At 62.9% G+C, this 439,882-nt stretch carries 465 protein-coding genes, 12 tRNA genes, 3 rRNA genes, 1 other RNA gene and 6 pseudogenes (2 of these 487 cut by a window edge); 239 read left to right on the forward strand and 248 right to left on the reverse strand.

Features of this window, described 5'->3' with window-relative positions:
* The 3 genes in view from KJJ24_RS06150 to carB are tightly spaced (at most 56 nt apart) and all read right to left on the reverse strand, a layout consistent with a single transcriptional unit that may run on beyond the window.
* Window positions 1-850: the 5' portion of an ABC transporter permease gene (locus KJJ24_RS06150; protein ID WP_214342515.1), read on the reverse strand. It extends 65 nt beyond the left edge of the window; 850 of the gene's 915 nt are visible here — the first part of the coding sequence; the start codon lies at window positions 848-850; its stop codon lies beyond the left edge, outside the window.
* Window positions 851-871: 21 nt separating this feature from the next.
* Window positions 872-1,549 (reverse strand): DUF3386 domain-containing protein, encoded by a 678-nt coding sequence (locus KJJ24_RS06155; RefSeq protein ID WP_214342518.1) that lies wholly within the window; start codon window positions 1,547-1,549, stop codon window positions 872-874.
* Window positions 1,550-1,605: 56 nt separating this feature from the next.
* Entirely contained in the window at window positions 1,606-4,899 is a 3,294-nt protein-coding gene (gene carB, locus KJJ24_RS06160) for a carbamoyl-phosphate synthase large subunit (protein ID WP_214342531.1), read from the reverse strand.
* Window positions 4,900-4,981: 82 nt separating this feature from the next.
* Here carB and KJJ24_RS06165 point away from each other — a divergent pair, with 82 nt between their 5' ends.
* Genes KJJ24_RS06165 through KJJ24_RS06180 form a run of 4 tightly spaced genes read left to right on the forward strand, consistent with a single transcriptional unit; the run spans window position 4,982 to window position 7,568 of the window.
* Window positions 4,982-5,617: a DUF3318 domain-containing protein gene (locus KJJ24_RS06165; protein ID WP_214342533.1), complete on the forward strand. Its 636-nt coding sequence runs from the start codon at window positions 4,982-4,984 to the stop codon at window positions 5,615-5,617.
* Window positions 5,610-6,044, forward strand: coding sequence for a ribosome silencing factor (rsfS, locus tag KJJ24_RS06170; protein ID WP_250544957.1), 435 nt, complete (start codon window positions 5,610-5,612; stop codon window positions 6,042-6,044). The genes KJJ24_RS06165 and rsfS overlap by 8 nt, the downstream gene beginning before the upstream one ends.
* A gap of 12 nt (window positions 6,045-6,056) precedes the next feature.
* Window positions 6,057-6,566 carry a CGLD27 family protein gene (locus KJJ24_RS06175; RefSeq protein WP_214342535.1) on the forward strand — a complete coding sequence of 170 codons (510 nt, stop codon included), beginning with the start codon at window positions 6,057-6,059 and terminating at the stop codon, window positions 6,564-6,566.
* A gap of 21 nt (window positions 6,567-6,587) precedes the next feature.
* Window positions 6,588-7,568 (forward strand): asparaginase, encoded by a 981-nt coding sequence (locus KJJ24_RS06180; protein WP_214342537.1) that lies wholly within the window; start codon window positions 6,588-6,590, stop codon window positions 7,566-7,568.
* Between the two features lie 180 nt (window positions 7,569-7,748).
* Here KJJ24_RS06180 and KJJ24_RS06185 read toward each other — a convergent pair whose 3' ends face one another.
* On the reverse strand, window positions 7,749-8,465 hold the full coding sequence (locus KJJ24_RS06185; RefSeq protein WP_250544958.1) for a transaldolase family protein: 717 nt from the start codon (window positions 8,463-8,465) through the stop codon (window positions 7,749-7,751).
* A gap of 62 nt (window positions 8,466-8,527) precedes the next feature.
* On the opposite strand from KJJ24_RS06185, the gene KJJ24_RS06190 reads away from it, so the two are divergent.
* From KJJ24_RS06190 to KJJ24_RS06200, 3 genes are all read left to right on the forward strand, one after another.
* Window positions 8,528-8,604 (forward strand) — tRNA-Met (locus KJJ24_RS06190).
* 80 nt (window positions 8,605-8,684) lie between these two features.
* Window positions 8,685-8,867, forward strand: coding sequence for a hypothetical protein (locus KJJ24_RS06195; RefSeq protein ID WP_214342539.1), 183 nt, complete (start codon window positions 8,685-8,687; stop codon window positions 8,865-8,867).
* The gene (locus KJJ24_RS06200) at window positions 8,867-10,480 is read left to right on the forward strand and encodes a GMC oxidoreductase (protein WP_214342541.1); all 1,614 of its coding nucleotides are present in this window, start codon (window positions 8,867-8,869) and stop codon (window positions 10,478-10,480) included. The genes KJJ24_RS06195 and KJJ24_RS06200 overlap by 1 nt, the downstream gene beginning before the upstream one ends.
* 168 nt (window positions 10,481-10,648) lie before the next feature.
* Here the strand turns inward: KJJ24_RS06200 and KJJ24_RS06205 are convergent, their stop codons facing one another.
* From KJJ24_RS06205 to KJJ24_RS06240, 8 genes are all read right to left on the reverse strand, one after another.
* The gene (locus KJJ24_RS06205) at window positions 10,649-10,942 is read right to left on the reverse strand and encodes a DUF2811 domain-containing protein (protein ID WP_214342544.1); all 294 of its coding nucleotides are present in this window, start codon (window positions 10,940-10,942) and stop codon (window positions 10,649-10,651) included.
* Window positions 10,943-11,292: 350 nt separating this feature from the next.
* On the reverse strand, window positions 11,293-12,468 hold the full coding sequence (locus KJJ24_RS06210) for a sirohydrochlorin chelatase (RefSeq protein ID WP_214342547.1): 1,176 nt from the start codon (window positions 12,466-12,468) through the stop codon (window positions 11,293-11,295).
* A 31-nt stretch (window positions 12,469-12,499) separates the two neighbouring features.
* On the reverse strand, window positions 12,500-12,811 hold the full coding sequence (locus KJJ24_RS06215; protein ID WP_214342551.1) for a PIN domain-containing protein: 312 nt from the start codon (window positions 12,809-12,811) through the stop codon (window positions 12,500-12,502).
* A gap of 56 nt (window positions 12,812-12,867) precedes the next feature.
* The gene (locus tag KJJ24_RS06220) at window positions 12,868-13,056 is read right to left on the reverse strand and encodes an AbrB/MazE/SpoVT family DNA-binding domain-containing protein (protein WP_371811786.1); all 189 of its coding nucleotides are present in this window, start codon (window positions 13,054-13,056) and stop codon (window positions 12,868-12,870) included.
* Window positions 13,057-13,136: 80 nt separating this feature from the next.
* Window positions 13,137-13,454, reverse strand: coding sequence for a hypothetical protein (locus KJJ24_RS06225; protein WP_214342554.1), 318 nt, complete (start codon window positions 13,452-13,454; stop codon window positions 13,137-13,139).
* 166 nt (window positions 13,455-13,620) lie between these two features.
* Complete coding sequence (locus tag KJJ24_RS06230; RefSeq protein ID WP_250545004.1) at window positions 13,621-13,971, reverse strand: nucleotidyltransferase domain-containing protein; 351 nt, start codon at window positions 13,969-13,971, stop codon at window positions 13,621-13,623.
* On the reverse strand, window positions 13,928-14,335 hold the full coding sequence (locus tag KJJ24_RS06235) for a HEPN domain-containing protein (protein ID WP_214342560.1): 408 nt from the start codon (window positions 14,333-14,335) through the stop codon (window positions 13,928-13,930). Before KJJ24_RS06235 ends, KJJ24_RS06230 begins: the two co-directional genes overlap by 44 nt.
* Window positions 14,336-14,393: 58 nt before the next feature.
* Complete coding sequence (locus KJJ24_RS06240) at window positions 14,394-14,861, reverse strand: hypothetical protein (RefSeq protein WP_214342563.1); 468 nt, start codon at window positions 14,859-14,861, stop codon at window positions 14,394-14,396.
* Between the two features lie 142 nt (window positions 14,862-15,003).
* Between KJJ24_RS06240 and KJJ24_RS06245 the strand changes: the two genes are divergently transcribed.
* From KJJ24_RS06245 to KJJ24_RS06255, 3 genes are all read left to right on the forward strand, one after another.
* The gene (locus KJJ24_RS06245; RefSeq protein WP_214342565.1) at window positions 15,004-15,465 is read left to right on the forward strand and encodes a hypothetical protein; all 462 of its coding nucleotides are present in this window, start codon (window positions 15,004-15,006) and stop codon (window positions 15,463-15,465) included.
* A gap of 156 nt (window positions 15,466-15,621) precedes the next feature.
* Complete coding sequence (locus KJJ24_RS06250; RefSeq protein WP_214342568.1) at window positions 15,622-15,849, forward strand: ribbon-helix-helix protein, CopG family; 228 nt, start codon at window positions 15,622-15,624, stop codon at window positions 15,847-15,849.
* Window positions 15,846-16,190, forward strand: coding sequence for a type II toxin-antitoxin system PemK/MazF family toxin (locus KJJ24_RS06255; protein ID WP_250544959.1), 345 nt, complete (start codon window positions 15,846-15,848; stop codon window positions 16,188-16,190). Before KJJ24_RS06250 ends, KJJ24_RS06255 begins: the two co-directional genes overlap by 4 nt.
* Window positions 16,191-16,914: 724 nt before the next feature.
* Here KJJ24_RS06255 and KJJ24_RS06260 read toward each other — a convergent pair.
* From KJJ24_RS06260 to KJJ24_RS06295, 9 genes are all read right to left on the reverse strand, one after another.
* Complete coding sequence (locus KJJ24_RS06260; RefSeq protein WP_214342571.1) at window positions 16,915-17,439, reverse strand: GNAT family N-acetyltransferase; 525 nt, start codon at window positions 17,437-17,439, stop codon at window positions 16,915-16,917.
* Window positions 17,436-17,684, reverse strand: coding sequence for a DUF1778 domain-containing protein (locus tag KJJ24_RS06265; RefSeq protein ID WP_250544960.1), 249 nt, complete (start codon window positions 17,682-17,684; stop codon window positions 17,436-17,438). The genes KJJ24_RS06260 and KJJ24_RS06265 overlap by 4 nt, the downstream gene beginning before the upstream one ends.
* A gap of 709 nt (window positions 17,685-18,393) precedes the next feature.
* On the reverse strand, window positions 18,394-18,618 hold the full coding sequence (locus KJJ24_RS06270) for a type II toxin-antitoxin system HicA family toxin (protein ID WP_214342577.1): 225 nt from the start codon (window positions 18,616-18,618) through the stop codon (window positions 18,394-18,396).
* The gene (locus tag KJJ24_RS06275) at window positions 18,618-18,851 is read right to left on the reverse strand and encodes a type II toxin-antitoxin system HicB family antitoxin (protein WP_214342580.1); all 234 of its coding nucleotides are present in this window, start codon (window positions 18,849-18,851) and stop codon (window positions 18,618-18,620) included. Before KJJ24_RS06275 ends, KJJ24_RS06270 begins: the two co-directional genes overlap by 1 nt.
* 287 nt (window positions 18,852-19,138) lie before the next feature.
* Entirely contained in the window at window positions 19,139-19,561 is a 423-nt protein-coding gene (locus tag KJJ24_RS06280) for a type II toxin-antitoxin system VapC family toxin (protein WP_214342583.1), read from the reverse strand.
* 22 nt (window positions 19,562-19,583) lie between these two features.
* Window positions 19,584-19,880: an AbrB/MazE/SpoVT family DNA-binding domain-containing protein gene (locus KJJ24_RS06285; protein ID WP_250544961.1), complete on the reverse strand. Its 297-nt coding sequence runs from the start codon at window positions 19,878-19,880 to the stop codon at window positions 19,584-19,586.
* Window positions 19,881-20,019: 139 nt separating this feature from the next.
* The gene (locus KJJ24_RS15035; protein WP_256437304.1) at window positions 20,020-20,148 is read right to left on the reverse strand and encodes a type II toxin-antitoxin system HicB family antitoxin; all 129 of its coding nucleotides are present in this window, start codon (window positions 20,146-20,148) and stop codon (window positions 20,020-20,022) included.
* A gap of 76 nt (window positions 20,149-20,224) precedes the next feature.
* A complete protein-coding gene (locus KJJ24_RS06290; protein ID WP_214342589.1) occupies window positions 20,225-20,563 on the reverse strand; it encodes a hypothetical protein in 339 nt (112 codons plus the stop codon).
* A 497-nt stretch (window positions 20,564-21,060) separates the two neighbouring features.
* Complete coding sequence (locus KJJ24_RS06295) at window positions 21,061-21,234, reverse strand: hypothetical protein (RefSeq protein WP_214342592.1); 174 nt, start codon at window positions 21,232-21,234, stop codon at window positions 21,061-21,063.
* 31 nt (window positions 21,235-21,265) lie between these two features.
* On the opposite strand from KJJ24_RS06295, the gene KJJ24_RS06300 reads away from it, so the two are divergent.
* The 3 genes from KJJ24_RS06300 to KJJ24_RS06310 all read left to right on the forward strand — a co-directional run bounded on the left by KJJ24_RS06300 (window position 21,266) and on the right by KJJ24_RS06310 (window position 22,708).
* A complete protein-coding gene (locus KJJ24_RS06300; protein ID WP_214342595.1) occupies window positions 21,266-21,502 on the forward strand; it encodes an AbrB/MazE/SpoVT family DNA-binding domain-containing protein in 237 nt (78 codons plus the stop codon).
* Complete coding sequence (locus tag KJJ24_RS06305; protein WP_214342599.1) at window positions 21,496-21,834, forward strand: type II toxin-antitoxin system PemK/MazF family toxin; 339 nt, start codon at window positions 21,496-21,498, stop codon at window positions 21,832-21,834. The genes KJJ24_RS06300 and KJJ24_RS06305 overlap by 7 nt, the downstream gene beginning before the upstream one ends.
* A gap of 559 nt (window positions 21,835-22,393) precedes the next feature.
* Complete coding sequence (locus KJJ24_RS06310; protein WP_214342602.1) at window positions 22,394-22,708, forward strand: hypothetical protein; 315 nt, start codon at window positions 22,394-22,396, stop codon at window positions 22,706-22,708.
* Window positions 22,709-23,120: 412 nt separating this feature from the next.
* Here KJJ24_RS06310 and KJJ24_RS06315 read toward each other — a convergent pair whose 3' ends face one another.
* Window positions 23,121-25,097, reverse strand: a complete 1,977-nt coding sequence (locus KJJ24_RS06315; protein ID WP_214342604.1) for a nucleoside-diphosphate sugar epimerase/dehydratase — start codon at window positions 25,095-25,097, stop codon at window positions 23,121-23,123.
* Window positions 25,098-25,531: 434 nt separating this feature from the next.
* Here KJJ24_RS06315 and KJJ24_RS06320 point away from each other — a divergent pair, with 434 nt between their 5' ends.
* Window positions 25,532-25,822, forward strand: a complete 291-nt coding sequence (locus tag KJJ24_RS06320) for a helix-turn-helix transcriptional regulator (protein ID WP_214342606.1) — start codon at window positions 25,532-25,534, stop codon at window positions 25,820-25,822.
* A complete protein-coding gene (locus KJJ24_RS06325) occupies window positions 25,819-27,069 on the forward strand; it encodes a type II toxin-antitoxin system HipA family toxin (protein ID WP_214342608.1) in 1,251 nt (416 codons plus the stop codon). The genes KJJ24_RS06320 and KJJ24_RS06325 overlap by 4 nt, the downstream gene beginning before the upstream one ends.
* Window positions 27,070-27,181: 112 nt before the next feature.
* Here the strand turns inward: KJJ24_RS06325 and KJJ24_RS06330 are convergent, their stop codons facing one another.
* The 31 genes and pseudogenes from KJJ24_RS06330 to KJJ24_RS06480 form a co-directional block, all read right to left on the reverse strand.
* Window positions 27,182-28,348: a DegT/DnrJ/EryC1/StrS aminotransferase family protein gene (locus KJJ24_RS06330; protein ID WP_214342610.1), complete on the reverse strand. Its 1,167-nt coding sequence runs from the start codon at window positions 28,346-28,348 to the stop codon at window positions 27,182-27,184.
* Between the two features lie 26 nt (window positions 28,349-28,374).
* Window positions 28,375-29,019 (reverse strand): acetyltransferase, encoded by a 645-nt coding sequence (locus KJJ24_RS06335; protein ID WP_214342612.1) that lies wholly within the window; start codon window positions 29,017-29,019, stop codon window positions 28,375-28,377.
* A complete protein-coding gene (locus KJJ24_RS06340; RefSeq protein ID WP_214342614.1) occupies window positions 29,019-29,642 on the reverse strand; it encodes a sugar transferase in 624 nt (207 codons plus the stop codon). The genes KJJ24_RS06335 and KJJ24_RS06340 overlap by 1 nt, the downstream gene beginning before the upstream one ends.
* 641 nt (window positions 29,643-30,283) lie before the next feature.
* The gene (locus KJJ24_RS06345) at window positions 30,284-31,411 is read right to left on the reverse strand and encodes a hypothetical protein (protein WP_214342617.1); all 1,128 of its coding nucleotides are present in this window, start codon (window positions 31,409-31,411) and stop codon (window positions 30,284-30,286) included.
* Window positions 31,412-31,488: 77 nt separating this feature from the next.
* Window positions 31,489-32,583, reverse strand: coding sequence for a CDP-glycerol glycerophosphotransferase family protein (locus KJJ24_RS15135; protein WP_214342620.1), 1,095 nt, complete (start codon window positions 32,581-32,583; stop codon window positions 31,489-31,491).
* Window positions 32,573-34,315, reverse strand: a complete 1,743-nt coding sequence (locus KJJ24_RS06355; RefSeq protein WP_214342628.1) for a formyltransferase family protein — start codon at window positions 34,313-34,315, stop codon at window positions 32,573-32,575. The genes KJJ24_RS15135 and KJJ24_RS06355 overlap by 11 nt, the downstream gene beginning before the upstream one ends.
* 49 nt (window positions 34,316-34,364) lie before the next feature.
* Entirely contained in the window at window positions 34,365-34,979 is a 615-nt protein-coding gene (locus KJJ24_RS06360) for a bifunctional 2-polyprenyl-6-hydroxyphenol methylase/3-demethylubiquinol 3-O-methyltransferase UbiG (RefSeq protein ID WP_214342631.1), read from the reverse strand.
* Window positions 34,980-35,028: 49 nt separating this feature from the next.
* A complete protein-coding gene (locus tag KJJ24_RS15075; RefSeq protein ID WP_214342644.1) occupies window positions 35,029-35,442 on the reverse strand; it encodes an adenylyltransferase/cytidyltransferase family protein in 414 nt (137 codons plus the stop codon).
* A complete protein-coding gene (locus tag KJJ24_RS06370) occupies window positions 35,439-36,977 on the reverse strand; it encodes an asparagine synthetase B (protein WP_214342646.1) in 1,539 nt (512 codons plus the stop codon). Before KJJ24_RS06370 ends, KJJ24_RS15075 begins: the two co-directional genes overlap by 4 nt.
* Before the next feature lie 4 nt (window positions 36,978-36,981).
* Entirely contained in the window at window positions 36,982-38,088 is a 1,107-nt protein-coding gene (locus KJJ24_RS06375) for a glycosyltransferase (RefSeq protein WP_214342648.1), read from the reverse strand.
* The gene (locus tag KJJ24_RS06380) at window positions 38,085-39,164 is read right to left on the reverse strand and encodes a glycosyltransferase (RefSeq protein WP_214342650.1); all 1,080 of its coding nucleotides are present in this window, start codon (window positions 39,162-39,164) and stop codon (window positions 38,085-38,087) included. The genes KJJ24_RS06375 and KJJ24_RS06380 overlap by 4 nt, the downstream gene beginning before the upstream one ends.
* A gap of 938 nt (window positions 39,165-40,102) precedes the next feature.
* Window positions 40,103-41,080: a glycosyltransferase family A protein gene (locus KJJ24_RS06385; protein WP_214342663.1), complete on the reverse strand. Its 978-nt coding sequence runs from the start codon at window positions 41,078-41,080 to the stop codon at window positions 40,103-40,105.
* Between the two features lie 250 nt (window positions 41,081-41,330).
* Window positions 41,331-42,392, reverse strand: coding sequence for a UDP-glucose 4-epimerase GalE (gene galE / locus KJJ24_RS06390; RefSeq protein ID WP_214342666.1), 1,062 nt, complete (start codon window positions 42,390-42,392; stop codon window positions 41,331-41,333).
* A gap of 8 nt (window positions 42,393-42,400) precedes the next feature.
* Window positions 42,401-44,293, reverse strand: coding sequence for a glutamine--fructose-6-phosphate transaminase (isomerizing) (gene glmS, locus KJJ24_RS06395; protein WP_214342679.1), 1,893 nt, complete (start codon window positions 44,291-44,293; stop codon window positions 42,401-42,403).
* 581 nt (window positions 44,294-44,874) lie between these two features.
* Complete coding sequence (locus KJJ24_RS15140; RefSeq protein ID WP_371811787.1) at window positions 44,875-44,973, reverse strand: type II toxin-antitoxin system HicA family toxin; 99 nt, start codon at window positions 44,971-44,973, stop codon at window positions 44,875-44,877.
* A 24-nt stretch (window positions 44,974-44,997) separates the two neighbouring features.
* A complete protein-coding gene (locus KJJ24_RS06405; RefSeq protein WP_250544962.1) occupies window positions 44,998-45,246 on the reverse strand; it encodes a type II toxin-antitoxin system HicB family antitoxin in 249 nt (82 codons plus the stop codon).
* A 36-nt stretch (window positions 45,247-45,282) separates the two neighbouring features.
* Window positions 45,283-46,254, reverse strand: coding sequence for a GDP-L-fucose synthase (locus KJJ24_RS06410; protein WP_214342691.1), 972 nt, complete (start codon window positions 46,252-46,254; stop codon window positions 45,283-45,285).
* The gene (locus KJJ24_RS06415) at window positions 46,251-46,685 is read right to left on the reverse strand and encodes a TA system VapC family ribonuclease toxin (protein ID WP_214342694.1); all 435 of its coding nucleotides are present in this window, start codon (window positions 46,683-46,685) and stop codon (window positions 46,251-46,253) included. The genes KJJ24_RS06410 and KJJ24_RS06415 overlap by 4 nt, the downstream gene beginning before the upstream one ends.
* Window positions 46,682-46,927 (reverse strand): hypothetical protein, encoded by a 246-nt coding sequence (locus KJJ24_RS06420; RefSeq protein ID WP_371811788.1) that lies wholly within the window; start codon window positions 46,925-46,927, stop codon window positions 46,682-46,684. Before KJJ24_RS06420 ends, KJJ24_RS06415 begins: the two co-directional genes overlap by 4 nt.
* A gap of 55 nt (window positions 46,928-46,982) precedes the next feature.
* Entirely contained in the window at window positions 46,983-47,441 is a 459-nt protein-coding gene (locus tag KJJ24_RS06425; RefSeq protein ID WP_214342700.1) for an RES family NAD+ phosphorylase, read from the reverse strand.
* 8 nt (window positions 47,442-47,449) lie between these two features.
* Window positions 47,450-47,917 (reverse strand): antitoxin Xre/MbcA/ParS toxin-binding domain-containing protein, encoded by a 468-nt coding sequence (locus KJJ24_RS06430; RefSeq protein WP_214342703.1) that lies wholly within the window; start codon window positions 47,915-47,917, stop codon window positions 47,450-47,452.
* A 223-nt stretch (window positions 47,918-48,140) separates the two neighbouring features.
* Window positions 48,141-48,491: a nucleotidyltransferase family protein gene (locus tag KJJ24_RS06435; protein WP_214342705.1), complete on the reverse strand. Its 351-nt coding sequence runs from the start codon at window positions 48,489-48,491 to the stop codon at window positions 48,141-48,143.
* Window positions 48,488-48,901, reverse strand: a complete 414-nt coding sequence (locus tag KJJ24_RS06440) for a nucleotidyltransferase substrate binding protein (protein ID WP_214342708.1) — start codon at window positions 48,899-48,901, stop codon at window positions 48,488-48,490. Before KJJ24_RS06440 ends, KJJ24_RS06435 begins: the two co-directional genes overlap by 4 nt.
* Window positions 48,898-49,755, reverse strand: a pseudogene (locus KJJ24_RS14930) (GDP-mannose 4,6-dehydratase); the annotation flags it as partial. The pseudogene KJJ24_RS14930 and the gene KJJ24_RS06440, both read right to left, overlap by 4 nt.
* A gap of 1 nt (window position 49,756) precedes the next feature.
* Window positions 49,757-50,185: pseudogene (locus KJJ24_RS15145) on the reverse strand (GDP-mannose 4,6-dehydratase); the annotation flags it as partial.
* 122 nt (window positions 50,186-50,307) lie between these two features.
* Entirely contained in the window at window positions 50,308-50,568 is a 261-nt protein-coding gene (locus KJJ24_RS06455; protein WP_214342717.1) for a DUF4351 domain-containing protein, read from the reverse strand.
* 174 nt (window positions 50,569-50,742) lie between these two features.
* Window positions 50,743-51,270 carry a hypothetical protein gene (locus KJJ24_RS06460; protein ID WP_214342720.1) on the reverse strand — a complete coding sequence of 176 codons (528 nt, stop codon included), beginning with the start codon at window positions 51,268-51,270 and terminating at the stop codon, window positions 50,743-50,745.
* The gene (locus KJJ24_RS06465; protein ID WP_214342723.1) at window positions 51,264-51,518 is read right to left on the reverse strand and encodes a DUF1778 domain-containing protein; all 255 of its coding nucleotides are present in this window, start codon (window positions 51,516-51,518) and stop codon (window positions 51,264-51,266) included. Before KJJ24_RS06465 ends, KJJ24_RS06460 begins: the two co-directional genes overlap by 7 nt.
* Window positions 51,519-51,689: 171 nt before the next feature.
* Window positions 51,690-52,094, reverse strand: coding sequence for a type II toxin-antitoxin system VapC family toxin (locus KJJ24_RS06470; RefSeq protein ID WP_214342726.1), 405 nt, complete (start codon window positions 52,092-52,094; stop codon window positions 51,690-51,692).
* Between the two features lies 1 nt (window position 52,095).
* Window positions 52,096-52,341: a hypothetical protein gene (locus KJJ24_RS06475; protein WP_214342729.1), complete on the reverse strand. Its 246-nt coding sequence runs from the start codon at window positions 52,339-52,341 to the stop codon at window positions 52,096-52,098.
* A gap of 268 nt (window positions 52,342-52,609) precedes the next feature.
* Window positions 52,610-53,006, reverse strand: a pseudogene (locus tag KJJ24_RS06480) (GDP-mannose 4,6-dehydratase); the annotation flags it as partial.
* A 328-nt stretch (window positions 53,007-53,334) separates the two neighbouring features.
* Here KJJ24_RS06480 and KJJ24_RS06485 point away from each other — a divergent pair.
* The 4 genes from KJJ24_RS06485 (at window position 53,335) to KJJ24_RS06500 (ending at window position 59,147) form a co-directional block, all read left to right on the forward strand.
* Complete coding sequence (locus tag KJJ24_RS06485; protein ID WP_250544963.1) at window positions 53,335-54,471, forward strand: polysaccharide biosynthesis/export family protein; 1,137 nt, start codon at window positions 53,335-53,337, stop codon at window positions 54,469-54,471.
* On the forward strand, window positions 54,468-56,180 hold the full coding sequence (locus KJJ24_RS06490; RefSeq protein WP_214342733.1) for a Wzz/FepE/Etk N-terminal domain-containing protein: 1,713 nt from the start codon (window positions 54,468-54,470) through the stop codon (window positions 56,178-56,180). The genes KJJ24_RS06485 and KJJ24_RS06490 overlap by 4 nt, the downstream gene beginning before the upstream one ends.
* A gap of 31 nt (window positions 56,181-56,211) precedes the next feature.
* Window positions 56,212-57,348, forward strand: a complete 1,137-nt coding sequence (locus KJJ24_RS06495) for a hypothetical protein (protein WP_214342735.1) — start codon at window positions 56,212-56,214, stop codon at window positions 57,346-57,348.
* Between the two features lie 329 nt (window positions 57,349-57,677).
* Window positions 57,678-59,147 (forward strand): glycosyltransferase, encoded by a 1,470-nt coding sequence (locus KJJ24_RS06500; protein ID WP_214342737.1) that lies wholly within the window; start codon window positions 57,678-57,680, stop codon window positions 59,145-59,147.
* On the opposite strand, the gene KJJ24_RS06505 is transcribed toward KJJ24_RS06500, so the two are convergent.
* The 3 genes from KJJ24_RS06505 to KJJ24_RS06515 are packed head-to-tail and all read right to left on the reverse strand — an operon-like array spanning window position 59,144 to window position 62,352.
* Window positions 59,144-60,862 carry a glycosyltransferase gene (locus KJJ24_RS06505; RefSeq protein ID WP_214342739.1) on the reverse strand — a complete coding sequence of 573 codons (1,719 nt, stop codon included), beginning with the start codon at window positions 60,860-60,862 and terminating at the stop codon, window positions 59,144-59,146. The genes KJJ24_RS06500 and KJJ24_RS06505 overlap by 4 nt on opposite strands.
* Window positions 60,859-61,836: a glycosyltransferase family 2 protein gene (locus KJJ24_RS06510; protein ID WP_214342741.1), complete on the reverse strand. Its 978-nt coding sequence runs from the start codon at window positions 61,834-61,836 to the stop codon at window positions 60,859-60,861. The genes KJJ24_RS06505 and KJJ24_RS06510 overlap by 4 nt, the downstream gene beginning before the upstream one ends.
* Window positions 61,837-61,896: 60 nt before the next feature.
* Complete coding sequence (locus KJJ24_RS06515) at window positions 61,897-62,352, reverse strand: hypothetical protein (RefSeq protein ID WP_214342744.1); 456 nt, start codon at window positions 62,350-62,352, stop codon at window positions 61,897-61,899.
* A gap of 77 nt (window positions 62,353-62,429) precedes the next feature.
* Between KJJ24_RS06515 and KJJ24_RS06520 the strand changes: the two genes are divergently transcribed.
* Both KJJ24_RS06520 and KJJ24_RS06525 read left to right on the forward strand, forming a co-directional pair.
* The gene (locus tag KJJ24_RS06520; protein ID WP_214342747.1) at window positions 62,430-63,701 is read left to right on the forward strand and encodes a tetratricopeptide repeat-containing glycosyltransferase family protein; all 1,272 of its coding nucleotides are present in this window, start codon (window positions 62,430-62,432) and stop codon (window positions 63,699-63,701) included.
* Window positions 63,701-64,780 carry a hypothetical protein gene (locus KJJ24_RS06525; RefSeq protein ID WP_214342751.1) on the forward strand — a complete coding sequence of 360 codons (1,080 nt, stop codon included), beginning with the start codon at window positions 63,701-63,703 and terminating at the stop codon, window positions 64,778-64,780. Before KJJ24_RS06520 ends, KJJ24_RS06525 begins: the two co-directional genes overlap by 1 nt.
* Here the strand turns inward: KJJ24_RS06525 and KJJ24_RS06530 are convergent.
* The 4 genes from KJJ24_RS06530 to KJJ24_RS06545 are packed head-to-tail and all read right to left on the reverse strand — an operon-like array spanning window position 64,755 to window position 70,755.
* On the reverse strand, window positions 64,755-65,024 hold the full coding sequence (locus KJJ24_RS06530; protein ID WP_214342754.1) for a hypothetical protein: 270 nt from the start codon (window positions 65,022-65,024) through the stop codon (window positions 64,755-64,757). The two genes, KJJ24_RS06525 and KJJ24_RS06530, sit on opposite strands and share 26 nt — an antisense overlap.
* Window positions 65,024-66,286: an HlyD family efflux transporter periplasmic adaptor subunit gene (locus tag KJJ24_RS06535; RefSeq protein WP_214342756.1), complete on the reverse strand. Its 1,263-nt coding sequence runs from the start codon at window positions 66,284-66,286 to the stop codon at window positions 65,024-65,026. The genes KJJ24_RS06530 and KJJ24_RS06535 overlap by 1 nt, the downstream gene beginning before the upstream one ends.
* Window positions 66,287-69,148, reverse strand: a complete 2,862-nt coding sequence (locus KJJ24_RS06540; RefSeq protein ID WP_250544964.1) for a peptidase domain-containing ABC transporter — start codon at window positions 69,146-69,148, stop codon at window positions 66,287-66,289.
* A gap of 20 nt (window positions 69,149-69,168) precedes the next feature.
* A complete protein-coding gene (locus KJJ24_RS06545) occupies window positions 69,169-70,755 on the reverse strand; it encodes a peptidylprolyl isomerase (protein WP_214342760.1) in 1,587 nt (528 codons plus the stop codon).
* Window positions 70,756-70,836: 81 nt separating this feature from the next.
* Between KJJ24_RS06545 and KJJ24_RS06550 the strand changes: the two genes are divergently transcribed.
* Complete coding sequence (locus tag KJJ24_RS06550) at window positions 70,837-71,502, forward strand: hypothetical protein (RefSeq protein ID WP_214342762.1); 666 nt, start codon at window positions 70,837-70,839, stop codon at window positions 71,500-71,502.
* Between the two features lie 9 nt (window positions 71,503-71,511).
* On the opposite strand, the gene KJJ24_RS06555 is transcribed toward KJJ24_RS06550, so the two are convergent.
* Together KJJ24_RS06555 and KJJ24_RS06560 are read right to left on the reverse strand one after the other, a co-directional pair.
* Window positions 71,512-72,969, reverse strand: coding sequence for a SulP family inorganic anion transporter (locus tag KJJ24_RS06555; protein ID WP_214342764.1), 1,458 nt, complete (start codon window positions 72,967-72,969; stop codon window positions 71,512-71,514).
* Window positions 72,970-73,170: 201 nt separating this feature from the next.
* A complete protein-coding gene (locus KJJ24_RS06560; protein WP_214342766.1) occupies window positions 73,171-73,416 on the reverse strand; it encodes a hypothetical protein in 246 nt (81 codons plus the stop codon).
* A gap of 62 nt (window positions 73,417-73,478) precedes the next feature.
* Here KJJ24_RS06560 and KJJ24_RS06565 point away from each other — a divergent pair, with 62 nt between their 5' ends.
* Window positions 73,479-73,691: a hypothetical protein gene (locus KJJ24_RS06565; RefSeq protein WP_214342769.1), complete on the forward strand. Its 213-nt coding sequence runs from the start codon at window positions 73,479-73,481 to the stop codon at window positions 73,689-73,691.
* A 645-nt stretch (window positions 73,692-74,336) separates the two neighbouring features.
* On the opposite strand, the gene KJJ24_RS06570 is transcribed toward KJJ24_RS06565, so the two are convergent.
* From KJJ24_RS06570 to KJJ24_RS06620, 10 genes are all read right to left on the reverse strand, one after another.
* Window positions 74,337-74,555 carry a hypothetical protein gene (locus tag KJJ24_RS06570; protein WP_214342772.1) on the reverse strand — a complete coding sequence of 73 codons (219 nt, stop codon included), beginning with the start codon at window positions 74,553-74,555 and terminating at the stop codon, window positions 74,337-74,339.
* Between the two features lie 136 nt (window positions 74,556-74,691).
* Window positions 74,692-75,021, reverse strand: coding sequence for a hypothetical protein (locus KJJ24_RS06575; protein WP_214342775.1), 330 nt, complete (start codon window positions 75,019-75,021; stop codon window positions 74,692-74,694).
* Window positions 75,022-75,059: 38 nt separating this feature from the next.
* Window positions 75,060-75,776 carry a fatty acid desaturase gene (locus tag KJJ24_RS06580; protein WP_371811789.1) on the reverse strand — a complete coding sequence of 239 codons (717 nt, stop codon included), beginning with the start codon at window positions 75,774-75,776 and terminating at the stop codon, window positions 75,060-75,062.
* Window positions 75,777-75,801: 25 nt separating this feature from the next.
* Window positions 75,802-76,755 (reverse strand): orange carotenoid-binding protein, encoded by a 954-nt coding sequence (locus KJJ24_RS06585; protein ID WP_214342778.1) that lies wholly within the window; start codon window positions 76,753-76,755, stop codon window positions 75,802-75,804.
* A gap of 171 nt (window positions 76,756-76,926) precedes the next feature.
* A complete protein-coding gene (locus tag KJJ24_RS06590; protein ID WP_214342780.1) occupies window positions 76,927-77,106 on the reverse strand; it encodes a hypothetical protein in 180 nt (59 codons plus the stop codon).
* 133 nt (window positions 77,107-77,239) lie between these two features.
* Window positions 77,240-77,386 carry a hypothetical protein gene (locus tag KJJ24_RS06595; RefSeq protein ID WP_214342783.1) on the reverse strand — a complete coding sequence of 49 codons (147 nt, stop codon included), beginning with the start codon at window positions 77,384-77,386 and terminating at the stop codon, window positions 77,240-77,242.
* 212 nt (window positions 77,387-77,598) lie between these two features.
* Entirely contained in the window at window positions 77,599-78,579 is a 981-nt protein-coding gene (locus KJJ24_RS06600) for an inverse autotransporter beta domain-containing protein (protein ID WP_214342786.1), read from the reverse strand.
* Between the two features lie 514 nt (window positions 78,580-79,093).
* Complete coding sequence (locus KJJ24_RS06605; protein ID WP_214342789.1) at window positions 79,094-80,071, reverse strand: hypothetical protein; 978 nt, start codon at window positions 80,069-80,071, stop codon at window positions 79,094-79,096.
* Window positions 80,068-80,949, reverse strand: a complete 882-nt coding sequence (locus KJJ24_RS06610; protein ID WP_214342792.1) for a metal ABC transporter solute-binding protein, Zn/Mn family — start codon at window positions 80,947-80,949, stop codon at window positions 80,068-80,070. Before KJJ24_RS06610 ends, KJJ24_RS06605 begins: the two co-directional genes overlap by 4 nt.
* A 1,321-nt stretch (window positions 80,950-82,270) precedes the next feature.
* Window positions 82,271-82,657: a helix-turn-helix domain-containing protein gene (locus tag KJJ24_RS06620; RefSeq protein ID WP_214342795.1), complete on the reverse strand. Its 387-nt coding sequence runs from the start codon at window positions 82,655-82,657 to the stop codon at window positions 82,271-82,273.
* Window positions 82,658-83,218: 561 nt separating this feature from the next.
* Between KJJ24_RS06620 and KJJ24_RS06625 the strand changes: the two genes are divergently transcribed.
* From KJJ24_RS06625 to KJJ24_RS06635, 3 genes are all read left to right on the forward strand, one after another.
* Complete coding sequence (locus KJJ24_RS06625; RefSeq protein WP_214342798.1) at window positions 83,219-83,491, forward strand: RNA-binding protein; 273 nt, start codon at window positions 83,219-83,221, stop codon at window positions 83,489-83,491.
* Between the two features lie 189 nt (window positions 83,492-83,680).
* The gene (locus KJJ24_RS06630; protein ID WP_214342801.1) at window positions 83,681-83,824 is read left to right on the forward strand and encodes a chlorophyll a/b-binding protein; all 144 of its coding nucleotides are present in this window, start codon (window positions 83,681-83,683) and stop codon (window positions 83,822-83,824) included.
* 4 nt (window positions 83,825-83,828) lie between these two features.
* Window positions 83,829-84,065, forward strand: a complete 237-nt coding sequence (locus KJJ24_RS06635) for a chlorophyll a/b-binding protein (RefSeq protein WP_214342803.1) — start codon at window positions 83,829-83,831, stop codon at window positions 84,063-84,065.
* Between the two features lie 245 nt (window positions 84,066-84,310).
* Here KJJ24_RS06635 and KJJ24_RS06640 read toward each other — a convergent pair whose 3' ends face one another.
* Window positions 84,311-86,647, reverse strand: a complete 2,337-nt coding sequence (locus KJJ24_RS06640) for a plasma-membrane proton-efflux P-type ATPase (RefSeq protein WP_214342806.1) — start codon at window positions 86,645-86,647, stop codon at window positions 84,311-84,313.
* A gap of 296 nt (window positions 86,648-86,943) precedes the next feature.
* On the opposite strand from KJJ24_RS06640, the gene KJJ24_RS06645 reads away from it, so the two are divergent.
* The 3 genes from KJJ24_RS06645 to KJJ24_RS06655 all read left to right on the forward strand — a co-directional run bounded on the left by KJJ24_RS06645 (window position 86,944) and on the right by KJJ24_RS06655 (window position 87,640).
* Window positions 86,944-87,090 (forward strand): hypothetical protein, encoded by a 147-nt coding sequence (locus KJJ24_RS06645; RefSeq protein ID WP_214342808.1) that lies wholly within the window; start codon window positions 86,944-86,946, stop codon window positions 87,088-87,090.
* A 134-nt stretch (window positions 87,091-87,224) separates the two neighbouring features.
* The gene (locus KJJ24_RS06650; protein ID WP_214342811.1) at window positions 87,225-87,422 is read left to right on the forward strand and encodes a hypothetical protein; all 198 of its coding nucleotides are present in this window, start codon (window positions 87,225-87,227) and stop codon (window positions 87,420-87,422) included.
* Window positions 87,422-87,640: a helix-turn-helix domain-containing protein gene (locus KJJ24_RS06655; protein WP_214342813.1), complete on the forward strand. Its 219-nt coding sequence runs from the start codon at window positions 87,422-87,424 to the stop codon at window positions 87,638-87,640. The genes KJJ24_RS06650 and KJJ24_RS06655 overlap by 1 nt, the downstream gene beginning before the upstream one ends.
* Here KJJ24_RS06655 and KJJ24_RS06660 read toward each other — a convergent pair.
* Complete coding sequence (locus KJJ24_RS06660) at window positions 87,609-88,064, reverse strand: hypothetical protein (RefSeq protein WP_250544965.1); 456 nt, start codon at window positions 88,062-88,064, stop codon at window positions 87,609-87,611. The genes KJJ24_RS06655 and KJJ24_RS06660 overlap by 32 nt on opposite strands.
* Before the next feature lie 140 nt (window positions 88,065-88,204).
* Here KJJ24_RS06660 and KJJ24_RS14935 point away from each other — a divergent pair.
* Window positions 88,205-89,274: pseudogene (locus KJJ24_RS14935) on the forward strand (ISAs1 family transposase).
* Between the two features lie 9 nt (window positions 89,275-89,283).
* On the opposite strand, the gene KJJ24_RS06675 reads toward KJJ24_RS14935, so the two are convergent.
* Window positions 89,284-90,249: a hypothetical protein gene (locus KJJ24_RS06675; protein WP_250544966.1), complete on the reverse strand. Its 966-nt coding sequence runs from the start codon at window positions 90,247-90,249 to the stop codon at window positions 89,284-89,286.
* A gap of 236 nt (window positions 90,250-90,485) precedes the next feature.
* Window positions 90,486-90,557, reverse strand: a tRNA-Lys gene (locus tag KJJ24_RS06680).
* A 126-nt stretch (window positions 90,558-90,683) separates the two neighbouring features.
* Between KJJ24_RS06680 and KJJ24_RS06685 the strand changes: the two genes are divergently transcribed.
* Complete coding sequence (locus KJJ24_RS06685) at window positions 90,684-91,211, forward strand: gamma carbonic anhydrase family protein (protein WP_214342817.1); 528 nt, start codon at window positions 90,684-90,686, stop codon at window positions 91,209-91,211.
* A 92-nt stretch (window positions 91,212-91,303) separates the two neighbouring features.
* On the forward strand, window positions 91,304-91,426 hold the full coding sequence (locus KJJ24_RS06690) for a photosystem II protein Y (protein ID WP_214342819.1): 123 nt from the start codon (window positions 91,304-91,306) through the stop codon (window positions 91,424-91,426).
* A gap of 33 nt (window positions 91,427-91,459) precedes the next feature.
* Here the strand turns inward: KJJ24_RS06690 and KJJ24_RS06695 are convergent, their stop codons facing one another.
* The 3 genes from KJJ24_RS06695 to KJJ24_RS06705 are packed head-to-tail and all read right to left on the reverse strand — an operon-like array spanning window position 91,460 to window position 93,002.
* Window positions 91,460-92,257 (reverse strand): hypothetical protein, encoded by a 798-nt coding sequence (locus tag KJJ24_RS06695; RefSeq protein ID WP_214342821.1) that lies wholly within the window; start codon window positions 92,255-92,257, stop codon window positions 91,460-91,462.
* Window positions 92,254-92,757 (reverse strand): hypothetical protein, encoded by a 504-nt coding sequence (locus KJJ24_RS06700; protein WP_250544967.1) that lies wholly within the window; start codon window positions 92,755-92,757, stop codon window positions 92,254-92,256. The genes KJJ24_RS06695 and KJJ24_RS06700 overlap by 4 nt, the downstream gene beginning before the upstream one ends.
* Before the next feature lie 14 nt (window positions 92,758-92,771).
* Window positions 92,772-93,002, reverse strand: coding sequence for a hypothetical protein (locus KJJ24_RS06705; protein WP_214342822.1), 231 nt, complete (start codon window positions 93,000-93,002; stop codon window positions 92,772-92,774).
* 3 nt (window positions 93,003-93,005) lie between these two features.
* Here KJJ24_RS06705 and KJJ24_RS06710 point away from each other — a divergent pair, with 3 nt between their 5' ends.
* Both KJJ24_RS06710 and trmFO read left to right on the forward strand, forming a co-directional pair.
* Entirely contained in the window at window positions 93,006-93,221 is a 216-nt protein-coding gene (locus KJJ24_RS06710; RefSeq protein ID WP_214342824.1) for a hypothetical protein, read from the forward strand.
* A 9-nt stretch (window positions 93,222-93,230) separates the two neighbouring features.
* Window positions 93,231-94,625: an FADH(2)-oxidizing methylenetetrahydrofolate--tRNA-(uracil(54)-C(5))-methyltransferase TrmFO gene (trmFO, locus tag KJJ24_RS06715; protein ID WP_214342826.1), complete on the forward strand. Its 1,395-nt coding sequence runs from the start codon at window positions 93,231-93,233 to the stop codon at window positions 94,623-94,625.
* Here trmFO and KJJ24_RS06720 read toward each other — a convergent pair.
* On the reverse strand, window positions 94,579-94,932 hold the full coding sequence (locus tag KJJ24_RS06720; protein ID WP_214342829.1) for a type II toxin-antitoxin system PemK/MazF family toxin: 354 nt from the start codon (window positions 94,930-94,932) through the stop codon (window positions 94,579-94,581). The genes trmFO and KJJ24_RS06720 overlap by 47 nt on opposite strands.
* Entirely contained in the window at window positions 94,923-95,192 is a 270-nt protein-coding gene (locus tag KJJ24_RS06725; protein WP_214342832.1) for a ribbon-helix-helix protein, CopG family, read from the reverse strand. The genes KJJ24_RS06720 and KJJ24_RS06725 overlap by 10 nt, the downstream gene beginning before the upstream one ends.
* Window positions 95,193-95,297: 105 nt before the next feature.
* On the opposite strand from KJJ24_RS06725, the gene KJJ24_RS06730 reads away from it, so the two are divergent.
* Window positions 95,298-96,236 carry a cation transporter gene (locus KJJ24_RS06730; protein WP_214342835.1) on the forward strand — a complete coding sequence of 313 codons (939 nt, stop codon included), beginning with the start codon at window positions 95,298-95,300 and terminating at the stop codon, window positions 96,234-96,236.
* Window positions 96,237-96,404: 168 nt separating this feature from the next.
* Window positions 96,405-96,752 (forward strand): hypothetical protein, encoded by a 348-nt coding sequence (locus KJJ24_RS06735; protein WP_214342838.1) that lies wholly within the window; start codon window positions 96,405-96,407, stop codon window positions 96,750-96,752.
* Window positions 96,753-96,794: 42 nt separating this feature from the next.
* On the opposite strand, the gene KJJ24_RS06740 is transcribed toward KJJ24_RS06735, so the two are convergent.
* The 3 genes from KJJ24_RS06740 to KJJ24_RS06750 form a co-directional block, all read right to left on the reverse strand.
* Window positions 96,795-97,358 carry a cupin domain-containing protein gene (locus KJJ24_RS06740; protein ID WP_214342841.1) on the reverse strand — a complete coding sequence of 188 codons (564 nt, stop codon included), beginning with the start codon at window positions 97,356-97,358 and terminating at the stop codon, window positions 96,795-96,797.
* A gap of 184 nt (window positions 97,359-97,542) precedes the next feature.
* The gene (locus tag KJJ24_RS06745) at window positions 97,543-98,097 is read right to left on the reverse strand and encodes a cupin domain-containing protein (protein ID WP_214342844.1); all 555 of its coding nucleotides are present in this window, start codon (window positions 98,095-98,097) and stop codon (window positions 97,543-97,545) included.
* A gap of 44 nt (window positions 98,098-98,141) precedes the next feature.
* Complete coding sequence (locus KJJ24_RS06750) at window positions 98,142-100,472, reverse strand: tyrosinase family protein (RefSeq protein ID WP_214342847.1); 2,331 nt, start codon at window positions 100,470-100,472, stop codon at window positions 98,142-98,144.
* 231 nt (window positions 100,473-100,703) lie between these two features.
* Here KJJ24_RS06750 and KJJ24_RS15150 point away from each other — a divergent pair, with 231 nt between their 5' ends.
* The 4 genes from KJJ24_RS15150 to KJJ24_RS06770 all read left to right on the forward strand — a co-directional run bounded on the left by KJJ24_RS15150 (window position 100,704) and on the right by KJJ24_RS06770 (window position 104,396).
* On the forward strand, window positions 100,704-100,838 hold the full coding sequence (locus KJJ24_RS15150) for an FAD-binding protein (RefSeq protein ID WP_371811791.1): 135 nt from the start codon (window positions 100,704-100,706) through the stop codon (window positions 100,836-100,838).
* A gap of 447 nt (window positions 100,839-101,285) precedes the next feature.
* Window positions 101,286-101,534: a hypothetical protein gene (locus KJJ24_RS06760; protein WP_214342850.1), complete on the forward strand. Its 249-nt coding sequence runs from the start codon at window positions 101,286-101,288 to the stop codon at window positions 101,532-101,534.
* 44 nt (window positions 101,535-101,578) lie between these two features.
* Complete coding sequence (gene crtH / locus KJJ24_RS06765) at window positions 101,579-103,150, forward strand: carotenoid isomerase (RefSeq protein WP_214342853.1); 1,572 nt, start codon at window positions 101,579-101,581, stop codon at window positions 103,148-103,150.
* A 262-nt stretch (window positions 103,151-103,412) separates the two neighbouring features.
* Entirely contained in the window at window positions 103,413-104,396 is a 984-nt protein-coding gene (locus KJJ24_RS06770) for a carbamoyl-phosphate synthase L chain (RefSeq protein WP_214342856.1), read from the forward strand.
* A gap of 264 nt (window positions 104,397-104,660) precedes the next feature.
* Here KJJ24_RS06770 and KJJ24_RS06775 read toward each other — a convergent pair whose 3' ends face one another.
* Both KJJ24_RS06775 and KJJ24_RS06780 read right to left on the reverse strand, forming a co-directional pair.
* Entirely contained in the window at window positions 104,661-105,209 is a 549-nt protein-coding gene (locus KJJ24_RS06775) for a hypothetical protein (protein ID WP_214342859.1), read from the reverse strand.
* Between the two features lie 400 nt (window positions 105,210-105,609).
* Window positions 105,610-106,140, reverse strand: a complete 531-nt coding sequence (locus KJJ24_RS06780) for a hypothetical protein (RefSeq protein ID WP_214342862.1) — start codon at window positions 106,138-106,140, stop codon at window positions 105,610-105,612.
* A gap of 234 nt (window positions 106,141-106,374) precedes the next feature.
* On the opposite strand from KJJ24_RS06780, the pseudogene KJJ24_RS14940 reads away from it, so the two are divergent.
* Window positions 106,375-107,444: pseudogene (locus tag KJJ24_RS14940) on the forward strand (ISAs1 family transposase).
* A gap of 348 nt (window positions 107,445-107,792) precedes the next feature.
* Here the strand turns inward: KJJ24_RS14940 and KJJ24_RS06795 are convergent.
* Window positions 107,793-108,347: a hypothetical protein gene (locus KJJ24_RS06795; protein WP_214342865.1), complete on the reverse strand. Its 555-nt coding sequence runs from the start codon at window positions 108,345-108,347 to the stop codon at window positions 107,793-107,795.
* 682 nt (window positions 108,348-109,029) lie between these two features.
* On the opposite strand from KJJ24_RS06795, the gene KJJ24_RS06800 reads away from it, so the two are divergent.
* Both KJJ24_RS06800 and KJJ24_RS06805 read left to right on the forward strand, forming a co-directional pair.
* Entirely contained in the window at window positions 109,030-110,097 is a 1,068-nt protein-coding gene (locus KJJ24_RS06800) for a sensor histidine kinase (RefSeq protein ID WP_214342869.1), read from the forward strand.
* Window positions 110,094-110,840 (forward strand): LytTR family DNA-binding domain-containing protein, encoded by a 747-nt coding sequence (locus KJJ24_RS06805; protein WP_214342872.1) that lies wholly within the window; start codon window positions 110,094-110,096, stop codon window positions 110,838-110,840. The genes KJJ24_RS06800 and KJJ24_RS06805 overlap by 4 nt, the downstream gene beginning before the upstream one ends.
* Window positions 110,841-111,162: 322 nt before the next feature.
* Here the strand turns inward: KJJ24_RS06805 and KJJ24_RS06810 are convergent, their stop codons facing one another.
* Together KJJ24_RS06810 and KJJ24_RS06815 are read right to left on the reverse strand one after the other, a co-directional pair.
* Window positions 111,163-112,860, reverse strand: coding sequence for a C2 family cysteine protease (locus tag KJJ24_RS06810; RefSeq protein ID WP_214342874.1), 1,698 nt, complete (start codon window positions 112,858-112,860; stop codon window positions 111,163-111,165).
* Window positions 112,861-112,981: 121 nt separating this feature from the next.
* Entirely contained in the window at window positions 112,982-114,472 is a 1,491-nt protein-coding gene (locus tag KJJ24_RS06815; protein ID WP_250545006.1) for a glycoside hydrolase family 13 protein, read from the reverse strand.
* 32 nt (window positions 114,473-114,504) lie between these two features.
* Here KJJ24_RS06815 and KJJ24_RS06820 point away from each other — a divergent pair, with 32 nt between their 5' ends.
* From KJJ24_RS06820 to KJJ24_RS06835, 4 genes are all read left to right on the forward strand, one after another.
* A complete protein-coding gene (locus KJJ24_RS06820; protein WP_214342876.1) occupies window positions 114,505-114,801 on the forward strand; it encodes a hypothetical protein in 297 nt (98 codons plus the stop codon).
* Window positions 114,798-115,346, forward strand: coding sequence for a hypothetical protein (locus tag KJJ24_RS06825; RefSeq protein WP_214342878.1), 549 nt, complete (start codon window positions 114,798-114,800; stop codon window positions 115,344-115,346). Before KJJ24_RS06820 ends, KJJ24_RS06825 begins: the two co-directional genes overlap by 4 nt.
* 48 nt (window positions 115,347-115,394) lie before the next feature.
* Complete coding sequence (locus KJJ24_RS06830) at window positions 115,395-117,929, forward strand: hypothetical protein (RefSeq protein WP_214342880.1); 2,535 nt, start codon at window positions 115,395-115,397, stop codon at window positions 117,927-117,929.
* A 114-nt stretch (window positions 117,930-118,043) separates the two neighbouring features.
* Window positions 118,044-119,315 (forward strand): M10 family metallopeptidase C-terminal domain-containing protein, encoded by a 1,272-nt coding sequence (locus KJJ24_RS06835; RefSeq protein WP_214342882.1) that lies wholly within the window; start codon window positions 118,044-118,046, stop codon window positions 119,313-119,315.
* A 15-nt stretch (window positions 119,316-119,330) separates the two neighbouring features.
* On the opposite strand, the gene KJJ24_RS06840 is transcribed toward KJJ24_RS06835, so the two are convergent.
* Together KJJ24_RS06840 and KJJ24_RS06845 are read right to left on the reverse strand one after the other, a co-directional pair.
* Window positions 119,331-120,362: a transporter substrate-binding domain-containing protein gene (locus KJJ24_RS06840; protein ID WP_214342884.1), complete on the reverse strand. Its 1,032-nt coding sequence runs from the start codon at window positions 120,360-120,362 to the stop codon at window positions 119,331-119,333.
* Window positions 120,363-120,399: 37 nt separating this feature from the next.
* Window positions 120,400-121,191 carry a response regulator transcription factor gene (locus tag KJJ24_RS06845; protein ID WP_250544968.1) on the reverse strand — a complete coding sequence of 264 codons (792 nt, stop codon included), beginning with the start codon at window positions 121,189-121,191 and terminating at the stop codon, window positions 120,400-120,402.
* Between the two features lie 81 nt (window positions 121,192-121,272).
* Here KJJ24_RS06845 and KJJ24_RS06850 point away from each other — a divergent pair, with 81 nt between their 5' ends.
* On the forward strand, window positions 121,273-121,539 hold the full coding sequence (locus KJJ24_RS06850; RefSeq protein ID WP_214342886.1) for a DUF6761 family protein: 267 nt from the start codon (window positions 121,273-121,275) through the stop codon (window positions 121,537-121,539).
* A 21-nt stretch (window positions 121,540-121,560) separates the two neighbouring features.
* Here KJJ24_RS06850 and grxD read toward each other — a convergent pair whose 3' ends face one another.
* From grxD to KJJ24_RS06870, 4 genes are read right to left on the reverse strand one after another with little or no spacing between them, the layout of a single operon-like run.
* On the reverse strand, window positions 121,561-121,881 hold the full coding sequence (gene grxD / locus KJJ24_RS06855) for a Grx4 family monothiol glutaredoxin (protein WP_214342888.1): 321 nt from the start codon (window positions 121,879-121,881) through the stop codon (window positions 121,561-121,563).
* 3 nt (window positions 121,882-121,884) lie between these two features.
* Complete coding sequence (locus KJJ24_RS06860; RefSeq protein WP_010303368.1) at window positions 121,885-122,121, reverse strand: BolA family protein; 237 nt, start codon at window positions 122,119-122,121, stop codon at window positions 121,885-121,887.
* A 49-nt stretch (window positions 122,122-122,170) separates the two neighbouring features.
* Window positions 122,171-122,707 carry a hypothetical protein gene (locus KJJ24_RS06865; RefSeq protein ID WP_214342891.1) on the reverse strand — a complete coding sequence of 179 codons (537 nt, stop codon included), beginning with the start codon at window positions 122,705-122,707 and terminating at the stop codon, window positions 122,171-122,173.
* 9 nt (window positions 122,708-122,716) lie between these two features.
* Window positions 122,717-123,457: a 1-acyl-sn-glycerol-3-phosphate acyltransferase gene (locus tag KJJ24_RS06870; protein WP_214342894.1), complete on the reverse strand. Its 741-nt coding sequence runs from the start codon at window positions 123,455-123,457 to the stop codon at window positions 122,717-122,719.
* A gap of 142 nt (window positions 123,458-123,599) precedes the next feature.
* Between KJJ24_RS06870 and KJJ24_RS06875 the strand changes: the two genes are divergently transcribed.
* A complete protein-coding gene (locus KJJ24_RS06875; RefSeq protein ID WP_214342898.1) occupies window positions 123,600-124,349 on the forward strand; it encodes a pyridoxine 5'-phosphate synthase in 750 nt (249 codons plus the stop codon).
* Entirely contained in the window at window positions 124,346-124,666 is a 321-nt protein-coding gene (locus KJJ24_RS06880) for an MgPME-cyclase complex family protein (RefSeq protein ID WP_214342913.1), read from the forward strand. The genes KJJ24_RS06875 and KJJ24_RS06880 overlap by 4 nt, the downstream gene beginning before the upstream one ends.
* Before the next feature lie 18 nt (window positions 124,667-124,684).
* On the opposite strand, the gene KJJ24_RS06885 is transcribed toward KJJ24_RS06880, so the two are convergent.
* The gene (locus tag KJJ24_RS06885; protein WP_214342915.1) at window positions 124,685-125,041 is read right to left on the reverse strand and encodes a hypothetical protein; all 357 of its coding nucleotides are present in this window, start codon (window positions 125,039-125,041) and stop codon (window positions 124,685-124,687) included.
* 74 nt (window positions 125,042-125,115) lie between these two features.
* On the opposite strand from KJJ24_RS06885, the gene KJJ24_RS06890 reads away from it, so the two are divergent.
* From KJJ24_RS06890 to KJJ24_RS06915, 6 genes are all read left to right on the forward strand, one after another.
* Window positions 125,116-125,811 (forward strand): metallophosphoesterase, encoded by a 696-nt coding sequence (locus KJJ24_RS06890; protein WP_250544969.1) that lies wholly within the window; start codon window positions 125,116-125,118, stop codon window positions 125,809-125,811.
* Between the two features lie 3 nt (window positions 125,812-125,814).
* Complete coding sequence (locus KJJ24_RS06895) at window positions 125,815-129,075, forward strand: exodeoxyribonuclease V subunit gamma (RefSeq protein ID WP_214342916.1); 3,261 nt, start codon at window positions 125,815-125,817, stop codon at window positions 129,073-129,075.
* Entirely contained in the window at window positions 129,072-132,698 is a 3,627-nt protein-coding gene (locus KJJ24_RS06900) for a UvrD-helicase domain-containing protein (RefSeq protein ID WP_214342918.1), read from the forward strand. The genes KJJ24_RS06895 and KJJ24_RS06900 overlap by 4 nt, the downstream gene beginning before the upstream one ends.
* A complete protein-coding gene (locus tag KJJ24_RS06905) occupies window positions 132,695-134,311 on the forward strand; it encodes an ATP-dependent RecD-like DNA helicase (protein ID WP_214342920.1) in 1,617 nt (538 codons plus the stop codon). Before KJJ24_RS06900 ends, KJJ24_RS06905 begins: the two co-directional genes overlap by 4 nt.
* Window positions 134,312-134,321: 10 nt before the next feature.
* Entirely contained in the window at window positions 134,322-134,687 is a 366-nt protein-coding gene (locus KJJ24_RS06910) for a phosphomannose isomerase type II C-terminal cupin domain (RefSeq protein ID WP_214342922.1), read from the forward strand.
* Window positions 134,688-134,912: 225 nt separating this feature from the next.
* On the forward strand, window positions 134,913-136,673 hold the full coding sequence (locus tag KJJ24_RS06915; RefSeq protein ID WP_214343407.1) for a DEAD/DEAH box helicase: 1,761 nt from the start codon (window positions 134,913-134,915) through the stop codon (window positions 136,671-136,673).
* Between the two features lie 27 nt (window positions 136,674-136,700).
* Here KJJ24_RS06915 and KJJ24_RS06920 read toward each other — a convergent pair whose 3' ends face one another.
* Window positions 136,701-136,901 carry a hypothetical protein gene (locus KJJ24_RS06920; protein WP_214342924.1) on the reverse strand — a complete coding sequence of 67 codons (201 nt, stop codon included), beginning with the start codon at window positions 136,899-136,901 and terminating at the stop codon, window positions 136,701-136,703.
* Window positions 136,902-137,138: 237 nt separating this feature from the next.
* On the opposite strand from KJJ24_RS06920, the gene KJJ24_RS06925 reads away from it, so the two are divergent.
* Entirely contained in the window at window positions 137,139-137,552 is a 414-nt protein-coding gene (locus KJJ24_RS06925; protein WP_214342925.1) for an RNA-binding protein, read from the forward strand.
* A gap of 104 nt (window positions 137,553-137,656) precedes the next feature.
* On the opposite strand, the gene KJJ24_RS06930 is transcribed toward KJJ24_RS06925, so the two are convergent.
* Window positions 137,657-137,857: a hypothetical protein gene (locus KJJ24_RS06930; protein ID WP_214342926.1), complete on the reverse strand. Its 201-nt coding sequence runs from the start codon at window positions 137,855-137,857 to the stop codon at window positions 137,657-137,659.
* A gap of 117 nt (window positions 137,858-137,974) precedes the next feature.
* Here KJJ24_RS06930 and KJJ24_RS06935 point away from each other — a divergent pair, with 117 nt between their 5' ends.
* Complete coding sequence (locus KJJ24_RS06935) at window positions 137,975-139,765, forward strand: ABC transporter ATP-binding protein (RefSeq protein WP_214342927.1); 1,791 nt, start codon at window positions 137,975-137,977, stop codon at window positions 139,763-139,765.
* 73 nt (window positions 139,766-139,838) lie between these two features.
* Window positions 139,839-140,762, forward strand: coding sequence for an LCP family protein (locus tag KJJ24_RS06940; protein ID WP_214342928.1), 924 nt, complete (start codon window positions 139,839-139,841; stop codon window positions 140,760-140,762).
* On the opposite strand, the gene KJJ24_RS06945 is transcribed toward KJJ24_RS06940, so the two are convergent.
* Together KJJ24_RS06945 and KJJ24_RS06950 are read right to left on the reverse strand one after the other, a co-directional pair.
* Window positions 140,744-140,968 (reverse strand): DUF6737 family protein, encoded by a 225-nt coding sequence (locus KJJ24_RS06945; protein ID WP_214342929.1) that lies wholly within the window; start codon window positions 140,966-140,968, stop codon window positions 140,744-140,746. The two genes, KJJ24_RS06940 and KJJ24_RS06945, sit on opposite strands and share 19 nt — an antisense overlap.
* Entirely contained in the window at window positions 140,961-141,407 is a 447-nt protein-coding gene (locus KJJ24_RS06950; protein ID WP_214342930.1) for an MgtC/SapB family protein, read from the reverse strand. Before KJJ24_RS06950 ends, KJJ24_RS06945 begins: the two co-directional genes overlap by 8 nt.
* Before the next feature lie 63 nt (window positions 141,408-141,470).
* Here KJJ24_RS06950 and KJJ24_RS06955 point away from each other — a divergent pair, with 63 nt between their 5' ends.
* The 6 genes from KJJ24_RS06955 to KJJ24_RS06980 are packed head-to-tail and all read left to right on the forward strand — an operon-like array spanning window position 141,471 to window position 148,220.
* Window positions 141,471-142,439, forward strand: a complete 969-nt coding sequence (locus KJJ24_RS06955) for an aromatic acid exporter family protein (protein ID WP_250544970.1) — start codon at window positions 141,471-141,473, stop codon at window positions 142,437-142,439.
* Complete coding sequence (locus KJJ24_RS06960) at window positions 142,436-143,485, forward strand: FUSC family protein (RefSeq protein ID WP_214342931.1); 1,050 nt, start codon at window positions 142,436-142,438, stop codon at window positions 143,483-143,485. The genes KJJ24_RS06955 and KJJ24_RS06960 overlap by 4 nt, the downstream gene beginning before the upstream one ends.
* A 7-nt stretch (window positions 143,486-143,492) precedes the next feature.
* Window positions 143,493-144,329 (forward strand): hypothetical protein, encoded by an 837-nt coding sequence (locus tag KJJ24_RS06965; protein ID WP_214342932.1) that lies wholly within the window; start codon window positions 143,493-143,495, stop codon window positions 144,327-144,329.
* 11 nt (window positions 144,330-144,340) lie between these two features.
* A complete protein-coding gene (locus KJJ24_RS06970; protein WP_214342935.1) occupies window positions 144,341-146,170 on the forward strand; it encodes a TolC family protein in 1,830 nt (609 codons plus the stop codon).
* 14 nt (window positions 146,171-146,184) lie between these two features.
* Window positions 146,185-147,180, forward strand: coding sequence for a hypothetical protein (locus KJJ24_RS06975; protein ID WP_214342937.1), 996 nt, complete (start codon window positions 146,185-146,187; stop codon window positions 147,178-147,180).
* The gene (locus KJJ24_RS06980; RefSeq protein ID WP_214342939.1) at window positions 147,180-148,220 is read left to right on the forward strand and encodes an FUSC family protein; all 1,041 of its coding nucleotides are present in this window, start codon (window positions 147,180-147,182) and stop codon (window positions 148,218-148,220) included. Before KJJ24_RS06975 ends, KJJ24_RS06980 begins: the two co-directional genes overlap by 1 nt.
* 4 nt (window positions 148,221-148,224) lie before the next feature.
* Here KJJ24_RS06980 and KJJ24_RS06985 read toward each other — a convergent pair whose 3' ends face one another.
* Genes KJJ24_RS06985 through psbP form a run of 4 tightly spaced genes read right to left on the reverse strand, consistent with a single transcriptional unit; the run spans window position 148,225 to window position 151,431 of the window.
* Complete coding sequence (locus KJJ24_RS06985) at window positions 148,225-148,416, reverse strand: hypothetical protein (RefSeq protein WP_214342941.1); 192 nt, start codon at window positions 148,414-148,416, stop codon at window positions 148,225-148,227.
* Window positions 148,413-149,753 (reverse strand): NHLP bacteriocin system secretion protein, encoded by a 1,341-nt coding sequence (locus KJJ24_RS06990; protein WP_214342943.1) that lies wholly within the window; start codon window positions 149,751-149,753, stop codon window positions 148,413-148,415. The genes KJJ24_RS06985 and KJJ24_RS06990 overlap by 4 nt, the downstream gene beginning before the upstream one ends.
* Window positions 149,754-149,785: 32 nt before the next feature.
* Entirely contained in the window at window positions 149,786-150,859 is a 1,074-nt protein-coding gene (locus KJJ24_RS06995) for an FAD-dependent oxidoreductase (protein WP_214342945.1), read from the reverse strand.
* Window positions 150,859-151,431, reverse strand: a complete 573-nt coding sequence (psbP, locus tag KJJ24_RS07000; RefSeq protein WP_214342947.1) for a photosystem II reaction center PsbP — start codon at window positions 151,429-151,431, stop codon at window positions 150,859-150,861. Before psbP ends, KJJ24_RS06995 begins: the two co-directional genes overlap by 1 nt.
* 115 nt (window positions 151,432-151,546) lie before the next feature.
* Here psbP and recR point away from each other — a divergent pair, with 115 nt between their 5' ends.
* Both recR and lipA read left to right on the forward strand, forming a co-directional pair.
* Window positions 151,547-152,116 (forward strand): recombination mediator RecR, encoded by a 570-nt coding sequence (gene recR / locus KJJ24_RS07005; RefSeq protein WP_250545007.1) that lies wholly within the window; start codon window positions 151,547-151,549, stop codon window positions 152,114-152,116.
* A gap of 5 nt (window positions 152,117-152,121) precedes the next feature.
* Window positions 152,122-153,027 carry a lipoyl synthase gene (gene lipA, locus KJJ24_RS07010; RefSeq protein ID WP_214342949.1) on the forward strand — a complete coding sequence of 302 codons (906 nt, stop codon included), beginning with the start codon at window positions 152,122-152,124 and terminating at the stop codon, window positions 153,025-153,027.
* On the opposite strand, the gene KJJ24_RS07015 is transcribed toward lipA, so the two are convergent.
* The 7 genes from KJJ24_RS07015 to lysA all read right to left on the reverse strand — a co-directional run bounded on the left by KJJ24_RS07015 (window position 153,006) and on the right by lysA (window position 159,447).
* A complete protein-coding gene (locus KJJ24_RS07015) occupies window positions 153,006-153,518 on the reverse strand; it encodes a hypothetical protein (RefSeq protein ID WP_214342951.1) in 513 nt (170 codons plus the stop codon). The two genes, lipA and KJJ24_RS07015, sit on opposite strands and share 22 nt — an antisense overlap.
* The gene (locus KJJ24_RS07020) at window positions 153,515-154,492 is read right to left on the reverse strand and encodes a DUF952 domain-containing protein (RefSeq protein ID WP_214342953.1); all 978 of its coding nucleotides are present in this window, start codon (window positions 154,490-154,492) and stop codon (window positions 153,515-153,517) included. The genes KJJ24_RS07015 and KJJ24_RS07020 overlap by 4 nt, the downstream gene beginning before the upstream one ends.
* Window positions 154,473-155,414: a rhodanese-related sulfurtransferase gene (locus KJJ24_RS07025; RefSeq protein WP_214342955.1), complete on the reverse strand. Its 942-nt coding sequence runs from the start codon at window positions 155,412-155,414 to the stop codon at window positions 154,473-154,475. The genes KJJ24_RS07020 and KJJ24_RS07025 overlap by 20 nt, the downstream gene beginning before the upstream one ends.
* Complete coding sequence (gene bioB / locus KJJ24_RS07030) at window positions 155,411-156,403, reverse strand: biotin synthase BioB (RefSeq protein ID WP_214342957.1); 993 nt, start codon at window positions 156,401-156,403, stop codon at window positions 155,411-155,413. The genes KJJ24_RS07025 and bioB overlap by 4 nt, the downstream gene beginning before the upstream one ends.
* Window positions 156,400-157,197 carry an isoprenyl transferase gene (locus tag KJJ24_RS07035; RefSeq protein ID WP_250544971.1) on the reverse strand — a complete coding sequence of 266 codons (798 nt, stop codon included), beginning with the start codon at window positions 157,195-157,197 and terminating at the stop codon, window positions 156,400-156,402. The genes bioB and KJJ24_RS07035 overlap by 4 nt, the downstream gene beginning before the upstream one ends.
* Window positions 157,194-157,961 carry a diadenylate cyclase gene (locus tag KJJ24_RS07040; protein ID WP_250545008.1) on the reverse strand — a complete coding sequence of 256 codons (768 nt, stop codon included), beginning with the start codon at window positions 157,959-157,961 and terminating at the stop codon, window positions 157,194-157,196. The genes KJJ24_RS07035 and KJJ24_RS07040 overlap by 4 nt, the downstream gene beginning before the upstream one ends.
* 85 nt (window positions 157,962-158,046) lie before the next feature.
* Window positions 158,047-159,447 (reverse strand): diaminopimelate decarboxylase, encoded by a 1,401-nt coding sequence (gene lysA / locus KJJ24_RS07045; RefSeq protein WP_214342959.1) that lies wholly within the window; start codon window positions 159,445-159,447, stop codon window positions 158,047-158,049.
* Between the two features lie 34 nt (window positions 159,448-159,481).
* Here lysA and rimI point away from each other — a divergent pair, with 34 nt between their 5' ends.
* The gene (gene rimI, locus KJJ24_RS07050) at window positions 159,482-159,973 is read left to right on the forward strand and encodes a ribosomal protein S18-alanine N-acetyltransferase (protein WP_371811798.1); all 492 of its coding nucleotides are present in this window, start codon (window positions 159,482-159,484) and stop codon (window positions 159,971-159,973) included.
* A 150-nt stretch (window positions 159,974-160,123) separates the two neighbouring features.
* Window positions 160,124-162,685: an ATP-dependent Clp protease ATP-binding subunit gene (locus KJJ24_RS07055; RefSeq protein ID WP_214342961.1), complete on the forward strand. Its 2,562-nt coding sequence runs from the start codon at window positions 160,124-160,126 to the stop codon at window positions 162,683-162,685.
* A gap of 581 nt (window positions 162,686-163,266) precedes the next feature.
* On the opposite strand, the gene rrf is transcribed toward KJJ24_RS07055, so the two are convergent.
* From rrf to KJJ24_RS07105, 10 genes are all read right to left on the reverse strand, one after another.
* Window positions 163,267-163,383: ribosomal RNA gene (gene rrf, locus KJJ24_RS07060) — 5S ribosomal RNA — on the reverse strand.
* A 160-nt stretch (window positions 163,384-163,543) separates the two neighbouring features.
* Window positions 163,544-166,419 (reverse strand): 23S ribosomal RNA (locus tag KJJ24_RS07065).
* Between the two features lie 443 nt (window positions 166,420-166,862).
* Window positions 166,863-166,935 (reverse strand) — tRNA-Ala (locus KJJ24_RS07070).
* 55 nt (window positions 166,936-166,990) lie between these two features.
* Window positions 166,991-167,064, reverse strand: a tRNA-Ile gene (locus KJJ24_RS07075).
* A gap of 193 nt (window positions 167,065-167,257) precedes the next feature.
* Window positions 167,258-168,742 (reverse strand): 16S ribosomal RNA (locus KJJ24_RS07080).
* The 16S, 23S and 5S rRNA genes sit together here with 2 tRNA genes alongside, the layout of an rRNA operon.
* Window positions 168,743-169,398: 656 nt before the next feature.
* Window positions 169,399-169,707, reverse strand: a complete 309-nt coding sequence (locus KJJ24_RS07085; protein ID WP_214342964.1) for a hypothetical protein — start codon at window positions 169,705-169,707, stop codon at window positions 169,399-169,401.
* A 296-nt stretch (window positions 169,708-170,003) separates the two neighbouring features.
* The gene (gene gap / locus KJJ24_RS07090) at window positions 170,004-171,005 is read right to left on the reverse strand and encodes a type I glyceraldehyde-3-phosphate dehydrogenase (RefSeq protein ID WP_214342966.1); all 1,002 of its coding nucleotides are present in this window, start codon (window positions 171,003-171,005) and stop codon (window positions 170,004-170,006) included.
* Window positions 171,006-171,060: 55 nt separating this feature from the next.
* Window positions 171,061-171,420, reverse strand: a complete 360-nt coding sequence (locus tag KJJ24_RS07095; RefSeq protein ID WP_214342967.1) for a hypothetical protein — start codon at window positions 171,418-171,420, stop codon at window positions 171,061-171,063.
* Window positions 171,421-171,423: 3 nt separating this feature from the next.
* Window positions 171,424-171,984 (reverse strand): hypothetical protein, encoded by a 561-nt coding sequence (locus tag KJJ24_RS07100; protein ID WP_214342969.1) that lies wholly within the window; start codon window positions 171,982-171,984, stop codon window positions 171,424-171,426.
* Window positions 171,985-172,053: 69 nt separating this feature from the next.
* Window positions 172,054-172,728 carry a TMEM165/GDT1 family protein gene (locus KJJ24_RS07105; RefSeq protein WP_214342971.1) on the reverse strand — a complete coding sequence of 225 codons (675 nt, stop codon included), beginning with the start codon at window positions 172,726-172,728 and terminating at the stop codon, window positions 172,054-172,056.
* A gap of 72 nt (window positions 172,729-172,800) precedes the next feature.
* Between KJJ24_RS07105 and KJJ24_RS07110 the strand changes: the two genes are divergently transcribed.
* Genes KJJ24_RS07110 through KJJ24_RS07120 form a run of 3 tightly spaced genes read left to right on the forward strand, consistent with a single transcriptional unit; the run spans window position 172,801 to window position 175,405 of the window.
* Window positions 172,801-173,922, forward strand: a complete 1,122-nt coding sequence (locus tag KJJ24_RS07110; RefSeq protein WP_214342973.1) for an iron-containing alcohol dehydrogenase family protein — start codon at window positions 172,801-172,803, stop codon at window positions 173,920-173,922.
* A gap of 6 nt (window positions 173,923-173,928) precedes the next feature.
* Window positions 173,929-174,789: an alpha/beta fold hydrolase gene (locus tag KJJ24_RS07115; protein ID WP_214342975.1), complete on the forward strand. Its 861-nt coding sequence runs from the start codon at window positions 173,929-173,931 to the stop codon at window positions 174,787-174,789.
* Window positions 174,782-175,405, forward strand: a complete 624-nt coding sequence (locus tag KJJ24_RS07120; RefSeq protein ID WP_250544972.1) for an LmeA family phospholipid-binding protein — start codon at window positions 174,782-174,784, stop codon at window positions 175,403-175,405. Before KJJ24_RS07115 ends, KJJ24_RS07120 begins: the two co-directional genes overlap by 8 nt.
* Here the strand turns inward: KJJ24_RS07120 and KJJ24_RS07125 are convergent.
* From KJJ24_RS07125 to KJJ24_RS07135, 3 genes are read right to left on the reverse strand one after another with little or no spacing between them, the layout of a single operon-like run.
* Window positions 175,402-176,310, reverse strand: a complete 909-nt coding sequence (locus KJJ24_RS07125) for a phosphatidate cytidylyltransferase (protein ID WP_214342977.1) — start codon at window positions 176,308-176,310, stop codon at window positions 175,402-175,404. The two genes, KJJ24_RS07120 and KJJ24_RS07125, sit on opposite strands and share 4 nt — an antisense overlap.
* Window positions 176,307-176,921 carry a precorrin-6Y C5,15-methyltransferase subunit CbiT gene (gene cbiT / locus KJJ24_RS07130; RefSeq protein ID WP_214342979.1) on the reverse strand — a complete coding sequence of 205 codons (615 nt, stop codon included), beginning with the start codon at window positions 176,919-176,921 and terminating at the stop codon, window positions 176,307-176,309. The genes KJJ24_RS07125 and cbiT overlap by 4 nt, the downstream gene beginning before the upstream one ends.
* Window positions 176,922-176,928: 7 nt before the next feature.
* Complete coding sequence (locus KJJ24_RS07135) at window positions 176,929-178,323, reverse strand: aminotransferase class I/II-fold pyridoxal phosphate-dependent enzyme (protein ID WP_214342981.1); 1,395 nt, start codon at window positions 178,321-178,323, stop codon at window positions 176,929-176,931.
* Window positions 178,324-178,375: 52 nt separating this feature from the next.
* Here KJJ24_RS07135 and KJJ24_RS07140 point away from each other — a divergent pair, with 52 nt between their 5' ends.
* A complete protein-coding gene (locus tag KJJ24_RS07140) occupies window positions 178,376-180,052 on the forward strand; it encodes an AarF/ABC1/UbiB kinase family protein (RefSeq protein WP_214343426.1) in 1,677 nt (558 codons plus the stop codon).
* A 26-nt stretch (window positions 180,053-180,078) separates the two neighbouring features.
* Window positions 180,079-180,546, forward strand: coding sequence for a hypothetical protein (locus tag KJJ24_RS07145; RefSeq protein ID WP_214342983.1), 468 nt, complete (start codon window positions 180,079-180,081; stop codon window positions 180,544-180,546).
* Window positions 180,547-180,549: 3 nt separating this feature from the next.
* Here the strand turns inward: KJJ24_RS07145 and KJJ24_RS07150 are convergent, their stop codons facing one another.
* A complete protein-coding gene (locus KJJ24_RS07150; protein ID WP_214342984.1) occupies window positions 180,550-181,545 on the reverse strand; it encodes an RpoD/SigA family RNA polymerase sigma factor in 996 nt (331 codons plus the stop codon).
* Between the two features lie 84 nt (window positions 181,546-181,629).
* Here KJJ24_RS07150 and KJJ24_RS07155 point away from each other — a divergent pair, with 84 nt between their 5' ends.
* Both KJJ24_RS07155 and KJJ24_RS07160 read left to right on the forward strand, forming a co-directional pair.
* Window positions 181,630-182,355, forward strand: a complete 726-nt coding sequence (locus KJJ24_RS07155; protein WP_214342985.1) for a pseudouridine synthase — start codon at window positions 181,630-181,632, stop codon at window positions 182,353-182,355.
* On the forward strand, window positions 182,355-183,308 hold the full coding sequence (locus KJJ24_RS07160) for a RodZ family helix-turn-helix domain-containing protein (protein WP_214342986.1): 954 nt from the start codon (window positions 182,355-182,357) through the stop codon (window positions 183,306-183,308). The genes KJJ24_RS07155 and KJJ24_RS07160 overlap by 1 nt, the downstream gene beginning before the upstream one ends.
* On the opposite strand, the gene malQ is transcribed toward KJJ24_RS07160, so the two are convergent.
* Window positions 183,268-184,755 (reverse strand): 4-alpha-glucanotransferase, encoded by a 1,488-nt coding sequence (malQ, locus tag KJJ24_RS07165; protein WP_214342987.1) that lies wholly within the window; start codon window positions 184,753-184,755, stop codon window positions 183,268-183,270. The genes KJJ24_RS07160 and malQ overlap by 41 nt on opposite strands.
* On the reverse strand, window positions 184,755-185,969 hold the full coding sequence (locus KJJ24_RS07170) for a Coenzyme F420 hydrogenase/dehydrogenase, beta subunit C-terminal domain (RefSeq protein WP_214342988.1): 1,215 nt from the start codon (window positions 185,967-185,969) through the stop codon (window positions 184,755-184,757). The genes malQ and KJJ24_RS07170 overlap by 1 nt, the downstream gene beginning before the upstream one ends.
* Window positions 185,970-186,085: 116 nt before the next feature.
* Here KJJ24_RS07170 and KJJ24_RS07175 point away from each other — a divergent pair, with 116 nt between their 5' ends.
* The gene (locus KJJ24_RS07175) at window positions 186,086-186,994 is read left to right on the forward strand and encodes an LCP family protein (protein ID WP_214342989.1); all 909 of its coding nucleotides are present in this window, start codon (window positions 186,086-186,088) and stop codon (window positions 186,992-186,994) included.
* Here KJJ24_RS07175 and KJJ24_RS07180 read toward each other — a convergent pair.
* Complete coding sequence (locus KJJ24_RS07180; protein ID WP_214342990.1) at window positions 186,951-187,517, reverse strand: hypothetical protein; 567 nt, start codon at window positions 187,515-187,517, stop codon at window positions 186,951-186,953. The two genes, KJJ24_RS07175 and KJJ24_RS07180, sit on opposite strands and share 44 nt — an antisense overlap.
* 70 nt (window positions 187,518-187,587) lie before the next feature.
* Between KJJ24_RS07180 and KJJ24_RS07185 the strand changes: the two genes are divergently transcribed.
* Window positions 187,588-188,583, forward strand: a complete 996-nt coding sequence (locus KJJ24_RS07185; RefSeq protein ID WP_214342992.1) for a ribose-phosphate pyrophosphokinase — start codon at window positions 187,588-187,590, stop codon at window positions 188,581-188,583.
* Window positions 188,584-188,606: 23 nt separating this feature from the next.
* Window positions 188,607-189,734 (forward strand): glycoside hydrolase family 10 protein, encoded by a 1,128-nt coding sequence (locus KJJ24_RS07190; RefSeq protein WP_250544973.1) that lies wholly within the window; start codon window positions 188,607-188,609, stop codon window positions 189,732-189,734.
* Here the strand turns inward: KJJ24_RS07190 and pepN are convergent.
* The 3 genes from pepN to KJJ24_RS07205 are packed head-to-tail and all read right to left on the reverse strand — an operon-like array spanning window position 189,709 to window position 193,473.
* Window positions 189,709-192,420 (reverse strand): aminopeptidase N, encoded by a 2,712-nt coding sequence (gene pepN / locus KJJ24_RS07195; protein ID WP_214342996.1) that lies wholly within the window; start codon window positions 192,418-192,420, stop codon window positions 189,709-189,711. The genes KJJ24_RS07190 and pepN overlap by 26 nt on opposite strands.
* A 22-nt stretch (window positions 192,421-192,442) precedes the next feature.
* On the reverse strand, window positions 192,443-192,862 hold the full coding sequence (locus KJJ24_RS07200; RefSeq protein ID WP_214342998.1) for a cAMP phosphodiesterase: 420 nt from the start codon (window positions 192,860-192,862) through the stop codon (window positions 192,443-192,445).
* 50 nt (window positions 192,863-192,912) lie between these two features.
* Entirely contained in the window at window positions 192,913-193,473 is a 561-nt protein-coding gene (locus KJJ24_RS07205) for a hypothetical protein (RefSeq protein ID WP_214343427.1), read from the reverse strand.
* 240 nt (window positions 193,474-193,713) lie between these two features.
* Between KJJ24_RS07205 and KJJ24_RS07210 the strand changes: the two genes are divergently transcribed.
* Both KJJ24_RS07210 and KJJ24_RS07215 read left to right on the forward strand, forming a co-directional pair.
* Window positions 193,714-194,835, forward strand: coding sequence for a histidine kinase (locus KJJ24_RS07210; RefSeq protein ID WP_371811800.1), 1,122 nt, complete (start codon window positions 193,714-193,716; stop codon window positions 194,833-194,835).
* A gap of 101 nt (window positions 194,836-194,936) precedes the next feature.
* A tRNA-Glu gene (locus tag KJJ24_RS07215) sits at window positions 194,937-195,009 on the forward strand.
* A gap of 79 nt (window positions 195,010-195,088) precedes the next feature.
* Here the strand turns inward: KJJ24_RS07215 and KJJ24_RS07220 are convergent.
* The gene (locus tag KJJ24_RS07220; protein WP_214343000.1) at window positions 195,089-195,571 is read right to left on the reverse strand and encodes an SRPBCC family protein; all 483 of its coding nucleotides are present in this window, start codon (window positions 195,569-195,571) and stop codon (window positions 195,089-195,091) included.
* A gap of 186 nt (window positions 195,572-195,757) precedes the next feature.
* Between KJJ24_RS07220 and KJJ24_RS07225 the strand changes: the two genes are divergently transcribed.
* The 7 genes from KJJ24_RS07225 (at window position 195,758) to KJJ24_RS07255 (ending at window position 203,087) form a co-directional block, all read left to right on the forward strand.
* A complete protein-coding gene (locus KJJ24_RS07225) occupies window positions 195,758-196,915 on the forward strand; it encodes a phycobilisome linker polypeptide (RefSeq protein WP_214343002.1) in 1,158 nt (385 codons plus the stop codon).
* Window positions 196,916-197,029: 114 nt separating this feature from the next.
* Entirely contained in the window at window positions 197,030-198,553 is a 1,524-nt protein-coding gene (gene zwf, locus KJJ24_RS07230) for a glucose-6-phosphate dehydrogenase (RefSeq protein WP_214343004.1), read from the forward strand.
* 36 nt (window positions 198,554-198,589) lie between these two features.
* Window positions 198,590-199,894, forward strand: a complete 1,305-nt coding sequence (locus KJJ24_RS07235; protein WP_214343006.1) for a glucose-6-phosphate dehydrogenase assembly protein OpcA — start codon at window positions 198,590-198,592, stop codon at window positions 199,892-199,894.
* Between the two features lie 30 nt (window positions 199,895-199,924).
* Window positions 199,925-201,298, forward strand: a complete 1,374-nt coding sequence (locus KJJ24_RS07240) for a cobyrinate a,c-diamide synthase (protein ID WP_214343008.1) — start codon at window positions 199,925-199,927, stop codon at window positions 201,296-201,298.
* A 9-nt stretch (window positions 201,299-201,307) separates the two neighbouring features.
* The gene (locus KJJ24_RS07245) at window positions 201,308-201,895 is read left to right on the forward strand and encodes a histidine phosphatase family protein (protein WP_214343010.1); all 588 of its coding nucleotides are present in this window, start codon (window positions 201,308-201,310) and stop codon (window positions 201,893-201,895) included.
* Between the two features lie 54 nt (window positions 201,896-201,949).
* Window positions 201,950-202,390, forward strand: coding sequence for an acylphosphatase (locus KJJ24_RS07250; protein ID WP_214343011.1), 441 nt, complete (start codon window positions 201,950-201,952; stop codon window positions 202,388-202,390).
* A gap of 10 nt (window positions 202,391-202,400) precedes the next feature.
* Window positions 202,401-203,087, forward strand: a complete 687-nt coding sequence (locus tag KJJ24_RS07255) for a GAP family protein (RefSeq protein WP_214343012.1) — start codon at window positions 202,401-202,403, stop codon at window positions 203,085-203,087.
* Between the two features lie 3 nt (window positions 203,088-203,090).
* On the opposite strand, the gene KJJ24_RS07260 is transcribed toward KJJ24_RS07255, so the two are convergent.
* From KJJ24_RS07260 to folD, 4 genes are all read right to left on the reverse strand, one after another.
* Entirely contained in the window at window positions 203,091-204,551 is a 1,461-nt protein-coding gene (locus tag KJJ24_RS07260) for an ATP-dependent RecD-like DNA helicase (protein ID WP_214343016.1), read from the reverse strand.
* Window positions 204,544-205,056 carry a divergent PAP2 family protein gene (locus KJJ24_RS07265; RefSeq protein WP_214343018.1) on the reverse strand — a complete coding sequence of 171 codons (513 nt, stop codon included), beginning with the start codon at window positions 205,054-205,056 and terminating at the stop codon, window positions 204,544-204,546. The genes KJJ24_RS07260 and KJJ24_RS07265 overlap by 8 nt, the downstream gene beginning before the upstream one ends.
* Window positions 205,053-205,991 (reverse strand): geranylgeranyl diphosphate synthase CrtE, encoded by a 939-nt coding sequence (gene crtE, locus KJJ24_RS07270; protein ID WP_214343020.1) that lies wholly within the window; start codon window positions 205,989-205,991, stop codon window positions 205,053-205,055. Before crtE ends, KJJ24_RS07265 begins: the two co-directional genes overlap by 4 nt.
* A 72-nt stretch (window positions 205,992-206,063) precedes the next feature.
* Window positions 206,064-206,960 carry a bifunctional methylenetetrahydrofolate dehydrogenase/methenyltetrahydrofolate cyclohydrolase FolD gene (gene folD, locus KJJ24_RS07275; RefSeq protein ID WP_214343022.1) on the reverse strand — a complete coding sequence of 299 codons (897 nt, stop codon included), beginning with the start codon at window positions 206,958-206,960 and terminating at the stop codon, window positions 206,064-206,066.
* Between the two features lie 113 nt (window positions 206,961-207,073).
* On the opposite strand from folD, the gene KJJ24_RS07280 reads away from it, so the two are divergent.
* Together KJJ24_RS07280 and KJJ24_RS07285 are read left to right on the forward strand one after the other, a co-directional pair.
* On the forward strand, window positions 207,074-209,137 hold the full coding sequence (locus tag KJJ24_RS07280; RefSeq protein WP_214343024.1) for an HDIG domain-containing metalloprotein: 2,064 nt from the start codon (window positions 207,074-207,076) through the stop codon (window positions 209,135-209,137).
* Window positions 209,137-210,450, forward strand: coding sequence for a Rieske 2Fe-2S domain-containing protein (locus KJJ24_RS07285; protein WP_214343026.1), 1,314 nt, complete (start codon window positions 209,137-209,139; stop codon window positions 210,448-210,450). Before KJJ24_RS07280 ends, KJJ24_RS07285 begins: the two co-directional genes overlap by 1 nt.
* Here the strand turns inward: KJJ24_RS07285 and KJJ24_RS07290 are convergent.
* On the reverse strand, window positions 210,417-210,734 hold the full coding sequence (locus KJJ24_RS07290; RefSeq protein WP_214343028.1) for a SemiSWEET family sugar transporter: 318 nt from the start codon (window positions 210,732-210,734) through the stop codon (window positions 210,417-210,419). The two genes, KJJ24_RS07285 and KJJ24_RS07290, sit on opposite strands and share 34 nt — an antisense overlap.
* Complete coding sequence (locus KJJ24_RS07295) at window positions 210,731-211,381, reverse strand: RluA family pseudouridine synthase (protein ID WP_250544974.1); 651 nt, start codon at window positions 211,379-211,381, stop codon at window positions 210,731-210,733. Before KJJ24_RS07295 ends, KJJ24_RS07290 begins: the two co-directional genes overlap by 4 nt.
* A 68-nt stretch (window positions 211,382-211,449) precedes the next feature.
* Here KJJ24_RS07295 and KJJ24_RS07300 point away from each other — a divergent pair, with 68 nt between their 5' ends.
* On the forward strand, window positions 211,450-211,824 hold the full coding sequence (locus KJJ24_RS07300; protein ID WP_214343030.1) for a hypothetical protein: 375 nt from the start codon (window positions 211,450-211,452) through the stop codon (window positions 211,822-211,824).
* Here KJJ24_RS07300 and KJJ24_RS07305 read toward each other — a convergent pair.
* From KJJ24_RS07305 to KJJ24_RS07325, 5 genes are read right to left on the reverse strand one after another with little or no spacing between them, the layout of a single operon-like run.
* Window positions 211,821-212,123 (reverse strand): hypothetical protein, encoded by a 303-nt coding sequence (locus tag KJJ24_RS07305; protein ID WP_214343033.1) that lies wholly within the window; start codon window positions 212,121-212,123, stop codon window positions 211,821-211,823. The genes KJJ24_RS07300 and KJJ24_RS07305 overlap by 4 nt on opposite strands.
* Window positions 212,124-212,157: 34 nt before the next feature.
* A complete protein-coding gene (locus KJJ24_RS07310) occupies window positions 212,158-212,439 on the reverse strand; it encodes a cell division protein SepF (RefSeq protein WP_214343035.1) in 282 nt (93 codons plus the stop codon).
* Between the two features lie 51 nt (window positions 212,440-212,490).
* The gene (locus KJJ24_RS07315) at window positions 212,491-212,745 is read right to left on the reverse strand and encodes a hypothetical protein (RefSeq protein ID WP_214343037.1); all 255 of its coding nucleotides are present in this window, start codon (window positions 212,743-212,745) and stop codon (window positions 212,491-212,493) included.
* A gap of 55 nt (window positions 212,746-212,800) precedes the next feature.
* A complete protein-coding gene (locus tag KJJ24_RS07320) occupies window positions 212,801-213,277 on the reverse strand; it encodes a DUF427 domain-containing protein (RefSeq protein WP_214343039.1) in 477 nt (158 codons plus the stop codon).
* Between the two features lie 4 nt (window positions 213,278-213,281).
* Window positions 213,282-213,527, reverse strand: coding sequence for a Nif11-like leader peptide family RiPP precursor (locus KJJ24_RS07325; RefSeq protein WP_214343041.1), 246 nt, complete (start codon window positions 213,525-213,527; stop codon window positions 213,282-213,284).
* Between the two features lie 88 nt (window positions 213,528-213,615).
* Between KJJ24_RS07325 and KJJ24_RS07330 the strand changes: the two genes are divergently transcribed.
* Window positions 213,616-214,023, forward strand: a complete 408-nt coding sequence (locus KJJ24_RS07330; RefSeq protein WP_214343042.1) for a hypothetical protein — start codon at window positions 213,616-213,618, stop codon at window positions 214,021-214,023.
* Entirely contained in the window at window positions 214,020-215,192 is a 1,173-nt protein-coding gene (locus tag KJJ24_RS07335; RefSeq protein WP_214343044.1) for an aminotransferase class I/II-fold pyridoxal phosphate-dependent enzyme, read from the forward strand. Before KJJ24_RS07330 ends, KJJ24_RS07335 begins: the two co-directional genes overlap by 4 nt.
* Before the next feature lie 103 nt (window positions 215,193-215,295).
* On the opposite strand, the gene KJJ24_RS07340 is transcribed toward KJJ24_RS07335, so the two are convergent.
* The 4 genes from KJJ24_RS07340 to KJJ24_RS07355 are packed head-to-tail and all read right to left on the reverse strand — an operon-like array spanning window position 215,296 to window position 219,144.
* Entirely contained in the window at window positions 215,296-216,048 is a 753-nt protein-coding gene (locus KJJ24_RS07340; RefSeq protein WP_250544975.1) for a putative 2OG-Fe(II) oxygenase, read from the reverse strand.
* A gap of 29 nt (window positions 216,049-216,077) precedes the next feature.
* Window positions 216,078-216,926, reverse strand: coding sequence for a carbohydrate ABC transporter permease (locus KJJ24_RS07345; RefSeq protein WP_214343046.1), 849 nt, complete (start codon window positions 216,924-216,926; stop codon window positions 216,078-216,080).
* Window positions 216,926-218,566, reverse strand: a complete 1,641-nt coding sequence (locus KJJ24_RS07350; RefSeq protein ID WP_214343048.1) for a 2-isopropylmalate synthase — start codon at window positions 218,564-218,566, stop codon at window positions 216,926-216,928. Before KJJ24_RS07350 ends, KJJ24_RS07345 begins: the two co-directional genes overlap by 1 nt.
* Window positions 218,567-218,619: 53 nt before the next feature.
* A complete protein-coding gene (locus tag KJJ24_RS07355; RefSeq protein WP_214343050.1) occupies window positions 218,620-219,144 on the reverse strand; it encodes an NYN domain-containing protein in 525 nt (174 codons plus the stop codon).
* Between the two features lie 66 nt (window positions 219,145-219,210).
* Between KJJ24_RS07355 and KJJ24_RS07360 the strand changes: the two genes are divergently transcribed.
* The 4 genes from KJJ24_RS07360 (at window position 219,211) to KJJ24_RS07375 (ending at window position 226,783) form a co-directional block, all read left to right on the forward strand.
* The gene (locus tag KJJ24_RS07360; RefSeq protein WP_214343052.1) at window positions 219,211-220,818 is read left to right on the forward strand and encodes a glycoside hydrolase family 57 protein; all 1,608 of its coding nucleotides are present in this window, start codon (window positions 219,211-219,213) and stop codon (window positions 220,816-220,818) included.
* 41 nt (window positions 220,819-220,859) lie between these two features.
* Window positions 220,860-221,858, forward strand: coding sequence for an arsenosugar biosynthesis radical SAM (seleno)protein ArsS (gene arsS / locus KJJ24_RS07365; RefSeq protein WP_250544976.1), 999 nt, complete (start codon window positions 220,860-220,862; stop codon window positions 221,856-221,858).
* A 145-nt stretch (window positions 221,859-222,003) separates the two neighbouring features.
* Window positions 222,004-224,211, forward strand: coding sequence for a tyrosinase family protein (locus KJJ24_RS07370; protein ID WP_214343054.1), 2,208 nt, complete (start codon window positions 222,004-222,006; stop codon window positions 224,209-224,211).
* A 208-nt stretch (window positions 224,212-224,419) separates the two neighbouring features.
* On the forward strand, window positions 224,420-226,783 hold the full coding sequence (locus tag KJJ24_RS07375) for a pyridoxal-dependent decarboxylase (RefSeq protein WP_214343056.1): 2,364 nt from the start codon (window positions 224,420-224,422) through the stop codon (window positions 226,781-226,783).
* 21 nt (window positions 226,784-226,804) lie between these two features.
* Here KJJ24_RS07375 and KJJ24_RS07380 read toward each other — a convergent pair whose 3' ends face one another.
* The 5 genes from KJJ24_RS07380 to gyrA form a co-directional block, all read right to left on the reverse strand.
* Window positions 226,805-227,887, reverse strand: a complete 1,083-nt coding sequence (locus tag KJJ24_RS07380) for a hypothetical protein (protein WP_214343058.1) — start codon at window positions 227,885-227,887, stop codon at window positions 226,805-226,807.
* A gap of 12 nt (window positions 227,888-227,899) precedes the next feature.
* Entirely contained in the window at window positions 227,900-228,841 is a 942-nt protein-coding gene (locus KJJ24_RS07385; protein ID WP_214343059.1) for a hypothetical protein, read from the reverse strand.
* Window positions 228,842-229,128: 287 nt separating this feature from the next.
* Complete coding sequence (gene crtL, locus KJJ24_RS07390; RefSeq protein ID WP_214343062.1) at window positions 229,129-230,403, reverse strand: lycopene beta cyclase; 1,275 nt, start codon at window positions 230,401-230,403, stop codon at window positions 229,129-229,131.
* Window positions 230,400-231,533 (reverse strand): CARDB domain-containing protein, encoded by a 1,134-nt coding sequence (locus tag KJJ24_RS07395; protein ID WP_214343064.1) that lies wholly within the window; start codon window positions 231,531-231,533, stop codon window positions 230,400-230,402. The genes crtL and KJJ24_RS07395 overlap by 4 nt, the downstream gene beginning before the upstream one ends.
* Window positions 231,526-234,171 (reverse strand): DNA gyrase subunit A, encoded by a 2,646-nt coding sequence (gyrA, locus tag KJJ24_RS07400; protein WP_371811793.1) that lies wholly within the window; start codon window positions 234,169-234,171, stop codon window positions 231,526-231,528. The genes KJJ24_RS07395 and gyrA overlap by 8 nt, the downstream gene beginning before the upstream one ends.
* A 45-nt stretch (window positions 234,172-234,216) precedes the next feature.
* Between gyrA and KJJ24_RS07405 the strand changes: the two genes are divergently transcribed.
* The 7 genes and pseudogenes from KJJ24_RS07405 to KJJ24_RS07435 all read left to right on the forward strand — a co-directional run.
* Window positions 234,217-235,359 carry a homocysteine biosynthesis protein gene (locus KJJ24_RS07405; RefSeq protein WP_250544517.1) on the forward strand — a complete coding sequence of 381 codons (1,143 nt, stop codon included), beginning with the start codon at window positions 234,217-234,219 and terminating at the stop codon, window positions 235,357-235,359.
* Window positions 235,360-235,412: 53 nt separating this feature from the next.
* On the forward strand, window positions 235,413-235,967 hold the full coding sequence (locus KJJ24_RS07410) for a CAAD domain-containing protein (protein ID WP_214337773.1): 555 nt from the start codon (window positions 235,413-235,415) through the stop codon (window positions 235,965-235,967).
* Between the two features lie 65 nt (window positions 235,968-236,032).
* A complete protein-coding gene (locus tag KJJ24_RS07415) occupies window positions 236,033-237,196 on the forward strand; it encodes a GuaB3 family IMP dehydrogenase-related protein (RefSeq protein ID WP_214337775.1) in 1,164 nt (387 codons plus the stop codon).
* Between the two features lie 183 nt (window positions 237,197-237,379).
* The gene (gene trxA, locus KJJ24_RS07420) at window positions 237,380-237,703 is read left to right on the forward strand and encodes a thioredoxin (protein ID WP_010303670.1); all 324 of its coding nucleotides are present in this window, start codon (window positions 237,380-237,382) and stop codon (window positions 237,701-237,703) included.
* 82 nt (window positions 237,704-237,785) lie between these two features.
* On the forward strand, window positions 237,786-238,838 hold the full coding sequence (locus KJJ24_RS07425) for a TIGR00730 family Rossman fold protein (RefSeq protein WP_214337777.1): 1,053 nt from the start codon (window positions 237,786-237,788) through the stop codon (window positions 238,836-238,838).
* Window positions 238,835-239,461: an imidazole glycerol phosphate synthase subunit HisH gene (gene hisH, locus KJJ24_RS07430; RefSeq protein ID WP_214337779.1), complete on the forward strand. Its 627-nt coding sequence runs from the start codon at window positions 238,835-238,837 to the stop codon at window positions 239,459-239,461. The genes KJJ24_RS07425 and hisH overlap by 4 nt, the downstream gene beginning before the upstream one ends.
* Window positions 239,458-239,955: pseudogene (locus KJJ24_RS07435) on the forward strand (RsmD family RNA methyltransferase); the annotation flags it as partial. The gene hisH and the pseudogene KJJ24_RS07435, both read left to right, overlap by 4 nt.
* 67 nt (window positions 239,956-240,022) lie before the next feature.
* On the opposite strand, the gene petG reads toward KJJ24_RS07435, so the two are convergent.
* On the reverse strand, window positions 240,023-240,136 hold the full coding sequence (gene petG, locus KJJ24_RS14945; RefSeq protein ID WP_010303680.1) for a cytochrome b6-f complex subunit V: 114 nt from the start codon (window positions 240,134-240,136) through the stop codon (window positions 240,023-240,025).
* Between the two features lie 74 nt (window positions 240,137-240,210).
* On the opposite strand from petG, the gene KJJ24_RS07440 reads away from it, so the two are divergent.
* From KJJ24_RS07440 to KJJ24_RS07505, 14 genes are all read left to right on the forward strand, one after another.
* Window positions 240,211-240,603, forward strand: a complete 393-nt coding sequence (locus tag KJJ24_RS07440) for a cytochrome c (RefSeq protein ID WP_250544518.1) — start codon at window positions 240,211-240,213, stop codon at window positions 240,601-240,603.
* Window positions 240,600-241,337, forward strand: coding sequence for an RNA methyltransferase (locus tag KJJ24_RS07445; protein WP_214337784.1), 738 nt, complete (start codon window positions 240,600-240,602; stop codon window positions 241,335-241,337). The genes KJJ24_RS07440 and KJJ24_RS07445 overlap by 4 nt, the downstream gene beginning before the upstream one ends.
* Before the next feature lie 30 nt (window positions 241,338-241,367).
* On the forward strand, window positions 241,368-242,477 hold the full coding sequence (locus KJJ24_RS07450) for a serine hydrolase (protein WP_214337786.1): 1,110 nt from the start codon (window positions 241,368-241,370) through the stop codon (window positions 242,475-242,477).
* On the forward strand, window positions 242,474-243,838 hold the full coding sequence (locus KJJ24_RS07455) for a DUF3370 domain-containing protein (RefSeq protein WP_214337788.1): 1,365 nt from the start codon (window positions 242,474-242,476) through the stop codon (window positions 243,836-243,838). The genes KJJ24_RS07450 and KJJ24_RS07455 overlap by 4 nt, the downstream gene beginning before the upstream one ends.
* Window positions 243,835-244,923: a magnesium chelatase ATPase subunit I gene (gene bchI / locus KJJ24_RS07460; protein WP_214343443.1), complete on the forward strand. Its 1,089-nt coding sequence runs from the start codon at window positions 243,835-243,837 to the stop codon at window positions 244,921-244,923. The genes KJJ24_RS07455 and bchI overlap by 4 nt, the downstream gene beginning before the upstream one ends.
* A gap of 17 nt (window positions 244,924-244,940) precedes the next feature.
* On the forward strand, window positions 244,941-245,417 hold the full coding sequence (gene ruvC, locus KJJ24_RS07465) for a crossover junction endodeoxyribonuclease RuvC (RefSeq protein ID WP_214337790.1): 477 nt from the start codon (window positions 244,941-244,943) through the stop codon (window positions 245,415-245,417).
* Complete coding sequence (locus KJJ24_RS07470) at window positions 245,414-245,956, forward strand: 5-formyltetrahydrofolate cyclo-ligase (RefSeq protein WP_214337791.1); 543 nt, start codon at window positions 245,414-245,416, stop codon at window positions 245,954-245,956. Before ruvC ends, KJJ24_RS07470 begins: the two co-directional genes overlap by 4 nt.
* A gap of 67 nt (window positions 245,957-246,023) precedes the next feature.
* Window positions 246,024-246,281, forward strand: a complete 258-nt coding sequence (locus KJJ24_RS07475; RefSeq protein WP_214337792.1) for a hypothetical protein — start codon at window positions 246,024-246,026, stop codon at window positions 246,279-246,281.
* Window positions 246,282-246,327: 46 nt separating this feature from the next.
* Window positions 246,328-246,789: a hypothetical protein gene (locus KJJ24_RS07480; RefSeq protein ID WP_214337793.1), complete on the forward strand. Its 462-nt coding sequence runs from the start codon at window positions 246,328-246,330 to the stop codon at window positions 246,787-246,789.
* A complete protein-coding gene (locus tag KJJ24_RS07485; RefSeq protein WP_214337794.1) occupies window positions 246,789-247,205 on the forward strand; it encodes a SufE family protein in 417 nt (138 codons plus the stop codon). The genes KJJ24_RS07480 and KJJ24_RS07485 overlap by 1 nt, the downstream gene beginning before the upstream one ends.
* Window positions 247,206-247,251: 46 nt before the next feature.
* On the forward strand, window positions 247,252-248,562 hold the full coding sequence (locus KJJ24_RS07490) for a homoserine dehydrogenase (RefSeq protein ID WP_214337795.1): 1,311 nt from the start codon (window positions 247,252-247,254) through the stop codon (window positions 248,560-248,562).
* 213 nt (window positions 248,563-248,775) lie between these two features.
* Window positions 248,776-248,979: a hypothetical protein gene (locus tag KJJ24_RS07495; protein WP_214337796.1), complete on the forward strand. Its 204-nt coding sequence runs from the start codon at window positions 248,776-248,778 to the stop codon at window positions 248,977-248,979.
* A 10-nt stretch (window positions 248,980-248,989) separates the two neighbouring features.
* The gene (locus KJJ24_RS07500) at window positions 248,990-250,576 is read left to right on the forward strand and encodes an ABC transporter substrate-binding protein (RefSeq protein ID WP_250544519.1); all 1,587 of its coding nucleotides are present in this window, start codon (window positions 248,990-248,992) and stop codon (window positions 250,574-250,576) included.
* A complete protein-coding gene (locus KJJ24_RS07505; RefSeq protein WP_214337797.1) occupies window positions 250,573-251,592 on the forward strand; it encodes an ABC transporter permease in 1,020 nt (339 codons plus the stop codon). Before KJJ24_RS07500 ends, KJJ24_RS07505 begins: the two co-directional genes overlap by 4 nt.
* On the opposite strand, the gene KJJ24_RS07510 is transcribed toward KJJ24_RS07505, so the two are convergent.
* Window positions 251,589-253,109 (reverse strand): alpha/beta hydrolase, encoded by a 1,521-nt coding sequence (locus tag KJJ24_RS07510; protein ID WP_214337799.1) that lies wholly within the window; start codon window positions 253,107-253,109, stop codon window positions 251,589-251,591. The two genes, KJJ24_RS07505 and KJJ24_RS07510, sit on opposite strands and share 4 nt — an antisense overlap.
* Window positions 253,110-253,120: 11 nt before the next feature.
* On the opposite strand from KJJ24_RS07510, the gene KJJ24_RS07515 reads away from it, so the two are divergent.
* Together KJJ24_RS07515 and KJJ24_RS07520 are read left to right on the forward strand one after the other, a co-directional pair.
* A complete protein-coding gene (locus KJJ24_RS07515; RefSeq protein ID WP_250544520.1) occupies window positions 253,121-254,350 on the forward strand; it encodes an MFS transporter in 1,230 nt (409 codons plus the stop codon).
* A gap of 81 nt (window positions 254,351-254,431) precedes the next feature.
* Entirely contained in the window at window positions 254,432-255,328 is an 897-nt protein-coding gene (locus tag KJJ24_RS07520; RefSeq protein WP_214337801.1) for a cation diffusion facilitator family transporter, read from the forward strand.
* Between the two features lie 2 nt (window positions 255,329-255,330).
* Here KJJ24_RS07520 and KJJ24_RS07525 read toward each other — a convergent pair whose 3' ends face one another.
* Together KJJ24_RS07525 and ychF are read right to left on the reverse strand one after the other, a co-directional pair.
* The gene (locus KJJ24_RS07525; RefSeq protein ID WP_214337803.1) at window positions 255,331-255,495 is read right to left on the reverse strand and encodes a hypothetical protein; all 165 of its coding nucleotides are present in this window, start codon (window positions 255,493-255,495) and stop codon (window positions 255,331-255,333) included.
* A gap of 32 nt (window positions 255,496-255,527) precedes the next feature.
* Entirely contained in the window at window positions 255,528-256,619 is a 1,092-nt protein-coding gene (gene ychF, locus KJJ24_RS07530) for a redox-regulated ATPase YchF (protein WP_214337804.1), read from the reverse strand.
* Window positions 256,620-256,759: 140 nt separating this feature from the next.
* Here ychF and KJJ24_RS07535 point away from each other — a divergent pair, with 140 nt between their 5' ends.
* Window positions 256,760-257,953, forward strand: coding sequence for an efflux RND transporter periplasmic adaptor subunit (locus KJJ24_RS07535; protein WP_214337805.1), 1,194 nt, complete (start codon window positions 256,760-256,762; stop codon window positions 257,951-257,953).
* Here KJJ24_RS07535 and wecB read toward each other — a convergent pair.
* Window positions 257,934-259,055: a non-hydrolyzing UDP-N-acetylglucosamine 2-epimerase gene (gene wecB, locus KJJ24_RS07540; RefSeq protein WP_214337806.1), complete on the reverse strand. Its 1,122-nt coding sequence runs from the start codon at window positions 259,053-259,055 to the stop codon at window positions 257,934-257,936. The two genes, KJJ24_RS07535 and wecB, sit on opposite strands and share 20 nt — an antisense overlap.
* Before the next feature lie 98 nt (window positions 259,056-259,153).
* Here wecB and KJJ24_RS07545 point away from each other — a divergent pair, with 98 nt between their 5' ends.
* On the forward strand, window positions 259,154-260,317 hold the full coding sequence (locus tag KJJ24_RS07545; protein WP_371811707.1) for a type IV pilus twitching motility protein PilT: 1,164 nt from the start codon (window positions 259,154-259,156) through the stop codon (window positions 260,315-260,317).
* On the opposite strand, the gene KJJ24_RS07550 is transcribed toward KJJ24_RS07545, so the two are convergent.
* Both KJJ24_RS07550 and tsaD read right to left on the reverse strand, forming a co-directional pair.
* On the reverse strand, window positions 260,314-260,520 hold the full coding sequence (locus KJJ24_RS07550) for a high light inducible protein (protein ID WP_371811708.1): 207 nt from the start codon (window positions 260,518-260,520) through the stop codon (window positions 260,314-260,316). The genes KJJ24_RS07545 and KJJ24_RS07550 overlap by 4 nt on opposite strands.
* A gap of 35 nt (window positions 260,521-260,555) precedes the next feature.
* Window positions 260,556-261,623 carry a tRNA (adenosine(37)-N6)-threonylcarbamoyltransferase complex transferase subunit TsaD gene (gene tsaD / locus KJJ24_RS07555; RefSeq protein ID WP_214337807.1) on the reverse strand — a complete coding sequence of 356 codons (1,068 nt, stop codon included), beginning with the start codon at window positions 261,621-261,623 and terminating at the stop codon, window positions 260,556-260,558.
* Between the two features lie 62 nt (window positions 261,624-261,685).
* Here tsaD and KJJ24_RS07560 point away from each other — a divergent pair, with 62 nt between their 5' ends.
* Complete coding sequence (locus KJJ24_RS07560) at window positions 261,686-262,165, forward strand: Photosystem I reaction center subunit III (protein WP_214343453.1); 480 nt, start codon at window positions 261,686-261,688, stop codon at window positions 262,163-262,165.
* A gap of 46 nt (window positions 262,166-262,211) precedes the next feature.
* A complete protein-coding gene (psaJ, locus tag KJJ24_RS07565; RefSeq protein WP_214337808.1) occupies window positions 262,212-262,328 on the forward strand; it encodes a photosystem I reaction center subunit IX in 117 nt (38 codons plus the stop codon).
* A gap of 72 nt (window positions 262,329-262,400) precedes the next feature.
* On the opposite strand, the gene gmk is transcribed toward psaJ, so the two are convergent.
* Window positions 262,401-262,970 (reverse strand): guanylate kinase, encoded by a 570-nt coding sequence (gene gmk / locus KJJ24_RS07570; RefSeq protein WP_214337809.1) that lies wholly within the window; start codon window positions 262,968-262,970, stop codon window positions 262,401-262,403.
* Between the two features lie 60 nt (window positions 262,971-263,030).
* Between gmk and KJJ24_RS07575 the strand changes: the two genes are divergently transcribed.
* Both KJJ24_RS07575 and tatC read left to right on the forward strand, forming a co-directional pair.
* Window positions 263,031-264,773: an NFACT family protein gene (locus tag KJJ24_RS07575; RefSeq protein WP_214337810.1), complete on the forward strand. Its 1,743-nt coding sequence runs from the start codon at window positions 263,031-263,033 to the stop codon at window positions 264,771-264,773.
* Window positions 264,770-265,588 carry a twin-arginine translocase subunit TatC gene (gene tatC, locus KJJ24_RS07580; RefSeq protein WP_214337811.1) on the forward strand — a complete coding sequence of 273 codons (819 nt, stop codon included), beginning with the start codon at window positions 264,770-264,772 and terminating at the stop codon, window positions 265,586-265,588. Before KJJ24_RS07575 ends, tatC begins: the two co-directional genes overlap by 4 nt.
* Here the strand turns inward: tatC and KJJ24_RS07585 are convergent.
* The gene (locus KJJ24_RS07585; protein ID WP_250544521.1) at window positions 265,585-265,944 is read right to left on the reverse strand and encodes a DUF3067 family protein; all 360 of its coding nucleotides are present in this window, start codon (window positions 265,942-265,944) and stop codon (window positions 265,585-265,587) included. The genes tatC and KJJ24_RS07585 overlap by 4 nt on opposite strands.
* A 99-nt stretch (window positions 265,945-266,043) precedes the next feature.
* On the opposite strand from KJJ24_RS07585, the gene petC reads away from it, so the two are divergent.
* From petC to KJJ24_RS07615, 6 genes are all read left to right on the forward strand, one after another.
* A complete protein-coding gene (petC, locus tag KJJ24_RS07590) occupies window positions 266,044-266,592 on the forward strand; it encodes a cytochrome b6-f complex iron-sulfur subunit (protein ID WP_214337813.1) in 549 nt (182 codons plus the stop codon).
* Window positions 266,593-266,630: 38 nt separating this feature from the next.
* Window positions 266,631-267,563, forward strand: a complete 933-nt coding sequence (petA, locus tag KJJ24_RS07595; RefSeq protein ID WP_214343454.1) for a cytochrome f — start codon at window positions 266,631-266,633, stop codon at window positions 267,561-267,563.
* A complete protein-coding gene (lgt, locus tag KJJ24_RS07600; RefSeq protein WP_214337814.1) occupies window positions 267,563-268,417 on the forward strand; it encodes a prolipoprotein diacylglyceryl transferase in 855 nt (284 codons plus the stop codon). Before petA ends, lgt begins: the two co-directional genes overlap by 1 nt.
* The gene (cobM, locus tag KJJ24_RS07605; RefSeq protein WP_214337815.1) at window positions 268,414-269,175 is read left to right on the forward strand and encodes a precorrin-4 C(11)-methyltransferase; all 762 of its coding nucleotides are present in this window, start codon (window positions 268,414-268,416) and stop codon (window positions 269,173-269,175) included. Before lgt ends, cobM begins: the two co-directional genes overlap by 4 nt.
* Window positions 269,176-269,234: 59 nt before the next feature.
* Window positions 269,235-269,306: transfer RNA gene (locus KJJ24_RS07610), tRNA-Val, on the forward strand.
* Between the two features lie 72 nt (window positions 269,307-269,378).
* A complete protein-coding gene (locus tag KJJ24_RS07615) occupies window positions 269,379-270,215 on the forward strand; it encodes a helix-turn-helix domain-containing protein (protein WP_214337816.1) in 837 nt (278 codons plus the stop codon).
* Here KJJ24_RS07615 and KJJ24_RS07620 read toward each other — a convergent pair.
* Window positions 270,196-271,803: a Ppx/GppA phosphatase family protein gene (locus tag KJJ24_RS07620; protein WP_214337817.1), complete on the reverse strand. Its 1,608-nt coding sequence runs from the start codon at window positions 271,801-271,803 to the stop codon at window positions 270,196-270,198. The genes KJJ24_RS07615 and KJJ24_RS07620 overlap by 20 nt on opposite strands.
* A 134-nt stretch (window positions 271,804-271,937) precedes the next feature.
* Here KJJ24_RS07620 and KJJ24_RS07625 point away from each other — a divergent pair, with 134 nt between their 5' ends.
* Complete coding sequence (locus KJJ24_RS07625) at window positions 271,938-272,807, forward strand: 4-hydroxybenzoate polyprenyltransferase (RefSeq protein WP_250544522.1); 870 nt, start codon at window positions 271,938-271,940, stop codon at window positions 272,805-272,807.
* Window positions 272,804-273,688, forward strand: coding sequence for an LD-carboxypeptidase (locus KJJ24_RS07630; RefSeq protein WP_214337818.1), 885 nt, complete (start codon window positions 272,804-272,806; stop codon window positions 273,686-273,688). The genes KJJ24_RS07625 and KJJ24_RS07630 overlap by 4 nt, the downstream gene beginning before the upstream one ends.
* On the opposite strand, the gene ispD is transcribed toward KJJ24_RS07630, so the two are convergent.
* Window positions 273,679-274,362 (reverse strand): 2-C-methyl-D-erythritol 4-phosphate cytidylyltransferase, encoded by a 684-nt coding sequence (gene ispD / locus KJJ24_RS07635; protein WP_214337819.1) that lies wholly within the window; start codon window positions 274,360-274,362, stop codon window positions 273,679-273,681. The two genes, KJJ24_RS07630 and ispD, sit on opposite strands and share 10 nt — an antisense overlap.
* Window positions 274,363-274,423: 61 nt before the next feature.
* Between ispD and KJJ24_RS07640 the strand changes: the two genes are divergently transcribed.
* From KJJ24_RS07640 to fabG, 3 genes are read left to right on the forward strand one after another with little or no spacing between them, the layout of a single operon-like run.
* Window positions 274,424-275,257, forward strand: coding sequence for a glycosyltransferase family 9 protein (locus KJJ24_RS07640; RefSeq protein WP_214337820.1), 834 nt, complete (start codon window positions 274,424-274,426; stop codon window positions 275,255-275,257).
* A complete protein-coding gene (locus KJJ24_RS07645) occupies window positions 275,254-276,357 on the forward strand; it encodes a TrkA family potassium uptake protein (RefSeq protein WP_214337821.1) in 1,104 nt (367 codons plus the stop codon). Before KJJ24_RS07640 ends, KJJ24_RS07645 begins: the two co-directional genes overlap by 4 nt.
* A 40-nt stretch (window positions 276,358-276,397) precedes the next feature.
* Window positions 276,398-277,150: a 3-oxoacyl-[acyl-carrier-protein] reductase gene (gene fabG, locus KJJ24_RS07650; RefSeq protein WP_214337822.1), complete on the forward strand. Its 753-nt coding sequence runs from the start codon at window positions 276,398-276,400 to the stop codon at window positions 277,148-277,150.
* Here the strand turns inward: fabG and KJJ24_RS07655 are convergent.
* Window positions 277,147-277,395 carry a hypothetical protein gene (locus tag KJJ24_RS07655; RefSeq protein WP_214343785.1) on the reverse strand — a complete coding sequence of 83 codons (249 nt, stop codon included), beginning with the start codon at window positions 277,393-277,395 and terminating at the stop codon, window positions 277,147-277,149. The genes fabG and KJJ24_RS07655 overlap by 4 nt on opposite strands.
* A gap of 125 nt (window positions 277,396-277,520) precedes the next feature.
* On the opposite strand from KJJ24_RS07655, the gene groL reads away from it, so the two are divergent.
* Entirely contained in the window at window positions 277,521-279,188 is a 1,668-nt protein-coding gene (gene groL, locus KJJ24_RS07660) for a chaperonin GroEL (protein ID WP_214337823.1), read from the forward strand.
* Between the two features lie 16 nt (window positions 279,189-279,204).
* Here the strand turns inward: groL and KJJ24_RS07665 are convergent, their stop codons facing one another.
* From KJJ24_RS07665 to KJJ24_RS07695, 7 genes are all read right to left on the reverse strand, one after another.
* Window positions 279,205-279,396, reverse strand: coding sequence for a hypothetical protein (locus KJJ24_RS07665; RefSeq protein WP_214337824.1), 192 nt, complete (start codon window positions 279,394-279,396; stop codon window positions 279,205-279,207).
* A 69-nt stretch (window positions 279,397-279,465) separates the two neighbouring features.
* Complete coding sequence (locus KJJ24_RS07670; RefSeq protein WP_214337825.1) at window positions 279,466-280,158, reverse strand: N-acetylmannosamine-6-phosphate 2-epimerase; 693 nt, start codon at window positions 280,156-280,158, stop codon at window positions 279,466-279,468.
* The gene (locus KJJ24_RS07675) at window positions 280,148-280,582 is read right to left on the reverse strand and encodes a hypothetical protein (RefSeq protein ID WP_214337826.1); all 435 of its coding nucleotides are present in this window, start codon (window positions 280,580-280,582) and stop codon (window positions 280,148-280,150) included. Before KJJ24_RS07675 ends, KJJ24_RS07670 begins: the two co-directional genes overlap by 11 nt.
* Window positions 280,583-280,591: 9 nt before the next feature.
* Entirely contained in the window at window positions 280,592-281,458 is an 867-nt protein-coding gene (locus KJJ24_RS07680) for an ABC transporter permease (RefSeq protein WP_214337827.1), read from the reverse strand.
* A 54-nt stretch (window positions 281,459-281,512) separates the two neighbouring features.
* The gene (locus tag KJJ24_RS07685) at window positions 281,513-282,544 is read right to left on the reverse strand and encodes an ATP-binding cassette domain-containing protein (RefSeq protein ID WP_214343458.1); all 1,032 of its coding nucleotides are present in this window, start codon (window positions 282,542-282,544) and stop codon (window positions 281,513-281,515) included.
* 61 nt (window positions 282,545-282,605) lie between these two features.
* Window positions 282,606-283,634: a heme o synthase gene (locus tag KJJ24_RS07690; protein WP_214337829.1), complete on the reverse strand. Its 1,029-nt coding sequence runs from the start codon at window positions 283,632-283,634 to the stop codon at window positions 282,606-282,608.
* Window positions 283,627-284,553: a heme A synthase gene (locus KJJ24_RS07695; protein WP_214337832.1), complete on the reverse strand. Its 927-nt coding sequence runs from the start codon at window positions 284,551-284,553 to the stop codon at window positions 283,627-283,629. The genes KJJ24_RS07690 and KJJ24_RS07695 overlap by 8 nt, the downstream gene beginning before the upstream one ends.
* A gap of 187 nt (window positions 284,554-284,740) precedes the next feature.
* On the opposite strand from KJJ24_RS07695, the gene KJJ24_RS07700 reads away from it, so the two are divergent.
* The 4 genes from KJJ24_RS07700 (at window position 284,741) to KJJ24_RS07715 (ending at window position 288,343) form a co-directional block, all read left to right on the forward strand.
* Window positions 284,741-285,574, forward strand: coding sequence for a cytochrome c oxidase subunit II (locus KJJ24_RS07700; protein ID WP_214337833.1), 834 nt, complete (start codon window positions 284,741-284,743; stop codon window positions 285,572-285,574).
* Window positions 285,571-287,247, forward strand: coding sequence for a cytochrome c oxidase subunit I (gene ctaD / locus KJJ24_RS07705; protein WP_214337834.1), 1,677 nt, complete (start codon window positions 285,571-285,573; stop codon window positions 287,245-287,247). The genes KJJ24_RS07700 and ctaD overlap by 4 nt, the downstream gene beginning before the upstream one ends.
* Window positions 287,244-287,846: a cytochrome c oxidase subunit 3 gene (locus KJJ24_RS07710; protein WP_214337836.1), complete on the forward strand. Its 603-nt coding sequence runs from the start codon at window positions 287,244-287,246 to the stop codon at window positions 287,844-287,846. Before ctaD ends, KJJ24_RS07710 begins: the two co-directional genes overlap by 4 nt.
* Window positions 287,847-287,959: 113 nt before the next feature.
* Entirely contained in the window at window positions 287,960-288,343 is a 384-nt protein-coding gene (locus KJJ24_RS07715) for an AbrB family transcriptional regulator (protein ID WP_214343460.1), read from the forward strand.
* Here the strand turns inward: KJJ24_RS07715 and KJJ24_RS07720 are convergent, their stop codons facing one another.
* Entirely contained in the window at window positions 288,344-288,946 is a 603-nt protein-coding gene (locus tag KJJ24_RS07720; protein ID WP_214337837.1) for an HdeD family acid-resistance protein, read from the reverse strand.
* Between the two features lie 47 nt (window positions 288,947-288,993).
* The gene (locus KJJ24_RS07725; RefSeq protein ID WP_214337839.1) at window positions 288,994-289,662 is read right to left on the reverse strand and encodes a riboflavin synthase; all 669 of its coding nucleotides are present in this window, start codon (window positions 289,660-289,662) and stop codon (window positions 288,994-288,996) included.
* A gap of 55 nt (window positions 289,663-289,717) precedes the next feature.
* On the opposite strand from KJJ24_RS07725, the gene KJJ24_RS07730 reads away from it, so the two are divergent.
* Both KJJ24_RS07730 and KJJ24_RS07735 read left to right on the forward strand, forming a co-directional pair.
* Window positions 289,718-290,275, forward strand: a complete 558-nt coding sequence (locus KJJ24_RS07730; RefSeq protein WP_214337840.1) for a bifunctional nuclease family protein — start codon at window positions 289,718-289,720, stop codon at window positions 290,273-290,275.
* Window positions 290,250-291,401, forward strand: coding sequence for an aldo/keto reductase (locus tag KJJ24_RS07735; protein WP_214337842.1), 1,152 nt, complete (start codon window positions 290,250-290,252; stop codon window positions 291,399-291,401). The genes KJJ24_RS07730 and KJJ24_RS07735 overlap by 26 nt, the downstream gene beginning before the upstream one ends.
* A gap of 9 nt (window positions 291,402-291,410) precedes the next feature.
* Here the strand turns inward: KJJ24_RS07735 and KJJ24_RS07740 are convergent, their stop codons facing one another.
* Genes KJJ24_RS07740 through topA form a run of 5 tightly spaced genes read right to left on the reverse strand, consistent with a single transcriptional unit; the run spans window position 291,411 to window position 297,411 of the window.
* Window positions 291,411-292,502 (reverse strand): hypothetical protein, encoded by a 1,092-nt coding sequence (locus KJJ24_RS07740; protein WP_214337844.1) that lies wholly within the window; start codon window positions 292,500-292,502, stop codon window positions 291,411-291,413.
* A gap of 10 nt (window positions 292,503-292,512) precedes the next feature.
* Window positions 292,513-293,643 carry a nicotinate mononucleotide-dependent phosphoribosyltransferase CobT gene (cobT, locus tag KJJ24_RS07745; RefSeq protein WP_214337846.1) on the reverse strand — a complete coding sequence of 377 codons (1,131 nt, stop codon included), beginning with the start codon at window positions 293,641-293,643 and terminating at the stop codon, window positions 292,513-292,515.
* Window positions 293,640-294,278 (reverse strand): DUF2232 domain-containing protein, encoded by a 639-nt coding sequence (locus KJJ24_RS07750; RefSeq protein WP_214337847.1) that lies wholly within the window; start codon window positions 294,276-294,278, stop codon window positions 293,640-293,642. Before KJJ24_RS07750 ends, cobT begins: the two co-directional genes overlap by 4 nt.
* On the reverse strand, window positions 294,275-294,697 hold the full coding sequence (locus KJJ24_RS07755; protein ID WP_214337848.1) for a hypothetical protein: 423 nt from the start codon (window positions 294,695-294,697) through the stop codon (window positions 294,275-294,277). The genes KJJ24_RS07750 and KJJ24_RS07755 overlap by 4 nt, the downstream gene beginning before the upstream one ends.
* Complete coding sequence (topA, locus tag KJJ24_RS07760) at window positions 294,697-297,411, reverse strand: type I DNA topoisomerase (RefSeq protein WP_214337849.1); 2,715 nt, start codon at window positions 297,409-297,411, stop codon at window positions 294,697-294,699. Before topA ends, KJJ24_RS07755 begins: the two co-directional genes overlap by 1 nt.
* 106 nt (window positions 297,412-297,517) lie before the next feature.
* Between topA and KJJ24_RS07765 the strand changes: the two genes are divergently transcribed.
* The 3 genes from KJJ24_RS07765 to KJJ24_RS07775 all read left to right on the forward strand — a co-directional run bounded on the left by KJJ24_RS07765 (window position 297,518) and on the right by KJJ24_RS07775 (window position 301,758).
* Window positions 297,518-299,077 (forward strand): NAD(P)H-quinone oxidoreductase subunit N, encoded by a 1,560-nt coding sequence (locus KJJ24_RS07765; RefSeq protein WP_371811802.1) that lies wholly within the window; start codon window positions 297,518-297,520, stop codon window positions 299,075-299,077.
* Window positions 299,077-299,787: an ABC transporter ATP-binding protein gene (locus tag KJJ24_RS07770; RefSeq protein ID WP_214337851.1), complete on the forward strand. Its 711-nt coding sequence runs from the start codon at window positions 299,077-299,079 to the stop codon at window positions 299,785-299,787. The genes KJJ24_RS07765 and KJJ24_RS07770 overlap by 1 nt, the downstream gene beginning before the upstream one ends.
* Window positions 299,788-300,006: 219 nt before the next feature.
* Complete coding sequence (locus KJJ24_RS07775) at window positions 300,007-301,758, forward strand: glycosyl hydrolase family 8 (RefSeq protein WP_214337852.1); 1,752 nt, start codon at window positions 300,007-300,009, stop codon at window positions 301,756-301,758.
* Window positions 301,759-301,785: 27 nt separating this feature from the next.
* Here KJJ24_RS07775 and KJJ24_RS07780 read toward each other — a convergent pair whose 3' ends face one another.
* A complete protein-coding gene (locus KJJ24_RS07780; RefSeq protein ID WP_250544523.1) occupies window positions 301,786-302,946 on the reverse strand; it encodes a M23 family metallopeptidase in 1,161 nt (386 codons plus the stop codon).
* A gap of 59 nt (window positions 302,947-303,005) precedes the next feature.
* On the opposite strand from KJJ24_RS07780, the gene KJJ24_RS07785 reads away from it, so the two are divergent.
* Window positions 303,006-303,641 carry a MarC family protein gene (locus KJJ24_RS07785; RefSeq protein ID WP_214337853.1) on the forward strand — a complete coding sequence of 212 codons (636 nt, stop codon included), beginning with the start codon at window positions 303,006-303,008 and terminating at the stop codon, window positions 303,639-303,641.
* Window positions 303,642-303,658: 17 nt separating this feature from the next.
* On the opposite strand, the gene KJJ24_RS15080 is transcribed toward KJJ24_RS07785, so the two are convergent.
* Genes KJJ24_RS15080 through KJJ24_RS07805 form a run of 4 tightly spaced genes read right to left on the reverse strand, consistent with a single transcriptional unit; the run spans window position 303,659 to window position 306,723 of the window.
* A complete protein-coding gene (locus tag KJJ24_RS15080; protein WP_305803593.1) occupies window positions 303,659-304,384 on the reverse strand; it encodes a biotin--[acetyl-CoA-carboxylase] ligase in 726 nt (241 codons plus the stop codon).
* Between the two features lie 11 nt (window positions 304,385-304,395).
* The gene (locus KJJ24_RS07795; protein ID WP_250544524.1) at window positions 304,396-305,616 is read right to left on the reverse strand and encodes an aminotransferase class I/II-fold pyridoxal phosphate-dependent enzyme; all 1,221 of its coding nucleotides are present in this window, start codon (window positions 305,614-305,616) and stop codon (window positions 304,396-304,398) included.
* Complete coding sequence (gene trxA / locus KJJ24_RS07800; RefSeq protein ID WP_214337857.1) at window positions 305,603-305,935, reverse strand: thioredoxin; 333 nt, start codon at window positions 305,933-305,935, stop codon at window positions 305,603-305,605. The genes KJJ24_RS07795 and trxA (KJJ24_RS07800) overlap by 14 nt, the downstream gene beginning before the upstream one ends.
* A 20-nt stretch (window positions 305,936-305,955) precedes the next feature.
* Window positions 305,956-306,723, reverse strand: coding sequence for a PspA/IM30 family protein (locus tag KJJ24_RS07805; protein ID WP_214337859.1), 768 nt, complete (start codon window positions 306,721-306,723; stop codon window positions 305,956-305,958).
* Window positions 306,724-306,819: 96 nt separating this feature from the next.
* On the opposite strand from KJJ24_RS07805, the gene KJJ24_RS07810 reads away from it, so the two are divergent.
* Together KJJ24_RS07810 and KJJ24_RS07815 are read left to right on the forward strand one after the other, a co-directional pair.
* A complete protein-coding gene (locus KJJ24_RS07810) occupies window positions 306,820-307,944 on the forward strand; it encodes a mechanosensitive ion channel family protein (RefSeq protein WP_214337861.1) in 1,125 nt (374 codons plus the stop codon).
* Entirely contained in the window at window positions 307,944-308,498 is a 555-nt protein-coding gene (locus KJJ24_RS07815; RefSeq protein WP_214337863.1) for a DUF721 domain-containing protein, read from the forward strand. The genes KJJ24_RS07810 and KJJ24_RS07815 overlap by 1 nt, the downstream gene beginning before the upstream one ends.
* Here KJJ24_RS07815 and KJJ24_RS07820 read toward each other — a convergent pair.
* The 3 genes from KJJ24_RS07820 to KJJ24_RS07830 are packed head-to-tail and all read right to left on the reverse strand — an operon-like array spanning window position 308,492 to window position 312,306.
* Window positions 308,492-310,267, reverse strand: a complete 1,776-nt coding sequence (locus tag KJJ24_RS07820) for a glycosyltransferase family 39 protein (RefSeq protein WP_214337865.1) — start codon at window positions 310,265-310,267, stop codon at window positions 308,492-308,494. The genes KJJ24_RS07815 and KJJ24_RS07820 overlap by 7 nt on opposite strands.
* Before the next feature lie 33 nt (window positions 310,268-310,300).
* A complete protein-coding gene (locus tag KJJ24_RS07825) occupies window positions 310,301-311,377 on the reverse strand; it encodes a glycosyltransferase family 4 protein (protein ID WP_214337867.1) in 1,077 nt (358 codons plus the stop codon).
* Window positions 311,374-312,306, reverse strand: coding sequence for a DMT family transporter (locus KJJ24_RS07830; protein ID WP_214343467.1), 933 nt, complete (start codon window positions 312,304-312,306; stop codon window positions 311,374-311,376). The genes KJJ24_RS07825 and KJJ24_RS07830 overlap by 4 nt, the downstream gene beginning before the upstream one ends.
* A gap of 78 nt (window positions 312,307-312,384) precedes the next feature.
* Between KJJ24_RS07830 and sppA the strand changes: the two genes are divergently transcribed.
* The 12 genes from sppA to KJJ24_RS07890 all read left to right on the forward strand — a co-directional run bounded on the left by sppA (window position 312,385) and on the right by KJJ24_RS07890 (window position 320,354).
* Window positions 312,385-313,197, forward strand: a complete 813-nt coding sequence (gene sppA / locus KJJ24_RS07835) for a signal peptide peptidase SppA (RefSeq protein ID WP_214337869.1) — start codon at window positions 312,385-312,387, stop codon at window positions 313,195-313,197.
* Complete coding sequence (gene aroH / locus KJJ24_RS07840; RefSeq protein ID WP_214337871.1) at window positions 313,194-313,568, forward strand: chorismate mutase; 375 nt, start codon at window positions 313,194-313,196, stop codon at window positions 313,566-313,568. Before sppA ends, aroH begins: the two co-directional genes overlap by 4 nt.
* Before the next feature lie 110 nt (window positions 313,569-313,678).
* Complete coding sequence (locus KJJ24_RS07845; protein ID WP_214337873.1) at window positions 313,679-314,263, forward strand: DUF2808 domain-containing protein; 585 nt, start codon at window positions 313,679-313,681, stop codon at window positions 314,261-314,263.
* Window positions 314,264-314,321: 58 nt separating this feature from the next.
* On the forward strand, window positions 314,322-314,459 hold the full coding sequence (gene rpmH, locus KJJ24_RS07850; RefSeq protein WP_094588186.1) for a 50S ribosomal protein L34: 138 nt from the start codon (window positions 314,322-314,324) through the stop codon (window positions 314,457-314,459).
* A 47-nt stretch (window positions 314,460-314,506) separates the two neighbouring features.
* A complete protein-coding gene (gene rnpA / locus KJJ24_RS07855; protein ID WP_214337875.1) occupies window positions 314,507-314,896 on the forward strand; it encodes a ribonuclease P protein component in 390 nt (129 codons plus the stop codon).
* Window positions 314,893-315,345: a PH domain-containing protein gene (locus KJJ24_RS07860; RefSeq protein WP_214337877.1), complete on the forward strand. Its 453-nt coding sequence runs from the start codon at window positions 314,893-314,895 to the stop codon at window positions 315,343-315,345. The genes rnpA and KJJ24_RS07860 overlap by 4 nt, the downstream gene beginning before the upstream one ends.
* A gap of 55 nt (window positions 315,346-315,400) precedes the next feature.
* Window positions 315,401-316,537, forward strand: a complete 1,137-nt coding sequence (gene yidC, locus KJJ24_RS07865; protein WP_214337879.1) for a membrane protein insertase YidC — start codon at window positions 315,401-315,403, stop codon at window positions 316,535-316,537.
* Between the two features lie 3 nt (window positions 316,538-316,540).
* The gene (locus tag KJJ24_RS07870) at window positions 316,541-317,092 is read left to right on the forward strand and encodes a DUF177 domain-containing protein (protein WP_214337881.1); all 552 of its coding nucleotides are present in this window, start codon (window positions 316,541-316,543) and stop codon (window positions 317,090-317,092) included.
* The gene (locus KJJ24_RS07875) at window positions 317,089-318,582 is read left to right on the forward strand and encodes an AAA family ATPase (protein ID WP_214337882.1); all 1,494 of its coding nucleotides are present in this window, start codon (window positions 317,089-317,091) and stop codon (window positions 318,580-318,582) included. The genes KJJ24_RS07870 and KJJ24_RS07875 overlap by 4 nt, the downstream gene beginning before the upstream one ends.
* Before the next feature lie 93 nt (window positions 318,583-318,675).
* The gene (locus KJJ24_RS07880; RefSeq protein WP_214337884.1) at window positions 318,676-318,837 is read left to right on the forward strand and encodes a hypothetical protein; all 162 of its coding nucleotides are present in this window, start codon (window positions 318,676-318,678) and stop codon (window positions 318,835-318,837) included.
* Between the two features lie 13 nt (window positions 318,838-318,850).
* Entirely contained in the window at window positions 318,851-319,108 is a 258-nt protein-coding gene (locus tag KJJ24_RS07885; RefSeq protein ID WP_214337886.1) for a 2TM domain-containing protein, read from the forward strand.
* A gap of 61 nt (window positions 319,109-319,169) precedes the next feature.
* The gene (locus tag KJJ24_RS07890) at window positions 319,170-320,354 is read left to right on the forward strand and encodes an aminotransferase class V-fold PLP-dependent enzyme (protein WP_250544526.1); all 1,185 of its coding nucleotides are present in this window, start codon (window positions 319,170-319,172) and stop codon (window positions 320,352-320,354) included.
* A 28-nt stretch (window positions 320,355-320,382) separates the two neighbouring features.
* On the opposite strand, the gene aqpZ is transcribed toward KJJ24_RS07890, so the two are convergent.
* From aqpZ to yidD, 4 genes are all read right to left on the reverse strand, one after another.
* The gene (gene aqpZ, locus KJJ24_RS07895) at window positions 320,383-321,120 is read right to left on the reverse strand and encodes an aquaporin Z (RefSeq protein WP_214337889.1); all 738 of its coding nucleotides are present in this window, start codon (window positions 321,118-321,120) and stop codon (window positions 320,383-320,385) included.
* A 105-nt stretch (window positions 321,121-321,225) separates the two neighbouring features.
* A complete protein-coding gene (locus KJJ24_RS07900) occupies window positions 321,226-322,746 on the reverse strand; it encodes a UDP-N-acetylmuramoyl-L-alanyl-D-glutamate--2,6-diaminopimelate ligase (RefSeq protein ID WP_214337890.1) in 1,521 nt (506 codons plus the stop codon).
* A gap of 108 nt (window positions 322,747-322,854) precedes the next feature.
* Window positions 322,855-323,109: a glutaredoxin family protein gene (locus KJJ24_RS07905; RefSeq protein ID WP_214337891.1), complete on the reverse strand. Its 255-nt coding sequence runs from the start codon at window positions 323,107-323,109 to the stop codon at window positions 322,855-322,857.
* A complete protein-coding gene (yidD, locus tag KJJ24_RS07910) occupies window positions 323,109-323,336 on the reverse strand; it encodes a membrane protein insertion efficiency factor YidD (protein ID WP_214337892.1) in 228 nt (75 codons plus the stop codon). Before yidD ends, KJJ24_RS07905 begins: the two co-directional genes overlap by 1 nt.
* Before the next feature lie 158 nt (window positions 323,337-323,494).
* On the opposite strand from yidD, the gene rpsD reads away from it, so the two are divergent.
* Complete coding sequence (rpsD, locus tag KJJ24_RS07915) at window positions 323,495-324,103, forward strand: 30S ribosomal protein S4 (RefSeq protein WP_214337893.1); 609 nt, start codon at window positions 323,495-323,497, stop codon at window positions 324,101-324,103.
* Between the two features lie 105 nt (window positions 324,104-324,208).
* On the opposite strand, the gene trpC is transcribed toward rpsD, so the two are convergent.
* The 5 genes from trpC to KJJ24_RS07940 all read right to left on the reverse strand — a co-directional run bounded on the left by trpC (window position 324,209) and on the right by KJJ24_RS07940 (window position 327,873).
* The gene (gene trpC / locus KJJ24_RS07920; protein WP_214337894.1) at window positions 324,209-325,093 is read right to left on the reverse strand and encodes an indole-3-glycerol phosphate synthase TrpC; all 885 of its coding nucleotides are present in this window, start codon (window positions 325,091-325,093) and stop codon (window positions 324,209-324,211) included.
* 37 nt (window positions 325,094-325,130) lie between these two features.
* Window positions 325,131-326,573: a dihydrolipoyl dehydrogenase gene (gene lpdA / locus KJJ24_RS07925; RefSeq protein ID WP_214337895.1), complete on the reverse strand. Its 1,443-nt coding sequence runs from the start codon at window positions 326,571-326,573 to the stop codon at window positions 325,131-325,133.
* Window positions 326,574-326,608: 35 nt separating this feature from the next.
* Complete coding sequence (locus KJJ24_RS07930) at window positions 326,609-327,394, reverse strand: RNA methyltransferase (RefSeq protein ID WP_214337896.1); 786 nt, start codon at window positions 327,392-327,394, stop codon at window positions 326,609-326,611.
* Window positions 327,394-327,642, reverse strand: a complete 249-nt coding sequence (locus tag KJJ24_RS07935) for a hypothetical protein (RefSeq protein ID WP_214337897.1) — start codon at window positions 327,640-327,642, stop codon at window positions 327,394-327,396. The genes KJJ24_RS07930 and KJJ24_RS07935 overlap by 1 nt, the downstream gene beginning before the upstream one ends.
* Window positions 327,643-327,789: 147 nt before the next feature.
* Window positions 327,790-327,873: transfer RNA gene (locus KJJ24_RS07940), tRNA-Leu, on the reverse strand.
* A gap of 148 nt (window positions 327,874-328,021) precedes the next feature.
* Here KJJ24_RS07940 and murA point away from each other — a divergent pair.
* The 5 genes from murA (at window position 328,022) to KJJ24_RS07965 (ending at window position 332,435) form a co-directional block, all read left to right on the forward strand.
* Window positions 328,022-329,317, forward strand: a complete 1,296-nt coding sequence (murA, locus tag KJJ24_RS07945) for a UDP-N-acetylglucosamine 1-carboxyvinyltransferase (protein ID WP_214337898.1) — start codon at window positions 328,022-328,024, stop codon at window positions 329,315-329,317.
* Window positions 329,318-329,344: 27 nt separating this feature from the next.
* Window positions 329,345-329,426: transfer RNA gene (locus KJJ24_RS07950), tRNA-Leu, on the forward strand.
* A complete protein-coding gene (locus KJJ24_RS07955; protein WP_371811711.1) occupies window positions 329,426-330,679 on the forward strand; it encodes an aspartate aminotransferase family protein in 1,254 nt (417 codons plus the stop codon). Before KJJ24_RS07950 ends, KJJ24_RS07955 begins: the two co-directional genes overlap by 1 nt.
* The gene (locus tag KJJ24_RS07960; protein ID WP_214337899.1) at window positions 330,649-331,878 is read left to right on the forward strand and encodes a folylpolyglutamate synthase/dihydrofolate synthase family protein; all 1,230 of its coding nucleotides are present in this window, start codon (window positions 330,649-330,651) and stop codon (window positions 331,876-331,878) included. Before KJJ24_RS07955 ends, KJJ24_RS07960 begins: the two co-directional genes overlap by 31 nt.
* Window positions 331,879-331,898: 20 nt before the next feature.
* Window positions 331,899-332,435: a pentapeptide repeat-containing protein gene (locus KJJ24_RS07965; protein ID WP_214337900.1), complete on the forward strand. Its 537-nt coding sequence runs from the start codon at window positions 331,899-331,901 to the stop codon at window positions 332,433-332,435.
* On the opposite strand, the gene KJJ24_RS07970 is transcribed toward KJJ24_RS07965, so the two are convergent.
* From KJJ24_RS07970 to KJJ24_RS07980, 3 genes are read right to left on the reverse strand one after another with little or no spacing between them, the layout of a single operon-like run.
* Window positions 332,432-333,856, reverse strand: coding sequence for an FAD-binding oxidoreductase (locus KJJ24_RS07970; protein ID WP_250544527.1), 1,425 nt, complete (start codon window positions 333,854-333,856; stop codon window positions 332,432-332,434). The genes KJJ24_RS07965 and KJJ24_RS07970 overlap by 4 nt on opposite strands.
* Window positions 333,837-335,132 carry an amidohydrolase family protein gene (locus KJJ24_RS07975; RefSeq protein ID WP_214337901.1) on the reverse strand — a complete coding sequence of 432 codons (1,296 nt, stop codon included), beginning with the start codon at window positions 335,130-335,132 and terminating at the stop codon, window positions 333,837-333,839. Before KJJ24_RS07975 ends, KJJ24_RS07970 begins: the two co-directional genes overlap by 20 nt.
* Complete coding sequence (locus KJJ24_RS07980; protein ID WP_250544528.1) at window positions 335,122-335,547, reverse strand: DUF4359 domain-containing protein; 426 nt, start codon at window positions 335,545-335,547, stop codon at window positions 335,122-335,124. Before KJJ24_RS07980 ends, KJJ24_RS07975 begins: the two co-directional genes overlap by 11 nt.
* Window positions 335,548-335,572: 25 nt before the next feature.
* Between KJJ24_RS07980 and KJJ24_RS07985 the strand changes: the two genes are divergently transcribed.
* A tRNA-His gene (locus KJJ24_RS07985) sits at window positions 335,573-335,645 on the forward strand.
* A gap of 44 nt (window positions 335,646-335,689) precedes the next feature.
* Here the strand turns inward: KJJ24_RS07985 and KJJ24_RS07990 are convergent.
* Both KJJ24_RS07990 and KJJ24_RS07995 read right to left on the reverse strand, forming a co-directional pair.
* A complete protein-coding gene (locus KJJ24_RS07990; protein WP_214337902.1) occupies window positions 335,690-336,769 on the reverse strand; it encodes a DUF1611 domain-containing protein in 1,080 nt (359 codons plus the stop codon).
* A complete protein-coding gene (locus KJJ24_RS07995; RefSeq protein WP_214337903.1) occupies window positions 336,769-337,833 on the reverse strand; it encodes a dipeptide epimerase in 1,065 nt (354 codons plus the stop codon). Before KJJ24_RS07995 ends, KJJ24_RS07990 begins: the two co-directional genes overlap by 1 nt.
* Before the next feature lie 85 nt (window positions 337,834-337,918).
* Between KJJ24_RS07995 and miaB the strand changes: the two genes are divergently transcribed.
* The 5 genes from miaB to ftsZ all read left to right on the forward strand — a co-directional run bounded on the left by miaB (window position 337,919) and on the right by ftsZ (window position 343,052).
* Window positions 337,919-339,316, forward strand: coding sequence for a tRNA (N6-isopentenyl adenosine(37)-C2)-methylthiotransferase MiaB (gene miaB, locus KJJ24_RS08000; protein ID WP_214337905.1), 1,398 nt, complete (start codon window positions 337,919-337,921; stop codon window positions 339,314-339,316).
* Between the two features lie 53 nt (window positions 339,317-339,369).
* A complete protein-coding gene (locus KJJ24_RS08005; RefSeq protein WP_214337907.1) occupies window positions 339,370-340,464 on the forward strand; it encodes a D-alanine--D-alanine ligase family protein in 1,095 nt (364 codons plus the stop codon).
* On the forward strand, window positions 340,461-340,871 hold the full coding sequence (locus KJJ24_RS08010; RefSeq protein WP_214337909.1) for a hypothetical protein: 411 nt from the start codon (window positions 340,461-340,463) through the stop codon (window positions 340,869-340,871). The genes KJJ24_RS08005 and KJJ24_RS08010 overlap by 4 nt, the downstream gene beginning before the upstream one ends.
* Window positions 340,868-341,788 carry a cell division protein FtsQ/DivIB gene (locus tag KJJ24_RS08015; RefSeq protein WP_214337911.1) on the forward strand — a complete coding sequence of 307 codons (921 nt, stop codon included), beginning with the start codon at window positions 340,868-340,870 and terminating at the stop codon, window positions 341,786-341,788. The genes KJJ24_RS08010 and KJJ24_RS08015 overlap by 4 nt, the downstream gene beginning before the upstream one ends.
* Before the next feature lie 151 nt (window positions 341,789-341,939).
* Window positions 341,940-343,052 carry a cell division protein FtsZ gene (gene ftsZ / locus KJJ24_RS08020; RefSeq protein WP_214343476.1) on the forward strand — a complete coding sequence of 371 codons (1,113 nt, stop codon included), beginning with the start codon at window positions 341,940-341,942 and terminating at the stop codon, window positions 343,050-343,052.
* A gap of 10 nt (window positions 343,053-343,062) precedes the next feature.
* On the opposite strand, the gene ffs is transcribed toward ftsZ, so the two are convergent.
* Window positions 343,063-343,159: signal recognition particle sRNA small type (gene ffs, locus KJJ24_RS08025), an RNA gene on the reverse strand.
* A gap of 42 nt (window positions 343,160-343,201) precedes the next feature.
* On the opposite strand from ffs, the gene panB reads away from it, so the two are divergent.
* Window positions 343,202-344,020: a 3-methyl-2-oxobutanoate hydroxymethyltransferase gene (gene panB / locus KJJ24_RS08030; RefSeq protein ID WP_214337913.1), complete on the forward strand. Its 819-nt coding sequence runs from the start codon at window positions 343,202-343,204 to the stop codon at window positions 344,018-344,020.
* On the opposite strand, the gene hemW is transcribed toward panB, so the two are convergent.
* Window positions 343,941-345,233 (reverse strand): radical SAM family heme chaperone HemW, encoded by a 1,293-nt coding sequence (gene hemW / locus KJJ24_RS08035; protein WP_214337915.1) that lies wholly within the window; start codon window positions 345,231-345,233, stop codon window positions 343,941-343,943. The genes panB and hemW overlap by 80 nt on opposite strands.
* Here hemW and KJJ24_RS08040 point away from each other — a divergent pair.
* The 5 genes from KJJ24_RS08040 (at window position 345,232) to cbiB (ending at window position 349,951) form a co-directional block, all read left to right on the forward strand.
* Window positions 345,232-346,383, forward strand: a complete 1,152-nt coding sequence (locus KJJ24_RS08040; RefSeq protein ID WP_214337917.1) for a PIN/TRAM domain-containing protein — start codon at window positions 345,232-345,234, stop codon at window positions 346,381-346,383. The two genes, hemW and KJJ24_RS08040, sit on opposite strands and share 2 nt — an antisense overlap.
* Window positions 346,384-346,414: 31 nt before the next feature.
* Window positions 346,415-347,116 carry an ATP-dependent Clp protease proteolytic subunit gene (locus KJJ24_RS08045; protein WP_214337919.1) on the forward strand — a complete coding sequence of 234 codons (702 nt, stop codon included), beginning with the start codon at window positions 346,415-346,417 and terminating at the stop codon, window positions 347,114-347,116.
* Between the two features lie 73 nt (window positions 347,117-347,189).
* Window positions 347,190-347,792 carry an ATP-dependent Clp protease proteolytic subunit gene (locus KJJ24_RS08050; protein ID WP_214337921.1) on the forward strand — a complete coding sequence of 201 codons (603 nt, stop codon included), beginning with the start codon at window positions 347,190-347,192 and terminating at the stop codon, window positions 347,790-347,792.
* 58 nt (window positions 347,793-347,850) lie between these two features.
* A complete protein-coding gene (gene ilvC, locus KJJ24_RS08055; RefSeq protein WP_214337922.1) occupies window positions 347,851-348,846 on the forward strand; it encodes a ketol-acid reductoisomerase in 996 nt (331 codons plus the stop codon).
* 22 nt (window positions 348,847-348,868) lie between these two features.
* Window positions 348,869-349,951, forward strand: a complete 1,083-nt coding sequence (gene cbiB, locus KJJ24_RS08060) for an adenosylcobinamide-phosphate synthase CbiB (RefSeq protein WP_214337924.1) — start codon at window positions 348,869-348,871, stop codon at window positions 349,949-349,951.
* Here the strand turns inward: cbiB and KJJ24_RS08065 are convergent.
* Both KJJ24_RS08065 and KJJ24_RS08070 read right to left on the reverse strand, forming a co-directional pair.
* Complete coding sequence (locus KJJ24_RS08065) at window positions 349,945-350,625, reverse strand: sugar transferase (RefSeq protein WP_214337926.1); 681 nt, start codon at window positions 350,623-350,625, stop codon at window positions 349,945-349,947. The two genes, cbiB and KJJ24_RS08065, sit on opposite strands and share 7 nt — an antisense overlap.
* A gap of 76 nt (window positions 350,626-350,701) precedes the next feature.
* Window positions 350,702-351,898 (reverse strand): glycosyltransferase, encoded by a 1,197-nt coding sequence (locus KJJ24_RS08070; protein WP_214337928.1) that lies wholly within the window; start codon window positions 351,896-351,898, stop codon window positions 350,702-350,704.
* A gap of 116 nt (window positions 351,899-352,014) precedes the next feature.
* Between KJJ24_RS08070 and KJJ24_RS08075 the strand changes: the two genes are divergently transcribed.
* Complete coding sequence (locus tag KJJ24_RS08075; protein ID WP_214337930.1) at window positions 352,015-352,257, forward strand: hypothetical protein; 243 nt, start codon at window positions 352,015-352,017, stop codon at window positions 352,255-352,257.
* 6 nt (window positions 352,258-352,263) lie between these two features.
* The gene (locus KJJ24_RS08080) at window positions 352,264-352,677 is read left to right on the forward strand and encodes a hypothetical protein (RefSeq protein ID WP_214337932.1); all 414 of its coding nucleotides are present in this window, start codon (window positions 352,264-352,266) and stop codon (window positions 352,675-352,677) included.
* Window positions 352,678-352,693: 16 nt separating this feature from the next.
* Here the strand turns inward: KJJ24_RS08080 and KJJ24_RS08085 are convergent.
* Window positions 352,694-352,778 (reverse strand) — tRNA-Ser (locus tag KJJ24_RS08085).
* A 37-nt stretch (window positions 352,779-352,815) separates the two neighbouring features.
* Window positions 352,816-354,825 carry a ComEC/Rec2 family competence protein gene (locus tag KJJ24_RS08090; protein ID WP_214337933.1) on the reverse strand — a complete coding sequence of 670 codons (2,010 nt, stop codon included), beginning with the start codon at window positions 354,823-354,825 and terminating at the stop codon, window positions 352,816-352,818.
* On the opposite strand from KJJ24_RS08090, the gene KJJ24_RS08095 reads away from it, so the two are divergent.
* On the forward strand, window positions 354,824-355,561 hold the full coding sequence (locus KJJ24_RS08095; protein ID WP_214337935.1) for a LysM domain-containing protein: 738 nt from the start codon (window positions 354,824-354,826) through the stop codon (window positions 355,559-355,561). The genes KJJ24_RS08090 and KJJ24_RS08095 overlap by 2 nt on opposite strands.
* On the opposite strand, the gene KJJ24_RS08100 is transcribed toward KJJ24_RS08095, so the two are convergent.
* The 5 genes from KJJ24_RS08100 to hisF form a co-directional block, all read right to left on the reverse strand.
* On the reverse strand, window positions 355,558-356,262 hold the full coding sequence (locus KJJ24_RS08100; protein ID WP_214337938.1) for a response regulator transcription factor: 705 nt from the start codon (window positions 356,260-356,262) through the stop codon (window positions 355,558-355,560). The two genes, KJJ24_RS08095 and KJJ24_RS08100, sit on opposite strands and share 4 nt — an antisense overlap.
* A gap of 251 nt (window positions 356,263-356,513) precedes the next feature.
* Window positions 356,514-357,404, reverse strand: a complete 891-nt coding sequence (gene glyQ / locus KJJ24_RS08105; RefSeq protein ID WP_214337939.1) for a glycine--tRNA ligase subunit alpha — start codon at window positions 357,402-357,404, stop codon at window positions 356,514-356,516.
* Window positions 357,405-357,651: 247 nt separating this feature from the next.
* Window positions 357,652-358,368, reverse strand: a complete 717-nt coding sequence (gene ubiE / locus KJJ24_RS08110) for a bifunctional demethylmenaquinone methyltransferase/2-methoxy-6-polyprenyl-1,4-benzoquinol methylase UbiE (protein ID WP_214337940.1) — start codon at window positions 358,366-358,368, stop codon at window positions 357,652-357,654.
* Entirely contained in the window at window positions 358,337-358,633 is a 297-nt protein-coding gene (locus tag KJJ24_RS08115; protein ID WP_214343478.1) for a hypothetical protein, read from the reverse strand. The genes ubiE and KJJ24_RS08115 overlap by 32 nt, the downstream gene beginning before the upstream one ends.
* A 62-nt stretch (window positions 358,634-358,695) precedes the next feature.
* Window positions 358,696-359,490: an imidazole glycerol phosphate synthase subunit HisF gene (gene hisF, locus KJJ24_RS08120; RefSeq protein ID WP_214337941.1), complete on the reverse strand. Its 795-nt coding sequence runs from the start codon at window positions 359,488-359,490 to the stop codon at window positions 358,696-358,698.
* 64 nt (window positions 359,491-359,554) lie between these two features.
* On the opposite strand from hisF, the gene KJJ24_RS08125 reads away from it, so the two are divergent.
* The 3 genes from KJJ24_RS08125 (at window position 359,555) to KJJ24_RS08135 (ending at window position 362,857) form a co-directional block, all read left to right on the forward strand.
* Window positions 359,555-359,767, forward strand: coding sequence for a DUF2862 domain-containing protein (locus KJJ24_RS08125; RefSeq protein WP_214337942.1), 213 nt, complete (start codon window positions 359,555-359,557; stop codon window positions 359,765-359,767).
* A gap of 82 nt (window positions 359,768-359,849) precedes the next feature.
* Window positions 359,850-360,773 (forward strand): chlorophyll synthase ChlG, encoded by a 924-nt coding sequence (gene chlG, locus KJJ24_RS08130; protein WP_250545013.1) that lies wholly within the window; start codon window positions 359,850-359,852, stop codon window positions 360,771-360,773.
* Window positions 360,770-362,857, forward strand: coding sequence for a transglycosylase domain-containing protein (locus KJJ24_RS08135; RefSeq protein ID WP_214337943.1), 2,088 nt, complete (start codon window positions 360,770-360,772; stop codon window positions 362,855-362,857). The genes chlG and KJJ24_RS08135 overlap by 4 nt, the downstream gene beginning before the upstream one ends.
* On the opposite strand, the gene KJJ24_RS08140 is transcribed toward KJJ24_RS08135, so the two are convergent.
* Entirely contained in the window at window positions 362,854-364,191 is a 1,338-nt protein-coding gene (locus KJJ24_RS08140) for a 16S rRNA (cytosine(967)-C(5))-methyltransferase (RefSeq protein ID WP_250544529.1), read from the reverse strand. The two genes, KJJ24_RS08135 and KJJ24_RS08140, sit on opposite strands and share 4 nt — an antisense overlap.
* 23 nt (window positions 364,192-364,214) lie before the next feature.
* Window positions 364,215-364,565, reverse strand: a complete 351-nt coding sequence (locus KJJ24_RS08145; RefSeq protein WP_214337945.1) for an MGMT family protein — start codon at window positions 364,563-364,565, stop codon at window positions 364,215-364,217.
* Between the two features lie 65 nt (window positions 364,566-364,630).
* On the opposite strand from KJJ24_RS08145, the gene trmH reads away from it, so the two are divergent.
* Entirely contained in the window at window positions 364,631-365,326 is a 696-nt protein-coding gene (gene trmH, locus KJJ24_RS08150) for a tRNA (guanosine(18)-2'-O)-methyltransferase TrmH (protein WP_214337946.1), read from the forward strand.
* Between the two features lie 3 nt (window positions 365,327-365,329).
* On the opposite strand, the gene KJJ24_RS08155 is transcribed toward trmH, so the two are convergent.
* Window positions 365,330-366,220 (reverse strand): ABC transporter permease, encoded by an 891-nt coding sequence (locus KJJ24_RS08155; protein WP_214337947.1) that lies wholly within the window; start codon window positions 366,218-366,220, stop codon window positions 365,330-365,332.
* An 87-nt stretch (window positions 366,221-366,307) separates the two neighbouring features.
* On the opposite strand from KJJ24_RS08155, the gene KJJ24_RS08160 reads away from it, so the two are divergent.
* Window positions 366,308-367,027, forward strand: a complete 720-nt coding sequence (locus KJJ24_RS08160; protein ID WP_214337948.1) for a response regulator transcription factor — start codon at window positions 366,308-366,310, stop codon at window positions 367,025-367,027.
* Entirely contained in the window at window positions 367,024-367,404 is a 381-nt protein-coding gene (locus KJJ24_RS08165) for a response regulator transcription factor (protein ID WP_214337949.1), read from the forward strand. The genes KJJ24_RS08160 and KJJ24_RS08165 overlap by 4 nt, the downstream gene beginning before the upstream one ends.
* Here the strand turns inward: KJJ24_RS08165 and KJJ24_RS08170 are convergent.
* On the reverse strand, window positions 367,367-368,926 hold the full coding sequence (locus tag KJJ24_RS08170) for an alpha/beta hydrolase (RefSeq protein ID WP_250544530.1): 1,560 nt from the start codon (window positions 368,924-368,926) through the stop codon (window positions 367,367-367,369). The genes KJJ24_RS08165 and KJJ24_RS08170 overlap by 38 nt on opposite strands.
* Before the next feature lie 128 nt (window positions 368,927-369,054).
* Complete coding sequence (locus tag KJJ24_RS08175; protein ID WP_214337951.1) at window positions 369,055-370,530, reverse strand: HAMP domain-containing sensor histidine kinase; 1,476 nt, start codon at window positions 370,528-370,530, stop codon at window positions 369,055-369,057.
* A 153-nt stretch (window positions 370,531-370,683) separates the two neighbouring features.
* Between KJJ24_RS08175 and KJJ24_RS15085 the strand changes: the two genes are divergently transcribed.
* The 5 genes from KJJ24_RS15085 (at window position 370,684) to KJJ24_RS08200 (ending at window position 374,768) form a co-directional block, all read left to right on the forward strand.
* On the forward strand, window positions 370,684-371,178 hold the full coding sequence (locus tag KJJ24_RS15085; RefSeq protein WP_305803594.1) for a prepilin-type N-terminal cleavage/methylation domain-containing protein: 495 nt from the start codon (window positions 370,684-370,686) through the stop codon (window positions 371,176-371,178).
* A gap of 107 nt (window positions 371,179-371,285) precedes the next feature.
* A complete protein-coding gene (locus tag KJJ24_RS08185; RefSeq protein WP_214337952.1) occupies window positions 371,286-372,572 on the forward strand; it encodes a hypothetical protein in 1,287 nt (428 codons plus the stop codon).
* Window positions 372,569-373,051, forward strand: coding sequence for a hypothetical protein (locus tag KJJ24_RS08190; RefSeq protein ID WP_214337954.1), 483 nt, complete (start codon window positions 372,569-372,571; stop codon window positions 373,049-373,051). Before KJJ24_RS08185 ends, KJJ24_RS08190 begins: the two co-directional genes overlap by 4 nt.
* Window positions 373,048-373,557, forward strand: a complete 510-nt coding sequence (locus tag KJJ24_RS08195; RefSeq protein ID WP_214337956.1) for a Tfp pilus assembly protein FimT/FimU — start codon at window positions 373,048-373,050, stop codon at window positions 373,555-373,557. The genes KJJ24_RS08190 and KJJ24_RS08195 overlap by 4 nt, the downstream gene beginning before the upstream one ends.
* Before the next feature lie 98 nt (window positions 373,558-373,655).
* The gene (locus tag KJJ24_RS08200) at window positions 373,656-374,768 is read left to right on the forward strand and encodes a calcium-binding protein (protein ID WP_214337958.1); all 1,113 of its coding nucleotides are present in this window, start codon (window positions 373,656-373,658) and stop codon (window positions 374,766-374,768) included.
* Here the strand turns inward: KJJ24_RS08200 and KJJ24_RS08205 are convergent.
* The 4 genes from KJJ24_RS08205 to KJJ24_RS08220 are packed head-to-tail and all read right to left on the reverse strand — an operon-like array spanning window position 374,760 to window position 376,754.
* Entirely contained in the window at window positions 374,760-375,386 is a 627-nt protein-coding gene (locus KJJ24_RS08205; RefSeq protein ID WP_214337959.1) for a type II secretion system protein J, read from the reverse strand. The genes KJJ24_RS08200 and KJJ24_RS08205 overlap by 9 nt on opposite strands.
* Before the next feature lie 5 nt (window positions 375,387-375,391).
* Window positions 375,392-375,889 (reverse strand): GspH/FimT family pseudopilin, encoded by a 498-nt coding sequence (locus KJJ24_RS08210; RefSeq protein WP_214337961.1) that lies wholly within the window; start codon window positions 375,887-375,889, stop codon window positions 375,392-375,394.
* Window positions 375,886-376,308 (reverse strand): type II secretion system protein J, encoded by a 423-nt coding sequence (locus tag KJJ24_RS08215; protein WP_214337962.1) that lies wholly within the window; start codon window positions 376,306-376,308, stop codon window positions 375,886-375,888. The genes KJJ24_RS08210 and KJJ24_RS08215 overlap by 4 nt, the downstream gene beginning before the upstream one ends.
* Window positions 376,308-376,754: a hypothetical protein gene (locus tag KJJ24_RS08220; protein ID WP_214337964.1), complete on the reverse strand. Its 447-nt coding sequence runs from the start codon at window positions 376,752-376,754 to the stop codon at window positions 376,308-376,310. Before KJJ24_RS08220 ends, KJJ24_RS08215 begins: the two co-directional genes overlap by 1 nt.
* Window positions 376,755-376,827: 73 nt before the next feature.
* Here KJJ24_RS08220 and KJJ24_RS08225 point away from each other — a divergent pair, with 73 nt between their 5' ends.
* Window positions 376,828-377,571: a hypothetical protein gene (locus KJJ24_RS08225; protein ID WP_214337966.1), complete on the forward strand. Its 744-nt coding sequence runs from the start codon at window positions 376,828-376,830 to the stop codon at window positions 377,569-377,571.
* Here the strand turns inward: KJJ24_RS08225 and KJJ24_RS08230 are convergent.
* Entirely contained in the window at window positions 377,558-378,283 is a 726-nt protein-coding gene (locus KJJ24_RS08230) for an alpha/beta hydrolase (protein ID WP_250544531.1), read from the reverse strand. The two genes, KJJ24_RS08225 and KJJ24_RS08230, sit on opposite strands and share 14 nt — an antisense overlap.
* Complete coding sequence (gene lepA / locus KJJ24_RS08235) at window positions 378,280-380,088, reverse strand: translation elongation factor 4 (protein WP_214337968.1); 1,809 nt, start codon at window positions 380,086-380,088, stop codon at window positions 378,280-378,282. The genes KJJ24_RS08230 and lepA overlap by 4 nt, the downstream gene beginning before the upstream one ends.
* A gap of 83 nt (window positions 380,089-380,171) precedes the next feature.
* On the opposite strand from lepA, the gene KJJ24_RS08240 reads away from it, so the two are divergent.
* The 3 genes from KJJ24_RS08240 (at window position 380,172) to serS (ending at window position 382,209) form a co-directional block, all read left to right on the forward strand.
* Window positions 380,172-380,510, forward strand: coding sequence for a multidrug efflux SMR transporter (locus KJJ24_RS08240; protein ID WP_214337970.1), 339 nt, complete (start codon window positions 380,172-380,174; stop codon window positions 380,508-380,510).
* A 70-nt stretch (window positions 380,511-380,580) separates the two neighbouring features.
* Window positions 380,581-380,871 (forward strand): NifU family protein, encoded by a 291-nt coding sequence (locus KJJ24_RS08245; protein ID WP_250544532.1) that lies wholly within the window; start codon window positions 380,581-380,583, stop codon window positions 380,869-380,871.
* Between the two features lie 54 nt (window positions 380,872-380,925).
* Entirely contained in the window at window positions 380,926-382,209 is a 1,284-nt protein-coding gene (serS, locus tag KJJ24_RS08250) for a serine--tRNA ligase (protein WP_214337972.1), read from the forward strand.
* Between the two features lie 131 nt (window positions 382,210-382,340).
* On the opposite strand, the gene mqo is transcribed toward serS, so the two are convergent.
* Window positions 382,341-383,798 (reverse strand): malate dehydrogenase (quinone), encoded by a 1,458-nt coding sequence (gene mqo, locus KJJ24_RS08255; RefSeq protein ID WP_214337974.1) that lies wholly within the window; start codon window positions 383,796-383,798, stop codon window positions 382,341-382,343.
* Window positions 383,799-383,845: 47 nt separating this feature from the next.
* On the opposite strand from mqo, the gene rseP reads away from it, so the two are divergent.
* The 3 genes from rseP (at window position 383,846) to KJJ24_RS08270 (ending at window position 387,624) form a co-directional block, all read left to right on the forward strand.
* Complete coding sequence (gene rseP / locus KJJ24_RS08260) at window positions 383,846-384,934, forward strand: RIP metalloprotease RseP (RefSeq protein ID WP_214337976.1); 1,089 nt, start codon at window positions 383,846-383,848, stop codon at window positions 384,932-384,934.
* A gap of 52 nt (window positions 384,935-384,986) precedes the next feature.
* Window positions 384,987-385,289: a 30S ribosomal protein S14 gene (rpsN, locus tag KJJ24_RS08265; RefSeq protein WP_214337978.1), complete on the forward strand. Its 303-nt coding sequence runs from the start codon at window positions 384,987-384,989 to the stop codon at window positions 385,287-385,289.
* A gap of 190 nt (window positions 385,290-385,479) precedes the next feature.
* Window positions 385,480-387,624 (forward strand): polyribonucleotide nucleotidyltransferase, encoded by a 2,145-nt coding sequence (locus tag KJJ24_RS08270; RefSeq protein ID WP_214337980.1) that lies wholly within the window; start codon window positions 385,480-385,482, stop codon window positions 387,622-387,624.
* A gap of 68 nt (window positions 387,625-387,692) precedes the next feature.
* Here KJJ24_RS08270 and KJJ24_RS08275 read toward each other — a convergent pair whose 3' ends face one another.
* Window positions 387,693-388,613, reverse strand: coding sequence for a 3'(2'),5'-bisphosphate nucleotidase CysQ (locus KJJ24_RS08275; RefSeq protein WP_214337982.1), 921 nt, complete (start codon window positions 388,611-388,613; stop codon window positions 387,693-387,695).
* Window positions 388,614-388,636: 23 nt separating this feature from the next.
* Between KJJ24_RS08275 and rsmI the strand changes: the two genes are divergently transcribed.
* Window positions 388,637-389,509 carry a 16S rRNA (cytidine(1402)-2'-O)-methyltransferase gene (gene rsmI / locus KJJ24_RS08280; RefSeq protein ID WP_214337984.1) on the forward strand — a complete coding sequence of 291 codons (873 nt, stop codon included), beginning with the start codon at window positions 388,637-388,639 and terminating at the stop codon, window positions 389,507-389,509.
* Window positions 389,509-389,748, forward strand: coding sequence for a hypothetical protein (locus tag KJJ24_RS08285; RefSeq protein WP_214337986.1), 240 nt, complete (start codon window positions 389,509-389,511; stop codon window positions 389,746-389,748). Before rsmI ends, KJJ24_RS08285 begins: the two co-directional genes overlap by 1 nt.
* A gap of 3 nt (window positions 389,749-389,751) precedes the next feature.
* Here KJJ24_RS08285 and KJJ24_RS08290 read toward each other — a convergent pair whose 3' ends face one another.
* Entirely contained in the window at window positions 389,752-390,468 is a 717-nt protein-coding gene (locus tag KJJ24_RS08290) for a hypothetical protein (protein ID WP_214337988.1), read from the reverse strand.
* 81 nt (window positions 390,469-390,549) lie between these two features.
* On the opposite strand from KJJ24_RS08290, the gene KJJ24_RS08295 reads away from it, so the two are divergent.
* From KJJ24_RS08295 to KJJ24_RS08365, 15 genes are all read left to right on the forward strand, one after another.
* Window positions 390,550-390,623: transfer RNA gene (locus tag KJJ24_RS08295), tRNA-Arg, on the forward strand.
* A 146-nt stretch (window positions 390,624-390,769) separates the two neighbouring features.
* Window positions 390,770-392,017, forward strand: coding sequence for a hypothetical protein (locus KJJ24_RS08300; RefSeq protein ID WP_214337990.1), 1,248 nt, complete (start codon window positions 390,770-390,772; stop codon window positions 392,015-392,017).
* Between the two features lie 314 nt (window positions 392,018-392,331).
* Window positions 392,332-392,556: a helix-turn-helix domain-containing protein gene (locus KJJ24_RS08305; protein ID WP_214337992.1), complete on the forward strand. Its 225-nt coding sequence runs from the start codon at window positions 392,332-392,334 to the stop codon at window positions 392,554-392,556.
* A 14-nt stretch (window positions 392,557-392,570) separates the two neighbouring features.
* Window positions 392,571-392,834: a hypothetical protein gene (locus tag KJJ24_RS08310; protein WP_214337994.1), complete on the forward strand. Its 264-nt coding sequence runs from the start codon at window positions 392,571-392,573 to the stop codon at window positions 392,832-392,834.
* Complete coding sequence (locus KJJ24_RS08315) at window positions 392,831-393,310, forward strand: hypothetical protein (protein WP_214337995.1); 480 nt, start codon at window positions 392,831-392,833, stop codon at window positions 393,308-393,310. The genes KJJ24_RS08310 and KJJ24_RS08315 overlap by 4 nt, the downstream gene beginning before the upstream one ends.
* Window positions 393,303-393,611 carry a hypothetical protein gene (locus KJJ24_RS08320; protein ID WP_214337997.1) on the forward strand — a complete coding sequence of 103 codons (309 nt, stop codon included), beginning with the start codon at window positions 393,303-393,305 and terminating at the stop codon, window positions 393,609-393,611. The genes KJJ24_RS08315 and KJJ24_RS08320 overlap by 8 nt, the downstream gene beginning before the upstream one ends.
* Complete coding sequence (locus KJJ24_RS08325; RefSeq protein WP_214337999.1) at window positions 393,601-394,044, forward strand: hypothetical protein; 444 nt, start codon at window positions 393,601-393,603, stop codon at window positions 394,042-394,044. The genes KJJ24_RS08320 and KJJ24_RS08325 overlap by 11 nt, the downstream gene beginning before the upstream one ends.
* Entirely contained in the window at window positions 394,037-394,474 is a 438-nt protein-coding gene (locus KJJ24_RS08330) for a hypothetical protein (protein WP_214338000.1), read from the forward strand. Before KJJ24_RS08325 ends, KJJ24_RS08330 begins: the two co-directional genes overlap by 8 nt.
* A complete protein-coding gene (locus tag KJJ24_RS08335; protein ID WP_214338001.1) occupies window positions 394,467-394,706 on the forward strand; it encodes a hypothetical protein in 240 nt (79 codons plus the stop codon). Before KJJ24_RS08330 ends, KJJ24_RS08335 begins: the two co-directional genes overlap by 8 nt.
* Window positions 394,699-394,878, forward strand: a complete 180-nt coding sequence (locus KJJ24_RS08340) for a hypothetical protein (protein ID WP_214338002.1) — start codon at window positions 394,699-394,701, stop codon at window positions 394,876-394,878. Before KJJ24_RS08335 ends, KJJ24_RS08340 begins: the two co-directional genes overlap by 8 nt.
* 90 nt (window positions 394,879-394,968) lie before the next feature.
* Window positions 394,969-395,172 carry a hypothetical protein gene (locus KJJ24_RS08345; protein ID WP_214338003.1) on the forward strand — a complete coding sequence of 68 codons (204 nt, stop codon included), beginning with the start codon at window positions 394,969-394,971 and terminating at the stop codon, window positions 395,170-395,172.
* Between the two features lie 246 nt (window positions 395,173-395,418).
* Window positions 395,419-395,562 carry a hypothetical protein gene (locus KJJ24_RS08350; RefSeq protein WP_214338004.1) on the forward strand — a complete coding sequence of 48 codons (144 nt, stop codon included), beginning with the start codon at window positions 395,419-395,421 and terminating at the stop codon, window positions 395,560-395,562.
* Between the two features lie 121 nt (window positions 395,563-395,683).
* Entirely contained in the window at window positions 395,684-400,318 is a 4,635-nt protein-coding gene (locus KJJ24_RS08355) for a DNA polymerase (RefSeq protein ID WP_214338005.1), read from the forward strand.
* 94 nt (window positions 400,319-400,412) lie between these two features.
* Window positions 400,413-400,949, forward strand: a complete 537-nt coding sequence (locus KJJ24_RS08360; protein ID WP_214338007.1) for a helix-turn-helix domain-containing protein — start codon at window positions 400,413-400,415, stop codon at window positions 400,947-400,949.
* A 221-nt stretch (window positions 400,950-401,170) separates the two neighbouring features.
* Window positions 401,171-401,491: a hypothetical protein gene (locus KJJ24_RS08365; protein WP_214338009.1), complete on the forward strand. Its 321-nt coding sequence runs from the start codon at window positions 401,171-401,173 to the stop codon at window positions 401,489-401,491.
* Between the two features lie 925 nt (window positions 401,492-402,416).
* Here the strand turns inward: KJJ24_RS08365 and KJJ24_RS08370 are convergent.
* Window positions 402,417-403,676 (reverse strand): hypothetical protein, encoded by a 1,260-nt coding sequence (locus KJJ24_RS08370; protein ID WP_214338011.1) that lies wholly within the window; start codon window positions 403,674-403,676, stop codon window positions 402,417-402,419.
* 102 nt (window positions 403,677-403,778) lie between these two features.
* Here KJJ24_RS08370 and KJJ24_RS08375 point away from each other — a divergent pair, with 102 nt between their 5' ends.
* The 3 genes from KJJ24_RS08375 (at window position 403,779) to KJJ24_RS08380 (ending at window position 404,634) form a co-directional block, all read left to right on the forward strand.
* A complete protein-coding gene (locus KJJ24_RS08375) occupies window positions 403,779-404,099 on the forward strand; it encodes a GIY-YIG nuclease family protein (protein WP_214338013.1) in 321 nt (106 codons plus the stop codon).
* Window positions 404,100-404,175: 76 nt separating this feature from the next.
* The gene (locus KJJ24_RS15040; protein ID WP_256437210.1) at window positions 404,176-404,310 is read left to right on the forward strand and encodes a hypothetical protein; all 135 of its coding nucleotides are present in this window, start codon (window positions 404,176-404,178) and stop codon (window positions 404,308-404,310) included.
* Between the two features lie 48 nt (window positions 404,311-404,358).
* Window positions 404,359-404,634, forward strand: coding sequence for a DUF1651 domain-containing protein (locus KJJ24_RS08380; RefSeq protein ID WP_214338015.1), 276 nt, complete (start codon window positions 404,359-404,361; stop codon window positions 404,632-404,634).
* A gap of 18 nt (window positions 404,635-404,652) precedes the next feature.
* Here the strand turns inward: KJJ24_RS08380 and KJJ24_RS08385 are convergent, their stop codons facing one another.
* The 3 genes from KJJ24_RS08385 to KJJ24_RS08395 all read right to left on the reverse strand — a co-directional run bounded on the left by KJJ24_RS08385 (window position 404,653) and on the right by KJJ24_RS08395 (window position 407,483).
* Complete coding sequence (locus KJJ24_RS08385) at window positions 404,653-405,204, reverse strand: hypothetical protein (protein ID WP_214338017.1); 552 nt, start codon at window positions 405,202-405,204, stop codon at window positions 404,653-404,655.
* Window positions 405,205-405,626: 422 nt separating this feature from the next.
* A complete protein-coding gene (locus KJJ24_RS08390) occupies window positions 405,627-406,616 on the reverse strand; it encodes an inverse autotransporter beta domain-containing protein (protein ID WP_214338019.1) in 990 nt (329 codons plus the stop codon).
* Window positions 406,617-406,871: 255 nt separating this feature from the next.
* On the reverse strand, window positions 406,872-407,483 hold the full coding sequence (locus KJJ24_RS08395; RefSeq protein WP_371811803.1) for a DUF4236 domain-containing protein: 612 nt from the start codon (window positions 407,481-407,483) through the stop codon (window positions 406,872-406,874).
* Between KJJ24_RS08395 and KJJ24_RS08400 the strand changes: the two genes are divergently transcribed.
* On the forward strand, window positions 407,391-407,588 hold the full coding sequence (locus KJJ24_RS08400) for a hypothetical protein (RefSeq protein WP_214338020.1): 198 nt from the start codon (window positions 407,391-407,393) through the stop codon (window positions 407,586-407,588). The two genes, KJJ24_RS08395 and KJJ24_RS08400, sit on opposite strands and share 93 nt — an antisense overlap.
* A gap of 130 nt (window positions 407,589-407,718) precedes the next feature.
* Here KJJ24_RS08400 and KJJ24_RS08405 read toward each other — a convergent pair whose 3' ends face one another.
* Window positions 407,719-407,979, reverse strand: a complete 261-nt coding sequence (locus KJJ24_RS08405) for a hypothetical protein (protein WP_214338021.1) — start codon at window positions 407,977-407,979, stop codon at window positions 407,719-407,721.
* Window positions 407,980-408,255: 276 nt separating this feature from the next.
* Window positions 408,256-408,456 (reverse strand): hypothetical protein, encoded by a 201-nt coding sequence (locus tag KJJ24_RS08410; RefSeq protein WP_214338022.1) that lies wholly within the window; start codon window positions 408,454-408,456, stop codon window positions 408,256-408,258.
* 179 nt (window positions 408,457-408,635) lie between these two features.
* On the opposite strand from KJJ24_RS08410, the gene KJJ24_RS08415 reads away from it, so the two are divergent.
* The 3 genes from KJJ24_RS08415 to KJJ24_RS08425 all read left to right on the forward strand — a co-directional run bounded on the left by KJJ24_RS08415 (window position 408,636) and on the right by KJJ24_RS08425 (window position 410,814).
* Complete coding sequence (locus tag KJJ24_RS08415) at window positions 408,636-408,938, forward strand: hypothetical protein (protein ID WP_214338023.1); 303 nt, start codon at window positions 408,636-408,638, stop codon at window positions 408,936-408,938.
* Between the two features lie 53 nt (window positions 408,939-408,991).
* Window positions 408,992-409,366: a hypothetical protein gene (locus KJJ24_RS08420; protein ID WP_214338024.1), complete on the forward strand. Its 375-nt coding sequence runs from the start codon at window positions 408,992-408,994 to the stop codon at window positions 409,364-409,366.
* Between the two features lie 686 nt (window positions 409,367-410,052).
* The gene (locus KJJ24_RS08425; protein WP_214338025.1) at window positions 410,053-410,814 is read left to right on the forward strand and encodes a hypothetical protein; all 762 of its coding nucleotides are present in this window, start codon (window positions 410,053-410,055) and stop codon (window positions 410,812-410,814) included.
* A 257-nt stretch (window positions 410,815-411,071) separates the two neighbouring features.
* Here KJJ24_RS08425 and KJJ24_RS08430 read toward each other — a convergent pair whose 3' ends face one another.
* Complete coding sequence (locus KJJ24_RS08430; protein WP_214343484.1) at window positions 411,072-411,740, reverse strand: cupin domain-containing protein; 669 nt, start codon at window positions 411,738-411,740, stop codon at window positions 411,072-411,074.
* A gap of 20 nt (window positions 411,741-411,760) precedes the next feature.
* On the reverse strand, window positions 411,761-412,747 hold the full coding sequence (locus tag KJJ24_RS08435) for a DnaJ C-terminal domain-containing protein (RefSeq protein WP_214338026.1): 987 nt from the start codon (window positions 412,745-412,747) through the stop codon (window positions 411,761-411,763).
* Between the two features lie 130 nt (window positions 412,748-412,877).
* Between KJJ24_RS08435 and KJJ24_RS08440 the strand changes: the two genes are divergently transcribed.
* Window positions 412,878-413,318 carry a hypothetical protein gene (locus tag KJJ24_RS08440; protein ID WP_214338027.1) on the forward strand — a complete coding sequence of 147 codons (441 nt, stop codon included), beginning with the start codon at window positions 412,878-412,880 and terminating at the stop codon, window positions 413,316-413,318.
* 9 nt (window positions 413,319-413,327) lie between these two features.
* Here the strand turns inward: KJJ24_RS08440 and KJJ24_RS08445 are convergent, their stop codons facing one another.
* The 4 genes from KJJ24_RS08445 to KJJ24_RS08460 all read right to left on the reverse strand — a co-directional run bounded on the left by KJJ24_RS08445 (window position 413,328) and on the right by KJJ24_RS08460 (window position 416,132).
* Entirely contained in the window at window positions 413,328-413,582 is a 255-nt protein-coding gene (locus KJJ24_RS08445) for a Nif11-like leader peptide family natural product precursor (RefSeq protein ID WP_214338029.1), read from the reverse strand.
* A gap of 32 nt (window positions 413,583-413,614) precedes the next feature.
* Window positions 413,615-413,977: a YbjQ family protein gene (locus tag KJJ24_RS08450; protein ID WP_214338031.1), complete on the reverse strand. Its 363-nt coding sequence runs from the start codon at window positions 413,975-413,977 to the stop codon at window positions 413,615-413,617.
* Between the two features lie 60 nt (window positions 413,978-414,037).
* The gene (locus KJJ24_RS08455; RefSeq protein ID WP_214338033.1) at window positions 414,038-414,313 is read right to left on the reverse strand and encodes a hypothetical protein; all 276 of its coding nucleotides are present in this window, start codon (window positions 414,311-414,313) and stop codon (window positions 414,038-414,040) included.
* 619 nt (window positions 414,314-414,932) lie between these two features.
* A complete protein-coding gene (locus KJJ24_RS08460) occupies window positions 414,933-416,132 on the reverse strand; it encodes a hypothetical protein (RefSeq protein WP_250544533.1) in 1,200 nt (399 codons plus the stop codon).
* Between KJJ24_RS08460 and KJJ24_RS08465 the strand changes: the two genes are divergently transcribed.
* Together KJJ24_RS08465 and KJJ24_RS08470 are read left to right on the forward strand one after the other, a co-directional pair.
* Window positions 416,122-417,411: an ABC transporter substrate-binding protein gene (locus KJJ24_RS08465; protein WP_250544534.1), complete on the forward strand. Its 1,290-nt coding sequence runs from the start codon at window positions 416,122-416,124 to the stop codon at window positions 417,409-417,411. The two genes, KJJ24_RS08460 and KJJ24_RS08465, sit on opposite strands and share 11 nt — an antisense overlap.
* Before the next feature lie 367 nt (window positions 417,412-417,778).
* Window positions 417,779-418,336, forward strand: coding sequence for a hypothetical protein (locus KJJ24_RS08470; protein ID WP_214338037.1), 558 nt, complete (start codon window positions 417,779-417,781; stop codon window positions 418,334-418,336).
* Between the two features lie 92 nt (window positions 418,337-418,428).
* Here the strand turns inward: KJJ24_RS08470 and KJJ24_RS08475 are convergent, their stop codons facing one another.
* The gene (locus KJJ24_RS08475) at window positions 418,429-418,704 is read right to left on the reverse strand and encodes a DUF1651 domain-containing protein (RefSeq protein WP_214338038.1); all 276 of its coding nucleotides are present in this window, start codon (window positions 418,702-418,704) and stop codon (window positions 418,429-418,431) included.
* Between the two features lie 357 nt (window positions 418,705-419,061).
* Between KJJ24_RS08475 and KJJ24_RS08480 the strand changes: the two genes are divergently transcribed.
* Together KJJ24_RS08480 and KJJ24_RS08485 are read left to right on the forward strand one after the other, a co-directional pair.
* Window positions 419,062-420,405 carry an IS110 family transposase gene (locus KJJ24_RS08480; RefSeq protein ID WP_250544535.1) on the forward strand — a complete coding sequence of 448 codons (1,344 nt, stop codon included), beginning with the start codon at window positions 419,062-419,064 and terminating at the stop codon, window positions 420,403-420,405.
* A gap of 641 nt (window positions 420,406-421,046) precedes the next feature.
* The gene (locus KJJ24_RS08485) at window positions 421,047-422,705 is read left to right on the forward strand and encodes a hypothetical protein (RefSeq protein WP_214338039.1); all 1,659 of its coding nucleotides are present in this window, start codon (window positions 421,047-421,049) and stop codon (window positions 422,703-422,705) included.
* A gap of 62 nt (window positions 422,706-422,767) precedes the next feature.
* Here the strand turns inward: KJJ24_RS08485 and KJJ24_RS08490 are convergent, their stop codons facing one another.
* Window positions 422,768-423,724, reverse strand: coding sequence for an IS3 family transposase (locus KJJ24_RS08490; protein ID WP_250545015.1), 957 nt, complete (start codon window positions 423,722-423,724; stop codon window positions 422,768-422,770).
* A complete protein-coding gene (locus tag KJJ24_RS14960; RefSeq protein WP_250544536.1) occupies window positions 423,651-424,193 on the reverse strand; it encodes a transposase in 543 nt (180 codons plus the stop codon). The genes KJJ24_RS08490 and KJJ24_RS14960 overlap by 74 nt, the downstream gene beginning before the upstream one ends.
* Window positions 424,194-424,765: 572 nt before the next feature.
* On the opposite strand from KJJ24_RS14960, the gene KJJ24_RS08505 reads away from it, so the two are divergent.
* Window positions 424,766-425,920, forward strand: coding sequence for a class I SAM-dependent RNA methyltransferase (locus tag KJJ24_RS08505; RefSeq protein WP_214338040.1), 1,155 nt, complete (start codon window positions 424,766-424,768; stop codon window positions 425,918-425,920).
* Between the two features lie 44 nt (window positions 425,921-425,964).
* A complete protein-coding gene (locus tag KJJ24_RS08510; RefSeq protein ID WP_214338041.1) occupies window positions 425,965-427,320 on the forward strand; it encodes a cation:proton antiporter in 1,356 nt (451 codons plus the stop codon).
* Here the strand turns inward: KJJ24_RS08510 and KJJ24_RS08515 are convergent.
* Window positions 427,286-427,693: a phage holin family protein gene (locus KJJ24_RS08515; protein ID WP_214338043.1), complete on the reverse strand. Its 408-nt coding sequence runs from the start codon at window positions 427,691-427,693 to the stop codon at window positions 427,286-427,288. The two genes, KJJ24_RS08510 and KJJ24_RS08515, sit on opposite strands and share 35 nt — an antisense overlap.
* Window positions 427,690-428,151: a DUF883 family protein gene (locus KJJ24_RS08520; RefSeq protein WP_214338045.1), complete on the reverse strand. Its 462-nt coding sequence runs from the start codon at window positions 428,149-428,151 to the stop codon at window positions 427,690-427,692. The genes KJJ24_RS08515 and KJJ24_RS08520 overlap by 4 nt, the downstream gene beginning before the upstream one ends.
* A gap of 105 nt (window positions 428,152-428,256) precedes the next feature.
* On the opposite strand from KJJ24_RS08520, the gene smc reads away from it, so the two are divergent.
* Together smc and KJJ24_RS08530 are read left to right on the forward strand one after the other, a co-directional pair.
* Window positions 428,257-431,865 (forward strand): chromosome segregation protein SMC, encoded by a 3,609-nt coding sequence (gene smc, locus KJJ24_RS08525; protein WP_214338047.1) that lies wholly within the window; start codon window positions 428,257-428,259, stop codon window positions 431,863-431,865.
* Window positions 431,866-431,899: 34 nt separating this feature from the next.
* Window positions 431,900-432,811, forward strand: coding sequence for a PRC-barrel domain-containing protein (locus tag KJJ24_RS08530; protein WP_214338049.1), 912 nt, complete (start codon window positions 431,900-431,902; stop codon window positions 432,809-432,811).
* Between the two features lie 32 nt (window positions 432,812-432,843).
* On the opposite strand, the gene msrB is transcribed toward KJJ24_RS08530, so the two are convergent.
* The 3 genes from msrB to KJJ24_RS08545 form a co-directional block, all read right to left on the reverse strand.
* A complete protein-coding gene (gene msrB, locus KJJ24_RS08535) occupies window positions 432,844-433,245 on the reverse strand; it encodes a peptide-methionine (R)-S-oxide reductase MsrB (protein WP_214338051.1) in 402 nt (133 codons plus the stop codon).
* A 24-nt stretch (window positions 433,246-433,269) separates the two neighbouring features.
* Window positions 433,270-434,535, reverse strand: a complete 1,266-nt coding sequence (locus tag KJJ24_RS08540; RefSeq protein WP_250544537.1) for a glycosyl transferase — start codon at window positions 434,533-434,535, stop codon at window positions 433,270-433,272.
* A 44-nt stretch (window positions 434,536-434,579) separates the two neighbouring features.
* A tRNA-Leu gene (locus KJJ24_RS08545) sits at window positions 434,580-434,661 on the reverse strand.
* 211 nt (window positions 434,662-434,872) lie between these two features.
* Here KJJ24_RS08545 and accC point away from each other — a divergent pair.
* Complete coding sequence (accC, locus tag KJJ24_RS08550) at window positions 434,873-436,225, forward strand: acetyl-CoA carboxylase biotin carboxylase subunit (RefSeq protein ID WP_214338052.1); 1,353 nt, start codon at window positions 434,873-434,875, stop codon at window positions 436,223-436,225.
* Here the strand turns inward: accC and KJJ24_RS08555 are convergent.
* A complete protein-coding gene (locus tag KJJ24_RS08555) occupies window positions 436,222-436,566 on the reverse strand; it encodes a YggT family protein (protein WP_214343488.1) in 345 nt (114 codons plus the stop codon). The two genes, accC and KJJ24_RS08555, sit on opposite strands and share 4 nt — an antisense overlap.
* A 92-nt stretch (window positions 436,567-436,658) precedes the next feature.
* Here KJJ24_RS08555 and psbX point away from each other — a divergent pair, with 92 nt between their 5' ends.
* The 4 genes from psbX (at window position 436,659) to KJJ24_RS08575 (ending at window position 438,767) form a co-directional block, all read left to right on the forward strand.
* Window positions 436,659-436,781 carry a photosystem II reaction center X protein gene (gene psbX, locus KJJ24_RS08560; RefSeq protein ID WP_214338053.1) on the forward strand — a complete coding sequence of 41 codons (123 nt, stop codon included), beginning with the start codon at window positions 436,659-436,661 and terminating at the stop codon, window positions 436,779-436,781.
* A gap of 75 nt (window positions 436,782-436,856) precedes the next feature.
* Window positions 436,857-437,753, forward strand: a complete 897-nt coding sequence (locus KJJ24_RS08565; RefSeq protein ID WP_214338054.1) for a Ycf66 family protein — start codon at window positions 436,857-436,859, stop codon at window positions 437,751-437,753.
* 61 nt (window positions 437,754-437,814) lie between these two features.
* Window positions 437,815-438,288, forward strand: a complete 474-nt coding sequence (locus KJJ24_RS08570) for a Tol biopolymer transporter periplasmic protein (RefSeq protein WP_250544538.1) — start codon at window positions 437,815-437,817, stop codon at window positions 438,286-438,288.
* Complete coding sequence (locus KJJ24_RS08575) at window positions 438,285-438,767, forward strand: hypothetical protein (protein ID WP_214338055.1); 483 nt, start codon at window positions 438,285-438,287, stop codon at window positions 438,765-438,767. Before KJJ24_RS08570 ends, KJJ24_RS08575 begins: the two co-directional genes overlap by 4 nt.
* Here the strand turns inward: KJJ24_RS08575 and KJJ24_RS08580 are convergent.
* Together KJJ24_RS08580 and KJJ24_RS08585 are read right to left on the reverse strand one after the other, a co-directional pair.
* Entirely contained in the window at window positions 438,764-438,946 is a 183-nt protein-coding gene (locus KJJ24_RS08580; protein ID WP_214338056.1) for a chlorophyll a/b-binding protein, read from the reverse strand. The genes KJJ24_RS08575 and KJJ24_RS08580 overlap by 4 nt on opposite strands.
* A 7-nt stretch (window positions 438,947-438,953) precedes the next feature.
* A protein-coding gene (locus KJJ24_RS08585) for an ABC transporter ATP-binding protein/permease (protein ID WP_214338057.1) crosses the window boundary here: on the reverse strand, window positions 438,954-439,882 show its 3' portion. 1,057 nt of this gene lie beyond the right edge of the window; 929 of the gene's 1,986 nt are visible here — the last part of the coding sequence; its start codon lies off the right edge, out of view — the gene reads right to left on this strand; the stop codon is at window positions 438,954-438,956.

Here is a 439,882-nt window from a genome sequence, read left to right on the forward strand (position 1 = left end):
GACGCAGATGCCCAAAGCTCAACGCAGCCAGGAGCAACAAAGCCGTTGCCAGTTTCAGGTCGACGGGCTCGAGCCCCATCTGCAAGGCAATGGCGATGAGCGTGCGAAACAAGATCGCACCAATGGCGACGGCCAGGAGGGCTTTCGGCACCGAACGCGGCCTCAGCACCGACTGGCCAATGATCACCATGCCGAGGCCAAGCACGAGTGAGCCGATGCCCATGGTGACGTCAGCAAAACCCTGGTAGATCGCCACCAGAGCACCAGCCAGCGCCACCAAACCATTGGCGGCTGCAATCCCAATGGTGAGACCTCGCGCCTGGTTAATGCCATTGGCGCGGGCCATGGTGGCGTTATTGCCCAAAGCCCGCAGCGACAGACCGAAATCCGTGCTGAGCAACAAGCTCATCAACAACACCAACCCCAACATCGCGAGGGTGAGCGCAACAGCCCAGCGCCCGTCAATCCCAAGGCCGAGGTCTGGCAGACGCAAGACCCCTTCAGGCGTGAAAGGCAACGGAATATTGGAGCGCCCCATCAGGCGCAGGGTGATCGAATAAAGCGCAGTGGTGGTGAGGATGCCTGCAAAGAGATCGTTCACACCCAGGCGGGTGTGAATCAAACCGGTCACCGTGCCGGCCAGGCAGCCACACACAATCGCCACCACCAATGCCAAGGGCACTGGCACCCCCTGGCTGATCAGCACAGCGGCGGCACCACCCCCGAGGGCAAAGGAGCCATCCACTGTGAGATCAGGGAAGTTGAGAACGCGAAGGGTGAGATAAGTGCCCAATGCCAGGCCGGCATAAGCCAGGCCCTGGTCGTAAGCACCAAGCCAGAGGGAAAGCATCAGGGCATTGTGGCGCCCGACTCAACCGTTGGCCTTGAGATCCTCAAAACGGAACACCTGACGGCCAGCGGGAGTGTCGCCGAAGGCTTCGGTCTCCACCACACGCTCACTCAGCACCCAGGGGCCATCGCCAGCGAGGGGCACAAAGGTGTCGGTGAAGGTGCTTTTGCCGCCGCGGGCGGCTCCAGTGGCGGGATCGGCGTACTGGCTGGTGTAGCCGTGGCTGAGGTAGCCGCGACCGGTATCGGTGGTGCTTTCGGTGAAGATCGTGACCACCGTGCCGTGGATGTGGCGGTGCACCATCGTCACCACGTTGTTGTTGATGCGATAGCGGTCACCAGCGTTCTTGCCGCCCACGATCACCTCGGTGCCCACGGCATCGGTGTCGCCAGCGGTGAAGGTGTTGTCGCCGTGGGTTTGCTCAAAGCTGCGGCGCACGCGGTGGATGCACACCTCCCAGAGCTGGGAGGCGATGGCTTTGTGGATCTCCTCGTTGTCGATGCCCTCCACCTGGGCCTTCAGATCAGCGCCCACCTTGAAGGTGCCCTGCACGCGCTGGTCGTCCTGCTCCCAGACGCAACGGCCGCTGTAACCGCCGAAGCCAGGCTCCCAGGTGTAGCGGTTCTCGTAGGCGCCGCGGAAGGCGGCGGTGCAATCGCTACCGGCGGTGATCACAACGGGGCTAGGGGCAACGGTCACGGCAGCCAGGCAAGTGGCTTCAGGCTACGGGTTTGAGCTCGGCTGCCGCCGCCCCATCAGGCATGAATGTCCTGCAGGGCGCGCACCTGCATCTCCTGGCCTTGTAGGGCTTCGATCGCTTCGACGGCAGCGCGGGCACCAGCGAGTGTGGTCACGGTGGTGACGGCGTAATCGATGGCGGCGCGGCGGAGGTAGCGGTCGTCATGGGCCGCTTGCCGTCCAACCGGTGTGTTGATCACCAGTTGGATCTCGCCAGAGCGGATCGCATCTTCAATGTTGGGCCGGCCTTCATGCACCTTGAGCACCGGTTCCACGCTGAGGCCTGCATCAGAAAGCCAGCGGGCGGTGCCTTCAGTGGCCACCAGGCGGAAGCCCATCTGAGCCAGGCGCTGGGCCACGGGCAACAGGGCGGGTTTGTCGCGGTCGTGGGTGGAGAGAAACACCGTGCCACTGGCGGGCAGCGCTTCACTCGCGCCGAGTTCGGCCTTGGCGTAAGCCAGGCCGAAGCTGGTGGCCGTTCCCATCACTTCACCCGTGCTGCGCATCTCAGGGCCGAGCAGCGAATCAGCGCCGGGGAAGCGCTTGAACGGCAGCACCGCTTCCTTCACCGCCTGCAACGGCGGCACCGGTTCGGACGTCAGGCCGATCTGCTCGAGGGTTTGGCCCGCCATGATCCGGCTGGCGATCTTGGCCAGCGGAGCGCCGGTGGCCTTGGCCACAAATGGCACGGTGCGAGAAGCACGCGGGTTGGCTTCGATGATGAACACGAGGCCGTCCTTCACGGCGAACTGCAGGTTGATCAGGCCGTTCACGTTGAGCGCCAAGGCCAGCGCTTCACTCCACTGGCGAATCGTGGCCAGGGCCTCCTGCTCCAGGCTCACCGCCGGCAGGGCGCAGGCGGAATCACCGGAATGCACACCGGCGGGCTCGATGTGCTCCATCAGGCCGCCGATCACCACGCGGCCGGTGGCATCGCAGAGGGCATCCACATCCACCTCGGTGGCGTTTTCCAGGTACTGGTCGATCAACACGGGGTGATCGGGCTCCACGTTCACCGCTTCCACCATGTAGCGATTGAGCTCCTCCTCGCCGTACACCACCTCCATGGCACGGCCGCCGAGCACATAGCTCGGGCGCACCACCACGGGATAGCCCACGCGCTCGGCGATCACGCGCGCTTCAGCTTCGCTGCGGGCCAGGCCATTGCGGGGCTGGCGGATGTCGAGCTTGCGCAGGATCGCCTCAAACTGTTCGCGATCTTCCGCCGTGTCGATCGATTCGGGCGAGGTGCCCCAGATGCGGGTGCCGGTGGCCTGGCCGGCGGGGGATTCGAGCCAACGCAGCAGCGGGATTGCCAGCTTGAGCGGCGTCTGGCCGCCGAACTGCACGATCACGCCTTCGGGCTTTTCGGCCTCGATCACGTTGAGCACGTCTTCAAAGGTGAGCGGCTCGAAATAGAGGCGATCGGAGGTGTCGTAATCGGTCGACACCGTTTCGGGGTTGGAGTTCACCATCACCGTGGCGAAACCCTCGGCCTGCAGCGCAAACGAGGCGTGCACGCAGCAGTAGTCGAACTCGATGCCCTGGCCGATGCGGTTGGGACCACCGCCCAGGATCATCACCTTGCGGCGGGTTTCGGGCTGCACCTCGCTTTCGGGAGCGATCAGCTCCAGCGAGCCGTCACCTGTCAGCCGCTCCATCGGCCGCTCATAGGTGGCGTAGTGATACGGGGTGGTGGAGGCGAATTCGGCAGCGCAGGTGTCCACGGTTTTGAACACCGCGTTCACCCCCAGGCGCTGGCGCTGGTTGCGCACCTCGAGCTCTTTGCAACCTGTGGCCCAGGCGATCTGACGATCAGAGAAGCCCAACTGCTTGAGCTGCAGCAGCGCCTCAGCATCGAGATCCCCCAGCTGGCGGCCTTGAAGCAGCCGCTGTTCGGTTTCGATGATCCGGCGCAGCTTGGCCAGGAACCAAGGATCAATCGAGGAGATGCGGTGAATATCGGCATCGCAGTAGCCGTTCACCATCGCCGTGCGCACCGCAAAGATGCGATCGGGCGCGGGAGTGCGCAGCTCGCGATCAAGGCTGGAGCGCTCGGGGGTGGGATCGGGCCGGTCGCAGCCCCAGCCGGCGTGGCCGGTTTCCAGGGAGCGCAGCGCCTTCTGGAACGACTCCTCGAAATTGCGACCGATCGCCATCGCCTCACCCACCGACTTCATCGCCGTGGTGAGCACCGCCGGGCTGCCGCGGAATTTTTCAAAGGCGAAGCGCGGCACCTTGGTGACCACGTAATCAATGGTGGGCTCGAAGCAGGCCGGTGTCTTGCCCGTGATGTCGTTGAGGATCTCGTCGAGGGTGTAGCCCACGGCCAGGCGTGCGGCGATCTTGGCGATCGGGAAGCCCGTGGCCTTGGAGGCCAGCGCCGAAGAACGCGACACGCGCGGGTTCATCTCGATCACGATCACATCGCCGTTGGCGGGATTGATCGCGAACTGAATGTTGCTGCCGCCGGTATCCACGCCGATCTCACGGATGATCGCGATCGCCTGATCGCGCAGGCGCTGGTATTCGCGGTCGGTGAGGGTTTGGGAGGGGGCCACCGTGATCGAGTCACCGGTGTGCACGCCCATCGGATCGAGGTTCTCGATCGAGCAGACGATCACCACGTTGTCGGCGGTGTCGCGCATCACCTCCAGTTCGAACTCCTTCCAACCGAGCAGCGACTGCTCGATCAGGATCTGATTCACCGGGCTGGCATCGAGGCCGCTCAGGCAGATGGCGCGGAATTCCTCGGGGTTGTAGGCGATGCCGCCGCCGCTGCCGCCCAGGGTGAAGGCGGGGCGAATGATGCGGGGGTAGCTGCCGATCTGCTCACCCACCACCTCCGCTTCCTCGAGGGTGGTGGCGATGCCGGAGGGGCAGACGGCCACGCCGATGCGCTCCATCGCCTGCTTGAACAGGTCGCGGTCTTCGGCCTTTTCGATCGCCTGCAGGTTGGCGCCGATCAGCTCCACGCCGTACTGCTCCAGCGTGCCGTCTTTGGCCAGGGCTACCGCCAAGTTGAGAGCGGTCTGGCCGCCCATGGTGGGCAGCAGCGCATCGGGGCGCTCCAGCTCGATCACCCGCCGCACCACATCCGGGGTGAGCGGCTCGATGTAGGTGCGATCCGCCATATCCGGATCGGTCATGATCGAGGCGGGGTTGCTGTTCACCAGCACCACCTCAAACCCCTCGGCCCGCAAGGCCTTACAAGCCTGAGTGCCCGAGTAATCAAATTCACAGGCCTGGCCGATCACAATCGGGCCCGAACCCAGAAGCAGGATGCGACGCAAATCCGTGCGACGGGGCATGGGAGGTTGTCCGGCAGCCAAACCCACCTACCCTCTCACGGGAGGTGGCTACTGTTGATTTCAAATCTGAGGTGACGTCTTCATGAGCGAACTCCAGCGCCTGAAGGGGCTGCTGCCCCCCGAGATGCAGAGCTGGGTGTTTGTCGAAGCCGCTGCTTCAGCTGACCCACCGCTGATCACCATCGAGGAGATCGGCCGCGATGAGGTGGAGATCCAGCTGGATCTGCAGAAGTGGGATGCGCTGGCGATCGATCACCGCAACCTGCTCTTTTGGCACGAGGTGGGCCGCGTCCAGAACGATGCCGTGCCCCGCGACGGCTGGGAAATGGCCGCGCTGGCGATCGGCCTGGGCGGCGCCATCGGTGAGCTGTGGGTGCAAGACGGCCTCTTGCTGCTGATGGCCCTGGGCCTCTCTGGCTTTGCCGGCTATCGCCTCTACCTGAAAAACAACTCCGAGAAACGCCTTCAAGACGCGATTGCGGCCGATGAGCGCGCCATCGACCTGGCCTGCCGCTTCGGTTACAGCCTGCCCAATGCCTATAAGAGCCTGGGCGGCGCCCTCAAGGAGCTGGTGGAGCAGACCCGCAAGAAGAAAAAGCGCGGCTTCTACGAAGACCGCCTCGAGGCGCTGCGCAAGAGTGCTGGCAAGGCCCGCGCCGAGATGGCTCAGCAACAGGGGTCCCGTCAATCCGTGAGCAGCGAGAACGTGTATGGCTGAGGCCGTAAGCCCCGAAAAGCCCAGTCCCGACCCCAGCCGCCCGCGGCTCAACCTTGACGACAGCCACCAGCTGGCGCTGCTGGCCGCTGAAGCCTGTGACGACCGCAAAGCGGGCGACATCGTGCTGCTGCGGGTGGAGGAGATCTCCTCGATTGCTGATTGGTTTGTGATCGCCACCGGCTTCTCCGATGTGCAGGTGCGTGCCATCGCCCGCTCGGTGGAAGACAAAATCGAGGAGGAAAGTGGCGGCCGCCTGCCCCTACGCAAAGAGGGTCAGAAAGAGGGCCGCTGGGTTCTGCTCGATTACGGCGAAGTGATCGTGCACGCCCTCACGCCGGATGAGCGCAGCTACTACGACCTCGAGTCGTTCTGGGGTCACGGCGAGAAGGAGACCTATCTAGGGTCAGATCAAGCACCACCGGCCTGAGGCCGGGCCCCCATGGCCGGCAGCAGCGACCTCAGCTCAATCGTGTGCCCGGTGCCGCGGGAGCAGCGGCCGCTGGAGCAATACAAAGAGCTGCAGGCCAGCTGGTTTTTTGTGTGGCCCCATAACGGCGACCGAGGTCTGGCCACACCGCTGATTCGTGCCTGGCTGATCCTGCTGCCGCTCACGATGCTCGTGGCCAGCGGCAGCGTGCCTCTGCGCCACAATTTGCCGCGGCTGGTGGTCGCTGGCGCGGTAGCGGGTCTGGTGGTGCCCTTGCTGCTGCTCGTGCGGCAATGGCTGGGCTGGACGAACTTGCAGCGCCGCCTGATCGCCACCTCGGTGGAATACGAGGAATCTGGCTGGTACGACGGCCAGGTGTGGGAAAAGCCGGTGGAATGGCGGCAACAGGATCTGCTGGTGGCCAATCACGAGGTGAAACCCGTGCTCTGGCGGCTGCAGCAAGCGATGGCCATCATCGCGGCGTTGATGCTGGTGGGGACCAGCCTCTGTCAGGCTCTGTGAGCGATCGGGCCTGAGCCCTGCATGAGCTTCTCAAGCAGCTTCGGAACCAGCGGACGCCCCAGCGTGCCGCCCCTCGAGGTGCGGCTCACCCGCAATTCCATCCATGAATCGCTGCACCGGGTGCATGCGGTGGTGTGCGACCAACGCGGCCGTGTGCTGATGCGCGCCGGCGACCCGCAGCAGCTCAGTTTCATCCGCTCGGCGCTCAAACCTTTCCAAGCCCAGGTGTTTGTGAGCAGCGGTGCTGCCGACCAGGGCAACCACGATGACCGTGCCCTGGCTATCGCTTGTGCCTCCCATGCGGGTGAAGCCGAGCAGGCCCGCGAAGCCTTCAAGATCCTGTGGAAATCGGATCTAGAGAGCGAGCAGCTCCAGTGCCCCACACCGAAGGGCCGCCAGAGCCCTCTGGAGCACAACTGTTCGGGCAAACACGCTGCCTTCCTGGCCACCTGCAAACGCATGCAGTGGCCGCTGGAGAGCTACCTCCAGCTCGATCACCCGCTGCAGCAGCAAGTGCTCAAACGTGTGGGCGAACTCCTCGGCATGCCCGCTGCTGAACTCCTAGCCGCCCGCGACGATTGCGGGGCCCCCACCCTGCAGCTGCAGCTCTCGCAGATGGCGCTGCTGTTTGCTCACCTCGCCGCCAGCGAGCAGCCCGAGATGGAGCGCCTCAGCCGGGCGATGCTTGCCAACCCCGAGTTAGTGGCCGGTGAAGGCCGCTTCGACACCGTGGTGATGCGCAGCGGCCACGGCCAGGTGCTGAGCAAAGGCGGCGCCGAAGGCATCCAGTGCCTCAGCCGCGTGGGTGAAGGCCTGGGCCTAGCCATCAAGGTGGAAGACGGCGCCAGCCGCGCCAAACACGCTGTGGCCCTGCACCTGATGCAGCAACTGGAATGGCTCACTCCGATGACGCTCGAGGAGCTAGGCCAGCAGTTCCTCCACCCCAATGAAGGCGTGAAGCTCGAAGTGAGCGGCGAACTGCGCTTCGACAACGGCCGCTGAGGGGCTGTTAGCCCTAACCCGATCGTCCTGTGTCCTTTCCTTGGTGCTTGGCCTGATCCGGAGCTGCTCTCAAGGGCCGATCTGGATTGCTCATGGGGCACTGTCCAGCTCTGGATATCCATGGATATCCGGAGCTGGACAGCTCGAAACCAAACCTTCAGCCCCCCCACCGAGACCCGATCAAGCCCCCAGGGCATCGCGTTCGAATTGGGCAGCGGCGGCGAGCGTGGGCTCCACGGCAAACAGAGCGGCTGCGATCTCAGGGCTGATGGTGAACGTGTTGAGTCCTTCAGCAGCTAGGCGAGCGAGATCGTCCGGGGAGCGGAGGCTTGCCACCAGGAGCCGCAGGGGCTGGCGGTGTGGTGCGGCTGGGCCCAAGCTGGCCACGATCCGCTGCATTTGCCTGAGTTCGGCGTGGCCATCACGGCCGAGATCGCCGATGCGGCCGAGGTAGGGGGCGATGTAATCAGCGCCGAGGGCGGAGGCCAGCAACACCTGGGCGGGTTCGTAGCAGGCGGTGAAGGTCACCGGCCAGCCCTCGGCGATCAAGGCGCGAGCGGCGGCAGCCCCTGCTCGGGTGATCGGCAGCTTCACCCAGATGCGGCCAGGCGCCAGTTGAGCCAGATCGCGTCCGCAAGCAAACAGATCCGCGCCCCAAGCCTGCAGATGCAGCTCCTGGGCGCCAAGATCGAGGGCATGGGCTGAAAGCGCAGCGAGATGGTCGAGGCGGCAGGGCTGGGCGGCGCGGCGCAGCAGCGTGGGGTTGGTGGTGACACCGCGAAACAAACCCGTGGGCAGCCACTCAGCCCAGGCGTGAGGATCAGCACTGTCAAGGAGCAGACGCAACGCCATCAGCAGGATCAAGGCCGCGGTGCGGCCTGCGTTGGAGGCCCCCATGCTGACGTTCGCCCTGGACGCAAGTCGCCAAGACACCCTGCGGTGTATGCTTTTGAGGTCGCCGCGGGGTAGAGCAGTCTGGTAGCTCGTCGGGCTCATAACCCGAAGGTCGGTGGTTCAAATCCGCCCCCCGCCACCAAACCAAGAGCCCCGGCCATCGCGAGATCGGCCGGGGCTTTTTGATGGTTTGATCACCGCATCCCTCACTGCAGGAGCTCGATGACCAGCACGCCCCCACCCAGCGCGGCGGTCATGGCCGCCGACAAGGTCGCCAGCACCCATCCGCTGATCCTCACGGCGGCACTGGTGTGGCTGAGTATTGATCTGATCGGGGATGGTCTCCTGGCGCTGCGCACCCTGCTGGCGAGCGTTACCCACGAGCGCAACGTGACCCCCTCCTGATGGCCGACGCGATCGTGGTGGGCTCCGGTGCCTGCGGCGGCGTCGCTGCCCTGGCCCTGGCCGAAGCAGGCCTGAAGGTGCTGATGCTGGAGGCGGGCCCGGAGCTCAGCGCTCCGCGGGCTTTCGGTAGCGAGCCGCTGAACAGCCTCAAGCGGCTGGCCGCCTTGAGCAGTGGCCGCCAAACGCTGGCGGCGCAGCACCCCGGCTACTGGAAGGCCAACCCCGATCTCTATGTGAACGAATGGGAGAACCCTTACAGCACCCCTGACGGGCAGCCGTTTCTCTGGACCCGCGGCCGACAGGTGGGGGGAAAAAGCCTCACCTGGGGCGGCATCACCCTGCGGCTCTCCGACAGCGAGTTCGCAGCGGCTGAGCGCGATGGGCATGGCCGCAGCTGGCCGATCCGCCACGCCGATCTAGCGCCGTATTACGAGCGGCTGGAGGCGCTGCTGCAGATCCACGGCCGGGCCGACGGCTTGCCGCAGCTGCCCGATCCCAGCGGCGCCCCCAACCCAGCGCTACCACTCACACCCGCCGAGGAGCACCTGCAGCGCTGCATCCGCCGCGATCTGGATCTCCCCTTGATCCCCTCGCGCGGTTTTGCGCTGCGCCGACCCACCGACGGCCCCTGGCCGCGCTCCTGCTCCCAGGGCGGCGCCCTCAAGGCGGCCCTGGCCACCGGCCGGGTGCAGCTGCAAAGCGAAGCGGTGGTCAGCCACGTGCTGGTCGAACCCCGCAGTGGACGAGCCCGCGGGGTGGAGTGGATCCATGGCCGCAGCCGCCAACGCCACTTGAGCGAAGCCCCCCTGGTGGTGCTCAGCGCCTCCACGATCGAGAGCCTGCGGCTGCTGCTGCACTCCCAGCAGGTGGGGGGCCTGGAAGACGTCAGCGGTCTGCTCGGGCAGGGGCTGATGGATCACGTATCAGCCAGCTGCTTCTTTGCACTGCCCGAGCAGCCCTCGCCTGGGGCGACAGAGCTCTCTGGGGCCGGCAGCTGCTTCATCCCCAACACCCTCGAACAACGCCCCTTCCAGCGTGGCTATGGCCTCTGGTGCGGCATCCAGCGCTTTGACCCGCCGGCGTTGCTCAAGCGCAATCGCCAGGCGGCGGTGGGCTTCCTGATCGGGCACGGCGAGGTGCTCAGCCAAGCGGGTAACCGCGTCAGCCTCCACAGCGAACGCTGTGATGCTTGGGGCATCCCCATCGCCCACATCGCCTGCCGCTGGAGCGACAACGAGCAGCGCATGGTGCAGCACATGCAAGAGCGCATGCGGGCTGTCGTCGCCAGCGGCGGGGGCCAGATCGCCCCCCTGGCGGATCTGTTTGTGATGCCGTTGGTGGAACCGCTGGTGCAGGGGAGCCTCGCCATGGCCCCCGGGGCTGCGCCGCCGGGCTACTACATCCATGAGCTCGGCGGTGCGCCGATGGGCGCCAGCGAAGCCCACGGGGTGCTGAACCCCTGGAACCAGCTCTGGCGCACGCCCAACCTGCTCGTCTGCGACGGCAGCGCCTGGCCCAGCGCCGGCTGGCAGAGCCCCACACTCACGAGCATGGCGTTGAGCTGGCGGGCCTGCAGCCACGCCGCCGCCTCACTCAAACGCGGTGAGCTTTAGCTGACGCAGAGGCTGATTTGGTGTCAACCACCACATCCAGCGTTGGCGATGACCCGCACACTATGCAGGCGACCTTTCAACGGGTCGGGCAAGGGAGAAACACCAGGCGGGAGCTCGGCACTCCCGCTTTTTTCTGTTTGTTTTTAGCGCGCGTTGATCAGGCCCCGATCACTCGCCGGGCTTCATGAACAAGCCATTGAGATAGTGCTGGGCCACGCAGCGATCACTGCAGCCGTTCTGAAACAGGAAACCGGCCAAAGCTGACGTGATCACGCGGTATTGATCCCACTCCGGACGGCTGGAGAGGAACGCCCGCATGCCATCAAACAGGGCTTCGGGCACCTCCGCCTCGAGGCTGATGCGAGCCGCAGTGGTGGCGTCGTCTTGCTCCAGGCAGCGGCTGAGGTGATCGCGCTGATCCAATTGCACCTGCTGCTCGGGCTCCAAGCGATCTCCATCCATTGGTGGAGCTATCAATCCACACCGAGGCGGTCTGCGTCAAAGCGATGCATCCAGCTCAAAACCACCACGAGACCCAGCGAGACAGCCTGGCAATCCGGCCCTCAACACCAAGAGCTGGGGCACGACCTTGCTGCAGTTAGCTGCGGGGGCAACCCTGTCAAGCAGTGCCTGAACCAATTGGCGCAATCCCCAGAAAACCCTGCCCGCGAGGCTCAAAGCCGATGCGCTGGGGAAAACAGCGGGGCTACCTGTGGAAATCAAGCCAATCCCGGGGAATGCCGCCAATGATCAGCAGGGCTTATGAGATCGGGTCTTGCGAGACCCGCCCGTAACCGAGACGGATGAATCGCTCAAACCCCAGGCTTTTCTTCCGGTTTCTGCCGCGGTTTGTAAAGCGTGCGCGGCCCCAGCGGGTGGTCGGCATGGGGATAGGGCGCATGGGTGTGGCCGTGGTCATGCGCATGGCTGTGGTCGTGGGCGTGATCGTGGGAATGACCGTGCGCGTGGTCATGGCTGTGGTGCCCGAGCGGGATCGGGATGCCATCGGGCTGACAAGCCCCGGTGCACTCGAGCTCGCAGAGGGTGCAGGCTTCCACCAGGCCTTCCACGTGGTGGTGATGGCTCTGTTGGGGGGCGCCCACCTCGGTTTCAAAGCCGAGCACCTGGGCGCGGTATTTGCAGAGGGAGCAGTTCATCTGGGTCTCGCCGCGTACAACCTCCTGCACGCGCTCCAGGAAGGTGTTGAGCACGAGCGGGTGATCCCCCAGGTAGCTCGCGTCGACAAACTCCAGCTCCGGGTGGTCGGCCGCCACCAGCTGGGTGTGCTGGCGGATGCGGCTCACCAACACCCCCGAAAAGAGGAAGTAGGGGAACATCACGATGCGGCGGAAGCCGAGTTTCACGGCATGGCGCAGGCCCGGCTCCACCAAGGGGAAGGTGACGCCCGAATACACGGTTTCGCCCCAGCCAAAGCCGAAGCCCTCCACCAACATCCGCGCCACCTTGGCCACGTTGGAGTTGGCATCGGGATCGGATGAGCCTCTCCCCACCACCACCAGCAACGTGTCGCTGAGGGGCACCGGCTCCTCCCCACGGGAGGCAGCGGCGCTCTCTGACGCATCCAGGGCTTCGCGGATGCGGGCGCCGGCCGCCTGGATCATGCTCAGGTCGACACCCAGCTCACGGCCGTAATCAATCCGCAGGCCGGTTTCCGCCGCATAGGTATTGAGCACGGAGGGGATGTCGTTCTTGGCATGGCCAGCCGCGAACAGCATCCCGGGCACCGCCAACACCCGCTTCACGCCCTGGGCCCGCAGGCTGTCGAGCCCATCGCGCAGGATCGGCCGCGCGAACTCCAGATAGCCGTATTCCACCGGCACACCCGGCAACAGCACGCGCAGGCCTTCCGCAAGCTGAGCGAATTCACCCACCGCCTGGCGGTTGCGGCTGCCATGCCCACAGATCAGCACCCCGATCGGGCCACCTTCAACGGCGTTGAAATCAAGCTGCGGCGCGGGGTTGCCCATGGGAACACATTCCTGAACCGACCCTATCGGCTCATCCCAACCACTCCTGAGCAAGACCGGCCACAGACAACGGTTGCCGAGCCTTGATCCCGCCAGCCGCAGCCAAGAGCGGCTCAGACGCCTCAATCCACTGAAGGGGCAGCGCCTTGAGTTGCTCGTAGGCCAAACGACCTGCTGATTCCCCTTCGTCTTTCCAGACGCGGTAGAGCACTTCCATTCGTGTCAGGAAGCAGGCGTAACACTGCTGTGGCCCAGAAAGAGCCCTCTCCACACGATCGGCGCCTGGCTCGTTGTCGCGGAGTGTGAGCAAGGCCGATGTATCCAGTAACAACAACGCCCCCATCACTGACCGGCAGAACGCTCTGTCAACCGCTCTGCAAGCAAACGCTCGGTGGAGCCTCAAACACTGCCCATGCCACGAAAGGCCTTCACGGGAGAGGGGTCAACAGGCACGACTCGGATTGATCCATCGCTGTCGACCGTCCACTCCAGCCGCTGCGATGGTCCCAGGGAAAACCTCTCCCGGATCGGGGCCGGAATCACTGTCTGCCCTCGGGACGTAATCGTGCTGCGCACAGCAAAGCTCACGGATGAATTACCAAAACTTAGTTGGATGATTCAGGGCGGCAGGCTTCAATCACTCTCGCCGTACTCCTCAAGCAGGGCGATTACGTCTCTGACCTGTCGTGCGTGGGCGGCTGTGGGTTCGAGTTGGTAGAGGAGCTGGACACGATTGCACTGAGCCTGGCGTCGAGCTCGGCGAAACGCTCGTCCAGCTTCTTCAGTCGCTCGTCTTCTTTCCGCATCCGCTCGTCTTCTTCCCTCATCTGCGCGAGCTCTTGCTCCAGCGCGTAGAGCTGCACGTCGAGATCGATCGTCGGATGCCAGTTGAGCTTCTGCAAGAGCCGTCGCCAAGGCGGCAGCGATGCAAGGAACTCCTGCTTGCTGCGGTAAATCGATGGAAGCGGTTCCCAGGAGGTCGACATGGCTGTAACCGGTGAACAGCGTGATCAGGGCCAGCAAGACGGCGGCGAGGGCCGTGAGCCATCCCTGCCGATCGAAGAACACCACCGTAGCCAGCTCTGACTGGGTCCAGCCTGCTGCGAGCGGCCTGGCACCGGCATCCGTGAAACCACGGGATCAAGCCACACCTCAGCACAACCAACGGAGATCGGCTTGGAGCTCCTGAGCCATGCGGCTCTCTCCGCCGATCAGCTGCGCGAATTCCAGCGAGGTGAGCACCAAGGCATCGCAACTCAAGGGCAGGCGCTCTAGCGGCCAATGACGGAGCCGCTCATGTTGCGGCCCCTCAGCAAGGTCGTCGATCAGCAGCAGATCGAGATCACTGCCCACCGAGGCCGTACCGCGGCTGTAGCTGCCAAACAGACCAACCCGGCGGAGGCCGGGGTTCTGGCGTTGCTGCTCCTCAGCCCACCGTTGGGTCTGTTGCAGCACCTGCTCAGGGCTGGGCCATCGCAGAACCGATTGCGTCAACGAGCGCACGGGCATGGCTGAGAGCATCCGAACTTTGCAGCCGGCCGAAATGATCGGTGGGTGCACCCTCTGGAAGGCTATCCGGATAGCGCGTGGGGATGTAGAGAGCGTCGAGCACCCGCAGTCGATCTTCGAGATCGGTCACCTGGGCTGCGAGGGCTGCCAACGCCTGCGGCGGTAGGTCACGCAAGCAGCGCCCCAAACCATGCCCCCAGCTTTGTTGGCCGTGGTGAAGATGCAACGCCTTGAGGGCCTTCTCAACCGCTTGATGGCAAGCAAAGCAAGCCCACTCATGGTGGCCAGCATCGGCACTGAGTTGAGCCTGGGAGAGGTCAGCTCTGGCCTGATGCAACCAGTCAGCTGCACGATTCATGGGGTCATTGTGGGCAGCTGCCCTCAATCAGTCTCGCCGTACTCGTCAAGCAGGGCGATCACGCCTCTGACCTGTCGTGCGTGGGCGGGTGTTGGTTCGAGTTGGTAGAGGAGCTGGACACGATTGCACTGAGCCTGGCGTCGAGCTCGGCGAAACGCGCGTCCAGCTTCTTCAGTCGCTCGTCTTCTTTCCGCGTCCGCTCGTCCTCTTTCCTCCTGAGCTCGTCTTCTTTCCTCAGCTGCTCGTCTTCGTTCTGCATCTGCAGCAGCCTCTGCTCGATCGCGTATCGCCGCACTTTCAAGTCGACCGTTGGATGCCAGTTGAGCTTCTGCAAGAGCCGTCGCCAGGGCGGCAGCGATGCAAGGAACTCCTGCTTGCTGCGGTAGATCGATGGAAGCGGTTCCCAGGAGGTCGACATGGCTGTAACCGGTGTAGACGGAGTCGGCCGGAGGCCATACAGCGTGATCAGGGCCAGCAAAACGGCGGCGAGGGCCGTAAGCCATCCCAGCCGATAGAACAACACCACCGTAGCCAGCCCTGACTGGGTCCAGCCTGTTGCGAGCGGCCTGGCACCGGCATCCGTGGAACCACGGAATTCCGGAGGAATGCACTTAAACAGCCGAGCATCATCCACCGGTGGGTTTAATGAGAACGCAAGCCTGCAGGCGATGACAGAAGGTCCACGCGAGACAGCCGAACCCGCACATCACGCCACTCCGAAGCGCCAGCGGGGCGGCCGCTCCCGCAAGCGCGAGCTGTTCTGCCCGGCTCATCCTGAGCAGCGGATCGAGGGCAACGGCAAGAAATATTTCCTGCATCTGCTCAGCCCGGAGGAGCTGAAAGCCCGCGGCATGAGCCACAAGAAAGCGCAGCTAGTGATCGAGGCCTATCCGGTGCTGGTGCTCAGCAATGAGTGGCTGGAGGAGCTGTTTTGTCCTCAGTGCGGCTCGAGCCGTTGGTGCCACATCACCAAGATCGACCGTGTGGTTCACAGCGTGCGCTGGGCGCCACGGGAGCTGTGGGAACAAGTGGCCCACGTGGACCCTCTGGTGCCCAACCCAAGCGTGAGCCAGTTCACGCGGCGGTCAGCCCGGAGAACCGATGGTCGCCGCCTGTTCGACCCACGTTGAGCGAGCTAACTGGCAGCGCTGCCAAGAAGACGCCATGGCTGAGACGGTGCAGCGCATGCGGTTACTGGCAGGCTCTGAGAGCGGTGTCGATCTGCTTTGAATCGACGCGAGGCCCTGGCTAGGTTTGTTAAACAAAACGTTCAACCTGCAGCAAGGATGGCGATCGGCGTGCGAGTGGAGCCTGAACTTGAGCAGCGGCTCGACAGGCTGGCGCGCAGCCTTGGCAAGAGCCGCAGCGCCTGCGTACGCGAAGCGATTGCGCAGTATGTGGACCGTTTCGCGGATGGCGATGAAACCAGGCGGCAGTCGGCTTTGATTGCTGAGCACAGCCGCTCGAACCATTGGAGCGAACAGCTGCCCGACTGGGCTGATTGGACTTCATGACACGGATGCCACTGGAACGGGGGCTCGTGGTGACCGTTGCCAGCCCAGGGGTGTATTCCGGGAAACCAAGACCGGCCGTGGTGGTACAGGCCAATCGATGGCTCGACGGACACCCCAGCATCACGCTCTGCCCGCTCACCAGCACCCTGATCGACGCACCGCTCGTACGCATTGCGGTGGCGCCCAGCCCAGGCAATGGTCTGCCCAAGCGGTCTCAACTCATGGCAGACAAGCTATTCACCGTACCTGCAGCAGCGATCGGCAGCATGGTTGGGCGCTTGGAAGCCGCAGCTATGGCCGACTTGGATCTCGCTCTTCGCGACTGGCTCGACCTCAAATAGGCACCCTCAGCGACGCACCCCTCAAGCAAACCCGCCGTACTCCTCCAACAGGGAGATCACATCTCGCACTTGTTCTGCGTTGGATTCGCTGGGCTCGAGTTGATGTCGGAGCTGGACGAGATTGCACTGAGCTTGGCGTTGAGCTCTGATAGCCGCGCGTTCTCGCTCTTCATCTGCAGCAGCCTCTGCTCGATCGCGTATCGCTGCACTTTCAGATCGACCGTCGGATGCCAACTTGCTGTTCTACGGCCGTCGCCAAGGCGGCAGCGATGCAAGGAACTCCTGCTTGTTGCGGTCAATCGAAGGAAGCGGCTCCCAGGAGGTCGACATGGCTGTAGCCGGTGTGGACGCAGTCGGCCGGAGGCCATAGAGCGTGATCAGAGCGAGAAGGACGGCGGCGAGAACCGTGACCCAACCCTGACGATCGAATCGAACCAAGCGGTAGCCAGACCAACTCAATCAGCTGCTGATAGTACATGCTTACCAGCGCCAGGCAAGGCGCTGCTTGCCCTCGCATCCGCAAACGCAACCCGCCGGAACCAAGACCTGGCCCACCTGCCGCTGACGGCTCCCAACCCCAAAGCCCCCTCACGACCTGCAGCCAGAACAACGCTCAAGCGCCTGTCACAAGGCCAGCGCTTGCGGGGCGAGGCATCGGCCTGAGCCAGGCAGCTGGGGTGCCATCGGACACCACTTAGAAGCAGCGAGCGGCATGGATCGCAGATCAAGCGCCGATGGCCTTCAGGGTGCGGCGGATGTCCTTGAGCAACAGCACCAGATGGAGGGGATCCGTGGGTGAGGGCTGGAACTCTGGAATCAGATGCTCATAGAACCTCCGGGCTTGCTCTGATTCGGTATGCACCAGCAACGCGCGACAGCCAATGGCATCGCTGAGGCTGGCCAGGCGTGTGATCACATCAACCAGCAGGGCAGCTCCAAGACCTTGACCTTCATGGCGTTGATCCACCCCCAGGCGCGCCAGCAAGGCCACGGGCTGGGGATAGCGGCCGGCACCGCGGCGCAGCCGCTCAGGCAGATCGGCGATGGCCACGCTCGCCATGCACCAGGCGTAATAGGCCACCACGTCTGGCTGATCGACGGGAGATACAACGAACACCCTGGTGGTGCCGGTTCCATGGGCCTGCCGGGCCATGTCCACCAGCCAGGCTGTTTGCGCCTGGGAGCGGCATTGGAATCCGCCGAGCTGATGGCTGGCCGCCAGCAGCACCGGCGGCCGGTAGCCACTCATGCCTGCGGCACAAAGGGTGAAGGCCGCTCCAACAAACGCTTCAGGCCAGGCAGAACGCGGGCAGGGCAACTGTTGATCCGCTCCCATTCCTGTTGGGCAGCGGCATCGAGAACAAAGTGCTCACGATCAGCCAGCACTTGCTGGGCTGCCAGGCGGCCTTGGCTGAGCAAAAAAGAACTGCGGTCGGTGCCGAGGGCAGCGGCGGCCCGATCCAGCAGATCCCGATCGTCCTGACTGGCCCTCAACTCAATGCGGCTCGCCTTCAGCGGCCTGGCAGACGGAGGTGTGACGCCGACCATGGAACGCAGCGAGCTACGAAACGTACGGACACTGTACGGCATCTGAAGCGAGGTGCTTGCCATCACGCAGCCGCCGTATTCCTCAAGCAGGGAAATCACATCTCAGACTCGTTGAGCGTTGGATTCGTTGGGTTCGAGTTGATGGCGGAGTTGAACAAGATTGCACGGAGCTTGGCGTTGAGCTCTGCGAGCCGCTCGTTCTCGCTCTCGATCTGCTTGTCACCAAAGCCAGTCGACAAAAGAACGCTGTGCTGACGCTCGGGGCCACAAGTGCGCCGCGTCCGAATCAAGCTCTGGGCCACCAACACCTGAAAACGCCCTACCCCAACAGCGCCCTCACGACCTGCAGCCGGAACAACTTCCGAGCGGCTTTCGCAAGGCCGCCGGCCTCAACCACCACAGCCACCAAACCCGCGTTGGCGTCAGGAACCATGAGGCGGGGCGGTCAGTGGGCCATGCTCCGGAAAACACCCAACACCCGGAGCAGGCGTGTCAGCAGATTTCAAGTGCTGTACGAACCGTACGGAATGATGTTTCGCGCGAATCAACGCATGGCGGCGATCCTCAGCTCCAGGCGGCCAACTCCCCGCGCCCCCACAGACTGACCGTGGATGCAGGCGCCATGAGCCTGGGCGCAGACTTCGAGCACGAAGACTCATTTTGAAAGGAAGTCATCCACACTCACGCCGGCTTGGCGCAGGATGGCCCGGAGGGTTCCCTCAGGCAGGTCGCCTGGGTGATTGGTGATGGTGGTGTAGCGCTGACCAGAAGCCTGGTACCAGATCTCATGGGAGCCCGCTGCCTGGCGATCGAACGCAAACCCGAAGTGCTTCAGACGCTTCACCACATCGCGGTAGCGAAAACCTGAGAGTCGCCCCATCACGCACTGAGCACGACGGGAAGCTCGAATGACTGGGCGAGAGCAGGTGGGGCATCGTGCTCGCCACGCGCAAGGCGTGCTTCGTGCAGCTGCCTGGCAACGTCGCGCGCGATTTCAAGGGTCTCGGTGAGGGTGCGTCCCTGGGCAACTAGACCAGGAATACTGGCGCAGGTTGCCAGGTAATAGCCCTCAGGTAGCTGCTCCACCTGCAGGTTGACAAGCCATTCGGCCATGGCTTTCAGCCCTCGGAAGACGCTTTCAAGCTAAGCCCGAACTGGGCTTATAAGGTGCGGGTGACGCCCCTCAAGCAAACCCGCCGTAATCCTCCAACAGGGAGATCACATCTCGGACTCGCTGGGCGTTGGATTCGCTGGTGGGCTTCCCCCGGTTTGGTGGACAGGTCGGCAAGAGGGCAGCCGCAACCACTCCCAAGCGGCTTTCACAAGGCCGCCGGCCTCAACCGCCAAAGCCACCACACCCGCGGCCTGAAAGCCGCGTTGGCATCAGTCAAATGATGGGCTTAGTCCAGTGCTGGGCTCATCCCCAGGGCGGCCGCGGCTGTCAACATCTGCCGATCGAAGCTGGCCAACTGGGTGCAGTGGCTGTGCAGCGCCACCGCAAGATGCAGGGCATCACCACCACGGAGGCCGAGGGCTGGATCCAGAAGCAGCTCAGCTGCTTGACGGAAGCGATCGCGTTCGAGAGAGCGCAGTTCAACACCGCTCTGCAGCAAGCGCTCGAACTGTTCCCCAGCCGCCTGGCTGTTCTCAGGGCTGAGACCGTGATGGCGCTGCTTGATGCCCAGGGCACTGTGGGTCTCGGTGATCAGCCAATCGCTGCTGATCAGGGGTTCTCGGCACTGTGCAAACCAGTCGAGAGCCTGAGGGCTGCGATCTTCTGGCGTCAATAGTGCCACCACCACGCTGGTGTCGAGATAGATCATCGAGCGATCCCCCGGATTGGCTTCACCAGCGCTCAGCGGCTCGGCATTCCTCCATCACCGAAGGGGTGAGGGGCATCGTGGCCTGCAGCCGGCGCAGATCCATGGCGAGAGCCGAGCGATCCAATTGGTGCAAAGGCTCCAGGCTCAACCGGCCATCGTCGCCGACGACGATCTCAACCTGATCGCCTTCCCGCAGGCCGGCCTGACGCAGACAAGCAGCGGGGAGACGCAGGGCCAGGCTGTTTCCCCAGCGGCGGACTGACTGGTGAAAGCGCCTATGCGGAACACCGTCTCGGCCCCGAGAGTCGGACTGCGGCACGGAATCAGCCAACTGATAGCCACTAGTGTAGACACACGGCTCTACGTTTTCCAGGCTGAGAGCCATCCACACGGGAGGACGTCATCCCCGTCCACGCCGCCTGGGTAATCGCGGTAGGGAAAATCGGAGAGGCTCCCCATCACGCACTGAGCACGACAGGAAACTCGAATGACTGAGCAGGGATCTCGGTGAGGGTGCGACCCTGGGCGACCAGGCCAGGAATACCGGCGCAGGTGGCCAGGTAACAGCCCTCGGAAGACACTTTCAAACCAAGACCGAACTGGGCTTTGAAGGTGCGGTCGACACCCCTCAAGCAAACCCGCCGTATTCCTCCAGCAGGGAGATCACATCTCGGACTCGTTGGGCGTTGGCTTCGCTGGGCTCGAGTTGGTGGCGGAGCTGGACGAGATTGCACTCAGCTTGGCGTTGAGCTCGGCGAGTCGCTCGTTCTCTCTCTGGATCTGCGAGATCTCGCTCCTCAGCTGCTTCATCCGCTGCTTGTGCGCGATCTTCCTCTTCTCGTACTCGCGCTCGCTCCGATCGAACTCGATCTCTCTCAGCTCGTAGTCGACAACGGGTCGCCAGTTGAGCATCGCTAACCAGCGCCGGAACCAGGGCAAGGAGGAGTAGTACTCCGACTTGCTGATCGAGGGCGACGTTGCCGAGGAAGGGGAGGTGGACATGGCTGTAAGACGTGAAGAGCGTGATCAGCGCCAGCAGGCCGCCCAGGATCAGGGTGATCCAGCCCGGATGTCGAATACAAAAACCCTACCCACGCCGGACCTTCGCCGCCAAGACCATAGTACACCTGCACCAGTCAGCGGCGCCGGGGGCTGACTGGGATAAGGGGTGTGTCGATACTGCCGATCTGTGCAGGCGGACCAGAGGTGTGGCGCGGCTGCGACGGCAGTGCCTCAGAAGCCGGTCGACGCAAGACAGCGATGCGTGTGCTCTGCAGCACAAACGCTGCAGCCGGAACAACTCCCGAGCGGCTTTCACAAGGCCGCCGGTCTCAATCGCCACAGCCACCACACCCGCGGCCCGAAAGCCGCGTTGGCATCAGGAGCCATGAGGCGGGGCGGTCATTGGGCCCTGATCCACAAGACACCGGGCGCTCGGAGTGGATGTTTCAGCAGGCTTTGGGTTCTGCACGAACCGTACGGAACAGCATTCGCGCGAATCAGCGCACGACGAAGGACCATCGGCCTGGTGTAGCCGGGTCACCGGCCACGGGCCAGCTCGAGGATCGCGGCAGATCGGCAGGCCAACCGCCTAGGCGCACCCCGGAGGCGATCACGAAGGCGGCAACGCCGACCTGCTCAGCATCGAGCGGCTGCCAAAGGGCGAGATTCACGGATAAACTTTGGCTATTCGGGGATGTTGCGATGAAGGTCAAGGTGCAGACCTGGGGCAACAGCCTGGGTCTCAGGATCCCGAAGGCCTACGCCACGGAGCTCGGAGTTCGCCCTGGCAGCGAGATGGAGGTGAACCTGGAGGCCGGGACGCTGCTCGCCAGGCCCGCCGCCGCCATCGACCTGAACGCATTGTTAGCCGAGATCACAGCCGAGAACCAGCACGCGGAATGCGACTGGGGCGCAGCCAGCGGGGTTGAAACGTGGTGAAAGCACCAGAGCGTGGCGCGCTGATCTGGCTGACCTTCACGCCACAGAGCGGCCGTGAGCAGGCTGGGCGACGGCCGGCGCTGGTGGTGTCGCCATCGGCCTACAACACCAAAGCGGGCCTGGCTCTGGTTTGTCCGATCACCAGCAAGGTGAAGGGCTACCCCTTCGAAGTGCCGCTGCCGAATGAGGGGCCGGTGCAGGGCGTGGTGCTCGCAGATCAGCTGCGCAGCCTGGATTGGCGCAGCCGCCAGGCAGACGTGATTGGTCCAGCGCCGATTGCAGTGCTGGAGCGAGTGCTGCAACTGCTTGGGGCGCTCTTGAACACTGCGTAGGCAAGAGACCCGAGGAGCTTGTTCTCGCAGACCCAGAATCACCTCGCCCGAACCAAGCCCTGGCCCACCTGCAGCTGAAGGCTCCTGATGCCATCAGCAACCTCACGACCTACAGCCGGAACAACTCCCGAGCGGTGGAGCGGAGCAGAAGCGGAGCCTTGGGCCCGCGTGAATTCCGAACAGACTGAACAGAACGACAAGTCGGTCGAACCAGGAAGGCAGTGCACCCATCCATGGAACAGGGGCAAACGCCGTCAACAACACCCAAAGCGAAGCAATGGCCAGCAACAAGTGGTAGTGGTTTATGGGTATAGACACATAGCTTGAGCACTAAAAAGTGCATTTGGCTGCCCTCTCCAGCCCCAAATCCCCTCTCACCGCCCCCACAATCCCTCCAGCTCCAGCAGCGGCTGGAGCCAGGCCTGCAACAGCCAGCCGACAGGCTGCGTTGAACTCAGGGGGCTAGGCGGCGGCGACCTGTGGGGAGGAGGGATGACATGGATGCTCAGGTCAAACCTGAGCCAAGGGGGTGACCGTGCTTTCAGAGGGCTTCGTCTGATTGCTCGGCTTCTTCGTTGCGCGACTCCTCAGCAGCGATAGCCTCCTGGAGAGCTCTCTGTTCGATTTCTGCAAGCAGGCGGTCTCCTTCTGCACGGAAAAGATCCGCAGCTCGATCGGCGAAAGCCAAGAGCTGTCGTCGTTGTTAGCTTCGTTGCTCGGCTTTGCTTCTGGCTTGACCATAGAGCGTTACCACTGCGATCAACGCCAGAACGCTAAAGCGGAAAGCTCCGCGGAGCTGCTGCGGCCAAAGGCCAGAGGTTCAAGAGCCATAGCAGTGGTGATGGCCATCGCGGGTGCGGTGCATCAGTCGTGACCTGCCCATAGGCCAGGGCCAGGATGAGACTCCAGCTCAGTAAAGACGCCAACAACAGGCGCCACAAGATCAGCGCAGGGGCGTCCTGATGAGACCACCTCCAAATCACCTGCAGGGCTTCGTGGATGCCAAGCAGCCAGGTTGGAACCTGCGTCATCGCTTCCGCCCCACTCCGAAAACCAGGCATACCACATCAGCACCGTCCAGAGCTGGGGGGTGTGGTCGACACCGGCGAGGCGCTGGCTCGGCATCGAAGGCAGCCGAGAGCCGCCACACCTGCACGCACGCAACCAGCGCTGACCCCCCACTACCGAATCGGTGCGCCGCCTGGTGGCTGCTGAGCACCAAAAGGTTGCCACCGCAATCGGGTAGCGTCTCCAGGCGCAGGGCGGTGCAGAGCAGGGCGACTCGCTTACCCACCAACCCCCGTTCGTGGAGCGCCTGAATCCTTGCCCTCAGCAACAGCAGCCACGGTGGCACCAGGCCCGTTCAATCCACCATCCCGCTGCCACTCCGGCACCAACACCGCCAACACCTTGAGAGCAGCCTCCACATCCTGCCGCTGAATCGCCGCCTCCAGCGCATCAATCTGCGGCCACAGCTCCGACGGCGGCACCGCCCGTTCATGGGCCCGGTAGATCAACGGGTGCTCTGTGGGCTCCGATTCCGCATCAATCAGCAGCTCCTCATAGAGCTTCTCGCCAGGCCGCAGGCCGGTGCACACGATCTCGATGTCGCCGCCAGGGTTGCGGGCATCCCGCAGCGACAAACCGCTGAGGCGCACCATCTGTTCGGCCAGAGCCTTGATCCGCACCGGTTCGCCCATATCCAGCAGGAACACATCACCGCCCTTGGCCAGCACCGCGGCCTGAAGCACCAGCTGGGCGGCCTCGGGGATGGTCATGAAGTAGCGGATGATCTCCGGGTGGGTGAGGGTGATCGGTCCGCCCTCAGCAATCTGCTTGCGGAACAGGGGCACCACCGAGCCGGATGAGCCGAGAACGTTGCCAAATCGCACCATCGCCAGGCGGGTTCCCGGTTGACGCCCCCTCTCAAGGGATCGTGCGGCCAGCTCCTGGGCACTGGCCTGCACCACCAGTTCGGCTACGCGTTTGCTGGCGCCCATCACATTCGTAGGACGCACCGCTTTGTCGGTGGAGATCAGCACCACCTCGTTCACACCCGCAGCGCAGGCAGCGCGGCAGACCACGCGGGTGGAGAGCACGTTGTTGGCCAAGCCCGCCAGGGGGTTGGCTTCCACCAGCGGCACGTGTTTGTAGGCGGCGGCGTGGAACACCACCGACACCCCCTGCTGGCGGAACAGGCGCTCCACCAGGGCTGCATCGGCGGCGCTGCCGAGCACCGGCTTTAGATCCACACCCTCCGGAAGGAGGCCTTGCAGCTCCTGGTGGATGGCATACAAGCTCGGCTCGCTGCGCTCCAGCAACACCAGCCTCCGCGGCTGCAGCCGCAGGATCTGGCGGCACAGCTCACTGCCGATCGAACCGCCAGCGCCTGTTACGCACACGCAGGAGCCAGCGATCCCAGGACCAAGCAAAGCTGGGTTGGGGGGCACGGCATCGCGGCCGAGCAGTTCCTCGATCGCGATCGGGCGCAAGGCATCAATGCGGGCGCGGCCGCTGGTGATGTCGTCCACCGAGGGCACCTGCAGCAAGGGGATGCCCAGCTCCTGCAGGTCGGCTGTGATGCGGCGCCGGCGGCTGCGACTCAGCGAGGGAATCGCCAGCAGCACCTGATCGATCTCGGCTGCGCGCTCGTGCAGCAACTGCGGCGGCTGGATCGGCACACCATTGATCTCGCGGCGCCAGAGATGGGGCGCATCATCCACAAACAGCTCCACGCTGTGGCTACCGGCCAAGCGCAGCGCAGCGGCGAGCTGAACGCCCGCAGCACCGGCGCCGTAGATCGCCACGCGGGTGAGGGCATGGCGCGGTTTGTTCTGCAGGCTGAGCAACACATCGCGCAGCGCAAAACGAACCGCACCGGTGAAGCCGGTGAGCAACACCCAGAGCAACAACCAACTGCTGCGCGGCGGAAGCGGCAACCTGAGCACCACTCCAGTGAGCGCAAGCAACAGCACCAACAGACCGTTGCGGCCAGCGAGGCGATAGAGCGCCAGGCTGCCCACGTAGCGGGTGAGGCCCTTGTATTGGCCGCTGAGGGCATAGAGCGGCAGACCGATCAGCCACACCGCCGGCACCAGCCACAGCCCTTCCACAAAATTGGGTGTGAACGGATGCGCCAATCGCAACCAGAAGCTCAGCCACACCGCCAGTGGCAGCAATAACGCATCGGCGGCGATCAGCAACAGCCGGCGGTTCAGCGGACCGAGGCGCAGCAGGGTTGTGGTCAGGGTGCGGAATGCCATAAAAAATGCCCCTGCCGCTTGCCTATAGCAGCAGGGGCAATCAAATCAGGGTGGGTTGGAGCTGGAGCGATTAGTTGCTGTCGCCGTATTCATCAAGCACAGCGACACCGCGGGAGAGATAGGGCACCCTCACGGACAACACACCCTCAAGGAAACCCGCCGTATTCCTCCAGCAGGGAGATCACATCTCGGACTCGTCGGGCGTTGGGTTCGCTGGGCTGGAGTTGGTGGCAGAGCTGAACATGATTGCATCGAACTTGCTGTTGAGCTCAGCGAGCCGCTCGTTCTCGCTCATCAGCTGCCACGGCCTCGCCGGCCTGCGGTTACATCCCATGATCGCGCTTCGACAACCCAGTTGAACATCCCGAGCGGGAACATTTCCGGGCCACCCGCGCTAGGATCAGCGAATCTTCCCGCTCAGTAACAGTTCGGCGATGGCGCTCCGCTCTGGCCTAATCAATCCTGAACGGGAATGTGCAAGCGAGGCTTCGCCTGAGCTTCCAATCGGTTCGACAGAGGAGCTGGGGACCGCTCTACGGCGCAGCCGTAAGGCGCTGGGACTCACCCAGGCAGAGCTGGCCCTGGCCGCGGGGGTGGGACTGCGTTTTGTGGGAGAGGTGGAAGCGGGCAAGCCTTCAGCGCAGCTGGGACGCGTGATGCAGCTGATCGAGGCCCTCGGCGGCAGCCTTGTTCTGCGCAGTGGCCCCGTGCCACCAGAAGCATGAAGAACGAAGCCACAGGAGAGCTGGGCGTGTGGCTGCTGGGTGAACGGGCCGGAACGCTATGGCTTGAGAACGGGGGCCTGCGCTTTCGGTACGACACGCACTGGCTGGAGCACAGCGGTGTGATGGCTCTGTCGCAGAGCCTGCCGCTGCAGGTGGAGGCGTTCGACGACCAGGTCTGCCGACCGTTTTTCGCCGGCCTGCTGCCGGAAGGAGAGCTGCGCCGCAGGATTGCCCAGCAGTGCCAGCTCTCGCAAGCCAATGACTTCGGCCTGCTGGCCGCCATCGGCGGGGACTGCGCCGGTGCGGTGAGCCTGACTCCCGAGGATCAAGCGCCAGAGCCAGCCGAGGTGGAATGGCTGGAACCAACGCAGCTGATCGCGCTGCTGACTGAGTTGCCCCAGCGGCCAATGCTGGCGCAACGCGATGGGCTGCGACTCTCGCTGGCCGGCGCCCAGGACAAGCTTCCGGTGGTTGTTGAGGGGCAGCGCCTCGGCTTGCCCAAAGGCAGTGCTGCCAGCACCCACATCCTCAAACCGGCCATCGCAGCTGTGGACGACAGCGTGACCAACGAAGCGTTCTGCATGGCGCTGGCCACGAGGATGAAGCTGCGTGTGGCAGACACACAGATCCTGATGGCGGCTGATCAACGGATCCTGCTGGTGCGCCGTTACGACCGCCGCCGAGCTGACGATGGCGCCTGGAGTCGCCTGCATCAGGAGGACTTCTGCCAGGCTCTGGCGGTTCCACCCGACCTTAAATATCAGAATGAGGGTGGACCTGATCTGCAGGCCTGCTTCTCACTGCTGCGCCGAGCAACCAGGCCCAGCGCCCCGGAAGTGATCCGTCTTCTGGATGCCGTGATCTTCAATGCCTTGATTGGTAATCACGACGCCCACGCCAAGAATTTTTCGATTCTCTATCAACAGCAGAGAGGAGTCCTGGCTCCGCTTTACGACCTGCTCTGCACAGCAGTGTATCCCACGCTCACCGACAAAATGGCCATGAAGGTGGGCAGCAAATACCGCTTGACCGAGGTGCAGGTTCGCCACTGGGAGCAATTGGCCAAGGCAGCAGGGTTGTCTGGAGCTCAGACTAAAAAGCGCGTTGCGGGGATCGCCAAGCGACTGCCAATCTGTGCTCGCGGGTTGCAAAGGGAAGCGCTGTATTCGGGTCAGCCGCTGGTGGAGCGCATCATCTCGCTGATCGAACAGCGTTGCGCACTCACTCTGGAGCGTTTGAACACCTGACAGCCCCCAAGGCCAATGGTGCGAACCGAGCGGCGTTCACAAGACACTCGGCCTCAAACACTTCAGCCACAACACCCGCGACCTGAAAGCCGCGTTGGCATCAGGAGCCTCTCTACCGGCAAGCGCGCTTAGCCACCGAGCGCACAGCCTCGGCGTAGGCAGCCATCTGCTCTGGGGTGATGGTGGGATGCACCAGGAACATCAGACTGGTCTCACCCAGTTCGCGGGCCACGGGCAGGCGCTCGGGGGGGGCGAGGCCAGCCTGCTGGAAGCAGCGCTCCAGATAGATCTCGCTGCAGCTCCCAGAAAGGGCTGGATAACCGAGGGCAGCGATCTCCCCGAGAATGCGATCGCGGCTCCAGCCTGCGGCCAGGGAGTCTGGCTTCACGAAGGCATAGAACTTGTACCAAGCGTGGGTGATGCCCTCCGGCGGCAGGGGGACGCGCACCGCAGGGCAATCGGCCAGGGCTTCGGCGAGCAGCAGGGCGTTGCGGGTGCGGGCGGCGGTCCACTCGGGCAGGCGCTGGAGCTGGATGCGGCCGATGGCGCTCTGAAGTTCGGTGAGGCGGAAGTTGGAGCCGAAGCGCTCGTGCAGCCAGCGGAAGCCGGGCGGGTGCTCTCGGCCGAAGACCGCCTCGTGGGTTTTGCCGTGGTCTTTGAAGGCCCACATCGCATCCCAAAGGTCGGCGCGGTGGGTGGACACCATGCCGCCTTCGCCGGCAGTGGTGAGGATCTTGTCTTGGCAGAAGCTCCAGGCGGCTACATCGCCGAAGCTGCCCACGGTCTGCCCGTGGATGCCGGCGCCATGGGCTTGGGCGCAGTCTTCGATCACGGCGATGCCGTGGGCACGGGCAAGCTCGAGGATCGCGGGCATGTCGGCGGGCCAGCCGCCGAGGTGCACCACGGCGATGGCCTTGGTGCGGGGAGTGATCAGCGGCGCGATCGTGGCGGCAGTAATGGCGCCGGACTCGGCATCCACATCGGCGAACACCGGCTTGGCGCCGAGCAGCACGGCGCTTGAGGCGGTGGCGATGAAGGTGCGCGGGGTGGTGATCAGCTCATCGCCGGGCCCGAGGCCAATGGCCAGGTAGGCGGCCGAGAGGGCCAGGGAGCCATTGGCCATGGCGATGGCATGGGCAGTGCCGCACCACTGGGCGAACTCCTGCTCAAAGGCGGTGGTTTCCTGGCCGGTCCAGGTGTTCACGTTGCCGGAGGCGAGCACGTGGGTGGCAGCGTCAATCTGCTCGGCGTCGAACTGGGGCCAGGGGGCGAGGGTCACGCGATGAAGAGGTGCAGGCTGAGGTGTTAGGCGGTGGGCAACGCCCGCGCCGGCACGCCCACAGCGGTGACGCCATCGGGCAGATCACGCACCACGGCGGCACCGGCGCCAACGGTGACATCGGCGCCGATACGGATCTGCTGAATCACGGAGGCTCCGATGCCGATCCAGCTGCGATCGCCCACCTGCACTTCGCCGGCGAGACGGGCACCAGGGCAGACGTGCACACCATCACCGAGCTTGACATCGTGATCCACGGAGCAGCCGGTGTTGAGGATGGCGCCGCTTCCGATCACGGCCTGGGCCTGAATGGCGACCTGGGCGAACACCACCGAACCGGCACCCAGCTGAGAGGAGGGTGACACCCAAGCCGTGGGGTGAACCACAACGGGGAGCTCATAGCCAGCAGAGGCAAGGCGCGACAACCACTGCAGGCGCACGGCGGCATTACCGATGGCCACCAGCGCTTCAAGGAATTGCTGGCGGATCTGGGGATCGAGGGCGGCTGTAAAGGAGCCGATCACGGGCCAGCCGAGTTGATCGGGCAGCTGAGCAGGGCCGGTGCAGCGATCATCAAGGAAGGCGATGCGGCTGAAACCACCAGTGGCCAGGGCAGTTTCAGCCACGACCCGGGCGTGACCACCGGCTCCAAGCAGAAGCAAAGCAGCCATCAGCTCGCCTCAGAAGCAGCAGCGGACCCAGTGAACGGGGCCATGGTGGCTTCCCCAGCGGCACTGATGCCTTCGCGGCGGATCACTTTCCAGATGGTGACCAGGAAGATGCGCAGATCCAGCCAGAAGCTCTGGTGATCCACATACCAGACATCCAGGCGGAACTTCTCCTCCCAGGAAAGAGCATTGCGGCCGTTGATCTGGGCCCAACCGCTGAAGCCAGGCTTCACATCATGGCGGCGAGCTTGCTCACGGGAATAGAGGGGCAGATATTGCATCAGCAGGGGGCGCGGCCCGATAAAACTCATCTCACCGCGCAGAATGTTGAGCAGCTCGGGCAGCTCATCGATAGAGGTGGCACGCAACCAGCGGCCGAAGGGTGTGAGCCGCTGGGCATCGGGGAGCAGGGCACCGGAGGCATCGCGTTGGTTGGTCATCGTGCGGAACTTGAGCAGCTGAAAGGGCCGCGCACGGTGGCCGGGACGTTGCTGACGAAAAAGAACAGGGGAGCCTAGGCGCCATCGAACCAGCAAGACAACGGCAGCAAGAAAAGGAGATAACAACACAAAAGCAACCAATGCGGCAACGCGATCGACAAACGACTTTAAACGCAAATAAGTCATTCAGCTATTTACATCCAGACGTCGGAAAGCAGGAATCCATGACTTCGGCAAGATTTTTTGCCAGGACCCGGGAGTCATGCGTTCGCTCTACATATGGAGCAGGACGAGCACTGGCAGCTCGAAGGGCAGCGCATGTTCTCAGCCGAAAGCATGCCCGAAATCCCAACGATGGAAACTGCCGGCCCAGGCCTGCCTGCAGGAAGCAACCTCCTGAACCAAAGCGCCAGGTGAGCAGCACCGCTGCGCCCTGTGGGGGGCGCTGCGCCACCGCTCAGCGCCCGGGGGCCGGCAGCTGAAACCGCGCGACCGAGATAAACGCCATAGCCAACAAACAATGCCTTATCCAGCCGAACGAGAGCTGATGACGATACTCACGACGGTACATGCGGAAAGTTCCGAGCTGCTTCTCGGCTCAGATTAGCGTGTGTGCGCACATTTTATAGTCAGAATGCTGACATCTATTGTGCGGCAATGGAGCTGGGCATGTTCAGAATTACCTACTTTGTGACATGCACCAGTAGCCCGAGAGAGAAGCCAGTACTATGTGCACAGAAAGATGACGGTTGGATATGACAGAATCTGTATAGCCGGAAGATTCAAGAAGATTGGCGAGTCAGATAGAAAAAGAAGAATAGGAGAGGCTAAAGAGGACCAATCATAGAGCTGCGAAAATTCGAATACGCAAAGAAGGAACTTAGAGACAGTGCCGCGAGGGCAACAAGAAAGCGAGCCAAACAGACTCCGACCATGCCGAAGAAAAACGAGAGACATGGAAGCAGAATAAAGTAAAGGAGAACACCTACCAAGGTCGACACCAAGACAAGTCTTGAATGCAGAATAAGAGTATTGTACATGTCCGGGAGGATTGACTTAAGGGAAAAAAGATATATAGATAACATCAAGAAGATAACTGAGGCCACATCCAAACCAAGACCTGCAGCATCGGTACGCGAAAAGACAAACAAAAGCAAGAAGAAGGAAATAGCAATTAGAACAGAAAGGGCGAAGCTAGAGAGTATTGCAACCTGTCGAGAAAGAAAAAGTTTCAATGCTTGAATCGAGTTTGAATGCACAGCGTCTCGATACTGTGGAAGCTTAATTGTGCCAAGAGTGGCTAGGGAGCCACCCATTCCACGCTCTATAGTGGAGTAGACAAGAAGATAAAGACCAAAGACTTCATTTCCATATGAATAGGAAACATAATATTTGTCAAGGTTGTCCAAAGCCCATGTGCAAAGGCTAGACAGGGAAAGCGGAGTAGAGAAAGAAATGAACGTACTCAAATCTCGGGCATTAGGATAAAGAGAAGTATACTCTCGGGGGAAGTGAGCAAAGAATAAGTAGCATGCAGTGACGAGGCAGGATGTTGAGTATGCAAAGACGCAAGTCGTCACTGGATCAAGAAAATGAGCGTATGCAAGAGAAAGGGGAAATAGAAGAATGGCACGCAAAGAATAGTTCAGAGAATATAGTAGAGATTGCCCCTTAAAGAGTGCAAGCTCGAGCCCCAAGTCCGACAAGCCAAGAGAAACAACAAGAAAACCGATACATGCCGCATAATAGAAGTGGAAAGAAAATGCAACCGAAAAGCCAACAGAAATAGAAATTGTAAATAAGAAGGACAATGAAGAAACAAGCCTAAGATACTTCGGAGCAGAAGAACACAATGGGATAAATGCTCTTCTAAGATTGGTATAAGTAAAAACAGACAATAGGTTTGCTGACGCCAGAGAAAGCGAAAAGATACCAATAACACTTGAATCATACAAGTATTCAATATAGTATAACCATAGAAGGGGGAGAAAGCTTGAACCTATTCGAAGAACGTATGGCAGAGATTTAGAAGTTAAGGAGTTGTATCGCATATAATCTCTTGATAGATGCGCTTACATGAATGCTGCTTATAATGATATCCTGAGGTAGAAGAGATAAACCTTCGGATACTAAGCTGCCTATCTTTATACAAGGGAGAACAGGTAAGGTAAGAGGTAATAGCATCTAATAAAGAGGCGTAACCAGAAGACTTGGCAAAACTGGAGTAATCAGTGTTAAGGCCTCGTGTTGAAGAATACTGTCCGAGATCACAAAGGTAAATACATATTCCTATACCCATTGCATAAGCATCATAGACAATCGAAGAATAGTCGGTTATGATGCAAGAGGAATTAAGAAGCAAGTCATTTATGTCCACATATGGATTTTCGAAGACAATGTTATGATAGCTAGACAGTTTTTCTCTCAAATGCTTAGAGGAGATGGTTGTATAGGGATGAGGCTTTACATATAAGATTGTATCATGTTCAGATAACGAATGGTTAATAAGAGAAACAGTGGAATCCTCTAAAAGTGCCGAGAATAGAGATTGTTCTTCGGAAAGGGATTCCCTAAACGTGGGTGCCCACAATATGGATCTCGTTTTATTTTGATTATTGACAAGATATTCAGTTCTTGGAGATGCGTAATAAAAGAAAGTGTTAGGAGGACAAAAGAAGTTGGATTCAAAGACTTGCTGATCAAATAGACTGTTGACACACGTGAGGTTAGGGTACTGCTTTAGCCTGAGAAGGCGTCTTATTAAGGAGGGCTTATAGGTTTTCATAATCTTAATGGGTATGCCATGCCAAAGGTTAACTAGATAAGAGTCATTGCGAATAAAACGAGATATGTCAGCTCCATAATGACTATGCGAACAAATGAATGTACGGCTTCGCGCAACGCACCAAATATACATAAGGCTATATTTGTAGACAAAACCTCTCTTTAGAGATTCTGACTTATTTGATGTAATCCAAATACAGTCTTGGTCGACATGCTTGATTACCCACTCAAAGAAAAAACGAGGATTGTCTGCAAAACGACGAGAACCATCGGCACTAAAGATCCAAGCATTAGATTCGGGAATTACAAATGATAGTATATATGCAATGAGCTCAAATAACATGTTTTTTTAGTCTCCTAAAGAGAGATTTTGCTGTCTCGATGTAGATATTCTTAGTGATAAGAACATCGGCGACATATTGATTATCGGCTAGAGTCAACGTATGAATTCCGGTGGTACCTGGCATAAAGGTGGGTCCAACCCGAGTGACATAGGATTCATCGTATGGTGTATCATGACGTAGTAGATCAATACTACTAAGGGTGAATGCGGCTCCGTACGTGGTTGAAGACTGTTCTTGTCCGATGCGATATAGAGTATCACCAAATCTAAAGAGCCCACCATTCCTTGCAATCCGAGAGTCAAATATTTGCGGGTTACCAGGCACGGGAGACCATGTGTCAGAAAGGGGATTATCGGCATAGAATACAAAGAGCTCAGAGTCATGGTCACCAATACATGCAGAATCAATATTAGCCAGAAGATACCAGGTTGAATTCTCCTCTACAATTATAGGATCAGCGAGATACAAATGTGATTGTGCTACAGAATAGAGTTTCCATGAAAAGGGAAATTCATCTGCTTTATAGATGCGAAGGCCAGGCTTACTACAAGACTCAAGAGTAAGATAAAAGTGCCCAGCAAATTGGAAAAGGCGAGGAAACGATATATGAAATGGCTCTACAATCAATGGTGTAATGCTATTATTTATTTCGCCATTTGAGCAATGCATGAGAGATATGTGAGCACGCTTCTTTGAATAGTCATATTGCTCAACAAGGATGTAGTGATTATTTTTGAAAAAGAAGTTGTAAGGGTCTGCGAGAAATGTGCCGGGCGGATTGGTTATTAATTGCCCATTGGCGAGTAAGATATTATTGTGCGAGCATTTTCCCGTAAGAATATTCCACTCTCTCCGTTGACCAAAGAGAATGCTAAGTATTTTAAGAAACAAGAAATTTAAGTTGCTTACTATGTAGCGAGACTGATCATAGAATGAAGGGCAGGTACTATACTTGTAGGGGAATATATTGATGGTTGAGTCTCCTGTTATAGATGTTTGTTGCTTACTAGATAGATGGCTAAGAACTAATAGTATAAAAGGGAAGCTCTTAGCGGTTATTCTAAGCTTATTTAAAGCATAGAAGGGTGTTGCAGCAATATTGCCTTGATAAAGTATATTTCCTGCATCCAGTGTCTCGGTTAGGCGCTGAATAACAAAACCGATCGAGCTTGCCTTATTGTATGCTTCCCAGAAGCCATGATATGATCCACGAAATCTAGAAGGATCGCCATGATGGTATGAAATAACGCCATGATGCGCCACAGACAGAATATCGCCGCAAAGTATGCCAGAATTGGCACGTATTACAACATCAAGATTATGCTCCTGAATTTGTTTGATATCACTTTCAGAGAGAACAACACGATATTTGCTCTGTGTTAATTTAGGAATGACTTCTATCTGATGGTAGGTCAGCTCACAAGATGAATAGTAATAGGAGGCTATTCGACATTTATCTATAGCTGTTCGAAACGCGGGCAGGCAGCTTAAAAAAAAGAGTTCGAGCTTTTCGATTATGTAGAGACTTGCAGATCTTGCAAAGCGTGGGAAACCGCGATTTTGAAGTTTTCGGATAAAATAGAATCTACCAGATGAATCTAGTAACGGTGACTTGCAACTAATGACTAGGACAATATTATAGGTGCTATTTTGACATTTTAATAGATATTTTAATAGGGCTGGCATTGTCCCATCGTCAATTAGAACTCCAACCCTTAGGGGGGATTTCATTTGATCAGAGTAGGGGATAGAAGATACACTTATGAGATAAAGAGATTGATTAGCCTTTTCTTGCGACAGCAACTAGATTGCCTGACCAGCGCGGCCTAATTTTGGCTACTTGCGTCAGAAAGTAGTTTTTCATACTGGAGATATCACGTTCAGTAGCATACTCAATTGAAACATCTGTAAAAGCACATCGATGTAACATCGCTCTAATCAGCTGCTCATCAAATGCAACAAGGTGCTCTGAGTGGAAATTATTAGGAATCCCTAAAAGTCCCTTAAGTGAGTAGTTTAACGAGAAGATATTAGGAGTTGAGATAATTAATAATCCATTGGGACTTAAGCATGCAGAAGCAGCAGAAATAAAGTCAGCTGGATTGGGAAGGTGCTCAATCAGCTCTCCTGCAGTTATTACGTCAAAGGGAACAGGGGATCTATAGTTTTGGGCGTCTTCAAGCAAGATATTAGTGTAACCAGCTTGATGTGCCTTTTTCACCCAGTCTTGGTTGGTATCAATTCCAACAAGATCATTGGTTATTAGTGAGAGACGATGGAACAACCACCGCTTCTTATCAACAAGATGATGTGAGGGGTTGCCGATACAACCGATGTCTAGAACACGAGCATTGTGTGGAACATGTGAAAGAATGGTGTCAATTCTGTCAGGCATTGTATGGAGGGTTCTGGCAGGATTTGTGGATACGTTCAAGGAGCTTATATCATGTTCTTCGTTCGGTTAAGATCTGATTAATTAAAGTAGATGAAACTGACTTTGTGTAGGGAAAGTAAATTGTCTGGACAGATCTTTCCAGAAGTCTTTCTTCGTAATTCTTCCACTCAGGAGTACCAAGCCAGTCGTCGCCTACAAACAAAGTATTGAATTTATATCTGTCATGCGCTTTGATCTTGCAAAGATCATGCTGTGGAACCACGAGATCCACGTAACAGCAGGCCTTAACAACTTCAACCCGATCATTAAAGTCGATTACAGGTTGCTTATTCTTGTACTTTACGAGCTCATTTGTTGATACTGCTACGATTAGTCTATCGCAAAGCATTTTTGCATTTCTCAGTAAGTTCACATGGCCAACGTGGAAGAGATCAAAGACACCGGCTGTGTAACCAATAATCATTTTAAGAAATGACTCAGCGTAGAGGACTGAAAGGCACTGTAGGATACAGATTTTGGAGTTGATCGATGGGAGGAGGCTTCGAAGCCGATCTTTTTACGACGACTTGCTCCAACGAGTCCTAGATTCCTCGACAGCTCTCTTAATGGCTTTTTGGGATTAATATAATTTTTTCCCATGCGAAGTTCAACGTTTTGACGGTAGCATAAGCTTATAAGTCTTTTGCTGACAAATGGAACCCGGACTTCTTTAGATGCTGCCATGGAAGCAAAGTCCATCCTTCTTAATAGACAGGGTAAGTGGAAGCCTAAAAAGAAGTCTTCTACAAACTCGAATGGTGTTTTACCATCTTTCAGTTTTATTATATAGTCAATGAGTCTGCCAAGTTTTGGCTCATGGATTTTGTTACAATATCCATACCTCAGCAAGAAATCAACAGGGGTGAAGTCACTAATATTGTCAGCCCATTCGAATATACGTGAATAGCCTAGTAGTGTCTCGTCTGCTCCTTCTCCAGAGAGAATGATTTTTTGTTCTGGCTGAGTAGCCCGACATACTTCATATATAAGAGCTTCATTAGGAAGGGAAAGTGGCTCGCCTCTTAGCTGGGTAAGGTATTTCCAATTCTCATTTAATTGATCAATGGTAATGCAGACTTGTTTGAGATCGCAGCCAACTACCACTGCAGTGTCATAGGCTTCGCTAAATTCATTGTTAGTATCGAGGCCCACAGTATACGCCATGGATGGATTTGCTATTTTGGTAATAACAGCACTATCTAGACCTCCACTAAGTAACGTTGTATATGCACAGTCTCCTACAAGGTGGGAATTGACTGCAGAGGCTATCTCTCGCGAGTATGACTCTGTAGTAAGTAATACGCTTGATTCGGAGGGGGACCAATATTTCGTTGGGTTGCTATCGTAAGAAGACTTATACGAAGCGCAAGGGAACTCAAATATATCTTCGAAGAAAGTATAGCCAATAGCTGGTCTCCGAACAAGCTTCCACTCTTCAATGGATGAGTAATCGATCGATGATGATATCAAGTTATTTATAGCAGAAGGTTCGGAGGCAAATACTGTTAGTTGTTTTGTCTGGTGATAGAATAGTGGCTTTATTCCGGCATGGTCACGAGCGACATGCCAAGTATTTTTGAGCTTGTCATATATAACAAGGGCAAACATACCTTCGAGCAGGGGAAATATGCTTACTCCAATCATTTCAAATCCTCTCAGGAGGACCTCAGTATCTGAGTCAAGACTGCATTCAAGGCGAAGATGATTTTGTAGATATTTGTAGTTATAGATTTCCCCATTGAATATAATTGCATATCGGTCGGTTTGCATCGGCTGATTGGCTGTTGGCTCAGGTGCAATAATCGAGAGGCGGTTATGCCCCAAATAGACTCTTCCTTCGTTAAAGATAGCTTCTCCTGTATTGTCTGGACCGCGCCAGGTTTGGCGGTGAAGCGCACTGGAAAGGTGGCTCTTCGTGAAAGTCTTGTTACTATCATCGACAAAAAGAATTCCGCACATGATGTTAAAATAAGGAGTAGAAGCTGATGAGGTGAGATCTTACGGATTGTTGATTGTATAATTCTAGAACTCTCTTGCGTGCATTTTTTCCCATTTGTTTTAGTCGCATGCGTGGTATCGTCTCAATTCGTTGTATTAGTTGGAACATTTTATCGATGTCTCTGGGGCTAAATAGCCATCCGTTATAGTCATTTGTAATCAGGTCTTCTGCGCCGCTCACAGCGCTACTCACTATTGGAAGCTCCATTGATGATGCTTCGAGAAGAACGTTAGGAAATCCTTCTCTATAGCTTGGTAGGATAAATACGTCAGAGTCTAGTAGATATGGCCTCACATCTTGTTGCATGCCCAGATACGTAATCTTCTGGTTTGAACAGAAAGGCTCCTTTGTGAAGTCAAGATCAGATTCGTTGGGCCCAATAATAGTGAGAGAAGAGTTAATGAGATGAGATGTAAATACTCTGAGAAGGTCATGAATTCCTTTGTCCTTGTGGACTCGTCCACAATAGATAAATTTTAACGGGGTATCATGACTTGATTGATAGTCATTGCGGAGTGTAGTTATGTATGGTGAGAAGTGCTCACAGTCAACACCGACAATGCTGCCGTTTCCAAGAACTCTTGGGGGATTATTTAATAATCTTGCACTGTAAAGGTCCCTAGAAACGCCCTTGCTTTCAGCAAGTACAGTGGTTGCAAATCTACAGATTAACCAGTCGTGAATAAGATAAAGATACTTGACCGGTGAAGAAGTATAGGGAAAGTGTAGTCCAGTAAATGTATGGATGCGTACGGGAACTTTAGAAAGAAAACCTCCAATGCTTGATATTAAGCCTGCTTTTGGCGTATATGAGTGAATAATATTAATCTTCAGCTGTTTGATAAGTATAATCATGCCTAATATAGCAAATACGTCATTCAGTGGTGAAAACTTGCGTCTAATTGGGAGGAAGTAATGAGTTGTTCGAGCATCAGATATAAGATGGTCGCAGAGTGGGTCATGACCAGATGCTGTAGAAACGTCAAAGTAGTTTGATAAGTAGCTTGGCTGGTCTTTTAGAATCAAGGCTAGTGTCGTGCTTACGGAAGTTACGATGAGAATCTTCTTCATTTATATAGACTTAACCACTGAGGGAGTATAGCAGCTTCGGAAAAGAGATTTGAAATCGTAATTCTGTTCTTGTCTGAGATCTGTTGGACGGATTCTATATCAAGACTGATAAATTGTAAGATCTTTTGGGCTAGATCATTTGGTCTCCCTATGGGTACAATCCAGTTATCCTCCATTCCCCACTCGGACGTCCCTCCTGCATTTGTCACTACTACTGGGAGCCCAGCTGACATTGCTTCCCCCACGGCTAACGGCATGCCCTCAAACCAAGAAGAAGAGACATATGCATCTGATTTAGCCATCAAATCTTTCAGATCATTACAATACCCCTCCAAAGACACCATGTCTGTGATAGTCAATTGTTGAGCTAGATTCAGAAGTTTTTTGACTTCTGTACCTACTATTGTAAAATGGACATTGGTGACGCCTAACTCACGAAGAATCTGAATAGACCTAAGCAGCGTAGGGTAGTCTTTAGCACTATTGTTAGTTCCGGCTGTCAGGAAATTCACTTTGTCCCTTTTTTGTATGTTTCTTTTTGTATATGTCTGAATAATGAAATTTGGCACTACAATCAGCTGGTTATTACTGGCGGCTTTTTTTTCAACAAATGACTGTTTAGCAGCTTGGCTAACAATTGTAAAAGTGTCACACAGACAGTTTGTGAGATTATACGCAAGCATCCTTAGAGCGCCGCCCTCGTTACAGCTGTGTGCAGTATTGATCAGTTTGACCTTAGGAACCAAGAATCTTGTAAGCCGTGAAAATATATTAGCATGGTACATATGTGAATGGATTACTGTCGGCTTGGCTTTGTGGCAAATAATACAGTATCTCAGGATGGCTCTCATAATTGAGTAGGGATTTCTACTCATTTCAAGTGAATATATTTTGATTGCTGCTGAATGTGGCTTTGTTAATAGTCTTCCTGTCATGTATATGACATGTACATTGTGGCCTCTTTGGGTAAATTGATCTGCCAAATCTGCTACACATTTTTCAGCGCCGCCTAAACCCATTCCAGTGATTAGATAAAGTATATTCATAGTGTTACTTAAAGTAATAGTATCGCTCATAAAGAGTGTTGCTAGTTTTTAAGGTGGGGTCTATCCATGCCTTTCTAAACATGCTGACCTTTGAAGGATAAAAGAGAGATTGGATAAAGTTAAGCTTGCCAAACAGAGCTGTGATAAAAAACAAGAATATTAGCAGATTTAGCCAAATAATCTTGACTAAATTCGTAGAAAGTGGCTTAAGATTCGTTTGGGTAACGCCATAACGACGTACCTCCAGGTGTTGAGTATACCTGTTATCATTATATAAGAACTTGATTATCTTTGCTAGAGGATATAATAAGAATGCAGTAATGATAGCGGCTAAATATCTGCCTTTGACCGAAGTAAAATTATAAAGAGCTTCAAAATCAAGATTGTTTTCAGACCGCAAGATAATTGCTTCAGAGTAAAAACCTGTACTATCCAGCATGATGGCCAATAGCAAGAATAGTCCAGATATAAGCAAGACTAATCTAAGATTAATTCTATACTTGGGAATTAGTATGCTCATGATCAAGTGGAATACAAGCCCAAATGGCGTCAGCAGAATGCCTACAACTAAGAATTTCTTGCTGCAAAGATAGTATGCAGTTAAATACAGCAAGCAAAGATTAATAGATGAATGATAAAACAGCAACAAAGGGCAGCTAATGAGATACAACTTTGAGAGAGTTGATGATTGGGTAATATCCTGCGTGTACGAGTCCCAAACAGTGCTAATGGGAATAAACGCTATAAATGCTATTGTAATAACTGGAGGTAGATATCCGATGCAGTTTGTAAACCCTAAAAACAGCGAGAACAAAAAGTACCTCGCAAATATAATATTATTTAACTCTGTGGCGGAGTCAATGTATTTGCAAGAAGCACTAATGTTTGCATGCCAATATAGGTCAAATCCTATTGGTACGGTCGTATAAATAAGAATAGTTAGGATAAATATAAAAACATGGTCTTTTTTAAGATTCAAGCCCAATTCTCCGTTTTTCGAATTTCCGATAATACCTGGCAATAGGAAGTAAACATAATGCAATAGCTCGAAAAGTTGATGAGTTTAGACTGCTGATATCGTCACTGAATCTTACAAGATTTATCAATGCCTTTAATCTTGAACGAAGAGAAATCTCTTTAGTATTGGCGATACATGAGTAGACAAAGTTAGTTGACTTTGGACAGGCATGCCTAGAATTGGTTATCTTAGAGCTAAGGCCATCACTTTGGTATTCGCATATGTAGCCAGGATAGTTGATGAACTTTGTCTTAAACCGTGTACCAAACCATAAGAAAAATGGCATCTCTGACATAAATGTTTCTCCGGGAAAGACAGGAAAGCTAAACTTTTTTGCTTTAGCTGTTAGATGCATTCCAGCTTTATCGCCTGATACCGGAGAGTTTAGTCTCTGAATATAGTTAGTATGATTTTCAATATTCATCGTTCCGATTATTTTGCGACTTAAATAATCCATGCGCAAAAATGATATTGAATCACTTCGAAAGTCTTTAGTGCTTGCGGCTTCTTTTAACTTAGCAATGCAGTCTTTTGCCAGCATATCATCACTATCGAGTATCAGGGTCCAGGTCTCTTGGATTAGCTGATACCCAATATTTAGGCATGAGTGCTTGCCATTGTTTGTGGCTTGCTTATGGAATACAATTCTAAAGCTCGAAATTTCTTTGAAATCGTTGACCACTTCAAAGGTATTGTCATGCGATCCATCGTCAATAATATACCAACAGAAGCCATGGTCAGTTTGTTGTTCAAGGCTATTGAAGCATCTTATAAGTTTATCGGCACGATTAAATGTGCAAGTAAGAATTGCTATAGTCATGTCTCGAGAAGTCTGACTCATTTTGGAATGATAGCTTTGTTGCGGGGTGGTCGCAGTCGAGAGGCGAGTCGCGATTGCCCGTGGTAAGGAAGTCGTCAAGCCCAGCATCCACCTGCGCAAGGCCGCGCATGATCTTGCACGTCAAAAGGTGTAAGCTCGGTGCGGGCTCTCATAATTGATTATGATGCCGTTGCAGGCATACATTTCGCAGGCCTCAAGGTAGTCCTCCGTGATTCAGGAAGCGTAGAGCTTCGCCACGCCGTAGGGGCTACGCGGATAAAACAGCTTTGAACTCTTTCTAAGGCAGCTCCTGCACCAGACGCTAAATCTCGCTAGGTGTGTTTTCTCACCAGGTCATTCAGTAGGAGGTTCTAACGGAGGTGTAGCCGTTCGGATTGGCATGTTGCCAGTGCCAACCGTCTTTGCACATGTCGTCGAGGTTGCGCCTGGTTTGCCAGCCCAGCTGTTGTTTGGCTTCAGTGGGGTCGGCCACGGTGATCGCGGCATCACCGCTGCGCCGTTGTGTGATCACGTAAGGGATGGCATGGCCGCAGGCACGGGCAAAGGCCTCGATCACCTCCAGCACCGAGTGACCCTGCCCGCTGCCGAGATTGAGCTGCAGCAGCTGATCGCCGCCGCTCAGCAAGGCCTTCAGGGCGGCTAGGTGGCCTTCCGCCAGATCCATCACATGGATGTAATCGCGAACACCGCTGCCATCGGTGGTGGGCCAGTCGCCACCGAACACCTGCACCTGCTCGCGCCGGCCCACGGCCACCTGGCTGATGAAGGGGAAGAGGTTGTTGGGAATGCCGTTGGGGTCTTCGCCGATGCGGCCACTGGGATGGGCTCCTACCGGGTTGAAGTAACGCAGGGAGGCGATGCGCCAACCCGGCTCGCTGGCGGCGACATCACGGAGCATCTGCTCTACCGCTGCTTTGGTGTAGCCGTAGGGATTGATCGGTTGGATCGGTGCGCTTTCAGGGATGGGCACCGTCTCGGGGTAGCCGTAAAGGGTGGCGCTGCTGCTGAACACCAGCGTGCGGCAGCCGTGGGCGGCCATGGCCGCCAGTAGGTGTTGGCTGCCACTCACATTCACATCCCAGTAGCGAAGCGGTTCGGCCACCGATTCCCCCACGGCTTTGAGGCCAGCGAAGTGAATCACCGCGTCTAGTCCGGCTCCTGTAGAGGCACCCGCGGCAAAGGCCCGTTCCAGATCGGCGCTGCGGCGGATGTCGCCTTCGATCACCTGCAGGCGGCCCTCGGCCCCTGGTCCCGCCAGCTGCATCACGCGTCGCAGCGCTTCCGGGGAGCTGTTGGCGTAGTTGTCGAGCACCACCAGCGAATGGCCTGCCTCCAGCAGCACCAGGCAGGTGTGACTGCCGATGAAGCCTGCGCCGCCCGTAATCAGGATTTTGTACATGGTTCAGGTCACTCCACGGTGACGCTCTTCGCCAGGTTCCGCGGCTGATCCACATCCAGCCCCCGGTGGGCGGCGATGTGATAGCTCAGCAGCTGCATCGGAATCACCGTTAGCAGTGGGCTGAGCAGCTCATCCACTGTCGGAACCGGCAGCAGCGTGTCGAACAGCTCCGCATCGGCGCACTCCGGCGCCACGCCGATCAGCTGTGCATCGCGAGCCTTGGCCTCCTGGGCATTGCTGAGCACCTTGTCGAACACCGTGCCCGGCACCGCGATCGACACCACCGGCACCCGCGCATCCAGCAGCGCAATCGGGCCGTGCTTCATCTCACCTGCCGGATAGCCCTCGGCGTGGATGTAGCTGATCTCCTTGAGCTTCAAGGCACCCTCAAGCGCGATCGGATAGTTGATGCCGCGCCCCAGGAAGATCACGTCTTGCGTGTCGGCAAACAGGTGCGCCATCTGCTCACAGCGGCGGTCATGGTCATCCACCAGTTCCCGCAGCTGTGCCGGTAGGGCCCGCAGGCCAGCCGCCAGCTGGCGGAGCTGCTCGGGCCCGTGGCCCGTGGCACCGCCTCCGCGGCGTTCAGCAAAGGCCAGCGCCAATCCGTAAAACGCCAGCAGCTGCCCCAGGAACGTTTTCGTCGCAGCCACCACCACCTCGATGCCAGCACCGATGTCGAGGATCTGATCCACCAGTCGGCCCAGGGAGCTCTCCGGGCGGTTGGTGATCCCGAGCAGCCGCGGCGCATAGGCCGGATCGGCTACGGCGCGGCGCCGCTCCTGCTCCATCGCCAGCGCCGCCAGCGTGTCGGCCGTTTCGCCCGATTGAGTCACGCCGATCGTGAGCGTGTTCGGCCCCAGCGGCGGCGGCGCATAGCGGAATTCACTGGCGTAAAACACGCTCGTGGGAATCCCGGCGAGCTGCTCCAGCAGATACGCCCCCACCTGCGCCGCATGGCGGCTGGTGCCGCAGGCCAGGATCTGGATCCGCTCCACACCCTCGTAAACCCGCTCGTCGAGGGGCAGCGCCACGAGGCCACCGCTCTCGGGCAAATGCCGCGCCACCCACAGCGCCGCCGTTTCCGGTTGCTCGTGGATCTCCTTCAGCATGAAGTGGCGGAAGCTGCGCTTGTCCGCCACGTGCTCAGTGCCGCTCAGCAGGCTCGGTGTGCGCTGCACCCGATCACCGGCAGCGTCATAGAGCTCGATCCCCAGGGGGGTGAGCAGTGCCACTTCGCCGTCTTCCAGCGGCAGAATCGTGCGCGTGAATCCCGCCAGGGCAGGGGTGTCGCTGGCGCAGAGGAATTCGCCTTCTCCCAGGCCGATCAACAGCGGTGCTGCCTTACGGGCCACCACCAGGGCGCCAGGCAACTCCGCCCACACCACCGCCAGCGCATAGGCCCCATGCAACCGCGGCAACACGGCCTGCACCGCCTGCAGCAGCAGTGCCCCGCTCGGCTTGCCACCGGCCGCCACCAGCCGGCCCAGCTCACGGCTCAGCAGGTGGGGGATCACTTCGGTATCCGTCTCGGAGCGGAACACCACCCCTTCTGCCTGCAGCTCTTCCCTGAGCGTGCGGTAGTTCTCAATGATGCCGTTCTGCACCACTGCCACCCGGCCAGGGCTATCGAGGTGCGGGTGGGCGTTGCGCTCTTCTGGTTTGCCGTGCGTCGCCCAGCGGGTGTGGCCGATGCCGCATTGACCCACCGCGCCCTGGGCCTCAAATCGCTGGGTGAGGTTCACCAACTTCCCTTCTGCCCGCAGGCAGCTCAGCTGCCGCTCACCGTTCACCGTGGCGATGCCGGCCGAGTCATAGCCGCGGTATTCCAGCTGACGCAAACCCTCCAGCAGCAGGGGGGCCGCTTCCTGGGAGCCCACGAGGGCGACGATTCCGCACATTGGGTGTTGGTCAAGAAGGGCACTGATCTGGGCTGCAACCCATGCGCGAACTGATGCTGCAGAACGGTCTTCGGCCAGCGGCGGCTCAATGCAGCGTTCCGGCTGGAGCACTGGGGCTCAGCAGAAGGCCAAGCCCGTCATCATCTGGTGCCGGGGCCGTTCTGAAGCTTGACTATCGCCGAAAGCCAAGTGGTCAGGTCTGTCGGGCCATGGAAGTCGAGCAGGTCATCTGCTTGGGCTTCCAGGCGCTCCAGCGGGCGCCTGGATCTTAGCTGTTGCGGCTTCGTTTAGGGGGGCCACAGCGGCTGATCAGGGAAGTAGCGCGCCAATCAGGCCTGGGGCGCTGGCGAGTCATCAGCGGCGATCACTCCGATCAAGCACTCGCAACGCAGTCAACAGAGTTCTGTACGGTCTCCACAGAAGCTTGAACTGGCTACGTGCATGTGTTGGTATCCAAGCTGAAAGCTTGCTCAAAAGAAGCGCTAACGAACCCGCTGAGAATTGCCTCCAGCAACACGCTTTAAGCAAATTGAGCCCACGAGATCGCGAAGAATTTTTTTCGCCAGGATTTCGTTGATCTCTCAGTGCCTGGGAACTGGTTGTGTCCGACGAGTTCGAGGCTGATGAAAAATGTAATGGCGCCCACCGTGGCGCAGCAGAACGCAGCCTGCTTGCTCCAAGCTCGCGGATCAGATCAGTTCGCTTCAAGCGACCACAAGCTGATCCATTCTGCGAATGCCAGGAAGATCATCTTTTGCAAACTCGCGATAGAGATCAAGAAACTGCTCCTTCAGGTATTCCAGATCATCACCCTGAGTCCAGTGGTCGGAATAGCTATTCAGATATCCCCAAAAACGACCATCTGATTCACGCGAGTAAGTAAAGGTTGGACCAACGGGCTGATGGGTGCCGTGACTCTCGGCCGGGTTCATCGTTTTTCTTGCGTCGGTCAAAGCGATTGATCTCGTAGCCACCGTAGCCAGACCAGATCAAAGTCGCACCAGCTGCTGCGCCAGCTCCTTGCGGAACAGCGCCACCGTGCTCGCCAGGCCTTCCGCCAGAGGAATCCGGGCAAGCCAACCCAACGCCGCCAGGCGGCTCACGTCCAGTTGTTTCTTGGGGGTGCCATCGGGTTTGCTGCTATCCCATTCGATCGCGCCTTGGTAGCCCGTGGCGGTGGCCACCGCCTTCGCCAGCTCGCGGATGCTCAGGTCCACGCCGGTGCCCACATTCAGATAGGTGAGCTCACCCGGGGCTGGGCTCCAGTGCTCCAGGGCAAACACGCAGGCTTCGCCGAGGTCGTCCACATGAACGAACTCGCGCAGCGGTGAGCCGGTGCCCCAGCAGGTCACGCTCGGGGTGTTGGATTCCGCAGCCTCATGGAAGCGGCGGATCAGCGCCGGCAGCACATGGCTGTTGGTGGGGTGGTAGTTATCGCCCGGCCCATAGAGGTTGGTGGGCATGAGGCTGATCGCATCAAAGCCGTGCTGAATGCGCAGTGCCTCGCACAGCTTGATCCCGGCGATCTTGGCGATCACATACCACTCATTGGTGGGCTCCAGCGCTCCGGTGAGCAGCGCCTCTTCCCGGATCGGCTGCTCCGCGAACTTCGGGTAGATGCAGCTGCTGCCCAGAAACAACAGCCGCCGCACCCCAGTGCGCCAGCCCGTTTCGATCACATGGGTCTGGATCTTGAGGTTCTCCAGCAGGAAGTCCGCCGGGTAGCTGCTGTTGGCCTGGATGCCGCCCACCTTGGCTGCGGCGAGAACCACCACCGTGGGTTGGTGTTTGGCGAACCAGGCTTCCACCGCAGGGCCATCGAGCAAGTCGAGCTCAGCGCGGCTGGCGGTGAGGAGTTGGTGGTAGCCGGCGCGCTCGAGGGCGCGGCAGATGGCGCTGCCGGCCATACCGCGGTGGCCGGCCACGTAGATCCGATCGGCGGGGGTGATGAGGCAGGTCATGCAGGTTGGAGCCACTGCAGGCCCTTGAAACGCTCGAAATCCCGATCAAAACTCACCAGCCTCCATCCATTGGCCATCGCCAGAGCCGCCAGGTAGGCATCAGTGCAGAGCCTGGTGGGCAGATCCTTACTGCGCAGCAGCTGGTGAAACACCTCAAAGCCATCGTGCTCCGGCCTCGCCATGCTCACCCCAGGCTGCCGGCAGAACGCCTGCAGCAGCTCCGAAGCTTCTGTGGCGTTCATCGCGGCTGCGCCCATCAGTTTCGGCTGGCACACCAGACGCACCAGCCCAAGAGCCGTCACTGTGCAGAACAGCACCTGTTCGGCGGCCTGCTTCTCCCAATAGTGCACGGCCTGCTGGTGGTGGCTGTGATCGGCGCTCGCCAGCGCCAGCCAAACATTCAGATCCGGCAGATCAATGGCGGTGCTCACGCGTCGAGCAGATCGAAGAGTGCCGCATTGCTGAGGGGCCCTGCCTCACTCAAGAAGGGAAGCTCCAGCCGGGGCAGGCCTGCCGCCGATCGTTGCAGCGTGGTTTCGGATGGTGGAGTGTTCAAGCCTTTCTCCACATACCTGTGCAGCAGATGCTTGAGGGAGACGCGCTCGCTGGCTGCCCGGGCCTTCAGGCGGGCAAACAGAGGATCCGGCAACTCGAGAGTGGTGCGCACGAGCATGGCCCGCAACGGTGCGCATCTTAGTGCGCATCAACTATGAAGTCTGCGGGCCTGCTCAGCTCAGCCGTGCATCCAATTGAAAGGGCTCCTGGTGAACGAGTGCCACCTGCGCCATGGCCGGGTGCAGGGGATTGAGCAGGAGGTTGCGGGCCTGAGGCACCACCACCGAAGGCAGCACCAGGCCCAGTTGTTGTCCATCCCGCAGCCAGTCGCCACCAAACGTGGCGCTCGCATGACCATGGGGAATGGCATTCCAGCCTTCAGGCAAGGCATCAAGATCGGGTTCGCTGATCAGGCCTGGCGCCGCGGGAACCTCGTAGCAACTGAGCACCAGCGGAGCGATCAGCACACCGTTGAGATGCACCATCACCTCCAGAACGGTGATCTCGGGAGTGAGCCCCAGATAAACAGCCCGCTGGCCCCGTTGATTCCAGCGCTGCCCGTCACGGGCTGCACCCTGGCCGGAGAGATCGCCGGCGTAGCGAGCCTTGCTCAGCCGCCAGGCCCGAATCACACCCTCACTCACACCGGTGCGCCTTGCTCCAGCGCTTGAAGGAGACGCCGCACCTGTCCCGCACCGATCGCGGTGCGGCAGTGCTGCAGTGGGCTGGCTTGATGCAGCAGCGGGTGGGGAGTCTTCAACCAGGCCTCCGTGCTGGCTGGCTGCTCAAACACGGCATAAGCGAGGCTCACCACTTCCATCAGCCGATCCAGCCTTTCGGAGGCCACAAGATCCAGCTCCGCCTGCTCTCGCGCACGACGCGCCATCGTGGCCTCGGACAGAGCCAGCAACGGTTCAAGATCAGCCGTCTTCAGGTGCAGGTGTTGGCGCAGGGCCGCTAGCCAGGCGCTGCTCCAGCCTTTCTCAATCGCAGCCAGGCGCTGCTGTTCATCGAGAGCGCCGAGTTCAGCGGCCCGCTGCCAGAAGGATTGGCTCAGGTCAGACTCCTGGTTCGCCTTGGACGCTGGGGTCAGTGCAGCAGGAGCCATGAGCGGAGTGGTCTAGCAACATCATTTGACTCCAAGCTAGCTCCATTTGACGGCGCTCTGGAGGACGTGTTGGGGCCACGCGGTCGACGCTCAAGCCTCTTCAAGTGGAGAAGTCGGGTTTTTGTATGACCTGTACGGAAGCCTGGACAAGCTTTGAGCCTTTGTTGAGCTGCTGGAGCTGAAACAACAACTCGCTGGTGCGTCCGCTGGTTTCAAGAACACTTCAGCGGCAGCAATCCGGAGTTTGAGCTGGGCTCGACCAGAGGCACTGACCCACACGCTGCAGATGGTCCTCCAGTTCAGGAGGCATCTCGTGGCGCAGCACCAGATCCACCTGCCAAGGCAGGAGCAAATCATCGACAGCCGCCATCAAGCGCAGGCGCTGCAGGTGGGTGATCTCAGGCCCCTCCAGGCACAGGTCGATATCGGATCCACTCTGGTAGCGACCCATCGCCCGGGATCCGAACAACCACACGGCCTTGATGTTGGATTCGGCCAGCAACACGCTGAACAGCTGATGCAGTGCGGGCTCCGGGATTCCAGGGATCGGATTGGCCGCCAGGCTCTCGTTCATCCGCCCTCCTCCAGTTGGCGTTGCTCCAGTCTGGTGCGGAGCTGCTGGAAACAGGGCAGGTAGCGGCTGAGGATCTGTTGGCCGATGGCGTCAGCGGTGGCGCGGTTGTAGGTGTGGCTGGTGAGGTTGCGGTCTTGAATCATCAGCATCCAGGTGTCGCCGGCCTCGATCAGGCCCAAGCGGAACGCTTCCCGCAGCGTGTCACGTGAGCCGAGCAGGCCAGCATTGCCCTGACTGCGCAGCAGATCGCGCAGGGTGTTCCAGGCCAGTTCGTAGGTGGTTTCGAAGGCTTTGATCAGCCCTTGCTGTTCCCGCTCGTTGAGAGCAGGGGGCTCGGCAAACGTTTCCAGCTGAGCCAGGGCCTTTTGGTAGTTGCTGAAACGCTGTTGCCAGCGGATGTCTTCTGTCATCCCTTCTGGAGTGCCGCAGCGATCACTTCGGGGTTAGTGGGCGGGTTTTCCATCGAGCCCACCACCTGGAAGCCCTTGCGCTTGAGGTAGGCCTCTTTCTTGGCATCCTCCCGGTCTGCCGCCACCATCTCGGCCACCAGTTCTTCCAGGGTGGTGGTGGACGTCCAGCCCAGCTTCTCGCGGGCTTTGGTGGGGTCGCCCAGCAGGGTTTCCACTTCCGCCGGGCGGAAGTAGCGCGGGTCGATGCGCACCACGGTGGCGCCGGTGTCGGCGCGGAGGCCGGTTTCGTGGAGGCCATCGCCCTGCCACTGGATGCCGCCCCAGCCCAGCTCAGCGGCGGCAAGCTCGATGAAGCGGCGCACCGATTCCTGGCGGCCGGTGGCGATTACGAAGTCTTCTGGAGTGTCCTGCTGGAGCATGCGCCACTGCATCTCCACATAGTCGCGGGCGTGACCCCAGTCGCGCAGGGAGTCGAGGTTGCCCATGAACAAGCACTGCTCCAGCCCCGCATCGATCCGCGCCAGGCCGCGGGTGATCTTGCGGGTCACGAAGGTTTCGCCGCGGCGTGGGCTTTCGTGATTGAACAGGATGCCGTTGCAGGCATACATCCCATAGGCCTCGCGGTAGTTCACAGTGATCCAGTAGGCGTAGAGCTTGGCCACCCCATAAGGGCTGCGCGGGTAGAAGGGGGTGGACTCCTTCTGGGGTATCTCCTGCACGAGGCCGTAGAGCTCGCTGGTGCTGGCTTGGTAAATGCGAGTTTTCTGGGTGAGGCCGAGCATCCGCACGGCTTCCAGGATGCGCAGGGTGCCCAGTGCGTCGGAATTGGCGGTGTATTCCGGCGCCTCGAAGCTCGAGGCCGTAGAGCTCGCTGGTGCTGGCTTGGTAAATGCGAGTTTTCTGGGTGAGGCCGAGCATCCGCACGGCTTCCAGGATGCGCAGGGTGCCCAGTGCGTCGGAATTGGCGGTGTATTCCGGCGCCTCGAAGCTCACGGCCACATGACTCTGTGCGCCGAGGTTATAGATCTCATCGGGCTGCACCTGCTGGATGATCCGGATCAGGTTGGTGCTGTCGGTGAGGTCGCCGTAGTGCAGCACCAGGCGCGGGTCGCTCTCGTGCGGGTCTTGATAGAGGTGATCGATCCGGGTGGTGTTGAAACTGCTGGCCCGCCGCTTGATCCCATGCACCACGTAGCCCTTCTCCAGCAGGAGTTCCGCCAGGTAGCTGCCGTCTTGGCCGGTGATGCCGGTGATCAGGGCGGTTTTGGCGGGGGTGGGGGGCATGGAGGGATGGAGCAGAAAAGGAGAGCAGTGATTGGGGCTGCAACCCATGCGCGCGCTGACGCGGAAGAACAGCCATCGGCTATCGGCGGCTCAATGCAGCGTTCCGGCTGGATCACTGGGGCTCAGCAGGAGGCCAAGACCGTCATCTCTGGTGTCGGGGTGGTTCTGAAGCTTGGCTGTGACCGCGAGCCAGTGGCAGGCGGGCTGCTTTGCGCGGAGACGTCAGGTGTTGGGGCCAACCAGCTGGTCAGGTCGGTCGGGTCCTGGAAGTGGTACAGGGCGTCGGCGAGGGCTTCCAATTGCTCCATCGACAGCGACTGGATCTGGGCGGTGGTGACTTCGCTCAGGGGTCCGCCGCAGCGGTTGAGGAGGCGGAGGGTCATCGCTGCGGCCTCATCTCGCCGGCCTTCCTCGCGGCGCTTCACAGGGTGAAGGCCAGTTCCACGTAGCTTCGCGCAGCACCACCCGTAGCGACGCCAAGAACCTGAGTGGGCTCGCTGGAGGGGCGCACAATGTGGCTGGTGCCGCAGACGTGGCCCCAGTCGCACACGCTCTGTTCACTCGGCCATCAGGTTGCGGACGGTAGCCAGAGGGAGATAGAGCCTGGTTGGGTTTGACGGCAACGGTTGAAAGCCATAGCTCTGGCAAAGGGATTGGCGACGCGCGGTGCGCTCAGGATCGCCGCAATCGAGCACATCCAACAGCACAACAGCGAGCCCGATCACATCAGCAGCCTGGGTAATCCGCCGCAGCGCATCCACCAACAGATCACTTCCAAATCCTTGACCGCTGTAGCGCTGATCGCGGCCAATCATGGCGACGAAGGCTGCTGGAATCGAACCGTGACCTGGCCTACTCCGCGCAAAGCGTGACGGCAGATCGCGATAGTCCACAGCATGGGCATTGATGGCGTAGAAGCCGATCAAGTTTCCATCAGGGTTCACCATCACAAACAGCCGTACGTTGCCGGCTGACACCAACTTGCCCGCCGTCTTCTTGAAATAGTTGTCGACAGCCTCCACACCGCAGCTGAAACCGGTGCGGTCATGGCGCTCCGGATCAAAGGGCTCGATGCGGTTCAACAAGACGAAACCGTGTTCTGATGCCGCTTAAAGGCTGCGCTTAAGGCTGCCGTAGCTGGAGCCGGTTGCTCTAACGCCGAGAAGAAGGCGTCATGGTCGACAGCCTGCAGTTCGGTGCGCTCGTGGGCGCTGATCACAGCCCTGGCCGCTTGATAAGCCGCCTGCATCGTGAAGGCCGAATCATCCAGGCCTGCCAACGCAGCGGCCCTTTGGATGGCTGCCTTGATGCGAGGCTTGGTGCGGAAGTGCATCCGTACCAAGCCTCGCTCTTCAGCCTCCAAGGGCTCAGATTGAGCTGACAGAGCCATCGAGGCGTCTCGTGGACCAACTCATTGTACGCCGATCAGGCGTACAGGGGAGTCCAGGTCCTGCCTGATCATGGGATCTGGGCCGCAACCCATGCGCACGCCTGGTGCGGAGGTTCAGGGGAGCACCGTGGCCGCCAGTCGCTGCAAACGCTGATCGGCTGTCAGAAGGATGGCTGCTTCTCGCCGGGCCAGAGCCAGATAGAGGCAGTCGTAGACCGGGTGATCCAAATGACACGCCAGGGCCAAGGCTTCCACCTGAAGGTGACGGTCGGGCTCGATGTGATCCACGAGCGCAGCGGCCCGGCTGAGGCACTGCTGCAAGCTTTCGGCCTGCAGCTGGCCAGCTCTCTGGAGCCGCCAGAGAGCATTGGACACTTCGGTAAGCATCAGCTCAGGCGCCAGAACCAGTTCAGCGTCGAGAACCGCCTGCTGGAAGGCAGCTGCCTGAGGCGAGCCCTCGATGATTCGCACCACCGCTGAAGCATCCAACACCAAACGGGGAGCTTTCAACAAAGCCACTTCAACGCTCCCTGTCCTCGCGAATCAGCGCTTCTGGAGATGGCTCAAATGCAGCACCGTCTCGCTCTGCCGCCAAAGCAGCCAGATCAGCAAGCGCCTGTCGACGCCGCTCACGCGGTTCGCCACCACAGGCCTCCTGCAAATCCATCAGGGCTTGCTGACTCAAACTGCGGTGAGCTCGACGTGCCCGCAACTGCAGGAGGTGATGCAGCGGATCAGGCAAGTCGCGGATTTGAAGGGTGGCCACGAGCCGCAAGCAGTAGATGCATGCATTTTACTTACACTTTGCATGCTGGTCATGGCGCTCGGGTGACGCCGTGGAAACGACTGCAGCTCGCGCGAGAACCGGAGGGGCGAGGTTTCGCGGACAACCAGAGGCCCAGTGCACCGTTCCAGCGGGGACGTCTTGAGGCAGGGGCCAGCCAAGATCATTCAGCGCTTCTTTTCGAATTCTGTACAGACCAAACAGAAGATCGGACACTTCTGGTGGGGCCCACAACATCACTGGGGTCGCGGGCGTCGTATTTAGCGGTGTAGTCCCGCGCCTCGTAGCTCAACCCCACATGGTTATGGGGTCCAAGGTTGTGGATCTCAACTGCTTCGCAGAAGCCTTACGGCTACGGCCTGCACCTGCTGGATGATCCGTATCAGGTTGGTGCTGTCGGTGAGGTCGCCGTAGTGCAGCACCAAGCGCGGGTCGCTCTCGTGCGGATCTTGGTTGAGGTGATCGATCTGTGTGGTGTTGTTTGCGAAGCGGGCCGGAGGCCCTAGCTGCTAGTCCGGCGTTTGTAGCCGTCAGTCTTCTGCGAAGCAGTTGCCATGCACCACGTAGCCCTCCTCCAGCAGGAGCTCCGCCAGGTAGCTGCCGTCTTTGCCGGTGATTAAGGCGGTTTTGGCGGGGGTGGGGGGCATTCGAACTAGCGGAGCAGCAGAGAGAGTCCTTCTTGAACGATGAAGCAGCAGAGCGGGAGTACAGCAATCCCGCTCTTCTGGTGGGCGGGAGCAAGCTCTACCGCCTCAGACCCTCTCAAGAACTTCGCACAGATCTGCTCCCAAACTCAGCGAAAACACTGCAAACGGGGGGGGGTTGAGGCGTTTATGCGAGTTCCGCATAGAAGACGGTCGATGCGGCGCCCACCTGCGGCGTGTTGAGGCAGGACTGCCGCATAGGGTTCAGCCCATGGGAAGGCAGCACTCAAGACCCAACCGGTGGGCCGCGACCTGCTGTGTTGCTGCCCTCTTGGGCCCGTTGCCTGGTGGGGCAGTGCCGCTCCTGGCTCAGAACAACCCAGCACCTCGCCCGGCAGACCGCACCCGCGTGGTGTATGACGCCTACATCCTCGGGCCGGGAGACACCCTGCAGATCGAGCTGCTCGACATTCCAGAGCTGAGCGGCACCTTCTCGATCGGACCTGACGGCACGCTCTATCTGCCCCGCCTGCGCGCTCTCTACGTCGAGGGGCTCACGGTGGAGGAGCTGCGCTACTTCCTCACCGAGCAGTTCAAGGCCTACGTGAAGAAGCCGGAGCTCTATGTGAGGCCGGTGGGCTACCGCCCTGTGCGGATCTACGTGGGCGGTGAAGTGAAGCGCCCCGGCTACTACACCCTCAGCGGCAGCCAGGAGCTCACCAGCCTCTCCACCAGCGCTGAAGCCACTCAGCTTTCGGCAGGCACCGCAGGAGTGGAGACGCGCCCAGGCCTGAACCAACTACCAGGTGGCGCCGCTGCAGCCATGGGCAGCGGTGGTGGGATCAGCACCTTCGGAGCGCTCTTCCCCACCGTGTTTGACGCGATCCGCACCGCCCAAGGCATCACGCCCTATTCGGATCTCTCACAGGTGCAGGTCACCCGCAAGCAAGCCCTCAGCGCCGGTGGCGGCCGCATCCGCGCTCAGCTCGATTTCCTCTCGGTGATCACTGAAGGCGAGGAGTCGCAAAACATCCGCCTGTTCGACGGCGATGTGGTGAGTGTGGGCCGCAGCTCGGTGGTGCTGCGTGAACAGCTGCTGAAGGCCGGCCAAACCAACCTCAGCCCGCAGTTCCTGCAGGTGTTTGTAAGCGGCCGGGTGACCACCCCAGGCCCTCAGACCCTGCCCCAGGGCTCCAGCCTCAACCAGGCGATCGTGAGCGCCGGTGGCCTCAAGGTGCTCCACGGCAAGGTGGAATTCGTGCGCTTCACCCGCGAGGGCGAAATCGACCGGCGCACCTTCCGCTACAACCCCAATGCCCCATCGGACGACTACCGCAACCCGATCCTGATGGCGGGCGACATCATCCGGATCCAGGAATCGCCCCTCAGCGCCACCGTAACGGTGCTCAACGAGCTCACCGGCCCTGCTGTGGGCATCTATTCGGTGTATTCCCTGTTCAAGCCATGACGGCCAGCCCCCCCGCACCGATGCCGAGCCCCGCGGCTGACGACGAAATCGACCTGCGCCAGCTCGCCGCCGCACTGCAGAGGCACTGGCGCCTGATCGCCAAGGTGGCGGGCGGCACTCTTCTCCTCAGCGGGATCTACGCCTTCACGCAACCGCGGGTGTGGGAAGGGCAGTTTCAGATCGTTCTGGCCAGTGGCGATAGCGGTGGCGGACGCCTGGCTCAGCTGGCTGCGGCCAACCCCATGCTCGCGGGCTTAGCCGGACTGAGTGGTGGTGGCAGCAAAGACAGCCTGGAAACCGAGGTGAAGGTGCTTGAGAGCCCCTCGGTGCTCAAGCCGGTGTACGACTTCGTGCGCCAAAGCAAACAGCGCTCCGGCAAGAACGTCGATCGGATGCGCTTCAGCGACTGGGTGAAGAGCGTGGACGTGGAGCTCGAAAAGGGCACTTCCGTGCTCAACATCGCCTACACCGACACCGACAAGGCCTTGGTGCTGCCCGTGATTGAGCGCATCTCCAAGGAGTATCAGCTTTATTCCGGCCGCGATCGCCGCCAGGATCTGGCCAACGGCGTGGCCTACCTCAAGCAGAGCATCGCGACAGTGAGCCCCAAAGCTGAGGCGTCGATGAAGCGCGCCCAGGATTACGCCCTAAGCCATGGCCTCGGCCTACAAGATGGCCTCCCTGCCTCCAGCGGCAGCGGCAGCGATGCCAAAGCCAGTGCCGGCGGATCCGTAGAAGCCAACCGCCAGCAAGCGCAAGCTCAGGTGGCATTGCTCCAACAGCAGCTCGCCTCAGCCCAGGCCGCTGGCAATCGCGTGCTGTTCCAGGCCCCGCAGCTCGAAGCCAACGCCGAGCTCTATGGCCGCTACCAGCAGCTCGAGGCCCAACTCACCCAGAAGCGCAGCGTGCTGCGCGACAACGACGATCTGATCCGCAACCTCGAACGACAGCGCCAGAGCCTGATCAGCACCCTCAACCGCCAAACCATCGGCCTGCTGCAAGGGCAACTCGCCACAGCCCAGGCAGCCCTGCAAGCCTCCAGCCGCCCCAAAGAGGTGGTGCTCAAGCACCGCGAGCTCGTGCGCCAGGCCCTCCGCGATGAGCGCACCCTGGTGGAACTGGAAAACCAGCTGCAACTCGCCCAGCTCGAGCAGGCCAAGCAAGCCGATCCCTGGGAACTGATCTCCACGCCCACCCTGCTTGATGCCCCCGTGGCTCCGCGGAAAAGCCGCATCCTGGCGCTTGGGCTCTTGACCGGCTTGGTGGCCGGCAGCGGCGCAGCGCTGGTGGTAGATCGCCGCAGTGGGCGTGTGTTTGCTGGAGACGAGCTCCAACATCTCTTACCCGGGCCGTTGTTGGCGCAATTGCATCCTTCGGCCACCACGGAATCCACCGGGAAGCTCACCCTGTTAGCGCGTGGAGCCCTTGCAGGGAGCCATAGGGTTGCCTTGATCCCCATTGGCTTGAGCAGCTCTAGCTCAGAAGTGCAAGCGGTTTTACAGCAACTTCGTTCTCTGCTGCCCCATACCGAACTGCTCTGCAGTGATGATCTTGTGGCTGCCAAAGATTGCGACCATCAGTTGCTGATCACCAGCCCCGGTGCTGCAACCCGCAACGAGCTGGCCAGTTTGCGCGAACAGTTGGACTTGCAGGCCCGGCCAGTCACCGGCTGGTTGTTGGTGGAGAGGGCCGAAGCAAATGCGCTCTAACTGGATCACCACATCCACCCTGGCTTTGTTGGTGAGTTCACCCCTCATCTCGAATGCTCAGCCTGTTCAGTGGAAGCAGACCAGTGACGCCGAGCCCGCTGTCTCCCCCTCCGGTGTGGTGTGGCAAGCCGTCCCACCCAAAGATGGGCCCAATCCGGTGGGCCCTGCCGTGGTCTGGCAGCCTGTTCAACCTGGCGAGCCTGCCGTTCCCGTTCAACCTGCACCCACCCCGGCCGCCAGGGCATCAACACCCCTCACCGGGCCAAAACCGTTCGTCACGGGTGGGATGTATCAGGTGAAACGCGGCAAGGAATGGCTGCCCTCCATCAGCCAGCGGGTTCCCAACGCCTATGGCAGCTCCTTCGGCACCCTCCAGACCGGCCTGTTTATCGAAAGCTGCAACGTCACCGGTGGCTACGTGTGCGGCAGCCAGGATTTCTCTACCGAATTCAAGAACCAAGCCAAAGGCATCTGGTCGTTCTTGCTGGGCCTCGGCGATCCCCGCAAAGCCATCGGCGTGGATCTGGGCTTCCAAATAACCAGCCTCGCCACCACCCGCCCCGATCAATCCAGCCAGGGCACTCCCTTCGGCAGTGGCCAAGGCATCGACCTCGCCATCAGCCGCAACCTCTCCGAAGACTTCTCCGTAAAGCTCGGCGTGATCAACCTGATCAAGCTCGATGAGGTGCAGCAGCAGGATCAACCCAGTAGCGCCTACGGCGTGTTCAGTGGCCGCATCGATCTGGGCGGTGATCCCCGTGATAACGACCAGGATCTCTACTTCACCGTTGGCGTAGCCAACGGCATCTACAGGCCCCTCAACGCGATCCTCGATTCGCAGGAACAAGCCTGTGCCAAGGATGTAGCCAACAAGGGCTACCGATCCCCGGGCAAATACGGCGATTTCTGCAACATCTGGGGCTTTAGTTATGGCGACCCTTACCCCGTGGCCTCTTTCTCCTACCTCGTGAACCCTCAATTCAGCTTGATCGCAGAGTGGTGGGGCCGCAATCTCACCCTGGCCGCCAGCTTCAAGCCCTTTGATCAACTCAATTGGGTGATCACTCCCGGCATCACCAACGTGCTCAAGAACGCCGACTGGGATCCTGCGAATCCCGGCTACACCACCACCCCGCGCTTCCAACTCACCACCAGCATCGGTTTCTGATGCAAACGGCTGCAGTCTCTTGTGAAGAGCTCAACCAACAGCTGCTAGATCTCCCTCCTCATCGGGAGATGGATCTCCTGATTCACACCCCCAGCTGGTGCCCGAGTGGTTGGACGTTAATCATCTCGGGAACGACGTCCGCTCCGGATGTCCTCATCAACGGGGAATCGGCCTCTTGTCGGCTGCTCGAGAGAGCGGCAGATCGCTGCCTCTATGCCCTTGACCCGTTCTGGAGTCAGAGCACAGGTCCTGAGCACCACTGGCTTCAGATCAGGAGTAGTGGAACGATCCACCGGCTTCAAGCCAGTGATTCAATCTCTCCCTGGGCGTTGCTTCAGCTGCTGCGGCCAGATGTTGCCCGATCCAGCCTGGATCCCCTGCGCAGTTGGCTGTTCAGCAATGGCATTCACGAATACAACCTGCTTCGCCAACACCACGCCGTGTTGGCCAGCTTGAACCAAAGCATCCCGGGCACCGCTCTGCCCTGGTTCCACTGGGCCCTGCGCCAGCAACGCATGGATCTCCAACAAGCCTTCTCCCCGCATGACGCTGCCGCCATGTGCCATTGGCTGGTGCACCACGGCGCTCAGGAACATCAGCTCAGCCCCATCAACAGCGATGGACTGCTGATCGCTGAGCCCATCGCGCTTCAGCCCTGGAAGCAGCGCCCCTTCGGGGTGAATCTGTTTGGCTACGCCAGCGAAGACCTCGGCATCGGAGAAGACCTCCGCACCGTGCACACAGCCTTGCGCAGCGCCGGCATCCCGGTGCAAGTGGTGGATATCCCTCGCCATCCCAGCTCCGATGCCCTGCGCCAGGTCGCCCGATCCACACCCGACAAGCTTGCCCCCTACGCCTTCAACATCGTGTGCCTCACCGCCGAGGAACACGCTCGGGTGCTGCTCGAACTCGGGGAAGCCGTGTTCCAGGAGCGATTCACCATCGGCTATTGGCCCTGGGAACTCAGCCAGTGGCCCAAGCCCTGGCAACCCCTGTTACGCCTCGCTGATGAGATCTGGGCCTCTAGCCAGCACACCCATGGCGCCCTACAAGCCGCCTTGGGAGAACGCCCCAGCCCCAGCCTGCATCTCCTTCCCCTTCCCTTAGAGCGGCTTCAACCTTTCGGCGCCAGCGATCGCGCGCACTGGCGCGCTCACTTCCAGCTGCCGCAGGGTGCCCCCCTCGTGATCTGCAGCTTTGATGGCCGCTCCAGCTATGCCCGCAAAAATCCCTGGGCCGCGATCGACGCCTTTCAGGCCGCCACAGAGCCGCATACACCAGCACGGCTGGTGATCAAAACCATGCACGCCGGCCTAGCCGAACAGCAGTGGGAGCAGCTCCAAGCCCGCGTGGCTGCCGATCCTCGGCTGCTCTTGATCGATGGCGTTTTGCCCCGAGACGCGTTGCTGGGGCTCTACGGCTGCTGCGATGTGCTCCTCTCACTGCATCGCGCCGAGGGCTATGGACGCGTGCTCGCCGAGGCCTTACTGCTGGGGCTGGATGTGATCGCTACCGACTACAGCGGCAACCGCGATTTCTGCATTGGCCCCCGTGCTCATCCCGTGGGCTACACGCTCTTCCCTGTGCTGCCAGACGAGTATCCCCACGGCAGTGGCCAAGTGTGGGCTGAGCCTGATCCGGCAGCAGCGATCGCACAACTCCAACGGGTGCTCCGCCAATGTGCAGGGCAACCCATCCAGCCTCCCGAACGCTCCGCCCCCTACCAGCACTTGTTCAGCCCAGAGGCGATCGGCCAGCGCTACGCCGAGCGGCTCCACCAGATCTGGGCCAACCCCTAAAGCAGCGGCTCGAGCCCCAAAGGCCGGCCATCCGGAAAGTTCGGCGCACAGGCGCCTGGCCACCAAGGCCCAGCGGTTTTGAGCTGGGCATTCCAATGCACCTGCAGGCGTGTGAGCGCATCGGCCGCCGTGGCGCTGGTCTTCGCATCGCGGCTCTGGCTTTCGTGATGCAGCAATACAGCCTCCGGCACCACCACATGCCGGTAGCCGAGCTGCGCCAAGCGCAGACAGCAATCAATGTCGTTGAACTCCACCGGGAAGGCCTCATCAAAGCCGCCGGCCTGCTCAAACAAACTGCGCCGCACCATCACGCAGGCGCCCGTGACGGCCCCCCAGCTGGTGAGCAACTGAGCCCGGCCGCGATGCACGGGGCAGGGATAGGGCAAATGGGCATAGGCGTGATCAGCACCGCCATGCATCCCCACCACCACGCCGGCGTGCTGAATCGAGCGATCGGGATAGAGCAACACGGCGCCAGCGCACCCCACTGCAGGCCGTAGGGCCTGAGCCGCCAGCGCTTCAAGCCAACCGGGCTCCAGCGCTTCGATGTCGTTGTTGAGAAACAGCAGCAGGTCGGTGTCGGCGTCTTGGGCCGCGGCGTTGTTGAGAGCACTCCAGTTGAAGCGGCGCGGGTCGTGGCGCACCGCAAAGCGCTCCCCCAGCTGCAGGCGCCAGCGTTGAAACAGCTCCTGGGTGGCCTGCTCCTCCGATCCGTTGTCCACCACCACAATCTCGATCTCTAGCGCCCGTTCGCCGAGGCCACGGGTGCGCCACAGGCTCTGCAGGCAGGCCTCGAGCAGATCAGCGCGATCGCGCGTGGGGATGATCACCCGGCAACGCTGGGCCGCGGGAAGCACCCACTGCAGCTGAAAACAGCCGGGCTGGCTGGGATGGGGCTTCACCTGTTGCACCGCTTCGCCGTGCTGCTGCAGTGCCGCGGCCAGCTGGGCGGCGCGCCAGCGTTGCTGCAGGGGATCGAGGGATGGTTGGCCCGGCTGCCAATGGCTGAGCACATGCGGCAAGGCTTCGATCCGAGGCGTGCGCGCCAGGGCCTCCAGCAACCAGGGCCAGCGCTCCTCGGGATCCAGAGGAGTGAGCGGCAGCTCCTGGGTGCGCAACCAGCTCAACCGCCAGAGGCTCAGCCCTTCCAGCCAGGGGCTGCTCCAGAAGCTCTCCGGCGTGAAACCGGGCTTGAACCAGGGATCGCAGCGGTTCCCTTCAGCATCCAGCCGATCTTCATCGGCATAAATCAGCTGCGGGTCGTGCAGCGGATCCTCCAGCTCCCCCAGCCAAGCCTCCACGAATTGCAGCGCACCGGGGCGGAGCTCACAGCCGGGATGGCGCAACACCAGCCAACCCAGCTGCGGCCAACCCTCCGCCAGCTGAGGCACCCCGCCATGCAACGGCAGCCAACAAGGCGCGCCATCCTGCGTCTCGGCCAGCTCCCACCAGTTCTGGCGCAGGGGAAGCAACGGATCCACCATCCGCTCTTCGCTGAAGGCAATCCATCGCTGGTAGCGGGCCTGATTCAGGCCGCCCTCGCTGAGCAGGGTGGTGCCCAGCTCCAACCGCTGCCGGCACTGCCCCGCCGCCACCCGCAGCTGCGGCACCTCGGGGAAGGCCTGGATCGCGGCCTCGAGTAAGGGCAGAGCTTCAGCCCAACGCTGCTGCTCCAGCAGGGCGCTGGCTTCGGCGTAGATCTGATCAGGCGTCATCGCGGTGGATCGAGCAACCAGGCCCGCAGCCAGGATCCGCGGCGATCACCCTGCAGACGGCGACGGCTGAAATACCAGAGCCGGTTCAAGGCGAAGCTCACCTCGTTGGCGCGGGCCAGCTGCGGATCATCCGCCAGGCTGGCACTCTGCCGGGAATTGGCTGCATCCATCGCCTCCAGCCAGGGCACCTGCTCAATCCGCTGCACGGCGGGGTCGGCCTCGAGGCGATCGCGGTAATCGGTGTCTTCCCAATAGGCGGGCACAAAGGATTCGTCGAACAGGCCGATGCGGTTCCAGGCCAGGGAGGTGATCAGAAAGGCCGAGAAAGCCGCTGGGCGACTGAGCAAGGGGAGCCATTGCGGCTGTTCAGGATCGAGAGCGGCGAGGGCCTGAGCCAGAGCCCCGGGGGCAAACACCACATCGTGGTTGGCGATCAACGCAAAAGGCACCGAGGGAAAGCCCTGCAGGATCGCGTTCCAGGCCTTGCCCACGCCGGCATTGCCGAAGGGGCGTGCCACGTGAACGCGAGCCACGCCGGGCACGCCATCTCTCTCCAAACGATTCAGCAGCTCACGCACCGGACCAGGCCCGCCGCTGTGATCCACCAGGGCCAGAGTGTCGACGGGCACATCCAAACTGGCCAGGAGCGCCTGCAAGCGCTCGGGGCCGTTCACGATTGGAACCCCCAGCAGAGGAATGGTGCCGACCATCGCTGGAGATGGCTTGAGCTGCTCAAGCACCTGCCAAAGCTGTTCCGGAAGACGGTGATCACCGGTGAGCTCTGCCAGGTCTGCCACCGCTTGCCACAGGGCCGGGCGGATGGCGCGTTCGCGGCTGGGAAGGAGCGACAGCTCGAGGCGAACATCGGCAAACCAGCCGTAGACCAGGCGTGTGGCATCGGCGAGTTGGCCGCGCCTCAGGTATTGGCGCACCTGCTCGAGCCTTTGTTGATCTTGGCTGGGAGGGAAAGACAATGCGTCAGGGCACAAAAAAGCCCGGCTGGAAGCCGGGCTATTGAGCGATCGCTACAGCGATCAGGCGAGGCGAATTTCTTTGCGGCTCAGGCCTTCGAAACCTTTGCCATCAGCGCGGATATCGCTGGCTTTGTAGGTGTCGCCCTTGTACTTGAGCTTGTCGCCATCAGCGAAGTCTTTGATGGTCACCTTTTTGGCCTTGGCATTGCCGTCAAACTTGACGGTGTCCTTAAAGGAGTCAGATCCAAGCACGAAGTTGGACTTCTTGACCCTGTTGCCACCGGTGACGGTGAACTTCTCGGTGATAGCAGCACCACCCACGAAGGAGGAGCTCTTGAAGCTGCCGTCGAGGGTCAGGTTGGGTGCCAGGGTGCTGGTCTCGACCACGAGATCGGAGAGGGCAGGGCCAGTCACCGACACAGTGGTGGTGGTTCCAGTGGTGGTGATATCAGTACGGGCCTGATCAGCAGCGGGCAGGTTCGAAACGTTGGTGTCAACAGCTGAGCTGGTAGCCATGCGTGCGTTGAGGCAGGTTGCTTATACGTAGAGACAATAAAGTCTGATGATCGTTATTACAACAGATTCGTGGCGCAATGCTGACAGACCCGCAGCTGACCACCCTGTTTAACGAGTCGCAGCAGGCTGTGCGACGGCAGCAGTGGCCTGCTGCGATCGAGCTCTGCAAGCAAGCCGAAGCCCTTGCCCCGCAGGAGTTTAGACTCCCCAACAACCGAGCCAACGCCCACTGGCTGGCTGATGAACCGCACTTGGCCTGGCAGGCCTACCGCCGCGCCATCCAGCTCGAACCCGCCGATCCACGCCCCTGGCGTGGCCTGGGCAATGCGTTGCGTGATCTAAATCGCTTTGAGCAGGCCCAGCGCGCCTTTGCGATCAGCCACCAGCTGCAGCCCAGCGCTGAAACCGCCTGGAACCACAGCCAGGTGCTGGTGGGGCTGGAGCGGTTTCAGGAGGCCTGGGAGCTCAGCGAACAACGCCTTGAGGTGGCTCAGTTCGAAGTGCATCGGCCTGGGCCATCGTTCCAGGGATGGAGCGATCGCACCTCCGAGCCACTGCGGATCTGGAGCGAGCAGGGCTTCGGCGACACCTTTCAGTTCTTGCGCTGGCTGATTCAACTGGGGAACGAGCGTGTGGAACTGGAGGTGGAGCCTCCCCTCGTTTCCCTCTTGCAGGAGGGGCTCAGCTGGCTGCCGTGGCCACCGGTGGTGTTCGCTAAACAGGCCAGCACAGACCCCCCGCCTTGCCACGGCTCCTTGATGAGCCTGCCCAGCCGGCTCGGGGGCGGCACGCTCTCTGAGGAAGCCTTTGCTTCAGGGCCCTACCTGCGCATCGCCCCAGGGGCTCGCCCCAGCGGCAGCTGCGTCGGCGTGGTGTGGGCCGCTGGCCGCAAGCTCGATGATCCCTTTACCGCCCGCGAATACCGCAAACGCAGCCTCCCCCCCGAAGCCCTCGAGCAGCTGCTCCGCGGACTCCGCCACCTGGGCTTCGGCACGGTGAACCTGCAGGTGGGATCAGATCGCGACGAGCTCAATCCGGCCCTCGCCGAGTTGTTCGCCGAAGCCCTCCCCCCCCAAGCCGATTTCCTCGAAGCCGGCCGCCTGATCCAGGGGCTGGACGCCGTGATCACGGTGGACACCGCCATGGCCCACCAGGCCGGTGCCCAGGGCGTGCCGGCCTGGGTGTTGCTGCCCTGGAGCGCCGATCCCCGCTGGCTGCGCGGCCGCAGCGATAGCCCCTGGTATCCAAGCCTGAGGCTCTTGCGGCAGCCACCGGAGCGCCAATGGGCGCCGGTGATCGAGCTGCTCCTAGAGCAGCTGCGTACGATCCCGCCAACGGCACGGGCGTGATGGGGCTGCGATCGCTGTGGAAGCGGGGATCAGCCCGCCTGCGCCAACCGCTCAAAGCCGGCGTGGACCTGCTGGGCAGCGATCAGGCCTGTTTCCCGCCGCCAAGGCAACTGGGGCTCAACCTGGCGCCCGCAGCGCCAGCTTGGTCGCTGCAGCGGCTGCGCACGATCGTGGAGCAGCTGATCGAGCAGCCCACCGCTGAACTGATGCTCGAGGCGCGCTATGGCCGCCATTGCCTCTCGCGCCTCTGGCTGGAAGCCCCCGTGGATCAGCTGGCCGAGCTGTGGCATGGCCCGATCGGCGAGCTGCAGCGGCGGTTGATTGCCAGCCCCCTGCGCCAGCAACCCCTCAGCCGCGATGAGCGCCGTTGGCGCCACCGGCTACTAGAAGCAATCAGCGCCAGTGAGCCCGCAGCGGATCGCTGGAATCACCTGCTCGCCCTGCTCGCCTACCTGGAATGCAATCAGCTGCCTGAGGCCGTGAGCGCTGACGCCCTTCCCAGCTGGCTGGCGGAGCTGAGCGACTGGTGCCCCAGCGGCCGGCAGGAACCCAGGGGCCTGCTGAGCCCGAGCACTGAGGAACGCGAGCCTGAATCCGCAGTGGCGGCATCCCTGCCCCGGCTGATCGCCACCGGCGGCCAGGAGCTACTCGAGCAACTCAGCCAGGAATCCAGCCAGAAGCGCGGCCTGGGTCTAATCCGCCTGCTCCAGGTGGATCCCGATGATCAAGAGGTGATCGACGAGCTCCAGGCCCTGCGCCTGATGCTCGCCCAGCTGCTGCTGGATGTGGATCAGGCCAGCCTGGAAACGCTCTACCGCTCCCCCATCGGCGATCTCTACCGCCAGCTCGTGCAGAGCAGCCTGATCCGGCGCGAACCCAGCGAGGCCGATCAGGAGCAGCGCGATCAGCTGATGCAGCTGCTGCTGGAGGCCCATACCGGCCGCGACGACGCCCTGCTGCTGGCGGTGGCCCTGTTTCACCCAATCGAGCGGATCGAGATCAACCTCTCCACCTTTGAACTCCCCGCCTGGCTCCCTGGTGCCTGGCGCGAGCTCAGCGGTGGAACTCACCCCAGGTGATCCAGTAAGCGAGCCCGCCCACCAGCGGCACTGACACGATCGGCAGCAGCGCCAACACCGTGAGGCTGCGCAAGCCCATCCACCAGGGCACGAGGCAGATCACCACATTCAGCACCACCAACAGCGCGATCTGCACCCGCCGGCGCTGCAGCTGCGCCTTCAGCCAGGCGCGGCGCCATTGCCTGAGCCGCCGCGGCCGCTCGGCTTCCGGCACGTAGCGCATCCAGGCGCCGGGGCCCTCCATCAGCGCATCCTCTCCAACGATTTGAGTTTGTCGTCGAAAAAGGCGGTGAACAGGCTGATGAAGCGCCGCTCCCGCAGCTGCAGATCCGCCGTGAGGCTCATGCCGGCCGTGAGCGGAATCGAACGGCGCCCCGCTTGCAGCGATTGGCGATCGAGCTGCAGCGTGGCGGGAAAATAGAGGCCGCGCACCTCCGTACCGAGCACCTCCCGCTGTTGCTCCGGCGGCAACGCATCAGAGCCCACCGCCACCACCTTGGCGCCGATGCGCCCATAGTCGGCCGCTGGGAATGAATCGAGCGACACCAACGCCTTCTGGCCCGGCTGCACGAAACCGATCGCCGCATTCGGCAAATACACCCGCGCCTGCAACTGCTGTTGCGGCACCACCTTGAGGATGGGCTTGGCGCTATCGGCCAGCACCGCCCCGGGCGTGACCGCCACATCAAACGCAACCCCCGCCACCGGCGCCCGCAGCTGCGACAGCGAGATCAGCCGCTTAGCATCACTCACTTGCTGCTGCAGCGCGGCGATCTGCCGCAGATTGGCCTCAATCCGATTGCGCAGCTCCAGCTCACCGGAAGCCTCGCCGGCATTGCCCATCGCCTCCACGCGCTTGAGCTCAGCCTGGGCTTCCTGCAAATCGCTGCGCTGCTGATCAGCCCGCTCCTGCACATCAATCAACGCCACCGCACTCAGGGCACCGCTGCCCACCAGCGAGCGGTAGCGCCGGGCAATCTCGTCTGAGGCTTTCAGGCTGCGCTCCAGGCTCGCCACCCGTGTGCGCGCCCGGAGAAGCTCCTGGGCTGAGGCCTCGCGCCGGCCAATCAGCAGTTCGCGCTGCTTCTGCAGTGCCAGGCGCTGATTGGCCGTGAGCCCCGCCGCTGGCTCTTCGCCCAAGGCTGCCTGATAGATCCTGTTCTCGTTCTGCAGCCGCTCCAACACCGAGCGGCCCGAGTCGAGCTGTTGCCTGGCCTGGCGCAAATCCATCTGCACCAACAATTGGCCCGGGGTCACCTCCGCCCCATCACGCACCAACACCTGCTCCACCACCCCCGCTGCCGGTGCCCGAATCACCCGCACCTGGCCGATCGGCTGCAACTTGCCCTGCACCGCGATCGTTTCCTGCAGCGGCGCCACCACCATCCAGAGCACGCCGCCTGCGGTGGCAGCCACACCGCTCCACACCAACAACGACGAGGCCTGGCGCCGCTTGCGCAGCAGCACCGGCTGATTGAAGCTCCAGGATCGCTGCTGCTCAGCCACCTAGCTCAGGCCCTCCTGGTTTTGGCTCTGATGGAGTGCGTAGTACCAGCCGCGTTGCTGCATCAGCTGGCTGTGGCTGCCGCGCTCCATGATCGCGCCCTGATCCATCAACACGATCAGGTCCGCCGGCCGCACGGTGGAGAGCCGGTGGGTGATGAAAAACACCGTGCGGCCCCGGAACGCCTCAAACAAGTTGAGGCACACCTGGCGTTCCGTGCGCGCATCGAGGGCACTGGTGGCCTCATCGAGGATCAGCAAGCGCGGGTTTTGCAGCACGGCCCTGGCCAGGGCCAGGCGCTGGCGCTGACCGCCCGAGAGCCCGGCGCCCCGCTCACCCACGCTGGAGCTGTAGCCCTTGGGCATTGCCATGATGAAGTCGTGGGCGCAGGCAAGGCGAGCGGCGCGAATCAAATCATCGGTGCTGGCATCGGGTTTCACCAGCAGCAAGTTGTCGCGGATGGTGCCATCAAAGAGAAGGCTGTCTTGTGGCACCACACCGATCTGACGGCGCAGGGAATAGAGCTCCACCTTGTTGATATCCAGCCCATCGATCAGCACCTGGCCTTCTTCCGCTTTGTAGAAACGCGGCAATAGCTTGAGCAGGGTGCTCTTGCCGCTGCCTGATCCCCCCACCAGGCCCACAAAGGTGCCCGCTGGCACCTCCAGGTCAATGCCATGCAGCACCCGCGGTGCATCCACATCAAAGCGGAAGCTCACCCCCTGGAAAGCCACATCGCCTTTAAGCGGTGGCATCGGGATATTGGTGGCTTCTTCCTCGCTCTGCTCGGTTTGGCGATCCACGATGTCGCCCACCATCTTGATCTGCTCGGTGCTCATCTTGAACTGCTGCCAGGTCTGCACCAACTGCACCATCGGCCGGGTCACATAACTGCTAATGATCCGGAACGCAAAGAATGCGCCCAAGGTGAGCTGGCCCTTCATCACAAACCAGATACCAAAGCCCACCACCAAAATGCCGTTAAGCTCATTGATGAAATTGGCCAGCGACGACACCGTTTCATTGGTAACGCGAAGCTTGAAGTCTTCGCCGATGAAGCGGCTGTAGCGGGTCTGAAATTCCCAACGGGTTTTCAGCTCGGCATTCTGGGATTTGATCGTTTGGATGCCGCCAATCGCTTCGGTGAGGAAGGCATAGGTTTTCACCGCCTCGCCAATCGAGCGCTCGATCATGCTCTCCACAATCGGATTGCTGACCAGCGCCAGGATGATGATCAACGGCAGGGTGGAGAGCGTCACCAACGTGAGCGGCGGATTCAACGCCACCAGCACCACGATGTAGAGCAGCGAAAACAGAAAATCCACCAAGGTGGTGAGGCTCTGGCCGATCAGAAACTCCCGCAACCGGTCCAGCTGGTTGAAGTAGTACGTCACCTGGCCCACCGGGCGGCTATCGAAGAAGCCCTGGGGCAGCCGCACCAAGCGATCGAGGATGGAGCCCTTGGTGGCCTGATCCACCCGATTGGCCACATCCGTGAAGATCAAGCTGCGCAGCGTGCGCACCACCGCCCCCACCAGCGATGCCAGAAACAGCAGCGCCGAGATGCTCAACAGCGCCCCGAAATTTTCAAAGCGGGCCACCTGATCCACCAGCACCTGGATCCCCAGGGGCGTGGCTAGGGCCAGCAGGTTCACCACAAACGAGGCGGCAAACACCTCAATCAGCTCGCGCCGATGCTCGGCCACATAGGGCGTGAACCAGCCCCAGCTGAAGCGGCGGCTCTTACTGATCGGCGTGCGCTCAAGCAACAGCAGCTCCAGTTCACCGTCTTCAGCGGTGAGCTCCGCCAGGGGGATCCGCAGCGGCCCCAGCTCCGGATCGAGCACCCGGGCCAAACCATCGGGATCAACCCCATCGAGCACGCCTAGTTGCCCCTCCTGGGCAAGCACGGCCGGCGGCTGCACCCGCGCCAGGCGATCGAGCGGCAGCGTGGCCATCACCACCCGCAGCCCCATGGAGCTGAGCAGCTGGCCCACGTTCACCAGGTTGAGGCGGTCCTGCTGCTGCAGGGTGGCGTCGATCTGATCGAGCAGCGCTTCGCGATCGAACGGCACCTGCAACTGCTCGGCAACGCCTTCACAGATGGCCAGCGGCGCCAAGCGCGGCCCCACGGCCTGGGGCACCCGCAGGGGATTGGCGGCCGCCTCGGCACTCGGAGCTGCCATGGAGGGGGCGAGCGCATAAAAGCCGTCTGGGGCCTCGGGCTCAGGTGTCGATCCCTCCTCCAGAGGCGCGTCAGAAGCGGACGCTTTTGCAACGGACGTCTCCCCTGGCGGGTCGGACAGGGCAGGAGGCTTCGGCAGGCCGATTAGCCGCTGCTCGCCGTTCCACACACTGGGGCGCCAAACCAGGCTGCGATTGCCATTAGGGCTTCCCAGCCGGGCTAGCTGCTGCAGCTCCAGCCCATGCTCGAGCCAATGGCGCCAGGCCAGATCAGCGCGCAGCTCCTGCACCAACGCCAGGTGCAACTCAATCGGACTCAGCTGCTCTTCAAACCAAACCCGCAACTGAGGTGCTTCTTCCAACAGAGCCAGGAACACCGGCGCTGGGATCCAAATCAGTTCGGCTTCCGCTGACGCCACCTGCAGCTGTTCACCGCTCAGCCCCGACAGCACGCCAAACCAACCCGCCATCTCGCCGGGGCCGAGGCGCGCCAGGCTGCGCAGCCCCGCCTGCAAGGGGTCCACACCGAGCACGCGCAACTGGCCGCGCAACACCACCGCCATCCCCAGCCCTGCTTGTTCATGGGCCTGCAGCACCTGGCCGAGCCGGCAACGGCGTAGCTGCAGCTGCGGTTGCAGCACCCGCAAACGATCAGCCGGCAGCTGATCGAACGGGGCCATGGAGCTGAGGTTGAGCGTGCTCATGCCGCCACCTCGAAGCCCTTTGGCAACGGCAGGGGCGGCAGCACCTCGCCCGCCAGGATCTGGCGCGTGCGCTCCTCCATCCACGCATCCAGCAGCTCTTGCAGCAGCCGTTGGCGCAGCGGCTCATCGAGAGCTGCCATCGACGCCGTTTCCAGCCGCAGCACCACCCACACACCCGCCACCTCAAACGGAGGCCAGAGCTGACCCGGCTTGCCGCTGCGCAGCCGGCTCGCTAATTCCGGGTGCTGATCGCCAAGCGGTTCGGGGCCGATCTGGCCCCGGCTTTCGGTTTCACGCCCGAGGCTGTGCAGCGCCGCCAGATCAGCAAACAGCGCCTCCCCCTCGCGGATCTGCTGGTAGAGCTCCTCGGCCAGCCCCTGCTCGTTCACCTGCAGCACTGAATACACCACCCGATCCAGATCGGCCTTGCGCTCCAGGTAGCGCAGCTCCACTTCATCGCCAAAGCAGAGCTCGCAAAAGCGCTGCAGCCGAGCTTGGCGCTCAAGGCGCTGTTGACGGAGAGTGAGCTCCTCCCGCTCGCGCGCATCACGCGGGTCGAGGCCCTGATGGTCATCGCGCCAGCTCTGTGCCTGTTGTTGATGCAACGCTTCGATGCGCTCGTTGCTGAGCCCAACGGCACGCACCGCCTCATCCAGCACCAAGGCTTGCGCCAAGGCCAAATTCAGCCCTTGGGTGTCGAGCAACTGCTGCAGGTGTTGGAGCGAAAGCCGGGGCTGGCCGGCGGGAAGCTCCACCCAGGAATCAAGGGCAATGGGTGCCACCTCGGACACAGAGGCGAGCGCCACAGCCTGTTGATGCAGCAGCTGCAGAGCTTGCAGAGGCTGAAGCGCCCAGGCAGCTCGATAGTTGAGCTCGGGGGGGGAACGGACTTCAAAGAGCTGGCGTTGGCGACCGGCCTCCAGAGCCGAGCCGGCACTCGCCGGATGGCGCAGCAACACCGCTTGCACATCGGGCACCACCGTGGCGGATCCCTCAGTGGAGAGCAGCTGCGTGACCGCACCGTGATGCAACAGGCAGCCCGCAAGCTGCTCATCGCTGAGGCTGGCCATGAGGCCCTGGCTCAACGCATAGCCGCAGGAGAGCAACACTTGCTCCGATAACGGCTGCTGTGGATCCAGAAAAGCCCGGGCCGGCTCCACAAAACAGTGATCCGCATCCACATGCAGCGGCAGCACCTCCCAGATCGCTAACCGTGCCGCACTGAGCTGTTGCAAAGCCGTGGGGAGGAAGGGAGAAAGCCAATCGTCGTCGTCGATTGGGATCACCCAGGCGGCCTGGCGTAGCTGAGCCATCAGCTCAGGTGTGATCGCCACATCGCCGTCCATCGCCACGGGATTGAGCAACAGCCCAGCACCCCCCGCCTGCCAACTGGCTGAGGCAATCGCGGCCAAGCCAGCGCGGTAGTGCTGAAACAAAAAAGCTGAATTGCGGGCCCGCCACTGCTCGAGGAGCCGTGCAATCGGATGGGCCTGCGCAAAATGGCTGGCCTCGCTCTGCCACTCTGCGGCTTGCCAGTCCACCGCCCGCCGGCAGAACACCACCACCCCGGAACCCTGTTGCATGGAAGCGGCTGGCAGCAACGGCCCTGGGGTTCCACTAGAAGTGCGACCCTATGGTGCCGGAAGAAGCACTTTCAACCACCCGTGCAGAAGAGCGAAAACAACCGAGCGGGCGAACTCAAAGAGCTGGGCTGGAGCGCTGAAGACGTGCGCCGCTACGAAGAGCTCTGGGAATACCGCCAGCGCTGGGGTGCGATCAACCTCGAGCGGGACGACCGCCAGTTCCTGCGCAAAGCAGAAGCCGCCCTGCCCAAGATCGTGGCCAAGGGATCGGAGAAGAAGCGCACCCAAGACAAATCCCTCTACCGCTGGCTGGCCTACTACTTGGAGGCCATGCAATCCGCCCCGCTCAACGAGGGCGAAGTGGCCGCCTGGCCGATCGTGCTGCAGGAAGAACTGCGCACCATCGATTACTACGAGCCGGTGCTCGGCCTGCCCGACACGCTGAAGGCCAAGGAGCTGCTGCCCGTGCGCGAGCAGCTGGTGGCTCAGGCCGCAGCCACGGCTGTCCGCAGCATCAGCTTCGATTTCGTGGCCCCGATTGAGGAGCTCAAGCAGCGCGAGAAAACCAGCTGGAAACCGCTGCGCGGCGAGGGCAACACCGACACCACCTACCCGGTGCTCAGCGCCGACGCTGCCGACGCCTTCCGCCAGCAGGCCCGCACCACGATCACCAGCACCATCCGCGAGCTATTCCCCTCGCTCAAGGACACCGAGAAGCCCGAGCCTCCGGCCGACTGGATGCCCTGAGGCGCGGGATCAGCCCTGGCCCAGCACTGCGTCTGGGCTTTCACTGATCCGCTCGAACAGGTTGAGGCTTTCCTGGTTGAGGTTCTGCACCTCAACACGGGAACCAGCCTGCTGCAGTTTGCGAATCACCTGATCAAGGGCGCGCATGCCGGTTTGATCCCACACATGCGCCTCGGCCATATCGATCGTGACGCGGGCTGGATGGGCATGCTGCTTAAAACCGGCCAGGAAATACACCGTGCTCACAAAAAACAGCTGGCCACGCACGCGGTAGTGGAGGTGGTCGTCGCCCAACCAGTGAGCTTCCACATCCACCACCTTGGCCACCTTGCGGCTGAACAGGATCGCCGCCAGCGCCACACCCACCACCACGGCAATCGCGAGGTTGCGGGTGAGCAACGCCAACACCAGGGTGAGCAGCATCACAGAGGTGTCGCTCTTGGGAATCGTGCCCATTTTCAGGAACGACTCCCAATTCACGGTGCTGATCGACACCATGATCATCACGGCCACCAACGCCGCCATCGGGATCCGCGCTAGCCAGCCGCTGAGTGAGATCACCAGCACCAACAAGCCCACGCCAGCGGTGAGCGTGGAGAGCCGATAACGACCTCCCGATTCCAAATTGATCACCGATTGGCCGATCATGCCGGCGCCCGCCATCCCACCAAACAGGCCAGCCACGATGTTGGCGACGCCTTCGGCGCGGGCCTCAGCCTCGTAATCGGCATCTTCATCCAAACGGTCTTCCACCACGCTCGCGGTGAGGAACGACTGCAATAAGCCCACCAGCGATATCGCCAGGGCAGTGGGCAAAATGATGCCCCAGGTGTCTGGCGAGGCAAACACCTCAGGCAGGGCAAACACTGGCAAGGCATTGGGAAGTTGCCCCAAATCACCCACGCGCGGAATCGGCAGTTGCCACCACTCCGCCAAGCCACTGATCACCAGGATGGCCACCAGCGTGGAGGGCACCAGCCGGGTGAGGCGCGGCAAGCCGTAAATGAGCACCAAGCCCAGAACCACCAGGCCCCACACCCAAGGCCAGGCAATGCTCTGGCCCGTGGCCACCAGGCTCGGAATGGTTTCACCACCATCGCGGCCAATGCCAAGCTGCGGCAATTGGGCAAGAAAGATCAACACCCCAATCGCATTCACAAACCCCACGGTGACAGCCCTGGGCACAAAACGCATCTGATGCGCTAAGCGCAGATAACCCCAGAGAATCTGAAACACGCCGGCCAGGATTGAGGCGGCCAGCAGATAAGTGAGGCCATGGGATTGCACCAAGCCACCCATCAGCAAGGCCACACCAGCGGTGCAGGCCGACACCATGCCGGGCCGTCCGCCCATCAAGGCCACAACAATCAGAATGCAAATCGAGCCGAACAAGCCCACCTGCGGATCCACGCCGGCCACGATCGAAAAGGCGATGGCCTCAGGAATGATGCCGAGGGCAACCACCATCCCGGCTAGGAACTCTCGCGGTATCGCTTCACGGCGGGGGACGAGTGACCAGCCTTGTCTCACCACCAATGCGCTGAACTGTTTGATCGACAAATCGACAGTACAGCCCTCAGCGCAGCAGCCGTAACCAGGCCCACCAGATCAGCGCCACGGGAACCAAAGCCAGCGCTAACACCTGCAAACTCTCGAGCTGCTCAGGGTTCACGGCACCGGGCAGGGCTGGGAATTGATCAGCATCAGCCCGAGCAAGCTGCATTGAAGACGGGTGAGGTCATCGAGGGCCGTCTCCACATCACTGGTGAAACCAGGATTGGGCTCCAACGGGGCTGCAACCGTTGCAGGCTCAAGCGGTGGAGGTAGCGGCTGCGCCAGGGCAGAGGGAGCTGCAGCAGCAACCATCGCGCCGAGCAACAACAGGGCAAAGGGAGGCATCAGCAGCACGAGCACTGCTCCATCCCTAGCTACGGAGCCATCACGGGCGCCATGCTGAGAGAAAGAAGCGAGCTGGCTTGAGAGCACCGCTGCTGTGGAAGGCCCTGGCTTACCGGGTGGTCGCCATGGCCTTCACGGCCCTGTTCACCGGCTGGAGCAAATCGGTGGAGATTCACGTGGGCCTCACGCTCATTTATTACCTGTTTGATCTGGCTTGGGAGCGCCGCATGAGCCAACCTGCTCCAGCACAACGCCATCTTGATCCACCAAGCGGTAGTGACGGCCCGTGAGACGGGCTTTGGCCCGAGCCGTCATGAAGGCCGTTAAGCGATTGCGGCGAAACACTTCCGTGCGCCAGCACTGCTCATCAGCTGCACGGCTCTGGATCACGATGGGCACACTGCAGGCCTAACTGTTCAAAAACACTGTCCACCCTGCAGGGGCAACGTGGTGAAATCTCCTGGCGATCTTCGGGATCGAAGACTCTCTCAAGGTTTGCGCAAGGGTTGGCAAAGAAAAAGCAGGGTCACAAACCCTGCTTCGTCTCCCGTGGAGCATGGCCCCTCTCGCCAACGCTACCAAGGCCAAGAATGCGTGCCTAGAGGGCAATTGAAAACAACAGAATGCCTGCAGATGGGGTAACAGACCATCACGCAATGCTGAAGAGAAAGCCCCGAGAGAGCTTGTGTAGCGCAACTGGAGCAGAATGAAAGCAGAGGGAGGTTCAACTGCTTCACGTCATTGCATCTACGCATCAGCCTCAGCCACTCGACAACTACGAGCAGCACAGGATTGTTCTGGCTGTTGTGCAGTATTTCTCAGAGCATTACCACGAGCCCTTCACCATCCCGGAGCTAAGCCGGCAGCTGGGTATCACACTGCTCCACATCGAAACAGCTTTTGATCGCTGTAAAGGGAAAACAACCAACCAAGCCCTACTCGATTACCGGCTCAATCGGCTCTGCGATCAGATGGGTCACGATCCATCCGGTGATATCAACACGCAGATCAGCCAGTGCGGCCTTAACGCCGAGGCTAACCACCCTCTGGCATCGTTCAGCCAAACCAACCACCAATTCATCTCCTGCTTTGGGATTGATCTGATCGAATACCACCAGCAATGCTTCTTGGCCGAAGCCGCGCGGCAGCAGCACCAAGACTGCCAGAACGAACACCAGCCTGACGAGGTCGTAGCCGACGCACCCCACATCAACCTCTTGCTCACACGGTTTCATAGGCCTAGCTAGTTCACAGGCCCAGCTAGGTGCCAGTCGACCGACGAATCAGAAATCAGAAGCGCGACATCGCCGCAATTTTGGCCAATTTCTCAGCTTCGAGCCCTTCGAGCTCATCGAGACGCAGCAAATCATCCTTCACGAAACTGGCCATCACAAATAGGATGCCCTCTGATGCAAACGAGAAGCGACCCTCAATCGTATGGCGCTCGATACTGAGGAAATCATGCAGTTGCCACACTGTTTCTGCCGATGACAGCGCCGTGGCTTTCTGCTTCAAATCAGCAACCAAGCGTTCAATGGTGCGTTGATAGGCCTGCTCAAACGCAGCACGGGCCACATCCTGCTCGGTCTGCGACCAACCATCCAACAGTTCAGGACCCATCTTACGGCTCATTGTTGTGTTCGACGATACTGGTGAGATCAAGACAACGCGAGCGTGCGGCGGTGCTCAGCGGGCAATTGAAACCAAGCCAATTCAGGGTGGTCGTGATGCTCACGGTGATAGCCGAAATGAAAACAAGCCAAAAGCGACAACCAAGCCGGCATCGCCAGTGTTAACGGACCCTCCAAGCAACCAGGTTGCTGCTGATTGCGATGCGGCAGATACGTGCCAAACACAAACAACTGCAAAGAGCTCAGCAACAGCGGCAAGATACATACCACCACAAGGTTGATCCAACCATTGGGGTGACGGAAACTGATCAACAGCGCAAGCACCAACCACAGCGACAGCAAGCGCATCATCTGAGCCAGCGAGAGATAGCCAGCCATGAAGCGGCGATACCAGCCAATGATGCCTGCGGCCTGATCACAGCAGAAATCTGGATCAAGGTGGCTACCTGGCCGCCAATGGTGCCGTTGATGTTTACGCCAGCAACTGCGATACGGCAGCCCGGCATAAAGAAACAACAACATGGCCCCAAGGAGGTGATTCAACCGAGGGCTGGACGGGAAAAGATGCCCATGCATCGCATCGTGAGCCGTGATGAACAGCCCGGTTTGCAAAGCTGTGCGAACCCCAACCATCAGCGGGACCAGCCACATGGGCCCTTGGCTGAGATCCAGTGGGAGCAGGCTGAACAGGGAGATCAGCCAAGCCACCAGCAGCAGGGCCGCAGACAGGATTCCGCTGGGCATGGTCAACGCGATGACGCGCCCCTAATCAGCGGCCGAGCTTCAGGAGCTCAGCTGGCGATGCCAGCAGATCAATCGCCACGAAATAGATCTTGCCTTCAGGGCTGAGCAGAAAACGCCAGGCCACATTCATGCCGATGCCAGCACCAAACCAGGGGGTCTGAACCTTGCCTGTGACCTTGATCTGGGTGAAATCACCCTCGGCCGGCTCGGCATAGCCTCGCTCGGGCAACAGCCGCAAGTTTTGGCAATCCTCACGGAAGAAGCGCAGAACAGCGTCACGGCCAACGATCGGCTTCTGGAACGGGGGTTGCAGGGCGCCATCGGGCAGGAAGAGCTCAATCAAGGCATCAAAGTCGTTGGCATTGAGCAAATCCATATAGCTATTCACCGTGGGGTTGATCACCCCTTCAATGAACACCTTTTTGCGCAGCTCTTCCGGCGTGGGAGGAGCAACCGGCTCCATCACGCGCTGGCCTTCCCCTTTGTCTGGGTCAAAGCCCATGTCAACAACAAAATTGCGCAGCAGGGTGATCTGCTGACCCTGCTCGACCTCCTGAACCGAGCGCAACACAGCGGCAGCATTGGCGGAGAGCTGATAGCCCTCAGGGATCGGCGCCACCAGACCGGCGGCCATCCATTCACCCAACTGATACCAGAACCCCAGCTTGATGTTCACCGACCAGATCGAATAAGCCCGGCCAACGGGCGTATCAGAGCGGTTCGCCAGATCACACATCACCTGGCTCTGCTCTTCAAAGCTCATGGCTTTGATTTGGTTAAGCACACCCTCGGCGAATTGCATCCGCGCAGCTGCCGGCGCTGCCACGGTGATCGTGCGGCCCATTTCTAGGTAGGCGTACCAGATCAGCGCCAGTTGATCTTCAGCACTCAACAGCTTGAAGCGGGCTGTGATGGCAGGAACAACATCTGCCGAGAGGGTGCCAGGAAAGATCTTGGAGGCGCGATCGATCGTAAACATCAAATTATGGCGTCTGTTAAGGATTTTTAAAACCCTAGCACGGTCAGAGGCGTTTTCTGGTAAAGCGCGGATCTGTGGAGGGTTGCGGCGGATTGCCTCATCTACCACTGCTCGGGGAACACTGCACGGCCATGGCCCAGGTGGATGACGCAGCACCAGGGCTTGACGACCTCAACGGCTGCGCTGCTCACGGCTCCAGATCTTCTCCAATCTCTGCCTGAACTCGTGCTCATGCATGGGCCGCGCCAGCCGACGGCCGCGCATGGTGCTGCTGATCCACCAGATCTGCAATGCAGCAAAGGCAAGGGCGAACAGGCCCAGTTGCACGTAGCCCCAGTTCAACTGCTCCATCACGGCGCATTCAACATCGAAGTGGCGACCCTTTCAAACCACAGACGCACGATCCGATCACCCATCTCCAAAGAGGGGAGATGGCCTAGACCGGCGCACGGATCCAGCTGATTGGCGACAACGGGATGTGCCCTCAAGCAAGCCCGCGACGGGGGCGACGAAAAAGCTGGCCGATCGCACCAACAACACCCCCCGCCAGGCCAAGCGCTAGACGGATGGTGAGATCGGCGGTCACCAACACAGCGACCCAGAACCCGAAGAGAAACGCGAGATCTGCCATAGCGGCACCGGCTGGAACGAACCAATACTAGGAACGATCAGCAAGGCTGGCACCGAGAAGACGCATCGATGAAAGCGGGCTTGTGTTTGTCGTGCATCGATTGGTCGATGCCTGGCTGCATCAATGGCGGATCAAAGCGTGCTTACAATCCCACAATGACACCAGGCATTGGGTTGGCTCGAGCTCCTAAAGCACAAGCGAATTAACACCAATCAATCAGGGCAGTACAAGAAGTTTCCTGGCATGACGTAGCAAGTGATGTCGTCATCATGCACTCGCACGTCGCGATGCCCCGGAGTTGATGTTAGAGCACTCATAACAGCCGTTGTTTTGGCCTGCTCGTGACCAGGACCATTGTTTGTATTAAACCGCCACTTAAGATCAGCGGAGAAGCGTTGCTTGAAGGCATCGTCATAAGACAGGTTGGCACCCAGCGTTAGACCGTTGTTGATGGCATACGCCAGCCTTCCCAAAACGCCTGATCCATTGACATGCTCCTCTTCTCGCTTCTGGTAGTAGTAGCCAACGCTTGCCATCAGCACAGGCGTGATGTTGTAACCGATGTCCAGGCCGTAGGTATCCAGTGCTCCGCCTTGATAGACGCTGTTGAGTTGTTGCTCTTTTTTGCCGGTCGGGATCAGTCCGTAGGCATTCAAGCGCCACAGATCAGACACCGCTTCTGCATTGACGGCAATCTGCTGGAAGAAGTCTGTGCGCTCATGGTTGACAGCAACTCCCGTGTCAACACCATCTGATGTCAGCGGTCGGGTGTCATAGCCTGCATTGACGCCATACATCCAACTGCGATCACCATTGAGCCAGCGGTAGCCCAGGCGCGATGAGGTGGAGATGGTGGTGCCTCCGACATCGGTGTTGACGATGCTGGACTGTCCCTTGATGTCGGAGAAATTGGCATTCGCCAGCACATCAAGGAAGAAAACGCTGTTCTTCCCCACCACCAATGGCAAGAAGCCACCAATGCCAGCCTCATTTGGGGTTCCAGCTGCTTGGGTCTGTGCCTGGACACCGACCTGGGGTCTGACGACATCCTTGAGGTTGATGCTCATCACGCCAAGGTCTTCTGCTGACCCCTGAGCCAGCTCCACAGGCTTGGCGCTCACCTGAGCGATGGATGCCAGTCCCATAGCAGCGGCACCAGTTAGCGCAAGGCTCAAGCGAAGAGTCTGCTGCAAACCATGGATCGAATACTAAGCAGCATGTTGCATCAAAAGCACTGTGGTGCAGCGGTTCAAAGGTCAGCTTGTGATGCGGGGGAGCCTGCAGAACCAGTGAGCCACTTCAATAGCCCTAGGTGAAACGGCAACCCGATCGCGAGCTATCGGCGTCGCTCCCCCAACAACGCAACCCTGTTTGGTGAGCCAGGGCATTTCTATCAAGAGTGGCATGCATCGAAGGAGCAGAAGACACCTCCCAACCCACCCCAGCAAAGCGCGGGGGGCAAGCGTCAATCAACAGTTCAATGGCAGTCGTTGTTGAAGCTGCTGGCGTTGGCGCCTGGGGCCGAATGTTCCAGGTGTGAGCTGTTTTGATCTCCTGGGGCACCTGTGGCGGTGCAAACGGAGTGTCGATCAGTCAGGCACTCTGCTTGAAGCGGCTGTTGATGCCATTCCTCCTCTTGCCTGGCTGAACGACCTGCCCACGGTTAGGGGATGACTGTTGGAGCAGGGGCCCCGTGTGCTTCATTGCTCAGAAGCTGAAGCTGACTCCGGTACCGATGTGGTGCTGCCAGCCCACACCCCAGCCATCTCCTCCTTGGCTGCTGTAGATCGGCTTCCAGTGTGCGAACACAACGACAGACTCAGCCAGGGGATACTCCAGCTCGATCTCACCTCCCCAATCGGTGCGGAAGGGCAGGCCGGAATAGGAACCAGGGCTATAGAAGCGTGGCCCGGCAGAGAGCGTGATGTTGAGAAGATCGATGTTGAAGCCCAGACCAAGCCATGGGTCGGTGTAGTTACCCAGATAGGTTCCTTCACTTTCCCAACCTGTTCTGTTTTCGAGCGAAACAAATACACCGTCGACGATGGTTTCCAGGCCATCGCCAAGTGCGAAGTTCACATCCCCATCCCCCAGTGCCCAGATGGCCTGAACACCAACCTCATTTTTCAGGCCAATGACATCATCACCTTGATTGCCGGTGACGTAATACGGCCACCACGTCAGCGAGAGCTCAAAACGATCGTTCGGTTGATAGCGCGCCTGAAGATAGCCCTTGACATCGGTGCGGCGATAGGGACTTCCGTCCCCATGGGCGTGATCATGAGCGGCTGCGTGGTCATCACCGCGCTCATCGTCCGAATCGTCATGGTCGTCGTAATGAGCGCTGCCGCCATGACCGTCAACATGAACACGCCCATAGAAATGTTCAGCCTCGCCCCACACCAAAGCAGGACCGATCTGAGCTTCGATGGCGAAACTGCCGCCTTTGTCTAAACCCCACTCAAAGACGGCTCCGAACAACCCGTCGATGGCGTAATGGCGGGGCTGGCCCTCCAGATTGTTCTCCAGGCCTGCGTGGCCCTCCAGTGTCACCACTGGTCGGATCCGAAATTCACCCGGCAGCAGATCATCACCACCTGCAGCTCCATGGGCCAAGGCTCCACTGGGTGAGCCGATAGCAGCCAAAACAGAAAGGATCGAGACGATTGTGTGGCGTGTCTTCATCGGATCGCAGCCCATTGTTGTTGCAGCGCAGAGGCTGTGCGTTGATCACATCGGCCTCCTTGCGCGGTCACAAAGGTGCAGACATTGGCCGTAGCTGTTTGAATCAGCGATGTCCCGGGTGCCAGCCCATCGGCGTAGAGCGGTTGCTTGGCGATGGCGACACCGCTGACAGAACTGATGCGCCGAAGCGTTTTGGACGGTGGCAACGCCTCAGCGAAGATTGCTTTTGTGCCTGATTGGCGGATGGCCCGGCTGATGGCCCCCAGGCTCGAGGGTCTCAGAGTCCCCCCCGACGCAAAGTCATCGATCACCGGCAGTTCACGGATGCCATAGCGACGTGCAAAAGCTGAAAACGCTCGGTGCTCAGTGACCAGAACACGCTGAGCAGAGGGAACCGTCTGCAGCTGCGCTGCGCTCCAACTCCCCAGTTGATTCAACACGGCCTGCATGGCCTGGCTGCGTCGCTGCAGTGCTCCAGCTTTTGCTGCTCCAAGGAGAGGCCTCAGTGCAGTGGCGCTCTCGCGGACCATGGCACTGGTGAGCCCTGGGTCGTGCCACACGTGTGGATCCTTGGCTGGGTGACCTGGGGTGGCGCGTTCAGCAACGGCCACCACAGGAGCACTGACACGAATCCGGTTCATCGCCGGCGTGAGGTTGTAGCCATTCACCAACACCAGGCGAGCGGTGCTCAGCGCCTGACGATCTGAACCGCGCAGAGCCATGCCATGGGGATCAGCTCCGGGTGGAACCAGGCACGTCACCCGAGCGTCGCTCTGCACGAGTGACCGCGTGATGTCGCACAGCACGCCATCCACAGAAACCACCGATGGCGGCGGCGCCGCGGCAAGCACAAGCCCAACCAGGGCAGCGGAACCCATGACACAGAAACAAGCTGCCGCGAATGATAATGGTTCTCGCCCTCGTGTCGCCAATGGTTGAGGCCATGGGTCAGCAGGGATCCTTGGGGTTCATCCGCCTGGCTGGCTCGCGTCGCAAATCGCCAGGCCCCTGCGCCACAACGACCGTTGATCGCAGAGATCTTTGGCGTTTCGGGCGGGGCGACCTTCGACTGCGTGGCCCGTGATGAAGCGACGGACTCACAGCGCGAGCGAGGCACTAGAAACCCGTGATTCATGCCAAAAACCCCCGAGCAATGCCCGGGGGTCATGAGTCAATCAATAGTCCAATGGCTTTCGTTGCTTGAAGCTGCTGGCGTTGGCGCCTGGGGCCGAACGTTCCAGGGGTGGGTTGCTTTGATCTCCTGGGGCACCTATAGCGGTGCAAACGGAGTGTCGACGGTTCAGACGTCCCTCATCCAGTGTCCGAACTGACGACCCGCCCACGGTTGGGTGAAGACTGTTGGAGCAGGGGCCTGCAGTCAGCGTTACTTCTTTGAGTACTCGGGTGGGGTATCAGCCATCAGTGGCGCCTCCCTTGGTTGATGCATGCATCATCGGCACTCCAGCGAGGGGTCGGCAATCGGGATTTGTACGCATTGCCTTGGCGCCCGAGCGGGAGCAGCGTGAGTGATTTGTCGACCCAACGGCCAGCCGTCAGCCGGCACCGATGGAATCCGCTACGCCTGCTTCTGAGCCAACACTCCTCAGCCAACATCAGGCGCCCTGCCCTGCTGCCGGGCTATACCGTCGATCCAGCCCTGACAGCGCCGGGCTGGTGGCCAAACCAGCAGCAAGATCTGCATCCAGATAGGGGCAGGCTTCGCAGTCACTGCTTGCAGCCACTGCGGTGGAAAGGATTCGAGACGCAGCCATCAGCCCTCTCCATGCATACATCTGCACTAGCAGGGATTGGGTGGTTTGGTGCGGGCCCGCCGGGCTTCTGCTGCTTTTGCCAGGCAAGCAGCTCACGCAAGCCGGAAGCTTTCTAGGCATCAGGCCGTGTCCTTTGCTCGCCTTCTTCCGTTGTCATTGCCACTGATCGCGACCCTGCTGCCGATGCTCAGCTAGACCCGACCCTCTCTGACACCACCGCCCTCAAGCCAAAACTCCAGCGACGAGCTCACGCTGTTGCCCGTCCTCCAAAACCACGCCTCCGCCGCACTTGAGGCCGATCACGGTTGGAGCTTTGAGCAGTCCAACACCTGGCTTGAGCACATGGGGCTCTTTGAGGAGAAGTTCTGAGCGATCGGTCACTCGTTGATCTTCCACGGTCGCATAGGTCGAAGTCGAGACTCAAAAGTCATGTTGGCAACACCAATGCATCGGCATCCTGATGATCTTTGCGAAATAAACGATCATCAGCTGCACGACGACACGTCAGCATAAACAGTGGCATCTCAATCCCAAACGCCTGCTCAAACAGCGCCACAACACCTTTGGTCTGGCCCAGACCGCATGCCTCAATAGCATGGCCCAGTCCTTGACGAGGCTGATCAGTGAGTGCGGCAAACAGCTTGTTGAGACGGTGTTCCTGCAAGGCTTGTGACAGGCTGATCCCACGCACCTGCATAAAACTCAGATCCAGGCAGTTCTTGCTGATGCCAAGAAGAGCAGGTAATTGACTGATGTCAATTGACTCTTGAAAGTGGAGGCCAAAGTACTGACGGACTTTGGCGACAATCTGCATCGGGCTATCGCAAACGACAGGAATCACAGAAGCCCCTCGCCTGAGTGATTGTTCAACCATCGTGCGCTGCTCTTGCGCTGCAAGGGCGATACAACTTGCTCTCATGCTGACGAGCAGTGAACAGCCTTGTCAATAAGACACGGAAAATCCACGCAGTCCTCAATTCAACTTTACCTCGCTTCATCCTGCGACACAAATAAATGCAATTGCTGTAAATCCACGGTGATTCAGGCAGTTGCGAGCCACCCCGCCCATCAAAGCCATCATGGACGAGGTTGCCGGCAGCTTCTGTTGGCGTACCGAGGGGGGAAAGGCGTCGCCGAGGCGGCGCTTTTCCATGCTGAGCCTCCAGCCCCGCCAGCGGAGCAAGCACCCAGACATGGACGATTAGGCAAGCGTCCATGCCTGGGTGTAGGGTGAGCTTGATTCAACGACCAGTCTCAGGCGGGTTTCTCTTTCAAGCGGCGAGTCTCACGAGCTTCTGGCTTCGGTATTCCTCCACTCGACCAGTCACTTTCTTCAGGGCTATCAGCGAATCAGCTTCATAATTCTATCTATTGAATGACAATTTACGTTGGGAACCTCTCCTTCGATGCCGAAGTTGAGGACCTTCAACACCTCTTTGCGGAGTACGGCTCCGTCAGCAAGTGCAGTTTGCCGCTTGATCGCGAAACAGGTCGTAAGCGGGGCTTCGCTTTTGTGGATATGGCAGAGGCCAGTGCAGAAACCAAAGCCATCTCCGACCTTCAGGACGTGGAGTGGATGGGCCGGTCGATCCGGGTGAATAAGGCCGAGCCTCGTCCCACACCAGCGCTCGGCAACAGCCGCTGGTGATCTCATTCCCAACAGCTCAAGCGTTGTTGCAATCCCATGGCCATCCAATCGGAGCGGCCATTCTGGGGGCAGACCGAGATGCCATTAGTGGCAATAGCAAGCCCAAGCAAAGTATGGCCCCAGAGGCCAAGCCGCGATCGGCAGCTTCTGGACATGACAATCAATTAGCTCAATTACTCTGAACAACACATGACACAATCTTCTGGACGCTTTGGTTTTGTTGAATTTGCTGAGACCTGGAATGGCCGTCTTGCCATGCTCGGATTTGTGATTGGCCTTGGCACCGAGCTGCTCACGGGCCAGGGAGTCTTGTCCCAGATCGGTCTCGGTTGAAGTCATGACAAACCCTCCCACCAACGACAAGTGGTATCAAGACCGCGCCATTCAGCAGATCCATCTGGAACAACTGAAAAGCGTTGAGCTGTTCAACGGCCGCGCCGCCATGCTCGGGATCGTGATCGGCATCATCACCGAGGGGCTTACAGGTACCGGTATTGCCCATCAGATCGGCCTTGGCGCTCTAGTCGACGGCTACGCCGCCTGCCGCACACAGTTTCTACCCTTCTGCTTTTGAGCCTTGCGGGTAATGTCCGCGACTCAGATCATGGAACCCCTGGGCATTGCTCAGGGGTTTTATTTTCATTCGTGATTTATACATTGAAGCTACGCCCTGACTCCTCTAGATCCAACTGATTGCAGACACACGTCCTTTCGGCCTGAAGCAGCACGGGCGCTTGAATCACAAGCGCCATCAACACACCCGCAGAGCACCAGCCATCTCCAGCTTCAACTCAGTGAACTGAAGTGGCCGGTGTTCCCTCAATGGGCGAAGAGCCGGTAGGAGAGATGCTTCACCCGATCTTCGATCAGAAACCACACCAACGAATAACTCCACACTAAAAGCGCCCAACTCCAGCCAATTGGTGTCATCAAGACCCCCGTTGCAGCAAACAACGTGGCGACAAGCTGGGTTCCCAAGACTGCTAACAATAGTGGGAGTGCCGGCCGAACTGACCAGAACGGTCCCACTGTCCGAGCCACAAAAACAGTGAGATGCCCCGCCACAGAGAGCTTGAGATACAACATCGTGCGAATCAACTCAGGAGCAAGCTGCCAGCTCAGCTCCGCTAGATACAGCAAGCCAAACGAGGACACAACACCACAAAGCCCAAGAGCCGTCGAGACACCCAACACCAGCGGCATCTGCCACCGCACAGGCTGAGGTTGCCCTTGGGTGCGGTCATACGCAATCGATAAGATTGCGCCATCATTGAGAAGTGCCAGCAGCACGATCATCAGAGCAGAGAGTGGATAGAAATCGAAAACAAGAATCGAAAGAGTCATAAAAACCAGCACACGGATCGTTTCAGCAATGCGGTAGATCGCGTAATGCTGCATCCTCTGAAAAATGCGCCTGCTCTCGCGGATGGCGTGCACCAAGACATCGAGACCCGGCGTAAGCAACACAATGTCTGCAGCACTACGAGCCGCATCGGTTGCACCTGAAACGGCAATACCTGCATCAGCACGTTTCAACGCCGGTGCATCATTCACGCCATCGCCTGTCATCCCAACCAAATGATCAAGGCGCTGGAGTTCTTCAACAATCTTGTACTTATGCTCAGGAAAGACCTGAGCAAAGCCATCCGCTTGCTCAACTTGTTGACTGCCAAGCTGAGTGGTCGACAGAATGTTGGTTCCCAAGCCAAGCTGGCCGGCCATTTCTCTAGCAATGGCCAGCTGATCACCGGTGATCAGCTTGATCTGAACGCCCAGTTGCTTCAATCCGTCGAGTGTGCTGCGACTGTCGCCGCGGGGCGGATCAAACAAAGGCAACACCCCCAGAAATTGCCAAGGCTGATCCCCTTCCGGGCCGCCGCCGGCTTCGGCAACCGCTAAGGAGCGAAACCCCCTTGCAGCAAACGCCGCAATGGCGGAATCAACCTCCGCGCGCAGAGCTGGTGTTGTGGACGCCATATTCAGCAACACCTGAGGCGCTCCCTTACAGACACGCAACGACTGCCCATCGGGACTGATCACGCTGGCTTCGGTGCGTTTAACGACCGGATCAAATGGCTGAAAAGCGGTGATCCGCCAACCTTGGATCACATCAGGCAACAAGGGCGACTCGAGCACCGCCGTATCAATCGGGTCGCGATCCTCGGAGCGAGATGCAAGCGCTGCAGCCCGAATCAAACGGTCATTAGAACAACCTTCTGCGCAGAATGCATCACCCAGACGAAGAAGATTCTGGGTCAATGTCCCTGTCTTATCGGAGCAGAGAACATCCAAACCCGCCAGTTCCTCAATCGCTGAAAGACGTGTTACCACGGCATGGCGACGGGCCAGTTTCTCTGCACCTACAGCCAAGGTGACCGATAAAACGGTGGGCATCGCAACTGGAATCGATGCCACGCAAAGCACCAACGCAAAACGCAGGCTCTCCACCATGGCGTGGCCACGAAACAGGGCCACTAACAGAATGAGGGTGATTAGGGCAAGGGCGATCGCGATCAAGTAATCGCCGATCTTGAGTACCGCACGCTGGAAGTGACTCACAGGTGGCGCCGCTTCGACTAGCCGCGCTGTACGAGCAATGAACGTATCAACTCCAGTTGCCGTAACGAGGGCATCAGCCTCACCACGGCGCATGATGGCTCCACTGAGAGCATCCCCTCCAGCCGTGACTTCCACCGGCAATGATTCACCAGTGAGTGGTGATTGATCAAGCTCAACCGGGCCGCCGTTGCACAGCTGAGCGTCGGCAGGAACAATATCTCCGATGCGCAAACGAATCAGATCGCCTGGCACCAGCTCACTGACTCCAATCATCATCCAGCTCCCATCTCTGCAGACACGAGCCTCTTGGGCCAGTTGAGCCTGCAGCGCAGCCACTTCATTGCCGGCTTTGAATTCTTCCCAGAAGCCCACCACGGCGTTCGCCGCAAGGAGCACCAAAATCAAAGCTAGATCGCTCCAATCACGCACCAAAGCCGACAGCAGTGCTGCGAGTTCGATCATCCAAGCGATGGGATCCCACAATTGGCCCAGAAAGAGTTTCCAGGCCTGCCTCTTGTGATGAGGTAATTCATTGGGGCCATAACGAGCCAAGCGCACAACTGCTTCTTGGCAAGACAGGCCGCTGCAGTCATTCATGGGCGGAACATCAACCGGAATGAGCGATCAAGCAACCACTTTGGCGAGCAAGGCCAACTGGCCTTAGTGAGGACTCTTCTCTCCATCTCATTCACCATGAATAGCTGCAGCCTGCATCAGTTCTGCTTCAGCATCTTCAAATTGGACGACATGCAGCAAACCACGATGCATGCTGAATCAACAGAACAGTCCTATGACCTCTGCGCAGCCAAAGGCTTGGTCTCGTCACCCAATCCAAGAAGACTGGTCATGACAGCAGAAAACAATTCACAACTCCACTATCTGGACTAGTCCAGATGAAAACAGTCCTTCGCCTGACGCTTTTGTTTGCTGCCATCGCGCTAGCCGCAGCAACCGGCATGATGCCCAACCTCCAATCAGATCCTCAGCCTGAGGAATCGAAAGTCAATCAAGCCATGCCTGAGACCAAAGCATTGGATTAGCCGTAGTGCCATCCAACGCAAGATTTCAGCAACGTGGACAGCGTCTGGAGGAGGCAGAGGGCACTCGACAAGGCCCCCCCCAATAGCCTCCATTGCAGCCAAGTCCGGTCGCAGCGTCGTCTCCCCTGCTGCCGATGATTGACCACCTCTGGCTCACCACCGCCGAGCTCTGTTCCCATCTGGCGATCAGCCGCTCCACCCTGTTCGCCATCCGCCGCTCAGGCCTGCTCAAGGACGGGCGGCATCTGGTGGCCAAGAACCCAACCAGTTCCCGCTCGCACCTGCTCTGGCACCGGCAGCGGTGTGAACTCGCCCTCGGGAGGATCAGCTGATGATCGAGCAGGCAACCCTTTGGGTATCCACACCTGAGCTGTGCACGCAGCTCCAGGTCAGCCGCTCCTCCCTGCGCCGTTGGGTGCACAGCGGCCTCCTACGAGAAGGGCAGCACTGGGTTCGGATGAACCCGTGCTGCCCGCGCTCCGATCAGTTGTGGCAGCCCGAGCGCTGCGCCGTGCAGATCAACCGGCAGCGGCCTCACTACCGCCGCTGAGCAGGCGGCGCACCACAGACGCCTTGGTCTGCTCACCACTGATCTCGCTCAGATACGTGCGGCGGTGCACCTCTGGGCTGTGGCCCATCACGGCCGCCACATCCGCGTAGTTCCAGGTTGTTGTTTCCCGGGCCCGGATCGCATAGGCGTGTCGCAGGTCATAGGGCACGCAGCGCTCTTTCCTTTTCTGTGCCTTCTTCTTGCCCTGGGCCGGCGCTGTTTCCACCCAGGCGTAGAGCTTGGTTTTCACCTCAAACTCCGCTTTGGCATCGGAGCTGCGCAGCTTGTGGCAGCAGAGCGCCCCAAGGCGTTCGTTGTTATCGCAGCGCTTCACCAGATCGCGCTCGGGATCGAATGGTTCGCCGTCCTCATTCACGAATTTGGGCACATGGCGGCGGCGCAGTTCCTCCCAGGGTTGATTCAAAGTGTGTCACAGGCTGTCTTGGCGGGGCTGCAAGCATGGGTTGAGGTCGGTGGGATTGCCCCCTCTCAGTGCCCCAAAGCGTTTCTGCCGCAACCGATCTCGACCTGATCAGCTTCCTCAAGGCGATCCCTGATGCCCGGATGCGTCGAGGGGTTCGCATCCCGGCCTGGTATTTGCTGCTGGTAGCGGTGCTCGGCATCCTGAGCAAATGCGAGAGCCTGCGCGATCTGGAGCGCTTTGCCCGACGCCACCACGCCGTGCTGAACGAGGCCCTTGGCCTTGAGCTCAAGCGTCCTCCCTCCGATTCCGCCTTCCGCTACTTCTTCCTGCAGGTGGACGTGGCTGCCGTCTGCGCCGCCATCCGGGATTGGACCATCGCCCAGATCCCAGGTGGGGCAGGCGATCTCGATCAGTTGATCTGTGACGGCAAGACCCTCCGGGGCTCGATTGAGCCCACCAGTGGTGGCGGTTCTGCGTTCATCGCCCAGGTGACGCTTTACTCGGCAGCCTTGGGTATGGCGATCGCTCAGGCCTGCTACGCCACTGGAGAGGATCACGAGCGCGCCGTGCTCCAGAAGCTGCTCGGGGAGCTCGACCTTGAGGGCGTGCTGATCCAGGCGGATGCGCTCCACACGCAGCAAGCGTTTTTCGACAACTCAAGGAGCAGGGGGCCGACTTCCTCCTGACGGTCAAGGCCAACCAAAAGAAGCTCTACCGGCAGATCGCCGATCAGCTGCTTGGAAAGCGCAAGATCCCCTTCATGGCAACCGATCACGAGATCGGCCATGGCCGTGACATCCGCTGGACGTTGAGGGCGAAAGAAGCTCCGGAGCACATCAAGGCCAACTGGCATGGCACCAGCTGGATTGCCGAGGTGATCGCTACCGGGATCCGTGATGGCAAGCCGTTCAAGGCGACGCACCGGTTCATCACCAGCCTGCGCACCACCCCAGATGCACTGCTGCGACTGGTGAGAGAGCGCTGGAGTATCGAGAGCTGGCACTGGATTCGTGACACCCAGCTGCATGAGGACGACCATCGTTACCGCGGCAACGGTGCCGGCGTGATAGCAGCGCTGCGCACCGCTGGCCTCAACCTGCTGCGCTTAGCCGGTTTCGACTCGATCCGGGAGGGTCTGCAGGCAGTGATGCATGACATCACGGCACTGCTGGCGATGGCGACGCGGCAACCACGGCAAAGGCCAGCATGAAACTTTGAATCAGCCCTGCAGTTCCTCCAGCCGCTGTTCACCGTTGCTCCCGCCCAACTGGTAGCGCTCCACCCACTCCGCCGGCAGGGGGACCGCTGCGCGAAAGCCGGTCTTGGTGACCTTGATATGGCGCGCGGCCACGCCGATGGTGATCAGCCCGTTCTCATCCGGCAGGCCATCGATGTGCCACACCTCATGAGGCCGCAACCCATAGGTGGCCACCATCGCGAACAACCAACCCCACAGCGGGTCTTCCTCGATCACCTGATCGAGCCACTCCTGGATGGCATCGGTGCTCGGGATCCGGCGCCTGGATTCACCGGCCGCCAGGAGCACCACCTTCTTCTGATTGACCATCCCCTTGAGCTCTTCGCTCAGGCTCTCGGGCGCAATCGAGCCAAACCCCGCCCGGCGCAGCAACGAAACCACCTCCCGCTTCTGGCGGAAGCCCTGGCGGTGAGTCGCCACAGGCACCAGCGGCTCAGCGGGGTCCGCCAGGTGGGCGCGCAGGCTGTCACCGGTGTGGAGAGCAAAGCGGCGCACATCCGCCTCCCGGGCCGCACGATCGGCGGGCAGCAGGCGGAAATAGCCCTGCCCTTTGAATGGGCCCACAAGGTTCATGTTCACGCCCTGGCGGCGCTGGAACGCCACCACGGCATCACAGATCTCCGGCCAGCTCGGCGCCAGACGCGGCGCCATGCCATCGGGCTCATCACCTGGGCTACCGAGCAGTTGCTCCAGGGTCGCTCCGGGCTGCCTGCGCGCCTCGCTCACCAGCCGGAAGCAGAGCTCCTCGATCGCCAGATCGTCCTGGCTGGAGCAGCCGCGCACGGCCCGCTCCCGCACCCGCCGCCCGGGCAGGTTCTCGTACACGCTCACCCAACGGCTGTTGTGGCCCGCCCGCAACCGGAAGGGCAGGTGATGGGCGCGCAACACACCGTTGGCGCTGCTAAGGGCGCTGTTGGCCTGTGTCATGGCTCAAGGGCTTTAAGGGGAGAGTTCCCCAGCCGCTGGCCGATCGGTCTCACGGTGCCCCAAGGGATCCCGTGATGTTTGGGGGTGTTTGGGGGAAACCCCCAAACATTTGGCGCAATTAGCGCCTTCTCAGCACGTTCGCGGTCTCATTCCGGCCTGGCGCAAACGCCTGCCAGTAGCCTGAGATCACTTGCCACAACTGGCAAAAGCCAGTCAGCAAAAGCTGAGACTCAAAATGGGTCGTCTGAGATTCGAACTCAGGACCAATCGGTTAAAAGCCGAGTGCTCTACCGCTGAGCTAACGACCCGCCCGGAGCTGGTGAACCAGGTTCGGGGGTGGCCCTATCGGGCACCACGTGAACGTATCACCTGGAGGGTCCGGCTTCCAACCGCGCGCACAATGCCCCAACCGACCCACTGGCCGCCCGCCTGCCATGCCTGATCAGCCCTGGCCTCAACCCACGGTGCATCCCGATGCGTGGGTGGCCGACTCGGCCGTGCTGATCGGCGATGTGCACCTGGCCGCCGGAGCAAGCCTCTGGCCCACCGCCGTCGCCCGCGGCGACGTGTGTGCCATCAGCATCGGGGAAGGAAGCAACGTGCAAGACGGCGCGGTGCTGCACGGCGACCCGGGCCAACCGGTCACGATCGGCGCCGACGTGACCATTGGCCACCGGGCTGTGGTGCACGGCGCCACGCTGGATGACGGCTGCCTGATCGGCATCGGCGCCGTGGTGCTCAACGGGGTCACAGTGGGCGCCGGCGCCCTGGTGGCAGCGGGGGCTGTGGTGACCAAGAACGTGCCGCCGCGGGCTGTGGTGATGGGGGCACCGGCCCAACCCAAGCGCGAACTGAGTGAGGAGCAAGCGGCAGAGCAGCGCGAACACGCCCGCCGCTACCGAAAGCTGGCCATGGCCCATGCGGGCCGCTCCAGCGATCTGGGTTTCGCGCCGGCGCCGTGAATTGCTGCGATTTCAGTCAACTGCTGGCCAGGGGGTCTCTGCCGGAAGCGCAGCATCCGTAAGATCACCACACGCTTCTACACATCCCAGCCATGGACGCACGGCTCCTGCTCGTTGTGACCCCGATCGCTCTGGCCGCTGGCTGGGCTGCGTTCAACATCGGCCGCGCTGCCATCGGCCAGCTGCAGCTGATGCTCAAGCGAGCCAACGGCTGATCCAGACCATTTGGCACACGCGCAAAGCCACACTCACTGCCCGAAAGCCACTTGGCAGGCGGCATTGAGCAATTGGGCTTCGCTTGCGTTCTGTGGCTGATAGCCATTGAGCGTGCCGGCTCGACAGTCCGCCCGGAAGGTCAAGGAGCTGGAGCCATCGTCGGCCTGGAAGGTAATCAGGTCACCGCTCACCTGCACGGAGCCGTAGTCGAGTGAATACGACGAGTTGGGCACCACGATCACCGTGGTCTCATTGCTCACGGCGCTCTCGACCAGGCTGTTGATCACGGCAAAGCTGGCCAGGCTGCCGATCCCCCAAGCTGCTGCCCTGCCTGGCCACCACCCCCAGCTGTTCCAAGTGGTGCCGCCATACCAGCCGTAGCGCCAGGGGCGATTCACCGCCCAGTTGTTGTTCACCCAGGCCGGTCGGTTGCGATCCCAGGTGTTGATCGCCTCACGCCGGGTGCGGTTGCGATCATTCACGCGATCGCTGCGGTTGCCCTGGCGGGTATCCGTGCGATTGCTGCGGTTGCCCTGGCGCAGGTCGGTGCGATCCGTGCGGTTGCCCTGACGCACATCGGTGCGCGCGGTGCGGTTGCCCTGGCGGGTATCCAAGCGTCCGCTGCGGCTACCGCCCCCGCTGAAGGAGGAAAAGCCAGTGCGGGCTCCACTGCCGCCGCGGGCACCGGCTCGCCCACCGCCGCCACGGGCCCCTCCTCCGCGGGCGATGTGCACCGCTGCGGGACTCTCCACGGCCGCCAGCAGCCCCATCGGCTGCACCACCAACGCCAGGCCCAAGCCCAGGGCGATCGCGTGATTCCGTGTCGTCATCGTCCGATGGCCTCCAGCAGTCGACGGCATCCGTTGTCAAAACAGGCGATATCCACCCGGCCGCCCGGCCCGAAGGCGAGGCCCACCGTGCCTCGCCCGTCAAAGGCCGCCCCCCTCGCCTCAGCCTTCACATCCGCCAGGAAGGTGGGATTCACCACGCAGAAGGCGCGGTCGTTGAAGCAGAGCTCGTTGGTGCTGAAGTTGATCCAGGCATTGCGCACGCTGCTCCAGGGATCCGCGGCGGCCTTGCGCCCCTCGATGCGCACGTAGGGAACTTCGAGGATGCGGTAGCTGATGGTGCGGTCAGCGAGTTGGTGGCGGTATTCAGTGGCATCCCCCTCCTCCACAGCCTCCACCTGGCAGGGTTGAGGCTGGCCGCTACCAAGACGGCAGGTGGTGTTGAGGCTGTAGAGCAACGCGGTGTCGGCCCGCACCGGGCTCCACCCCAGCCAGGCGCCGCCGAGCCCGGCGCCCAGCCACCACAGCAACGATCGCTTCATCCGCGGCAAGCCGATCAGATGCCTGCAACCTGATCACGGGCACCGGCAGCGTCAAGGCCATGGCGCTGAGCTGCGGCGTTGTTGACGCCCGCACACAGCGTGATCACGGTGAGCGCATCCGCCAACAGGCCATGGATGTCTAAGACACCACCTAAACCATTGCCCGCAGCAACCGGCGTTTCACCAAACAACTGAACCGCTGGAACAACTACCTCGCCGATGGCAACTGGAAGCCCACGTACCACAGCATGAGCTATGTGGATGGCGACGAGATCATCAACGCCGGCGCTGACAACAACTTCCGCGACGCCTGCAATGACACACTCGACTTCGACATCCTCACCAACAACCAGATGCTCGGCACCCTGACGCCCAAAGAGGATGCCTTCACGATCCTGTTGGCCGGTCCCGGACACATCTGGGATCGCGTGTATGCCACGGTGAACGTCGTGGATGTGAGCTGAACGGGCGCGATGCAGGCCGGAACCCCCCAAAGCACTGAGGTGTTGGTGATCGGTGCCGGCCTGGCTGGCACGGAAGCCGCCTGGCAGATCGCCAGCGCCGGCGTGCCGGTGCGCCTGGTGGAGATGCGGCCGATCCGCCGCTCGCCGGCGCACCACAGCAGCGAATTCGCCGAGTTGGTGTGCAGCAACAGCTTCGGGGCGCTCAGCAGCGACCGCGCCGCCGGCCTGCTGCAGGAGGAGCTGCGGCGGCTCGGGTCGCTGGTGATCGGCACCGCCGATCACCACGCTGTGCCCGCTGGCGGCGCTCTCGCGGTGGACCGCGGCCGCTACAGCGCCGCCCTCACCGCAGCGCTTGAGCAGCACCCACTGGTGACGGTGGAACGGCGCGAGCACACCGCACTGCCTGGCCCCGGCGCGATCGCCGTACTCGCCACCGGCCCCCTCACCAGCGAACCGCTGGCGGAGCAGCTGCGCGCCTTCACCGGCCGCGCCGACTGCCACTTCTTTGATGCCGCCAGCCCGATCGTGGAGGGCGAGAGCATTGATCTGAGCGTGGCTTTCCGCGCCTCCCGCTACGACAAGGGCGACGCCGATTACATCAACTGCCCGATGGACAAAGAGCAGTTCCTCGCCTTCCGCGAGGCGTTGCTGGCTGCAGAGCAGGCCGAACTCAAGGATTTCGAAAAGGAGAACGCCACCTTCTTCGAGGGCTGCCTACCGATCGAAGAGCTCGCCCGCCGCGGCGAAGACACGATGCGCTATGGCCCGCTCAAGCCGATCGGCCTCTGGGATCCGCGCTGGGGCGATGTGAACGACCGCGATGTGCGCCGCGCCAAGCGCGCCTATGCGGTGGTGCAACTGCGCCAGGAAGACAAAGACGGCCGCCTCTGGAACCTGGTGGGCTTCCAGACCAACCTCAAGTGGGGAGAACAGAAACGCGTGCTGAGGATGATCCCCGGCCTGGAGAACGCCGAATTTGTGCGCTTCGGGGTGATGCACCGCAACACGTTCCTCGAGGCGCCGCAGCTGCTCGATCCCACGCTGCAATTCCGCCAGCGACCCACGCTGCTGGCGGCGGGGCAGATCACTGGCACCGAGGGCTACGCGGCGGCGGTGGCTGGCGGCTGGCTAGCGGGCACCAACGCCGCGCGGCTGGCTCTCGGCCAGGAGCCGCTGCAGCTGCCGGCCACCTCGATGATCGGCGCCCTCACCCACTTCATCGCCGAAGCCCCGAGCGAAAAATTCCAGCCGATGCCCCCCAACTTCGGCCTGCTGCCGGAGCTACCCGAGCGCATTCGCGATAAGCGACGCCGTTATGGCGCTTATCGGGATCGGGCACTGGCGGATCTGGCGCCATTCACGACGGCAGCCCCATCACCAACAGCAGAGCCTGTTCCAGCTTGATGAGTTCCTCGGCTGTCAGGGTCGTGAGAGGCCCCTCTCCCAGCCGTGCCCGATCGAGGGCACGGGGTTGTTCCGCCATGGCGTAACAGTCTCGAAGCAGCCGATCGCGCGCCCGAATCCACACACGTAAGAGCTCGGCTCCGCGGCGCATCTGCGTGGTGAGCGGCACCACCAGCACCGTGGGGAGATCGGCCTGGGTCAACAAGTCGGCCTGAATCACCACAACAGGGCGAACTTTGCCCACCTCAGCGCCCTGATTGGGATTGAGCCGGGCAACCCAAACCTCACCGCGGCGGATCAGCGCCACCAATGCCCCTCCAAGGCTTCGTTCTCAGCCGGCAGGAAGTCGTCAGCAAGCTCCAAAGCCTCCTGGCGAGCCTGCGGATCAGAGGCCAGGGCTGTGACTGCATCCCGCAGCTGCGCATCGAGGCGTTCACGCTGCCGCTGGGCGAGGAGCGTCTCAAGGGCTTCCCGAATGAATTGAGAACGCGGCTGCCCTGTACGGGTGACTTCTTCCATGAGCTTCCGCTCGAGCTCCACGGGCAATCGGATGCTGAGTGCAGCCATGACAGACAGCGTGCCATCGGAGATGTCATACACATCGTATTGCCTGAAGCAATGCAGTGGCAGCCACGCATGCCTGGCTAAGGATGGAACAGAGGCCTTCCAGCCATGACCCATGCCCCACCCGGCGCCCGCCAAATCGAACGGCGCTCATTGCAGATCGGCGTGGCCGCCAGCCTGGTGATGGCGGTGATGGGGATCAGCGTCTACGCCCTATCGGGCTCAGAGGCTCTCCTGCTGGATGGGCTCTATTCCGGCGTCATGGCGGCCTCCAGCTGGATCGCCACTCGGATTGGCGCCAACGTGGTGCGTCCGCCCGATCGCGCCTACCCCTACGGCTACGACGGCCAGGAAGCGCTCTATGTCCTGTTCCGCTCCCTGGTGCTGATCGGGATCCTCAGCGTGGCCCTGATCACCGCCGGCACCACGATCGTGAACCACCTAGCCGGCCAGGCGGTGGCGGCCGTGCAGTTGCGCCCCGTCGCCGCCTACGCAGGCTTGATGGTGGTGCTCTGCCTGGCCCTGGCCTGGCGCCATGAAAACGACTGGCGTCGCAGCGGCCGCTGCAGCGAACTGTTGCGCACCGAAGCCCGTGCCGCCCGCATCGATGGCCTGATCAGCGGCGTGGCTGGGGCGGCGCTGCTCGGCGCACCCCTGTTGGAATCCACACCCCTGCGGGCCCTGGTGCCGGTGGCGGATTCGGTGTTGGTGTTGGTCCTGGCCCTGGTGGTGCTGCCCGAGCCGTTGCAGCAGTTCTGGCGGGCCCTGCGGCAGACGGCAGGAGCCGCCTGCGACCCCGCCCTGATCGCGCGCACCCGAGCGGCGGTGCAGGAGCTACTGAGCGGCATGTCCACCTGGCTGCTCGATCTCACCGTGATGAAAGTGGGGCGCACCACCTTTGTGGTGGCCTACCTCAACCCCGCCATGCCAGTGGATGGCCCCTGGCTCGATCGCCTGCGCGAGCGCATCGATCAGCGCTGCGGCGAGCTGCTGGGCCCCGTGCGCACCGAGGTGATCCTCACGGGGCAGGCGCCATTCACCCCCTGATCCCATGACCCGACGGGCCGAACTGAAGCTGGCCCTGCTGGATCCCCGCCCCTGCCAGGCGCTGTTAACGGATCTAGAGCAGGCTCTGCAGCGGATGCGCTTTCGCGAGACCTCCAAGGCCAGCACAACCCTCAAAACGGTTGAGCAAGCCACTGGTGGAACAGCCACGTGGGCTCCCGTCTGCCGATCTGGATCGAGCTGCAGCTGCAGCCGGCTGACAGCGGAACCAGGCTGCAACTCACCGCAAGCCTCTCGCTGCTCAACCTGATGACCGCTGGCACGGCTCAGGGCCTGCTCCGCCGCCGTATTGTGCGCTTTTGCCGCCTCAGCCAGCTGCCGCAGGAGCAGATGCAGGAGCTTCTCGCCCGGCATGGTCGCTCTGAGCGGCAACGGCTGGTATTCCTGGGCATGCTGGTGGCACTCGGCCTGACGGCCTTCACCCTGTCGATCCGCGAAGGCAACAACAGCCCCGATCAACCCGCCACCACGAGCGAGCTGGAGAGTGTCGTTCCTTGAACAACTCAGGGGACAGAAAACACTGGCCTTGGAGGCCTTCGCTCAGGTCGACGAGTAACCAGGATAGCCAGGCTCGATCACTGTCATCGTGGGACTGCCCAAGGGAGTGATGAAGAGATCCATCAGCGTTACGTTGTAGTCCGTAAGGTTCGCAGCCGCCATTGGGGTATTGGCAGGCATGTAGTAAAACTCGCCTTTTGAAAAGCGCGAATTCGGTTCACCCTGAATGGCATCAGTAATGCTTCCCTTACCTCGCATCACAAAGGTAATTCCACCACTCTCATGCACATGAATACCTGTGCGCGTACCCTTCACACGAGTTCCTTTCTCAACATGAATCTCTTGATCACCGAAGGATTCTAGAAGGAGCTCTTTTGGATTGGCATACGTACCAAGTTTACCCTCCGGCACAAGACCGTTAACCTCATAAGTTGGCTTTGACCAGCCTGGAGAGACGAAATCAGGGTGTTCGCGATAAAAGCGACCCTCGATAGCGTCATGCAAACCAGTGATGGCATCCACGAAAACTGGCTTTTGCTTCCAAAGACGTTTGATCGTTCGCTGGTTTTTCTTGCTGAGATCGCTGATGTCGTTGAAATGATCCATTAAAAGTAGACAGACTTAACTAGAAATTAACAACAATGGAGCCAGCCGTCAAGCCAAAAGGAGAAGACTTAAACGCAAAAGTGGTCGATCCGCATAGGAGAAAATCGGCACACAAATGTGAAGGGGCATGAGTACCTAGAGCAATCAAGCGCCGCCCAACGACGATCCCCCCACAAGGCTCCAATCAACCAGGCCAGCCAGGCTCAAGCACTGTGTACTGAGGCACATCAACAGGCGTGACAAGGATGTCAAGCACGCGCACTCCGCGATTCGTGAGATTCGCGGCCGAGATGGGAATATTATTCGGGGAGTAGTAAAAACCACCTTTGGAGACGAGACCATCATCCAAACCTTCCGTCCAAGTTTTCAGCTTGCCCTTGCCACCAATGATGAAAGCAACGCTCCCGCCAACTTCGTGAACATGAATCGCCACTCTCGTTCCTGCCTCACGGGTCCCGAGATTGACGGCAACATTGCGACCATCAATCACGTCGTCAACAACGGAAACGGTCTTCGTGAATGGGAGGAGTTTGCCTGGCAATGACCGCCCGTTAACCGTTGTCGTTGGATCAACCCATGCAAAGGGTTCAGCATCGGGGTTTTCGTCGTAATACTGATCAGTTGCGCGATCGAACAGGCCAGTAATCAAATCTGTTCGTACGGGCTTTGCGCGAGCAAGGCGCCGTATAGTTTTTAAATCACGACGATTGAAGTCTTGAGAAAGAGCCGAAAGATTCATGGACATTCGAGAGCCAGAAATGGGACGAGAAATGGGACGAGAAACTATGCGATGGGAAGCAGCGAATCACCACTGCAGCATTCATGAGCAAGATGCAATGAGTCACGAGTATGCATTCCATCATGAGCACTGGACATAGCAATGCCGCCAGAGAGGCTTCTACCTTCAGCTAAACCATGCTTGAGGTAATGACGAATCGCCTTATACGGTGATGTACCAAGCTGCTCCACAAGGTCGGGATTGGCAGCCAGGTAATCGCGGCCAACTTCCTTCGCGCGTTGGTTGAACTTGGGGCGATCATGGCCCAGCTTCTTCCCCTTGGTCTCGTAGTAACGCTCAGGGTTACGCAAGGCCTTGGCATTGTAAAGAAGATCAGGATGCTCTGCAAAATATGCGGCAGCATCAAAGTCTGACCCTGTCAATGGATCTTTCTTACCATCTTCAGACTGGAGAGAATGATGCAACGAGACTGTTGCGCTGTGAATGTGTGTCTTACTGTTCTCGATCGAAGATGGATCAGATGCCGCCAACATGATGGCAACTTCAGAACCGGGACTAATTAGATTGAATTCAGACTGGCGGTAAATAGAATCACTGAGATCAACAGTCAGTTGCCCTTGCATACCATGAGCATCCATCGATGAATGCCCCGACATCTCCATGGGAGCCCCCCCAGACATCGGCAGCAAATTCACTGTTCCAACTGCAAAATTGGATAGATTCGTGGGAGCAAAAGCTCCTCCACGCTTGTCATAGATGCTGCCCCATGCGGGGTCAGTGAAGGCCTGACCATTACCTTCGGGAGTACCAGGCTCCCAGGTTTGCCATAGGCCACTGATTTGATCCCGATTGGTATTAAGGAAATCGCCATCACCAACGAGCACGGCAATATTCTGAGCAGCGCTCATGGGAACGGAGTAATTGAGTTCCATCGTCAGACTGATTCCTAAATCACGCAGGCGCAGAACATCTCTCGCCATGATCGGCTGGTTCGGGCCAAGCACAATCGACTGATAAGCCAGATCTGTCACACTTTTATGAATCTCTGTCGTGTCCAGCGCGGGCTGGTATCGAGGTTGGTCAAGCAGCGCAAGAACAGGATTCGGGCTACCTCTCTTGGCGATGTTATTCAGCTTGTCATAAGAATAATCGGGATTATAGACATTGGCAATCACCCGATCGCTGCCATCACCCCAGTCGGAATAGGTGGTTAACTGCGGCGATCCATCGGCACCGGGAGTAAAGAATGAATAATTCCAGGGAGACTGATTCAGATTCTCTGCGAATAGGTAAGATGCGTTCTCAGACGCATTCCACTCGCTCCAGATTTTATCGATATAAGCGTGATGAAGCCAGAACAGGGGCTCACGGGCTGCTGTTGGAACGAAACCGATGAGGCCAGGACCTACAGTGGGATTATTACCAAACACTCCTGCATTAGCAGGATCTTGTCTTGCTGCCTGCAGACCATTGTCAGGTTCTGATGAGTTGCGGCCCCATAAAGTAACGCCATCGTCCTGAGCATACGCTGTGGTGTAATCCCAAAGAACATCACGCTGCCACTGATAATCAGCAATACCTCCGACAGCATCATGCATATTGTTATGAGGATCCTGCTCTGTATAGGTCGAGAATGCACCAAAAAGAGTTTGATCTTGCGCTTTTTCCCGGCCAAGCTTCTGGAAATCAAAGATTGATTCAGGCTCAGTGCCAACCAAATCAGCACCCAAAGCCAGAGTTGCAGTTGGCTGGAGCAGATCCGACAATGATTCACCAGCCGCCATTCGAAGACTGCGGCTCTTCTCCCACAACGACGAATCTGGATTCAGGAACTGATTTGGGATCCCATCTTGCCCCTTAACGGTATAGTCCCAATATGGTAGAGCCCAGTTGTCAGCTCCAGGCTCTCCAGACTCTTTGAGAACCTGCCGCACGACAGACTCAAAGCTCTGCAAATAAAGCCTATGCCAAGGTAAGAAGTTGATTGTGATATCACCAGCGATCGCGTCTGTTGAACCTTCTTGGCTGTAGCGCACTACTTCATTCCACAACCCAGCATAATGCGTGCAGTTGTTGAGAACAGTATCGCCGAATTGAATCTGCTCTGGAGTACCAAATCCTCGTTCGCTTGCCAACGAGGTTAATTGGTCCATGGTGTTCCAGAACGTGCCATGAATACCCGCCTGATATAACCATCCGTAGGGGTCCGCTTGATCAACAGCGGAGTTTGCCTTCATGATCCCAACCGCCTTCTCATAAAGGCGAATTGATTCCGCGCCCTCTTCAGTGAAAGCGTTGTAGCGAACGTGCTGCCGCGATCCAGACTCGAGACTCTTTGCGTCGCTGAATTCGCGAAGGAGCTTCCGAAACCTCATGGTTTTGAACGACTTTCAAGTTGTTCATAGCACCGCAACCAAATAAGCGCACAGCCCATGTAAGTCTATTTGCCTAGCCAGGTGACGAATCGGTTATCCGCGGGGACGAAATGGCAACGCGCAAAAAATCTGGACTGGGTGAGGCCGTTGGGATGCAGCTCGCCCGGCTCTCAGGGTCATAGGCGCAACAAGCAAACTCCAGTGACCACCAGCCCCGCCCCCACCTAAGACGTGATCGTGATCGGCTCCGGCATCGGCGGCCTGGTCACCGCCTCGCAGCTGGCTGCCAAGGGGGCGAAAACCCCGGTGCTCACCCGCACCCTGGCCAATGCGGAGCAGAACTCCGTCACGGTGCCTGATCCGTAACTGCTGGAGTATCACCTCTCGGATGTGCTGAACATGGCGGTGGGGCGCGTCAACGAAGCCTTCACCGCTCAGCTCACGCCCCTCGTACCCCACGAGTAGCCAAAATCGCCACCAGCCGAACCAATACGCGATCGTGCTTCTGGGTCATGCCCTCTTGAGCCAGCGATGACACGAATTGCTGAACGATCGCTCACCCTGCTCGACCCACGTTCCTGCAAGGAGCTGTTGGCGCAGCTGGAGCGAACGCTCAAAAGCATGCGCTGACGCATCCAAGACCACCAGGACAACACCTCAGACAGCACCATCACCCTGAAGGCGGTCGAGCAGGCCCACTGGTGGACTAGCGAGGTGGGATCACGTCTGCCGATCTGAATCGAGCTGCAGCTGCAGCCGGCTGACAGCGGTACCAGGCTGCAACCCACCGCAAGCCTCTCACTGCTCAACCTGATGGCGCCTGGATGGGCTCAGGCTCTGCTCCGCAGCCGCGTGGTGCGCCTCTGTCGCCTCGCCCAGTTGCCGCTGGAGCAGGTCCAGATGCTCCTCGACCTTCACGCACGCTTCAAGCGGCGTCGGCTGATGGTTCTGGCCCTGGTGGCACTGCTGGGGCTTGTCGGCGGACTGTTATCGATCCGCGAAGGAGGCAACGCGCCTGATCAACCCGGCACCCCAGCGGAACTGAACAGTGTCATTCCCTGACCAACCCAGCTCCTAGGGTCAGCCCCATCCGCCTGAACAGCTCGGTGACCACCAGCCCCGCCACCACCTGGGACGTGATCGTGATTGGCTCGGGCATCGGCGGGCTGGTGACCGCCTCACAGCTGGCGGCAAAGGGCGCGAAAACGCTGGTGCTGGAGCGCTATCTGATCCCGGGGGGCTCAGGAGGCAGCTTCCGCCGCGAGGGCTACACCTTTGATGTAGGCGCCTCAATGATCTTCGGGTTCGGAGAGAAGGGCCACACCAACCTGCTCACCCGCGCACTGGCCGATGTGGGCCAGCACTGCGACACGGTGCCCGATCCGGCCCAGCTCGAATACCACCTGCCCGGCGGTCTCAACGTGGCGGTCGATCGCGACTACGAGGCCTTTATCCACAGGCTCTCGGCCCTCTTCCCCCACGAGGCCAAGGGCATCCGCGCCTTCTACGACACCTGTTGGCAGGTGTTCAACTGCCTCGATGCGATGCCGCTGCTCTCGCTGGAGGATCCGGCCTACCTTGCGAAGGTGTTTTTCAAGGCGCCATTGGCGTGCCTGGGCTTAGCCCGCTGGCTGCCCTTCAACGTGGGCGATGTGGCCCGCCAACACATCCAAGACGAACAGCTGCTCAAACTGATCGATATGGAGTGCTTCTGCTGGAGCGTGATGCCGGCAGACCTCACCCCGATGATCAATGCGGGCATGGTGTTCTCCGATCGCCATGCCGGCGGCATCAACTACCCCAAGGGAGGCGTTGGGGTGATCGCCGAGAAGCTGGTGGCAGGGCTGGAGAGCCATGGCGGCGAGATCCGCTACAAAGCACGCGTGACCAAGGTGTTGATCGAGAACGGCAAGGCCGTGGGCGTGCGGTTGGCCAATGGAGAGGAAATCCGCGCCCGCCGTGTGGTGAGCAACGCCACCCGCTGGGACACATTTGAAACCCCGCAGGAAAGCACCGATGTGCAGCGCCCCAGAAGCGCGGCGTTGGTGGATGCGGCCCACACCCCCAAAGCCGAAACCACCTGGCGCCGCCGCTACAAGCCCTCCCCCTCCTTCCTCTCGCTGCACTTGGGCGTGGAGGCCTCTCTGATCCCCGAAGGCTTCCACTGCCACCACTTGCTGCTTGAAGACTGGGGCGAGATGGAGAGCGAGCAGGGCGTGATTTTCGTGTCGATCCCCACGCTGCTTGATCCCTCCTTGGCGCCAGAAGGCCGGCACATCGTGCACACCTTTACCCCCAGCGACATTCAGGCCTGGAACAAACTCAGCCCCGCGGATTACAAAGCCAAGAAAAGCGCCGATGCCGCGCGGCTGGTGCAGCGGCTGGAGGCAATCCTGCCGGGCCTCGGCGCCGCCATCCGCCACCAAGAGATCGGAACCCCACGCACCCACCGCCGTTTCCTCGGCCGCATGGGCGGCAGCTACGGCCCGATCCCGGCACTGCGGCTACCCGGCCTACTTCCGATGCCGTTCAACCGCACCGGCGTGAACCACCTCTATTGCGTGGGTGATTCCTGCTTCCCCGGCCAGGGGCTCAATGCCGTGGCCTTCAGTGGTTTTGCCTGTGCGCATCGCATTGGCGCTGATCTGGGGCTGAATGCGTGGTCATTACCGGCTTGACTTGAGCACCTGAGTCGCACCATTTCGTCCCCAAAGATGCAGGATTCATCCCCTCGCGAGCGAGATGGGCATAACTGAAAGTTGCCAAAAGCTGAAGTGCTCTAGGGAAGCTCTGGACAACCAGCTCGGCAGGGCGGCGGAAGAAGGCTTGGGGGAGTGGCTAACTGGTTCTACAAGGCGCTCCCGCATCACAAGCTGACCTTTGAACCGCTGCAACGCAGTGCTTGTGCTGGAAGATGCTGCTCAGTAGTCAGTCAATGGTGTGCAGCAGTCCATCCGTAGAAGCCTGTCGCTCTCTGGTGCTGCAGCTCTGGCACTGGCATCTATCCCTCAGGCGAATGCCAAGCCCATTGAGGTGGCTCAGGGCTCAGCCGACGACCTTGGGGTGATGAGCATCAGCCTCAAGGATGTGGTCAAGCCGCAGGTTGGCGTTCAAGGGCAGACCCAAGCAGCTGGCACCCCAAATGAGGCAGGCATTGGCGGCTTTCTACCGCTGGTGGTGGGAGACAACAGTGTGTTCTTCGCTGATGTGCAGGCGAATGTCAACTTCGCTGACATCAACAACTACTCCAGCATCATCAACACCACCGTTGCTGGCACCACCATCTCCACCTCATCCCGCCTTGGCTATCGCTGGCTCAATGGCGACCGTACTTGGATGTATGGCATCAATGCGGGCTATGACACCCGACCGATGAGCACAGGTCCTGCGGATACAGGTATCCCTGTCTACGCCTCACGCACGGCTTTCTTCCAGCAAGCTGCTGTCAACGCAGAAGCAGTCAGCGAGAAGTGGCGCTTCAATGCCTATGGACTGATCCCCGTGGGAGAAGATGACTATCAGCTCAACAGCGCCTACAAAGGTGGCGCACTCACAACCATTGGCATTGATGCGGGCTACAACATCACCCGCGACCTCACAGCATCTCTTGGCGGCTATTACCAAAATGGCGATTTAGATGATGACGGCAATCCAGAAGTAGACAATGTCGGCATCCTGGGACGCCTGGCTTACACCATCAATAATGAGGTCTCTATTGGCGCCAATCTTTCTTACGATGCCTCCTTTGACACTCGCTTCTCCGCTGATATCAAGTGGCGATTCAATACATATAGCAGTCCCGGCAAAGAACAAACCAAGACGAACAATACCATTAACGCCCTAACATCAACTCCAAACAATAGGGATGTGCGGGTGCACGACGGCGGGCCTTGCTTGACTGATTTATTTTGCTGGCCTTTTTAATTTGCAATTCTGGTGTTCTTAACCCTCCCTGCATACAGCCGCGTACATCGCACATCCTCAGGCCACCAACAGCAAAGCCCCAGCAACCGCAGTAGATTTTTATTTCATCAATAAACCAAATAATACCATCAGTCAGCCTCCAATCCCTGGCATCATTATTAACCGTTAAAGACTTGTCATTGGGGTTATCCAAAGGCTTCCCAAGGGTCGTTGGTCCGTGGGAGTGGATCCTTGGCTTATCGGATCAACCTTTGGGAAAAGCGACTACAGAGTGAAATTGTCGCTATTTACGCGGAGGTCCCAAACCTTTGCCCCTACTTCATCGTCATTATAGAATGCATCGACGGTAAACGTTGGCTTCTGCGCGGTATTTACAAGCACTTTGAGTTGAGCACCGAATGTCAAGGAATTGTCCAATAGACCTCCGTCGAGCATGCCCCAGTACGTCCTCCTATCAAATTTTCGGTCAAAATTATTGACCAAATAAAATATACTCTGATTTTTCTGGTCTATTCTCACGACATCTTGTCTGAGGGTCGTGAATTGGTCGGACTTTGCATTGGGCCACCCAATAGACGGATTATCAAATTTAAAGCCACCAAGCCCAGTATTGTTATCGGGCCCGGCCGGGTTGATGATGACATCAACAATGACATCAGATTTCCACCATAACGACCCCTCGATGCCGTCAAATCTGCCGCCGGGTTCAATATTGATGTTTTCATCGGGCTTGTTGTCACGATCATTATCGATCTTGACCTTAATCCGATCGCTAGAGTCGTTGATGATGTTGACCCTGGTGGGCAATACCAACTTGATTATGCAACTTGACCTATTCTAGCAGCAAAGAGTCAATAAGTCAAGCTAAAAGCTTTTCATTCTATGGTCTGACTATGCCTCTGTTCGCTTGATTGTAATTACTGTCTGGTGATTAGTATGATCCTGAGGAGCCAGATGGTCTTGCCGCAACGCACTACGGTGCAGCAGCTCGGCTGGCTACGGCTACTGAATGGCCTGGCGACAAAACGCAACCAACAACCCGATTAGGGGGTAGCCGCTGCCGAACAATTTGTTGGAACCTGATCTGGCAGAGGTGGAAACGGGTGTCCCCGCAGTGATGACACAACGAAACCCTCAGACAATGGGAACCTGAGGGTCGTTGGGCGGCGGAAATGAAACCTTGGCTTCTCTGAACCACCTTTGGGAGAAGCGACTACAGTGTGAAATTGTCGCTATTTATGCGGAGATCCCAAACTTTTGCCCCTGCTTCCGAGTCATTAAAGAATGATTCTATGGTAAATGTTGGTTTTGGCGCAGAATTAATAAGCAATGCTTGCTGAGCACCTACAGATAATTTCTTATTCAAAAGGCTGCTGTCGAGCTTGCCCCAGTATTTCTTGGGATAAGATTCGCTTCGGACACGTATGTAGCGCAATTCATAATCACTAGGAACTTCAAAGAGGCTCGTAAAATCATTAGATTTTACTTTGGGATAATCTATAAACGGATTGTCGAATTTAAAGCCACCAAGCCGAGTATTGTTATCGGGACCGTCAGGGTTGGTTACGAGATCAACAACTACATCCCATCCAGATCCATCGACTGACCCCTCGATGCCGTCAAGCCTGCCGCCGGGTTCAATATTGATGATATCATCGTATTTTCGATCACGATCATTGTCGATCCTGAGCTTGATCCGCTCACTTGAATCGTTGATGATGTTGACCCTGGTGGGCAATACCAACTTGATTATGCGACTTGACCTATTCTAGCAGCAAAGAGTCGATAAGTCAAGTTAAAAGCCTTTCATTCTATGGTCTGACTCAGGGTTGATTCAAAGTGTGTCACAGGCTGTCTTGGCGGGGCTGCAAGCATGGGTTGAGGTCGGTGGGATTGCCCCCTCTCAGTGCCCCAAAGCGTTTCTGCCGCAACCGATCTCGACCTGATCAGCTTCCTCAAGGCGATCCCTGATGCCCGGATGCGTCGAGGGGTTCGCATCCCGGCCTGGTATTTGCTGCTGGTAGCGGTGCTCGGCATCCTGAGCAAATGCGAGAGCCTGCGCGATCTGGAGCGCTTTGCCCGACGCCACCACGCCGTGCTGAACGAGGCCCTTGGCCTTGAGCTCAAGCGTCCTCCCTCCGATTCCGCCTTCCGCTACTTCTTCCTGCAGGTGGACGTGGCTGCCGTCTGCGCCGCCATCCGGGATTGGACCATCGCCCAGATCCCAGGTGGGGCAGGCGATCTCGATCAGTTGATCTGTGACGGCAAGACCCTCCGGGGCTCGATTGAGCCCACCAGTGGTGGCGGTTCTGCGTTCATCGCCCAGGTGACGCTTTACTCGGCAGCCTTGGGTATGGCGATCGCTCAGGCCTGCTACGCCACTGGAGAGGATCACGAGCGCGCCGTGCTCCAGAAGCTGCTCGGGGAGCTCGACCTTGAGGGCGTGCTGATCCAGGCGGATGCGCTCCACACGCAGCAAGCGTTTTTCGACAACTCAAGGAGCAGGGGGCCGACTTCCTCCTGACGGTCAAGGCCAACCAAAAGAAGCTCTACCGGCAGATCGCCGATCAGCTGCTTGGAAAGCGCAAGATCCCCTTCATGGCAACCGATCACGAGATCGGCCATGGCCGTGACATCCGCTGGACGTTGAGGGCGAAAGAAGCTCCGGAGCACATCAAGGCCAACTGGCATGGCACCAGCTGGATTGCCGAGGTGATCGCTACCGGGATCCGTGATGGCAAGCCGTTCAAGGCGACGCACCGGTTCATCACCAGCCTGCGCACCACCCCAGATGCACTGCTGCGACTGGTGAGAGAGCGCTGGAGTATCGAGAGCTGGCACTGGATTCGTGACACCCAGCTGCATGAGGACGACCATCGTTACCGCGGCAACGGTGCCGGCGTGATAGCAGCGCTGCGCACCGCTGGCCTCAACCTGCTGCGCTTAGCCGGTTTCGACTCGATCCGGGAGGGTCTGCAGGCAGTGATGCATGACATCACGGCACTGCTGGCGATGGCGACGCGGCAACCACGGCAAAGGCCAGCATGAAACTTTGAATCAGCCCTGTGGTCTGACTATGCCTCTGTTCGCTTGATTGTATTTACTGTCTGGTGATTAGTATGATCCTGTGGAGCCAGATGGTCTTGCCGCAACGCAGTACGGTGCAGTAGCTCGGCTGGCTACGACTACTGAATGGCCTGGCGACAAAACGCAACCAACAACCCGATTAGGGGGTAGCCGCTGCCGACCAATTTGTCTGAATCTGATCCGGCAGGGCTGGCGACGGGTGCCGCCGCAGTGGTGAGACAACAAAACCCCCAGGCCATGGGTACTTGAGGGTCGTTGTGCGGCGGGAATGAAACCTATGCTTCTCTGAACCACCGTTGGGTAAAGTGACTAAAGCGTGAAATTGTCGCTATTTATGCGGAGATCCCAAACTTTTGCCCCTGCTTCCGAGTCATTAAAGAATGATTCGATGGTAAACGATGGCTTTGGAGCGGAATTTACAAGTACTATCTCTTGAACGTCAAATGACTTGGAATTGTCCAAGAGTCCTCGGTCAAGCATACCCCAGTGTGTCCTATTACGAAATTCTCGGTCGATTTCTCTGGTCAAAGAAAATAAATACTGCTTTCTATCGCCTATTCTCAACACGTCGTATGTGAGGGTCGTGAATTCGTCGGATCTTACATTGGGATATCCAAGAGACGGATTGTCGAATTTAAAGCCACCAAGCCTAGTATTGTTGTCAGGACCGCCAGGGTTGGTTATGAGATCAACAATTACATCATATCTGCCCGATCCCTCGACTGACCCCTCGATGCCGTCAAGTCTGCCACCGGGTTCAATATTGATGATTTCATCGAGCTTGCGGTCACGATCCTTATCGATCTTGACCTTAATCCGATCGCTAGAGTTGTTGATAATGTTGACCCTGGTGGGCAGTACCAACTTGATAGTGCAAGTTTAACTCTTCTAGCAGGGAAGAGTCGACAAGTCAAGTCAAAAGCTTTTCATTCTATGATCTTAATATGCCTCTGTGCGCTTGATTGTATTTACAATCTGGTGATTAGTTTGGTCCGGAGGAGTCAGATGGTCTTACTGGGACGCACTACAGTTCAGCAGCTCTTCAGGCTAGCGCTACTGAATGCCCTGGCGGCAATACATAGCCACCAGGCTGATTGGGGGTTGGGCGTTGCAGAACAATTTGTCGGTACCTGATCTGGCAGAGGTGGAAGCGGGTGTCCCCGCAGTGGTGACACAACGAAACCCTCAGGCAATGGGCACCTGAGGGGCGATGCGGGTGAGCAGTAGATGAGGCCCTGTGGCTGGCCGCTCACCACTGCATCAGTTCTGCCTCAGGTTGATGCCAGGGGGCAACACCCTCGTTGTACCCACCAGCTCTAGGAGGCCAGCACGTGGGGACTGGCCAATCAGGCGCTCTGCAGCCTCATCTCCTCTGTTTGGCGTTCCAGCCAATACGCGGCTGTGTTGGAGAGGGAGTGACCTTGTTCATCACTGACCTCCAGCAGGGCCTGATAGGTCGACCAGGGCACCGTGATCCTCCGCGCCTTTCCACATGGCACCTTGCACCGTGAAGGCGATGAACAGGCCAAAAGCCTGCAGGAGCCAGATGAGCGGGTCGTATACTTGCAGAGCTTTGCAGCAATGGCTGATTAAGCACTGGTTTGCACTCACCAACAGCCTGTTCTGGCTTGTGGTTGGCCTTGAGGCGGTGATCACCGTCACCGTGCTCCAATCGCAGGTGTACCAGCTGCCCTGGTTCGTGAGCTCCCGGGCCGTGGCGGGGTGGCTCTTCTGCACCTGGTTGCACCGGAGCCTGCAGCAGCGGCCGCGCTGGCGCGCCCTCAAGGGCTGGCAGCGGGCTGCCCTGGTGATCAGCCTGCTCAGCGTTTTTGCCATCGGAAGTTCACTGCTCATCCGCGGTGTACGGCTGGCCATTGGCGATGTCGACCCTGCAATGAGCGCTGTGAAGTTCTGGGTGTATGTGCTCGGACTGGAACTGCGCCTGATGGTGTGGGCTGGCTTCTATTTACTGATTGCCGAAAGCCGGGAGCGGCTCCAGGTTCAGGCACGCCATGCCGCCACGGAACTGGCCATGAGCCGCGCCCAGCTCAGCTTGCTCTCCGCCGCCTTTCAACCCCACTTTCTGATGAATGCGATGAACGCCCTCATCGCCTGCCGCCATGATCCCGATGCGGTGGAAAGTGCCGGCGAGGGTCTTGCCGGCTATCTACGCTATACACTCGATCGCAGCGAGTCAGAATGGGAGCCGCTGGGTGCACAGCTTGAAGCCCTCAGTAACTATCTGAGCGTTGAAGAACTGAGGTTTAGCAGTCGCCTCCATACCCGCGTTAACAGCGATCCACATCTACTGCAGCAGGTAGTGCCTCGTTTTCTCCTGCAACCCCTCGTTGAAAATGCAATCAAGCACGGCGCGATCAACGGCTACGGCACCATGCAACTCCTGATCAGCCTCGAGCAGGAGTCGGGTCGACTGCAGCTCCAAGTGAGCAACAACGGTGAGATCGCCCCCGCCGCCAGCCACAACCCAGGCGTGGGCTATGGCCTGAGCAGCCTGCGTCAGCGGCTCCAACTGCACTACGGCGACCAAGCTGAGCTGTCCCTGATGCAACAGGGGGCCTGGGTGGTCGCCACGATCCTCCTCCCACTGCGATGAAGTCCACACTCCACGCTCTTTTGGTGGACGATGAACCACCAGCCCTGCAACGGCTCAGGCAGCTTCTCGAGGCCAATGAAGAGGTGGAGGTGGTGGCAATGGCAAACAGCGTGATCGAGGCCATCTCGGTGCTTCAACACCAGCCTGTGGATGTGGTGTTTCTGGATCAGCGCATGCCAGGCGGCGATGGAAGTCAACTGTTGCCTGTCCTGCCCGAGGGGGTGGAGGTGATCTTCACCACAGCCCATAGCGACTATGCCGTGCATGCGTACGAAGCCGGCGTGCACGACTACCTACTCAAACCGGTTCAGGCCGCCCGCCTTTCCCTGAGCCTGGAGCGCCTGAGGCAACGCCGGCGACCCAGCCAGGAGAGCACCGAAGACAGGTCGGCCGGCTTGTGGGTGGAGGAAAGCGATGACGGGCAAGAACGGCGCCGCTTCGTGGCGTTCGCGGAGATTCTCTGGGTGTCCGCCATGCAGAACTACTCCCACCTGCAACTGCGCGAGGGATCCGGCGTGATGCTCAAGCGCCCACTCAAACACTGGGAGGAACAGCTGCCCGCCGTGCAGTTTTTGCGGCTCGATCGCTCCACGATCGTGCAACTGAGCCTCATCAGCGTCTGCGAGCGGCAGTCGCGCAGCTGCACGCTATTGCGCTTTGGCAGAACAACTGAGGCACCCACCCTGGCGGTGGGGAGCACCGCGGCGATGCGGCTGCAGCAAGCGCTGTGGTCCGGCCGATGACAGGCATCGGCCTGCTGCAACTGCTGCGCTCCTGGGGCAAGCAGGAGGCCACCTCTGCCAGGAAAGTTGACGCCTCTCCATCAAGCCCCCGGGCTGAGAAAGTGTCGAGATGGAGAGGCGTCAACGCTGTTGGCATATGGAGTAGCAGCAGGACATGTTCGCAAATAGATCGAAACCGTTCGAAGAAATACCCAAAAGCAATCCACCCCTTAAAGACGAGATATACACATGAAATTCATAGAACCTTATAAATGCGGCCCTAGATACTGACAACCCACGAGCTGCGATTACAGATCTTCAAAGACTCCATTTCCACAGCTCATCACAACACGTTGTACTGCGAAAACACTGGAATAAGCCCGCCTCCAGATACGAGGCTGTTAAGCTCATCCGATGTTAGGTCAAAAGTTGAAAGGCCAACGTCGTTCTGACCCCAAGGGTTGGCAATCTTAAACATGCCTGAATCCAAGGAGTAATCCACAACAGCATATGCGTGTCCTTTTACAAATCGTATTTTACCCGGCATCTTTTCTGCTTTAAGAGAAAGGAGCATCATGGCACTGCCATTTTCATATCGCCTGCCCAACTCATCGGAAGGCTGAACGTCCAACGGCATAGCGCCCCGAAGAGATTTCGCAAGAATCGAACTATAATCATTATCATTCATTTTGCGATTGACAATATCTTCATTTTTGAATAAAACAAATTCACTGCCGGTAATACTATCATTTGGTCTGGCCGTTATACCGAGATACGGAAAGCCAAACTCCTCGCCTCCCAAATATCTAAAAACAGCTGCATCACCATATTCTATAGATCTGTAAGAATTGCTCTGATCTGCACGAGCGAACACACCGATTTCATTCGCTTGGGCATAGGCTTTTTCTAGCATCCCTGGCCAAAGGATGTTCGTCAAAGGATCACGAAACATTGATCTAGAATCAGATCCAGAAAAAGCAAGCCCTCCCCTGCTGTCTATTGGAAGAGAAGAAGGATCAACAGTAACCCAAACCGGCTGGTTGTCCGTGCCATAGAAACGAACACCATACGTACCATTGCCATTATCGAGAAAAAGACCTTGAAAAATATCCGGATGCCTATTGGCAATATCCATGAGACCTGCAAGGAAATAGCAGGTTCCAGCCGTTCCCTGTGACACCTGCTCATAAGTAGGAAGACCCTCAAAAACTGGGCCATTCGCAACTCCATACTTAAACATTTGAACCCGATTAATGCCTTGTGCTGCGTCCCCATCAATCACAGTTTTTGGAGAGTCTTGTCCATACAGCCATTTTTTTACGAGCTTATTGAAATCACGTCGTGATGAGCCGATCTGCAAAGAACCGAGCGCCACACGTTCCGACTCCCCCCCTGTCCACCACTGATTGGCGCGATTATAGCCAACAGCAGAATTATAGATATATTGATAATAGTCCCTGTAGCCGGGGTCAACAAATTTTTCGAGCTTGACGCCAATTCCTTGTAGGACCTCGAAGTCGTCAGCACTGACAACTCCGTCTTTATTGACAAATGAAAGAGCAAGATCACCCATTTCACCAATCTCCAATATCCCGTTATCTCCCGAAAACTTCTTGAGAAGATTGCTGGCCAGGGTCAGCGCATCTCTATCGGCAGCAAACGCATCATCGCCCTCGCCCGGGCGATCAAACTCGTCGTCAACCGAAAGATCGTCAATATAGAGGTCGTAGGCAACGCCATCCTTGCCATGATCTGTATCATCAAACTTGACAACGATCTCAACGGTTTCTGATCTTGTCGCGGTCCACGTGATTCTACTACTGCTACTCCAGATATAGTCATCGGACCTGGCAATCATTTCACCATCCGCAATGCCAAGCTTGAGAACGATATCTTCAGAGGCTTTTCGAGCCAATGCATTCATTTGCAAGGTTTCACCTTTTCGCACCTCAAGCAGATAGCGATCTGCTTGGCCGCGCTGGGTTCTGCCGTCAACAACCGCAAAACCGTTTGCTTGAATTTGGTTCGCAAGCGACGACATTTGAGGAAGCGATAAACTGTGATCAAATTTAGATCATTCGTACTGATGTCCAGCTCCTCTAGTGCAGGTCTCGTTACCGGATAGGTTGATTTCATCCACACCGATCCCGGATGAGCTCCTCTTACGCTCGATAAGGCTCCAAACAGGCAACCCAAGCGCCCTGATCAGCCAGATACAAAGATCGGACATCCTGGCCCGCCGGAAACGCCCACAACAGGCTGCGCCCTTCCAACCCTGCCACCTCCAGGCCCACACGCCGGCTCCGGTTGATCACCACCTCCACCTGGTCGCCGCCCGGCGCACCCCGCACCAACCGCAGCCCCTGATCTCCATCGAGCCCCTGCAACACCTCCACCGCAAGCTCGGCTGAGCGCAGCGCCGGCTGCTCCCGCCGCAACGCCGCCAGCGAGGCGATGAACGCCCGCAGATCCTGGGGCCACGCCTGAGGATCGCCCCAGGGAAACGCCTCCCGGCAGCCCGGCTCCTCCCCGCCACTCAAGCCCACCTCCGTGCCGTAATACACGCAGGGCACCCCCGGCAACACAAACAACAGCACCAGCGCCAGCTTCAGCGCTTCCACATCACCCTGGAGCATGTGCAATGCCCGTGGCACATCGTGGCTATCGAGCAAGTTCAGCTGGGCCTGGTTCACGTCCGGCCGATACCAGCTCAAGGTTTCAAGAAGCACCTCCTTCCAGCGCTCACCGCTGAGGCAGCCGTAGGGAATCGCCTCACGGGCATGGCCGTGCTGCAGCCGGCCATCGGCCACCCAACCCAAACAACTCCAGGCCACCCGGTAATTCATCACCCCATCGAAGTGCTCGCCGCCCAGCCAGGCGCGCGCATCCCCCCAGATCTCGCCCACAATCCAGGCCTCAGGATTGGTCTCCCGCACAACGCGGCGAAACTCCACCCAGAAACTGGGCTCCACCTCATCGGGCACATCCAGCCGCCAGCCATCGATGCCGCGCTCGATCCAGTGGCGCCCCACCGCCAGCAGGTGCGCACGCACTTGGGGATTGGCATGGTTGAACTTCGGCAGCGCCGGATCACACCACCAGCTGTGATAGCCGCAGGCCTCACCCTTCTCCGGATAGGGCCTCAGAGGCCACTGCTCCGTGATGAACCAATCGGCATAGGGCGAAGACGCCCCGTTTTCCAGCAGATGGTGAAACGCCCAGAAGCCACGGCCGCAGTGGTTAAACACGCCATCGAGGATCAGCCGCATCCCCCGCCGCTTTAGCTCCACCACCAGCGCATCGAAGGCCGCATCACCGCCGAGCAGCGGATCCACCTGGAAGTAGTCGTAGGCGTGGTAACGGTGATTGGCCGCTGAGCTGAAGATCGGGGTGAGATACAGGCAGCTGATGCCGAGCTCCTGCAGGTGATCAAGGCCCTCGATCACGCCATAGAGGTCTCCGCCCTGGAAGCCCGTAGCCGTAGGAGGAGCGCCCCAGGGCTGCAGCGCCAGGCCCTGTTGGTGGGGCACTCGGCCACTGCGGCGGAAGCGATCCGGGAAGATCTGGCACACCACCGCCTCTGCCACCCAGGCCGGCGGTTGAGCCAACGCCGCTCGGAGATCCGAACCCACGGCACCACTGCAGCTCTCCATAGGGTGGCGCATCCATCTCTGCCCTGTGCTGCATGGCCAGCTCCAACCCCGGCGATGGCAACATCAGCTCCGTGGAGCTGGCGCGCTACCTCGAACAACGCGGCGAACTGAGCAAGCCCTGGATGCTGCAGCTGCTGCGGCTCACCAAGCTCAAGGAATCACGCGACTCCATGGATCCCCAGGAGTACATGCATGCCCTGCAGGAAGCCCATGCCGACCTGATGCGCCTGGGTGAGTTCTGGAAAGGCCGCGAGCAGGACGTATTCAGCGGACGCTACGCCCCCTCCACCGTGGTGGAGCCCCTGCCCGGTTCACCCGAGGATCGATGAACACGGCAGGCGATCAGCCCACAGCAGCAACAGCCATCTTCCCGATGGCTCCGCTGATCCGCTTCACCCTGATCAGCCTGTATCTGGCGCTAGTGCTGCCACTGCCCGTGCTTGCTCCGCCGGAACTGCAGGAATGGCTCTGGGCTGCGTTGCCGCTGGGGCTGGTGCTGATCCTGGCGCTGGTGAGCGAACAGGTAGAACTCAGCGATGGCGGGATCCGCGTCGGTCATCCCGTTTGGTGTGCTTGGTTGCTGCGTCGAGGCTGGGAGTTGCCGTGGGATGCCATCACCGGCCTCACCCCGGTGGCCACCAGCCAAGGAGGGCGAGTGTTTTACGTGAGAACAAAGGAAGAATCGGCCTATCTGCTCCCGCAGCGGGTACAAGCCTTCGACGACTTTCTGAGCCGCTTCAGCCAACACACAGGCCTCAACACCAGCTCCATCGGCCGGATCAGCCCGCCGTGGACGTATCAGCTCCTGGCGATGCTGTGCAGTTTGTTTCTGGGCGGCGAAGTGATCTTTCTCACAGTCAGTCTGGTTGGCTGATGTGCAGGATTCAACATTGCTAGGTTGAACCGATCGAAGATCAGCCTGATGAGCAGAAAGCTTCCAAAAGTATTCACTCTTTCTGGGCGTTTCGCCCCGTCAGACCAACCGCGCGACATCCTCTGGGGTGGCACTGATCTCAGCCGCAATGTGCGCAGCCAGGAAGTTGGCAACTGCTGGACCTACCCCAGCGTCAACTCCTTCGAATCCAGCCTGATTCGCCTCGGCCTGGCGGATCGAAGCATCCGTGGCAGTGAGTGGAGCCTCACCACCCTGCATGCCAATGATTTCTCGCGGGGCTTCGCGTTCGAGACCAACCCCGACGATCCGAAACGCTACAAGATCAGCGAGGATGGAAATTTCGGTGGATTCGGCACATATGCCATCCAATATTTCTCCACAGGCAGCGACGGAGCACTCCACCTCACCACAGACAAGCAGGCCAAGAAAGTCGAGAGCCTGTTTAAGGATGTGAATCTCGGACTCAACGAAGCCAACAAAGCATCCAAGGACTACCCCACGGGTTGGCCCAAGAAACGCCCCCTCTCCGAGTCCCCCCTGCTCCCGGACCCCAACCAGCCGCGTTCCTTCGCTTACGACCAGGCCCTGATGGGCTCCACGCGCCAGCAGACCAAACAGCTGCTCAAGCGGAGCGGCATCTATGGCGAGATCGGCTTCTTTGTAACCAATGATGCGTTGCTCGGCTTCAGTGGATTCCTCGATCTGCCCACAGGCGGCCCGGATGCCGGCGACTGGATCAGCCCAGACAGCCTCCGTTTCCGCGAGGAGGCCAGCGGTCGCACCGTCTCGCTCAAAGCCATGGTGCGGCGGCTGGCCGATCAGGCCGATCGCTACGAAATCACGCCTGCGTTTCTGAAAACATTCTTCCTCGGTTCAGAGCCAGGCGCACAAAACGGTGGGGGGCATGCTGTGGCCGTCCTCGGCTGGGACGACACCTACCGCAGCCCCACCGTGGACTTCACAGACAAACTGATCGAAGGCTTCCAGAGCCGCATCGAAAATGATCAAGCGCTCGGCAAACAGCAGATTCGACAACTGAATACTGGACTGGCGGGCTTCAAGCGCTTCCTGAGCGACAACGCCCTCACTTATACAAATGCAGGAGATCGGGACAAAGGAGCCTGGTTGATCCAGAACTCCTGGGGATCCGACGAGCCAGGCTTGACCTACCAGTACCTCCCCTTTGACCTGGCAGCGCTCCCGTCTGAGCAGGAACTGACCACACTGCGCACCGAGCAGGCCCTGCCTGACGGGTTCGATGCCGCGTACACAACCACATTCCATCAGGCTGATGCCAGCGGCCTGTTCGGACCGGTGGAGGCCTCCTCAACGGCAATCGTGGCCTCTCCCATCTGGAACAGCAGTGGCCAGCCCTGGCATGGAATCGGCTACCGCTTTCAACCCCAACAGGATTCGATCATCGCGATCGGTAGCTATCTGAAACCGAGCGTGCTCGAAACCATGCAAGATGCCAATGGTGAGGTCTCCTACCGCTACGACCCCAACCTGGAGGTGAGCCAGTGGCTACAGGCCACGCTCTGGCGCGCCAGCGATCTGCTCGATCCTGATCGGGAGGCGAGTGCCCAGCCCATCGCCCTTAGCCGCATCGAAGCAGCCTTCACCGGCTATCAGACCGTGGAGTTTGATCAACCTGTGGATCTTGAATCCGGTGAGGAGCTGATTGCCACCCTGCAGCTTTACGGCGATGCAGCGGCCACCCAACCGATCAGCAATGCACGCCTGCTCAGCTACACGCCCAACCCAGAAGCCGTCGCCGAACGCCAACGCCAGTTGGCCAGCCCAGACTTCAGCAACGACCCCAACAACCCCAACGACTACCGGCACCTACCGGTGCCACTCCTCAATCCCGATCCACTGCAACCCTTACCGCAAGAGAGGTTCTACGGCCTCACTCTCGAGGACGACCTCAACGACCTGGGTAACAGCGGGCAGGTCGTCTCTCTGAATGTGATCTACACCAATCCAGAGGTGCCCACCAGCGCGGCGAGCAGCGCACTGATCGGCAGCGCATCAACCGATCAACTAGTGGTGAATGATGACGCCAACCTGGTGAAAGCCGGCGCTGGCAGTGACGTGGTGATTGCCATTGGCAACGGCAACACAATCGAGCTCGGCTTTGGCAACGACAGGCTGATCAATGGCGGCCGCGACAACCGGATCGAGGCTGGTGCTGGTGATGACACGGTGCTCCTGCGGGACGGCGCATCTGGAACAACCGTGATGCTCGAGCGAGGGCGCGACACGTTAATTGCTATCGACAGCAAGGATGATGATCTGGTGATCAACGGTGGCAGCGGCCGCGATACCTACGTGTTCGCCGAAGGCAAAGACCAACACTTCGAAGGCGAGGCCACCATCACCGACTTCAACCGGCGCGACCGCATCATCCTGCGCGGCTTCGACCCAGAAGATCTGCGGATCAGGCAGCTGCCCGGTCAGACCCCTCGGCTACGGCTGGAGTCCAACCGATTCACACTCAACCTTGAAGGCCTAGACCTGCCAGACAAAAGTAACATTTTATCAGATCTGATCATAAACTGACCAAAGCAGTCTTTTGTCGATGGCAATCCAACGCGAGAACTACGGATATCTCCCTCAGCTGTTCACATTCGACAGGAACGCCTGCGTGCCCACAGCGACAGCCAACATCATGTCATGGCTGCTCTCGCTCGCACCTACCCATCACTGAGATCGCTGATCAGCTCCAATGGGGACGTCACTTATCAGGACCTCGCAGCCACACGCGACACCCTGGCAACAGACTACTTTTACACATCCAAGAACTGGAATCCCACCGGCAGCCCAGTATCCCTCGTCATCAAGGGCCTACAAAGCTATGTAGCGGATCGCAATCTGGCCCAGGCACTAGAAGTGGAAGCGATCGGGCCAGAGCTGAACAGCAGTGAGGTCGGAAAAATCGGAAACTTTGGCATCACACAAACGGTCTCCATCGAGTCACCCTCTCGCGGCCGCCTCACAAAAACCGTCAGAACACCAAGCATCAGCGATCCGATCATTCAGCGCAGCTATCGCGGCGGCGGCGTCACGATTCAGGACATCCAACAGGCGCTCGACAACGGTGATGGCTTATTGCTCGGGCTCATCTACGACGGCCCGCTGGCAGGCCATGGTGTCAGCGCCGTAAGCCTGGACTGGACCGACCGCAATGGCAACGGCAGAGCCGATGCCAAAGAAGATGCCACATTGACCATTGTAGATCCACTCTACCCCTCAGAGAACTACAGCCAGGCCACCCCTGGAAGTGTTGATAATGAACAAAGACTTGATCCCCTCGTCGAAGCACTTGGCCCCGTCAGAACGACTGAGATGAGACTCATCTCATCAAACCGCGACAAGAAGGTGAGATTTGAGTACACGCAATACTCAGTAACCTACGACGTACAGACAGGGGAACCAGGCAAAGCTGCAGGTGACAGCTCAAACAACATCACCGATCGAATCACAACGGGCTTAATAACGTTTGCAGCCGTCCTCACAGCCAGGTCAATCAAACGAGACATCATCACAGGCACCTCCGACGACAATGTGATCGAACTGGATCCCGGACGCCAGCGCATCAAAGGGGGCAAGGGATCAGACGCTTTTGTGATCGGAGATCTAGACTCGCTACAAGAAGGCCAAAGCGACGTTCTTATTGATTTCAAGTCAAAGCAGAATGACCAAATTGGACTATCCGGAGATGCTCTCTCTATTGAGGAGATCGACCTCATCAGCGTTAACAACCGCTTTGAACAGAACCTTGCCAAGCGCAGCGACCACACGCTGATCTATCGACAGCGTGAAAATACAGGGATTCTCTATCTCAACACCAATGGAGACGACCGTGGCTGGGGTGCCACAGGTGGCGAGCTGGTCCGCCTGAAAGGTGCACCCGATCTCAATGCCACTGATCTGTTCGTAAGCTGAGAGCTATACCGCCATTCACCATTCATAGTGCTCGATCGGCCCAATCTGGGTGATGGCAATATTAATTCGCTCCAGAATCGCGGGTTCCAAACCTGGGGATACGGCAAAGGCTTGATAAAAACGCAGTGGATAGTCGCTCAGAATCCTGAGATCATTCCAATCCCCGCTCTGCAAAAGCTCTCGAGCAGCCCTTTGATCGATCAAAGCACGATCCAGATCTTCACGCTGTAGAGCCGCCGTGATCTCTTGCATGCTGTCAAATCGGCGTGGCTCGACAGCTGCTACTCCGCGATTGCGTTCATCCATCAACCACTCGTCTGCTGCAGAGCCGCGCAACACGGCGACCTGCTCATCCTGGCTGGCGCTCAACACAACGCCGCGGCCGCGAAGGGAATCATCGACAGCGCGCGATGCCACGAGCGCTGTGACTGAGGAAATAAACAGGGCAAACACCACCCGCGCAGCTAGGGCATTCACAGCCACAAATGACATCGCTCGCTTGCTGTAGCCCATCTTGTAGAGGCCGCTGGAGCTGAACAACATCACCCACGCCTTGAAAAAAGGACGGCTGACCTTGCCATCTTTGGCATTCACATCGGAGTGGTGAAAGCCCCGTTCCACAGCCCAGACGGCCAGCGCGGTGAGACCGCTTAGCAGCACCAGCAACACAAGCGACACCACTGCCGTGGAGGCGAGAACCGGCAGCAGAATCGCCACAAGATTGCGAACAGAGCCCTCACGTCCCACCAGGGCCAGGCCATCTTCCGACACCGGCACGGTGAAGTTCGTCAGCCGTAGGCGCTGCGGTGTGATGTTCAAACAAGACACCAACACATCGAGCTCACCAGTGCGGAGCTGCGTCAGGCCATCGGTGATGGAGCTAACGGCACGGGCCTGGTAGGGAAGTTCGGACGCTTCAGCGACAACGCGCCAATGTTCCACTGCTGTTCCGCTGGCCAAACCCTCACGCCAAAACGCACAAGGGGTCGTGTCCCGCGGAATACCCACCGTGAGCGGTAGAGCCTGGAGCGGCAGGGGAGCCGCCATCACAACCAAGCTCAGCAGCGCCCACAGCTTCATCCGTTTAAGGACCGATCGACGTAACCGCCCTGACGGGATCGGCAGAGTCCGAGTTAGCCGGGATCGTGTCGAGGCTGAAGCGATAGCCCTGCTGCCGCACCGTTTCAATGCCGCCGCCTTCGCCCAGGCCCGCCTGCTCGAGCTTGCGCCGCAGCGTGAGCACCTGGGTATCCACCGAGCGAGGCCCGCCGCTGAACGGCGGCCAGGCCATGCGCAAGAGCTCGCTGCGGTTGCGCACCACCCCAGGCGGCATCAGCAAGGCACACAACAAGGCAAATTCCCGCGGGCTCAGCTCCACCGGCTGATCACGCAGGGTTACCTGGCGCAGCAGCAAATGCACCTCCAGTGGCCCCACGCACACACGCTCCTGCAGGCCGCTGCGGCTGCGGCGCAGCAACGAACGGCTACGCGCTGCCAACTCCTCCAGGCCAAAGGGCTTGCGCAGCACCTCATCGGCGCCGGCATCGAGCAACGCCACCACGGGCTCCGAGCCGGTGCGGGCCGTGAGCACCATCACCGGGCAGCGCAGCTGGGCTGCCAATTTCAAAGCGCTGGTTTCTTCCAGCAGTTCTGCGGCCACGAGCAGATCCGGGGTGAGCTCATCGCAGAGGGCCACCGCTTCAGCCGCCGTGGCCACCGCCGCGGCCAGATACCCGTCTTGACGCAAACGTTGCGCCAACACCGTGCGCAGCGTGGGGTGGGGATCCACCACAAGCACGCGTTTCAACGAACTCTCAGCTCCAGCGGGGGAACTGGTTGTGGAGCCGACAGCGGAGGAATCCACCTGCTTCTCCATGATTCTGTCTACGCTATCGCTGATTCCAAGGTCAGAGTGGTATCAGGCGATGCCTTGCCAGCTGTCCCACCCGGTCCGGCCATGACCGCCCTGCAACATCCCGACGCGATCCGCCACTTCCAGTCGCTGTGCGACGCCTGCCAATCGCTGGCAAGCCGCTACCACAGCCCCGCCGAGATGCGTCTCTACGCCGATGGGTACCTGCACGCCTTGCGCAAAACGGCCGTGCTCGACGCACTCACCCAACGCCGCCTCGAGGAGCTGGTCGACCGCTGGATCATGGATCCGTCCAGCTTCATCGGCCCCGGCGATGACATGAGCACCCTCTACGAAACGGGCCGGAACTGAGCCGGCCCTACCCGCCGCTGATCAGGCCAGGGCCACCGCCAGCTTTTCGCGCAGCTCGCCGGAGTTGTACATCTCAATCAGAATGTCGGATCCGCCCATAAATTCCCCGTTCACGTACACCTGGGGGATGGTGGGCCACTCGGAAAACTCCTTGATGCCCTGACGCACCTCCATATCGGACAGCACGTCGAAGGTTTCGAAGGCCACTCCCAAGGAGTTGAGGATCTGCACCACGTTGTTGCTGAAACCGCACTGGGGCATCAGCTTGTTGCCCTTCATGAACACGAACACCGGGCTGGTGCTGATCAGCTGTTCGATGCGTTGCTTGGTGGAGGCGTCCATGGATCAGGCGGTGGGGGTGGAGGTCTGCAGAGCCAAGGCGTGAATGGCCTCGCTGGCCAATTCGCTGCGCAGGGCTCCGTACACCAACTGGTGTTGCTTCACGCGGCTCAGGCCGTCGAAGGCGGTGGAAACCACCGTCACCTGCAGGTGATCGCCGCCGCCAGTGAGGTCTTCCACCTCAACGCGGGCATCGGGCAGAGCCTGGGTGATGGCGGCTCTCACTTGGTCGGGATGGACCATCGCTAGGAGAGTCGAGAAGCGGGATGAGTGGCGAATGTAAGCGCCGCGATCACTGGGCTGCCGGAGCAGCGGTGGCGGTGGTGTAAGGCGTAGCCACAAAGCCCAGCTCCAGCAGGCTCTGGTAAGCCTTTTGGCCCTGGGGGCTGGTGGGCGACATGCGCTGCACCACCCGCACCAGCAGGGGCACCGCCACCTGGGGCTGGTTCATGCGGCGCAGCAGGGCCGCCAGGCGCAGCTCGATGTTGGCCTGCAGTTCGGTGGCCTCACGGCCCTTCTGATCCATCTCCCGCGGAATGCGGGCATCGAGGCCGCGGAAGGCACCGGAGAGGCCGCGGTAGGCGGTCACCAGATAGCTGGCGGCCTCCAGGGCCTGGTCGTAATCAGCCTTGGCTTCATTCAGCTTGCCGGCAGAGGCGGCGGCATCGCCCTGGGCCACCTTGGCCTGCACCGAGGCCAGGTTCAGACCAGAGCTGGTTGACTCCAAAACCTTCTGCGGTTCCTGCTGGCCATGGGCCGGCAGCTGAGCCAGGCTGGGGGTCACCAGCGCCAGGGCGCTGAGGGCGAGAGCGGCGATCGGCCGGCGCACGGCAACAAGTCAGACGTTGGAAAACTCTACGGGCGTTGCAAAGCCACCTTCTGTGGCGCTGCGGCCCACAGCCTCCAGAGCCTGCCGCTCAGCCGCGGCCATGGCCGCCGCCAACTGATCACTGAAGCGCCGCGCGGCCTCCCGCCCATGGCCCGTCACCGTGAGCGGCGGACCGAAAGCCAGCGCCGCCGCATCACCAAAGCGGGGGGTGGCGCGCCCGTAGGCGATGCCGATGGGCAACACCGGCACCGAAAGCCCATGGGCTGAAGCCAGCAAGGCCAAGCGCGACAGTCCCTGCATCAGGCGGATCGGGCCCGGCTCGCGCATGATCCGCCCCTCCGGGAACACCACCAGCTGTTGGCCGGCCTCAAGCAGATCCACGGCGTAGCGAAGGCTGGCGGTTTGCGGCTTGAGCTGGTTCACCGGGAAGCACCCCAGCCGGTGCAGAAACCAGCCCTGCAGCCCCTTCATCTCATCGAGGGTCACCATGAAACGGCAGTCGCGTCCGGTGACGCGGCGGCCGGCCGCATAGGGGAGCAACAGCGCATCCCAGCGAGCCCGATGGGTGGGGGCCATCAGCACTGCACCGCTCTTGGGCAGGTGCTCCGCACCGATCACCCGCAGATGCCCGAAGAAGCCCTTCAAGGCCAGATCCTGGGTCAACACCATCGCCAGCGGCGACAGCCAGGGGCTGACGCCGTTGCACAGGCTCTGCTCGCGCTTGCTCAGCTGTCTGGACGCCGTCGCCACCCCTCTCGCTGCCTGGTCTGCATCCAACGATTTCAACGTAGGGGCTGACCTGCAGCCATGCCGCAGCCGACAGGCACTTCCACCTTCGGCTGCTGCTGCCGCAGCCCCATCCATAGGATCCGCCCAGACGCCCCCCGATGCCATGGCCAGCCTTGGCGTGAACATCGATCACATCGCCAACGTGCGCCAGGCCCGCCGCACCGTGGAGCCCGATCCCGTGAGCTACGCCCTGCTGGCGGAGCTGGGCGGCGCCGATGGCATCACCGTGCACCTGCGCGAAGACCGCCGCCATATTCACGACCGCGATGTGGAGCTGCTGCGCCAGGTGGTGCGCAGCCGCCTCAACCTGGAAATGGCCGCCACGCCTGAGATGGAGGCGATCGCCCTGCGCATCAAGCCCGACATGGTGACCCTCGTGCCCGAGAAGCGCGAAGAGGTGACCACCGAAGGCGGCCTGGATGTGGCCGGCCAGCTGGAGCCCATCCAGGGCCTGGTGGGCCGCCTGCAGGAGGCCGGCATCGGCGTGAGCTTGTTTGTGGATGCCGATCCGGGCCAGCTCGAGGCCTGCCGCGCCACCGGCGCCCGCTGGGTGGAGCTGCACACCGGCACCTACGCCGAGGCCGATTGGCAGCAACAACCCCTGGAGCTGGCGCGCCTCACCGAGGGCAGCTTCATCGCCCGCAGCCTCGGCCTGCGCGTGAACGCCGGCCATGGCCTCACGTATCAAAACGTGGAGCCAGTGGCGGCGATTGAGGGGATGGAGGAGCTCAACATCGGCCACACGATCGTGGCCCGCGCCCTGGCGGTGGGCCTGGAGGAGGCGGTGCGGCAGATGAAGGCTTTAGTTCAGAATCCCCGCCGGGAACCCCTGTTCGGCAGCACCAGTTCATGACCCACTACCACTTTGTGGCCGCCAGCGAGACCTTCCTCACCGTGGAGGAGCCCCTCGATGAGGTGCTGCGCGAGCGGGTGCGCAACTACGGCGAACAGGGCAAGGAGATCGACTTCTGGCTGGTGAAGCGCCCCGCCTTCCTGCAGGCTCCGGAGCTCAAAGCCATCGCCGATCAGATCCCGCAACCCGCCGCGGCCGTGGTGTCCACCGACGCCAAATTCATCGAGTTCATGAAGCTGCGCCTGGAGTTCGTGGCCAAGGGCAGCTTCGAAGCACCCACCGCGTCGATCCCCGACGCCCTGGCCAGCGCCGCCTAGGCGCCAGGCAGGGCAGCGTCAGAAGAGCCCGAGGAATTTCTTACGCGCGGGCTCGGTGGTGGCCTCGGCGGCAGCGGGGCGGCCCTGATCGCCGTCCTGCTGGTAGCGGGGTTTGGCATCACCGATGGTGAGCAGCGCTTCTTTGTTTTTCCACCAAACCCAATCGCGGATCGGTGGGGTGCGCACCAGCTCGGCCCGGGTGAGGCCCAGCCCCAGCTTGCGCGAGGCATCCAGCAGCACCTCCACCATCTGATCGCCGTTGCTGCAATTCGCCAGCGCTTCGTTGGTGCGTTTGGCTCCATCGAGCGCCTTCACCAGGATCGAAACCCGCTGCCCCACCGAAAGCGTGCGGGGATCCGTGGGCTGGCTCTCCATCAGCGCTGGGGCGGTTAAGGGCAGGTTAGTGGCGGTGCGGGGATGACAGATCCACCACCGGGTGGCAAGACTGGATGCAACGCGCCGTCAACATGACGCCCTCCCAGCGCCGACCACGCCATTGGGTGATCGGCGACGTTCATGGCTGCGCCGAAGCGCTCGAGCAGCTGTTGCTGCGGCTTCCCACTGGCGATCGCCTGATCTTCTGCGGCGATGCGATCAACCGCGGGCCGGGCATCGAAGCCAGCATGGAACGCATCTGGCAGCTGGTGGAGAGCGGCCGTGCCGTGTGGCTACGAGGCAACCACGAACAAGATCTGATCAGTGGGCTGCAACGCGGCAGCTGGCAGGCCGAACGCCGCCTGGCGGGCTGCGACACCTACCGCCAGCTGGGCGAACAGCGCTGCCGCCAGTGGCTGGAGCGGCTGCAGCATCTACCGCTCGCCTACTGGGGTGAGGGCTGGGTGGCCACCCACGCCGGCTTCGACACCCAAACCTGGCAACCAGACCTGCGGGTGCGGCTGGATTTCTGGCAGAACTACGACGGCCGCTTTGGCGATGTGGTGATCGGCCACACCCCAGGCCCCCACGTGCGCCGCCTGCACCACATCGTGATGGTGGACACCGGCGCTTGCTACGGCGGCGATCTCAGCGCCTACTGCCCCGAAACCCAAGCGGTGATCGCCGTGGCCGGACTCCACAGCGAACAGGCCACAGCGCTGGCCGGGTTCCGCTCGAGCACACCGGAGCCGCTGGCCGCCCTGAGCTGAGCCTTGCTCACCCTTTACCGCAGCAACCGGGCTGAACTGCTGGCGCAGCTGCTCGCCACCCAGCTGCGGCTCGAGCCCCCCGGGCCGCTCGAGCAGATCCAGGTGGTGGTGAACACCTGGCCCACCAGCCGCTGGCTGGGGGAGCAGATCGCCACCGGCAATGGCGCCGGCATCGCCGCCAACCTGCGCTTTCCCTTCCCCACCAGCCTGCTGCGCCAACAGGTGGAGCAATGGTTGGGCGAACAACCCGCCAGCCCAGGCCCCGATCCCTGGCGCGCGCAAAACCTGGTTTGGCCGCTGCTCGAGGAGCTACCGGCCTTGCTGCACCAGCCCGAAGCTGCACCGCTGGAGCGTTGGTTGCAGCAGCGCCAGGGCCACAGCCAACTGCGCCAGCTCGATCGCCCCCTGTGGCAGCTCAGCCGGGCGATCGCCGATGCCATCGACGATTACGCCCTCTACCGCCCCGCGATGCTCGAGGCCTGGCTGGACGGCCACGCCGTCGACGGCCGCGAGCAGCCCCTGGCAGCGGCGCTGCGCTGGCAGCCGCTGTTGGTCCAGCGATTGGCCGAGCGCCTGCCGGGGCAGCCCTTCGGCCTGCGGGCCCTACAGCTGATCCGCCAGCTGCAGCAAGGCTGGCGGCCGGCCGCGGCCGCCGAGCAGCCCCTGCGCCTGTTTGGCCTGAGCAGTCTGGCTCCGGTGCAGGTGGAGCTGCTGCAAGCGATCTCGGCCTGCCAAGCCGTGGAGCTGTATCTGCTCACCCCCTGCCGCGACCTCTGGCAGCGCCGCGATAGCGCCGCCAGCCGCGATCCCCTCAGCGCCGATTGGCTGCTGGAGGTGCCCGGCCTGGAGGCACGCTTCGGGCGCCTCGGCGCCGAGTTTCAGCAGTTGCTGGAGGGCAGTGGTGAACACCAGCTAGGGCAGTGGCGTGAAGGGGATCTGTTCTTCGCGCCGGCCCAGGTGGCGGCCGAGCAGGGCCGCTCGCCCACCCTGCTCGAGCAGTTGCAGCAGCGGCTGGCCAGCGGCGCAGCCGATGGCGAGGGCGGCGAAGCGCTGCAGCTGATCCCCGGCGACAGCTCCCTCGAATTCCACGCCTGTCCGGGGCGTCTACGCCAGCTGCAGGTGCTGCGCGATCGGCTGCTGCAACTGCTCGCCGCCGATCCCGAGCTCGAACCGCGTCACATCCTGGTGATGACACCCCAGGTGGAAGCCTTCGCCCCCCTGGTGGGTGCAGTGTTTGGCGACAGCGGCGCCACCGGCGTCTCCCTGCCCTGGCGCCTCACCGACCGCAGCCAACAGAGCGAAGCGGGCATCAGCCAGGGGCTGCTCGAGCTGTTGCAGCTCGGGGGTGAACGCTTCACCGCCACGGCGTTGGAGCGCCTGCTCGGCTGCGAAGCGTTGCTCACCGCCCAGGGCCTGGCCGCCGGTGACGCCGCCGCCATCAGCCGCGTGTTGCAGCAGGCGGGGTTCCGCTGGGGCCTCGATGGCAGCGATCGCAGCGGCGATGGTTGCCACAGCCTGGAGTGGGCGATCGATCGGCTGGTGCTCGGGCTGGTGCTGCCCGAGCTGCCTGGCCTGGCGCCGGGTGATTGCGCCCCCCTGGCGATGGAGGGCAGCCTGGAGCAACAGCAGCGCTGGATCGCCCTGTTGCGCAGCCTGTTGCGCTGGCTGCGCTGGCTGGGGCAGGCCCGCCCGCCAGCCCCCTGGGTGGAGGGGCTGCGGCCCCTGCTGGCCGACCTGTTCGGCGATGGCGGCGAGCGGGCCTGGGAACTGCAGAGCATCCATGCCGCCCTGGCGGATTGGAACAGCGTGGCCGCAGCGAGCAGCCTGCAGCTGGCGGCACCGGTGGTGGCCGAGCTGCTCGGGGAGCGGCTGAGCGAGGGCAGCGGTCGCTTTGGCCATCGCTCCGGCGCCCTCACCATCAGCGCGCTCGAGCCGATGCGTGCCATTCCCCACAAGGTGGTGGTGCTCCTCGGTCTTGATGCGGGGGCCTTCCCCCGCCAGCGCCAGCGGCCCGGCTTCCACCTGCTCGAGCAACAGCGCCAGCTGGGCGATCCGAGCACTGGCGATCAAGACCGCTACGTGCTGCTCGAGAGCCTGCTCTCGGCACGCCAACACCTCCTGGTGAGCTGGAGCAACCGCGATGAGCGCACCGGTGAAGCGCTGGAGGCCTCCACCCCGGTGCGGCAATGGCTGGAGTGGCTGAGCCGTGAACTGCCGCAGCTGCCCCTGCGGGTGCACTGCGCCAATCCGCTCGAGCGCGCCAATTTCCTGCCCGCTCCGCCCTGGCCGCCCGCCAGCTGCGACCAGCGCCTCCTGCAGGCCCGCCAACAGCTGGAGCAGGGCCACAGCACACCAGCGGAGCGGGGCCTGGCCTTCAGCGCCGCGCCACTCGAGCCGCTGCAGGAGCCCCCCGCCAACGCGCAACAGGCCTGGAGCACGCTGCGCCACTGGCTGGAGCAACCGCAGCGGCGCTGGCTGGAGAGCCTGGGCCTGCGGCCCAGGGAAATCGACCACCCAGTGCTCGATCGCGATGCCCTCGAGCTGCAGGAGCGCGAGCGGGCGGCCCTGCTGCGCGGCCAGCTCGATCCAATGCCCGAGGCCCTGCCCGATTGGCAGCTGCTGCAGCGGGGTACGGGGGTGCTGCCGCCCGAGGCGGCGGGTGAGCTGGAGGTGGCGCAGCTGCAGGGGCGCTGGCAATCCCTCAGCCACTGCCTCGAGCAGCTGGGCGCGCCGGAACGGCGACCCGCCAGCTGGGATGGGCTGGAGGCGGAGCTTGCCTGGCGCAGCCGCCAGGTGGTGCTGGTGCACAGCGCCAAGCCGCGCACAGCGCAGCGGCTGGGGCTATGGCTGGAGCTGCTGTTGGCCTGCGCCGCCGGCCAGGCCCCGAGCGGCGCTGCCCTGGTGGGCCGCGATGGCCAGCGCTTTCGCGTGCTCGAGCGGATCGAGGCCCTGCCAGCCAGCGACGCTGCGCTGGTGCTCGAGCAGCTGCGCCAGTGGCAACTGCAACACAGCCAGCGCTGTTGGCCCCTGCCACCTGAAACCGGCTGGGCCTACGCCGCCGCCACGGAGCCGCGCCGCTGGAGCGCCGCCCTCGCCGCCTGGGAGGGCAATGCGATGCTGCGCGGCGAACGCCGCGATCCGCTGCAAGCGGTGTGCTTTGGAGCGGATCGCCCCCTGGCGGAGCTGCTCACGGCCGAGCTGCAGGAGCTCGCCCTGCAGCTGCACAGCCCGTTGCTGCAGCGGCGCCAGGAGGTGAAGGCATGAGCCTGGCCCGCTTCGATGCCAACGCCATGCCCCTCAGCCCGGGCATTCGCCTGCTGGAGGCCAGCGCTGGCACCGGCAAAACCTTTGCTCTGGCCCATCTGGTGCTGCGGCTGCTCAGCGAGGGGGCCCAGCCTTTGGTGGTGGAGCAGCTGTTGGTGGTCACCTTCACCGATGCAGCGGCGGCGGAATTGCGCGATCGCATCGCCCGGCGCCTGCAGGAGGCCCTGCACATGCTCGAGCCGGGCAGCACCGCCAGCCCCGGCGATGCACCGCTCGCGGCCTGGCGGGAGGCCCTGGGCCCCACACCACCGGCGCTGCTGCGGGGGCGCTTGCTGCTGGCCCTCGAGCAGCTCGATCGCGCCGATATCACCACCATCCATGGCTTCTGCCGGCGCACCTTGCAGCGCCAAGCCCTCGAAGCGGGCCTGGGGCCAGCGGTGAGCCTCGAGAGCGAAGGCCGCGAGCGCCGCGCCGAGCTGGTGCACGACTACTGGCGCCAACAGGTGCTGCCCCTGAGCGCGGGCTTACTGGCGGGCTTGCGTCAGCGCCACGTGAGCCCCGAGCAGCTGGTGCGGCTGCTCGGCAGCCTTGACGGCGATCCGGCCCTCAGCCTCGAGCCCCTGCCCGAGCCGCTCAGCCACGACACGGCTTTCGCCCCGCAGCTCGAGGCGCTCTGGCCGCAGCTCTGGCACCACTTTCATCAGCAGTGGCACGCGTGCAGCGAAGCGCTGGAGGCCGACCTGGCCGCCGCGGCCGCGGAGCTCAAGAGCCTGGCTCTGCCCTACAAGCCCTACCGGCTCAAACCCAAGCCCGACAAGCTGCAGCGGGTGCAGGCCTGGCTCGATGGGCTGGGCGATGCCGCAACGCCCCCCAGCTACCAAGAGGTGCTCAGCCAGGGGGATCTGCTCGGCTACTTCCACCCCGGCAGCTTCTGCAAGGTGGCCGCCGCCGCCCATGGTGATGGCGTGTCGCTGCCGCAGCGGCCACTGCTGGAGGCGATCGCCGCGCTGATCGACGGGCCAGCCGAACTCCTGCTGCTGCACTTCGCCCACTGGGGCCGCCGCGAGCTGGCCCGCCGGCGGGAGCGCAGCGGCCAGATGGGCTTCGGCCAGCTGCTCGAGCAGCTCGATCCGGGCGCCAACCCTGGCGGCGCCTCCCCATTGCTGGAGGCGGTAGCCGGGCGGTACCGCGCCGCCTTGATCGATGAGTTTCAAGACACCGATCCCCTGCAATGGCGCATCCTCGAGCGGGCCTTCGCTGGCACCGAGCCCGGCCACCTGCTGGTGATGGTGGGCGATCCGAAGCAGGCGATCTACCGCTTCCGCGGCGGCGAGCTTGCCACCTATCGCCAGGCCGGCAGCACCGCCAACGACCGCTTTGGCCTCACCGACAACCGCCGCTCCAGCGCCGATCTGGTGGCGGGGCTCAATGCCCTGATGCAGCCCGGGCTGGTGCGCTCAGACCTGGAGGTGCCCGCCGTGCAGGCCAAGGCCAACAAAGGCGAGCTGCTCCTGCCGGCTGAAGAGCCACCGCTGCAACTGCTGCCGGTGGAGCCCGCGGAGCTGGAGAGCCGGGTGGCCGCGCTGTGCCAGGGGCTACTGGAGCGGCGGCTTGTGCTGCGCCAGCGGGATCAGCAACGGGTGTTGCAACCGGGAGATCTCTGCTTGCTGGTGGGGCGCCACAGCCAGGCCGAAAGCCTGCGGGCGGCATTAGAGCGGCGCCAGCTGCCCAGCCGCCTGGTGAGCCGCGGTGATGTGTTCGAAAGCCTCGGTGCCACCGCCCTGCAGCGGTTGCTCGATGCCCTGGCCAACCCGGGCGATCCCGGCCGCCAGCGGCTGTTAGCGGCCTCAGCGCTGCTCGGTTGGTCGGCGGCTGAGCTCAAGGGCAGCCCGCCTGAACGCTGGGATCAGCTGGGGGGCGAGCTCAGCGGCTGGGCGCAGCAACTGCCGCGGCTGGGGCTCACCGGCGTGCTCGCCGAGCTGCTCGGCACCGAAGGGCTGGCACGGCTCTCCCTGCGGGGGCGGGCCTTGGCGGATCTGCAACAAGCGGCCGAGCTGGTGCAGGAGCAGATGCACAGCCAGGGGCTCAGCGCCGTGGCCGCAGCCGATTGGTTGCGCAACCTGCGGCTGCAGGAAGAGCGCGATCCCCCCGATGAGCACCTCTGCCGCAGCGATGCCGCCCAATCGGCGATCGCCGTGGTGACGGTGCACCGCAGCAAAGGCCTGGAATATCCCGTGGTGATCTGCCCTTACCTGTGGAAGGCCCCGGCCCCGCCCAAGGCGGGCAGCCAGCGGCTGGGGCGGCGCTGGCTGCCGCCAGGGCACAACCAACCCCGCCTGGATCTGCACCTCAACCCCCACTGGGGCAGCGGCCGCGCCGCCGCCGCTCAAGATCACAACGCCCAGCTGCAGGAGGCCGAGCGGCTGGCCTATGTGGCCTGCACCCGCGCCCAACATCTGCTGGTGCTCGCCTGGCCGGGCCCGGATCAGGCCGAAGCGGGCAATCCCTTGAGCCCATGGCTGGAGGAGCGCGAGCTCAGTGCGCTGCACACCATCGATCCCACCACCCTGCCGCCGCTGGATCCCCCCTGGCGGCCGGATCCAGAACGGGGCGCCCTCCAGCTGGGCCCCACCCCCAGCCGCCCGCTCGACAGCCGCTGGGGCCGCGCCAGCTACTCCGCCTGGGCCCATGCCGGCTCCGCCCTGCCGCCCCAGGCCGCCGATGAAGGCCGCGACAGCGATGCGCTCAGCCCCAGCGATGACAGCAGCGCTGAAACCCCGCCGCTCGAGCCAAATGCATGGCCAGCCCTCGGCCCCCTGGCCCACTTCCCCCGCGGTGCAGGCCCTGGCGATGCGCTGCACCGCATGCTCGAGCAGATCGATTTCCCGCAGCTAGCCGCTGAGCCGGATACCTTCCGCCCGCTGCTCCTGCAGGAGCTGGATCGCGCCGGCCTGGAGCCAGAGCTGGTGGAGCCGCTGCTGCAGGGGCTCCACCAGCTGGTGCGCTGCCCCCTCGGCGGTGCCCTGGGGGCCTGCCGCTTGGCGGATCTGGCCAGCGGCAGCTGGCTGAGCGAGCTCAATTTCGATCTACCGCTGGCCCACACCGAGAGCCAGCGGCTGGTGCGCAGCAGCGGCCTGGCCGCCGCCTTCGCACAGCAGCCCGGCGGCCGTTTCGGTGCCAGCTACGGCGAGCAACTGCGCGGCCTGCAGGTGGCCAGCCGCGGTTTCCTCACCGGCTCGATCGATCTGGTGTTCCAGTGGCAGCAGCGCTGGTGGGTGGCCGATTGGAAGAGCAATTGGCTAGGCCGCAAAGGCAGCCAGGGCGAGGTGGTGGCCTGCGGCCCCGCCGATTACAACCAAACCGCGATGGCGGAGCTGATGGCCCGCAGCCACTACCCCCTGCAAGCGCACCTTTATCTGGTGGCGCTACATCGCTACCTGCTCTGGCGGCTGCCCGGCTACAACCCCACTGAGCACCTGGGGGGCTACGCCTACGTGTTTCTGCGCGGTGTGCCGGCAGCGGTGGAGGCGCCAGAGGCCGGCGTACCTGGCGTGCTGGTCGACAACCCACCGCTGGAGCGCCTATTCGCCCTGGACGCTCTGCTGCGGGATGGCCAACCATGAGCAGCCTGGCCGCGGCCCTGGCCGACACCCTGCAGCGGCGGCTACCCGCCAGCGCCGAGGCAGATCTCCAGCTGCTCAAGCCCCTGATCGAGGCGCTGTTCGCGGCCTTGGAGCAAGGGGAGCTGGGCCTCGATCTCAAGGCTGAAGCACCAGACGGGCTGGATCAGAGCCACTGGCCGGATCACTACCTCACGGCCCTCAAGGCAAGCGGCTGGCTGGTGCAGGCCGATGCCCTTCGCGCCAACACCGAGGTGGAGGCACTGATCGTGCAGGAGGGCCGCTGGCTGCGCTGGCGGCGCTGGCAGGAGCAGCTGAGCCTCTGCCTCGATCAGCTGATCCACCGGGCCCAGGCCCCGCTGCCGCAAACCCACACCAGCGCCGCGATCCACCGGGCCATCGCCGCGGCCAGTGCCGGGCTCGATGGCACACAACAAGAGGCTGTGGCAGCCCTGCTGCAGCACCCCCTGGTGGTGCTGCTCGGCGGCCCTGGCACCGGCAAAACCTCCACCGTGGCGCGCATGTTGGCGGCCGCGCTGGCCCTCGAACCCCAGTTGCGGGTGCAGCTGGCCGCCCCCACCGGCAAGGCCGCCGCGCGCCTCAGCGCTGCCCTGGCCAAGCGGCCGTCCCTGCCGTGCTCCACCCTGCACCGCCTGCTCGAGGCCCGCGGCGGCAGCCGCTTTGCCCGCCAGGCCGCCAACCCCCTGGAGCTCGATCTCCTGGTGGTGGATGAGCTCTCGATGGTCGACCTGCCCCTGATGGCGGCCTTGCTGGAGGCCATGCCCCCCCAGGGGCGTCTGCTGCTGGTGGGCGATGCGGGCCAGTTGCCGCCGGTGGGCACCGGCGCCGTGCTCGAAGAGCTCTGCCGCCCGGCGGTGCGGGCGCAGCTGGGCTCTGCGGTGGTGGAACTCACCACCACTTACCGCAACAACGGCGCCATCGCCGCCATCGCGGCCGCCGCACGCGATCAGCCCACCCGCAGCGCCGATCCGCTGCAGGGGTTGCGGCCGCTGCTGCACGGCCTCGAGGCCAACGCCAACGTGCGCTGGCTCGAATGCCCCCTGCAACAGCTGCCCAAGGCGGTGCTCACTCCCCTGCGGCAGCACCAACAACAGCTGCAGGAGCTGAGCTTGGCGTTGCAGTGGCACGGCAGCGACGGGGAGCCTGGCGGCGCAGCGGCCTTACTGGCGGAGCTGGAGCAGCTGATCGCCCTGAGCCCCGTGCGCCAGGGGCCCTGGGGCGTGCAGGCCCTGCACCGCGCCCTGCTTGGCCCTGCGGCGACCGGGCCGCTGGAGCGCTGGCCCCTCGGCACCCCAGTGCTCAACCGACTGAACCGGCCCGAGCAGGAGCTCGCCAATGGCGACATCGGCGTGGTGGTGGAGCGCGAGGGCCAGCGGCTGGTGTTGATGGCGGGGGGGCGGCTGCTGCATCCCGCCCGGCTGGCGGGGGCCGAACCGGCCCTGGCCCTCACCGTGCACAAAGCCCAGGGCAGCCAATACGGCCAGGTGTTGTTGCTGGTGCCCCCCAGCCGCCACGCCGATCCACGCCTGCTCTACACAGGCCTCACCCGGGCCCGGCAGCAGCTGCTACTGGTCAGCCCCAGCCAGGCTGCCTAGCCTCAGCCCCATGGCCAACGTTATGGAGCGCCCCTGGGGCTGGTTCGAAACGCTGGGGGCTGGCGAGGGCTATCTGGTGAAGCGCCTCTGCATCCGCGCCGGACAGCGCATCAGCCTGCAGCGTCACCACCACCGCAGTGAGCATTGGGTGGTGGTGGCCGGCACGGGCAGCCTGCTCTGCGCCACGCAAACGATCGGCGCCGAGGTGGGCACCACCCTGCTGATTCCCTGCGGCGCCTTGCATCGCGCCACGGCCGGCGAACACGATCTGCTCATCGTGGAAGTGCAGCGGGGCGAGCTGCTAAGTGAAGACGACATCGAACGCATCGCCGACGACTATCAGCGCGTCAGCGAGCGCGCACAGGGCAAGTGTTAGGTTGAGCGAGAGACCCTTTGTGTAGGGCAAGGCAGTTATTCGAAGCGCCAACGCTGAGCGATCCACGCAGCGCGTTATTGCTTCATCTCCAGGGTGTCTGCCGGCCTGTCGACGAAGGACATTTCAGGCCCAGCCATTCAAAACGTGACCCAAAGCATTTGCGAGAGCCTCAACAGCTCCTCGGACGAACGCGCATCAACATCTCCCAACCAGAGCACTCCCGCCGTGGATCTCAGTGCGATCGATCTCCCCACCCCAGGCGATGACACGCCGGCGGAGGTGAGCACCACTGTGATCCCCGCCAAGGCGTCTGGCTTCGCCAGCTTCGGCTTCGCGCCTGAGCTGCTCGAGGCCCTCACGGCCATCGGCTACGAGGAACCCTCCCCGATCCAGAAGGCAGCCATCCCCGAGCTGCTGCTCGGCCGCGACCTGGTGGGCCAAGCCCAAACAGGCACCGGCAAAACCGCAGCCTTCGCCCTGCCGATGCTCGCGGCCCTCGATGCCGAGCAACGCACGCCTCAGGTGCTGGTGCTCACCCCCACCCGTGAGTTGGCCATCCAGGTGGCCGATGCCTTCAAGAGCTATGCGGCCAACATGCCGCACCTGCGCGTGCTGCCCCTTTACGGCGGCTCCGATTTCCGCGATCAAATCGTGCGCCTCAAGCGCGGCGTGCAGATCGTGGTGGGCACCCCCGGCCGGGTGATGGACCACATGCGTCAGGGCACCCTCGATCTCTCAGGCCTGCGCAGCCTGGTGCTCGATGAGGCCGACGAGATGTTGCGCATGGGCTTCATCGACGACGTGGAGTGGGTGCTCGAGCAGCTGCCCAGCCAGCGCCAGGTGGTGCTCTTCTCCGCCACGATGCCGCCCGAGATTCGGCGCATTTCGCACAAATACCTCAACGATCCTGCTGAGGTCACGATCAAAACCAAGGGCGCTGATTCCAGCCGAATTCGCCAGCGCTTCATCACCGTCAATGGTCCACAGAAGCTCGAAGCCCTCACCCGGGTACTCGAGTCGGAAACCAAGGAAGGGGTCATCATCTTTGCCCGCACCAAGGCCATCACCGTCACCGTGGCCGAAGCCCTCGAGGCCAAGGGTTACGACGTGGCCGTGCTCAACGGCGATGTGGCCCAGAGCCAGCGGGAACGCACGATCGAACGCCTCAAAAAGGGCACCGTGGATGTGCTGGTGGCCACCGATGTGGCCGCCCGCGGCCTCGATGTCGACCGCATCACCCTGGTGGTGAACTACGACATTCCCTTCGATTCGGAGGCCTACGTGCACCGCATCGGCCGCACCGGCCGGGCTGGCCGCACCGGTGACGCGATTCTGTTCGTCACCCCCCGGGAGCGCCGCTTCCTGGGTGGCATGGAGCGGGCGGTGGGTCGGCCGATCGAGGCCATGGAGATCCCGAGCAACGCCACCATCAACCAAAGCCGGCTCGATCGGCTGCGCCAGCGCCTCTGCGACAACCTCACCAGCGAGGGACGCAGCGAGGAGCAGGCCCTGCTCTCCGAGATCGTGCAGCGGGTGGCGCAAGAAAGCGGCGCCAGCCCTGAGCAATTGGCCCTCGCGGCCCTGCAGCTGGCGGTGGGAACGCAGCCGCTGCTGGTGCAGGGCGACGAGAGCTGGATCCGCCCGAACAGTGGCGGCCGCGATGGTCGCGACGATCGCGGCCGAGACCGCAGCAGCCCCAATGGCCAAGGCCGCCGCGGTCCTCGCGAGCAATCCGGCCCGCCGGAATCCGGCATGGAGCGCTTCCGCATCGAGGTGGGCTGGCGTGACCGCGTCAAACCCGGGAACATCGTGGGCGCCATCGCCAATGAAGCCGGTCTGAACGGGCGCAGCATCGGCCGCATTCAGATCTTCGATGCCCACAGCCTGGTGGATTTGCCCCAGGGCATGCCTGACGACGTGTTCCAGGGGCTGCGTCGCCTCAAGGTGATGAACCGCGAACTGCAGATCAGCCGCTCCCGCGACTGATCCGCTCCGGCCCCACGGCCACCGGCCTCAAGCACAGAGGCCGGTGAGTCCCTCGGTTGCGATCACGGTCAGCTGGTCAACACTGAGGCGCTCCACCGCCACCACCAAACTGGGCTGCACGCTCTCGCATTCGCTGGCCACCAGACTTTGCAAGAGGTCAAAGCGATCCTGAGGAGCCAGCTCCCCGTCGTCGCTCCAAGCCAAACTCCAGGGCACGGGTGCCGTCATGGGAGGCGCTCGCTATGGGTGTGGATTCACTGACAATCGGACAGTAATCGGGGATCAGGGCGTTTCTTCCGGTTCCCTTCGGTGTTGCTTCAAGCCTCTTCACCTGAGCGCGGCAGCCCTGCCGCACGTGGAGAGTGTCACGATCACGCCGCTGTACATTGACAGAGATTCAAGGCCCACTGCCTCCTCCAGGAACCGCAGCACCCACGGATCAGTTTTCAGGTTCCGCATCAAGGAATGACCATTTACATCGGCAACCTCTCGTTCCAGGCCGAACAAGAGGATCTGCTTGACCTCTTCAGCCAGTACGGCGAAGTGGCCAAGTGCAGCCTTCCCCTCGACCGTGAAACCAACCGCAAGCGCGGTTTCGCCTTCGTCGAGATGGCCAATGAAGCCGACGAGCAGAAAGCCGTCGACGATCTCCAAAACGTGGAGTGGATGGGCCGCATGATCCGCGTCAACAAAGCCACTCCCCGTCAAGGCGGCGGTGGTGGCGGCGGCGGCTACGGCGGTGGCGGCGGTGGCCGTGGCGGCTACGGCGGTGGCAACCGTGGTGGCGGTGGTGGCTATGGCGGTGGCGGTGGTGACCGCGGCGGCTATGGCGGCGGCGGTGGCGGCGGCTACGACGGCGGCGGCGGCAACCGCTGGTGATCGCGGCCTGAGCGGGTCAACCGCTCAAAGAAAAGCCCTGGGTGCTGGTCGCTGGCCAGCCCCAGGGCTTTGTGCTGAGGATCAGCTGCACGCTGCCGAGCCCATCAGGCGATTACGTCGCTGGTGTCGAGTTCAACCAGATCGTGCAGTTGATCCTCTTGCCATTCGCGGCAGCGCACCTCGCGGATCGGATGGGTGGGCTGCAGTTCGCCTTCTCGTGGTTCAGGCAGGGCGCTGCGCAGGCTGCGACGACGCAACTTCGCCGTCCAGCGATGGAAACGATGAAAGTCTCGGGTCCGTGTCATGAACACCTCTGGGTGGTGACAGGTCTGGTCTAACGCGGCCGCCGCGCTCCGCAATGTTCAGCGGAAACAGCTTCACAGTTCCCTTGGTGGCGCTGCCGCCAGGCCTTGAATACAGCCATGCCCGGCCCTACTCCTCCGCTGCAGCGCCTGCTGCGCAGCCTGCGCCCCCATCGCCGCCTGGTGTGGCTCGCGGCCAGCTGCTCGGTGCTCAACAAGCTGTTTGATCTGGCACCACCGGTGCTGATCGGTCTGGCGGTGGATGTGGTGGTGCAGCAGAACACCTCCTGGCTGGCGGCCCTTGGCGTCACGTCTGTGCCCGGCCAACTCGGCGTGCTGGCAGCGCTCTCCTTGGTGATCTGGAGCGCTGAATCGCTGTTCGAATACCTCTACGCCCTGCTCTGGCGCAACCTGGCCCAAACGGTGCAGCACGAGTTGCGGCTCGAGGCCTACAGCCATCTGCAGCGGCTGGAGATGGGCTTCTTCGAAGCGAGCAGCAGCGGTCGCCTACTGGCGATCCTCAACGACGACATCAACCAGCTGGAGCGCTTCCTCGATCACGGCGCCAACGAGATCCTGCAGCTGATCACCACAGTGTTGGCGGTGGGCGGCGCCATGGTGTGGCTCTCCCCCACGGTGGCGGGGGTGTCGTTTATTCCGATCCCGCTGATCCTCTGGGGATCCCTGAACTTCCAGAAACGGCTGCAACCCCGCTACCGCGAGGTGCGCGAGCGGGCCGGCGATCTGGCCAGCCGCCTTTCCAACAACCTCGGCGGCATGCTCACGATCAAGAGCTACGCCGCCGAGCGATGGGAGAACCAACGGCTCGCCGAGCAGAGCCATGCCTATCGGATCAGCAATGCCAAAGCGATCCGCTTTTCGGCGGCCTTCATCCCGTTGATCCGCTTCGCGATCCTGTTTGCCTTCCTGGCGATCCTGGTGATCGGCGGCCTGCAGGCCTGGCAGGGCGCCATCGCCGTGGGCACCTATTCGTTTCTGGTGTTCATCACCCAGCGGCTGCTCTGGCCACTCACCAGCCTGGGCCGCACCCTCGACGACTACCAGCGCGCCATGGCCTCCAGCCAGCGCGTGTTGGATCTGATCGACACCCCCATCGCCATCCCGAGCGGCGATCGGCCCCTGCCCCTGAGCCGCGTGCACGGCGCGATCGAATTCCGCCAGGTGGATTTCGCCTACAGCGGCCGTGATCCGCTGCTGCAACACTTCAACTTGCAGGTGCCCGCTGGCAGCACGATCGGCATCGTGGGCGCCACGGGATCAGGCAAAAGCACGATCGTGAAGCTATTGCTGCGGCTGTATGAGCTGCAGGGCGGCGCGATCTTGCTCGATGGCATCTCGATTGAACAGCTGCAGTTAGCCGATCTACGCCGTGCGATCGGCCTGGTGAGCCAGGAGGTGTTTCTGTTCCACGGCAGCGTGGCTGAGAACATCGCCTACGGCAGCTTCGAGGCACCCCGCGCCGCGATCAAGCGCGCCGCTGAGCTAGCGGAAGCCGCTCGCTTCATCGAAGCCTTACCCCAGGGCTACGACACGGTGGTGGGCGAGCGCGGCCAGCGCCTCTCCGGCGGCCAGCGCCAGCGCATCGCCTTGGCCCGCGCCATTCTCAAAAACCCACCAGTGCTCATCCTCGATGAAGCCACCGCGGCGGTGGATAACGAAACCGAAGCCGCCATCCAGCGCTCCCTCGAGTTGATCACCGCTGAGCGCACCACCCTGGTGATCGCCCATCGCCTCTCCACCGTGCGCCATGCCGATCAGATCGTGGTGATGGATCAGGGCCGGATCGTGGAGCGCGGCAGCCACGATCAGCTGATTGCCGCAGGCGGGGCTTATGTGAACCTCTGGCGTGTGCAGGCCGGCCTTCGCGCCGATGAAGCCCTGCGCCTGTGAGCCAACCCAAAAACTGACACCGCGTTATGCAACGACAAAGGTTTGGTCAAGAGGCGTGAAATAAGTTGTGAGAATGAAGAGTCCAGGCCTGAAGAGCATCGGCATCAGCCCCCGCGATGAGCGCGGCCCGATCCTGATGGCCATTGCCTTGGGTCTTGGCGGCGGCCTGCTGCTGGCAGCGCCGCTCAACCAACTGCTGGAAGGCCCTCCCGTGGGCAGCAATCACCAAGTGGTGAACCCCTTCAGCACCTGGACGGGCATGGGCGAGAAGGAGGTGGTGATCCTCGGCACCGATGTGGGCGGCGGCAACACCGATGTGATGTACACGGTGCGCGTGGACAACGGCATCACCAAGCTCACCCAGATCCCGCGCGACACCTTCATCGATTCAACCCGTTTCGGCCCGATGAAGGCCAACGCGCTCTACGCCTTCGGCGGCCCCGATGCGGTGAAGCAGGAACTCTCCAAGCAGTTGGGGCGGCCAGTGCAGCACCACATCCTGGTGAATCTCTCGGTGATCCGCCGCCTTGGCGATGCCCTCGGCGGCCTCGAGGTCGACGTGCCCAAGCGGATGGTTTACACCGATCGAACCCAGGGCCTCTACATCGATCTGCAACCGGGCAAGCAGGTGCTGCGCGGCCGCGACATCGAAGGCTTCCTGCGCTTCCGCCACGACGAAATGGGCGACATCGGCCGCCTCGATCGCCAGAAGTTGCTGCTCAAAGCACTGTTCGATCAACTCACCAAACCTGAAAACCTGGTGCGCATGCCCGCTCTGCTGGCCGCCGCCGGACAAGACATGAAAACCGATCTGGGCCCGATGGAAATCGGCGGCCTGATGACCGCGATGGGCGGCACCAAGCTCGATGCCGAACGCCTGAGCGGCAGGCCCTTCATGCGCGATGGCATCAGCTACTGGGAAGCCGAATGGCCCAGCCCTGCCAGTCACGACACACCAGCCTCCGCCGGCTCGGATCGTTATGACGCGGTGTTCTGATCCGTGCCCTCAACCTCAGCCCGATAAGCCTCAGGCACCAGCACCAGAAACACCCACCACCACAGCAGCACCCCAACCGCTAGCGGCGCACTGATCCACCAGATCCGCGGCCACCACCAGCTGCCGCCCACCACCACCAAGCCGGTGAGCAGGATCGACCAGGGCTGACACCACCACGGTTTCTGGCTCCAGAGGCTTTCAGCCATGGGCCTGTCCAGAACGGGACAGCACCAGCAATGCAAGCAGCAACGCCACCAACGCCATCAGGGGACTCGCTGCCGCCACCGTGACACCCAAAGCGGCCGTGAACCAGATCGATGCCGCACTGGTGAGACCGTGCACCTGCGGGGTGGGGGCATCGCGGCCATTGCCGCGCCGATCGACCAGGATCTCGCCAGCCCCCAAGAAACCCACCCCAGTGGCCACCCCCTGAATCACGCGGCTGCGGGCCTCCAGATCAGGCCCGGCCGTGAGCACCATCAAGCAAGCGCTCAGCCCCACCAACACATGCATGCGCAGTCGGCTGGGTTGGGGGTGAGGGAAGTGCTGAGCGCGGTTGAAGCCCACCGCCATGCCGCAGAGCACCGCTAACCCCAGGCGCATCAGCACCTCGAGGTCGGGGGAAATGGCCGGAATCCAGCTCATCAACACAGTGCACCCCCTTGAAGCCGGCCATAAGCTCCATCGCAGCGCGCCCTGCCGCAGCCAGTGTCCAACGCGTTGCTGCGCAACAGCCTCAAATTGGCCGTGGCGGTGTTTATCACAGCCACCATCGCCGTCTGGACAGAACGAATTGAGTTTGTCTGGTATCCGATTCTGGCGGCCATCATCGTTGTGGATGACAACGATGATCAAACGATCAGCGCCGCCTCAGCCCGCATCCTGGGCACGGTGGCCGGAGGGCTGATCACCTTCATCGTGCACACCATCCTCTCGGGCTGGATGGGGGTGTTGGTGTCGCTGATCTTGATGATTCCGGTGCTGCAGGCGCTGGGCTGGCAGAGCGCCCTGGGCACCGCAAGCTTGACCAGCATCATGTTTTTGATGATCCCCAGCCATGTAGCGCTCAACTGGAACTACGTGTTCAACCGAGCGCTCGACACGGTGGCGGGATGCATCGTGGCGATCCTGGTGGGGTTGCTGTTCTGGCCCCGCAACAGCTACCGCGAGCTGGGCGCCGCCGATCAGCGCCTGCGCAGCAGCCTGCAACACCAGCTCCAGCGCTACGCCGACTGGGTCCGCGATCAAGCGGAGCGTCCAACGCCCCTCAACCCGGCTCCTCTCACCGGCGATCTGGTGCGCATGGAGCAGCTGGTGAGCCGGGAACGGAGCGGTCCACGCCACAGCCGATTGCGCACCAGCCGGTGGGAGCAGCGCCTGAGGCTGTGGCAACTCACCCAGTCCCATTGGGTGAGTTGGGAGCGGCTGATGCAAACCATCCCGGAACCCAACGCCCAGCGAGCCGAGCTGATCCGCACAGCGGTTTTAGCCCTCGGCGATCAGCTCGAGGCCCGGCCGCGGCCCACACCCCAGCGCGATGCCAGGGCCTGGCAACAACTGGCGGAGCAGGAGCGTCTTCCCCTGCTGCCGCTGCTCGCCCTCGCGGAAGAGCTCAGGCCCCTGCATGCCTGCCTTGGAGGCCTCAACCGCCTGGCACCGCGCCCCTTACAGCCGTGATCAACCGCAACGCGCTCCGCACCGCCCTCACCGCCGGGCTCGGCAATGGCTTCGCCAGCATCACTGGCCTGCCCGACGATCAATACGTCGCCCTGGCGGTGTTGTCGGTGTCGAGCGGCACCTACGGGGCTTCGTTCGAGCTGGGCCGGCAACGCCTCCTCGGCACCGTGCTCGGCTCGATCTTGCTGTTGATCGGCTACGAGTGCCTGCATGAGCTGCCCATGGCGGTGGGACTCGCGATCACGATGGGCTGTCTGCGGCTGTTGGGCGGCGTCTTGGGCCTGAAGGTGGGCTACAAGGTGGGCGGCATGATCGTGGTGATGGGTTGGCTGGTGCATGAGGGCAGCCTCGCCACGTGGATCCCGCTGCGCTTTTTCTGGACGGCTCTGGGCGTCATCCTCATGATCCTCAGCCTGAGGCTGTTCTGGCCAGCACGCGGGCTCGTGCAGTGCCTGGGCCGTTACGGCGAACTGATGGATCAGCTGCAGATCACCTTCACCGCTCTAGCCCAGCGGCTGCAGCAGAGCCAAGGCGTAGCGGGCGGCCCCACACCTCCCAGCTACCGCCAGCTGCGGGCCACGCTCCAGAGCGCCCGCGCCCAGCGACCTGCCCTGCTGCAAGAGCTCGGCAACCAACCGCAGCGCCACCCGGCCTATCTGCTCTTGAACAGCCTTGATGCAGCGGCGTCTCGGCTGGTGACGATGGTGGGCGGCATGGAGCGGGCGGTGCCCACCAGCCTCGATTCCCAGCTGGTGGCACGGCTGCATCAAGCGGAAGCAGATCTGCTCTCCTGCATGGCTGCGCAACTGCAGCGATGGGCTCAGCTGCTGCGATCCAGCCGCGGCCTGCCCACCCCGCCGGCGCGGCCACTCGACCTCCCACTCAGCTGGCTGCAGCTCACAACCGAACTCAACGATCCGCTGGCTAATTCCGCCTCGCTGGAGCGGCTGGAGCGCATCGCCACGCGGCTCCTGCTCTGCCGCCAGGCCGAGCAGGCCATCCGCGACGGGGAAAGCAGCTGGCGGGCGATCATGGCCCGGACATGAGCCAGCCATGACCGTTGTTAGCGCGCTGCTCCGCCAGCGACACAACTTCTACCGCGTGTTGCTGATCGTGGAGGTTTTGGCCCTGATCGGCCTGCGGCCCCTGCAACAGGCACCGCAGCTGGTGAGTGTGGTGTATCTCCTGATCGGCGGCGTACCCGTGCTGCTCGATTCACCCTTGTTGCCGCAAAACCGGCTCAGCCCTCAATGGCGCAATGCGGTGATTCCTCAGACAGATCACCATCACTTGCAACGCGCCATCCGCCGGCGGCGGTGGTTGCAATACGGCTGGCTCGGGGCAGCCGGGGTGGAGGTGCTCTGGCAACTCTCCCTTCTGCTGTTGCCAGTCGTTGCCGTGCAGCTGAGCGTGCTGCACGTGGCGGTGTGGCTGGCCTTGATGCTGTATGTGCTCTGGACCCTGATGGGTGCCCTCGCCGAAGAGCCGGTGTTCAACGGTGCCCTGTTGATGGGAGCGGCAGCGGGCTATCTGCTGATCGGGTTCACCGGTGGGATCGTGCTCAATTCCTTGCTGGTGCTGGATCCAGCGGCCTTCTCCTTGTCGGGAACGGCACACAACAACCTGCCAGCGGCCATTGCCTATGCGCCGGAGATGCTCGGCGCCGCCTTCGGCAGCCTCACCACCCTGGGGAGTTCTGTGCTCAATGAGAAGAGCCTCACCAGCGTGAGCGCCAGTGTGGGCATCACCGTGGTGGGTCAGCTCTATGTGGCGATCCTGATCGCAGGGGTGTTGGGGAAACCACGCCATATCGCTGACGTCCGCAAGGCGGCACACACATCGCGCCGCAGCCAAGCACCATCCCCCAAACTGCGACGCATCAGGCGCTGATCTGCACCACCGTGGCACTGCTCAAGCGAGCTCTGACCCTCAGTCTGGTGTGCAGCACCCCTGGCTTGACTGCGCCGTTACCAAGCAGCGCCCCCCTGGCGCCGAATCCCCTCTCCACCGCCGTGCCCATCCCGCTGGGGCGTGGAGCCGATACGCAATTGCTCGAGCGCAGTTGGCAAAAGCTCGATGCTGAGTTGCGGGCGCTGGATCAGCTGCTACCCACCGAGCCCGAGCCAGCGGTGCGCGATGTGCTCGCTACCCCTGAGCTCCCGCCCAATCTCTTGCGGGCCAACGAACCGGCCCAGGGGCCCATCCAACCGGAGCAATCCACCCCTGCCCCGCCCCTGGATCTGCCAACCCCCAAGCAGCTAGAGGCCGCTGGTATCGCCAGCTTGAGCCTTGAGCAGGCCCTGGCCATTGCTTTTGCCAGTAGCGCCCGCCTGCAGGCCCAACGCGAGCAGGTGGCGGCAGCCCTGGCCAGCTTCCAGGCGGCAATGGGCACCTACTGGCCCACGATCAGCGCTTTTGCCGCCGGTGGCTACGACCGCAGCCGCAGCACCGAAACCTCACTGCAACCCAACGACAACCTGAACTTTGGCCCGCTGTTTGACAAAAACGGCCTGCTCACCACAAGCCCAAAGCCGCCGGGCTATGCGCCCACCCCAGGCGCTTTTTATGTGCCGGAAGGCGGCTCAGTGAAGGCCACCTCCGGCAGCAGCGCCTTTGAAGGCGGGCTGCTGCTCAACTACGCGCTGCTCGATTTCGCCCGCACCCCCAAGGTGCAAGCAGCCCGCGCCAGCCTTGAGCAAGAGCGCAATACCTACGCCAATCAACTGCGCTCCCTGCAGCTGCAGGTGAGCGAGGCCTACTACCAGCTGCAGCAGCAGGAGCAGCTGGTGCGCGTCTACGACGCCAACGTGCGCAACGACCTGGTGATCCTGCAGGACAGCCTTGATCTCAAGCAGGCCGGCCTGGTGCCTCGCCTCGATGTGTTGCGGCGCCGCGCCATCCAGGCCTCCGATGAAGAAACGCTGATCCAGGCGATGGCCGATCGCGCCGTGGCGCGGCGGCGGCTGGCAGTGGTGCTCAACCTGCCGCCACAGGTCACCCCCAGCGCCAGCGATCCGATCGTGGTGCAGCCGCGCTGGCCGCTGGATCTCGAGGCGAGCCTCTTGGCGGCCTACCGCGGCAACCCCGAGCTGGAGGCGATCCTGGCCACGCGCCAAGCCCTAGCGCAGCAGAAGCAGGCCACCGCAGCGGGCTTGCTGCCCAAGCTGTCGCTGTTTGCCAACGCCGGCGGCAGCAGCAACCTTTCCAGCCTCGGCAACTTTGAACTGGGTGGCGGCGGCTGTTGCGGCTCCACGGCCCTGCCCCTCACCTCCACCAATGCCTGGGATTGGTCGGTGGGCCTCACCATGACCTGGCTGCTCTTCGATGCCGGCACCACCGCCGGTCAGGCTCGCGCCTTCGCCAAGCGGGAAGCCGCCGCGGCCCAGCAATACGCCGCCAGCCGCAACGACATCCGTCTGCGACTGGAGCAAGCCTTCTTCAACCACGAGGCCAGCCTGGCCAAGCTCAGCTCCGCCCGCCGCGGCGTTGCCGCAGCCCTGGAGGCCTTTCGCGATGTACGCCTGCGCTACCTCACCGGCCTCTCCAGCGAACTGGATGTGTCGATCACCCAAGACCGCCTGATCAACAGCCTGGTGCAACGGCTCAACGCCACGGTGGGGGTGAACGTCACCTACGCGCAATTGCTGCGGGAACTGCTACCGATGCCGCGCGATCCCAACCAACCGATCCAGCCACAGCTGCAGCTGCAGGTCTCGAGCACGTCTCCTTAAACGAGACCACTGCCATGGCCACCACCCTGCCCAACCTCAGCCCGCTCTGGCGCAACAGCCTGCGCACCTGGCTGGCGGCCACGCTCACCATCGGGATCATGCTCTGGTCGGGCCGGCGCGACGTGATGATGCTCGGCCTGCTCATGGCCTTGTTGTTCATCAACGACAACGAGCTGACGCCCGTGCGCAGCATTGGCCAATTGGTGGGCGGCGCCTTAATCGGGATCCTTACCGCTGTGGTGCTGCATCAATTCTCCGAGGGCTGGCTGGTCACAGCGATCGGGCTCCTGATCACCGGCTGCCTGGTGCGGGGGCTGGGCCTGGTGAAGGGCGTGGGCATGGGCTACATGGGTTGCTGGTCCCTGGAGGTGCTGGGATACGGCAAACAGTTCAACTGGGCTCTGGTCTTCAACCTCGCCTTCGCGGTGGTGGTGGGCATTGCCATGGCTCAGCTGGCCACCTGGGCGTTCTGGCCGCGGCGGCCCTTGCAACAGCTGCCCGCCTTAGAAGCCAGTCTGTGCGCCGAGCTGCAACAGCAGATCCAGCGCATCCATCAATGGCTCGAGCACGGCGGCGAAGCGCCTGAGCCCTTGCAATCCAACGCGCTACTTCCCCAGATCCTGCTCCTGCAGCAACTACGCGACCAGCGCAGCGGTAGCCCCACCCCATCCGCCGTGCGCCACCTGAGTTCGCGCTGGGCGCAATGCGGCACGATCTGGCGCCAAATGCTGCGTCAATGGCTCCTGCTGGAACCTCTGCTCCTGCAACTACCAGCCCCGATCCCTGCATCCGCTCAGCTGCAGGTCGAGCTCAGCGCTCTGCAATCCAGCTTGGAAAGCCAGGGCTCCCAGCCAACCGCCACCAACTGGCTGCGTGAAGCGCAATTGATCCACACCACGCCGCCGCTGTTGCTCGCGATCGGCCAGCAGATCGAGCAACTGCAACAGCTGATCCACAGCCGCAAGCTGGTGCGTCAAGCGATCGAGCAGCAAGAAGCTCAGCGCCACTGATGCGCCCAGCCCTCCGCGACAACCTGCGCCTGGCCGTCACGGTGGCCGTGGTGAATGGCTTCGCCACCCTCACCGGGCTGGCCTTTGCCATGTATGCCTCCCTGGCCGTGCTCAGTGTGACCGTGGGCAACTACGGCAACACCCTGGAACTGGGTCGTCAACGGCTGATCGGCACCACCATCGGAGCGGTGGTGGTGTTCTTTGGCTACCGCGCCTGGGGCCACCTCCCCGTGCTGGTAGCCCTACCACTGGCCCTGCTCATGGCTCGGCTCATTGCCGGCAGCGTTCGGCTCACCGTTGGCTACGCCGTCTGCTGTTTCGTGGTGATCATGGGCTGGCTGCTGCATGAACAACAGCTCGACAGCTGGATCCCGCTGCGCCTGTTCTGGACAGCCTTCGGCATCATCATGGCCCTGCTCAGCTTGCGGCTCTTCTGGCCGGCGAGGGCCCGACTGGAGCAACGCCAGGGACTGCTGCAGTTGCTGGTGGATCTCGGCCACACCCTCAAGACCTACCTGGCCGCGCCCCCCCAAGCCGCGCGGCGCGCCGCCCTCAGAGAGCAGCTGCGCTCGCTGCGCAACAGCCTGCTCAGCCTGCGCGATCAACGGGTGAATGCGCTGCGGGAACTGGGCCCCCTAGCGGCGGAGCACCCAGTGGCACAACTGTGGGATCTGCTCGATCACGCCTGCGAATCATTGATCCTTGATCTCGATGAATTGCGCCGCCTACCCGATCCCCAATGGCAGGCCTGGGGATTGGAGGGTCTCCATGAGGCTGCGATGCAGTTCAGCGATGCCGTGGCCGATCGCCTGCTCAGCTGGCAGGGCACGCTGAGCCAATCGCTCAATCTGCAACCTCCACCGCCAGAGCCACGGCCGCAGCTCCCCTTAGATCGCCTCAGCGATGCGCAAGCGCAGGCCGCCTTCGATCAGCTCAGCCCAGCGCAACTACAACAGCTGGCCGGCCGGTTGATGGTGCTGAACCGCATCGACCACATCGTGGCGAGCACCGAACGTCGCTGGCTCGCTCTGCTGCGCTGACGCTTCAGCCGCCCGGCCGCGACGACCACCAACGCTCAATCCGGTAGAGCACCACCACCACCAGCACCACCAGCCAAAACCACAGCTCCGGAGGGTTGGCATTGAAGAGAATTAACAGCAACACCACCTCGCTCACCAGCCAGGGCAATTCCTGACGCAGCAGCGCGTTGCGAATGGGCGGGATGCGAGGGGTCATTGGAGTGTGTCGGGCTGGCGCAGGAAGGGCAGGTTCCAGCGCAGGTCGATCCAGGGGGTGCGGTAGCCGCCCGTTAGCGAGCGCAGGCCCGGAATCACATAGGTGATCGGCGAACGCCACTCCACATAGGCATGGGTGGAGATGGTGAGACCTTCGCGGATCGGAAACACGCCGCTGCCGCCGGAGAGGGTCCAGCGATACCCGTCCACACTGCGCGGGTCGTGCTCGAGTTCAATCTCGCTGCGCATCACCGGACCATTCTTGGTGAGCTCCTGAGCGAGCTGGGGGTTGCCGATGGTGGTGGAGATGTCGTCTTCGGTGGCCGGCAAGGTGAGCACTTGGGTCACCTTGCCCACGATGCCGCCAAAACGACCCCGTTGCTTCCACAGCGGCACCACTTCCACCGGAATGCCGAGGGGCAGCCTGCGCGCATCAGCCGGCGGGAAGTAAGCCACAGCCTTCAGGGGCCGATCCTTCGCGTTGGGCTGCTCAGGTCGCCCAATCGTGCCCAGGCGCTGACCTGTGCTCACCGTTTGGCCGGGGATCACCTGCAGGTCGAGCACCGTGCCGTCACGCTCGGCATGCACTTTGCCGTCGTAAGCAATCTTGGCCTCGGTGACCTCGATCTCACGCTTGAGATCATCGATCTGATAACGACGCTGCAGGGCTTGCGTTTCGATGTTGAGCTTCACCTGCTGGTAGTTGGTGACCACATTGCGCTCGTTGATCTTCACCTCATCGAGATTCACGCTGGTGCTGGTGAGGCCCTGCTCCGCCGATACCACAGCAGACGACAACGGCGCCACCACCTCACGCTTGGCTAGCCACTCGAGATTGCGCAGTTTGCTGGAGTACGTCGATTGGAGCTCGCCGTAGCGGCGGCGATCATCGGTGAACTTGGCCAGAGCCGTATCAAGCGCGTTCTTTTCGGTGAGCAGGCGCTGAACGTCTCGGTAGTCGAGCTTCTCGTTGTGGCGTTGCAGCTGGCGCAGGTTGCCGCGCTGTTGCTCGAGCTGACGCTCGAGCACCGGCAGGTAGAGCTGCATCAGTACTTGGCCGCGCTTCACCCGCTGGCCCACCTTCACGGACACCTCCCGCACCTGCCCACCGGAGCGGGCGTTGAGGATGCCTGCGTTTTCGGGATAGATCAAAACCCCCGTGCCCTTCACCTCGGTGGGCACCGGCCAAAACAGTGCCCAAAGCACCACCGTTCCCGTCACACCGGCCAGGCAGACGCCCACCTGGTTGTGATCGCTCAGTCCGTTCCAGCGATCGCGCAGATGCTGAGCACGCCGCTTGTACCAGGGCGCATCAGCGGTGGGAGTGGCCTGGGTCATGGGCGCCAGCTTGCAGGAATCTGGCGCAGCTGTCAGCCCCCCTCAGGCCACACCCCCAGCTGTTGCAACCGCCGCTGCGCCGCGGCCGCAGGCCCTGCAGGCGCCGCGATGCGCTGCGCCAACCAAGGCGCCAGCACCGGCACCTGACTGAAGGCAGCGCTGAAGCCGCTAAACACCCACAGCCCTGGCGCCTCAGCCACCGGGCCCACCAGCGGCGCACCGCTGCTGCAGAAGGCCACCGCTGCCTGGCGCACCACAGCTCCCTCCACCGGCCACTGCGGGCGAGAAGCCAATGCCTGGCGGAGTTCAGCCGCGCACAGCGACGGGCTCGGCGCGGCCTGGCTCATCGCCGCTGGGGCAATCCAGGTGTGCTGGCCCACCAGAGCAGAAGCTCCCCAGGGCACGAGCCCTGGATCCACCACCCAGGCCGGCTGCGACAAGGCAGCGGCACGCCGCTCCAGGCCCACGCGCGCAAACCTCTGCGGCAGCAGGGCTGTTGTGGGCCCAAGAACTTCAGGACACCGAGCTAGCTCCAGCACCGTGGCCCAGCTGCGCCGCAACCGCTCTGGCAAACCCGGCCACAGGGCACGGCTATGGGCACCCGCCGCCAGCACAACCTGCGCCGCCGTGCAACGGCTGCCATCGCTGAGCTGCAACTGCCAGCCCCCCTCAAGGGGAGCCAGAGCCTGCACCTGCAGCGATCGATGCTCGACCCCCGCCGCCGCCAACACCAACGGCAGCCCGGCACTGAATCGCGCGCTGTCCACTTGGGCGAAAGGCAGCACACCCAAACGTGCTGCAAGGGCCAACGCCGGGTTGGACCCTTGCAAGCGAAGGTTGCACCGCTGCCAACCCAGGGGGCCGTGGCGGCGCTCCAGCTCGCGCCAATGCTGCGATGCCGTTGCAGCCAGCCGAGCTAGCGGTGTTGGGGCCAGCGGCCAACCCGGCAAAGCGCCGTAGCTGATCGCCGTGGCCGAACGACTGCCATCGGCCGGCGCCGCATCCAACACACTCACCTTTGCGCCCTGATCGCGCAGGGCCAGGGCCAACAACCCACCTGCCACGCCCCCGCCGATGATCACCACACCGGCGGAAGCAGCTGGCATCAGATCCGCAGGGTGAAGGAGCTGATCACCTGATGGAACAGGCCTTCCACCCGCGGCCAGCGCACCTCATTGGTGCTGGCCGCAAAGGTGTAAAGGCGGCCGCGGTCTACCACCACCGTGGCCAACTCGTGGCGATCACGGTCGTTGAGATGCACCGTGTACTCAAGGTCGTAGAAGGTGCGGCCGCCGTCTTCGCGTTCGGAGGCCTCCACCAGCTCAGCCTCGCGGCCGCTGCCCTCCGGTGCGATCACCACCCGGCGCAGCTTCTCGCCCACCGCCACGGCGCTGCCAAGGTTTTCGAGGCTGTTGGTGCTGTTCACATCCGACACCACCAGGCTCAGGGTTTCATCGGCATTGATGAGGTCGTGGAACACCACCTGCGGCCCCTCCGTCACCTGCACCCGCGTCCAGCCGGTGGGATAGAGAAAGGCATAGCGCCCATCCGGGCTTTGGTAGGAGTTGAGCCCAGCGGCCGCGGCGCTGCAGGCGCTCAGCACCACCGCCAGCAACAGCGCCACCAGGGCCGAGAGCGAGGCCCGACGGCTGATCGAACGGGTGTTCGGTTGCAACATGCGGCTGGGCAGGGGCTTGCTGATCGCATTCTGGCCCGCCGCCGCGGCCAGCCCGCCTAGATTCCGTTCAGATGTTGGCAGCGCCCTGAGCGGCTTCACCCGCCCCCTGGCCCGACTGATCGATCAGTTCGAGCGACTGCCGGGCATCGGTCCGCGCACAGCCCAGCGACTGGCCCTGCACCTGCTGCGCCAGCCCAGCGAACAAATCCAGGCCTTCGCCGATGCCCTGCTGGCCGCCAAAAGCCAGGTGGGCCAGTGCAAGCGCTGCTACCACCTCTCGGCCGATCCCCTCTGTGAGATCTGCCGCAATGAAGAGCGCAACACCGGCGTGCTTTGCGTGGTGGCCGACTCACGCGATCTGCTGGCCCTAGAGCGCACCCGCGAGTTCAAAGGTGGCTACCACGTGCTCGGTGGTCTGATCTCCCCCATGGATGGCGTAGGGCCGGAGCTGCTCCAAATTCAGCCGCTGGTGGAGCGTGTCGACCGTGATGGCGTCAGCGAAGTGATCCTGGCCCTCACCCCCTCGGTGGAGGGCGACACCACCAGCCTCTACCTGGCCCGCTTGCTCAAACCCTTCACCCAGGTGAGCCGCATCGCCTACGGCCTGCCGGTGGGCAGCGAACTCGAATACGCCGATGAGGTCACACTGGCGCGGGCCCTGGAAGGGCGCCGCCGCATGGAATGAGGCCGGTGAGCCGCTACAGCACCATCCCCCCCACCGAGCGGCTGCCTGATTGGCTGCGCTCGCCGATCGGAAACGCCAGCGAGCTCGAAGCGGTGCAGGCGGTGGTGAAGCAGCAGCGGCTGCACACGATCTGTGAGGAGGGCCGCTGCCCCAACCGCGGCGAGTGTTACGCCGCCGGCACCGCCACGTTTTTGCTGGGCGGCCCAATCTGCACCCGCAGCTGCGCGTTTTGCCAGGTGGAGAAGGGCCAGGCCCCCGTGCCCTTCGATGCCGGTGAAGCCGAGCGTGTGGCCGATGCGGTGCAGGCGATGGGCTTGCGCTACGTGGTGCTCACCGCTGTCGCCCGCGACGACCTGGCCGACCACGGCGCCAGCCTGTTCACCAACGCGATGGCGGCCATCCGCGCTCGCAACCCCCTGATCGCCATCGAAGTGCTCACCCCCGACTTCTGGGGCGGCCACCGCGATGAAGCGGAGGCAATCGCCGCCCAACGCCAACGGCTGGCAGCCGTGCTCGCCGCCGAGCCGGTGTGCTTCAACCACAACCTCGAAACCGTGGAACGGCTGCAGGGCGAGGTGCGCCGCGGCGCCACCTACAACCGCTCGCTGGGGCTACTGGCCGCCGCCCGTGAGCTGGCACCCCAGATCCCCACCAAAAGCGGCCTGATGCTGGGTTTAGGCGAAACCCTCAAGGAAGTGGTGGCCGCGTTGCGCGATCTGCGCACCGTTGACTGCCAACGCCTCACCCTCGGCCAATACCTGCGCCCCTCCCTGGACCACATCCCGGTGGATCGCTACTGGACACCAACTGAATTTGAGGAGCTGGCGGTGATCGCCCGGGATCTGGGCTTTGCTGATGTGCGCTCAGGCCCCCTCGTGCGCAGCAGCTATCACGCGGGTGAGGCCAGCTGAGCCACACGCCAGGCCCGCTCCAAGCCACCCGCGCAATCGCCGCGCATCAGTAACCCAGCCCCGCCCCACACCAAACGCAGGGGCAAATCAGCCGCCGCCGCTCCCACCTCACGAATCGGCTCAAACCCCAGCCGCTTGAAATAGCGCACCAGGCAGCGGTGCTGCTGATCGTTGTCGCGGATGGCCAGCAAGCGGGCGCTGCGGCAGGGGGTGGATTCCAGCGCCCAGGCAAACGTGGCTGCCCAGATCAACGCACCCACGCCCTGGGTTTGCGGGCCCTGCACCCGCATCGTGTCGAGCTGGAGAGCATCCGGCAGGGGTAAGGCCCAGCCCTTGAGCTCACCAACCAACAGGGGCGGCTGATCCGGCCGCGGCCGCGCCACCACCACCCGCAGGCTGGTGATCGCCAACCAGCGGCGCACCTGCAGCCGCAGCAACAACCCCTGGGCCGCGGCCAGCTGTTCGATCTCGGCGAGGGAGGGATCACTCATGCCACCAGCGGCTGCGCCAACAGCACCGCATCCAAGGGCAACGTTCCGTAGAGGTGAGGGAACAGCTCGCCGGTTCCCGGCGCGGGCTCCTCGCGCACCTTGAGGCCTGCGGCCGACAACCGCTGTGGATCGATCATGAGCAGCACAACCGCCCCTGCAGGGAGATCGCCATAAAAGCGCTGCGCCGTGGCATCCACCTGATGGGAAGCGCTGAGATGGATGAACCCCACCTCCTCCAAAGAGCGCCCACGGGTGGAGCGGCGGTAGATGCCGTCGCGGCGGGCGTCATTCCACTCCTGGCGCAACGCCAGGTGATACAGCCAACCGGGAGAACGCCAGGCGCTGCGCTCAGCCCAGGGAGCGTCCATCACGGCCGCCAGCTCGGGGCCCTCCAGGAAGCAGGCCAGCCAACCTTTCAACGGCGCAAGCCCTGGCTCCGCATCGAAGCCTTCGGGATCCGCCAGGCGGAACTGCCGCACAAACGGCAACAACGCCCAATCGGCCAGGCAAGGGCGATCGCCCAACAACCAGCCACCAGCACTCAGCTGTTCACTCCAACGGCTCAGGATCGCGATGGCGGAGAGGCGATGCGGCTCGGATGTCTCCCCTGGGTAGCGATCCGGGTACTTGAAACGATCGAGGTGGTGCTTGAACGGCCCATCGTTCTCGGCGACCAGAGCTTCCATGTGCTCGCGCTCCGCGGAGCTCCAACCGCTCAGCCAGCCCTGGGGATCACGCTGCTCCAGCGCCCAACGCATGATCGCCAGGCTTTCCTCGATCACCCGGCCATCGGGCAGCACCATCACAGGCACGGTGGCTTTGGCGGAGGCCGCCACCAACTCCGGCGGCTTGGCCTTCAGCGCCACCTCCCGCAGCTCGAAGGCGTGGTCGGGCTGCATCCCCGCCGCCGCCAGGGCCAGCCGCGCCCGCATGGCATAGGGGCAGCGGCGAAAGCTATAGAGAACGGGCTGCACCAGCGCCACCACCGATGTGTTGCACCCCGCGCTCCCGCGCCAAGCGCATCTGATGCTGTCGCTCGGCAAACCGCGCGCGGTCGGCGTCGTTGAAGCGCTCAAGGCAATGCAGGCAGCTCACCCCCTCGCGATACGACGCGAGCTCGCGATCAGCCGGTGACAGCGGCAAACCGCAGGCGTGGCACAGGCTGTAGCTGCCGGGCTCGAGCTGATGGTTCACGCTCACCCGTTGATCAAACACAAAGCACTCGCCCTGCCAGCTGCTGCCCTGCTCGGGCATCTCCTCGAGATACCTCAGGATGCCGCCCTGCAGGTGATGCACGTTGTCAAAACCCTGTTGCAGCAGATAGGCCGTGCTCTTCTCGCAGCGAATCCCGCCGGTGCAGAACATGGCAATCGCCCTGGGCTGGCGCTGCTCCACCAACGGCCGCAGCTCCTGCTCCACCCAGGCAGGAAACTCGCGGAAACTCTCGGTGCCGGGATCGATCGCTCCTGCAAACGTGCCCACGGCCACCTCGTAGGCATTGCGGGTATCCACCACCAGCACATCCGGATCGCGGATCAGGGAATCCCACTGCTGCGGCGCCACATAGGTGCCCACCTGCTCGGCCGGCTTCACGGTGGGGCAGCCCATGGTCACGATCTCGCGCTTGATCCGCACCTTGAGCCGATGAAAAGCCTGCTGCGGCGCTTCGCTCATTTTCGCTTCCAACCCCGCCAGCCCCGGCAGCTGACGCAGCCGCGCCAACACCGCCTGCACCCCAGACTGCGGGCCACTGATCGTGCCATTCACCCCCTCTTCGGCCAACAAGATCGTGCCGCGCACGGCGCCTGCTTCCGCCAGAGCCCGCAACTCCTGCTGCAACATCGGCAGCTCCGCCATAGCCGTGAAGCCATAGAAGGCCGCCACCTGCACGCTCACGCGGGCACGGCCTCCTGCCAGGGGGTCACGCCGGCGGCCGCGAGCAGCTCCTGGTCGGCGGCCACATCCGGATTCCCCGTGGTGAGCAGGGTGTCGCCATAGAAGATCGAATCGGCGCCGGCCAACAGGGCGAGCACCTGCGCTTCCTGGCTCATCGTTTCGCGCCCGGCGCTGAGGCGCACACGGCTGTGGGGCATCAGGATCCGCGCCACCGCCACCATCCGCACCAGCTCCAGCGGATCCACCTCCGGCTGCTGCTCCAGCGGCGTGCCCTCCACGGCCACCAGCGCATTGATCGGCACGCTTTCGGGGTGCGGGTTCATCGCCGCGAGCACCTGCAGCAGCGAGGCCCGATCGGTGAGGGTTTCGCCCATACCGATGATGCCGCCACAGCACATCGAGATTCCAGCCTTGCGCACCCGCTGCAGGGTTTCCAGCCGTTCCTGAAAGGTGCGGGTGGTGATGATCCGGTCGTAATGCTCGGGGCTGGTATCGAGGTTGTGGTTGTAGGAGGTGAGCCCGGCAGCAGCCAGCCGCTCGGCCTGGCTGTCGGTGAGCATGCCGGCGGTCACGCAGGCCTCCATCCCCAGCTCGCGCACGCCGCGCACCATGGACAGCATGGCTTCAAAGGGGGCTCCGTCGCGAATGTCGCGCCAGGCCCAACCCATACAGAAGCGATGCGCACCGGCCTCCTTGGCGGCGCGGGCCCGGGCGAGCACCGGCTCCACCTCAAGCTCCGGCCGTCCAGCCACATCGCTGCTGTTGTGCATCGACTGGGGGCAATAGGCGCAGTCTTCCTCGCAGCCGCCAGTCTTCACGCTGAGCAGGGAGGCCAATTGCACCCGGTAGCCGGGGTTGGCCTGGCGGTGCACGGCCTGGGCTCGCCAGAGCAGATCCATCAGCGGTAGTTCCAGCAGGGCCTGGATTTCAGCCGTGGTCCAATCGCTGCGAACCTGAAGCTCGGGTAAGGGCAAGGGGCTGGAGGTCATCGGGAGGCGTGGGGGTCAACACCGCCGAAACGGCGCTGCCGGCTCTGGTAATCGAGCAGCGCAGCGGTGAGGGCTGCTTCGTTGAAATCGGGCCAGAGCACATCGGTGAGATGCAGCTCGGCATAGGCCAGCTGCCAGAGCAAGAAGTTGCTGATGCGCTGCTCGCCGCTGGTGCGGATCAACAGGTCAGGATCAACCTCCCCGGCAGTAAAGAGCTGATCGGCGAACTGCTGCTCATCGATGGCACCTGGCTGGAGCTCACCGCGGGCCACACGCTCCGCCAGCAGGCGAGCGGCGCGCACCAGCTCCCGCCGGCCGCCGTAATTGGTGCATACGTTGAAGTGAATGCCGGTGTTCTTTGCGGTGCGACGAGTGGCATCAGCGATCAACTGCTGCAGCCCCTCAGGCAATTGATCCAGGTCACCCAGAAAACGAATGCGCACCTGCTCGTCATCCAGGGCCTGTAGCTCCCGCGCCAGCACCCGCTCAAACAGGGTCATCAAGAAGCTCACCTCCTCACCGGGGCGGCTCCAGTTCTCGGTGGAGAAGGCATAAGCCGTTAAGGCGCCGATGCCCCAGTCACTGCAGAGGCGCAGCGTGCGCTTGAGCGCTTCAACGCCCTCACGGTGCCCCATGACCCGCGGCAGCTTGCGCTGGCTGGCCCAGCGGCCATTGCCATCCATGATCACCGCCACATGGGCGGGCAGGCGAGCAGCGTCGAGGCCGGCCGGCAGCACGGAACGGGACGGTCGATCCCCCTGGATGGCAGTGGCGGTCGCCAGGGAGCGACTCATGCGTTGGGCTCGGCCTTATCCATGGCCACGCTACGCCCACCCCCTTTCGCGGCCGGTTTGGTGCTTTGCGCCAGGGATTCGCCCAGCAATTCCTGCAGGCGACTACTGGTAATCGGGCGCTCCAGGCGGCCTTGGCGGGCCATCGAGAGGGTTCCCGTTTCTTCAGACACCACGATGCAAAGGCACCGATCGAAGCGCTCAGTGATCCCCAGAGCCGCCAGGTGACGGGTGCCATAGCGATTGAGCCCCTGGCGAGACAGAGGCAGGATCACGCCCGCCGACAGGATGCGGTTGCCCTTCACCAGCACCGCACCGTCGTGAAGCGGTGTGTCCACGGCGAACAGGTTGAGCAGCAGGTCAGCCGAGAGCTGGGCATCGAGAGCGATGCCGGGGTTGAGAAAATCCTCCGGGCGAAGATCGCTGCCCAAATCCACCACGATCAGCCCTCCGCGCCGCAGTTGCGAAAGCCGGCCCGCCGCATCGCTGAGCACAGCCGCCGAACCCGAGCCCCGCTTGTCGGCCCGCTGACTGCCAAACAACACATCGAGCCGCCCCGTTCCAAGCAGCTCCATCAAACGGCGCAGCTCCCCTTGCCAGAGGATGGCCAACGCCAGGCTGCAGGCCATCACCAGCGCGTCCACCAGCTTGCTGGTGAGCGGCAGGTTGGCATATCGCTGAACCACCCAGGCCAGCGCCACCAAGGTGAGATAGCCCCGCAACAACCAAAGGGTGCGCGGTTCATTCACCCGAGCTAACAACACCATGCCCAGGGCTGTGGCGAGCAGAAGATCCAGCACAGCTCCTAGCTGGATTCCGCCCAACACCCCGAACACCCTCAACAAGCGAAAATCAGGTTACCGGCCGCAGACGCTCGGGCAGAACGTCGTAGCGCAGCAGTTCCTCCGGCTGTTCGCGACGCTGCACAAGATCGACCAGACCATCGCCAACCAACACCGCCGCAGGTCTCGGGATGCGGTTGTAGTTCGAGGCCATCGAGGCGTTGTAGGCACCGGTGGCAAACACCGCCAACACATCACCATGGCTAGCGGGAGGAAGCTGCAGATCCTTCAGCAGCACGTCGCCGGATTCGCAGTGCTTACCGGCGAGAGTCACCGTGTCGGTGGGATCGGCTTCGGGCCGGTCGGCGAGCACAGCCGTGTAGAGCGATTGATAGGTAATCGGGCGTGGGTTATCGCTCATGCCGCCATCCACCGATAGGTAGGTGCGAAGCCCAGGGATCTCCTTGCGGCTGCCCACGCTGTAGAGGGTCACACCGGCGGTGGCCACCAGGGAACGCCCCGGCTCACACAGCAAGCGAGGAAGCTCCAGGCCGCGTTCCTCACAGGCACGGGCCACGGCCTCAGCCACCGTGCGCACCCAGGCGTCGATCGACGGCGGATCGTCGCTCTCCACATAACGGATTCCCAGACCACCACCCACGTTGAGATCACTCACGGGATGGCCGAGGTCACGCGCCAACTTGAGGGCATCCGCCATCACACCGGCGAGATCGCGGTGGGGCTGCAACTCAAAGATCTGCGAGCCGATATGGGCATGCAGACCACTCACCTGAGCCCAGGCGCAGCCCTTGAGGTGCTGCAGCACCGCCTCGAGTTGATCGGGGTCGAAGCCGAACTTGCTGTCCAGGTGGCCGGTGCGGATGTACTCGTGCGTATGGCATTCAATGCCCGGTGTAAAGCGCAGCATCAGGCGCACCGGCTGCGCAAGGCTGAGGGTGGCCAGCTGCTCGAGATCCAGCCAGTTATCAGCCACCACCGTGACGCCCAAGTCAACCGCCAGGCGCAGCTCCTCCAGGCTCTTGTTGTTGCCGTGGAACACGATCCGCTCCGGCGGCATGCCCCCTTGCACCGCCGTAAGCAATTCACCCGCCGAGACAGCATCAAGGCCGAGCCCTTCTGAGGCCACAACGGCCGTGATCGCCAGGCTGCTGTTTGCCTTGGAGGCGTAGAGCGCCAGAGCGGAGCCGGGATAGTGGGAAGCCAACGCATTGCGGTAGGCCTGGGCGGTGCCCCGCAAGGTGGCTTCATCCAGCACATACAACGGTGTGCCGTAACGGCGCGCCAGATCGCTCAGCACGCAGCCGCCCACCACCAGGCGCCCTTCGGCGTCGAGACCAGTGGACAGAGGGGTGAGGTTGCGGTTGGGGCTCTCCCCATCGCGATGGGCTTCGTAGGGCCGCAGGGCAGCGGCATCCACCGCTGCTGAGGCGGGGGCAGTCGTGATCGTCATCGGGCGATCCTATGAAGTGCCCCGCGGCAAGCCGGTGTCTACTGAGACAGAGCCCCCCCTGCAGCTTCAGCTGCTCACGCCGGCGAACTTGGAGGCCTGCCTCAAACTCGACCAAGCAGCCCTGAATGGGTTGTGGAGTCGCCAGCAATGGCAGCGGGAACTGCAAGAAGAGCAGCGCCTCTGCATCGGCTTGCTCGACAACGAAGAGCTACTGGCCGTGGCCTGCGGCTGGTTGGTTGTGGATGAGCTGCAGATCACAGCCGTGGCGGTGACACCCCAACGGCGGCGAGCGGGGCTTGGCTCTCGCGTACTGCAAGGGCTACTCAGCCAAGCCAGCCAACTGGGTGCCAGCCGCGCAACTCTGGAGGTGAGCGCCAGCAACAAGCCAGCCGCTGGGCTCTATGCCCGCAGCGGCTTTGCTACGGCCGGCATCCGTCGCGGTTACTACCGCAATGGCGACGATGCCCTGATCCAATGGATGTCCTTACGGGACACGGAAGGGGTTCGGATTGCCGACCATTCCTGATGCGAACAACCGAAAATGTGCGCAGCTTGAATTGTTGTAATCAGCAGGCCAGATCCCAGGTGCACCAGTGGATCTGGTAGGCCATCCACCTTCACCACACTCACCCGGCCAACCCTGATAAGTTGGGTGTACACGCAACAGGCCCCGCCCATGTTCGAGCGGTTTACCGAGAAGGCCATCAAGGTGATCATGCTGGCCCAAGAGGAGGCTCGCCGCCTGGGTCACAACTTCGTGGGCACCGAGCAGATCCTGCTGGGCCTGATCGGTGAGGGCACCGGCGTGGCGGCCAAGGTGCTCAAGTCGATGGGCGTCAACCTCAAGGACGCCCGCGTCGAGGTGGAAAAGATTATTGGCCGCGGCTCCGGCTTCGTGGCCGTCGAAATCCCCTTCACGCCTCGAGCCAAACGGGTGCTGGAGCTCTCACTCGAAGAGGCCCGTCAACTTGGCCATAACTACATCGGCACCGAACACCTGCTCCTGGGTTTGATCCGCGAGGGTGAGGGCGTGGCAGCCCGGGTGCTCGAAAACCTCGGGGTTGACCTGGCCAAGGTGCGCACACAGGTGATCCGCATGCTCGGCGAAACCGCCGAGGTGGCCGGCGGTGGCGGTGGCGGCAAAGGCTCCACCAAAACACCCACCCTCGATGAATTCGGCAGCAACCTCACCCAACAGGCAGCTGACGGCAAGCTCGATCCCGTGGTGGGTCGCCAACACGAAATTGAGCGTGTGATCCAGATCCTGGGTCGCCGCACCAAAAACAATCCGGTGCTGATCGGCGAACCGGGCGTGGGCAAGACAGCCATTGCCGAAGGTTTGGCGCAGCGCATCAATTCCGGCGATATTCCCGACATCCTGGAAGACAAGCGCGTTCTCACCCTCGACATCGGCCTGCTTGTAGCCGGTACCAAATACCGCGGTGAGTTTGAGGAGCGCCTCAAAAAAATCATGGAGGAGATCCGGGGTGCCGGAAACGTGATCCTCGTGATTGACGAGGTGCACACCTTGATCGGCGCAGGTGCCGCTGAGGGCGCCATCGACGCTGCCAACATCCTCAAACCGGCTCTGGCCCGTGGCGAGTTGCAGTGCATTGGCGCCACCACCCTGGATGAGTACCGCAAGCACATCGAGCGTGATGCAGCCCTGGAGCGCCGCTTCCAGCCGGTGCAGGTGGGCGAACCTTCGGTGGATGACACCATCGAAATTCTGCGGGGCTTGAAGGAGCGCTACGAAGCTCACCACCGCCTCACCATCGCTGACGAAGCGCTTGTGGCGGCCGCAACCCTGGGCGATCGCTACATCTCCGATCGCTTCCTACCCGACAAAGCCATCGATCTGGTTGATGAGGCCGGTAGCCGTGTGCGGTTGATGAACTCCAAGCTGCCCCCTGCAGCCAAGGAGATCGACAAGCAGCTGCGTGCCATTCAGAAAGAAAAGGAAGACGCTGTACGCGAGCAAGACTTCACCAAGGCTGGTGAACTACGCGACAAGGAAGTGGAATTGCGCGATCAGATTCGTTCCATCCTGCAGACCCGCAAGGAGGAGCCCGAAGCCAAGGCATCAGAGGCTGGAGCTGAGGGCGCGACCGACAGCGCTGCTCCTACAGCAACAGCAGTGGTGGAAGCGCCTGTCGATGACCGCTCACCCATGGTGACGGAAGAAGACATCGCCCAAATCGTGGCCTCCTGGACCGGCGTACCGGTCCAGAAGCTCACCGAAAGCGAATCCGCCAAGCTGCTGAATATGGAGGAAACCCTCCACCAGCGCCTGATCGGTCAAGACGAAGCCGTTAAAGCTGTCTCCCGCGCCATTCGCCGGGCTCGGGTTGGACTGAAAAACCCCAATCGCCCGATCGCCAGTTTCATCTTCTCCGGCCCAACCGGCGTTGGTAAAACCGAGCTCACCAAGTCTTTGGCGGCCTACTTCTTCGGTAGCGAAGAGGCAATGATTCGCCTGGACATGTCGGAGTTCATGGAGCGCCACACCGTCAGCAAGCTGATCGGCTCGCCTCCGGGTTATGTGGGCTTCAATGAAGGCGGCCAGCTCACCGAAGCGGTGCGCCGTCGCCCCTACACCGTGGTGCTGTTCGATGAGATTGAAAAGGCCCACCCCGATGTGTTCAATCTGCTGCTGCAACTTCTAGAAGATGGTCGCCTGACCGATTCCAAGGGCCGCACTGTTGATTTCAAGAACACCTTGATCATCATGACCTCGAACATCGGTTCGAAGGTGATTGAAAAGGGTGGCGGCGGTCTCGGCTTTGAATTCTCTGGCACGGACGCGGAGGAAACGAACTACAACCGCATCCGCTCCCTGGTGAACGAAGAGCTGAAGCAATACTTCCGCCCTGAGTTCCTCAACCGTCTCGACGAGATCATCGTCTTCCGTCAGCTCAGCCGCGATGAGGTGAAGGAAATCGCCGAGATCATGCTTAAAGAGGTGTTCAGCCGGATGGAAGAGAAGGGCATCCATCTCTCCGTGACCGATGGCTTCAAGGAACGGCTTGTGGAAGAGGGCTACAACCCCAGCTACGGAGCCCGCCCATTGCGCCGCGCCGTGATGCGCCTGCTGGAAGACTCACTGGCCGAAGAGTTCCTCTCCGGCCGCATCGGCGAAGGCGACAGCGCTGTCGTCGATGTTGACGAGAAGAAGCAAGTGGTAATCCGCAAGCAAGGCGAACTAGCCATGCCCGTACTAGCGGGAGTACCTGGCTGATCGAACAGCCCTCTCGGGTGTGTTCATCTCATCATCCTGGGGCCTGGTGGCAATGCCACCAGGCCCCTTTTGCTGTGGACAGCAAAACTGTCCGCAACATCACAGATGCCGTGAATCGCAAGCCCGTTTACAGTTGGCTCACACTGAGGTGCTCCAGCGATGCAGGTCCTTAGACAGATCGGAGGCGTGCTCCTCAGTGTGGCACTAGCCACCGTCAGCGCGTCAAGCGCACGGGCTTGGACACCGGGTGACGATTTTGACGACAGACATTGCCGAACAGAACGCGATCAAGGAGGCGACACCGTAGATGTCTGCCGCGCCATCTATGGCCGTGGCAAGGTTTATCTTGGCGTGTACTGGGAAGACGGCAGCAGCGTCGTAGGACCATGCTCCACAAGCGATCCAGAACCGATCGAATACAAAGGCATGTCGCAGCGTGATGCCCAGAGCTGGGTCGATAGCTACTGCCGATAAGCCAACAAAAAAGCCACCCTCTCGGGTGGCTTCTCTGTTTCAACGCTCCAATCGGCTGATCAACAGCAGCGATTGGAGCGAGAGCTGGTTGGAGCAAAGAATGTTTTACCTGGCATCGACCTATTTTCTCAGGGGGCTACCCCCCAAATATCGTCGGCGCTGCATCGTTTCACAGCCGAGTTCGAGATGGATCGGAGTGGTTCCAATGCGCCATGGACACCAGGATAGAAAACTTAGGTTAAAAGCTTTCAACTTCTTTGCTCTCAGGTGAACCCTGAGAACTGCATAGGTTACGAGATCGTCTCATGCTGGCTTTCACCAGCACAAGACATTCGCTCTAGAAGACAAAGATCTCGCCTCACATGGAGGCCTGAGAGCTGAGGTTTGGTCAAGCCCTCGGTCTATTAGTACTCCTCTGCTTCACGCATTACTGCGCTTCCACATAGAGCCTATCAACGGGTGTTCTTCCCGTGACCTTACTGGCTTAAGCCATGGGAATACTCATCTTGAGGTGGGCTTCCCACTTAGATGCTTTCAGCGGTTATCCACTCCGCACATGGCTACCCAGCGTTTACCGTTGGCACGATAACTGGTACACCAGAGGTGCGTTCCTCCCGGTCCTCTCGTACTAGGGAGAAATCCTCTCAATATTCCTGCGCATGCACCGGATATGGACCGAACTGTCTCACGACGTTCTGAACCCAGCTCGCGTACCGCTTTAATGGGCGAACAGCCCAACCCTTGGGACCGACTTCAGCCCCAGGTTGCGATGAGCCGACATCGAGGTGCCAAACCTCCCCGTCGATGTGAACTCTTGGGGGAGATCAGCCTGTTATCCCTAGAGTAACTTTTATCCGTTGAGCGACGGCCCTTCCACTCAGAACCGTCGGATCACTAAAGCCGAGTTTCCTCCCTGTTCGACTTGTAGGTCTCACAGTCAAGCTTGCTTCTGCTTTTACACTCGTCGGCTGATTTCCAACCAGCCTGAGCAAACCTTTGCGCGCCTCCGTTACCTTTTAGGAGGCGACCGCCCCAGTCAAACTGCCCACCAGATACTGTCCGGTTCCCGGATGACGGGTAACCGTTAGAACCCTAGCTCGCAAAGAGTGGTATCTCACCAGTGGCTCACCATCACCCACAAGCAATGGATCAAAGCCTCCCACCTATCCTGCGCATTGCGAGCCCGAGCACAATACCAAGCTACAGTAAAGCTTCATAGGGTCTTTCTGTCCGGGTGCACGTAGTCCGCATCTTCACAGACAATTCTATTTCGCCGAGCCTCTCTCCGAGACAGCGCCCAGATCGTTACGCCTTTCGTGCGGGTCGGAACTTACCCGACAAGGAATTTCGCTACCTTAGGACCGTTATAGTTACGGCCGCCGTTCACCGGGGCTTCAGTCGTTAGCTTCGCTTGCGCTGACCAACTTCTTTAACCTTCCGGCACTGGGCAGGCGTCAGCCCCCATACATCGTCTTGCGACTTAGCGGAGACCTGTGTTTTTGGTAAACAGTCGCCTGGGCCTATTCACTGCGACCAGCTCGCGCTGGCACCCCTTCTCCCGAAGTTACGGGGTCATTTTGCCGAGTTCCTTAGAGAGAGTTACCTCGCGCCCCTCGGTATTCTCTACCACCCCACCTGTGTCGGTTTCGGGTACAGGTAATCATGCCTTAACGGGTATAGGGCTTTTCTTGGAAGCTTGACGTCACCAACTTCGCTTCCGTAGAAGCTCGCACTCACGCCTCAGCTCAAGCTGTTTTCACCAGCTCTCAACGCCTCGAACGCTTGGACCGGTAACCAACATCCGGATTGGCTAGCCTTCTCCGTCCCCCTTCCCAAAACATGATCAGTACAGGAATGTTGACCTGTTGTCCATCGACTACGCCTTTCGGCCTCGCCTTAGGTCCTGACTAACCCTCCGCGGACGAGCCTGCCGGAGGAACCCTTAGGGTTTCGGGGAATGGGATTCTCACCCATTTTTTCGCTACTCAAGCCGACATTCTCACTTCCATGCAGTCCACGCCCGCTTACGCTAACGCTTCACCCCACATGGAACGCTCCCCTACCATTAAACAAGTTTAATCCGCAGCTTCGGTACAACACTTAGCCCCGTTCATTTTCGGCGCAGGATCGCTCGACCAGTGAGCTATTACGCACTCCTTTGAGGATGGCTGCTTCTAGGCAAACCTCCTGGTTGTCTGGGCAATCCCACCTCCTTTATCACTTAGTGTTGATTTGGGGACCTTAGCTGGCGGTCTGGGCTGTTTCCCTTTCGACCATGGAGCTTATCCCCCACAGTCTGACTGCCTAGTTACACACAGGGTATTCAGAGTTTGTCTCGATTTGGTACCGCTCTCGCAGCCCGCACCGAAACAGTGGCTTTACCCCCCTGCTGGAGCACTAGACGCTACGCCTCAACGTATTTCGGGGAGAACCAGCTAGCTCCGGGTTCGATTGGCATTTCACCCCTAACCACAGCTCATCCGCTGATTTTTCAACATCAGTCGGTTCGGACCTCCACTTGGTATCACCCAAGCTTCATCCTGGCCATGGTTAGATCACCCGGGTTCGGGTCTATAAACACTGACAATCGCCCTATTCAGACTCGCTTTCGCTATGGCTCCACCATTCCCGGTTTAACCTGCCAGTGCCTATAAGTCGCCGGCTCATTCTTCAACAGGCACACGGTCACCCGATCAGTCGGGCTCCCATTGCTTGTAAGCTCACGGTTTCATGTTCTATTTCACTCCCCTCCCGGGGTTCTTTTCACCTTTCCCTCGCGGTACTGTTGCGCTATCGGTCACACAGGAGTACTTAGCCTTACGAGGTGGTCCTCGCGGATTCACACGGAATTTCACGTGCTCCGTGCTACTCGGGATACAGCTAGCTCAGTTCAGTTTTCGAATACGGGACTTTCACCCTCTGTGGTGCGCCATTCAAACGCTTCTTCTAACATCCCTGATACACGTTGCTGTCCCACAACCCCGATGCTCGAAAGCATCGGTTTAGGCTCTTCCCCGTTCGCTCGCCGCTACTGAGGGAGTCGTTTTTACTTTCCTTTCCTCCAGCTACTAAGATGTTTCAGTTCGCTGGGTTGGCTCGTGCCGCCCTATAGATTCAGGCGGCCGTTCTAGGGGTTGCCCCATTCGGAAATTCCCGGATCAAAGCGTTTTTCCAGCTCCCCGAGACTTATCGCAGGTAAACACGTCCTTCATCGCCTCTGTGTGCCAAGGTATCCACCGTGAGCCCTTTGTAGCTTGACCAAATTTAATCCTCCTAACGCTTCAGGCTGTTGAGGCCTATTCTCTCAAAATTGTCAGCATTGCTGCTACCAATTAAGGATCAGACTCCCTCCGGCTCGGCGCCATCGGAAGAACGCTAGAAGGTCTCGGCTCTCAAAAATAGAATCACGAATCAACTCAAACCTGATAACGATCCATCAATGATGGCTCATCAGACTTGATTGACTCGCCTCTATGAGATGCTTTGTCTTTCCAGACTCACCTATGCAGTTGTCAAGGTTCTGCTGAATCTCATTGAAAAAACCTCTCGCGAGGCTCCTTCGCTGAATTCAGCATCAGGGCAACCATCCTTTGGAATGCTCTGAGGCTGAACTCTGCTCGATCGCTCGAGCTCGTTTGATCAGCGAACAACGTCTACGTCACCTCTCAAGAATTGCTTCCTGGTTGAGGAGTTCAGGTGTTAGTGGAGGTTAGCGGACTCGAACCGCTGACATCCTGCTTGCAAAGCAGGCGCTCTACCAACTGAGCTAAACCCCCAAGACTCATCGCCTCTTCATTGACATGCATCAATGAAAATTAAACTGAGTTTGAATGGGCCATCCTGGACTTGAACCAGGGACCTCACCCTTATCAGGGGTGCGCTCTAACCACCTGAGCTAATGGCCCAGGAAGTGAACCCTCTATGGGGTGACCTAGACAACGTTTAGGAACTAAAAATCAAGAATCAAGCATGAATGACTTGCCGAAACATCTCATTCATCTCAACCTTGAAGTTGAGGTACCGATCGACCTTCGAGATGACAGGATCATGGCCTGAGATTAAAATACTCAGACATCACAATCAGGTATTGTCTCCCTGTTAGGAGGTGATCCAGCCGCACCTTCCGGTACGGCTACCTTGTTACGACTTCACCCCAGTCATCAGCCCCACCTTCGACATCCTCCTCCACAAGGGTTGGAGTAACGGCTTCGGGCGTGGCCAACTTCCATGGTGTGACGGGCGGTGTGTACAAGGCCCGGGAACGTATTCACCGCAGTATGCTGACCTGCGATTACTAGCGATTCCTCCTTCACGTAGGCGAGTTGCAGCCTACGATCTGAACTGAGCCACGGTTTATGGGATTTGCTAGCTCTCGCGAGTTTGCTGCCCTTTGTCCGTAGCATTGTAGTACGTGTGTAGCCCAGGATGTAAGGGGCATGATGACTTGACGTCATCCACACCTTCCTCCGGTTTATCACCGGCGGTCTCGCTAGAGTGCCCAACTAAATGCTGGCAACTAACGACGTGGGTTGCGCTCGTTGCGGGACTTAACCCAACATCTCACGACACGAGCTGACGACAGCCATGCACCACCTGTCTCTGCGTTCCCGAAGGCACTCTCTCGTTTCCAAGAGATTCGCAGGATGTCAAACCCTGGTAAGGTTCTTCGCGTTGCATCGAATTAAACCACATACTCCACCGCTTGTGCGGGCCCCCGTCAATTCCTTTGAGTTTCACACTTGCGTGCGTACTCCCCAGGCGGAACACTTAACGCGTTGGCTACGACACCGGAGGGGTCGATTCCCCCGACACCTAGTGTTCATCGTTTACGGCCAGGACTACAGGGGTATCTAATCCCTTTCGCTCCCCTGGCTTTCGTCCATGAGCGTCAGTTATGGCCCAGCAGAGCGCCTTCGCCACTGGTGTTCTTCCCGATATCTACGCATTTCACCGCTACACCGGGAATTCCCTCTGCCCCTACCACACTCTAGTCTTGCAGTTTCCATTGCTGAAATGGAGTTAAGCTCCACGCTTTAACAACAGACTTACAAAACCGCCTGCGGACGCTTTACGCCCAATAATTCCGGATAACGCTTGCCACTCCCGTATTACCGCGGCTGCTGGCACGGAATTAGCCGTGGCTTATTCATCAAGTACCGTCAGATCTTCTTCCTTGATAAAAGAGGTTTACAGCCCAGAGGCCTTCATCCCTCACGCGGCGTTGCTCCGTCAGGCTTTCGCCCATTGCGGAAAATTCCCCACTGCTGCCTCCCGTAGGAGTCTGGGCCGTGTCTCAGTCCCAGTGTGGCTGATCATCCTCTCAGACCAGCTACTGATCGATGCCTTGGTAGGCTCTTACCCCACCAACTAGCTAATCAGACGCGAGCTCATCCTCAGGCGAAATTCATTTCACCTCGCGGCATATGGGGTATTAGCGGCCGTTTCCAGCCGTTATCCCCCTCCTGAGGGCAGATTCTCACGCGTTACTCACCCGTCCGCCACTAACCCGAAGGTTCGTTCGACTTGCATGTGTTAAGCACGCCGCCAGCGTTCATCCTGAGCCAGGATCAAACTCTCCGTTGTAGTTCAAGTCCTGTTGACTTACCCTCATCAGCAAGCTGCTTCGGTTCATCTCAACTTGAATTGCTCATCACCCACTTCATCCACTGGCGCAGATCAAACAGTTGGAGCCACTTCCTCTGACAGAAGCGTTCAAAGAGTGCAAAAACAAAATTTCTTTCGTCTTGACTTTCCAGGATCTCAGATCCGGTCGTTGCTCCACCCACTGCACACCGACAACAAACGCAGCCGTGAGAGCCACCCTTGTTGTAAAGCAATAGGCTTCTGCAACTAAAATTTTTGACGGGACCTCACACCTTCACTGCTCTTTGCGGCCAACCACTCACAAGCTCAACACCCTCTCGGGTGGTTCCTGTCAGCAGCTGACGCAGTGAAAGCGTCAGTTCCTAAACGTTTCAGTTGTCCAGGTGCTCCAATCACCGCAGCCTTTCGGCTCACCCTCTCAGGTGCCTCCTCTCGGAGTTGGCTCTCGGATCAGCGATCTTTCGACCGCTTGTTGAACCTACATCACCAGAGAAACCGGCTTTCAGTTCGAAGCGGCGTCTCAGCCGCTCTCTGAACCTACAACACCGATCGCTCGGGTCTTCGGTTCCTGCCCAGGCCTTGCGGCTTGCGGGCAGTAGCAAAAGCTACCAGATCGTTGCCCCCCCTGTGAAGCATCAGCTCACCCCGTCGTCGTCAGCCGGATCCAAGGCCATCTCCAGGCTGGAGAGCAGTAGGGCCAGCGCTGCGGCACGGCTGAGATCCGGACCGCAAACCTGCCCTAACCACTGATTGGCGAGGCTCTCCAGATCGGCGAACAACCCCTGGCCAGCCAACAGGCGCTGCATCACTTGATCAACCTGGGCCTCATCGAGCTCCGGCAACGGACCCACCACGTAGCGGCGTCCGTCATCGCCGGTGTAGGTGAGGTTGCCCTCGGTATCGAAAACCGGCACTGCATGGGGAGTGATCGGCTGGTCGTCCATGGGCCCACCCGCTGTTGCATCAGCGTTAGCGCTGCCAGCGACCAGCTGCAACGGCTGCCAGGGTGAAGCGATGCTGCAGTTGCTGCACGAACTGGCCCCTGGCTTGCTGTTGGGCATGGCTCTGGGTCGCAAGGTCCCCCACCTGCCGCAACAGCGATGCAGCCCTGTTCAGCCTGGTGATCACAGGCGGTGGCGAGCCCACAAAAAAGCCGGGAGTGACTCCCGGCTGCGCAACTGGTGCTGTGGAGCACGCTGCTCTCGCTGATCAGCGTGCCCCTCTGGGCCTGGCTCTTGGATCAGTTCACCGTGGCCATGTGACGCATCAGATCGATGCACTTGCAGCTGTAGCCCCACTCGTTGTCGTACCACGACACCAGCTTCATGAACGTGTCGGTGAGGGCGATGCCGGCGCCGGCATCAAACACAGACGTGCAGCTCTCACCGAGGAAGTCATTGGAGACCACATCGTCTTCGGTGTAGCCGAGGATTCCTGCTAGCTCTCCCTCGGAGGCGGCCTTCATGGCGGCTTTCACCTGCTCGTAGGTGGCGGGCTTGGCCAGGTTCACGGTGAGATCCACCACCGAGACATCGGGGGTGGGCACACGGAAGGCCATGCCGGTGAGCTTGCCGTTGAGCTCAGGGATCACCCGGCCTACGGCCTTAGCGGCGCCGGTGGAACTAGGAATGATGTTCTGGCCGGCGCCACGGCCGCCGCGCCAATCTTTCACAGAGGGGCCATCCACCGTTTTCTGGGTGGCGGTGGTGGCATGCACGGTCGTCATCAGACCATTCACGATGCCGAAGTTGTCGTGCAGCACCTTGGCCATGGGGGCCAGGCAGTTGGTGGTGCAGCTGGCGTTGGAGACGATCGGCTGGCCGGCGTAGCTCTTGTGGTTCACGCCCATCACAAAGATGGGGGTGTTGTCTTTCGAGGGGGCGCTCATCACTACACGCTTGGCGCCAGCGTTGAGGTGGGCGCGAGCCGCTTCATCGGTGAGGAAGAAACCGGTGCTCTCCAGCACGTAATCGGCTCCCACGGCTCCCCAGTTGAGGTTGTTGGGATCGCGCTCAGCCGTGATACGGATCGCCTTGCCATTCACCACCAGCTGGCCGTTCTCCACACGTACATCACCCTGGAAGCGCCCATGGGTGGAGTCGTAGCGGAGCATGTAAGCCAGGTACTCCACATCGATGAGGTCGTTAATACCCACAACCTCCACATCCGGCAGGCTGACGGCACGGCGGAAGGCAAGGCGACCGATCCGACCAAAGCCGTTAATGCCGACGCGGATGCTCATCGGAGACCTCCCTGACTAAACGCAAATAATCAGGCCACACCATACGGGCCGACCTTCAGACGGGCAGAGCGCCATCGCGGTCGGAGCGAAAGCGCAGCTCCATGGCCGGCTGGGTGTGGGCAACGAGCTGAATCAGGCGCTCAAACATGGCCAAGGTCTGAGGAGCGCCCTGGCCCATGGGTTCACGACTCATCAGCACCAGCTCCAACACCGGGCCCTCTGCTTTGGCCTGCACATCGGCAAACAGTTGCATGCGCAGCTGCTCTTGCCCCCCGCGCATCAAGGCACTGAGATGGGCCGGCGTGCGGTGATCCACCTCAGCCTGCAACTCCTGCAGCAGGTGTTGCAGCGCATCGATCAACGACGCTGCGCTTGGGGTACCCGAGGGTTTGAACACACTGAGAAAGCGGGCCATGGATCAGCCCTCCTTCTGGCCGGCTTCAAACTGGTCACTGAGCAAACGCCGCTGGTATTCGGCAGCCAGGGCATTGAGGTGGGCTTCGGCCGCCTCGGTCATCTCCTCATCGATCTGATCAAAGGCACGACCTTCAGGCACCGCCATGCCCAGCACCAGGGCCAGGGCATCGAACAAACGAACCTGATCGTTTTGCCAGGCCTGATAGTCGCCGGCCAGATCGGCCAGGTCTTGCTCTTCGAGCTCACCGCGTTCCACATCGGTGCGGAGGTTCTGGATCTGCCCCAACCGGGCTGACGTGATGAGGGCATGAGCCGCTGCGAGGGCTGCCAGGGCATCACAGGCCTCCCGCTTGAGAACGGTCAGGTCGCGGTTGCGCACCGCTTTCTCAATCGACAGGGGTGGTCGCACGCCGGGGAGCTGGCTCATGGCAGCAGGCTGGCGGGGCTCCGCCGGCAGGCTGATGCGCGCTGGGGCCGGGGGAAGAGCCTGCGGAGGCCGCAAGGCGGCGCCCCAGCGCATCAGCGTGTCGGCCAGCCGCGTGCGCCATCCCCGCCTGGACATCACCTGCTCTCGCCACTGCACTCAATCTGACGCCAAACGGGCCCGGCAGACAGGGGGAAAGCCGAAGAATCAGCTGCCACCCACCGAGGCAAGGGCCTGCAGCAACGACACCAGCGCAAAAGCCAGGAACAGTCCGCCGCTCAGCCGGTAGAGCAACTGTTCATTCACTCGGCCTCCGATCCACTTGCCGGCCCCCACCGCCAAGCCGGTCACGAAGGCGTGGCCGGCCAAGGTGCCCGCCAGCAAGCCAGCAAAACTAAACACCTCTGCCGGCGCAGTGGCCAGCACGATGGTGGCGAATTGGGTTCGATCCCCCAGCTCCGCTACAAACACCAAGGCGAAGCATTCCCAGAGCACGGCCAAAGTGCCGCCGCTCTTTTGATCGCGTTCGGCGGCCCTCACCGCTTCTTCGGCCTCTTCTTCTTCCTCACGAGCTGCATCGGCCCCGAGCCCCTGGGCATCCACCAGCAGCTTCAAGCCAAATCCAAGGAACAAAGCCGCAGCCAGCCAGGGCACCAGCCACTGGGGCAGCAGTTCCCGTAATCCATACCCCACCCCAAGCGAGAGCAAGGTGACGGCGGAGAGCGCGGCGAAGGCACCCACAAAGACCAGCCGAGCGCTGTGGCGCACCGCCAGGATCAAAGCCATGAAGAAGGTCTTGTCGCCCAGCTCCGCCAGGGTGATGGCCGTAAGGCTCGACCCGAAAGCCGCCAGGCCCGGATCCGAGGGGAGAGGTGGTGACATACCTGCTGGCGAGGACAGCCGAGCTGCTGCGCCTGCCACTTCTACAGTGGCCTCTTGGCAATTTGGCGCACCTTGGGCAGCACCACCCACCACCACGCAATCGCTCCTGGGGTTGTGCTGCGGGGAGATGGGGCCTGGCAGGAGGCCCTTCCCAAGATCGCGGCCCTCACGAAGCGCCCGCTCCTGCTTGGCAGAAGCAGTGCCACAGCTGGCCTGCGTGAGCAGCTCCGCACCGATCTTCAGGCCCAAGGCCTGGTGGTGACCACCGCAGAGCTTGCTCACGACTGCTGCGAGCGCGACTTGCAGCGTCTGAGACACCACCTGGCCACCCAGGGCTGTGATGCGGTGGTGGCCGCCGGCGGGGGCAAGGTGCTCGATGCCGGCAAATTGCTGGCCCATCGCCATGGGCTGGCCTGCATCACCGTGCCCACCAGCGCCGCGACGTGCGCCGGCTGGACAGCCCTGGCCAACCTCTACACCCCAGAAGGAGCATTCGAGGGTGATGTGGCCCTGGATCGCTGCCCAGACCTGCTGGTGTTTGACCACAACCTGGTGCGCCAGGCGCCAACACGCACCCTGGCCAGCGGCATCGCCGATGCCATGGCCAAGTGGTACGAGGCCTCTGTGAGCAGCGGCGCCAGCAGCGATGGGATGGTGCAGCAAGCGGTGCAGATGGCGCGGGTGCTGCGCGACCAGCTGTTGCTGGAATCGCGCCAGGCGATGGCCGAACCAGGTGGTGCAGCATGGGTGCGGGTGGCGGAAGCCTGCGGGCTCACCGCCGGCCTGATCGGCGGCATTGGCGGAGCGCGCTGCCGCACGGTGGCGGCTCACGCCGTGCACAACGGCCTCACCCAGCTGCAGGCCAGCCATGGCCGCCTGCACGGCGAGAAGGTGGGATTCGGGATCCTGGTGCAGCTGCGGCTGGAAGAAGTCATCGGCAGCCATCAGCTGGCGGGTCAGGCCCGCCGCCAGCTGCTGCCCTTCTTCCAGGAGCTGGGGCTACCCGTGAACTTGGAGGATCTGGGTTTGTCCGAGGCCAGCCTGCCGGAGCTGCAACAGGTGGCCACCTTCGCCTGCCGCCCCGGCTCCGATCTGCATCACCTGCCCTTTGACGTGGAGCCTGCGGATCTGCTGGCGGCCCTCGTGAGCAGCACCACCGCAAGCGAAGCCTTGCGCACCTCCAAGCAGAGCTGAGTCGACATGTCTCAACAGCTTTTGGCCCGCGCGGCAAACACACTGCTCGATCCCAACGGCCGGGCGCTGGCCGCTGCGGTGCAGTGGTGGGACCTACCGGGGCTCGAGGCCGGTCCCTGGCCCGTGGCCGTGGTGGGGGAAGGGCCACCGCTTCTTGCCCTGCATGGCTTCGACAGCTCCCATCTGGAATTCAGGCGCCTGGCACCGCTACTGGCGGTTGGCCATCAGCTGTTCATCCCCGATTTATTTGGCTTTGGTTTCTGCCCCAGGCCGATCGGTGGCCCCTACGGGCCAGGCGCCGTGCTCGATCACCTGGAGCGTGTGCTGGAGCAGGTGCTCGCCCGCAGCGGCGCCTCCCGGGTTGGGCTGATCGGCGCCTCCATGGGCGGATCTGTGGCTGTGGAACTGGCAAGGCGCTGCCCCGAGCGGATTGAGCGGCTGTTGCTGTTGGCGCCGGCTGGCCTCACCGGTCAACCGATGCCCGTACCGCCGCTGCTCGATCAGCTGGGTGCCCGTTTTTTGAGCCTGCCGGCGATTCGCCAGGGCTTGTGCCGTTCCGCCTTCGCCATGCCGGATCGGGATGTAGGGCCCGCTGAGCTGGAGATCGCTTCCCTGCACCTGGCCTGCGACAACTGGGCCGGTGCCCTGGGAGCCTTCGCCCGCAGCGGCGGTTTCGCCGGCTGCGGCACGCCGTTGCCGCCCCAACCCATCACCGTGCTCTGGGGCCAGAACGACCGCATCCTGCGGCCACCGCAGAAACGGGCCGCTCAGGCTCTGTTAGGAGAGCGGATCACCGAGCTGGAGAACTGCGGGCATCTGCCGCATATCGACCAGCCCACCACCGTGGCCCGCATCTGGCATGGCTGACGACGCCGACTCCCAACGCTCCAGCCCCGTGCTGCAACTGCTCGCCAGCGGCCTGCAGTTGTGGATTCGCCAGCAGTGCGAAGCGCTGGACAGCCTGGAGCTGCAGCTGCACGGCTCAAGCCTGGGCCTGCTTAGGGGCCGCTTGGAAGGGGTGAGCCTGGTGGCGCGGCGGGTGGTGTTCAGCTCGCTGGAGATCGAGATGGTGGAACTGCGCAGCGATGCGATCCAGGTGCAGGTGGGCAACCTGCTGCGGGGCCGGGCGGTGCAACTGGATCACCCCTTTCAGATCAGCGGCTACGTGGCCTTTTCCGGCGCCGGCCTGAGCCGCTCGATGTGCACGCCTCACTGGCGACCCCTGGGGGATCAGTTGGTGGATGGGCTGCTGGGCCTCACGCCCTTGCAAAACCTCAGCATCGAGCGCGACCGGTTGGTGCTGCAGGCCCAGGATCGCCGCTGTGAAACGGTGCCGCGGGCCGTGAATGGTGCTCTGGAGCTTTGCAGCAGCGAAGGTGGCCCCTGCGTGGCCTTGCCGGCAGACCCCAACATCAACATCCGCGAGGCCAACCTTGAGGGAGGCCTGCTGCAACTGCATGGCAGCGCCCGGGTGTCGCCCTAACGGATCAGAGGCAACAACAGCGTCACCACCGTGAAAAACACCGCCGGCGTGAAGAGATAGCTGTCGATGCGATCGAGAATGCCGCCATGACCTGGCAGCAGATCACCGGAATCCTTCACCCCTGCATCGCGCTTCATCATCGATTCGGTGAGGTCTCCCACCAGAGCAAACAGGGCCACCACCACCCCCAGCAGAGCCCCCACAGCCCATCCCCAATTCCAGCCGAGCAACTCGGCAAACAGGGCGCCGAGCAGGGCCGCACAGCCCACACCGCCGCAGGCACCTTCCAGGGTTTTGCCCGGTGAGATCGGGGACAGAGGAGTGCGGCCATAACGCCGCCCGATCACGTAGGAGCCGATATCGGTGGCCACGATCAGAAAGCAGGCCATCAGCATCAGCACCATGCCCGAGCTCAGGTGCGGCCAGATCCCCGACCAGGCACTGAGCCGCGGCGCCAGCACCGGATCGGTGAGCTCGCGCAGGCGGATCCAATAGCTGGGAAGAAAGCCCAAATAGAAGAGGGCAAAGATGGAAGAGGCAATGTCGGCGATGCTGCCGGTGAGCGGTTGCAGCAACAGCCAGCCACAGATGGCCGCGCCAGAGAGAGGCAGCACCGCAGCTGCCAGATCCGTGGCGAAGCCCAAGGCCTGGCCATCGCTGCCGTGGGCCCACTGGGTGGTGATCAGCAACAGCTGCACCAGCACCAAGGTGGTTTTGCTCGCTGGGCGGATGCCCTTGAAACGCGCCAGGCGGAAATACTCCAACAGGCCCAGGTGCACCATCACCCCCAGGGCCAGGGTGAACCACCAGCCCCCCAGCACCACCACCACAAAACCAAAGGCCCCAACGGCATAACCGCTGAGCAGGCGCTGGGGAGATGTACGGGTGCGGGGAGACGGAATCAAGGGCGTTCGGCAGCAATCAGAAACAGCGGTTCCGCTGCTGCCAGCCTGGCCTGGCTGCCGCGCCGCTGCATGCGATGCACCGTGGCCTGCACCACCTGTAGATCTCGCGCCTCAAGACGGCTGAGCGTGTCGGTGGCATCCACCAGGCCCTCAAGGCTGGCAGTGCTGATCACCAGACGACCGGCCGGAACCAAGGCCTCCCACACCAGATCGAGCACCTGCCGCAGCGGCCGCCCTACCTCCAACAACACGCGATCGGGATGGGGCGGCAGCTGCTCAAGCCCCTCCGGTGCCTCCCCGGCGTGGATGTGGAGATTGGCGATGCCGAAGCGGCGACGATTGCGTTTCAGCAGCTCGATCGCTTCTGGATCGCGCTCGAGGGTGTGCACTTGACCGGCCGGCATCAACCGGGCGATCTCCAGGGCCAGAGCACCGGTGCCGCCGCCCACATCCCACACCAACGAATCGGAGCGGGGGCGCAGGTGGGCGAGAAGCATCACCCGCTGCTCCATCGGCGTGGGGCTGAACCCTGGGGCATTCGCGAAGGTCGCATCGGGCAGCCCGGGCGTCACGAAGTCCCATTGGAAGGGGTCATCGCCAGACGCACCCATGGGCTGATCAATCGGCCACAACGCTCACCGTATCAGCGATCTGCCCGGGCCACAGCCGCTGTTGTTGCTGCAACCATTCAGCGCGGGCGGCATCGATGCGCTCACCGGGAATGAGCAGGGGAATGCCGGGGGGATAGGGGCACAGCGGTTCGGCGGCGAATCGGCCCGCAGCCTCAGCCAGGGGCACCCGCTGCTGGGCTGCTCGCCAGGCCTGGCCCAAAGGCAGCTCGGGCTCGGCCAGCGCTGGGAGCGGCGGCCGGCTGAAGGGCAGCAGAGGCACAGCCCCCTGGGCTCGCCGCAGCTGCTGCAGACGCCGCGGCAATAGGCGCAAAACCTGCCGCGGTGGTGCCAACCCCAGACAGAAGCTGAGACAGCCGGGCTCTGGCAGCTCAGCGATGACGCCCCGCTCCATCAGCCATGCGTCGGCATCCAGACCGTTAATGCCGATGGCAGCCGTGTGCAGGCACAGGCGCAATGGGTCTTGGTTGACCACGAGGGGGAGTCCGCCCTGCTGCAGGCGGCGGCGCAGCTCTACGCCAGTGGAGAGAGCCCGCTCGAGCTGGCGGTGGCCCGGGGGGCTGTGCAAATAGGCCAGCGAGACCGAGGCGGAGGCCAAGAGCAAGGCGCTGGGGCTGGAGGTCTGCAGCCAGAGCAACGCCCGCTCGATCGCAGCCGTGCGTGCCTCGTCGCCCTCCGCTTGCAGCAGCACAGCGCTTTGTGCCAAACCTCCAGCGGCCTTCTGCAACGACTGAACAACCAGATCCGCGCCGCAAGCCAGGCCACCCGCCGGCAAGCGTGGATCCAAACCGAGGTGAGCCCCATGGGCCTCATCGAGCAACACCGGTAAGCCGCGGCGCTGCACCACTGCGATCAGCCCGGGCAGATCCCCCACCAAGCCCTGATAGCTGGGTGACACCAACACCACCGCCGCCAGAGGCCCCTGGGCCAAAGCAGCCTCAAGCTGCTGCGCCAATCCATCCGGCGTGGGCGGCAACCACAGGCCAGTTGATGCATCAAACGGCAGATCAAACAGCACCGGCCGCAGCTGGCCCAGCAGGCAGGCGTGCAGCAAGGAGCGATGCAGATTGCGGGGCAGTAGCACCCGCTCTCCGGGTTGAGCCAACGCCAATAACGCCACCTGCAGCAAGCCGCTGGCCCCGTTCACCCCAAACCAGCAACGCTCCGCGCCGAGCAGGCAGGCTGCAGCAGCCTGAGCCTCCGCCACGGCTCCCTCGCTCTCGAGGGGACCACCGATCTCCGGCAGTTCCGGCAGATCCCAGCGGCCTGGGCGCTGGCGCAGCAGCTGGTGCAACGGCGGTGCCAGGGCGCGGCCCCTGCCGTGGGCTGGCAGATGCAACGGCAGCTGCGGCGGGCGGGCTAACAGGCGCTCCAGCAGAGCCATAGCCCATCGGGCGATCTCCTTAAAGTTTGCTCTTGCACCCCTTGCCCAGCAGATTTTGAGCAGCCCTGCCCATCGCTACGACCCGGGGGCTGATCTGCGCTGGCTGTTGCTGCGCCCCTGGCAGCTGATCAGCAGACTCAGCGTGTTGCTCAGCCAACTGCTCGGCCTGGCGCTCGTGCTGCTGCTTCAGAGCAGCAACGCCGACCCAAAGGTGCAGAAACGGCTGGGCCAGCGCATCTTCACCACGCTCACCAACCTGGGACCCTGCTTCATCAAGCTCGGCCAAGCGCTCTCCACCAGGCCCGATCTGTTGCGGCGCGACTGGCTCGATGAGCTCACCAAGCTGCAAGACGACCTCCCCCCCTTCCCCCACGCCATCGCCCTGCAGACGATCCAGGAGGAGCTTGGGGCGCCTGTGGAACAGCTGTTTGAGGAGTTTCCGGAGCACCCCGTGGCCGCCGCAAGCCTCGGCCAGGTGTATCGGGCCAAGCCGGTGGGTGGCTCCTGGGTGGCCGTGAAGGTGCAACGCCCCCGGCTCACCGAACAGCTGCGGCGCGACATGGTGCTGATCCGCCTGTTGGGCGTGATGGCCGCTCCGCTGCTGCCGCTCAACCTCGGCTTTGGCCTGGGCGAGATCATCGATGAATTCGGCCGGTCGCTCTTCGAGGAGATCGACTACCGGCGCGAGGCTGATAACGCTGAACGCTTCGGCCGCCTGTTCGCCAGCAACCCAGCAGTGATCGTGCCAAGGGTCGACCGCAGCCTTTCAGCTCAGCGGGTGATCACCACCACCTGGATCAACGGCACCAAGCTGCAGCAGCGCCAGGACCTGGAAGCGAATCAGCTGGATCCGGCCTCACTGATCCGCACCGGGGTGATCTCGGGTTTGCAGCAACTGTTGGAATTCGGCTACTTCCACGCCGATCCACACCCGGGCAACCTGTTTGCGTTGCCGGGCAAAACAGGCTCCATGGGCCATTTGGCCTACGTGGACTTCGGGATGATGGATTCGATCAGCGACAGTGATCGCCTCACCCTCACCGGTGCTGTGGTGCACCTGATCAATCGCGACTTCTCTGCACTGGCGCAGGATTTCGTGGATCTGGGCTTCCTCAACCCCAACACTGAGCTCGCCCCGATCGTGCCGGCACTTGAGGAGGTGCTCGGCGGCGCCCTCGGCGACAACGTGGGCTCCTTCAACTTCAAAGCGATCACCGATCGCTTCTCGGAGTTGATGTATGCCTATCCCTTCCGGGTGCCGGCGCGCTTTGCCCTGATCATCCGCGCCGTGGTGAGCCAGGAGGGCCTGGCGCTGCGGCTGGATCCCAGCTTCCGCATCATCAGGGTGGCCTATCCCTATGTGGCCAAGCGCCTGCTGGCGGGCGACACCGCCGAAATGCGCGAGAAACTCCTCGAGGTGCTGTTCGACAGCGATGGCCGCCTGCAAGTCGCACGGCTGGAGAGCCTGCTGGCGGTTGTGGAAAACGATGAAAGCGCTGTTGGCGCTGAGCTGCTCCCGGTGGCCGGTGCGGGCATCAAGCTGCTGCTCGGCCAGGAAGGCCGCAGCATCCGGGAGCGACTGCTGCTCACCTTGGTGCGCGACAACCGCCTCAACACCGAAGACCTGCGCAGCCTGATGGAGATGCTGGGGCGCACCTTCGCTCCCCAACGGATGGTGCGGCGCTTGCGCGATCAGCTGCTCACCCGGCTGAACCCTCTGGCCGCTTAGGGTCAGCGCCACCTGAGCGCAGCCCCATGTCCCTGGCCCCGATCAACCTGAGCGAAGCCGCCCAGGACTTGGCCAGTGGCGATTACGGCGACCTGGATGCCCAGGAGATCTTGCTGGAGTTCGCCCCCTACCTGCAGCCCCCCTATGTGCTGGCGGGCATTGGCCTGGCGATGGGGATCCTCTGCGGCCTCACATTCGCGAAGCTGGTGCAAGACAAGCTCGAAGGCTGGAAACAAGACCGCTTGGCGCTCCTGCCCCTGGGCTGCTTCGAGACCAACCTCAGCTACACCGGCATCGTGTTGGGCATCACCTTGTTCATCGGTGGCAGCCTGCAGATCTTCGGCTTCGCGGCGGGAGCAGCCATCCTGGTGGCACTGCTTCTTTCGCTGGCAACAGCAGGCGCCCTCTGGGTGCAACTGGAGCGCCTGATGCTGCAGGTGGAAAACGGCACCTTCAGCGCCGTGGACTTCGACAACTTTGATCAGTTTTTCTGAGGTTCAGGCCGCCAGATAAGCCACCATCTCCTGCGATAACCGCCGCATCTCGTCGTGGGCGCGGCGCTCAAGGCTGCGGGCGCGGTCACGGCTCATGTCCAACTCGCGGGCGATGGAGCTCAGACTCATCGGCTCTTCGAAGCCGATGCCGTAGCGCATCTTGAGCACGCGGCACTGCAGATCCGGGAGTTGCTCGAGCAGATCGCGCATATCACCGCGCAGACACTCGCCATCCACCAGCTCCTCGGGCTGGGTGTCATTGGCCGCCAGTAGATCGAGCAGTTCGGTGTCGTCGCCATCGCCCACCTTCGTTTCCAGGCTCACCGGTTGGCGGGCGCGGCAAAGCAGATCCTTCACCTCCTCCTCCGGCAGCTCCACAAATTCCGCCAGCTCGGTGACGGTGGGGGTGCGGCCCAGCTCCTGGCTGAGCTCACGCTGGCCCTTCTTGAGCTTGTTCAGCGTTTCGGTGATGTGGATCGGCAGGCGGATCGTGCGGCTCTTCTCCGCGATCGCACGGGTGATCCCCTGACGGATCCACCAGTAGGCATAGGTGGAAAACTTGTAGCCGCGGGTGGGGTCGAACTTCTCCACGCCCCGCACCAATCCAATGGTGCCCTCCTGGATCAAATCCAGGAGTTCCATATTCCGCTTGGTGTATTTCTTCGCCACGCTCACCACCAGGCGCAGGTTGGCCGCCACCATCCGCTCCTTGGCCCGCTGGCCGCTGCGCAGGCGTTTCTTCAGCTGCTGGGGGGTGATGCCGGCGGCCTCCGCCAGCTGCCCATCGGTGGGTTCCTCGCCACCGGCGCGCATCCGCAGCTCGTCGCGCTGCTCCTCCAACGCCATCAGCTCCTGCACCTGGCGGCCAAGGGTGATCTCCTGCTCATGGGAGAGCAGCGGCACGCGACCGATATCGCGCAGGTAAGAGCGCACCAGATCAGTGCCACCAGCCAGGGCAGCAGCATCGCGATCGGAACGGATCACCGGGAGCGAAGGCATGCGTTGAAGGCTTTACGAAACTTCGGTGTTTCGTAACGCTATCACCTTTTTCGGGGGCAGAATGCATCCAGCCAGGCCTGCGCCATGCCGGAGGAACGGCTTCAGAAGCTGATCGCCGCGGCCGGCCTCGGCTCCCGCCGGAAGGCCGAAACCCTGCTGCGCGCCGGCCGGATCAGCGTGAATGGGCGCGTGGCCCAGCTGGGAGATCGCGCCGATCCCGAGCGCGACGCCATCAGCCTCGATGACCGCCCCCTCCGCCCTGCGGCAGCGCCACTGGTGCTGTTGCTCAATAAACCTGCCGGGGTGGTGTGCAGCTGCAGCGACCCTGAGGGCCGGCCGATCGTGCTGGATCTGCTGCCGCCCGAACTGGCCCGTGGCCAGGGATTGCATCCCGTAGGCCGTTTGGATACGAACAGCCGCGGTGCGCTGCTGCTCAGCAACAACGGCTCCCTCACCCTGCAACTCACCCACCCGCGCTTCCAACACAGCAAGACCTATCGGGTCTGGGTGCGGGGGCAGCCCAACCAGGCCGTGCTCGATCGCTGGGCCCGCGGCGTGCCCCTCGATGGCAGCTCAAGCCAACCGGTCACACTGCGGCGCCTGGCGCAGCGGGCCGATGCCACCCAGCTGGAGCTGGTGATGCATGAGGGCCGCAACCGCCAGATCCGCCGCACTGCCGAGCTCCTGGGCCATCCAGTGCTCGATCTGCAGCGGGTGGCCATCGGCTCGATTGCGTTGGGCGAACTGCCGGAGGGTCGCTGGCGGCGCCTGGATCGCCAAGAATGGCCCGATCAGCACACCCGGCCTTAATGCCCAGGCTTGCGCCACGCCTGTCCAGCCTCAGCCGCCTATGGCGGCGAGGCGGCTCGATCCGGGGCGGTGAGGGCACCGGCAGCTCCCCGCAGGATGATCCCCTGTTGGCGATGGGGCGGCGGCTGCGGCAGGAGCGGGAGGCCCGCGGCCTCAACCTGCGCCAGATGGCCCTAGAAACGCGGATCAGTACTCCGGTGCTGGAGGCCCTGGAACGGGGCTGGCGTGATCGCCTGCCGGAAGGGGCCTACCTACGCACCATGCTGCCCCTGATTGAGCAGCGCCTGGAGCTGCCCGCCGGGAGCCTCGATGTGGCCTTGCCACCGCAAGCCCAGCACAAAGGCGCGCGGGGGGAGGGTGGCGGCTTACTGCGGCGCTTCACCCCTGGGTCGATCGATGTGTTCAGCAGCTGGCAAGGGGGGCTTCTCTACGGCGGCCTTTGCCTGGGACTGATCTATGCGCTCAACCTGCAGCAACGCCAGCTGGCCGCGGCCAATCTGCTCACCCTGCGGCCGATCGCTCCACTACCGGCCGCGGAACAGGCCAAACCCTCCAACCCCGGCACCACCCTGCTGAGCGTTTACCCGGAGCTGCGCCCGCTGCAGCGGGCCAGCCGCGGCGTGGGGCGCGGTGCCCTGAGCCAGCTCAACCAAACCCAGCCAGATCCGCCCAGGCTCGGGGTGCTGGAACTCAATCTCAGCCAGGCCAGCACCATCAACCTGCAGAGCGAAGCTGGCCAACGCTCCAGCCTCAACGGCGCCAAGGGATCACTGGTGTGGCAGCTGGAGCCTCCCCTGGAGCTGAGCATCTATCCCGTGCCCAAGGCGGGTGAAGTGCTGTGGAATGGCACGGCTTTAGCCCCCAAAGCCAAACAGCCGGGCCAATACCAACTGCCGCCCCCATCGCCAGCGATCAGCGCTGATAGCGGTGCGCCATCTCCCCCAAGCCCTTGAGGGGGCCGGCGATGGCATCGAGCCCGCCACTGAGGCGCCACTGCCAATTGCCGCGGTCGGTGCCCGGGGTATTGAAACGGGCTTCATCCCCCAACTGCAGCAGATCCTGGAGCGGCACGACTGCCCAATCGGCCTGACTAGCGAGAGCCAGCTCCAGCAACTGCCACCCCGGGGCATGCACCGGGCCAAGCAATTGCTCCACCTGATGGCGCTGCTCGCCACTCAACTGCTGCCACCAACCGATGCAGGTGCCGTTGTCGTGGGTGCCGGTGTACACGCACCAGTTGCTGCCGGTGTAGTTGGCCGGGAGATAGGGGTTGTCGGGATTGCCGTCGAAGGCAAACTGCAGGATCTTCATCCCCGGTAGCTGGTATTGATCACGCAGGGCCTCCACACCAGGGGTAATCACCCCGAGGTCTTCAGCGATCAAAGGCAGGTGCTGCCCCTTGTAGTGGCGGCGGAGTTTGCGCAACAGGCTGTGGCCTGGTGAAGGGCGCCAGCAGCCATGCTCCGCGGTGCAATCGCCACCGGGCACACACCAGGCGGCCTCAAGGGCACGGAAATGATCAAGCCGCAGCAGATCCACCAGGTTCAGCTGACGCTCCAGCCGGCGCAACCACCAGCGAAAGCGGGTGAGGTGATGCAGCGGCCAGCGATACACCGGCGTGCCCCAGAGCTGGCCGGTGGCGGAGAAGTAATCGGGCGGCACACCGCTCTGCTGGCTGAGGCTGCCATCAGCCGTTGCCGAAAACAGATGCCGGTGGCTCCAGACATCGGCGCTGTCGTGGGCCACATAAAACGGCACATCACCGATCACCTGCACGCTGCGGCGGCGAGCGTGATCCAGCAGGCTTTGCCACTGTTGCTGCAACTGCCATTGCAGCAACGCCTCCTGCAGCAGCAGATCCTTCGCTTCAGCATCCAGCGCGCGCAGGGCGCTGCGTTGCCGCCGCGCCAGCGGCGCGGGCCACTGCCACCAAGGCTGACCGCTGTAGCGCTGGCGCAGCACCCAGAAGCGGCAGTGATCCACCAGCCAGCAGCGTTGCTGCTGGCGCCAGGCTTCAAAATGCTGTTGCAGGGTGGCGCTCCAGCTGGGGTAGCGGCGCAGCAGCAGGGCCGCGAGGCTCTTGCTGCGTTGTTCGGCCAGGGCGGGATTCAAGCGGCCCGGGTCCGCGTCGCCGGGAAGGGCCTCCAGATCAGCTCGCTCGAGCAGGCCATCAGCCACCAGCTGATCGGCATCGAGCAGCCAGCCGTTGAGCGCAAAGCTGCTGGGGGAGCTGTAAGGCGAACCCAACGAATCGGGCGGCGCCAGCGGCAGCAGCTGCCAGGCCTTGATGCCGTGATCCGCCAGCAGATCCAACCACCGATGCGCCATTGCTCCAAACGTCCCGCACACCGGCGAGCCGGGCAGGGCGGTTGGATGAAGCAGAACGCCGGCCCGTCGCATCACTCAGGTAGCCGGTAGCGGCTGATGATCCGGCGAGCAAAGGCCGGGATGTGTGCCTCCACCTTGTCAGGGTGATTGCGGCGCAGCCATAGGGCGTTGCGGGTGAAATGGGAATCGATCGAGAAGCGGCCGTATTCCAGGCCCTTCGGCCCAAAGCGCTCCACAACAAAACCGATCACATTGGCCAGCCACAGGGGCAGCTTCACAGCCTTGTCGTAGGCCTCGATGCCCTGCTGCACCGCCGCCTGGCGCTGGCCGCTACTGCTCACCGGCGCCACATCCAGCTCGCCCTCCACCAGATCGAGCAGCTGCTGCCCCTTCGGATTGCGCACCGTGAGCCATTGGCGGCCAAAGCTGGCCCCCATGTAGCCCACCACCAGATCGGCTCCAGCATTGGTGTAATCGAAGCAGCTCAGGCAGCTGGGGGCGAATACGTCCTTGAGCTTGGGGGTATCGAGCCCAAAAAACGGCACCGTTTCTTCGCGGCCATCGCTGTGGCGGAAGTGGATGCGGAAATCCTGCATGAACTCGTAGTGCACCACCGTGTTGGGTGAGCTCACCGTGCTCTCGAGGAAGGTCTGAAGCCCTTGGCGCGACACATTGTCGACGCACGGCAGGCCAAGCACAAACAGCTCATCGAGGGGCAGGGTGGTCTGCACGGCCCTTAAGGCCTGCACCTGGCAGCCCACACCAATGGCGAGCAAGCGCTTAATGCCGCTGCCAGGCAGCTGCTCGAGCACTTCCAGGTTGGGGGAAAGGGTGGGCTTGTTCACCCGCGCGCTCAGCACTTCCTCGGGGGTGCGGGCCAGGCGCGGCACGGGGGTGAAGCGATCGTCTTCGCTCTGGCCCACGCAGAGCACGGCATCCACCAGGCCGGTTTCCAGGGCGCGCACACCAATGCGGCTCACGATCCCGGTCCACTGGGCGCCGACAATCGGATGCCGCAGCCGGGCGGTCACCATCCGCTGCTGCACGCCGAAATACAGCTCGTCCTCGTTGTCGAGGTCGCGGCTGCGGCCGTGGGCCGCAGCCTCCATCGCGTCAAAGCGCTGGTTGAGGAAGGCGCAGCTGTCCTTCACATAGGCCACCCAGCGGCTGTCGCACAGGCCGCACTGGCTGCAGAGATCTTTGGCGGGATACACGCTGCCCTTGGCCAGCGGTCGGGCGCGCTCATGGGGCGCGACGGCACCTGATGGGGAGGCAGCGGAAGTCAACGGAGCCGTTCTGGCGTGGTGGTTGGCTGCACAACCTATCGAGAGCACCTGGCGGCAGGGGCAGCAAAACCGCGCAGTTCGGTCAAAGTGGAGGGATTGTTGATGCCCCATCTGCTTTGGCTCCCGCCCAGCCACGCCCGCAGCGCCGCACCCGCGAGAGGGCTGCTCTTCGCCTGCTAGCCGCCGGCCTGGGCCTGGCCAGCAGCCTGGCGCTGCTGGGGGTGATCTGGCCGGAAAGCGACCGGGCCGTGCGCGAGCAAGGGCCACCCAGCGCCGCCGACCTAGCCGAGCTGCCCAGCCGTTCGATCAGTGTGCTGGTGATCGGATCCGACGGCGATCAGAAAGGACCCGCCAACAGCGATGCGCTGCTGCTGGTGCACGTGAACCCAGAAGGGCCCCTACAGCTGCTCAATCTGCCGGTGGAAACGGCCGTCCAGCTACCGGGCGACAAGACCCCGGTGGCCCTGGGAAGCCTTTATCAACGGGGCGGACCCGCTCTCGTGGCCGGCACGGCGGCCCAGCTGGTGGGCCTGCCCAAAGGGCAGCCCGATCGTTACCTGGTGCTTCCGCGTTCGGCCCTGCGCGCCCTGGTGGACGGCATTGGCCGGGTGGAGCTCTCCCCTGATCGGAGCATGCGCTACACCGACAAAACGCAGAATTACAAAATTCAGCTGGATGGCGGCCTTCAAGTGATGGATGGCCCGCAGGTGGAACAACTGCTGCGGTTCCGCGATGAGGTCAACGGCGAGGAGCGACGGCGCGATCGTCAGCAGATGGCGGTGGAGAGCGTGCTGCGCCAGATGAGCCAGCGCCAGCAGATCCAGCAGCTGCCAGGCCTGCTCGCCCTCCTGCAAGGCGAGGTGGACACCAACCTCACGCAGGGCGAGGCCCTGAGCCTGCTGGCGGTGGCGCTGCGGCCTGGGGAACAGCTGCAGTTCCGCACCCTGCCGCTACGCCCTCCTCTGAAGACCAAGCAGCGGCTCAGGCAGCTGGATGCACGTGCCCAGCGCCCCTGGCCGAACTGAGCCGCCAGCGCGTGATCAAGGCCAGGCGCAGAGCCGCCGCAGCCTCCGGGTCACGATCGGCGGCCGGCAGCCATCCCAGCCAGGGCAGCCCATCGGCGCGGCGCCGCTGCGGCTGCCAGGGTTCCCCCAGCTGCACCAGGCCCACAAGGGGAACCTGGGCCGCCTCGAGCAAGGCGGCATAGGCCCGTGCCGGACCGGCCGTGGCCTGAGCAGCCTGCAGCTGGAGCACCACGGGCTGGCGCCAGGCCGCCAGGGCATCCACCCAACAGCCGGGTTGGGCGAGCTCCGCTGCAGGATCCACGGATAGAGGGAGCAGCCAACCGCTCGGTTCTGTTTGCAACGCGGTCAAGGCTGCATTCGGATCAGCCGCCCGGCCCGCTGCGTCGCTGAGGCTCCTCAGGCCGAGCAGCCCAGCCAACTGCTGGCCTTCAGCGCTGCTCACGCCGCCAGGCGCCACCAGCACTACACCGGCGGATGGCCAGCTGATCCCCTCGCTTGGGCCTATGGGTTGGGTGAAGGTCATCGCAAACGCACAGCCAAGGAACCGGGTGGCTTCTACGATCGGGGTTCCACCGTTCGCGCCAGCGGCCGCCGTGACCAGTTTCCTGACCGCAGAACGGGTCGAACAGGCGCCGATGGCCCATGACACACGCCGGTTACGGCTGTTCAGTGGCACCGCCAATCAAGCCCTGGCCCGGGAGATCGGCGCTTACCTCGGGGTGCCGGATGGCCCTCGGGTGATTAAACGCTTCGCCGATGGCGAGCTCTACATCCAGATCCAGGAATCGATCCGCGGCTGCGACGTGTTCCTGATCCAGCCCACCTGCGCTCCGGTGAACGATCACCTGATGGAGCTACTGGTGATGGTGGATGCCTGCAAGCGGGCCTCCGCCCGCCAGATCACAGCCGTGATCCCTTACTACGGCTATGCCAGGGCCGACCGTAAAACCGCCGGCCGCGAATCGATTACCGCCAAGTTGGTGGCCAACCTGCTGGCTGTGTCGGGAGTGGATCGGGTGCTGGCGATGGATCTGCACTCCGCCCAGATCCAGGGCTACTTCGACATTCCCTGCGATCACATCTACGGCTCCCCCGTGTTGGTGGACTACCTGGCCGGACGCGACTTCGGCGATGTGGTGGTGGTGTCACCGGATGTGGGGGGCGTGGCCCGCGCCCGCGCCTTCGCCAAACGCCTCAACGACGCCCCATTGGCGATCATCGACAAGCGTCGATCCGGTCACAACGTGGCTGAAAGCCTCACCGTGATTGGTGATGTGGCTGGTAAAACCGCCATTTTGATCGACGACATGATCGACACCGGCGGCACCATTTGCGCCGGTGCCCGGCTGCTGCGGGAGAACGGTGCCACCCGCGTGCTGGCTTGCGCCACCCACCCGGTGTTCTCAGGACCTGCCATCGAGCGCCTGTCAGCGCCTGGGCTGTTTGAGGAGGTGATCGTGACCAACTCCATTCCGCTGGTGGATGAGCGCCGCTTCCCGCAGCTCCAGGTGCTCTCGGTCGCCAACATGCTCGGGGAAGCGATCTGGCGGATCCACGACGAGAGCTCGGTGAGCTCGATGTTCCGTTGAGGCAGCGCAGTGCACGGCGCTGGTTGGCTGCGGCGCTTCTGACGCTGCCCGCTCTGCTCCCGATCGCCGCCTGGGCGGATTCGCGCCGTGTGGGGGTCTGGCTCACCAACAGCCCGAGCCCCCTCTACTACGAGCCCGCGCGGCTTGATCGAGCGGTGGCCGAACTCTCCCAGGCCGGCTTCAACACTCTTTATCCCAACGTGTGGAGCCGCGGCACCACCTTCCACCGCAGCCGCTGGGCACCGATGGAACCTGCCCTGCTCAAGGCTGGCGGGCGCCATGACCCCATCTGCTTGATCACCACTGCCGCCCACCGGCGCGGCATGCGGGTGATTCCCTGGTTTGAGTACGGACTGATGGAACCAGCCGACGCCGCTGTGGTGCGCAACAACCCCGAATGGGTGCTGCAAAAACGCGATGGCAGCTCGGCGATGGTGATGCACGGCAAAGAGATGGTGTGGCTGAATCCAGCCCATCCGGGCGTGCGCGAGCGATTTCTGGGCCTGATCGGCGAGATCGTGCAGCGATGCAAGGTGGATGGCATCCAGCTCGATGACCATTTCGCCTGGCCGGTGGAGCTGGGCTACGACCCCTACACCCGAGACCTCTACGCGCGTGAGCATGGGGTGGAGCCACCGGACAACCATGCCGATCGCACCTGGATGAACTGGCGGCGCAGGCAGCTCAGCGGGCTTCTGCGCGAGTTACGCGCCACCCTCAAACGCAGCGGGCAGGGCAGCCCCTATGTGAGCCTCTCACCGGGACCTTTTCGTTTCGCCTACAACCATTGGCTGCAGGATTGGGAGCTCTGGGCCCTCGGCGGGTTGATCGATGAACTCGTGGTGCAGAACTATGCCTACTCGCTCAAGGGCTACGAACGCGATCTACAGCAACCGGCGCTGGTGAAAGCCAGCAGCTGGGGAATCCCCGTAGAGATTGGCATCCTCTCTGGCTTTGGTGGCCGCACCACCTCGATCCCGATCCTGAGCGAGAAGGTGCGCCTGGCTGCAGAGCGGGGCCATGGCGTGATCTATTTCTATTGGGAAGGTTTGTGGGGCCAATATGCCGGGCCAGAAGGGGGCCCGGCCCGCCGCGAGGCCCTGGGTCGCCTCCACCAGAGCCTGTTCAGGCCGCCTCTTTCACAACGCTGAGGCACTGATTCACCACCTCGGATGTATTGGCTGAAAGCTGCGCTGCGGCTAAGTGTTCCAGGGCTTGCCGCATGCAGGCGCTGCGCTCTGGGCCGTAGCTCTGCCAGCGACTGAACACCTTCGCCATGCGGGAAGCGGTGATCGGATTGCGCTGATCGAGCTCGGCAATCTGCTCGGCCATGAAGCGGTAGCCGCGGCCATGGATGGCGTGAAACTGAGCCACGTTGCCGGCGAAGCCCCCCAGCACGGCGCGAATGGAATTGGGCGCGGCCGCATCGAAGCGCGGATGCTCCAGCAGAGCCTGCACCCGGGCTACGCCATCGCCGAAGGGGGCGGAGGCCTCCAGGGCAAACCAGGCATCAAGGATCACCGGCTTGTCCTGCCAGCGCTCGTAGAAAGCCGCCATCGCCGCTGCACGCTCAGGGGTGTCGTGACACTGCAGCGCCCGCAGTCCAGCGCGGGCCAGGGTCATCGAAGGACCGCTCACCGCAGCCGCAGCTTCCGCCCGCACCCCCACATCACCGGCAGCCACGCGCCAGCGCCACGCCGTGGCGGTGAGGTCGCGATCGCCCACACCATCGGGCCAGGCCAGCAGCCACTGGGGACGGCAACGCTCAAGGGTGTGCTCCAGCGGCACCGCCAGCTCCTCTCCGAACCGACGCTGCAGCGCCAGCAGCGCCTCAAACAAGGCCGGTGGATCGGAGACCCCTGCCGCAGCGAGCGCGGCATCCTCCAGCTCGGGCAGCCCCGGCAGGGCCAACATCATGCTGCGGTTGGAATCGCACAGACCCACTTCGGCCAGGATTCGCTCGAAGGCCGCCACGAGCCCCTCTTCCAGCTCATCGTTGGGTGCACCGGAGGCCCGCTGCAGCACCGCCTCACGTAGCAGCACCTGGCCGGCATCCCAGCGGGCGAAGGCGTCGCTGTCACACGCCAGCAGGTGCAGCAACTCATTGGTACTGCGCTCGATCTCCAGCTTCACCGGCGCGGAGAAGCCACGCAGCATGGAGAGAGCGGGGGGATGGCTGTGGGGCTCCAGCCCTTCAATCGCGATCAGCTGCTGCGCCTGATCAATCACCACCAGCCGGCTGCCATCCCCCCAGGCGTGGGGAAGGGCCGCTGCATCGGCCTGCTGCTCACTCTCGCCCTGCAGGCGCAGCGGCAGCGGTTCGCCGGCCTGCCCCACCAAACCCAGCACCAGCGGAATCACCAGCGGATGTTTATGGGGCTGACCTGGGGTGGGAGGAATGCTCTGGCGCACCTGCAGGCTGAGCGTTCCCCGCTCCTGATCCCAGCGGCGCTCGATGTGCAGCTGCGGGGTACCGGCCTGGCTGTACCAGTGCCGGAATTGAGAGAAATCAAACCGCGGCAGGGCGGCGCCTTGGGCCCAGGCCTGCTCGGCTGCATCCTGCATGGCCTGCACAAAGTCATCACAGGTGGCGGCGGTGCCGTCATGACGGCTCACGTAGAGCGCCATCCCGCGCATGAACACCTCCTCCCCGAGCAGGGTGTGAAGCGCGCGGATCACCTCCGATCCTTTTTCATAGATCGTGGTGGTGTAAAAGTTGTCGATCTCCTGGTAGTGATCAGGCTGAATCGGGTGTGCCGTCGGCCCCGCATCCTCCCGGAACTGTGTATTGCGCAACAGCGACACATCCTCGATCCGCTTGACCGCCGCGGAATGCAAATCGGCGGTAAAGCTGGCATCACGAAACACGGTGAGACCTTCCTTGAGGGAGAGCTGAAACCAGTCTCGGCAGGTGATTCGGTTACCGGTCCAGTTATGGAAATACTCGTGGCCGATCACACTTTCGATACGCTCTAACTCCGCATCTGTGGCGGTAGCCGCATCCGCAAGCACCAACTTGGAGTTGAAGATATTGAGGCTCTTGTTCTCCATTGCGCCCATGTTGAAATGGCGCACAGCCACGATGTTGAACTCATCGAGGTCGTACTCGAGGCCATAGCGCTGCTCATCCCAGAGCATCGAGCGCTTCAGCGAGGCCATCGCATGGGCGGTGTAGGGCGTATCGCCCGGTTCCACGTGCAGCCGTAGCTGCACCGTGCGGCCACTGCGTGTCGTGAACTGGTCGCGCACCTCCTCAAGCCGCCCCGCCACCAGGGCAAACAGATAGGAAGGCTTAGGGAAGGGATCGTCCCAGATGGCGTAATGGCGCCCCTCCGGCAGCGGGCCCGTTTCGATGCAGTTGCCGTTGGAGAGCAGCACCGGGCAACTGGTCTGATCCGCTTCGATCCGCACACGAAAGCGGCTAAGCAGATCCGGGCGGTCGGGGTGGAACGTGATGCGGCGGAAGCCCACCGCCTCGCATTGGCTGGTGACCATCCCACCGCTCACATACAGCCCTTCGAGGCTGGTGTTGGTCTCAGGGTGGATGCGCACCAAGGTGCGCAGGCGGAATGGCTGCGGCGGTGGATTGAGCAGCAGCAACCGCTGGCTCTCCAGGCGATAGGCCTCAACTGCCAGAGGCTGGCCATCAAGCTCCAGCTCCAGCAACTCAAGCGCAACACCCTGAAGCTCGAGCGGGCCCAGCTCAGCCAAGGGATTGGGTTCGAGCTGAAATTGGGCCTCCACCAAGGTGTGATCAGCGAAGAGCTGCACCGTGAGGCCGCTGTGGACGATCCGATAAGGAGCCGGACGGTAATCGGCGAGGCGAACGGTGGCCATGGGGGAAGCGTGTGGCTCGGAACTACTTCTTGGTGGGAGCCGGGGAGGCGGCGGGTGCAGTGCTTCGGCTCTTCAGCACCTCCTCCACCTTCTTGCGCACATCCGCAGGCACCTCATCAGGGCAGACCTCCACGGCGCCGAGCACGGCGGAGTTGATAGCGCCCTTGCGCAGCTCCTCGATCGTGAGCGATTTGGCCCCCACCTGGGCGATAGCGCCGTCGTGCTGACCCTGGATCACCTGGGCAATCGTCTCGCCGGCCACCGCAACAGCCTTGTCGAACTCAATGCCGGCGGCCCGAGCGATGCACACATTCAGGGCACCAATGCGGGTGTAGAGGCTCATATCGGCCTCGGAGGCCGGCGCCGCCACCGCAGCCATCGGAGCCAGCGCTAGAGCCAGCGGCAGCAACAACAGGCCAAGGCGGGTTGTGGAGGAACGCACGCAAAAGAGGCGGTGTCGACCAATCCTGCTGCAGAACCTGCAGATCGCCATCAGGCATCCGCTGCCAGTGGCGGACCGGCCGGCTCGAGGCGAATCTCGTGGTGGGTCTCCACCAACTCCAAATTGCCGTCGCACCAGGAGTAGATCGAGCGCGCCCGGAAACGGTCCTGATCCACGAGGCGGATGTGCTCGAGGATGTCCCACTGCAAATAGTGCGACTCGAACACCAGCTCGTGCTCATCGGCCTGGCGGATCTGGCTCTTGGTGGGAGAGCCGCACAGGTAGCCGCGACTGCGGCGCAGCTGATGACCGCAGAGCGAGGCGTCCATCACCCCTTCGCGCACGTAGCGGGGTTTGATCTCAAAGAAGTCGTATTCCTTCTCAGGCCACCAGGTGAAGCGGTAGCGGGGCTCGGTTTCGGCCTGGTCTTCAAAGGTCTGCACCCGCAGCAGCATGTCCACCCGCAACACCTCGTCATCGGGGAAGAAGTACTGACGGCGGGAACGCCACAAGCCCAGGTTGCGGTTAAACCAGCGACGCAGGGTGTTGTCGAGCTGGATGCGGCTCCCGCGAGCCCCGGCCGACTGCGACACCGGATGCACACGTGTCACGAGTTCTCGTGGGTAGGCCACGGCATTCCTCAGGACAACGTCTCATCACAGTCGTCATAGCGGGCCTGGCACGACCTGCCAAAGCTCATAAGCTGAAACCACAATTTCTGCAGATTCCGCGCGCCGGTGCCCGCTGCAGGGGAACAGCCCCCCGACGAGCTTCAACCCAGCCGCTTCCTCAGCAGCGCATCGCTCCAGCCGCAACAACGCGGGGAGCTGCGCAGGGGAGCAGGTTCTGCCCTGCCTGCTTCGCTTGACGGGGACAGCAGCCAACGCCGCCATCTCAAGCTGCTGTTGGTGGCCTCCCCCCACCATCGCGCCACCCCGGATCTACGGGGATTGGTGGCGTTTCTGGAAAACCAGGACTTTGGCTTCGATGCAAGCCTGGAGATCGCCGATCCTGCCGAGCGCCCGGAGCTGCTCGAGCTGCATCGGCTCGTGGCCACCCCGGCACTGATCAAGCTTGAGCCCACCCCCAAGCAGGTCTTCGCCGGCAACACCCTGCTGCAGCAATTGCGCAACTGGCTTCCCCGCTGGCAGCAGCTGGAGGTGGTGAGCGGTCTGGGCATCAGCCTGCGGCCCGCCGAGAGCGATGGCAGCCGCACCCAGCGGGAGCTGCAGCTCGAAGACCAGCTCCTGGTGCTGCGCCAGGAAAACGAGACGCTGATCGAGCGGCTCGGTGTGCAGGAGCGGCGGCTGCGGATGGTGGCCCACGAACTCCGTACCCCCCTCACCGCCTCAAAACTGGCCCTGCAGAGCCTCAACCTCGGCCAGATCGATCAGACCCGCTTCCGCGATGTGCTCGGCCGACGCCTCGATGACATCGAGCAGCTCTCCAAAGACCTGCTGGAAGTGGGCACAACGCGCTGGGAGGCCCTGTTCAACCCCCAGCGCCTGGCCCTGGGGCCGGTGACAGCCGAAGCGATCCTGGAGCTGAAAAAGCTGTGGGTGGGCCGAGGCCTGGAGCTGATCACCGACATCCCCACCGACCTGCCGGATGTGTACGCCGACCAACGGCGCATGCGCCAGGTGCTGCTCAACCTGCTGGAGAACGCCTTCAAATTCACCCCTGATGGCGGCCAGGTGAGCCTCACGATCCTGCACCGCACCAGTCAGTGGCTGCAGGTGAGCGTGTGCGACTCGGGCCCAGGCATCCCGCGCGACGAGCAGGAGCGCATCTTTCTCGAACGGGTGCGATTGCCCCAGACCTCCTCCAGCACCTCAGGCTTCGGCGTGGGCCTATCGGTGTGCCGTCGCATCACGGAAGTGCATGGCGGCCGCATCTGGGTGGTCTCCGAGCCCGATGAAGGGGCCTGCTTCCATTTCACCGTGCCGGTGTGGGATGGCCAAAGCGCCAGCTGATTGACGAAGGGCACCTCCGGCCCGTAACTTCATCCCATCGGAAGCGGGGCTGAAAAGCCAAGCAGCGCAAGGGCCTGACGCCATTGTTGTTCCGAGTCCTAGCCCCCATCGTCTAGAGGCCTAGGACACCTCCCTTTCACGGAGGCGACAGGGGTTCGAATCCCCTTGGGGGTATGAAAGGAAAGCGGCTTAACAGCCGCTTTTTTTTATGTTGACCCAACAGCTAGCGATTGGCTGCGGCCCCTTGGCTGCTTCAGCCGGCTGTTGCGATCGTGTTGGCCCGCCGCTGGGCTTCCAGTTGCACAGCACGCAGATTGGCCGCCAGGTCTTCCCGCAGGCGCTGTTCAATCAAGCCGATGGGCATGCCGACACAGCCCTGAACGGTGAGCTCGTAAAACAAAGTGGTTGCACCGCTCTCGGAGCCGATCCGCCAGGTTCCTTCGAATCGGCGAAAATCGCCCTTGGCCATCACAAACCTGAGACAACGCTCTTCAATGTGTTCGGTGAGCTCAAGCTGCACGCGGGCCTTGAAGCGCATGCCCATGAACGTCTGCGCGCCCTCCTGTTCGAGGCCCACCACGTTGGAGCGACGCCAGAGCAGGCGGGAGCTCTGCAGGTTGGGGATGAAGCGGCTGAGGCTGTCGTAATCCGTGAGCACCGCCCACAGCCATTGGGGATCGAGATCAAGGCGCAGCTGCACAGCAAGGCGGCGCGTACCCCCGGGCAGACGCTCCATCTCCTGCTGAATCGTGTCCAGTGCGCAGGTGTCAAGCGAAGCCTGAACAGGGCTTGAAGAGGATGCCGTGAGCTGCGTCGAAGGCAAACCGGCTTGATCACACTTTCGGCGCCATAACTTAACGCCCTCGATCGGAAGCGCGCAGGTTCCCTATGATCTCGCGCGACATCAGGGCTCAAGGGATTCATGCGTGTCTCGACCGCAACCTCCAGCTGCAGCGACTCCCGCGTGTTCACAGTGGTGGTGCAGGGCTACGGGCTGACTCAGCAGCGCAACGCCGAGCGGAGCATCACCGTGCCCTTCTCCCGTCTGCAGACCCTGATGAAGTCCATCAGCCAGCTGGGCGGCAAGGTGATCTCGGTTACAGCTGGTCCCGAAGCGCTTACCGAGCCTGCTGCCAAGCCGGCCGCCAAAGCCAAAGCCCCCGCCAAACCTGCAGCTGCTGCCGTGCACCACGCCGACGTCCCCGTCAATCTCTACAAGCCGAAGAATCCCTTCATCGGCACCGTGACCGAGAACTACAGCCTGCTGGCTGAAGGTGCCATCGGCCGCGTGAACCACATCACCTTCGATCTCAGCGGTGGTGATCCCCAGCTCCACTACGTGGAGGGTCAGTCGATCGGCATCATTCCCGACGGTGAAGATGCGAACGGCAAGCCCCACAAGCTGCGTCTCTATTCGATCGCCAGCACTCGCCATGGCGACAACATGGCCGGCAACACCGTGTCGCTGTGCGTGCGCCAGCTGCAATACGAGAAAGAGGGCGAGACCATCAACGGTGTGTGCTCCACCTTCCTCTGCGACATCGAGCCCGGTGCGAAGGTGAAAATCACCGGCCCCGTGGGCAAGGAGATGCTCCTGCCCGCCGACGAAGACGCCAACGTGATCATGCTGGCTACCGGCACCGGCATCGCCCCGATGCGCACCTATCTTCGCCGCATGTTCGAGCCCACCGAACGCGAGAAGAACGACTGGCACTTCAAGGGCAAAGCTTGGCTATTTATGGGTGCTCCCACCACCGCCAACCTGCTCTACGACGCCGACTTCGAGCACTATCAGAGCCAGTTCCCCGAGAACTTCCGCTACACCAAGGCGATCAGCCGTGAGCAGCAGAACGCCAAGGGTGGCCGGATGTACATCCAAGACCGCGTCAGCGAAAACGCCGAGGAGATCTTCTCTTGGATCGAGAACCCCAAAACCCACGTGTACATGTGTGGTCTGCGTGGCATGGAGCCGGGCATTGACGAGGCGATGACCGCAGCTGCCTCTGCCAAGGGCATCGAGTGGCACGAGCTGCGCCCGCAGCTCAAGAAAGCCGAGCGCTGGCACGTGGAGACCTACTGAGCAGCCGCAACTTGCGCATCTCTGCCCAAGCCCGCCGCAAGGCGGGCTTTTTTGTTGCCATCCGATGCAGCGGCGCTCTGACCTCGTTAAACCTGGGTGACGCGAGCATTGCCCATGGCCGCCACCCAGACCAATCCCCTGCGCGTTGGCCTGCGCCAAGAGCGTGTGATCTCCCCGCAATGCCTGGTGATCTTCGGGGCCAGCGGCGATCTCACCCACCGCAAGCTGATCCCAGCGCTGTTTGAGCTATTCCGCCAGCGAAGGCTTCCCACGGAGTTCTCCGTGCTGGGCTGTGCGCGGCGCACCTGGAGCGACGAAGAGTTCCGCAGCCGCATGGCCGAAGCGATGGCCGGTGAGGTGAAGCAACACCAGAACGCCTGGGAACAATTCGCCGCTTGCCTGTTCTACGAGCCGGTAGATCTGCAGAAGGACGATGACGTGGTGCGCCTTGGCACGCGCCTCGAGGCCCTCGATCGGCAGCGTGCCACCCGGGGCAACCGCACCTTCTACCTCTCGGTGTCGCCTGCGTTTTACGGCAGTGGCTGCCGCGCCTTAGCGAATGCCGGCCTGCTGAAGGATCCAAGCCGCAGCCGCGTGGTCATCGAGAAACCGTTCGGCACCGACTACAGCAGCGCTCAAACGCTGAACCGGGTGGTGCAGAGCTGCGGCCAGGAGTCGCAGATCTTCCGCATCGACCACTACCTGGGCAAGGAGACGGTTCAAAACATCTTGGTGCTGCGCTTCGCGAACGCCATCTTTGAGCCGATCTGGAACCGCAACTACATCGCCAACGTGCAGATCACGGCGGCAGAAACCGTAGGGGTGGAAGAGCGTGCTGGGTACTACGAAACGAGCGGCGCCCTGCGGGACATGGTGCAGAACCACCTCACCCAAATGCTGGCGCTCACCGCCATGGAAACCCCGGGCCACTTCGATCCGGAATCGATCCGCAGTGAGAAGGCCAAGGTGCTGCAAGCCGCACGCCTGGCCAACGAAGACGAACCCTGGAAGTGTTGCGTTCGCGGCCAGTACAGCCGCGGTGGCAATCCAGCCAATCCAATGCCTGGCTATCGCGAGGAGCCAGGGGTGAATCCCGAGAGCACCACTGAAACCTATGTGGCGATGAAGCTGTTCATCGACAACTGGCGCTGGCAAGGGGTGCCCTTTTACCTGCGTACCGGCAAACGCCTGCCCAAACGGCTCTCCGAGGTTGTGCTCACCTTCCGCAAGGCCCCGGTGCAGCTGTTCGATGCAGCAGGCGGCACTCCCACCGCCAACCAGCTGGTGCTGCGCATCCAACCGGATGAAGGCGCCGGCTTTGTGTTCGATGTGAAGGCCCCGGGATCAGGCATGCGCAGCCGCCCTGTCGACATGCACTTCAGCTACGACGAAAGCTTCGGTGAACCCTCCGATGAGGGCTATGTGCGCCTGCTGGCCGACGCCATGCTCGGCGATCCCACCCTGTTCACCCGCAGCGATGAAGTGGAAGCGGCCTGGCGCCTCTACACCCCCCTGTTGGAGCTGATCGAAGATGCCCCCTCTCAGCTACCGGTGTACCCCTACGAAGCGCGCACCTGGGGTCCTGGCGCTGCCGACAACCTGCTGGCCGAGGACGGCCTGATGTGGCGTCGCCCCTGATCACTACCCGTTTGCTTCTTTGCTCCATCAACCGCCATGGCACCCCAGCTCACCCTGCAGGCCCCGCTTGAACTCCCCCCCAGCGAGGTCCCCCAATACCTCAACCGTCTCTGGAGCGAAAGCCTCAAGGATTCCAGTGGCGCCGCCACCTTCACCCTGGTGGTATGGGAGCCCTCCTGGCTGCAGCAGCAGCTCATCCGCACAGGCCGCATCGATGGCCCGATCAGCGGCCTTCTCAGCAATGAGCTACTCGAGGCCGCCCGCCAGGCGGCAGCTGAGCTGGGGCTGCCTGCGAGCACAGCTCCCACCGCACCGCAGCTCGCCTGGACCCTGGGGCAACAAACCGGCAGCCACAGCGCCGAAGATCTGCGCGGGCAATTCGTGGACCGCGCCATCAGCGCTCACCAGCCCCGCCGCCTGATCACCTTGGCCCCCACCCTGGAGGCGGGCAAGGGCCTGGAAACACTGGTAGCCGCCTACTGCCCCCTACCGGAGGAGCGCGGCATCAATGCTGATGCTTGCGGCGACGTGGTGGTGCTGCGCGGAGGGATGGGAGCCATGCAGCAGGGATTAACGATGCTGCAGGAGCTGATTCCTGCCGACCTGCCCTGCTGGGTGTGGTGGAACGGCTCACTGGATGAATCCCCCGATCTGCTGCAAGCCCTGGCGGTACCGCCACGCCGCCTGGTGGTGGATAGCTCCATCGGCGAACCGCGCCGCTGCCTGGATCTACTGGTGCAGCGGATCGAGCAGGGCCAAGCCGTGAACGATCTCAACTGGCTGCGGCTGCGCACCTGGAGAGAATCCTTGGCGATGGTGTTCGATCCACCCAGTCGTCAGAGCGCGCTCGATCAGGTGGTGCAACTCGATATCGACGTGGAGGGCCAGCACCCTGTGAAAGGCCTGCTGCTGGCGGCCTGGATCGCCGATCGGCTCGGCTGGCACCTGCTTAACAGCTATTGGATCGATGAGGCCAACGCCGATGGACGAGGCATTGGCGCTGAATTCCAGCGCAACGATGGCCAGAGCGTGCAGTTCCGGCTGATGCCAGTGCCGGTGGGGATGAGCAAGCTGCACCCCGGCGCGCTGGTGGGGCTGCGCCTGATCTGTGCACCGCCGGATCGCTCGCCGCTCTGTGTGATCCTCTGCTCAGAATCAGGCGGCTGCATGCGCCTGGAGGCGGGCGGGGTGGCTTCGATGGAGCTGGCTGAAGAGGTGGTGCCCCTGCCCAATGAGAGCGAGGAGATGGAAATGGCCCGCTTGCTGGGCGGCGGCCACGACAGCACCAATCCCCTGCTGGCCTCCGCTGCGGCGCTGGCTGCCAAGCTGCTGCCCAGTTAAAGCACGGCCCAAGGCCGTTCGGCTCTCACCATGCCCTGCCTGATCGCCGCCCCGGCCAGCGGCAGCGGCAAAACCCTGGTGAGCCTGGCGCTCACCGCCCTGGCACGGCGCCGGGGGAGCAGCATCCAAACCTTCAAGGTGGGGCCCGATTACCTCGATCCCCAGCTGCTCAGCGGCGCCAGTGGCCGCCCCTGCCGCAACCTCGATCCGCTGCTTTGCGGTGAATCCTGGGTGCAGCGCAGCTTTGCAGAGCACGGCAGCAAGGCCGATCTGGCCGTGGTGGAAGGGGTGATGGGCCTGTTTGATGGGCGCGGGCCCAGCAGCGAGGGCAGCTCAGCCCATGTGGCGGCTTTGCTGAAGCTGCCGGTGGTGCTGGTGGTGGAAGCCAGCCGCCAGGCGGGCTCCGTGGCGGCATTGGTGAGGGGCTTTCGCGATCACCAGCCAGGCCTACGCTTGGCCGGTGTGGTGCTCAACGGCGTGGGCAGCCCACGCCATCACGCCCTGCTGGCCGAAGCCCTAGCCGGCATCGCCATGCCACTGCTGGGGGCCCTACCACGGCACGAGAGCATGGAGCTTCCCTCTCGCCATCTGGGGCTGCTGCCGGCCCATGAACTGGCCGATCTCAACGAGCGGCAGGGGGCGTGGGCGGATCTGGCGGAACGGCATCTTGAGCTTGAGCAGCTCTGGCCGCTGCTGCAAGCACCCGCAGCGGCTCCAACCACCGACCCCAACCCCATCAGCCCAGCCAACGCCGGCGCCCCGACCACCATCGCCATCGCCAGCGATGCCGCCTTTCACTTCCGATACCCCGAGGCCAGCGAACTGCTGCATGGCCAAGGGATGCACGTCCAAGCCTGGTCTCCCCTCAACGATGACCCTCTACCGGAGGGCTGCCAGGCGATCGTGCTGCCGGGAGGCTATCCGGAGCTGCATGCGGAGCAGCTGGCCGCCAGCCGCCGCAGCCTGGCGGAGCTGAAGCGGGCGCATCAGCAGGGGGTGCCCATCTATGCCGAGTGCGGTGGGCTATTGCTGCTTGGCCAGCAGCTCAGCGACGCCCATGGCCAACTCCATGCCATGGCCGGGCTGCTGCCCTTCCAAGCTCAGCGCGGTGCCCTCAGTTTGGGGTATCGCACCGCCACCGCCCTGGGGAGCGGCCTGGTGCTGCAGCAAGGCGAGCAGCTCTGCGGCCATGAATTTCACCGCTGGCAGCTGTCACCCACCACCGTGGCTGAAGCTGAAACGCTATGGCAGCTTGAGGGCTGGGGGGCCCCGGCCCGGCATGAGGGCTGGAGCCGGCCGCAGCTGCATGCCAGCTGGCTGCATCTGCACTGGGGCGGCTGCCCTTTCATCCCCGAGCGCCTGGCCCAGGCCGCCCGGCTCACCACCCCTCTCTCCTCCAGCTGAGCAGACCTGATGGCCAACCCTGAACTCTGGTTGCTGCGCCACGGCGCCACGGAGTGGGCCCTGAATGGCCGCCACACCGGCAGCTCCGACATTCCACTGCTGCCCCAGGGCGAGGCCGAGGCACGGGCCCTGGCCCCTCTCCTCGGCCAGCAAACCTTTGAGGCTGTTTACAGCAGCCCACTGCAACGCGCGCAGCGCACCTGTGAGTTGGCGGGGCTTGGGGGCCAGGCGCGGCTTGAGCCGGATTTGCGCGAATGGGATTACGGCCAATACGAGGGGATCACCACCGCCGAGATCCGGCGCACGGTGCCCGATTGGACTGTGTTCAGCCACCCCTGCCCGGGCGGAGAAAGCCTCGAAGCGGTGCAACAGCGCTGCGAGCAGCTGCTGACCCGGCTAGCAGCGGAGCATCCCGGCGGCAGGGTGGCGCTGTTTGCCCACGGCCACATCCTGCGCAGCCTGGCCGGCTGCTGGCTTGGGCTTGGCGTGGCGGGCGGAGCCTTACTGGTGCTGAGCACCGGCAGCTTCTGCGTGCTGGGTAGCGAGCGTGAACAACGCGCGCTTCTGCGCTGGAATGCCCCCGTGCAGCTGCCGTAGCCAACCGGCCAACGGCATGCCAGCTTGAGGACCAGTGGTGGGAGACCTTCGCCCGTGAGCCAGAGGAAAGATGCTCCCGCCAAACGCAACACCCCTCGCCAGGTGGAATCAAGGGCGCCGGGCTGGCTGATCGCCGATGCCACCAGCCCAAGCCGCGGCAGCCGTGCCGTGCGGCAACGCGAATGGCTGCAGGTGGAACGGCCCGATCCCTCGCAGCTGCAGCGCATCGAGCGCTGGCAGCTGATCGTGCGCGGCCGGGTGCAAGGCGTGGGCTACAGGGCCGCCTGCTGCCAGAAAGCGCGGGAGCTGGATCTCAACGGCTGGGTGCGCAACCAAGCCGACGGCTCGGTGCAGGTACAGGCTGAAGGCGCCTCCCACAAGCTCACGGAGCTGCGTTTGTGGTGCGAGCGCGGGCCCCAAGGTGCTGGGGTCCACAGCGTGAGCCATAGCCAACTCGTCCCCACCAGGGAAGACTGGTTCGAAATCCGACGCTGAATTCGCCGCAATGACGAACGGCACCCTATGGGCTGAGCTGCTGGCCTATGGCAGTGGCATTGCCATCAGCCCCATCCACATCGGCCTGTTGCTGCTGCTGTTGCTGGGTCCCCAACCCCTGCGGCGTGGCGGGCTGTTTGTGCTGGCCTGGGTGGTGACCGTCACCACCATGGTGGTGCTGCTGCTCACCGTGGGGCACGGCCTGCTGCTCACCATGGAGAAGGGCAGCAGTCACCGCACCGGCCTCGACCTGCTGGCCGCAGGAGCACTGCTGGCCCTGGGGCTGAAGGAACTGCTGGATCGAAAAGAGGAGGGGCAAGAACCCCCCGGCTGGACCCGGCAGCTCGATCGCTTGTGCGCCATGCCCCTACCCCTGCTGCTGGGGGCCAGCTGCGCGATCGAGGTGATCAGTCCCGACGACCTGTTTTTGTTCGCCAAAGCCGCCTCCGCTCTGCTCTCCTCCGGCTTAACCCGTCTGCAAGAGGTGCTGTACACCGCTGGCTTCAGCCTGGCGGCCAGCCTGGCGTTGCTGCTGCCTTTCGGGGCGGTGCTCGTGGGCCGTGATCAGATGGTGCCCTTGCTCGAGAAGGGCAAACAAGTGTTGTTTGCCCGCGGTGATCTGCTGGTGGGGGGCATCAGCTTGGTGCTGGCGGGCTATCTGGGCTGGCAGGGCATCGAAGGCCTGCAACTCAGCTAAGCCTCAGGCACCCTGCTGCAGCCAGTCATGCCAGCAACGCCGATCGGCAGCGGTGCTGGCACCCTCGCCGCGGCGGTCATCAGCCACCAACCACACAGCCTGGCTAGCGCGGCTCACCGCCACGTAGACCAACTGGCGTCGCAGCACCGCATCACTGGGCCAAAACACATCTCCAGCCACAAACACTTCACCAAAGGTGCTGCCCTGGCTGCGGTGCACCGTGAGCACAGCCGCAGGCCCCAGCGAAGCAAAGGCATCGCGCACCAGGAAATAGCGCCTCCATAGGGCACGGCCCGCCTGCTTGCCGGCATCGCGGGCCTGCTGGCGCAGCTGACGCATGAATCCATCCAGTTCACTGCGAGCCTGGCTGCCGGCCGGAGGCAAGAGCCTCAGGGTGAGCCGCGCTTCGCCAGCTTCCACCTCGGCGCTGAGGGTATCGATCACCGGAGCGGTGAGACCATCGCCGCTGCCGATGCCGAAATCCGCCAAATCGCAGCGCTCTGGTGTCACATCACGCACCACCAGCTCGCGGTTTGAGCCCAGCAGCATGTCGGGCTCTTCGGCAGCCTCCTCACCGGCGCGGCAGGCCGGCGCCATCACGGCCGCGCGGCTGATCAACACCTCACCGGGCAGCACCGGCAGCTGATCCGCCATCTCACCATGGATAGCTCGTCGCGCGATCGGCACCAGCTGCTCAAGGGCGCGGTTGGTGTAACAGAGGATGCGGGCGTGATCGGGGTTGTCGAGCTCGGCGCCGCGGCGCAAGGCCGCCTGAGCGGCGGCCAGCCAGTCGGCGCGGGGCAGCACAGCCACCTGGCCATGGCTGTCGCGCACCGGGGGTAGGGCTGGCGGCTGACGGCAGGGAAGCTGGCCGTTACGCAGGCCCGTGGCCAGCTGCAACACAGGCCCCTGGTGGCGCACCACCTCACTGAGGCTGGCGGTTGCGGCCCGGCCCAGGCCAAACACAGGGCTGCCGGGCTCCCCAACGGGCGGCAGCTGGGCCGGATCCCCCACAAACACCAGCCGTGTGCGGAAGGGATGGGCGCAACGCAGGGCGATCTCCAGCAGGGTGCTGTCGACCATCGAGGCCTCATCCACCAGCACCAGCGCCAGGTTTTCCAAAGCAGCGGCTGTCTGCTCGGTTTCCTCGCAGCGCTCCAGATCGCCCTGCCGCTTCAGCTTCAACCGCAACAGCCGGTGGATGGTGCTCGGATACCAGGTGGGTTGCAGGCCAGCCCAGGCCAGCTGCTGGCGCAGCACCCCTACGGCCTTGTGGGTGGGGGCCACCACAGTCCAGCAGTGGCCGAGATCGTCCACCTGCTGAAGCAGATGGCGCGAGAGATAGGTCTTGCCGGTGCCGGCGTAGCCGCTCAGAACAAACGGGGTGCCGTCGTACGAAGACTTGAGCCAGGCCGCGAAGGCCTCGGCAGCTGCGGCTTGGCCAGCAGTGAGCGCCTCAGCCAACCGCCAGCCAGCCCCAGTGCTGCGCCAACAGCAGCGGTGAACCCACCCAAACCAAGCCCGGCAGCGCCACCAGCGGGCCGATCAGGCTGCCCACCAGCACCTCAAGACGGGTGTGGCCCAGGTTTTCTTTCAGAGGCTTGAGTTCGGGAGCCTGATCGGGATGCAGCTCCCAGAGGCCATCCGGCAAGCCATTCACCCGCTGGGCCGTGAGGCCGGCAGCACGGCGCACACCGGCCGCGTCGTAGAGCACCACAAAACACATCGTGGCCGCCAGCGCAAACACAGGCGAATCAAAGCCCTGCTGCCACCCCAACCCTGCTGCCGTGCCGGTGAGCAGCGCCGAATGGCTCGAGGGCATGCCGCCGGTTTCCACCAGCACCTTGGGGTTCCAACGGCGATGCACCACCAATTCGATCAGCAGCTTGGAGAGCTGGGCGCTGCCGCAGGCCGCCAGGCCCCACCAGAGGGCGCCGTTATCGAGGATGCCAAGCAACGGTGTGCTCATCGATCGCGGCTCGTGATGTAGTCGGCCAGGGCCAGCAGCGGTGCAGCCTGACCGCCGGCGCTCCAGGGCTCCAAGGCCGCTTTGGCCTCGGCCACCAAGGCATCGGCGCGCTGGCGTGATTCCTCCAGGCCCAGCAGCTTGGGATAGGTGGTCTTATCAGCGGTGAGATCCTTGCCGGCGGTCTTGCCGAGCACCTCACTGCTGGCTGTCACATCGAGGATGTCGTCGATGATCTGGAAGGCCAGGCCGATGCCCCGGGCATAGGTGCGCAGCGCCTCCAATAAGGCTTCGGGAGCACCGGCGATCAGAGCGCCGGTGAGCACGCAGGCCCGCAGCAGGGCTCCGGTCTTGTGCAGGTGGATGTACTCAAGGGTCTCAAGATCCACGTCTTTCCCTTCGCACTCCAGATCCACCACTTGGCCTCCCACCAGACCCGGAGCACCCGAGGCCAGGCTCAGTTCGCCCACCACCTTGAGCAGCCGCTCGGCGGGCACACCTGGACTGCGCAGGGCGACCATCTCAAAGGCACGGGTGAGCAGCGCATCACCAGCCAGGATCGCGTTGGCCTCGCCATACACCTTGTGATTGGTGGGCATACCGCGGCGCAGATCGTCGTTGTCCATGGCGGGGAGATCGTCATGGATCAGCGACATGGTGTGGATCATCTCCAGCGCCACCGCCGTGGGCAGCGCCAGCTCGCTGGTGCCGCCAGCCAACTCGCAAGCCGCCAGGCAGAGGATTGGCCGCAGCCGCTTGCCGCCCGCCAGCAGCGAATAACGCATCGCATCCCGCAGGCTCTCAGGCCGCTCGGGGCCAAGGGAGCCATCCAGGGCTGCCTCCACCTTCAGCCGTGCGCCTTCCAGGTAAGCGGCGAAGTCGAAGCCTGAAGCCTCGGCGGCGGGGCTATTGCCCAAACTGGAGACGGCCGCGGTCATGGGGGCTGGGCCTTGGGCCATCGCTGCGCGGATTCTCTCAGGCCAGGGCGTTACACGCCGCAGGATGCTGGTTCACGGCAACAGATCCGCCAGCGGCTGATCCAGATCACAGCGCTGGCACCAGCTGGCCACGGTGTTCACAAGCAACAGCGTCACGGTCATCGGGCCCACACCTCCAGGCACGGGGGTGATCGCACTGGCGATCGGCTCAACCTCCTCAAAGCGCACATCACCGCAGAGGCGGGCCTTGGCGCCCGGCTCGCTCTCCAGACGGTGGATGCCCACATCCACCACCACCGCACCGGGCTTGACATGATTAGCGCCAATCATGCGGGGCTTGCCGGCCGCCACCACCAGCACATCGGCCTGGCGGGTGAGCTCGCCGAGATCCGCCGTGCGCGAGTGGGCGATGCTCACCGTGGCGTTGGCCGCCTGAAGCATCAAGGCCATGGGCTGCCCCACCAGGATGCTGCGGCCCACCACCACGGCTCGCTTGCCGGCCAGCTCCAGATCAGCGGCCGCCAATAACGCCATCACACCAGCGGGTGTGCAGCTGCGCGGGCCCGGTTCGCCCTTGAGCAACCGGCCCAGATTGAGGGTATGAAGTCCATCCGCATCCTTGGCCGGATCGATGGCCGCCAGCAACGGCCCCTCATCCAGCCCAGCGGGCAGGGGAAGCTGCAGCAGGATTCCATCCACCGCCGGATCGGCGTTGAGCCGCTGAATCGTGTTCAGAACCTCGGCGGCGGGGGTATCGGCCGGGAGGTGAGCGCCGTGATTGGTGATGCCGATGCGGCTGCAAGCCTTCTCCTTGTTGGCCACATACACGCCGCTGGCGGGATCGTCGCCCACCCGCAGCACGGCAAGCCCAGGTGGACGTCCGGCCCGCTCCAGGCGATCCGCCACCACTGCCTGAAGGCGCTGCTCGATCGTTGCCGCCAGCTGACGGCCATCCAGACGCGTGGCCATGGGAATGGACGCACAACACTCCCTTCAGCATGCATCGGCATCGCTAGCGTGGTTGTAATGACGCCTCTGCGGTGATCCCCACGGGCCCTGTCTATCGCCCCTGGCGAACACTGATGCGGCTCTGGCGGCGGCTGTTGCGCGTAGAGACGCCGCGCCAGGCCATTGCGCCCTGGCGCCGCCGCGACTGGTTTGGCGTGGTGCTGGCCGCCCTGCTGGTGGCGATGGTGTCGAGCTGGCCATGGCTGGTGGAGCCGAGCTTGCGGCCCGGTGTGCCGGCCCCGTTCACCGTGCGGGCCCCGAAGGCCGCCACCGTGGTGGATTCGGATGCCCTTGAGCAGCGGCGCTCCCAGCTGGGGCCACGCACCCACGTGCAGGTGGTGGATCCACGCATCAACCGTGAACTGGAGCAGCGGCTTGAGCGCCAATTGCAAGCCATCCAACAGCTGGCCAGCACCGATCAGGAACAGGTTGCTCCGCTTGACCTCAGCCCTGAGGAGCGTGACTGGCTGGCCAACCTTCCTCCTGCACGGCTGAAAACCTGGGAAAACAACCTGCGCCAGGCCCACCAGCGCATGCTCCAGCAAGGGCTGGTGAGCAGCGTGGCCCACCGCCAGCTGGAGCAGGCGGCCGAGCTACAGCTCGACGAGCTCCAGGAACCTGGCCGCAGCCTCGGTAGCCGTGTGGTGGCCAGCTCCCTGCAGGGGCGCAGCAATCTGCGGATCGATGCCACGCTCAGCCAACGGCTGATTGAAGACCTGCTCACCCAGCAGGGGATCCCCACGATCAAGGTGCGCGAAGGCGAGCTGATCACCCGGCAGGGCCAGCCGATCAGCAATCAGTCGTATGCGGTGCTCGATTACTTCGGCTTGGTGAACCGGCGGCCACTGATCGGTGCCTGGTTGCTACATGCCGGTGAAGCCTTGGCGGCCTGCGGCGTGATGGTGCTGCTCCTACGCCAACACCGGGCCAGCCTTGAGCCGCGCCAGGCCCTACTGGCCCTGGGGCTACTGCTGCTGGTGCAGAGCTTCAAGCTCTGGCTTGGAGCAGCGGCGAGCCCATTAGCCCTGCTGGTGCCAGCCACGCTGCTGCTGGCCCAGGGGCTTGGCACCACCGCTGGGCTGAGCTGGGTGGCCATCGCCAGCCTGCTTTGGCCGCTACCGCTGGCCCCCTTCAACGATCAACGAATCCTGGTGGCTGCTGGTGTGGCCGCGGTAACAGCCGTTCTGGCCGGACGGCAGCGCAGCCGGGCACAACTGCTCCAGCTGGCGCTGCTGATTCCCGTGGGTGCGTTGGTGGCCGAGTGGTTGCTGCTGCAGCTGGCCGTGGCCAGCGGTGAGGGCGATGGACGCCTGCCTGTCGGTGCCGATCTCCCGGGCGAAGCGGTGTTGCTGGGAGGCCTGCTGCTGGGGGTGCTGCTGATCAGCCCGATGGTGGAAAGTTTCTTCGATCTGCTCACCCGGGCTCGGCTGCTGGAACTAGCCGATCTGGAGCGGCCGCTGCTGCGGCGTCTCTCCTGCGAAGCGCCCGGCACGTTTGAGCACACCTTGATGATCTGCGGACTGGCCGAGGAAGGCGGCCGCTCGATCCAGGCGGACATTGATCTGATCCGCACCGGTGCTCTGTATCACGACGTGGGCAAACTGCACGGCCCGCAGTGGTTCATCGAAAACCAGATGGGCACCGACAACCCCCACGACAAACTCGATGACCCGAAGCTCAGCGCCGGGATTCTGCAAGCCCACGTCGATGAGGGTCTGAAACTGGCTCGCCGCTACCGGCTGCCCAGGCCGCTAGCCGACTTCATCCCCGAGCACCAGGGCAGGTTGAAAATGGGCTATTTCTTGCACGAGGCCCGGCGGCGCAACCCGTCCACCTGTGAAGCCGATTTTCGTTACCGCGGCCCAATCCCGCGCAGCCCGGAAACCGCGGTGCTGATGCTCGCCGATGGCTGCGAGGCCGCCCTGCGCTCCCTCCCGCCTGACACCAAGGAAGAGGAAGCCAAAGCGATGGTGCGCCGCATCGTGGAGGCCCGCTGGCGCGACGGCCAACTGCTCGACAGCGGTCTGAGCCTGGCGGAGCTGGAGCTGCTGGTGCGCGCTTTCGTGCGGGTGTGGCGGCGGATGCGCCATCGTCGAATCCCCTATCCGATCCCGGCCCGCAAGGGCTACAGCGCCTGATGCACGCCAGCCCCGAGTCCGCCAACCGCTGGCAGCACGCCTGGTACCCGGTGGCCTTCCTGCGCGATCTCAACCCCCAGCGCCCCACACCTTTCACCCTGATGGGGGAAGACCTGGTGCTGTGGTTCGAGCGCAGCAGCAGCCATTGGCGGGCCCTGGCGGATGTGTGCCCGCACCGGCTGGTCCCCCTCTCCGATGGTCGGCTCAACAGCGCCGGACACTTGGAATGCCCTTATCACGGCTGGACCTTCAACGGCGCAGGGCACTGCACCGCCATCCCTCAGGCCGCGGAGGGCAGCGCGATCGGCCAGCGCAGCCATTGCCGCAGCTACGCCACCGCCACGGGCCAGGGGTTGCTGTTTGTGTTCAGCGGAGATGCAGCCGAAGCAACAGATCACCCCCTGCCACTGGTGCCAGAGATCGATCAACCCGGCTGGCTCGTGCAGGACACGTTCCGCGATCTGCCCATGGATGCGCTCACCCTGCTGGAGAACGTGCTGGATGTGAGCCATGTGCCCTTCACCCACCACGCCACGGTGGGGCGCCGCGAGAACGCCGGCCCGGTGGAGCTGGAGCTGAGCAGCTTCGGGCCGGAGGGGTTCACCGGTGTGTGGCAGGAGGGGCCTCGGCGCGGAAAGCTCGGCAGCCAGTTCACCGCCTACGCCGCCCCATCACTGATGTGGCACGACCTCACAGCCAAGGGCTTTGCGCGGATTTTCACGGTGGTGTACGCCACGCCAATTCGTCGAGGCGAGTGCCGGCTGTTCGCCCGCTTTCCGTTCCAATTTGAGTCACCCTGGCCGGCGCGGTTGCTGAGCTTGCGGCCGCAGTGGCTGCAGCACCTTGGCAATCACGTGGTGCTGGAAGACGATCAACTCTTCCTGCACTGGCAGGAGCGGGTGCTGGAGCACCGCGGCGGCAGCCCTGAAGCGATCCGCAGCTTTCATCTCCCCACCAGCGCTGATCGCTACGTGCGCGCCCTGCACGACTGGGTGAATCGCTACGGCGGCGAGCCGTTCCCAGACGTATCGCTCCCCCCCCGCCAGGGGCGTCAGGAGCTCATGGAGCGCTACGAGGCCCACACCCGCCACTGCCGCAGCTGCGCGGGAGCCGACAGGCGATTGCAACAAGTGCAACCCTTGAGCTGGGGGCTGGCCGCACTCGCCGCCGTCGGCGCCGCCTGGCTCGGCCCTGGCATCCCTGGACTTGCGGCCCTGCTGTTAGCTGGTGCAGCCGCGCTGAGTGGCCTGCGCATACGCCGCTGGCTCAAGTTGTTGCGCTACGGCAACGGCCTGCCGCCACGCAACCGCTGACGCTCGCCACGCTCAGCCCACCAGGCTCGCCACTTGCGATCCAGGATCAGCCCTGCCGCCACCAAGGTGATCGCATTGGCGACGATCAGGGGGCCATCGCCGGTGAACAGCCCATACACGCCCCAGAGGGCAACGCCGCTGCTGAAGAGTGCATACATGCGCAGGGAGATGGCAGAGGTATCACCGCTGCGCAGGGTTTTGATCGCCTGCGGGATGAAGCTCAAGGTGGTGAGGCTGGCCGCGGTGTAGCCGAGCAGGGCGATCGCTGGGGAATGGGGGCTCATGGGGCTGGGAGCTGAAAGGGGATGGGAGCTTCAACCACCAACCGCTGGCCGCTGGCGGGATGCACCAAGCTCAATCCGGCTGCATGCAAATGCAGGCGTGTGCTGGGCAGTGGGGCATCCAACGGCCCATAGAGCGGGTCCCCCAAGATCGGATGTCCTAGGGCTTGGAGATGCACCCGCAGCTGGTGGGAGCGGCCGGTGCGGGGCTCCAGCGCCAGGCGGCTCACGTCGGCTGCAGTGTCCAAGCATTGCCAGACGGTGCAGCTTGGCTTGCCCGCCGGATCAACGCCATAAAGCGGGGGGCGATGCTGGCGCTTGGCGATGGGCAGCTCGATCAGCCCCTCGGCGGCATCCGGCACACCGTGCACATCCGCCACGTAGCGCTTCTGCACCTGGCGCTCAGCAAACAGTCCGCTCAAGGCCCGATGCAGCGCTGACGTGAGCGCCACCAGGATCAGGCCCGAGGTATCGCGGTCGAGGCGATGCACCAGGAGCGCCTGGGGCCAGCAGGCCTGCACGCGGCTGATCAGCGAATCGGCGAGCTCGGGGCCCAGCCCTGGCTGGCTGAGCAAGCCGGCCGGCTTGTTGAACACCAGCAAATCACCTTGCTGGTGCACGATCCAATTGGGATCGAGGGAGTCCGGCATCAGCATCAGCGCTGGCATGGCCGTTGCGGCCTCACGCCGCCACACTGACAGCAGCAGCCCCCCGCCGGATGGCACTGGATCGCTTCAAGCAAGCCTTGGCGGCGCTTTTGGATCAGGCCCCCAGCGATCCGCTGGAGCGTGATGAATACTTCGAGCTCCACACGCTGCCCGCAGCCACCGGCGAGGGATTCGAGGTGGTGATTTGCGATGAGGAGAATGAGATCTTCGCGGTGATCTACACCGAGCGTCTCTTTGATGAGGGGGAGCCCGGCCAGGAGGCCGTGGAGGCCTTGGTGCCTGAATTTCTTCAGCAGGCCTTCGGGCTGGAGCCGGAGGAATGGCAAAGCACCGAGCCCTTTGATCTGGGCTGGCGCAGCCGTGAATACCTCTGGTTCATGGAGTTCAGCGTGCCTGGGCTCACGCCCACCTGTCGCTTCGATTAACGCTCCAGCTGCAACACCTGCAACTGCTGGCGGGGCCGGCTGATCAGCAGCAGCGCGCCAGGCCCCTCCGGCCAGGGCAAACCCATCGCCCGTCGCAGAGCACCCCGCTCCACCAGGCCCATGCCGCAGGTTTCCACCAGCAACGCCGGCAGGGTGCTGGTGCTGCCGCGCATGGCTTGCAGATCCAACGCCTGCTGTGCCGCCCGCGTGCTCCGCTCTAGCCCCAGCAGCTCCACCAGCTCACCCCAGAGGTGATTCACCGGCGTGCAGGCCGCCAGATCCAGATCGTGCACATCCATGCCACAGCGAGCCGCCTCCGCCCAGCTTGCCGGTTCAATCGCGATGGAGTTGAACGAAGTGCGGGGCGAACAGCAACACGCGTTCCCCCAGGCGCTCCTGCTGCGCATCGAGAGCGAACGCGCCGCCGGCCATGAAATCTGCAGCCCGCTGCATTTGATCAACCGGCAGGCTGGTGAGATTGAGCAGCACGGTGGCGTGATCGCGCAGGGCCATCACCGCCTCCTGCACCCCGTCAAAACTGGTGGGCTGAAACAGCATCACCTCCGCCCCCCAGGCATGGGGATTGGGCGCACCATCAGAAGCGAAGGGATCCATCCCCGCAGATTGACGGCTCCAAGCCCCCAACGCCAGGGGGGGCACAACGGCTCACGGTTGATCTGCGGCAAAACGCTCCAGCATGTCCTGGCTGGGATGAATGGTTTCCAGCTCGTCTTCGTTGTCGAGAAAAGCCTCAAACGAGCTGTAGCGGCGAATGCAGGGAGGAGCTTGGCCAGCCTCAGCGAACACCTCTTGCCAGCTCAACTCCTTCGGCTTGATCTCTTGAAAGTTGAGCAGGGCTTCCTCGAGATCGGCGGCATCGCCGCAGCCCTCGCCACGCCAGATCAACTCATAAAACGTCATGCCCGTCAGGCCGGTTCACACCAGCAGAGCATGGGCGGCCTTGCCGTGGGTGTGTTCAGATCAACTGAGGATGGGCAGGGTCCCCTTTGAACGGCCCCTGCACGGCTGAAGTGATCCAGCCGCCATAGAACCCGCCTGGCTGGGGCTCCACCCGCTCCCCCTCCACCCAGCAGCCATCCATCAGGCCTGGATACAGCGCGTACCAGCCAGCCAGCGCAGCAAAAGGGGCCGTGGGCTCGGGGTACGTCCACACCGCCCGCTCCAAACGTTGATCACCCACCACAACGGAGGAGTAGCGGGCCACGCCCTTCCACTCGCAAAAGCTGCGGCCGGCAGCTGGTTGCAGCAGCTCCAGCTGAACAGCCTCTGGAGGCAGGTAGTAGGTGGGTGGATGAAAGGTTTCCAACACCCGAAAGCTGCGACGGGTCTGCACCAGCAGCGCACCGAGGGCCCGCACCTCGATCAGCTGCTCACTTGCCACCATCACGGGCGGGCGTGGGTAGTCGGCGACCCGTTCTACCTGCGGCTCCATGGGCTCAGCCCGGAATAAAGCTGCGCAGCCGGCGCGCTTCCTCTCCGGCGCGACGCTGCAACTCCAGGTCACTGAGGTGCTCCTCCTCCCGCAGCTGGGCCTCGATCACATCCTGCTCCTGCACCGAGAAGCCCGCCGCCTGGGCGATCTGCAGCAGCTCCTCAAGATCGAGCGGCTGCTGCAGCCGCAGCGCCAATTCGGGCTGCTGACGTGCATGGGCGAGAAAGGCGTCGAGCTGTGTGAGCGACAAGAAACAACCTGAGCTGTGGTCTGTCCTAGCCAAAAGCCTCGCCAAGGGAGGCACCGCGTTCCAAACTTGGCGCATTCGAGCCCTCTCCATGAGCAGCAGCTCCAACACCCCGCAAGCACCACTACCCACCTGGATGCGCCGCACGGGCGCGGCACTCACGGCACTGGTGTCGGTGTTGTTTGTGGTGCTGCTGCTTCAGGTGCGCCAGCAGGGCGAGCGCATTCAAAAACTGCAAGACCAGCTGCAAACCCTGGAGAACGACAACGACCTCGACCGCACCAATGCCCTCGAAGAACAGGTGCGCTCCACCGCCGAGCGGCTGCAGAACCTCGAGGGGCTCGACCAGGCGGTGCGGAGCCTGAGGAACGAGCAGGCCAGCCTGCGGGCCCAGCTGCGCGCCTCGCAGCGCGAGCCCGAATTCCCCCTCGATGAAGGCCTGACACCTAAGCCAGGCCGCCTGCCGGCCTTGCCGCCGCTTCCGAGCGGCCAGCCATGAAGCCAGCCACAGCCGCCCGCCGGCTGGCCCAGGTGCAACAGCCGGTGATTCCGGTGATGGGAGAGCTCATCCGGCAGCACCCCGGCACCCTGTCGTTGGGCCAGGGGATGGTGAGCTGGGCACCACCGGAGCAGGTGCACAAGGCCATCGCTGTGGCCCTGGGGCAAGCTTCAGCGCCCCTCGATCGCTACGGACCGGTAGCAGGCGATCCAGCCCTACGCGACGCCCTGAGCCATTGGTTGCAGGAGCAGCACAATCTGGATCTCGAGGGCAGCGAGCTGCTGATCACCGCCGGCAGCAACATGGCTTTCAACGCCTTGATGCAGGTGCTCTGCGATCCCGGCGACGAGGTGATCCTCCCGGTTCCCTACTACTTCAACCACGAGATGGCGATCCGCCTGGCCGGCGCCACACCCATCGCTGTGGCAGCCGGCGTGGTGCCCGATCCCGAGCAACTGGTTGCAGCGATCACTCCCCGCACCCGGGCGATCGTGACCATCTCCCCCAACAACCCCAGCGGCGCTGTGATCCCCCGCGACCGGCTGGAGGCGATCAACCGATTGGCCGCCGAGCGGGGCCTGCTGCACATCAGCGATGAGGCTTACGCCCTGTTTAGCCACGGCGGACCTGCAGTGTGGAGCCCCGGCAGCAGCCGCGGCAGCGGAGCCCACACAATCACGCTCGGCTCCCTCTCCAAGAGCCATGGCATGGCGGGCTGGCGGATCGGCTGGGCCGTGGTGCCTCACACGCTGATGGCTGCCCTGGCAAAAGTGCAGGACACGATCCTGATCCACCCGCCGCAGATCAACCAGATCGCAGCCCTAGGGGCTCTGGCTGCCGGAGCCGACTGGTGCCGCACACAGATCGCTGAACTGGCCGCACGGCGACAGCAGGTGTTCACGGCCCTGCACCAGGTCAATGCGCCCTGGCAACTGCTGGCCCGGCCCGATGGGGCTTTCTACGCCTTGCTTCAGCTGGCCTCGCCGCTGAGCAGCGATGCGGCCATGGAGCGCCTGATCCGCGAGCACGGCGTCGCCCTGGTGAGCGGTAGCAGCTTCGGGCTAGAGGGCTGCTGCCTGCGGCTGAGCTACGGGATGCTCGATGCCGATCCATTGGCTGAAGCACTACGCCGGCTGGTGGGCGGCCTGGAGCAGCTGGCGGCGGACTGAGGCCAGGGAGCTGCTGAGGTTGAGACGGTGTCCGAGAACGGATATCCACGGATATCCGGTGGTGGAGAGCCCCAACAACACACCCCAACGATTCCGGCTCAGATCAACCAAAACCGCCTGGCTTCTCGCGGCTCAGCGACAACGACACGTTGCTCTGCTCAGGCCTTGACTGAGGCTGCGCGGCAGAAGCGGCATCGGCGGACTGGGGCACGGCCACCACGTTGAACGCCAGCGACCAACGCTCACCCTCCCCGCGGAACGGTGCTACCGAGTGGGGCTGCCAGGCCGGAAACACATAGAACTCACCGGGCACCGGCAGCACGTATTTGGCCATGCCAGTGCGGAAGCTCTGGATGTGCCACTCCTCCGGGCCGTGAAAGCACAACTGCCCATCGAAGCTGTCGTTCACGATCTGCGGCGGCACCTGCAGGAAGATCACCCCCGAGAAGCTGCCGCCATGGGTGTGGGTGGGGTTGTAGTCGCCAGCGCGCTGGACATTGAGCCAGACATCGATCATCTGCAAGCGATAGCGGCCTGGGGTCCACGGACCACGGCCATTGGGCGGCTGCTGATCGATCACATGGCGAATCCAGCGCTCGCAGGCGGGGATCAACACCGAGGCGCATAACTCGGCCACCGCCGGATACTGCGGCCCCAGCTCTCGCTGCAACGCCAGCTGCCCGGCCAGTTTGGCGGAGGCATCCGGAGTCACCCCAGGGTTATCGAGCACTTGCCGAGCCAGCTGCTGCAGGGCCTCCAGCAGACGAGGCTCCAGGGTTCCCTTCAGCAGGTAGCGGGGGAACAGGCTGAGCACCTCCATGCTGGTGGAGGCGTTGGCGTCATTCAGCTGGGCCATGCGCGGTGGAGCGGGCGGTGGCGGCAACCTCAGCCTTTCACGGCATCGCCGCTGGCGCTGGGCAGGATGTAACGCTGCAAGCCAATAAACAGGGCCAGCACCGGCAGGATCGACACCACAGCCCCGGCTGCCACAAGTCGCCAATCCAGCGAGAAGCTGCTGGCCAGCTGCTGCAAGCCCAGAGGCAGGGTGTAGAGATTTGGATCGTCGAGGATCACCAGCGGCCAGAGGAAATCACTCCAGGTGCCGATGAACACGAACATCGCCAGCGTGATCAGATCGGCGCGGGCGGCGGGGATCATCACGTTCCACCACTCGCCCAGGGGCGTGCAGCCATCAATGCGGGCCGCCTCCTCAAGCTCTGCCGGTACCCCGCTGAAGCTCTGGCGCAGCAGGAAGATGCCAAAGGCGGTGGCGGCCTGGGGAATGATCAGCGCCCAGAGGGTGTTGCGTAGCCCCAGCTGCACCATCAGTAGATACAGGGGAATCATCACCACCTGGAAAGGGATCAAGATCGTGGCCACCACCAGCGCCAGCACCAAGCCGCGGCCGGCAAAACGCATCCGCGCCAATGGGTAGGCCGCCAGCGAGCAAAACAGCAGATTGGCCAGCACAGCGAGGCCGCTGACGATGGCGCTGTTGCGGATGTAGCTGAGCATCGGGTTGTCAGCAAACAACCGCTGATAGGCCTCAAGGCTCGGCTCACTGGGAAGCAGCGCCGGTGGCGTGGTGAAGATGTTTTCGGCGGGGCCCTTCAGGGAGGTGCTCACCAGCCAAAACAGCGGCACCAGCATCGCCAGGGCGATCAGCAGCAGCAAAGCCAGCTGCAAGGCGCTGGCCAGCAGCGTGCGGGGCTGACCACTCCCGGGTTGAGCCATCAGAGGCGCGGGCGCTCGGCTGGAGTGAGATCTCCAACCGGCAAGGGAGCCTTCTGAGGATGCAACGGCGAGCGCTGGCTACCAGCTGCCAGACGATTCAGGGCATTCACGAAGGCCTGAGCCGCTGCCACCACGATGTCGGTATCAGCGGCATGGCCGGAGTAGAGCACGCCATCAGCTCGCAGGCGGATCGTGACCTCACCCATGGCATCGATGCCCTCGGTGACCGACTTCACCGAAAACTCCACCAGCTCATTCGGCACCCGCGCCAGCCGATTGAGGGCCTGGCAGACCGCATCCACCGGACCTGTGCCGATAGCGGCCTCAGTGATCTCGGCCCCGTCGCTGTTCACCAGCGTGACCGTGGCGGTGGGCTGCAGGTTGGTGCCGGTGCTCACCTGCACCAGCTTGAGGCTGTAGCGGGCTTCATCCTGCTGCTGCACCTGCTCGCTCACGATCGCTTCGAGATCGCGATCACTGATCTCGCGCTTGCGGTCGGCCAACTCCTTAAAGCGGGCGAAGGCGTCGTCGAGGTCTTCGCGCTCGAGGTTGTAACCGAGCTCTTCCAGGCGAGCGCGGAAGGCGCTGCGGCCGCTGAGCTTGCCCAGGGAGATGCGGTTATCAGCCAGGCCGATGGTGCGCGCATCAATGATTTCGTAGGTGAGGCGGTTCTTCAGCACGCCGTCTTGATGGATGCCGCTCTCGTGGGCGAAGGCATTGGCACCCACGATCGCTTTGTTGGGCTGCACCGCCATGCCCGTGAGATTGCTTACCAGGCGTGAGGTTTTGTAGATCTCCTCTGTGCGCACACCCGTGAGCGGATCGGCGCTCTCAGGCGCACGACCGAGGAAGGGGTTGTAGTAGCTGCGGCGCACATGCAACGCCATCACCAGCTCCTCAAGCGAAGCGTTACCGGCCCGCTCACCGATGCCGTTAATCGTGCATTCGAGCTGGCGAGCACCGCTCTTCACCGCCTCGAGGAAATTGGCCACGGCCAAGCCAAGGTCGTTGTGGCCGTGCACAGAGATCACAGCCTGATCGATGTTGGGCACATGGCGGTTGATGCCCTCGATCAGGGCGCCAAATTCCGTTGGAGTGGCGTAACCCACCGTGTCAGGAATGTTGATCGTGGTGGCGCCAGCAGCGATCGCCGCCTCGATCACTTCGTACATAAATTCGGGATCGGAGCGACCGGCGTCTTCGCAGGAGAACTCCACGTCGTCAACGAGGGAACGGGCATAGGCCACCATCTCGCCAGCGATCTTCAGCACCTCAGCGCGGCTCTTGCGCAGCTTGTGCTCAAGGTGGATGTCGCTGGTGGCGATAAAGGTGTGGATGCGTTTGTTCATCGCCGGGGCGACGGCCTCAGCGCAGGCCTTGATGTCGCCCTTGGCCGCGCGGGCCAGGCCACAGATCACCGGCCCTTGGTCTGTGCCCACCGTGGCCGCAATCCGCTGCACGGCGTTGAAATCACCGGGGCTCGCGAAGGGGAAACCAGCCTCGATGATGTCGACTCCGAGACGAGCCAGCTGCTGCGCGATCGCCAGCTTCTCCTCAAGGTTGAGGCTGGCACCCGGGGATTGCTCCCCATCACGCAGGGTGGTATCGAAAATCAATACCCGGCCGGGGTCGCGGGCCATGGCGGCTACAAGTCGGAATGGTTATGAGTTAGGCCCACTCTAGGGCTGGGGGTTCAGCTGCGGCCAAACGCCGCCTGCTGCTGCTCGTGTTTCTCCAGCTGCGGGCGGAGCTCCGCCAGATCCAGGAAGCGATCAGCGGCGTTGCGCAGCTCGCGGGGCACCATGCCATCGGTGCTCACCAACACCACCTTCAAGCCTTTGATCCGCAGCACCTCCACCAGACGCTCCAGGTCACGGCTACCACTCAGCAACCACAGCTCATCGGTGCGGTGGGCAACGGCCAACAGATCAATGGCAATCTCCACATCGAGGTTGGCGCGGGCGAACTGACGCTGATCCGCGTCACCCACCTCCCGCAAGGGCTTGGTGCGCACCGTGAAGCCCAGACTCGTGAGGGCATCGCGGAAGGGACGCTGGTCGGTGGGGTCCTTCAGGCCCGTGTACCAAAAGGCGCTGCTGATCTCCACACCGGGCGCGGCCGTGGCATGGGCGAGCAGGCGGCGGGGGTCGAAAAACCAGCCCAGCTTCTGCTGCACGTAAAACATGCTGTGCCCATCGACCGCCAGAGCCAGCTGCATCGCTGCCAAATCGCTAGTGCGAGCCTAAAAGCACCGCGTAAAGTCGCTTCACTCTGAGCTGGGACCTTGGCCACCGGCGCACTGGCCACGGAGACCACCACCCAGGGCGAGCTCGCCTTGGTGCTGCACGCGCATCTGCCCTACGTGCACTCCAGCGAACCGGGCTCCCTGGAGGAAGACTGGTACTTCCAGGCCCTGCTGGAGTGCTACCTGCCGCTGCTGGATGTGCTGGAGACGGCAGCCGCCGATCCAACCCAGCGCCCACGCCTGAGCATGGGCCTCTCGCCCACGCTGCTCTCGCTGCTGAGCAATCGCGGGCTGAGTGAGCGTTTCGGGCCGTGGCTGGCCGTGCGCCAGGAGCTACTGCTGCAGGCTCCAGCCGGCTTTGAAGCCGCCGCCGCCGACCTTGCCAAGCAGCTCAGCAGTGCATCCGCCGCCTGGCAGCGCTGCAACGGCAATTTGCTACCGCGCTTCCAGCGATTGCAGCAGGCGGGGGTGCTGGATCTGCTCACCTGTGCCGCCACCCACGGCTACCTGCCGCTGCTGCGCGATTCGCCCGAGGCCGTGCGAGCCCAATTGCTCACAGCCGTGCGCGAACACCAGCGGCTGCTGGGGGTGCGCCCACAGGGCATCTGGCTGCCGGAGTGTGCCTACTACGAGGGCCTGGATCGCCTACTGGTGAGCTGCGGCCTGCGCTACGCCATCCTCGATGCCCATGGCCTGCTGCACGGCCAGCCCAGGCCTCGCTATGGGGTGTATGCCCCCATCTGCACACCGGCGGGGATGGCCTTTTTCGGGCGCGACAGCGAATCCACGCTGCCGGTGTGGAGCGCCCGCGATGGCTACCCGGGGGATGCCAGCTACCGGGAATTCCACCGCGATCTGGGCTGGGATCTCCCCGATGGTGAACTCGAACAACGCGGCATCGGCTGCCGCCGCCCTCTCGGCCTAAAGCTGCACCGGGTGAGCAGCCGCGACTGCGGGCTCGATGCCAAGCAGGCCTACGAACCCGCAGCTGCCCACACCACCGCCCGCCGCGACGCGGCCCACTACCTGCAGGGCCGCGCCCACCACCTGCAACACCTGCAGAACGCCATGGAGCGCACGCCATTGCTGGTGGCGCCTTTTGATGCCGAGCTATTCGGCCACTGGTGGTTTGAAGGCCCGCGCTTCCTGGCGGAGTTATTCCGCCAGGCACCGAGCAGCGGTGTGGGGCTGGCCACCCTGCGCGACACCCTCAGCCGCGGCGAGAGCCTGCAGCTCTGCCAACCCTCCCCCTCCAGCTGGGGGCAAGGGGGCTATCACAACTACTGGCTCAACGACAGCAACGCCTGGATCATTCCCGAGTGGAACCGCGCCTCACGGGCGATGGTGGCGCGGGTGAGCCGGGGCGTGGGCAGCGAACAGGCGCGGGAGCTGCTCAACCAGGCCGGCAGGGAACTGCTGCTGGCCCAGAGCTCAGATTGGAGTTTCATCCTTCGGGCGGGAACCACCACGGAACTGGCGCGAGAACGGATTGAACGCCATCTGGGGCGCTTCTGGCAGCTGCTTGGCGCCATCGACAGCGGCGAGCCGCTGCCCGAGGGTTGGCTCGAGGCGGTGCAGCACGAAGACGGACTCTTTCCAATGATCAACGCCGCAGACTGGGCTCAGATCCAAACCCCAACATCCTGAGCACCACTCCCCTGCTCCATCCACACCAGCAGCTGGAGCTGTTGGCAAGCGCCTTACCGGGCGATCAGCATTTTGAAGCCACGCTGCAACAGGGCGGGCTGCCTCGACCGCAGCGCGGAGCGCTGCGGGTGCTGCAACTCAATCTGGGCAAGCTCTGCAACATGCGCTGCAGCCACTGCCACGTAAATGCCGGCCCGCATCAGGGCCATACCCAGATGGCAGATGCGGTGGTGGAACAGTGCATCGCCGCGATGGAGCGCCTGAAGCCGGCGGTGGTGGATCTCACCGGTGGTGCGCCGGAACTGCACCCGCGCTTTCGCGATCTGGTGCGGGCAGCGCGCCAGCAGAGTTGCCATGTGATCGATCGCTGCAACCTCACGGTGCTGCTGCTGCCGGCGCTGCGCGATCTGGCGGCATTCCTGGCGCAGGAGCAAGTGGAGATCGTGGCGAGCCTGCCCCAGCCAGAAGCGGAGAGCACCGATGCCCAACGCGGCGATGGCACCTGGGAGGCTTCGATCCAAGCGCTGCAGCAGCTGAATGCGCTGGGCTACGGCCAGGGTGATCCGAAGCGGCAGCTCACCTTGATGAGCAACCCCGATGGCACCCACCTACAGCAGCTCACCCCCTGCGACACGGCCGCCTGGAAACGGCGCCTGCAAGAGCAGGCAGGGGTGAAGTTCGATGCCCTGATCGGCCTGAACAACATGCCGATCGCCCGCTTCCTTGAACAACTACAGCGCGATGGCCACGTGAACTGCTACTTGAAGCTGTTGCATGGGGCCTTCAACCCCCAGGCCCTAACTGGCCTGATGTGCCGCGACACCCTCTCGGTGGCGGCCAATGGCCGGCTTTACGACTGCGACTTCAACCAGATGCTGGAGCTTCCACTCGGCGGATCGACAACCACGATTGAAACAATCAGCCTTGAACAGCTAGACAACCGCGACATCCACTGGGGCAACCACTGCTTCGGCTGCACCGCCGGCCAGGGCAGCTCCTGCAGTGGCGCCACGTCAACAGAAACAAGATCAGCCGATTAACGCAACTGGCAACTGAATTAGACAAGCCTGAAATACCAAAAGACTTTAGAAGACAGGTGAATCTGAAGATTTTCAGTGGCGATCACGGAAAGAGGGAGCGAAGCCTGCAGGCTAGAACAGAATAATATGAATCGAGGGCAATCCCGTGGCATCAAGAATAGATTCGAAATCGTTATTCAAAAGCTGGGGAGCATCGAAAAGCCTAGAGTCTGGCAATAGAAGCTATGTTCGCTACGACATTGGCTCAAGGGCAGGGAAAGAGGCCTTAGCGCTCTACGCCAAAGCCGTTGGCGACATGAAGGAAAGGCCAAATAGCGACCCCTACTCATGGAATCAGCAAGCCGGCATTCACGGGTCGCTTTTGTCGACGATGGATGACCTCCAGACAAAAGCACCAGCACTGGGCTTCTCCCAAAACGGTGACGGCACGCCTCTCACCGCTCAAGACGTCGCAGATGGGGACACAGTTCTCAACAATTGCACACATTATTCATCATTCTGGAGCGGCGTTCTGCTGAACGGGAATGGCGATGAGCCATCGTCGTCGATACCTCAGGACGTAACGCCAAATTTTCTACCCTGGCATCGGCTCTACCTCCAGAACCATGAATCTGTCGTACGGGAAGTGCTGCGACAGATAGGTGAACCTGGCTGGGAAAATTGGGCGCTCCCATACTGGGATTACACCAAAGATGCACATATGCCCAAACTATTTCGCGGGGAGGGAGCAACAGGATATTCCGCCCTCTACGAACCCAGCCGCAGTGTCACCTTGAATTCCGGTGGTTCACTCAAAAGTTTACTAGAACCAAGATCCGACATTATCCCAATGATGATGCAGGACGAGCTTAGTGCGCCGATCTCAGCATTTGAATTCCAGAAACTCGGCAAAAAGAAGGCGCTAGTAAAGACACAGTTTCAGACGTTTAGCAGCCACATACAGCAAGTGCCGCACAACAATATGCACGACATTGTTGGTGGTTTAGCCGATGGACTAACCAACAAGGAATTCATCTTGGACGCCACAAACGACTATGCCAACTCGATTTGGGATATTCAAGGTTTTGCCGACGAGATCCGACCAGCAGTGATGAGTCCCACGTCGACAACGGCCCCGGGATTAATGGGGCTAGTCCCGGCAGCGGCATCAGATCCAGTCTTTTGGGTGCACCACGCCTTTATCGATCGCATTTGGAGCACTTGGAATGCAAGCCCCTACGGAAGCTACATCACCGAATCCACCCTCTCCAAGCACCCCTGGAACTATCAATTTTTTGAGGCTGGAGAGGCAGGCAATCCACAACTGACGACGTATTCAGAATGGGGGGACCAGTCTGGGAAGGTCATTAAGAATATCTACCGACCAAACTATACATATGATCGTCTAGATGCAGACAAAACGCGGGCGAGGGCTCAACCCTTGCAAGCATTATTGAATCAGCCACGCTACGCACCCGTCATTGACGATGAAGAGCTTAACCAAACTGCCAGTGAGCTTGCGTTCCAGACCATCAGCCCTGGTTTACCACTAAGCATCAAGCAGATCGTAAACCTGCAAAAGGAAGGCATCACACTAAATGTTGATGTTTTCTACGAAGCAGGGATGAACGCCTCACGCAATGTTGCACTGCTTGTTGGTGATCAGAAGTTCCTCTCTCAAAATGCACTTGCCCTGAAGACTGCTTACACATCCTGGGATGGCACGTCATTCAATGAGGACGGCATCTTTGGCAGCGTGCTCAACAGTGGTGAAGGTACCTTTTCTCCCTGGACAATTGACAACTTTCAGGTTGGCGCCATTAACCTCTTGCCAATGGGCACGACAATGTCATCAAATGGGATGACGATGGACCAAGGAATGAACCACGGATCGATGCCCGGGGCCATTTCTGTAGATATAACGGATGCGCTAGCTGTACAGTCACTCGGCAATCTTTTGTCAAAGAAGTCAGAAGTCGGTCTAATGATTGCCGTTACAGATCCGACAGGACAGGACGCGACAGACGTTCTGATCAGAAATATCACTTTTTCACTATCGCAGTCAGCGGTACCAGAGAAAGGCGAGCGGGACCTCATTACAGGCAATACATTTGATGGTGCTTCATACATCGCGCAACACCCTTCCGTCATAGAAAGCTCACGATTTGCCTCAAATCCTGAAAAGCACTATGAACGCCGAGGGAAGATGAAAGGGTGGGATCGACCAACACTGGCCGATCGAGCCGTTGATCTTGGCCAAGCCTATCTAGCAGCCAATCCTGATCTGCATCCAGGACTGGCTAAAAATCCATTTGCAGCTATTGATCATTATCTTTCAACGGGAATGCTTGAAGGCCGCCCGCTCGGGATCTAAGAGCGAGGCTTGCTCGAACACTTTATGACCTTGACGTGGCCCAGAATAAAAGCATCTTTCCATTGATTACACTAGGTTTGATTCATAAAGATTAGCCTATAATGGAGAGCAGTGACTTGAGGAAGCGAGACCATAAATAGATAAAGAATTCCTCCATGCCTTTTGCAGATGGATGGGTCTAGATTGGAAAGATGCAAGGTAACGGGTGATGGAATCAAGCGAAAGAAAGCACGTCGATAGCTTTATCGGCTCACCCCTGGAGAACCAGAGCAGCAAAAGCTTAGAAGCATGGTTTCTGGGCTCGAAAGCAGAAAACCAGGATGAACTTGAAAGCCTCGTGCTGGAGGCACTACGAGACCACGCTTTCTGGCGTCGCAATTATCATCCCGGCGATCCAAGTCAGATACCAGAAGAAACAAAGCGAACAGAGGAATTCCTTAAAACGATAGACCATACAAGAAATAGCCTTAGAGAATTACTCTCATGGCTGAAGAAATCAACACCTTTTTTTAGCCTACGATACCAAGGGCATATGAATTGGGAGACAACAATGCCCGCCATGGTCGGGTATATAGCGGCAATGCTCTACAACCCTAACAATGTTGCCTTTGAAGCTTCTACAGTTACAACGCTGCTTGAGGTCAAAGTTGGGGAAGACTTATGTCGGATGCTGGGATACAAAGCAGCAACAACAAAAACAAGCAGAGAGGCCAAGATTATTCCTTGGGGGCATATTACAGGTGGCGGCAGTGTGGCAAACCTTGAATCACTTTGGGCGGCAAGAAATCTTAAGTACTTTCCCTTTACTTTGCAGCACCTGCTTAGGCATACAAAAGAGTTTGAAAAGGCAAAGGACTTCAGTGTAACTCTGGCCAATCAGACCGAGACAAATCTCCTGGAAGCCAGTCCCTGGGAGCTACTTAATCTCGATGCTGATACAATTCTCGGGCTAACATCGCGAATCTGCAACGAGCACGGGATCGAAGAAGAAGCACTGAAGACCTCAATAAACAACACGGAGTTCACGCTTCAGAAGATGGGGCTCGCCAAGTTTCAGCATAAGTTTATTGGTGAAGGCACGGAAGAGTGCATCTTTCTGGTGCCAGGAACTAAACATTACTCCTGGGACAAGTCTGCCGCAATACTTGGCATCGGATCTTCCCAGATGAAAGATGTTGCATTAGATATTCATGGACGTATGAGCATCGATAGTCTGCGTCGACAACTTTCTCGCTGCCTAGCAGAGAGAGTACCTGTCTATTCTGTCATCACCGTGATTGGGAGCACAGAGGAAAGTAATATTGACCCGCTTGCTGATATCCTTGAACTGAGAGACGAATTTCGACAGCAAGGGCTAGGCTTCTGTGTTCATGCTGATGCTGCATGGGGTGGCTATCACGCATCGCTCTTGCATGACACGTCTGAAACGCAGCAATGGAGCGAGATGAGCGCAGGAGCTCGACTCGTAGAATTTGGAATTGGTCTTAGCTCGTATGCTCATCGGCACTTGAGTGCACTCACAGATGCAGATACGATCACCGTCGATCCGCACAAGTCAGGTTATATTCCCTATCCAGCTGGTGCATTGTGCTATCGCAATAGCCAAATGCGTGAGCTCCTCACGTTTGTGGCTCCGTATATCAACCACACAGAAGAAGAGCCCAATGTGAGCAGCTATGGCGTAGAGGGCTCTAAAGCAGGTGCCGCGGTGGCTTCCATTTATCTGAGCCATAAGGTCATACGACCTGACAAGTCTGGCTACGGCAGACTGATTGGAAGAGCAATGCTCGGATGCAAGAGGATCTATGCACGGCTTCTGTGTATGGCTAGGCCAAATGACCGCTTTATCTGCGTACCACTTCCACAACTCAGCCCGGCGATTCCAGGTAAGAGTGCAAGCGATAAGCATGGCTTTGTTCGCGACCGCGTTGCCTTCAGAAGTCTCGATCAGATCGCAGCCGACAATGATGCAATCAGAACTCTTCAAGAAATGGGGCCAGATCAGAATATTATTACCTATGCTTTTAATTTCAAGAATTCCAATGGAAGTCTGAATCAGAGCGTCTCAAAGATGAACGCGCTCAACGAACAGATTTACCAACAGCTAAGCATCAATCCAGGATCAGATATTTATGGGTACCGACTCATTTTAAGCACGACAAGGCTAGATCGTCAAAGCTATGGCGACGACTTTATCAATGACTTAAAAGACAGACTTGGAATAGATCAGTCAGAAGGGGACTGCATCACGGTTTTACGTTCGACGATCATGGATCCATGGATTGGCAACCCCAAGGGAGATGCATTTGTCGACATATTTGAGGAAGAACTACGCAGCGCAATAGCCAGATCACTGCTTGAGAACTCCATGCTAGATACATTCCTTGGACTTGATAACGACGGCAACAATAAAGTATCTATGCTGGAACTCATTGAAATACTAAAGCGCCTTGGCTACGACGAGGGGGAGGCCAGAGAGATTTGCAGCATCTGCGATACAGATTCGAATGGCCTTCTTTCGTATCATGAGTTTAAGACTCATTTCCTGCCATTCTTGTTCGGTAAGCACTAGAGTTCTCTGCAGAGTTGCCGATTAACACAGTGGGGCAAAGAAACTCTCTCGGCACAGAATCTCGGCTGAACCTTGAGTGTGCTGGCCTTGCTTAGGAGCCATCGTATTCCAAGGAACCAACCAATACGAATCCGGGATTTGCTGACGAAGTCGCTCCGTTGCAGGCGTCGACAACACGAGTAAACGTCGATCTTTTAGACGCACATGACGGCGCATCCAAGAGCTCAGCATGACGTTTTGAAGGAGTTTTTGATGACTTCCATCAGCTATGGCGCGCTCAAAACCCTGACGGAGAGCATGCTTGAGTTTATCATTCTGCGAATTAACCACAAAGACAAAGGCATTTGGATAAGCGATAATTAGATGATCATCAATATCAATCTGCGCAATATCAGATCTTGAAGCACGAGGACCACACTCCTCTTCGAGGCTGAGAATTCCACGCGGCAGATAGTCAACCCGTCCTTGTGACAACAAGTTCAAATACACATCAGACCCCACCTCATAGGTTGGCAAGCCATTTTGCGCTAACACCTTGGCATCTCCCCAACCCAGACCCTGAACAGCCAGGTAAGGCTTGAGGTCATCAATGGATTGAACAGCTGCAAAACGATCAGCATGCATCACATTGACACAAGGAATCCTTAATCCAAGCAGACCTCCATCTGCGGGAATATCAATGGCAGTTACCCCAGACGGAAGGGATAGAATTGCATCAATGAGAACAATTGACAATCCAGACGGATTGCCACTTGAAGGCTTGATGGAATAGGCAATATTGCGAAGTGATTTAACATGGTCTGTTGTTGTCTCTGCATAGCCAAGCCTGTAGGGCTGATCACTCTTTGAAAGAATCAAGCGGAGAACCTGATACGGCAACGACTTTTCGTCATACAAATCATTCCGCATTAACACAACGGGAAGAACATCCGCAGGCAAAGCACGCTGCTCATCAACCGTCAGAACAAAATCATCGTTGATACTGGGACGATAATCCAGCTTGTTGCGCATAAAAACGATGCCCCCAACCAAAACAGCCAACGAAAGCACAGGAGGGAGGTAGCGGTGCCAACGAGAAATCCAGTTCACAACAAGGCGATTCATAGGAATAACGAACTAAATATTGGTCGGGGTGATTAGATAAATAGCTGATACAGTGCCGATCACATAACTTGGCAAAAGCCATGGCCTTATGCGAGAGATGATCCTCTCAGATGCAGCCGAAAAGACACGGTCAAGCAACTCGTCAGCGATCACAACATAGACGATCCCCACGTAAATAATCACCTGGAATTGGCCTGCAAAACCAGCAAGAGCGGATACAGGTAGCATCTGGGCTAAAAATACAGAGGTGCCTGCTGCTGCAAACACAGCACCGAGAATCAAATCATCACGGCTCTCACGAATGACCAACGCCAGGATGCACAAACCAATGGCGAGAAAGTCGCCAAGGAAACTGGAAACTAGCGTGAGCTGACTGCGCCGCTGGATTGGAATGGCAAGATCAACAACAGGGCGAACTGAAACGGCAAGACGGTGGGCATCAGGCAAGCCAAAACGAGAACGCAGACTCAAGCCACTCACATCAATCCGCAGCGGAGAGATAGACCAGTCGTACATCAAAAACTCAGGATCAACAGCGCTTCCCATCTTGTCAGCGACATAGGCCACGTTAGCCACCAAGGGATTATCCATTCCAAGCCGAATCAGGAGCTTATGGCGATCAAAGGGATAAGCCTGAAGGCGCCAAGGAATGGACACACGACAGCGAACTTTATAGAGCCTCCACTGAACATCACCAAGCTGCTTTTGATCGAGTAGCTGAAAACGATCGATATCATTATTACTCGGCGCATTCAGAACAGCCAAACGGTCGCTCGGATTGTCAGCAGATGTCCCAAGCCAACGCGTCCACAGAAAGAATTCAGCACCAAATTGATTCGAGAGAAGATTAAGATCATCAATCACGGTCACATAAGCGCCAACCTCGAGAGTCCCAGCTTCTGGAAGCGCTTGAGTTGAGGCATAGATATCTGTGGGAGGAGAATCGAGCGACATGCGTTTATTACTAGAACCATCCAATTGAGCCCAGCCACCAGCCGCCCAAGAGACAATCACAACACAACAGAATAGAAGCAATAAACTTCGCGCCCGAGCCAATCTCCAAAAACGGACACGTGAGCGGGCAGCCATAAGAGAAGGGCTAGTAGCTTAATTTTGACCCATTCAAATTGTTATGTCATCCCACTTTGCCCAAAAAGTGTCAATCCCTTATATGGAGCAACAGGTACAGCTGAAATGAAGTCTGCATCCGTGCATCGGAGCAAACCGTTCTCAAGACTGAGTCAATGACGAGCCGATGGCATCAGCATCCGAAAGCCCAGCTGCCATTCCCGGCCCTGCATACCGATCAGACCAGCCTTCACGCTCCAGGGTGCCACCACAAACAGCCGCACCATCGCCGCTATCAGCTGCGGCAGGCTGAGCGTATTGGTGAGGAAGCCATACCACTGTTCCAGTGAAAGGGCAAAGAACGTGCGGAAGTGAGCCCGCAGCTGCGGCTCAGAAAAGCGCATCAACTTCTCGAGGCCAAAGCGATACAGCGCATGCTTGCGCTGTAGCTCCAGCGGCCAGAGGGCCTGCCAGGCCATACAGGCGAGCTGCTCAGCAGAGCGGTCCGTCTGCTCAAGCCCAGAAGCGATCGCATCCGCCAGTACAGGTGCACGCCGCAGCAGCGCCCCCACCATGTAGCCCGAGGCGGGATGCACCATTGCGGCCGAGCCGCCGAAGCCCACCACCCGCTGCAGCAGATCCGGCAGGGGCAGATTCATCGGGAACAGGCAAAACTCCTCGTGCTGCACCTCCTCCACTGCGATGCCGCGCAGGGCCAGCCGACGCAGCAACCGGTCCTTGAGCACGTCGTAAGGAACCGCCGGGGCCAGCGCAAGCGACGTCTCTTCAGCAAAGAACACCCCGTCACCGAAATCCATCGCGTAGAGGAAGGTGGGTGGACCGCAGCGCCGCTCCGCCTCACTGAGGTGATCACAGCGGTAATCCATCAGCACAAACTGCCCCGGATCCACCGGCGGCGCTGAAAAACGACCCACAATTCCATACGCCGCCTGGCCGGCCACCGGGCCCTCATCGGGGCGCTTCACAAAAGGGGAGTGATGGCCACTGGCATCGATAACCAGCCGGGCAGCCAGCCGATCACCCGCATCAGTGATCACCACCGACCCTTGCGGGTGGTGATCGATCGAGACCGCCCGGCCGCGATGCCAGACCAGGCCAGCCTGCTGACACGGCTGCCACCAGTGCTGCTGCAGGGCGGTCTTGTCGAACAGGCCGTAGTCGATGCCGTGTTGAACGGCGGGGCTGGCGAGCCGTTCACCGAAATAGCTGCGGGTGTCGCGCCAGCGATGGCCGAGCAGGTGGCACAAACCCAGGGCATCCACCTCCGGGCCCCAGATGCCGTAGGTGTTGGGCCATGGCGCCGCCGGATCTTCAGGCGCTAGCCCCTGCACCGCGACGCCGCGCTGAGCCAGCGCAGCAGCGATGCAGAGCGCGGCCGGGCCCGCCCCGATCACGAGCACATCGCAGCGGGGCTGAGTTGGCGTCAAAGCATCAGCTCGAGTACGGCACGGTTGTTGGCCTCGAGGCCATCGGCTTCAAGGATTCGGCCTTCGGGATCAGCGATCACCTCCAGCTTGTGGCGGCCAGCCCCCAGATCCAGGGGCACGCTGAACGCCTCGCTGTCACCGGCACTGAGCCAAGGCAGACGCAGGTAGCGGTGGCTGGAGTAGCGATCGTCTACCACCACAGCAACGCCGACATCGCTCACATCCATCGCACCGCGGTTCACCACGCTGAAGCGAGCCATCCCCGCCTCCACAGCAAGATCCTCGATGGCCAGATCACTGGCCAGCTGATGCAGCTGTTGCAGCGGGTAGAGCGCCAATCGCTTCACCGCCCGCAGCAGGGTTCCAGAGTGCTCGTGGTGGAGGTGCCCGCCATGACGCAGATCCGTGCTGCAGCCATGCAGGTGCAGATGGGCACCCTCCACGGGCAGCGTCACCCGGCCGTTGGCAGGGTCCATGTCGAAGAAGCCGCAGCAGTCCCACTGCAATGAGTGGCCCAAATAGCGGATGGGGTCCGTGGGTACGCCAGGATCCTGCTCCGCCAGGCGGTAGTGCTGCAGCAGGTCGTAAAGGCTGCGGCCGGCTGTGGCCGCACTCGCCTCACTCTGGGCAATCGCCGTATTACGGCGCTGCTGGCCCATGCACAGCTTGGAAGCCACGGTGATCACCAGCGAGTGCCACTGCAACTCAGCCCGCAAGCCATAAATCGGCGCCTCCGCCAGGCGGCCCTCGACCCGCAACCGCGCAATCAAACCAGCCATGAGCTCCTGCAGCGGGCGCCCCTTCACATCACCCAGCTCCGCCGGATCCACCAGCACCCTGAGATCCGAGACATCGCCGCTGAAGCACACATAGGGGAAGTGGGCATTGCGATCGCCGCGGACAAGAGGGTGAATGCCACCGTCGCTTGCCCGGCATTGCCAAATGGTGGTGTCACCTCCGCCGTTGCGCAGGAAGGTCAGCTCACCGTTGTCGATGCTGGTCGTGGTGCCCAAGCCCAACACATCGCCTTGAAGGGGGATCTGATCCAGGGGAAGGTGCTCCTGCACATCACCCTGAATCAGATCACTCACGGTGTTGGCGATCCAGAGATCGCCGCGGGGATCAGGCATCAGGGGCTGGGCTATCGACAACAGCTGAGGGTTCCAGGCCTTCAGCAGCCTCCTCCTCTTCTTCCGCTGCAGGCGGCACCAGCACCACCTCTGAGAGGCGATCGCCGTTATCGAGGCGCTGCAGCCGCACCCCGGTGGCCGCCCGCGACTGTTGCGGCACCGCATCGGCCTGCATCCGCACAATCACGCCTTTCTCACTCACCAGCAGCAGTTCCTCACCAGCGCCAAGCACCTTGAGGCCGACCAGGACATCGCCATCGCGCCGGAACTTCATGCAGCGAAGGCCCATGCCGGCGCGTTTCTGCAGACGGAACTGATCCACCGGTACCCGCTTGCCCAGGCCGCTGGCAGATGCCACCAGCACCCAAGGGCCCTCGCTGGCGGCCACTTCTTCAGTCTCCTCTTCATCGCCAGCAGCGCTGCTGCTTTCCACCCGATCAGCCAGCTCAACCGGGATCACATCCATGCTCACCAGCTGGTCGCCGGGGCGCAGATTCATCGCGCGTACGCCGCGGGCCGTTCGGCCCAGGGGACGAAGCTCATCATCGCTGAGGCGGAAGTGAATGGTCATCCCGTTACGGGAGCCGATCAACAGGCTGTCGCCAGGCTGGGCGAGGCGTACCCAGGTGAGAGCGTCGCCCTCCTCCAGCGAGATGGCGATCAAGCCATTGGAGCGAATGTTGGCGAAGGCTGAAAGACGCGTGCGCTTGATGTAACCGCCACTGGTGAGCATCACCAGCACCGCGTCTTCAGCAAATTCACTCACCGCCAGCAGCGACGTGATCTGCTCTTCACGCGGGATCGGCAGCAGCTGCACGATCGGAGTGCCTTTGGCGGTGCGGCTGCACTGCGGCACTCGGTAAGCCGGCACGGTGTACACAACACCGCGGTCGGAGAACAGCAAGAGCGAATCATGGTCGTTACAGCTGATAAACAGCCGCACGGCTTCCTCTCCCTGGCTGCGGGTGCCGGCCTTACCGCGGGTGCCGCGGCTGGTGGCTTCGAATTCACTCACCGGCATCCGCTTCAAGTAGCCGTTCTCGGTAAGCAACACCACAGAACGCTCGTTGGCGATCAGATCGATGTCTTCGAGGCCACCTTCCACATCGAGGATCTCGGTGCGGCGGGGGGAGTCGTAGCGGGAGCGCAGCACCCCCAGCTCTTCAGTGATCAGCGCCAGCACCCGCTCCTTGCGAGCCAGGATGTCTTTGTAGTCGGTAATCTTGGCGAGCAGATCCTCGTGCTCGAGGCGGATCTTGTCGGCCTCAAGGGCCGTGAGCCGACGCAGCTGCATCTGCAGGATGGCGTCAGCCTGGATCTCGCTCAAACCGAAGCGATCCACCAGTTCGAGGCGTGCGGTGGCGGTATCAGCGGCAGCACGGATCAGGGCAATGATCGCGTCGAGGTTGTCGAGGGCGATCAGTAGGCCGAGCAGAATGTGGTCACGCTCTTCGGCCTTGCGCAGCAGATAGCGGGTGCGGCGCTCAATCGTCTCAACGCGGAAGTCGAGGAACACCTCGAGCATCTTGCGCAGCGTGAGCAGCACCGGCTCGCCCTTCACCAGCGCCAGCATGTAAGCGCTGAAGTTGCTCTGTAGGGGCGTGAGTTTGAACAGGTTGTTTAACACCACCTGCGGGTAGGCATCACGGCGCAGTTCAATCACGATGCGCATGCCATCGCGATCGGATTCATCGCGGATGTCGGCAATGCCGTCGAGCTTCTTGTCATTCACCAACTCGGCGATGCGCTCGATCAAAGCCGCCTTGTTGGTCTGATAGGGCAGCTCGGTGATGATCACCGCATCGCGATCTGGCCGTCCCTTGGCCTCGATCGTTTCAATCGAAGCCACCCCGCGCATGGTCACCGAGCCGCGGCCGGTGGAGTACATCTCACGGATACCGCTACGGCCCAGGATCTGGCCGCCCGTGGGGAAATCGGGGCCCGGAATCAGACGGGTGAGCTCGCGATCCTCGATCTCCGGATTGCCGATCAGAGCCAGCAGGCCGTCGATCAACTCCGTGAGGTTGTGGGGGGGGATGTTGGTGGCCATCCCCACGGCGATGCCGGTGGAGCCGTTGAGCAGAAGCTGCGGGATGCGCGAGGGCATCACCGTGGGTTCCTGCTGCGATCCATCGAAGTTGTCGATGAAATCGACGGTTTCGCACTCGATATCTTCGAGCAGGCTGTCGGTGGTCAGCGCCTGCAGCCGCGATTCGGTGTAGCGCATGGCGGCTGGCGGATCGTTGTCCACCGATCCGAAGTTGCCATGCCCATCGATCAGGGGCATGCGCATGGAAAAGTCCTGCGCCATCCGCACCAGGGCGTCGTACACCGCGGTGTCGCCGTGGGGGTGGTACTTACCGAGCACCTCACCCACCACGCGGGCACATTTCCGGTAGGGCCGGTCGCTGGTCAGACCCAGCTCGTACATGGCGTACAGGATGCGCCGGTGCACGGGTTTCAAGCCGTCGCGGGCATCGGGCAAGGCCCGGCCCACGATCACGCTCATCGCGTACTCCAGGTAGGAGCGCGACATCTCATTGCGAAGGTCGGCCTGGATAATCCGACCGTCAGATCCAGATGGCCCGTCGGGACCGCCCCCGGAATTCATCTCGCCGGGTTCGGTTGGATCCGCCATTCGACAAGACTTTGATTAGAACGCATTTTATCGGTTGCTGCGCCTGTGTCTGCCTCCAGGGGCAACGCCCCCATCCGAACGGAGCAGGAGCTCGAGGTCCTGCAGCGCAGCGGCGATCTGCAGGTGTGCTCGGCAGCAGCATTTCGTGAGCGCGTCGCTACCCGCGGGCTGGAGCAAGCCTTCGCCGACACCCACGTGGTGGTGGCCGGTGATGCAGGGTTCACAGCCCAGGCGAGCCTGGTGCTGCACCTAGGGCCGAGCGATCCACCGATCCGCATCGAGCGCTTCCGGCTCGGCAGGGCGGAAGGCGGCGGCAGTCATGGCAACACCGATCTCGTTCTGCCGATCCAGCAAGGGGGCGCCCAAGCCCTTGAGCAGTTGTTGCAGGGTCGTCGGCTGCCATTCAGCGCCAGCGGACTGGCCACCCTGCAACAGCCGCGCCAGGAACTCGAAACCCAGCTCTCGCTGGGTCAGATCGGTGCCGGTCGGCTGCTGCTGCACCGAGCTATCAGCGAAAACGGCGTGGTGGCCATCAGTAGCCGCGAGGGTCTCACCCCAACTCCGTGGGGGCCTGTGCTGGGGCCCATCAGCAGCGCTCTCTTCAACTGCGCCGGTGCCGGCAGCATCGGCCTCACCATGCCAGGGCTGCACGGGCTGGGGCCAGGCTCACCGGTGCTGGTGGCCGGCACGATCGGCTGGGTGAGTGGCGCTGGGGCAGGGCACAACCCGCTGGTGCGCCGCAGTGCCAGCGGCCATGCACTCAGCCCAGGGGCCAGCTGCTCGGTGGAAGCCGATCTGCATGGGCTGCAGCCTCGCTGGATCCGCGCCTGCTCACACCGCCAAGAAGGGGATGGCCTCCTCGTGGCGATCGCGGCGCCGGTTCCCCTGCTCAACTTGACCGTGGCACGCCAGGCCGCCTGCGGCAACGAGCAACTGCAGGCGCCAGTGCTCGATTACGGCGTACCGCGGCGGGTGAAGCCCAGCCTGGGCAGCGTCAGCTACGGAGACCTGCTCGACGGAGCGCTGCAGCTCGATGCACACCGGCTGTGCTGCGCCCCCGCCTTCAGCCCACGCCTGGCAGCAGAAATGGTCGAAGAGCTGTGCACCCTGCTGCAGGCCGCGCGATTTCCGCTGCGTCTGCCGCTGCAAGGATTACCGCAGAGGCCTGCACTGCTGCCGTTGGAGTGAGCGACCAGGGAAAACAGCCGTAAGCTCCGCAGCTGATGCACGCGCCCAGGACCATGGCTGAAGCTCCTGCCCCCAAGCCGGACACTGAGCAACAGCCGCAGATGGCCGAGGAGGCTTTGGAGATCAATGCCGTAGAGGCAGAAGCTGAGCCTGAGACAGTCGCCGTCGCAGCGGAACAACCGGCACCAGAGCCAGCTGCACCAGAGCCACCTGCGGCAGACACTCCAACCGTGGCCAGCAGCATCGAGGTGCCCGCTAGCCCGCAGGTGAACACAGCCCCCTCCGAACAAGAGGGTGGTGAATGGGACCTGCTGGTGCAGAAGCTGCGCAGCTGGATCGCCAGCGGCCAACTGCAGGAGCAGTGGCAAGCGGCACGCACCCCCTTAAGCCTGCTGGCTGGGCTGATCGCCGTGCTGCTTGTGCTCCGGGTCTACAGCGCTGTGTTGGGCGTGCTTAACAGCATTCCGCTACTGCCCGGCCTGCTGGAGCTGGCCGGCCTGGTGACGGTGGTGCAATTCAGCCTCACGCGGCTGGTGCGCAGCCAGGATCGCAGCGAAGTGATCGGCGGACTGAAGCAGCGCTGGAAGAGCTTCCGGGGCCGCAGCTGAGGCGCTGGCCAAGGGTTGAGCAACGGGCCGGTTGATAGCTTGGCCCGATTGCGTCACGGTTTTCGGTGGACATTCAGCTCGGTCGTTCCCGCACTGTTCGCCGTGCCTACGGCATCGATGAGATCGCTCTGGTGCCAGGCGGTCGCACCGTTGATCCCGCGGTCACAGACAGCAGCTGGACCCTGGGCGGCGTGACCCGTGAGATCCCGATCATCGCCAGCGCCATGGACGGTGTGGTGGACGTGGGCATGTGCGTGGAGCTCACCAAGCAGGGCGCTCTCGGTGTGCTCAACCTGGAGGGGGTGCAGTGCCGCTACGACGACCCCAATCCCGCCCTCGATCGCATTGCCTCGGTCGGCAAAGACGAGTTCGTGCCCCTGATGCAGGAGCTTTACAGCCAGCCGGTGCGCGAAGACCTGATCCGCAAGCGCATTGCTGACATCAAGCAGCGCGGTGGGATCGCCGCCGTGAGTGCCACGCCTGTGGCCGCTCTCAAATTTGGCAAAGCCATCGCCGAAGCCGGTGCCGACCTCTTCTTTGTGCAAGCCACCGTGGTGAGCACCGAGCACATTGGGCCTGAAGGTCAGGAAACCCTGGATCTCGAAGCCCTTTGCCGCAACTTCGGCGTGCCGGTGATCATCGGCAACTGCGTCACCTACGACGTGGCCCTCAAGCTGATGCGTGCAGGCGCTGCCGGCGTCATGGTGGGCATTGGCCCTGGCGCCGCCTGCACCTCTCGCGGCGTACTGGGCATCGGCATCCCTCAGGCCACCTCGGTTGCCGACTGCGCCGCCGCCCGCGATGACTACATGCGTGAAAGCGGCCGCTATGTGCCAATCGTGGCCGATGGCGGCATCGTGACGGGTGGCGACATCTGCAAGTGCCTGGCCTGCGGTGCCGATGCCGTCATGATCGGCTCACCGATTGCCCGCTCCGCCGAAGCCCCGGGTCGCGGCTTCCACTGGGGGATGGCCACGCCCAGCCCTGTGCTGCCCCGCGGCACCCGCATCAAGGTGGGCACCACCGGCAGCTTGGAGAAGATTCTTCGCGGCCCTGCCTCGCTCGATGACGGCACGCAGAACCTCCTCGGTTGCATCAAAACCTCCATGGGCACCCTGGGCGCCCGCACGCTGAAGGAGATGCAGCAAGTGGAAGTGGTCGTAGCCCCGTCGCTGCTCACCGAAGGCAAGGTGTACCAAAAGGCCCAGCAGCTGGGCATGGGCAAATAAGGCCTGCATCTGAACGCCGCAGGCAGCGGCGTTACCCTCAACCTGTGCGGGCTTCGGCCCACACACTCCTCACACCCCCCGGCCCGGCGCGTCTGGGCCTTCTGTCTTCTTTACGAGTTCCGGCAGGCGCAGGGCCATGCCAGGAACCATTGCTAGATTCCCAAAACACACACCAAAACTCGGATGTCCAGCGCCGCAGCCGTCACCGACGCTTCCTTCGAGCAGGACGTGCTCAAGAGCGATGTGCCTGTGCTGGTGGATTTCTGGGCCCCTTGGTGCGGCCCCTGCCGCATGGTGGCCCCGATCGTGGATGAAATCGCCAAAGAATTCGAAGGCAAGATCAAGGTGTTCAAGCTCAACACCGACGAAAACCCCAACGTGGCCAGCCAGTACGGCATCCGCAGCATCCCCACCCTCATGGTGTTCAAAGATGGCCAGAAGGTGGACACGGTGGTGGGTGCCGTGCCCAAAACCACCCTCTCCGGCACGATCGCTAAATATCTCTGAAAGCGCGGGCTGATTCGTACCGCCCAGATAGCCTCCAAGCTCGGCCGCAAGGCCGGGCTTTTTCATTGCCCACCCCCCGTTGATGGAGCAGAGCCCTCTTCAGGCCCTCGATCAGGAGCTTCAGGCCCACCCCCAGCGCCGCGCCATCGAACGCAGCATCGTGAGCCTGCTGGAGATCGCCAAAGGCAGCAACGATGCCGATGAATGGCGGCTGATCAACGGGGCCCTGGCCGACATTCGCGATGGCCTGAACGTGTTTGCTCCCCATCGCCGAACCCGCAAGGTCACGGTGTTCGGCTCGGCTCGAACCGCATCCGATGCGGCGGCCTACCAACTCGCCAAGGAACTGGCCCAGGCGGCGGTGGAGCGGGGCTTTGAGGTGATGACCGGGGCTGGGGGCGGCATCATGGAGGCCGCCAACAGCGGCGCCGGCTGTGAGAACAGCATCGGCCTGAATGTGGATCTGCCGTTTGAGCAGCATGCCAACCGCTTTGTGAACAGCTGCGATGGCAGGCTGCTGCACTTTCGTTATTTCTTCACCCGCAAGCTGTTCTTCCTGCGCGAGAGCGATGCCCTGGTGGTGATGCCGGGGGGCTTCGGCACCTTCGACGAGCTGTTTGAATCCCTCACCTTGATCCAAACCGGCCGCACCCCTCCGATTCCGCTGGTGATGCTGGCCCCCAGCGGCGATCAGTTCTGGCCCGACTGGCTCCAGGACATCCAGCAGGATCTGGCCAGCCGCGGCCTGATCTCCCCTGAAGACACCTGCCTGCTCAAGCAAGCCAACACCGCGTCAGAAGCGATGCAACACATCTGCCACTTCTACAGGGTGTTTCACACTGCCCAGTTCGCCGAAGACCGCATGGAGCTGCTTCTGCACAGCACGATCAGCAGCGACACGCTGGCCAGCCTCAACCGCGAATTCGACACGCTTGTGGATGAAGGCAGCATCAGCCAGGGTGAAAGCTGCGACAGCAACGGCATCCTGAGGCCCTGCTTGCGCTTCCATCTCGATCGGCGCCGGGTGGGATTGCTCTATCAACTGATCGATCGGCTCAATGATCTGCCGCTGGAGGTGGCACCAGCGATCGAGCAACCTGGCGAAAGGATTCGCAGCACCCTCACTTGCCCATGACGCACATCGGCCTGATCGACTACGGCATGGGCAATCTGCACTCCGTGCAGCGGGCCTTCGAGCGGCTGGGCAGCAGCATCCAGGCGGTGAGCAGCGCTGGCTCGATGGAGGGCTGCGATGCGCTGGTGCTGCCAGGGGTGGGGGCGTTTGATCCCGCGATGGAACGCCTGCACGGCTCAGGGCTGGTGCCGGCTCTACGCCAATGGTGCAGCTGCGATCGGCCGCTGCTTGGCATCTGTCTGGGTTTGCAACTGCTGTTCGAACGCAGCGATGAAGGCGAGCGCGAAGGCCTGGGTCTGCTGGCGGGCCATGTGGCCGCCCTCCCCCGCCAGCTGGGCCACCCGGTGCCGCATATGGGCTGGGAGCCGCTCCAGCCCAAGCACCCCAGCCCGCTACTGCCACCTGATCAAGAGCCGGCCTGGATGTATTTCGTGCACTCCTATGCCGCAGTGCCCACTGATCCCGCTTGCACCACAGCAGCGGTGAACTTTGGCGCTCACAGCCTCACCGCAGCGGTGTGGCAGGGCCGGATCGGTGCCTGCCAGTTTCACCCGGAAAAATCAGGCCTGAGCGGGGAAGCGATGTTGCGCCGCTGGCTGCAATGGGTTGAGCAGACGGCATGAGCCTGCGCCTCAGCGGCGGCCGCCGCCTGCAAAGCCCACCCGGAAGCACCGCTCGGCCCACCCCGTCGCGGGTGCGGCTGGCCGTGATGAATATGCTCGCCTTCAATCTCCCCGGCTGCCGCTGGCTAGACCTGTTCTGCGGCAGCGGCGTGATGGGCTGTGAAGCTCTTCAGCGTGGTGCGGCGGCCGTGGTAGCGGTGGATCAGCAACGAGCCCTGGCGACAACCAGCCGCGCCAACCTTGAGCTCACGGCCAAAGGGCTGGAATCAAGCCCCACCATCGCGGTGCACAACCAGGAGGTGCAGCGCTGGCTGCAGGCCGGACGGCAGAGCGATCAACTCGAGCCATTTGATGTGGTTTATGCCGATCCCCCCTACGCCGCTGAGCTCTATGGCCCTGTGGCGTCAGCGGTGCGTGAAGGGGATTGGCTCCAAGCCGATGGATCGCTGCTACTGGAGTGCAGCTCAACAGCCCTACCCGATCTGGCCGCAGAGGCCTTCTCGGGCTGGGATCTGATGAAACAGAAGCGCTACGGCAGCAGCACGGTGCTGGTGCTGAGGCTCAGCCGCCCAGGGCGCTGCCACGGCGGTACTGGTTCCAGGCAGCCACAAACAAACCGGTGAGGGTCACGGGAATCAGACCGAGCACGATGCCGCAGAGCAGGGGTTCGATCATGGGGTCATTCACCGGAAGTAGTTGCACAATTCTTTCACGCCCCCAGCGCCCAGCGCGACCTATTTGCACCATCTGTGACCGGATCCCCTCTGCCTGAGCGCAACGACGCAGCCCCCAATAGCCGAGGCCTCATTCCCGCCCTGGTGCTGCTGGCCGCTGCCTGCGTGGCGGTGCTGGCGCTGCTGGTGATTCCAGCCGCCCGCAGTGACCCCTACACCCACAGCACCCTGCAGCTGAGCGGTTCAACAGAGCGAGGCGAGCAGTTGTTTCTGATCAACTGCGCCGGGTGCCATGGCATTGCCGCCCAGGGGCTGGTGGGCCCAAATCTGCACGGCGTTGATAGCCGCAAGAACGACCGCCAGCTGATTCAGCAGGTGGTGAGTGGTCGTACGCCGCCAATGCCCCGATTCCAGCCAGAACCTCAGGCCATGGCCGATCTGCTCGCCTACCTGCACGCGCTCACATGAGCCTGGCTGTGGTGCTGGTGGAGCCGGCTGGCCCCCTCAACGTGGGCAGCGTGGCCAGGCTGTGCGCCAATTTCCAGGTGCCACAACTTCGCCTGGTGGCTCCACGCTGCGATCACCTGGGCCCCGAAGCGCGGCAGATGGCCGTGCATGGCGAGGCGCTGCTGGAGCAATCGCTGATCTACCCGGATCTAGCTGCAGCCGTGGCCGACTGCCAGCGGGTGGTCGCCACCAGCGGCCGTGTGGAAACAGAAAGCCTGCCTCTGAGCTCTCCAGCCGAAGCCCTGGGCTGGCTCTGGCGAGGAGCCAGCTGCAGCCCCGTAGCCGCGCTGGTGTTTGGCCGGGAAGACCGGGGCCTCAGCAACGCCGAACTCCTTCAGGCCGGGCGGGTGGTGCGGCTGGCCACGAGTGACGCCTATGCCTCTCTCAACCTCTCCCATGCGGTGGCGATCTGCCTGCACGAGCTCCAGGCCTGCCGCGAGCAACCACATCCCACCAACGCCATAGCCGATGGGAACAGTGGCGTGCTCTCCAGCCGCGGGGATCTAGAGGCGGCTCTGGCAGATGCTGAAGCGCTCCTGCTGGAGGTGGGCTTTCTGTATCCGCACACGGCAGCTGCACGCATGGCCAAGCTGCGCGCCTTGCTCCAGCGGGCGCAGGTGCAGCAGCAAGAAGTGGCTTTACTACGAGGCATGGTGCGTCAACTGCGCTGGGCAGCCCAGCGAGAGACGCCTTAACGTCCGGTCCGTCGGCCGTTTGGCACCCCCTTGAGCGCGAGTCGCCCCAACCGCTCCAGTCGCCCGCCGGGCTGGGGCGCACCACTGCGGCTGGTCTTGCGGCTGGCGGTGATGGGGATCGGCCTTGGGGTGATCAGCGGCACCGCGCTGAAGCTGCTCGCGCCGCACTTGGCGGACGGCACGAGCAGCACCACTCCACCGGGCCAACAGCCGCTTGAGCGGCTTTCCGCAAGCCAACCCCTCCCAAGCGGGATAGCCCTGGGGCGCTTCGAACCCAAAACCGAGCTCACAGCGTTGAGCCAGAAATGGGCCCAGCTAGCTGCGCGCCACAAAGACCTGCAAGCCAGCGGCTACCTGTTGGTGCTCGACGACGGCCGCTTCGCCCAGCTGCAGGCCGACAAGGCGCTGCCCGCCGCAAGTTCGATCAAGACCCCGATCCTGCTGGCGGGGCTGGAAGAGCTCGATACCGGCAAGCTGCGCTGGAACGAACCGCTCACCCTCACAAAAGAGGTGGTGGGCGGCGGCGCCGGCTGGATGGCCAGCAAACCGGTGGGCAGCCGTTTTCCGTTCTGGGAGGCCGCCACCGAAATGATCCGGGTGAGCGACAACAGCGCGACCAACTTGCTGATCAAGCGCCTGGGGGGCAAGACCGCGCTCAACGCCCGTTTCCAGGCCATGGGCCTTCATGCCACCGTGATCAACAACTGGCTGCCGGACCTCAAGGGCACCAACACCACCAGCTCCCTCGATCTGGCTCACTCCATCGCCATGGTGGACACCGGCGAGATGCTCAGCCCCCGCGCCCGCGATCTGTTCCGCGGCGTGATGGGCACCTCCCGCACCAACACCCTGCTGCCCCTGGGGATGCTGATGGGCCTCGGCGGCGATTCCGCTGACCCCGACAGCGCCCTGCTGGCCCATGGGGTGACGGTGCTCAACAAGACCGGCGACATCGGCATCGCCTACGCCGATGGCGGCCTGATCGAGCTCCCCAACGGCCAGCGAGCCGTAGCCGCTTTCATGGTGAAAGGACCGTTCAACGACCCCCGCTCCACCGGGCTGATCCGTGCCATGGCTGCCGAAGTAGCCCGCACGCTGATCGGCAAACCGGGCGGCACCGCACCTGCTGCAAACCGATGATCCTGCCCCTGCTCCTGGCGACGACACCGCCCGCACCGGCTGCCCCGGCGCCGATCCTGCGACCTCAGACCGTGGCTCCCCTTCCCGGCGGCCTCGATCGGGTGCTGGTGGTGAACGACAACAACCCCGAGCTGATCTCCGGGCCAGGCATCCTGCTCTCCACCTTTCCCAAAGCAGGCCGCAGCAAGCCCGATGCGCACCTGGATGTGGCGCTGAACGGTCGCTTCGACCTCTTCAGCCACCACGTGTATGCAGGCAAGCCGGACAGCCTCGATTCCACCCTCTGGCTGGCGGTGGTGGCCGAACCCCGCGGCGATCAACCGGTGACGCTTCAGCTGCTGGGAGGATCCACAGCCCTATCTCAGGCCACGGACAAGCAGCAACCGGATGCCCCCTTCCTGCCTCTGCCAGCTCTGATGCCGCAAGACGGGCATGTGTACAGCGGTCCCGGCAGCCGCGTGGCTACTGAACTACTGGCACGCCAACGCAACGCGCTGATTCCGGAGCGATGGACCCTGGCGCCGGGGCGCCTCAGCACCTTGATCGTGCTGCCCATCCCGGTGAAGGGGCTTGATCCCCTACTCAATGGCCGCAACCTGCAATTGCGCCTACAGAGCTCCGGCCCGGTGAGTCTCGCCACGCTGGCGGCCTACGGCCGTGATGATCAGGCCCCAGCCCCCGGGAGCTGGGGCGCATTGCTCGACGGCGACCTGAGCCCCAAGGAACACCAGCCCACCCCCCGGGGCGCCAGCGGCCGAATGGTGTATTCCCGGGTGAGCGGGGTGCAGATCGGCAGCATCTGGAGCGGCACGATCACCGACCCCGGCAAGCCTTACCTCTCCACGAGCCGCGCCCCAATCTCCTGGCCGATTGCTTCGCTGGAGCGCGGCAGCCTCGGCACAGGCCAGGTGCAGACGGCTGAATTGAAAGCCTTCTACCCGGGTACCGCCTGGGCCGCCCATGGCAATTACGGCGTGGAATACAACCTGGCGATCCCGCTGCGCAACACCAGCAAGCAACCAGTGACGCTTGAGCTGGCCTTCGAATCACCCCTGAAAACAGACCAGGCCCAGGGCGGCCTGCGCTTCAACCCCAAACCAGGCCAATCGGTGATGTTCCGCGGCACCGTGGAAGCCACCGGCCTCGATGGCTCAGGCGGCACCTCCTCCGGACGGCGCAGCGTCCACTTGGTGCAACGGGTAGGGCAGCAGGGTCCGGCTTTGGGAACGGTGAGCCTGGCCCCTGGGGCCAGCCGGCAGCTACGGGTGCGCCTGATCTACCCGGCCGATGCCACACCGCCACAGGTGCTGAGCCTGCTGCCTGTGAAACAATCCCCAGACCAGCCAGCCTCCTCTCACTGATGCAAGCCCGCAAGCGCAGGGTCTTCCCCTTCACCGCCATCGTGGGTCAGGAGGAGATGAAGCTCGCCCTGCTGCTCAACGTGATCGATCCGCGCATTGGCGGCGTGATGATCATGGGCGACCGCGGCACCGGCAAGAGCACCACCATCCGCGCCCTGGCCGACCTACTGCCGGAGATCGATGTGGTGGCGGGCGACCCTTACAACAGCTCCCCGGCCGACCCCGATCTGCAGAGCAGCGAGGTACGGCAACGAGCCGACCACGGTGAGCAGCTACCGATCGAGCAGCGCCAGGTGCCCATGGTGGACCTTCCCCTCGGAGCGACCGAAGACCGCCTCTGCGGCACCATCGACATCGAGAAAGCTCTGAGCGAGGGCGTGCGGGCGTTCGAGCCTGGCCTGCTGGCGAAGGCCAACCGCGGTCTGCTCTACGTGGATGAGGTGAACCTGCTCGACGACCATCTGGTGGACGTGTTGCTGGATTCGGCCGCCTCGGGCTGGAACACCGTGGAGCGCGAGGGCGTGAGCGTGCGCCACCCAGCCCGGTTCGTGCTGATCGGCTCCGGTAACCCTGAGGAAGGCGAGCTGCGCCCGCAGCTGCTCGATCGTTTCGGCATGAGCGTGGAGGTGCGCACGGTGCGCGATCCCGAGCTGCGCGTGCAAGTGGTGGATCAGCGCACCGCGTTCGACAACGACCCCGACGGCTTCAACAACGCCGTGCAGACCACCCAGAACGCCCTGCAGGATCGCGTGATCGCGGCTCAGAAGTTGCTCCCACAGGTGCAGATCGATGACGACCTGCGCATCCGCATCTCGGCCATCTGCGGCGAACTGGATGTGGACGGCCTCCGCGGCGACATTGTGACCAACCGCGCTGCCCGTGCCCTGGCCGCCTTTGAGGGCCGCACCGAAGTCACCGAAGACGACGTTGCCCGCGTGGCCGCCTGCTGCCTGCGCCACCGGCTGCGCAAGGACCCGCTTGAGCAGATCGACTCGGGCGATCGCGTGGTGAAGGTGTTCTGCAAGGTGTTTGAGCGCCCCGAATCCAGCGATCGCGGCGCCTTCGAACTGGCCCTGGCGGCCTGATTGAAGGCCGAGGCCAGGTGGTGATCCTCGGCATCGATCCCGGCCTGGCCCGCGTTGGCTACGGGCTGATTGAAGTGGACGGCACCCCTGGCCGGGGTCAGCAGCGGCTTTTGGATTGCGGGATCATCCGCACCGATCCTGGCCGCAGCGAAGGCGAGCGGATGGTGGAGATCGCCCGCGACCTGCGTCAGTTAATTCGTGCCTGGAGCCCGGAGCTGGCGGTGGTGGAGAAATTTTTCTTCTACCGCTCCAGCACCACGATCTCGGTGGTCCAGGCCCGCGGGGTATTGATGATGACCCTGGCCCGCTTCGCGATCCCGGTGGTGGAATTTCCGCCGATGCAGATCAAGCTGGCTCTCGCCGGCCATGGCCACGCCGAGAAAGACGACGTGCTGGCGGCCGTGATGCGCGAGCTCAACCTCGACACCCCGCCGCGGCCTGACGACGCCGCTGATGCCCTGGCAGCAGCCCTCACCGGCTGGTTTCAACGTTGAGCAGCAAGCACGCGCTGCGCGAGCAGTTCCGCCAGCGGCGGCGCCAACTGCTGGCGGCCGCAGAACCTGGTATTCGGGCTGCTGCCGACGCCCTGGCAGGGACATTGGCCCCCGATCAGGCGCTGGGCATCTATTGGCCGCTAAGCGGCGAAGCGGATCTGCGCAACTTGGCGGCGCAGATCCTGGCGCTGCCACGGGTGAGCGAGGGCACACTCACCTATCGCCACTGGCAGGCCGGCGATGCCCTGAGCCATGACGACAGCCGGATCCTGGCCCCATCTCAGGGCCCTGATCTCGATGCATCAGCACTGGGCCTGCTGTTGGTGCCGGCCTTGGCCTTTGATCAGCACGGCTTCCGCCTGGGCTACGGCGGTGGGTGGTTTGATCGACTACGGAGCGATCCGATCTGGAGGGCCGTGCCGGCCCTGGCGGTGCTACCCGCCGGCTGCCTGGTGGAGCAGCTGCCCAGCGATCACTGGGATGTGCCCTTCCACGGCTGGCTGGATGAGCAAGGCGCGCATTGGTTGCAAGCTGTTTAAAGCTGGCCAACACCATCGCGGCCCAGCGCAGGCTTTGCCAGGATCGCCATAGGCAAACAACTGATCTGTGGATCTCCAGGCCAACGACGCGTTCCAATCCGCCATGAATGCCAGCCGTCAGGCCGCTGGCGAAAGCGGTGGAGAGGCAGCACGCCGCGGCCCCAGTATCCGGGTGAATCACGGCACGGCCGCCGAGCAGGTGCTGGCCGCGGAGCTTCATGGCCGGCAAGAAAGCGGCGACGCCCTCTCCATGATGGTTAGCTCCATGGTTCACATGGTGCAGGCCGGCAAAACCCGCAGCGCCAACAGCCGTTGGTCGGCCTGAGTGAGCTGCGCTTAGCTGAACACTGCCTCATCCCTCAGAACCTGCGATGGCTCGCTCCTTTCACGCGGCTGCCTGGCGCGCCTTCGCCATGGCACTTCTGCTCTCCCCGGCAGCGGTTGAAGCCCACGCCATCGAGAGCAGCCTGACCCGCCTGCAGAGCCTGAGCGACAGCTTGATGCTCGAGAGCCGCTTCTCCAACGGCGAGCCCACCAGCGATGCAGTGGTGCGGCTGGTGGCACCGGATGGCCAGAGCATGGAGCTGGGCCGCACCGATGCCATGGGCCAGTTGAGCTTTGCGCTGCCGAAACAGGCCGAAGGCGACTGGGAATTGCAGGTGGATGGTGGTCCTGGCCACCGCGACTACCTAGAAATGCCGGTGGAGAGTGGGCAGGCTCAGCTCGATCAGATCAGCCGCCATCACCACCATGGCAATCCGATCGTCTGGCTCAGTGCCCTGGGGGCAACTGCCATGCTGCTGGGAGTACAGCGCATCCGTCGATCCCGTTGATGGCAACAGGCAGCGAGAAGCTCGATCAAATCGTTGAACGCCTCAAAGGCACCGCCGATCCCAAGCGCCGCTACGAGTACGTGCTCTGGCTGGCCAAAAAACTCCAGCCGCTCCCGGATGAATTTCGCAACGACGCCTTCAAGGTGAAAGGTTGCGTGTCCCAGGTGTATGTGGTGGGACAACTGGTGGAGGGCAAGCTCCACTGGCAGGGTGATTCTGATGCGGCGATCACCAAGGGGCTGCTGGCCCTGTTGATCGAGGGTCTTGAAGGGCTCGAGCCTGCTGCTGCCGCCACGATCGATCCCACTTTCCTGAGTGAGACAGGCCTACAGGCAAGCCTCACACCGTCGCGGGCCAATGGCTTCCTCAACATTCTCAAGATGATGCAAGCCCAAGCGAGCGCGCTTGCCGGCTGATCGCACCATCGATTTCTAAGATCTGCCCTTTCACGCACAGGGCGGCATGACCATCGGCATCGGCTTGCTCGGGCTTGGCACGGTAGGAGCAGGCGTTGCCGAGATCCTGCTCAACCCTCAGGGCCGCCATCCGCTGGTGGGGCAGCTGGCTCTCAAACGCGTGGCCGTGCGCGATCTGAACCGGCCGCGGCCAGTGGAGCTCCCGGCCGAGATCCTCTGCACAGATCCGCAACAGGTGGTGAACGACCCCGCGGTGGACATCGTGGTGGAGGTGATGGGCGGTCTGGAGCCCGCCCGCAGCTTGATCCTGGCGGCGATCGCCGCCGGCAAACCCGTGGTGACCGCCAACAAAGCCGTGATTGCCCGCTACGGCGAGGAGATCGCCGCCGCTGCCGCTGAGCAAGGTGTGTATGTGCTGATCGAAGCGGCCGTTGGTGGCGGCATCCCGATCATCGAGCCGCTCAAGCAATCCCTCGGTGGCAACCGCATCCAGCGGGTAAGCGGCATCATCAACGGCACCACCAACTACATCCTCAGCCGCATGGCGGATGAGGGAGCCGCCTATGGCGACGTGCTGGCCGATGCCCAACGCCTGGGCTACGCCGAGGCCGACCCAGCCGCGGATGTGGAAGGCGGCGATGCAGCCGACAAGATCGCCATCCTCTCGGGCCTGGCCTACGGCGGTGCGATCGAGCGCAGCGCGATTCCCACCGAGGGCATCAACCGACTGGACGCCTGCGATGTGAACTACGCCGCTCAGCTGGGCTACGTGGTGAAGCTCGTGGCCACCGCTCAGTGCCTGGGCAGTGACGCCGATGGCACGGTGCAGCTGGATGTGCGGGTGAGCCCCACCCTGCTGCCCAAAGACCACCCACTGGCGGGCGTGCACGGCGTGAACAACGCCATCCTGGTGGAAGGCGACCCGGTGGGCCGCGTGATGTTTTATGGCCCCGGGGCTGGCGCTGGCCCCACGGCATCGGCCGTGGTGGCCGACATCCTCAACATCGCCGGCATCCGTGAGGCCACTGGCAATGGCGGCGGCCTCGATCCCCTGCTGGCGGCCAATCGCTGGCGCCCCTGCCGCCTGGTGGATCAGGGCCAGACCCTCAACCGCAACTACCTGCGCCTACAAACGGGCGATCAGGCGGGTGTGATTGGTCGCATCGGCAGCTGCTTCGGCGATGAAGGCGTGTCAATCCGCTCGATCGTGCAGTTCGAGGCCAGCAGTGAGCGCAACGATGCCGAGATCGTGGTAATCACCCATGAGGTGCAGGAGGCCAACTTCCGCCGCGCGCTGGCTTCGATCACCGCTCTGCCGGATGTCAAGGCCGTGGCGGCGTGCCTGCGCACCCTCTGAGCCGATGGTGAGGCAGATTGGACACAACGCGAGAAGACCCGAGCGAGAACACCACACCGCCTGCGTCATCTGAATCCGCTGACGCAGCACTTGCTTTGTAGCGACGAGAACTTTTGATCAGCCCGCAGCAGAGAACGCTGTACCCACGCCTGATTTTTTCTCCAGGTCTACCGACCACGACTCGCCTCCATCCATCTGTCTGCACCCAGACCCATGACCCTGCATCAGGGTGATTGCATCACCCTCACCAGCGACGAGAACCTGTATCAGGTGATTGGCGTTGACGATCGGCACAACCGCTGCTGGGTGCGGCGCTGGCCCCTTGCCCGCCACGGCTCACCGGTGTTTGAAATTTCACTGCATCAGGTGGCCAGCCACAGCCACCATCACCCCCCACGCCTTGCCGTAGGGGCTTGAATAAGCGGGCTTGCCCGCAGCCTTGACCAGCCGACTCCAGATTTCTGTCGCTCTGGCGGCGCTGCTGCCCATCACCGCTTCGCTGGCGGGTTGCCAGCCGCCCCATCCCGCAGGGCAGCTGGTGGTGGCCAGCAAGAGCACGCTGACCTCCGTGGATCCGGTGGACGTCACCACCGTGGGAGGCCTGCAACTCCTCAGCGCGGTTGGTGATCCGCTCTATGCCGCCGATGCCGAGGGCAAGATCCAGCCGCGCTTGGCCACGGCCCTGCCTGAGCTCAGCGCTGATGGGCTCACGGCAACCATTCCCCTACGCCAGGGCGTGCTGTTCCACGACGGCAGCCGTTTCGATGCGGAAGCAATGGTGTTCAGCCTTGAGCGCTTCCGATCCCTGGCCAAGCTCGGCTACCTGCTCGATGACCGCATCAGCAGCGTGCAGGCCAGCGGGCCCTACGAACTGAAGCTGCAACTGAAGCGCCCCTACAGCGCCCTGACGGCGCTGCTGAGCTCCATCAGCCTCACACCGCTCTCGCCCACGGCCTACCGGCTGCACCGCAGCACCTCACTGGCCAATCGCTTCGTGGGCACAGGCCCTTACCGGCTGGCAAGCAGCACCCCGCAGAAGCAAACGCTGCTGCCCTTCGAGCGCTATTGGGGACCGCCGGCTCGCAACCAGGGCATCCATCTGGTCACGCTCAGCAACTCAACGGCGCTGTTCGGCGCCCTAGTGAGCGGTGAAGTAGATGTGCTCACCTCCTCGGGGATGGACAGCGATCAACAGCGGACCCTGGCCCAGCGGGCTCGGCAAGGCCAGCTGGTGGAGGCGATCGGGCCAGCGGGAGAAATCAGCTACCTCACGCTGCTGAGCGATCGGCCGCCCTTCAACCAAACCCTGCTACGCCAGGCCGTAGCCCTAAGCCTTGATCGGCCCCTGATCAGCGAGCGGGTGAGCTATGGCATCCGTGAACCGCTGCGCTCCCTGGTGCCACCGCCACTGGCGGGATCCGAGCCACCAGCCTGGCCGGCTTACAACCCCCGCCGCGCACGCCAGCTCTTCCGGCAGGCGGGGTATTGCCAGGGGCAGCGCCTCACCCTGCCCCTCACCTTCCGCTCCAACGTGCCGGCCGACAAGCTGTTCGCCCTCACCTGGAAAGCCCAGCTCCAGCGCGATCTGGGTGATTGCGTTGCGCTGGAGATCAGCGGCGTGGAATCCACCACGGCCTACCGGCAAGTGGCCGATGGAGCCTTCCCGATGGTGTTCTTTGATTGGAGCGCCGACTATCCCGATCCAGATATCTATCTGGCGCCGATGCTGGCCTGCAGCCAGGCACAGAGCGATCAGTGCCTGAAAGGCAATGCCGCGGCTGCGGGCAGCTTCTGGAGCGCCCCAGGCCTGCAGGCCCAACTGGAAGCCAGCGAACAGGTGGAAGGCCCCGAGCGGTTACCGCTGCTGCAGCTGCTGCAACGCCGCACCGCCGCCGGCGCGGCCTACATCCCTGTGTGGCAGGTAGCGCCCCGGGCCTGGGCCCAGCCCCAGCTGCAGCGCCCCGTGTTTGATGGCAGCGGCCGGCTGCAGCTGCAGTCTCTGAGTGTCCGATGAGCCGACGTCGCCACCTGCTGCGTTACCTAGCCAGCCGCCTGGCGCTGGTGCCCGTGATGCTCTGGCTGATCGCCAGCCTGGTGTTCCTGCTGTTGCGGGTGGCACCGGGCGATCCCATCGACGCCCTGCTGGGCCTGCGCGCACCAGCGGAGGCCCGCGAAGCACTGCGGCAACAGCTGGGACTGAATCAACCCCTGCTGGTGCAATACGGCCACTACCTCAGCGATCTCCTGCATGGCCAGTTAGGGGAATCGCTGGCCAACAACGAAGCGGTGACCAGCGTGATCGGCCGCAGCCTGCCCGCCAGCCTGGAGCTAGGGGTGGTGGCGCTCCTGATCGCGGCTGTCCTGGGACTGGCGGTGGGCTTCAGCGGCATCGCCCGGCCAGAGGGCCGCACCGACCTAGCAGGCCGGCTCTATGGCGTTAGCACCTATGCGCTACCGCCCTTCTGGGCCGCGATGGTGATGCAGCTGGTGTTTGCGGTGTGGTTGGGCTGGCTGCCGGTAGGAGGGCGCTTCCCCGCCACCCTGGTGCCGCCCGATGGCAGCGGCTTTTACCTCCTCGACAGCCTGCGCAACGGCAGCGGAGAGCAGTTCTGGGGAACCCTGCGCCATCTGATGCTGCCCGCCGCCACCCTCGGCCTGCTGCTCAGCGGCGTCTTTGCCAATGCCCTGCGGCTCAACCTGCGCCGCGCCCTTGATTCCGACTACGTGGAAGCGGCCCGCAGCCGCGGCCTGAGCGAGCGGCGAGTGGTGCTGCGCCATGCCCTACCCAATGCCCTGCTGCCGGTGCTCACGATCACCGGGATCACGGTGGCTTCGCTAATTGGAGGAGCCCTACTGATCGAGGTCACCTACTCCTGGCCCGGGGTGGCCTTCCGGCTACAGGAGGCGATCAGCCAGCGCGACTATCCGGTTGTGCAGGGAATTGTGGTGGTGGTGGCGGCCCTGGTCGTGGCGATCAGCATGCTGGTGGATCTGCTGGTGGCGCTGCTGGATCCACGGATCAGTTTTTAAGGGAGGATCACCTCCCGCCAGGTTTCCGCCTGACGGCGGTTCAGCACGTAGGCGGTCACACCGCCGAGCTGACGCCGCTGGGGCGCGACGCCACGGGGAAGGCTGCCAAGGAACTCGGCGGTGAGGCTGAGGGTGAGGCTCTGCACCCGCTGCGGCTCCACCCCCACAAACTCTTCGCCGAGTTGAAACAGCGCCTGCTCACTGGAATCGATCCGCACTGGCGAGAAGTGGCTGCCCCCCTCGAGCAGCACCAAGCGGCTCTGGGGGGAGCCATCGCGCAAAAACAGCTGCAGCTGCTCAGACAGCGGCGGCGTGATCAGATCCAGGCTGCCGCCCACCAGCAGCACCGGCGCGGGCAGGGCGCGCAGGCCGCGATGGGGCCAGATCAAGCTGCCGAACCCGTTGAGGCTCACCACGGCCTGCAGCGGCTGCGCCAAGGGCTGGGGCGGCGGCAGGGGCACATCCAGCAGCTGACATTGCAGCAGCCGCGAGAGGTTGGTGAGCGGGATGCCATCTAGGGCTCGATCGCAGCGACGGGCCAGGCCTGGTTCAGGCCGTAGTCCCGCCGCCAGAAGGCTGGTGAAGCCACCGAGCGAATGGCCCATCAACACCACCCGCTCACCCAAGCGAGGTAGCTCGCCGGTGTGCACGGCGGCCACCACGGCCTGCAGATCCCGCACCCGCTCGCTGAGGGTTTCCGCGCCCGGCGGAGGCCGCCGCCCTTCGAGCAGCTCACGCACCGCCTGCTCATCACTGCCAGGGTGATCCAGCAGCAACACCGACCAGCCACGCTGGTGTAGGCCTGACGCCAACCATTCGAGCTGCTCGGCACTGCCACCCAAGCCCGGGGTGAGCAACACCCAGCCCCTTGAACGGCCTCGCCAGAGCTGCAGCTCGAGGGGCTGGCGGCGATGGGGCACGGAAAGCTGAAAAACCTCAGCGGGCTGACCGGCTGGCTGCAACGCCATCGCGGATTCAGACACCCGCCGCAGCTTCAGCTGCTGCAGGGCGCGCAGGGCATCGCGTTGATCCACGATCTGCCGCTGCCAGCGACCCGCCAGCTGCAGGCCGCCCTCGAGATGAAGCACCAGCCGCTGGCTCGGCACGGCCCGCAGCAGCTCGATAGTGGTGACCTGCGGCTGCCAGGCCAGCAGCTGCTGCAAGGTTTGGTAGAGCACTGGCCCCGCACTGCCCTGCTCGGTGGTGATCAACTGATCCAGCTCGGCCAACACCCGCTGACCGGCCCAGCTGGCGAGGAACTGCTGAGCGAAGGAGCGGTCTTGCACCAGGGGGGCCCGCAGGATGCGCCGCAGTTGCTCCTGGCCGTTGGCATCGAGCAGATCCAACCAAGCGCGCAGGTCGCCCTGGGCACTACTCGGTGCGCGGCTCCAGGCCTCCAATGCCACCAAATCAATCGGAAGCTTCAGGCCATCGAGCTGCACCTCCAGCTGCTCTGCGGCCCGCGCTGGAGCCAACCAGAGCAGGCCAGCCAGCAGACTGCGCAGCACTACACGCATCGGTCGACGGGTTGGCACGAGCACAGACGCTCTCAACAGGCCGGCAGTGGTGGCACCAGTTTCCCCCGGCGTTGCGGGAGCTGGCCAGTGTGCGCTTGGTGGCGAGCTTCGGGGCAGGAGGCGTGCTCTATCTCACGCCCATGGTGTTCCACCAAGCGGATTTCTCGCCCGCCCAGGTGGGCAGTGGGCTGGCCCTGGCGGCCCTGGCTGGCACCATCGGCCGCTTCGCCAGCGGCTGGCTCCTGGATCTGGGCCTGAGCTGCGGCGTGCCGGTGCTGCTGGCAGGGTTGTGCGGCTTTCTCGGCGATGCCCTGCTGCTCGGGGCCCACGAGCAGCAGGGCTACATCGCTGGCCAATTGCTGATGGGGATGGCCGGGGGGCTCTACTGGCCTGCCGTGGAACTAGCGGTGCCGTTGTGCTCCCCGCCCATCCCCTCCGCAAGGGGCTATGCGCTCTCACGCACCGCTGATGCCGCTGGGATCGCCGGCGGCACCCTCGCCGGGGCACTGTTAGCCCAGCTGGGTCTGCTCCGGGGGTTGTACTGGGTGGATATGGCCGCGATCGTGGCGTTGGCCGCGTTGCTTCTCTGGCGCCCCCTGCCCAAGGCTGTACCGGCCAGAGCTGCTGGTGTGGAACCTATGCCGCTCGGGCGCTGGCTACCGGCACTACTGCCGATGTTGCTGCTCTCGGTGGTAGCCACGGCGATCCCCCCCCTGATGCAAAGCGCCCTACCCCTGGATCTGGTGCGAGGCGGCTTGGAGCGCGATGCCCAGCCAGAGGCGATCAGCGCCCTGCTGATCGGCATTCCCCTGGTGCTGCTGCTGCTGATTCAATGGCCCGTAGGTCAGGCCCTGGCGCGCCGATCGGTGGCTGTGGGCTTAAGGCTGAGCCTGCTCTGCTTCAGCGGTGGCACGGCGCTGATGGCCCTCTCGGCCTTGAGCGAGGGAGGCCTGGGCCTGGTGGTGCTGGCTCTAGTGCTGTTGGCTTTTGGACAGGCGGCTTTCCTACCCACGGCGACTGAGGCGGTGGTGGAGCTGAGCCCGAAGGGGCATGGGGGCCTGGCCATGGCGCTGTTCTCCCAATGCTTTGCCCTGAGCGCCTTCGGGGCACCGCTGATCGCCGGATTGTTGCTCGATCACCAGGGCCACGGCCTGGTGCTCTGGCTGCTGGTGGCGCTGGTGTGCACGCTGAGCCTGCTGCTGATCGGCCCGATCCAGCGGCGCGCGGATGCAAAGGGCTGAAGCGAGCGACAGCCAAGGCCATCCACAACACAAACCGCTGGTCGCGCCAGCGCCCACAATCGGTCCAGCCCTAGCAAACCGATGGCTCTGCACGAACCGGGTCGCCGCCATGCCCAGCAACACATCGGCCGGGCTGGCCTGGCATCAGCCTTTCGCTGGAGCGTGCTGCTCAACAGCACCCTCTCGGTGGCACAGCTGGTGATCGGCATCGGCTTCGGCTCGCTGGCCCTGATCGGTGATGCCATCCACAACCTCGGCGATGTGGCGGGGCTCACGCTGGGTTGGGGTGCTGAACGCTTGAGCACGCGGGCCCCAAGCGAGCGTTTCACCTACGGCTTCGGGCGCAGCACCCAGCTGGCAGCGCTGATCAACGGCGTGCTGGTGGCCATGGCCTCCGCTGTGGTGGTGGTGGAAGCGATCCAACGGCTCACAGATCCCCAGCCCCTGGTGAGCGGCCCCGTGGCGTGGGCCGCCGCGGCCGGCATCGCGGTGAATCTTGGATCCGCCAGCTTGTTCGGCATTGGCGAGCATGGCGGCCACAAACACGACCTCAACCGGCGCGCGGCTGTGATGCACCTCCTTAGCGATGCCCTGGTGTCGCTGGCGGTGCTGTTCAGCGCCCTGCTGGTGGGCTTCACTGGCTGGCATTGGCTCGATCCGCTCACGGCCGTCGGCGTGGGCCTGGCGGTGGGCTACACCGGCGTGGTGCTGATCCGCGATGCATTGGTGGTGCTGCTCGATGGGATCCCCGGCCACATCCAACCTGAGCTGGTGCACGACACCTTGCTGGCGCTGCCGGGGGTGGTGAACGTGCACCACGTGCATATTTGGAGCCTCAGCACCTCCCAGGTAGCCCTCACGGCACACATCTGCCGCCGCGAGAGCGAGCTAGACGACATGCAATTGCTGCATCACGCCAAAGCGGCCCTCGCCGGCATTGGCGTAGGGCACAGCACCCTGCAGCTGGAGCCGGCCTGAGATCAGCCCTTGCTCACCTTGGCCGTCCAGGCTTCATGGGGGAGGGGCTCAGTCCCGTACTCCCAGTCGTCGTAGTCAGGGTCGTTGCGGATCTGCTGATGCACCTGCTTCTGCGCCTCGAAATCGTGCTGCTGAGCGGCGTCTGAAGGTTGCTGCTGCTCTGTCATGGGCGTTGTGCACGTGAACGCATTCTGAGGCCTTAAACGTTGAACAGAAACTCCATCACGTCGCCTTCCTCCACCACATAGTCCTTACCCTCGGCGCGGAGCCAGCCTTTGTTGCGGGCCTCCGCCAGCGAACCGGCTTCCAGCAGCTGCTTGTAGCCGATGGTCTGGGCGCGGATGAAGCCGCGCTCGAAATCGGTGTGGATCACACCTGCGGCCTGGGGAGCGGTCATGCCGGCCTTGATCGTCCAGGCGCGGGTTTCCTTCTCACCGGTGGTGAAGTAGGTGCGCAGGCCCAGCAGCGCGTAGGTGGCTCGGATTAAGCCCTGCAGGCCACCTTCTTCCACACCGAGGCCCGCCAAAAATTCAGCGCGGTCTTCCTCGGGGAGTTCGATCAGTTCAGCCTCCACCTGGGCGCTAATGCGCACCGTGCCCGCTCCTTCCTGCTCAGCCAGGGCTGCGACGTCTTCGCAGTAGGCGTTACCTGAGGCCAGGTCGTCTTCGCTCACGTTGGTGGCGTAAATGATCGGCTTGGCGGTCAGCAGGCCCAGCGGCTTCACCATCGCCGCTTCTTCGTCGTTGAGCTCGATGGTGCGGGCGGCGCCGCCCTGCTCCAGCACGGCTTGGATGCGCTCGAGCGCCGCATCCTCCACCTGGGCCTCCTTGCTGGTGCGCACCTGCTTCTTGAGGCGTTCGCGCCGCTTTTCCACTTGGCTCAGATCCGCCAAGCCCAACTCAAGGTTGATCACCTCAGCATCGCGGGCAGGGCCCACCGAGCCCGACACGTGGATCACGTCGTCGTTCTCGAAGCAGCGCACCACGTGCACGATGGCGTCGACCTCGCGGATGTTGGCCAAAAACTTGTTACCCAGGCCCTCGCCCTGGCTGGCGCCCTTCACCAGGCCGGCAATATCCACAAACTCCACCCGCGTGGGGATCAGCTCCTTGCTCTTGCTCAGATCCGAGAGCTGCTGCAACCGCGGATCGGGCACCGACACCACGCCCGAATTGGGCTCGATCGTGCAGAAGGGGTAGTTGGCCGCCTCCGCTTGGGCGTTGGCCACCAGGGCGTTGAAGAGGGTGGATTTGCCCACATTGGGCAGGCCCACGATTCCGGCTTTAAGCATTGATCGAATCTACGGACTGCTCCACGGAGCACCCCTGGCCTTCATCTGCTCTGGCGGTGATCCACCCCAGCGGAATCCACAGTTGATCGCGCCGACCAGGAAGACTGGAAGCAGAGCAGGCGCACACCATTCCTTCCACGATGCTTCAGCCCCCCCCGCAGCGCCAGGGCGATGCAGCGCTTGGCGATCGCGGCCGGCGTCTGCCCCGAGCTCTCAGGGGCGGGCCCGACTGGCTGCGCCGCAAGCGCCTCTGGGCTGGCCTGCTGGCCGGAGCCCTGGTGATCGGCGGTGGCGGAGTGCTGGTGAGCCAGCGCCGCAGCAGCCAGCAACAACGCAACCTCGAGAGCTTCACGGTGCTGGCGCGCCAAGGCACCTTGCCGGGGGTGATCACCGCCAGCGGTGAGCTAGAGGCGTTCCGCAAGGTGAACGTGAGCCCGAAGCGCCAGGGGGTGCTGGAGAAGCTCTATGTGGAAGAGGGCGACAGTGTGCGTGCCAATCAGCCGCTAGCGCTGATGGACAGCGGTGACCTCGACGACCGCCTCGATGAGCTGCGCGCCCAGCTGCGCTCCGCCAAGGCCCAGCTCAACCGCAGCCAGAGCGAGCTGCAACGCCGCGAAGCCCTGATCCGCCAGGGCGGCATCAGCGTTGATGACTACAACAGCGCCAAATCGACTTACGAGGTCGACAGAGCCGCTGTGGAAGCTGCCCAGCAGCGCTTAGAGGCAAGGCTGAAAGAGCGGAGCGACCTGACGGTGCGTGCGCCCTTTACGGGTGTTGTGACGGCTCGCTTCGCCGACCCCGGCGCCTTCGTGACACCCACCACCTCGGCGTCGGCATCAGCCGGTGCCAGCAGCTCCTCGATCGTGGAGCTGGCTCAAGGCCTGGAGGCAGTGGCGAAGGTGCCCGAAAGCGACATCGGCCGGATCCAGCTCGGCCAGAGCGCTGCGGTGCGGGTAGATGCCTTCCCCGATCGCCGCTTCCCGGCCCAGGTTCGTCAGATCGCACCCCGCGCCGAGAAGCTCAACAACGTGACCTCCTTTGAAGTGAAGCTGCAGCTGATTGACCCGCCGCCCGAGCTGCGGATTGGCATGACCGCCGACATCGACTTCAACACCGGCACGTTGGCCTCCCGCACCGTCATTCCCACCGTGGCGGTGGTGACCGAACAAGGCAAACCAGGGGTACTGCTGGTGGGTCCCGGCAATCAGCCCACCTTCCAGGCCGTCACCCTGGGTGCCAGCAGCGGCAAGGACACGCAGATCCTCGAGGGTCTAACCCCCGGCACCCGCGTGTTCATCGACCTGCCGCCGTGGGCTAAGAAGCGGGGCGACTAAGGAAGCTGCGGCTCACCTCCAAAATGCGCTGGCTTGCTTTGCCATCGCCAAAGGGGTTGTGGGCCCGAGCCATGGCCTCATAGGCCGCCCCATCGGCAAGCAAGAGAGAGGTTTCCCGCAGGATGTCGGCGCTGGCGGTGCCGATCAGCTTGGCGGTACCGGCATTCACAGCTTCCGGACGCTCGGTGGTGCGGCGCAGCACCAGCACCGGCTTCCCCAAGGCAGGCGCTTCCTCCTGCAGGCCCCCGGAATCACTCAACAGCAAGGTGCAACCACGCATGGCCGCCACCAGCTGGTCGTAGTCGAGCGGTTCGGTGAGGAAGGCGCGGGGGTGATCGCCCAGCAGGGCCTGCAATGGTTCGCGCACGGTGGGATTGCGGTGCAATGGCAGCAGCAGGGCCGTATCCGGGAAGCGCTCGAGCACCTGAAGGAAGCCCTGGCCGATCTCCTTGAGCCGTTCACCCCAGTTTTCGCGCCGATGCACTGTGGCCAGGATCACGCGCTGCTGCTCGAAATCGAGACCCGGCAGCACAAACGGTGGGGCCTTCTCAGCCATCAGCAGCAAGGCATCGATCACGGTATTGCCGGTGATGCACACCTCACCCACGACACCGGAAGCACGGCAGTTGGCGGCCGACACCTCGGTGGGAGCGAAGTGCAGCTGAGCCAATTGAGAGATCAAGCGGCGATTGGCTTCCTCCGGGTAGGGGTCCATGAGGTTGTCGGTGCGCAAGCCCGCCTCCACATGCCCCACGGGCACCTGGGCGTAGAAAGCCGCCAGGGCCGAAGCGAAGGCGGTGGTGGTGTCGCCCTGCACCAACACCAGATCGGGCTTGTGCGCCTCAAACTCGGCCTGCAGACCCTGCAGCGCACCACAGGTGATGTGGGTGAGGGTTTGCTTGGGGGCCATCAGGGCCAGATCGTGATCGGCCTGCAGGCCAAACAGCTCCATCACCTGGGCCACCATCTCGCGGTGCTGACCGGTGAGCACCACCCGCGTGCGGACATCAGGGGCGGCCTGAAACGCCTGAATCACCGGCGCCAGCTTGATGGCCTCCGGGCGCGTGCCCAGCACGATGCAGACGTTGTGGGGGGTGCTCACAGGGGCCGGCCATGTAGCCGGATCCTAAAGATGGCGTCGGGATTAGCTGGCCAGAGGCTGGATCAGCCGCAAAGCTGGAGGCACACTGCCGCCATGCGGTGACCAGCAGCTCCCCCTTCCCCAGCAGCCTGTTTCCGCCGGCAGTGCCACCAGCCGTTGCGCCAGCGGTAGCTGGAGCCGGCGCCCTAGGCGGCACGCAGCCCAGCAGCCTGGCGTCCATCGTGCAGCTGGCCGAGCGCAGCGGTTTCTCCGATGTGCATCTGGGGGTTGGGGAGGAGCCCCGCTACCGGGCGCGCGGCGAGATGCTGCGCACGGGTTGGCCCATCAGCGATGCCGCCAGCTTCCACGGCTGGCTGCGGGAGATGCTCAGCCCTGCCCAGATCGATGCCTTTCAGCGCGATAAGGAATTCGACGGCTCCCATGCCTTTCCCTTCGTGCGGGTGCGCATCAACCTGCTCGATTCCCTGCGGGGCCCGGCGATGGTGCTGCGGCTGATCCCCCAGCAGATCGCCACCTTGGAGGAGCTCAACCTGCCACCTGTGCTGAAGGAGCTGGCATCTCGTCCGAAGGGACTGGTGCTGATTACAGGCCCCACAGGCTCGGGTAAGAGCACCACCCTCGCGGCCATGATCGATTGGATCAATCGCAACCGCAGTTGCCACATCCTCACGATTGAGGATCCGGTGGAGTTCGTGCATGAGAGCCGCCAATCCCTGATCCGCCACCGGGAGGTTGGGCAGCACACCCGCCAGTTCCACAACGCCCTGCGCGCCGCCCTCAGGGAAGACCCAGACGTGATCCTGATCGGTGAAATTCGTGACAGTGAAACCCTGGCCACCGCCATCGAGGCCTCGCAAACAGGGCATTTAGTGTTCGGCACCCTGCACACCAATTCAGCGGTGAAAACCGTGGAGCGGGTGCTGGGGATGGTTCCTCCTCGCGAGCAGGAGAGCATGCGCAGGGCTGTGGCCGAAAGCCTGCTGGCCGTGATCGCCCAAGGGCTGCTGCGAACAACAGATCAACAACGCGCTGCCTTTCACGACATCCTGATCAACACCGACGCGTGCAAGGACTACATCCAGCGCGGTGAACTAGCGGAGATCGAAGAGATCATGGCCCGCAGCGGTTTCGATGGCATGAAAACCGCCAATCAGGCCCTGCTTAGGCTCGTGGAATCAGGCCGGGTCCACGCTGATGACGCCCTCGCCCAGAGCCTCAGGCCCAATGAACTGATACAGGCTCTGCGGGGGAAAACGACCTAGGCCTTACCGGCCAGGCGAGCGATCAGCAGCACGCTCAGGCCAATGGACAGCCCGAGCATCGCCATGCGGCCATTCCAAATCTCGGCCTGAGGGGTGAAACCACGCTTCCATTGGTTGAGCTCTTCAGGTGCTGCTTCCACAACGGTCTGCATCACCTCTTGTCTGATCTCGGTGGTCTCCGGTGCTGGTTGAGCCGTGGCCATGGCTGTTGCCAGTGAGTCTCAAGAGCCTACTGAGATCAAAAGGGCGGCTGCGGTTCATAGAGCACCGTTGCATCCTCCAGCGCTAGCCGAGGGGCCACACCGAGATCGATCCGACTGATCGCACCGGCAGCGAAGCGCTGCTCTGCCGCCACGGCAATCATTGCGGCGTTATCCGTGCAGTAAGCCAGCGGCGCAAGGCGCCACTGAAGACCCAGCTGACCACAGCGCTGCTCCAACCGTTGACGCAGCCGCCGGTTGGCCGCCACACCGCCCACCATCACCAGAGTGCTGAGCCCCTGATCCCTGGCGCAGCGCGTGGTTCTCTCCACCAACACGTCGGCCACCACCTGCTCAAAGCTGGCCGCTACATCGGCCAGAGGGAACGGCTGCCCACCGGTCTCGGCCTCAGCCTTCAGCTGGTTCACCAAACGCAGCACCGCCGTTTTCAAGCCGCTGAAACTGAAGTCGTAGGGATGAAAGCCCCCTGCCGGCAGCGACACACGGCCCTTAGGCAACGCAAAGCGCTGCGGATCACCCTGCTCAGCAGCAGCCTGGATGGCCGGGCCGCCGGGGTAGCCCAGATCCAGCAGCCGCGCCACCTTGTCGAAGGCTTCACCAGCGGCGTCATCACGGCTGCGGGCCAGGCGTTGATAGCGGCCAGGCCCATCCACACGAATCATCTCGGTGTGGCCGCCGCTCACCAGCAGCACCAGATAGGGCCCAGCCGGAAGCGGATCTCCCAGCTGCACCGAGCAGAGATGGCCCTCGAGGTGGTGAATCCCGAGAAAGGGTTTGCTGTGGAGCCGCGCCAGGCTGCGTCCGGTGATGGAGCCAACAAGGAGCGCCCCCACCAAGCCTGGTGCAGCTGTGGCAGCAATCGCATCCAGCTCAGCGAACGTGATGCCGCTCTCGCGCATCACCTGATCAATCAACCCAGGCAGGGCCTCCACATGGCGGCGCGAGGCGATCTCGGGCACCACCCCACCCCAGCGCGCATGCTCCTCTACCTGAGACGCGACAGCGCTCGCCAACACACGTTGATCGCGCACGACAGCTGCCGCTGACTCGTCACAACTTGTTTCGAGGGCCAGCAGGGTTGGCATCAGCTTTGAAGGCCGCACGTAGTGTCCGCAAGTGACATCCTGCCGTGCAGCAGCTGGACCCGATGCGCCGCCTCTTTGCTGTTCTGATTTCTGCCCTGCTGATCTTCGGCTTCGCCCCAGTGGCCAAAGCCGATGTAGCGGGTCTGACCCCCTGCGCTGAGAGCGCCCGCTTCCAGCAGCGCGCAGCTGCTGCAACAACCGACCAGGCCAAGGCTCGCTTTGCGATGTACAGCCAGGCGTCCTGCGGCGCTGATGGCCTGCCCCACCTGATTGTGGATGGCCGCCTCAGCCACGCCGGCGACTTCATCATCCCCGGCATCGCCTTCCTTTACATCGCTGGTTGCATCGGCTGGGCCGGTCGCAACTACCTGATCGCGATCCGTGGTGAGAAAGACGCCACCATGAAGGAAATCCAGATCGATCTACCGCTGGCCTTCAAGAGCACTCTCGCTGCAGCCACCTGGCCCATTGCCGCCTTCGGCGCTCTCACCAGCGGCAAGCTCACCGAGGCCGACGACAAGATCACGGTGTCACCCCGCTGATCAGGCAAGGCCTGTTTTCACCCGCTCCCGCTATCACTCACCAGCGATGAAAAAGTTCCTCACCACAGCTCCGGTTTTCGCTGCGATCTGGTTCACCGCCACCGCCGGCATCCTGATCGAATTCAACCGCTTCTTCCCCGATCTGCTGTTCCACCCGATGTGAACATCGGATTGAAGCTATAGCTCAGGCGGCCTCACAGGGCCGCTTTTTTCATGCTCAATCGTTCGCTGTTGATCAAGCGAGCGCCATCAGCTGCTCGAGCTCAGCCAAAGCACGATCGAGATCGTCGTTCACCAGTGCAGCATCGAATTCAGATTCAGCCTCTAACTCCACCCGAGCCCGCTCCAGGCGACGGCTGATCGCATCTTCGCTGTCAGTGCCACGGCCGCGGATGCGCCGCTCTAGCTCTTCAAACGACGGCGGCTTAATGAAGATCTGAAAGCCACTGGGGAAGCTGCTGCGCACCTGGCGGGCACCCTCCAGCTCAATCTCGAGCAGCACAGGCCGGCCGGCTGTGAGCTGCTGCTCCACCGGCTCCCGCGGGGTGCCGTAGCAATTGCCGGCAAACTCAGCCCACTCCAGCAGCCCTCCCTCGGCCACCTTGACCTCAAACGCGCCGCGATCCAGAAAAAAATAGTGCTGTCCATCCTGTTCGCCGCTGCGCGGTGCGCGCGTGGTGGCCGACACAGACAGCCAGATCTGTGGATGGCGCTGCAGCAAGGCCGAAACCAGCGTGCCTTTGCCTACGCCACTGGGACCTGTGATCAGGAACAGCCGGCCGGCATCGGAGGCCTCAGCAACCATGAGCGATCGAGCGCGGCCCTGCAGAGTAGGAGCGCTGCCGCAGCCTCTTCGCACCTGCCCATGGCCCCTGCCACGCTCCAGGCCATGGATCTCACCAGCTTGCGAGCGGTGCTGAGCGAACTGCAGCCGCAGCTGCTGCCTAGCCGCTTTGAGAAGGCCCAACAGGCTGACAGCCACACGCTGCAGCTGGGCTTTCGCACCCTCAAGCAGCGACTTTGGCTTGAGCTGAGCTGGCAGGCAGAGGCCCCGCGGCTGCTGGCGATCGAGGCCCCGCCACGCCATGGCGATGGCAGCACCTTGGCCCAGCAGCTGCAACACGGCTTGGGCGGCCTTGCCCTGGTGAGCCTGGAGCAGCCGGGCTGGGAGCGTGTGGTGGAACTCGGCTTCGCACCACGTCCCGGTGAAACCATCCAGCGCTGGCTCGTGCTGGAACTGATGGGCCGCCACAGCAATCTGTTTTTGCTGGATGAGCAGCGGCGCGTGGTGGCGGCAGCCCGCCAGGTGCGCCAACAGCAATCGCGGCTGCGGCCCATCGGTACTGGCGATGCCTACAGCCCACCGCCGCCCCTGAGCGGGCAGCCCCCCAACCGCCAGGAGAGCTTCGCCGATTGGCAACGGCAGCTCACGTTGCTGCCGTTGCCGTTGAAGCAGGCGCTGCAAAGTGCCTACCAGGGCATCAGCCCGGCCCTTGCCTTGCAGTTAGCCGGTGATGCTCCACACCTCAGCGAATCCCTGCTGGCCCAACCGGTGAACACGCTGAGCCCAGAGCAATGGCAGCAGCTCTGGCAGCACTGGCAGGCCTGGCTGACGGCCTTGGAGCAAGGACGGTTTGCATACAGCCCAGGGCGCTGTTGTGCCTATCGCTGCTGGATCAACGAACCCTGCGGCAGCGGTGATCGCCCCAAAGCATCCGAAGCGCTGCCGATCAACCAAGACTTGGCCCGCTACCACCACGAGCGACTGGGGGCGCGCTTGGTGCAGCAGCGGCGCCACCAACTCCAGCAACGTCTTGAACATCAGCTGGAGCGGGAACGCAGCCAGCTGATGGACCAGCAGCAGCTGCTCGATCAGGTGGATAGCAGCGATCAGCTGCAGCAGCAGGCTGATGCCCTGCTCTGCCTCGCCCAGCCCAGCCGCGAGCAGGTGGCGCAAGCCCAGTCGCTTTATAAGCGCGCCCGCAAGCTGCGGCGCTCCGTGGCCGCGATCACTCCACGGATCGATCAACACCGCCAGCGGATTGAGCAGCTGGAGGCCAGCCTCACCTACCTCGATCAAGGCCCCACCCACAGCAGCGCCGCTGCCCTCGAGCACCTGAGCAGCCTTGATGACGAGTGCAGCAGCCTGCATGCGCTGAAAGGCCCCAGCCGCGCCCAGCGCCGTCAGCAGGCCACAGCCACCCCCTCACCCCTGGAACTAACCAGCCCCGGCGGCCTGCGCCTACAGGTGGGCCGCAACCACCGCCAGAACGAATGGATCAGCCTGCGCCAGGCCCGCCGCGGTGATCTCTGGTTCCATGCCCAGGAGTGTCCCGGCAGCCACGTGGTGCTGAAAGGGTCCGAGGGGCTCGGCAGCGACAGTGATCTTCAGGCCGCTGCTGATCTTGCCGCCCACTTCAGCCGCGCCCGCGGCAACCAGCGGGTGGCCGTGGTGATGGTGCCCTGCGATGAGCTGCAGCGGATTGCAGGGGCGGGCCCCGGCACCGTGCGCCACCGCGGCGGCGAGGTGCTCTGGGCGGAGCCGGGGCGCGCGTTGGCCCTGCTGAAGGCAGTCGCCCCTAGCCTCAGCGGGGAGCAAGAGCCATGAGCGAGCGCAACAGCCTGCCGGACGGCAACACCGTGCTGCCCGCCCCGGCCCCGATCCGGGTAAACCTCCAGCAGGAGGAGGACGCCTCCACCCATCCCGACGATCAGTTCCCGGGGGAGGTGGAGATGACCCTCGTGGATCACCTCGAGGAGCTGCGGCGCCGCATTCTGCGCAGCCTGCTGGCGGTGGTGGTCGGTGCGGCGGGTTGCCTGCTGCTTGTGAAGCCATTGGTGCGGCTCCTGGAAGTGCCGGCCCAGGGGATTCATTTCCTGCAGCTGGCACCGGGTGAATTCCTGTTCGTCTCCCTGAAGGTGGCCGGCTACAGCGGCCTCACCTTGGCACTTCCCTACGTGTTTTATGAGGCACTCTCCTTCGTGCTGCCAGGCCTCACCCGACGGGAGCAGCGGCTGGTGGCGCCTGCCGTGGCGGGCTCAGCGGTGCTGTTCCTGGCGGGCTTGGCCTTTGCCTGGTGGGCCCTGGTGCCGGCCGCACTCAACTTCCTGGTGAACTACGGCGCGGATGTCGTGGAGCCGCTCTGGTCAATCGAGCGCTACCTCGATTTCGTGCTGCTGCTGATGGTGGCCACAGCCCTGGCCTTCCAGCTGCCGGTGCTGCAGATGCTGCTGGCGGCACTGGGCATCGTGCAAGCCCAAACCATGCTGTCAGCCTGGCGCTTCGTGGTGGTGGCCTCCGCCCTGGCCGGAGCCGTACTCACCCCCTCCACAGACCCGATCACGATGCTGTTGCTCAGCGGTGCGATCACGGCTCTTTACCTGGTGGGGGTTGGCCTGGCGCGGGTTGTGCAGCGGGCCTAGATCAGAAATTCGCTGGCACGGCCTTCGGGGAGCTCGAGCGGCAGGGTCATCGCCTTGCCCAGGCGCGGCTTGTCGCTCGTGGTGCAGAGCCACTGCCGCACCTGGGGCGCCACCCCAAGGCCATTGAGATTGGCGGTGAGTTCCTCGAGCTTGGCGGTGTAGGCCTCGGCCGTCATCGGAAACGACTGCTGCTCGAGATAGCCCCACATCACCTGGAGATAGAGCCTGCCGCGGCGCACGATCAGCTGCAGGTCGTAGGAGGCCTGCCAGCGCTGGCGCAGGATCTCGAGCACTTCCGTGCTGCTAAGCGGGGCGTCGGACGGCAGAACCATGGCGATCGGGGCGCGCAACAGCATGTTGCAGGCTGCCGCCATCCGACCGCTCCAACCAACGGGAGCCGTCGGGGCAAGGTTCATAATGGGCGCCACGTTGCCGTGGCTATCGCGCCGCCCCGTATGACCCAGATCCCAGCAAGCGCCTCGAGTGGTGATGTGCCCGGAATGGGTCGTCGTCAATTCATGAATCTGCTCACCTTCGGGTCGGTGACCGGCGTTGCCCTGGGCGCCCTCTATCCGGTGGTGAGCTACTTCATCCCCCCCAAAGCAGCTGGATCCGGTGGCGGTATCGCCGCCAAGGATGAGCTGGGCAACGCCGTAACCGCCAGTGGCTGGCTGAGCAGCCACCGCGAAGGCGATCGCAACCTCGTGCAGGGCCTCAAGGGTGATCCCACCTATCTGATCGTGGAAGGCAGCGATGCCATCGGCAGCTACGGCATTAACGCCATCTGCACCCACCTGGGCTGTGTGGTGCCCTGGAACGCCGCAGCCAACAAATTCATGTGCCCCTGCCACGGCTCCCAGTACGACGCCACCGGCAAGGTGGTCCGCGGTCCTGCCCCTCTCTCCCTGGCGCTGGCTCACGTGTCGGTTGAGAGCGACAACGTGTTCCTAAGCCAGTGGACCGAAACCGATTTCCGCACCGGCGAGAAGCCCTGGTGGGTCTGATCTCCTCTCCAGTCGTCTCCCCCTCGCCACTCCGCACCATGCGTCGCCCCTTCTCCCTGCTGCTGAGCTCTCTGCTAGCCCTCGGCGCTCTGCTCGTTGCCCCTCAGGCCACCTGGGCCTATCCCTTCTGGGCCCAGCAGAACTACGACTACCCCCGCGAAGCCACCGGCAAGCTGGCTTGCGCCAACTGCCACCTCGCCAAGAAACCCACCCAGGTGGAACTGCCTCAGGCCGTGTTCCCCGATGAAGTGTTCAAGGTGGAAGTGGAGATCCCCTACGACACCAAGATGCAGCAGGTGGCTGGCGATGGCAGCCCCACCGGCCTGAACGTGGGCGCCGTGGTGATGCTGCCCGACGGCTTCACGCTGGCCCCAGCCGACCGTCTCACCGACGAGCTCAAGGAAGAGACCGCTGGTGTTTATGTCACCACCTGGAACGACGAGAATCCCAACATCCTTCTGGTGGGCCCCCTGCCCGGTGATGACCACCAGAAGATCGTGTTCCCGATCCTCTCGCCCGATCCCGCCAGCGATAGCAACATCCACTTCGGTAAGTACCAGCTGCACGTGGGCGGCAACCGCGGGCGCGGTCAGGTGTATCCCACTGGCGAGAAGAGCAACAACAGCGTGTTCACCGCCTCTGCCGCCGGCACCATTGATGCCATCAATGCTGGTGACAACGGCGCCTCTGATGTGGTGATCAAAACCGCGGACGGCACCAGCGTGACCGACACCATCCCCGCCGGCCCCACCCTCACGGCAGCCATTGGTGACGTCGTGGCCGCCGGTGCCGCGCTCACCAACGATCCCAATGTGGGTGGTTTCGGCCAGCTGGACGCTGAGGTGGTGCTCCAGAACCCCAACCGCATTTACGGTCTGCTGGCCTTCTTCGCCGCTGTGGCACTGGCCCAGATCATGCTGGTTCTGAAGAAGAGGCAAGTAGAAAAGGTGCAGGCCGCCGAAGGCATCTGATGCCCCTTGCTTTGTTCACCTCACCTGGGCCCTTGCTGTTTCAGCTTGGGCCCTTTTCATTGCGCTGGTATGGGCTGCTGATCGCTGTGGCCGTGCTGCTTGGCCTGATGCTCGCCACACGGCTGGGCAAACAGCGCGGCATTGAGCCGGCCTTGATCTCCGATCTGCTCCCGGTGCTGGTGCTGGCGGCAGTGGTCGGGGCACGCCTGTACTACGTGGCCTTTGAGTGGCGCCAGTACCAACTCAACTGGCTCGATGCTCTGGCGATCTGGCGCGGGGGTATCGCCATCCATGGCGCGCTGATCGGTGGCACCTTGGCGGTGATCCTCTACACCCGTTGGCGCAAGATCGCCTTCTGGAATCTGATGGATGTTCTCCTGCCCTCGGTGGCGCTGGGGCAGGCCATCGGCCGCTGGGGCAACTTCTTCAACTCCGAGGCTTTTGGCCTACCGACCGATCTGCCCTGGAAGCTCACCATCCCCTACGCCAATCGGCCGCTCGAATTCCTCGACCAGAGCACTTTCCACCCCACGTTTCTCTATGAATCGATCTGGAACCTGGGGGTTCTGGCGCTGCTTCTGGTGCTGTTTGAGCGAGGGGTGCGGGGCAAGCTCAACCTGCCCAAGGGGGCCATCAGCTGCACCTACCTCGTGGCCTACAGCGCTGGGCGTTTCTGGATTGAAGGGCTGCGAATCGACCCGCTCTGCCTGATGGGCACACCGCCCTACTGCGATGGAGGACTGCGCATGGCTCAGCTGGTGAGCCTGGCCCTGATCGCCCTTGGGGCCTTGGGGCTTTACTGGCTTTACGGCCGGCGCCAACCGCTGCCCGATCCCAGTGGAGTCCAGGCATGAGCGGCAAGGTGTGGATCGTGGGTGCAGGGCCGGGCGCGCCGGATCTGCTCACCCTGCGCGCTGCTCGTGTGATCGAGCAGGCCGAGGTGCTGATCTGGACCGATTCGCTGGTGAACCCTCAGCTGGCTGCCATGGCACCTGAGCACTGCGAACGGGTTCGCACCAGCACCCTCACCCTGGAAGAGGTGATGGACGTGATGCTCGATCGCGCCGCTCGTGGCCAACGGGTGGTGCGTCTCCACGATGGCGACACCTGCCTGTACAGCGCCCTGCACGAGCAGCTCTGCCGGCTGCAGGATGCTGAGGTTGACGTGGAGGTGGTGCCTGGACTGAGCGCCTACCAGGCCACAGCCGCGGCTCTGCAGGCTGAACTCACCATTCCCGGCCTGGTGCAAACCATCCTGCTCAGCCGGGCTGGTGGCCGCACCGGGGTTCCAGAGCGCGAACGGCTCGAGCAGCTGGCCTCCCTGCAGGCCTCCCTCTGCTTGTATCTGAGCGCGAGGCACGTGGAAGAGGTGCAAGCTGAGCTGCTCCAGCATTACCCCGCCGACACCCCTGTGGCCATCGCCTACCGGGTGAGCTGGCCAGATCAATGGATCCAGGTGGTTCCGCTGGCGGAGATGGCCCAGGTGAGCCAACAGCGCGAGCTGATCCGCACCACGCTTTACGTGGTGAGTCCCGCCCTGGCGCCACCGGGCCAAGCCCGCTCTCGCCTGTACTCAGCCAGCCATCACCACCTGTTCCGCGGTGGTGCCTGAAGGCCATCAATTGGAAGGCGATGTTCTAAGGTAAACAGGCGCGAGCGAACGGCGCACGCGGGCGATTAGCACAGTGGTAGCGCACTTCCTTCACACGGAAGGGGTCACTGGTTCGAATCCAGTATCGCCCATTTTGAACACGATGATCAGGTGACTGTCAGGCTGTTCAGCCCCACAGTTTTCGGCAAGCCGTTTGTGATGTGATGAATCCACGTCACAATGATCCCAACGACGCAGCCAACGTGGGCGAAGACGCATCCCCGCTGACCGCTCTTGGCACCTGTTTGAGGGAAGCCCGCGAACAGCGCGGCCTGAGCACCACGGCCCTCGCCGCCAAACTGCACATGGGCGAAGAGCAGCTGCTGGCCCTGGAAAGCGGAGATCCGCAACGGCTGCCGGAATTGGTGTTTGTGATCGCCCAGGCACGCCGGATTGCCACAGCCCTGGAGGTGGACATCAACCCTCTGGTGGAGCCGCTGAAACACCAAAGCGCCAAAACCAAGATCAAGCCAGCCCTCTCGCCGTTGAGCAACACACCGGCCAGCAGCCAAGAGCGCAGCCGGGCCCAGCTCACAGCCAGGGGTTACACCGAGGCGGCATCGGCCCGGCGTGGACGTGCCACCACGGCGGTTCGCTGGATCGGCAGCTTGGCCTTACTGGCGGGGTTAGCGGCAGCGGGCCTGTGGGGCTGGCAGCGAGCCCCCGAGCTGGTGGCACAGCTGCTGCCAAAAGCCAACAAACCCCAAAAGGCGGCTCCCCCCCCGGCACCGGCACCCGCGAAGGTGAGCGCGCCTACTCCCGCCACCGAACTCACCATCCGAGCAACGCAGCCGAGCTGGCTGGCCGTGCGCACGGCCAACGGCAAGGTGCTGTTTGAAGGCACCTTCAACGGCACCCGCCAGTTCCCCCTCGCCGGCGGGCTGGAGTTGCTGGCCGGTCGGCCGGATCTGGTGCAGGTGAGCCGTGGTGATCAGCCCGCCAAGCCCCTGGGGCGCATCGATCAGATCCGCTGGGTCAGCTTTAACCCTCCGCCACGCTGATTCCAACCCCTACTGCTTCCTCCACCGCCGCGGCGCAACCCGCCAGGCTCCAGCGCTCCAGGCTGAGGTCTTGACCGGCCTGGATTGGCTCCAACCGGATCGTGCAGCCGTTGCTGCCATCGCGGCACAGCTGCAGGCCTGCCAGGACTGGCTCGGGCCGGCGATCGAGTGCCACCGCCATGCGCAACAACAGCGCCATCGCAGCCACCGTGCGCCGCTGCTCGCGCCCTTCGATCAACTGCCACGACTCATGCCGTTTCTTGGGCAGTGAGCGGCGGTGATAACGGGCGATGGCCGCCACCATCAGATGCTCCAGGTCGGAGTAGCCCAGCAGCTCGCCGTGGCGAATCAGATACCAGCTGTGCTTGTGATACGAGCCGGTATTGATGTGCTGGCCGCAGCTGTGCAGCATCGCCGCGGCCCAGAGCAACTGGCGGCCGCTGCCGTCGTCTTGGTGCAACAGCCCCTGCCCCTGGCTGTAGAGGCTGTGGGCGTAAGCCGCCACCCGCTCGGCTCGCGGCACATCCACCTTGTAGCGCTGAGCCAGGTGCAGCACGGTGCGCTGGCGGATGCTGCTCTGGAAGGCAAAGCGATCCACGATCAGATCGTTGCGCAGCATCCAGTCCACGATCAGGCCTTCGCGAAGAGCCCGCTCGCAGATCACCAGCTCCTGCACACCGAGCATCTCCATGGCGGTCTGAAGAATCAGCGCACCCGGCACGATGATCTCAGCGCGACGCTCATTCAGTTCCGGCAGAGCACGGCGTTGGGCCGGCGTGAGGCTGAGCAGGCGGGTCACCAATTGATCCAGCCGCTGTCGGCTCACGCGGTAGCCCTGCATGCGCAAGGGTGGCCGCGGATCCTCAGCCGCCGCCAGCGCTCCGATCGCCATCGCCGTGCCGCTGGTGGCCACCATCACCGGCGCCTCACCGTGCTGGAGCTGCTGACGCACCTGCAGCACCGCTGGCTCCAGAGAGCCCTGGATGAAAGCCCGCAGGAACTCCACCCGCTTGGGCGGTAGCGGCTCCTCGCGCACGAAATCACGCTGCAGGCGCACCGCTCCCACCCGCGTGCTGGTGAGCGCGCGGGCATCACGGCCATCAGCGAGCACCAACTCCGTGGACCCACCACCGATATCCAAGATCAAATGGGGCTGATCTCCGAAGGCCATGCCCGAGAGCACCCCCAAATAGATCAGGCGGGCCTCCTCAGGGCCGCTCACCAGATCAACCTCCAGGCCGAGATGTTCCTGGATGGATTGCAGAAAATCGCGCCCGTTGGGGGCCTCTCGCACCGCACTGGTGGCGGCGGTCACCACATCGCTGGGCTCCACGCCATGGCTGGCTGCCAACGCACGGCAGTGGCGCAGGGTGGTGAAGGCGCGCTCGATCGCCTCGGGGGTGAGGTTGCCGGTGTCGGGCTCGCGCTCCCCCAACCGCGTTGTGGATTTCTCCGTGAGAATCACCGAGAAGGTGCGCAACTCCATATCCACCGCAGCAACGAGCAGGTGAATGGAGTTGGTGCCGATATCAATGCCCGCAACGGGGCGAACGGAGCTCCCGATGGAGCGGTTGGGAGACTCGCTCACGCCGCCATGGCCTTTCGCGCTGCGCCAGTGTTGCACTGCTCCTGGCCTCAGCCGGCAGCCCTAGGGTTTGCGCCACGTTGTGACATGGCGAATTGGCAGCGGCAGAGGCTCCCCTGGCACAGCTGCAGGCCTGGTTGGCCCTGCTCCGGTGGGATAAACCGAGCGGGCGGCTGATCCTGCTGATCCCAGCGGGCTGGAGCCTGTGGTTGCTGCCTCAGGCTCCACCACCGGCGGTGCTGGTGGGCTGGATCGTGCTGGGTGGCCTGGCGGTGAGCGGTGCAGGCTGCGTGGCCAACGACCTCTGGGACCGCCGCATCGATCCCCTGGTGGAGCGGACCCGGCAGCGGCCCTTGGCCAGCGGCCGCATCGGGGTTGGCGGCGCCCTAGTGCTCCTGGTGATGTGCCTGCTGGCCGCCCTTGCTGTTGTGCTCTGGGGCCTGCCAGCCGGCAGCCGAAGCCTCTGCCTGCTTCTGGCGGTCGCAGCTCTACCGCCGGTGCTGCTGTACCCCTCAGCCAAGCGCTGGTTTGGCTACCCCCAGGCGGTGTTGGCGATCTGTTGGGGCTTTGCTGTGCTGATTCCCTGGGCCGCTGCCCAGGGTTCTCTGCAGGGGGGGTGGCCGCTGGCGGCGGTGTGGCTGGCCACCTGCCTGTGGACCTTCGGCTTCGACACCGTTTATGCCATGGCGGATCAAGACGACGACGCCCGTGTGGGCGTGCGCAGCTCGGCCCTGAGCCTTGGCAAGCGAGCCCCGTTGGTGGTGGGCCTCTGCTACGGGTGTGCCGCGCTACTCGTGGCCTGGGCCGCTGCCCTGCAAGGCGTGAACGGTTGGTTCTGGGGGCTGTGGCTGCTGGCCTGCGCCGGCTGGCTACGGGAAGCATGGCGGCTGCAGCGCCCCCACTTACCCCGCTCCGCCTTTGGCCTGCACTTTCGCCACCAGGTGTTGCTCGGGGCCCTGGTGCTACTGGCGCTGGTGGTGGGCCGCAGCGGTGGTCTCACCCCATGACCGTCTGGCCAGCGCCGCTGCAAGCGGGGGATCGGGTGCAGCTGGCTGCCGCCAGTTCGGCGTTGCAGCCCGATGCCCTCGAGCGCATGGAGGCGGGCATCGCCGTGCTGGAGGGATGGGGACTGCAGGTGGATCGGCACCGCGAGCCTCTGCGCCGCTGGGGCCACCTGGCCGGTAGCGACCCGCAGCGCCTAGCCGACCTCAACCCCTCTGCTCCCCTGGTGGCCGGCCTACGGGGAGGCTGGGGATCGGCGAGGCTGCTGGAGCTCGCCAGCGAACCCGCAGCCCATGGGGTGCCCCACTGGCTACTGGGGTTCTCTGATCTCACGTCGCTGCTATGGGCGCGGCAGGCGGCCGGCCACACCGGCGGCATCCATGGGCCGATGCTCACCAGCCTGGCGGCCGAGCCAGCCTGGAGCCAGGAGCGGCTGCGGCAACTGCTGTTTGGTGAACCTCTTACTGACCTGGAGGGCAGCAGCTGGCAGCCGGGTGTCGCGGAAGGGCCGCTGCTGGTGGGCAACCTCACGGTGGCCACCCATCTCCTTGGCACGCGCCATCTCCCCGATCTGCGTGGGGCTGTGCTGGTGCTGGAAGACATCGGCGAAGCGCCCTACCGCCTCGATCGGATGCTCACCCACTGGCGCCTCTGCGGCGCCCTGCAGCAGCTTGCCGGGATCGGCTTTGGCAGCTTCAGCGGCTGCAGCGACTCCGGCTCACCCCTCAGCTGGCGGGAGGTGCTGCAGGAGCGCACCGCTGACCTAGGCATCCCGGTACTGGCCGATCTACCGGTGGGCCATGAACCGGGCAATGCAGCCCTGCCCATCGGCCAAAGGGTGCGGCTCGATGCCGGGCGCTCTGCGCTGACGCTGCTTCAGGCCTGACGCCCCGCCAGCACCGCCTCCGCAATGGTGAGATCAAAAGGGGTGGTGATTTTGATGTTGGCCGGCGACGACTCCATCACCTTCACCGCCCAGCCCAGGCGCTCAAACAGCGACGCGTCATCGGTAACGCTCCAACCCTCGGTGCGGGCCTGCGCGTGGGCCCGGCGAAGCTGCTCCACCGGAAACCCCTGGGGAGTCTGGGCCCCCCAGAGCTGGGCGCGATCGGGGGTGTCCTGAATCACCCCGGCGCCATCCACCCGCTTGATCGTGTCGGTCACGGGGGCCGCCGCAATCACCGCCTCACCGGCCTGCACAGCCGCTGCGCAGCGATCGATCAGCGCCGGATCCACCAGGCAGCGGGCACCGTCGTGGATCAAGACCGACTCAGCCATGGCCGGCAAGGCCGCCAAGCCATTGCAGACGGAATCCTGGCGGGTGTCGCCGCCCTGGATCCACACCACCGGGCGCTGAGGTCGAGCCGCATGCACCAGCGCCTCGATATCGGCCTGATCCACCGGCTGTCCCACGATGCCGATCCAACCGATCGAACGCGAGGCCAGGGCGGCATCGAGAGTCCAGGCGAGCACAGGCCTGCCCGCCACCTCCAGCAGCAGCTTGTTGCGCTCAGCCCCCATGCGGCGGCCGCTACCGGCACAAGCGATCAGCAAATGCATAGACGCGCTGGAGCTGAGTAATCCCACCTACATACAATCAGCCAACGCTCCGCCTGCGGCCATGCGCGTTCTGTTTCTAGTTCCAGGCGGCATGGCAGCCCAACTCCAGGCGCTGCCCGCAGCAGCGCGAGTCGCCGAGGCACTCAGTGCCCAGATTCAGGTGGCCTGCGCGCCCGCAGCCGGTGGTGCTTGGAGCCTGCTGCCGGCGGTGGAGAAGCTGATCCCGTTCGATTTCAACGGCAACCCCACCCTGGCCGACTGGGCCAACCTGCTCGGCAACGTGCGCGAACCCGATTTCCAGGCCTGCATCAACCTGGCCAGCGGCCGCCAGGTGGATCTGATGCTCTCGATGAGCCACGTTCCCAACCGTGTGGCCAGGGGTGGCTTCTCCGCCACCAGCCGCGTGCAACCTCAAGCGGGCTGGCAAGCGCAGGCCATGGCGGCCTATCTCAACCCGCTGGGGGTGGAGCTCGATGCCAATGCCTTCCGGCTGGCGCTGCCCAAAGCAGCGCTGGAAAAAGCGGCGGCCCAACTGCCCTCCGGCCAAGGGCCTGCCCTGCTGCTGGCGCCAGCCGGGGGAGCCAACGACTGGCCCAACAACCACTGGCAGCAGCTGCCGGAGCTGATCAGCAGCAAATTGCCCGACCTGCGCGTGGTGCACGCCCTTCCCAACGCCAAGCCGCTCCAGCGCGCCGCCCAGATAGCCAGCTGCGACGTTGTGCTCAGCAGCGATCCGATCACCAGCGAACTAGCCCTGCTGGCCGGCATGCCGCTGGTGGCCCTGGGGCGCTCCAGTGCCGATCTACCCAACCGTCAGGGGGTTCAGGGGGTGGGCAGCGGAGCGCTCGCCTCGCTCCAGCCGGCTGAGGTGCTGCAGGCCCTCGGCCTGGGATGAAACGCCAGCGGCGCTCCAGCCGGCGGCGGCGCGGCCTGCGCGGCCTGATCGCCAGCCAACCCTGGGCAGGCCCGCTGCTGGCCCTAGCCCTGGTGGTGAACGGAGGTGCCCTCGGCTACCGCTTCACCGAAGGCTGGGACTGGGGGGATTGCTACTGGATGGTGCTGATCACGCTCAGCACCTTGGGCTTCAGCGATGAGCACACACCGCTGATTCACACCGGCGGCCGCATCGTGACGGCGCTCTTGCTGGTGGGCGGGTTGGTGGTGGTGCAACAGACCATCCAGAAACTGCTGGAATTAACCAACGCCGGCTATTTCCGGCGGTTGCGGGAACGGCGCTACCGCCAACTGCTCAAACGCACGATGAACCGACACGTGATTCTCTGCGGCTACGGCCGAATCGGGCGTGAGATCGCCGAACAGCTCAGCGGTGAGGGCGTGCCGCTGCTGGTGGTGGAAAACGATGCCGACCGCATTGAAGAAGCGCAGCAGCGGGCTCTGAAGGTGCTACAAGGCGACGCCACCCTGGATGAAACCCTTGAGGAAGCCGGCATCCATCACTGCCGTGCTCTGGTGGCAGCCCTGCCCAGTAATGCGGCCAATCTCTACGTGATCCTCAGCGCCCGCGGCCTAGCGCCCCGCACGCGTTTAATCGCCCGCGCCGATAGCGAGGAGGCCGAAGGCAAGCTGCGCCTGGCGGGGGCCGACCAGGTGGTGAGCCCCTACGTGGCCGGTGGCCGCACGATGGCAGCCACCGCCCTGCGCCCCCTGGCGGTGACCTTCATGGATCTACTGGCCGGCAGCGACTGCGAAGTGGAGGAGTTTCTGCTCAGCGAAGACCCCAGTCAGCTGGGAGATCTCAATGGGTCCAGCCTGGCGGAACTGCAGCTGGGCCGCCGCAGTGGTGCTTTGGTGCTGGCGATCCGCAACCCTGATCCCACCGGCTCCGCCACCGACTCCTTGATCGCCAATCCGGGCGGTGGCGTGCGCCTCGCTCCCGGCCAGCTGCTGGTGGTGATGGGCAGCCAGGAACAGCTGCAGCGCTTCGGAGCGTTGCTGGGCAATGGCCTGTCCAGTGTGGAGAGCATGCCCGCCTGAGCGCAGCTCTACGCTCCCCCGAACCCACCCTTCCTTTGCCATGGCTGATGCCACCCCCCTCGCCGGACAGGTTGCGCTGGTCACCGGCGCCAGCCGCGGCATCGGTGCCGCCATTGCCAAGGAACTAGCGAAAGCTGGGGCCAACGTGGTGGTGAACTACGCCAGCTCTCCATCAGCGGCCGAAGCCGTGGTGGCTGAGATCACAGCGGCTGGCGGCAAGGCCTGGGCCCACCAGGCCAACGTGGCTGATGAAGAGCAGGTGGAAGCGCTGGTGAAGACAGTGCTGGAGAAGGAAGGGCGCCTCGATGTACTGGTGAACAACGCCGGCATCACCCGCGATGGCCTGCTGATGCGCATGAAGAGCAACGACTGGCAAAGCGTGATCGACCTCAACCTCACCGGCGTGTTCCTCTGCACCCGCTCCGTGAGCCGCTCGATGCTGAAGGCCCGCAGCGGCCGCATCATCAACATCACCTCGGTGGTGGGTCTGATGGGCAACCCTGGCCAAGCCAACTACAGCGCCGCCAAAGCTGGCGTGATCGGCCTTACCCGCAGCAGCGCCGCTGAATTCGCCAGCCGCGGCGTCACGGTGAACGCAGTGGCCCCCGGCTTCATCGACAGCGACATGACCGCCGAACTCGACAAGGAGCCGATCCTCAAGGCCATCCCCCTGGGCCGCATGGGCCAACCTGCCGAGGTAGCCAGCGCCGTACGTTTCCTGGCCGCCGATCCTGCCGCGGCTTACATGACCGGCCAGGTGCTGCAGGTGGATGGCGGCATGGTGATGCGCTAAGGGTTCACCGGCTGATTGAGCTCCTCCCGCAGCCTGCGGATGCGCTGCAGCAGCCGCAGGCGCCGGCTGCGGGTGGTGATGGTGAGAAACAAGCGCAGCGGCACATAGATCAGGGCCATGCCCAGGCCCAAGCCCACCGCGATCAGAAACGCCATCACGTCGCTGCCGGTGCTGGGATCGGCCAGCACGTCAGTGAGTGGGCCGTTCAGGCTTTCTGCCAGAGCCTCGCCGAAGCTGTCCTGCATGGGTGAACCCTATCGGCCACGGGGCGGGAGCGCACCGCTGCTGAAGCGCCGATTCGGCTTTCCCCACAAGCCAGCGGCCACCTTGGCGTGGGAGCCTTTGGCCATTGCCTGCTAACAGCCCAGCAATGGCCAAGCTGCTCTCCTTTTCCGATGCCTCTCGCGCCTCCCTTGAGCGCGGCGTGAACGCCCTGGCCGATGCGGTGAAGGTCACCATCGGTCCGAAGGGCCGCAACGTGGTGCTCGAGAAGAAATTCGGCGCACCCGATGTGGTGAACGACGGCGTCACCATTGCCAAGGAGATCGAACTCGAAGATCCGTTCGAAAACATCGGTGCCAAGCTGCTGCTGCAGGTGGCCACCAAAACCAAAGACAAGGCTGGTGACGGCACCACCACCGCCACGGTGCTGGCCCAAGCCATGGCCCGTGAAGGCCTGCGCAACGTGGCCGCCGGTGCTAGCCCCGTGCAACTGCGCCGCGGCATGGAGAAGGCCGTCGCCCAGGTGGTGAGCGGCATCGAAACCCGCTCCCGCGCCGTGGCTGGCGACGCCATCCGTCAAGTGGCCACCGTGAGCTCCGGCGGCGACGACGAGGTGGGCCGCATGGTGAGTGAAGCCATGGAGAAGGTGAGCGCCGACGGCGTGATCACCGTGGAGGAGAGCAAGAGCCTCGCCACCGAGCTGGAGATCACCGAAGGGATGGCCTTCGATCGCGGCTACAGCTCCCCGTATTTCGTCACCGATGGCGATCGCCGCGTCTGCGAATTCGAGGGTGCCCTGCTGCTCGTGACCGATCGCAAGATCAGCGCCATCAACGATCTGGTACCTGTGCTGGAGGCCGTCTCACGCGCCGGCAAGCCTCTGGTGATCCTGGCGGAGGAAGTCGACGGTGAAGCCCTCGCCACCTTGGTGGTGAACAAAAACCGCGGCGTGCTCCAGGTTGCCGCCGTACGCGCTCCGGGCTTCGGCGATCGCCGCAAGGCCATGCTGCAGGACATCGCCATCCTCACCGGCGCCACCGTGGTGAGCGAGGACCAGGCCATGACCCTCGACAAGGTGAGCCTGGAAGACCTGGGCAGCGTGCGCCGGATCACCATCAGCAAAGACGACACCACGATCGTGGCCAACGGTGACCACCAAGCTGCCGTGCGTGATCGGGTTGCCGCGATCAAGCGCGAACTCGACAACACCGATTCGGAGTACGACCGCGAGAAGCTCACCGAGCGTGTGGCCAAGCTGGCCGGTGGCGTAGCCGTGATCAAGGTGGGTGCCCCCACTGAAACTGAGCTGCGTAACCGCAAGCTGCGCATCGAAGACGCCCTCAACGCCACCCGCGCTGCCGTCGAGGAAGGCATCGTGGCCGGCGGCGGCAGCACCCTGGTGCAGCTGGCTGGCGAACTGGATGGGCTAGCCGCTCAGCTGAGCGGCGACGAGCGCACCGGCGTTGAGATTGTGCAGCGCGCCCTAGCCGCCCCCCTGCATCACATCGCTGACAATGCCGGCTTCGACCCCAACGTGGTAGCTGAGGAAGTACGCCGCAGCGGCAATGGCTTCAACGCCGCTACCGGCGTCTACGAAGACCTGCTTGCCGCCGGCATCCTCGATGCCGCCAAGGTGGTTCGCCTGGCCCTGCAGGATGCCGTGTCGATTGCCGGCCTGCTACTCACCACCGAAGCGGTGATCGCCGACAAGCCTGAGCCCCCCGCGCCGGCTGCCCCTGGCGGCGACATGGGTGGCATGGGCGGAATGGGTGGTATGGGCGGAATGGGTGGGATGGGCATGCCCGGGATGATGTGATCCCGACGCCGGATCCCTACAGGGCTCGCACGAGGCGGGCATGAATCCGGCAGACCGCGAGGGCTTCACGGGGCGGGTCGTTACAGAGCCGCCCCAGCTCTCGGTTCAAAGCCTGCAGTTCACCCATCGGTAGACCGGCCACCGGCACCGCCATGAACAGCCCACCCAGGGCCAGCGGCACCAGCGAATGCAACCGCGGGGAGGACATCAGCTCCTCCTGAGACATTTAAGACTCACCCAGCATGACAGCTGCGCGACTGTCCTCAGGGGGTCGGCTTCAGAAAGCTTCCAACGCCCGGCGGTAAGCGGCAACCTGCAGATCCACGCCGGTGATGGCAGTGCCCACCACCACGGCGTCCGCACCCAGGCCGATCGCCTGCCGGGCCTGCTCAGCGCTGGCGATTCCCCCTTCGCAGATCAGCAGGGCCCCATCCGGCAGCTGCTGGCTCAGGCCTGGCAACAGATCCCAGGCAGGGGGCTGCTGCTCGGCCGTGGCTTCCGTGTAACCAAACAGGGTGGTCCCCACCCACTGGCAACCCAGCTCAGCGGCGCGCACGCCGTTGACCAGGCTGTCGACATCAGCCATCAGCACCGCGCCGAGATCTCGACGGGCTCGCTGCACCAGCTCCGCCAGATCAGCACCATCCGGGCGTTGGCGCTCGGTGCAATCCAGGGCGATCACATCGGCGCCTGCCGCCCAGACCGCTTGAATCTCCTCCCAGCCCGGTGTGATGTAGACGGGGCTATCGGGGAAGGTGCGCTTCCACAGGCCCACGATCAAGGCCTCAGGGCAGCGGCGCCGCACTGCACCAATGTGCTCGGGGCTCTCTAGCCGCACACCGATGGCGCCGTTGTTGAGGCTGGCTTCCGCCATGGCAGCGATCACCTCGCACTGACGCATCGGTGAGCCCTCGGGCGCCTGCACCGACACGATCAGCCCGCCCTTCAGACGATCGCGATCAGGCAGCACGACGGCTCTCCTGATCCGGAAGCCAGGAGCGCAGCTGCACCAAGGCTGGATGGCTGGGCGCCGGCGCCGGCCGCGTGGCACGGGGCAGCTGGGGCTCAATCCGCCTCAGTGGAGCCAACGTCTGCACCTTGGATTGAGGCACCGGTGCGGAGACAGGATCCACGTGGATGGGCTCCGGTGGAGAGCTTTGAACCGGCACGGATTGCTGCGCGGCGTTCTGCCACCAAGCCCAACCTTCCGGCTCAGCCGCAAACAGCTCTGTGGCCAGTGCATCCAGGCTGCTCACCCCATGGCGATGCACCCACTGGCCCATCAATCGCTGCATCGAGATGGCATCCCGTGCTGCAAGCGCAGCCTGGAGGGCCTGAAGTTGGGCCTGACGGCGGGCTTGAGGGGATGGAGGAGCGGAGGGTCTTGCAGCCACGGAAGGGGTTCAGGCGAGCTTGCGATCCAGCAGCGGGCGGATCAACAGGAACAGGCCGAGCGCTAACGCCGCCAGCACCCCCAGGCAGGCCGCAGCGCTGAGCTCGCCATAGGGAGCTTCAAGAACCACAGCCGACAGGGAGAACTGACCGGCGTAGGCCGCACGGATCGGTTCAATCGCGAAGGTAAGGGGATTCAGGGCCGCAAGCCAGCCCAACCAGGCCGGCATGAACGAAATCGGGGCCAGGGCGGTGCTGGCAAACAAAAGCGGCAGGTTGGCCACAAAGATCACCGCAATCAGCTCGATATGGCCGGGCAGGGCAAACGCCAACCCCAGGCTGAGGCCGGTCACGGCGAACACCAACAGCAGCAGCGTGACGAGCACCAACACCAACCCGGCCCCACCGGGCCAGCCATAACCAAGGGCCCAGGCGGTGGCCATGATCGCCACGCTCTGCACCAAGCTCAGGGCCGTGATGTAAAGCACCGAGGCCAACACGATCGAGCTACGTGAGCGCAGCGGCGCCACCAGCAGGCGATTCAAAAAGCCGAATTCACGATCGAACATCACCGGCAGACCAGCGTTGAGGGCGGCGCTGAAGGCGGTGAACACAATCACGCCGGCCCCAAGGAAACGTCCGTAGCTCATGCCGTCAGGCAGCAGGCCCTCGGGGGCATTGGCAAACAGCGCCCCGAACAGCACGAGCCAGATCAACGGTTGCAGCACACCGGCCACGAGGGTGGATGGGCGGCGCGCCAACTGCAGAAATAACCGCCGCGTCAACGCCAGGGTTTCCTGCATCAGCTCAGAGCTGGCCGAGCGGGGTGCCGTGGCGCCGGCCGGAGCGTTGAGCAGGGAGGGGGCGGCGCTGGTCATCACAACGGGAGGAAGAACAACAACAAAACAAAATCGAGTGAAGCCGGCTGGTCGTTAGCGCATGGATTGCTTGCGTTCGGCCTTGGGATCACGGCTACCGGCCACCGCCAGCTCCGCATCCATCAGGGTGCGGCCGGTGGCCTGGAGATACACATCATCAAGGCTGGGCCGGCTCTGAGCGAGGGCGAAGACCGGCAGCTGGGCCGCGTTGAGCTGACGGCGCAGTTGCTCCACCACCCCGTCGTGCTCCACCACCAGATTGAGTGAATAGCCCTGGGCGCGGTTCACCACCACCTGGCGCACGCCCTCGCAGCCCTGCAGCAGCTGCTGCACCCGCAGGGCTTCCTGTTCATCGCTGAATTCACGCACCCTCAGGGTGACCCGATCGCCCCCCAGCGCCGCCTTCAGTTCCGAGGGTTGACCGGCGGCGATGACCCGGCCGCCCTCGATGATGGCGAGCTGATCAGCAAGGGCATCCACCTCCTCGAGGTAATGGCTACTGAGCAGCACCGTGGTGCCCTGATCGCGTAGCTGGCGGAGCACCTGCCAGATCGCTGCGCGGCTCTCGATATCGAGCCCCACGGTGGGTTCATCCAGCACCAGCACCTGGGGCTGGTGCAACAGGCCCGAGGCCAAATCCAGGCGGCGACGCATCCCACCGGAGTAGGTGCCGCTGCGGCGATCTATCCACTCGCCCATGGCCAGCAGCTCGATGAGCTCGGCAATGCGTTGATCGCGCCTGCTGCGGGGCAGGTGATACAGATCTCCCTGCAGCTGCAGCAGTTCGCGGCCCGAAAGGATCTTGTCGAGCGCAACCTCCTGTGCCACATACCCCAGCCGCTCACGCACGGCCCGCGGGTTGGCGAGGGCATCCAGCCCTGCCACGCGCACGCTGCCACTTGAGGGAGCCAGCAGGGTGGCGAGGATGCGCAGGGTGGTGGTTTTGCCCGCCCCATTGGGACCGAGCAGACCAAACAGACTGCCGGTGGGCACGCTCAGATTGAGACCATCGAGGGCTACCACGGCCTTCTCGGCCTTGCCGTAGCGCTTGCTCACGTTGTGGAGCTCGATCACCGCTTCCGGCATCTCTTGCCGCATCACTTCAGCCAAGCGCCCAGGCTCCGCACAGCCATTGAGAGGAATCAATCTAGAAAGCTGAGGCCGGCAATATCGCCGCAAGGGTGAAACCTGGTTTGCCGGACCCGGCCATAGCGATCAAATCCCAGCCTTGGCTGCTGAACTGCTCACCAGCCGGAAGGCGCGCCATCAAGAGCAATAGGCAGATTCCAAAGAGATAGAAGATCGACCAGCGGAACAGGCCACGGGCGCGCTGCACGTCGTCGGGATCTTGATGCAGGCGCCAGGCCATCTGGATCAAGCGGGCGTTGAAGGGCAGCAGCAGCAGGCCGTAAAGCAAACCACCGCTAGGCAAGGCCCACACCCCAAGCAGGCTGAGGGCCACGGTGGCGGCCGCATAGAGGCTGATGCCCCGGGCCGTAGCGGCCGTGCCCTTCACCACCGGGAGCATGGGGATGCCCACAGCGCGGTAGTCGTCCTTGAGAAGCAGGGCCAAAGCCCAGAAGTGGGCAGGCGTCCACACCATTACCAGCGCGAACAACCACCAGCTGCTCAAGCCCAGGTGGCCGGTAGCGGCGGCGGCGCCCACCAGAGGCGGAATCGCTCCAGCCACACCACCGATCACGATGTTCTGGGTGGTGCGCGGCTTGAGCAGCACGGTGTAGAGCAGCACGTAGCTACACAGGCCCAGCAACGCCAGGCTTGCGGCCAGGCAGTTCACCCCTCCCACCAGCAGGGTGGAAGCGGTGAGCGCCAGGGCCACCGCGATGGCAAAGGCTGTGCCCATCGAGAGGCGGCCAGATGGCAGGGCACGAGCGCTGGTGCGCTGCATCCGGCCATCAAGCTCCTGCTCCCAAAGACAATTGAGAACGCCGGCAGCGGCAGCAGCCAAGGCACCGCCACCGAGGGTGCAGGCCAGCCGCAGCGGCGGCAAAGGCCATCCTTCCGAGAGGGCCATCCCCCCCAACGTGGTGGCCAACAGCAGCGGAATCAGCCGCGGCTTGGCGATCTCCAGCCAAGGGGGGAGCTTGATACGCGCCCGCGAGGGCACGACCTGCTCGCGGGTGAGGCCTGTGGATGCAGCAGGGGCACTAACCATGGGAGAACTCCTGCAGGGAAGGGGACAAAAAGCTGCGGCTCAAGAGAGCGGCCAGCACCGCCACTAGGAAGGCCGCCATTAACTGATGCGCCACGGTGACGGCCGGCACGGCCAGGGTGAGGCGCAAACTCATCACACCAAGAGCGATCTGAGCCAGCACCGCTAGGGCGGCCAAGCCAGCCAGCAGTCGCTCAGGGGGGCGCCGCCAGAACACCAGGGCAGCAGCCGCGAGAACGGCCAGAGCCACGGGTCGGGCGCCGAGGCGATGGGCCAGCAGCCAGCCGCAGCCCTCGCCGGAGCTGAGGCAGCGGCCAGCAGCCCACTGGGTAGCCATCAGGCCACCCAGCAAACACTGGGCCAAAGCCAGCAGGGCCACAGCCCCGATGAACCAAGGCCAAGCCATGCTCAACCAGCCACGGCGACTGGATGGAAGCCGTGGTGTTGTGAATGGCTCCTGCAGCAGCACCTGGGTGCAGGCACTGAGCACGGCAACGAGGAGTAATGCCGTCACCAGATGCGCCGTGACCACCGAGAACGGCAACAACAGGGTGACGGTGAGAGCACCAAGGCCCCCCTGCACAGCCACCAGCAGCAGGGCAGCGGCAGACAACCAGGGCACCCAGCGGGGCAACTCACGACGCCACCACCAACTCACTGCGGCCTGCACCAGCAAGCCAACACCCACCACGAAGGCATCAAGCCGGTGAAACCACTCCAGGAACACCTGCAGGTTCATCTGCCGGCCTGGGAGCAGTGAGCCGTAGCAAAGGGGCCAATCGGGGCAGGCCAAACCGGCTTCCATCACACGGGTGGCGCCACCGATGCCCACCAGCGCGATCAGAGCCACCAGCAGATGGGCGCTAAGGGCGCCGAGAACGGCACGCCGACTGGCCGGTGCCTGGAACGTGATGGCCGTCATTCAGCTGCGCTTTAGGCGGTTGCCATGAAGCTAACGAGGTCAACACAGAGCCACACGATTGCATCGATCACCGTTGCACTCGGTGTGCAATTCCTCACCCCATCACGCTCGAATGCTGCGAACACCAACAGCCGCAGCACGAGCAGCCCCAGCCTCCATAGGGTTAAGCATCTGTGCGGCCGCAGCCATGCGGATTCCACCTGCGATCCTCACCCTCCTGGCCGGCATGGCGCTGGTGCTCACAGGGCTTTGGGTTGGCCAAAACATCAACCTGCTGCCCGTTCAGGCCAGCGTGAATGCGCCGGTTTACGACGAACTCTTTAAGGTTTTATTCAGCATTGGCACGATCCTGTTTCTCGGGATCGTGGGCCTGATCATCTACAGCTTGGCCAGGTTCCGCCGACGCGTGGGCGACAGCGGTGATGGTGCTGCGATCGAAGGCAATCTGCCCCTGGAAATCCTCTGGACGGCGATCCCTGCCGTGGTGGTGCTGTTTGTTGGGATCTACAGCTACGACATTTACGACCGTATGGGCGGCATGACACCGCTCAACGACCACAGCATGCACAGCATGCAAGCCAGCGAGGAGCGCACTTGGGGCGGCATCAGCCCCGTCGCCCTCGACGGCGATGGTGCGATCACGCCCCTACCGGTGGATGTCACGGCGATGCAGTTTGCCTTCATCTTTCACTACCCCGACTCCGACATCACCAGCGGTGAGCTGCACGTGCCAGTGGGGCAGCCCGTGGCTCTCCAAATGAAAGCTCTCGATGTGATTCACGCCTTCTGGGTGCCGCAGTTCCGCCTCAAGCAAGACGTGATTCCAGGGCAACCCACCCTGCTCAGCTTCACACCCACACGGGCGGGGCAGTACCCCATTGTGTGTGCCGAACTCTGCGGCCCATATCACGGGGGCATGCGCTCCAACGTGATCGTTGAAGAGCCGGAGACCTTCGCCGCCTGGGTAGCCAAGAACAGTCCGGCCGCTCCTGTCGCCACCCCCACACCGGTGCAGTCATGACCCTCACCCTGACGCCTCAAACAAGCAGCGGATCCCTGCAACCACAAGGTTGGCTGCGCTATCTGAGCTTCAGCACCGATCACAAAGTGATCGGACTGCAGTATTTGGTGTGCGGTTTCATCTTTTATCTGATCGGCGGCGCACTAGCCGGGGCCATTCGCACTGAGCTGGTCACCCCCATCTCCGACTTTCTGCCGCGCGAGACCTACAACGAAGTGCTCACCCTGCATGGCACGGTGATGATTTTCCTATGGATCGTGCCGGTGGTGAACGGCGCCTTCGGGAATTATCTGATCCCCTTCTACGTGGGCGCCCGCGACATGGCCTTCCCAAGGCTCAATGCCGTGGCTTTCTGGCTGATTCCACCGGCCGGGATCCTGCTGATCAGCAGCTATTTCTTCGCGAGCGCAGCCCAGTCGGGCTGGACGGCCTATCCGCCTCTGAGTACCACCACACCGGCCACCGGCCAGATCATCTGGATCCTGAGTGTGCTTCTGCTCGGGGGCAGTTCCATCTTCGGTGGCATCAATTTCATCGCCACGATCTTGAAGTTACGCCGGCCCGGGCTGAAGCTGATGCAGCTGCCGATGTATTGCTGGGCGATGCTCGGCACCAGCATCCTCGTGGTGCTCTCCACGCCTGTGCTGGCCGGCACGTTGGTGCTACTCAGCTTTGACATCATTGCCCACACCGGCTTCTTCAATCCGGCCATGGGCGGCAATGCCGTGGTGTATCAGCACTTGTTTTGGTTCTATTCACACCCAGCGGTGTACATCATGGTGCTGCCGGCCTTCGGGCTGGTGAGTGAGATCCTGCCGGTGCACGCTCGCAAACCCCTATTTGGCTACACCACGATGGTGTACTCGATCATGGCAATTGTGTTTCTGGGGTTGATCGTGTGGGCCCACCACATGTTTACCAGTGGCACTCCACCCTGGATGCGTTTGTTCTTCACGATCGCCACGGCCTTTATCGCCGTGCCCACCGGGATCAAATTCTTCAACTGGCTAGCCACCCTCTGGGGCGGCAAAATCACGCTCAACACGGCAATGCTGTTCTGCTGTGGCTTCATCGTGAACTTCGTGTTCGGCGGCATCACCGGCGTTGCACTCGCCCAGGTGCCATTCGACATCCACGTGCACGACACCTACTTCGTGGTGGGCCATTTCCACTACATCGTCTACGGCGGCACGGTGTTTGTGATCTTTGCCTCCATTTACCACTGGTATCCGAAGGTCACCGGGCGGCTGCTCAATGAACCGCTCGGGCAAGCGCACTTCTGGCTCACCTTCGTGGGCTTCAACCTCTGCTTCGCACCGCAGCACTGGTTGGGCCTCAACGGCATGCCGCGCCGGGTGGCCGAATACGACCCACAGTTCACCCTGATCAATCAATTCAGCAGTGCCGGTGCCCTGCTGATGGCCATCAGCACCGTGCCATTCCTGATCAATGTGGTGATGAGCGCCTTCAACGGCACCCTTGCGGGCGACAACCCATGGAATGCCCTCACCCCCGAATGGCTCACCAGCTCTCCACCGCCAGTGGAGAACTGGAAAGGGGAACCGCCGCTGGTGCATGAGCCCTACGGCTACGGCGTGGCACCGGGCCAGCTGAGCCTGGAGGCCAGCAGCGGACGCGACCTATGGACCATCGGCCAGGGAGATCAGCAATGACCAGCCTTCAAAACGAGAGCCTTCAGCAGGAAACCGTCAGCAGCGAGCACGACCATGGCCACGGCGATCACCGCCTGTTCGGCCTGGCCACCTTCCTCGTGGCGGATGGCATGACCTTCGCGGGGTTCTTCGCGGCCTACCTCACCTTCCGGGCCGTGAACCCGCTGCCCACCGGCCATAACTACGAGCTGGAGCTGCTGCTACCCACAATCAACACGCTGCTGCTGCTGATCAGCAGCTTCACCTTCCACCGCGCGGGAGCCGCTCTACGCCGCGGCGACCACCCGCTCTGCCAGCGCTGGCTACTGGTGACCGCTGCGCTGGGGTTCAGCTTCCTGGCTGGGCAGATGAAGGAATACTTTGCCCTGCCCTTCGGCCTCACCGACAACCTGTTTGCCAGCACCTTCTACGCCATTACCGGCTTCCACGGCCTGCACGTGACCCTCGGCGGGCTGATGATCCTGATTGTGTGGTGGCAGAGCCGCGAGGGCGGCCGGATCACGGTTGACAACCAGTTCCCCCTGGAAGCCGCAGAGCTCTATTGGCACTTTGTGGATGGGATCTGGGTGATCCTTTACGGGCTCCTCTATCTGCTTTGAACAATTTCTCTGCTTTTGCCCTTGCGGTTGATTGCAGTTGATCGGCACAATCGGCCCAACAGTTCTCAGCCCAGCCGGTGTTCGTTGAAGAGAAAGTGAGCACGCCAGTGCAGATGCTGGAAGGCAAGGCCCTACTTGATAAGGCGCGAGCCCTGAGCAATCGCCCCGAAGATCAGATCGCCAGAGCCTGCGGCTATGTGGGTCCGAGTGGCCGCCTGCTGAAGAAAAGCTTCTACCGCGCCCTGGTGGAAGCCAAGGGATACAAGCTTCCCAGCCACGCCAGCAGTGGTGGTGGCGGGGGCAGCCGCGGCCGCCAGGCTGAATTCCGCACCAGGGTGCACGGCAATGGCAATCTCCTGATCGGCCATGCCTACACGCGGCGCATGGGATTGGAGCCGGGCCAGGAATTCAAGATTGAAATCCACGAGGAAACCGGCTCCATCTGGCTGCTGCCCATGGATGAGGGCAGCGCAGATTCGACTGATCAAGACGACTGATCAGGCCGGTTGGGCAGGGCCACCGCGATCGTTCGGGCCGTGGAAGGCGGCACTGAACACCAGCAGATCGATGCCACTGAACAGGAAGCTGATGCCCACCAGGATGCCCAGCACACTGAGCAGCCCACCGGCCTTCATCGACACGATGATCAGCCCGAGCACAAAGGTGACCACACCGTTGGCTAGGCCCCAGCCCCAGCCGTTCATCTCACGGTGGGAGAGGGCCACGATCGTGGCCACCACACCTTCCACCAGAAACACGATGCCGATGGCAAAGGCCAGCGCCGCCACCTGAGCGGCAGCCGGCACGAGGCCAGCGCTGAACTGCTGAATGATCCAGGCGCCGGTCACGAGAAACAGGGTGGACACCACCAGGCGCCAGAAGCAGTGCCAGCGGCTGAGCCGGCGGGAGCGATTCAGGCTGTTGATCCAGCCGAAGATGCCACCCACCAGAAACGCCAGCGCCACGATCACGGTGACCCAGGCGGAGGCGATCACGGGGAACAGCAAGGCCAGCACCCCCAGCACCAACAGCACGATGCCTTCGGAGATGGTGAAACTACGCAAGGAGCCCAGATCGAGCTCCGGTCTGTCGGAAGCCATGAAAAACCACACCGTCTCTCGGACGGTAGGCATGGATACCAGGTTCGTCAGCTCCAGCCGTGCTCGGCCAACCAGGCCGAACTGATCGTGCCCGCCTGATCGGCTGCCGCCATGCCGGATCGGTGGACCAAGAGCCGCTCGGTGTATTTGGCCAGCAGATCTGCCTCGAGGTTCACCGCATCGCCCACCCGCAAGTGCTGCAGCGTGGTGGAGCTCCAGGTGTGTGGAATCACAGCGATCCAAAACTCAGCGCCATCGGCACTGCAATCGGCCACGGTGAGGCTGATGCCATCCACGGCCACGCTGGCTTTCTCGCACACGTAGCGGCCGTAGGCGGGATCCTGCCAGCGCAGCACCAAACGCCAGGAGGCCGGCTGCTGCTCTACCGCCACCACAGTGCCCTGCCCATCCACATGGCCGCTCACCAGGTGGCCGCCGAGGCGATCGGCCAAGCGCAAGGCCGGCTCGAGATTCACCCAGCAGCGCCGATCGGCCTTGGCCGCCAGGGTTGTACGGGCCAGGGTCTCCTCGCTCACATCGGCGCGAAAGCCCTGGGCGGAGCGGTGCGTCACGGTGAGGCACACCCCATCCACGGCCACGCTGTCACCCAGGGCCAGGCCCGCCGGATCCAGCCCAGCTGCACTGGGAATCCGTAGCTCAACGCCGCCGCTGCAGCGCTGCAGCACAGCCACGGCCTGCACCAGCCCGGTAAACATGCGGTGCCCCGATCAACCCTGGCCATAATCGGTCAAAGGCGCAGGCAGGCGAGCGATGGTTGAGATGCGCGTGGCAGGCATCGCCCTCGATGCCGCCAGCCGCAGCCCGATCGTGCTGCTGCGCGACCCATCCGGGCGCCGTCAAGTGCCGATCTGGATCGACCAGGCCCAGGCGCAAAACATCATGGCCGGGCTTAAAGGACAGCCCCCGGCCCGCCCCCTCAGCCACGACCTGATGGCCGAGCTCCTGGTGGCAGGTGGGCTAGAGCTGCAGCGGGTGATCATCCACACCATCGAAGACAGCACCTTTCGGGCGGTGCTGAAGCTGAGCGGCACCGATGGCGAAAGCCACGAGCTCGATGCACGTCCCAGTGATGCCATCGCCCTGGCCCTGCGCACCGGCAGCAGCATCTGGATGCTGGAAGAGGTAGTGGCCGATGCCTCGATCCCGGTGGATGCGGAAGCCGATGCGGAGGATGCCGCCGACTTCCGTCGTTTCCTCGATGGCATCAGCCCCGCCGAGCTGGTGCGCCACATCAACCAGGCCCAGAGCGAGCTGGAGGACAACAACGAGGAGGCACCTGATGATGAGCCCCCCAGCAGCGCCGTTTGAGCGCCGGCCCTTTGGCCGTGGGCCGGCCGTCTCCCCCTTCTGCCTGGGCACCATGCGTGCCACCGGTAGCCCCAGCCAGATGGCCGCGGTGCTCGATGCCGCCATCGCTGCCGGCATCAACCACGTGGAAACGGCACCGGCCTACGGCGCGGCAGAGCTCTACCTGGGGCAGGCCCTCAAGACTCTGGCCGCGCGGGATCCAGGGGTGCACAACCAGCTGGTGATCACCAGCAAAGTGCTACCTGGCCTCACGCTCAACGATGGTCAGCAGCAGCTGCGGGCCATTCTGGAACGGCTGGGCCTGCCCCAGCTGCACAACCTGGCGGTACACGGCCTCAACCGGCCGGAGCACCTGCACTGGGCCCTGGGAGGCCCCGGCGCTGAACTGCTGGCCTGGGCTCTGGGAGAAGGGCTGGTGGGGCAGGTGGGCTTCTCCAGCCATGGCAGTAACACCCTGATCGAGCAGGCCCTGGCCAGCGGGCGCTTCAACTTCTGCAGCCTGCATCTGCACCTGCTCGATCCTGCTCGACTACCCATCGCCCGCGCAGCCCTGGCGAGCGGCATCGGGGTGCTGGCCATCTCCCCGGCCGACAAGGGCGGACGGCTCTATGCGCCCTCGCCGGAGCTGCTGGCCGATTGCGCTCCGTTTCAACCACTGGAGCTGGCCTACCGCTTCCTGCTGGATCAGGGCATCTCAACGCTGAGCCTCGGTGCCGAACACCCCAGCGATCTGAGCTTTGCTGCAGCCCTCAGCGGCGTGAGCCCCTGGCTGGAGCCCCAGCACCGGGCAGCACTGCTACGGCTCAGCGCCGCGCGGCAGGAGCGGCTGGGATCTGAGGCCTGCGGCCAGTGCCGCGCCTGCCTGCCCTGCCCCAGCAGCGTGCCGATTCCAGAGCTGCTGCGGCTGCGCAACCTGGCCATCGGCCATGGAATGACAGCCTTCACCCAGGAGCGCTACAACCTGATCGGCCGGGCAGGTCACTGGTGGGAAGCGGTCGATGCCAGCGCCTGCCAACGCTGCGGCGACTGCCTGCCCCGCTGCCCCCACCAGCTGCCGATCCCCGATCTCCTGGCCGACACGCACCAGCGGCTGGCGGCGGCGCCTAGGCGGCGGCTGTGGGGCTAAAGCAGCGGATTAGCCAGCCATCGCCTGATCCCAGAGCTGCTGCTGGCGCTGCTGTTCCGCCGCCGAGAGCAGCGGCAAGCTGCTGCAGCGCGCCAGCACCGGCGCCGGCGGCAGCAGCAGGGGCCGCAGGCGCTCGGGCCAGCGGGCCAAGGCGGGCTGCAACTGCTCCGCCGGTAGGGGCGGCACCCAGCCGCCCGCCAGCAAACGATCCAACAGCGGCAGGCTGAGGCCATCGCGGATCCACTCCAGCGGCAGGGGCGCGGCCGCTTGTGGCTGGGCGCCACCGCCGGCAGGGCTCACCCGCAACAGCAGCTGCCACCACAGCGGTGCACCGGAGGCGGGCAGCACGGCCGCCAGGCGGGGATCGCGCTGCAGCAGCGGAATGGCCCGCTGGCTGGTCACCACCGCGGCATCGGCATCGCCAGCCTGCAAAAAGCTGAGGCCATGGCGCTCATCGAGGCTGAGCGCCTGAGCGTGCAGGCGCCGCAGCTGCTGGGGCAGGCGCGGATCATCCAGGGCGTTGGGGCTGGTGCTGGAGAGATCCAACTGGCGCAGCGCCAGATCAATCAGGATGCGAGGGCTGGCGGGCAGCACCAGCCGCTGCTTCAGGCTGGGATCGAGCAGCAACGACCAGCCTTCACGGCGGCGACGCAGCAGATCCGGGCGGTTGCGCAGCAGGATCACCCAGGTGCCGAAAGCCCAGGGGAACGCCAGCGCCGCTGCCGAAGCCGGTGCAAACAAGCGGCTCGGCGCTTGGGCGATGGGATCGAGCAGGGCCAGTAGGTCCGGTGTGTTGACAGGCAGAAGCCGATCGCGCTGCAATTGACCAACCCAGCCATCCCCAAGGCTGATCAGCGTTGGCTCTAGGGAAGGCTGATCCAGGGCCTGCAACAGAGCCTGGGGGGTATCGAGCAGTTGGGAGCGCCAGGCGGAGGGGAGGGCCTTTGCCCAGGCGGATGGCAGTGCGCCGCGCACGCTGAGCAACCGGCCGGCGACGCCGCCGCGGCGGCAGCCCGCAAGAGCGCCTGAGGCGAACACCGCTCCCCCCAGGCCAGCCAGTTGCAGCAGGTAACGGCGCGATAGCAACGGTGCTTGAGCCATGGGCTTGACCCTACGAGGCACCACCCGACGATCGATGCAGCAGCGCGCAGGCCTGATCACAGGCGCCGGCGAGAGCCTCAGGGCTGCGGCCACTCAGCTGCCAGAGCGCCGCCAGCCCCCCGGCCCCCACCCCTTCCTTCACAAAACCCTGTTCAAACGCCTGCAGCTGCGGCGAGTGGCAGCGGCCAAAGCGCAGCCCTGCTGCAAAGGCCAAGGGTTCGCAGTCCCAGCGGCGCTGCAGCAGCTGCAGAAGCGCCGCGAGATCGCTGCTGGGCTCGGCCGCCACCCAGGCGGTGGTGGCGATGGCTACGCGACTGGCCAGTAGGGGACGCTCCGCCACAGCGGTGAGCTCCAGGACCAGAGCCAACACCGCCGCCATCTGGCTGCCGCCCGCCAGCAGCACCGGCAAGCCCGCCAGGGCGGCAGCCTGCACCAGCCCGACCGCCAGCGGTTGCATCGGATCTCCCACGGCGGCCAGCACCGCCGCTGCGCTGGCCGGCTCCCGCAGCTGCGCGGCCGCCAGGCCGCAGCGCACCAGCTCAGCCTTAAGGGCATGGGCGGGCTCGCGCAGGCTGCCGCTCACCAAGCCAGCCACCTCAAGACCCAGGCCCTGCAGCACCGCCTGGGCGGTGCTGGTGCCACCCGGCACGCACTCAGCCAGCAGCAGCGGCTGCGCCCGCCGCGCCAGCTGCCGCCCCCAGCGCCGCCCCAGGGCTAGGAGCTTCTGCACCTGCGCCACAGGCATGGCCTGGCCCGTGCTCAGGCAACGAGCAGGCTGCAAGCCGAGCTGCAGATGGGGCACCGCCGGCGGCACCGCTGCGCCCGCATCCACCACCAGGGGCTGCAGGCCCAGCTGTTCCACCACCACGCGGGCGATCAGAGCCGGACTCACCCCGGCCGGCAGGGGCGGCAGGGCATGGGGCCGGGGCAGCGAAGGCCCGAGCAGCAACAGCTCCGCATCGGCAGCGGCGGTGAGGCGACGGCTCTCCGGCGTAGCACCGGCGGCCGAGATGCCAGGCACTGCGGCGGTTTCGGTGCCCGCCAAGAGCAGCAGCACGCGCGTGGCCTCCGCCGAAGCTGCGAGCTGGCTGCACCAGTGCTCGGCCTGGCGGGGGTCTCCGCTGAGGCGTTGGAGCGTCAAAGGGGATCGAGGGCCAGCAGGGGCCGCAGCAGCGGCGGTGGCGGGGTGATCGGGCTGCGCAGCCGCGGAAAGATCCACAGGGCCACCGCGTGCAGGGCCAACACGTAGATCAGGTTTTGCAGCAGCACCAGCCCCAGGGCCAACAGCTGCACCTGCAACAGATCCGGGCCGCCGCCCAGCTGCAACAGCCCGCTGAGCCGCTCGAGCAGCTGCGCCGCCGCCGTGGTGATCACCACCCAGAGGTTTTCACCCAGCAGCAACGAGAGCACCGCCACCCGCACCAGAAAACCAGCGGCGCCAATGAACACGCCCACCCCCCAGCTGAGCCACCAGCTGAAGCGGCGCCGCCAGCACCATCCCAACCAAAGGGCCAGAAAGCCATAGGGGAACAGCACCAGCGGGCCGCGGATCGGGCCCATCAAGGCCACCAGCAACATCGCCGTCACGGTGACGCCTTCCACGGCGCAGCGACCGTTATGACGCAACTGCAGCAACGCCAGGGGCAGGGGCAAGGCCAGCCGGAACAGCGCACCGCCCACGGGCAGGTAGTAGAGACCCACCCAGAGCAAGGCCGTGGCGGCAGCCAGATAGGCCGTGGCGGTGAGCTGATGGGCCTGGCGGCGGCTGAGGCTCATCGGGCGGGGGGCGCCGGGGTGCGCACAGGGGCCGCCGGTGCATCCGCGGCGGCGGGCACGCGCTCGATCGTTTCCACCTCAAAGGCCACGCCCGCCTGACGCAGGGCATCGGTCACGGCTTCAGCGGGGGAGGAAGGATCGGCCGCTGGCAACTTGATGGTGACGCGGTAGGGAGCCGGTGCACTCGGGGCCACCGGCGGGGCAGGTTTCTTGGCGGGTTCAGGAGCAGGCTCCGGCTTGGCCTCAGGGGCAGCAGCCGGTGGCTGAGCGGCAGGCTTGGCCGTGGTGGCAGCCGGCGCCTCCGGAGCAGCGGGCGGCTGGGAAAAGCTGCGCGACAGCTGATCGCCAAAGGGGGTGCCGCTGCAGCCGGCCAAGGCCGAGGCCAGCAGCAGTGAGGGAAGGGGCCGCAGCCGCTGCATCAGCTGTCGGCGGCGCGGATCACCCGCACGGCACTGGCCCGCAAGCGGCCCGTTTTGGTGGTGGCCGGGGCCTTCTTCGCAGCCGGTTTCTTGGCGGCTGGCTTCTTGGCCGCTGCGGTGCCTGCAGCCTTGCGGCCCTTGCCCTTGCCGGTGGCAGCCTTGGCCGCCAGCAGCTCCACCGCCTGCTCGAGGGTGATCGTGTCGGCGGTGGTGCCCTCCGGCAGGGAGGCATTCACCTTGCCCTGCTTCACGTAGAGGCCGTAGGGGCCATCAAACAGCTGGATCGCCTCATCGGCGCCCTCAGGCGTGCCGATGTCCTTGAGGGCGGTGCGGCCACCACGGCCGCGTTTGGGCTGCGCCAACAGCTCGATCGCCCGCGACAGGCCCACCATCAGCACATCGTCTTCGGCCTTGAGCGAGCGGTAGTCCTTCTCGCCTTTGCCCTTGTGGTGCACCACATAAGGGCCAAAGCGGCCTAGGCCGGCTTCGATCTTGCCGCCCTCGGGATGTTCGCCCAGGTGGCGCGGCAAGCGCAGCAAACCCAGAGCGTCTTCGAGGCTCAGCTCTTCCGGCTTGGTGCCCTTGGGCAGCGAAGCGCGCTTCGGTTTGGGGTTGTCGTCGCTGACCTGCCCTCGCTGCACGTAGGGGCCGTATTGGCCAAACAGCAGATACACCAGATCGCCGGTTTCCGGGTCTTCACCCAGGGATTCCGGACCATCGGCCTTTTGCTTGAGGATGAGCTCAGCTTTCTCGGCATCGAGATCGGCTGGGGTGATCTCGTTGGGCAGGGTGGCCTTGAGCAGTTCCTCGGTGCCGTCGTCGGCAACGCGTTTGGTTTCCAAGTAGGCACCGAAGCGTCCGATGCGCACCACACAGGGCAGGCCCTCGAGCGCAATGGTGCGCGACGCGGTTGGGTCGATGTCGCCCTCGCGCTGCTGCACCTGGGTTTCCAGCCCTGTGTCGCCCTTGAAAAAGCTCTCCAGGTAGGGCAGCCACTGCACCTGGCCGTGGGAGATCTCATCGAGGGTGTTCTCCATCCGAGCGGTGAAGCTCGTATCCACCAGATCGGGGAAGTGCTCCTCCAGCAGGGCCGTCACCGCAAACGCCGTAAAGCTGGGGGTGAGGGCGTTGTTCTGGAGGGTGGCGTAACCGCGATCCACGATCGTGCCGATGATCGAGGCGTAGGTGGAGGGGCGGCCGATGCCTTCCTTCTCCAGCATCTTCACCAAGGCCGCTTCGCTGTATCGCGCCGGCGGCTGGGTTTGGTGGCCAAGGGCCTCTACACCCTTGCAGGCCGGGCTATCGCCGGTTTTCAGCGATGGCAGCAGCACTTCCTGGCCCTCGAGAGCCGCATCGGGATCGTCGCTGCCCTCCACGTAGGCACGGAAGAAACCCGGGAAATCAATGCGCTTGCCGGTGGCACGGAATGCAGCCGTGCCCAAAGCGCCACCATCGGCCTCCAGATCCACGCTCAACATCGTGAGCTTGGCGTCGGCCATCTGCGAAGCCACCGTGCGCTTCCAGATCAGCTCATAGAGCGCCAGATCGCGGCCATCGAGGCCGGTGGCGGAAGGGTCGCGGAAGCTCTCGCCAGCCGGGCGGATGGCCTCGTGCGCCTCCTGTGCATTGCGGGCCTTGGTGGAGAACTGCCGTACTGAAGGGCTCAGATACTCCTTGCCGTATTTGTCGCCTACGCAGCTGCGGGCGGCGTTGATGGCCTGATCGCTGAGATGCACCGAATCGGTGCGCATGTAGGTGATGAAGCCGCGCTCGTAGAGCCCCTGGGCCGTGCGCATGGTTTCGCGGGCCGAGAGGCGCAGCTTGCGGTTGGCCTCCTGCTGCAGGGTGCTGGTGGTGAAGGGAGCTACCGGCTTGCGGGTGCTGGGCTTCTCCTCCACAGCCGCCACGCGCCAGGGAGCCGCCAGCACGGCCTCGCGCAGCTGGCGGGCCTCGCTTTCGGCGAGCAAGCGCACCTTGCTGCCGGCCTTGAGGGCACCGGTGGCCTCATCAAAATCAGACCCACCGGCAATGCGCTCGCCTTTGAGGTGGGTGAGCTTGGCCTCAAAAGCAGCGCTGCCCTGCTGGAGCTGAGCCTTGAGATCCCAGTAGCTACCGCTCTTGAAGGCACGCCGCGCCCGCTCGCGCTGCACCAGCAGCCGCACCGCCACCGATTGAACCCGCCCGGCGCTGAGGCCCCAGGCCACCTTCTTCCACAGCAGCGGCGAGAGGGTGTAGCCCACAAGGCGATCCAAGATCCGCCGCGTTTCCTGGGCGTGCACCAGCTCCATATCGAGCTCGCGGGTCTGATCGAGGGCCCGGCCGATCGCTTCTTTGGTGATCTCATGGAACACCATCCGCTTCACCGGCACCTTGGGGTTGAGCAGCTGCAGCAGGTGCCAGCTGATCGATTCCCCTTCCCGATCTTCGTCAGTGGCCAGGAGCAGCTGATCGGCACCCTTGAGGGCGTCTTTGAGTTCCTTCACCACCTTTTTCTTGTCCTTCGGCACCACGTAGAGCGGCTCGAAGTTGTTGGCGGTGTTCACGCCGAGGTTGGCCCACTTCTCGCCTTTGTGGGCGGCCGGAATCTCGCTGGCGTTGTTGGGCAGGTCACGCACGTGCCCCATCGAGGCTTCCACCTTGAAGTCCTTGGGAAGGAACCCGCGGATGGTGCGGGCCTTCGTGGGGCTCTCAACGATGACAAGGGTGTGCGCCACAGGCAGGCGGTAAACCGCTTCCCTCTTTATCGCACCGCCAGTCAAGCCCTGGGGCGCGGCTACAGTCGCGCCCAACGGGCACCTTGATCCAGCTGTGCACTTTCTTCTGGCCGAGGCCGGTTCAGCAGCAGCGCCTGCAGTGAGCGCGATCACCTCGCTGCAACTCAATGCCGGCGCTGTGGCACCCGAAGGCGCGGTGCTGCTGGCAATGCTGGCTTGCTTGCTGGTGGATTTGGCCGGCGAGAAAGCCGCCTCCCGCTGGGTGCCCGTGTTTTCTTACATCGGTCTGGGCAGTGCTCTAGGCCTGTTGGCGCTGCAGTGGAATGCATCGCCGCTTGAGCCGGCCTTCCTCGGTTCCTTCCTGGCCGACAACCTGGCCATCGCCTTCCGCGCCGTGGTGGCCGCTTCCACACTGCTGTCGCTGCTGATCAGCTGGCGCTACGTGGAGCAGGCCGGCACACCGGTGGGCGAATACGCCTCGATCCTTCTGGCGGCAACGCTCGGGGCCATGCTGCTTTGCGGCTCCACCGACCTGGTGAGCGTGTTCGTGTCGCTGGAAACCCTTTCCGTGGCGAGCTATCTGCTCTCCGGCTACATGAAGCGCGACGCGCGCAGTTCGGAAGCGGCGCTGAAATATTTGCTGGTGGGCTCAGCTGCGGCAGCTGTGTTTCTTTACGGCGCTTCACTGCTTTATGGCCTCACCGGCGGCAGCACCAGCCTTGAAGCGGTGGGAATCGCCCTACAAACCAGTGCATCGCCCGTGGCCGCACTGGCCCTGGTGTTCGTGCTTTCCACCGTGGCCTTCAAAATTGCCGCAGTGCCCTTCCACCAGTGGACCCCGGATGTGTACGAGGGCTCTCCCACTCCGGTGGTGGCCTTCCTCTCGGTGGGCTCAAAAGCGGCAGGATTTGCCCTGGCCCTGCGCATCCTGGTGGGTTGTTTTGAGCCGTTTGAAGCGCAGTGGAAGCTCCTCTTCACCGTGCTGGCGATCTTGAGCATGGTGCTGGGCAATGTGGTGGCCCTGGCCCAAACATCGATGAAGCGGATGCTGGCCTACAGCTCCATCGGCCAGGCGGGCTTCGTGATGATCGGCTTGGTGTGCGGCACCGAAGACGGCTACGCCGCCATGGTGCTCTATATGGCGGCCTACCTGTTCATGAACCTGGGGGCCTTCGCGTGCATCATCTTGTTCTCGCTACGCACCGGCAGCGACCGCATCAGTGATTACGCAGGCCTCTACCAAAAGGATCCGCTGATCACCCTTGGCCTGAGCCTCTGCCTGCTGTCGCTGGGCGGCATCCCACCGATGCTGGGCTTCTTCGGCAAAATTTATCTTTTCTTCGCAGGCTGGGCCGATGGCCAATACCTGCTGGTGGTGGTGGGTCTGCTCACCTCGGTGGTGTCGATCTACTACTACATCTCGGTGATCAAGATGATGGTGGTGAAGGAGCCGCAGGAAGCCTCTGAAGTGGTGAAGGCTTATCCAGAACTCAGCTGGAATGTGGCGGGTCTTCAGCCGCTGCGCGCCGCCCTGATCTCCTGCGTGGTGGTAACTGCGGTGGGCGGCATCCTCTCCAACCCCTTGTTCGGTTGGGCCAATGGTGCTGTCGCCGGCACGCCGATGCTGCAGAAAGCCCTGGCGGCCTCAGGGCTGCCGATCGGCTGATGAGCAGCAGCACGGCGCCGCTTGTGGCGGAGCTGGACCACATCCGCAAGGTGTACGGAAGCGGCGACACCGCGGTAGCCGCCCTGGATGATCTCTGCATGAACGTGCGCCGCGGCGAATATCTGGCGGTGATGGGCACGTCTGGCTCGGGCAAGAGCACGGCGATGAACATCATGGGCTGCCTGGATCGCCCCAGCAGCGGCAGCTACCGGCTCAATGGCACGGCTGTGGAACACCTCAGCGACGACCAACTGGCAGATCTGCGCAACCGCGAGCTCGGCTTCGTGTTTCAGCAATTCCACCTACTCCAAGAGCTCACGGCCTTGGACAATGTGATGCTGCCGATGGTTTATGCGGGAGTTCCAGCCGAGCGGCGGCGTGAACTGGGCATTGCCGCCCTGCAGCGGGTGGGCCTTGGTGAACGGCTCAACAACAAACCCAACCAACTCTCCGGCGGCCAGCAGCAACGGGTGGCCGTGGCCCGAGCGATTATCAACAACCCCAATCTGCTGCTCGCCGATGAACCCACCGGCGCCCTCGATTCCCGCACCACCAAAGAGGTGCTGGATCTGTTTGATGAGCTCCACCGCGAACAGGGGATGACGATCCTGCTGGTCACCCACGAACACGACGTAGCGGCCCGGGCCGAGCGCATCGTGCACTTTCACGATGGACGGCTAGTAGACAGCGGTGCCGGCTCGCAGGATTAGCTTGAAACAGAGAGCAGAGATAGCTAGATCAACTCGCCAAGACTGAATAGAAACAGCAACAAACTCTGCTCGCTGCATAGCCACCCACTCTCATTGCGCCTGGACCAATGAAGGGGTCACGTCACGCATACCAAATACCCTCCACAGAGGGTTGGCTCACACCAGAAAGCCAGCCAGATTGACAATGTTCTCACAAAACCCTGTTCCAGGGCGCGCACGATGAGCCATAGCAGCGAGCCCTTCAAGTACTCCGAGTACTACAACAGCTACAAGGCAGCCAAGTACTGGCGGGACGTCAAAGAGGTGAACGGATCCAGCGTGAGCTCAGGCACAGACCCTGGCCGAGCCGTTTGGAATACTTCTGGAACATATGGCGCGGGCGTGATCAGCGAGAGCATGGGATACGCCATGATGCTCGCGGCTCTTTATAACGACAAAACAACATTTGACCAGCTTTCAGCCACTGTCCAGACGACCATTAAGGGCAACGAAAAACCTCTAATGTCATGGTATCTCACAGAGGGAAATGACGGCAAATTCACTATTCGCGATACGAATTCAGCAGGCGACGGAGACATCAACATCGCCCTCGCCTATGTCTATGCAGACCAGGCAGCAAGCATTTACGGTTGGGGCAACTCAACCACAAACGACGAGCTTTATTACACCCTAGCCAAAAACTACGCCACTGCGATCCGGCAAAACGATTTTTCCACGAACGACAGCGAAGCCAACAACCACATACTCCAAGACGGCTTCAAACAAGCCGAAGCAGGCTTCGCTGGCAACAACTGGCACCCCGACTACTCCGACCCACGCGCCTATCAGCTATTTGAGCTCTATGACACAGAAGGTGCATCATTCTGGGAGAAAGCCCAGGACTACACAAAAGAAGCCTGGAAAGCAGTCTTCAACTTTGGCGCCAACGATACGGGGCGAAGCGAGAATCCCGCCACCGGAATGATTGACGCCTCAAAGTATTATGCCAATATTTCCAATCCAACCTACGGTGCGCTGAAAGCATCAGACCAATACTCGGACTTCACATTTAACAGATACGGAAGTGACTATAACTCCGATTCCCAGAGGCTGCCAATGCGCATACTGAATTACATCAACGCAGAAGAAAACATAGCAGATGTCGACATGATTAGTGTAGCCAACGCCAACCTAAAAGCACTCAACAAACACTTTGCAGACACCAACTATTGGTACATTCCCGACACACTTAAAATCGCCACGCCATACGATGGGGACGGAGACTTCACACAGAATTTTACCGCCGCAGGCCTTCTCGCTTATGCAGGGAATAGCCATCTGAGTGATCCTGCAGGGACCTCAACGACTGTCGCCAATCTCAACACAATGTTTGGAACGAATGGCATCAATGGAACATCCGTCTCACCATCGGGCGGCTGGGCAATCGGCAATGGCCTCCAAGGCGATGACGTTTTCAACGACGCCCTCACCCTGTGGGGCCTAACCGTTTACGAAGCCGGCAGCACAGATCTAGAGCGATCTGCCATGGGCGTGGACGCAGCATCAGCCGACCTATTGGGTCACATGAACAGGATCAACAGCTCTGATCCCATCACAGGCAACCTGATGCTTAGCGAGACCGGCAAAAAGGATACTTTCATCTTCAGCAAGAACTATTTGTCAGCCAATCGCGACGACACAGAGGCAACAGGCACAATTCGAATCGTCGACTTCAATCGAAAAGAAGACAGATTGGGATTCGACACCAACAAACTCAAGGGCGCCAAGTCAAAGATCAAGACCTTTGCCAACACTCGCAAGGCCAACAAGTTGATCAAGAATGATCGGCCATTCATCCTGGATCGGCGCACAGGCGAGCTCTACACAACCTTGAATAGCAGCAACGCAGACCGATTCAACGACCTCACACCCTTTGCCCAATTCGTAGAACCACAAACCAGACTGGGGAACATCCAAGCTGATCTGATCTGATCCGCTCACATGCAGGGCACAGCGACCTCAGCCCATCGCTGATGGCCGCTCCAAGCTCTGCAGCAGCTGCCCCATCAGCAATGCAATGGCATCTGTGCCCTTGAGGCCCTGGCCCGGATCAAAGTCGCCCGGATCGATCGCCACCCAGCCGCCAACCGCCGGCTCCCGCAGCTCGAAATGCAGATGAGGGCCCGTGCTTAATCCCGTGCTGCCCACCCGGCCGATCACCTCGCCCTGGCGCACTACGTCGCCGGCTTTCACATAAAGCTCAGAGAGGTGGCCGTAGAGGCTGCGGCGCAGCGGCCGTTGATGTTCCACCTCCACCGCCAGGCCATAGCCGCCCGCCAGGCCACTGCTCACCACCTTGCCGCTCAGGGCCGCCACCACCGGTGTGCCCTCCGGCGCCGCCAGATCTTCACCGGCATGCAGCCGCCAGGCCCCGAGCAGCGGATGCAACCGCCAACCGAAGCCACTGGTGTTCACCGCACTGCCGATGATTGGCAGCAGCAGGCTGCGGTTGCCATTGCCCAGCACCGGTGCGGGGCGGGGCGTGACCCGAAACACGCTGGCCAGGTTGAAACTGCCGCCATTGCCGGCGAGCAGCGCCGACACCGGGACGGTGAGCGGCGGCAGGGGCATGCCGTTGGCATCCATCCGCCCGCCCCAGGCGGTGTTGCCGTTGCTGCCGCTGCGGCGGCCCCAGCGCAGGGCAATGCCGCCGCGGCACTCCTTGGCCGAAAGCGCTCCGCCGCGGCAAGCCTGCTGAAACGCGCCCACGTCCAATGGCGCCAGCGCTCCGCCGCCGCCACGCACCAGATTGCGCTCATTGGGGGTCACCACCCCCTGGCGCACCAGCTCATCAAGGGATTGATCGAAGCGTTTCGGGGGAGTGGCTGCACCACTGAGCCGGGCCGGGTCGGGTCGCAACGGAACCACGGTGCGACCCGGGGGTGGCAGCAGAGGAGCCACCGGTGCTGTAGATGCCGCAGGTGCGCTCTCCTCGGGTTGAGACGCCTCCAGCTGCGCCCAGGCCAGACCGCCGCCCAACAGCGCCGGCAGCACGGCCAGGAGGCTCAGGGGTTGGAGGCGAGGCAACGCAGCCGCCGAACAAAGTCGTCCAAAGTGTAGAAAGCGCGCCGCCAGCTGGCCGGCGCTGCAGCGCATCCATCCATGAAGCAGGGATGACACGCCGCCGAGAGCTCAGCAAGCTCTGATCTGATGCCGTTATTCACCCTTCAGCGCAAGCCATGTCGTTGCTTCACACCGCAGTTGGGATCTTCACGATCGCTAACCCGATCGGGAACCTGCCGATCTACCTCTCCTTCACCGACGGCAACAAGCGCAAAGACAGAGCGATCGCCAGCAGCGCAGCCTTCACCTTTCTGATTGCGCTGCTGCTCGCAGACTGGCTGGGCAACGACCTGCTCAACTTCTTTGGCATCAGCCGCGCAGCATTCCAGGTGGCGGGCGGCTTGATTGTGGTGCTGATCGGCTTGTCGATGCTGCGATCCGAGCCATCGAAAGTGCATCACGATCCTGATTCTGTGGATCGCGACCAAAACTCATCGGTGAAAGGCATCGTGCCGCTTGGCATCCCCCTTCTGGCCGGCCCTGGCACGCTCACCCTGGTGATCGCCGATCCTCTAGCCGCCAGCTTGATGGGCAAGGTGGAGATCAGCCTGGTGATCCTGATCCTGAGCCTGGTGGTTTATGCAATTTTTGATGCGGGCGACATGCTCTCTTCGAAGATCAGCACATCAGCTCTGCAGGTGCTCACCAAAATCATGGGCCTGCTACTCACCGCGATAGCCATCCAAATGCTGTTCAGCGGCCTCTCCGCCGGCTTCCCCGTGCTGATGCAAGGGCAAACCGCAGCTGGCTGATCGATTCGCGCAGGCGATCAAAAACAGCGCTGCAGCACAGCTTCTGCCGTGCCGCGGCGCACGCGCAGGCCACCATCGGCTGCCAGGCCGGCCACGCTCCAGCGCTCGCCGTGGTGCTCGAGCCATTCCGGCCGCCACAGGCGCTGCTCCGCCTGGCGGCGGACAAGCTCAGCCTGGCCAGCTGCCGCCGCGGCCCACTCCAGGCCCCGCAGCACCAGCGCCGCCAGCCGCGCGGGCTGAGCCTGTGGATGGCCGCACAGCCCCAGGGCCTCGGCCAGGTTGATGGCACCGGCGGGTACACGGTTCACGCCATTGATGCCCACCCCCAGCTGGGCGTAGCGCACCTGGGGGCCCCGCCAACGCAGCCGCGGCAGGATGCCCGCCAGCTTGCGGCCCTCCAGCAGCAGATCATTGGGCCACTTGATCTGCGGCCGCAGACCCAACGGCTCCAGCTGCAGGGCAATCCCCAGCGCCGCCGCCAAAGACAGCGAGGCACACCCATCGGGTGCCGCGGGCCACGGCAGGGCCGCACTCAGCCACACCCCACCGGGCGGCGACAGCCACAGCCGCCCCTGCTGCCCATGGCCATAGCGCTGCTGCTGGGCCATCAAGGCCACAGGCGGCATCCAGCCGGCGCTCAACCCGCGCTCCAGCTCCCGCTCGGTGCTGCCGCACACCGGCAGCACCCGCAGCTGCCAAGGCAAGGGCTGATCCGCCGGCAGCTGCCGCAAGGCAGCGGCCACAGCCCCTGCCTTTAGAGCTGAGCCAGCCACGCCGCCATGCGCTGAGCGCCGGCTTCCAGCTGCTCGATGGGGTGCACGAGCGCCAGCCGCGCATAGCCCTCACCGCCAGCACCGAAGCCATTGCCGGGTGTGAGGCACACACCGGTGGCCTCCAGCAGCTGGGCGCAGAAGGATTCCGAATCCAGCCCGGCCGCACGGGCCTGCGGCGGCAGCTCCAGCCAGAGATAGAGAGCCATCGAAGGAATCCGCATCGGCCAGCCGGCTGCCTGCAGCAAGGCTGCAATGCGATCGCGCCGCTCGCGATAGATCGGCTTGATCCGCTCCGGCCAATCGGCCGCCTGTTCCAGCGCCGCAATGGCACCGGCCTGCAGCGCTGTGCTCTGGTTGAAATCCACCACCCCTTTGAGCTGGCGCAGGGCCGTGATCAAGGGCTCAGCACCGATGGCAAAGGCCAGGCGATAGCCGCCCATGCACCAGCCCTTGGAAAAGGAGAAAAATTCAATGCCGCACTGCCGCCACAGCGGTGTGCGCAGCAGCGCCGGCGCTTCGCCATCGAGCGCCAGATCCACATAGGGATTGTCGTGGGCGAACACCAGGCCATGGCGCACGGCCCGCTCAGCCGCTGCATCCACCCAGGCCTGCTGGCCGGTGGTGGCCGTGGGGTTGTGGGGGAACCCCAGCACCATCAGCTTGAGGGCCTCCCACTGGCTGGCGCTGAGCTGATCAAAATCCGGAGCGAAGCCAGCGGCTGGATCAAGCTTCAACACCTGTGGCGCAGCCGAGGCCAAGCGCAGCCCCCCAAGATGCGATGGGTAGTAGGGATCAAGCAGGAGCGCGGCATCCCCCGGATTGAGCACCGCCAGGGGCAGGTGGGCCGTGCCCTCTTGCGAGCCCACCAGCAACAGCACCTCCCGCTCAGGATCCACCGCCACCGCAAAACGGCGCTGAGCCCAAGCCGCCACAGCCTCGCGAAACGGCCGGGTGGCGCCATGCAGGCAGTAGGCCGCACTTTCAGGCCGGCCCAGCTGCTCGCGGATCGCCGCCATCGCCACATCCGGCGGCTGTAAGTCGGTGGATCCGAGCGAAAGATCCAGCAAGGGGGGCAGGCCGGCCTGAGCCGCATGCGCCCGGTAGGCCTGTTTGCGCTGATCGTTGCGCGCGAACACACCGCTGCCGAGCCCGCGAACCCGATCCGAGAGGTGCAGGGCCGGCAACGGCTCAGAGATGGGCATCCAGGAAAGCCTTGAGCTGGGGCTGGGCCATGGCTCCTTCATGGCGGGCCACTTCCTGGCCGTTGTTGAAGATCACCAGCGTGGGGAGCCCCTGAATGCCCATCTGATCGCGGGCCGTGGGATTGGGGTCTGCTTCAAGCTTGCCCACCACCAAACGGTCTGCATACTCACCAGCGGCCCAATCCATCATCGGCGCCATCAGGCGGCATGGGCCACACCACTCCGCCCAAACATCCACAAGCACCGGCGTTTGTGCATCCAGCACCTCGGCCTGGAAGTTGGCATCGGTGAGGTGCAGAACAGACACAACAGCAGGCACAGCTGCGGCGATTGTATGGATCAGAGCTTGTCGATCGAGCGCTTCAGCTCCTCAAGCTCAGCATCCACCTCTTCCACCTTCACCGGCTGAACGGCCTCTCCTGCGGCAGGCAGGGCTGCGGAAGGGGCGCTGCCAGAGAGTTTGCCCTTCAGGGCGGCCAGCTCATCGTCCACCTCCGGAGCACCTTCAAGGGCCGCGAACTGGCTTTCGAGATCTGCACCTGCCAGCTCCGCGGCGGCCTGGCTGCGGGCCTCGAGGCTCTGCACCTTCTCTTCCATACGCTCGAAAGCCGCCATCGAGCTGTTGGTGCCGAGATTGCCCACGGCGCTTTGCAGCTGCTCCTGGGCCTGGGCCGCCTGGGCCCGCGCCTTGAGCATGTCTTTTTTGGTTTTGGCCTCGGCGATCTTGCTTTCCAGCTTCACCAGGCTCTGCTTGAGCTGCTCCACCTGGCTGGCCTGGCTCTGCAGCTGGGTGTTGAGCGCGGTGGCTGTGTCTTGGCAGGTTTTGCGGCGGCCAAGGGCCTCGCGGGCCAGATCCTCCTCTCCTTTCTTGAGCGCCAGCTCTGCCCGCTCATACCAAGTTTTGGCCTGGGCTTCAGCCTGCTCAGCCTGGTTTTGGATGCGCTTCTGGCTAGCGATCGCCGTGGCCACTGCCTGGCGCAGCTTCACCAGATCGGCCTGCATATCCGCAACCGACTGATCGAGGATTTTGGCCGGATCCTCCATGGCCCCCACCACCGCATTGGCGTTGGAACGCACCAAACGGCTGAGGCGATCAAAGAAGCCCATGGATGTGCAGCGGTTTCAGAAGCCGTGGCGACAGGCTATCGAAAGCGGCCACGTGAAAACTCCACCCTTACGGTGGACGTTGCTCCCCGATAGCTGATGTCAAGTGCGCGCCAGCGGCTTCTGACCGACGTTGATTTCTTCCAAAGCAACGAAGGACTGCTGGTGGGAACAGGGCTGCTGCTGGCCCTTTGGCTGCTGCTCACGCTGATCGAGCGCCATGGACGACGCGTGCGGCCGCTGGTGCCGCGCCTGGCCACCACGCTCAAGCGTCCGCTGATCACCGGCCTGAGCGCAGCGCTGTATTTGGGTTGGCTTGCCCATGCGCTCAGCGGGGCGGCGCCAGCCCTGATGCCACTCAAGGGCTTGGAAACGTCCACAGCTCTCACCCTGATCGCCCTCGGCTGGGCCTCGATCAATGTGGGGCAGATGCTGCTGCGCACCGATCACGTGCAGCGCTGGCTGGGGGTGGAGGATCCGCGCGACCGCGCCATGATCACCAGCCTTCTCGATCGGCTGCTCTCGATCGGCGTGGTGGTGATCACCTTGGCGGCATTGATGGTCACCTTCGGCGTGTCCACCACGGCTGTGGCCACGATGCTGGGCGGGGCCGGCATCGGCATCGGCTTCGGCACCCAGCAGGTATCGCAGAACTTTCTCTCGGGCTTGATGCTGTATTTCACGCGCCCCTTTTCCGTGGGCGATTGGATTCAGCTCCCGATCTGGGCGGGCGTGGAAACCTCCACGCTGCAGGGCACTGTGGAGCGCATCGGCTGGTATCACACACGCATCGTGACTCTCGATCGCCGGCCACTCTCGATCCCCAATTCGGTGTTCGCCACCACTCCGATCGAAAACCCGGGGCGGATGTACAACCGCCAGATCAAAGCCAGCATCAGCCTGCGCTACGAAGATTTACCGCGCATCGAAGCGATCGCAGCGGCGGTGAATGAGCTTCTGCACAACCACCCCGACATCGATACCCAACAGATGGTGCTGGTGAGCTTCAACGAATGGGCCAACTCATCAATCAATCTGCTCGTGTATTGCTTCACCCGCACAACCGTGTGGAGCGAGTATCTGGCGGTGCAGCAGAAGATCTTCCTTGAGATCGCCAAAATCGTGCAGGAGGCCGGCGGTGATTTCGCCTTCAACTGCACCACCCTCTATCCGGCGCCGGATCTGAGCAGCAACCACCCGATCCGCTCCCTCACTGCAGGCTGATGCAACAGCGCAAAGCGGGTGATGTGTCTTATTTGGTGCCCTCGCCGCCAGCACCGGCCACGGGCCTGAAGGCATGCCTCAACCAGCTGCAGCAGCACTGGCGCCGCGAGGAAAACCTGGCCGCCCTCTGGCAGGCCTGGCCGCACATCGCTGGTCCGCAGCTCGCCCCCCACTGCCAGCCGCTGCGGCTCCAGGGTGGGCGCTTGGTGGTGGGAGCCCGCCATGCCCAGTGGCTGCAGGCTCTCCGCTACAACAAGCACCGCTTGTTGGGAGCCCTGCGCGGAGCCGGTTTCTCAGTCAAAGATCTGGTGCTGCAACAGCATCAGCCCGGTGCTTTGCCAGCCTTCGGCAGCGAAGAGGAGGCTCAGGTGTGGGCGCAGCACCCCAGCCGGGTGGATGTGTTCGGCATGGCCGGCTGCCCCAGCTGCGGGAGGCCGGCGCCTGCCGGTGAACTGCAGCGCTGGAGCCGCTGCAGCTTCTGCCAGCGCGAACGGATGGACAACGGCGTCGCGCTTGGATCGCCGAGCGACGCCACCACCCCCGCCGTTCAGTAGCGCTCGGGCCGCGGCAGCTGCCAATCGGGAGCGGGCAGCCCTTGCTCCCTCAGCCCAAGCGCCCAGCGATCCAGGGCCTGGCGGGGCACACGCCAGAGCGAGAACAGCCCCTCTTTGGCCAGGTGCTGGTGAGGCAGCCCTTGCCAGTGGGGCAGCTGAGCGGTGCGTTGATCGATCACCACCAGCACGCTGGCATCGGCCGTGGGCGGTGTGGGCCTCTGCTGGCGGCGCTGCTCGCGCAGCAGCCGGTCATTGAGGTTGAGCGGCCCATTGGGCTGCACCCCCTCGTAGATCACCACTTGATCGGTGTAGAAGTGCAGCGAGGGCTTGAGGATGCCCACCATCGCCAGCGGTTCACCGGCCCGGCGCGCAGCCACGGCCGCCGCGGCGATACGCCGAAGCGGCTGCTGGCGCACCCGATCCCCCAGCCCCACGAGCGGCTGCAGCGCCGCCACCACAAACGTGGCCATCGCCAGCTGTTGAGCCAGCAGCCAGCCGCGCTGCGCGCGCAGCAACACAGCCGCCACCAGGGCCACCCCGAAACACACGGCGGCCCGCATCAGCAGGCCGCTGGCCAGCAGCTCCGCCGGCAGGGTGGGCAGCTCAGGCTCGTTGATCAACGGCACCCAGCGATCCGCAGCCGCCAGGCCCACCGCCAGCACCGCTTGCAGGACCACAGTGCTACCCAGCAGCCAGCGGCCAGGGCGCTGCTGGGCCGCCAGGGCGATCAACACACCAGCAGCTGGTGTGGCCGGAATCCAGTAGCTGGGCAGCTTGGTGGCAGCCAGGGTGAAAAACAACAGCACCGCCAGCAACCAACAGGCTGCATAGCGCTGCAGCGACAGCTCAGCGGGCTGAGGAGCCAGGCCCGTGCGCGCGGCGGTGCTCAGGCCGGCCAGCAGCAGCGGCGTGAAGGGCAACGCCCCCACTAGCAGCACCGGCAAGAAAAACCACCAGGGCTGCAGGTGGTTGTTCACCACCCCGGTGAAACGCTGCAGGTTGTGATAGCCGAAGAAACTCTCGATAAAGGGGCGCCCTTCCACCAGGGCCGCCAGGCCATACCAGGGCAGGGCCACAACAGCCGTGATCCCCAGCCCTGGCCAGGGCCGCAGCCGCCGCGCCAAACCGGTCAGATCCCTTTGCCAGAAACCGAAGCCCATCAGGGTGATCCCGGCCAACACCACAGCCACCGGGCCCTTAGCCAGCACCGCCAGGCCCAGAAGCACCCAGGCCAACCAGCAACGGCCAGCACCGGCGTAGCAACGCCAAAACAGCAGCAACACCACCCCCAGCAAGCCCGTGAGGAGCGCATCGCTCACCGCCACGCGGCTCCAGATCAGCACCAGCGGAGAGAGTGCGAAAGCCAGAGCCGCGGTGATCGCGGTGATCACGGCCTGGGAGGCCGATGGCGAACGACCACTGGCCAGCGGCTGGGGCCACCGCAACAGCGTGGATGCGAGCACCAGCATCAGCGCCACCGTGCTGAGGGCCGAGGGCAGCCGCGCCGCCCAGGTGCCGAGGGGATCCCATTGCGGCTGGCCAGGCAGGGCATAGGCAAGCCCCATCAGCCAATACACCAGCGGCGGTTTGTCGTAACGGGGCAGGCCGTTCACCCGGGGGATCAGCCAATCGCCGGTGTGTGCCATCGCCCTGGCCGAGGCGGCAAAGAGGGGCGGGGTTTCATCCACCAACCCCGTGCTGCCCAGGCCCCACACAAAGATCGCCAGCCCGCAGAGCAGCACCAACGGCAACACGAACCTGCGGGGCACCAGGGCGAGCTGCGTCAAGCCCGACCTTATCGCTTACGGCTGAAGCGCCCCTTCTAGCCAAGCTTCGATGCGCTGCGCCAGCACCGCCCGCGATGCGTGCTGCGCCACCCACTGGCGGCAGGCGGAGCGATCGAGGCGCTCCACTTGCCCTACCGCCTGCGCCAGTGCCGCTACATCGTCAGCCTCCACCAACCAGCCGTTCAGCCCCGGCTGCACCAGTTCACCCGGCCCCCCGCGGCTGTACGCCAACACCGGCACGCCGCAGGCCATGGCCTCCACCACCACATTTCCGTAGGCCTCATTCCATTTGGGCGTGTTGAGCAAGGCCAGGCAACGGCCCAGCTCCTCCTGCAGCTGGGCCGTGGGCAAAAACCCCCGCCACTGCAGCGTGCCCGGCGGCACCGAGGCCTCCACAGCCTCCCCATACGCCTGATCTTCGAGCAGACCCCACACGGCCAAGGGCAGGCCAACCCGCGCGGCCGCAGCCGCGGCATCTTCGAGCCCTTTCTCCGGCGCCACACGGCCCACCCAACCCAGCAGCGGCTCAGGCTGCGCGCAGAACTGATAGGCGCTCAGATCAAAACCATTGCCCACCAACACCGGCGGCTGCGGCAAAGCGAAATCTGCCGCCTGGGAGGCGGTGTGAAAGGCCAGATGCCGCTGATCCCAGGCCGCCACCTCCGCGATCACCGCATCCATGGCAGCGGTCACCGAACCCATGCTCACCAGATGCAGGATCGGCAGCGGTGCCGTGGGGGTGAGCCAGAAAGGTAACCAGTCGTAACTGAGATTGAGCACCGCATCGAACCCCGCCGCAGGCGCCTCCGCCAGCACCCGGCGCCAGAAGCGGGCCAGTAGGCCATCAGCCTGCATGGTGATCAGGGCTTCACGGCCCTGGTGCTGCACGCTGAGCTGGGGCTCACCAGGGCACGTCCAGAGCTGAGCGGCGGTGCAATCGGCCGGCAGCACTGAGCCCTCTGCCGCCAGCACCGTGATCCGATGCCCCCGCTGCAGCAAGCCCGCCACCAGCCCCGCCAGGGTGAGCTCCACACCACCGCCACGGCCGCTGCCCAAAGGTCCCAGCGGGGTGGACACCACCAGCAGGTTCACGGCATCACCTCAGCAGCTGCGGCTGGATGCCAAATCAGCGCGCGGCGGTTGATCAGCACCACGCTCACCAAGGCGAAGGCGGCACCAAGCCATTGCAGGGGTTGGAGCTGCTCCCCTAGCAGCAGCACCCCACACAACAAGGCAAACACTGGCGTGAGAAACGTGAGCGCAGTGAAGCTGGTGAGATCGCCGTGATTGGCGAACCAGAAAAACAACCCGTAGGCCAGGGCGCTGCCCAACAAGGCGGCAAAGGCCATCAAGCCCCACTGCCCCAGGCTCCAGGTTGGCCAGAACGGCGGCGCTTCCGCACGGAAGGCGGGCAACAGCGCTGATCCGGCCAGCAATGGCACACCACCCAGCAGCATGTGCCAGCCCGTAACCGCCACCGGATCGCTATGGCGGCAGGCGTAACGGCTGATCACCGTGCCCAGGGCCATCGCCAGCGCGGCGGCCAACATCCACAGCTCGCCATGGCTCCAGGCCTGAACATCCAGCGCTTCGGGCCCCATCAGCCACCAGTGCTGCAGCAAGGGAGCTGGTAGGCCGAGGCACAGGATCCCGAGCAAACCAATCAACAGCCCCAGCCAGCCCACAGGGTTGATCGCCTCTCCGAAGAGGCTGCGAGCCAGCAGTGCCACCAGCAACGGCTGGGAATCGATCAACACCGACCCCAAGCCAGCGCCAGTGCTCACCAAACCACGGGCCAGCAGGCCCTGAAAGGCCGTGGCATCCACCAGGGCAAACACCACCAACCAGCCCCAATCGCGCCGATCGACACCACTGCGGCCGCGCCAAAGCTGAGCGGCTGCCAGCAACACCAAACCAGCCGGCAGCAGCCGCATCCAAGCCAGGGTCAACGGCCCCGCCCCTGCCAGCAGCGGCTTCATCGCCGCCATAGCGGTGCCCCAGAGGGCAAACGGCAAGAGCATCAGAAGCCAGCGCACCTTCACCAGCACCTGCTGCCCACGGGTCTCCTTTTTAAGATCCAGCCACTACACATCGCCGCGATGGTCTGGCCCTGGCGCCGCAAATCCCGCCGCAAACTGGCGCGTATCGCCATCGAAGGGGCGATTGCATCCAGCACCCGCGAACGGGTGGTTAAGGCTTTGCGAGAGGTGGAGCGACGGGAGTTCCCGGCCCTGCTGCTGCGCATCGACAGCCCCGGCGGCACCGTGGGCGACAGCCAGGAGATCCATGCGGCGATCCAGCGGCTGCGGCAAAAGGGCTGCCGGGTGGTGGCCAGCTTCGGCAACATCTCAGCCTCCGGCGGGGTGTATGTAGGTGTGGCGGCCGAAAAGATCGTGGCCAATGCCGGCACGATCACCGGCTCCATTGGCGTGATCCTGCGGGGCAACAATCTCTCCCGCCTGCTGGAGCGCATCGGCATCCAGTTCGAAACGGTGAAGAGCGGCCTCTACAAAGACATCCTCTCGCCGGATCGCGCGCTCACCGGTGCAGAACGGCAGCTACTGCAGGAGCTGATCGATTCCAGCTACGGCCAGTTCGTGGCCGCTGTGGCGGAGGGGCGTGGCTTGGAGGAGCAGGCCGTACGCCTCTTCGCCGACGGTCGCGTATTCAGCGGCGCTCAGGCGCTCCAGCACGGCCTGGTGGATCAATTGGGCGATGAAGAGTGCGCCAGGCGCCTGGCCTGTGAGCTAGCGGAGCTCGATGTGGAGAAAACTCGGCCGATCAGCTTCGGGCAGCCCACCAAACGCTTCTCGGGTCTGATCCCCGGCCGCAACCTCTTCGCGCGCCTCAGCGACGCCCTCCATCTGGAATTGGCCTGGAACGGCCAACCGCTGTGGTTGCATCGCCCATGAGCAGCACCAGAGAGCTCCGCGCCCTGCGCGGAGCCACAACCGCCAACGCCAACTCCCGCGAGGCGATCAACGAAGCGGTGGCCGAGCTGCTCGATGCCCTGGTGGAGCGCAACGATCTCGAAGGCAGCCAGCTGCTATCGGTCACCTTCTCGGTGACCGCTGATCTCGATGCGGTGTTCCCCGCCGCCATCGCCCGGCACCGGCAGGGCTGGGATGCTGTAGCGCTGCTCGATTGCCAGCAGATGGCGGTGGCCGGTGATCTGCCCCGTTGCATCCGCCTGTTGGCCCATGCCTGGCTAGCGAGCGAGCGACCCGTGCGCCATGCCTATCTGCGCGATGCAGCCCGGCTGCGGCCGGATCTGGCCGACTGAGTTGCATCTGGTCATCACTTCCAACCCCAGCGCCGGCACCCTGCTCCACCCCTCAGCCAGGCCCAGCTGCCAAGAATGGTGCTCAATCGTTCCTTGGCCAGATCGCACTTATGGCAGGTTTTCGCACCACCGCCGCCGGCACGGCCGTAGCAGCAGCCCTCGGGCTTGCCGGCGCCGCCGCGGCCCTTGCCCCGATGCTGCCCGCCAACAGCCAGGGCACCCCAGGGCTTGTGGAATTCCGCTGGGACAGCAGCAAGGATTACCGCAAGCTCTACTTCTTCATGACCGATACCCAGCGCCTCAAGCGCTCGGAGTATTACCTCATTCTCAAGCCCAAAGACCGCAAAACAGCGATCCTCAAGCTCACCGTGGGCATCCCAAAAACGTTCGACGTCAAGATCAATCCCAAGTACGTCAAGCTCTGCTACATGAAGGAGGGCGGCATGTTGGCCCGCACCCGTTGTGAAGCGGATATTCCAGCCACGATTGAAATAGCCGATGACGGCAGCGCGATCGAAATCTTCCCGGACACCCCAGTGCCCGTGGGCAAAACCATCGGTGTGTACATCAACCTGTTCAACCCCTTCAACGCGGGTATGTATCAGTTCAATGCCCTGGCCCAGGCCCCGGGTGATGTGCCGGTGTCGGGCTACCTCGGCAGCTGGCTGATCCAGATCGATCCCCCCAGCAACTGAGCTGAGGCGGGCTGGTAGGTTGGGCGATCGACGTTGAAGGCGAAGCCGAGCCGGAGCCATGACCAAGCGCACCCTTGAAGGAACCAGCCGTAAGCGCAAGCGTGTTTCCGGTTTCCGCGTTCGCATGCGCAGCCACACCGGCCGCCGCGTGATCCGCACCCGCCGCAAGCGTGGCCGCGCTCGCTTGGCTGTCTGACTGACAGACCAGCACCGCACCACGCCGCCCCCGCACCTCTGTTTCCGATGGTTCTGTCTCGGGAACACAGGCTGCGGGGGCGGTTTGTGTTTGATCGCTTGTACCAGAAGGGGCAGCGCCATCACGGTCAGCTGATGGTGTTGCGCTGCATGACGGGTCAGCCCGAGCTGCTCAAAGCCGATCCACGCGACCACAACCCCACCAGCTGCCGAATGGCGGTGGTGGTGAGCAGCAAAGTGAGCAAGCGCTCCGTGCGCCGCAATCAGCTGCGGCGTTTACTGCATGGCCATCTCAGCGCCATGATTGAGGCTCTGCCGGATCAGGCCACGGGCCGCTGGCTGCTGATCTCGCTCAAACCCGGCAGCGCCGACGCCACTGACCAGGCTCTGCTGGGAGAATGTTCAAACCTCCTCACCAAGGCAGGACTACGCCCATGAGCGGTGCACCGCAAAAGCCTCCGGTGGCCCCCGGAGCCAGCATCAATGAAGACGTGTTCTACGCCGGAGGTCCGGCGAAGGGCGATCTGATCACCAACCTGCTGTTCGGCCTCACCCTGATTGGCATTCCCTTTGCGGTGGGCGCGATTGTGCGGGGCCTATGGCTGCGCTTCCGCATCACCAGTCGGCGCGTGGAAGTGAGCGGTGGCTGGCTGGGCCGCGACCGCAGCCAGGTGGTGTACAGCCAGATTCGCGAAGTGCGCTCAGTCGCCCGCGGTCTGGGCTTCTGGGGCGACATGGTGCTGGTGCTCAACGACGGCACGAAGCTCGAGATGCGAGCCGTGCCCCGCTACAAAGAGGCTGAGGCCTACATCGAAGAGCGCATCGCTGCCAGCCCTGCTGCCAAGGCCAGCACCAAAACCGGCTTCAGCAAGAACGCGGCGGCCTGAGCCACCCGCCTGACACACTGGCTCCACTTCCCACTCCCCCGGACCTGCACACGCCGTGATCGGCTACATCTCCGACAACCTGCTGCTGCCGATCCTCGATTTCTTCTACGGATTGGTGCCGAGCTACGGCCTGGCGATCATCGCCCTCACCGTGGTGATCCGCCTGGCGCTATTCCCCTTGAGTGCCGGCTCGATCCGCAGCGCCCGCCGCATGCGCATCGCCCAGCCGGTGATGCAGAAACGCCAGGCTGAGATCAAGGCCAAATACGCCAACAACCCCCAGAAGCAGCAAGAGGAGCTGGGATCGCTGATGAAGGAGTTCGGCAGCCCTCTATCGGGTTGCCTGCCTCTGTTGGTGCAGATGCCGATCCTGTTCGCGCTGTTCGCCACCCTGCGCGGATCACCGTTTGCCGATGTGCCCTACACCCTCAATCTGAAGGTGCTGCCGGCAGATCAGATCGCGGCGGTTGAACCCAAGCCCTTCAACAGCCCCAGCCACTCGATCTTCGTGACGGCCACCGATCACGTTCCCGTGATCGCCAGCCTGGAGAAGGGCACCAAGCTGGGTGTGGGCGACACCGAAACCGTGAGCCTGCACACCAAAGACGGTGCCAGCTTTGCCTCGGTGCTGAGCGGTGTGGATGGCGGCGGCGCCTTCACCCCCACCTGGAGCGTCACCAAAGGTGAGGGCCTGGTGAGCGTGGATCAGAGCGGCAGCATCCATGCCATCGCCCCTGGCGATGTGACGGTTGAGGCCAAGATCCCCGGCCTGGCCGCCCGCAGCGGCTTCCTATTCATCCAAGCTCTGGGTCAGGTGGGTTTCTACACCGATGGGGCCGTCAACTGGGATATCGCCATCCTGGTGGCCGCGTTCGGCGCCAGCCTGTTCGTGAGCCAGATCCTTTCGGGCATGGGCATGCCCGCCAACCCGCAGCAGGCCACAGCCAACAAGATCACGCCCGTGATGATCACTGGCATGTTCCTGTTCTTCCCTCTGCCGGCGGGTGTGCTGCTCTACATGGTGGTGGCCAACATTTTCCAAGCCGCGCAAACGTTCCTGCTCACCCGCGAAGCGCTGCCCGACAACCTGCAAGCGATCCTCGATCAGCAGCGGGCCGCCGAAGCGAAAACGGTCACGGCAACCGTGACCGGCAGCGAGCGGATGCCGTTTGAGCCCAAGGGCAAGAAGTGAGCCATGGGCGTCGCGCCGCAGCAACCCGCGGGTAATCTCCTGCAGCCAGTGCCGCTGCAGGAGCTGCGGCTGCTCGCCGATGGCCGCCACTGGCAGGTGGATCAGCCGCTCCGCGAGCTAGAGAGCCTCACCCCGGTGCGCGGTGAGCTCACCGCTGTACACCGAGGCAACATCCTTGAGGTGAGTGGCAACGCCAGCACGATCGTGACCCTGCGCTGCGATCGCTGCTTGCAGCACTTCAACCATCCCCTTAGCTTTCGCCATCAAGAAGTGGTCTGGCTGGGCGATCAAGCACGCGAGCAAGGTGTAGACGCCGAAACTGTGATCGAGGGCGGCAGCGAGGTGCTGGAGCTTGATCCCGATGGCCTCTGCGAAAGCCTCGATCCCAGCGGCGATTTCGATCCCGAACACTGGCTGTTTGAGCAGCTCAGCCTGCAACTCCCCTTCGTGAACCGCTGCGGCAGCGAGTGCCCCGGCCCCGATCTTCTGGCCGCAGAAGCGGCCGCCGAGCCCATTGATCCGCGTTGGGCTGCGCTCAAGAACCTGCAGCCATGAGCCAGGCCTGGGCCGACCACCTCGATCTGCTGATCCGGGCGCGAACCCCCATCCTCTGGATCCGCAGCCAGGAAGAGGAGCGCATCGCCGCCCTGCTCAGCGCTGCCGCCAAGCGCCTGGGCAACCGTGCGCTTGCCCGCTGGGATTTCATTAGTGGCCTCACTGGCTGGCCCGGCCGCGATGGGGAGGCCGCCCGCAATCCCCTCGCCGCTCTCGACAGCCTGGCCGCTCTGCCCGCCGACCAACCGGCCCTGCTGGTGCTGCACGACTTCCATCGCTACAGCGATGACGCCAGCATCTGCCGCAAGCTGCGCAACCTGGCCACAAGCCTCCGCCAGCAACCTCACACCCTTGTGATCACAGCTGCCGAATGGCAGCTGCCGCGAGATCTGGAGGAATGCATCACCCTGCTGGATCTGCCCCTGCCGGATCAGCAGGAGATCGAAACGCTGCTGCGCAGCATCGCCCAGGCCTGCGGCCAAAGCATGGAAGGGGAACTGCTCGAGCAGCTCAGCCACAGCTGCAGCGGCCTCAGTGCGCAGCGCATCCGCCAGGTGGCCGCCCGGGGCTTAGCCAGCCGCGGCCAGCTCGGCTTGGCGGATCTCGAGGAGGTGCTGGAGGAAAAACGCCAGGCCATCGCCCGCAGTGAGCTGCTGGAGTACTGCCCCACAGAAGCCACCCCCGCCGACATCGGTGGCCTTGATGGCCTCAAGCGTTGGCTGGAGCAACGCCACATGGCCTTCAGCGATGAAGCCCGCCGCTACGGGCTACCGCTGCCGCGGGGCGTGCTGCTGGTGGGCCCGCAGGGCACCGGCAAATCGCTCACAGCCAAAGCCATCGCCCACAGCTGGGCCATGCCGCTGCTGCGGCTGGATGTGGGGCGATTGTTTGCCGGGCTTGTGGGGGCCTCAGAAGCGCGCACGCGCGACATGATCCAACGGGCTGAAGCGATGGCCCCCTGCGTGCTCTGGATCGATGAGATCGAGAAGGGCTTCGGCGCAGCGGGCGATGGCCGCAGCGATGGCGGCACGAGCCAGCGCGTGCTGGCCAGCCTGCTCACCTGGATGGCCGAAAAGAGCAGCGCCGTGTTTGTAGTGGCCACCGCCAATGGCGTGGAGAAGCTGCCACCGGAGCTACTCCGCAAAGGCCGCTTCGATGAGATTTTCCTGCTGGATCTCCCCGATGCAACCGAGCGCAACGCCATCCTTGATCTGCAACTTCGCCGGCGGCGCCCCGATCACAGCCTGCCGCTGGAGGTGGTGGTAGATCGCACGGCGGGCTTCTCCGGTGCCGAACTCGAGCAGGTGGTGATCGAAGCAATGCACCAGGCCTTCAGCGAGCAGCGCGAATTTGGCGAGAGCGATCTGATCAGCGCCGCCGCCCAGTTGGTGCCGCTATCGCGAACGGCGCGGGAACAACTCGAAGCCCTGCAGCAGTGGGCCAGCAGCGGCCGTGCCCGGCCTGCCTCCACCCGTCAGCCCGCGGGCTGACATTGCGGGGCGTAACGAACACCAACGCCAGGTAAAGATGCCGGGCCCAGATGTCTGGGGGCCAGCAAGCTGCTCGCAATCGATCCTCTGGTCATGGAGCAACGCCCCGCCATCACCACCCAATTGGCCGTGGCCTGCCTCGGCGCCGGTGTGATCACCAGCTTTGCTGTCGCCCAGGGCCAGAATCCGATCACCGCCCTGAGCATCACCCTGTTCTCAGCGATCGCCGCTGTGATGGTGGGCCAGGTGATGTGAGGGAGAGCCAGCCGTGACCAGCCTCAACGACGCCAGACAGCAGGCGATCCGCCGCCTCAGCCAAAAGCGCGCCTACCGCAGCCAGGTGCAGCAATACCTGCTCGTCAACGCCGTGCTGATTGTGATCTGGGCCGCCACCGGTCGTGGCTATTTCTGGCCGATCTGGCCGATCTTCGGCTGGGGACTCAGCCTGGTGATCCAGGGCTGGAAGCTCACCCACCCCGTTCGCCCCTTCAGCGACGCTGAGATCCAGAGCGAAATGGAGCGCTGATTCGGTCGACGGCAATCGCTGAGCCCAGCTGCGGTAGACCAACCGAGTTGCGACCCACCGCGTGATCCACACCTCCTCCTCAGGGCTGCGTGATCGTTGCCCGGCACTGGCCAACAAGACCTACTTCAACTACGGGGGGCAGGGCCCACTACCCACACCCGCCCTGGATGCAATCACCGCCAGCTGGCGCAGGATTCAGGAGTTGGGCCCCTTCACCACAGAGGTCTGGCCGTTCATCGAGCAGGAAACAGCACGGGTCCGTCAGGCCATGGCCGGCCTCTGCGGCGTGGGAACCCATCGGCTGGCCCTCACCGAAAACGTGACCAGCGGCTGTGTGCTGCCGCTCTGGGGCCTGCCCTGGCAAAGCGGTGATCAGCTGCTGCTCAGCGATTGCGAGCACCCGGGCGTGGTGGCGGCCTGCCGGGAACTGGCCCGGCGGGAAGGGTTGGACATCCGGAGGCTGGCACTACTCGAGCTCTGCCGCCGCACCCCCCAGTCCCAGCTGGATGCGGCGGTGCTGCAGTCGCTGGAGGAGGCCCTCACTCCCCGCACCCGGCTAGTGGCGCTCTCACATCTGCTCTGGAACAGCGGCAGCGTGATGCCGATCGCAACGGTGGCGCAGCGGCTGCAGCAGCACGGCAATCAGCCCTGGCTGCTGGTGGATGCCGCCCAGTCGATGGGATCAATGCCGGTGGCTGAGGCCGCCAGGGCCGCCGATATTTATGCCTTCACGGGTCATAAATGGTGCTGCGGCCCGGAGGGCCTCGGTGGCGTAGCCCTCTCCGAACGGCTGCTGGAGCAGGCCCAGCCCACCTTGATCGGCTGGCGCAGCCTCAGAGACGAAAGCAGCGGCGGCAGCCACTGGCACAGCGATGCCCGCCGCTTTGAAGTGGCCACCTCCTGCGTGCCGCTTTGCAGCGGCCTAAGCGCATCGCTGGAACTCCTGGCCAGTGCCGGTTCCGATGCCGATCGGCTCATGCAGATTCAAGCCTGCAGCAGGCTGCTCTGGCAGGGACTGCAAGCGATTGCTGGTGTCGAGACCCTGCTGCCGGAGCCGCCACCGGCCGGCCTCGTGAGCTTCACACTGGAGGGGATCAGCACCCAAGATGCCGTTCAAGCCCTCGGCGAGCAGCAGATCTGGATCCGTCGTCTCGATGATCCGGACTGCCTGCGGGCCTGCACCCACATCACAACCTCAGCGTCCGAGGTAGAGCGGCTGCTGGAAGCCATCACAAAGCTGACCTGAAGCGGGCACTCAGGGGCCGCCACCAACGTCAGTCGCGTCCGTCAAGCAGCTGACGCTGCACCCAGCCCGCCAGCACTGCACCCACGATCGGGGCTAGCCAGAACAGCCACAGCTGACTCACGGCCTCACCGCCTGCCCACAGCGCCACACCGGTGCTCCGGGCCGGATTCACCGAGGTGTTGGTGACGGGAATGCTGATCAGGTGGATCAGCGTGAGGGACAGACCGATGGGCACACCGGCAAACCCTGCGGGTGCCTTGTGATGCGTGGCGCCAAGGATCACCAGCAGAAAGATGAACGTAAGCACCACCTCGATCACCAGCGCAGAGATCAGGCCATAACCACCCGGTGAGTGGGCACCGAAACCATTGGTGGCCAGCGGGTTGGAACCCGACAGGTCAAAGCCGGGGCGACCGGAGGCGATGGCATAGAGCAGACCGCCGGCGATCAGCCCGCCCAGCATCTGGGCAGCGAGATAAGGCAGGAGCTCCGCAGCGCGGAAGCGGCCGCTGGCCCAGAGGCCAAAACTGACCGCCGGGTTGATGTGGCAGCCGGAGATATGGCCGATGGCGAACACCATCACCAACAGCGTCAGACCAAACGCCAGCGATACCCCCAAAAAACCCAGCCCCAAGGGGTTGGTCTCAACTTGGGCATAGGGAAAAACTGCAGCCAGCACAGCACTTCCACACCCCCCGAAGACCAGCACAAACGTTCCGATCGATTCAGCCAGACACTTCCTCGATAGAGGTGGGGACTGGGCCATGCTCCGCTCACTGCACAACAGCTCGATCGGACGCTATGGAGATTCCCGGATGGTGCCTGCTAGCACTGCACTTCTCCATCGCAACCACAGCCCGCAGGCCAAGCATCAGCAGGGCCGAAGCCGCAGCGCCTTCTCCGCCTCTTCCCGATCGTCGAAGTGCACCTTGCGGGTGCCCAGGATCTGATAATCCTCGTGGCCCTTTCCAGCGATCAGCACCAAATCATCGCCCCCTGCTGAGGCGATCACCTCAGCGATCGCCCGACTGCGATCGGCCTCAACCAACAGAGCGGTGCCGGCGGGAATCCCAGCAACCACATCATCAAGAATCTGCTGAGCATCCTCGGTGCGGGGGTTATCGGAGGTGACCACCACCTGATCGGCCAGTCGCGCCGCGATCGCGCCCATCTGCGGCCGCTTGCCGCGGTCGCGATCACCACCGCAGCCAAAGACGCAGATCAGCCGCCCACCCGACACGAAGGGGCGGCAGGCCTGAAGCGAACTCTCGAGGCCATCGGGGGTGTGGGCGTAATCCACAAGCACGGTCGGCAGCGCGCTGCGGCATTCGGCGCGGCCCACGCTCACCCGCTCCATCCGGCCGGGGACGCCGCGGAAGCTGGCCAAACCCGCCAGCAGATTCACCAGAGGCAGGCCCTGCTGCAGCAGAGCCCCCACCGCCTGCAGCTGATTCATCAGGTTGAAGCGGCCCAGCAGGGGCGACTCAAACGCACCCCTGCCCAGCGGCGTCACCAGCACCCCAGAGACACCCTGTGCCGTGAACTGGAGCTGCTCCATCCGCAGTTCGGCGCTGCTGCCCTCCTCAAGGGAGCTGCGCCAGCAATGACTGCCGAGACGCTCAGCGAGCTGCTGGCCCCAGGGGTCGTCGACGTTCACCACCGCCGTGGAGTGGGCGTCATCGAGCTCCAGGCAAGCGGAGCCGAAGAGCGATGCCTTGGCCTCGAAGTAGGCCTGCATCGAGGGGTGATAGTCGAGATGGTCCTGGGTGAGGTTGGTGAAGACCGCGCCCGAGAAACGACAGCCACTCACCCGCTGCTGATCGAGGGCATGGGAGCTCACCTCCATCGCCCCCACCTGGGCCCCGGCCTCGGCGGCCTGGGCAAGCTGACCCTGCAGCACATCGGCAAAAGCCGTGGTGTGTTGAGCGGTCACGCTGTGACCCGGCCAGCGGTTCACCAACGTGCCAAACAAAGCCGATGGGGTGCCGCAGCAGGCCGCCAGATGCTCGATCAGATGGGTGGTGGTGGTTTTGCCGTTGGTGCCCGTCACCCCGATCAGATGCATGCGCTGGCTGGGCTGCTGCCAAAACTCCGCCGCCAGCAGTCCACCCCAGCGGGCCACCGGATCGGCCACCACCAGCACCGGGTCTTGATCGGTAGGTGGGCAAGCCTGGGCAGCGGCGCGACCGATCACCGCGATCACAGCACCGGCCTGCAGCGCCTGGGGCCAGAAGATCCCCCCATCCACCTGTTCACCAGGCAGACCCACAAACACCGTGCCAGGACCCACCCGGCGCGAATCGCAGCTCACGCTGGTGACATCCGCGTTGCTCAATCCGGGCGGCACCGCCAAGCCAACCTGACGCAGCAGGGGGTGAAGCCGATCGGACATGGCGGCGACGCTGATGTGCTTGTTTTAGGCGCATTCAGCCGCCGCCAGGTTGCCGCTGCAACCAGTCTTGTGAGCCTCAGACAAGACAGCAGCCGGTCCGGACCTGATTCAGAGCGCGCCCTGTTGCTCCAGCCAGGCACGCAACTGCGGCGGACTGAGCCGAGGCGAGACCCGCGGCAGCACCGCTTCAGCCTCGCCCTGCCGCAGCAGCAGCACCGGCACCTCAAGGTCGAAACGGGTCAGAAGCTGAGGGTGGCTATCTACATCGATGCGCTCAAACAGCACCGCAGAGGCGGTGAGCTTCTCCTCCAACCCCTGGCAGAGGCAGCACCCATCGCGGGTGATCAACACGAGCTGCGCCATCAATCGGGCACCGGGTCGCACCCGCAGGGGGTGAAGGGATGGCAGCGCAGCAAACGCCGCAGCGTGAGCCAGCTGCCCCGCCAGGGGCCGTGGCGCTCGATCGCCTCCAACCCGTAGGCACTACAGCTTGGGATGAAGCGGCAGCGCGGCGGGCCCAGCAGCGGCGAGATGAAGGAGCGATACAAGCCGATCAGGGCCAGCAGCAACCGTTGCAGCAGCAGGTTCATGGGCGGCAGAGGGAAGGGCCTGGGCTGAGCGATAAGATCATCAACTGGCGTGGCGACAGCCCGCGGGTTGAGCTGTCTGCTTCGCGAGATTCTCGCAAGGCGGTTCACCTGCATCCGGCTCGCCGCCATGCCTGATTGCCCAACCATCACGGTTTTCTATGTCTCGCTACCGCGGCCCTCGCCTGAGGATTACGCGGCGCTTGGGAGACCTTCCCGGTCTCACCCGTAAGTCCGCCAAGCGGTCTTATCCCCCCGGTCAGCACGGCCAAGCCCGTCGCAAGCGCTCCGAATACGCCATCCGCCTCGAAGAGAAGCAAAAGCTTCGCTTCAACTACGGCATCTCCGAGCGTCAGCTCGTGCGCTACGTGAAGAAAGCGCGCGCTCAGGAAGGTTCCACCGGAACCAACCTGCTGAAGCTGCTGGAGAACCGTCTCGACAATGTGTGCTTCCGCCTCGGCTTCGGCCCCACCGTTCCCGGTGCCCGTCAGCTGGTGAACCATGGCCACGTGACCGTGAACGGCCGCGTCGTGGATATCGCCAGCTACCAGTGCAAAGCCGGTGATGTGGTGGCCATCCGCGAGCGCAAGCAGAGCAAGAAGCTGGCTGAAGGCAACCTGGAATTCCCAGGTCTGGCCAACATCCCTCCCCACCTCGAGCTCGACAAGAACAAGCAGGTCGCCAAGGTGATCAGCAAATGCGAGCGTGAGTGGGTCGCCCTCGAAATCAACGAACTGCTGGTGGTGGAGTTCTACTCCCGCAAGGTGTGATCAACGGGCTGTCGATGGCAGCCCCCAAAACACCTCAATCAGTTCAGCGCATGCCCGGCCATCATGGCCGGGCTTTTTCGTGCTGAAAGCGCCCTTGAGGCGTCATCACCCCCCGATCAACGCTTCAAGCGCGGTGGTGACATCCGGCTGACGCATCAGTGATTCGCCCACCAGCACGGCATCGGCGCCAGCGCTCTGAACACGATCGAGGTCATCGCGGTTGAACAGGCCCGATTCGCTCACCAGCAGGCAGCCCTTGGCGCGAATCTGCTCGCCATAGCGTTCGGTGAGCTGCTCGGTGGTGGCGAGATCGGTCTCGAAGGTGGCCAGGTTGCGGTTATTGATGCCGATGAGCTGCACCCCATCGAGTGCAAGCACCCGCTCGAGCTCAGCTGCGTCATGCACTTCAACCAGCACCGTGAGGCCGAGGGCTCGCGCCACCTTGAGCAGGTAAGCCATGTCGACATCCGTGAGGATCGCCGCAATCAGTAAGGCGGCATCGGCGCCTGCTGCGCGGGCCTGATACAGCTGATAGGGGGAAAGGATGAAATCTTTGCAGAGCAACGGCAGGTCAACCACCTGGCGCACCTGCACCAGCACCTCAAAGCCGCCCTGGAAGAACTGCTTATCGGTGAGCACCGACAAACAGCTGGCTCCACCAGCCGCATAGCCCCGAGCGATGACCTCGGGATCGAAATCCTCGCGGATCACGCCTTTGCTAGGGCTCGCCTTTTTCACTTCGGCAATCACTGCCGGTTTGCGGCAGGCCGCTTTCAGCGCAGCCAAAAAGTCACGGGTGGAGGGAAGGGCCGCCACCTGTTTCTTCAACTGCTCAAGGGTCACCCGGTCGCGGGCACTGGTCACCTCGCGATCCTTTTCCCAAACGATCTTTTCGAGAATGTTGCGCGGTTCGCTCTCCTCATGGGGGATGGCGTATTCAAGGTGCGCCACTTTCACCTTTGGATTGGGCGGCCGGCGGCGGATCTCCATCGGTTAACGCGTCGTAGGAAAAAAGGATTGGATTCAATCAGGCTGCGACAGCCATGGCGGCCTGTTTGTAGGCCACTTCCACCACTTCACTCAGGGTGGGGTGAGTATGCACTTCATTGGCCAGCTGCTTCACGCTCTGGCGGCGGGCCACAGCGTTGGCGATCTCCTGGATCAGATCAGCAGCGTGCAAGCCATAGATGTGAGCGCCGAGCACCTCGCCGGTGCTCTTGTTGAACAGCAGCTTCATCAGTCCGTCGCTCTCCAGCTCAGCCAAGGCTTTGGAATTGGCTTTGAAGTAGCTGCGCACCGCGCCGAGATCAAAGCCCTCCTTAGCAGCGAGATCCTTGGCATCGGCTTCACTCAGGCCCACCGAGCTGATCTCGGGGTGCGTGAAGGTGGCGGCGGGGATCGAGCGATAGTCGATCGCGCGGGGGTGGCCCAGGATGTTGTCCACCGCCACGGTGCCCTGGGCAGCCGCGGTGTGCGCCAGCATCATCTTGCCGGTCACATCACCCACGGCCCACAGATGCGGCACCGGGTCACCATTCACCAGCACCCTCAGCTGATCATCCACGGGGATAAAACCGCGGTTGGTTTCGATGCCGCAGGCTTCGAGATTCAGACCCTTGCTGCTGGGTACCCGGCCGGTGGCCACCAGCACCGCATCCACCTCCAGGGTTTCCACGGGCTCTTTGGTCTGCATATCCACCAGCTCGATCTGCACTGGAGCCCCCGGCTTGATCGACTTAGCCAAAACGCCTGAGCGGGCGTCGATATCGCGGCCGTCGATCAGATTGCGGGCAGCGATCTTGGCGATGTCGGGATCAAAGGTGGGCATCACCCGATCGAGAGCCTCGATCATGGTGACTTCACAGCCGAGAGCGGTGTACACGTCGGCGAATTCCAGCCCGATATAGCCGCTGCCGATGATCGCCAGCCAGCGGGGCAACCATTCGAGGCTCACCGCCTCGTCGCTGGTGAACACGGTGCGGCCATCGGTTTCGATGCCAGGCGGCACAAACGGATCAGAACCGGTGGCGATGATCACGTCGCGGCTGCTCAGCACGCGGTCGACGCCGTTGATCTCGCGCACGCCCACCTTCTGGGGGCCTTCCAGGCGGCCACTGCCACGAATGATCGTGACGCCAGCGCGCTCCAGGGTTTTGGTGAGGTTGCCGCGAATGGTGGCCACCAGCTGATTGGCGTGGTCGGCGATCTTTTGGCGCTCGAAACGCACGGGCGCGGCATGAATGCCGAAACCCTTCAGGTGCTCGGCATCGGCCAGCTCACGCACGCGGCCGCTGGCGGCCAGCAGTGCCTTGGAGGGAACGCAGCCGCGGTTTACGCAGGTGCCGCCCATGTCGCGGCTTTCGATGATCGCCGTGCTCAGGCCATGCTCAGCGGCATGTTTGGCAGCGTCGAAGCCGCCATAGCCGGCGCCGATCACGATCACATCAAAGTCGAAGCTGCCTTCGCTCACCAGTTGCCTGCTCAGTTGGCCGGCATTCTCTCCTGTCAGGCCCCCTGCTGCCGCCAGCGCTCCAGCAGCAGGGGCGCCGCGGCCACCGCCACGTTCAGCGATTCCACTGCCGGGCTGTGGGGAATCGTGACCCGCTGCGTGGCCAGGGCTGCCAGTTCTGGATGCAAACCAGCCCCCTCATTGCCCAGCAGCAACACCGTGGGGCTGGTCCAATCGAGCTGCCAGTAAGGCCGGGCCGCAGCATCCGCCAGCGACGCCACCAGCTGATGACCAGAGGCCCTGGCGCGCTCCAGCAGCCGCTGCAGCCCACTGCGATCGGCTTCTCGCAACAGCGGCAGGGACAGAGCAGCACCGGCCGACGCACGCAGCACCTTGGGCTGCAACGGATCAGCGCCACCGCCTAGCCATACCTCGTCCACCCCCGCCGCCAGCGCGGTGCGCAGCAGCGTGCCGAGGTTGCCTGGATCCTGCAGTTGATCCAAGGCCAGCACAAAGCGACCCGCCCCTTTCGCAACCGGCAGCGCCGGCTGGGGCAAGGTGGCCACCACCCCATCCGGGTGATCGGTGGTGGCGATAGCGCTCAGCACCTCCTCACCCACAGGCTGGAGCGGGAGCGACCCAGCAGCCAGCAGATGCCCATGGCGATCGAGCCAGGCTGGGGTCGCTAGCAGCTGATCTGGCATCAGACCAAGCCGCAGCAGCTCCTGAATCTGATGGGTGCCCTCCAGCAGAAGCAAACCCTGCTCGCGGCGGCCCTTCGGTTGATGCAAGGAGCGCAGGCGCCCCACCAGCGGGTTGCGCCGGCTGGTGATCAACTCCATCAGAAGGTTTCGTGGCGGCGCACATGCAGACCGTCTCCTACCTCAAGGGTTTTGTCCTTGAGATCGATGCCGCGCACCGCCGCCACCTCACCCTTGAGGCCCTCAGCGGTGAGGTTCTTGATCAGTTCCTGGATCAGCACATCCTCCACGGTTTTCTCATCAAGAGAATCCGGCGTGAGCGCTTCGAGAAAACGACCGATCTTCGAGGCAACGACTTCAGGAGCGTTGGTGATCTTCAGAACCAGCATCGAAAAGGCGGAGCAGCAACAATGATCAAAGCAGCTGTGATGGTGCAGCTGACTTGCACAGCAGCCTGACAACAACACGGATGAACAGCAACCCAAACCCATGAAGCAACAAAAAAGCCCCCCTCGTTAAGAGGGAGGCTTCAGCAGTGCGGATGGGGAGACTTGAACTCCCACGACATTGCTGCCACTAGTACCTGAAACTAGCGCGTCTACCAATTCCGCCACATCCGCAAGGACTGGCGTGTCGCGTTGACGACCCCGAAAATGTACCCCATCAAGGTCGCCGCTCTGAGCACCAAGCCAGTTCCAGCGCCGGACGTCTTGCCGGTCTCAGAGGGGATTGTCAGGATGAGTCTCCTAAGGCGGGCCGAGTGAAGCCATGACCCTGACCGTTGCCCCGTCTCAACACATTCTCACCCCTCAGCTTGAGATTGCGGGCAACCGTCGCCTGAGCGGCAACCTGCGGGTCAGCGGCGCCAAGAATTCAGCACTGGTGCTGATGGCCGCCAGCCTGCTCACGGAAGACCAGCTGCGGCTGCGCAACGTTCCGCCCTTGACCGATATCCAGGGCATGGGCGACATCCTTGATTCCTTGGGGGTGAAGGTGCGCCGGAACGACGAAAGCCTGGAGATGCACGGCTCCGGCCTGAATCAATCGGCGCCGCCCTATGAGCTGGTGAACAGCCTCCGGGCCAGCTTTTTCTGCATCGGTCCGCTGCTCGCACGCCTGGGCATTGCCCGGGTGCCCTTGCCGGGTGGCTGCCAGATCGGCACCCGCCCGGTGGTGGAACACGTGAAGGGGCTTAAGGCCCTCGGTGCCCAGGTCGCCATCGACCATGGCGTGGTGTCGGCCGTGGTTCCCGGCCGCGGGCACCGCCTTAAGGGCGGCCGCATCCACCTGGACTGCCCCAGCGTGGGCGCCACCGAAACGCTGATGATGGCCGCCGCCCTCGCCGAGGGTGAAACAGTGATCGAAAACGCCGCGCTCGAACCCGAGGTGGTGGACCTGGCCGGGCTTCTGCTGGCCATGGGCGCCAAGGTGCGCGGTGCCGGCACACCCACCATCACGATCGTGGGTGTGGAGCGCCTACACGGCGCTGATTACGCGGTGATCCCCGATCGCATCGAGGCCGGCACCTTTCTCTTAGCCGCAGCGATCACCCGCTCCACCCTCACGGTGGGGCCAGTGATCACTGATCACCTCGGTGCCGTGCTCACCAAGCTCGAAGAAGCCGGCTGCAAGCTCGCCATCGATGGCACCCAGGTGACCATCAGCGCCGAGGAGATCCGCTCGGTGGATCTGCGCACCCAACCCTTCCCCGGCTTCCCCACTGACCTGCAGGCTCCCTTTATGAGCCTGCTGGCCACGGCCAAGGGCACCAGCGTGATCAGCGAAAACATTTTTGAAAACCGCCTGCAACATGTGGCGGAACTACAGCGCATGGGCGCTGCCATCCGCGTGCAGGGCAGCACAGCGTTCGTGGAGGGCGTCTCCAGCCTGAGCGGTGCACCGGTGCAGGGCAGCGATTTACGGGCTTCCGCAGCGATGGTGCTGGCTGGCCTGGCCGCGGAAGGCATCACCACCGTGCAGGGCCTCGAGTACCTCGATCGCGGCTACGCCGATTTCGAAGGCAAGCTCAATCGCGTGGGTGCGGCGATCCGGCGGGTGGGCTGAGGCGCTGACCTCTACAGTCAGCCGTGCGGGAGCGTGCCGGAATTGGTAGACGGACTCGACTCAAAATCGAGCGCCTTCGGGCATGTGGGTTCAAGTCCCACCGCTCCTATGACTCCGCCCCTTACAACACCCCCCACCGCATCTGCGGTGATGAACACCTATGGGCGCTTCCCGCTCGAGTTGGTGCGCGGCAGGGGCGTGTGGGTGTGGGATAGCCAGGGCCGGCGCTACCTCGATGGGGTAGCTGGCATCGCCGTCTGCACCCTCGGCCACAGCAGCCCTGTGATGCGCCGGGCCCTTGGGCGGCAGCTGCGCAAACTGCAGCACGTTTCGAACCTCTATCGCATCCCCGAGCAGGAGCAGCTGGCCGCCTGGATCAGCGCCAACAGCTGCGCCGATGCGGTGTTCTTCTGCAATTCGGGCGCCGAGGCCAATGAGGGTGCCATCAAGTTGGCCCGCAAGCACGGTCACAACGTGCGCGGAATCAGCAGTGACCACGGCGGTCCGCTGATCCTCACGGCCCAGGCCAGCTTCCATGGCCGCACGCTGGCCGCGGTCACCGCCACCGGCCAACCCAAATATCACCAAGGCTTTGAGCCGATGGTGCAGGGGTTCCGCTACTTCCCCTACAACGACACCGCCGCGTTCGAAGCGCTGCTGGCGGAGTGCGAGAAGGATGGGCCGCGGGTGGCCGCAGTGATGCTCGAACCCCTTCAGGGCGAAGGCGGCGTGAACCCTGGCGATCCAGCCTTCTTCCGGCGGGTGCGCGAGCTCTGCGATCAGCACAACATCCTGCTGATCTTTGATGAGGTGCAAGTGGGCGTCGGCCGCAGCGGCCGGCTCTGGGGTTACCAGAAGCTCGGCGTGGAACCCGATGCCTTCACCCTGGCCAAGGGGCTGGGCGGAGGCTTCCCCATCGGCGCGCTCTGCGTGAAAACGGCCGCGGATCACCTCCGGCCCGGCGAACACGCCAGCACCTTCGGCGGCAATCCGCTGGCCTGCCGCGCCGGCCTCACCGTGGCCGAGGAGCTGGTGCGCCGCAATCTGCCCGCCCATGCGGAGGCGATGGGCCAGCTGCTTCAGGAGCAGCTCAGCGGCCTGGTGGCCCGCCATCCCAACCTCGCGGAGGGCTGCCGAGGCTGGGGCCTGCTGCAGGGGCTGGTGCTGAGGGCAGGTGGCCCGGCCGCCATCGATGTAGTGAAGGCCGCCATGGGGCAGGGCTTGTTGTTGGTGCCGGCTGGCACCAACGTGGTGCGCTTCGTACCGCCTCTCACGATCCAACCCCGCCACATCCGCGAGGCGGTGAAACGGCTGGAAAAAGCCTTGATGCAGTGCCAGGCCGCGACCCTTTCAGCGAGCTGATCGCTCCCTTCAGCCGTCGGGGCGTCGACCTCGGGCTAGAGCGTCTACAGACAGCCCTGGCAGACATGGGGCACCCCGAACGCCGCTTTGCGGCCGTGCAGGTGGCCGGCACCAACGGCAAGGGGTCGATCAGCACCATGCTTCAGGCGATTGCAACAGCGGCCGGCATCCATTGCGGCCTGTACACCTCCCCGCATCTGCTCAGCTGGTGCGAACGCATTCGCCTACCGGATGGTTTGATCCGTGAAGGCGAGCTGCAACGGTTACTCGCCCGGTTGCAACCCCTAGCCCTGCGCCACAACCTCACCCCCTTTGAGCTGGTCACCGCAGCCGCGATGCAGGCCTTCGCCGATGCAGGCGTGGAGCTGGCAGTGCTGGAAGTTGGGCTGGGGGGCCGCCTCGATGCCACCACAGTGCACCCCGATCGCCAGGTGTTGGCCTTCGCCAGCATCGGCCTGGATCACACCGAACACCTCGGGCCAACGATCAGCGCCATCGCCGGCGAGAAAGCCGGCGTGCTGCATGCCACGGCCATGGCCGTGAGCGGCCCGCAAACGGCCGAAGCAGCCCAGGTGCTGAATCAGCAGGCCAAGCGGATCGGCTGCCCACTGCGCTGGGTGGACCCACTACCAGAGCCGGAGGCAGGCGGCCCGCAGCTGGGTTTGCGTGGAACCCTGCAACGGCTCAACGCCGCCGTAGCAGTAGGCGCAGCCGAAGCGCTGGCTGAGCGGGGCTGGCCCATCAGCGCCACTGCGATCCAGCAGGGCCTCCAGCAGGCGCGCTGGCCTGGGCGACTCGATCAGCGCCTGTTTGCCGGCCGGCCGCTGCTGGTGGATGGAGCCCACAACCCACCGGCCGCAGCTGCACTGCGCCAGGAGCTCGATCAGCTCGACCGGCAGAGCGCTGGCAGCCAACCCCGCCGCTGGCTGATCGGTATCCAGCGCCATAAAGACGCAGCACAACTCCTGAACACCTTGCTGCGGGCTGGCGATGACGTGCGGGTGATCGCCCTGCCTGCAGAGCACAGCAGCTGGAGTGCCGCCGAGCTGCAGGAGACAACGGAGCTGGTGCTGCAGCAGGCCCGAGGCGGGCTGCACGAACAGCTGGAGTGGCTGGTGGATTCAGCGGCGCTGCCGGTGGCTTGCGGCTCGCTCTATCTGGTGGGAGAGCTTCTTCCCCTGCTGGACGCGACAAACTGAGGGAAGACGCCCGTGCCGCCATGGCCTCCAGCTCCCCGATCCGCTGGCTGACAAGCCTGTTGGCCAGCCTGTGGTTGCTGCTGCTCGCCCTGCCGGCCCAGGCGCTCGACACCAGCACCGGCATCGGACTGCAGGATCGCGCCCTGTTTCAGGACACGGTGGACTACACCCTCACCAATCAGAGCGGCAAAGACTTTTCCGGCCAGCAACTGGCCAACACCTCCTTCGCTGGTGCGGTTGGCAAGGGCGCCAATTTCTCAGGCGCCAATCTGCATGGGGCGATCTTGACCCAGGGCGCTTTCCCAGAAGCCGATTTCAGCGGGGCCGATCTCAGTGATGTGCTGCTGGATCGCACCGACATGAGCCACACCAACCTCAGCAATGCGGTGCTGATCGGTGTGATCGCCGCCGGGGCCAGCTTCAGCGGCGCTGAGATCACCGGCGCCGACTTCAGCGATGCGCTGATCGATCGCATTGATCAGCGTCAGCTCTGCTCCCGGGCCAGCGGCACCAATCCCAGCACCGGTGCCGACACGCGTGCGAGCTTGGGCTGCTAGCGCTCAAGCCAGCCGCGCAGCTTGCCTGGATTGAGCAGGCCATGCGGGTCATAGCTTGCCTTCGCTGCTACCTGCTCGGCATCCACACCCCCGAGGCCGCCATCTTCCACGGTGATCGCATGGGGGTTGAACAACAGGCAGCCGAGCGCGCAGGCGTGCTCGATCACGGCCTCCAGCCGCTCGCGGCTGTGCCAGCGCACCAGGGGCAGGCACGCCAGCCGCTGCTGCCCCTGGGCCCGCACAGCCTCCAGATGCCAAAGCAGATCATGTCCCCACCGCTGGCGCAATGCCGACAGGGCTGGCCCCTCCGGCTGAGGCAGCAAGAGCTGCAGATAGGTGAATGCTGGCTCCTGGGCGCGGGCGTGCAGGGTGGTGTGGTTCCAGCAGAGCTCCCGCAGCGGGATGCCGCGGCTCTGCCCCTGAGGCGCCTGCCAGATCAGCCGAGCACCCCAGCGCGGCAGCAAGGCCTCCAGCGGTGCCAGGGCATCGGGGGCCGCTAGCAGCAACAAGCGATGGCCATCGGCTCCCGCCGCCGGGCAGCCTTGGGGCCAGGGCATCAACCGGGCCACCGCGCCCTCCAGGGCGCAGAGGCTGTTAAGCAGCAGGGCTGTAGCCGGCAGTTGCTGCGCTGCAGCCAACGCCTGCTCCCAGCTGGGAGCCTCCAGCACCAGCTGCTGCCAGGCCACGGCAGGGGAACTGGCCATGGTGGCGCTGGTGATGATGCCGTTGCAGCCATAGGCATGGTTCAAGGCCTGAGCCTCCGCGGCATCAAGCTGCAGCCGGCGCGGGCTGGATTCGAGCGTGACGATCTCGAGGCCGAGCAGATGGCCTGGGTCGCGCAAGAAGCCCCAACGCAGTGAACCGATGCCGCTGGAGCCACCTGCGAGATAGCCCGCCAGGCTGGAGCTGCGCACAGTGCTGGGTACCAGGCGCAGCTCTCTGTTCTGGGCCTGCAACTGTTGCTCAAGATCCGCCAGCAGGATGCCCGCTTCAGCGCTGAACACACCGGTGGAGGGATCCAGCTGGCGCAAGCGGTTCATGCCGCTGAGCTCCAGCACCAGCCCACCCGCCAGGGGAATGGCTTGGCCGTAGTTGCCGGTGCCGGCACCCCGCAGGGTGAGGTTCACCCCATGGCGGGCGCAGGCTGCCGCCACCGCCAGCACCTCATCAGCACTGGTGACCCGCACGCCCACTTGCGCCCGCAAGCCCTGCAGCAAGGGCTGCAGGATCGGGGAATACACAAAGGCATCAGCCGCCAACTGATCCAGCTCACCGCGGCTGCGCAGGGGCATCAGCCCGGCAGCCCGCAGATCCGCCGTGAGCTGCTCTAACTGCTCGGGGCTGGCCGCGGCCGGCATGGGCTGAGGCAGAGCAGTGGGCAGCAGCGAGACCATCGGCAGATCAGCAGGGAGGGGATCCATCCAGGCTGGCAAGGATGGAGGCCGGTTGCTCTGTAGGGGGAGGCGGCAGCCACTTCCCGCCGCGCAGCACACGCCGCTGATGGGGCCGCGCCAGCAATTCGCTCCAGCTAGCAGCGCTGGTGACCAACAGATCGGCCGGCCCACCACGGCGCACGATCCCATCCCAACTGAGCCCCAGCAGACGCGCCGGAGCGGTGATGCAGGGCATCAGTCCCTGACGCTGCCAAGGGGGGCTATGGCACACGCGGCTGCTGAACCGCAGCAGCTCGAGGGGATCAAAATCGCCGCTGGGATCCCAGGGATCCTGCACGTTGTCGCCGCCCACAGCCACCAGCACACCGGCGCGCTGCAGCTGGCGCACCGGCGCTAGGGGCCGCTGGGCCAGATCCTGATCCCCGCGGCGGCCCAGCAGCCAAAAGTTGGTGGTGGGCAGCGCTACCACCGCCACCTGCCAACGGGCCAGCCGCTCTGCCAATCGCTGCTGGGCGGGCAGGGCCAGCAGCCCGAGGCTGCTGGCATGGCTGCAGGTGATCGGCACCTGGGGGCGCCGCCGGGCCAGCTGCTCCAGGAGCAAGCGAATGCCGCAGCCCGGAGCCTCCCCGCTTTCATCCACGTGCAAATCCACCCCGCAGCCCAGCTCCTCCGCCAGGGTGAGCATCTGGGCCAAGGCCTGCCGATCGCGTTGAGAGCGGGGATAAGGCGGCCCCAGCACACCACCCAGCACACCGCCGCCGGCTGCCACCTGCCGCGCCAGTTCGCGACCCTCCGGCGTGCCCCAGTGGTTCAGGGGCACCAGGGCCACCAGCTGCAGCTCCACCCGGCCGCGCCAGCGCTGCTGCAGCTGCAGCAGCGCCTCCCAACTGGGGGGACCAGCGGAACCGCCGCTATCCACGTGGCTGCGGATCGCCCGCAGGCCGTAACGCCAGGCCTGATCCAGCGCCTGCTCACCGCGCTGCAGCACCTGCTCGGCGGTGCGCTGCTCCCCCTCGCGCAGGTTCACCGCAAGAGCAGCGGCCATGGAGCCGGAGCGGTTGGAATGCTCCGCCCAGCTGAAGGCTTTATCCAGATGCGCGTGGGGCTCCACGGGCGGCGTCAATGCCAGGGGCAACCCCTCAGCTGCGGCGAGAGGCCGGATCGCCGCCACCCGGCCGCCCTCCAACTCAACCTGCACCGGCAGCAAGCCATCCGCATCGCCGCAGCCCAAATCGCGCTGCTGCGGATCGAGCAGGGCTCGCGGCAGCTGCAACCGCAGACTGCGGGGAGGCTCAGCCCTCATCACGGCTGGCCCTGAGGATCACCAGCTGACCAGCCCCACCCAGCGTGAGCACCCGGTAGCGGGGCAAGGTGAGACCGGGCAGCAAGGTCTGCCCGCCGAGCTTGGTGTCGTAGAGGCTGAACACACCCGCATTGGTGCGGCTGCTGCCCGCCAGGGCCAAGCGCCCCAGCACCGCCCGCTGGCTGTTCACGAGCTGCGAGCAGTTCTGAATCAACAGCTGCGCCACCATCGGCAGCCCCCGCTGTCTGCACAGCTCCTGATCCAGGAGGTGAACCAGGCGCGCAGCGGCAAAGTCTTCAAAATCCTGCTCATCGGGATTGGTGGCCACCAAGGCGCCACCCATCAGCAACACCACCACGCACCAGCCCCAGGGCCTGCCCGATCCGCCCAGCCGCACCATCTGAGGCCGCAACACACCTTGATAGGATCGCGCAGCCCTGGCGGGCGTAGCCAAGTGGTTAAGGCACCGGATTGTGATTCCGGCATTCGGGGGTTCAAGTCCCCTCGTCCGCCCCTGTTCGAAAGCCCCGCCACTCCCTGAGTGGCGGGGCTTTCCCCTAGGAACCACCAGCTGGCGCCAACACGGCCTCGAGCAACAGCTCCGCCCCCTGCCGCACCGGATCGATCACCGGCAGAGCAGTGGCGGCCTTGAGCCGCTCCGTCTCAGCCGCCGCCGCCTGGTCATCGAGCAGGGCGGTGTTGAGGGCGATTGCCCGCACCCGTGGGCGCACACCATCTGGCCGCCCCAGCGCCGCCAGCGCTTCACAGGCGGCGATCAGCTCCGTTAGGGGCGGGATTGCTACCGCCGCCGCCCCCGGGCGGGTACGCACGTGGCTCTGGCCGGCACGGTGCACCAACAGCAGATCCGTGGGCTGGCTACCGCGCAGAAGCGGCAGCGTGGCCGTGGAACCGGGGTGGGCCAGGGAGCCCTGCCCCTCCACCAGCACCAGCGCATCAGGTTGGGCACCCTCAGCGGCGGCCAGCACCGCTGCCTCCACCGCACCGGCGGCGTAATCCACCCGCACCGCATCAAGCGCCACGCCCTGACCACTGATCAAGATGCCGGCCTGGCCTGTGCCCACAAAGCGCGCATCCAGCCCGCGCCGCAGCGCCGCCGCCTGCAGCTCAAGGCAGGCGCTCATCTTGCCCACGGCCATATCTGAACCCACCGCCAGCAGCCGCCGGCAGGGCAGCTGGGCGCAGCGGGCCGCCGCCACCTCCAGATCGGGCGGTTCGTGGCGCAGATCCCAGATCCATTGACCAGGCGCCAGCGGGATCGCTGAACAATCCGGATCAGCCGCCAAACGACTGTGCAGCCCGCTGGCCAAGCTCAGCCCCGCCCTCAGCCCGGCCACCACATCCGCGCGCATCGCTGCCGGCAGCCGCCCGCCTGAGGGGGCTAGGCCCACCACGGCCACCGCCGGCTTATGTGCCAGCGCAGCTTCCATATCGGCCACCACGGGCACGGAGCGCTCAATCCCGGTGAGGGTGCGCAGATCAGCGCCGGCATGGTCAGGATCAATCACCGCCACGATCGGCCCGCGCCGATAGCGCAACATCGCCAGGCCGGTTTTGCCGGAGAGATTGTTGAGGCCGCCGTGCTGCAACAACACCAATGGGGCATCGGCGCTGAGCATCAGGGCACCTCCTGCAACCACTGCACGCCCAGGCCAGGCCGGGCCGCCGGCCGCAACAGATCTCCCGCGCGCTCGGGACCGGCGCAGGGGTCATCGATCAGGTTGAGGTGGCTATCGAGGTCGGGCCACTGCACCAGCGGCAACAGCTGGGCGGCCGCGCTGTTGAGCAACCCCCCATCGGAATAGCAACCGAGCATCACACCAAGGCCCAGCCGCCGGGCCGTGTGCGCCATCAGCAGGCCCTCGCTGAGGCCACCGCACTTCACCAATTTGATGTTGATGCCGTCGACGTGAGGGGCCAGCCGCACCACATCACGCAGATCCCAACAGCTCTCATCCGCCACCACCGGGGTCGGGGCTAGGCCCTGCAAGGCCGCAAAACCGGCAGCATCAGCCGCCGGATCCAGCAATGGCGGTAAGGGCTGCTCCACCAGCACCACACCTTGATCGGCCAACCAGGGGATCATCTGGCGCGCCCCTTCCAGATCCCAGCCGCCATTGGCGTCGATCTGCAGCTCATCGCCGGGGCGCAGGGCGCCGCGCACGGCCTGCACCAAGGCGCGGTCGTGACTGAGGCCATCGGGGGATCCCAGTTTGAGCTTGATGCGGGTGGCCGGTAGCTGCAGCCGCCAACGCTCGAGCCGCGCGAGCACCGCTGAGGGCTCTCCCAGCCCGAGCGTCAAACTGGTGGCGACACAAGCAGCTGGATCCAGGCCCCAGAGCCGATGCAGCGGTTGTCCCAGGCGTTGCCCCCACCAATCGTGCAGGGCCAGATCAAGGCCACAGCGCGCGGGAGGGCTGAGGGAGGCCAACAGCGGCTCCAGTGCCTGCAGCGGTTGGGGGCCCAGCGGCTCGAGCTGCGGTGCCAGCGCCTCCAATTCCGCCGCGATCGCATCGGTGCAGTAGGCGCGATGGCCGGTCTCAAAGCCGCCGGTTTCGCCGCGGCCGATCAGCCCCTCATGCTCCAGATCCACCAGCAGATGCTCCACAACACTGGTGGTGCCGCGGCTGATCGCCAGCGGCACGGCCTTGCTGAGGCGAAAGCGATGCAGGCGAAGGCGCATGGCCCCACGGCGTTGTGTCGAAGCTGGCACAGATCAGCCAGACGCGCCGCAAGCCCCCCAACTAGCGATAGCGGAAACTGGTGCGATGACGGCGACACAACGCAGCGCCCCCCCCACGCCGACGGCAGCGGAGAGCGGGCGCGGCAGCTACTGGATCACCACCTTCGGCTGCCAGATGAACAAGGCAGATTCCGAGCGCATGGCCGGGATCCTCGAATCGATGGGCTACCGCGAGGCCCAGGCTGAGCTCGAGGCCGACCTCGTGCTTTACAACACCTGCACGATTCGCGACAACGCCGAACAGAAGGTTTACAGCTATCTCGGCCGTCAGGCCCAGCGCAAGCGCACCAACCCCAACCTCACCCTGGTGGTAGCCGGCTGCGTGGCTCAGCAGGAAGGCGAATCACTGCTGCGGCGCGTCCCTGAGCTGGATCTGGTGATGGGCCCCCAGCACGCCAACCGACTGGATGTGCTGCTGAGCCAGGTGGAGCAGGGCCAGCAGGTGGTGGCCACCGAAGAGCACCACATCCTTGAAGACATCACCACAGCCCGCCGCGACAGCAGCATCTGCGGGTGGGTGAATGTGATTTATGGGTGCAACGAGCGCTGCACCTACTGCGTGGTGCCCTCGGTGCGCGGCAAGGAGCAATCGCGCCTACCCGAAGCGATCAAGCTCGAGATGGAGGGGCTGGCCGCCCTGGGCTTCAAGGAGATCACCCTGCTGGGCCAAAACATCGATGCCTACGGCCGCGACCTACCAGGCATCACCCCAGAGGGTCGCCGCGAGCACACCCTCACGGATCTGCTGCAATTCGTGCACAACGTGGAGGGGCTGGAGCGCATCCGCTTCGCCACAAGCCACCCGCGTTATTTCACCGAGCGGCTCATCGATGCCTGCGCCGATCTGCCCAAGGTGTGCGAGCACTTCCACATCCCCTTCCAGAGTGGCGACGACGACGTGCTCAAGGCGATGGCCCGCGGCTACACGGTGGATCGCTACCGCCGGATCATCGATCGCATCCGCGAGCGCATGCCCGACGCCTCGATCAGCGCCGATGTGATCGTGGCCTTCCCGGGTGAAAGCGATGCCCAATACCGCCGCACGCTCGATCTGATCGAGGAGATCGGCTTTGATCAGGTGAACACCGCTGCTTATTCGCCGCGGCCCAACACCCCCGCAGCCAACTGGCCAAACCAGCTGAGCGAGGCGGTGAAGGTGGAGCGGCTGCGCGAGATCAACGCCCTGGTGGAACGGATAGCCCGGCAGCGCAGTGCCCGTTACGCCGGCCGCATCGAAGAGGTGCTTGTGGAGGGCATCAACCCCAAGGACCCCAATCAAGTGATGGGGCGCACCCGCACCAACCGCCTCACCTTCTTCCCCGCAGGCCGGGCCGATGGTGACCAATGGCAGCCCGGCGATCTGGTGGATGTGCGCATCGAGGAGGTGCGGGCTTTCTCCCTCAGCGGTGCGGCCCTGCGCTGACCCTGGTCAGCGACTGAATCGCTGATACGTTTGGCCCCTGCTATTCCGCTTACATGAGCTCCGAACCCACGCAACTCGGCCTGGTGTTCGGAGGCGTGTCAGGTGAGCATGCGGTCTCGATCCGCTCAGCCAACACCGTGGCCGCAGCCCTGCGCCGCGGCGCCAATGCCAACCGCTACCGCCTGAGCTGCTTCTATATCGACCAATGGGGTCATTGGTGGCCGCCGGCCGTGGCCGATGCCGTGCTGGCCAAGGGCACACCGGCCCAGCGTGAGGAGCTGCCGGCGTCCCAGTTACGACCCGGTTTCCAGGGCTTCCCCGAGGGCGCTCTTGATGTGCAGGTGTGGGTGCCGGTGCTGCATGGCCCCAATGGGGAAGACGGCACCATCCAGGGGCTGTTCAGCCTGATGCAAGTGCCCTTTGTGGGTTCTGGGGTGCTTGGCTCAGCCGTGGGCATGGATAAACAGGCCATGAAAGCCGCCTTCGCCGCTGCAGGCCTACCGCAGGTGCCGTATGCCTGCGTGGATGCCCAGGAGCTCAGCCGGGCACCAGAAGCGCTGCTCAATCGGCTGGAGCAGCACCTGGGCTATCCCTGCTTCATCAAGCCCGCCAACCTCGGCTCCTCGGTGGGTATCAGCAAGGCCAGCAACCGCGGGGAGCTGCTGGCCGGCCTAGAGCTCGCTGCCGGCCACGACCCGCGGCTGGTGGTGGAGCAAGGCGTGGATGCACGGGAGCTGGAGTGCGCCGTGCTCGGGGGCCGCAGCATGAAAGCCTCCGTGCTGGGTGAGATCTGCTTTGACGCCGACTGGTACGACTACGAGACCAAATACAGCGCTGGCAAAAGCCACACCGTGATTCCGGCCGAGGTGCCCGAAGCCCTGAGCGAGCAAGCGCGAGCCATGGCCATCGCTGCCTGCCGGGCCGTGGCGGCCGAGGGTTTGGCACGGGTCGATTTCTTCTTCGAGCGCAACAGCGGCACGCTCTGGCTCAATGAGATCAATACCCTGCCGGGCTTCACCAGCCAGAGCATGTATCCGATGCTCTGGGAGGCCACAGGATTACCGCTTGAGGAGTTAGTGCACCAACTGGTGCAACTGGCGCAAGAATCAGGCCTACCAGCACTGAGCAAGAGGGCTTTCGCCGCATGAGTCATGGGTTGCTGTGGCTGCCTCTGCTGGTGGTCTTCCCTCTGATCACCGCTTTGGGCTGGCTGGAACGCCGCCGTCAGCGCCTTTTCCGCGAATGGGCGGACGGCGCAGAACTCTCCAAACTCGATGACTGCGGTGGTGCCCGGCTGATCAGCGGTCTGCTCAGTTGGAGCGTGTTCGAGTCGGGAACGTTGGTGGAGATGGGGCAGTTCGAGGTGAAAACCCTTGAGAAAGTGGAGCTGCTGGCGCTGGGCTCAGGCGAAGCACCCCTCACCGAGGAGTCCCAGGGGGCCTGCCGGCTTCGACTGATCAGCGGCAGCAACCACGCCGATGTGCCCTTTGCCGACGCCGAACGGGCCCGCCGCTGGATCACCGAGCTGATGACACGCTCCCGCTGCGAGCTGTGACCAAAACACCTGAGCGGCCTGGGCTGGCACCCGAACGGCGGCGACAGCTTCGTCAGCAGCGCCGGCAGGAGCGCCTACGCCAAATCTGGCGCATCAGCCTGTTCACAGCGGCCGCCACAGGCCTGGGCTGGGCCCTGCTGAGGGAAGGCTGGGTGCTGCGATCGGCAGATCAGGTGGAGGTTGTGGGTAGCTCGCTCGTAACACGGGAGCAAGTGCTGCGCGAAGCGCAGCTGCGCCTACCCCAGCCACTGCTTGCGCTGCGGCCTCAGGAGCTCGCTCAACGCCTGTCAGCCGGTCTACCCGTGGAGCAGGTGCAGGTGAGCCGGCTGATGCTGCCGCCCAGGCTGCGTATCAGCCTGGTGGAGCGGGAAGCCGTGGCCCAGGCCCAGCGCCGCACCAGTGGCGGCAGCGAACGCGGCTACGTGGACCGTTTGGGCAACTGGATGACCAGCCGCCAGCAGCGGGGCAGCGGCGGGGCGCGTACACCCCAGGTGATGGTGATGGGCTGGCAGGAGCGTCTGCGGCCGCCATTGGCCGCTGTGTTGGCCCAGCAGGATCAGATGGGCAGCACCCTCCAGCAGGTGCGCTTTGAACCCAATGGCAGCCTCTGGCTGCGCACCGCTGCTTTGGGAGATGTGCACCTCGGCCCCCCCGATGAGCGACTGCGGCGCCGCCTCGATGTGCTGCGCCATCTCTCGGCCCATCTACCGAAGCAAATGAAAACCCTGAAGATCCAATCGATCGATCTGAGCGATCCAGAGCAACCAGAACTGGGTCTACCCGGCAAAGGCCGAATCAGCATCGCTGGGCTACAGAAGGCCATCGAAGCCGCCAATCGCCCCGCCACGGCGAATGGCACGCCGGCAACAGCATCGACATCATTACCAGCCGTTCCAGCTCGCTCCCTCGGCGACTGATCCAACCGCTCCGCTAGCTGGATACTGCGAGTGCAAACGGTGACAGGCTGTTGCGATCGATCTAGCAACAAGCAAAGTATGTGGATTCCTGCGGCTGATCGAGCAGATCAACGACATAATGCTGCGCAGCACCACAGGCATGGGACCTTCTATGGAGATCGCAGCTGAAGGCCTCAGTGCCAGCAGCAATGGAGCGAGCGGGATCGTGCCCAGTCAGTCAGCCCGGATTGAGGTGATTGGCGTCGGTGGTGGCGGCAGCAATGCTGTGAACCGCATGATCGCTTCCGATTTGCAAGGTGTGGGCTACCGCGTGCTCAACACCGATGCCCAGGCCCTGCTGCAATCGGCTGCCAAGCAACGGGTTCAACTCGGCCAGAAGCTCACCCGAGGTCTTGGGGCGGGCGGCAACCCAGCCATCGGCCAGAAGGCAGCTGAAGAATCGCGCAGCGATCTGGCGCAAACGCTCCAAGGCGCTGATCTGGTGTTCATTGCCGCCGGCATGGGCGGCGGCACCGGCACCGGCGCGGCTCCTGTAGTGGCCGAGGTCGCCAAGGAATGCGGCGCTCTCACTGTTGGCATTGTCACCAAGCCCTTCGGCTTTGAAGGTCGCCGGCGCATGCGTCAGGCCGAAGAAGGGATCGCTCGCCTGTCCGAGCATGTCGACACCCTGATCGTGATCCCCAACGACCGCCTGCGCGAGGCGATCGCCGGGGCACCCTTGCAAGACGCCTTTCGCGCCGCCGACGACGTGCTGCGCATGGGCGTGAAAGGCATCAGCGACATCATCACCAGGCCCGGCCTGGTGAATGTTGACTTCGCCGATGTGCGCTCCGTGATGACCGATGCCGGCACCGCTCTGCTGGGCCTGGGTGTGGGCTCGGGCCGCTCCCGCGCCACAGAGGCCGCCCAAGCCGCCATCAGCAGCCCGCTGCTGGAGGCCGCGCGCATCGATGGCGCCAAGGGCTGCGTGATCAACATCTCCGGCGGCAAGGACATGACCCTTGAGGACATGACTACCGCCTCTGAGGTGATCTACGACGTGGTGGATCCCGAGGCCAACATCATCGTGGGGGCCGTAGTGGATGAGCGGCTTGAAGGCGAAATCCACGTGACCGTGATCGCCACAGGCTTCGAAGGCGGCGGAAGCTACCGACCTGAACGGACCGTGGCCAGCTTTAACAGCGGTTCTAACAGCTCAACTGAAGCCGATCAAAACGGCGCCGCGATCCCCTCATTCCTGCTCAACCGCCAACGCGAGAGCTGAAGCTCAAGAGGGTGACCCGGAGTCCACGCCTGCTCGGAGCATCCCGTGTGGCTGCTCCCTTCCGGTCCTGACCAGATTTGGGCGTCCGGGCCGCATGGGTCCGAGTCGTTCAGATGCTAGCAATAGGCCTCGGCCAAGAGGGCTCTGGCGTGCGACCAGCTGATCTGCTCACCTGTAAGCAGGAGGGACGACCCATCGCCGCCCTCACCGCTTGGGATGCGCTCTCAGCAGCTCTGGTGGAGCAGGCGGGCGCTGATCTGATCCTGGTTGGCGATTCCTTGGCGATGGTGGTGCTGGGCCATGCCACCACCCTGCCGGTCACGCTGGAAGAAATGATCCTGCACACCCGCGCCGTGGGGCGCGGCCTGCAGCGTCCACCAGCACAGCAGCCCCTGATCGTGACCGATCTGCCCTTTCTCAGCTATCAGTGCGGGCTGGATGCCGCCGTGGCCGCCGCGGGGCGCGTGCTCAAAGACAGCCCAGCCGCCGCCGTGAAGCTGGAGGGTGGTGAACCCGAAACCGTGGCGGTGGTGGATCGCCTGGTGCGCAGCGGCATCCCGGTGATGGCTCATCTGGGCCTCACCCCGCAATCGGTGCATCAACTGGGCTACCGGCGCCAGGCCAACGATCCCCTCACGCAGGAGCGGTTGCGGCGCAACGCCCGCGATTTGCAAGCCGCCGGGTGCTTTGCCCTGGTGCTGGAGCACGTTCCAGCTGAGTTGGCGGCAGGCCTCAGCCGTGAGCTCACGCTTCCGGTCATCGGCATTGGTGCCGGTGATCAGTGCGACGGCCAGGTGCGGGTCACCGCAGATCTACTGGGGCTCACCGAGCGCCAGCCCCCCTTTTCTCCGCCCCTGCTGGATGGTCGTCGGCTATGCATCGAGGCCCTCAAGGGATGGGTTGGGGCGCTGCAGCCCCAGAGCCCTCCTCCCACCACTCCAGCAGCTCCCGCAACACCGCATTGCTGAGGGCCAATCCCTCCGGATCGCTCAGACGCCAGCGCGGCCCCTCCCGCCTCAGCAGCCCCTGTTCCACAAACGGCTGCCAGCGGCGCAGCAATGCTGCTGGCACCTCCAGCAACACCCCTTCCCTCCGGCGCAATCCCACCATCCACTGCTCATCAAGGGGCATCCCTTCCGCCGGCTCCTGGCCCACTGGCACGGCACGCTCCGCCTGCTCGAGCCAAGCGGCGTAGCCCTCACGGGTGCGTGGCCGGGCCTCACGCACACCCCAGGGGGCTCCTGTGGCCCCCATGCCAAAGCCCCACCAGCCGCCGCCGCCGCTCCAATAGACACGGTTGTGGCGCGAGGCATGACCCGGCAAGGCGTAGTTGGAGATCTCGTAGTGGCCGTAGCCGGCGGCCGCCAGCCGCTCGGCCGTGAGCTCCATCAAATCTGCGGCCAAATCGCTTTCCGGCAGCGCTAGAGCACCGCGTCGCTCCAAGCGCTCAAACACCGTGCCGGGCTCCACGATCAGGTCGTATACCGAGAGATGGGGCGGCTGGAGAGCAATGGCCTGCTCCAGCTGCTCACGCCAGCTCGCCAGGGTCTGGCCCGGTAACCCCTGGATCAGATCGAGGCTCCAGCTCTGCAGGCGGCCGCTGCGCTGGGCCTGTTGCAACCAGCCGGCGGCTTCCATCAGATCAGCGCAGCGATGCCGACGCCCCAGCTGCTCCAGCACTGCATCGCTGAAGCTCTGCCCCCCCAGACTCACCCGATTCACGCCGGCAGCCAAATAAGCGGCGAGGCGTGTTTGATCAAAGCTGGCGGGATCGAGTTCAAGGCTCACCTCAGCGCCGGGGGCGATCCCGTAGCGCCGCCGCAGCGCCAGCAGCAGCTGCCGCAGCTGTTCGTCGCTCAGGAGCGATGGTGTGCCGCCACCCACATACACGGTGCTCAGAGGCGGCCCCGGCGCCGCCGCGACGATCTCGCGATGCAGCAGCTGCAGATAGCGGCTGATCGAGGTACTGCCTGGCGCACCGGCTTCTGCACTGGCGTGATCCCCCAGCGGTACCACCGGGAAATCGCAGTAGAAGCAGCGCCGATGGCAGAAGGGAACGTGCAGGTAGGCACTGCGGGGCGGCCAACCGCCGGGGCCAAGCCGGTTACCTCCCCGGGCCAAAGCTGCTGGGATCAGGCATGCTGCCCCTTTAAAGCCGTCGGCAGCCACAGCAACGGTCATGGTGGACTCCCTCATCCTGGTGCTGTTCGTGGTGTCGGGGGCCGCCGCCGGCTGGTTGGGGGTCGACCTCCTGCCCGAGCAGCAGCTGATCCAGATTCAGAACCTGGAGCAGCTGAGCTGGATCCTGGGGGCCGGCGGCGCTCTGGCAGGACTGCTGGCAGGCGTGGTGTTCCAACGGTTGCGCAAGCGCCTGATGGAACAGGTACGCACCATGCCCACCGATCTGCTGGTGAGCCGGGCGGTGGGCCTAATCCTCGGCCTGCTGGTGGCCAACCTGCTGATCTCGCCAATCCTCTTCCTCTCGCTGCCGTGGGAGCTGGTGCTGGTGAAGCCCCTGGCAGCCATAGCGGCCAACGTGTTTTTTGGCGTGTCGGGCTACAACCTGGCCGAGGTGCACGGCCGCACCCTGCTGCGCTTGTTTAACCCCAACAGCACCGAAGCCCTGCTGGTGGCTGATGGAGTGCTGATGCCAGCCAGCGCCAAGATTCTCGACACCAGCGTGATCATCGATGGCCGGATCCGCGGCCTGCTCGATTCAGGCCTGCTGGAGGGCCAAGTGATCGTGGCTCAATCGGTGATCGATGAGTTGCAAGCCCTGGCCGATTCGAGCAACAGCGAAAAGCGCAGCAAGGGTCGCCGCGGCTTGAAACTGCTCAGCAGCCTGCGCGAGCGCTACGGCCGCCGCCTGGTGGTGAACACCACCCGCTACGAGGGCAATGGGGTAGACGACAAGCTGCTCAAGCTGGCGGCCGACACCGGCGGCACGCTGCTCACCGCTGACTACAACCTCACCAAGGTGGCCGAGGTGCAGACCGTGAAGGTGATGAACCTGAGCGAGCTGGTGATCGCACTGCGCCCGGAGGTGCAACCGGGCGATGAGCTGAACCTCAAGATCGTGCGCGATGGCAAAGAAGCCAACCAGGGCGTGGGCTACCTCGACGACGGAACCATGGTGGTTGTGGATGGCGCTCACGGCCGCAGCGGCGAGCGGCTCACCGTGGTGATCACCGGGGCTCTGCAGACCCCCACCGGCCGGATGGTGTTCGGCAAGCTCGACGGCGCCCCAAGCCCCTCCAACAACAAAACCAAAGCCAGCGGTAGGAAATCCGCATCCGGCAAGGGCGATCAGGGCAACGCCAACCCCCGCTAGGCTCCCGGTCCAGGCCTGCAGTGATCCGCGGATGTCGGTGTCAGCTCCCTACTACGGCGATTCGGCCGTGATGCGCACCCCACCGCCCGATCTGCCTTCGCTGTTGCTGAAGGAGCGGATCGTGTATCTGGGCCTGCCGCTGTTCAGCGACGACGATGCCAAGCGTCAGATGGGCATCGACGTCACGGAGCTGATCATCGCGCAGCTGCTTTACCTGGAGTTTGACAATCCAGAGAAGCCAATTTTCTTCTACATCAACTCCACCGGCACTAGCTGGTACTCGGGTGATGCCATCGGCTTCGAGACCGAAGCCTTCGCCATCGCCGACACCATCCGCTACGTGAAGCCACCGGTGCACACCATCTGCATCGGCCAGGCCATGGGCACAGCCGCGATGATCCTCAGTGCGGGCACCAAGGGGCATCGAGCTGCCCTGCCCCACGCCTCGATCGTGTTGCACCAGCCCCGCAGCGGCGCCCGCGGCCAAGCCAGCGACATTCAGATCCGCGCCAAAGAAGTGCTGCACAACAAGCAAACAATGCTTGAGATGCTTTCGCTCAACACCGGCCGCAGCGTGGAGCAGCTCTCCAAGGATTCCGACCGGATGACGTATCTCACCGCCGAGCAAGCGGTGGAGTATGGCCTGATTGATCGGGTGCTCACCAGCCAGAAACTGCCTACCCCCCTGCCAGCCGGCGCTGGCGTCAGCCCGGGCAATCCCGGTATCAGCTGAAACCAACCGGGCCACGCCAGCGGCCTAGACCTTCCCGCTTCCCTGTTCACCTCCGGCCACCACCGCATCCGCCATGCCCATCGGCACCCCCAGCGTTCCTTACCGCCTCCCCGGCAGCCAGTACGAGCGCTGGGTTGACATCTACACGCGCCTCGGCGTGGAGCGGATCCTGTTTCTGGGTTCTGAGGTGAATGACGCCATCGCCAACAGCCTGGTGGCTCAGATGCTTTACCTCGACTCAGAAGACAATTCCAAGCCGATTTACCTCTACATCAACTCTCCCGGTGGCTCGGTGACCGCCGGCCTGGCGATCTACGACACGATCCAATACGTGAAATCGGATGTGGTCACCATCTGCGTGGGCCTGGCAGCCTCCATGGGCGCCTTCTTGCTGGGCGCGGGCACCAAAGGCAAACGCTTGGCCCTGCCCCACAGCCGGATCATGATCCACCAGCCCCTGGGCGGCACAAGCCAACGCCAGGCCAGCGATATTGAGATCGAGGCCCGCGAAATCCTGCGCATCAAAGACATGCTCAACGGCAGCATGGCTGAGATGACCGGCCAGCCGCTGCAGAAGATCGAGAAGGACACCGACCGCGATTACTTCATGAGTGCCGCCGAGGCCGTGGAGTACGGCCTGATCGATCGGGTGATCGCTCACCCAAGCGAGGCCTGAAGGCCGGGCAGGCGCTTGCGTAAGCTCGACCCTTGCCCAGCCCTGACCCGACGCCTCGATGGCCAAGCTCTATTACGACACCGACGCCGACCTCAGCCTGCTGAACGGCAAGACGGTGGCCATCATCGGCTACGGATCCCAGGGCCACGCCCACGCCCTCAACCTCAAGGACAGCGGCGTGAACGTGGTGGTGGGCCTCTACGAAGGCAGCCGCTCCGCTGAGAAAGCCAAAGCCGACGGCCTCGAAGTGCTCAGCGTGGCTGATGCCTCTGCCAAGGCCGACTGGATCATGGTGCTGCTGCCCGATGAAACCCAAAAGGCTGTCTACGACAAGGAAATTGCGCCTCACCTCAGCGCCGGCAAGGTGCTGAGCTTTGCCCACGGCTTCAACGTGCGCTTTGAGCTGATCAAGCCCCCCGCCGACGTGGATGTGGTGATGATCGCTCCCAAGGGCCCGGGCCACACCGTGCGCTGGGAGTATCAGAACGGCATGGGCGTGCCCGCTCTGTTCGCCATCCATCAAGACGCCACCGGCAACGCCCGCGCCCTGGCCATGGCCTATGCCAAGGGCATCGGTGGCACCCGCGCCGGCATCCTGGAGACCAACTTCAAGGAAGAAACCGAAACCGACCTGTTCGGTGAGCAGGCCGTGCTCTGCGGCGGTCTCTCCGAGCTGGTGAAGGCTGGTTTCGAGACCCTGGTGGAAGCTGGTTATCAGCCCGAGCTGGCCTACTTCGAGTGCCTGCACGAGGTGAAGCTAATCGTGGATCTGATGGTGAAGGGCGGCCTCACCGCCATGCGCGATTCGATCTCCAACACCGCTGAGTACGGCGATTACGTGAGCGGCCCCCGCCTGATCACCGCCGACACCAAGGCCGAGATGAAGCGCATCCTGGCCGACATCCAGGACGGCACCTTCGCCCGCAACTTCGTGGCCGAATGCGAAGCCGGCAAGCCGGAAATGAACAAGATCCGCGATCGCGACAGCCAGCACCCGATCGAGCAAGTGGGCAAGGGCCTGCGCTCGATGTTCTCCTGGCTGAAGGCCGCCTGATCAAGGCCACGTTCTCGCAGCCATGACGCTGCCATTCTCTGGGGTGGGTTCCTTCACAGGGATCCACCCCTTTCTGCTGGTGATCGCCGCTGCCAGCCTTGACAGGCTGGTGGGAGATCCGCGCTGGTGCCTGCACCCGGTGGTGGTGATGGGCTGGTGGATCAACCGGCTGCGGCGGCTGGCTGAACGGCTGGCGGGGGAACGCCCCTGGGCCCTTCGCCTTGCAGGTGCTGTGATCACAGTGCTGTTGGTGGGCAGCAGTGGAGCAGCTGGCTGGCTGCTGGAGCAATGGGCCCTAGGCAAGGTGCTGCCTGATACGAGGCCCATCGCCCTCACGCTGCTGCTGCTGGCCCTGGCCAGCGCCCTGGCCGGCCGCAGCCTGGAGCAGGCGGTGCGCGCTGTGCTGCGAGCTCTACCCAGCCCTGAATCTGCGCAGAACGAAGCTCTCAGCGCGTCGCGCACAGCCTTGAGCTGGATCGTGGGGCGCGACACACGCGAGTTGAGCTCCCCAGAGATTGTGAGAGCGGCGGCGGAAACGGCCAGCGAAAACGCCGTGGATGGCCTCTTCGCGCCGCTGTTCTGGATGCTGCTGGGGGCGTTGATCTGGGCGGTGGGGTATCAGGCCGCCCCAGGCCCCCTAGCCCTGGCCTGGGGGTTCAAGGCCGCCAGCACCCTCGATTCGATGCTCGGCTACCGCCAGGGGCTGCTGCGTTGGCTGGGTACCGCCGGCGCAAGACTCGACGACCTGCTGGTGTGGCTGCCGTGTCGTCTGGTGGCACTCACCCTGCCGCTGGCAGCAGGACTCGGCCCACAACGCAGCTGGGCTTTGCTGCAATCGGCCCGGCGGGATGGAGCACCCGACCCCTCGCCCAATGCAGGGCTATCCCAGGCCATCTACGCCCACGTGTTGCAGATCCAGCTCGGGGGCACCAATCGCTACGGCGATCAATGCAAGCGCAAACCCCTGCTGGCAGCTGGCTGTCCGCCTCCCACAGCCACCACGGTGCAGGCCATGCTTCGGCTCAGCCAACGCCTGGAGCTGTTGTGGCTGGTGGCGGGATTGGGCCTGGGCTGGGTGGTGGCAACCGTCGCAGCTGCTCAGTAGGCACCCCTGTCCATCGGCAGCAGCACAACACCGATCGTGCGCAACACGATGCCCAGATCCAACCAAAAGCTGCGGTGACGCACGTAGGTGAGGTCGAGCCGTACACGGGTGCGGTAGGTGAGATTGTTGCGCCCCGACACTTGCCAGAGGCCTGTCAAGCCCGGCCGTACTGACAGCACCTCATCCATGCTGCGGCCGTAACGCCTCAGCTCATCCCACACAATCGGCCGCGGGCCCACCACGCTCATTTCACCGCGCAGCACATTGATGAACTGGGGCAGTTCATCCAGGCTGGAGCGGCGCAGGAACTTACCCAGCGGCGTGATGCGGGGATCGCGCTTGAGCTTGTGATCCCGTTCAAATTCAGCTCTCAAACCAGGATCGGCATCCAGCATCGAAGCCAGCACGCGATCGGCATCACGCCGCATGGTGCGGAACTTGAGACAACCGAAACCCTTGTAGCCACGGCCAATCCGCCGCTGGCAATAGAACACCGAGCCCCGGGAGCTGAGCTTCACCAGAAGCGCCAACAGCAGGAAGACCGGCGCCCCAAGGCTCAGCACCAGCAGCGAAAAGACAATGTCGCCACCACGCTTAAGCACCCGCCCACGCAGCGACTGGGCCGCCAGCAGGCTGCTGGCTGTGGACTCAGCCGGGACGGAGACAGAAGACAAACGGCGTGCGGTCAGGATTCGGTGGTGACGTCATTAAAGAAGTGTGCAGCGCTGCAGGCCCCCAGCCGGCGGTCACTCACCCCAGAGGCACAGACAACGCGCAGCCTCGTTCGGCTTGCAGCCGTTGGTGGCGGTTCCAGGCCTGATCAATCACGGCACCCATGCGCTGGCGGAAGCGCTGGGGGCTAAATCGCTCTGCCCACTGCCGCAACGACTCAGCAGGGAGCTGGGTCCACAGCCGCTGCTGTTCGAATCGCTCTAGGGCCGCCACCAACGCTGCTGGCGTTTGGTCGGCAAACAACAAGCCGGTGGGCTGAGCGCAACCGGTGCTGATGCAACGCACACTGTCGAGCAGGCCGCCCTGCCCCAGGCCGATCACCGGCGCCCCAGAAGCCATCGCCTCCACCGGTGCGATGCCGAAATCCTCCAGCCCGGCATAGACATAGGCGCGGCAACGCGCCAACCAGCTGTTCACCTCCTGCTGTGGCAGGCGACCCAACAACTGCACGTTGGGTCCCGCCATAGCTGCCAGCCGCTGACGCTCCGGCCCATCGCCGATCACCACCAGCGGCAGGCCTGTGGCGTTGAAGGCCTGCACCACCAAATCCACACGCTTGTAGGGCACCAGCCGGCACAGGCAGAGATACACGTCGTCGCGGGGTTGATCCCAGCGGAAGCGTTCAACGGCCACCGGCGGGTGCACCACGGTGGCGCTCCGGCCCCAGTAGCGGCGGATGCGGGCCGCGGTGAAACGGGAATTAGCAATCAACGCATCGGGCCGTTGAGCGCTGAGCACATCCCACTGGCGCAGGCGATGCAGCTGCCATCGGATCAAGGGAGAGAGGCCACGCCGCGCCAGAGCCGACTGGCGAAGGTAAGCGTGCATCTGATCCCAGGCGTAGCGCACAGGGGTGTGCACATAACTGAGATGGCACTGATCAGGGCTGGTGAGCACACCCTTGGCCACCAGGTGGCTGCTGCTCAACACCAGTGGATAGCCGGAGAGATCGAGCTGCTCAATCGCCAGCGGCAGCAGCGGCAGGTATTGCTGCACATGGCTCACGCCCCAGGGAAGACGCTGCACGAAGGAGGTGAGGATCGAGCGATCCGCCAGCCAGCTGGCTGAGCGGCTGCTTTCGCCATCCACCAGGGCGGCCAGCTGGGGGCGCTCCAGCAGGGCGTCGAGCTGCTGCACCACCAGTTCTGCTCCCCCCACCGAACGGGGGGTGAACCACTCGTGCACGAGGGCTGCCGGGCCGGGGAGCAATGCCATGGCAGCCAAGCTAGAGGCACGATCTTGAAGAAGGATTGCTCTCTAGATCACAAAAACTGTCAGCTGATTGCGATCCCAGCGGCAAATCTCGAAGCTAACGCCAGAGCCCACCTGCCATGGCGATCCGCGAGCTCCTCGAAGACGCCCTCGATGAACCCTCCATCGGGGAAACCCAATGCTTTGTCTGGCACGCCACGCCTGTCGGCATCGCTGCCTTGTGGATTGATGGCAAGCCGCCGACCCCACCACCGTTTGATAACGCCCTCGAGGAAGGCCTGCAGGTGGGACTTGACCTGAGCCGGGAAGAGCGTGAATTTCACCAAGTCAGCCGCGGCTTGGTGCTGCTCTTTCATAGCTAAACCGCAATGATCAAGCGCCAGGATCTACCGGCCCGCGTGCTGTTCGGGCTCGGGATCTATGACCTAATCCGCGGTGTTATGCACACGCTGCTGCTGCGCTGGTCAGGCATTCACGTGGCTGGCTTTGACCCCAGCTCAACACCGGTGGATCAATTTTTCATGCTGGGGGCTTTTGGCATCTCCAACCTGCTCACCGGATGTCTGTTTCTACTGATCAGCCGGCGGGCTCCCGAGCTTTCCGTGTGGATTCTGGGGATCATTCCTGCAACGTATCTGGTGGGCTTGCTGGGCATCCGAAGCAGTGGCGTGTATGGATCGCTCACGTACGGCGGGCAGTACCTGATGTATGTGTATTTCGCGATCTGTATCGGCACCTTGGCCATTGCTCTCCGCGGCCGGATTCACAACAGACGCAGATAAGAACAGAAGCAAAAAACGGAGAGGGTGGGATTCGAACCCACGGAAGGTTGCCCTTCAAACGATTTCGAGTCGTTCGCTTTCGACCACTCAGCCACCTCTCCAGGCGACCATCGCACTGTAGAGACTGGCCGTCCCCAGTCACGCCTGCCGCCAACCGCTGGCGGAACCGGCAACCGGCCACCAGAGTCGATCCGCGGCCAGCGGCGGCAAAGCGCGGCGCTCGGTGGGTTTTGGACTGAACCCCAGCCACAAGCCATCCAAGCGCTGCCTGCGAGCGTCGCCTTGATCACGCCAGCTCCACCAGGCCTGACGATCCGGCAACAGTCCCCAGCGCAGCCGCCCTGCGGCAAGTAGCAGAGCCTGGCTGTCATCAGCCAGCGCTTCAACCGCCAACCCTGGGCTGAGCAGACGTTGCCCCTGGGCCAGGGCGGGGCTGCCGTTCTGCCCAGCCAGCAGGGTGGGGGTGAGCGCGGCCCAGCAACGGGGCTGCTCCGGCGGTAGGGGATCCAGCAGTAAGGCCCAGTCGTAGCGCTGAATCCCGAGGCCCTGGGCCAGCTGGGAGGCACGGCTGCAGCTCAGACCATCCGCGCGGCGACTGATCAACGCCGCGCGGCCGGCATGGCGGGCCACCAACCACTGGCGGCCACCGTCGTGCACCAGCAACAGTTGATCCGCCCGCAGCAGCTGCAACTGCACGCCAGCCACCACAGCAAGCAGCCCCACACCCCAGAGCCGCCAACGCCGCCCCTGCGGCAGCAACCAGGGCAACAAGGCCAAGGCCAGCCCCAAAGCCAGCAGCGGTGAGATCCGCCCCAGCTGGCACTGCGCCATGGGCAAGGCCGCCAGCTGGCGCACCAGCCACACCAACAGCTGCGCCAGGGGCACCAGCAGCCAGCCCAGCAGCACCTGCAGTGGCGGGCAGAGCACTGCCCCTAGGGCCATCGCCATCGCCCCGAGGGTGAGCGGAGTGAGCAGGGGCGTCACAACCAAATTGGCGGGCACCGCATAGAGCGGCAGCGATCCGAAGTGCAAAAGCTGCAGCGGGATCGTCCAGAGCGAGGCCGCTACGGGCACCGCGATGGCGGCCGCAACCCAGCCTGGCCAGCGGCGACGCAACTGCTGCTCCAGGGGGCGGGCACTCAGGATCAACCCAGCCGTGGCCGCAGCGCTGAGCTGAAAGCCCACATCCAGCAGCCAGGCGGGCCGCAGCAAGAGCATCACCAGCAGGCAGAGCAGCAACACCGCCACGGGGCGGCTACGCCGGCCCCCCTCCTGCAGGGCAAAAGCCACGGCCCCCATCAGCACGGCCCTCACCACCGAGGGTTGGGGTCCAGCCAGCAGCAGAAAGCTGCCGAGTGCCGCCGCTGCCAACCCCCAGCGCAGGGGCGCCGCGAGCGGCCGGGCCAGCACCAGCACCGCTCCTAGCAACACGCTCAAGTGAAAACCACTGGCGGCCAGGGCATGCGAGAGGCCAGCAGCGCGAAAGGCCTCCCGCAGCTCCGCCGGCACAGGACTCACCGCACTACCGAGCACCAGAGCGGCGAGCACCCCACCCGCCTGCTCGCCGCCGCTGCGGCGCAGGGCTTCAGCCATATGGCGCCGCAGATCCGCCACGGGGGTAGCGGGTTGGCGCTGCAACTGCCAGCGCTGCACCTGCAACACACTCCAGGCGCCGTGGCGGCGCAGTCGTTCCGCGGGGCCCGAGAGCAGAGGATGCGGCGCTGGTGGCAACCGGCGCAACACGCCCTCGATCTGGAGCTGCCAACCCTGGCGCAGCTGTGGACAGGGGCTGAACTGCAGCTCGCTGCGGCCACCCGGAACTGCGGCCAGGGCTCGGCAGCGCTGAGGGGAGGCATCGAGCCGAGGATCCTCCAACAGGCGCGCGCTGAGCGCGACCGGCTGCTGGATGGCTGCAGCAGGAATCCGATGCACCGGATCGGCCGAGCCGGGATGGGGCTGACCGAGCAGCCCCCAGCCGCACAACAGCGGCAACAGCAGACAGGCCAAGAGCAGCCATCGCCGCCGCCGCAACAGCACCGCCGCGCTGAGCAGCAATAACGCCAACAGCACGAGCTGCTCCGGCCAGCCCAGGGGCAGCACACCGATGCTTACCGCCAGCAACAGCCCCGCCAGAGCAACAGCAGCCATGGCTGGTCCGCAAACAGCACTCAGGGGAGTGTTCCCCTACGGTTCGGCCGTGATCCCGAAAGCCATGCAGCGGCGGCGTTGGTCTCTCGCTCTGATCTGCGCGATGGCGCTCCTAAGCGCCGGGCAAGGCCTGGCTCAGACGCGCACGATCACGGTGGGGGAGGGCGACACGCTCGAGCAGCTAGCACTGCGGCACGGCGTGGACTTGGACACGCTGATCGCGATTAACGGCATCAGCGATCCCACCCTGCTGCAGGTGGGCCAGGTGCTGAACTTGCCCGCTGCCGCGCCAGTGGCGAGCCGCAGCAGCAGCGGGGCGATCGCTCCACCACCCCCCGATGGCACGGGCGGCGAAGCTGCCGCAGCCCTCCTCCTCAGCCCCGCTGAGCGGCGTGACCGCGCTGAACTCGAGCTGCGTGAGCAATCGGGGCTAGCCCGCTGGAAGTGGTTCAACCGCACCGCCGTCGACTGGTCGGGCTGGAAACTCCATCCAGGCGGTGTGCGGATCACCTTGGTGAAACCGTCGATCAGCGACCTGGGTCTACGGGGCTCCGCCGCCACCGCCGTGGCGGTGCAATGCGAGAGCCTGCGCCAGAACTGGCGGATTGATGGCACCTGGCAAGGGTGGGACACCCCGATGCCCGGCAGTGTGGGGCAGCGGATCGTGCTGGATCTCTGCAGCAATACCCTCGATGGTCCGGCCGTGCCCGTGCCACCGCCGGCCCCGGCCCGCTAACGCGTGGCTGGCATCTGGCTGTATCCGAGCTGCACAGCCTTCGCGGCCAACTCCACACGATTGCCGGCACGCAATTTGCCGATTAGGGAACTGACGTAATCACGGGCAGTGCTGGTGGCGATGAACAGCTGTTCAGCAATCTCGCGGTTGGTGAAACCCTTGGCCACCAGCGAAAGCACCTGCCGCTCCCGCACAGAGAGCTGCACTCCCGCATCCGCGGCCACCGCTAAAGCGCGCGCAACGGCCGGATCCACATAAGAGCAACCGCGCTGGAGATCCTCAGCCGCCTGCCGGAAGTTGAGCTTGCCAATGCTGTGGATCGACAGGATCACCCGCACCCCCAGAGCGAGCAGGTGATCCACATCAACGCCCTCAGCCGATGCAATGCAATAGAGCACGACGGGTGGCACCGTGAGCTCCCGGCAACGCTCGAGTAGGGCCAAGCCGCGATCCTCGGCAATCGAATCGGAGAGCAGCAGCAAGCAAACACTGCTCTCAAGAGCGAGCAGATCGAGCACTTCTCGCTCGCTCAAGCCGGCACCCAACAGCTGCGCGCGAACACCAGCCCGGCGGCTGAGCACTGCGCAGAGAAAAGCCTCGATCTCATCACCGGTTCCCACCACCACGGGCCACTGGCTGATCACCTCGTCAAACCGAATCCAGTGACTGACCAGGCTTGGATCGGAGGGGTTGAACGGCAAGCGCGCGTGTCGAGGAAGGGGTTGAAAGCTAGGAGGGAGCACGGAGCCTGGCAGACCAAGCCCTGGCTCAAACCCATGGCGATCCGTGGACAACCTGGGCTGCGAAAGCTCGATTTCGACAGCGAAGGAGCCGCCATCGCTGAAGCGGCCACCCAGTTCTGGAGGCGTGGCTACCCCTACCGGTGCTGCCCCAGGGGCTCACCACCGATCGCGCTGGCGCATCAGCCTGGGCGGAGTTTCGCTCGAGCTGATCAGGCCTCCACGGCAGCAGGCTGCTGCTTGAGCAGCGGGAAGCCCAGCGCCTCCCGCTCAGCCAGCCAGGCCTCAGCCACTTGGCGCGCCAGGTTACGGATACGGCCGATGGTGGCGGTGCGCTCGGTCACCGAGATCACCCCGCGCGCTTCGAGCAAGTTGAAGGTGTGGCTGCACTTGAGCACGAAGTCGAGCGCCGGCGCGGGTAGCTGCTTGGCCACTAGATCAGCCGCTTCCGCCTCATAGATCGCAAATAGCTGCTTCAGCCGCTCGGGATTTGAGGCCTCGAAGTTGTAGGTGCACTGGCCTTTCTCAAAGGGCAACCAAATGTCGCCGTAGGAGCGGTTGCCATCCCAGGAGAGGTCCCAAATGCTCTCCACATCCTGCAGATAGGTGGCCAGTCGCTCAAGGCCGTAGGTGATCTCGATCGACACAGGCCGGCAATCGATGCCGCCACATTGCTGGAAGTAGGTGAACTGGGTCACCTCCATGCCGTCGAGCCACACCTCCCAACCCACACCCCAGGCTCCGAGGGTGGGGGATTCCCAGTTGTCTTCCACGAAGCGGATGTCGTGCTCGGCTGCTTTGATTCCCAGTGCCTCCAGCGAGGCCAGATAGGTCTCCTGGATGCCATCGGGGCTGGGTTTGATCAGCACCTGGTACTGGAAGTAGTGCTGAGCCCGGTTGGGGTTATCGCCGTAGCGGCCATCGGTAGGGCGCCGGCAGGGCTCGGGGTAGGCCACGGCCCAAGGCTCAGGCCCGATCGCGCGCAACACGGTGTGGGGGCTCATCGTGCCGGCACCCTTTTCGGTGTCGTAGGGCTGCAGGATCAAGCAGCCCCGCTCAGCCCAGAAGCAGTTGAGGGTGCTGATGATCTCTTGAAAATGCACGATCTGCTCCTAATGGGGCCGGCGGGGGCGGCGCGCTCGGCCCACGATTCTGCCCAGCGGCGGTTCCGGGTTAGGCACCAGCACCTACTGACGCCCGCAGCAGGCAACCGCAGATTGAGAACAGTCGCCGCTCTCATATGGGACCCGACCTCGGACTGAGCATCCTGCTGCCTGCGGCTCTGATCAGCCTGGTGACCATCGTGTGCTCAGCGCGGCAGGAGCACGAGCTGCTGCAGCGCCAGCAGACTCAGGCCAACAGGTGCAGCAATCCCATCTGGCCCCCGGCCAGCAAGCGATGACGGGCCTGGCGGAAGCCGGCCGCCAGCGCCAACTCCTCTTGCACTGACCCCGTGGGGAAGCGCTCGAGACTGCGCTCTAGATAGGCGTATTGGTCTTCCAAGCCAGCGCGTTGAGCCAGAGGCACCACGAGGCGCCGCAAATAGAAACGCTGGAACACAGCCGTGCCGCCGCTGGCATCAGCTGGCCTGTTGAAATCGAGCACGGCTGCGCGAGCGCCAGCACGCAGAACCCGGCGCAACTCCTGAAGCCCTACCGCGGGATCAGGCAGGTTGCGCAGGCCGTAGGCCATCACAGCCCCATCGGCCCAGCCATCCGCCAAGCCGGTGGCTGCTGCATCACCCTGGCGAAACTCCAGGGGCAACCAGGGTTGAGCACGGGCTCTCCGCCTGGCTAGCTCCAATGGCGCCGCCGCCGCATCGATCCCCAGCACAAGACCGCCAGGGCGCACTTTCTCAGCCAGCACCAGAGCCAGATCCCCCGTGCCACAACAGAGATCAAGCAGGCGGTCGCCAGGCTTTGGCTGCAGCCAGGCCACCGCCTGGCGCTTCCAGAGGCGATGCAGCCCGAGGCTGAGCAGATCGTTGAGGTTGTCGTAGGCGGGAGCGATGCGATCAAACAGATCGCGAACCTGCTCAGGATCGCCGGGTTGAATCGAAGCTGGCATCCCAGGGCAGGGAGATCGCATCGAGACTGACACCTCCTGCCTGCAGTTGTGCTTCCACGCGATTCACGCTGGTGAAGGTCATCACCATCACCGCCGCCAGGCCCACCGCAGCCGAGCACACCATGCAACCGGCCAGCATCAACGAAAACTCCTTGCGATCAGCTGCTGCCTGCATCAACTGGAGCGCCCAGGCCACCATCGCCACCACCGCCAACACAATCACCGCCGCCAGCGCCGTTGAGTGGGACTGAATCAGGGCGGGCACCAAGGCGGCGGTTGCGAAACTGAGACAAATGTAACGGCGCGTAACGGGCTCGCGAGAGCGGGTCAGCTCATCGCAAAAGCAGGGCGTTCCAACGGACGGATCGTGAGGCCCCGGCCGAGTAGGTCGGTTTTGATCTCCTCCACCGTGAGCACACCGTCGTGCAGAAGCGAGGCCAGCAGGGCAGCCGATGCATGGCCGCCCTGGGGCCCCGCATCCAGGGCCTGGGCGATGTGATCAATACAGCCAGCGCCACCGCTAGCGATCACCGGCACCTCCACCGCATCGGCCACCGCTCGGGTGAGCTCCAGCTCGTAACCAGCCTGGGTGCCATCGCCGTCCATGGAGGTGAGGAGGATCTCCCCAGCCCCCAGCTCCACCACCCGCCGCGCCCACACCACGGCATCGAGGCCCGTGTTTTCGCGGCCTCCCTTCACGTATACGTCCCAGCCCCCCTCACGGCGGCGGGCATCGATGGCCACCACGATGCATTGGCACCCGAAGCGTTCGGCCCCGCGGGCTACGAGCTCGGGATCACGAACCGCTGACGAATTCAGGCTCACCTTGTCGGCACCGGCGCGGAGCAGCTCGGTGATGCCGTCCACGGTGCTGATCCCGCCACCCACTGTGAAGGGAATGGTCACCGCTTCTGCGGTGCGCTGCACCAGATCCACCAGCGTGGCGCGGCCCTGGTGAGAGGCCGCGATATCGAGAAACACCAATTCATCAGCGCCGGAAGCGCTGTAGCGGCAAGCCAGCTCCACCGGATCGCCGGCATCGCGTAACCCCACGAAGTTCACACCCTTCACCACCCGGCCATCGGCCACGTCAAGGCAGGGAATGATCCGTTTGGCGACCATAAATTGGGAAGCGGAGAGGCATGTGTCCGGGGGCTAACCTGGCGCCACTTTTGTCGCGCTGGACATGTCCCAGGCTGCCATCACCGTCGGCTCGAAGGTGCGGATCACCCGGGTGCGCGATCGCATCCCTGCCGATCTCGTGTCTGCCCTCCAGGCCGATGCCACCGGCACCGTGAAGGACTTCAAAGTGACCGACGGCAAGGGCATCGGTGTTGTGGTGGAGCTGGCCAACGGCACCACCACCTGGTTTTTCGACGACGAAATCACCGCTGCCTGAAGCCGCCACTGTGAGCGAATCCCCGAGCGAATCCCCCAATCCCACTGCCAGCAGCGGCGCCGGTGCGCGCCAGCTGCTTGGCATGAAGGGTGCCAGTGGCACCTCCAACATCTGGAAGATCCGGCTCCAGCTAATGAAGCCGGTCACCTGGATTCCGCTGATCTGGGGGGTGCTCTGCGGAGCAGCCGCCTCGGGCAACTTCCACTGGAGCCCCAGCGAGGTGGGCGCTTCAATCGCCTGCATGTTGATGAGCGGCCCGCTGCTTGCCGGCTACACGCAGACGATCAACGACTACTACGACCGCGAGATCGACGCGATCAACGAGCCCTACCGGCCGATCCCCTCCGGTGCCATTCCCCTCTGGCAGGTGAAGGCACAAATCTGGGTGCTGTTGCTCGCAGGCTTAGGCGTGGCCTACGGGCTTGACCTCTGGGCTGGCCACAGCACCCCAGTGCTGTTGCTGCTGGCGCTGGGTGGATCATTCGTGAGCTTCATCTACTCCGCCCCGCCGCTGAAGCTCAAGCAAAACGGCTGGCTGGGCAACTACGCCCTCGGCGCCAGCTACATCGCCCTGCCCTGGTGGGCCGGCCAGGCCTTGTTCGGCCAGCTCACTTGGACCACAGCCCTGCTCACCCTGGCGTATTCGCTGGCCGGCTTGGGCATCGCTGTGGTGAACGATTTCAAGAGTGTGGAGGGCGACCGGGCCCTTGGGCTGCAGTCGCTGCCCGTGGCCTTCGGTATCGAGAAAGCGAGCTGGATCAGCGCCGGCATGATCGATGTGTTTCAGCTGGCCATGGTGGCTGTACTGATCGCGATCGGCCAGCATTTCGCAGCGGTGCTGCTGGTGCTGTTGGTGATTCCGCAGATCACCTTCCAAGACATCTGGCTGCTACGCGATCCTGTGGCCTTCGATGTGAAATATCAGGCCAGCGCACAACCATTCCTGGTGCTGGGGATGCTGGTCACCGCTTTGGCCATCGGCCATAGCGATCTGGTGGTGATGTGACCGGCAGGCGCCGTCGTCCGCTGCTGCGAGCCGGCCTGATCGGGGCTGGGGCAGGTGTCGCCGTTGCCTTCGGCCAAAGCCTGCTGGTGCAAAGCATCGACTCGCTGCTCCCCAATGTGCAACGGGTGAGCAGCTACAACCGCCCCGGCACGGTGACCGTGCTCTCGGCCGACGGCCAGGTGATCCAGAAGCTGGGCCCTGCCACCCGCGACAAGTTGGTCAGCGGCCAAATGCCGCTGCTGGTGCAGCGCGCCTTCATCGCAGCCGAAGACCGGCGTTTTTACGACCACGACGGTATTGATCCCGTTGGCATTGGCCGGGCCGTGGTGCGCAACGTGCGGCGGGGGGCGGTGGAGGAAGGCGCCAGCACCATCACCCAGCAGCTGGCCCGCACGGTGTTCCTCAGCCAGGACCGCACAATCATCCGCAAGCTCAAGGAAGCACTGCTGGCTGGAAAACTTGAGCGACAGCTCAGCAAGCAGCAAATCCTTGAGCAATATCTCAACTATGTGTATCTGGGTTCGAGCGCCTACGGCGTTTCCGATGCGGCCTGGATCTACTTCTCCAAGCGGCCTGCAGAGCTCACCCTGCCTGAAGCAGCACTGATCGCAGGTCTGCCGCCCGCACCCTCGGTGTATTCACCGCTGGTGAATCCCGATCTCGCTCTGCAGCGGAGGGCCACAGTGCTGCGCCGGATGCGTGAGTCGGGCTTCATCGACGATTTGCAGCTCCAAAGCGCCAACAACAGCCCCTTGCTGCTGAAGCCAGCAGAGCCGAAATATTGGACGAGCCGTGCGCCCTACTTCACCAGTTGGGTGGCACAGGAACTACCCAAGGTGCTGAGTCCGGAAGATCTGGAGGTGGGCGGCCTCACGATCCGCACCAGCCTCAACATGAGCTGGCAGGAGGGGGCTCAGGCCACGATCAACAAACACGCCCGCGGCTCCATGGAGGGTGCAGTGGTGTCGATGGAACCAGGCACCGGCCTGGTGCGCACCATGGTGGGTGGCAAAGACTTTAACAAGAGCCAGTTCAACCGCGCCTCGCAGGCCTTGCGCTCGCCTGGCTCCACCTTCAAGTTGTTTGTCTACCTCACCGCCCTCAAAGAAGGGATGAGGCCAGAAGACAAGGTGAATGACAAAAAGCAGTGCTTTGGTGGCTACTGCCCGCGCAACTTTGGCAATAAATACAGAGGTGTGGTGCCGATGTGGGTAGCGCTGCAGCAATCGCTGAACACCGTGTCGGTGAGCCTGCTCAAGCAACTGGGCTTCGACAAGGTGATCGCCACCACCAAGAGCCTGGGCATCACCCGCGAGCTGGGCCGCTTCTATCCGCTGGCGGTGGGCGCCACCGAGCAAACCGTGCTCGACATGACCGCCGCCTATGCGGCCATCTTCAACCGGGGCGTCTACACAACGCCGACACCCTTCGAAGAGATCCTCGGCCCCAACGGCGAGCTGCTCTGGAGCCGCCGCGTGGACGGCGACCGCGGCCGCCGGGCCGTGCCCAGTGACATCGCTGACGCCATGCTGTGGATGCTCCAGCAGGTGGTGAAAGGCGGTACCGGCTACGGCGCCGTGCCTCCGAATCGCCCCGCCGCGGGCAAAACCGGCACCTCAGAAGGTGGGCGCGATCTCTGGTTTATCGGCGGTGTCCCCCAGTTGGTTACCGGCCTCTGGCTCGGCTACGACAACAACAAAGAAACCAAAAGCACTAGTGCCGTAGCCGTGGTGGCCTGGGCGGACTACATGCGCCCGATCCTGAAGGATCTGCCGGTGCGCCCCTTCCCGCCGAAGCCCCAGCTAGCGGGCAAATTTAATCCGCTCCAGCCACTGAAGCCCAAGCCGAAACCCGAGCCCAAACCACAAGCCACACCCGAGGCGAAACCCACCGCCCCCGCTGCCGGCAGCGCCGAACCCGAGCTTTCGCCACCGGACACCACGCCAGCTCCTGCAGCCCCATCGGTTCCGGAACCCACCGCCGCCCCTGCTGCCCCAGCAGCACCTGCAACCCGGCCAACAGCGCCGCAACCGGTGATGCCGGCACCCCTGCCGGCGCCGACACCACCACCGCCCCTGCCTTAGAGCGTTTGGCTTAATGCGGCGGCGTAAAAACCATCGCCGCCTCCATGCATGGACCCCGGCCAGAGCTGCCAGCTCTCCTGCACAGCCCACCGGGGATTCGACGCCACAAAAGCGTCCATCAGCGCCGTGTTTTCCCGCGGATGCACGGTGCAGGTGGCATACACCAGCCGGCCCTGGGGCTTCAGCAACGGCAGCAAGCCCTTGAGGAGCTGGTGCTGCAGCAGCACCAAGCCATCGATCGAAGCAGGGTCGATCCGCCAACGGGCATCGGCATGGCGGGCGAGGGTGCCCAGGCCCGAGCAGGGGGCATCCACAAGGATGCGATCAAAGCTGCCAAGCAGCTCCGGCTGCTGCTCCGCCCAGGTGGTGGCATCGCCATGGCGCACCTCAATGCAGCCCAACCCCAGGCGCTCGGCATTGCGGCTCACCCGCCGCAAGCGTGCTTCGCCGCGATCCAGCGCGAGCACAAGGCCCTGATCTCCCATGAGCTCGGCCAGGTGCGTGCTCTTGCCGCCAGGGGCTGCGCAGGCATCCAGGATGCGCTCACCAGGCTGGGAATCCAGCAACGGTGCGATGCGCTGAGCTGCTCGATCCTGCACGCACCAATGACCTTCCGCATAACCGGGCAGCCGGCTGAGGTCACCGCTGCGGCCCAGCAGGGTGAGGCCCGCCGGCAGCCCCTCGATCGGCCTGGCCTCAACCCCGGCGGCCGCGAGCTCGGCCTGCACCGCAGGCACAGAGCTGCGCAGCACGTTCACCCGTAAATCCAGGCTTGGCGGGGTGTTGCAGGCCTGCGCGTAAGCCTCGGCTTGCTCCAGTGGTAGCCACTGCAGCAGCTCACGAGCCAGCCAATCCGGCAGGGAATGGCGCACCCCGAGCACCTGAACCGAGTCTGCGAGCGCGGAGGGAAGAAGCGGCAGGGTGTCACCACGGTCGCGGCGGCGCAGGAAGGCTCGCAACATGCCGTTGACCACCGGAGCCAACCGTGCCAATCCGCCCCGCTTGGCCAGCTCCACGGTGGTACTCACCGCGGCAGAAGCAGGCACCCGATCGCTGGCGATCAGCTGGTAGAGCCCCAGATGCAGCAGCCAGCGCAGCTTGGGAGGCTGACGCTCCGCCGGCACCTTGCCCAGCTGATCCAACCAAGCATCGAGCAAACGCCGCTGGCGAATGGCGCCGTAGGCCAGCTCCGTGGCCAGAGCCCGATCGAGAGGTGCCAGCTGCACCCGCCCCAGCTCCCGCTCCAGCGCTCCATCGGCGTAAGCCCCTGCCGCCACAGCCAGCAACACCTGCCAGGCCAACTGCCGCGGAGCCAATCCTCTGGGTTCAGCCACGGATGCAGCAGCAGGAGAAGCGCTCAAGCAGCCCGCGGATCAAACGTTGTTCCACAACTAGCGCCCGGCGGGAGCCAGCGATAGCAGCTAAGCGGCAGCTTCCCCTGATCGTCCACCGGAATGCCCTCAGCAATGAGCAGCTCACGCTGGATCCAGTCGGAGCCTTCGCGGCTGAGGCTCATGCTGATGCAGCCCTGAGCATTCACCACCCGATGCCAGGGAACCGCTGAAGGCAAGCTGAGGCGCCGCAGCGCCCAACCCACCTGGCGGGCACAGCCGTAGGCACCGATCAACTCAGCGATCTGCCCGTAGGTGGCGAGCCGGCCCGGCGGGATCTGAACCACCACCTGCCACACCCGCTGGTCAAAGCTCATCTCCACCAGTTCAAGCTATCGGGACCAGCGATCCAGGACGATGGGTTGCAGGCCTGAGCTGAGTGATGCCCCTGCTGCCCCGCCGCTTTGAGCGCCTCCAGGCCGTGCTCAACCGCCGCATGGGCGATCTCACGGTGGTGCTCGAGGCGGTGGACAAGCCCCACAACCTCTCTGCAATCCTTCGCACCTGCGATGCCGTGGGGGTGCTCGAGGCCCACGTGGTGAGCCTGCCGGGTCGACCGCGCACGTTCAACAAAACCGCCAAGGGCAGCCAGAAGTGGGTGCCACTGCATCCCCACCCCAGCATCGAAGACTGCCTCAGTGGCCTCAAAGCCAAGGGCTTCCGCATCTACGGCACCCACCTGAGCGTGGACGCCCGCGACTACCGCGACTGCGACTTTACCGGCCCCAGCTGTTTCCTGATGGGCGCTGAGAAATGGGGCATGAGCGAAGAGGCGCTGGCGATGGTGGATCAGCCCCTGTTCATCCCGATGACCGGCATGGTGCAAAGCCTCAACGTGAGCGTGGCCGCCGCCACCTTGCTATTTGAAGCGCTGCGGCAGCGCGAGCGCGCGGGGCTGGCGCCAAGCGCCGGAGAAGGGGTTCCCGGCGGCCAGGCGGGCTACCGCAAGCTGCTGTTCGAGTGGGCCTATCCCCAGGTGGCCGACTGGTGCCGCCGCGAAGGCCGTCCCTATCCCCCCCTCACCGAGGAAGGTGAAATCGCCGAGCAGCTACCGCGCACCCTGAAGCTGCGCTACTGACGGTTAGCTCTGCGCCCGGTTGCTGCTGCCGCTGCCACTGAGCCAGCTCTCGAGGCCCTCGCCCACGAACGAGAGCCCCAGCACCAACACAAACATCGCCACGCCGGGGTACAGCGCCGTCCACCAGACGCCGGTGGGCAGCGCGCTGAGAGCCTGCTGCAGATCACTGCCCCATTCGGGCACGGTTTCCGGAAGGCCGAGCCCCAGAAAACCCAAACCGCCCAGCACCAACACCGCATCGGCGGCGTTGAGCGTGAGCAACACCGGCACCGACGTGATCACGTTGCGGAACAGATAGCGGCGCAGGATCCAAAGCGGGCCAGCCCCGAGCGAACGCGCTGCCTCCACGAACAACTCAGCTTTCACCTGGGCACTTTGATTGCGCACCACCCGGAAATACTGCGGCACATACACCACACACAACGCGGCCGCTGCATTGGGCAATCCCTTACCGAGCAGAAAGGCCAACACCACCGAGAGCAGCAACACCGGCAGGGTGTAAAGCGTGTCCATCAGCAGCACCAGGGTGCGGTCGATCCAGCCGCCCAGATAGCCGCTCACCATGCCGAGCGGCACACCAATCACCAGCGCGGACACCAGCGCAATGGCCACCACCTGCAGGGCTACGCCACTGCCAGCCAGCGTGCGGCTACACACATCGCGCCCGAGCCGATCGGTGCCGCACCAGTGCTGCCAGGAGGGCGGCGCATAGATGGGGTTATCGAGGCCGGCGTTCACATCCGGCAGCAGGCCGAGATGGGTGAACAGCGGTGTGAGCAGGGCGATCAGCACATAGACGATCACGATCACCACACCCCAGCGGGCCATACGGCCCGCCAGGTTGCGGGGCCGCCAGGCGAGCAGTTGCGTTGCGGGGGAGACGGGGTTGCTCATCGCGGCTCACCATGCCACTGATCAGCACCTCGAGCCAAGCGAAGCGCTGCAAATCCGGGTAAGAAGGGTGCAGACCTGCGGCAGTGGATGGCAGCCACCAGCGTGCTCCTGGCCGATGACGATGTGCGGCTGCGCCAATTCCTGGAGCTGGAGCTGCGCGAAGAGGGCTACGCAGTGCGCAGCTGCGGCGATGGCATCGGCGCACTCACGCAGATCCGCCAGGAGCCGCCCGATCTGCTGGTGCTCGATTGGATGCTGCCCGATCTGAGCGGCGTGGAGGTGTGCCAGCGGCTGCGCTCCACCGGGGTGCAGGTGCCGGTGCTGATGCTCACGGGCCGCGATGCGGTGAAGGATCGCGTGGAAGCGCTCGATGCCGGCGCCGACGACTACCTGGTGAAGCCGTTTTCAATCGAAGAACTGCTGGCGCGGCTGCGGGCGCTGGCACGGCGCGGGAGTGGCAGCGCCGGCACCACCAACGCGCAGCCAGATCTGTTGGAACTCAACGATCTCCAGCTCAACCTGGCCAGCCATGAGGTGAGCCGTGGTGGCACGGCGGTGCACCTCAGCGCCACCGAATTCCAACTGCTCCGCTGCCTGATGGCTGAGCCAGGCCGTGTGCAGCCCCGCCAAAGCCTGCTGGATCAGGTGTGGGGCACCAACTTCGTGGGCGACGCCAACGTGCTGGATGTGTATGTGCGCTACCTGCGCCGCAAGCTCGAACCACCGGGCCAGCCAACCCTGATCCAAACGGTGCGCGGTGTGGGTTTTCTGCTCAAAGCTGGCCCCGTCAAGGACGCCACACCGTGAGCCAACCCCTCGTGGCGGTCGTTGATGACGATCCCCGCATCCGCGAGCTGTTGGCCACAGAACTGGAGGATCTGGGGGCGGCCGTGCTGCGCTGCCGCGAGGGTTCAGAGCTCCTGACCCAGGCCGAGCTCCAGCAGGTGGAACTGGTGCTGCTCGATTGGATGATGCCGGGCCTCGATGGAGCTGGCACGCTGCAGGCCTTGGCCGAGAGCGGCTTCGCCGGCCGGGTGGTGGTGGTGACAGCCCTCTGCGATCCCGAAGTGCAGCAGCAAGCCAAAGCGCAGGGAGCTGTGAGCACGTTGCTCAAAACCGAAGCACTGGAGCGGTTGCCGGCTCTGCTCAGGGGAACTGGCGCAAGCCTGGGTCCACTTGATTGAGCTCCTGGCGGCTGAAGCGTGGGGTGATCAACAAGCGCAGCGGGGCTTGGCCGGTGAGCACCCCGCTGGTGTCAACCGGGGCCGCCAGGGGGGCGAGCGCCTGCTGGGTGCGCACGTGCCGATCAAAGAAGCGCAGCGCCATGCCTTGCAGCTCTTGACGTGCCAACGGTTGATCGGGGCCCACCACAAAGGCAGGCAGTTCGGTCGTGCCGTTGAGGAAGGAGAGATGGGTGCCGTTGTGCTGCAGAGCGAGCAAAGAGCCCGGGAAGGTGATCGAGCTAAACGGAATCAGCTGCTGCGACACAGGCGGCGCAAACACATCGTCCGTACCGGACACCATCAGCACCGGAGCGGCGATCGCCTGGAGCGAGCTGGGGCTGAAGATCGGATTGGTCACGGGATTCACAGCCACGGCGGCTTTGACGCGGGGGTCACGAAAACTGCGTCGCTTCACGACCTGTGCCGGTGCATCGCATTGCCAAACCACAGCTGGATTGAGCACCACGATGTTGGGGTCGTTCAAGGCGGCACAGCCCTGCAGCAGATGCTCCCAATCGAGCTCGGCTCCAGCCAGGGCCGTCGCGGTGTACCCCCCAAGCGACTGGCCCAGCACGCCCACCGCCTGGGAGTTCACCCTGGAGCCCCAGCGAGCCTGCACCTGATCAATCAGATCGCTGACGCTGAGGGGCTGGCTGTACCAGGCGTTCGGCGGTGGGATCGCCCCAGTGCCTTGGATGGCCGCCTTGATCGCGTTGGCACTGGTGAAGGGGAAATTGAGCGCCGCCACCGCATAGCCGTGGCTGGCCAGATCACGCCCCACATACAGCAGGGCATTCATATCGGTGTTGAGGCCCGGCGCGATCACCACGAGCGGTGCGGGCTTGGCAGCACTGGCCGACTCCGGCAGGTAAACCAGGGCCGTGATCGTGGTGCCCTCGCGGCCGGTGAAGCTGAAGGAGCTCTCGCTGTAGGCAACGCTGCCGGAGCTGGCCAGAGTGGTCAGCGCTGGGCCTTGGGCCGGCGGCCCATTGATCGAGGAGATCTGGGCAAACAGGCGGTTCTGGAGGTTGAACTGCTGAGACAGAGCACGCGCAAGTGACAGCACAGCTGCCGCATTCACCGGCAGCGTGGCGGTGGGATAGGCCTGCAGCACATCGATCAAGCGCAGAGCTCCCTCGCGAGCCGAGCCCAGGATCAGCGCCGACGCCAATGCAGGCTCCGCCACATCGGGCGGCTGATCGATCACCTTCACCAGCTGCTGCAGGCTGCTTTCGCCGATGGCGGTGTCGAGGAAATTCGATGCCATCACGGCATCCACCGGCACGGTCTGGTTGAGCACGGTGCGCAGGGCCTGACGATCAGCCGGCTTCAGCAGGCGCAGATACCCCTCCAGATCAGGCTCCACACGCCCCGTTTCCGTGAACGTGACCAACGACGGCACCGACACGGTGCGCGACACCTCACCAAAGCGCAGCACAATCCGCTCAGCAGCTGAGGCCGCCGGCCCCCCCGCAAGAACCAAGCAGGTTGCACATGAGCCGAGCAAACGCCGGAGCATTGATCATCCGTACACCGATGGCGGCCACCATCACAGACACCGCGCGATTCCGACAACCGCACGGCGACCTCATCAGCAGCCGCCCATGCCGCTCAGCCCAGACCAGCCCCTAGCCATCGGCGCAAGCTGGCACTGCGGCCCGGCGGATCGGGCAACACCGGCAAGCGCAGTTGGAAATCGGCGCCACCGCCAGGCGCATCGGCCACCAGAGCCCGGCCACCCATCCGCTCCATCAGGGTTGTCACCACAGCCAAGCCGATGCCATGGCCGCTGATCTCGGCGCTGCTGCTTCCGCGCACGAAACGCCCAAAGATGCGCTCCCGTTCAGCCTCCGGCACGCCGGTGCCGTGATCACGCACATGCAGCACCAGCTCAGCTCCATCAAGGCTGAGCGCCAGCTCAACCGGCTGCGGCGCGGGGCTGTATTTCAGGGCGTTCTCAACGAGATTGGTGAGGCACTGGCTCAGGCGCTCAGGGTCGGCGTTTACCTGAATCGATTGGGCGAGATCAGCAGGGTGGAGCCGTAAGCGCCCATCACTGGTGACCTGCAGGCGATCAAAAAGGGTGGCGAGCAAACCAGAGGGATCAAGGGGCTGGCACTGCAGCTGAAGGCGCCCGGCATCGTCGCGAGCAATTTCCAGCAGATCGTTCACCAAACGACCCATCGATTCAGCCTCTGAGGCCACCAACTGCAGCTGTTCGCGTTGCTCGGGGGTGAGATCGGCAGCGCGGCGCAGCAAACGCCGGCTGTAGCCGCTGATCAAGGTGATCGGCGTACGCAATTCATGCGATACACCATTCACAAAGGTGCGCTGGTGCTCCCAGGCCTCCGCTAAGCGATCGAGCAGGTCATTGAAGGCGTGGGCAATGGGATGCAGCTCAAGCGGATGACCAGAGAGCGAGAGCCGATCGGTGATCAGCGATCCGGTGGACATTCCCGCCAATGTGTTGCTGAAACTGTCGAGCGGCAGCAGGCCGCGATGAATCACCAAGCGCAGCAGAGCTGACGTGAACAGTGCAGACGCCCCCGCGACCGCAACTAGGAGCAGTGAAATCAACTGCTCCTGTTCGGTTTCCAGCGTGAAATCCTGCAGAAAGCGCAGCTGATAGGCATCGCCAGCCAGGCGAATCGGCATCGCGCAGGTGAAGTAAGTGCGGTTGTTGAAGTGAAATTCATGGGGCTGGCCATTGGGGCCAAGCGCGGCATCGGCGGCCCGCACCAGCCCATCGCCGGCGGTGAACGCTTGAAAGGCAGCACCGCTTGGAAGGATGACCGGCCCAGCTCCGCGGCGATCCGGCTCGAGCCACACCATCCACACCAGCAGCGAAGGGCTGGCCACATCCGCCAGATGCCGCTGTAGCTGCGCTGTAGTGCCGAGCTGATCCGGCATTAACTGCTGCAGCAGCTGCGTGGTAGCCCGCACCTGAGCGTCATGCCGGTCGTGGCGCAAGCGAGCTGAGAGCTGCCGGTTCACAAGCAACAGCACCACATAGCCGGCGAGCACAGCCAGCAGGCTGGTGGCCTGCAAGTGGCGCCGGATCGACGCAGCTCGGCGGGCGGCAGCCAACCACAAGCCTCAACTCTCCCAACCGTAGGGAGGCAGCAGACCAAACACCACAACCTGCCCTCTCAGACAACTCTCAGAGAACCAACCAAAAACACTTCTGGTGCGGCAGATCCGCGCTGCATACGTTGGACATACGCCTCAAGCACTGGCCCCATGACCGCCTCCATGCTCCGCCCTCAACTGCAAGCAACTGTGCTGCGCAAGCTGAATGCGACCTCTTCTCACAAGAAGAATCTTCTCCAGAAGGGCTTCACCTTGGTGGAGCTGATGATTGTGATTGTGATTGTGGGAATCCTCAGCGCCGTGGCGCTACCGAATTTTCTAAACCAAACAAGTAAGGCTAAAGCAACCGAATGCACCACAAAACTCGGCGCGATGCTTTCTCAGGCAGGCGCAGAAGCCCTTGGGGACACAAGTGGCGTTGACGCCACGATGACCGCTCTCGCTACGAGCAACAGCTCAACACTTTGCAAATTCTCTTCCGGAGGCCTCACCGCTGCGTCCGGAATCTATACAGCAAGCGTAACTGGAGAAGGCGATCTTTCAGGCAAGTACAATGCAAATGGATGCGTCAATTCCAACACAGGGAAAAAGGATATCAAGATCGGCACAACAGCAGCAGCAGCAGCCACGGCATCCTGTACTTAAAAATATAGAGCTTGGCTCAAATGAGGCATGCGAGAAGAGTCGAAGATCAAAATGGCTTCATTCTGCCGCTAGTCCTGATTGTTTCTCTGATCATCACCACCGGCCTGATGGCCCTGGCCGCGCGATCGTGGCTGGGGCTTTCAGGCTCGATCCGCCAAAGCCAATCGCGACAGGCGAGGGAGATTGCAGAGGCAGGCTTGGCTCAGTTAATCGAAAGCCTAAACAAGGACTACGCCTATCTACTGATTAAGGACCTCAGCAACTGGAGCGACAACTCCTATACATCTTCGATTTGCACAAACTCGCTCACTGGAACCCCAGCAACAAGCAGCAGCATCGGCAATAACGGGCGCTACATCCTCATGGATTACGACTTCCAAGGAAGCCCGTTTTATGGCGGGAAAGCCACCATTCGCATGCGGGGCGAGCGACTCAAAGGCGACAACTCGATTGCTGCCACAGCCATCGTGGAGGAGACCCTTGAGATCAAGCCAAAAAGCTGCACCACATCATTCGGCGAGCCGACAGTCACCAGTGGCTTCCCAGGACTACTGGGACAACAAGTTGTCCTGGGAAACAATGATGTTTTTGGAACGCTATCAGGCAACGTGCTTTGCCTTCAATGTTACGACGGCACGGATTACGACAACCTCACTCGGGAGCAACAGGAAAACTATATCCAAATGAAAAATAATGGTTACGTCGCTGGCCAGATCTTCCTCGGCCCGATCGATCTACCACCAGTTCCAGAGCCGCCGGCCGGCCTGAACTTCGACACGCCAATATCGATCACGAAAAGCACATTGATCACTGCAGGCACGAACACAGGTCCATGCCGTGTGGAAGCTCGAGGCTCGGGCAGCCCCATCACCCATTGCGTGGTGGACTCGGTGGAACTCAACAGCAAAAAGGAGATCCTCACCGTTGACACCAGTGCAGGAGATGTTCGGATCTATGTGCGGGGCGACAAACTGGTACTCACCGGCGGAGCGGCGATCAAGCACCTGCCGCCCGATGCACCCGCTAGCTCACTAGGACTCTTTGGGCGCCCTAGTGATCCAACAGATAGCTACCCAGACCAGCTGATTCGCCTCGCAGGAGCCGCTTCAACCAACGCGCTTTGGGCCTACTTCCCAGACGGGAACATGGGCATCAACGGTGGCTCGAAGGAAACAGCAGAATGCGACAGCATCGGCGAGTGCACGGGGGGTGACATCAACGGCGCTGTCTGGGCGAAGGTGTGGAACGGCTCTTCATCCAATGTGGCGCAGCTGGTTGTTCCCGCAGACATCGGCACGCAACTCTTCAACAAATATGGCCCCCAGTACGCCCTGGGAATCCGTGACTACGTGGCACTGGGGGTATCCCGCTGGAGCAGCTGGATCAACCCATGAAAGCTACGCAGGCAGGCTTCAGCATGCCCGAAGTCTTAGTGGCTTCCTTCATCCTGATCTGGGTGATTCTGAGCAGCCTGCAGCTGACAAGCTCCTCCATCTTGGGCATGGGGAAATCCAAACGTCGTGGGCTGGTGGATGCAGCCATTGCATCTCAGATCGAAAAACTTCGCAGTGACGCTTTCAGCTACCTCTGCATACAAGGCTGCGCTGACGCCGAACTAACAAAAAACCTTCAGTTCGATCTGATCACACTGAAACCACTATGCAGCTCCAACGGCCTGGGGCAGGGGCTACTGAGCGCGCTACCTGCAACCGACACGCCAAGCAGTTTCACTGTGAGCACAGTTCCACCCATTAATGTGCAGGCAACTTACACAGCAGACGGCAACAAGCTCCATATCAGTTACAGCGCACCAGATCTCGCACTCGTCGTGAACACAACCCTGGTTCCGCACGCCCAGGGTTGGTGCCCATGAAGCTCGAAAAGAAACCTGAACGAGGCTTTAGCCTGCCTGAATTGATGGTGATCGTTGCCATTGTGGGAATTCTGGCTGGGCTGAGCATCCCCAGCTTCATGCGGAACTGGCAGGACGAGCGGCTGAATAGTGCGAGCAAACAGGCACTCGCCTGGCTCGACGATCTGCGCCGCAAATCGATCCAGCAGTCAAGCCCATGCCGAGTGCAGATCAGCAACAACCCAGCCCAACTGACCGGCAGCTGCGATAACACGCCCGAGATGACCCTAACGCTGAATCTCGCCGCCGAGATTCTGAACACAGATCAACTCGCCTTCACGCTGATCAACAACAGCCCTACAACCTGGGTGTTCACGCCGCGTGGAACAACAACAACCGACGCAGAACTCCGCATGACCCTGCCGGGTAGTGATCTGGGTCGCTGCATCCGCTTGCTCGCGCCACTGGGGCTTCTGCGCAGCGGCAAGCTGCGTTCAAACATATGCGTATACACCACAAGCTACTGATCGCTCGACAAGAGCGAATAACAGCAGGCTTCACGCTGGTTGAACTCCTTCTAGCGGCATCAATGGGAGGATTGCTCTGCATTGTGGCCGCGGACGCCATGATTGCCCATCTCCGCTCCAATGCCAGCCTGGAAGCGACAGAGCGCTTACGCGGAGACTGGAGCCGTGCCAGTCACTTCATCGAGTCGGAAGTTGCATTGAGCGAGCGGGTATTGACCAACCCGCAGAGCGTGAATCTCAATCAATGCACGGCGGCGATCGATGCAGCCACAGAATTTCGCTTTGCACTCGAGATCCGCAGAGACCTCCCACCCGCGATCTATTTCGTTCGCGATCATTCAGGCAACCAACAACAAATCTGGAACGGAAGCCATAGCCTGTTCCGCTGTGGACCAGGCATTGATGAGAATGGCCTTTACACCGATGTGATCACCGGCAGCGAGCAACAGACAGGGGCAGCGAGCCTACTGGTGGATGGCCTGAGCGATAGCTGCACGCTTGAGGTGAACTCCACAGCAGCTGTGAGCAAATCGCTGAACTTCAGCCTCTGCCTGAAAGGGATTGGACAACAGACCTTCCAAGGCTCAGCCAGCACTTATTCCAGAATCAGCCCTGTTTTTTCGTTCCCCAATTCCACCAGCCTCTGCAGCGACCAAGACCTCAGCATTGAAGGGTTTTACAAACTGAGCGGTGGGGACAACAACAGCAACACCCTGGCAGTCCCTCAGGGAGCGGTTCCAGCTAATCAGGATGTTCTGATCTGTGGCTATGGAGGCGGAGACAATATTCAAGGGTCGTCGGCCAATGATGTCTTGGAAGCCGGTGATCTTCCTGGCGGCGAATCACCCCACCCCGGTGCGGATCTCAACGGTCTTGATGGCAATGACCGACTCGTGGGCGGCAAAGGAGACGACACACTCAACGGCGCTGCTGGCGACGATGTTCTGGTGGGGCTGGACGGCAACGACACACTGGTGGGTGGGACCGGCGAGAACCGCTATTTACCGGGACTGGGCAACGACACCGTGAGCGGCGGCCCCGATCTGGATGTGGTGTTTCTCGATGGCGTGCGAAACAACTTCTCCGGGCTCAGCGCCTGCACACGCGCCAACTGCAGCTTGAGCTACAGCGATTCCGGCGTTGAGCACAGCCTCACCACAACCAGTGTGGAAGTGATGATCTTTCGCGACGGGCGCTACGACCTACGTTGAACTGCCTAACACCAGAGAGGACTCCAACGTCTGGGGATGACTCTGATCACCCAGCACTTGCAGCAAGCGCACAGCGACTAGTCCCGATGCAGGAGCGAGGCAGGCCGAAAAGGGCTGCTGCGCCGATCCCGCGAGATCCACAGCTGCTGCGCCTTGAACACCAAGCAAAGCCGCACATCCCTCCCAGCGCTGCGTCTGAACTGGCAGGCCATCGATGACCACTCGATTCAGCGACTGAGAGCCAGTTGAAGGCAGACCATCCAGCCCGAAAGCCGGCCCACAGCGCATCAGCACCCGTCCCCGCCAGATCGAGCTGGGAGCTTTCCCCACCGAATAGGTGATCGGCCCTGCGGGCGAACTCAGATGCAACACAGCGGTGCGGCCTGCCAGACCGCAGGCGTGCGATTCCAGCTCCGGCTCTTCACTCACAGTCGTGGACCGAGCGAGATCCCCTTTCACCAGCTCCAGCGTGCGCCGCTGCGCAGCCCGCTCCCGCAGCAGCCGCGACAAACGGGCGCCGTTCTGGCCCTCCGCCATCAGCCCCTGGAGCATCACACCGCTGAGGGCCATCCCCAGGCTGAGCGACAACATCAGTTCCACCAACGAGAACCCGGCCATGGCCCTTAAAGCGAGGAGTCGGGTTCACAACGGCCGGCGCGGTAACGACCTAGCCGGGTGATCCCCAACGGCAATGCCATCACCAGGCAACGCTGGAGTGACGTGCCCTTGCTGCTGAGCACGGCTGTTCCTCCATCGAGCACCAGGCCGTTGCTGCTGAAGCGGAGCACCGCTGGAAAGTTGTGGCTGAGCTGCACCTCACCGGCAGCGATCGGCTCCTTGAGGCTCTCAAGCGTGCGCAGGCAAGGCGCCAACAGGCTCCGATCAGGTGGCGCCCAGCCTTCTGCCTGCAGGCTCAAGCCACAGGGGCGCCCCACTTTCTGCGCTTCCGCGCGCCCGCGCTGGATGCCTTGATCCAGGCGTCGTGTTGCCGCCTCCAGCCGCTGGCGGGCCAGGGTTTCTGAACCGCCGCTCCACCCCAGCGTCGCCAGGATCCCGAGGATCACCACACCCACCAGCAGCTCAGGCAGGGAAAATCCAGTGCCGCTTCTGGCTTGGCTCACGGCTGCACCTCCTCCACCTGGCTGTCGGTCAGGGGAGCCTCCGCCTGGCACAGGCCCATACCCGCCGCGGTGAACAGCCGCTCCCGCTGCAGGGTTGGATCTGCTTCAGCCCGCCAGCGAACCTGCAAGGCATCCATCTGATCGGAGATCACCAGCTCCCGCTGCAGCTGAGGCGGCACAGGCACTGCGTCAGCTGCAGCCATCCATCGCTCCCGGCTGATCGAGCAATCGGGCTCACTCACCAGGGCCCGCCTCCAGTGGGCCTGCAGCTGCAGGCGATCGAGCTCCATGCGCTCCACCAGCTGCTGGCGATGCTCCAGCTGGTGGCTGCTGCCCGCCGCTGTGCTCCACAACTGCAGTGAGCTGCCCGATGCGGCCGAGAAGATCGCCGCAGCCACCATCACTTCCACCAGTTGCATCAGCCCAGCTCCTTCACGCCGGATCCCGTGAGCCAGTAGCGCCGCCGCGGTCCAGCGCCGGCGAGCTGCAACTGCAGGGCACCGCCCTCTGGATGAGGGATCCAGCTGACCAGCTCAACGGCCTGGCCGTCGATCGTGACCTGCTGCAGCACCTGTGGATCCAGATCAGGCGGGCAAGCACCCGGCAGCGATCCGGCCTGCCATTCCGCCAGGGGAATGCTTTGCAGGCACGCGAAGCGCCCCTGCAGCTCAGCGGCAAGACGCTGCGCAGCCGAGGCGAGGCGATCCTCAGCCTGCAAACGCACACGCTCAGCCGCCTGCACCTGATGGCTATGCAGCACGAGCGACTGCACCGACAAGCTGCTCAGCAGCAACACCAGCGCCCCAGTGATCGAGAGGGGCAACACAAACCCCGCCTGGGCAGGCGGATGAACACGCAACGGCATGGCCTGAATCAGCAATCCATGGGCTGAGCATTCCCCCCGCAGCTACAACAGAGGCACTGGCAAAGCAGCCGCGATGGCCGACGGGCTGGAACGCGACATCGAACTGCTGGAGATCCATGAAACGTCTGCCTGGCGGCAACAGCTGGCGGCTGGAGCAGCGGGCTTGTTCACGGCAGGGCCCTTGGGGCTCTTGGCCTCAGTGGTGGCCTTTCGCAAGCTGGAAGGCCACTGGTTGCCCTGGGCGTTGATCGGTGTACTGGCCGCACCGCCATTGGCCTACGGCCAATGGCGTGCCGTGGGCGCCCTGCAACAGCTCAGCAGTGGCGACAACACCAGGGTCGATTCAGATTTCACGGCCGCCCAGCTGATCAGCGAAGCCGATCGCATCGCCAGAGACTGCGCTCTGGCCCAACGCCAAGGCAACAGCAGCCGCAACAGCATCCGCAACCCCCTCGATGGGCGGGATCTGTTCTGCGACCCGAGCTACCCCACCACGGTGGTGATCACCAGCCAAGGGTTTGCGCCACTGCAGCAGCCGCGCAGCTGCGGTGGGATCACGCTCGCGCCGGGCACCCGCGCCGCCCAATGGCTGGTGTCACCGGCGGGGTCGTTGGTGTGCCAGGCCGTAGCCCATTCCGGGGGCTGGTGGTGGCAGCAGACCGAGCTCAACCGCCGCCAGCTGTATCGCCGCTGCACCGAGAATCTGCGGCTCGAGGCCAGCAATGGCTTCAGCCGCACAGCCCATCAACTCGGACGCCGTGATTACTGCGCTGAGGAGAGGGCCCTCCTGGCACGCGATCGCATCAGGGCGCAGTAGCAGCTGCAGGAGCCGGGTTCATCGCCGCAGCCTGCAGACAGGCCGGCAGGAACACCCACCAGCTCAAGGTGGAGGTGCACTGCTGGGGGTTGTCGCATGGCAGCGAGGAGCAGCGCTGCGTGGGGGGGCCGCCCAGCTCCACCACAAAGGTGGTGGGTAGCTCCCGCAGGATCGCCATCGCCGAGATCGTGCCGCTCTGGGCGCTGCGCAGGATGGCGGCCCGCAGGCCTTCCACCCGCACATCACGGCCGCTGGCCATCAGGGGGCGAAAGGCCTGGGTTTGCTGCTGCAGGAAGGCCACACCGGCAGGGGAATATAGAAAATTGGCCAGATCCACCAGCCCTACGGCGTAGGGCTTGGCCAAGGCCGCACGCAACTGATCGTCAGGCCAGCCGGAATTTGCCGCCAGCTGCAGCAATTGACGATCGTTGATGGTGCCGTCGGCCACGAACTGCTGCAGCGCGGCGTAGGGGATCGTCCAGAGCTCGGCGCCACTGGCCAGGCGAAGGGTTTGCGTGGCACCAGGTGGCTCCAGCGGAGCCGGCGGCACGATCACAGGGCCAGTGGGTTGAGCCGGTGCAGGGGAGGGGGCGGCCGCTGGGCTGGGCTGGGCTGCCGGCAGATCGGAAGGCTCAGCGGCGCGTACCGGTGCCACACCCCACAGCACTCCGGCCGACAGCAGCGCTGCCGCAGCGGCGGATATCCGCCTCACTGGTTGAGCTTGAGCACGGCCATGAAGGCCTCCTGGGGCACATCCACCTTGCCCATCGCCTTCATGCGCTTCTTGCCCTTGGCCTGCTTCTGCAGCAGCTTTTTCTTACGGGAGATGTCGCCGCCGTAGCACTTGGCGAGCACATCTTTGCGCATGGCGCTGATGCTCTCAGAGGCGATCACGCGGCTGCCGATGGAGGCCTGAATCGGGATCTTGAACTGCTGGCGAGGGATCAATTCCTTGAGTTTCTCCACCAGGCCCTTGCCCACGTTGTAGGCCTTATCGCGGTGCACGATCGTGGTGAGCGGATCAGCCTTCTCTCCATTGATCAACACATCCAGACGCACCAGATCGTTCTTGCGGTAGCCAATCAGGGAATACTCCATCGAGGCATAGCCCTTGGTGCGGCTCTTCATCTGATCAAAGAAATCAGTCACCACCTCCGCCAGAGGCATTTCGTAGTGAAGGGTGACCCGATCGGTGGTGATGTATTTCATGTCGATGAATTCACCCCGCCGCTCCTGGCACAGCTCCATCAGGGCGCCGTTGTAGGCATTGGGCGTATAGACCTCGAGTTTCACATAGGGTTCTTCGATCGATTCGCGCTTCTGCGGATCAGGCAAGGTGGCGGGATTATCCACCATCAGCGTGGTTTCATCCAGCATGTTCACCTGATAGATCACCGATGGAGCGGTAACGATCAAATCGAGGTTGTATTCCCGCTCCAACCGCTCCTGCACGATTTCCATGTGCAGCAAGCCGAGGAAACCGCAGCGGAAACCGAAGCCCATGGCGCTGCTGGTTTCAGGCTCATATTTCAGGGCCGCATCGCTCAGTTGCAGCTTGTCCAACGCTTCGCGCAGATCCGGGTACTGATCAGCGTCGGTGGGGAACAAGCCACAGAACACCATCGGCTTGGCCTCGGTATAGCCAGGCAGCGGCTCGGGGGCTGGGTTGTTGACCAGCGTGATCGTGTCACCCACGCGGGCGTCGGCCACGGCCTTGATCGAAGCCGCTAGGTAGCCCACCTCGCCGGCCTGCAAGCGATCCACCTTGCGCTGATCAGGGGCCATCACGCCCACTTCATCCAGCTCATAGGTTTTCTTGCTCGCCATCAGCAGCACCTTGTCTTTGGTGCTGAGCGAGCCGGAGATCACCCGGAAATACACAATCACACCCCGGTAGGGGTCGTAATAGGAATCGAAGATCAAAGCCCGCAGCGGCTCTTGCAACCGATCGGGCGGCGGCGGCACGCGATCCACGACGGCCTGGAGAATGTCGGGCACACCTAAGCCGCTCTTAGCGGAACAGGGAATCGCACCCGAGCAATCGAGCCCAATGATGGCTTCGATCTCTTCGCTAATGCGATCAGGATCCGCGCCAGGAAGGTCAATCTTATTGAGAACCGGAATGATCTCCAAGTTGTTCTCAATTGCCAGATACACGTTGGCCAGTGTTTGCGCCTCCACGCCCTGACTGGCATCCACCACCAGCAGAGCACCTTCACAAGCCTGCAGCGATCGGCTCACTTCATAGGAGAAGTCAACGTGCCCGGGTGTATCGATCAAATTGAGGATGTAGGTCTCCCCGTCTGCCGCCTTGTATTCCATACGGGCGGCCTGGAGCTTGATCGTGATGCCACGCTCACGCTCGAGATCCATATTGTCGAGAAACTGCTCCTGCATATCGCGGGCAGCCACCGTGCCGGTGTCCTGCAGCAGGCGATCGGCCAGGGTCGACTTGCCGTGGTCGATGTGAGCAATGATGCAGAAATTGCGGATCCGGGAGGCGGGAACGTCGGTCATTCGCTGATGTGTTCTCGGTTGGTGTCCCGGCTCGGGCAGTGGATCTGGTGAGGTGATCCTAGGGAGAGACGCCCATCCCCCCCATGCCCACCGCTCCTGTCTGGCTGGTGCTGCTGCTGGCCATCGCTTCGGAGGTGGTGGGCACCTCCTGCCTCAAGCTCTCCGCCGGCATGACCAGACCCATGCCAACCCTGGTGGTACTGGCGGCCTACGGCTGTTCCATGCTGCTGCTATCGAAGGTGGTGCAGACCATCCCACTGGGCGTCACCTACGCCCTGTGGAGCGGCATTGGCATCGTGGCGATCGTGCTGGTGGGGCTGCTCGCCTACCGCCAGGTGCCCAGCCACGGCCAGCTGGTCGGCATGGCCCTGATCACCGCCGGCGTGGTGATGGTGAATCTCACCGGCCAGCTCCATGAGTGAGCCCCGGTGCCAGGAGCCACAGCCATCCCTTGGATCGATTCCTAAGCTCACATCAATCACAGAGCGCCAAATGAGCACCGACGCCACCGCACCCGCTGCTGACACCGCGGCCCCCGAGGTCAACGACCCCCGCGCTCTCACCCTTGAAAACGTGGAGCGCACACTCGACGAGCTGCGCCCTTATCTGATGGCCGACGGCGGCAACGTGGAAGTGGTGGAAATCGATGGCCCGATCGTGAAGGTGCGCCTGCAGGGCGCTTGCGGCTCCTGCCCCAGCAGCACCATGACCTTGAAAATGGGCATTGAGCGCAAGCTGCGCGAAGCCATCCCCGAAGTAGACGAGGTGGTGCAGGTGCTCTGAAGCGAGCCTGCCTGAACTCCGGCCCGTAGGCTCCCACCACTTGCTTTTGGGCCCGTGTTGGATCAGCGCCTGTTGCGCGACAACCCCGAGCTGATCACCGAGCAGCTGGGCCGTCGTGGAATGTCGCTCGAGCTCACGGGCCTGCAGCTGATGGCCCGCCAAGAGCGCGACTTGGTGGAGCAGCGCAGCAATCTGCAGGCCGAGGGCAACCGCATCGGCAAAGAAGTTGGGTTGAAGATCAAAGCCGGCGCGGCCCCCAACAGCCCTGAAGTGCAGGAACTGCGCAACCAAGGCAACCGCATCAAGCAGCAGGTGGCGGTGCTTGAAGAGGAGGGGAAGGCGCTGGAAGCCAAGCTGCGCGAGCAGCTGCTCACCCTGCCCAATCTGCCTTCGCCTGAGGCCCCGGATGGCCGAAGCGAAGACGACAACATCGAGATCAAGCGCTGGGGAACTCCCCGCGCCAAGGAGGATTGGCTTGAAGAGCACTGGCAGATCGCCGAGCGGCTCGAACTCTTCGAAGCCGAGCGCTCCGTGCGCATCGCCCAGAGCCGCTTTGTGACGCTGCTTGGCCAGGGCGCCCGGCTCGAGCGCGCCTTGATCAACTTCATGCTCGACCTCCACAGCAACAAGGGCTACCGCGAGGTGCTGCCACCGATCCTGGTCAACAGCGCCAGCCTCACGGGCTCGGGCCAGCTGCCCAAGTTCGCGGAAGAAAGCTTCCGCTGCGCCGAAGACGACCTGTGGCTCACCCCCACCGCCGAGGTGCCCATCACTTCGCTGCACCGCGATGAGGTGATCCCAGCCGAGCAGCTGCCGTTGAAATACGTGGCTTACACCCCTTGCTTCCGCCGCGAGGCCGGTAGCTACGGGCGTGACACCCGCGGACTGATCCGCTTGCACCAGTTCAACAAGGTGGAGCTTTATTGGTTCTGCCATCCAGAGCATTCCGCCGAGGCGCACCTGCAGATCACCGCTGACGCCGAAGCGGTGCTCGAAGCGCTCGAGCTGCCCTACCGCAAGATCGAGCTATGCACGGGCGATATGGGCTTCTCAGCCGCCCGCACCTACGACCTGGAGGTGTGGCTACCAGGCGCCGGCGCCTACCGCGAGATCTCCAGCTGTTCCGTGTGCGGCGACTTCCAAGCCCGTCGCTCCGCCATCCGCATGAAGGAGGGCAAAACCACCAAGCTGCTGCACACCCTCAATGGCAGCGGCCTGGCCGTGGGCCGCACCATGGCGGCCCTACTGGAAAACGGCCAGCAAGTGGATGGCTCGGTGAAGCTGCCTGCCGCCCTGGTTCCCTACTTCGGTGCCGAACGGATCAGCGCCGCGAGCTGAGGTGATCCGGGGCAGGCATGAGCCGGATCACCTGTCGCCAACCGGATATCCGTGGATATCCCGAGTTGGACACGTGAGCAAACAGCCAAAACCCAGCACCGCGCTTCAGCTCCATCCAACCGGCGTGACCGTCAGGCAGGATCCAGCCCGAGGGCCGCATTGCTGCGGCTGCGCAACGCCGCAAGGTGATCCGGATCATCTCCGAGATCCAAGCCCCAGCCAGGGATCAAGCCACGCAGCTGCTGCTGCCAAGGCCCGCTGTTGAAGCGCTCGGGCCAGCAGCGCCTCAACACCTCCACCATCGTTTGCACCGCTGTGGAAGCACCGGGTGACGCACCGAGCAGCGCCGCCAGTGATCCGTCGGCGCTACTCACCACCTCAGTGCCCATCTGCAGGTGGCCGCGGCCATCGATCTGTTTGATGATCTGCACCCGCTGGCCCGCCACCGCCAACTGCCAATCCTCTGGGCGGGCCTCAGGCAGGAACTGGCGCAGGCTGGCGAGGCGCTGCCCCTCACTTTGCAGCACCTGCCCCACGAGGTAGCGCACCAGATCAAAGTTTTTGCTGCCCACCTGCAGGCTGGGGAGCAGGTTGAACGACGTCACTGATCCAGCTAGATCCCAGAGCGACCCCTGCTTGAGGAAGCGGGTGCTGAAGCCGGCATAGGGGCCAAACAGCAGCGCGCGCTGCCCCTCAATCCAACGGGTATCGAGGTGCGGCACCGACATCGGTGGCGCACCCACCGCCGCCTTGCCATAGACCTTGGCGTTGTGGCCAGCAATCACCTCCGGGTTGCGGCACACCAACCACTGGCCGCTCACCGGGAAGGCTCCGTATTGGCGAGCCTCAGGAATACCCGAGCGCTGCAGCAACGGCAGCGCCCCGCCGCCAGCCCCCAAAAACACAAACGGCGCTTCAAACACAGCTGTTGACCCATCAGCCTTCCGCGCCTGCACCTGCCAGCCGCAGCCACCGCGCTCTAGGCCCACAACCTCATGCTCGAGCCGCACGTCGATGGCCTGCAGCAGCGCCGAGCTCAGCGTTCCAAAATTCACATCCGTGCCGCGGGCTACCCGTGTGGCCGCCAAGGGCTGATCGAGGCTGCGCCCTTCCATCACCAGCGGCATCCACTCCCGCAGCTGGGCTGAATCCCCACTCCATTCCATGCCGGCGAACTGGGCCGTGGCATTGAGTGCTTCCCAGCGCCGGCGCAGGAAACCCACGTTGGCCTCGCCCCACACAAAGCTGAGGTGGGGCACCGCCCGGATGAAGGAGCTGGGGTCTAGCAGCGCCCCGCGCTCCACCAAGGAGCCCCAGAACTGCAGGCTCAGCTCAAAGGCGCCGTTGATCGCGAGGGCCTTGGCGATCGGCACGGACCCATCCGCCGCCTCAGGTGTGTAGTTGAGCTCGCAGTTGGCCGCGTGGCCGGTGCCGGCGTTATTGAGTGGAGCACTGCTCTCGGCCGCCATCTGCGACAACCGCTCGAGCACCGTCACCTTCAGCTCAGGATCGAGTTGACGCAGCAACTGGGCCAAGGTGGCGCCCATGATTCCGGCCCCCACCAACAGGGCGTCGCAGCGGTGCGTCATCGAGCCTGCAGATCCCACCACAATGGAATCACTTTGCACGTGAACGCATGGGGGTTCTCACTGCCCTAGCGATCCTGGCGGGCCTGATCGTGGTGCACGAGGCCGGACATTTCTTCGCGGCCACCTGGCAGGGCATCCGCGTCAGCGGTTTTTCCGTGGGGTTCGGCCCGGTGCTGCTGGAGCGTCAACGCCGCGGTGTGCAGTTCGCCCTGCGTGCGATCCCCCTGGGGGGATTCGTGTCATTCCCTGATGACGACGAAGAGAGCACGATTCCCCCCGACGATCCCGATCTGCTGCGCAACCGCCCGATCCCTCAGCGGGCCCTGGTGATTGCAGCCGGTGTGTTGGCCAACTTGCTGCTGGCCTGGAGCGTGCTGCTGGCCCAGGGGCTGGTGGTTGGCATCCCAGCTGGCTTCAGCACCACCCCAGGCGTGCTCATAGCAGGCGTGCAGGGCGGGCAGGCAGCAGCGGCAGCCGGCCTGCGACCAGGCGACCGCATCCTTGCGGCGGATGGGGTGGATCTCGGGGGGGGCCAAAGCGCTGTGGCTGCTCTGGTGGATCGGGTTAAGAGCGCCCCTGATCAAACCTTGCAGCTGCAAACCGAACGCGCAGGCAAGACCCTCACCATCGCCCTCACCCCGGCCGACATGAGCGGCATCGGCCGCATTGGCGCCCAGCTGCAACCCATCGGCACCGAGGCATTCCGCCGCGCCAAGGGCCCCGGTGAGGCGATCCGGCAAGCCAATCACGATTTCGTCACCCTCACGCAGCGCACGGCGGAGGGCTTCATCACCCTCGCCACGCACTTCGGTGAAACAGCGAGCCAGGTGTCGGGGCCGGTGAAGATCGTGGAGATGGGGGCCTCCTTGGCCAAGCAAGGCGGCAGCAGCCTGTTTCTCTACACAGCGCTGATCTCGATCAACCTGGCAGTGCTCAACGCGCTGCCCCTTCCCCTGCTTGACGGCGGCCAGTTTGTGCTGCTGATGATCGAAGGCCTGCGGGGCAAGCCGCTGCCGGACAGGTTTCAGATGGCCTTCATGCAGTCGGGCTTTGTGTTCCTGGTGGGGCTCAGCCTGGTGCTGATCGTGAAGGACACCAGCCAGCTGGCGGCAGTGCAGCAGCTGCTGAACCGTTGAGGTCACCCTGCGGGGTAGGCTTGCTCATCATTGCGATACGAGTCCAGGCCGCATGGCGAAGAAGTCGATGATTGCGCGCGATGTGAAGCGCCAGAAGACGGTTGAGCGCTTCGCAGCCAAGCGTGCCGCTCTGATGGCTGCCTTCGAAGCCGCTGCCGATCCGATGGAGCGCCTGGAGATCCATCGCAAAATCCAGGGTCTGCCCCGCAATAGCGCCAAGGTGCGTATGCGCAACCGCTGCTGGGCCACCGGCAAGCCCCGCGGTGTGTATCGCGATTTCGGCCTGTGCCGCAACCAGCTGCGCGAGCGGGCTCACAAAGGTGAGCTGCCTGGCGTGGTCAAGTCGTCCTGGTGAGCCTCGGCTCTTCAAACAACCTTTCAGAAAGCGCCGCAAGGCGCTTTTTTTTGTGGCCGAACCAACCTTGAGGTCGCACAGCTGCGGGCTGAACACACGCACGCTTTCCAAAGAGATTGGGGGCGTTGTCACGGCATTCGCACGCCGGATGCGAGAATCGCACTTGACAACAAACAAGACATAAGCCCACGTGCAAGGTCACACTCAGTCGATCTCCTTCGATGGTCGGGAGATCCGGCTGACCACCGGCCGCTTCGCTCCCCAGGCAGGCGGTTCAGTGATGGTCGAATGCGGAGATACAGCCGTTCTGGTCACCGCCACCCGCTCCGGCGGTCGTGAAGGCATCGATTTCCTTCCCCTCATCTGCGATTACGAAGAGCGCCTCTACGCCGCTGGCCGCATCCCCGGCAGCTTCATGCGTCGGGAAAGCCGCCCCCCCGAGCGCGCCACCTTGATTGCGCGTCTGATCGACCGCCCAATGCGGCCGCTCTTCCCCAGCTGGCTGCGCGACGACCTTCAGATCGTGGCTACCTGCATGTCGCTTGATGAGCGCGTGCCGCCCGATGTGCTCGCCGTCACCGGCGCCTCCCTGGCCACCCTGCTGGCAAAAATTCCCTTCAACGGTCCGATGGCCGCCGTGCGGGTGGGTCTGCTGGGCGACGACTTCGTGCTGAACCCCAGCTATCGCGAGATCGAGCGCTCCGAGCTTGACCTAGTGGTTGCTGGCACGCCCCAGGGCGTGATCATGGTGGAGGCCGGCGCCAACCAGCTGCCCGAGCAGGATGTGATCGAAGCGATCGACTTCGGCTACGAAGCGGTGTGCGAACTGATCAAGGCTCAGCAAGCCCTGCTCAAGGAGCTGGGCATCGAGCAGGTGTTCCCCGAAGCCAAGACCGCAGACGACACCCTGCCCAAGTTCCTGGAGAAGGAATGCGCCAAGGGCATCGGCGATGTGCTCAAGCAATTCAGCCTCACCAAGGCCGAACGCGATGAGCAGCTCGATGGGATCAAGGCCAAGGCGGCCGAATCCATCGCAGCCCTCAAAGACGACGACGCCATCAAGGTGGCGGTGAGCAGCAGCGGCAAGGCCCTGGGCAACAGCTACAAGGCGCTCACCAAGAAGCTGATGCGCGAGCAGATCGTGAAGGATGGCAAGCGCGTGGACGGCCGCAACCTCGATGAGGTGCGCCCGATCAGCGCCGCAGCTGGTGTGCTGCCCAAGCGCGTACACGGTTCAGGCTTGTTCCAGCGCGGCCTCACCCAGGTGCTCTCCTGCGCCACCCTCGGCACCCCGAGCGACGCTCAGGAAATGGACGACCTCAACCCGTCCAATGAGAAGACCTACCTGCACCACTACAACTTCCCGCCTTACTCCACCGGCGAGACCAAGCCCATGCGCAGCCCGGGCCGCCGCGAAATCGGCCACGGCGCCCTGGCGGAGCGGGCCCTGATCCCGGTGCTGCCCAGCAAGGAGAGCTTCCCCTACGTGCTGCGGGTGGTGTCGGAGTGCCTGAGTTCCAACGGCTCCACCTCGATGGGTTCCGTGTGCGGCAGCACCCTGGCCCTGATGGATGCCGGCGTGCCCCTCAAGGCGCCTGTGAGCGGCGCCGCCATGGGCCTGATCAAGGAAGGCTCTGAGGTGCGGATCCTCACTGATATCCAGGGCATCGAGGACTTCCTCGGCGACATGGACTTCAAGGTGGCCGGCACCGAGAAGGGCATCACCGCCCTGCAGATGGACATGAAGATCACCGGCCTTGAGGTGAAAACCGTGGCCGAGGCGATCAACCAGGCCCGCCCCGCCCGCCTGCACATCCTCGAGAAGATGCTCTCGGCGATCGAGAAGCCCCGCGACGTGCTGAGCCCCCATGCTCCGCGCCTGCTCAGCTTCCGCATCGACCCCGAACTAATCGGCACCGTGATCGGCCCTGGCGGCCGCACGATCAAGGGCATCACCGAGCGCACCAACACCAAGATCGACATCGAAGACGGCGGCATCGTGACGATCGCCAGCCACGACGGTGCTGCCGCTGAGGAAGCGCAACGCATCATCGAAGGCCTCACCCGCCGCGTGTCGGAAGGCGAGGTGTTCAGCGGTGCGGTGACCCGCGTGATCCCGATCGGCGCCTTTGTGGAGATCCTGCCTGGCAAGGAAGGGATGATCCACATCTCGCAGCTGAGCGAAGCGCGCGTGGAGAAAGTGGAAGATGTGGTGCGCGTGGGCGATCACGTCACCGTGCGCGTGCGCGAGATCGACAATCGCGGCCGCATCAACCTCACCCTGCGCGGCGTGCCCCAAGCCGAAGAGCCGGCAGCAGAAGCACCCGCCGAGTGATCCAGGGGGTACCCCTGAACCGCTTCAGCCCCCGGCAACGGGGGCTTTTTCATGCTTCGAAGCGCTGATCAGACGGGGAATCCCGGATCGATCACCGCCATCGCCGCCGCCGCCTTCTCGCACAGGGGCTGGTGGCTGCGGCCGTGGCTGGCGATCAAGCAACCAGCCTGGCGGATGTCGCCGTCGTTGTAGCTGAGGCGGCGGCCATCGGCATGGGTGAACGCACCGCCGGCGGCGCGCAGCACGGCCTCAGGGGCGGCCATATCCCAATCCTTCGGAGCGCTCTTGCCCGAGAGGGAGATATAGAGATCGGTTTCGCCGCGCAGGATCGTGGCCACCTTCCCACCCACGCTGCCAATCGCCTTGGTGTCGCCCAGGGCCAACGCTTCCAGCAGCTGCTCGAGCCGCTGATCGCGGTGGTTGCGGCTGGCTACCAGCACCAGTTCAGCCAGGGGCTCACGGGCGCTCAGGGCAGCAGGCCGCTGCTCGCCAGCACGGTTCTCACACCAGGCACGCTGCTGCGGCACCAACCCAATCCACAGCTCCTCCATCTCCGGCAGCAGCACCACCCCCAACACCGGCTCGCCGTTGTGGGCCAGGGCGAGATGCACGGCGTATTCGCCCGTACCCTGCAAGAAATCCTTCGTGCCATCAAGGGGATCGAGGATCCACAGCCACTCGGCATCCAAGGGCTCACCGGCGGTGAGCTGTTCCTTGGCGGTTTCTTCACTGAGGAGCGTCCAGCCGGCATCGGGGAAGGCCTTCACCAGGCCGTCGATCAGCCACTGGTTCACGGCCAGATCCGCTGCACTCACAGGCCCCTCTCCGCCCTCGTCAACACTCAGTGCTTTGGGGAAGCCATAGGGGGGCTGCTCGCCGCGGCCGTAGGCCAGCAGGATGTCGGCCGCACCCCAACACAACCGGCGCAGCTCCACCAGCAGCTGCTCCTCATTGATGCCCGAGGGCATGCAGGCGGCGGCGGGCATCATGGAGTTGGCAAAGGGGCATTGTGATGCAGGGCGCCGAACCGGCTGCAGGAGTGCTCTATCTGGTGGGCACACCAATCGGCAACACCGGCGATCTTTCCCCCCGGGCCAGGCAGGTGCTCGGTGCGGTCAACCGCATTGCCTGCGAAGACACACGCCATAGCGGCTTGCTGCTGCACAACCTGGGGCTACGAAACGGCGAGCAGCCACCACGGCTGGTGAGCTTCCACGAGCACAACCAGATCAGCCGCATCCCAGAACTCCTGGAGGCCCTGGAGGCGGGCGAAGCAATTGCTGTCATTAGCGATGCCGGCCTACCTGGGATTTCCGATCCCGGCGAAGCGCTGGTGGCCGCCGCGCGTGCAGCCGGGCGCACGGTGATTTGCGTGCCAGGCCCCTGCGCCGTGACCACCGCACTGGTCAGCAGCGGCCTACCAGCCGGGCGCTTTTGTTTTGAAGGGTTTCTGCCCCCCAAGGCCACGCAACGCCGGGCGAGGTTGCAATCACTCGCGAACGAACCGCGCACCCTGGTGCTGTTCGAAGCGCCGCACCGCCTGCTGCAACTGCTGGAGGATCTGTTGGCCGAGCTAGGCGATCGCCCAATCGCGGTTACCCGAGAACTCACCAAGCGGCATGAACAGCAGGTAGGCCCCACGATCGAAGTGGCCTTGGAGCACTTCCGGAACCATGCCCCCCAAGGGGAGTTCACGATCGTGCTGGGGGGAGCCAGCGACTCCAGCACGCCAAACCGCACGAACGCTGAACTGCGCCTGGAGCTGCAGAACCTCGTGGCCTCCGGCCTGAGCCGAAGCGATGCCGCTCGCCAGCTCTCCCAACAGACTGGCCTGGCCCGGCGCGAGCTTTACGCTCTGCTCCATCACGCTGAGGATCCGAGCTGATGCTGCTGCGTCTGCGCCTATTGCTGGCCAGCCTGGGCGGCGGTGCTCTGCTGCTGTTGATCCTCTGCCTGGGCGCGCAGAATCTGGATCAACGCACCAGCCTCAATCTGGGCTTCGGGCGCACTGCTCAGCTGCCCACAGGATTTGTGTTGGGCGTGGCCCTCGTGATCGGTGTGATCAGCGGCGGTGCCACAACAGCCCTGCTGCTGCCCCGCAGCAATCAGGATTCAGATCTCTAGAGCTCAGAGCGCAAACAGCGCGCCACCCTCCACCACCAGCCGGGTGATCCCCTGGGCCACCAGGTAGGAAGAGCGCCGCTGCAGCACCCCAGCATCGGGCACCTTGATGACCCGTTGGGTGCGGCCGCACTGGCGCTTGGCCTGACGCGGGTTGGTGAACAGCATCAATGCCTGAAGCTCCTGTTCCTCATCGGGCAAGCCACCCAGCTCAGGGAACTCACGCAGAGGCTTGGCCTGCAGCTCAACTGTTTTGTCAACCAGCATGTAAACGCTGGCTGGCAGTGCCCCAGGACTTAGGGGTTGGGCTTCCAGCACCACAGCCGGTTCCACGGCAACTGCGGGCAGCTCAGCTTCATCGTCTGCATCCACATCGGGATCATCGAGGCCGTCTTCGCTGAAGTCATCGGCATCGTCGATCGCCAGCTCGCGTTGCTCCGCCTCATCTGGGTCAGAAGCCTGGGCAGGCTCAGACTTTGGCTCTGCTGGAGGAGCAGGTGCGGGCGCGGGCTCCGATACCGCTGCTGCGGGCGCGGCCGTACGCCCGCGCGGCTGACGCTTGATCGCCTCCATCTCCTCGGGATCAAGCAGCGCCTTGAGCACACGGCTCACGGTGTTGGGGCTGCAGCCGTAGGCCACCGCCAAGGCCTGGGCGGTCTCCCCCTGGCGATAGCGACCCACCAACTCCTCTTTCTGGCTGTCGTTAAGCCTTGGAGCAGGCATCGAGCAACGGTTCGCAGCACACCACCATAGGAGCCCTCCGCCAACACGACTGCAAGCCCCGCTGTCACAATGCCTCCATCAGCTCCCTTAGCTCAGCTGGATAGAGCAGCTGCCTTCTAAGCAGCCGGTCGATGGTTCGAATCCATCAGGGGGCGTCTAGAAAAACCAAGCTGGGACAAGGGTTTTAGCCATCACCCTGATCCGCGGGGTGCACGCTGGTGCACCTCAGGGGTTGACTATTTCGCACGTTCGTTCGCACACTGGAGGGAGATGACCGGCTGCCTACGCGGCCGTGCGACCGATGGCCAAAGCACCCACCTGGATCGCAACCCTCAGAAGGGATCTGCGCCTGCAGAACGGTGAAGGCTGGTATGCGAAAGACGTGCGGGGCCGAATCCAGCTCGCCTACCGCTTCGCAGACGGCACCCAGACCACCTGCATCCTCGAGTTGCCCTGGGCCGGCAGCAGCAAGCTGCCCATGCTCCAGGCGGCCGCCGCGGCCAAGCCCCTGGTGGAAGCCGGCAAAAGCCTGAAGGAAGCCATCGCCCTGATCGCCCGCTCGGAGGGCATCACCGAGAAGGGGGCCACCAACTGGCCCCGCGTGGCTGAGCTGTTCCAACAGCACAAGGTCGGCAGCGGCCAGACCAGCGAGCGCACCTGGGACCGCAACTACCGCCTGCGCATCAGCCGCGCCGTTGCGATCCTCACCGGCAAGCAACGCCCCACCGGCGGCGCCGGCCTGATGCAGGCCCTGGTGGATCAGCACTTCCCCGGCGGCAAGGGGGCCGGCGAGACCGACCGCCGCCTGCAGATCCAATACATCGGGCAATTCCTGGCCTTCGCTGTGCAGGAGCAAGGCGCAGATGCCCGCTGGCTACCCCCAGCCGATCTGAGCCGCTATGTGGGCGTCAAACAAAAGGGGCACACCATGGCCACCTTCATCAGCGACGACCAGATTTGCCGCCTTTTGGCAGGTATTAACGATCAGCGCTGGCGCACCGCCGTGGGCCTGGTGGCTTGCTTCGGTCTGCGCCCTGTTGAGCTCGGCTACCTCGTCGCCAACGGCGACACACTGCGCTGCAGCTACTCCAAGCGCACGGCCCGCAAGCCGCAAGGCACCCCGCCGCGCGAGATCCTGGGGCTCGACCCTGCCGGCCTCGAGGGGCTGAGCGCCAACCTGCTGGCCCTGCTGGCGGAGCGCGGCAAGGAGGCCTTGCCCTCTGGCTGCCGCGGTGAGCGTGCCGGCGATGCGCTGCATCAATACCTCGAGCGCAACAAGGTCTGGCAGGCCCTGGTGCAGGAGTTGGCCGAGGCTCCGGCCGTGGGCAACACCGGCAACGAGCTGGTGCCGTATTCCATGCGGCACGCCTACGCCGACCGCGCCAGCGTGCTGGGCCTCAGCGACAAGGAGGCTGCCTTGCTGATGGGCCACAGCCTGCAGACGCACCACAGCCACTACAGCGGCACCACCGCCGACACCATGGCCCGCGCCAAGGCCAAACTCCAGGCCCGCAGCCAGGCCGGGGCCCCTGCTGCAGCCTTCGCTTGAGGACAGCAGGTGCACCACGCTGCAAGTGGTGGCTTGCCGTGCAGCGGAACACTCCCTATGGTGGCGCCACGGAGTCGGGAGCCCTCCAGTTCCACGACCCCCCAGGGTTAAACGTGTCCCCGCACGCCTGGGTGCCCAAATGACGGTTAGGGACCCTGCTGCGGTCCCGTCGGCCATGGGGAGGTGCCTCAGCAGGGGGGTTGGAGTTCGGCAGGGCAGCCGCCAATCAAGAGAGCTACAGGAGGGCGAACGGCATCAACCACCTGCCTTGGGACAAGGGGGCAGGGGCTGGATCCGTCGCTTGGCATGAAGCCATGACATACGAGCGCCTCGAGCCTCTCTGGATGAAAACCAGGGAAGCGACCGAGCGCCTTTGCGTCAGCAAGACCACCCTCATCCGCATGACGGATCAGGGCCTGCTGGATTACGGCCGGCACTGGCGCAAGGGACATGGAGAGAAGGGCCACCTCGCGTGGAACGTCACCGAGATCGAAAGGGTGCTGAATAGCCGCCCGCAAACAACAACAACCCCCGAATAGCCATGACAACAACAATGACCCCGGCCGCCGCATTGGTGGAGGCCCGCAAGAACAGCGCCGACTGGCAGATGGCCCAGGGCATCGCCACCGGCCTGCGGCTGGGCCAGATGCACATCAACTACGAAAAGGACGTGGCGAATCTCAAGCAGATGAGCCCCGAGCACCGCGATGCCGCCATCGCACTGCTCGAGCGGTGGGTGGAGTTGGACAAGGACGCCAGCACCCTGGTGGCCCGCATCAACATCGAGCTCGAGCTCGCCAGCGAGGTGCGGGCATGAGCATCGACATCGCCATCAGCCAGCCCACGGCCTGCACTGCCATGGGGGCGCTGCAGCGCTGCATTCAACGCAGCAGCCGTGAGGAATCACTCGACGGCCGCCCGAGCCGCCGGGGTGCCAGCCCATCCCCACGGGACGCCGATCACCTGGCCCACGCCGAGATCAGCCAAGCCCTCGGGGACGACAATTCCTTCGCCCTGGGTGCCTGGGCGGACCCCAAGCCCGAGGAAGTGATGCGGGCCACCGAGCTGGCCAGCTACCTGCTCGATTTCTGGTGCGCGAATAACGAGCACCTGGTGGCTGACGGCATCGTGCCGGCCGGCCCCGCCATCCGCATCGCCAGCGCCATCGACGAGATGACCTGGCTCTGCCCCACGCGGGCCCGCAGCGTGCTCGCCACCGTGGCCAAATCCAAAGGCCTGCGGTTGCTGTCCTGCAAGGACTGGGGAGTAGTGGAGGCCGCGGCCAATGGCTAAGCCCATCGTTCCCGAGGGCCCCATCACCTTCGAGGCCGACCCGCCCAAGGTCAGCCTGGGCAAGGTGCGCCGCCGGCTGGAGGCCCTGGCCAATGATCCGCTGCTGGGGCGGATCGACACCGCGATCAAGGAGGAGGACTGGCAGGCAACCGTTGCGTTCCTGCACCTGTTGCGGGAGCACATCCTCGAGGCCCACGGGGTCACGGGGAAGGCGATCTCGCGGATCAACAGCAAGCGCCACAGCCCGCTGTTCCCGGAGCTCGAGCAGCACGCCGAGGAGGTGGATCCCTATGACCACTGATCCAAAGCTCGCTGCTGTGGCCCAGGCCGCGGCGGCCCAGGGGCTCGCTGTCTGCCACCAGCGTGAGGATTGCCTGGAGTTCTACCCCCAGTTCAAGGGGGCGCTCGAGGATTACACCGGCGTGGTTGTCGTTCAGGTCTGCCGCACCCCCTTGGGCCTGCGGTACGACGTTTATGAGGAGCTGGCCGGAGGGGTGCTCTCCCCCGGCGGCGCCCATGACATTGGCGACTGGCTGACGGTCCGCCTGGGCCGGCACATCGCCAACGCCTACTGGTGGAGCTATCGGCGCATCTGGGGCTGGTTGCACAGCCACCGCTGGATCGACCTGCCCCAGGCCTGCCGCGTAGCCCACAAGGCTGCACACCAGCTCCATCGGGAGTGCCAGCGCCAGGACGTGGAGCTCGCTGCATTGCAGGAGGCCCGCAATGGCTGAACTGCTGTTCCTTTCCCACGCGCGATGGCGGACCATCACCCTCACCAAGGGCACGGCCCGCAAGTCGCCATGGGTGCTTGAGCTGGAGTGCACCCCGGGGCTGGCCCTGCTGCCCCTGGCCGAAGCCGTTGCTCGAGCCACGGTGTACGCCATCGCTGGCCCATCGGCTCCCGTGCCGATGGATGCCGCCCACACCGGCAACGGCCGGAACCGTCTCGAGTTCCGACTGGGCAACGAAGCCCTGGCCGAGCTGGCAGCCAGGCGGCTGGAGGAGATCCCTCAGGAGTGGACCTACAACCGCGACCGCCTGAACGAAGACGACATCGACGCCTTGGCGTGCGATCCGATCGTGTCCGGCATTGGCGAGCTCGAGCGGTGGGCCCGTGAGGCCTTGCTGCTCCAGCAGCGGGAGGAACGGGGCGATGGCTGAGGTCATTCACCTGCTGCCAGGGATTGGCGTCAGCTACGACCGCGATCAAGCGATCAAAGCTGCGCACCACCTGCTGCTGGCGTACCAGGCCCTCCACGGGCTGGGCTCGCTCAGCGATGCCCACCTCGATCAGGTTGCGAGCTTGCTGACAGGCCTGCTCGGGGATGACGACGAGGTTGCCCTTGCCGGCGATCTGGTCAACGCAGCGATGGAGGCCTGGCCCAATGCGTAAGCCCCACCGCCGGCCCTGGGGCAAGGAGCCCGTGCGCGTGGAGATCCCTCAGTGGAATCCACCGCATCGCCAAGACCAGCTCAACGCCATCCGCAGCGAGCTGGAAGCCGAGGGCCATGACCTGCCGATCGGGAAGACCGAGCCAGCTGAGTTCGACGACGCAGCCCGTTGAGCTCTGCGGCTGGCCCGGGGCCGCTGCCAACCCGGGCACCCATTCCATTGCAATCAATCAATGTCTGAAGACCGCGCACCCCGCATCAGAATGTCTGGCCTCTGGAAGTCAGAAACCAAGGACGGCACCGTCTACCTGAGCGGTTCCAACGGATCACAACGCTGGAGCATTTGGCCCAACGGCTACCGCGAGGGCAACGACAAAGCACCGACCCACATCTTGTATGTGGAGCAGGTGCAAAAGCGTGAGGATGGCCAAGCCGATAACGGCAGGGACAGCCTCGACGACATCTAACCCCCTAGCCCGCTGAGAGTCACCACAAACCGCCCGGCCAAAAGCCGGGCTTTTTCATGCCCCTGCAACGGCAATTTCTGTCAGTTAGGTCCAGGAGGTGCACCCCGTAGACCTGATTTCTGGGGGTGCGTTGCCTCCTGGCTGATTCGCCTGAGCATGTGTGTACTTACTACCCCTAGACCCGTGGAGACACCTGCAGAGTTCCACCTTGAGGAGGTCCAGCACGGTCCGCCGGTGAAGCTCGCAATGACCTTCCGATTGAGCATCCCGATGGATAACGCCGTGCAGCACATGGCACGGGAGCACAACTGCGATCGGGCCGTGATCATGCGCCACGCCCTGCACGAATATCTCGCCGCCAGAGGCAAGGACGCCTGGGGAGTCACCTGAGCTCAATTACTGCCGGGCTCGCCAATACCCCTAGAGGCGAACCCAAACAGCAATCGAAAGGGGCCAACAACAACCCGCCACCATCATGGCAGCTGAAGCCGAACAATCTGAAGCCTCTCGCGTGCAGCTTGCCCTGGTAGAGGGCTGCGAGGAGGAGGTGCTGCCGGCCAAGCCAAAGAGAACCCGCCGCAAGAAAGTTGCCGATACCCCGGTAGATGGCCTCTCCGACGCGCACCGGGACTACATCCGCGGGCGTGGATACACCGACGAGCAGATCAAATGGCTGGTGGCCGGCGGGTTCCTGCGCACCCTCACCTGGGAGCAAGTCCGCGATGAATGGCATTTCACCCGGGCCGCAGCTACCGAGACCGGCGGACTCCTGATCTGCTGGAACCCCGGCGCTGAGCACCCGCACTACAGCCTGCGCTGTGACAACCCGCCAGTCGATGAGGAGCGTGGCAGGGCTGACAAATACCTGTTCCAGACCGGCGCCGGAGAACACCTCGCGGTGTGTGATCCCAGCGGGCTGATCGGTCCCGATGGCGAGGTGATCGGCCAGGCCGAGGTGAGTACCGAGGGGTTCTTCGATGCCGTCTGCTGCACCCTGGTGCTCGGCATCCCCTGCGTGGCGATCACTGCCCCGAGCCACCTGCGCCGGCTGGAGCTGCCCGAAGGTTTGAAGGCCTACCTAGGCGACTGCGATCAATGGATGGCGCAGGATCTGCTGCCCGGCTTGGTGCGCGGCTGCGTGAGCAAAGGCCTGCGGCTAGGCCGTCTGCCCCTCGTGGAGGAATACCGCGACGCCTACCTGGGCCCGCACGCTGAGCTGCCCACCGCTGCCAAAGGAGGCATGGAGGAGCTGGTGCTGGCGCACGGGACGGAAGGGGCCCGAACAGTGGTGGAGGCCTTGCGGCAGACGGCGCGGCCACCCGGTGACTACTTGGCCTGGGAGATCGGCGAGCTGAAAGAGCTGGGCATCCGCTGGCCGGAGCACAGCGGCCCCATCACCAACCTGATCAGCGCCATGGCCGACGCCCACCCCGAAAACGCCCCGAAGCGTGACGCCCTCAAGGCGCTGCTGGTTCAGGCCACCGGCGTGGGAGCCAAGACGGTGAACGAGGGAATCAAGGGTCGCCTCGAGCGGCGGCGGGAGACTGACCTCAAGGAGCGCCATCAGCAGCGAGAGCAGGCCAGAGCCGATGCCCTCGCCCGCGGGGAACAGCTACCGCCGGAGATCGACCGGGCCACCCCCACATCTCTGCAGCTGCAGGAGTGGCTGGCCTTTTCACACACCATTCGCTTCAACGAGCTCACCCGAGTGCCGGAGGTGGATGGCAACCCAATCACCGACCTGGGGCTGACCTATCAGCTGGTGGCGCAGCAGCACGGGATTGAAGCCGGCAAGAACCAAGCCGCCGACGCCCTGGTGTTTGTCGCCAAGACCAACACCTACAACCCCGTCGCTGAATACCTGGAGGGTCTGCGGGCCAATGAGGCCACCCCTCTGATGGAGCTCTCCGAAGTCGCCAAGCTGTTTGGCCTGGACCCTCGGGATGAGCTCTCTGCGGGTCTGCTCCAGCGTGCCCTCGCCGGCACCACCAAACGGGGATTGGAGCCGGGGGCCAAGTTCGATCAGTGCCCCATCCTCAGGAGCCGAGATCAAGGCCTGGGGAAGACGGAAGCCTTGCGGTCTCTGGCTGGCCCTGGCTGGGGCGACACCCTCGGGAAGCTTGACTCCCGCGAGTCCCTCTCCGGCTGGAAAGTCACCAGCAAGATGGCCCGCTGCTGGATCCTCGAGCTGGGCGAGGTTGATCAGCTCACCAAGGGGCGCTGCTCCTCAGAGGTGAAGGACTGGATCACCACCCGCAACGACATCTACGCCGAGAAGCGGGAAATCAACGCCAGCGAGCACCCCCGCCGCTGCGTCCCCTGGGGCACCACCAACGAGTCCGAGCTTCTCAACGACATCACCGGGAGCCGTCGCTTCTGGATCATCGAGGTGGTGCACCGAATCGACTGGGATCTGATCGCTCACGAGCGAGACCGGATCTGGCGCACGGCGCTGGCTTGGCTCGACGCCGGCACGGAGACCTGGCTCAACCCCAACTCCGAGGAAGGCGCCGCCCTGCTCGCAGCGACCGAGGAGAGAAGCTTCGAGGCCACCTTCACCGATCCCTGGGTCAGCTCCATCGCGGAATACCTCGAGGAGGTGGTGCACGCCCACAGCAAGCTCACGGCTGCACAGCGGGAGCGGCTGACCCGCGGCGACATTGAACGGGTCTCACCCGCTGGTGACTTCCCCTGCCAGCTCCGCCTGCGGTACATCAGCCGGGGGCACAGGGAGCACGGCGCGTGGGCCCTGCTTGTGACCCGCGACGACATTCACGACGCTATGGGCATCCGGCCGGCCCAGCGGGACAACGGCACCAGCGGCCGCATTGGCCGTGCGATGGAGTCCCCCGCCATCAAGTCAGCCGGCTGGGAGCGGGTGCGTGCCAAGAAATACGGCCACGGTTTCTACCTGCTCCTGCCCCCGGAAGGCGACGGTGGTTCCAAAACTGGTTCCAAATCTCCTGCTGGTTCCAAAAGTGGAAATGGAACCAAGAACCCAGATGGGGAGATGGATTTGCCCCTGGTTCCAAATCTTTTAGAGGAAAAGCCAACTACATACGAAGACTCTTCCCTTTCAGGTTCTCCTGAAACACACGCGAATCCCAATACGCCAACCCCCGAAAGCGCTGGAACTTTTGGAACCAGCCCAAAACCCCTGCGGGCCAAAGGATCAAGGGACCGGAAGTCGATTCGGAACCAGCCCCCGGGAGATTCGGAACCAGCTGTAAAAGCTGCAGACCCCACCCCTTTTGTGGGTACCCCTCCGGCCGGCGTCACCTACATCGCCGCGGCCGATCAGCTCCCGGCGGTGGCATCCATCCCCAGGGCCATCGGCTTCGACATTGAGACCTTCAACCGCCGCACCGATCTGTGGCGGCACAAGGCCAGCCTCAGCCCATCGCTTGGCGGTGAGATCCGCTTGGCCCAGATCAGCACCGGCGACACCGAGCCCACGCTGGTGATCGACGTGGCCGTGATCGGTCAGCCGGCCCTCGATTGGCTTGCGCAGATCGTGCGCACTCCCGAGCGCGTGGTCGTTGGCCACAACCTGCTGTTCGAAGCCACCTACCTGATCGCCGCCGGCATCCGCCCGCTGTGTCGTTGGTGGGACACCATGCTCGCCAGCCAGCTGATCGGCGACCTCAGCAGCAACAGCTTGGCCTCCGTCGCCAAGTACTACCTGAACCGCGAGATCGACAAAGGCGAGCAACTGAGCAACTGGGGATCAGAGCTCACCGCCAGCCAGCTCGCTTACGCCGCCCTCGATGCCGTCGTTGTGCGCCCCCTCGCCAAGCGCCTGCGTGAAGAGCTCCAGGCCACCGGCCAAGAACACGCTCATCGGCTCGACTGCCAAATGATTGGCCCATGCGCCGATGGCCAGGTGCGCGGTTTAGCCGTTGATCTGCAAATGGTTGCGGTTGCCCGCGAACACGCCACCACCGAACGCGATCAGAAGGTGGCCGCCCTCCAGCAGATGCTTGGCCTGGAGAACTACCGCAACGCCGTCAAGCTCCGGGATGCCCTGGCCGAGCACACGGGCCAACCCCTGGCCGATGCCAAAGGCGCCACGCTCGAGCGTTACCGCGGCTTCCCTGCCGTGGACCTCCTGCTCGAGATCAAGGAGCTGGACACCGAGCTCAAGGAGATCACCTGGCTCGAGCAAGAGCAGGCTCTCACCGATGGCCGGATCCGCCCCAATTACCGAATCCTCGGCGCTCGCACCGGACGCACCACCACCAGCGCATTGGTGCCCAGCAGCAAGCAATCCGTTCCCTCGGACACCGAGGTGTTCGGGCCCAAAGCGCAGAAGGCTGGCCAACCCAAACCCGTGAAGCTTGGGCAGCTCGGCTTCAACTTCCAAGGCCTCACCGGCGACCGCAAGAAAGCACTGAGCACTGGCAATCCCGACACCGTGCTGATCGACCTCGATTGGAGTTCGATCGAAGTGCGCCTGCAGGCCTCACCCCGGCTCTACAACGACGAAGGCCAGCGCAAGATCCTGCTCGAGGGGATCGACCCACACGCCTACATCGCAAGCCAGGTGTGCGGCCGTCAGATCACCAAGGCTGACCCTGAGCGCAGCACCATCGGCAAGACCGCCAACTTCTCCCTGGCCTACGGCTGTGGGGTGAAGAACCTCGCCCGCCAGCTCGAGCTAGCCCAAGGCAAGCCCGTCTCCTACGGGCAGGCCGAGAAGGTCTACAAGGCCTGGCATCGCTTCCACCCGCAGATCAGCCAGCTGATGGCTCGCTTCGATGACGGCGCTCGCATCACGGAGAGCCGCTCACTCTCCGGCCGCCGGATGACGGTGAGAGGCAAGACCCTCGACAACAACTCTCGACTGCCCCTTGAACACCTAGGCAGAACGAACGGGATCAACTTCCCCATCCAAGGCTCTGGCCGTGATCTGCTCGCTGATGCCCTTGGCGATCTGTGGCCCGCCCTTGAGGCCTTCCCTGGCACCCGCGTGGTGGGACTGATCCACGACGAGATCCTGCTGGAAGTGCCCCGCGAACACGTTGAGGCCGTCAAGGCTGTGGCCCTAGAGGCCATGACCAGCCAACGGCTCCAGGACGCCTACCTGGGGGACATTCCCCTCGAGGCTGATGCCTCCGTTGGGGAGACATGGGGCGAGGTGCACTGATGCGTGGGGACTGGGAAAGGGGGAAGGGAGGGAGGAATAGTCCTCGCTGAGAATGATTATTATTTTGAAGATGAATGCTGCATTCAGATCATTCATGGAGAGGCGCACCAACCCGCAACCGAACCTGCGCCCTGGCCAGCTGAGCCAGAAGCAGAAGCAGAAGCTGGCGATGCAGCTGATGCTTGACGGGCACGGCACCTCTGCCGTCTGCGAGAAGCTCGGGATCTCCCAGCCGACCTTCTGGCGGTGGAAGAACTCAGCGGCCTGGCAGGAGGCGCTCTGGAGCGCCGTCCGAGGAGAGCAACAGGACGGGGAGATCCACATGCGCACCCTGGTGCCCCAGGCCACTCGGGTGGCGCAGGCCTTGCTTGTCACCGGCAGCGATCAGGTGAAGCTCGGCGCCTCTCGCCTGGTGTTCGAGACCGTGGCCAACCTCGTGGCCCGGGAGGAGCAGCAGGCGCTGCTGAGCCAGCTCGAGCAGCAGCTCGATGAGATCCGCGCCACGGTCGCCAGCAACGGTGCGGCCGGCCAGCTCACCCCGGGCAATTCCCAGGTGCTTGACGCCGAAATCGTGGCTCATTCGCACGATCTTTCGCACACTGAGCAGCAGCAGGAGGCTAAAGCCGAGTGATGCCAGTCGTTCTACTCCTGATGACGGGCTGCCTGGATAGCAGTCTCTCTTCCCGAGGATCTGCCGCACTGTGCTCGAGGCCCACGCCAACCTCATCACCTCTCAAGCCGGCGCCACCCTCTCCCCCAATCAGGTCAAAGCACTGCTGCAGGCCAGCCCCCTTCACCTCAACCAGACATCGACTGGTAACCACGTCGCGCCGTTCTTGGCAGACTGACGCCATGGGCAAAAAAGCCACCGCCGCTGAAAAGAACTACCGCGTCGCCAAAGTCATCAGGCTTCTGGCTAACGGTGTTCAGCGTCCTGACATCCTGGAATATGCAAGGAAAGAGTGGGATATCAGTCGATCTAGCACTGACAACCTCATCAAAGCGGCCAAAGACGAGATCAAAGAAGCCATCAACGAACAACGTGATGACTTCGTGAGTCGCAAGATCTATCAGCTTGAAGACATCTTGATGAAGGCGGCCAAGCGCGAAAACCACTCCGCGATGGTTGGTGCGATTCGCTTGCAGTGCGAGATCGCGCAGGTGATGAAGTGACCCAACCGCAACCACAACAGAAGCCGCTGCCCTGGCCGTTACGCCCGCCAGCAGGCACCGATCCCGTGAAGTGGGAGGCGCTCAGCATCCTCGACCCGCTGAAGCCCCCTAAGCGCGGCTGACTTGGTCAACATGGCTAGAAGCTGTTAGTCGAACCGTTCGCATACCCGTCGCTTTGGCAGGTGCGCAATGCCGTCAGAACGGCTCTGTGCAGGCTGTTTCGACTGGTGTTGGACAGGGTTCTGGACACAGGCGTATCCAATGCCGAGTCGCCAACTCGCCAACTCGCCAGAAGGCTCGTAATAGTCCAAAAGGTATTCGGATGGCCATGACATGAGGCGCAATTCTCCTTCCTGGCTACTTAGAACAACGGCTGCACTGGTGACCGGCACCGCTGCGTTCATTGCAAGCCGCAAGCGGAGGGAAAAGTAAGCAATGACCCGCCGCCGCTACCCAGGCGATGGCCTAGGCCCAACATCAGCCTCCGTCCCGCGCAACCGCTACATCGTCTGCTGGAAAGACCCAGCCCAGCCGGAGAAGGGTACGGTCTGGTTCTGGTGCAGCCCTGAACTGGTCAGCCATGCCCAGCTGAGCAGTGATGACGGCATCCCATTCCGCTGCCTCAGCTATCGCCCCGCATTACTCAAGGCCCGTGGCATCAACTGGACTGCCACTTGGGATGACGGCACCACCTTCACCTTCAAGGCCAGCCCGCAGATCACCAAGCCGTTGATGGCACAGCTGGCTCAACGGTGGACCGTGTCACCAGCCACCCTGCAGCGAGACAAGGGCAGGCCATTTGATCTGGTCACCCTGCTGGAGCACGGCCATAGCCATGTGTACCTGGTGCGACTGTTGACCTTTGATCCCACTGCTGATGGCAGGGCCATTGTCGCGTGGATCGCTCGGGTTTCCCAGGATCTTCTTAGAGAAGATCTGAAAGATTATATGAGCCTGCCACCAGCGCAACAATGTCAGTGTCGCTATTCACGAGAACCGTTGATCCCCCTATCTGCCTTGAAGTGATATTTTTAGTCCATTGGGATCGTGTTTTGAATGCGAATCGATCTTGGCCTCGCTGGAAGTCGGTCACGGTCAGGTAGCCGTTTTCCCCTTTGGGCTTGAGTACAAAAGTATCTGCACCTTCTCCCGCTTCGACAAAATCAAAGCCGCCGGTGTAAATCAGCTTATCGTTGCCTATGCCAAGTCTGTAGAACTGGTCGCCACTCCTATCTTTTAGTCGATCATTGATACTTAGTCCGGTGATAATGTCATTGTCGCTTTTCTCCATGATCTCATTTATGCTTGCAGGAATCTGCTTGTCGAATAGCAGGCCCTGTGTTTGATCGCTACTACCATTGAAGTTATTCCAGATTATTCCAAGCGCAGTTTGATCGTTCCCTGAGAATGAAAAGGGAATAGGGCCAGTTTCGGGTGGATTGTAAGACATTATCGTGCCGTTGGGCTCGATATCGCTGATTATGTAAGCCGTATTTTCTCCAATCTGCGCTTGGCCCTTAGCCAAAAGAGTTGAAAGATCGGTAGGGTGGGCTAGTCCAAGTGTGTGCCCGATCTCATGCCTAATTGTTGCGAGCGTGTCCTGTCTGTTCCTTTCGGGTGTACCTCTATCGTTACTATCTGAATAGAAGACGTTTCTCCATAGATGACTTCCATTGCTTACTGCTAGCGAGAGGCCCAGCAGCTCACCTTCTGGCGGCGTTCTGTAAATTCCAATCAGTGCCTCTTCGTCTGATTTGACTTCTTTTAAGTTTATTCTGTCGCCTGAGGCTTGCTCGAACTCTTCCATAACCTTCCTGATGTATGACTTGTAGCCGTCTTGAGGAAGGGTTAGATTATTACCTAATTTGCCCGCAGCCCAGCGCCCATCGCTGGAGTTGTCGAAAAAAGGCGAAGAGCCACCGTTGTCTATGTAGAAAGTTAATGTATTATTGTTCGAGCCAAGACTATTTTGCGCGAGCATCTTGCGCGCATAGTCAGTGAAATCCTTGTTAATCAGTGTTTTGGGGAGGTCCAGGAACTCCTCGTAAGAGAGATCGGGATAGGAGCTGATTAGCTTATTAAATTCTTTTCGATTTACGGGGGCATATACTAGGTTTCCATCTTCATTGCGGTCTATTACAGGGTCGAACGTGAGACTTTCTGCCCAGGCCGGGATCTCTGGCATTGCAATGCTCTTCGCGAAGTGATTATGTTAACATTCTCGGGCTGTTAATATTCTTATTTTTTGTGGTGTGTTGCTGCGCTCGAGCGATGACTGCCAGGAACGATGACGCCCCTGCTACTGGAGCACAGCCTTAGCCATGTGTACCTGGTGCGGCTGTTGACCTTTGATCCGACTGCTGATGGCAGGGCCTACTACAAGATCGGCAAGGCCATCTCCATCCCCAAGCGGATCAAACAGTTCGGGCCGTGTGAGCTGATCGCTGAAGCCCAGCTACCCAGCGAGAAGGAAAGCCTGGCTTTTGAGGCGCAGCTCCACCAGCAGTTCGATCAGTGGCGCAAACCGGAGACTGAGATCTTCTGCTTCACCCCGGACCAGGTGGAACAGGTCAAGGCAGCGATGACGACTGCCACCATCCCTGGCTAACAGCTAGGTATGGCCTGCTTCCTGCCCACCAACGAGGCGCTGATCGAGCTAGCCAGGCTCACTGGCCGGGAACCCAATGACCCAGCACTCACCCAGCTATTCCGATGCCCTGGTGCTACGCGGGCACCTGACGCCATGGCTGCCTGACTGGTGGGAGTTGATCCGCTGGAGCAGGGCCAAGAAGATCGTGGCCACCTGGGGGCAGGGCTGAGGCAGCCGCTGCAAACTGCTTTGCTGTCAGCCGTCACCCGCTCAACCCATGGGTCTCTGGGGCGTAGACAAGCCCGAGCAGAAACGCCAGCAGGGCCGTGGTGGCATCGGCTGGTTGCGCTCCCCTGACGGTGACAAGGTCATTCGCATCCAAGGTGCAGACGAATCCCTCCATGCCAAGTGGGTGGAGGTGACTGATGCCGACATCACCAGCTCAGGCAGGCCCCTGGTGAGGCACTGCAGGCGGATGCTGCGCTTCAACGCTGAACGGCTCTGGCACAGCATGATCGGCCAGAACTGGAAACGGGTGCCGTCGCAGTGGTGAAACAACGAAACCCTCAAGTCATGGACGATTGAAATTGTCGCTGTTTACGTGGAGATCCCAAACCTTTGCACCTACTTCATCGTTATTATCAAATGATTCGATGGTAAACGTTGGCTTTGGTGCAGATTTAATAAGCAATTTCTCTTGTTCACCGAACCATGGCGTCTTGTCCATGTCCAAAAGACTGCTGTCGAACTTGCCCCAGTACCCCTTAGGAAGCCCCATAATTCGATCGCTTCGATTTACTTTGCTAAGTAAGATATACCTTTCATCTTCAAGAGAGAGGGTCGTGAAATCGTCGGACCTTACATTGGGATATCCAAGAGACGGATTATCGAATTTAAAGCCACCAAAACGGGTGTTGTTATTGGGACCGGCGGGGTTAGATATGATATCTACAATCACATCAAATTTCCCCGGTCCCCAAACCGACCCCTCGATGCCATCAAGTCTGCTGCCGGGTTCAATATTGGTAATTTCATCGAACTTGCGATCGCGATCATTGTCGATCTTGACCTTAATCCGCTCGCTAGAGTCGTTGATGATGTTGACCCTGGTGGGCAGTACCAACTTGTGTGCGCAACTCAATCTTTTCTAGCAGTGAAGAGTCGACGAGTCAAGTTAAAAGCTTTTCATTCTATTGTCTGATTATGTCTTTGTAGGCTTGATTGAATTTACTATCTGGCGATTAGCATGATCCGAAGGAGCCAGATGGTCTTACTGGGACGCACTACGGCTACTGAATGACCTGGCGACAAAACGCAGCCACCAGGCTGGTTGGGGTAGCCGCTGCCGACCAATCTGTCAGAACCTGAACCTCCAGCGCTAGGAAACCTCTGCACAAACCTAACAACAAGTCTTCAACTATTGGCAATGGTGCCAGGTATTGGATGTTAATTGATGGCTCTTGGTGGTCTATTGAAGAAATAAAAAGCCCCTGCGGTTGCAAGGGCTTTGGGTGGTTAGGCTGCAGCCTGGCAATTGATGAATAATCAACACAAACGGATTGTTACAGAATAGTTCCAACATGCAACATCAATATCGTGCACCCGCACGTCCCTAGTGCTAGGTGTTGATGTTAGGGCTTCAACTGCAGCATTGGATTTCGGTGTTTCTTTCCCAGGACCACCATTGGTATTAAAGCGCCACTTGATATCAGCTGAGAAGCGAGTGTCAAAGGAGGCGTCGTAAGAAAGATTGGCACCAATAGAGACCTCGTTGTTGATGGCGTAAGCCAGTCGTCCCAGGATGCCGACATTGTCTACTTCTGGATTGCCGTCATCATCAAGGTCGCCGTTTTGGTAATAGCCACCGAGTGATGCCAACAGTGATGGAGTGATGCTGTACCCAGCATCTAAGCCAACAGTTGTCAGCACGCCTCCCTTGTAGACGGAGTTGAGCTGTTGGTCTTCCTCTCCTGTTGGAATGAGCCCATAAGCGTTAAAACGCCACTTCTCACCAACAGCTTCTGCGTTGACGGCAGCCTGCTGGAAGAAAGCCGTGCGTGAGGCATAGACAGGGATGCCTGTGTCAGAGGGACCCGTGCTCATCGGTCGGGTGTCATAGCCCGCATTGATGCCATACATCCAACGGCGGTCGCCGTTGAGCCAGCGATAGCCCAGGCGGGATGAGGTGGAGATGGTGGTGCCAGCAACGGTGGTGTTGATGATGCTGGAGTAGTTGTTGATGTCTGCGAAGTTGGCATTCGCCAGGACATCAGCGAAGAAAACGCTGTTTTTGCCAACGACCAGTGGCAGGAAGCCACCAATGCCGGCTTGGTTCGGGGTACCAGCAGCTTGCGTCTGTGCCTGGACGCCAACCTGAGGCTTGACCACATCCTTGAGGTTGATTCTCATCACACCAAGGTCCTCAGCTGAGCCCTGCGCCACTTCAACGGACTTGGCGTTGACCTCAGGGATGGATGCCAGTGCCAAAGCAGCAGCGCCCGTCAGCGAAAGGCTTCTACGGATGGACAGCTGCACAGCATTGACTCAATTCTGAGCAGCAGGTTGCAGCAAAAGCACTGCGTTGCAGCGGTTTAACGGTCAGCTTGTGATGTGGGAGCGCCTTGTAGAACCAGTTAGCCACTCCCGTAGCCACAGAGGTTCTCCCAGCTCTCCCCCAAGCCTTCTTCTGCCGCCCTGCCGAGCTGGTTGTCCAGAGCTTCCTTAGGTGCTTGGCGTTGTCTTTTGATCTTCGATTGGGGACCCCTCGATTCACATCCCCCTTACGGGGGCTTAGTCCTGAACGATCCCGATCGCTTTGCCGTGGGCGATGACGATCTGCGCGGCATCAATCACCTGGCGAGCGCGGCGCAGGGTGTCAGCCGGGCCACGGCCGCGGCGGATGTGCAACTCGCAGCGATCCCAGCTCTGCACCAGGGCGCAGGCCTCGAGCACATCCCTTGGTGTGTCATCGCGCTGCAGGAGCACCTGCACCAGGCCGACGCCGTGTTGATTCCAGAGGGTGTCGCCGGCGTTCTCCGGCCCGACCATGGCGTTCTGCAGCAGCTGCACGAGCTGTTCGGTTGTGGGCTGCCCGGCGCTGCCCTGCTGGGCCTGGCGGCGTTCGCGGGTGCTTAGGGGCGCGCTGTAGCTGAGCCCAGTGCCGGGGATGCCGACCGTGCTGCGGGCCGGGCCATCACGGCCGATCGGCACGTTGACGGTGGCGCCGCGGCCACCGATCGAAAGGGAGCTGAGCCCGTTCTTGCTGAGGTTGATGGCCAGGCCGGGCGGGACGCCCCCCGTGCCGATGCCTTGGGCGCTCTGAGCGAGTTCCTCGAAGACATCAAGGAGAACCCTGCACTCAGAGCTGCGGCCACCCTGCGTGCGATGGATCGGCTGCGTGATGCCCTGCTGCTGATTGAGGAGACGGCTTCGGTGGAAACACCGGTGCCATTGCTCCTGCAGGACGTGGCGCTGCTGGCACGGCAGTTACTTCAACGCCTGCGCTGAGAGCAGTGGCGAAGCCAAGGCAACGCCGCAACAAAGAGACCCAGGAACTTGAACCGCCATGGGCTGGGTATCGGTTGTAGTGGGAGGGCGTCGCACCTGAAGAGCAAGCGGCAGCGGCTAGGCGTGCCGCTCAACTCATCAGCGGTGGCTGGGGTGCTGTGGAGTGGGGACTGCCCAATCGGGCGCTCTGCTGCCTCATGGCATCCGCCTGGCGTTCCAGCCAATAAGCCGCGGTGTTGGAGAGGGAGCGCCCTTGCTCCGAACTGGTCTCACTAATTGCCTGATAGGTCGACCAGGGAATGGTGATCGTCAGGCGCTGGGGCTTACGGCTGGCGATGGTCAGCGACTCAGGAGCCTGGTTACGAAGTAAGCGGAGACGTGCCTCGGACATCTCAGATAGATGAATTACAAAGCAATCATTAAGCATTACCTAGCTCCGCTTTGTCCCCAAATGGGGGTAGGGCTAGGCGTTATAGAGGCGGTTCTGTATCCCGGCTAACAAAAAATGCTCAATGCAGTTTGCGTATAGCCCAGGCCAGTACATGATTCCTGCTTGGTCTATGCGGATTTTGCACATTTCCACTCTTCGGTAGATCTGCCGCACGTTTTGGTAAGCACGCTTGCAAAAGTCGTCGGTAGCGCCGCGATTCGCTGCGGTTGCGCCTACCTACGGGTGCGGGAACAAGCCGTCATGCAGATGATGCATGGCGTTTAACAGCACCGTGCTCCCAACAGCCCAGATCAGCGCTACGAACCAGCCGCGTTTCCCGTGATCCTGCGCGCCTTTCCACATGGCGCCCTGCACCGTGAAGGCGATGAACAGGGCAAAAGCCTGAAGCAGCCAGAGGAGTGGCTCGTAGAACTGCATCAATCCGCCTCAGCCTGATGCAAGATGCACCATCGCCCCACCGTTGGGCAATCCTCCGGTGTGGGTATTGCGAGGAGCGCTCGATCCGGCTGTGGCGTGCCGGCTGCTGTCTGGGCACCCGGTCTGGCTCCGCCGCATCCCAGCCGAGCTGCTCAGCGGCGTGGGCCAGGAACTAGGGGATGAACGTGGTGCTCATGGGGAGCGCTGCAATGGATGCCCTGAGCATTCCCCTGGCGATGGCCTGTCAGCAGCTGCGTGATCGAGCCGAGGGCCTGGTGGTGGATGCGCTCGGACTGGCCCTTCCGCCGCTGCTCTGCACCGCGAAACGGACGCCTTGCAACGTCAGGGTCTGGTTGAAGGCGGAGCCGGCCCAGGCGCCTCCTTACAGAGGCGCTGACAGCGCCAGGGCAGCGGCTGTGAGCTGGACGAATCGAAGCTTCAAGGTGGCGGGTGCAGGGCTGGTCTTCAGGATGGCGGGATGAAGCGCTGTCGTCGATTCGTCGGCAGCAACAGTCGCTCCTTGGACCGCCGTCCCATGCGCCCTCGCTCACGCCACTGGCTGCTGCTGCACCTTGGTCTCGGGCTGACCTGGTGCGCCGTTCTGGCCAGCCGTGCCCCGGCCAGATCCGGCATCGGCGCCAGCGGCCTCCAGGTGTTCGTGATGCTGATGGCGGCCGGCTGGTTGCCCTCCTGGGCTCTGGCCGGGTGGCAGGTGCGGCATCGCCGCTGGCAGTCTCTGCTCCTCAGTGATCTCCTCGCGGCAGGCGCGCTGGTGCTGCTCGCCTGCACCGCCTACGTGCCGCTGTTTTTCTTCAATGTGGCCTGGTTCCTGCCCCTGGGCCTGCTTCCGCGGGGGGTGATCACAGAACTGCTGGCAAGACGGCTGCTCAGGCTGGCCCGGGCCAGGTAGTCGGGGGTGAACGTGGTGCTCATGGATTCTCATGCGTGGATGCCCTGAGTGCTCCCCTCGCGGCCTGCGCAGGGTCGACCCCGTGCGAACGGGGATGCTTCGGATACCGCAGTATTTCGCACAATTCCTCGCACGCCGCCAGCCTCATTCTAGTCCCTGACTGGCTTTTGACCCCCTAAACCAACCGCCTTCTAAGCAGCCGGTCGATGGTTCGAATCCATCAGGGGGCGTCTTTCAGTTCAATGGAAGCGCTTTCGGTCACACAGGAAAGAGTCTTCCTTCGTGCCGTCTTATCGGGAGGGGGAGGGGAAGATCTCGATGCCGCGGCACTAGCAAGACAGCGGCAAAGGCACAACGCCTCGCTCGCCCGGCGGGAGCACCCCAGCAACCCGGCCGCAACATTGAGTTCATCAGCTGACTCAGCGGCACTGGAGTAAAAAGCCACCTGACATCGAGGACGCTCAGGTGCCAACGCAGGAGATCAACCAGAAGGATTGGTCTGCATTGCCTCGGGCTCACCCGCCAAACGGCATCAGGCGCGTCCAAGCACACAGACAAATGCAGCGTGAGCTGGTGCTTTGGGTTACCAATGGTCTACGCCAAGAAGTAAAACCATGGTTCGTCAGCAATTGCGACAACTCTTCCGACGGGTCAAAGCCGTGGCCAACAGACCTCAGGTTGCAGTAATGCACGACGCGATTACGCCTCAGGCCACGCTCGATTTCGGTGCTCCAGGTGATTCCAGCGGTGATATGCGCTTGTTTTCGTTCTCTGGTAGCAGTGCTGATGGTCAGTCCGTGACGATGGACTGGGTGATGACGACAACCGGACCCTCGCAGCAGATCACCGGTGCCGAACGCAGAACCACATCAGGAAACTTTGCCTTTGGCACGCAAGAAACTGATCAGCTTGTCATTCAAGGCATCGGACTGTATGCCAGCGGTGAAAGCACCTTTACATCCGGGCGATCGCTGGTGCGGATGATCACAGGCGGCATGGGTCGCTATGCCGGTGCCACTGGGCAGGTACTCTCCCAACACTATGAAGACAACACCTGGAGTCATACGTTTTACCTCGAGAGTCCGCAACTCAAAGGGGTGCCTGAAGAGCTCAACTACCGCATCGGAAACTCAGGCCCAGACCGCTTCATGCTGGATCGTCAGCAGGAGCAGCCATTCGATGTAGTGGTGAATTTTTCTGTTAACGACGGCGATCGCTTAGAGCTGCGTCGATCTACAGAAAATGCCAATGGCTTCAAAGCCGTCACCGGGCGCCAGGGCGTGCGCAAGCAGCTCAACTCCCAAACTCTGGTGATCTACGACGAGAGCACAGGTGGGCTTTACCTGAATGCCAATGGCCGGAACGACGGATTTGGACACAATGGCGGCCTGCTAGCCGTGATGGACGCCCAGCCTCAACTGACAGCAGAGGTTTTCATCGGTCTTTGACAAAAATCCAACGACATCCTGTTGGGAGAGACGAAGCTAGGCAGCAGCGGAGCCACCACATCCCCACGGCACAAGGGCAGGGAAAACAACATCTATACCGCCAAAATAAAGGGTAAGACAAACACTCTTCTTGCCAAATAGCAGAATGTGACCGAGCATCTTCACGCCATCCGAGACAACTGCAGCCGAAAGGTTGGGGCCATCAGAAAACTTGGCTGCGGCTGCAGCAATCAAAGACCCAGCAACCCGTGCGCGTTCTAAGCAGCCAACACATCCGGCAGATGGCCCGTCTTCACCCAAATGGTGCAGCCCGGTTCACTCCAGGGGCGATGCACGCTGCCGGGTGGATTACGCAGCCAGCTGCCGGTGGGATAGGTGCCGGCTTCGTCTTGGAACACACCACTGAGCACCAGGATTTCCTCACCGCCCAGATGGCGATGGGGTTGGAACACGGTGCCAGGGGCCCAACGCACCAGAGCCACATGCTCTGAGCCAAAGCCATGCAGGGGCATGACCTCCAGCCCTGGCACAAGACCTGGCAGCCACGGGGCATGCCGCGTCTGCAGGCACACGCGCTCCTGATCAGCCGGATGCATCTGTTGCAGCTTCACGAGCAGCGTGCAGCCCTCGGCGCTGAACGGGGCATGGCTGGAGCCCGCTGGATTGCGTAGATAGGTGCCGGCTGGGTAATCCCCAAGCTCATCGGAGAAGGTGCCCTCCAACACCAGGATCTCCTCGCCGCCACCATGAACATGGCGCTCAAAATGGCTACCTGGCGCATAGCGCACGATCGATGTCGCGCGGGCCACCTCGGCGCCGCAGCGATCGAGCATGCGCCGCTCCACTCCAGGCATCGGTGAAGCACACCAGGGCATCAGCTTGGTGTTGAGCACCACACGCCCATTGAGATCGGCAAACAACTCCACGGTGGAGGCGGCGAATGGCGTCAGAGCCGAGCGGCGCTGATCCAATCGGCGCGGGGGTCAACACTGCGGACAGCACGCAGTTGCTCGAGCAGCTGCCGTTCCTGCTCGCTGTAGCTCGCCGGTTGCTTGAGGCTGAGGCTGAGCAGAAGGTCGCCCCGCCCCCCTTTGCTGGGCCAACCTTTGCCTTTAAGCCGCAAACTGCGGCCCACCGTGATCCCGGGAGGCACCGTCACCGTGGCTTCACCATCAGGGGTCGCCACACGCACCTCACCACCGAGGGCCAGTTCATCGAGGCTGAGGGGGAGATCAGCCTTGAGCTGGTCGCCCTCGAGATTCCACACGGGATGGTCCTGCAGCTGCAGGTTGAGATAGAGATCTCCGCGGCGCCCTGTGCCGGGCTGGAGGTTGCCCTTGCCCTTGAGCCGCAAGCGGCTGCCGGGCTTCACGCCAGCAGGGATGCGCACCTGCACCCGTTCGTCATTCACCGCCAAGGTGCGCTCACACCCGCGAAATGCTTCGGAAAAACTGAGGCTGATGTTGGCCTCGGCATCAAGGTTGGGAGCCTGTGCGCGCTGGCCACCGCCAGGAAAGCCAGAAGCGCCAAAACCACCTGGGAAACCAGAGCCAAATCCACCAAAGCCGCCCGGTGATCCGGCAAAGCCTCCACCGCCAGGGCCACCAAAACGGCCCAGCAAATCGTTGATGAAGTCGTCGAAGTTGCCGTAACGGCCGAAATCCACATCAACGCCACCAGCACCGGCAGCACCACCGGCTTGATTCCAGTACTGCCCAAACTGCTCGTAGCGCTTGCGCTTGTCGGGATCGGAGAGCACCTCATAGGCCTCGCTGATCTCCTTGAACTTGGCCTCGGCGCCCTTGTCACCCGGGTTTACATCCGGGTGGTACTGGCGCGCCAACTTGCGGAACGCCTTCTTCACCGCATCGGCATCGGCGCTGCGATCCACCCCGAGCACCTTGAAGTAATCGCGATATCCGTTGGCGCTCATCGCAGTTGCGGAAAAACCGGGGCCGGTGGATCCAGTCTCCCAGCCGCCAGGGTGTGAGGGGTGATCTGCGCGGGGCGGAAGGCCGAACGGTGCAGCGCGCTTAGGGTCGTGCCCAGGCGTGTGTGCAGCGATGACCCCTGTGATCAAACGGACCCAACGTCTGATCCCCTGCGCCCTGATGGTGATCACAGCTGGAGTGATCACGGCTGGATCGGTGTTCTCAGCAGCGCCGGCACCAGCCGTGGAGGCCGGAACCACCGGCACCGAGACATCGAGCAGCCGGCAGAAAAATCTCGCCCGCCACCTCAAGCGTAAGGGGGCAGTGGTGTACGGAGCCTGGTGGTGCCCCCACTGCAACACTCAAAAAGAGCTGTTCGGAGCTGAAGCGCTCGAACTGCTGCCGTATGTGGAATGCGACAAAGACGACCCAGGTCGTCAGCGTTGCCAGCAGGCCCAGGTGAGGGCTTACCCCACCTGGGAACTGAATGGAGAGCGTCGCCTCGGCGTGCTCAGCCTGGAGGAACTGGAGATCTGGAGCGGCTACAGCTCAGGTACGAGCAGCAGCCGCTGAGGCAGTGCCTCAGACCTCTTCATGGGCACCGAAGCAATGCATCAGGGCATCGCCCCAGCTGTTGATGGCCTTGAGTTGGTGATCGCTAGCACTGCTGAGGGCTTCGCCATGGGCGCGCAGCACCGACGCCTTGTCCACGCTGTGGCCGTGAGCAGCAGCCAGATCCACGATGTCATCCATGCCGCTGGCGGCATGGAGTTTCTGGCGCAGGCCCTCATCGTCCTCAACCTTGGCAAGGAAAGCCTTCAGATCAGCGACAGACACGGCAAATAGGCGGGATCTCGCCAGCGATGCTGTCAGATGGCAGGCCCTACAGCCAAGAGCGGCTCTACGAGCACCGCTGTTCCGTAGCAAAGCACTTCGGTGGCACCGGTGGAACCGGTCTCCACGGTGGAGCCGTCGTAGCGCATCCCAACGATGGCATTGGCCCCCAGCTGGCGGGCGTGATCCACCATCTCCTCATAGGCCTGCTGGCGGGTTTGCTCACACATGGCGGTGTACGCGCCGATCCGGCCGCCAATCATCGTTTTGAGGCCCCCCAGAAATCCCTGCAGCAAGGTGGGCGAGCGCACGACAATGCCGCGCACCACACCGCGGATTTCGAGGATCCGATAGCCAGGCAGTTCAAAGGTGGTGGTGACAGGCAGCGGGCGTGCCATGCGATTGGGCGCTCCAGTGGACCGACTCTTATGCCCAACTAGCGATCTGACAAGCCAGAGTCACTCCAGCGGGTGAGCCAGCAGCTCCTCTTCGGCCTCCTCGCTGATGCCGCCATCGGTGTACTGCGAGGAGGGCGGCAAAAGCAGATCCCGCAGCCACTCCACCAGCAATCGGCGATCGCGCATCGCCACCGACAAGACGTGAAAGTCTCGCCCTAACAATCCTTCTAACTGGATCGTGTCCTGCAGATCCTCCAGTTCGATGCAGATGGCCCGGTAGAGGCAGAAATCGCGCAGGCTGAGATCAGCCAGGCGCTGTCGGCGCGAAGCATCCATACCCGACAGGGTTGTGACGTTGGCCGGCTGCCATGCGTTGTATCAGCAAATCAGCGGCCGTTTCGACGCCGCAGTGATCCCTGACCACATCAATGTTGAAGGGGCCTTCCAGCACCCGCGAGTCATTTGTCTCTAAGGAATGACCTATACAGCGTGGGACTGCTTTTCGGCGCCCTGCTGCTCCATTCCTTGACAAGGCGTTGACAACGGCGCCTCGTGGAGCTGCTGGCCGATGGCATCCACCTGCATGGAGGCATGGAATCGCTAGACGTATTCGTTCAGGTGCCGGCCAAACCAGCGCAACGCCAGCGCAACGTGCTCAGGGCGCTTGCTGCCCGCCAAGCTCAGCCATGCCCCGTGAGCTCGATCCAGATCGCGCAGGCAATCACGCGCCGTCTTTGCAGCGAACGAATCAGCAGGGCTCAGCATCAACTAGCGGCGACTCCCAGACCAGTCTGCCGAGTCCCAGTCCGTCCGTCCCTGTGACCGCCGCCAAGGGAACACTCAGAGCATCCACACCTGGAGACCCGATGTTCATTGCCGACACCAATGCTGATGCCCGCCGTCTCCTGCAGCGCCTGCCGCTGGAAATGGGCCTGTCCGGAAAAACCAGTCCAGCTCAAGTTCCGGGGGGGATCAACATCCAGGCCACCGCGATGGCTGTTCCACCGAACATAACAACCATCAACGGCCAACTATTGTCGAGATGCTCAAGCCGCGCCTGAATTGTTTCTTTGGCAGGGCCATCCTCCATGGCTTCCATATCGGCATAGCGGCGCCCAATCCAAATCACCAGAACAAACGCAAGCAACGTCACCACATAGGCGACCACATACACCTGATCGAGATAGGTCAAGAAGGGCAGCTGCGGCAGATCTTCCCGGTAGGCCTGCTGAAGAAAAACAAGTGTGAGCAGCACGGTGACCGGAATACTGGCGCGAGCATCCTGCTCATCGGAGCGCACCTTGAACACCAGCAGAACCATGGCCATCAGCACAGAAAGAGGCAATAACAGCCGCCAGAATGCTGACCAAGAAGACGTTCCAAAGGAAATCTCAAATAGAACAAGGCTGTAATCGCTCTCGGCGCCACCCAGACCAAAATTGGTGGCGTAATGGTGGCGATACTCTGCAATCGACCAGCCCTGGTTCAGCCAACCGATAATCCGGGCAAACAACCCCATCCCACTGTTGCGGATATCGGGTTCGAGCCGCAAATTATTATAGCCAAGGGAACCGTCCACATCGTCTGCCTCGATCACCAGCGGCAGACTCACATTCATGAATGGATAGTGCCGAAAGCTGGCCTGATCGAGGTAGTAGCGGCCTCGATAGGTAAACAGCTGGTAATAACTACCATCATCAAGAAGCTCAGGAGCTTGACTAACAGGCTCCAGCTCTGGTGGCGCGTCGGTAATCAGCGTATTCAGAAGCGTGAAGCGCTCTTCAATCGTGGCCTCGTTGGCCTCGAGATACCGCTGCAGTGGCTCCTTCCAGTTGAGCCACACATACCCGCTCGATGAATAACTCGGCACACTCAGATCGAGCTCCGAGGTCGTGGTGGCGTAGACGCCCACCCTCACCAGATGCTGCGCCGCCTCAAGCTCCTCCTGATCAACGCGTGTTTCCTCGGCACTGAGCAAATCGCCGCGCAGAGTATTCCAGCCGCTGGGCGGGAACTGACGCGGATCGATGGTTAAAGCCCGGCTAGCCGACGACAGTCGCAGAGCATCGCGGCTTTGAACATGTGTGACATCAATCCTGCCGATGGCCAGCAGAGCCAGAATCAAGGCCAACACCACTGAGGTGATGGCGAGCAAGTTCCAGCGCCTTTTGTTGCGCATCGGCCAAGCGCCGGACAGCTGCGTGACCCTAGATCTAGCTACACCTCGGCCTCAGCGGTACTCGAGGTCGCCGGTCAGCGTCGCTGCGGCGATCGTCTTGGCCGCTTCTGCATGGGGCTGCCGGTCCGGCGCCCCCCCTGGCGGCGTACCAGCTCCACCGAAGGCGTCATCCACGGGGCAACCCACGGCGAAAACAGGGAAGGGTGAGCTGCTGATTGGTCAGTCAGCGCCATTCAGCGGCCCCTCCGCGCAGCTGGGACGTGAATACCGCGAGGGGGCCATGGCCTGGTTCACCGAGCTGAATCGCCGCGGCGGCATCCACGGGCGCCAACTCAAGCTGTTGAGCCTCGACGATCGCTACGAACCAGACCTCACGCTGGTCAACACCCAACGCTTGATCGGAACGGAACAGGTATTCCTGCTGTTTGGCTACGTGGGCACACCCACCGTCAAAGCGGTGCTGCCCATGATTGAACAGGCGAACATCCCGATGGTGGCGCCACTCACCGGTGCCCGGCTGATGCGGGAGCCCTCCCAACAACTGGTGTTCAACCTGAGGGCTAGTTATCAGTCTGAAATCGACAGGATGGTGGACAGCCTGGTGCGAATGGGCCGGCACCGCATCGCTGTGTTGCATCAGAACGATGCCTTCGGCGATGACGGACTGCGCTCCACCCGTGCAGCTCTCGCGCGCCATGGCCTCAAACCTGTAGCCATCGCAGGTGTTGAGCGCAACTCCACCAAAACCGACGCGGCTGCCCATCAAATTCAGCAGGGCAAACCCAATGCCGTGGTGGTGATCAGCGCTTACCCAAGCTCTGCTGCCTTCAGTCAGAGCATGAATCAACTCGGCAGCACCGCCCAGCTGATGAATGTGTCGTTCGTGGGGACAAGCGGCCTACAGGATTCATTAACCGGTGGGCAAGCCAACGGCATTGGCATTAGCCAAGTGGTGCCCTTTCCCTGGGACCGGCGCGTTCCTGTGGTGGCGGAGTATCAACGGCTGATGCGCCGCCAGCAGGCGACACCGAAATATGGCTACACCAGCCTTGAAGGCTTTTTAGCGGCACGGCTGCTTGGCGAAGCCCTTCAGCGAGCTGGTGCCGCGCCGAGTCGACAGGCGGTGGTGGCCGCTTTCGAAAGCATGAAGAACGTGGATCTGGGCGGGTTTCAACTGAACATGGGCCCCGGCGACCACCAGGCAAGCGACTTCGTCGACCTGACCTTCCTTGGTTCGCAACGCTGGGGCCCTTGATCCCTCGGCAGCGCTAGAGAGAAGTGCGCGCTCTCCAATAGCTGACCAGTTTCTGTCCTCACCACTGAGGCGGCACCCGCTTCCCCCCCCTGCCAGATCAGGTTCTGACAAATTGGTCGGCAGCGGCTACCCCCTAATCGGGTTGTTGGTTGCATTTTGTCGCCAGGCCATTCAGTAGCCGTAGCCTGCACATCTACTGAATCGCAGTGCGTCCCGGCAAGACCATCTGGCTGCTCTAAACCATGCTAATTACCAGGCAGAAAGTACAATCAAACCCACAAAGGAATAATCAGACAATAGAATGAAAAGATTTTGACTTGACTTGTCGACTCTTCACTGCTAGTAAAGATTGAGTTGCGCACTCAAGTTGGTACTGCCCACCAGGGTCAACATCATCAACGACTCCAGTCAGACGATCAAGGTCAAGATCGACAATGATCGCGATCGGAAGACCGATAAAATTATCAATATTGAATCCGGCGGAAGGTTTGATAGTATCGAAGGCTCAGTGTCGGGATCAGGGAATTTCGATGTAATTGTGGATTTTATAATTAATCCTGCCGGTCCCGATAACAATACTCGGCTTGGTGGCTTTAAATTCGATAATCCGTTTATTGGGGACCCCAATGTAAGATCTGATGATTTCACGACCCTCTCTCCTGCATGCACCGGTGCCCACAAATGCGAGAAGGAGTATATCTTGTATAGCCAAAGAAATCGAAGCAAGTATGATTTTCGGAAGCGCTACTGGGGCAAGCTCGACATCGATCTTTTGGACAAAGAAGAAGATTTATTCGTTAACACCGCATTGCTCATTAACTCTGCGCCCAAGCCAACGTTTACCATTGAATCATTCTTTAATGACTCAGAAGCAGGGGCAAAGGTTTGGGATCTCCGCATAAACAGTGATAATTTCACTCTGTAGTCACTTCACCCAACGGTAGTTCAGAGAAGCCAGGGTTTCATTCCAGCCGCACAACGACCCTCGGGTACCCATGGCCTGGGGGTTTTGTTGTTTCACCACTGTGATGACACCTGCTTCCAGCCCTGCCTGATCAGGTTCTGCCAGAGCTGCTCGGCGTTGAAGCGCAGCATCCGCCTGCAGTGCTTCACCAGCGGCCTGCCTGAGCTGGTGATGTCGGCATCAGTCACCTCCACCCACTTGGCGTGCAGGGATTCGCCTGCCCCTTCGATGCGCACTACCTTGTCACCATCAGGTGAGCGCAGCCAGCCGATGCCACCACTGCCCTGCTGGCGTTTCTGCTCGGGCTTATCTACGCCCCAGAGGCCCATGGGTTGAGCGGGTGACGGCTGACAGCAAAGCAAGTTGCGGGGTTCACCCGTGGCTGACGGCCTCCCCCGGTTTCAGGAAACGTACCAGTACAGCTCTGCACGCCCTCGCGTCCGAAACACCCACGGCCAAATCCAAAGACCATGGCCACACTGAATTTGGGGAGGCCGGGCCATGACCGATGTCATCTTTGGAGGTTCGACCCCGAAAGGAAACGTGGTTTGGGTTCCCACAGCGCTCCCTGCCCTGGCGACAACATTGCTAGATCCTTCTACTGGTGTTGATCCCGATTAGGAAATTGTTCACTTTTTTGCGTGGAACCTGCCAGGCCTCCCTTCTTCATCAGAAGTCGCAAGCCAATGCCAGATGCCTCTCCATCACGTCGCCGACGTGCGCGCCTCAAAGTAGTCAACCCAAGATCTGCTGGAATTGATATTGGGAGTCGATTCCATGTTGTTGCCATACCCACAGAGCTCGATGACGAGCCAGTGCGTAAGTTTCTGAGCTTTACCAGCGACCTAAAGCGAATGGTCGAGTGGTTACTCACTGTCAACATCACGACCGTAGCGATGGAGTCGACCGGAATCTATTGGGTCCCTTTATACGAAATACTTGTGGCTCATGGCATTGAAGTCTTTTTGGTTAATGCTCGACACGCCAAAAATGTACCAGGCAGAAAGACTGATATCAATGATGCGCAATGGCTCCAACAGCTCCACAGCTATGGCCTTGTTCGAGCAAGCTTTCAGCCTGATCCCTGTATTGCAAAGCTCAGGGCCTATTTTCGGCAGAGAGACGTCCTAGTGCGCTATCGCTCCTCGCATCAGCAACACATGCAAAAAGCCCTGATGCAGATGAATCTGCAATTGCATCACGTGGTAAAAGACATCACTGGTCTGACAGCTCGCAGGATCATTGATGCCATTCTGTCTGGTGAACGAGATTCCAAAAAGCTAGCTGCACTGCGTGACCGACGCTGCAAAGAGTCTGTGGAGACTATTGCTGCTGCCCTTGATGGAAACTATCAAGAAGAGCACCTATTTGAACTCAAAGTCGCTGTCGAGATGTTCGATGTTTACTCGGCAAAGATCCAGGAGTGCGAACTGGCTGGGCAGTCAGTGCTCCAAGAGCTGGCTGGAGATGACTACGTTGAACCTAAGAGACAAGCTAGCGACAGTCGAATCAAGGGAAATGGCTTCTCGTTTAATCCTCAAGAACTGATTAAATCAGTCGCAGGCCACGACCTATTGGCTCTTCCTGGCCTTGGCCCCGCGACGGTGATTACCTTGATCAGTGAGTGTGGTCTCGACATGACACGCTGGCCAAGCGCCAAGCATTTCGTCTCCTGGCTTGGGTTGAGCCCGCAAAACAAGATATCCGGAGGGCGTGTGCTGTCCTCACGCACAAGACAGGGAACAACAAGGGCCGGAAGTGCCTTTTGGATGGCAGCAGTTCCACTCAGTAGGACAAGCACGGCGCTGGGTGCATTTCAGCGACGGTTGTCTGCGCGAGTGGGCAAAAGCAAGGCTTTGATTGCCACGGCACGAAAGCTGGCCATTCTTTACTACAAGACCATCAGATATGGCATGGAATTTCAAGAACACGGAGATTTGGCTTACCAGCAGGCATCTCGAGAACGTCAAATCCATGGTCTGGAAAGACGTGCAAAAGCACTGGGTTACCAACTGGTTGCTACCGGCTGATAGGCGGAGATCCCTGATGGCCGTGGGTGTTTCTTAGGAAGTTGTCACCCCTTTGATCAGTACACCCGGGGGCTTGAGGACATGACCAATGCGTCGCTACAGCGAAGCCGTCAAGGCTGATGTGAGACGGCGGATGAGTCCGCCAATGCGGCAGAGCGTGGCCCAGCATTACGCGGCAATACAGTTCAAATCCACAGACTCAGTGACCAGCGATGGAGGTAGCCTTAAGCGAGTGCGCTGTCGCAGAGAAGGTAGCTGTAAGAACTGCCGTCTCCGCAGTGTCGTCTACGAAGTGAACCGACGACGCAACCCAAGGAGATGGTCACGATCAACAAGGTGCTGGCATCAACCAGGGGTGGACTGGATCAATCAGCCACCTGATGAACTCGATCAGGCAAAGAAGCTAACGTTGACGCAGGTCGCCTGAAGGGCAGCCCAGGAGTGACACCTTTGCTGAAAGTCACCGACGGAGACGAACACCCAGTAGCCAGGACCCGGCACGAGACAGGTGAAAGCTAAGGCACCTAGGAAGAAAGATCAGACTTACAAGGCAAGAAGCTATTATCAAAAAAGGAAGCGATCACGGCAGAGCAGCGGCCCCATTTCAAGCGAAAGTCTCAACAGGCATAGGCTTCTCATTAATGAGCGCACCAACTCCCAGATATACCGTCACTCCAAGCACGACCTCCATAGAAGAGGGGGCTGCGCTGACAACGACTGTCTCAACAACAGGAGTCAGTCAAGGCACGCAGCTCTACTGGCAGATAGATGGCTTGCAGTCAGCGGACTTATCGAGTGGCGCACTAAATGGAACAGGAACAGTCGACGCAGTCGGATCATTCACAGTTTCCCATACGATTAAGAACGACGCAACAACAGAAGGGAACGAGATCTTCAATATCAAGCTCTACTCAGAGGCAAGTCACGAGAACGAACTCGGCGCGAGCGGCAACATCACAGCCATCGACACCTCGCTGACGCCCGCGACAACAGAAGCAATTACAAGCGCTTCACTCATAAGCACCGTCAACTCAATCTACAACACACCCACCAACGGAGAAGCCCTTTATTACTACATACACCCAGGTGGCGACATCGCCAACGTCGGATTCAATGGAAGTGGAACCCCAACCCAGAGGCAAACGATAGACTCTTCCCCACTCGAGTCATACATCACAAGCATAATCGCAGAGATCGACTCATTCATAGATCTCGACTTTGCGAGAACGTATACGAAAGGACAGTCAAAGATAGACTTCTACGCAGTTGAAGACGATTTAACCAGTGTTGTCGGCACGACGTATTTCTGGAGCTCCAGAATCGACATCAGCTTTGAGATCACCGGCAATACGGCATTCAATAAATACATAGTCGTCCATGAACTTGGCCACGCAATTGGCCTCAATCATCCCTTCAACAGCGGACCAGATCCTAGATACACAGCTGACAGCACAGTCATGTCATACAACGTTGGTACGAACGGCTGGACAGACTACTTCCGATCATCTGATTTAGAGGTGCTCAAGACTATTTGGGGTGCCGAGAACGACACACCAATCGTGCTTGTTGGAGGAGGAAGTAGCGGAGGCGGTGGTGGAGGCGGAGCTGCCGGCGCTGGAGATGGTGGATCTCCCTCAAGTGGAGGAGGTGGTGATCCTGGCATCATCACTATTGGTCCGCCATCCAGTGTCACCACGACACCTACAACGACCGAATCCACTGAACCAACCCCTACAGCCACATCGCCTTCACCTGTAACCCCAACACCTTCTCAAGAGTCACCAGTTCTTGGTATTCAACCCCAATCAGCCGTAACTACGGTTCAATTGACCACACCTCTTACCTTGGGCAACCTACAGGTCACACAGGCTGTCGTAGGCACACCTGAACGTGATGTCATTACAGGAAGTGATAAAGGTGAAGCACTGGCAGGTGGCAAAGGGAAAGATCAGATGACTGGCGGGGGAGGTCCTGATGCATTCATCTTTGAAACGCCTGGTGACTTTGGAAAGAAGAATGCTGATGTGATCACCGACTTTAACCCTGATGAAGGAGATAAGGTTGTCATTGCATCAGAAGCATTCGATGGCTTGACAAAGATTAAGTTTGTTGCGGTCACTGGCAAAAAGGAAGCTAAGCGCATGGGTAGCACTAACAAGAGCTTTATCTATGACGACAAGAAGGGAATGCTTTACTACGATGCTAATGGCAGGAAGAATGGTCTTGGTGCTGAAGGTGGTGAGTTTGCTCAGCTGCTTGGAGCACCTAATATTGGCAAGAGTAACTTTGTTATTGTGTGATGAGCCTTCAGATTGAATAGCAGGATCAATATGGTCACTGGCATCACTGAAGTGGGTGCCTTTTATTGGACAGATCTAGCCCCTGACATCGTTAACTCCGGGCGGGAGGAACAGGGTTCAATCTCAGTGTAGACCTCATGGGGAGTTCTGCCTCCCAGAGAGCTGTGTGGCCTTACATGGCAATACCTCCAGAGGAATCGGGCCAGACTGATCTCAGCCTCCCAGCCATCGCTGTAGGCACGTAGATAGACCTCCTCGTATTTGACCGTGCGCCACAGCCTCTCCACCAGGATGTTGTCGTAGCAGCGCTTTCTGCCTGACCAGCTGATCTTGATCTTTTCGGACTGCAGCCTGGTCACAAAGTCAGAAGAGGTGAACTGGCAGCCCTGGTCGGAGTGGAAGATCTCTGGTTTGCGGCCACCCTCCAGCGCCATTTCCAGACCCTTGAGGCAGAACTCTGTGTCAAGGCTGTTCGAGAGCTTCCAGCTGAGCACGTTCCTGGAGAAGAGATCCACGATCGCCACCAGGTAGAGGAAACCCTTCTGCAGCGGGATGTAAGTGATGTCGGTGGCCCAGACCTGATCCACAGCCATGACCAGCCGGAGGTCCACCAGACAGGGGAATCGCTCCGACGGGTCTCCTGGAACCGTGGTGCGTGGCTTCTGGTAGATCGCCCGTAAACCCATGCGCCGCATGAGGTTTCCCACCCGATCGCGGCTGATCGGGATCCCCTCTCTGGCCAGGTACTCCACCATCCGGCGGCTACCGCTGCAGGGATCCTCCAGGTAGAGAGAATCGATCCTGGCCATGATCTGCAGGGTCGATTCCCGCACCGGGGTCGGCCGGTCATAGAGCGTGGATCTGGGCAGACCCAACAACGCGCATTGCCTGCTGACGCTGAGCTCTGGATGGTCGTGATCGACCAGCTTCCGCAGTTCACGGGCATCAGAGCAGCTGAGATTTTTTTTTGAGCCACTCCAGCTCCATCTGCAGCTTGCCGATCTGCTGGAACAGCTCAGCCTCCTTGACCTGGCTGTCGCCGGTGTCCTTGTTCTTCTTGCCTCGGGTGAATAGCTCACTGGCGCCATCGAGAAGCTGCCGCTTCCACTGGCTCACCTGGATCGGGTGGATGGCGTGATCAGAGGCGATCTCCTGGATCGTCTTGCGGCCACTGATCGCCTCCATGGCGACTCGGGCCTTGAATTCAGGACTGTGGGTGCGGCGCTTGCTCATTGCTGGGAGCCCCCAACAGGGGCGGTACCCCGCCTCAGAGGTTAACGATGGGGCCTGTCCAGAAAAACCAGTCCACCTCACATCCATGTGGATCAGGCGCCATGTGCGCTTGGCCTTGAGATAGCGGCTACCGGGCATCAGCATCGGCAGCTGGCCCTGCAGCAGATCCTCGAGCTTGGAGAGGCCTGCCAGATCGTGACGGATCAGCACGGCGTTGAAGCCTTCGCCGCTGGTCAGGGCGAAGTACCCGATCAAACAGACCAGGGGGATCGACTTTCCGCCGCCGCACGCCGGCCAAAACCAGGCTGTTGAGCGAATCAACGGATTGCACCAAGCCGGCGACCTTGCGCTGCCAGGGGGAGAGCTGCAGAGGCTTAACCGGCATGGGCTGCTCAATAAGCCCCAGCCTGCCGAGATTCGCCGTTGACATCCCAGCGAGTTGTCAATCGGAATGTCAATCGGTGATTGACGGGGCGTGATGGCCGCGACCAGAAAGCCAGTGCCCAGCTACTTAAAAGGGGCCTTCCAGCCCCCGCGAGTCATTTGGGTGATAAGGCTGACCTCACCCCATCTCCCTATCTAGGGTCAGGCAGCCACAGGGGCGGTCTGACGGGAGAAACGAACGATGTTGTTCGCTGTTACGTGTTTGCTCTTACCGAGCAGGCTTCAGTCACTCTCCTCATGCCCCGTCGAAACCATTGCAGCCCCATGAAGTGGAGCTGAGCGGAATCGAACCGCTGTCCGAAACACTGGTGTGAGCCACCTAGTCCGGCCGAAACCGGACTCCTTCATTGTGGCAGTAGGGAGCCTGGATACCAGAGGTGGGCATGACCGAACAGCAGCAGCTCCAGTGCACGGCCGTGCTACCCCCCGGCCTTGAGGAATGCGGCGGGGCGGAGCTCAGTGCGCTGGGCGCCACGGCGGTGAAACCGCTGCGCAGGGCTGCAGCCTTCCGCACCGATCTGGCTGGGTTTTACCGGATGCAACTGCAGGCACGCCTGCCCTTCCGGCTGCTGCGCCAGCTAGCAGCCTTCCCTTGCCGCAGCCGCGAGGAGCTCTATGCGGGCGTGCAGCGCGCCGCCAACTGGGAGCAGTGGCTGCCACCAGAGCTGAGCTTCCGCGTGGATGCCAGCGGCAGCCTGCCAGGCCTCACCCATGGCCACTACAGCGCCTTGCAGGTCAAAAACGCCCTGGTGGACTGGCAGCGGCAGCAGTGGGGGCAGCGCTCTTCGGTGGATCTGGATGACCCCGACCTACACCTGCATGTGCACCTGGGCGGCGGCCAGGCGCAGCTGAGTGTGGATGGCAGTGGCGACAGCCTGCACCGCCGCGGCTACCGGCCGCGGATGGGCCTGGCCCCGCTCAAGGAAAACCTGGCGGCCGGACTGATTCAGCTCACCGGCTGGGATGGGCGTGTGCCCCTGGCTGATCCACTCTGCGGCTCCGGCACCCTGCTGATCGAAGCGGCCTCCATGGCCCTGGGGCGGCCGCCGGGGCTGGACCATCGCTTTGCCCTGGAGCGCTGGCCGGATTTCAATGGGGGCCTCTGGAGCCAAGCGCTGGAGCAAGCCGCCAACAACACCCGCAGGGTTCTGGCCGATGGAGCACCCCTGGCACCGGTGCTCGGGCTGGAGCTCGATGCAGGCGTGGCCGAGGAGGCCCGAGCCAACGCTGAGGCAGCCGGTGTGGGGAGTGCCGTAGCGATTGTGTGCGGCGATTTCCGCGATTTCCAACCACCGCAGGGGCCCGGGGTGTTGGTGTGCAATCCCCCCTATGGCGAGCGCATCGGCGAGCAGGGGGAGCTCGAACAGCTCTACAGCGATCTGGGCCGGATGGTGAAAGAACGCTGCAGCGGCTGGGAGTTCTGGTTGTTGAGCGGCAACCCCGAACTCACCGGTGCCCTGCGCATGAAGGCCAGCCGGCGCATTCCCGTGAGCAATGGCGGCATCGACTGCCGCTGGCTGCATTACACAATTCGCTGATCCAGCGACTGGCGTTCGACAATCGCTTCAAGATGCAAACGGTGATGCTTGCAAATCTGGACCTGCCGATCATCGCCAGTGCCACCGCCGGCGCTGATGCGTCACTGAACGCCATCCCGGTGGAGGCCCAGGTGCTGTTCATCGGGATGGTATTTCTCGGTACGTTGATCGTGAGTCGCTTTTCGATTCGCATCGGCGTGCCAGCGATCCTGGGCGTGCTCATTCTGGGCTTAGTGATCAACATCCACGTGCTGGATGTGAGCCACGCCGAGGTAGAGAAGCTTCACGTCTTTGCCTTGGCACTGCTGCTGTTTTATGCCGGGCTCAAAACAGATCTTCAATCCATTCGTGGCTTCCTGGAATATGGCCTGTTGCTGGCGATTGGTGGCGTAGCCATCTCCACACTGATCCTCGCAGGGGCCATCGTCTGGCTGAGTTCAGCGAGTGGAGCCACCCTGGTTCCAGGGCTAACGGAAACCATGCCGTTGGGCGCGGCGTTCTTAATCGCAGCCTGCCTTGGCTCCACCGATGCTGGCGCCACCTTGAGTGTGCTGCGCCAGGTGGAACGGCAAGTGCCCGAGCGGGTGCGGCACCTGCTCGAATTTGAATCGTCAGTCAATGATCCCTCGGCTCTGATCATCTACAGCATCTGCCTAAGCGTGTTCACCCTGACCAGTGGACAAGCCGAATCCATGCAGACCATGGCCCTAAGCGCCTCCAGCAGCCTGCTGCAAAAGCTTGGATCCGGGCTTTTGGTAGGCGCCGGTTTCGGCTATGTGGCCAAGGTAGTGATTAACCACTTTGTGATCGACAAAGAACAGCTACTGGTGGTTGCGATGTCGATCGCATTTGTGGATTACGGCTGCGCCCATTTCCTTGGCGGATCGGGCTATGTGGCGGTGTATGTCACGGGTGTATTTATGGCCAACCTGCACTACCGCGACGCCCAAATCAATCACCAGAGCATTCAGGAGGTGCTACTTCCCTTCAACACAATGACCGAAATCAGCATCTTTTTGCTCTTCGGGCTGTTGGTGAATCCTGCTGATCTAATCCCCTCGTTGCCCGCCGGGATTGCCACCGCCGCAGCCCTGATGTTGGTAGCCCGCCCGCTCAGCGTGTTCTGCTTCCAACAGGTCTCCCCGTTCAAACTTCGTGATTCGAGCCTGATTGCCTGGTGTGGCCTGCGCGGAGCGGTGCCATTGGCGCTGTCATTCAACGTGTCAAACGCGATCCCCAGACTTCAGGGCCTCGATCCGGCCGTGGCTGCGGAGCTGGCACACAACTGCCAGAGCATCGTGTTCATCGTGGTGATCCTCAACCTGCTGATGCAGGGCCTCTCGCTGCCGCCGGTGTGCCGCTGGCTCAGCGCCCCACCAACGCCCGGGTTGTCTTCGTGATGCCTGCCATCGTTTCAGGCAGGTAGGGCCCCTTGCTCAGCTGCCCGCCGATGCGAAGCAGCACGCCGCTGAGCACCAGGTTGGTGGCAGCAAAGGCCAGCACCGCCGCTATCCAGCTCCAGCCCTTCACCAGCACCAACCACAGCAACGCAGCGAGTTCGGCCGCCAACAGAGCTGTGAGCAGGGATCCCAGGCCTGCCCCGAGCAGCACCACGCCGATGATCAGGCGGCGTTTTTCGCGATCCACCTCCTTGAGGGCGATGCGCACATGCAGATCCATCACCGAGGTCACGAGGCCGGTGATGCGCGAAGCAGCCTCCAAAGGCAATCCGCGGCGGCGCTCCTCCCGGCCATTTGCGCTGCTCTCCGTCATGCCGAACGACGGCCAGAGGCCAGCAACAGACCCACCAGCACACCCACACCCGCAGCGATACCCACAGCCATCAGCGGCCGCTCCCGCACGGGTTTCTCAAGGCGGGGCCTAAGGCTGGCGTTGAGATCATCAAGCAGGTTCTCCAGCTGCTCTTCCAGGGGGCGGAGCGAATCGGCCAGGTGGTGGGCCTGATCACCGGTCACCTGCACCAAATCGAGCAGCTGTTGTTTCACACCTTCACTAGTGCGGCCGGTCTGGCGGGCGATCACCTCCACCACCGTGTCAAAACTGCCTCGGGTGGCCTCCAGGGTGTGGCGCGCCACTTCGGGCCATTCCCGCTGGATCGATGGCAGCAAACTCTCGAAGCGCTCCCTGAACTGGCTGGCGGTTGCGGCGGCTTCAGCCGCCTCCGGGGCTCTGGGATCAGCGGTGGTCTCGCCGGGCGGGTGCTGTTCCATGGCGGATCAAGGCAAGCAGCCTGCGTTGCTGCGCACAAGCTAAGGACGGCGGCTTGAAAATGTCAGGGGTTCAGCTACCTTGCAACTGCTCGGCGCTCGGGCCTGTTGGTTCACATCAATCAGGTAGAGCTCACGCACTTCAAGTCGTTCGGGGGGTCGATGACCATCCCCCTCGAGCAGGGCTTCACGGTGGTCACCGGCCCCAACGGCAGCGGCAAGAGCAACATCCTTGATGGTGTGCTGTTTTGCCTGGGCCTGGCCAGCAGCCGCGGCATGCGGGCCGAGCGCCTGCCCGATCTGGTGAACAGCTCGATGCTCAAGCAGGGCAAGGCGGCTGAAACCGTGGTGACGGTGCGCTTTGATCTGCGCGACTGGCAGCCCGACGATGCCGAGGCCGGCTTGGAGCCCCCCGAGGAGGGCCCCTGGATCAAGCCAGGGCAACAGGAATGGTCGGTGACCCGCCGGCTGCGTATCGCTCCCGGCGGCACCTACGCCAGCAGCTACAGCGCCGATGGCGTGGCCTGCAATCTGCAGCAACTGCAAACCCAGCTGCGGCGCCTGCGGGTGGATCCCGAGGGCAGCAACGTGGTGATGCAAGGCGATGTGACCCGCATCGTGTCGATGAGCGCCAAGGAGCGGCGCGGCATCATCGATGAGCTAGCGGGCGTGGCCCTATTTGATTCCCGCATCGAGCAAACACGCAGCAAGCTCGCTGAGGTGCAGGACCGCGAAGAGCGTTGCGCGATCGTGCAGCAGGAATTGCTGGTATCGCGCCAAAAGCTGGAGCGCGACTGCGCCAAGGCCCGCACCTATCAAGACCTGCGCGAGCGCTTCCAGCGGGGCAGGCTCCAGGAGCAACTGCTCAGTTTTGAGCAGGCCCAGGACGAGCAGCGCCAATTGCAGAGCCGCCAGGAAGCTCTGGGCCGACAGCAGCAGAGCGATCGCCAGACCATTGCAGAGGCCAAAACGGCCTTAGAGCAATCCAGCAAAGCCCTGGAGACCCTGCAGGCTGAGGTGAAGGCCCTCGGGGAAGACCGTCTGCTGGCGGTGCAATCGGAGCTGGCGGGTTTGGAGGCCAGCGGCCGTGAGCTCGCCCGGCAGGCGGAAAAGCACCAGCACAGCGCTGAGGAGTTGCAGCGTCAGCGCCAGGAGCTGGCGCGCCAGCAGGGCGAGCTCCGGCAGCAGCAAAGCCAACTAGCTGCCCCCGAGGATGACGCCGCCCTCGAGCAGGCCGAGAGCAACTGCCGCAGCGCTGAGGCCGCTGTGGAGCTGTCGCGGCGCCGCCTCGGCGAAGTGGCCGGCCGCAGCGGCAGCTGGATGGAGGAACAGAAGCAGCGCAGCCAGCGGCGCCAGGAGCTGCAGGGCCAGCTCTCACCTCTGCAGGCTGAGCAACAGCAGCTGGCAGAACGCCTGCGCCAAGAGCAGGAACGCCTGGGTGAACTCCAGCAGCAACTCGCCGATGAGGCCGCCAGCAGCGACGGGGTAGCCAGCTCCCTCAGCCAACTCGAAATCGAATGGCAGCAGCTACTCAACGACCTGAAGCTCCAACAAGGCCGCGCCCAGGAGCTCGCCGAAGCCCTGGCTCTGCAGCAGCGCACCCGCCAGCGGCTCGAGCAGGAGCAGGTGTCGCTCGAGCGTGAGATCGCCCGACAGGAATCGCGGCGTGAAACGCTGCAAGAAAGCCGCGGCACCGGTGCCCTGCGCCTCCTGCTGGAGGCCGGTCTCGACGGCATCCACGGCCCGGTTGCTCAGCTCGGCGACGTGGAAGAGCGCCACCGGCTGGCCCTGGAAGTGGCCGCCGGTGCCCGCCTTGGCCAGGTGGTGGTGGACGATGACCGGATTGCCGCCCGGGCGATCGAGCTGCTCAAGAGCCGACGCGCTGGTCGCCTCACCTTCTTGCCACTCAACAAGATCCGCGGTGGCGGGGGCAATGCCAACAGCGCGGCCTTTCAACGGGGCGGGAGCCCAGGAGCCAGCGGAGGTGACGGCATGGTGGGCCGCGCCGTGGAACTGGTGCGCTTTGAGCCGGTGTATGGCGAGGTGTTCCGCTACGTCTTTGGCGACACGCTGGTGTTTCGCGATCTAGCCAGTGCCCGCCGCGAACTGGGACGTTGCCGCGCCGTGACTCTCGATGGCGAACTGCTCGAGAAGAGCGGCGCCATGACTGGCGGCAGCCTGCAGCAACGGGGTAACCAGCTCAGCTTCGGTGCCGCCAGCGATGCCGATGAAGCCGAGCCGCTGCGCCGGCGTTTGCTGGAACTGGGCGAAACCCTTGCCGCCAGCCGGCGCAAGGAAGCCGAGCTGGGCCGTCAGTTGGAGGAGTTGCGCCCGCAGCTAAGCCGCCTGGAGCAGCGACGCGCCGCCCTGGAGGCCGAACGCAGCGCCGCCCAACGGTCCCATGGCCCCCTGCAACAGCGCCGCGAGCACTTGATCAGCCGGATCGGGCAGATCGAGGCAGATCTGGGCAGCGGCCAACAGCGCTTGCAAGCCCTCGCCGCTGAATTAGCCCCCCTGCAGCAGGCCCTGCAGACCCTCGAAAGCCAGGAAGCCAGCGCTCAGGCCAGCGGCGACAGCGAGCGGTGGCAGGGCCTGCAGCAGGAGCTCGAAGCCGCCGATGCCGCCCTCACAGCCGCCCGCAACCAGCGCGATGGCTTGCTGGCCGCCCGAAGAGAACGGGGGCTCGCTGCCGAGCGGGTGGCCAGCCAACTGCAGGCCCTCAGCAGCGAAGAGCAACGGTTGGTGCAGGCGGTGAACACCCTGGTGGCGGAGCGAACCAGTTGGAAGGAGCAGCAACAAGCTGATCAGGCCAAACGCCTCGAGCTGGAGGCACGCCAACAGGAGCTACAGGAGCGCTTCGGGGAACGGCGCCGTGCCCGCGATGAAGCGGAAGCGCAGCTCTCGCGCCAGCGCCAGACCCTGCAGCAGAAGGAATGGGAGCTGCAGCGCCTGGGCGAGGAGCTCGAGGCCCTGGCGGAACAGGAGCGCAGTGGTGCCCAGCGCCTGGAGCAGTTGCAACGCGACCTACCCGATCCTCTGCCGGAGATTCCCGATGAGGTGCGCGAGAACGGGCTTGAAGCCCTCCAGGCCGAGCTCAAGAGCCTGCAGGCGCGCATGGAGGCCCTGGAGCCGGTCAACATGCTGGCGCTGGAAGAGCTCGAGGAACTGGAAGCCCGCCTGGCCGATCTGCAGGATCGCCTCGATGTGTTGTGCAAGGAACGCGAGGAGCTCTTGCTGCGGATCGAAACGGTGGCGACCCTGCGTCAAGAGGCGTTCATGGAGGCGTTCAAGGCGGTGGATGGTCACTTCCGCGAGATCTTTGCCGGCCTCTCCGATGGCGAAGGCCACCTGCAGCTGGAGAACACCGAATCACCCCTCGATGGCGGTCTCAGCCTGGTGGCCCATCCCAAGGGCAAAGCCGTGCGGCGCCTGGCCTCGATGAGCGGCGGCGAAAAATCGCTCACGGCCTTGAGCTTCCTGTTCGCACTGCAACGTTTCCGCCCTTCACCCTTCTATGCGCTCGACGAGGTGGACAGCTTTCTCGACGGGGTGAACGTGGAGCGCCTGGCTGCGCTCATCGCCCGCCAGGCGGAAGCCGCCCAGTTCCTGGTGGTGAGCCACCGCCGGCCGATGATCGGCGCCGCCACCCGCACCATTGGTGTCACCCAGGCCCGCGGTGCCCACACCCAGGTGGTGGGATTACCACCTGCCGCCTGAAGGCCTCCCCTTGCCGCTCGGCCACAATGCGCCCATGACAAGCACACCTCCCGGCAGCGACCCGAATGCCCCACTGGGGGCGACACCGAGCGATCGCCTCTGGCTGCGCTCGGAGCTGATGGGCACTCAGGTCATCACGCGCGACACCGGCCGGCGCCTTGGTGTAGTGGGCGAAGTGGTAGTCGATATCGACCGGCGCGAAGTGGTGGCCCTCGGCCTGCGTGACAACCCACTCACCCGATTCTTGCCAGGCCTGCCCCGCTGGATGTCGCTGCAGAGCATTCGCCAGGTGGGAGATGTGATCCTGGTGGATTCGGCCGATTCCCTGGCCGAAGGGTTCAACCCGGATCGCTACTCGCGGGTCATCAACTGCCAGGTGATCACAGAGGCGGGCGAACAGCTCGGCCGCGTACTGGGCTTCAGCTTCGACATCGAAACCGGTGAACTCACCACCCTTGTGCTGGGTGCTGTTGGCGTGCCGCTACTCGGGGAAGGGGTGCTGAGCACCTGGGAGCTCACGGTGGAGGAGATCGTGAGCAGTGGCCCAGATCGCATCATCGTGTACGAGGGCGCTGAAGAAAAGCTCAAGCAACTGGGCACCGGTTTGCTCGAGAAGCTGGGGGTCGGCGGCCCCAGCTGGGAGCAGGAGGAACGCGAGCGTTACCGGCTCAACATGGTGCCGGTGGAAAACCAGCTGGCCGCTGGCCAGCCCAGCGTTCAGGAACAACAACGCCGAATCGAACCAGCCACCAACCGCCGTTTCGAGCCGGAAGAGGATTACGACTACGTGGAAGTAGAGCAGCGCCGCGAGCGCGAACCGCTCCGCCAACGCCGCTACCTCGACGAAGAGCCGCTCGAGGATCAGCCACGCCGTCGCCGGTACGTGCGCGATGAGGAGCCTGTGGATGTCGAGCCGCTCGATCCGCGCGACCCTGGCCGCTGGTAAGCGCCGCCAGGGTCTGTTACGGCCAGGTCAGATCAGCCCTGGCCTGGCTCGAAGTTGAGCGACGCTGAGTTCACGCAATAGCGCAAGCCGGTGGGGTTGGGCCCGTCGTTGAAGACATGCCCGAGATGGGCGTCGCACTTGGCGCACTTGATCTCCGTGCGCACCATGCCGTGGCTGCGATCGTCCACCGTGGTGATCGCCTCAGGATTCACCCCCTCCCAGAAGCTGGGCCAGCCGCTGCCGGAGTCGTATTTGGTGGTGGAGCTGAACAACTCACTGCCGCAGCACACGCAGCGATAGGTGCCCTTGGATTTGTTGTCCCAATAAATGCCTGTGAACGCTCGCTCCGTGCCGCCGAGCCGGGCCACCTGAAACTGCTCAGGGGTGAGCTTGTCGCGCCACTGCTCGTGATCAGCGGGGGAAGCGGAAGCCATCAAAGCGCTTGAGGGGCCTACAAGTTAAGGAACTGGCAGCAGCTGGCGCACCATGCCTGCCAGAGCAGCCACCGCCCCAGGCTGGCCGCGCAAGCTGCGCAGGTCGTCGCGCATCCCCTCCAGCCGAGCTGGCTGATTCAGCCAATCAGCGGCCTCCTCAGCAATCTGCTCGGGGGTGATCGCCCCCACCCGCTCGGGCACCACCAGGCGGCCCGCTGAAATGTTGGGCCAGGCCAAAAAACCGTGATGGCGCATTCGCCAAGCGGTGAGAGCCATGCCCAGCAGCCAGCGCAGAATCGGCAGCCGAGCCAACAGGCCGATCCCGCCATCCCAGGCCTGCATCACATGCAGATGCTGGGTCGGCACCAGAACGATCATCGGCACCGCGAGCGCACCGAGCTCAGCGGTATTGGCGCCCACGGTGGTCAGAGCCAGGCGGCATTGGCTCAGCACTCCATGGGCCGGCTGCTGCTCGATCAGCAGGATGCGAGTGCCAGAGCTGGTGATAAACACAAGCCCTTGCTCGCTCTGCTGCAGCTGCGGCTCCCCGGCGCTGTAGGCGCTGGCGATGGGGTTCTCAGGGCCGGCATAGGCGAGCAGCTCCTGAACGCTCGTGGTGGGCGCCACCGGCAACAGGAAGCGGCACGTGGGACGAATGGCGGCGAGGCGATCGGCCGTTTCCAGCAGAAAGGGCATCCCCACTTGCAGCTTGGCGCGCTTGGAACCGGGCATCAGGGCCAGCCAGTCACCCGGGGGAAGCGGTTGTTCATCGCGAGCCGATTCCGACAGATCGGCCATCAGATCGCCCACCACCTGGCAGCGATGACGCCAGCGACCTCCAAGACGATCGGCCGCGGCCGGCCCCATGGCAGCGATGCTGTCGTTCCAGCGCGGCCAGCGCGCCACCCACTCGGCATAGGTGATGTGGCGGTAACCCAGCCGCGCCGAGAGCAGCACCGTCCAGAACTGATCACCGCCGAGAAACACCACCACACCGCGGCGAGGCCAAGGGCCATATCGACGGGGGCGGAGCAACAGCCACCAGAAGCTCGCGGCAGGCATGATCCGCTCGAACAGGCCCATAGCCGCCGCGACCCGGTGCTCACTGCCGGTGGCATTCGGGCAGGGCACTAACACCAACTGCAAACTTGTGGGCGCGCCGGGGCGATCAGGGCGCAGCGGCATCTCCGCCTGGAGCCGCCGGGCCAATGGCCTAACCCAGGTGGTGAGCTCGCCCGGACCATTGCACACCAACACGATCACGGCAGGCTTTATGCCGGATCCGGTCACTGAGTGCAGCCCGTCACTAGACGTCAACGGGATTGAGCTAGGTATGCGGATGGCGAGACTTGAACTCGCAAGACCGAAGTCACACGCCCCTCAAACGTGCGTGTCTACCAATTCCACCACATCCGCGTGGTTGTGAGCATGACAACGCCAAGCGGTGCCGGCTCTTGGGGGATCGTCTGTGGGCGACTCACCACGGGGGTGAACGCGCAGCAGGCGTGAGGGTTTGCGGGGCCTCAGCACCGCTCCGGAACTATACCCATCGGCCTGGCTCCAATCCGCCAAGTCAGCACTGATACAGTCCGATGCGGCCTGCGCTGCCGGATCTGCCGGCCACTGGATGCCCATCGGCAAACTGCTGATCGCCAACCGTGGCGAAATCGCCCTGCGCATCCTGCGCACCTGCCGCGAACTCGGCATACCCACGGTGGCTGTGTACAGCACGGTTGACCGCAATGCCCTGCACGTGCAGCTCGCGGATGAGGCTGTGTGCATCGGCGATGCACCAAGCAGCAAGAGCTATCTCAACATTCCCAACATCCTGGCGGCCGCCACGTCTCGCGGCGCCGATGCGATTCACCCGGGCTACGGCTTCCTGGCTGAAAACGACAAGTTCGCAGAAATCTGCGCTGCCCATGGGATCACCTTTGTGGGCCCCTCACCAGAGTCGATTCGCTCCATGGGCGACAAGTCGACGGCCAAAGCCACGATGCAAAGCGTGGGCGTGCCCACGATTCCAGGCAGCGAAGGTCTATTGGAGAGCGTCGATGAAGCCAGAGCCCTGGCCGGCTCGATGGGCTATCCGGTGATGATCAAGGCCACCGCCGGCGGTGGTGGCCGGGGGATGCGCCTGGTTCCTTCAGCCGATCAGCTCGACAACCTGTTCAAGGCTGCCCAGGGCGAAGCGGACGCCGCCTTCGGTAACCCCGGCCTCTACATGGAAAAGTTCATCGACCGGCCCCGGCACGTGGAAGTGCAGGTGCTGGCTGATCGTCACGGCAACGTGGTGCATGTGGGCGAACGCGACTGCTCGATCCAGCGCCGACACCAGAAGCTGCTGGAAGAGGCCCCCAGCGTGGCCATCAACGCCGACCTGCGCCGGCAGATGGGTGATGCCGCAGTAGCTGCAGCACGCACCATCGGCTACGAGGGTGCCGGCACCGTGGAGTTCCTGGTGGATCGCACCGGCAACTTCTATTTCATGGAGATGAACACCCGCATTCAGGTGGAGCATCCGGTCACCGAGATGGTGACAGGCGTGGATCTGATCGCTGAGCAACTACGGATTGCAGGCGGCGAACCGATTTCCCTGAGCCAAGAGGAGATCAAGCTCACCGGCCATGCCATCGAAGTACGCATCAACGCTGAAGACCCGCGCCAGAACTTCCGCCCATCCCCCGGCAAGATCACGGGCTGGCTGCCCCCAGGCGGTCCCGGCGTGCGCTTCGACAGCCACGTGTACACGGGCTACGAGATCCCGCCCTTCTACGACTCCCTGATCGGCAAGCTGATCGTGTGGGGCACCGACCGCGACCATGCCCTCAAACGCCTGCGCCGCGCGCTATCGGAATGCGCCGTCACCGGCATCCCCACCACCATCGATTTCCACCTGCAGCTGCTCGATCGGCCTGAATTTCAAGCTGGGGATGTGCACACCAAGTTTGTGGAACAGGAGATGCTCCCGCCCACCTAAGCGGGAATCACGCTGGCTCGGATCATCACCTGGGTGATCAGCCCCTGCTGTCCCACCAGCAGCTCACGCACCAGGCTGATCAGCCCCAGCCAGATCACCGGGGTCACATCCACGCCACCGATCGGTGCGATCAGCCGGCGGGTAAAGGCCAACAGCGGCTCAGTGGGAATCGCCACCACTCGCCAGAGACCTTGGCTGAGATCAACCTGGGGATACCAGGTGAGCACGATCCGAAACAGGAACAGCAGCGTCCAGGCCGAAAGCAACAGCCCCAGCACCAAATGCACAGGTGGCAGCAGCTGCCGCAGCAGCGCCAGGGTGTCGGCCCCAGATTCGCTCATCAGGATCCCCGTCACAAAGCTGTAAGCAGCGGTTGTTTGATCGTAGGAAGCAGCCATCGCTGCCTAGGATCCTGGCCGGATTCGTGACACCCATGACCCCCTCACTCGCCAACTTCCTCAGCAGCCTCGCGTGGGGCGCGGTCATCGTGGTGGTGCCGATCACCGCCGCTGTGATTCTGATCAGCCAGAACGACCGCGTCGACCGCAAGCTCTGATTTTCAGCGCCCACGCGCAGCATTCGGCAGCCCTCGACTCCCGCCCTACAGTGGCCTGAAAGGGAGCAGCGATCCGTGGTCAACGCCAGCCTGAATTGGGCCAGCATTGTTGGGATCGTGCTGGCCGTTGGTGGTGCGTTCCTCTATTTCATGAGGAGCTTTAAGCCTGCCCTGGCCCGCGATTACGACGTGTTCTTCGCCGCCATTGGCTTGCTGTGCGGCGGCATCTTGTTTTTCCAGGGTTGGCGCCTCGACCCGATCCTGCAGTTCGGCCAGTTTTTGTTGGCTGGCACCACCGTATTTTTTGCGTACGAGAGCGTTCGCTTGCGCGGTGTGACCACCGAACAGGCCCGGCGCTCCTCCTATTTCGACGACGACGAGCCACTCCCGAAACCCCGGATGGGCGGTGGCCGCGACTGGCGCGACGATGCCGATCGCTTCGATGAGCCCCAACCCCTTCGCCGGCGCATCCGCTCCCGGGAAGACGGCAATGGCGATCCCGAAGAGGACGACCTCTACCGCCCTCGCCGAGCACCGGCCCGTGCAGCCATACCTGAGCGTGCAGCCTCCCGCGATGAGTGGAGCGGTCGACGCGATGACCCCGATGCAGCTCCTGCGGCTAGCCGGTACCGCGCCGGCAGCGCCCCGAAAGAAGGGCCATCCCGTGAGTTCGGCGCCCGCCGCCAAGGCCGCGATGAAACTCGCCGTGGCTCACGCCCCTCGTCGTCGGCTGACGACATGCCCCGCTCCAGTCGCCGTGCCACGGGAGCTGAGCGCCCAAGCGATCGTCAGCCCGGCATGCCCCAAGGTGCTCCGTACCGCCCCCAAGCCTCTGCAGCAGCAAGCGCTTCACCACCCTCCGGCGATCAAGGGGTGAGCGATGCCGACTTCCGCCCTATTCCTCCCTCCACCCGCAGCGCAGGCCCAGGTGGCCCCGCACCCCGCGACAACAGCTCACGCTTCGACGACTAATCGTCTGCTGACGGCCGCAGTCCTCCTGGCCCTGGGCCTAAGCGGGTGCAGCTTCACACCGTTGCGTCGCCAAGCTGCCGCACCAGCAGGGTTGGTGGGTGGGTCGCGTCAGCAACCCTCCCTCAGCGGGAACGGACGGCTCCTGGCCAGCCTGGTCGAGCGAGGCGGTCGCACCACCGTGCTGCTGCAGGAACGCCGCAGCGGTCGGGTGCTGCCGCTGCGGCATCTGCGCAACCGCCAGCCCCACAGCTCACCATCACTGAGCTGGAACGGCCGCTACCTGGCCCTGCTGGTGCAGCAGGGCGGGCGGCGCCAGGCCGTGATTGAAGACCGAGCAACAGGCCGGCAACATCCTTTGTTTCTGCCAGCCGGCCAGGATCCGCAGGAGCTCAGCCTGGCCCCCGACGGTCAGAGCATCGCCCTTGAGCTGATCAGCGGCGGCAACCAACGGGTGCAGCTGTTTGATCTGAGTGGTTTGCTGGAGCCCGACCAAGCGCCTGGCCGGATCGAAAGCGGCGGTGGGCCGCAGCCATGAGCAGGCCTCAGAGGATCCTGACTGCCCTCTGCGGTCTGCTCCTGGTGGGTTGCCAGGGAGGCATGCGCCCAATACAGGCCGTGAATCAACGGCTGAGCCGGCTGGGTGAAAGCGAAAGCGCCTCACTAAGCCGCAACTGGCTGGCCTTGATCGCCAGCCGCTCCGGCGGCCGAGCCCAGGTGCAACTGATCGACCGGCGCCGCAATGCACCGGTGCAGCTACAGGGCCTGAACAGGCCCGATAGCTTGCCCATCAGCGTGGCGGTGGATCAACAAGGCGAACGGCTAGCCCTGGTGCGCCAGCGGGATGACCGCAGCGAACTGGTGCTCTACCGCCGCTCGATTCAAGCCACCCAACCCCTGGCGATCGAGCCGGCCGGTGTGCCCCGCCGGGTAAGCCTCAGTGCCGATGGCCGGGTACTGGCGGTGGAGGTGAGCCGCAACGGGCTCTGGCAGGTGGATCTCCTGGAGCTGCCCTAACCGACAAAGCCAGCCCAGCGCAGGAAGGTCTCGCCGCTGATGGCCTCCACCATCAGCAAAGCCACAAAGCCCACCATGGCGAAGCGGCCATTCACCCGCTCGGCGTAGCCGCTCCAACCGAAGGCCGGCACGTCGTTGGTGGTGGCGCTGGTGGCAGGCGGTTCGGGGGTGCTGGTCATCGCGGAATCAGGCGCCGGAATTGAAGGTATAGCTGGCAGAGGGCATCAGCTTCCAGCCGCCCTCGCCATCGAGTTCAAGCACCAGGTTGTGGAACGCCTTCAGCGTGGGGCGGTGACCCACACTCACAAAGGCCATCTCCCGCTGGGCCAGCAGCTCATAGAGGTGTTGCTCGGTGTTCACATCGAGAGCACTGGTGGCCTCATCCAGCACAACAAAGCGCGGTGAGTTGAGCAGGAGGCGGGCAAAAGCAAGGCGCTGCTGCTCGCCGAGCGATAGCAGCCGAGGCCAGTCTTGCTTGATGTCGAAATCGGGGTAGCGCTGCACCAAAGCACCCAGCCGCACCTCTTCCAACACGCTGCGCAGATGCTCATCGCTGAAGCGTTGAGGATCCTGCGGATAGCAGAGCTGCTCCCGCAGGCTGCCCAGGATCATGTAGGGCTTCTGGGGGATAAACAGAAGCTCCGAGAGAGGCGGCCGCTCCACGTCTCCGGCTGCGGGCGGCCAGAGGCCACTCACGAGGCGGAGGAAGGAGGTTTTGCCGCAACCGCTCGGCCCCACCACCAGCACCCGTTGGCTGGCCGCCACCTCGAGGCTGAGGTCATGGATCAAGCGGCGGTCGCTGCCCGGCGGCACCAGGTCCACATGACGCACCAGCAGCGACTGGGCTACCCGGGAGGTTTCTTCCGCCAGCAGCTCACGCTGCGCCTCAGCACGATTGATGGCCTCCACCTTGCCTTGGAAGCCTTCGAGTCGGCTGATTGATGCGGAGAAGGCCGCCAGCCGATCAATGTTATTCACGATGTAGCTCACCGAGAACAACACCTGAGAGAAGGCAATACTGGCCTGGCCAAACACGCCGAAATCCACTTCCTTGGCGAAGTAGATCGGTGCAATCACAAGCCAGGGCAAGAAGCGGGAGAAGTAGTCGTAAGAGC

The organism is Synechococcus sp. LA31, assembly GCF_018502385.1.
In the GTDB taxonomy this organism is placed as follows: Bacteria; Cyanobacteriota; Cyanobacteriia; order PCC-6307; family Cyanobiaceae; genus Vulcanococcus.

What these genes read in the sequence shown, in the direction of transcription:
- carB (WP_214342531.1), bottom strand. Translation starts at nt 4,899, where the DNA reads ATGCCCCGTCGCACGGATTTGCGTCGCATCCTGCTTCTGGGTTCGGGC.
- KJJ24_RS06165 (WP_214342533.1), top strand. Translation starts at nt 4,982, where the DNA reads ATGAGCGAACTCCAGCGCCTGAAGGGGCTGCTGCCCCCCGAGATGCAG.
- rsfS (WP_250544957.1), top strand. Translation starts at nt 5,610, where the DNA reads ATGGCTGAGGCCGTAAGCCCCGAAAAGCCCAGTCCCGACCCCAGCCGC.
- KJJ24_RS06175 (WP_214342535.1), top strand. Translation starts at nt 6,057, where the DNA reads ATGGCCGGCAGCAGCGACCTCAGCTCAATCGTGTGCCCGGTGCCGCGG.
- KJJ24_RS06180 (WP_214342537.1), top strand. Translation starts at nt 6,588, where the DNA reads ATGAGCTTCTCAAGCAGCTTCGGAACCAGCGGACGCCCCAGCGTGCCG.
- KJJ24_RS06185 (WP_250544958.1), bottom strand. Translation starts at nt 8,465, where the DNA reads ATGGGGGCCTCCAACGCAGGCCGCACCGCGGCCTTGATCCTGCTGATG.
- KJJ24_RS06195 (WP_214342539.1), top strand. Translation starts at nt 8,685, where the DNA reads ATGACCAGCACGCCCCCACCCAGCGCGGCGGTCATGGCCGCCGACAAG.
- KJJ24_RS06200 (WP_214342541.1), top strand. Translation starts at nt 8,867, where the DNA reads ATGGCCGACGCGATCGTGGTGGGCTCCGGTGCCTGCGGCGGCGTCGCT.
- KJJ24_RS06205 (WP_214342544.1), bottom strand. Translation starts at nt 10,942, where the DNA reads ATGGATGGAGATCGCTTGGAGCCCGAGCAGCAGGTGCAATTGGATCAG.
- KJJ24_RS06210 (WP_214342547.1), bottom strand. Translation starts at nt 12,468, where the DNA reads ATGGGCAACCCCGCGCCGCAGCTTGATTTCAACGCCGTTGAAGGTGGC.
- KJJ24_RS06215 (WP_214342551.1), bottom strand. Translation starts at nt 12,811, where the DNA reads ATGGGGGCGTTGTTGTTACTGGATACATCGGCCTTGCTCACACTCCGC.
- KJJ24_RS06225 (WP_214342554.1), bottom strand. Translation starts at nt 13,454, where the DNA reads ATGTCGACCTCCTGGGAACCGCTTCCATCGATTTACCGCAGCAAGCAG.
- KJJ24_RS06235 (WP_214342560.1), bottom strand. Translation starts at nt 14,335, where the DNA reads ATGAATCGTGCAGCTGACTGGTTGCATCAGGCCAGAGCTGACCTCTCC.
- KJJ24_RS06245 (WP_214342565.1), top strand. Translation starts at nt 15,004, where the DNA reads ATGACAGAAGGTCCACGCGAGACAGCCGAACCCGCACATCACGCCACT.
- KJJ24_RS06250 (WP_214342568.1), top strand. Translation starts at nt 15,622, where the DNA reads ATGGCGATCGGCGTGCGAGTGGAGCCTGAACTTGAGCAGCGGCTCGAC.
- KJJ24_RS06255 (WP_250544959.1), top strand. Translation starts at nt 15,846, where the DNA reads ATGACACGGATGCCACTGGAACGGGGGCTCGTGGTGACCGTTGCCAGC.
- KJJ24_RS06260 (WP_214342571.1), bottom strand. Translation starts at nt 17,439, where the DNA reads ATGAGTGGCTACCGGCCGCCGGTGCTGCTGGCGGCCAGCCATCAGCTC.
- KJJ24_RS06270 (WP_214342577.1), bottom strand. Translation starts at nt 18,618, where the DNA reads ATGGGGCGACTCTCAGGTTTTCGCTACCGCGATGTGGTGAAGCGTCTG.
- KJJ24_RS06275 (WP_214342580.1), bottom strand. Translation starts at nt 18,851, where the DNA reads ATGGCCGAATGGCTTGTCAACCTGCAGGTGGAGCAGCTACCTGAGGGC.
- KJJ24_RS06280 (WP_214342583.1), bottom strand. Translation starts at nt 19,561, where the DNA reads ATGATCTATCTCGACACCAGCGTGGTGGTGGCACTATTGACGCCAGAA.
- KJJ24_RS06290 (WP_214342589.1), bottom strand. Translation starts at nt 20,563, where the DNA reads ATGTCCACCTCCCCTTCCTCGGCAACGTCGCCCTCGATCAGCAAGTCG.
- KJJ24_RS06300 (WP_214342595.1), top strand. Translation starts at nt 21,266, where the DNA reads ATGAAGGTCAAGGTGCAGACCTGGGGCAACAGCCTGGGTCTCAGGATC.
- KJJ24_RS06315 (WP_214342604.1), bottom strand. Translation starts at nt 25,097, where the DNA reads ATGGCATTCCGCACCCTGACCACAACCCTGCTGCGCCTCGGTCCGCTG.
- KJJ24_RS06320 (WP_214342606.1), top strand. Translation starts at nt 25,532, where the DNA reads ATGGCGCTCCGCTCTGGCCTAATCAATCCTGAACGGGAATGTGCAAGC.
- KJJ24_RS06325 (WP_214342608.1), top strand. Translation starts at nt 25,819, where the DNA reads ATGAAGAACGAAGCCACAGGAGAGCTGGGCGTGTGGCTGCTGGGTGAA.
- KJJ24_RS06335 (WP_214342612.1), bottom strand. Translation starts at nt 29,019, where the DNA reads ATGGCTGCTTTGCTTCTGCTTGGAGCCGGTGGTCACGCCCGGGTCGTG.
- KJJ24_RS06340 (WP_214342614.1), bottom strand. Translation starts at nt 29,642, where the DNA reads ATGACTTATTTGCGTTTAAAGTCGTTTGTCGATCGCGTTGCCGCATTG.
- KJJ24_RS15135 (WP_214342620.1), bottom strand. Translation starts at nt 32,583, where the DNA reads ATGTTATTTGAGCTCATTGCATATATACTATCATTTGTAATTCCCGAA.
- KJJ24_RS06355 (WP_214342628.1), bottom strand. Translation starts at nt 34,315, where the DNA reads ATGAAATCCCCCCTAAGGGTTGGAGTTCTAATTGACGATGGGACAATG.
- KJJ24_RS06360 (WP_214342631.1), bottom strand. Translation starts at nt 34,979, where the DNA reads ATGCCTGACAGAATTGACACCATTCTTTCACATGTTCCACACAATGCT.
- KJJ24_RS15075 (WP_214342644.1), bottom strand. Translation starts at nt 35,442, where the DNA reads ATGATTATTGGTTACACAGCCGGTGTCTTTGATCTCTTCCACGTTGGC.
- KJJ24_RS06370 (WP_214342646.1), bottom strand. Translation starts at nt 36,977, where the DNA reads ATGTGCGGAATTCTTTTTGTCGATGATAGTAACAAGACTTTCACGAAG.
- KJJ24_RS06375 (WP_214342648.1), bottom strand. Translation starts at nt 38,088, where the DNA reads ATGAAGAAGATTCTCATCGTAACTTCCGTAAGCACGACACTAGCCTTG.
- KJJ24_RS06380 (WP_214342650.1), bottom strand. Translation starts at nt 39,164, where the DNA reads ATGAGCGATACTATTACTTTAAGTAACACTATGAATATACTTTATCTA.
- KJJ24_RS06385 (WP_214342663.1), bottom strand. Translation starts at nt 41,080, where the DNA reads ATGCTGGGCTTGACGACTTCCTTACCACGGGCAATCGCGACTCGCCTC.
- galE (WP_214342666.1), bottom strand. Translation starts at nt 42,392, where the DNA reads ATGTACAAAATCCTGATTACGGGCGGCGCAGGCTTCATCGGCAGTCAC.
- glmS (WP_214342679.1), bottom strand. Translation starts at nt 44,293, where the DNA reads ATGTGCGGAATCGTCGCCCTCGTGGGCTCCCAGGAAGCGGCCCCCCTG.
- KJJ24_RS06410 (WP_214342691.1), bottom strand. Translation starts at nt 46,254, where the DNA reads ATGACCTGCCTCATCACCCCCGCCGATCGGATCTACGTGGCCGGCCAC.
- KJJ24_RS06420 (WP_371811788.1), bottom strand. Translation starts at nt 46,927, where the DNA reads ATGCTCGTGCGCACCACTCTCGAGTTGCCGGATCCTCTGTTTGCCCGC.
- KJJ24_RS06430 (WP_214342703.1), bottom strand. Translation starts at nt 47,917, where the DNA reads ATGGCTCCTGCTGCACTGACCCCAGCGTCCAAGGCGAACCAGGAGTCT.
- KJJ24_RS06435 (WP_214342705.1), bottom strand. Translation starts at nt 48,491, where the DNA reads ATGAACGAGAGCCTGGCGGCCAATCCGATCCCTGGAATCCCGGAGCCC.
- KJJ24_RS06440 (WP_214342708.1), bottom strand. Translation starts at nt 48,901, where the DNA reads ATGACAGAAGACATCCGCTGGCAACAGCGTTTCAGCAACTACCAAAAG.
- KJJ24_RS06455 (WP_214342717.1), bottom strand. Translation starts at nt 50,568, where the DNA reads ATGACCCTCCGCCTCCTCAACCGCTGCGGCGGACCCCTGAGCGAAGTC.
- KJJ24_RS06465 (WP_214342723.1), bottom strand. Translation starts at nt 51,518, where the DNA reads ATGCACTTCCGCACCAAGCCTCGCATCAAGGCAGCCATCCAAAGGGCC.
- KJJ24_RS06490 (WP_214342733.1), top strand. Translation starts at nt 54,468, where the DNA reads ATGACGGCCAGCCCCCCCGCACCGATGCCGAGCCCCGCGGCTGACGAC.
- KJJ24_RS06505 (WP_214342739.1), bottom strand. Translation starts at nt 60,862, where the DNA reads ATGACGCCTGATCAGATCTACGCCGAAGCCAGCGCCCTGCTGGAGCAG.
- KJJ24_RS06515 (WP_214342744.1), bottom strand. Translation starts at nt 62,352, where the DNA reads ATGGCTACCAGCTCAGCTGTTGACACCAACGTTTCGAACCTGCCCGCT.
- KJJ24_RS06520 (WP_214342747.1), top strand. Translation starts at nt 62,430, where the DNA reads ATGCTGACAGACCCGCAGCTGACCACCCTGTTTAACGAGTCGCAGCAG.
- KJJ24_RS06525 (WP_214342751.1), top strand. Translation starts at nt 63,701, where the DNA reads ATGGGGCTGCGATCGCTGTGGAAGCGGGGATCAGCCCGCCTGCGCCAA.
- KJJ24_RS06530 (WP_214342754.1), bottom strand. Translation starts at nt 65,024, where the DNA reads ATGGAGGGCCCCGGCGCCTGGATGCGCTACGTGCCGGAAGCCGAGCGG.
- KJJ24_RS06540 (WP_250544964.1), bottom strand. Translation starts at nt 69,148, where the DNA reads ATGGCCCCGTTCGATCAGCTGCCGGCTGATCGTTTGCGGGTGCTGCAA.
- KJJ24_RS06545 (WP_214342760.1), bottom strand. Translation starts at nt 70,755, where the DNA reads ATGCAACAGGGTTCCGGGGTGGTGGTGTTCTGCCGGCGGGCGGTGGAC.
- KJJ24_RS06555 (WP_214342764.1), bottom strand. Translation starts at nt 72,969, where the DNA reads ATGGTGGTTGCCCTCGGCATCATTCCTGAGGCCATCGCCTTTTCGATC.
- KJJ24_RS06575 (WP_214342775.1), bottom strand. Translation starts at nt 75,021, where the DNA reads ATGGGTCCTGAACTGTTGGATGGTTGGTCGCAGACCGAGCAGGATGTG.
- KJJ24_RS06580 (WP_371811789.1), bottom strand. Translation starts at nt 75,776, where the DNA reads ATGCCCAGCGGAATCCTGTCTGCGGCCCTGCTGCTGGTGGCTTGGCTG.
- KJJ24_RS06585 (WP_214342778.1), bottom strand. Translation starts at nt 76,755, where the DNA reads ATGTTTACGATCGATCGCGCCTCCAAGATCTTTCCTGGCACCCTCTCG.
- KJJ24_RS06590 (WP_214342780.1), bottom strand. Translation starts at nt 77,106, where the DNA reads ATGGAGCAGTTGAACTGGGGCTACGTGCAACTGGGCCTGTTCGCCCTT.
- KJJ24_RS06595 (WP_214342783.1), bottom strand. Translation starts at nt 77,386, where the DNA reads ATGGCAGATCTCGCGTTTCTCTTCGGGTTCTGGGTCGCTGTGTTGGTG.
- KJJ24_RS06605 (WP_214342789.1), bottom strand. Translation starts at nt 80,071, where the DNA reads ATGAAGACACGCCACACAATCGTCTCGATCCTTTCTGTTTTGGCTGCT.
- KJJ24_RS06610 (WP_214342792.1), bottom strand. Translation starts at nt 80,949, where the DNA reads ATGGGTTCCGCTGCCCTGGTTGGGCTTGTGCTTGCCGCGGCGCCGCCG.
- KJJ24_RS06620 (WP_214342795.1), bottom strand. Translation starts at nt 82,657, where the DNA reads ATGCAGATTGTCGCCAAAGTCCGTCAGTACTTTGGCCTCCACTTTCAA.
- KJJ24_RS06625 (WP_214342798.1), top strand. Translation starts at nt 83,219, where the DNA reads ATGACAATTTACGTTGGGAACCTCTCCTTCGATGCCGAAGTTGAGGAC.
- KJJ24_RS06630 (WP_214342801.1), top strand. Translation starts at nt 83,681, where the DNA reads ATGACACAATCTTCTGGACGCTTTGGTTTTGTTGAATTTGCTGAGACC.
- KJJ24_RS06635 (WP_214342803.1), top strand. Translation starts at nt 83,829, where the DNA reads ATGACAAACCCTCCCACCAACGACAAGTGGTATCAAGACCGCGCCATT.
- KJJ24_RS06640 (WP_214342806.1), bottom strand. Translation starts at nt 86,647, where the DNA reads ATGAATGACTGCAGCGGCCTGTCTTGCCAAGAAGCAGTTGTGCGCTTG.
- KJJ24_RS06645 (WP_214342808.1), top strand. Translation starts at nt 86,944, where the DNA reads ATGAAAACAGTCCTTCGCCTGACGCTTTTGTTTGCTGCCATCGCGCTA.
- KJJ24_RS06650 (WP_214342811.1), top strand. Translation starts at nt 87,225, where the DNA reads ATGATTGACCACCTCTGGCTCACCACCGCCGAGCTCTGTTCCCATCTG.
- KJJ24_RS06655 (WP_214342813.1), top strand. Translation starts at nt 87,422, where the DNA reads ATGATCGAGCAGGCAACCCTTTGGGTATCCACACCTGAGCTGTGCACG.
- KJJ24_RS06675 (WP_250544966.1), bottom strand. Translation starts at nt 90,249, where the DNA reads ATGACACAGGCCAACAGCGCCCTTAGCAGCGCCAACGGTGTGTTGCGC.
- KJJ24_RS06685 (WP_214342817.1), top strand. Translation starts at nt 90,684, where the DNA reads ATGCCTGATCAGCCCTGGCCTCAACCCACGGTGCATCCCGATGCGTGG.
- KJJ24_RS06690 (WP_214342819.1), top strand. Translation starts at nt 91,304, where the DNA reads ATGGACGCACGGCTCCTGCTCGTTGTGACCCCGATCGCTCTGGCCGCT.
- KJJ24_RS06695 (WP_214342821.1), bottom strand. Translation starts at nt 92,257, where the DNA reads ATGACGACACGGAATCACGCGATCGCCCTGGGCTTGGGCCTGGCGTTG.
- KJJ24_RS06700 (WP_250544967.1), bottom strand. Translation starts at nt 92,757, where the DNA reads ATGAAGCGATCGTTGCTGTGGTGGCTGGGCGCCGGGCTCGGCGGCGCC.
- KJJ24_RS06710 (WP_214342824.1), top strand. Translation starts at nt 93,006, where the DNA reads ATGAGCTATGTGGATGGCGACGAGATCATCAACGCCGGCGCTGACAAC.
- trmFO (WP_214342826.1), top strand. Translation starts at nt 93,231, where the DNA reads ATGCAGGCCGGAACCCCCCAAAGCACTGAGGTGTTGGTGATCGGTGCC.
- KJJ24_RS06725 (WP_214342832.1), bottom strand. Translation starts at nt 95,192, where the DNA reads ATGGCTGCACTCAGCATCCGATTGCCCGTGGAGCTCGAGCGGAAGCTC.
- KJJ24_RS06730 (WP_214342835.1), top strand. Translation starts at nt 95,298, where the DNA reads ATGACCCATGCCCCACCCGGCGCCCGCCAAATCGAACGGCGCTCATTG.
- KJJ24_RS06740 (WP_214342841.1), bottom strand. Translation starts at nt 97,358, where the DNA reads ATGGATCATTTCAACGACATCAGCGATCTCAGCAAGAAAAACCAGCGA.
- KJJ24_RS06745 (WP_214342844.1), bottom strand. Translation starts at nt 98,097, where the DNA reads ATGAATCTTTCGGCTCTTTCTCAAGACTTCAATCGTCGTGATTTAAAA.
- KJJ24_RS06750 (WP_214342847.1), bottom strand. Translation starts at nt 100,472, where the DNA reads ATGAGGTTTCGGAAGCTCCTTCGCGAATTCAGCGACGCAAAGAGTCTC.
- KJJ24_RS06760 (WP_214342850.1), top strand. Translation starts at nt 101,286, where the DNA reads ATGGCGCCTGGATGGGCTCAGGCTCTGCTCCGCAGCCGCGTGGTGCGC.
- KJJ24_RS06800 (WP_214342869.1), top strand. Translation starts at nt 109,030, where the DNA reads ATGAGCGGGTCGTATACTTGCAGAGCTTTGCAGCAATGGCTGATTAAG.
- KJJ24_RS06805 (WP_214342872.1), top strand. Translation starts at nt 110,094, where the DNA reads ATGAAGTCCACACTCCACGCTCTTTTGGTGGACGATGAACCACCAGCC.
- KJJ24_RS06810 (WP_214342874.1), bottom strand. Translation starts at nt 112,860, where the DNA reads ATGTCGTCGCTTGCGAACCAAATTCAAGCAAACGGTTTTGCGGTTGTT.
- KJJ24_RS06815 (WP_250545006.1), bottom strand. Translation starts at nt 114,472, where the DNA reads ATGGAGAGCTGCAGTGGTGCCGTGGGTTCGGATCTCCGAGCGGCGTTG.
- KJJ24_RS06820 (WP_214342876.1), top strand. Translation starts at nt 114,505, where the DNA reads ATGGCCAGCTCCAACCCCGGCGATGGCAACATCAGCTCCGTGGAGCTG.
- KJJ24_RS06825 (WP_214342878.1), top strand. Translation starts at nt 114,798, where the DNA reads ATGAACACGGCAGGCGATCAGCCCACAGCAGCAACAGCCATCTTCCCG.
- KJJ24_RS06830 (WP_214342880.1), top strand. Translation starts at nt 115,395, where the DNA reads ATGAGCAGAAAGCTTCCAAAAGTATTCACTCTTTCTGGGCGTTTCGCC.
- KJJ24_RS06835 (WP_214342882.1), top strand. Translation starts at nt 118,044, where the DNA reads ATGGCTGCTCTCGCTCGCACCTACCCATCACTGAGATCGCTGATCAGC.
- KJJ24_RS06840 (WP_214342884.1), bottom strand. Translation starts at nt 120,362, where the DNA reads ATGGCGGCTCCCCTGCCGCTCCAGGCTCTACCGCTCACGGTGGGTATT.
- KJJ24_RS06845 (WP_250544968.1), bottom strand. Translation starts at nt 121,191, where the DNA reads ATGGAGAAGCAGGTGGATTCCTCCGCTGTCGGCTCCACAACCAGTTCC.
- KJJ24_RS06850 (WP_214342886.1), top strand. Translation starts at nt 121,273, where the DNA reads ATGACCGCCCTGCAACATCCCGACGCGATCCGCCACTTCCAGTCGCTG.
- grxD (WP_214342888.1), bottom strand. Translation starts at nt 121,881, where the DNA reads ATGGACGCCTCCACCAAGCAACGCATCGAACAGCTGATCAGCACCAGC.
- KJJ24_RS06860 (WP_010303368.1), bottom strand. Translation starts at nt 122,121, where the DNA reads ATGGTCCATCCCGACCAAGTGAGAGCCGCCATCACCCAGGCTCTGCCC.
- KJJ24_RS06875 (WP_214342898.1), top strand. Translation starts at nt 123,600, where the DNA reads ATGGCCAGCCTTGGCGTGAACATCGATCACATCGCCAACGTGCGCCAG.
- KJJ24_RS06880 (WP_214342913.1), top strand. Translation starts at nt 124,346, where the DNA reads ATGACCCACTACCACTTTGTGGCCGCCAGCGAGACCTTCCTCACCGTG.
- KJJ24_RS06885 (WP_214342915.1), bottom strand. Translation starts at nt 125,041, where the DNA reads ATGGAGAGCCAGCCCACGGATCCCCGCACGCTTTCGGTGGGGCAGCGG.
- KJJ24_RS06890 (WP_250544969.1), top strand. Translation starts at nt 125,116, where the DNA reads ATGCAACGCGCCGTCAACATGACGCCCTCCCAGCGCCGACCACGCCAT.
- KJJ24_RS06900 (WP_214342918.1), top strand. Translation starts at nt 129,072, where the DNA reads ATGAGCCTGGCCCGCTTCGATGCCAACGCCATGCCCCTCAGCCCGGGC.
- KJJ24_RS06905 (WP_214342920.1), top strand. Translation starts at nt 132,695, where the DNA reads ATGAGCAGCCTGGCCGCGGCCCTGGCCGACACCCTGCAGCGGCGGCTA.
- KJJ24_RS06910 (WP_214342922.1), top strand. Translation starts at nt 134,322, where the DNA reads ATGGCCAACGTTATGGAGCGCCCCTGGGGCTGGTTCGAAACGCTGGGG.
- KJJ24_RS06920 (WP_214342924.1), bottom strand. Translation starts at nt 136,901, where the DNA reads ATGACGGCACCCGTGCCCTGGAGTTTGGCTTGGAGCGACGACGGGGAG.
- KJJ24_RS06925 (WP_214342925.1), top strand. Translation starts at nt 137,139, where the DNA reads ATGACCATTTACATCGGCAACCTCTCGTTCCAGGCCGAACAAGAGGAT.
- KJJ24_RS06930 (WP_214342926.1), bottom strand. Translation starts at nt 137,857, where the DNA reads ATGACACGGACCCGAGACTTTCATCGTTTCCATCGCTGGACGGCGAAG.
- KJJ24_RS06935 (WP_214342927.1), top strand. Translation starts at nt 137,975, where the DNA reads ATGCCCGGCCCTACTCCTCCGCTGCAGCGCCTGCTGCGCAGCCTGCGC.
- KJJ24_RS06940 (WP_214342928.1), top strand. Translation starts at nt 139,839, where the DNA reads ATGAAGAGTCCAGGCCTGAAGAGCATCGGCATCAGCCCCCGCGATGAG.
- KJJ24_RS06945 (WP_214342929.1), bottom strand. Translation starts at nt 140,968, where the DNA reads ATGGCTGAAAGCCTCTGGAGCCAGAAACCGTGGTGGTGTCAGCCCTGG.
- KJJ24_RS06950 (WP_214342930.1), bottom strand. Translation starts at nt 141,407, where the DNA reads ATGAGCTGGATTCCGGCCATTTCCCCCGACCTCGAGGTGCTGATGCGC.
- KJJ24_RS06965 (WP_214342932.1), top strand. Translation starts at nt 143,493, where the DNA reads ATGACCGTTGTTAGCGCGCTGCTCCGCCAGCGACACAACTTCTACCGC.
- KJJ24_RS06975 (WP_214342937.1), top strand. Translation starts at nt 146,185, where the DNA reads ATGGCCACCACCCTGCCCAACCTCAGCCCGCTCTGGCGCAACAGCCTG.
- KJJ24_RS06980 (WP_214342939.1), top strand. Translation starts at nt 147,180, where the DNA reads ATGCGCCCAGCCCTCCGCGACAACCTGCGCCTGGCCGTCACGGTGGCC.
- KJJ24_RS06985 (WP_214342941.1), bottom strand. Translation starts at nt 148,416, where the DNA reads ATGACCCCTCGCATCCCGCCCATTCGCAACGCGCTGCTGCGTCAGGAA.
- KJJ24_RS06990 (WP_214342943.1), bottom strand. Translation starts at nt 149,753, where the DNA reads ATGACCCAGGCCACTCCCACCGCTGATGCGCCCTGGTACAAGCGGCGT.
- KJJ24_RS06995 (WP_214342945.1), bottom strand. Translation starts at nt 150,859, where the DNA reads ATGCCAGCTGCTTCCGCCGGTGTGGTGATCATCGGCGGGGGCGTGGCA.
- psbP (WP_214342947.1), bottom strand. Translation starts at nt 151,431, where the DNA reads ATGTTGCAACCGAACACCCGTTCGATCAGCCGTCGGGCCTCGCTCTCG.
- KJJ24_RS07015 (WP_214342951.1), bottom strand. Translation starts at nt 153,518, where the DNA reads ATGAGTGATCCCTCCCTCGCCGAGATCGAACAGCTGGCCGCGGCCCAG.
- bioB (WP_214342957.1), bottom strand. Translation starts at nt 156,403, where the DNA reads ATGACCTCCAGCCCCTTGCCCTTACCCGAGCTTCAGGTTCGCAGCGAT.
- KJJ24_RS07035 (WP_250544971.1), bottom strand. Translation starts at nt 157,197, where the DNA reads ATGAGTCGCTCCCTGGCGACCGCCACTGCCATCCAGGGGGATCGACCG.
- KJJ24_RS07040 (WP_250545008.1), bottom strand. Translation starts at nt 157,961, where the DNA reads ATGGTGTTGTTAGCTCGGGTGAATGAACCGCGCACCCTTTGGTTGTTG.
- lysA (WP_214342959.1), bottom strand. Translation starts at nt 159,447, where the DNA reads ATGACGATCACGACTGCCCCCGCCTCAGCAGCGGTGGATGCCGCTGCC.
- KJJ24_RS07055 (WP_214342961.1), top strand. Translation starts at nt 160,124, where the DNA reads ATGTTCGAGCGGTTTACCGAGAAGGCCATCAAGGTGATCATGCTGGCC.
- KJJ24_RS07085 (WP_214342964.1), bottom strand. Translation starts at nt 169,707, where the DNA reads ATGGACGACCAGCCGATCACTCCCCATGCAGTGCCGGTTTTCGATACC.
- gap (WP_214342966.1), bottom strand. Translation starts at nt 171,005, where the DNA reads ATGAGCATCCGCGTCGGCATTAACGGCTTTGGTCGGATCGGTCGCCTT.
- KJJ24_RS07095 (WP_214342967.1), bottom strand. Translation starts at nt 171,420, where the DNA reads ATGGCCCGCTTTCTCAGTGTGTTCAAACCCTCGGGTACCCCAAGCGCA.
- KJJ24_RS07100 (WP_214342969.1), bottom strand. Translation starts at nt 171,984, where the DNA reads ATGTCCAGGCGGGGATGGCGCACGCGGCTGGCCGACACGCTGATGCGC.
- KJJ24_RS07105 (WP_214342971.1), bottom strand. Translation starts at nt 172,728, where the DNA reads ATGTCACCACCTCTCCCCTCGGATCCGGGCCTGGCGGCTTTCGGGTCG.
- KJJ24_RS07115 (WP_214342975.1), top strand. Translation starts at nt 173,929, where the DNA reads ATGTCTCAACAGCTTTTGGCCCGCGCGGCAAACACACTGCTCGATCCC.
- KJJ24_RS07120 (WP_250544972.1), top strand. Translation starts at nt 174,782, where the DNA reads ATGGCTGACGACGCCGACTCCCAACGCTCCAGCCCCGTGCTGCAACTG.
- cbiT (WP_214342979.1), bottom strand. Translation starts at nt 176,921, where the DNA reads ATGGGTGCGTCTGGCGATGACCCCTTCCAATGGGACTTCGTGACGCCC.
- KJJ24_RS07135 (WP_214342981.1), bottom strand. Translation starts at nt 178,323, where the DNA reads ATGGCTCTGCTGGAGCGCCTGTTAGCCCGCCCGCCGCAGCTGCCGTTG.
- KJJ24_RS07145 (WP_214342983.1), top strand. Translation starts at nt 180,079, where the DNA reads ATGTCCCTGGCCCCGATCAACCTGAGCGAAGCCGCCCAGGACTTGGCC.
- KJJ24_RS07150 (WP_214342984.1), bottom strand. Translation starts at nt 181,545, where the DNA reads ATGCCTTCGCTCCCGGTGATCCGTTCCGATCGCGATGCTGCTGCCCTG.
- KJJ24_RS07155 (WP_214342985.1), top strand. Translation starts at nt 181,630, where the DNA reads ATGCCGGAGGAACGGCTTCAGAAGCTGATCGCCGCGGCCGGCCTCGGC.
- KJJ24_RS07160 (WP_214342986.1), top strand. Translation starts at nt 182,355, where the DNA reads ATGCCCAGGCTTGCGCCACGCCTGTCCAGCCTCAGCCGCCTATGGCGG.
- malQ (WP_214342987.1), bottom strand. Translation starts at nt 184,755, where the DNA reads ATGCGACGGGCCGGCGTTCTGCTTCATCCAACCGCCCTGCCCGGCTCG.
- KJJ24_RS07180 (WP_214342990.1), bottom strand. Translation starts at nt 187,517, where the DNA reads ATGACCTTCACCCAACCCATAGGCCCAAGCGAGGGGATCAGCTGGCCA.
- pepN (WP_214342996.1), bottom strand. Translation starts at nt 192,420, where the DNA reads ATGGCCACCGTTCGCCTCGCCGATTACCGTCCGGCTCCTTATCGGATC.
- KJJ24_RS07220 (WP_214343000.1), bottom strand. Translation starts at nt 195,571, where the DNA reads ATGGAGCGTCTGCCCGGGGGTACGCGCCGCCTTGCTGTGCAGCTGCGC.
- KJJ24_RS07225 (WP_214343002.1), top strand. Translation starts at nt 195,758, where the DNA reads ATGCGTGTCTCGACCGCAACCTCCAGCTGCAGCGACTCCCGCGTGTTC.
- zwf (WP_214343004.1), top strand. Translation starts at nt 197,030, where the DNA reads ATGGCCGCCACCCAGACCAATCCCCTGCGCGTTGGCCTGCGCCAAGAG.
- KJJ24_RS07235 (WP_214343006.1), top strand. Translation starts at nt 198,590, where the DNA reads ATGGCACCCCAGCTCACCCTGCAGGCCCCGCTTGAACTCCCCCCCAGC.
- KJJ24_RS07240 (WP_214343008.1), top strand. Translation starts at nt 199,925, where the DNA reads ATGCCCTGCCTGATCGCCGCCCCGGCCAGCGGCAGCGGCAAAACCCTG.
- KJJ24_RS07245 (WP_214343010.1), top strand. Translation starts at nt 201,308, where the DNA reads ATGGCCAACCCTGAACTCTGGTTGCTGCGCCACGGCGCCACGGAGTGG.
- KJJ24_RS07255 (WP_214343012.1), top strand. Translation starts at nt 202,401, where the DNA reads ATGACGAACGGCACCCTATGGGCTGAGCTGCTGGCCTATGGCAGTGGC.
- KJJ24_RS07265 (WP_214343018.1), bottom strand. Translation starts at nt 205,056, where the DNA reads ATGAGCACACCGTTGCTTGGCATCCTCGATAACGGCGCCCTCTGGTGG.
- crtE (WP_214343020.1), bottom strand. Translation starts at nt 205,991, where the DNA reads ATGACCGCGGCCGTCTCCAGTTTGGGCAATAGCCCCGCCGCCGAGGCT.
- folD (WP_214343022.1), bottom strand. Translation starts at nt 206,960, where the DNA reads ATGGCCACGCGTCTGGATGGCCGTCAGCTGGCGGCAACGATCGAGCAG.
- KJJ24_RS07280 (WP_214343024.1), top strand. Translation starts at nt 207,074, where the DNA reads ATGCGGCTCTGGCGGCGGCTGTTGCGCGTAGAGACGCCGCGCCAGGCC.
- KJJ24_RS07285 (WP_214343026.1), top strand. Translation starts at nt 209,137, where the DNA reads ATGCACGCCAGCCCCGAGTCCGCCAACCGCTGGCAGCACGCCTGGTAC.
- KJJ24_RS07290 (WP_214343028.1), bottom strand. Translation starts at nt 210,734, where the DNA reads ATGAGCCCCCATTCCCCAGCGATCGCCCTGCTCGGCTACACCGCGGCC.
- KJJ24_RS07295 (WP_250544974.1), bottom strand. Translation starts at nt 211,381, where the DNA reads ATGCCGGACTCCCTCGATCCCAATTGGATCGTGCACCAGCAAGGTGAT.
- KJJ24_RS07300 (WP_214343030.1), top strand. Translation starts at nt 211,450, where the DNA reads ATGGCACTGGATCGCTTCAAGCAAGCCTTGGCGGCGCTTTTGGATCAG.
- KJJ24_RS07305 (WP_214343033.1), bottom strand. Translation starts at nt 212,123, where the DNA reads ATGGATGTGCACGATCTGGATCTGGCGGCCTGCACGCCGGTGAATCAC.
- KJJ24_RS07310 (WP_214343035.1), bottom strand. Translation starts at nt 212,439, where the DNA reads ATGGATCCCTTCGCTTCTGATGGTGCGCCCAATCCCCATGCCTGGGGG.
- KJJ24_RS07315 (WP_214343037.1), bottom strand. Translation starts at nt 212,745, where the DNA reads ATGACGTTTTATGAGTTGATCTGGCGTGGCGAGGGCTGCGGCGATGCC.
- KJJ24_RS07320 (WP_214343039.1), bottom strand. Translation starts at nt 213,277, where the DNA reads ATGGAGCCGCAGGTAGAACGGGTCGCCGACTACCCACGCCCGCCCGTG.
- KJJ24_RS07330 (WP_214343042.1), top strand. Translation starts at nt 213,616, where the DNA reads ATGAGCAGCAGCTCCAACACCCCGCAAGCACCACTACCCACCTGGATG.
- KJJ24_RS07335 (WP_214343044.1), top strand. Translation starts at nt 214,020, where the DNA reads ATGAAGCCAGCCACAGCCGCCCGCCGGCTGGCCCAGGTGCAACAGCCG.
- KJJ24_RS07340 (WP_250544975.1), bottom strand. Translation starts at nt 216,048, where the DNA reads ATGGCCCAGCTGAATGACGCCAACGCCTCCACCAGCATGGAGGTGCTC.
- KJJ24_RS07345 (WP_214343046.1), bottom strand. Translation starts at nt 216,926, where the DNA reads ATGGCTCAACCCGGGAGTGGTCAGCCCCGCACGCTGCTGGCCAGCGCC.
- KJJ24_RS07350 (WP_214343048.1), bottom strand. Translation starts at nt 218,566, where the DNA reads ATGGCCCGCGACCCCGGCCGGGTATTGATTTTCGATACCACCCTGCGT.
- KJJ24_RS07355 (WP_214343050.1), bottom strand. Translation starts at nt 219,144, where the DNA reads ATGCAGCTGGCTCTGGCGGTCGATGGGCACAGCATGTTTTACGTGCAG.
- KJJ24_RS07375 (WP_214343056.1), top strand. Translation starts at nt 224,420, where the DNA reads ATGGAATCAAGCGAAAGAAAGCACGTCGATAGCTTTATCGGCTCACCC.
- KJJ24_RS07380 (WP_214343058.1), bottom strand. Translation starts at nt 227,887, where the DNA reads ATGAATCGCCTTGTTGTGAACTGGATTTCTCGTTGGCACCGCTACCTC.
- KJJ24_RS07385 (WP_214343059.1), bottom strand. Translation starts at nt 228,841, where the DNA reads ATGTCGCTCGATTCTCCTCCCACAGATATCTATGCCTCAACTCAAGCG.
- KJJ24_RS07395 (WP_214343064.1), bottom strand. Translation starts at nt 231,533, where the DNA reads ATGCCTGATCCCCGCGGCGATCTCTGGATCGCCAACACCGTGAGTGAT.
- gyrA (WP_371811793.1), bottom strand. Translation starts at nt 234,171, where the DNA reads ATGGCGGATCCAACCGAACCCGGCGAGATGAATTCCGGGGGCGGTCCC.
- KJJ24_RS07410 (WP_214337773.1), top strand. Translation starts at nt 235,413, where the DNA reads ATGGCTGAAGCTCCTGCCCCCAAGCCGGACACTGAGCAACAGCCGCAG.
- trxA (WP_010303670.1), top strand. Translation starts at nt 237,380, where the DNA reads ATGTCCAGCGCCGCAGCCGTCACCGACGCTTCCTTCGAGCAGGACGTG.
- KJJ24_RS07425 (WP_214337777.1), top strand. Translation starts at nt 237,786, where the DNA reads ATGGAGCAGAGCCCTCTTCAGGCCCTCGATCAGGAGCTTCAGGCCCAC.
- hisH (WP_214337779.1), top strand. Translation starts at nt 238,835, where the DNA reads ATGACGCACATCGGCCTGATCGACTACGGCATGGGCAATCTGCACTCC.
- petG (WP_010303680.1), bottom strand. Translation starts at nt 240,136, where the DNA reads ATGATCGAACCCCTGCTCTGCGGCATCGTGCTCGGTCTGATTCCCGTG.
- KJJ24_RS07445 (WP_214337784.1), top strand. Translation starts at nt 240,600, where the DNA reads ATGAGCCTGGCTGTGGTGCTGGTGGAGCCGGCTGGCCCCCTCAACGTG.
- KJJ24_RS07455 (WP_214337788.1), top strand. Translation starts at nt 242,474, where the DNA reads ATGATCCTGCCCCTGCTCCTGGCGACGACACCGCCCGCACCGGCTGCC.
- KJJ24_RS07480 (WP_214337793.1), top strand. Translation starts at nt 246,328, where the DNA reads ATGGCTCGCTCCTTTCACGCGGCTGCCTGGCGCGCCTTCGCCATGGCA.
- KJJ24_RS07485 (WP_214337794.1), top strand. Translation starts at nt 246,789, where the DNA reads ATGGCAACAGGCAGCGAGAAGCTCGATCAAATCGTTGAACGCCTCAAA.
- KJJ24_RS07490 (WP_214337795.1), top strand. Translation starts at nt 247,252, where the DNA reads ATGACCATCGGCATCGGCTTGCTCGGGCTTGGCACGGTAGGAGCAGGC.
- KJJ24_RS07495 (WP_214337796.1), top strand. Translation starts at nt 248,776, where the DNA reads ATGACCCTGCATCAGGGTGATTGCATCACCCTCACCAGCGACGAGAAC.
- KJJ24_RS07505 (WP_214337797.1), top strand. Translation starts at nt 250,573, where the DNA reads ATGAGCCGACGTCGCCACCTGCTGCGTTACCTAGCCAGCCGCCTGGCG.
- KJJ24_RS07510 (WP_214337799.1), bottom strand. Translation starts at nt 253,109, where the DNA reads ATGCGTGTAGTGCTGCGCAGTCTGCTGGCTGGCCTGCTCTGGTTGGCT.
- KJJ24_RS07520 (WP_214337801.1), top strand. Translation starts at nt 254,432, where the DNA reads ATGGCTCTGCACGAACCGGGTCGCCGCCATGCCCAGCAACACATCGGC.
- KJJ24_RS07525 (WP_214337803.1), bottom strand. Translation starts at nt 255,495, where the DNA reads ATGACAGAGCAGCAGCAACCTTCAGACGCCGCTCAGCAGCACGATTTC.
- ychF (WP_214337804.1), bottom strand. Translation starts at nt 256,619, where the DNA reads ATGCTTAAAGCCGGAATCGTGGGCCTGCCCAATGTGGGCAAATCCACC.
- KJJ24_RS07535 (WP_214337805.1), top strand. Translation starts at nt 256,760, where the DNA reads ATGCTTCAGCCCCCCCCGCAGCGCCAGGGCGATGCAGCGCTTGGCGAT.
- KJJ24_RS07550 (WP_371811708.1), bottom strand. Translation starts at nt 260,520, where the DNA reads ATGGCCACGGCTCAACCAGCACCGGAGACCACCGAGATCAGACAAGAG.
- tsaD (WP_214337807.1), bottom strand. Translation starts at nt 261,623, where the DNA reads ATGCCAACCCTGCTGGCCCTCGAAACAAGTTGTGACGAGTCAGCGGCA.
- KJJ24_RS07560 (WP_214343453.1), top strand. Translation starts at nt 261,686, where the DNA reads ATGCGCCGCCTCTTTGCTGTTCTGATTTCTGCCCTGCTGATCTTCGGC.
- psaJ (WP_214337808.1), top strand. Translation starts at nt 262,212, where the DNA reads ATGAAAAAGTTCCTCACCACAGCTCCGGTTTTCGCTGCGATCTGGTTC.
- gmk (WP_214337809.1), bottom strand. Translation starts at nt 262,970, where the DNA reads ATGGTTGCTGAGGCCTCCGATGCCGGCCGGCTGTTCCTGATCACAGGT.
- KJJ24_RS07575 (WP_214337810.1), top strand. Translation starts at nt 263,031, where the DNA reads ATGGCCCCTGCCACGCTCCAGGCCATGGATCTCACCAGCTTGCGAGCG.
- tatC (WP_214337811.1), top strand. Translation starts at nt 264,770, where the DNA reads ATGAGCGAGCGCAACAGCCTGCCGGACGGCAACACCGTGCTGCCCGCC.
- KJJ24_RS07585 (WP_250544521.1), bottom strand. Translation starts at nt 265,944, where the DNA reads ATGCTGTTGCGCGCCCCGATCGCCATGGTTCTGCCGTCCGACGCCCCG.
- petC (WP_214337813.1), top strand. Translation starts at nt 266,044, where the DNA reads ATGACCCAGATCCCAGCAAGCGCCTCGAGTGGTGATGTGCCCGGAATG.
- petA (WP_214343454.1), top strand. Translation starts at nt 266,631, where the DNA reads ATGCGTCGCCCCTTCTCCCTGCTGCTGAGCTCTCTGCTAGCCCTCGGC.
- lgt (WP_214337814.1), top strand. Translation starts at nt 267,563, where the DNA reads ATGCCCCTTGCTTTGTTCACCTCACCTGGGCCCTTGCTGTTTCAGCTT.
- cobM (WP_214337815.1), top strand. Translation starts at nt 268,414, where the DNA reads ATGAGCGGCAAGGTGTGGATCGTGGGTGCAGGGCCGGGCGCGCCGGAT.
- KJJ24_RS07615 (WP_214337816.1), top strand. Translation starts at nt 269,379, where the DNA reads ATGAATCCACGTCACAATGATCCCAACGACGCAGCCAACGTGGGCGAA.
- KJJ24_RS07630 (WP_214337818.1), top strand. Translation starts at nt 272,804, where the DNA reads ATGACCGTCTGGCCAGCGCCGCTGCAAGCGGGGGATCGGGTGCAGCTG.
- ispD (WP_214337819.1), bottom strand. Translation starts at nt 274,362, where the DNA reads ATGCATTTGCTGATCGCTTGTGCCGGTAGCGGCCGCCGCATGGGGGCT.
- KJJ24_RS07640 (WP_214337820.1), top strand. Translation starts at nt 274,424, where the DNA reads ATGCGCGTTCTGTTTCTAGTTCCAGGCGGCATGGCAGCCCAACTCCAG.
- KJJ24_RS07645 (WP_214337821.1), top strand. Translation starts at nt 275,254, where the DNA reads ATGAAACGCCAGCGGCGCTCCAGCCGGCGGCGGCGCGGCCTGCGCGGC.
- fabG (WP_214337822.1), top strand. Translation starts at nt 276,398, where the DNA reads ATGGCTGATGCCACCCCCCTCGCCGGACAGGTTGCGCTGGTCACCGGC.
- KJJ24_RS07655 (WP_214343785.1), bottom strand. Translation starts at nt 277,395, where the DNA reads ATGCAGGACAGCTTCGGCGAGGCTCTGGCAGAAAGCCTGAACGGCCCA.
- groL (WP_214337823.1), top strand. Translation starts at nt 277,521, where the DNA reads ATGGCCAAGCTGCTCTCCTTTTCCGATGCCTCTCGCGCCTCCCTTGAG.
- KJJ24_RS07665 (WP_214337824.1), bottom strand. Translation starts at nt 279,396, where the DNA reads ATGTCCTCCCCGCGGTTGCATTCGCTGGTGCCGCTGGCCCTGGGTGGG.
- KJJ24_RS07680 (WP_214337827.1), bottom strand. Translation starts at nt 281,458, where the DNA reads ATGACCAGCGCCGCCCCCTCCCTGCTCAACGCTCCGGCCGGCGCCACG.
- KJJ24_RS07685 (WP_214343458.1), bottom strand. Translation starts at nt 282,544, where the DNA reads ATGCCGGAAGCGGTGATCGAGCTCCACAACGTGAGCAAGCGCTACGGC.
- KJJ24_RS07690 (WP_214337829.1), bottom strand. Translation starts at nt 283,634, where the DNA reads ATGGTTAGTGCCCCTGCTGCATCCACAGGCCTCACCCGCGAGCAGGTC.
- KJJ24_RS07695 (WP_214337832.1), bottom strand. Translation starts at nt 284,553, where the DNA reads ATGACGGCCATCACGTTCCAGGCACCGGCCAGTCGGCGTGCCGTTCTC.
- KJJ24_RS07700 (WP_214337833.1), top strand. Translation starts at nt 284,741, where the DNA reads ATGCGGATTCCACCTGCGATCCTCACCCTCCTGGCCGGCATGGCGCTG.
- ctaD (WP_214337834.1), top strand. Translation starts at nt 285,571, where the DNA reads ATGACCCTCACCCTGACGCCTCAAACAAGCAGCGGATCCCTGCAACCA.
- KJJ24_RS07710 (WP_214337836.1), top strand. Translation starts at nt 287,244, where the DNA reads ATGACCAGCCTTCAAAACGAGAGCCTTCAGCAGGAAACCGTCAGCAGC.
- KJJ24_RS07715 (WP_214343460.1), top strand. Translation starts at nt 287,960, where the DNA reads ATGCTGGAAGGCAAGGCCCTACTTGATAAGGCGCGAGCCCTGAGCAAT.
- KJJ24_RS07720 (WP_214337837.1), bottom strand. Translation starts at nt 288,946, where the DNA reads ATGGCTTCCGACAGACCGGAGCTCGATCTGGGCTCCTTGCGTAGTTTC.
- KJJ24_RS07725 (WP_214337839.1), bottom strand. Translation starts at nt 289,662, where the DNA reads ATGTTTACCGGGCTGGTGCAGGCCGTGGCTGTGCTGCAGCGCTGCAGC.
- KJJ24_RS07730 (WP_214337840.1), top strand. Translation starts at nt 289,718, where the DNA reads ATGGTTGAGATGCGCGTGGCAGGCATCGCCCTCGATGCCGCCAGCCGC.
- KJJ24_RS07735 (WP_214337842.1), top strand. Translation starts at nt 290,250, where the DNA reads ATGAGCCCCCCAGCAGCGCCGTTTGAGCGCCGGCCCTTTGGCCGTGGG.
- KJJ24_RS07740 (WP_214337844.1), bottom strand. Translation starts at nt 292,502, where the DNA reads ATGGCTCAAGCACCGTTGCTATCGCGCCGTTACCTGCTGCAACTGGCT.
- KJJ24_RS07750 (WP_214337847.1), bottom strand. Translation starts at nt 294,278, where the DNA reads ATGAGCCTCAGCCGCCGCCAGGCCCATCAGCTCACCGCCACGGCCTAT.
- KJJ24_RS07755 (WP_214337848.1), bottom strand. Translation starts at nt 294,697, where the DNA reads ATGCAGCGGCTGCGGCCCCTTCCCTCACTGCTGCTGGCCTCGGCCTTG.
- KJJ24_RS07770 (WP_214337851.1), top strand. Translation starts at nt 299,077, where the DNA reads ATGAGCAGCAGCACGGCGCCGCTTGTGGCGGAGCTGGACCACATCCGC.
- KJJ24_RS07775 (WP_214337852.1), top strand. Translation starts at nt 300,007, where the DNA reads ATGAGCCATAGCAGCGAGCCCTTCAAGTACTCCGAGTACTACAACAGC.
- KJJ24_RS07785 (WP_214337853.1), top strand. Translation starts at nt 303,006, where the DNA reads ATGTCGTTGCTTCACACCGCAGTTGGGATCTTCACGATCGCTAACCCG.
- KJJ24_RS07795 (WP_250544524.1), bottom strand. Translation starts at nt 305,616, where the DNA reads ATGCCCATCTCTGAGCCGTTGCCGGCCCTGCACCTCTCGGATCGGGTT.
- KJJ24_RS07805 (WP_214337859.1), bottom strand. Translation starts at nt 306,723, where the DNA reads ATGGGCTTCTTTGATCGCCTCAGCCGTTTGGTGCGTTCCAACGCCAAT.
- KJJ24_RS07810 (WP_214337861.1), top strand. Translation starts at nt 306,820, where the DNA reads ATGTCAAGTGCGCGCCAGCGGCTTCTGACCGACGTTGATTTCTTCCAA.
- KJJ24_RS07815 (WP_214337863.1), top strand. Translation starts at nt 307,944, where the DNA reads ATGCAACAGCGCAAAGCGGGTGATGTGTCTTATTTGGTGCCCTCGCCG.
- KJJ24_RS07830 (WP_214343467.1), bottom strand. Translation starts at nt 312,306, where the DNA reads ATGCTCTTGCCGTTTGCCCTCTGGGGCACCGCTATGGCGGCGATGAAG.
- sppA (WP_214337869.1), top strand. Translation starts at nt 312,385, where the DNA reads ATGGTCTGGCCCTGGCGCCGCAAATCCCGCCGCAAACTGGCGCGTATC.
- aroH (WP_214337871.1), top strand. Translation starts at nt 313,194, where the DNA reads ATGAGCAGCACCAGAGAGCTCCGCGCCCTGCGCGGAGCCACAACCGCC.
- KJJ24_RS07845 (WP_214337873.1), top strand. Translation starts at nt 313,679, where the DNA reads ATGGCAGGTTTTCGCACCACCGCCGCCGGCACGGCCGTAGCAGCAGCC.
- rpmH (WP_094588186.1), top strand. Translation starts at nt 314,322, where the DNA reads ATGACCAAGCGCACCCTTGAAGGAACCAGCCGTAAGCGCAAGCGTGTT.
- rnpA (WP_214337875.1), top strand. Translation starts at nt 314,507, where the DNA reads ATGGTTCTGTCTCGGGAACACAGGCTGCGGGGGCGGTTTGTGTTTGAT.
- KJJ24_RS07860 (WP_214337877.1), top strand. Translation starts at nt 314,893, where the DNA reads ATGAGCGGTGCACCGCAAAAGCCTCCGGTGGCCCCCGGAGCCAGCATC.
- KJJ24_RS07870 (WP_214337881.1), top strand. Translation starts at nt 316,541, where the DNA reads ATGGGCGTCGCGCCGCAGCAACCCGCGGGTAATCTCCTGCAGCCAGTG.
- KJJ24_RS07875 (WP_214337882.1), top strand. Translation starts at nt 317,089, where the DNA reads ATGAGCCAGGCCTGGGCCGACCACCTCGATCTGCTGATCCGGGCGCGA.
- KJJ24_RS07880 (WP_214337884.1), top strand. Translation starts at nt 318,676, where the DNA reads ATGGAGCAACGCCCCGCCATCACCACCCAATTGGCCGTGGCCTGCCTC.
- aqpZ (WP_214337889.1), bottom strand. Translation starts at nt 321,120, where the DNA reads ATGGCCCAGTCCCCACCTCTATCGAGGAAGTGTCTGGCTGAATCGATC.
- KJJ24_RS07900 (WP_214337890.1), bottom strand. Translation starts at nt 322,746, where the DNA reads ATGTCCGATCGGCTTCACCCCCTGCTGCGTCAGGTTGGCTTGGCGGTG.
- KJJ24_RS07905 (WP_214337891.1), bottom strand. Translation starts at nt 323,109, where the DNA reads ATGGCGCAGCTCGTGTTGATCACCCGCGATGGGTGCTGCCTCTGCCAG.
- yidD (WP_214337892.1), bottom strand. Translation starts at nt 323,336, where the DNA reads ATGAACCTGCTGCTGCAACGGTTGCTGCTGGCCCTGATCGGCTTGTAT.
- rpsD (WP_214337893.1), top strand. Translation starts at nt 323,495, where the DNA reads ATGTCTCGCTACCGCGGCCCTCGCCTGAGGATTACGCGGCGCTTGGGA.
- trpC (WP_214337894.1), bottom strand. Translation starts at nt 325,093, where the DNA reads ATGGAGATCCGCCGCCGGCCGCCCAATCCAAAGGTGAAAGTGGCGCAC.
- KJJ24_RS07930 (WP_214337896.1), bottom strand. Translation starts at nt 327,394, where the DNA reads ATGGAGTTGATCACCAGCCGGCGCAACCCGCTGGTGGGGCGCCTGCGC.
- KJJ24_RS07935 (WP_214337897.1), bottom strand. Translation starts at nt 327,642, where the DNA reads ATGCTGGTTCTGAAGATCACCAACGCTCCTGAAGTCGTTGCCTCGAAG.
- murA (WP_214337898.1), top strand. Translation starts at nt 328,022, where the DNA reads ATGACCCTGACCGTTGCCCCGTCTCAACACATTCTCACCCCTCAGCTT.
- KJJ24_RS07955 (WP_371811711.1), top strand. Translation starts at nt 329,426, where the DNA reads ATGACTCCGCCCCTTACAACACCCCCCACCGCATCTGCGGTGATGAAC.
- KJJ24_RS07965 (WP_214337900.1), top strand. Translation starts at nt 331,899, where the DNA reads ATGGCCTCCAGCTCCCCGATCCGCTGGCTGACAAGCCTGTTGGCCAGC.
- KJJ24_RS07970 (WP_250544527.1), bottom strand. Translation starts at nt 333,856, where the DNA reads ATGGATCCCCTCCCTGCTGATCTGCCGATGGTCTCGCTGCTGCCCACT.
- KJJ24_RS07975 (WP_214337901.1), bottom strand. Translation starts at nt 335,132, where the DNA reads ATGAGGGCTGAGCCTCCCCGCAGTCTGCGGTTGCAGCTGCCGCGAGCC.
- KJJ24_RS07990 (WP_214337902.1), bottom strand. Translation starts at nt 336,769, where the DNA reads ATGCTCAGCGCCGATGCCCCATTGGTGTTGTTGCAGCACGGCGGCCTC.
- KJJ24_RS07995 (WP_214337903.1), bottom strand. Translation starts at nt 337,833, where the DNA reads ATGCGCCTTCGCCTGCATCGCTTTCGCCTCAGCAAGGCCGTGCCGCTG.
- miaB (WP_214337905.1), top strand. Translation starts at nt 337,919, where the DNA reads ATGACGGCGACACAACGCAGCGCCCCCCCCACGCCGACGGCAGCGGAG.
- KJJ24_RS08005 (WP_214337907.1), top strand. Translation starts at nt 339,370, where the DNA reads ATGAGCTCCGAACCCACGCAACTCGGCCTGGTGTTCGGAGGCGTGTCA.
- KJJ24_RS08010 (WP_214337909.1), top strand. Translation starts at nt 340,461, where the DNA reads ATGAGTCATGGGTTGCTGTGGCTGCCTCTGCTGGTGGTCTTCCCTCTG.
- ftsZ (WP_214343476.1), top strand. Translation starts at nt 341,940, where the DNA reads ATGGAGATCGCAGCTGAAGGCCTCAGTGCCAGCAGCAATGGAGCGAGC.
- KJJ24_RS08040 (WP_214337917.1), top strand. Translation starts at nt 345,232, where the DNA reads ATGGTGGACTCCCTCATCCTGGTGCTGTTCGTGGTGTCGGGGGCCGCC.
- hemW (WP_214337915.1), bottom strand. Translation starts at nt 345,233, where the DNA reads ATGACCGTTGCTGTGGCTGCCGACGGCTTTAAAGGGGCAGCATGCCTG.
- KJJ24_RS08045 (WP_214337919.1), top strand. Translation starts at nt 346,415, where the DNA reads ATGTCGGTGTCAGCTCCCTACTACGGCGATTCGGCCGTGATGCGCACC.
- KJJ24_RS08050 (WP_214337921.1), top strand. Translation starts at nt 347,190, where the DNA reads ATGCCCATCGGCACCCCCAGCGTTCCTTACCGCCTCCCCGGCAGCCAG.
- ilvC (WP_214337922.1), top strand. Translation starts at nt 347,851, where the DNA reads ATGGCCAAGCTCTATTACGACACCGACGCCGACCTCAGCCTGCTGAAC.
- cbiB (WP_214337924.1), top strand. Translation starts at nt 348,869, where the DNA reads ATGACGCTGCCATTCTCTGGGGTGGGTTCCTTCACAGGGATCCACCCC.
- KJJ24_RS08070 (WP_214337928.1), bottom strand. Translation starts at nt 351,898, where the DNA reads ATGGCATTGCTCCCCGGCCCGGCAGCCCTCGTGCACGAGTGGTTCACC.
- KJJ24_RS08075 (WP_214337930.1), top strand. Translation starts at nt 352,015, where the DNA reads ATGGCGATCCGCGAGCTCCTCGAAGACGCCCTCGATGAACCCTCCATC.
- KJJ24_RS08080 (WP_214337932.1), top strand. Translation starts at nt 352,264, where the DNA reads ATGATCAAGCGCCAGGATCTACCGGCCCGCGTGCTGTTCGGGCTCGGG.
- KJJ24_RS08095 (WP_214337935.1), top strand. Translation starts at nt 354,824, where the DNA reads ATGGCTGGTCCGCAAACAGCACTCAGGGGAGTGTTCCCCTACGGTTCG.
- KJJ24_RS08090 (WP_214337933.1), bottom strand. Translation starts at nt 354,825, where the DNA reads ATGGCTGCTGTTGCTCTGGCGGGGCTGTTGCTGGCGGTAAGCATCGGT.
- ubiE (WP_214337940.1), bottom strand. Translation starts at nt 358,368, where the DNA reads ATGCCAGCTTCGATTCAACCCGGCGATCCTGAGCAGGTTCGCGATCTG.
- hisF (WP_214337941.1), bottom strand. Translation starts at nt 359,490, where the DNA reads ATGGTCGCCAAACGGATCATTCCCTGCCTTGACGTGGCCGATGGCCGG.
- KJJ24_RS08125 (WP_214337942.1), top strand. Translation starts at nt 359,555, where the DNA reads ATGTCCCAGGCTGCCATCACCGTCGGCTCGAAGGTGCGGATCACCCGG.
- chlG (WP_250545013.1), top strand. Translation starts at nt 359,850, where the DNA reads ATGAAGGGTGCCAGTGGCACCTCCAACATCTGGAAGATCCGGCTCCAG.
- KJJ24_RS08145 (WP_214337945.1), bottom strand. Translation starts at nt 364,565, where the DNA reads ATGAGCTTTGACCAGCGGGTGTGGCAGGTGGTGGTTCAGATCCCGCCG.
- trmH (WP_214337946.1), top strand. Translation starts at nt 364,631, where the DNA reads ATGCCCCTGCTGCCCCGCCGCTTTGAGCGCCTCCAGGCCGTGCTCAAC.
- KJJ24_RS08155 (WP_214337947.1), bottom strand. Translation starts at nt 366,220, where the DNA reads ATGAGCAACCCCGTCTCCCCCGCAACGCAACTGCTCGCCTGGCGGCCC.
- KJJ24_RS08160 (WP_214337948.1), top strand. Translation starts at nt 366,308, where the DNA reads ATGGCAGCCACCAGCGTGCTCCTGGCCGATGACGATGTGCGGCTGCGC.
- KJJ24_RS15085 (WP_305803594.1), top strand. Translation starts at nt 370,684, where the DNA reads ATGACCGCCTCCATGCTCCGCCCTCAACTGCAAGCAACTGTGCTGCGC.
- KJJ24_RS08185 (WP_214337952.1), top strand. Translation starts at nt 371,286, where the DNA reads ATGGCCCTGGCCGCGCGATCGTGGCTGGGGCTTTCAGGCTCGATCCGC.
- KJJ24_RS08190 (WP_214337954.1), top strand. Translation starts at nt 372,569, where the DNA reads ATGAAAGCTACGCAGGCAGGCTTCAGCATGCCCGAAGTCTTAGTGGCT.
- KJJ24_RS08195 (WP_214337956.1), top strand. Translation starts at nt 373,048, where the DNA reads ATGAAGCTCGAAAAGAAACCTGAACGAGGCTTTAGCCTGCCTGAATTG.
- KJJ24_RS08200 (WP_214337958.1), top strand. Translation starts at nt 373,656, where the DNA reads ATGATTGCCCATCTCCGCTCCAATGCCAGCCTGGAAGCGACAGAGCGC.
- KJJ24_RS08205 (WP_214337959.1), bottom strand. Translation starts at nt 375,386, where the DNA reads ATGGCCGGGTTCTCGTTGGTGGAACTGATGTTGTCGCTCAGCCTGGGG.
- KJJ24_RS08215 (WP_214337962.1), bottom strand. Translation starts at nt 376,308, where the DNA reads ATGCAACTGGTGGAAGTGATGGTGGCTGCGGCGATCTTCTCGGCCGCA.
- KJJ24_RS08220 (WP_214337964.1), bottom strand. Translation starts at nt 376,754, where the DNA reads ATGCCGTTGCGTGTTCATCCGCCTGCCCAGGCGGGGTTTGTGTTGCCC.
- KJJ24_RS08225 (WP_214337966.1), top strand. Translation starts at nt 376,828, where the DNA reads ATGGCCGACGGGCTGGAACGCGACATCGAACTGCTGGAGATCCATGAA.
- lepA (WP_214337968.1), bottom strand. Translation starts at nt 380,088, where the DNA reads ATGACCGACGTTCCCGCCTCCCGGATCCGCAATTTCTGCATCATTGCT.
- KJJ24_RS08240 (WP_214337970.1), top strand. Translation starts at nt 380,172, where the DNA reads ATGCCCACCGCTCCTGTCTGGCTGGTGCTGCTGCTGGCCATCGCTTCG.
- KJJ24_RS08245 (WP_250544532.1), top strand. Translation starts at nt 380,581, where the DNA reads ATGAGCACCGACGCCACCGCACCCGCTGCTGACACCGCGGCCCCCGAG.
- mqo (WP_214337974.1), bottom strand. Translation starts at nt 383,798, where the DNA reads ATGACGCACCGCTGCGACGCCCTGTTGGTGGGGGCCGGAATCATGGGC.
- rseP (WP_214337976.1), top strand. Translation starts at nt 383,846, where the DNA reads ATGGGGGTTCTCACTGCCCTAGCGATCCTGGCGGGCCTGATCGTGGTG.
- rpsN (WP_214337978.1), top strand. Translation starts at nt 384,987, where the DNA reads ATGGCGAAGAAGTCGATGATTGCGCGCGATGTGAAGCGCCAGAAGACG.
- KJJ24_RS08275 (WP_214337982.1), bottom strand. Translation starts at nt 388,613, where the DNA reads ATGATGCCCGCCGCCGCCTGCATGCCCTCGGGCATCAATGAGGAGCAG.
- rsmI (WP_214337984.1), top strand. Translation starts at nt 388,637, where the DNA reads ATGCAGGGCGCCGAACCGGCTGCAGGAGTGCTCTATCTGGTGGGCACA.
- KJJ24_RS08285 (WP_214337986.1), top strand. Translation starts at nt 389,509, where the DNA reads ATGCTGCTGCGTCTGCGCCTATTGCTGGCCAGCCTGGGCGGCGGTGCT.
- KJJ24_RS08290 (WP_214337988.1), bottom strand. Translation starts at nt 390,468, where the DNA reads ATGCCTGCTCCAAGGCTTAACGACAGCCAGAAAGAGGAGTTGGTGGGT.
- KJJ24_RS08300 (WP_214337990.1), top strand. Translation starts at nt 390,770, where the DNA reads ATGGCCAAAGCACCCACCTGGATCGCAACCCTCAGAAGGGATCTGCGC.
- KJJ24_RS08305 (WP_214337992.1), top strand. Translation starts at nt 392,332, where the DNA reads ATGACATACGAGCGCCTCGAGCCTCTCTGGATGAAAACCAGGGAAGCG.
- KJJ24_RS08310 (WP_214337994.1), top strand. Translation starts at nt 392,571, where the DNA reads ATGACCCCGGCCGCCGCATTGGTGGAGGCCCGCAAGAACAGCGCCGAC.
- KJJ24_RS08315 (WP_214337995.1), top strand. Translation starts at nt 392,831, where the DNA reads ATGAGCATCGACATCGCCATCAGCCAGCCCACGGCCTGCACTGCCATG.
- KJJ24_RS08320 (WP_214337997.1), top strand. Translation starts at nt 393,303, where the DNA reads ATGGCTAAGCCCATCGTTCCCGAGGGCCCCATCACCTTCGAGGCCGAC.
- KJJ24_RS08325 (WP_214337999.1), top strand. Translation starts at nt 393,601, where the DNA reads ATGACCACTGATCCAAAGCTCGCTGCTGTGGCCCAGGCCGCGGCGGCC.
- KJJ24_RS08330 (WP_214338000.1), top strand. Translation starts at nt 394,037, where the DNA reads ATGGCTGAACTGCTGTTCCTTTCCCACGCGCGATGGCGGACCATCACC.
- KJJ24_RS08335 (WP_214338001.1), top strand. Translation starts at nt 394,467, where the DNA reads ATGGCTGAGGTCATTCACCTGCTGCCAGGGATTGGCGTCAGCTACGAC.
- KJJ24_RS08340 (WP_214338002.1), top strand. Translation starts at nt 394,699, where the DNA reads ATGCGTAAGCCCCACCGCCGGCCCTGGGGCAAGGAGCCCGTGCGCGTG.
- KJJ24_RS08345 (WP_214338003.1), top strand. Translation starts at nt 394,969, where the DNA reads ATGTCTGGCCTCTGGAAGTCAGAAACCAAGGACGGCACCGTCTACCTG.
- KJJ24_RS08350 (WP_214338004.1), top strand. Translation starts at nt 395,419, where the DNA reads ATGACCTTCCGATTGAGCATCCCGATGGATAACGCCGTGCAGCACATG.
- KJJ24_RS08360 (WP_214338007.1), top strand. Translation starts at nt 400,413, where the DNA reads ATGGAGAGGCGCACCAACCCGCAACCGAACCTGCGCCCTGGCCAGCTG.
- KJJ24_RS08365 (WP_214338009.1), top strand. Translation starts at nt 401,171, where the DNA reads ATGGGCAAAAAAGCCACCGCCGCTGAAAAGAACTACCGCGTCGCCAAA.
- KJJ24_RS08370 (WP_214338011.1), bottom strand. Translation starts at nt 403,676, where the DNA reads ATGCCAGAGATCCCGGCCTGGGCAGAAAGTCTCACGTTCGACCCTGTA.
- KJJ24_RS08375 (WP_214338013.1), top strand. Translation starts at nt 403,779, where the DNA reads ATGACGCCCCTGCTACTGGAGCACAGCCTTAGCCATGTGTACCTGGTG.
- KJJ24_RS15040 (WP_256437210.1), top strand. Translation starts at nt 404,176, where the DNA reads ATGACCCAGCACTCACCCAGCTATTCCGATGCCCTGGTGCTACGCGGG.
- KJJ24_RS08380 (WP_214338015.1), top strand. Translation starts at nt 404,359, where the DNA reads ATGGGTCTCTGGGGCGTAGACAAGCCCGAGCAGAAACGCCAGCAGGGC.
- KJJ24_RS08405 (WP_214338021.1), bottom strand. Translation starts at nt 407,979, where the DNA reads ATGTCCGAGGCACGTCTCCGCTTACTTCGTAACCAGGCTCCTGAGTCG.
- KJJ24_RS08410 (WP_214338022.1), bottom strand. Translation starts at nt 408,456, where the DNA reads ATGCAGTTCTACGAGCCACTCCTCTGGCTGCTTCAGGCTTTTGCCCTG.
- KJJ24_RS08415 (WP_214338023.1), top strand. Translation starts at nt 408,636, where the DNA reads ATGAACGTGGTGCTCATGGGGAGCGCTGCAATGGATGCCCTGAGCATT.
- KJJ24_RS08420 (WP_214338024.1), top strand. Translation starts at nt 408,992, where the DNA reads ATGCGCCCTCGCTCACGCCACTGGCTGCTGCTGCACCTTGGTCTCGGG.
- KJJ24_RS08425 (WP_214338025.1), top strand. Translation starts at nt 410,053, where the DNA reads ATGCACGACGCGATTACGCCTCAGGCCACGCTCGATTTCGGTGCTCCA.
- KJJ24_RS08435 (WP_214338026.1), bottom strand. Translation starts at nt 412,747, where the DNA reads ATGAGCGCCAACGGATATCGCGATTACTTCAAGGTGCTCGGGGTGGAT.
- KJJ24_RS08440 (WP_214338027.1), top strand. Translation starts at nt 412,878, where the DNA reads ATGACCCCTGTGATCAAACGGACCCAACGTCTGATCCCCTGCGCCCTG.
- KJJ24_RS08450 (WP_214338031.1), bottom strand. Translation starts at nt 413,977, where the DNA reads ATGGCACGCCCGCTGCCTGTCACCACCACCTTTGAACTGCCTGGCTAT.
- KJJ24_RS08455 (WP_214338033.1), bottom strand. Translation starts at nt 414,313, where the DNA reads ATGGATGCTTCGCGCCGACAGCGCCTGGCTGATCTCAGCCTGCGCGAT.
- KJJ24_RS08465 (WP_250544534.1), top strand. Translation starts at nt 416,122, where the DNA reads ATGGCGAGCAAGTTCCAGCGCCTTTTGTTGCGCATCGGCCAAGCGCCG.
- KJJ24_RS08475 (WP_214338038.1), bottom strand. Translation starts at nt 418,704, where the DNA reads ATGGGCCTCTGGGGCGTAGATAAGCCCGAGCAGAAACGCCAGCAGGGC.
- KJJ24_RS08480 (WP_250544535.1), top strand. Translation starts at nt 419,062, where the DNA reads ATGCCAGATGCCTCTCCATCACGTCGCCGACGTGCGCGCCTCAAAGTA.
- KJJ24_RS08485 (WP_214338039.1), top strand. Translation starts at nt 421,047, where the DNA reads ATGAGCGCACCAACTCCCAGATATACCGTCACTCCAAGCACGACCTCC.
- KJJ24_RS08505 (WP_214338040.1), top strand. Translation starts at nt 424,766, where the DNA reads ATGACCGAACAGCAGCAGCTCCAGTGCACGGCCGTGCTACCCCCCGGC.
- KJJ24_RS08510 (WP_214338041.1), top strand. Translation starts at nt 425,965, where the DNA reads ATGCTTGCAAATCTGGACCTGCCGATCATCGCCAGTGCCACCGCCGGC.
- KJJ24_RS08515 (WP_214338043.1), bottom strand. Translation starts at nt 427,693, where the DNA reads ATGACGGAGAGCAGCGCAAATGGCCGGGAGGAGCGCCGCCGCGGATTG.
- KJJ24_RS08520 (WP_214338045.1), bottom strand. Translation starts at nt 428,151, where the DNA reads ATGGAACAGCACCCGCCCGGCGAGACCACCGCTGATCCCAGAGCCCCG.
- KJJ24_RS08530 (WP_214338049.1), top strand. Translation starts at nt 431,900, where the DNA reads ATGACAAGCACACCTCCCGGCAGCGACCCGAATGCCCCACTGGGGGCG.
- msrB (WP_214338051.1), bottom strand. Translation starts at nt 433,245, where the DNA reads ATGGCTTCCGCTTCCCCCGCTGATCACGAGCAGTGGCGCGACAAGCTC.
- accC (WP_214338052.1), top strand. Translation starts at nt 434,873, where the DNA reads ATGCCCATCGGCAAACTGCTGATCGCCAACCGTGGCGAAATCGCCCTG.
- KJJ24_RS08555 (WP_214343488.1), bottom strand. Translation starts at nt 436,566, where the DNA reads ATGAGCGAATCTGGGGCCGACACCCTGGCGCTGCTGCGGCAGCTGCTG.
- psbX (WP_214338053.1), top strand. Translation starts at nt 436,659, where the DNA reads ATGACCCCCTCACTCGCCAACTTCCTCAGCAGCCTCGCGTGGGGCGCG.
- KJJ24_RS08575 (WP_214338055.1), top strand. Translation starts at nt 438,285, where the DNA reads ATGAGCAGGCCTCAGAGGATCCTGACTGCCCTCTGCGGTCTGCTCCTG.
- KJJ24_RS08580 (WP_214338056.1), bottom strand. Translation starts at nt 438,946, where the DNA reads ATGACCAGCACCCCCGAACCGCCTGCCACCAGCGCCACCACCAACGAC.